This is a genomic window from Mycolicibacterium obuense (assembly GCF_055397605.1).
The window spans coordinates 566204-1020952 of sequence record NZ_AP043663.1 but is presented as its reverse complement, the minus strand read 5'-3'; the positions used below and the strand labels follow the sequence as shown (position 1 = coordinate 1020952).

The 454749-nt window shown below is 68.4% G+C and carries 443 protein-coding genes, 2 tRNA genes, 6 pseudogenes and 3 riboswitches (2 of these 454 only partly in view); of the genes and pseudogenes, 208 read left to right on the top strand and 243 right to left on the bottom strand.

The window, feature by feature from the left end:
• On the bottom strand, positions 1-653 hold the 5' portion of the coding sequence (locus ACZ50N_RS04890; RefSeq protein ID WP_464474802.1) for a GGDEF domain-containing protein. 277 nt of this gene lie to the left of the window's left edge; only the first 653 of its 930 coding nucleotides appear in the window; it begins with the start codon at positions 651-653; its stop codon lies beyond the left edge, outside the window.
• Positions 654-924: 271 nt separating this feature from the next.
• On the opposite strand from ACZ50N_RS04890, the gene ACZ50N_RS04885 reads away from it, so the two are divergent.
• From ACZ50N_RS04885 to ACZ50N_RS04870, 4 genes are all read left to right on the top strand, one after another.
• Positions 925-2229, top strand: coding sequence for a DEAD/DEAH box helicase (locus tag ACZ50N_RS04885; protein WP_111511017.1), 1305 nt, complete (start codon positions 925-927; stop codon positions 2227-2229).
• Between the two features lie 121 nt (positions 2230-2350).
• Positions 2351-4477 carry a CHAT domain-containing protein gene (locus ACZ50N_RS04880; protein WP_464474801.1) on the top strand — a complete coding sequence of 709 codons (2127 nt, stop codon included), beginning with the start codon at positions 2351-2353 and terminating at the stop codon, positions 4475-4477.
• A gap of 11 nt (positions 4478-4488) precedes the next feature.
• The gene (locus ACZ50N_RS04875) at positions 4489-5880 is read left to right on the top strand and encodes a hypothetical protein (protein WP_464474800.1); all 1392 of its coding nucleotides are present in this window, start codon (positions 4489-4491) and stop codon (positions 5878-5880) included.
• Between the two features lie 51 nt (positions 5881-5931).
• Positions 5932-7083: an NAD(P)/FAD-dependent oxidoreductase gene (locus ACZ50N_RS04870; protein WP_464474799.1), complete on the top strand. Its 1152-nt coding sequence runs from the start codon at positions 5932-5934 to the stop codon at positions 7081-7083.
• A 70-nt stretch (positions 7084-7153) separates the two neighbouring features.
• Here the strand turns inward: ACZ50N_RS04870 and ACZ50N_RS04865 are convergent, their stop codons facing one another.
• From ACZ50N_RS04865 to fdh, 6 genes are all read right to left on the bottom strand, one after another.
• Positions 7154-7540, bottom strand: a complete 387-nt coding sequence (locus ACZ50N_RS04865) for a MerR family transcriptional regulator (RefSeq protein WP_464474798.1) — start codon at positions 7538-7540, stop codon at positions 7154-7156.
• Complete coding sequence (locus tag ACZ50N_RS04860; RefSeq protein ID WP_464474797.1) at positions 7541-9046, bottom strand: SulP family inorganic anion transporter; 1506 nt, start codon at positions 9044-9046, stop codon at positions 7541-7543.
• Between the two features lie 159 nt (positions 9047-9205).
• On the bottom strand, positions 9206-9748 hold the full coding sequence (locus ACZ50N_RS04855; protein WP_277242370.1) for a YceI family protein: 543 nt from the start codon (positions 9746-9748) through the stop codon (positions 9206-9208).
• Between the two features lie 97 nt (positions 9749-9845).
• On the bottom strand, positions 9846-10850 hold the full coding sequence (nrfD, locus tag ACZ50N_RS04850; RefSeq protein WP_464474796.1) for an NrfD/PsrC family molybdoenzyme membrane anchor subunit: 1005 nt from the start codon (positions 10848-10850) through the stop codon (positions 9846-9848).
• Positions 10850-11752 carry a 4Fe-4S dicluster domain-containing protein gene (locus ACZ50N_RS04845; RefSeq protein WP_048424778.1) on the bottom strand — a complete coding sequence of 301 codons (903 nt, stop codon included), beginning with the start codon at positions 11750-11752 and terminating at the stop codon, positions 10850-10852. Before ACZ50N_RS04845 ends, nrfD begins: the two co-directional genes overlap by 1 nt.
• A complete protein-coding gene (gene fdh, locus ACZ50N_RS04840; protein WP_464474795.1) occupies positions 11749-15012 on the bottom strand; it encodes a formate dehydrogenase in 3264 nt (1087 codons plus the stop codon). The genes ACZ50N_RS04845 and fdh overlap by 4 nt, the downstream gene beginning before the upstream one ends.
• Positions 15013-15128: 116 nt before the next feature.
• On the opposite strand from fdh, the gene ACZ50N_RS04835 reads away from it, so the two are divergent.
• Positions 15129-16160 carry a TerC family protein gene (locus ACZ50N_RS04835; protein WP_464474794.1) on the top strand — a complete coding sequence of 344 codons (1032 nt, stop codon included), beginning with the start codon at positions 15129-15131 and terminating at the stop codon, positions 16158-16160.
• Here the strand turns inward: ACZ50N_RS04835 and selB are convergent.
• The 3 genes and pseudogenes from selB to ACZ50N_RS04820 form a co-directional block, all read right to left on the bottom strand.
• Positions 16117-17798, bottom strand: a pseudogene (gene selB, locus ACZ50N_RS04830) (selenocysteine-specific translation elongation factor). The gene ACZ50N_RS04835 and the pseudogene selB overlap by 44 nt on opposite strands.
• Positions 17786-19066, bottom strand: coding sequence for an L-seryl-tRNA(Sec) selenium transferase (gene selA, locus ACZ50N_RS04825; protein WP_464474793.1), 1281 nt, complete (start codon positions 19064-19066; stop codon positions 17786-17788). The pseudogene selB and the gene selA overlap by 13 nt, the downstream one beginning before the upstream one ends.
• A gap of 65 nt (positions 19067-19131) precedes the next feature.
• Positions 19132-19226, bottom strand: a tRNA-Sec gene (locus ACZ50N_RS04820).
• Positions 19227-19266: 40 nt separating this feature from the next.
• Between ACZ50N_RS04820 and selD the strand changes: the two genes are divergently transcribed.
• Entirely contained in the window at positions 19267-20256 is a 990-nt protein-coding gene (gene selD / locus ACZ50N_RS04815) for a selenide, water dikinase SelD (RefSeq protein WP_464474792.1), read from the top strand.
• Here selD and ACZ50N_RS04810 read toward each other — a convergent pair.
• Entirely contained in the window at positions 20243-20824 is a 582-nt protein-coding gene (locus ACZ50N_RS04810; RefSeq protein ID WP_464474791.1) for a TetR-like C-terminal domain-containing protein, read from the bottom strand. The two genes, selD and ACZ50N_RS04810, sit on opposite strands and share 14 nt — an antisense overlap.
• Before the next feature lie 54 nt (positions 20825-20878).
• Here ACZ50N_RS04810 and ACZ50N_RS04805 point away from each other — a divergent pair, with 54 nt between their 5' ends.
• Together ACZ50N_RS04805 and ACZ50N_RS04800 are read left to right on the top strand one after the other, a co-directional pair.
• The gene (locus ACZ50N_RS04805; RefSeq protein ID WP_464474790.1) at positions 20879-21331 is read left to right on the top strand and encodes a nuclear transport factor 2 family protein; all 453 of its coding nucleotides are present in this window, start codon (positions 20879-20881) and stop codon (positions 21329-21331) included.
• Positions 21324-22163, top strand: coding sequence for an SDR family oxidoreductase (locus tag ACZ50N_RS04800; protein WP_464474789.1), 840 nt, complete (start codon positions 21324-21326; stop codon positions 22161-22163). Before ACZ50N_RS04805 ends, ACZ50N_RS04800 begins: the two co-directional genes overlap by 8 nt.
• Here ACZ50N_RS04800 and ACZ50N_RS04795 read toward each other — a convergent pair.
• Positions 22137-22772 carry an NADPH-dependent F420 reductase gene (locus ACZ50N_RS04795; protein ID WP_464474788.1) on the bottom strand — a complete coding sequence of 212 codons (636 nt, stop codon included), beginning with the start codon at positions 22770-22772 and terminating at the stop codon, positions 22137-22139. The two genes, ACZ50N_RS04800 and ACZ50N_RS04795, sit on opposite strands and share 27 nt — an antisense overlap.
• An 81-nt stretch (positions 22773-22853) precedes the next feature.
• Between ACZ50N_RS04795 and ACZ50N_RS04790 the strand changes: the two genes are divergently transcribed.
• Positions 22854-23408, top strand: a complete 555-nt coding sequence (locus ACZ50N_RS04790; protein ID WP_464474787.1) for a TetR/AcrR family transcriptional regulator — start codon at positions 22854-22856, stop codon at positions 23406-23408.
• Here the strand turns inward: ACZ50N_RS04790 and ACZ50N_RS04785 are convergent.
• The gene (locus ACZ50N_RS04785) at positions 23374-23727 is read right to left on the bottom strand and encodes a nuclear transport factor 2 family protein (RefSeq protein WP_464474786.1); all 354 of its coding nucleotides are present in this window, start codon (positions 23725-23727) and stop codon (positions 23374-23376) included. The genes ACZ50N_RS04790 and ACZ50N_RS04785 overlap by 35 nt on opposite strands.
• Positions 23728-23805: 78 nt before the next feature.
• On the opposite strand from ACZ50N_RS04785, the gene ACZ50N_RS04780 reads away from it, so the two are divergent.
• Positions 23806-24696 (top strand): NAD(P)H-dependent flavin oxidoreductase, encoded by an 891-nt coding sequence (locus ACZ50N_RS04780; RefSeq protein ID WP_464474785.1) that lies wholly within the window; start codon positions 23806-23808, stop codon positions 24694-24696.
• On the opposite strand, the gene ACZ50N_RS04775 is transcribed toward ACZ50N_RS04780, so the two are convergent.
• Positions 24693-25439 (bottom strand): alpha/beta fold hydrolase, encoded by a 747-nt coding sequence (locus tag ACZ50N_RS04775; protein WP_464474784.1) that lies wholly within the window; start codon positions 25437-25439, stop codon positions 24693-24695. The two genes, ACZ50N_RS04780 and ACZ50N_RS04775, sit on opposite strands and share 4 nt — an antisense overlap.
• A 61-nt stretch (positions 25440-25500) precedes the next feature.
• Here ACZ50N_RS04775 and ACZ50N_RS04770 point away from each other — a divergent pair, with 61 nt between their 5' ends.
• Positions 25501-26244 carry an SDR family oxidoreductase gene (locus ACZ50N_RS04770; RefSeq protein ID WP_464474783.1) on the top strand — a complete coding sequence of 248 codons (744 nt, stop codon included), beginning with the start codon at positions 25501-25503 and terminating at the stop codon, positions 26242-26244.
• Positions 26241-27149, top strand: a complete 909-nt coding sequence (locus ACZ50N_RS04765; RefSeq protein ID WP_464474782.1) for an NAD-dependent epimerase/dehydratase family protein — start codon at positions 26241-26243, stop codon at positions 27147-27149. The genes ACZ50N_RS04770 and ACZ50N_RS04765 overlap by 4 nt, the downstream gene beginning before the upstream one ends.
• A gap of 1 nt (position 27150) precedes the next feature.
• On the opposite strand, the gene ACZ50N_RS04760 is transcribed toward ACZ50N_RS04765, so the two are convergent.
• Complete coding sequence (locus tag ACZ50N_RS04760) at positions 27151-27783, bottom strand: DUF1345 domain-containing protein (RefSeq protein WP_464474781.1); 633 nt, start codon at positions 27781-27783, stop codon at positions 27151-27153.
• Positions 27784-27981: 198 nt separating this feature from the next.
• Here ACZ50N_RS04760 and ACZ50N_RS04755 point away from each other — a divergent pair, with 198 nt between their 5' ends.
• The 7 genes from ACZ50N_RS04755 (at position 27982) to ACZ50N_RS04725 (ending at position 38453) form a co-directional block, all read left to right on the top strand.
• Positions 27982-29403: a DUF3375 domain-containing protein gene (locus tag ACZ50N_RS04755; RefSeq protein ID WP_133413674.1), complete on the top strand. Its 1422-nt coding sequence runs from the start codon at positions 27982-27984 to the stop codon at positions 29401-29403.
• Positions 29400-30080, top strand: coding sequence for a DUF4194 domain-containing protein (locus ACZ50N_RS04750; RefSeq protein ID WP_046362488.1), 681 nt, complete (start codon positions 29400-29402; stop codon positions 30078-30080). Before ACZ50N_RS04755 ends, ACZ50N_RS04750 begins: the two co-directional genes overlap by 4 nt.
• Entirely contained in the window at positions 30073-33432 is a 3360-nt protein-coding gene (locus ACZ50N_RS04745) for an ATP-binding protein (protein WP_048424802.1), read from the top strand. The genes ACZ50N_RS04750 and ACZ50N_RS04745 overlap by 8 nt, the downstream gene beginning before the upstream one ends.
• Before the next feature lie 125 nt (positions 33433-33557).
• Complete coding sequence (locus ACZ50N_RS04740) at positions 33558-34457, top strand: ABC transporter substrate-binding protein (protein WP_131722047.1); 900 nt, start codon at positions 33558-33560, stop codon at positions 34455-34457.
• Positions 34458-34469: 12 nt separating this feature from the next.
• Positions 34470-36089, top strand: coding sequence for an amino acid ABC transporter permease/ATP-binding protein (locus ACZ50N_RS04735; protein WP_464474780.1), 1620 nt, complete (start codon positions 34470-34472; stop codon positions 36087-36089).
• A 37-nt stretch (positions 36090-36126) separates the two neighbouring features.
• On the top strand, positions 36127-37581 hold the full coding sequence (locus ACZ50N_RS04730; RefSeq protein ID WP_464468975.1) for a flavin-containing monooxygenase: 1455 nt from the start codon (positions 36127-36129) through the stop codon (positions 37579-37581).
• Positions 37578-38453, top strand: coding sequence for an N-acyl homoserine lactonase family protein (locus tag ACZ50N_RS04725; RefSeq protein WP_464474779.1), 876 nt, complete (start codon positions 37578-37580; stop codon positions 38451-38453). Before ACZ50N_RS04730 ends, ACZ50N_RS04725 begins: the two co-directional genes overlap by 4 nt.
• A gap of 7 nt (positions 38454-38460) precedes the next feature.
• Here ACZ50N_RS04725 and ACZ50N_RS04720 read toward each other — a convergent pair whose 3' ends face one another.
• From ACZ50N_RS04720 to ACZ50N_RS04710, 3 genes are all read right to left on the bottom strand, one after another.
• Positions 38461-39114, bottom strand: a complete 654-nt coding sequence (locus ACZ50N_RS04720; protein WP_046362484.1) for a GntR family transcriptional regulator — start codon at positions 39112-39114, stop codon at positions 38461-38463.
• 87 nt (positions 39115-39201) lie between these two features.
• Entirely contained in the window at positions 39202-40419 is a 1218-nt protein-coding gene (locus ACZ50N_RS04715; RefSeq protein ID WP_464474778.1) for a M20 family metallopeptidase, read from the bottom strand.
• Positions 40416-41849: a gamma-glutamyltransferase gene (locus ACZ50N_RS04710; RefSeq protein ID WP_464474777.1), complete on the bottom strand. Its 1434-nt coding sequence runs from the start codon at positions 41847-41849 to the stop codon at positions 40416-40418. The genes ACZ50N_RS04715 and ACZ50N_RS04710 overlap by 4 nt, the downstream gene beginning before the upstream one ends.
• A gap of 116 nt (positions 41850-41965) precedes the next feature.
• Between ACZ50N_RS04710 and ACZ50N_RS04705 the strand changes: the two genes are divergently transcribed.
• The 8 genes from ACZ50N_RS04705 (at position 41966) to ACZ50N_RS04670 (ending at position 49691) form a co-directional block, all read left to right on the top strand.
• Complete coding sequence (locus tag ACZ50N_RS04705; protein WP_083614364.1) at positions 41966-42451, top strand: GlcG/HbpS family heme-binding protein; 486 nt, start codon at positions 41966-41968, stop codon at positions 42449-42451.
• Positions 42448-43194, top strand: a complete 747-nt coding sequence (locus ACZ50N_RS04700) for an SDR family NAD(P)-dependent oxidoreductase (RefSeq protein WP_048424807.1) — start codon at positions 42448-42450, stop codon at positions 43192-43194. The genes ACZ50N_RS04705 and ACZ50N_RS04700 overlap by 4 nt, the downstream gene beginning before the upstream one ends.
• A gap of 12 nt (positions 43195-43206) precedes the next feature.
• On the top strand, positions 43207-44394 hold the full coding sequence (locus tag ACZ50N_RS04695; protein ID WP_464474776.1) for a diaminopropionate ammonia-lyase: 1188 nt from the start codon (positions 43207-43209) through the stop codon (positions 44392-44394).
• 11 nt (positions 44395-44405) lie between these two features.
• Positions 44406-45857, top strand: coding sequence for a purine-cytosine permease family protein (locus ACZ50N_RS04690; RefSeq protein WP_053079460.1), 1452 nt, complete (start codon positions 44406-44408; stop codon positions 45855-45857).
• Positions 45854-46651 carry an SDR family NAD(P)-dependent oxidoreductase gene (locus ACZ50N_RS04685; RefSeq protein WP_464474775.1) on the top strand — a complete coding sequence of 266 codons (798 nt, stop codon included), beginning with the start codon at positions 45854-45856 and terminating at the stop codon, positions 46649-46651. Before ACZ50N_RS04690 ends, ACZ50N_RS04685 begins: the two co-directional genes overlap by 4 nt.
• 300 nt (positions 46652-46951) lie before the next feature.
• Complete coding sequence (locus tag ACZ50N_RS04680) at positions 46952-47545, top strand: TetR/AcrR family transcriptional regulator (RefSeq protein WP_464474774.1); 594 nt, start codon at positions 46952-46954, stop codon at positions 47543-47545.
• The gene (locus ACZ50N_RS04675; protein WP_110797918.1) at positions 47542-48117 is read left to right on the top strand and encodes a TetR/AcrR family transcriptional regulator; all 576 of its coding nucleotides are present in this window, start codon (positions 47542-47544) and stop codon (positions 48115-48117) included. Before ACZ50N_RS04680 ends, ACZ50N_RS04675 begins: the two co-directional genes overlap by 4 nt.
• On the top strand, positions 48105-49691 hold the full coding sequence (locus ACZ50N_RS04670) for an MFS transporter (protein WP_464475592.1): 1587 nt from the start codon (positions 48105-48107) through the stop codon (positions 49689-49691). The genes ACZ50N_RS04675 and ACZ50N_RS04670 overlap by 13 nt, the downstream gene beginning before the upstream one ends.
• Before the next feature lie 28 nt (positions 49692-49719).
• On the opposite strand, the gene ACZ50N_RS04665 is transcribed toward ACZ50N_RS04670, so the two are convergent.
• Positions 49720-50643: a mechanosensitive ion channel family protein gene (locus ACZ50N_RS04665; protein ID WP_133413688.1), complete on the bottom strand. Its 924-nt coding sequence runs from the start codon at positions 50641-50643 to the stop codon at positions 49720-49722.
• Between the two features lie 177 nt (positions 50644-50820).
• Between ACZ50N_RS04665 and ACZ50N_RS04660 the strand changes: the two genes are divergently transcribed.
• Positions 50821-51756 carry a hypothetical protein gene (locus ACZ50N_RS04660; protein ID WP_464474773.1) on the top strand — a complete coding sequence of 312 codons (936 nt, stop codon included), beginning with the start codon at positions 50821-50823 and terminating at the stop codon, positions 51754-51756.
• 193 nt (positions 51757-51949) lie between these two features.
• Positions 51950-53074 (top strand): PE-PPE domain-containing protein, encoded by a 1125-nt coding sequence (locus ACZ50N_RS04655; RefSeq protein WP_464474772.1) that lies wholly within the window; start codon positions 51950-51952, stop codon positions 53072-53074.
• Here the strand turns inward: ACZ50N_RS04655 and ACZ50N_RS04650 are convergent, their stop codons facing one another.
• On the bottom strand, positions 53075-54226 hold the full coding sequence (locus tag ACZ50N_RS04650) for a PE-PPE domain-containing protein (protein ID WP_464474771.1): 1152 nt from the start codon (positions 54224-54226) through the stop codon (positions 53075-53077).
• A 225-nt stretch (positions 54227-54451) separates the two neighbouring features.
• Between ACZ50N_RS04650 and ACZ50N_RS04645 the strand changes: the two genes are divergently transcribed.
• The 10 genes from ACZ50N_RS04645 (at position 54452) to ACZ50N_RS04600 (ending at position 61021) form a co-directional block, all read left to right on the top strand.
• Complete coding sequence (locus ACZ50N_RS04645; RefSeq protein ID WP_464474770.1) at positions 54452-54754, top strand: WXG100 family type VII secretion target; 303 nt, start codon at positions 54452-54454, stop codon at positions 54752-54754.
• A complete protein-coding gene (locus ACZ50N_RS04640) occupies positions 54754-55041 on the top strand; it encodes a WXG100 family type VII secretion target (protein WP_464474769.1) in 288 nt (95 codons plus the stop codon). Before ACZ50N_RS04645 ends, ACZ50N_RS04640 begins: the two co-directional genes overlap by 1 nt.
• A gap of 3 nt (positions 55042-55044) precedes the next feature.
• Positions 55045-57435, top strand: coding sequence for an ADP-ribosyltransferase (locus ACZ50N_RS04635; RefSeq protein WP_464474768.1), 2391 nt, complete (start codon positions 55045-55047; stop codon positions 57433-57435).
• Positions 57436-57794: 359 nt separating this feature from the next.
• Positions 57795-57995 carry a hypothetical protein gene (locus ACZ50N_RS04630; RefSeq protein ID WP_133413695.1) on the top strand — a complete coding sequence of 67 codons (201 nt, stop codon included), beginning with the start codon at positions 57795-57797 and terminating at the stop codon, positions 57993-57995.
• Between the two features lie 219 nt (positions 57996-58214).
• On the top strand, positions 58215-59111 hold the full coding sequence (locus ACZ50N_RS04625; RefSeq protein ID WP_464474767.1) for an Imm61 family immunity protein: 897 nt from the start codon (positions 58215-58217) through the stop codon (positions 59109-59111).
• Between the two features lie 10 nt (positions 59112-59121).
• Positions 59122-59628, top strand: a complete 507-nt coding sequence (locus ACZ50N_RS04620) for an Imm61 family immunity protein (protein ID WP_464474766.1) — start codon at positions 59122-59124, stop codon at positions 59626-59628.
• A 5-nt stretch (positions 59629-59633) separates the two neighbouring features.
• Entirely contained in the window at positions 59634-59897 is a 264-nt protein-coding gene (locus tag ACZ50N_RS04615) for a hypothetical protein (RefSeq protein WP_133413697.1), read from the top strand.
• A 95-nt stretch (positions 59898-59992) separates the two neighbouring features.
• Positions 59993-60253 carry a hypothetical protein gene (locus ACZ50N_RS04610; protein ID WP_464474765.1) on the top strand — a complete coding sequence of 87 codons (261 nt, stop codon included), beginning with the start codon at positions 59993-59995 and terminating at the stop codon, positions 60251-60253.
• Positions 60254-60289: 36 nt separating this feature from the next.
• On the top strand, positions 60290-60706 hold the full coding sequence (locus tag ACZ50N_RS04605; RefSeq protein WP_464474764.1) for a hypothetical protein: 417 nt from the start codon (positions 60290-60292) through the stop codon (positions 60704-60706).
• Between the two features lie 42 nt (positions 60707-60748).
• Complete coding sequence (locus ACZ50N_RS04600) at positions 60749-61021, top strand: hypothetical protein (protein ID WP_464474763.1); 273 nt, start codon at positions 60749-60751, stop codon at positions 61019-61021.
• Positions 61022-61143: 122 nt separating this feature from the next.
• On the opposite strand, the gene ACZ50N_RS04595 is transcribed toward ACZ50N_RS04600, so the two are convergent.
• On the bottom strand, positions 61144-61350 hold the full coding sequence (locus ACZ50N_RS04595; protein ID WP_464474762.1) for a hypothetical protein: 207 nt from the start codon (positions 61348-61350) through the stop codon (positions 61144-61146).
• A 113-nt stretch (positions 61351-61463) separates the two neighbouring features.
• Here ACZ50N_RS04595 and ACZ50N_RS04590 point away from each other — a divergent pair, with 113 nt between their 5' ends.
• The 5 genes from ACZ50N_RS04590 to ACZ50N_RS04570 are packed head-to-tail and all read left to right on the top strand — an operon-like array spanning position 61464 to position 63242.
• Positions 61464-61856, top strand: a complete 393-nt coding sequence (locus ACZ50N_RS04590) for a DUF6188 family protein (protein ID WP_464474761.1) — start codon at positions 61464-61466, stop codon at positions 61854-61856.
• Positions 61857-61881: 25 nt separating this feature from the next.
• Positions 61882-62139, top strand: a complete 258-nt coding sequence (locus ACZ50N_RS04585; protein WP_464474760.1) for a hypothetical protein — start codon at positions 61882-61884, stop codon at positions 62137-62139.
• A gap of 27 nt (positions 62140-62166) precedes the next feature.
• Positions 62167-62517 (top strand): hypothetical protein, encoded by a 351-nt coding sequence (locus ACZ50N_RS04580; RefSeq protein WP_464474759.1) that lies wholly within the window; start codon positions 62167-62169, stop codon positions 62515-62517.
• Positions 62518-62570: 53 nt separating this feature from the next.
• Positions 62571-62927 carry a hypothetical protein gene (locus ACZ50N_RS04575; RefSeq protein ID WP_464474758.1) on the top strand — a complete coding sequence of 119 codons (357 nt, stop codon included), beginning with the start codon at positions 62571-62573 and terminating at the stop codon, positions 62925-62927.
• Between the two features lie 18 nt (positions 62928-62945).
• Positions 62946-63242, top strand: a complete 297-nt coding sequence (locus ACZ50N_RS04570) for a colicin immunity domain-containing protein (protein ID WP_464475591.1) — start codon at positions 62946-62948, stop codon at positions 63240-63242.
• A 26-nt stretch (positions 63243-63268) separates the two neighbouring features.
• Here ACZ50N_RS04570 and ACZ50N_RS04565 read toward each other — a convergent pair whose 3' ends face one another.
• On the bottom strand, positions 63269-63541 hold the full coding sequence (locus ACZ50N_RS04565) for a hypothetical protein (protein WP_464474757.1): 273 nt from the start codon (positions 63539-63541) through the stop codon (positions 63269-63271).
• A 162-nt stretch (positions 63542-63703) separates the two neighbouring features.
• On the opposite strand from ACZ50N_RS04565, the gene ACZ50N_RS04560 reads away from it, so the two are divergent.
• On the top strand, positions 63704-64783 hold the full coding sequence (locus ACZ50N_RS04560; protein WP_464474756.1) for an HNH endonuclease: 1080 nt from the start codon (positions 63704-63706) through the stop codon (positions 64781-64783).
• Positions 64784-64941: 158 nt separating this feature from the next.
• On the opposite strand, the gene ACZ50N_RS04555 is transcribed toward ACZ50N_RS04560, so the two are convergent.
• A complete protein-coding gene (locus ACZ50N_RS04555; protein ID WP_464474755.1) occupies positions 64942-65526 on the bottom strand; it encodes an HNH endonuclease in 585 nt (194 codons plus the stop codon).
• Between the two features lie 474 nt (positions 65527-66000).
• Here ACZ50N_RS04555 and ACZ50N_RS04550 point away from each other — a divergent pair, with 474 nt between their 5' ends.
• Positions 66001-67518: an MFS transporter gene (locus ACZ50N_RS04550; RefSeq protein ID WP_464474754.1), complete on the top strand. Its 1518-nt coding sequence runs from the start codon at positions 66001-66003 to the stop codon at positions 67516-67518.
• A gap of 3 nt (positions 67519-67521) precedes the next feature.
• Here ACZ50N_RS04550 and ACZ50N_RS04545 read toward each other — a convergent pair whose 3' ends face one another.
• The 7 genes from ACZ50N_RS04545 to chvE form a co-directional block, all read right to left on the bottom strand.
• The gene (locus ACZ50N_RS04545) at positions 67522-67899 is read right to left on the bottom strand and encodes a hypothetical protein (protein WP_464474753.1); all 378 of its coding nucleotides are present in this window, start codon (positions 67897-67899) and stop codon (positions 67522-67524) included.
• 155 nt (positions 67900-68054) lie between these two features.
• Positions 68055-69113 carry a galactokinase gene (locus ACZ50N_RS04540; protein ID WP_464474752.1) on the bottom strand — a complete coding sequence of 353 codons (1059 nt, stop codon included), beginning with the start codon at positions 69111-69113 and terminating at the stop codon, positions 68055-68057.
• Positions 69110-70192, bottom strand: a complete 1083-nt coding sequence (gene galT / locus ACZ50N_RS04535) for a galactose-1-phosphate uridylyltransferase (RefSeq protein WP_464474751.1) — start codon at positions 70190-70192, stop codon at positions 69110-69112. Before galT ends, ACZ50N_RS04540 begins: the two co-directional genes overlap by 4 nt.
• Complete coding sequence (locus ACZ50N_RS04530) at positions 70159-70380, bottom strand: hypothetical protein (protein ID WP_046362468.1); 222 nt, start codon at positions 70378-70380, stop codon at positions 70159-70161. The genes galT and ACZ50N_RS04530 overlap by 34 nt, the downstream gene beginning before the upstream one ends.
• Position 70381: 1 nt before the next feature.
• Complete coding sequence (mmsB, locus tag ACZ50N_RS04525) at positions 70382-71614, bottom strand: multiple monosaccharide ABC transporter permease (protein WP_464474750.1); 1233 nt, start codon at positions 71612-71614, stop codon at positions 70382-70384.
• On the bottom strand, positions 71615-73156 hold the full coding sequence (gene mmsA, locus ACZ50N_RS04520) for a multiple monosaccharide ABC transporter ATP-binding protein (protein WP_464474749.1): 1542 nt from the start codon (positions 73154-73156) through the stop codon (positions 71615-71617).
• Positions 73153-74259, bottom strand: a complete 1107-nt coding sequence (gene chvE / locus ACZ50N_RS04515) for a multiple monosaccharide ABC transporter substrate-binding protein (protein WP_073682302.1) — start codon at positions 74257-74259, stop codon at positions 73153-73155. The genes mmsA and chvE overlap by 4 nt, the downstream gene beginning before the upstream one ends.
• Before the next feature lie 273 nt (positions 74260-74532).
• Between chvE and ACZ50N_RS04510 the strand changes: the two genes are divergently transcribed.
• Genes ACZ50N_RS04510 through ACZ50N_RS04470 form a run of 9 tightly spaced genes read left to right on the top strand, consistent with a single transcriptional unit; the run spans position 74533 to position 85027 of the window.
• Positions 74533-75522, top strand: coding sequence for an ABC transporter substrate-binding protein (locus tag ACZ50N_RS04510; RefSeq protein ID WP_464474748.1), 990 nt, complete (start codon positions 74533-74535; stop codon positions 75520-75522).
• A gap of 19 nt (positions 75523-75541) precedes the next feature.
• Positions 75542-77056: a sugar ABC transporter ATP-binding protein gene (locus tag ACZ50N_RS04505; protein WP_464474747.1), complete on the top strand. Its 1515-nt coding sequence runs from the start codon at positions 75542-75544 to the stop codon at positions 77054-77056.
• The gene (locus tag ACZ50N_RS04500) at positions 77053-78105 is read left to right on the top strand and encodes an ABC transporter permease (protein ID WP_464474746.1); all 1053 of its coding nucleotides are present in this window, start codon (positions 77053-77055) and stop codon (positions 78103-78105) included. The genes ACZ50N_RS04505 and ACZ50N_RS04500 overlap by 4 nt, the downstream gene beginning before the upstream one ends.
• Positions 78102-79097 carry an ABC transporter permease subunit gene (locus ACZ50N_RS04495; RefSeq protein ID WP_464474745.1) on the top strand — a complete coding sequence of 332 codons (996 nt, stop codon included), beginning with the start codon at positions 78102-78104 and terminating at the stop codon, positions 79095-79097. Before ACZ50N_RS04500 ends, ACZ50N_RS04495 begins: the two co-directional genes overlap by 4 nt.
• The gene (locus ACZ50N_RS04490; protein ID WP_464474744.1) at positions 79094-80122 is read left to right on the top strand and encodes a LacI family DNA-binding transcriptional regulator; all 1029 of its coding nucleotides are present in this window, start codon (positions 79094-79096) and stop codon (positions 80120-80122) included. Before ACZ50N_RS04495 ends, ACZ50N_RS04490 begins: the two co-directional genes overlap by 4 nt.
• Positions 80119-81786 (top strand): ribulokinase, encoded by a 1668-nt coding sequence (araB, locus tag ACZ50N_RS04485; RefSeq protein WP_464474743.1) that lies wholly within the window; start codon positions 80119-80121, stop codon positions 81784-81786. The genes ACZ50N_RS04490 and araB overlap by 4 nt, the downstream gene beginning before the upstream one ends.
• The gene (locus tag ACZ50N_RS04480; RefSeq protein WP_464474742.1) at positions 81783-82496 is read left to right on the top strand and encodes an L-ribulose-5-phosphate 4-epimerase; all 714 of its coding nucleotides are present in this window, start codon (positions 81783-81785) and stop codon (positions 82494-82496) included. The genes araB and ACZ50N_RS04480 overlap by 4 nt, the downstream gene beginning before the upstream one ends.
• On the top strand, positions 82493-84004 hold the full coding sequence (gene araA / locus ACZ50N_RS04475; RefSeq protein ID WP_464474741.1) for an L-arabinose isomerase: 1512 nt from the start codon (positions 82493-82495) through the stop codon (positions 84002-84004). Before ACZ50N_RS04480 ends, araA begins: the two co-directional genes overlap by 4 nt.
• Positions 84005-84019: 15 nt before the next feature.
• Complete coding sequence (locus ACZ50N_RS04470; RefSeq protein WP_464474740.1) at positions 84020-85027, top strand: zinc-dependent alcohol dehydrogenase; 1008 nt, start codon at positions 84020-84022, stop codon at positions 85025-85027.
• 1 nt (position 85028) lies between these two features.
• On the opposite strand, the gene ACZ50N_RS04465 is transcribed toward ACZ50N_RS04470, so the two are convergent.
• The 6 genes from ACZ50N_RS04465 to ACZ50N_RS04440 all read right to left on the bottom strand — a co-directional run bounded on the left by ACZ50N_RS04465 (position 85029) and on the right by ACZ50N_RS04440 (position 90840).
• Complete coding sequence (locus tag ACZ50N_RS04465) at positions 85029-85652, bottom strand: hypothetical protein (protein ID WP_464474739.1); 624 nt, start codon at positions 85650-85652, stop codon at positions 85029-85031.
• 134 nt (positions 85653-85786) lie between these two features.
• Positions 85787-86479: a helix-turn-helix domain-containing protein gene (locus tag ACZ50N_RS04460; protein ID WP_464474738.1), complete on the bottom strand. Its 693-nt coding sequence runs from the start codon at positions 86477-86479 to the stop codon at positions 85787-85789.
• Positions 86480-86554: 75 nt separating this feature from the next.
• Complete coding sequence (locus ACZ50N_RS04455; protein WP_464474737.1) at positions 86555-87415, bottom strand: oxygenase MpaB family protein; 861 nt, start codon at positions 87413-87415, stop codon at positions 86555-86557.
• Between the two features lie 8 nt (positions 87416-87423).
• Positions 87424-88578 carry a serine hydrolase domain-containing protein gene (locus tag ACZ50N_RS04450; RefSeq protein ID WP_464474736.1) on the bottom strand — a complete coding sequence of 385 codons (1155 nt, stop codon included), beginning with the start codon at positions 88576-88578 and terminating at the stop codon, positions 87424-87426.
• Positions 88579-88600: 22 nt separating this feature from the next.
• A complete protein-coding gene (locus tag ACZ50N_RS04445) occupies positions 88601-89935 on the bottom strand; it encodes an LLM class flavin-dependent oxidoreductase (protein WP_464474735.1) in 1335 nt (444 codons plus the stop codon).
• Positions 89932-90840 carry a MetQ/NlpA family ABC transporter substrate-binding protein gene (locus ACZ50N_RS04440; RefSeq protein ID WP_464474734.1) on the bottom strand — a complete coding sequence of 303 codons (909 nt, stop codon included), beginning with the start codon at positions 90838-90840 and terminating at the stop codon, positions 89932-89934. Before ACZ50N_RS04440 ends, ACZ50N_RS04445 begins: the two co-directional genes overlap by 4 nt.
• 116 nt (positions 90841-90956) lie before the next feature.
• Between ACZ50N_RS04440 and ACZ50N_RS04435 the strand changes: the two genes are divergently transcribed.
• The 4 genes from ACZ50N_RS04435 (at position 90957) to ACZ50N_RS04420 (ending at position 95038) form a co-directional block, all read left to right on the top strand.
• On the top strand, positions 90957-91952 hold the full coding sequence (locus ACZ50N_RS04435; protein WP_464474733.1) for a methionine ABC transporter ATP-binding protein: 996 nt from the start codon (positions 90957-90959) through the stop codon (positions 91950-91952).
• Positions 91949-92662, top strand: coding sequence for a methionine ABC transporter permease (locus tag ACZ50N_RS04430; protein ID WP_464474732.1), 714 nt, complete (start codon positions 91949-91951; stop codon positions 92660-92662). Before ACZ50N_RS04435 ends, ACZ50N_RS04430 begins: the two co-directional genes overlap by 4 nt.
• Positions 92659-93561: a MetQ/NlpA family ABC transporter substrate-binding protein gene (locus tag ACZ50N_RS04425; RefSeq protein WP_464474731.1), complete on the top strand. Its 903-nt coding sequence runs from the start codon at positions 92659-92661 to the stop codon at positions 93559-93561. The genes ACZ50N_RS04430 and ACZ50N_RS04425 overlap by 4 nt, the downstream gene beginning before the upstream one ends.
• A 307-nt stretch (positions 93562-93868) precedes the next feature.
• Positions 93869-95038, top strand: a complete 1170-nt coding sequence (locus ACZ50N_RS04420; protein WP_464474730.1) for a N(5)-(carboxyethyl)ornithine synthase — start codon at positions 93869-93871, stop codon at positions 95036-95038.
• Here ACZ50N_RS04420 and ACZ50N_RS04415 read toward each other — a convergent pair.
• Entirely contained in the window at positions 95035-96093 is a 1059-nt protein-coding gene (locus tag ACZ50N_RS04415; RefSeq protein WP_464475590.1) for a fatty acid desaturase family protein, read from the bottom strand. The two genes, ACZ50N_RS04420 and ACZ50N_RS04415, sit on opposite strands and share 4 nt — an antisense overlap.
• Before the next feature lie 66 nt (positions 96094-96159).
• On the bottom strand, positions 96160-96816 hold the full coding sequence (locus ACZ50N_RS04410; RefSeq protein WP_464474729.1) for a response regulator transcription factor: 657 nt from the start codon (positions 96814-96816) through the stop codon (positions 96160-96162).
• 100 nt (positions 96817-96916) lie between these two features.
• On the opposite strand from ACZ50N_RS04410, the gene ACZ50N_RS04405 reads away from it, so the two are divergent.
• The 4 genes from ACZ50N_RS04405 to ACZ50N_RS04390 all read left to right on the top strand — a co-directional run bounded on the left by ACZ50N_RS04405 (position 96917) and on the right by ACZ50N_RS04390 (position 98834).
• Positions 96917-97072, top strand: coding sequence for a DUF6131 family protein (locus ACZ50N_RS04405; RefSeq protein WP_164481790.1), 156 nt, complete (start codon positions 96917-96919; stop codon positions 97070-97072).
• A gap of 91 nt (positions 97073-97163) precedes the next feature.
• On the top strand, positions 97164-97748 hold the full coding sequence (locus ACZ50N_RS04400; protein WP_464474728.1) for a hypothetical protein: 585 nt from the start codon (positions 97164-97166) through the stop codon (positions 97746-97748).
• Positions 97745-98212 carry a hypothetical protein gene (locus ACZ50N_RS04395; protein ID WP_464474727.1) on the top strand — a complete coding sequence of 156 codons (468 nt, stop codon included), beginning with the start codon at positions 97745-97747 and terminating at the stop codon, positions 98210-98212. Before ACZ50N_RS04400 ends, ACZ50N_RS04395 begins: the two co-directional genes overlap by 4 nt.
• Positions 98213-98276: 64 nt before the next feature.
• Complete coding sequence (locus tag ACZ50N_RS04390; protein WP_464474726.1) at positions 98277-98834, top strand: TenA family protein; 558 nt, start codon at positions 98277-98279, stop codon at positions 98832-98834.
• Positions 98835-98836: 2 nt separating this feature from the next.
• On the opposite strand, the gene ACZ50N_RS04385 is transcribed toward ACZ50N_RS04390, so the two are convergent.
• The 4 genes from ACZ50N_RS04385 to ACZ50N_RS04370 all read right to left on the bottom strand — a co-directional run bounded on the left by ACZ50N_RS04385 (position 98837) and on the right by ACZ50N_RS04370 (position 102868).
• Positions 98837-100174 (bottom strand): MFS transporter, encoded by a 1338-nt coding sequence (locus ACZ50N_RS04385; RefSeq protein ID WP_046366192.1) that lies wholly within the window; start codon positions 100172-100174, stop codon positions 98837-98839.
• A 120-nt stretch (positions 100175-100294) separates the two neighbouring features.
• Positions 100295-101773, bottom strand: coding sequence for a serine/threonine-protein kinase (locus ACZ50N_RS04380; RefSeq protein ID WP_464474725.1), 1479 nt, complete (start codon positions 101771-101773; stop codon positions 100295-100297).
• A 77-nt stretch (positions 101774-101850) separates the two neighbouring features.
• Positions 101851-102261, bottom strand: a complete 411-nt coding sequence (locus tag ACZ50N_RS04375) for a cupin domain-containing protein (RefSeq protein ID WP_464474724.1) — start codon at positions 102259-102261, stop codon at positions 101851-101853.
• Positions 102262-102268: 7 nt separating this feature from the next.
• Complete coding sequence (locus tag ACZ50N_RS04370; RefSeq protein WP_464474723.1) at positions 102269-102868, bottom strand: sigma-70 family RNA polymerase sigma factor; 600 nt, start codon at positions 102866-102868, stop codon at positions 102269-102271.
• A gap of 201 nt (positions 102869-103069) precedes the next feature.
• Between ACZ50N_RS04370 and ACZ50N_RS04365 the strand changes: the two genes are divergently transcribed.
• Complete coding sequence (locus ACZ50N_RS04365; protein WP_464475589.1) at positions 103070-103777, top strand: SDR family NAD(P)-dependent oxidoreductase; 708 nt, start codon at positions 103070-103072, stop codon at positions 103775-103777.
• A gap of 33 nt (positions 103778-103810) precedes the next feature.
• On the opposite strand, the gene ACZ50N_RS04360 is transcribed toward ACZ50N_RS04365, so the two are convergent.
• From ACZ50N_RS04360 to ACZ50N_RS04345, 4 genes are all read right to left on the bottom strand, one after another.
• The gene (locus ACZ50N_RS04360; RefSeq protein WP_046366290.1) at positions 103811-105196 is read right to left on the bottom strand and encodes a WS/DGAT/MGAT family O-acyltransferase; all 1386 of its coding nucleotides are present in this window, start codon (positions 105194-105196) and stop codon (positions 103811-103813) included.
• Positions 105197-105232: 36 nt separating this feature from the next.
• Positions 105233-105922, bottom strand: a complete 690-nt coding sequence (locus ACZ50N_RS04355; protein WP_046366289.1) for a mycothiol-dependent nitroreductase Rv2466c family protein — start codon at positions 105920-105922, stop codon at positions 105233-105235.
• Positions 105919-106698: a maleylpyruvate isomerase family mycothiol-dependent enzyme gene (locus ACZ50N_RS04350; protein ID WP_464474722.1), complete on the bottom strand. Its 780-nt coding sequence runs from the start codon at positions 106696-106698 to the stop codon at positions 105919-105921. Before ACZ50N_RS04350 ends, ACZ50N_RS04355 begins: the two co-directional genes overlap by 4 nt.
• Positions 106699-106760: 62 nt before the next feature.
• Positions 106761-109097 (bottom strand): CocE/NonD family hydrolase, encoded by a 2337-nt coding sequence (locus ACZ50N_RS04345; RefSeq protein WP_464474721.1) that lies wholly within the window; start codon positions 109095-109097, stop codon positions 106761-106763.
• A gap of 308 nt (positions 109098-109405) precedes the next feature.
• On the opposite strand from ACZ50N_RS04345, the gene ACZ50N_RS04340 reads away from it, so the two are divergent.
• Positions 109406-111040, top strand: coding sequence for a fatty acyl-AMP ligase (locus ACZ50N_RS04340; RefSeq protein ID WP_464474720.1), 1635 nt, complete (start codon positions 109406-109408; stop codon positions 111038-111040).
• Here the strand turns inward: ACZ50N_RS04340 and ACZ50N_RS04335 are convergent.
• From ACZ50N_RS04335 to ACZ50N_RS04320, 4 genes are all read right to left on the bottom strand, one after another.
• Positions 111037-112695 carry a sensor domain-containing diguanylate cyclase gene (locus ACZ50N_RS04335; RefSeq protein WP_464474719.1) on the bottom strand — a complete coding sequence of 553 codons (1659 nt, stop codon included), beginning with the start codon at positions 112693-112695 and terminating at the stop codon, positions 111037-111039. The genes ACZ50N_RS04340 and ACZ50N_RS04335 overlap by 4 nt on opposite strands.
• A 124-nt stretch (positions 112696-112819) precedes the next feature.
• Complete coding sequence (locus ACZ50N_RS04330) at positions 112820-113890, bottom strand: glycosyltransferase (protein WP_464474718.1); 1071 nt, start codon at positions 113888-113890, stop codon at positions 112820-112822.
• Between the two features lie 205 nt (positions 113891-114095).
• Entirely contained in the window at positions 114096-114299 is a 204-nt protein-coding gene (locus tag ACZ50N_RS04325) for a cold-shock protein (protein ID WP_046366004.1), read from the bottom strand.
• An 82-nt stretch (positions 114300-114381) separates the two neighbouring features.
• Positions 114382-114867, bottom strand: coding sequence for a DUF5994 family protein (locus ACZ50N_RS04320; RefSeq protein ID WP_073682952.1), 486 nt, complete (start codon positions 114865-114867; stop codon positions 114382-114384).
• 346 nt (positions 114868-115213) lie between these two features.
• Between ACZ50N_RS04320 and ACZ50N_RS04315 the strand changes: the two genes are divergently transcribed.
• Entirely contained in the window at positions 115214-117406 is a 2193-nt protein-coding gene (locus tag ACZ50N_RS04315; protein ID WP_464474717.1) for an MMPL family transporter, read from the top strand.
• Between the two features lie 46 nt (positions 117407-117452).
• Here ACZ50N_RS04315 and ACZ50N_RS04310 read toward each other — a convergent pair whose 3' ends face one another.
• The 5 genes from ACZ50N_RS04310 to stpK7 all read right to left on the bottom strand — a co-directional run bounded on the left by ACZ50N_RS04310 (position 117453) and on the right by stpK7 (position 122127).
• Entirely contained in the window at positions 117453-118547 is a 1095-nt protein-coding gene (locus ACZ50N_RS04310) for a PE-PPE domain-containing protein (protein ID WP_464474716.1), read from the bottom strand.
• A 300-nt stretch (positions 118548-118847) separates the two neighbouring features.
• Positions 118848-119081 (bottom strand): DUF6480 family protein, encoded by a 234-nt coding sequence (locus tag ACZ50N_RS04305; RefSeq protein WP_048423305.1) that lies wholly within the window; start codon positions 119079-119081, stop codon positions 118848-118850.
• Positions 119078-119743 carry an ATP synthase subunit B family protein gene (locus ACZ50N_RS04300; RefSeq protein ID WP_464474715.1) on the bottom strand — a complete coding sequence of 222 codons (666 nt, stop codon included), beginning with the start codon at positions 119741-119743 and terminating at the stop codon, positions 119078-119080. Before ACZ50N_RS04300 ends, ACZ50N_RS04305 begins: the two co-directional genes overlap by 4 nt.
• A gap of 9 nt (positions 119744-119752) precedes the next feature.
• Positions 119753-120298 carry a CsbD family protein gene (locus tag ACZ50N_RS04295; protein ID WP_464474714.1) on the bottom strand — a complete coding sequence of 182 codons (546 nt, stop codon included), beginning with the start codon at positions 120296-120298 and terminating at the stop codon, positions 119753-119755.
• Between the two features lie 68 nt (positions 120299-120366).
• Positions 120367-122127 (bottom strand): serine/threonine protein kinase StpK7, encoded by a 1761-nt coding sequence (stpK7, locus tag ACZ50N_RS04290; protein ID WP_464474713.1) that lies wholly within the window; start codon positions 122125-122127, stop codon positions 120367-120369.
• Between the two features lie 286 nt (positions 122128-122413).
• Here stpK7 and ACZ50N_RS04285 point away from each other — a divergent pair, with 286 nt between their 5' ends.
• Genes ACZ50N_RS04285 through ACZ50N_RS04265 form a run of 5 tightly spaced genes read left to right on the top strand, consistent with a single transcriptional unit; the run spans position 122414 to position 127680 of the window.
• Positions 122414-124012, top strand: coding sequence for an aldehyde dehydrogenase (NADP(+)) (locus tag ACZ50N_RS04285; RefSeq protein ID WP_464474712.1), 1599 nt, complete (start codon positions 122414-122416; stop codon positions 124010-124012).
• Between the two features lie 34 nt (positions 124013-124046).
• Positions 124047-124988 (top strand): 5-dehydro-4-deoxyglucarate dehydratase, encoded by a 942-nt coding sequence (locus ACZ50N_RS04280; RefSeq protein WP_464474711.1) that lies wholly within the window; start codon positions 124047-124049, stop codon positions 124986-124988.
• Complete coding sequence (locus ACZ50N_RS04275; RefSeq protein ID WP_464474710.1) at positions 124988-126247, top strand: glucarate dehydratase family protein; 1260 nt, start codon at positions 124988-124990, stop codon at positions 126245-126247. Before ACZ50N_RS04280 ends, ACZ50N_RS04275 begins: the two co-directional genes overlap by 1 nt.
• Positions 126248-126286: 39 nt before the next feature.
• Positions 126287-126757 carry a hypothetical protein gene (locus ACZ50N_RS04270; RefSeq protein WP_464474709.1) on the top strand — a complete coding sequence of 157 codons (471 nt, stop codon included), beginning with the start codon at positions 126287-126289 and terminating at the stop codon, positions 126755-126757.
• Complete coding sequence (locus ACZ50N_RS04265) at positions 126757-127680, top strand: LysR family transcriptional regulator (protein ID WP_111511463.1); 924 nt, start codon at positions 126757-126759, stop codon at positions 127678-127680. The genes ACZ50N_RS04270 and ACZ50N_RS04265 overlap by 1 nt, the downstream gene beginning before the upstream one ends.
• 6 nt (positions 127681-127686) lie before the next feature.
• Here the strand turns inward: ACZ50N_RS04265 and ACZ50N_RS04260 are convergent, their stop codons facing one another.
• Positions 127687-128634, bottom strand: coding sequence for a 2-hydroxyacid dehydrogenase (locus tag ACZ50N_RS04260; protein WP_464469081.1), 948 nt, complete (start codon positions 128632-128634; stop codon positions 127687-127689).
• A 306-nt stretch (positions 128635-128940) separates the two neighbouring features.
• Between ACZ50N_RS04260 and ACZ50N_RS04255 the strand changes: the two genes are divergently transcribed.
• The 9 genes from ACZ50N_RS04255 to ACZ50N_RS04215 all read left to right on the top strand — a co-directional run bounded on the left by ACZ50N_RS04255 (position 128941) and on the right by ACZ50N_RS04215 (position 138349).
• Positions 128941-130488 carry an ABC transporter substrate-binding protein gene (locus ACZ50N_RS04255; protein WP_464474708.1) on the top strand — a complete coding sequence of 516 codons (1548 nt, stop codon included), beginning with the start codon at positions 128941-128943 and terminating at the stop codon, positions 130486-130488.
• Positions 130489-130508: 20 nt separating this feature from the next.
• Positions 130509-131438 carry an ABC transporter permease gene (locus ACZ50N_RS04250; protein ID WP_464469083.1) on the top strand — a complete coding sequence of 310 codons (930 nt, stop codon included), beginning with the start codon at positions 130509-130511 and terminating at the stop codon, positions 131436-131438.
• A gap of 31 nt (positions 131439-131469) precedes the next feature.
• The gene (locus ACZ50N_RS04245; protein WP_464474707.1) at positions 131470-132459 is read left to right on the top strand and encodes an ABC transporter permease; all 990 of its coding nucleotides are present in this window, start codon (positions 131470-131472) and stop codon (positions 132457-132459) included.
• Positions 132456-133475 carry an ABC transporter ATP-binding protein gene (locus ACZ50N_RS04240; RefSeq protein ID WP_464474706.1) on the top strand — a complete coding sequence of 340 codons (1020 nt, stop codon included), beginning with the start codon at positions 132456-132458 and terminating at the stop codon, positions 133473-133475. The genes ACZ50N_RS04245 and ACZ50N_RS04240 overlap by 4 nt, the downstream gene beginning before the upstream one ends.
• Entirely contained in the window at positions 133468-134481 is a 1014-nt protein-coding gene (locus ACZ50N_RS04235) for an ABC transporter ATP-binding protein (protein ID WP_464474705.1), read from the top strand. The genes ACZ50N_RS04240 and ACZ50N_RS04235 overlap by 8 nt, the downstream gene beginning before the upstream one ends.
• A complete protein-coding gene (locus tag ACZ50N_RS04230) occupies positions 134478-135200 on the top strand; it encodes a sulfite exporter TauE/SafE family protein (protein WP_464469087.1) in 723 nt (240 codons plus the stop codon). The genes ACZ50N_RS04235 and ACZ50N_RS04230 overlap by 4 nt, the downstream gene beginning before the upstream one ends.
• Before the next feature lie 10 nt (positions 135201-135210).
• Positions 135211-136008: an IclR family transcriptional regulator gene (locus ACZ50N_RS04225; RefSeq protein WP_464474704.1), complete on the top strand. Its 798-nt coding sequence runs from the start codon at positions 135211-135213 to the stop codon at positions 136006-136008.
• Positions 136009-136083: 75 nt separating this feature from the next.
• The gene (locus tag ACZ50N_RS04220) at positions 136084-137364 is read left to right on the top strand and encodes an enolase C-terminal domain-like protein (RefSeq protein WP_464475588.1); all 1281 of its coding nucleotides are present in this window, start codon (positions 136084-136086) and stop codon (positions 137362-137364) included.
• A gap of 1 nt (position 137365) precedes the next feature.
• Positions 137366-138349 (top strand): 2-hydroxyacid dehydrogenase, encoded by a 984-nt coding sequence (locus tag ACZ50N_RS04215; RefSeq protein WP_464474703.1) that lies wholly within the window; start codon positions 137366-137368, stop codon positions 138347-138349.
• Here ACZ50N_RS04215 and ACZ50N_RS04210 read toward each other — a convergent pair.
• The 4 genes from ACZ50N_RS04210 to usfY all read right to left on the bottom strand — a co-directional run bounded on the left by ACZ50N_RS04210 (position 138337) and on the right by usfY (position 141909).
• Positions 138337-139503 carry a DUF7159 family protein gene (locus tag ACZ50N_RS04210; protein WP_464474702.1) on the bottom strand — a complete coding sequence of 389 codons (1167 nt, stop codon included), beginning with the start codon at positions 139501-139503 and terminating at the stop codon, positions 138337-138339. The genes ACZ50N_RS04215 and ACZ50N_RS04210 overlap by 13 nt on opposite strands.
• Before the next feature lie 71 nt (positions 139504-139574).
• The gene (locus ACZ50N_RS04205) at positions 139575-139739 is read right to left on the bottom strand and encodes a hypothetical protein (RefSeq protein WP_157850936.1); all 165 of its coding nucleotides are present in this window, start codon (positions 139737-139739) and stop codon (positions 139575-139577) included.
• A gap of 401 nt (positions 139740-140140) precedes the next feature.
• Positions 140141-141442 (bottom strand): PE-PPE domain-containing protein, encoded by a 1302-nt coding sequence (locus ACZ50N_RS04200; protein WP_464474701.1) that lies wholly within the window; start codon positions 141440-141442, stop codon positions 140141-140143.
• Between the two features lie 158 nt (positions 141443-141600).
• Entirely contained in the window at positions 141601-141909 is a 309-nt protein-coding gene (gene usfY, locus ACZ50N_RS04195) for a protein UsfY (protein WP_046366771.1), read from the bottom strand.
• 436 nt (positions 141910-142345) lie between these two features.
• Between usfY and ACZ50N_RS04190 the strand changes: the two genes are divergently transcribed.
• Positions 142346-143851 carry a PQQ-dependent sugar dehydrogenase gene (locus tag ACZ50N_RS04190; RefSeq protein WP_464474700.1) on the top strand — a complete coding sequence of 502 codons (1506 nt, stop codon included), beginning with the start codon at positions 142346-142348 and terminating at the stop codon, positions 143849-143851.
• Between the two features lie 119 nt (positions 143852-143970).
• Positions 143971-145977, top strand: coding sequence for an MFS transporter (locus ACZ50N_RS04185; RefSeq protein WP_464474699.1), 2007 nt, complete (start codon positions 143971-143973; stop codon positions 145975-145977).
• Here the strand turns inward: ACZ50N_RS04185 and ACZ50N_RS04180 are convergent.
• Positions 145957-146949 carry a phospholipase D-like domain-containing protein gene (locus tag ACZ50N_RS04180; RefSeq protein ID WP_464474698.1) on the bottom strand — a complete coding sequence of 331 codons (993 nt, stop codon included), beginning with the start codon at positions 146947-146949 and terminating at the stop codon, positions 145957-145959. The genes ACZ50N_RS04185 and ACZ50N_RS04180 overlap by 21 nt on opposite strands.
• On the bottom strand, positions 146946-148721 hold the full coding sequence (locus ACZ50N_RS04175; RefSeq protein ID WP_464474697.1) for an ABC transporter ATP-binding protein: 1776 nt from the start codon (positions 148719-148721) through the stop codon (positions 146946-146948). The genes ACZ50N_RS04180 and ACZ50N_RS04175 overlap by 4 nt, the downstream gene beginning before the upstream one ends.
• A gap of 126 nt (positions 148722-148847) precedes the next feature.
• On the opposite strand from ACZ50N_RS04175, the gene ACZ50N_RS04170 reads away from it, so the two are divergent.
• Positions 148848-149681, top strand: coding sequence for a hypothetical protein (locus tag ACZ50N_RS04170; protein ID WP_464474696.1), 834 nt, complete (start codon positions 148848-148850; stop codon positions 149679-149681).
• Between the two features lie 9 nt (positions 149682-149690).
• Here ACZ50N_RS04170 and ACZ50N_RS04165 read toward each other — a convergent pair whose 3' ends face one another.
• The 9 genes from ACZ50N_RS04165 to ACZ50N_RS04125 all read right to left on the bottom strand — a co-directional run bounded on the left by ACZ50N_RS04165 (position 149691) and on the right by ACZ50N_RS04125 (position 156526).
• The gene (locus tag ACZ50N_RS04165; RefSeq protein ID WP_464474695.1) at positions 149691-150641 is read right to left on the bottom strand and encodes a tripartite tricarboxylate transporter substrate binding protein; all 951 of its coding nucleotides are present in this window, start codon (positions 150639-150641) and stop codon (positions 149691-149693) included.
• A gap of 63 nt (positions 150642-150704) precedes the next feature.
• Positions 150705-151463, bottom strand: coding sequence for an SDR family oxidoreductase (locus tag ACZ50N_RS04160; protein WP_464474694.1), 759 nt, complete (start codon positions 151461-151463; stop codon positions 150705-150707).
• Positions 151464-151493: 30 nt separating this feature from the next.
• Positions 151494-151892 carry a nuclear transport factor 2 family protein gene (locus tag ACZ50N_RS04155; protein WP_464474693.1) on the bottom strand — a complete coding sequence of 133 codons (399 nt, stop codon included), beginning with the start codon at positions 151890-151892 and terminating at the stop codon, positions 151494-151496.
• Positions 151892-152641, bottom strand: coding sequence for an SDR family NAD(P)-dependent oxidoreductase (locus tag ACZ50N_RS04150; RefSeq protein WP_464474692.1), 750 nt, complete (start codon positions 152639-152641; stop codon positions 151892-151894). The genes ACZ50N_RS04155 and ACZ50N_RS04150 overlap by 1 nt, the downstream gene beginning before the upstream one ends.
• Positions 152641-153555 (bottom strand): aldo/keto reductase, encoded by a 915-nt coding sequence (locus tag ACZ50N_RS04145; protein ID WP_464475587.1) that lies wholly within the window; start codon positions 153553-153555, stop codon positions 152641-152643. The genes ACZ50N_RS04150 and ACZ50N_RS04145 overlap by 1 nt, the downstream gene beginning before the upstream one ends.
• 142 nt (positions 153556-153697) lie before the next feature.
• A complete protein-coding gene (locus ACZ50N_RS04140) occupies positions 153698-153994 on the bottom strand; it encodes an EthD family reductase (protein ID WP_464474691.1) in 297 nt (98 codons plus the stop codon).
• 36 nt (positions 153995-154030) lie between these two features.
• Entirely contained in the window at positions 154031-154846 is an 816-nt protein-coding gene (locus ACZ50N_RS04135) for a helix-turn-helix transcriptional regulator (protein ID WP_464474690.1), read from the bottom strand.
• Positions 154847-154856: 10 nt separating this feature from the next.
• Positions 154857-155021, bottom strand: a complete 165-nt coding sequence (locus tag ACZ50N_RS04130; RefSeq protein ID WP_464474689.1) for a hypothetical protein — start codon at positions 155019-155021, stop codon at positions 154857-154859.
• A gap of 65 nt (positions 155022-155086) precedes the next feature.
• Positions 155087-156526 (bottom strand): hypothetical protein, encoded by a 1440-nt coding sequence (locus tag ACZ50N_RS04125; RefSeq protein ID WP_464474688.1) that lies wholly within the window; start codon positions 156524-156526, stop codon positions 155087-155089.
• Between the two features lie 455 nt (positions 156527-156981).
• Here ACZ50N_RS04125 and ACZ50N_RS04120 point away from each other — a divergent pair, with 455 nt between their 5' ends.
• The gene (locus tag ACZ50N_RS04120; RefSeq protein WP_464474687.1) at positions 156982-157275 is read left to right on the top strand and encodes a hypothetical protein; all 294 of its coding nucleotides are present in this window, start codon (positions 156982-156984) and stop codon (positions 157273-157275) included.
• A gap of 81 nt (positions 157276-157356) precedes the next feature.
• Here ACZ50N_RS04120 and ACZ50N_RS04115 read toward each other — a convergent pair.
• Positions 157357-157439 (bottom strand) — tRNA-Tyr (locus ACZ50N_RS04115).
• Positions 157440-157574: 135 nt separating this feature from the next.
• On the opposite strand from ACZ50N_RS04115, the gene ACZ50N_RS04110 reads away from it, so the two are divergent.
• A complete protein-coding gene (locus ACZ50N_RS04110) occupies positions 157575-158066 on the top strand; it encodes a YajQ family cyclic di-GMP-binding protein (RefSeq protein WP_046363000.1) in 492 nt (163 codons plus the stop codon).
• Positions 158067-158132: 66 nt separating this feature from the next.
• Here the strand turns inward: ACZ50N_RS04110 and ACZ50N_RS04105 are convergent, their stop codons facing one another.
• Positions 158133-158612, bottom strand: a complete 480-nt coding sequence (locus tag ACZ50N_RS04105; RefSeq protein ID WP_464474686.1) for a WXG100 family type VII secretion target — start codon at positions 158610-158612, stop codon at positions 158133-158135.
• Between the two features lie 82 nt (positions 158613-158694).
• Here ACZ50N_RS04105 and ACZ50N_RS04100 point away from each other — a divergent pair, with 82 nt between their 5' ends.
• Positions 158695-159720: an NAD(P)H-dependent glycerol-3-phosphate dehydrogenase gene (locus ACZ50N_RS04100; RefSeq protein ID WP_046363002.1), complete on the top strand. Its 1026-nt coding sequence runs from the start codon at positions 158695-158697 to the stop codon at positions 159718-159720.
• 16 nt (positions 159721-159736) lie between these two features.
• On the opposite strand, the gene ACZ50N_RS04095 is transcribed toward ACZ50N_RS04100, so the two are convergent.
• The 4 genes from ACZ50N_RS04095 to grcC1 all read right to left on the bottom strand — a co-directional run bounded on the left by ACZ50N_RS04095 (position 159737) and on the right by grcC1 (position 162798).
• Positions 159737-160273, bottom strand: a complete 537-nt coding sequence (locus ACZ50N_RS04095) for a hypothetical protein (protein WP_464474685.1) — start codon at positions 160271-160273, stop codon at positions 159737-159739.
• Positions 160274-160311: 38 nt separating this feature from the next.
• Positions 160312-160770: a hypothetical protein gene (locus ACZ50N_RS04090; protein WP_053079369.1), complete on the bottom strand. Its 459-nt coding sequence runs from the start codon at positions 160768-160770 to the stop codon at positions 160312-160314.
• Between the two features lie 64 nt (positions 160771-160834).
• On the bottom strand, positions 160835-161713 hold the full coding sequence (htpX, locus tag ACZ50N_RS04085) for a zinc metalloprotease HtpX (RefSeq protein WP_046363005.1): 879 nt from the start codon (positions 161711-161713) through the stop codon (positions 160835-160837).
• Positions 161714-161790: 77 nt separating this feature from the next.
• Positions 161791-162798, bottom strand: coding sequence for a nonaprenyl/(2E,6E)-farnesyl/geranylgeranyl diphosphat synthase (grcC1, locus tag ACZ50N_RS04080; RefSeq protein WP_464474684.1), 1008 nt, complete (start codon positions 162796-162798; stop codon positions 161791-161793).
• Between the two features lie 21 nt (positions 162799-162819).
• Here grcC1 and menJ point away from each other — a divergent pair, with 21 nt between their 5' ends.
• The 3 genes from menJ to ygiD are packed head-to-tail and all read left to right on the top strand — an operon-like array spanning position 162820 to position 165316.
• Entirely contained in the window at positions 162820-164040 is a 1221-nt protein-coding gene (gene menJ, locus ACZ50N_RS04075; RefSeq protein ID WP_046363007.1) for a menaquinone reductase MenJ, read from the top strand.
• Positions 164037-164450, top strand: coding sequence for a hypothetical protein (locus ACZ50N_RS04070; RefSeq protein WP_046363008.1), 414 nt, complete (start codon positions 164037-164039; stop codon positions 164448-164450). Before menJ ends, ACZ50N_RS04070 begins: the two co-directional genes overlap by 4 nt.
• A 17-nt stretch (positions 164451-164467) precedes the next feature.
• Positions 164468-165316, top strand: a complete 849-nt coding sequence (ygiD, locus tag ACZ50N_RS04065; RefSeq protein WP_133414979.1) for a 4,5-DOPA-extradiol-dioxygenase — start codon at positions 164468-164470, stop codon at positions 165314-165316.
• 4 nt (positions 165317-165320) lie between these two features.
• Here ygiD and ACZ50N_RS04060 read toward each other — a convergent pair whose 3' ends face one another.
• Together ACZ50N_RS04060 and ACZ50N_RS04055 are read right to left on the bottom strand one after the other, a co-directional pair.
• Positions 165321-166379 (bottom strand): alpha/beta hydrolase fold domain-containing protein, encoded by a 1059-nt coding sequence (locus ACZ50N_RS04060; protein WP_464474683.1) that lies wholly within the window; start codon positions 166377-166379, stop codon positions 165321-165323.
• A gap of 49 nt (positions 166380-166428) precedes the next feature.
• The gene (locus ACZ50N_RS04055; RefSeq protein ID WP_048423325.1) at positions 166429-167115 is read right to left on the bottom strand and encodes a demethylmenaquinone methyltransferase; all 687 of its coding nucleotides are present in this window, start codon (positions 167113-167115) and stop codon (positions 166429-166431) included.
• Between the two features lie 65 nt (positions 167116-167180).
• On the opposite strand from ACZ50N_RS04055, the gene ACZ50N_RS04050 reads away from it, so the two are divergent.
• A complete protein-coding gene (locus ACZ50N_RS04050; protein ID WP_046363044.1) occupies positions 167181-168005 on the top strand; it encodes an SDR family oxidoreductase in 825 nt (274 codons plus the stop codon).
• 8 nt (positions 168006-168013) lie between these two features.
• Here ACZ50N_RS04050 and ACZ50N_RS04045 read toward each other — a convergent pair whose 3' ends face one another.
• The 3 genes from ACZ50N_RS04045 to ACZ50N_RS04035 all read right to left on the bottom strand — a co-directional run bounded on the left by ACZ50N_RS04045 (position 168014) and on the right by ACZ50N_RS04035 (position 170366).
• Entirely contained in the window at positions 168014-168439 is a 426-nt protein-coding gene (locus ACZ50N_RS04045) for a hypothetical protein (RefSeq protein WP_046363012.1), read from the bottom strand.
• 103 nt (positions 168440-168542) lie between these two features.
• Positions 168543-169169: a class I SAM-dependent methyltransferase gene (locus ACZ50N_RS04040; RefSeq protein ID WP_046363013.1), complete on the bottom strand. Its 627-nt coding sequence runs from the start codon at positions 169167-169169 to the stop codon at positions 168543-168545.
• 69 nt (positions 169170-169238) lie between these two features.
• Entirely contained in the window at positions 169239-170366 is a 1128-nt protein-coding gene (locus ACZ50N_RS04035) for a glycosyltransferase family 4 protein (protein ID WP_046363014.1), read from the bottom strand.
• A 91-nt stretch (positions 170367-170457) separates the two neighbouring features.
• Here ACZ50N_RS04035 and ACZ50N_RS04030 point away from each other — a divergent pair, with 91 nt between their 5' ends.
• Positions 170458-171144 carry a DsbA family protein gene (locus ACZ50N_RS04030; protein WP_046363015.1) on the top strand — a complete coding sequence of 229 codons (687 nt, stop codon included), beginning with the start codon at positions 170458-170460 and terminating at the stop codon, positions 171142-171144.
• Here ACZ50N_RS04030 and ACZ50N_RS04025 read toward each other — a convergent pair.
• From ACZ50N_RS04025 to ACZ50N_RS04015, 3 genes are read right to left on the bottom strand one after another with little or no spacing between them, the layout of a single operon-like run.
• A complete protein-coding gene (locus ACZ50N_RS04025) occupies positions 171126-171653 on the bottom strand; it encodes a DUF3592 domain-containing protein (RefSeq protein ID WP_166429277.1) in 528 nt (175 codons plus the stop codon). The genes ACZ50N_RS04030 and ACZ50N_RS04025 overlap by 19 nt on opposite strands.
• Complete coding sequence (gene menD, locus ACZ50N_RS04020; RefSeq protein WP_464474682.1) at positions 171650-173290, bottom strand: 2-succinyl-5-enolpyruvyl-6-hydroxy-3-cyclohexene-1-carboxylic-acid synthase; 1641 nt, start codon at positions 173288-173290, stop codon at positions 171650-171652. The genes ACZ50N_RS04025 and menD overlap by 4 nt, the downstream gene beginning before the upstream one ends.
• 2 nt (positions 173291-173292) lie before the next feature.
• Entirely contained in the window at positions 173293-174075 is a 783-nt protein-coding gene (locus ACZ50N_RS04015) for an alpha/beta fold hydrolase (RefSeq protein ID WP_046363017.1), read from the bottom strand.
• A 115-nt stretch (positions 174076-174190) separates the two neighbouring features.
• On the opposite strand from ACZ50N_RS04015, the gene ACZ50N_RS04010 reads away from it, so the two are divergent.
• Positions 174191-175048 carry a type IV toxin-antitoxin system AbiEi family antitoxin domain-containing protein gene (locus ACZ50N_RS04010; protein WP_464475586.1) on the top strand — a complete coding sequence of 286 codons (858 nt, stop codon included), beginning with the start codon at positions 174191-174193 and terminating at the stop codon, positions 175046-175048.
• Here ACZ50N_RS04010 and ACZ50N_RS04005 read toward each other — a convergent pair.
• The 3 genes from ACZ50N_RS04005 to ACZ50N_RS03995 are packed head-to-tail and all read right to left on the bottom strand — an operon-like array spanning position 175023 to position 177769.
• Entirely contained in the window at positions 175023-175784 is a 762-nt protein-coding gene (locus ACZ50N_RS04005; RefSeq protein ID WP_464474681.1) for a DJ-1/PfpI family protein, read from the bottom strand. The two genes, ACZ50N_RS04010 and ACZ50N_RS04005, sit on opposite strands and share 26 nt — an antisense overlap.
• A gap of 14 nt (positions 175785-175798) precedes the next feature.
• Positions 175799-176761 carry a GlxA family transcriptional regulator gene (locus tag ACZ50N_RS04000; RefSeq protein ID WP_464474680.1) on the bottom strand — a complete coding sequence of 321 codons (963 nt, stop codon included), beginning with the start codon at positions 176759-176761 and terminating at the stop codon, positions 175799-175801.
• A gap of 54 nt (positions 176762-176815) precedes the next feature.
• Positions 176816-177769, bottom strand: a complete 954-nt coding sequence (locus ACZ50N_RS03995; RefSeq protein ID WP_464469746.1) for an o-succinylbenzoate synthase — start codon at positions 177767-177769, stop codon at positions 176816-176818.
• Between the two features lie 86 nt (positions 177770-177855).
• Here ACZ50N_RS03995 and ACZ50N_RS03990 point away from each other — a divergent pair, with 86 nt between their 5' ends.
• Positions 177856-178467: an SOUL family heme-binding protein gene (locus tag ACZ50N_RS03990; protein WP_046363022.1), complete on the top strand. Its 612-nt coding sequence runs from the start codon at positions 177856-177858 to the stop codon at positions 178465-178467.
• Positions 178468-178476: 9 nt separating this feature from the next.
• Here the strand turns inward: ACZ50N_RS03990 and ACZ50N_RS03985 are convergent, their stop codons facing one another.
• Positions 178477-180039 (bottom strand): long-chain-fatty-acid--CoA ligase, encoded by a 1563-nt coding sequence (locus tag ACZ50N_RS03985; RefSeq protein ID WP_046363023.1) that lies wholly within the window; start codon positions 180037-180039, stop codon positions 178477-178479.
• Positions 180040-180148: 109 nt separating this feature from the next.
• Positions 180149-180910, bottom strand: a complete 762-nt coding sequence (locus ACZ50N_RS03980) for a CAP domain-containing protein (protein ID WP_046363024.1) — start codon at positions 180908-180910, stop codon at positions 180149-180151.
• 183 nt (positions 180911-181093) lie between these two features.
• Here ACZ50N_RS03980 and fadD8 point away from each other — a divergent pair, with 183 nt between their 5' ends.
• A complete protein-coding gene (fadD8, locus tag ACZ50N_RS03975; RefSeq protein ID WP_046363025.1) occupies positions 181094-182692 on the top strand; it encodes a fatty-acid--CoA ligase FadD8 in 1599 nt (532 codons plus the stop codon).
• 122 nt (positions 182693-182814) lie between these two features.
• Here fadD8 and ACZ50N_RS03970 read toward each other — a convergent pair whose 3' ends face one another.
• From ACZ50N_RS03970 to ACZ50N_RS03955, 4 genes are read right to left on the bottom strand one after another with little or no spacing between them, the layout of a single operon-like run.
• Positions 182815-183438, bottom strand: coding sequence for an SAM-dependent methyltransferase (locus ACZ50N_RS03970; protein ID WP_464474679.1), 624 nt, complete (start codon positions 183436-183438; stop codon positions 182815-182817).
• Positions 183435-184202 carry a PIG-L deacetylase family protein gene (locus ACZ50N_RS03965; RefSeq protein WP_046363026.1) on the bottom strand — a complete coding sequence of 256 codons (768 nt, stop codon included), beginning with the start codon at positions 184200-184202 and terminating at the stop codon, positions 183435-183437. Before ACZ50N_RS03965 ends, ACZ50N_RS03970 begins: the two co-directional genes overlap by 4 nt.
• Complete coding sequence (locus ACZ50N_RS03960; protein ID WP_464474678.1) at positions 184199-185119, bottom strand: acyl-CoA dehydrogenase family protein; 921 nt, start codon at positions 185117-185119, stop codon at positions 184199-184201. Before ACZ50N_RS03960 ends, ACZ50N_RS03965 begins: the two co-directional genes overlap by 4 nt.
• Positions 185116-185817, bottom strand: coding sequence for a glycosyltransferase family 2 protein (locus tag ACZ50N_RS03955; protein WP_464474677.1), 702 nt, complete (start codon positions 185815-185817; stop codon positions 185116-185118). The genes ACZ50N_RS03960 and ACZ50N_RS03955 overlap by 4 nt, the downstream gene beginning before the upstream one ends.
• 63 nt (positions 185818-185880) lie before the next feature.
• Between ACZ50N_RS03955 and ACZ50N_RS03950 the strand changes: the two genes are divergently transcribed.
• From ACZ50N_RS03950 to ACZ50N_RS03925, 6 genes are all read left to right on the top strand, one after another.
• On the top strand, positions 185881-186570 hold the full coding sequence (locus tag ACZ50N_RS03950; RefSeq protein WP_073684767.1) for an HAD family hydrolase: 690 nt from the start codon (positions 185881-185883) through the stop codon (positions 186568-186570).
• 11 nt (positions 186571-186581) lie between these two features.
• Positions 186582-187022, top strand: a complete 441-nt coding sequence (locus ACZ50N_RS03945) for a nitroreductase family deazaflavin-dependent oxidoreductase (RefSeq protein ID WP_046363030.1) — start codon at positions 186582-186584, stop codon at positions 187020-187022.
• Positions 187023-187025: 3 nt separating this feature from the next.
• Complete coding sequence (locus ACZ50N_RS03940; RefSeq protein WP_048423336.1) at positions 187026-187925, top strand: 1,4-dihydroxy-2-naphthoyl-CoA synthase; 900 nt, start codon at positions 187026-187028, stop codon at positions 187923-187925.
• Between the two features lie 65 nt (positions 187926-187990).
• Positions 187991-188875, top strand: coding sequence for an SDR family oxidoreductase (locus tag ACZ50N_RS03935; protein WP_464474676.1), 885 nt, complete (start codon positions 187991-187993; stop codon positions 188873-188875).
• On the top strand, positions 188872-190410 hold the full coding sequence (locus ACZ50N_RS03930) for a long-chain-fatty-acid--CoA ligase (protein WP_464474675.1): 1539 nt from the start codon (positions 188872-188874) through the stop codon (positions 190408-190410). The genes ACZ50N_RS03935 and ACZ50N_RS03930 overlap by 4 nt, the downstream gene beginning before the upstream one ends.
• A 17-nt stretch (positions 190411-190427) precedes the next feature.
• Entirely contained in the window at positions 190428-190814 is a 387-nt protein-coding gene (locus ACZ50N_RS03925; RefSeq protein ID WP_464474674.1) for a VOC family protein, read from the top strand.
• On the opposite strand, the gene ACZ50N_RS03920 is transcribed toward ACZ50N_RS03925, so the two are convergent.
• Genes ACZ50N_RS03920 through ACZ50N_RS03910 form a run of 3 tightly spaced genes read right to left on the bottom strand, consistent with a single transcriptional unit; the run spans position 190811 to position 192693 of the window.
• Positions 190811-191110 (bottom strand): DUF3349 domain-containing protein, encoded by a 300-nt coding sequence (locus ACZ50N_RS03920; protein ID WP_048423340.1) that lies wholly within the window; start codon positions 191108-191110, stop codon positions 190811-190813. The two genes, ACZ50N_RS03925 and ACZ50N_RS03920, sit on opposite strands and share 4 nt — an antisense overlap.
• A gap of 10 nt (positions 191111-191120) precedes the next feature.
• Positions 191121-191405 carry a hypothetical protein gene (locus tag ACZ50N_RS03915; protein ID WP_046363036.1) on the bottom strand — a complete coding sequence of 95 codons (285 nt, stop codon included), beginning with the start codon at positions 191403-191405 and terminating at the stop codon, positions 191121-191123.
• Between the two features lie 28 nt (positions 191406-191433).
• Positions 191434-192693, bottom strand: coding sequence for an inorganic phosphate transporter (locus ACZ50N_RS03910; protein ID WP_464474673.1), 1260 nt, complete (start codon positions 192691-192693; stop codon positions 191434-191436).
• 228 nt (positions 192694-192921) lie between these two features.
• Here ACZ50N_RS03910 and ACZ50N_RS03905 point away from each other — a divergent pair, with 228 nt between their 5' ends.
• On the top strand, positions 192922-193266 hold the full coding sequence (locus ACZ50N_RS03905) for a DUF3349 domain-containing protein (RefSeq protein WP_046363038.1): 345 nt from the start codon (positions 192922-192924) through the stop codon (positions 193264-193266).
• 20 nt (positions 193267-193286) lie between these two features.
• The gene (gene menE / locus ACZ50N_RS03900) at positions 193287-194411 is read left to right on the top strand and encodes an o-succinylbenzoate--CoA ligase (RefSeq protein ID WP_464474672.1); all 1125 of its coding nucleotides are present in this window, start codon (positions 193287-193289) and stop codon (positions 194409-194411) included.
• Here menE and ACZ50N_RS03895 read toward each other — a convergent pair.
• The 7 genes from ACZ50N_RS03895 to ACZ50N_RS03865 are packed head-to-tail and all read right to left on the bottom strand — an operon-like array spanning position 194408 to position 198339.
• Positions 194408-194578 (bottom strand): CsbD family protein, encoded by a 171-nt coding sequence (locus ACZ50N_RS03895; protein ID WP_046363039.1) that lies wholly within the window; start codon positions 194576-194578, stop codon positions 194408-194410. The two genes, menE and ACZ50N_RS03895, sit on opposite strands and share 4 nt — an antisense overlap.
• Positions 194579-194583: 5 nt before the next feature.
• Positions 194584-196164 (bottom strand): phospholipase D-like domain-containing protein, encoded by a 1581-nt coding sequence (locus ACZ50N_RS03890; protein ID WP_464474671.1) that lies wholly within the window; start codon positions 196162-196164, stop codon positions 194584-194586.
• Positions 196161-196706 carry an alkaline shock response membrane anchor protein AmaP gene (locus tag ACZ50N_RS03885; protein ID WP_464474670.1) on the bottom strand — a complete coding sequence of 182 codons (546 nt, stop codon included), beginning with the start codon at positions 196704-196706 and terminating at the stop codon, positions 196161-196163. Before ACZ50N_RS03885 ends, ACZ50N_RS03890 begins: the two co-directional genes overlap by 4 nt.
• Positions 196706-197302, bottom strand: a complete 597-nt coding sequence (locus ACZ50N_RS03880; RefSeq protein ID WP_131722010.1) for a DUF6286 domain-containing protein — start codon at positions 197300-197302, stop codon at positions 196706-196708. The genes ACZ50N_RS03885 and ACZ50N_RS03880 overlap by 1 nt, the downstream gene beginning before the upstream one ends.
• Entirely contained in the window at positions 197299-197688 is a 390-nt protein-coding gene (locus tag ACZ50N_RS03875; RefSeq protein WP_046363189.1) for an Asp23/Gls24 family envelope stress response protein, read from the bottom strand. Before ACZ50N_RS03875 ends, ACZ50N_RS03880 begins: the two co-directional genes overlap by 4 nt.
• A complete protein-coding gene (locus ACZ50N_RS03870) occupies positions 197681-197860 on the bottom strand; it encodes a hypothetical protein (RefSeq protein ID WP_046363188.1) in 180 nt (59 codons plus the stop codon). The genes ACZ50N_RS03875 and ACZ50N_RS03870 overlap by 8 nt, the downstream gene beginning before the upstream one ends.
• Before the next feature lie 35 nt (positions 197861-197895).
• Complete coding sequence (locus ACZ50N_RS03865) at positions 197896-198339, bottom strand: Asp23/Gls24 family envelope stress response protein (protein WP_046363187.1); 444 nt, start codon at positions 198337-198339, stop codon at positions 197896-197898.
• Between the two features lie 224 nt (positions 198340-198563).
• On the opposite strand from ACZ50N_RS03865, the gene ACZ50N_RS03860 reads away from it, so the two are divergent.
• Positions 198564-199919: a hypothetical protein gene (locus ACZ50N_RS03860; RefSeq protein ID WP_464474669.1), complete on the top strand. Its 1356-nt coding sequence runs from the start codon at positions 198564-198566 to the stop codon at positions 199917-199919.
• Here the strand turns inward: ACZ50N_RS03860 and ACZ50N_RS03855 are convergent.
• The 5 genes from ACZ50N_RS03855 to ACZ50N_RS03835 are packed head-to-tail and all read right to left on the bottom strand — an operon-like array spanning position 199845 to position 203359.
• The gene (locus ACZ50N_RS03855; protein WP_133413076.1) at positions 199845-200312 is read right to left on the bottom strand and encodes a hypothetical protein; all 468 of its coding nucleotides are present in this window, start codon (positions 200310-200312) and stop codon (positions 199845-199847) included. The two genes, ACZ50N_RS03860 and ACZ50N_RS03855, sit on opposite strands and share 75 nt — an antisense overlap.
• Positions 200309-201415: a molybdopterin-dependent oxidoreductase gene (locus tag ACZ50N_RS03850; protein ID WP_464474668.1), complete on the bottom strand. Its 1107-nt coding sequence runs from the start codon at positions 201413-201415 to the stop codon at positions 200309-200311. Before ACZ50N_RS03850 ends, ACZ50N_RS03855 begins: the two co-directional genes overlap by 4 nt.
• Entirely contained in the window at positions 201412-202041 is a 630-nt protein-coding gene (locus ACZ50N_RS03845; RefSeq protein ID WP_046363183.1) for a methyltransferase domain-containing protein, read from the bottom strand. The genes ACZ50N_RS03850 and ACZ50N_RS03845 overlap by 4 nt, the downstream gene beginning before the upstream one ends.
• The gene (locus ACZ50N_RS03840) at positions 202041-202706 is read right to left on the bottom strand and encodes a TIGR04282 family arsenosugar biosynthesis glycosyltransferase (protein WP_464474667.1); all 666 of its coding nucleotides are present in this window, start codon (positions 202704-202706) and stop codon (positions 202041-202043) included. Before ACZ50N_RS03840 ends, ACZ50N_RS03845 begins: the two co-directional genes overlap by 1 nt.
• Complete coding sequence (locus ACZ50N_RS03835) at positions 202703-203359, bottom strand: glycosyltransferase family 2 protein (RefSeq protein WP_048423347.1); 657 nt, start codon at positions 203357-203359, stop codon at positions 202703-202705. Before ACZ50N_RS03835 ends, ACZ50N_RS03840 begins: the two co-directional genes overlap by 4 nt.
• A 102-nt stretch (positions 203360-203461) precedes the next feature.
• Between ACZ50N_RS03835 and ACZ50N_RS03830 the strand changes: the two genes are divergently transcribed.
• Together ACZ50N_RS03830 and ACZ50N_RS03825 are read left to right on the top strand one after the other, a co-directional pair.
• The gene (locus tag ACZ50N_RS03830; RefSeq protein ID WP_046363180.1) at positions 203462-204178 is read left to right on the top strand and encodes a response regulator transcription factor; all 717 of its coding nucleotides are present in this window, start codon (positions 203462-203464) and stop codon (positions 204176-204178) included.
• Positions 204165-205190 carry a sensor histidine kinase gene (locus ACZ50N_RS03825; RefSeq protein ID WP_048423348.1) on the top strand — a complete coding sequence of 342 codons (1026 nt, stop codon included), beginning with the start codon at positions 204165-204167 and terminating at the stop codon, positions 205188-205190. Before ACZ50N_RS03830 ends, ACZ50N_RS03825 begins: the two co-directional genes overlap by 14 nt.
• 74 nt (positions 205191-205264) lie before the next feature.
• On the opposite strand, the gene ACZ50N_RS03820 is transcribed toward ACZ50N_RS03825, so the two are convergent.
• Genes ACZ50N_RS03820 through ACZ50N_RS03810 form a run of 3 tightly spaced genes read right to left on the bottom strand, consistent with a single transcriptional unit; the run spans position 205265 to position 208222 of the window.
• Positions 205265-206383, bottom strand: a complete 1119-nt coding sequence (locus tag ACZ50N_RS03820) for an NAD(P)H-dependent flavin oxidoreductase (protein ID WP_464474666.1) — start codon at positions 206381-206383, stop codon at positions 205265-205267.
• Between the two features lie 25 nt (positions 206384-206408).
• Positions 206409-207449, bottom strand: a complete 1041-nt coding sequence (locus ACZ50N_RS03815; RefSeq protein ID WP_464474665.1) for an NAD-dependent epimerase/dehydratase family protein — start codon at positions 207447-207449, stop codon at positions 206409-206411.
• Positions 207446-208222, bottom strand: coding sequence for an S-methyl-5'-thioadenosine phosphorylase (locus tag ACZ50N_RS03810; protein ID WP_048423351.1), 777 nt, complete (start codon positions 208220-208222; stop codon positions 207446-207448). Before ACZ50N_RS03810 ends, ACZ50N_RS03815 begins: the two co-directional genes overlap by 4 nt.
• A gap of 139 nt (positions 208223-208361) precedes the next feature.
• Here ACZ50N_RS03810 and ACZ50N_RS03805 point away from each other — a divergent pair, with 139 nt between their 5' ends.
• A complete protein-coding gene (locus ACZ50N_RS03805) occupies positions 208362-211292 on the top strand; it encodes an arabinosyltransferase domain-containing protein (RefSeq protein WP_464474664.1) in 2931 nt (976 codons plus the stop codon).
• 3 nt (positions 211293-211295) lie between these two features.
• Here the strand turns inward: ACZ50N_RS03805 and ACZ50N_RS03800 are convergent, their stop codons facing one another.
• Positions 211296-211505 carry a hypothetical protein gene (locus tag ACZ50N_RS03800; RefSeq protein WP_046363174.1) on the bottom strand — a complete coding sequence of 70 codons (210 nt, stop codon included), beginning with the start codon at positions 211503-211505 and terminating at the stop codon, positions 211296-211298.
• Positions 211506-211546: 41 nt separating this feature from the next.
• Between ACZ50N_RS03800 and ACZ50N_RS03795 the strand changes: the two genes are divergently transcribed.
• The 7 genes from ACZ50N_RS03795 to ACZ50N_RS03765 are packed head-to-tail and all read left to right on the top strand — an operon-like array spanning position 211547 to position 217365.
• Entirely contained in the window at positions 211547-212419 is an 873-nt protein-coding gene (locus tag ACZ50N_RS03795; protein ID WP_046363173.1) for a 1,4-dihydroxy-2-naphthoate polyprenyltransferase, read from the top strand.
• Positions 212420-212465: 46 nt separating this feature from the next.
• Positions 212466-213458, top strand: coding sequence for an AAA family ATPase (locus ACZ50N_RS03790; protein ID WP_464474663.1), 993 nt, complete (start codon positions 212466-212468; stop codon positions 213456-213458).
• 12 nt (positions 213459-213470) lie between these two features.
• Positions 213471-214334, top strand: coding sequence for a DUF58 domain-containing protein (locus ACZ50N_RS03785; RefSeq protein WP_464474662.1), 864 nt, complete (start codon positions 213471-213473; stop codon positions 214332-214334).
• Positions 214324-214797: a hypothetical protein gene (locus ACZ50N_RS03780; protein ID WP_464474661.1), complete on the top strand. Its 474-nt coding sequence runs from the start codon at positions 214324-214326 to the stop codon at positions 214795-214797. Before ACZ50N_RS03785 ends, ACZ50N_RS03780 begins: the two co-directional genes overlap by 11 nt.
• A complete protein-coding gene (locus ACZ50N_RS03775; RefSeq protein ID WP_048423357.1) occupies positions 214788-215744 on the top strand; it encodes a hypothetical protein in 957 nt (318 codons plus the stop codon). Before ACZ50N_RS03780 ends, ACZ50N_RS03775 begins: the two co-directional genes overlap by 10 nt.
• Positions 215741-216652: a vWA domain-containing protein gene (locus tag ACZ50N_RS03770; RefSeq protein WP_464474660.1), complete on the top strand. Its 912-nt coding sequence runs from the start codon at positions 215741-215743 to the stop codon at positions 216650-216652. Before ACZ50N_RS03775 ends, ACZ50N_RS03770 begins: the two co-directional genes overlap by 4 nt.
• A complete protein-coding gene (locus ACZ50N_RS03765) occupies positions 216649-217365 on the top strand; it encodes a hypothetical protein (RefSeq protein ID WP_464474659.1) in 717 nt (238 codons plus the stop codon). The genes ACZ50N_RS03770 and ACZ50N_RS03765 overlap by 4 nt, the downstream gene beginning before the upstream one ends.
• Here ACZ50N_RS03765 and ACZ50N_RS03760 read toward each other — a convergent pair.
• Both ACZ50N_RS03760 and ACZ50N_RS03755 read right to left on the bottom strand, forming a co-directional pair.
• Positions 217362-217766 carry an ester cyclase gene (locus ACZ50N_RS03760; protein WP_046363166.1) on the bottom strand — a complete coding sequence of 135 codons (405 nt, stop codon included), beginning with the start codon at positions 217764-217766 and terminating at the stop codon, positions 217362-217364. The two genes, ACZ50N_RS03765 and ACZ50N_RS03760, sit on opposite strands and share 4 nt — an antisense overlap.
• A gap of 59 nt (positions 217767-217825) precedes the next feature.
• On the bottom strand, positions 217826-218143 hold the full coding sequence (locus ACZ50N_RS03755; protein WP_046363165.1) for a DUF4229 domain-containing protein: 318 nt from the start codon (positions 218141-218143) through the stop codon (positions 217826-217828).
• Positions 218144-218193: 50 nt separating this feature from the next.
• Here ACZ50N_RS03755 and ACZ50N_RS03750 point away from each other — a divergent pair, with 50 nt between their 5' ends.
• Positions 218194-218358 carry a hypothetical protein gene (locus ACZ50N_RS03750; RefSeq protein WP_162938604.1) on the top strand — a complete coding sequence of 55 codons (165 nt, stop codon included), beginning with the start codon at positions 218194-218196 and terminating at the stop codon, positions 218356-218358.
• A gap of 4 nt (positions 218359-218362) precedes the next feature.
• Here ACZ50N_RS03750 and ACZ50N_RS03745 read toward each other — a convergent pair whose 3' ends face one another.
• The 7 genes from ACZ50N_RS03745 to hemL all read right to left on the bottom strand — a co-directional run bounded on the left by ACZ50N_RS03745 (position 218363) and on the right by hemL (position 225363).
• Positions 218363-219415, bottom strand: coding sequence for a MinD/ParA family ATP-binding protein (locus ACZ50N_RS03745; RefSeq protein WP_464470669.1), 1053 nt, complete (start codon positions 219413-219415; stop codon positions 218363-218365).
• 64 nt (positions 219416-219479) lie between these two features.
• Positions 219480-220451 (bottom strand): c-type cytochrome biogenesis protein CcsB, encoded by a 972-nt coding sequence (gene ccsB / locus ACZ50N_RS03740; protein WP_046363164.1) that lies wholly within the window; start codon positions 220449-220451, stop codon positions 219480-219482.
• The gene (gene resB / locus ACZ50N_RS03735) at positions 220448-222103 is read right to left on the bottom strand and encodes a cytochrome c biogenesis protein ResB (RefSeq protein ID WP_464474658.1); all 1656 of its coding nucleotides are present in this window, start codon (positions 222101-222103) and stop codon (positions 220448-220450) included. The genes ccsB and resB overlap by 4 nt, the downstream gene beginning before the upstream one ends.
• Positions 222103-222882 (bottom strand): cytochrome c biogenesis CcdA family protein, encoded by a 780-nt coding sequence (locus tag ACZ50N_RS03730; protein WP_046363162.1) that lies wholly within the window; start codon positions 222880-222882, stop codon positions 222103-222105. The genes resB and ACZ50N_RS03730 overlap by 1 nt, the downstream gene beginning before the upstream one ends.
• Positions 222879-223460: a TlpA disulfide reductase family protein gene (locus tag ACZ50N_RS03725; protein ID WP_464474657.1), complete on the bottom strand. Its 582-nt coding sequence runs from the start codon at positions 223458-223460 to the stop codon at positions 222879-222881. Before ACZ50N_RS03725 ends, ACZ50N_RS03730 begins: the two co-directional genes overlap by 4 nt.
• Positions 223457-224062 carry a histidine phosphatase family protein gene (locus ACZ50N_RS03720; RefSeq protein ID WP_048423362.1) on the bottom strand — a complete coding sequence of 202 codons (606 nt, stop codon included), beginning with the start codon at positions 224060-224062 and terminating at the stop codon, positions 223457-223459. The genes ACZ50N_RS03725 and ACZ50N_RS03720 overlap by 4 nt, the downstream gene beginning before the upstream one ends.
• Positions 224059-225363 (bottom strand): glutamate-1-semialdehyde 2,1-aminomutase, encoded by a 1305-nt coding sequence (gene hemL, locus ACZ50N_RS03715; RefSeq protein ID WP_464474656.1) that lies wholly within the window; start codon positions 225361-225363, stop codon positions 224059-224061. Before hemL ends, ACZ50N_RS03720 begins: the two co-directional genes overlap by 4 nt.
• A 75-nt stretch (positions 225364-225438) precedes the next feature.
• Here hemL and ACZ50N_RS03710 point away from each other — a divergent pair, with 75 nt between their 5' ends.
• Positions 225439-225738 carry a PNPOx family protein gene (locus ACZ50N_RS03710; protein ID WP_046363158.1) on the top strand — a complete coding sequence of 100 codons (300 nt, stop codon included), beginning with the start codon at positions 225439-225441 and terminating at the stop codon, positions 225736-225738.
• Here the strand turns inward: ACZ50N_RS03710 and ACZ50N_RS03705 are convergent.
• The 14 genes from ACZ50N_RS03705 to ACZ50N_RS03640 all read right to left on the bottom strand — a co-directional run bounded on the left by ACZ50N_RS03705 (position 225710) and on the right by ACZ50N_RS03640 (position 236503).
• A complete protein-coding gene (locus tag ACZ50N_RS03705; protein ID WP_464475585.1) occupies positions 225710-227059 on the bottom strand; it encodes a cytochrome P450 in 1350 nt (449 codons plus the stop codon). The two genes, ACZ50N_RS03710 and ACZ50N_RS03705, sit on opposite strands and share 29 nt — an antisense overlap.
• A 17-nt stretch (positions 227060-227076) precedes the next feature.
• Entirely contained in the window at positions 227077-227523 is a 447-nt protein-coding gene (locus ACZ50N_RS03700; RefSeq protein ID WP_133413167.1) for a pyridoxamine 5'-phosphate oxidase family protein, read from the bottom strand.
• Positions 227524-227607: 84 nt separating this feature from the next.
• Positions 227608-227949 (bottom strand): hypothetical protein, encoded by a 342-nt coding sequence (locus tag ACZ50N_RS03695; RefSeq protein ID WP_046363191.1) that lies wholly within the window; start codon positions 227947-227949, stop codon positions 227608-227610.
• Positions 227950-227997: 48 nt separating this feature from the next.
• The gene (locus ACZ50N_RS03690; RefSeq protein WP_073685043.1) at positions 227998-228588 is read right to left on the bottom strand and encodes a TetR/AcrR family transcriptional regulator; all 591 of its coding nucleotides are present in this window, start codon (positions 228586-228588) and stop codon (positions 227998-228000) included.
• Positions 228575-229435, bottom strand: coding sequence for an oxygenase MpaB family protein (locus ACZ50N_RS03685; RefSeq protein WP_464474655.1), 861 nt, complete (start codon positions 229433-229435; stop codon positions 228575-228577). The genes ACZ50N_RS03690 and ACZ50N_RS03685 overlap by 14 nt, the downstream gene beginning before the upstream one ends.
• Positions 229436-229551: 116 nt before the next feature.
• Positions 229552-229836 carry a hypothetical protein gene (locus ACZ50N_RS03680; RefSeq protein ID WP_464469718.1) on the bottom strand — a complete coding sequence of 95 codons (285 nt, stop codon included), beginning with the start codon at positions 229834-229836 and terminating at the stop codon, positions 229552-229554.
• On the bottom strand, positions 229833-230330 hold the full coding sequence (locus ACZ50N_RS03675) for a transport-regulating membrane protein Mce1N (protein WP_046363154.1): 498 nt from the start codon (positions 230328-230330) through the stop codon (positions 229833-229835). Before ACZ50N_RS03675 ends, ACZ50N_RS03680 begins: the two co-directional genes overlap by 4 nt.
• Positions 230327-230779 (bottom strand): hypothetical protein, encoded by a 453-nt coding sequence (locus ACZ50N_RS03670; protein ID WP_053079360.1) that lies wholly within the window; start codon positions 230777-230779, stop codon positions 230327-230329. Before ACZ50N_RS03670 ends, ACZ50N_RS03675 begins: the two co-directional genes overlap by 4 nt.
• An 18-nt stretch (positions 230780-230797) precedes the next feature.
• The gene (locus ACZ50N_RS03665) at positions 230798-231205 is read right to left on the bottom strand and encodes a hypothetical protein (protein WP_048423365.1); all 408 of its coding nucleotides are present in this window, start codon (positions 231203-231205) and stop codon (positions 230798-230800) included.
• Positions 231202-232182: a porphobilinogen synthase gene (gene hemB / locus ACZ50N_RS03660; RefSeq protein WP_046363152.1), complete on the bottom strand. Its 981-nt coding sequence runs from the start codon at positions 232180-232182 to the stop codon at positions 231202-231204. The genes ACZ50N_RS03665 and hemB overlap by 4 nt, the downstream gene beginning before the upstream one ends.
• A 14-nt stretch (positions 232183-232196) precedes the next feature.
• The gene (locus ACZ50N_RS03655; protein WP_046363151.1) at positions 232197-233882 is read right to left on the bottom strand and encodes a bifunctional uroporphyrinogen-III C-methyltransferase/uroporphyrinogen-III synthase; all 1686 of its coding nucleotides are present in this window, start codon (positions 233880-233882) and stop codon (positions 232197-232199) included.
• On the bottom strand, positions 233879-234814 hold the full coding sequence (hemC, locus tag ACZ50N_RS03650; protein WP_048423366.1) for a hydroxymethylbilane synthase: 936 nt from the start codon (positions 234812-234814) through the stop codon (positions 233879-233881). The genes ACZ50N_RS03655 and hemC overlap by 4 nt, the downstream gene beginning before the upstream one ends.
• A 7-nt stretch (positions 234815-234821) precedes the next feature.
• Positions 234822-236192 carry a glutamyl-tRNA reductase gene (locus tag ACZ50N_RS03645; RefSeq protein ID WP_048423367.1) on the bottom strand — a complete coding sequence of 457 codons (1371 nt, stop codon included), beginning with the start codon at positions 236190-236192 and terminating at the stop codon, positions 234822-234824.
• 56 nt (positions 236193-236248) lie between these two features.
• On the bottom strand, positions 236249-236503 hold the full coding sequence (locus tag ACZ50N_RS03640; RefSeq protein WP_046363148.1) for a glutaredoxin family protein: 255 nt from the start codon (positions 236501-236503) through the stop codon (positions 236249-236251).
• Between the two features lie 39 nt (positions 236504-236542).
• Here ACZ50N_RS03640 and ACZ50N_RS03635 point away from each other — a divergent pair, with 39 nt between their 5' ends.
• Together ACZ50N_RS03635 and ACZ50N_RS03630 are read left to right on the top strand one after the other, a co-directional pair.
• Entirely contained in the window at positions 236543-237454 is a 912-nt protein-coding gene (locus tag ACZ50N_RS03635; RefSeq protein WP_073685039.1) for an HAD family hydrolase, read from the top strand.
• A gap of 35 nt (positions 237455-237489) precedes the next feature.
• Positions 237490-238023 carry an FAS1-like dehydratase domain-containing protein gene (locus ACZ50N_RS03630; protein WP_046363146.1) on the top strand — a complete coding sequence of 178 codons (534 nt, stop codon included), beginning with the start codon at positions 237490-237492 and terminating at the stop codon, positions 238021-238023.
• A gap of 12 nt (positions 238024-238035) precedes the next feature.
• On the opposite strand, the gene ACZ50N_RS03625 is transcribed toward ACZ50N_RS03630, so the two are convergent.
• The 9 genes from ACZ50N_RS03625 to ACZ50N_RS03585 all read right to left on the bottom strand — a co-directional run bounded on the left by ACZ50N_RS03625 (position 238036) and on the right by ACZ50N_RS03585 (position 245691).
• Positions 238036-239109 carry a lysophospholipid acyltransferase family protein gene (locus ACZ50N_RS03625; RefSeq protein ID WP_048423369.1) on the bottom strand — a complete coding sequence of 358 codons (1074 nt, stop codon included), beginning with the start codon at positions 239107-239109 and terminating at the stop codon, positions 238036-238038.
• Positions 239110-239162: 53 nt separating this feature from the next.
• A complete protein-coding gene (locus ACZ50N_RS03620) occupies positions 239163-240251 on the bottom strand; it encodes an SDR family oxidoreductase (RefSeq protein WP_464474654.1) in 1089 nt (362 codons plus the stop codon).
• Between the two features lie 30 nt (positions 240252-240281).
• A complete protein-coding gene (locus ACZ50N_RS03615; RefSeq protein ID WP_003402602.1) occupies positions 240282-240383 on the bottom strand; it encodes a 30S ribosomal protein bS22 in 102 nt (33 codons plus the stop codon).
• 92 nt (positions 240384-240475) lie between these two features.
• Positions 240476-240739: a helix-turn-helix domain-containing protein gene (locus ACZ50N_RS03610; RefSeq protein WP_046363143.1), complete on the bottom strand. Its 264-nt coding sequence runs from the start codon at positions 240737-240739 to the stop codon at positions 240476-240478.
• A gap of 139 nt (positions 240740-240878) precedes the next feature.
• Complete coding sequence (gene proC, locus ACZ50N_RS03605; RefSeq protein ID WP_110797872.1) at positions 240879-241769, bottom strand: pyrroline-5-carboxylate reductase; 891 nt, start codon at positions 241767-241769, stop codon at positions 240879-240881.
• A gap of 44 nt (positions 241770-241813) precedes the next feature.
• On the bottom strand, positions 241814-242632 hold the full coding sequence (locus tag ACZ50N_RS03600; RefSeq protein ID WP_048423370.1) for a thioesterase family protein: 819 nt from the start codon (positions 242630-242632) through the stop codon (positions 241814-241816).
• Between the two features lie 15 nt (positions 242633-242647).
• The gene (locus ACZ50N_RS03595; RefSeq protein ID WP_048423371.1) at positions 242648-243493 is read right to left on the bottom strand and encodes a sugar phosphate isomerase/epimerase family protein; all 846 of its coding nucleotides are present in this window, start codon (positions 243491-243493) and stop codon (positions 242648-242650) included.
• 5 nt (positions 243494-243498) lie between these two features.
• The gene (locus ACZ50N_RS03590; protein ID WP_464474653.1) at positions 243499-244671 is read right to left on the bottom strand and encodes an Rv0497 family membrane protein; all 1173 of its coding nucleotides are present in this window, start codon (positions 244669-244671) and stop codon (positions 243499-243501) included.
• Positions 244672-244698: 27 nt separating this feature from the next.
• Positions 244699-245691, bottom strand: coding sequence for a Ppx/GppA family phosphatase (locus ACZ50N_RS03585; RefSeq protein ID WP_046363138.1), 993 nt, complete (start codon positions 245689-245691; stop codon positions 244699-244701).
• Between the two features lie 12 nt (positions 245692-245703).
• Here ACZ50N_RS03585 and ACZ50N_RS03580 point away from each other — a divergent pair, with 12 nt between their 5' ends.
• Positions 245704-246501 (top strand): DUF3109 family protein, encoded by a 798-nt coding sequence (locus ACZ50N_RS03580; protein ID WP_046363137.1) that lies wholly within the window; start codon positions 245704-245706, stop codon positions 246499-246501.
• Here the strand turns inward: ACZ50N_RS03580 and ACZ50N_RS03575 are convergent.
• Both ACZ50N_RS03575 and ACZ50N_RS03570 read right to left on the bottom strand, forming a co-directional pair.
• Positions 246457-247875 carry a glutamate-1-semialdehyde 2,1-aminomutase gene (locus tag ACZ50N_RS03575; protein ID WP_464475584.1) on the bottom strand — a complete coding sequence of 473 codons (1419 nt, stop codon included), beginning with the start codon at positions 247873-247875 and terminating at the stop codon, positions 246457-246459. The genes ACZ50N_RS03580 and ACZ50N_RS03575 overlap by 45 nt on opposite strands.
• Positions 247876-247887: 12 nt before the next feature.
• Positions 247888-248931, bottom strand: a pseudogene (locus ACZ50N_RS03570) (class I SAM-dependent methyltransferase); the annotation flags it as partial.
• Between the two features lie 26 nt (positions 248932-248957).
• Here ACZ50N_RS03570 and ACZ50N_RS03565 point away from each other — a divergent pair.
• Complete coding sequence (locus ACZ50N_RS03565) at positions 248958-249512, top strand: dTDP-4-dehydrorhamnose 3,5-epimerase family protein (protein ID WP_464474652.1); 555 nt, start codon at positions 248958-248960, stop codon at positions 249510-249512.
• Here the strand turns inward: ACZ50N_RS03565 and ACZ50N_RS03560 are convergent.
• The 16 genes from ACZ50N_RS03560 to ACZ50N_RS03485 all read right to left on the bottom strand — a co-directional run bounded on the left by ACZ50N_RS03560 (position 249496) and on the right by ACZ50N_RS03485 (position 268029).
• A complete protein-coding gene (locus ACZ50N_RS03560) occupies positions 249496-250524 on the bottom strand; it encodes an NAD-dependent epimerase/dehydratase family protein (RefSeq protein WP_464474651.1) in 1029 nt (342 codons plus the stop codon). The genes ACZ50N_RS03565 and ACZ50N_RS03560 overlap by 17 nt on opposite strands.
• Positions 250521-251174, bottom strand: a complete 654-nt coding sequence (locus ACZ50N_RS03555) for a PIG-L deacetylase family protein (RefSeq protein WP_073685044.1) — start codon at positions 251172-251174, stop codon at positions 250521-250523. Before ACZ50N_RS03555 ends, ACZ50N_RS03560 begins: the two co-directional genes overlap by 4 nt.
• Complete coding sequence (locus tag ACZ50N_RS03550; RefSeq protein WP_464474650.1) at positions 251171-251971, bottom strand: glycosyltransferase family protein; 801 nt, start codon at positions 251969-251971, stop codon at positions 251171-251173. Before ACZ50N_RS03550 ends, ACZ50N_RS03555 begins: the two co-directional genes overlap by 4 nt.
• Positions 251968-253212 carry a class I SAM-dependent methyltransferase gene (locus tag ACZ50N_RS03545; protein ID WP_046364960.1) on the bottom strand — a complete coding sequence of 415 codons (1245 nt, stop codon included), beginning with the start codon at positions 253210-253212 and terminating at the stop codon, positions 251968-251970. The genes ACZ50N_RS03550 and ACZ50N_RS03545 overlap by 4 nt, the downstream gene beginning before the upstream one ends.
• Positions 253209-255311 carry a hypothetical protein gene (locus ACZ50N_RS03540; protein ID WP_464474649.1) on the bottom strand — a complete coding sequence of 701 codons (2103 nt, stop codon included), beginning with the start codon at positions 255309-255311 and terminating at the stop codon, positions 253209-253211. Before ACZ50N_RS03540 ends, ACZ50N_RS03545 begins: the two co-directional genes overlap by 4 nt.
• Complete coding sequence (locus tag ACZ50N_RS03535) at positions 255304-257433, bottom strand: family 16 glycosylhydrolase (RefSeq protein WP_464474648.1); 2130 nt, start codon at positions 257431-257433, stop codon at positions 255304-255306. Before ACZ50N_RS03535 ends, ACZ50N_RS03540 begins: the two co-directional genes overlap by 8 nt.
• On the bottom strand, positions 257430-258728 hold the full coding sequence (locus ACZ50N_RS03530) for a glycosyltransferase family 2 protein (RefSeq protein ID WP_464474647.1): 1299 nt from the start codon (positions 258726-258728) through the stop codon (positions 257430-257432). Before ACZ50N_RS03530 ends, ACZ50N_RS03535 begins: the two co-directional genes overlap by 4 nt.
• Complete coding sequence (locus tag ACZ50N_RS03525; protein ID WP_464474646.1) at positions 258725-259720, bottom strand: glycosyltransferase family 2 protein; 996 nt, start codon at positions 259718-259720, stop codon at positions 258725-258727. The genes ACZ50N_RS03530 and ACZ50N_RS03525 overlap by 4 nt, the downstream gene beginning before the upstream one ends.
• Positions 259677-260654, bottom strand: coding sequence for a glycosyltransferase family 2 protein (locus ACZ50N_RS03520; RefSeq protein WP_464474645.1), 978 nt, complete (start codon positions 260652-260654; stop codon positions 259677-259679). The genes ACZ50N_RS03525 and ACZ50N_RS03520 overlap by 44 nt, the downstream gene beginning before the upstream one ends.
• 24 nt (positions 260655-260678) lie before the next feature.
• Positions 260679-261416, bottom strand: coding sequence for a glycosyltransferase family 2 protein (locus tag ACZ50N_RS03515; RefSeq protein ID WP_082164171.1), 738 nt, complete (start codon positions 261414-261416; stop codon positions 260679-260681).
• Between the two features lie 651 nt (positions 261417-262067).
• Positions 262068-262754, bottom strand: a complete 687-nt coding sequence (gene regX, locus ACZ50N_RS03510; RefSeq protein WP_046364964.1) for a two-component sensory transduction protein RegX — start codon at positions 262752-262754, stop codon at positions 262068-262070.
• A gap of 26 nt (positions 262755-262780) precedes the next feature.
• Complete coding sequence (locus ACZ50N_RS03505; RefSeq protein ID WP_073683111.1) at positions 262781-263956, bottom strand: sensor histidine kinase; 1176 nt, start codon at positions 263954-263956, stop codon at positions 262781-262783.
• A 137-nt stretch (positions 263957-264093) separates the two neighbouring features.
• Positions 264094-264846 carry a phosphoglyceromutase gene (locus ACZ50N_RS03500; protein ID WP_046364966.1) on the bottom strand — a complete coding sequence of 251 codons (753 nt, stop codon included), beginning with the start codon at positions 264844-264846 and terminating at the stop codon, positions 264094-264096.
• Between the two features lie 19 nt (positions 264847-264865).
• The gene (locus tag ACZ50N_RS03495) at positions 264866-265381 is read right to left on the bottom strand and encodes a type III secretion system chaperone family protein (RefSeq protein WP_046364967.1); all 516 of its coding nucleotides are present in this window, start codon (positions 265379-265381) and stop codon (positions 264866-264868) included.
• Positions 265378-266688 carry a D-inositol-3-phosphate glycosyltransferase gene (gene mshA / locus ACZ50N_RS03490; protein ID WP_046364968.1) on the bottom strand — a complete coding sequence of 437 codons (1311 nt, stop codon included), beginning with the start codon at positions 266686-266688 and terminating at the stop codon, positions 265378-265380. Before mshA ends, ACZ50N_RS03495 begins: the two co-directional genes overlap by 4 nt.
• A gap of 36 nt (positions 266689-266724) precedes the next feature.
• Positions 266725-268029: an ROK family protein gene (locus ACZ50N_RS03485; RefSeq protein WP_464474644.1), complete on the bottom strand. Its 1305-nt coding sequence runs from the start codon at positions 268027-268029 to the stop codon at positions 266725-266727.
• Between the two features lie 190 nt (positions 268030-268219).
• On the opposite strand from ACZ50N_RS03485, the gene ACZ50N_RS03480 reads away from it, so the two are divergent.
• Positions 268220-268978: an SDR family oxidoreductase gene (locus ACZ50N_RS03480; RefSeq protein WP_048423381.1), complete on the top strand. Its 759-nt coding sequence runs from the start codon at positions 268220-268222 to the stop codon at positions 268976-268978.
• On the opposite strand, the gene ACZ50N_RS03475 is transcribed toward ACZ50N_RS03480, so the two are convergent.
• Positions 268979-270271, bottom strand: a complete 1293-nt coding sequence (locus ACZ50N_RS03475) for a L,D-transpeptidase (protein ID WP_048423382.1) — start codon at positions 270269-270271, stop codon at positions 268979-268981.
• A gap of 15 nt (positions 270272-270286) precedes the next feature.
• Positions 270287-271375: a UDP-N-acetylmuramate dehydrogenase gene (locus ACZ50N_RS03470; protein WP_464474643.1), complete on the bottom strand. Its 1089-nt coding sequence runs from the start codon at positions 271373-271375 to the stop codon at positions 270287-270289.
• Here ACZ50N_RS03470 and ACZ50N_RS03465 point away from each other — a divergent pair.
• From ACZ50N_RS03465 to ACZ50N_RS03450, 4 genes and pseudogenes are all read left to right on the top strand, one after another.
• Positions 271363-271869, top strand: a complete 507-nt coding sequence (locus tag ACZ50N_RS03465) for a DUF2505 domain-containing protein (protein WP_464474642.1) — start codon at positions 271363-271365, stop codon at positions 271867-271869. The genes ACZ50N_RS03470 and ACZ50N_RS03465 overlap by 13 nt on opposite strands.
• A 7-nt stretch (positions 271870-271876) precedes the next feature.
• Positions 271877-272662 (top strand): annotated as a pseudogene (locus ACZ50N_RS03460) (class I SAM-dependent methyltransferase); the annotation flags it as partial.
• 57 nt (positions 272663-272719) lie between these two features.
• A riboswitch (guanidine-III (ykkC-III) riboswitch) is annotated at positions 272720-272786 on the top strand.
• Between the two features lie 10 nt (positions 272787-272796).
• Positions 272797-273951: an agmatinase family protein gene (locus ACZ50N_RS03455; protein WP_046365119.1), complete on the top strand. Its 1155-nt coding sequence runs from the start codon at positions 272797-272799 to the stop codon at positions 273949-273951.
• 50 nt (positions 273952-274001) lie between these two features.
• Positions 274002-274823: an LmeA family phospholipid-binding protein gene (locus tag ACZ50N_RS03450; protein WP_464474641.1), complete on the top strand. Its 822-nt coding sequence runs from the start codon at positions 274002-274004 to the stop codon at positions 274821-274823.
• A 12-nt stretch (positions 274824-274835) separates the two neighbouring features.
• On the opposite strand, the gene deoC is transcribed toward ACZ50N_RS03450, so the two are convergent.
• The 6 genes from deoC to ACZ50N_RS03420 form a co-directional block, all read right to left on the bottom strand.
• The gene (gene deoC, locus ACZ50N_RS03445; protein WP_048423385.1) at positions 274836-275507 is read right to left on the bottom strand and encodes a deoxyribose-phosphate aldolase; all 672 of its coding nucleotides are present in this window, start codon (positions 275505-275507) and stop codon (positions 274836-274838) included.
• On the bottom strand, positions 275507-275884 hold the full coding sequence (locus tag ACZ50N_RS03440; RefSeq protein ID WP_110798012.1) for a DUF2599 domain-containing protein: 378 nt from the start codon (positions 275882-275884) through the stop codon (positions 275507-275509). The genes deoC and ACZ50N_RS03440 overlap by 1 nt, the downstream gene beginning before the upstream one ends.
• Positions 275885-275928: 44 nt before the next feature.
• Entirely contained in the window at positions 275929-276210 is a 282-nt protein-coding gene (locus ACZ50N_RS03435; protein WP_046365116.1) for a DUF2516 family protein, read from the bottom strand.
• Positions 276211-276279: 69 nt separating this feature from the next.
• The gene (locus tag ACZ50N_RS03430; RefSeq protein WP_046365115.1) at positions 276280-276912 is read right to left on the bottom strand and encodes a hypothetical protein; all 633 of its coding nucleotides are present in this window, start codon (positions 276910-276912) and stop codon (positions 276280-276282) included.
• Between the two features lie 11 nt (positions 276913-276923).
• Positions 276924-277403 (bottom strand): helix-turn-helix domain-containing protein, encoded by a 480-nt coding sequence (locus tag ACZ50N_RS03425; RefSeq protein ID WP_046365114.1) that lies wholly within the window; start codon positions 277401-277403, stop codon positions 276924-276926.
• 95 nt (positions 277404-277498) lie between these two features.
• Entirely contained in the window at positions 277499-278824 is a 1326-nt protein-coding gene (locus ACZ50N_RS03420) for a DUF445 domain-containing protein (protein WP_048423387.1), read from the bottom strand.
• Between the two features lie 83 nt (positions 278825-278907).
• Here ACZ50N_RS03420 and ACZ50N_RS03415 point away from each other — a divergent pair, with 83 nt between their 5' ends.
• Positions 278908-279612, top strand: a complete 705-nt coding sequence (locus ACZ50N_RS03415; protein ID WP_048423388.1) for a TetR/AcrR family transcriptional regulator — start codon at positions 278908-278910, stop codon at positions 279610-279612.
• Between the two features lie 61 nt (positions 279613-279673).
• Positions 279674-280483, top strand: a complete 810-nt coding sequence (locus ACZ50N_RS03410; protein WP_464475583.1) for a polyphosphate kinase 2 family protein — start codon at positions 279674-279676, stop codon at positions 280481-280483.
• A 70-nt stretch (positions 280484-280553) separates the two neighbouring features.
• Here ACZ50N_RS03410 and ACZ50N_RS03405 read toward each other — a convergent pair.
• The 4 genes and pseudogenes from ACZ50N_RS03405 to ACZ50N_RS03390 all read right to left on the bottom strand — a co-directional run bounded on the left by ACZ50N_RS03405 (position 280554) and on the right by ACZ50N_RS03390 (position 284626).
• Positions 280554-281340 (bottom strand): annotated as a pseudogene (locus ACZ50N_RS03405) (hypothetical protein).
• A 54-nt stretch (positions 281341-281394) separates the two neighbouring features.
• Complete coding sequence (locus ACZ50N_RS03400) at positions 281395-282285, bottom strand: 3-hydroxybutyryl-CoA dehydrogenase (RefSeq protein WP_464474640.1); 891 nt, start codon at positions 282283-282285, stop codon at positions 281395-281397.
• Positions 282286-282321: 36 nt separating this feature from the next.
• On the bottom strand, positions 282322-283614 hold the full coding sequence (aceA, locus tag ACZ50N_RS03395; RefSeq protein ID WP_046365109.1) for an isocitrate lyase: 1293 nt from the start codon (positions 283612-283614) through the stop codon (positions 282322-282324).
• A 238-nt stretch (positions 283615-283852) separates the two neighbouring features.
• Complete coding sequence (locus tag ACZ50N_RS03390) at positions 283853-284626, bottom strand: acyl-ACP thioesterase domain-containing protein (RefSeq protein ID WP_073685012.1); 774 nt, start codon at positions 284624-284626, stop codon at positions 283853-283855.
• A 99-nt stretch (positions 284627-284725) separates the two neighbouring features.
• Between ACZ50N_RS03390 and ramB the strand changes: the two genes are divergently transcribed.
• The 5 genes and pseudogenes from ramB (at position 284726) to ACZ50N_RS03365 (ending at position 290919) form a co-directional block, all read left to right on the top strand.
• The gene (ramB, locus tag ACZ50N_RS03385; protein ID WP_046365108.1) at positions 284726-286168 is read left to right on the top strand and encodes an acetate metabolism transcriptional regulator RamB; all 1443 of its coding nucleotides are present in this window, start codon (positions 284726-284728) and stop codon (positions 286166-286168) included.
• On the top strand, positions 286165-286707 hold the full coding sequence (locus tag ACZ50N_RS03380; RefSeq protein WP_111510005.1) for a carboxymuconolactone decarboxylase family protein: 543 nt from the start codon (positions 286165-286167) through the stop codon (positions 286705-286707). The genes ramB and ACZ50N_RS03380 overlap by 4 nt, the downstream gene beginning before the upstream one ends.
• A pseudogene (locus ACZ50N_RS03375) lies at positions 286704-287945 on the top strand (PEP/pyruvate-binding domain-containing protein); the annotation flags it as partial. The gene ACZ50N_RS03380 and the pseudogene ACZ50N_RS03375, both read left to right, overlap by 4 nt.
• A 75-nt stretch (positions 287946-288020) precedes the next feature.
• Positions 288021-288563, top strand: a complete 543-nt coding sequence (locus tag ACZ50N_RS03370) for a MarR family transcriptional regulator (RefSeq protein WP_464475582.1) — start codon at positions 288021-288023, stop codon at positions 288561-288563.
• A gap of 97 nt (positions 288564-288660) precedes the next feature.
• Complete coding sequence (locus ACZ50N_RS03365) at positions 288661-290919, top strand: MMPL family transporter (RefSeq protein ID WP_464475581.1); 2259 nt, start codon at positions 288661-288663, stop codon at positions 290917-290919.
• A 7-nt stretch (positions 290920-290926) separates the two neighbouring features.
• On the opposite strand, the gene ACZ50N_RS03360 is transcribed toward ACZ50N_RS03365, so the two are convergent.
• From ACZ50N_RS03360 to ACZ50N_RS03325, 8 genes are all read right to left on the bottom strand, one after another.
• Positions 290927-293299 (bottom strand): PEP-utilizing enzyme, encoded by a 2373-nt coding sequence (locus ACZ50N_RS03360; protein ID WP_464474639.1) that lies wholly within the window; start codon positions 293297-293299, stop codon positions 290927-290929.
• Positions 293300-293309: 10 nt separating this feature from the next.
• Positions 293310-305675, bottom strand: a complete 12366-nt coding sequence (locus ACZ50N_RS03355; RefSeq protein ID WP_464474638.1) for a type I polyketide synthase — start codon at positions 305673-305675, stop codon at positions 293310-293312.
• 193 nt (positions 305676-305868) lie between these two features.
• Positions 305869-306795, bottom strand: a complete 927-nt coding sequence (locus ACZ50N_RS03350) for a GGDEF domain-containing protein (protein ID WP_464474637.1) — start codon at positions 306793-306795, stop codon at positions 305869-305871.
• A gap of 182 nt (positions 306796-306977) precedes the next feature.
• Complete coding sequence (locus ACZ50N_RS03345; protein WP_464474636.1) at positions 306978-307256, bottom strand: hypothetical protein; 279 nt, start codon at positions 307254-307256, stop codon at positions 306978-306980.
• On the bottom strand, positions 307257-308651 hold the full coding sequence (lpdA, locus tag ACZ50N_RS03340) for a dihydrolipoyl dehydrogenase (RefSeq protein ID WP_464474635.1): 1395 nt from the start codon (positions 308649-308651) through the stop codon (positions 307257-307259).
• 11 nt (positions 308652-308662) lie between these two features.
• Entirely contained in the window at positions 308663-308956 is a 294-nt protein-coding gene (locus ACZ50N_RS03335; protein ID WP_464474634.1) for a hypothetical protein, read from the bottom strand.
• Entirely contained in the window at positions 308949-309227 is a 279-nt protein-coding gene (locus ACZ50N_RS03330) for a putative holin (protein ID WP_464474633.1), read from the bottom strand. Before ACZ50N_RS03330 ends, ACZ50N_RS03335 begins: the two co-directional genes overlap by 8 nt.
• 54 nt (positions 309228-309281) lie before the next feature.
• Positions 309282-310244, bottom strand: a complete 963-nt coding sequence (locus tag ACZ50N_RS03325) for a LysR family transcriptional regulator (protein WP_464474632.1) — start codon at positions 310242-310244, stop codon at positions 309282-309284.
• Between the two features lie 105 nt (positions 310245-310349).
• Between ACZ50N_RS03325 and ACZ50N_RS03320 the strand changes: the two genes are divergently transcribed.
• Genes ACZ50N_RS03320 through ACZ50N_RS03300 form a run of 5 tightly spaced genes read left to right on the top strand, consistent with a single transcriptional unit; the run spans position 310350 to position 316387 of the window.
• Entirely contained in the window at positions 310350-311840 is a 1491-nt protein-coding gene (locus ACZ50N_RS03320; RefSeq protein WP_464474631.1) for an APC family permease, read from the top strand.
• Positions 311837-312460 carry a cyclase family protein gene (locus ACZ50N_RS03315; protein WP_464474630.1) on the top strand — a complete coding sequence of 208 codons (624 nt, stop codon included), beginning with the start codon at positions 311837-311839 and terminating at the stop codon, positions 312458-312460. Before ACZ50N_RS03320 ends, ACZ50N_RS03315 begins: the two co-directional genes overlap by 4 nt.
• Positions 312457-313461, top strand: a complete 1005-nt coding sequence (locus tag ACZ50N_RS03310) for an aldo/keto reductase (protein WP_142240039.1) — start codon at positions 312457-312459, stop codon at positions 313459-313461. Before ACZ50N_RS03315 ends, ACZ50N_RS03310 begins: the two co-directional genes overlap by 4 nt.
• Positions 313458-315365 (top strand): aldehyde ferredoxin oxidoreductase C-terminal domain-containing protein, encoded by a 1908-nt coding sequence (locus ACZ50N_RS03305; RefSeq protein WP_464474629.1) that lies wholly within the window; start codon positions 313458-313460, stop codon positions 315363-315365. The genes ACZ50N_RS03310 and ACZ50N_RS03305 overlap by 4 nt, the downstream gene beginning before the upstream one ends.
• The gene (locus ACZ50N_RS03300; protein ID WP_048423400.1) at positions 315350-316387 is read left to right on the top strand and encodes a threonine aldolase family protein; all 1038 of its coding nucleotides are present in this window, start codon (positions 315350-315352) and stop codon (positions 316385-316387) included. Before ACZ50N_RS03305 ends, ACZ50N_RS03300 begins: the two co-directional genes overlap by 16 nt.
• Here ACZ50N_RS03300 and ACZ50N_RS03295 read toward each other — a convergent pair.
• Genes ACZ50N_RS03295 through ACZ50N_RS03280 form a run of 4 tightly spaced genes read right to left on the bottom strand, consistent with a single transcriptional unit; the run spans position 316384 to position 320014 of the window.
• Positions 316384-316860 carry a DUF779 domain-containing protein gene (locus ACZ50N_RS03295; protein ID WP_110798031.1) on the bottom strand — a complete coding sequence of 159 codons (477 nt, stop codon included), beginning with the start codon at positions 316858-316860 and terminating at the stop codon, positions 316384-316386. The two genes, ACZ50N_RS03300 and ACZ50N_RS03295, sit on opposite strands and share 4 nt — an antisense overlap.
• Position 316861: 1 nt before the next feature.
• The gene (locus ACZ50N_RS03290; protein WP_046364992.1) at positions 316862-318157 is read right to left on the bottom strand and encodes a helix-turn-helix domain-containing protein; all 1296 of its coding nucleotides are present in this window, start codon (positions 318155-318157) and stop codon (positions 316862-316864) included.
• A 23-nt stretch (positions 318158-318180) separates the two neighbouring features.
• A complete protein-coding gene (locus ACZ50N_RS03285; RefSeq protein WP_133413041.1) occupies positions 318181-318960 on the bottom strand; it encodes an acetoin reductase in 780 nt (259 codons plus the stop codon).
• Position 318961: 1 nt separating this feature from the next.
• Entirely contained in the window at positions 318962-320014 is a 1053-nt protein-coding gene (locus tag ACZ50N_RS03280) for a 2,3-butanediol dehydrogenase (protein ID WP_046364990.1), read from the bottom strand.
• 129 nt (positions 320015-320143) lie between these two features.
• Between ACZ50N_RS03280 and ACZ50N_RS03275 the strand changes: the two genes are divergently transcribed.
• On the top strand, positions 320144-321973 hold the full coding sequence (locus ACZ50N_RS03275) for an NAD(P)-binding domain-containing protein (protein ID WP_464474628.1): 1830 nt from the start codon (positions 320144-320146) through the stop codon (positions 321971-321973).
• A 1-nt stretch (position 321974) separates the two neighbouring features.
• Here the strand turns inward: ACZ50N_RS03275 and ACZ50N_RS03270 are convergent, their stop codons facing one another.
• Entirely contained in the window at positions 321975-323039 is a 1065-nt protein-coding gene (locus ACZ50N_RS03270) for a GGDEF domain-containing protein (RefSeq protein WP_464474627.1), read from the bottom strand.
• Positions 323040-323135: 96 nt separating this feature from the next.
• Here ACZ50N_RS03270 and ACZ50N_RS03265 point away from each other — a divergent pair, with 96 nt between their 5' ends.
• From ACZ50N_RS03265 to ACZ50N_RS03230, 8 genes and pseudogenes are all read left to right on the top strand, one after another.
• Positions 323136-325166 carry a prolyl oligopeptidase family serine peptidase gene (locus ACZ50N_RS03265; protein WP_464474626.1) on the top strand — a complete coding sequence of 677 codons (2031 nt, stop codon included), beginning with the start codon at positions 323136-323138 and terminating at the stop codon, positions 325164-325166.
• 1 nt (position 325167) lies between these two features.
• Positions 325168-325836 (top strand): LpqN/LpqT family lipoprotein, encoded by a 669-nt coding sequence (locus ACZ50N_RS03260; RefSeq protein ID WP_046364987.1) that lies wholly within the window; start codon positions 325168-325170, stop codon positions 325834-325836.
• Positions 325833-326138, top strand: coding sequence for a hypothetical protein (locus ACZ50N_RS03255; RefSeq protein ID WP_048423407.1), 306 nt, complete (start codon positions 325833-325835; stop codon positions 326136-326138). Before ACZ50N_RS03260 ends, ACZ50N_RS03255 begins: the two co-directional genes overlap by 4 nt.
• A gap of 110 nt (positions 326139-326248) precedes the next feature.
• Complete coding sequence (locus ACZ50N_RS03250; protein WP_052765297.1) at positions 326249-326884, top strand: RNA polymerase sigma factor; 636 nt, start codon at positions 326249-326251, stop codon at positions 326882-326884.
• Positions 326881-327123: an anti-sigma factor family protein gene (locus ACZ50N_RS03245; RefSeq protein ID WP_413783423.1), complete on the top strand. Its 243-nt coding sequence runs from the start codon at positions 326881-326883 to the stop codon at positions 327121-327123. Before ACZ50N_RS03250 ends, ACZ50N_RS03245 begins: the two co-directional genes overlap by 4 nt.
• Positions 327124-327132: 9 nt before the next feature.
• Positions 327133-327901: pseudogene (locus ACZ50N_RS03240) on the top strand (crotonase/enoyl-CoA hydratase family protein); the annotation flags it as partial.
• Positions 327902-328004: 103 nt separating this feature from the next.
• Positions 328005-328439, top strand: coding sequence for a hypothetical protein (locus ACZ50N_RS03235; protein ID WP_046364984.1), 435 nt, complete (start codon positions 328005-328007; stop codon positions 328437-328439).
• A 26-nt stretch (positions 328440-328465) separates the two neighbouring features.
• Positions 328466-329431 (top strand): MvdC/MvdD family ATP grasp protein, encoded by a 966-nt coding sequence (locus tag ACZ50N_RS03230; protein ID WP_464474625.1) that lies wholly within the window; start codon positions 328466-328468, stop codon positions 329429-329431.
• On the opposite strand, the gene ACZ50N_RS03225 is transcribed toward ACZ50N_RS03230, so the two are convergent.
• The 8 genes from ACZ50N_RS03225 to ACZ50N_RS03190 form a co-directional block, all read right to left on the bottom strand.
• On the bottom strand, positions 329428-331935 hold the full coding sequence (locus ACZ50N_RS03225; protein ID WP_464474624.1) for a DEAD/DEAH box helicase: 2508 nt from the start codon (positions 331933-331935) through the stop codon (positions 329428-329430). The two genes, ACZ50N_RS03230 and ACZ50N_RS03225, sit on opposite strands and share 4 nt — an antisense overlap.
• Positions 331932-332786, bottom strand: coding sequence for a hypothetical protein (locus ACZ50N_RS03220; RefSeq protein WP_073683571.1), 855 nt, complete (start codon positions 332784-332786; stop codon positions 331932-331934). Before ACZ50N_RS03220 ends, ACZ50N_RS03225 begins: the two co-directional genes overlap by 4 nt.
• Before the next feature lie 33 nt (positions 332787-332819).
• Complete coding sequence (ppk2, locus tag ACZ50N_RS03215; protein WP_046364980.1) at positions 332820-333674, bottom strand: polyphosphate kinase 2; 855 nt, start codon at positions 333672-333674, stop codon at positions 332820-332822.
• A 73-nt stretch (positions 333675-333747) separates the two neighbouring features.
• Entirely contained in the window at positions 333748-335268 is a 1521-nt protein-coding gene (locus tag ACZ50N_RS03210) for an aldehyde dehydrogenase family protein (RefSeq protein WP_464474623.1), read from the bottom strand.
• A 54-nt stretch (positions 335269-335322) separates the two neighbouring features.
• Positions 335323-335841 (bottom strand): mycothiol transferase, encoded by a 519-nt coding sequence (locus tag ACZ50N_RS03205; RefSeq protein WP_048423415.1) that lies wholly within the window; start codon positions 335839-335841, stop codon positions 335323-335325.
• 34 nt (positions 335842-335875) lie between these two features.
• Positions 335876-337210, bottom strand: coding sequence for a glycosyltransferase family 2 protein (locus ACZ50N_RS03200; RefSeq protein WP_464474622.1), 1335 nt, complete (start codon positions 337208-337210; stop codon positions 335876-335878).
• Entirely contained in the window at positions 337207-338193 is a 987-nt protein-coding gene (locus tag ACZ50N_RS03195; RefSeq protein WP_464474621.1) for a glycosyltransferase, read from the bottom strand. The genes ACZ50N_RS03200 and ACZ50N_RS03195 overlap by 4 nt, the downstream gene beginning before the upstream one ends.
• An 8-nt stretch (positions 338194-338201) precedes the next feature.
• Positions 338202-339125, bottom strand: a complete 924-nt coding sequence (locus ACZ50N_RS03190; RefSeq protein WP_464474620.1) for a WcbI family polysaccharide biosynthesis putative acetyltransferase — start codon at positions 339123-339125, stop codon at positions 338202-338204.
• A 93-nt stretch (positions 339126-339218) separates the two neighbouring features.
• Between ACZ50N_RS03190 and ACZ50N_RS03185 the strand changes: the two genes are divergently transcribed.
• Genes ACZ50N_RS03185 through ACZ50N_RS03165 form a run of 5 tightly spaced genes read left to right on the top strand, consistent with a single transcriptional unit; the run spans position 339219 to position 343819 of the window.
• On the top strand, positions 339219-340286 hold the full coding sequence (locus tag ACZ50N_RS03185; protein ID WP_464474619.1) for a glycosyltransferase: 1068 nt from the start codon (positions 339219-339221) through the stop codon (positions 340284-340286).
• Positions 340283-341392 carry a glycosyltransferase gene (locus ACZ50N_RS03180; RefSeq protein WP_464474618.1) on the top strand — a complete coding sequence of 370 codons (1110 nt, stop codon included), beginning with the start codon at positions 340283-340285 and terminating at the stop codon, positions 341390-341392. The genes ACZ50N_RS03185 and ACZ50N_RS03180 overlap by 4 nt, the downstream gene beginning before the upstream one ends.
• Positions 341389-342366, top strand: a complete 978-nt coding sequence (locus ACZ50N_RS03175; protein WP_464474617.1) for a glycosyltransferase — start codon at positions 341389-341391, stop codon at positions 342364-342366. Before ACZ50N_RS03180 ends, ACZ50N_RS03175 begins: the two co-directional genes overlap by 4 nt.
• Positions 342363-343199, top strand: coding sequence for a glycosyltransferase family 2 protein (locus ACZ50N_RS03170; protein WP_464474616.1), 837 nt, complete (start codon positions 342363-342365; stop codon positions 343197-343199). Before ACZ50N_RS03175 ends, ACZ50N_RS03170 begins: the two co-directional genes overlap by 4 nt.
• Positions 343199-343819, top strand: a complete 621-nt coding sequence (locus ACZ50N_RS03165; protein WP_464474615.1) for a class I SAM-dependent methyltransferase — start codon at positions 343199-343201, stop codon at positions 343817-343819. Before ACZ50N_RS03170 ends, ACZ50N_RS03165 begins: the two co-directional genes overlap by 1 nt.
• Here the strand turns inward: ACZ50N_RS03165 and ACZ50N_RS03160 are convergent.
• A complete protein-coding gene (locus ACZ50N_RS03160) occupies positions 343800-344204 on the bottom strand; it encodes a VOC family protein (RefSeq protein ID WP_046365568.1) in 405 nt (134 codons plus the stop codon). The two genes, ACZ50N_RS03165 and ACZ50N_RS03160, sit on opposite strands and share 20 nt — an antisense overlap.
• A 22-nt stretch (positions 344205-344226) precedes the next feature.
• Between ACZ50N_RS03160 and ACZ50N_RS03155 the strand changes: the two genes are divergently transcribed.
• Positions 344227-345966, top strand: coding sequence for an N-acyl-D-amino-acid deacylase family protein (locus ACZ50N_RS03155; protein ID WP_464474614.1), 1740 nt, complete (start codon positions 344227-344229; stop codon positions 345964-345966).
• A gap of 20 nt (positions 345967-345986) precedes the next feature.
• On the opposite strand, the gene ACZ50N_RS03150 is transcribed toward ACZ50N_RS03155, so the two are convergent.
• Positions 345987-347657, bottom strand: coding sequence for an amidohydrolase (locus ACZ50N_RS03150; RefSeq protein ID WP_464474613.1), 1671 nt, complete (start codon positions 347655-347657; stop codon positions 345987-345989).
• A 124-nt stretch (positions 347658-347781) separates the two neighbouring features.
• Here ACZ50N_RS03150 and ACZ50N_RS03145 point away from each other — a divergent pair, with 124 nt between their 5' ends.
• Positions 347782-349146: an APC family permease gene (locus ACZ50N_RS03145; RefSeq protein WP_464474612.1), complete on the top strand. Its 1365-nt coding sequence runs from the start codon at positions 347782-347784 to the stop codon at positions 349144-349146.
• A 21-nt stretch (positions 349147-349167) separates the two neighbouring features.
• The gene (locus ACZ50N_RS03140) at positions 349168-350415 is read left to right on the top strand and encodes an AraC family transcriptional regulator (RefSeq protein ID WP_464474611.1); all 1248 of its coding nucleotides are present in this window, start codon (positions 349168-349170) and stop codon (positions 350413-350415) included.
• A gap of 96 nt (positions 350416-350511) precedes the next feature.
• Here ACZ50N_RS03140 and ACZ50N_RS03135 read toward each other — a convergent pair whose 3' ends face one another.
• A complete protein-coding gene (locus ACZ50N_RS03135) occupies positions 350512-351501 on the bottom strand; it encodes a zinc-binding alcohol dehydrogenase family protein (RefSeq protein WP_464474610.1) in 990 nt (329 codons plus the stop codon).
• 89 nt (positions 351502-351590) lie between these two features.
• On the opposite strand from ACZ50N_RS03135, the gene ACZ50N_RS03130 reads away from it, so the two are divergent.
• Entirely contained in the window at positions 351591-352898 is a 1308-nt protein-coding gene (locus tag ACZ50N_RS03130) for an MFS transporter (RefSeq protein ID WP_464474609.1), read from the top strand.
• A gap of 13 nt (positions 352899-352911) precedes the next feature.
• Here the strand turns inward: ACZ50N_RS03130 and ACZ50N_RS03125 are convergent, their stop codons facing one another.
• Together ACZ50N_RS03125 and groL are read right to left on the bottom strand one after the other, a co-directional pair.
• On the bottom strand, positions 352912-353769 hold the full coding sequence (locus ACZ50N_RS03125) for an endonuclease domain-containing protein (protein WP_464474608.1): 858 nt from the start codon (positions 353767-353769) through the stop codon (positions 352912-352914).
• A 141-nt stretch (positions 353770-353910) separates the two neighbouring features.
• Complete coding sequence (groL, locus tag ACZ50N_RS03120; protein WP_046366849.1) at positions 353911-355536, bottom strand: chaperonin GroEL; 1626 nt, start codon at positions 355534-355536, stop codon at positions 353911-353913.
• A gap of 241 nt (positions 355537-355777) precedes the next feature.
• Between groL and ACZ50N_RS03115 the strand changes: the two genes are divergently transcribed.
• A complete protein-coding gene (locus tag ACZ50N_RS03115; RefSeq protein ID WP_464474607.1) occupies positions 355778-356785 on the top strand; it encodes a VWA domain-containing protein in 1008 nt (335 codons plus the stop codon).
• On the opposite strand, the gene ACZ50N_RS03110 is transcribed toward ACZ50N_RS03115, so the two are convergent.
• The 3 genes from ACZ50N_RS03110 to ACZ50N_RS03100 are packed head-to-tail and all read right to left on the bottom strand — an operon-like array spanning position 356786 to position 359256.
• Entirely contained in the window at positions 356786-357793 is a 1008-nt protein-coding gene (locus ACZ50N_RS03110; RefSeq protein ID WP_464474606.1) for a VWA domain-containing protein, read from the bottom strand.
• A complete protein-coding gene (locus tag ACZ50N_RS03105) occupies positions 357790-358659 on the bottom strand; it encodes a cytochrome c oxidase assembly protein (RefSeq protein WP_464474605.1) in 870 nt (289 codons plus the stop codon). The genes ACZ50N_RS03110 and ACZ50N_RS03105 overlap by 4 nt, the downstream gene beginning before the upstream one ends.
• A 42-nt stretch (positions 358660-358701) precedes the next feature.
• Positions 358702-359256, bottom strand: coding sequence for a TetR/AcrR family transcriptional regulator (locus ACZ50N_RS03100; protein ID WP_435404516.1), 555 nt, complete (start codon positions 359254-359256; stop codon positions 358702-358704).
• A 99-nt stretch (positions 359257-359355) separates the two neighbouring features.
• Here ACZ50N_RS03100 and ACZ50N_RS03095 point away from each other — a divergent pair, with 99 nt between their 5' ends.
• The 3 genes from ACZ50N_RS03095 (at position 359356) to ACZ50N_RS03085 (ending at position 362555) form a co-directional block, all read left to right on the top strand.
• A complete protein-coding gene (locus ACZ50N_RS03095; RefSeq protein ID WP_464474604.1) occupies positions 359356-360255 on the top strand; it encodes an SDR family NAD(P)-dependent oxidoreductase in 900 nt (299 codons plus the stop codon).
• 10 nt (positions 360256-360265) lie between these two features.
• Positions 360266-360763: a cupin domain-containing protein gene (locus ACZ50N_RS03090; RefSeq protein WP_464474603.1), complete on the top strand. Its 498-nt coding sequence runs from the start codon at positions 360266-360268 to the stop codon at positions 360761-360763.
• A 91-nt stretch (positions 360764-360854) separates the two neighbouring features.
• Positions 360855-362555 (top strand): DEAD/DEAH box helicase, encoded by a 1701-nt coding sequence (locus ACZ50N_RS03085; protein ID WP_464474602.1) that lies wholly within the window; start codon positions 360855-360857, stop codon positions 362553-362555.
• Here the strand turns inward: ACZ50N_RS03085 and ACZ50N_RS03080 are convergent.
• Together ACZ50N_RS03080 and ACZ50N_RS03075 are read right to left on the bottom strand one after the other, a co-directional pair.
• The gene (locus ACZ50N_RS03080) at positions 362544-363017 is read right to left on the bottom strand and encodes an SRPBCC family protein (protein WP_464474601.1); all 474 of its coding nucleotides are present in this window, start codon (positions 363015-363017) and stop codon (positions 362544-362546) included. The genes ACZ50N_RS03085 and ACZ50N_RS03080 overlap by 12 nt on opposite strands.
• Before the next feature lie 37 nt (positions 363018-363054).
• The gene (locus tag ACZ50N_RS03075) at positions 363055-363870 is read right to left on the bottom strand and encodes an HAD-IIA family hydrolase (protein WP_048423431.1); all 816 of its coding nucleotides are present in this window, start codon (positions 363868-363870) and stop codon (positions 363055-363057) included.
• Positions 363871-363946: 76 nt separating this feature from the next.
• On the opposite strand from ACZ50N_RS03075, the gene ACZ50N_RS03070 reads away from it, so the two are divergent.
• The 8 genes from ACZ50N_RS03070 to ACZ50N_RS03035 all read left to right on the top strand — a co-directional run bounded on the left by ACZ50N_RS03070 (position 363947) and on the right by ACZ50N_RS03035 (position 373994).
• Complete coding sequence (locus tag ACZ50N_RS03070) at positions 363947-365602, top strand: FAD-binding dehydrogenase (RefSeq protein ID WP_464474600.1); 1656 nt, start codon at positions 363947-363949, stop codon at positions 365600-365602.
• 20 nt (positions 365603-365622) lie between these two features.
• Complete coding sequence (locus ACZ50N_RS03065; protein ID WP_464474599.1) at positions 365623-367290, top strand: alpha-keto acid decarboxylase family protein; 1668 nt, start codon at positions 365623-365625, stop codon at positions 367288-367290.
• 4 nt (positions 367291-367294) lie between these two features.
• The gene (locus ACZ50N_RS03060) at positions 367295-368212 is read left to right on the top strand and encodes an SDR family NAD(P)-dependent oxidoreductase (RefSeq protein ID WP_046364802.1); all 918 of its coding nucleotides are present in this window, start codon (positions 367295-367297) and stop codon (positions 368210-368212) included.
• On the top strand, positions 368212-369414 hold the full coding sequence (gene moeA / locus ACZ50N_RS03055) for a molybdopterin molybdotransferase MoeA (protein WP_464474598.1): 1203 nt from the start codon (positions 368212-368214) through the stop codon (positions 369412-369414). Before ACZ50N_RS03060 ends, moeA begins: the two co-directional genes overlap by 1 nt.
• 28 nt (positions 369415-369442) lie before the next feature.
• Positions 369443-370141 (top strand): phosphatidylserine decarboxylase, encoded by a 699-nt coding sequence (locus ACZ50N_RS03050; protein WP_133413008.1) that lies wholly within the window; start codon positions 369443-369445, stop codon positions 370139-370141.
• Entirely contained in the window at positions 370138-370998 is an 861-nt protein-coding gene (gene pssA / locus ACZ50N_RS03045; protein WP_111512338.1) for a CDP-diacylglycerol--serine O-phosphatidyltransferase, read from the top strand. Before ACZ50N_RS03050 ends, pssA begins: the two co-directional genes overlap by 4 nt.
• A gap of 1 nt (position 370999) precedes the next feature.
• A complete protein-coding gene (locus tag ACZ50N_RS03040) occupies positions 371000-373183 on the top strand; it encodes an AAA family ATPase (RefSeq protein WP_464469663.1) in 2184 nt (727 codons plus the stop codon).
• An 88-nt stretch (positions 373184-373271) separates the two neighbouring features.
• A complete protein-coding gene (locus ACZ50N_RS03035; protein WP_131722012.1) occupies positions 373272-373994 on the top strand; it encodes a hypothetical protein in 723 nt (240 codons plus the stop codon).
• Position 373995: 1 nt separating this feature from the next.
• Here the strand turns inward: ACZ50N_RS03035 and ACZ50N_RS03030 are convergent, their stop codons facing one another.
• Positions 373996-375492 carry a potassium/proton antiporter gene (locus ACZ50N_RS03030; protein WP_464474597.1) on the bottom strand — a complete coding sequence of 499 codons (1497 nt, stop codon included), beginning with the start codon at positions 375490-375492 and terminating at the stop codon, positions 373996-373998.
• A gap of 56 nt (positions 375493-375548) precedes the next feature.
• On the opposite strand from ACZ50N_RS03030, the gene ACZ50N_RS03025 reads away from it, so the two are divergent.
• From ACZ50N_RS03025 to ACZ50N_RS02990, 8 genes are all read left to right on the top strand, one after another.
• On the top strand, positions 375549-376232 hold the full coding sequence (locus ACZ50N_RS03025; RefSeq protein ID WP_046364797.1) for a potassium channel family protein: 684 nt from the start codon (positions 375549-375551) through the stop codon (positions 376230-376232).
• 80 nt (positions 376233-376312) lie between these two features.
• Entirely contained in the window at positions 376313-379216 is a 2904-nt protein-coding gene (locus ACZ50N_RS03020) for a Na+/H+ antiporter subunit A (RefSeq protein ID WP_048423439.1), read from the top strand.
• Entirely contained in the window at positions 379213-379683 is a 471-nt protein-coding gene (locus ACZ50N_RS03015) for a Na(+)/H(+) antiporter subunit C (RefSeq protein WP_046364795.1), read from the top strand. The genes ACZ50N_RS03020 and ACZ50N_RS03015 overlap by 4 nt, the downstream gene beginning before the upstream one ends.
• Positions 379680-381296, top strand: a complete 1617-nt coding sequence (locus ACZ50N_RS03010; protein ID WP_048423440.1) for a Na+/H+ antiporter subunit D — start codon at positions 379680-379682, stop codon at positions 381294-381296. The genes ACZ50N_RS03015 and ACZ50N_RS03010 overlap by 4 nt, the downstream gene beginning before the upstream one ends.
• Positions 381293-381829: a Na+/H+ antiporter subunit E gene (locus ACZ50N_RS03005; protein ID WP_046364793.1), complete on the top strand. Its 537-nt coding sequence runs from the start codon at positions 381293-381295 to the stop codon at positions 381827-381829. Before ACZ50N_RS03010 ends, ACZ50N_RS03005 begins: the two co-directional genes overlap by 4 nt.
• Entirely contained in the window at positions 381826-382113 is a 288-nt protein-coding gene (locus tag ACZ50N_RS03000) for a monovalent cation/H+ antiporter complex subunit F (protein ID WP_046364792.1), read from the top strand. Before ACZ50N_RS03005 ends, ACZ50N_RS03000 begins: the two co-directional genes overlap by 4 nt.
• A complete protein-coding gene (mnhG, locus tag ACZ50N_RS02995) occupies positions 382110-382478 on the top strand; it encodes a monovalent cation/H(+) antiporter subunit G (RefSeq protein ID WP_046364791.1) in 369 nt (122 codons plus the stop codon). Before ACZ50N_RS03000 ends, mnhG begins: the two co-directional genes overlap by 4 nt.
• On the top strand, positions 382459-383175 hold the full coding sequence (locus ACZ50N_RS02990) for an SAM-dependent methyltransferase (RefSeq protein WP_464475580.1): 717 nt from the start codon (positions 382459-382461) through the stop codon (positions 383173-383175). The genes mnhG and ACZ50N_RS02990 overlap by 20 nt, the downstream gene beginning before the upstream one ends.
• A 134-nt stretch (positions 383176-383309) precedes the next feature.
• Here the strand turns inward: ACZ50N_RS02990 and ACZ50N_RS02985 are convergent, their stop codons facing one another.
• Positions 383310-384161, bottom strand: coding sequence for an ABC transporter permease (locus tag ACZ50N_RS02985; RefSeq protein WP_464474596.1), 852 nt, complete (start codon positions 384159-384161; stop codon positions 383310-383312).
• Between the two features lie 201 nt (positions 384162-384362).
• On the opposite strand from ACZ50N_RS02985, the gene ACZ50N_RS02980 reads away from it, so the two are divergent.
• Positions 384363-384614 (top strand): hypothetical protein, encoded by a 252-nt coding sequence (locus tag ACZ50N_RS02980; RefSeq protein ID WP_464474595.1) that lies wholly within the window; start codon positions 384363-384365, stop codon positions 384612-384614.
• Between the two features lie 103 nt (positions 384615-384717).
• Positions 384718-385407 carry a response regulator transcription factor gene (locus ACZ50N_RS02975; protein ID WP_048423443.1) on the top strand — a complete coding sequence of 230 codons (690 nt, stop codon included), beginning with the start codon at positions 384718-384720 and terminating at the stop codon, positions 385405-385407.
• On the opposite strand, the gene ACZ50N_RS02970 is transcribed toward ACZ50N_RS02975, so the two are convergent.
• Together ACZ50N_RS02970 and ACZ50N_RS02965 are read right to left on the bottom strand one after the other, a co-directional pair.
• The gene (locus ACZ50N_RS02970; RefSeq protein WP_464474594.1) at positions 385368-386678 is read right to left on the bottom strand and encodes a sensor histidine kinase; all 1311 of its coding nucleotides are present in this window, start codon (positions 386676-386678) and stop codon (positions 385368-385370) included. The two genes, ACZ50N_RS02975 and ACZ50N_RS02970, sit on opposite strands and share 40 nt — an antisense overlap.
• Positions 386679-386824: 146 nt before the next feature.
• Entirely contained in the window at positions 386825-387484 is a 660-nt protein-coding gene (locus ACZ50N_RS02965) for a phosphatase PAP2 family protein (RefSeq protein WP_464474593.1), read from the bottom strand.
• Positions 387485-387727: 243 nt separating this feature from the next.
• On the opposite strand from ACZ50N_RS02965, the gene ACZ50N_RS02960 reads away from it, so the two are divergent.
• From ACZ50N_RS02960 to ACZ50N_RS02950, 3 genes are all read left to right on the top strand, one after another.
• Positions 387728-388435 carry a DedA family protein gene (locus ACZ50N_RS02960; protein WP_464474592.1) on the top strand — a complete coding sequence of 236 codons (708 nt, stop codon included), beginning with the start codon at positions 387728-387730 and terminating at the stop codon, positions 388433-388435.
• A gap of 36 nt (positions 388436-388471) precedes the next feature.
• Positions 388472-389362: an iron uptake transporter permease EfeU gene (efeU, locus tag ACZ50N_RS02955; protein WP_464474591.1), complete on the top strand. Its 891-nt coding sequence runs from the start codon at positions 388472-388474 to the stop codon at positions 389360-389362.
• Positions 389363-389453: 91 nt separating this feature from the next.
• Positions 389454-390686 carry a COG4705 family protein gene (locus ACZ50N_RS02950; protein ID WP_464474590.1) on the top strand — a complete coding sequence of 411 codons (1233 nt, stop codon included), beginning with the start codon at positions 389454-389456 and terminating at the stop codon, positions 390684-390686.
• Between the two features lie 71 nt (positions 390687-390757).
• On the opposite strand, the gene ACZ50N_RS02945 is transcribed toward ACZ50N_RS02950, so the two are convergent.
• The 5 genes from ACZ50N_RS02945 to ACZ50N_RS02925 are packed head-to-tail and all read right to left on the bottom strand — an operon-like array spanning position 390758 to position 394040.
• The gene (locus ACZ50N_RS02945; RefSeq protein WP_464474589.1) at positions 390758-391390 is read right to left on the bottom strand and encodes an LON peptidase substrate-binding domain-containing protein; all 633 of its coding nucleotides are present in this window, start codon (positions 391388-391390) and stop codon (positions 390758-390760) included.
• A gap of 1 nt (position 391391) precedes the next feature.
• On the bottom strand, positions 391392-392558 hold the full coding sequence (locus ACZ50N_RS02940) for a glutamate--cysteine ligase (RefSeq protein WP_110814825.1): 1167 nt from the start codon (positions 392556-392558) through the stop codon (positions 391392-391394).
• Positions 392515-393222, bottom strand: coding sequence for a superoxide dismutase[Cu-Zn] (gene sodC, locus ACZ50N_RS02935; RefSeq protein WP_048423449.1), 708 nt, complete (start codon positions 393220-393222; stop codon positions 392515-392517). The genes ACZ50N_RS02940 and sodC overlap by 44 nt, the downstream gene beginning before the upstream one ends.
• Positions 393223-393232: 10 nt before the next feature.
• Positions 393233-393691 carry a LytR C-terminal domain-containing protein gene (locus ACZ50N_RS02930; protein ID WP_046364787.1) on the bottom strand — a complete coding sequence of 153 codons (459 nt, stop codon included), beginning with the start codon at positions 393689-393691 and terminating at the stop codon, positions 393233-393235.
• 31 nt (positions 393692-393722) lie between these two features.
• On the bottom strand, positions 393723-394040 hold the full coding sequence (locus tag ACZ50N_RS02925; RefSeq protein WP_046364786.1) for a nucleoid-associated protein NapA: 318 nt from the start codon (positions 394038-394040) through the stop codon (positions 393723-393725).
• 138 nt (positions 394041-394178) lie between these two features.
• On the opposite strand from ACZ50N_RS02925, the gene ACZ50N_RS02920 reads away from it, so the two are divergent.
• From ACZ50N_RS02920 to ACZ50N_RS02895, 6 genes are read left to right on the top strand one after another with little or no spacing between them, the layout of a single operon-like run.
• Positions 394179-394772 (top strand): peptide deformylase, encoded by a 594-nt coding sequence (locus tag ACZ50N_RS02920; protein WP_048423450.1) that lies wholly within the window; start codon positions 394179-394181, stop codon positions 394770-394772.
• Between the two features lie 3 nt (positions 394773-394775).
• The gene (locus tag ACZ50N_RS02915; RefSeq protein ID WP_464474588.1) at positions 394776-395669 is read left to right on the top strand and encodes an N-acetylglutamate synthase, CG3035 family; all 894 of its coding nucleotides are present in this window, start codon (positions 394776-394778) and stop codon (positions 395667-395669) included.
• A 5-nt stretch (positions 395670-395674) separates the two neighbouring features.
• The gene (locus ACZ50N_RS02910) at positions 395675-396487 is read left to right on the top strand and encodes an exodeoxyribonuclease III (RefSeq protein ID WP_464474587.1); all 813 of its coding nucleotides are present in this window, start codon (positions 395675-395677) and stop codon (positions 396485-396487) included.
• Positions 396484-397110: a hypothetical protein gene (locus tag ACZ50N_RS02905; protein WP_464474586.1), complete on the top strand. Its 627-nt coding sequence runs from the start codon at positions 396484-396486 to the stop codon at positions 397108-397110. Before ACZ50N_RS02910 ends, ACZ50N_RS02905 begins: the two co-directional genes overlap by 4 nt.
• Positions 397107-397670 (top strand): hypothetical protein, encoded by a 564-nt coding sequence (locus ACZ50N_RS02900; protein WP_048423453.1) that lies wholly within the window; start codon positions 397107-397109, stop codon positions 397668-397670. Before ACZ50N_RS02905 ends, ACZ50N_RS02900 begins: the two co-directional genes overlap by 4 nt.
• Positions 397667-398239: a hypothetical protein gene (locus tag ACZ50N_RS02895; RefSeq protein WP_464474585.1), complete on the top strand. Its 573-nt coding sequence runs from the start codon at positions 397667-397669 to the stop codon at positions 398237-398239. Before ACZ50N_RS02900 ends, ACZ50N_RS02895 begins: the two co-directional genes overlap by 4 nt.
• Here the strand turns inward: ACZ50N_RS02895 and ACZ50N_RS02890 are convergent.
• Positions 398210-399508: a hypothetical protein gene (locus ACZ50N_RS02890; RefSeq protein WP_048423455.1), complete on the bottom strand. Its 1299-nt coding sequence runs from the start codon at positions 399506-399508 to the stop codon at positions 398210-398212. The two genes, ACZ50N_RS02895 and ACZ50N_RS02890, sit on opposite strands and share 30 nt — an antisense overlap.
• A 55-nt stretch (positions 399509-399563) precedes the next feature.
• On the opposite strand from ACZ50N_RS02890, the gene ACZ50N_RS02885 reads away from it, so the two are divergent.
• Positions 399564-401120 carry an HNH endonuclease signature motif containing protein gene (locus ACZ50N_RS02885; RefSeq protein ID WP_464474584.1) on the top strand — a complete coding sequence of 519 codons (1557 nt, stop codon included), beginning with the start codon at positions 399564-399566 and terminating at the stop codon, positions 401118-401120.
• On the opposite strand, the gene ACZ50N_RS02880 is transcribed toward ACZ50N_RS02885, so the two are convergent.
• Complete coding sequence (locus ACZ50N_RS02880) at positions 401117-402856, bottom strand: MFS transporter (RefSeq protein WP_073683628.1); 1740 nt, start codon at positions 402854-402856, stop codon at positions 401117-401119. The genes ACZ50N_RS02885 and ACZ50N_RS02880 overlap by 4 nt on opposite strands.
• A 135-nt stretch (positions 402857-402991) precedes the next feature.
• Positions 402992-403103, top strand: a riboswitch (TPP riboswitch).
• Between ACZ50N_RS02880 and thiC the strand changes: the two genes are divergently transcribed.
• The 7 genes from thiC to ACZ50N_RS02845 all read left to right on the top strand — a co-directional run bounded on the left by thiC (position 403094) and on the right by ACZ50N_RS02845 (position 409746).
• Positions 403094-404647, top strand: a complete 1554-nt coding sequence (thiC, locus tag ACZ50N_RS02875) for a phosphomethylpyrimidine synthase ThiC (RefSeq protein ID WP_464474583.1) — start codon at positions 403094-403096, stop codon at positions 404645-404647. Its footprint overlaps the riboswitch before it by 10 nt.
• Positions 404644-405483 carry a bifunctional hydroxymethylpyrimidine kinase/phosphomethylpyrimidine kinase gene (gene thiD / locus ACZ50N_RS02870; protein WP_464474582.1) on the top strand — a complete coding sequence of 280 codons (840 nt, stop codon included), beginning with the start codon at positions 404644-404646 and terminating at the stop codon, positions 405481-405483. Before thiC ends, thiD begins: the two co-directional genes overlap by 4 nt.
• Entirely contained in the window at positions 405476-406093 is a 618-nt protein-coding gene (locus ACZ50N_RS02865; RefSeq protein ID WP_464474581.1) for an alpha/beta hydrolase family protein, read from the top strand. Before thiD ends, ACZ50N_RS02865 begins: the two co-directional genes overlap by 8 nt.
• Positions 406094-406108: 15 nt before the next feature.
• On the top strand, positions 406109-406720 hold the full coding sequence (locus ACZ50N_RS02860) for a septum formation family protein (RefSeq protein ID WP_464474580.1): 612 nt from the start codon (positions 406109-406111) through the stop codon (positions 406718-406720).
• A gap of 37 nt (positions 406721-406757) precedes the next feature.
• Complete coding sequence (locus ACZ50N_RS02855; protein ID WP_048423460.1) at positions 406758-408248, top strand: flavin-containing monooxygenase; 1491 nt, start codon at positions 406758-406760, stop codon at positions 408246-408248.
• A gap of 8 nt (positions 408249-408256) precedes the next feature.
• On the top strand, positions 408257-408523 hold the full coding sequence (locus ACZ50N_RS02850; RefSeq protein WP_046363652.1) for a DoxX-related protein: 267 nt from the start codon (positions 408257-408259) through the stop codon (positions 408521-408523).
• A gap of 65 nt (positions 408524-408588) precedes the next feature.
• Positions 408589-409746 carry an APC family permease gene (locus ACZ50N_RS02845; RefSeq protein WP_464475579.1) on the top strand — a complete coding sequence of 386 codons (1158 nt, stop codon included), beginning with the start codon at positions 408589-408591 and terminating at the stop codon, positions 409744-409746.
• A 138-nt stretch (positions 409747-409884) separates the two neighbouring features.
• On the opposite strand, the gene ACZ50N_RS02840 is transcribed toward ACZ50N_RS02845, so the two are convergent.
• The 10 genes from ACZ50N_RS02840 to ACZ50N_RS02795 all read right to left on the bottom strand — a co-directional run bounded on the left by ACZ50N_RS02840 (position 409885) and on the right by ACZ50N_RS02795 (position 421883).
• Positions 409885-410565 (bottom strand): response regulator, encoded by a 681-nt coding sequence (locus tag ACZ50N_RS02840; RefSeq protein ID WP_048423461.1) that lies wholly within the window; start codon positions 410563-410565, stop codon positions 409885-409887.
• Positions 410562-413105 carry a sensor histidine kinase gene (locus ACZ50N_RS02835; protein ID WP_272868619.1) on the bottom strand — a complete coding sequence of 848 codons (2544 nt, stop codon included), beginning with the start codon at positions 413103-413105 and terminating at the stop codon, positions 410562-410564. The genes ACZ50N_RS02840 and ACZ50N_RS02835 overlap by 4 nt, the downstream gene beginning before the upstream one ends.
• 4 nt (positions 413106-413109) lie before the next feature.
• Positions 413110-413913 carry a potassium-transporting ATPase subunit C gene (locus tag ACZ50N_RS02830; RefSeq protein WP_464474579.1) on the bottom strand — a complete coding sequence of 268 codons (804 nt, stop codon included), beginning with the start codon at positions 413911-413913 and terminating at the stop codon, positions 413110-413112.
• 1 nt (position 413914) lies between these two features.
• Complete coding sequence (gene kdpB / locus ACZ50N_RS02825; RefSeq protein ID WP_464474578.1) at positions 413915-416056, bottom strand: potassium-transporting ATPase subunit KdpB; 2142 nt, start codon at positions 416054-416056, stop codon at positions 413915-413917.
• The gene (kdpA, locus tag ACZ50N_RS02820; protein ID WP_048423465.1) at positions 416056-417726 is read right to left on the bottom strand and encodes a potassium-transporting ATPase subunit KdpA; all 1671 of its coding nucleotides are present in this window, start codon (positions 417724-417726) and stop codon (positions 416056-416058) included. The genes kdpB and kdpA overlap by 1 nt, the downstream gene beginning before the upstream one ends.
• Positions 417726-417815 carry a K(+)-transporting ATPase subunit F gene (kdpF, locus tag ACZ50N_RS02815; RefSeq protein ID WP_048423466.1) on the bottom strand — a complete coding sequence of 30 codons (90 nt, stop codon included), beginning with the start codon at positions 417813-417815 and terminating at the stop codon, positions 417726-417728. Before kdpF ends, kdpA begins: the two co-directional genes overlap by 1 nt.
• A 213-nt stretch (positions 417816-418028) precedes the next feature.
• The gene (locus ACZ50N_RS02810; protein ID WP_048423468.1) at positions 418029-418697 is read right to left on the bottom strand and encodes a GntR family transcriptional regulator; all 669 of its coding nucleotides are present in this window, start codon (positions 418695-418697) and stop codon (positions 418029-418031) included.
• Positions 418698-418741: 44 nt separating this feature from the next.
• On the bottom strand, positions 418742-419725 hold the full coding sequence (locus tag ACZ50N_RS02805; protein ID WP_046363663.1) for a transketolase family protein: 984 nt from the start codon (positions 419723-419725) through the stop codon (positions 418742-418744).
• Positions 419722-420549 (bottom strand): transketolase, encoded by an 828-nt coding sequence (locus ACZ50N_RS02800; RefSeq protein WP_048423469.1) that lies wholly within the window; start codon positions 420547-420549, stop codon positions 419722-419724. Before ACZ50N_RS02800 ends, ACZ50N_RS02805 begins: the two co-directional genes overlap by 4 nt.
• Positions 420549-421883 carry an MFS transporter gene (locus ACZ50N_RS02795; protein ID WP_046363675.1) on the bottom strand — a complete coding sequence of 445 codons (1335 nt, stop codon included), beginning with the start codon at positions 421881-421883 and terminating at the stop codon, positions 420549-420551. The genes ACZ50N_RS02800 and ACZ50N_RS02795 overlap by 1 nt, the downstream gene beginning before the upstream one ends.
• Before the next feature lie 169 nt (positions 421884-422052).
• Here ACZ50N_RS02795 and ACZ50N_RS02790 point away from each other — a divergent pair, with 169 nt between their 5' ends.
• Genes ACZ50N_RS02790 through ACZ50N_RS02780 form a run of 3 tightly spaced genes read left to right on the top strand, consistent with a single transcriptional unit; the run spans position 422053 to position 424950 of the window.
• Positions 422053-422880, top strand: a complete 828-nt coding sequence (locus tag ACZ50N_RS02790) for a sugar phosphate isomerase/epimerase family protein (RefSeq protein ID WP_464474577.1) — start codon at positions 422053-422055, stop codon at positions 422878-422880.
• An 8-nt stretch (positions 422881-422888) separates the two neighbouring features.
• A complete protein-coding gene (locus ACZ50N_RS02785; protein WP_464474576.1) occupies positions 422889-423650 on the top strand; it encodes an SDR family NAD(P)-dependent oxidoreductase in 762 nt (253 codons plus the stop codon).
• Positions 423651-423660: 10 nt separating this feature from the next.
• Positions 423661-424950: a uracil-xanthine permease family protein gene (locus ACZ50N_RS02780; RefSeq protein ID WP_048423471.1), complete on the top strand. Its 1290-nt coding sequence runs from the start codon at positions 423661-423663 to the stop codon at positions 424948-424950.
• On the opposite strand, the gene ACZ50N_RS02775 is transcribed toward ACZ50N_RS02780, so the two are convergent.
• Positions 424892-426067, bottom strand: a complete 1176-nt coding sequence (locus ACZ50N_RS02775) for an acyl-CoA dehydrogenase family protein (protein ID WP_048423561.1) — start codon at positions 426065-426067, stop codon at positions 424892-424894. The genes ACZ50N_RS02780 and ACZ50N_RS02775 overlap by 59 nt on opposite strands.
• Positions 426068-426103: 36 nt before the next feature.
• Here ACZ50N_RS02775 and ACZ50N_RS02770 point away from each other — a divergent pair, with 36 nt between their 5' ends.
• A complete protein-coding gene (locus tag ACZ50N_RS02770) occupies positions 426104-427333 on the top strand; it encodes an NAD(P)/FAD-dependent oxidoreductase (protein ID WP_464474575.1) in 1230 nt (409 codons plus the stop codon).
• Positions 427330-427677 carry a cupin domain-containing protein gene (locus ACZ50N_RS02765; RefSeq protein ID WP_133412981.1) on the top strand — a complete coding sequence of 116 codons (348 nt, stop codon included), beginning with the start codon at positions 427330-427332 and terminating at the stop codon, positions 427675-427677. The genes ACZ50N_RS02770 and ACZ50N_RS02765 overlap by 4 nt, the downstream gene beginning before the upstream one ends.
• Here ACZ50N_RS02765 and ACZ50N_RS02760 read toward each other — a convergent pair.
• Together ACZ50N_RS02760 and ACZ50N_RS02755 are read right to left on the bottom strand one after the other, a co-directional pair.
• Entirely contained in the window at positions 427662-429659 is a 1998-nt protein-coding gene (locus ACZ50N_RS02760) for an acetate--CoA ligase family protein (RefSeq protein WP_464474574.1), read from the bottom strand. The genes ACZ50N_RS02765 and ACZ50N_RS02760 overlap by 16 nt on opposite strands.
• Positions 429656-431284: a phytoene desaturase family protein gene (locus ACZ50N_RS02755; protein ID WP_464474573.1), complete on the bottom strand. Its 1629-nt coding sequence runs from the start codon at positions 431282-431284 to the stop codon at positions 429656-429658. Before ACZ50N_RS02755 ends, ACZ50N_RS02760 begins: the two co-directional genes overlap by 4 nt.
• Positions 431285-431385: 101 nt before the next feature.
• On the opposite strand from ACZ50N_RS02755, the gene ACZ50N_RS02750 reads away from it, so the two are divergent.
• On the top strand, positions 431386-432012 hold the full coding sequence (locus ACZ50N_RS02750) for a TetR/AcrR family transcriptional regulator (protein ID WP_464474572.1): 627 nt from the start codon (positions 431386-431388) through the stop codon (positions 432010-432012).
• On the opposite strand, the gene ACZ50N_RS02745 is transcribed toward ACZ50N_RS02750, so the two are convergent.
• Complete coding sequence (locus ACZ50N_RS02745; RefSeq protein WP_464474571.1) at positions 431999-433135, bottom strand: ABC transporter ATP-binding protein; 1137 nt, start codon at positions 433133-433135, stop codon at positions 431999-432001. The genes ACZ50N_RS02750 and ACZ50N_RS02745 overlap by 14 nt on opposite strands.
• Before the next feature lie 13 nt (positions 433136-433148).
• A complete protein-coding gene (locus ACZ50N_RS02740; RefSeq protein WP_464474570.1) occupies positions 433149-434522 on the bottom strand; it encodes an aspartate aminotransferase family protein in 1374 nt (457 codons plus the stop codon).
• 101 nt (positions 434523-434623) lie between these two features.
• On the opposite strand from ACZ50N_RS02740, the gene ACZ50N_RS02735 reads away from it, so the two are divergent.
• Genes ACZ50N_RS02735 through ACZ50N_RS02720 form a run of 4 tightly spaced genes read left to right on the top strand, consistent with a single transcriptional unit; the run spans position 434624 to position 438884 of the window.
• Positions 434624-435853, top strand: a complete 1230-nt coding sequence (locus tag ACZ50N_RS02735; protein ID WP_464474569.1) for a polyamine ABC transporter substrate-binding protein — start codon at positions 434624-434626, stop codon at positions 435851-435853.
• 10 nt (positions 435854-435863) lie between these two features.
• Complete coding sequence (locus ACZ50N_RS02730; RefSeq protein WP_133412975.1) at positions 435864-436769, top strand: ABC transporter permease; 906 nt, start codon at positions 435864-435866, stop codon at positions 436767-436769.
• The gene (locus ACZ50N_RS02725) at positions 436766-437659 is read left to right on the top strand and encodes an ABC transporter permease (RefSeq protein ID WP_464474568.1); all 894 of its coding nucleotides are present in this window, start codon (positions 436766-436768) and stop codon (positions 437657-437659) included. Before ACZ50N_RS02730 ends, ACZ50N_RS02725 begins: the two co-directional genes overlap by 4 nt.
• A 40-nt stretch (positions 437660-437699) precedes the next feature.
• Complete coding sequence (locus ACZ50N_RS02720; RefSeq protein WP_464474567.1) at positions 437700-438884, top strand: aromatic ring-hydroxylating oxygenase subunit alpha; 1185 nt, start codon at positions 437700-437702, stop codon at positions 438882-438884.
• Here ACZ50N_RS02720 and ACZ50N_RS02715 read toward each other — a convergent pair.
• The 8 genes from ACZ50N_RS02715 to thiO form a co-directional block, all read right to left on the bottom strand.
• A complete protein-coding gene (locus ACZ50N_RS02715) occupies positions 438838-440310 on the bottom strand; it encodes a M28 family peptidase (protein WP_464474566.1) in 1473 nt (490 codons plus the stop codon). The two genes, ACZ50N_RS02720 and ACZ50N_RS02715, sit on opposite strands and share 47 nt — an antisense overlap.
• A complete protein-coding gene (locus ACZ50N_RS02710) occupies positions 440307-441830 on the bottom strand; it encodes a M28 family metallopeptidase (RefSeq protein ID WP_464474565.1) in 1524 nt (507 codons plus the stop codon). The genes ACZ50N_RS02715 and ACZ50N_RS02710 overlap by 4 nt, the downstream gene beginning before the upstream one ends.
• 10 nt (positions 441831-441840) lie before the next feature.
• On the bottom strand, positions 441841-442740 hold the full coding sequence (locus tag ACZ50N_RS02705; RefSeq protein WP_464474564.1) for an alpha/beta fold hydrolase: 900 nt from the start codon (positions 442738-442740) through the stop codon (positions 441841-441843).
• A gap of 9 nt (positions 442741-442749) precedes the next feature.
• The gene (locus tag ACZ50N_RS02700) at positions 442750-444219 is read right to left on the bottom strand and encodes a flavin-containing monooxygenase (RefSeq protein ID WP_464474563.1); all 1470 of its coding nucleotides are present in this window, start codon (positions 444217-444219) and stop codon (positions 442750-442752) included.
• Positions 444220-444251: 32 nt separating this feature from the next.
• On the bottom strand, positions 444252-445031 hold the full coding sequence (locus ACZ50N_RS02695) for an SGNH/GDSL hydrolase family protein (RefSeq protein WP_048423484.1): 780 nt from the start codon (positions 445029-445031) through the stop codon (positions 444252-444254).
• Positions 445028-445789 (bottom strand): thiazole synthase, encoded by a 762-nt coding sequence (thiG, locus tag ACZ50N_RS02690; RefSeq protein WP_073682652.1) that lies wholly within the window; start codon positions 445787-445789, stop codon positions 445028-445030. Before thiG ends, ACZ50N_RS02695 begins: the two co-directional genes overlap by 4 nt.
• Positions 445782-445979 (bottom strand): sulfur carrier protein ThiS, encoded by a 198-nt coding sequence (gene thiS / locus ACZ50N_RS02685; protein ID WP_048423485.1) that lies wholly within the window; start codon positions 445977-445979, stop codon positions 445782-445784. Before thiS ends, thiG begins: the two co-directional genes overlap by 8 nt.
• On the bottom strand, positions 445976-446995 hold the full coding sequence (thiO, locus tag ACZ50N_RS02680) for a glycine oxidase ThiO (RefSeq protein ID WP_464474562.1): 1020 nt from the start codon (positions 446993-446995) through the stop codon (positions 445976-445978). The genes thiS and thiO overlap by 4 nt, the downstream gene beginning before the upstream one ends.
• Positions 446988-447097: riboswitch (TPP riboswitch) on the bottom strand. Its footprint overlaps the gene before it by 8 nt.
• A 45-nt stretch (positions 447098-447142) precedes the next feature.
• Between thiO and thiE the strand changes: the two genes are divergently transcribed.
• Complete coding sequence (gene thiE / locus ACZ50N_RS02675) at positions 447143-447802, top strand: thiamine phosphate synthase (RefSeq protein WP_048423487.1); 660 nt, start codon at positions 447143-447145, stop codon at positions 447800-447802.
• On the opposite strand, the gene ACZ50N_RS02670 is transcribed toward thiE, so the two are convergent.
• Positions 447792-448277, bottom strand: coding sequence for an NUDIX hydrolase (locus ACZ50N_RS02670; protein WP_046365325.1), 486 nt, complete (start codon positions 448275-448277; stop codon positions 447792-447794). The genes thiE and ACZ50N_RS02670 overlap by 11 nt on opposite strands.
• Before the next feature lie 158 nt (positions 448278-448435).
• Between ACZ50N_RS02670 and glnX the strand changes: the two genes are divergently transcribed.
• From glnX to ACZ50N_RS02650, 4 genes are all read left to right on the top strand, one after another.
• Entirely contained in the window at positions 448436-449755 is a 1320-nt protein-coding gene (gene glnX, locus ACZ50N_RS02665; RefSeq protein WP_046365324.1) for a protein kinase G-activating protein GlnX, read from the top strand.
• Positions 449756-449759: 4 nt separating this feature from the next.
• Positions 449760-450719 carry a glutamate ABC transporter substrate-binding protein gene (locus ACZ50N_RS02660; protein WP_073682650.1) on the top strand — a complete coding sequence of 320 codons (960 nt, stop codon included), beginning with the start codon at positions 449760-449762 and terminating at the stop codon, positions 450717-450719.
• Complete coding sequence (locus ACZ50N_RS02655; RefSeq protein ID WP_073682649.1) at positions 450719-453019, top strand: serine/threonine-protein kinase PknG; 2301 nt, start codon at positions 450719-450721, stop codon at positions 453017-453019. The genes ACZ50N_RS02660 and ACZ50N_RS02655 overlap by 1 nt, the downstream gene beginning before the upstream one ends.
• A gap of 203 nt (positions 453020-453222) precedes the next feature.
• The gene (locus ACZ50N_RS02650) at positions 453223-453654 is read left to right on the top strand and encodes an STAS domain-containing protein (protein ID WP_464474561.1); all 432 of its coding nucleotides are present in this window, start codon (positions 453223-453225) and stop codon (positions 453652-453654) included.
• On the opposite strand, the gene ACZ50N_RS02645 is transcribed toward ACZ50N_RS02650, so the two are convergent.
• Complete coding sequence (locus ACZ50N_RS02645) at positions 453574-454734, bottom strand: acetate kinase (RefSeq protein ID WP_048423489.1); 1161 nt, start codon at positions 454732-454734, stop codon at positions 453574-453576. The genes ACZ50N_RS02650 and ACZ50N_RS02645 overlap by 81 nt on opposite strands.
• On the bottom strand, positions 454734-454749 hold the 3' portion of the coding sequence (gene pta / locus ACZ50N_RS02640; RefSeq protein ID WP_464474560.1) for a phosphate acetyltransferase. 2066 nt of this gene lie beyond the right edge of the window; only the last 16 of its 2082 coding nucleotides appear in the window; the start codon falls outside the window, past its right edge; it ends in the stop codon at positions 454734-454736. The genes ACZ50N_RS02645 and pta overlap by 1 nt, the downstream gene beginning before the upstream one ends.

Here is a 454749-nt window from a genome sequence, read left to right as displayed (position 1 = left end):
CGATCCCCCGCGGCATGGCCCGCGCTGTCGTTGAGCACCTTGAAGTCGTCGATGTCGAGTGCGATGACCGCCAGCGACTCCGCACGACGCGCCGCCCGGGACATCAACTCCGACGCCCGCCGCTCCAGACCGGTGCGGTTCCACGCCCCGGTCAGCGGGTCGCGCAGCGCCGCGTCGTACAGCGCGGCGAGCAGCACCCCGACGATCTCGGCCCCGGCGAGGATGCACACCGCGAACATTCCGCACCACTGGACGGGGACGTCGGCGGGCGCCACCACCAGCGCCACACCTGCCGCGACGGCGATTGCCGTCGCCACCACTCGGGCTGTGGCAGGTCGATGCCACGCCCGGACAAAGATCGCGCTGAACATCAACGGAACCACCGCCCAGACCTGCGCCGCGTCCACGTCGTGGAAGAGCATGGCCGCCACGGGGACTGCACACAGGCACGTCACCGCCAGCCCGTAGCGAAGCCTGCCCAGCGGAGCCCGGGCCGCCAGTGCAAGCCCCACCACGCACAGGGCCACTGAAATGATCTCGCCGCGTACGGAACTCATGCCCCACGCGCTGGCGACGGAGCTCAGGTAGAGAACGAGGAGCACGCCGAGGTAGCCCAGCAGCATGCGGCGCTGCAGACCCGCGGCGAAGTCCATGACCGTCCCCTTTCTTCGTCCATCCTGTCCCATGCGGTAGGCTCGTGACACGTCGGCCGCGTCGTTTCGCAGCCGATGCGTCGTGAAACGCTCGTCATCGACAGTGGCGCCGGCACCGTTGCCAGGCCGCCCCGCCCGATGGCCCGTGGACCCACACAGCTCGTGTCACGGCGATCGATAGTGCCCACCGGCACTCTCGCCACCCTGTGTTGAGGACCGCGCCCCATACTGCGCCGGCTCGGCACACCAATGCCTGAAAGGCACTCGAAAGTTGAACAGCGACAAGACCTTCGCCGATCTCGGTGTGTCCCAACCCCTGATCGACGCGCTCTCCTCGCGCGGCATCTCCGCGCCGTTCCCCATCCAGCAGGAAACGCTGCCCGACACCTTGGCCGGCCGTGACGTGCTGGGCCGCGGCAAGACCGGCAGCGGCAAGACGCTCGCCTTCTCGCTGCCGCTGGTCAGCCGGCTGGCCGGCACCAAGCGTCGCCCGTCGCGTCCGTCGGGCCTGGTGCTTGCGCCGACGCGTGAATTGGCCACCCAGATCTCGGCGACACTCGCACCGTTGGCCGCTGTGCACGACCTCACAGTGACCACGATTTTCGGAGGTGTGTCACAGCACCGCCAGGTCGTGGCGCTCAAGGCCGGTGTCGACATCGTCGTGGCCTGCCCGGGCCGTCTCGAGGACCTGATGAAGCAGAAGCTGGTCAGCCTCGACAGCGTGGCCGTCACCGTCATCGACGAGGCCGACCACATGGCCGATCTGGGCTTCCTGCCCGGCGTCACCCGCATCCTCGCCGCCACCCCGGCCGACGGGCAGCGGCTGCTGTTCTCCGCCACGCTGGACAACGGCGTCGACAAACTGGTGAAGCGCTTCCTGCGCAACGAGGTACTGCATTCGGTCGACAGCCCGGAATCGCACGTGCCGGCGATGACGCACCACGTCTTCCACGTCGCTGGCCCGCAGGACAAGAAAGATCTGGTGCACCGGCTGGCCTCGGGCACCGGGCGTCGCATCCTGTTCATGCGGACCAAGCATCACGCCCGCAAGATGGCCAAGCAGCTCACCGAGGCGGGCATTCCGTCAGTTGATCTGCACGGCAACCTTTCTCAGCCGGCACGCGATCGCAACCTGGCCGCATTCAGTTCCGGTGAGGTCCGGGTGCTGGTGGCCACCGACATCGCCGCCCGCGGCGTGCACGTCGACGACATCGAACTCGTGGTGCACATCGATCCACCCGCCGAGCACAAGGCGTACCTGCACCGCTCCGGCCGCACCGCGCGCGCCGGCAGCGCCGGTGACGTGGTGACGGTGGTCCTGCCCGAACAGCGCAGGGAGACACAGGCTTTGCTGCGTCGTGCCGGCATCCAGGTGGCCCCCCAGCAGGTGACCGCCACGTCCGAAGCGGTGGAGAAGGTCGCCGGCGAAGTCGCGCCGTACCGGGCCCCGGTCGAGCGGGTGGTCGCGACGTCGCGTCCCGCAGCACCGGCCGGCGCACCGCGCCGCTCGCCCAGCTCGTCGCGTCGGCGCTCGCGCCGTCCCTCGGGTGCCGGGGGCCGCACGCACCAGCGCTGAGCCGCGTAGGCCGTATCCCTACGCACGCTCGGCGACGCAAACGTGGTGACACCCCTCTTGACGTGCACGTCAGCGGTCTGCACGATGACTCCTGCAGGCGCACCGTCAACAGGGGGGTCCGGTGGGCGCTCAGTCACCAGCAGCGGCAGCCGCACAGCGCATTCTCGCCGGCTGGCCAGAACACGTCCGCGCCGCCGACATCGACGCGCTGAGCGGTTTGTCCGCTGACGAGGCACGGCCACTCGTCGACCAGTTGTTCGCGCGGATGCCGTCCGGCCCGCTGGGCGCCACGGAGGCTGCCCGGCTCCGTGCGCTCATCGACGTCGTCACCGCGGTCGGTGTGGTGCCCACGGTCGACCAGGTTCGCGAGCTGACGGCGCGCTACCCGACCGGCGCAGGTGCGGAGTCGGTAGCGACGCAACTCCAGATCCTCGAACGGATGGCGCTGCAGCCCCTGCCGATGGACCTCACCGTGCTCGGGCGACAGATCGGCGTCCCGAATACCGTGGTATTCGAGAACCCCGCCTTCGACACGCCGCTCGGTGCCGACTTCCGGGACCTCATCAGCGAGGAGATCGACGCCCCGGAACCCCCGGAGCCCGTGGCGGCTGATCCGCCGCCGCCGGAATCGCCACCGCCCAGCGATCGCTTCGTCAACGCCGAGATCGAGGACCACGACCTGAGCCTCCCTCTCGATGTGGGCGCGTCGTATTCGGTGGCTTTCGACATCAGCAACGTGCAGCAGGTGCTGACCACCTCGAGTCCGCTGATCGTGGTGTTCGCTGACACCGACGAGCCGTTCCGTGAACTCACCGTTCAGGTCGCGTCGGACGATTTCGAGATCCTGGGGCAGGCCCAACGTCCGTTGCAACTGCCCAGGACAGGTCCGTCGCGCGGCAAGGCTCGCTTCGACGTGTCACCCCGTCGAGAGGGCGTCGCCACGCTCACCGCAACGGTGAGTTACGAAGGCAACTTCCTCACGCAGCTGCAATTGCACTGCCCCGTCGGGACTCCGGGCCAGTTCACGGCGACGACCGAAGGACGTCCTGCCGCGTCGGCGACGGTGCTCAAGTCGCGCGACGTCGGCCTGGTGATCCGCCCCGACGGCAACGGATACCTCTGCAGTGCCATGCGGCCGTTCACCTTCGATGCACCGATGCCGCTGACCGTCGACGCGCTCGCCGCGGCGGCCGGCGACGCCCGCGCCGAACTGGCGGCCGTCGTCAAGGACGTGTACGGCGGGAGCCAGATGTTCCTGGAGCACATCGACATTCCCGAGGATGTGGAACGACAGGCGTTGAAGCGGCTGGCTCGGGCGGGCCGGCTGCTCTACCGTCAACTGTTCCGGCCCGCCGGCGGCGGTGAGGACCTCCGGTCGATCGGTGACTGGTTGACCCGGCACGTCGCGGAACCGAATGTGATGCTCACGGTGCAGATCTCGGCGCGCCAGGTGCCCGTACCGTGGTCGATGCTCTACCTCGGGGACATCGACGACGACGGCGCGCTGAGTTGGGACAAGTTCCTGGGCATGCGACACATCGTGGAACTATTGCCTTTTCAGCGAATGCCCGCCGACGACGATCCGGAGATCGACAGCCTGCCTGATCTCACGCTGGGGCTCAACATCAATCCGGTCGTCAGCGACGCCGCGATCGATCAAGTGGCCGAGCATCAACGGCGATGCGCCGACCTCGCGGCGTCTCGGCAGAACGTCGCCGTCGTCACGCGCTCTGATCGCGCCGCGGTGGTCAGCGCTCTGGCCGCAGAGTCCACTCCCGACAAGGTGACGTACTTCTACTGCCACGCGAAGACGAACGACGCGGACCCCCAACAGTCGGCCATCATCATGGGCTCGCAGATCGACCGCTCGACCTTCGCCACGCTCGCGGACCTCACGAACGACGCACCCGACGACATCCCGCTCGCCGGTCGTCCCCTGATCGTGCTCAACGCCTGCGAATCCGCGGACCTCTCGCCCCGCTTCTACGACGGCTTCGTGCCGTACTTCCTGTCCAAGGGTGCGCGCGGAGTCATCGGCACCGAGTGCTCGACACCGGTGCTGTTCGCGATCCAGTGGGCGGAGAAGTTCCTCGAACGCCTCCTCGACGGGGCCCAGATCGGCCAGGCGCTGCGCGACGTGCGCCTGGAGTTCCTGCAGCACAACAACAATCCGCTCGGGCTGCTGTACTCCGCGCACTGTGATGTCACCACCCAGATCACCCCGCCGGTCGCTGTGGCCCAGAACTGACAGGACCGGTCATGCCTTTCATCGATTCCGTAGACCCTCAGTACTACCTGCTCGAGATCTGCGAAGACGGGGTGGAGAAGAAGGAGGATGGCACGCTCCTCAGCACTGCGATCGTCGAGGCGGCGGGTGCCGGCGTGACCGACATCTTCATCGCCAGCCACGGCTGGAAAGGGGACGTGCCAGCCGCTCTGGACCAATACGGTAGGTGGTTCCCGAAGGTGGCGCAGCAGGATGCCGACCGCGCTCTGGTGAACACGAAGGTGCCCGGGTTCACCCCGTTGATCGTCGGGGTGCACTGGCCCAGCCTGCCCTGGGGCAACGAGCGCGGCGGTCGGGGCACACTTGCGGCCGGGGACGACGAGCTGGCCGCAGAAGCCACGATGGGCCCCGCCGACCTCGTCGGCCGCTATACCGATCGCATCGCCAACTCCCCTGAAGCCGTTGCGGCGCTGGAGCGCATCGTCGCGGCCGCCGACGACGAGACCACCGCGCTGCAGATCCAGAGCGGCGAGATACCAGAGGAGCTCGAGAAGGCCTACCGGGACCTCTTCGCGGCGAGCGGACTCTCCGGCGACAGCGCGAGCGCTGCGCCGGGCTCCGATCTGCCCGCCTTCTCTCCGCAGTTGATCGCCGAGGGCTGGATCACCGAGTTGAGCGGCACCGACCCCGCCGCGGTCAACCCGGGCATCCTGGGCGACGGGCTGTTCGCCTCGGCCAGGGACATCATCTTGTCCCCGGTGCGTCAGCTGTCGTTCTGGACGATGAAGAAGCGGGCGCGTGTGGTCGGTGAGCGCGATGTCCACCGGGTCCTGCGCCAACTGCAGACCGCCGCCCCGTCGGCCCGGATTCATCTGATGGGGCACAGTTTCGGCTGCATCGTCATGACGGCCGCGCTGGCCGGCCCGGTGTCGGGTGGGGTGCCGACCGATCCGCTGCCCCGTCCTGTCGACACCCTGTTCCTGGTGCAGGGCGCGATGTCGCTGTGGTCTTTCGCCGACGAGATCCCCTACGCACCATTCGGGCCCGGCTTCTACCGTGCGCTCCGGGCGCAGCCGCCCGCGGTCCGAGGGGCGGTGGTGACCACGCGCTCGGAACACGACAAGGCGGTCGGCGTCTGGTACCCGCTCGGCGCCCGCCTCGGTGGCGATCCCACCCTGGGTGCCGAAGGCCCGCCGAAGTGGGGCGGCATCGGCAGCTACGGCATCCAGGGCACCGAGTCTTCGGAAGACCTGCCGATCGTCGACGATGTCCGGCACCAGTACGGCTTCGTCCGCGGCGGCATCTACAACACCGACGGCAATTCCGTCATCACGGGCGGCGACCGGCTCTCGGGCGCCCACAGCGAATTCGTGAACGACGCCGTGGCGCATCTGTTCTGGCAGGCCGTCCTGACGTCTTTGTGACCCGCCGACGTCACGGGGTGTAGGCGCACGCGCGGCGGGTATGCCGCCGCCATGTCCGATCATGGCTTACTCGTCATCGGCAGCGGCCCCGCGGGACTCAGCGCTGCCGAGGCCTACCGTTCCGAGCGGCCCGACGCCCCGGTGCGCATCGTCAGCGCCGACGTCAGCCACCCCTACGACCGACCTCCACTGAGCAAGGACTTCCTGCGCGGTGAGACCGAGGACGTCACCCTCCATCCCGCCGAGTGGTTCACCGAACGCAACATCGATCTCACCCTCGGTACCGCCGTCGAGAACATCGACACCGCTGCCCGGACGGTCACCGTCGACGGCACTTCGTACAGCTATGACGCCCTCGTGCTGGCAACCGGCGCCAGCCCGGTGCCGCTGTCGGTTCCCGGCGGCGAGCGCGTTCTGCAGTTGCGTTCTCTCGACGACGGCCGGCGGTTGCGGGATGCAGCGAGCTCGGCGCGTTCCGCCGTGGTGATCGGCGCGGGTTTCATCGGCTGTGAGGCGGCGGCATCGCTTGCCAGCCGCGGGCTTTCGGTGACGTTGGTGGCGCCCGATGAGGTCCCGCAGCAGAAGCGGCTCGGAGACGAGGCGGGCCGGCGGCTCACGGCGCTTGTCGAAGCGACAGGGGTCACGTATCTCGGTGGCGTCAAGGTGACCGCTGTCGACGACGGCGCCGTGCATCTGGACAACGGCACCACGCTCGATGCTGACCTGGTGCTGGCCGCCACCGGCGTGACGCCCAACAGCAGCCTCGCCGAGAGCCTCGGGATCTCCTTGGAGCAGTCGCGGGTCCCGGTCCAGGCGGACATGAGCACCAGCGTCAACGGCGTGTACGCCGCGGGTGACGTTGCGTTCGCCGTCAACACGGCCGCCGGCCGGGCACTGGCGGTCGAGCACTGGTTCGATGCCGAGTCGCAAGGCAAGATCGCCGGCACGTCGGCGGCGGGCAAGGACGCCAGTTGGTCTGACGTACCGGGCTTCTGGACGACCATCGGCGACGCCGACGTCAAGTACGCCGCGTGGGGCGACGGGTACGACGAGAGCACGTTCGTCGAGCACGAGGACGGCTTCACGGTCTGGTACACCTCCGACGGTGCGACCGTGGGTGTGCTCACCTACAACGCCGACGACGACTACGAAAGCGGTGAGAAGCTGATCACCGAGAGGAAGCCACCGCCCGCCGCGACGTAACCCCTTCGCGACTGGGCAAAGCCATCCGCGACACGCCGCTGAGGCCGTATCCCCCGCACACTCGCGCGACCTAGTGCGAGAAGTCGGCGAGCTGCTCGGTGAGCTCTTCGGCGTAGCTCAACTGCCGCGTCAGGTCGTCGCACGCCTTCACAGCGCGCGCATGGCAGGCGGCAAGGTAGGCCCTCGCTGTGCTCAACTCCACCGCGCTCGCGCCGTCAGAGGTGACGACGTCAAGCGCCTCGAGGAGTTGCCGCATCTCGTCGAGAGTGAAGCCCAGCGGCTTCATTCGCCGGATCGCGAGCAGACGGTCGACGTCGTCAATGGTGTAGAGCCGGAACCCGCCGGCAGAGCGGGCCGACGGAACCACCAGACCGACCTCGTCGTAATGCCGAATCGTCTTGATGGACAGCTCCGTTCGCGCTGCCACTTCTCCGATCTGCCACACCTCGCCGCTCATTCAGTGTGCTCCGGTCAGCTGCCCCGACAGCCGCGCATGACGCTCCGCACTGTTGTCGTTCATCCCGATGATGGAGACCGTCTTGCCCTTCGCAGCGTATTTCGTCGTGATGGCATCCAGCGTCGCGACGGTCGACGCATCCCAGATGTGCGCCTTGCTCATGTCGATGACGACGTTGTCCGGGTCACCGGCGTAGTCGAACTGGTACACCAGGTCGTTGCTGGACGCGAAGAACAGTTCCCCCGTCACGACGTAGACCTTGGTGTCGTCGGCGTCGGTCTCGACGGTGTCGACCTCGGTGAAGTGCGCCACCCGGCGCGCGAACAGCACCATGGCCGCCAGAGTGCCGACCGCCACCCCGTAGGCCAGGTTGTCGGTGGCGACGGTGACAGCGACGGTCGCGAGCATCACGAAGGTCTCGCTCTTGGGCATGCGGCGCAACGTCTTCGGGTGAATGCTGTGCCAGTCCAGCGTGGCGACGGACACCATGACCATGACGGCGACCAGAGCTGCCATCGGGATGCGCGCCACGACGTCGCCGAGACCGACCACCAACGCGAGCAGAAACGAACCGGCCAGGAACGTGGAGATGCGCGTGCGCGCACCGCTGACCTTGACGTTGATCATGGTCTGACCGATCATCGCGCAACCGCCCATGCCGCCGAAGAATCCGGTCACCACATTGGCCACGCCCTGCCCGACGGCTTCGCGGGACTTGTTCGAGTGTGTGTCGGTGATGTCGTCGACCAGCTTCGCGGTCATCAGCGATTCGAGCAGTCCCACCAGTGCCATGGTCAGGGCGTACGGCGCGATGATCCGCAGGGTGTCCACCGTGAGCGGAATGTCGGGCATCAGGAGGCTGGGCAGGCTCGACGGCAACTGCCCTTCGTCGCCGACCGTGGGAACGTGCCACCCGGTCGCGACGGCCGCCGCAGTCAGGGCGACGATCGCGACCAGCGGCGCGGGTATCGCGGTCGTCAGCTTCGGCAGCGCGACGATCACGGCGATGCCGACGGCCACCATCGGGTAGACGAGCCAGGGCACGCCCAGCAGGTGCGGCATCTGCGAGAGGAAGATCAAGATCGCCAACGCGTTGACGAAGCCGACCATCACGCTGCGCGGCACGAATCGCATCAGGCGAGCGACGCCCAACGCGCCGAACACCATCTGCAGCACGCCCGCCAGGATCACGGCGGCGATCAGATAGTCGAGCCCGTGGCTGCGCACCAGCGGTGCGACGACGAGTGCGACGGCACCGGTCGCGGCAGAAATCATCGCGGGTCGGCCGCCGACGATGGCAATGGTGACGGCCATGGTGAACGACGCGAACAGGCCGACTCGCGGGTCGACGCCGGCGATGATGGAGAACGAGATCGCCTCGGGGATCAACGCCAGCGCCACGACGAGACCAGCCAAGACCTCGGTGCGGAGACGACGCGGCGATCGCACCGCCACCAGAACAGACTGCTGTTGTTGGGGCGTCGACGTTTCCGGCGCAGCACTCATCGGCGGTCCTTTCGCGAAGCGGAAAGCTATGTCTGGAGCCGGCTTTCGAACCGCTCAGAAGGGCCCGCGAGCATGGAGCATGGAAACGGGCCTCGCTGAACTCTACCCCTGGGGGAGGGTTGGTCCGCAAATCACGTCGCGCAGATCACACTCGTCGCGTCAGCCCTTCGGATGCTCCGCCCGAAACGACACGACCACCTCGTCGGCCACCTTCACTGCGCCCATCATCAGCGAGTAGGGCTTGACGCCGAACTCGGCGTGGCTGACCGAGGCGTCGCACGTCATCCGCCACGCCGAGCCCAGATCCTTCACCCGAAGGTCGACCGACCTCGGCCGTGACGTGCCGTGGATGTCGAGGGTGCCGTTCAGCTGGTAGCCCCCGTCGATGGCCGTGACGATCTGGTCGGCCGAGAACCGGATCTGCGGAAATCGCTTCGCGTCCAACGTCTTCAGGGCATTGGAGCGGGCCAGCGACTTCTCCACACCTGACAGATCCTTGACTCCGCCGTCGCCGCGCACCACCTGCAACGAGTCGACCTCGACGGTCAGCTCCACCGCCGACGGCTGGTCACCCGACCAGGTGACCGTTGCCTGCCAGTCCGTCATCGCGATCGTCAGCCGGTGTCCCACCGCCGACGCCGGTCCGGTGACCCCGGTGGTCAGTAGCAGCTCGCCGTGGGAAGGATCCAATGTCCAGGTCATCGGTTCACGCTACGCCCCGCCGTGAGTGTGCCCCGACTGTGCGATGCCATCCGCGACACGCGGCGAAGGCCGTATCAGGACGCACATTCGCGACGCTCTACGCCTCTCGCTGCGCCAAGCGTTCCCGCTGCGGCACCACCACGTATTTGGGGTCCTGGGTCGACGCCACGCCGGCCTCGAACACCCCGAAGCGTTGCAGAGCGCTGCCCGCGAGAAGGGCGGCACCCGAGGCGGCGACGGCCCAGCGTCGCCGCCCGGAGACCACGGCACCGAGAGCGCCGCCGACGGTGAGGATTTCCGACGCCTGCCGCAAGCGATGCGGCCGGCCGGTGGTGTAGGCCTCCCCGACCAGCCCGAGCTTGCGCTCCATGGTGCGTGACGCGGCCACTTCCAAAGCCGCCCCGGCGACAGCCATCCGCCGCGCGGGCCCGCTCTGCGACACCGGCGCGGCCAGCATGCCCAAACCCGCTCCGCTGGCGGCCGCTGAGCCGGTGAACACGAACGGCAGGTACGGGTGCGCCTCATTCCAGGCCGGAACCGCTGTCTGCGACAACAGGACTGCCGTGTACGACGCCACCGCGGGGGCGACCGCGGCGGCTTCCAAGCCCGCCGGTCGCGCCGCCCACGTCAGCAGCCTGCCCAGCCGCGAGCGCCGCAACCGGGACGGCATCAGCTCGGCGGCGGCCGCGAGCCCCGCGCCCGGACCGTAGGCGCCGAGAATCCAGGTACCCATGCTCATCGGCGAACTCGGCTTGGCGACCCGCAGCATGTGATGGAACCGCTCAGGGCGGCCGAGATCCCCGATCAGGAAGTACATGCTCGCCAGCAGGCTCACCAGCGCCCCGAGGCGCGACACACGACGCAACTCGGTGCGGCCGGTCAGGTCGGCTCCGGCGCCCAGCATCGCCGAGCCTGCCGAGAGTCCGCCGCTGAACAGGTACGCCGCGATCATCCAGTTCCACACCGGCGTCTTGAGGATCTGCCTGCCGTAGTACGAGCGGAACTCCGCCGGCGGTACCGCCATGTCCTCGCGTCCACCCCGGCGGTGCCGCGTCTGTGCGTTGCGGTCCGACGCGTCTGTGTCGCTGAGCTTTTCGCGCATCAGGTCCGCTTCCCGACGAACGCCGACACCGCGATGCCGACGAGCGCGGAAGCGGCCATACCCGCGTAACGCCACATCGCCCCGGCGTCGCGCGTGGGCACCACCGGGTCGGGCGGCAGCCCGTACACCTCCGGTTCGTCGAGCAGCAGGAAGAACGCCCCGTCGCCACCCACGCCGTCGTCGGGTGATTCGCCGTAGAGCCGCGCATCGGTGACGCCGCGCTCGTGCAGCGCATCGAGGCGTTGCGCGGCACGCTCGCGGAGTTCGTCGAGCACACCGAACTGGATGGAGTCGGTCGGGCATGCCTTGGCGCAGGCCGGCTCGAGCCCGTCATGCAGGCGGTCGTAGCAGAGCGTGCACTTCCACGCTCTGCCGTCACCTTCCCGTCGCTCGATCACGCCATACGGGCAGCCGGAAACGCAGTAGCCGCAGCCATTGCAGATGTCCTGCTGCACAACGACGGTCGAGAACTCGGTGCGAAACAGCGCACCGGTCGGGCACACGTCCAGACAGCCGGCGTGCGTGCAGTGCTTGCAGACATCGGACGCCATCAGCCATCGGAAGTCGGGCAGCTCCCCCACCATCTCGACGGCCTTCTGCGTGACCTCGGGCATGCCCAGATCGACCGGCGGTTTGCCCGGTTGCTCGATGAACGCCACGTGCCGCCACGAGTTGGCACCCAGGTTTCCGGTGTTGTCGAACGACATGCCCAGCAGATTGAACCCGTCGCCTTCACCGGAGACGGGCACGTCGTTCCACTCCTTGCACGCCACCTCACAGGCCTTGCAGCCGATGCACACCGATGTGTCGGTGAAGAACCCGACCCGCGGCGGGTGTTCGTCGTCGTAGCCCGCATCACCCGCCGGATCGTGCAGCGGACCGTAGAAACTGTTGCCGCTCATGGTGTTTCCTCCGTGTGATCGGGAGAGATGTGCACCGTGTCCAGATCGGTGCCGGTGGCCTTGGTGATCCCTGCCCGTTCGCGATAGGCCGCGAGGTACTCCAGCAGCGCGGGGCCGCGTGGTCGTCGCCCCGGTTGGATGTCGCATGTGGCGACCTTGCTCTCCTGGATGAAGACGTTCGGATCAGCGACCACACCCAACAGGTCGTTGACCACGTCACCGTCGATCAGCCCGGAGCCGCCCCAGTGGTAGGGCATCCAGATCTGATGCACCACATGGTTGTCCACGCGCAGCGGTCGCATGCGTTCGGTGACGAACACCCGGGCGTCGACGGCCGCGCGGCTGGTCACCACGTGCGCCCAGTCCATGTGTCTCAGGCCACGTTCGGCCGCCAGCGCCGCCGAGACTTCGACGAACAGCGCGGGCTGTAGCTCTGCCAGATACGGCAGCTGCCGGCTCATGCCGCCCGCGGTGTGGTGTTCGGTCAGCCGCGCTGCGGTGAACACGAACGGGAACACCTCACCGTGCGCATCAGGCCACGACGGGTTCGACGGATTGTCTTCGCGCCCATACACTTTGCGCGCCGGATTGCCCTGCTGCGGGTACAGCGGATTGCGCACCGGCGATTCGTGCGGCTCGTAGTGGGTCGGCAGCGGGCCGTCCAGCACACCATTGGGCGCGAACAGCCAACCCTTGCCGTCGGCCTGCATGACGAACGGGTCGTCACCGCGCAGCGCCTCGACGCCGACCGCATCCGGAGACGGCCGGTAATCCGGCTGCTTGGTCTTCTCGAAATCCGGTACGTCGTAACCGGTCCACTCGCCGGCAGAGGCGTCCCACCAGACCAGCTTCTTGCGCTCGCTCCACGGCTTGCCGGCCGGGTCGGCCGACGCCCGGTTGTACAGCACCCGGCGGTTCGCAGGCCACGTCCAGCCCCACTCGTTGTCGTAGGGGCCCTGCTCGGTGTGCGGCTTGCGACGAGCGGCCTGGTTCACCTCGTCGGCATACACGCCGCTGTAGATCCAGCAGCCGCACATCGTCGACCCGTCGGCCTTCAGCTCGGTGTAGCCGCTGACGGCGCGGTCGGTGGCGAGGTCGACGCCGCTGATCCGACGCAGCACGTCCGCACCGGAGGGTTCGTCGCCCTCCATCTGGTAGTCCCACGACAGGTCGAGCAGCGGTCGATCGCGCTCATCGGTTGAGCTGGAGAGCTTTTCGCGCAGGATACGGCCGAGGTGGTAGAAGAACCACAGCTCTGAGCGGGCGTCGCCCGGCGGCTCGACCGCCTTCTCGCGCCACTGCAGCATGCGTTGGGTCTGGGTGAAGGTGCCGGCCTTCTCCACGTGCGAGGCGGCCGGGAACAGGAACACCTCGGTGCGGCACGTCTCGGGGCTGATCTCGCCGGTCTCGATCTCCGGCCCGTCTCTCCAGAACGTCGCACTCTCGATCTCGACGAGGTCGCGCACCACCAGCCAGTCGAGATTCGCCATGCCGAGGCGTTGCAGCTTGCCGTGCGCGGAGCCGACGGCGGGGTTCTGCCCGAGCAGGAAGTAGCCGAACACCTTGCCGTCCACCATGTCCATCACGGTGCGGTAGGTGCCGTGGTCGCCGTTGATGCGCGGCATGTAGTCGAAGCAGAAGTCGTTCTCCGGCGTGGCCGCGTCGCCCCAGTACTCCTTGAGCAGCGACACCATGTAGGCATCGGCGTTGTGCCAGAAGCCTTTCTGGTTGCGACTGGTGATGGCGTCCACGTAGTCGGCCAGGGTCTCCTGTCCGGCCCGCGGCATCGCGAGGTAGCCCGGAAGCAGGTTGAACAGCGTCGGCACATCGGTGGAGCCCTGGATGCTGGCGTGCCCGCGCAAGGCGAACACCCCTCCGCCCGGCCTGCCGATGTTGCCGAGCAGGAGCTGGATGATCGCTCCGGCGCGAATGTACTGCGCGCCCAACGTGTGTTGTGTCCAGCCCACGCTGTACACCAGTGCCGCGGTCTTTTCGCGACCCGACGCCGACGTCCACTGCCGCGCGACGTCGAGGAACTGCGCGGCCGGCACGCCGCACACCCGCTCGACCATCTCGGGGGTGTAGCGGGCGTAGTGCCGCTTGAGCACCTGGTACACACAGCGCGGGTCCTGCAGCGTGGGGTCGGACGGGATATCGGCGGCACCCTGTATCGGTGCGCCGCCGGAGCCCTGCTGATCCGGTGACGCGTGCTCCTTGGCCTCTGCACCGCCGCCTTCGGCGTCGGTGTTCTGGTACTGCCACGTCTCGGGGTCGTAGGACGCCGTCGCCTCGTCGTATCCGGAGAACAACCCGTCGAGATCCTCGGTGTCCTGGAAGCCCTCGTCAACGAGGAACGACGCGTTGGTGTATGCGGTGACGTACTCCCGGAAGTCGAGCTCGTTGGACAGGATGTAGTTGATCACCCCGCCGAGGAACGCGATGTCACTGCCCGCGCGCAGCGGCACGTGCCGGTCGGCCAGCGCGCTGGTGCGGGTGAACCGCGGGTCGATGTGGACGACCTGCGTGCCGCGCGACTTCGCCTCCATCACCCACTGGAAGCCGACGGGATGGGCCTCGGCCATGTTCGACCCCATGATGACGATGAAGTCGGAATTGGCGAGATCCTGCTGGTAGTCCGTCGCCCCGCCGCGACCGAAGGAGGCCCCCAGACCGGGAACCGTGGCGCTGTGTCAAATGCGCGCCTGGTTCTCGATCTGTAGGGCGCCGAGCGCGGTGAACAGCTTCTTGATCAGGTAGTTCTCTTCGTTGTCGAGCGTGGCGCCACCGAGGCTGGCCAGCCCCATCGTGCGGCGCAGCGTGTTGCGGTCGGAGTCGAACTGCTGCCAGCCCTTCTCCCGGGCATCGAGCACCCGGTCGGCGACCATGTCCATCGCGGTTTCGAGGTCGAGGTCCTGCCATTCGGTCGCGTACGGCGCGCGGTAGCGGATCTTGGTCAGTCGCTGCGGCCCGGTCACCAGCTGCTTGCTGGCCGAGCCCTTCGGGCACAGCCGGCCGCGCGAGATCGGGCTGTCGGGGTTGCCCTCGATCTGGACGACCTTCTCGTCCTTGACGTACACCTTCTGCGCGCAGCCGACGGCGCAGAACGGACACACCGAGTGCGCGACGTGGTCGGCTTCGGCGGTGCGCGGGGTCAGCGTCAGCGAGCGCCGCGACTGGGCGGCGTGGCCGCGGCCGAGCTTGTCGTCGCCGGTGAGTTGCCGGTACACAGGCCAGGATTCGAACAGCTTCTTGAAATCCACCCACCGCCTCCTTCGCCCGCGCCCCCACCGATCCAACCGCCGGTCGTGCCGGTTGGCAAGCGGGGACTACCCCGTGAACTGGAGGTTAACCTTGGAACCTCCTGTACAAAGGGTGCATGCTCGAGATCAGCCTTCTGACCTGGGGGGTGACGATCGGTCTGATCGTCACCCTGCTCGCCGTCGACTTGATCCTGGCCGCGGTTCGCCCCCACCGCGTCGGATTCAAAGAAGCCACCGCGTGGTCGGTGTTCTACATCGCCGTCGCCATCGCGTTCGGGGTGTGGTTCATGGCCACCTACGGGACCGACTTCGGCACGCAGTACTTCGCCGGCTACATCGTGGAGAAGAGCCTGTCGGTCGACAACCTCTTCGTGTTCGTGATCATCATGGCGACGTTCGCGGTGCCCGAGGAGCATCAGCACAAGGTGTTGACGTTCGGCATCATCCTGGCGTTGATCATGCGCGCGATATTCATCGCGGTCGGCGCGACGCTGCTGTCGCTGTTCTCGTTCATGTTCCTGATCTTCGGCATCCTGCTGATCTTCACGGCGGTGCAGCTGTTCCGGCACCGCGACGAGGACCCCGACGTCGAAAACAACATCATGATCAAGGCGACGCGGAAGTTCCTCCCGCTGAGCGACGACTACGACGGCGGGAAGCTGCTGACCCGCAGCCAGGGCCGCAAGATGGCCACCCCGCTGCTCGCGGTGCTGATCGCGATCGGCAGCGTGGATCTGCTGTTCGCGCTGGACTCGATCCCCGCGGTGTTCGGTGTCACGTCAGAGCCGTTCATCGTGTTCGCCGCGAACGCGTTCGCGCTGCTCGGTCTGCGCGCACTGTTCTTCCTGGTCAAGGGTCTGCTGGACCGCCTGGTGTACCTGTCGACGGGCCTGTCGATCATCCTGGCGTTCATCGGCGTGAAGCTGGTGCTGCACTGGGGCCACGTCGACATCAACCCGAACATCCCCGAGGTGAACACCTATCTGAGCCTGGTGGTGATCATCGCGATCCTGGCCATCACCACCATCGCGAGCCTGGCCAAGACCCGCAAGGATCCGAGCGCCAAGGCCCACCCCGGCTCTCTGCGGGCGACGCACAAAAACGTCAGCGAGTCAGAAGGCGCGTCCCGTCGGGACGGCGTCGGGTGACCCCGCGCGCGTCGAGCGCCTCGAGCAGGGGGACGGCGACGCGCCGGGTAGTGCCCAACGCACGTTTGGCGTCGGCGACGGTGAACGGCTGCGGCACACCGGCCAGGACCTCGGCCGCACGCTGATAGGCCTGCGGGCGGAGCACCACGCCGTCGGCGATCTTGACCAGCCGGCCTGCCCGCACCGCGGCCGCCAGCTCCTTGGCCCCAGGCGCAGTTCGGCGAGCTCGTCGGCGTCGGGCGCGCGGAACGGCTCGGCGGTCAGCCACTCCTCGAGCGTGCACACGGCTTTCTCCACGCGATCGGGCAGCGCGGCGCCGGGCGTGCGGATCCGCCCGTCGGCGACGGCGAGGCCGGTGCCCTCGGCCAGCGCGGTCACGAGCTCGATGGCGGGCAGCTCGAGGTCGCGCCGCAGTTCCTCGGTCGGCATGCCGGCGGCGATGTCATGCGTGGCTGACCAGCGCGCCACCGCGGTCACCAGCTGCTCACGCTGATCTGCCCACCATCTCCCGTCGACCACCCACTCCCCCACCCGCTCGCCTTCAGGCTCGAAACCCATGGCCCGCAGATCGTTTCCGCGTGCGCACACCGGCGGAGAGACCCGCCCAGTGGCGAGTTCGGCACCCCGGGCGCGGGCGTCGCCGCGGCGGCGCAACGCCGGTGGTGCGACGTCGAGCACCTCGACCCCGGCGGCGATGCGGTGTTCACCGGGGTCGCGCAGCAGCCCGATGTCGCCGATGCGCAGAGGCAGCGGACGCGGCAGTCGCAGCCGGGCCCCGTGGTCACCCAGCGGTCGCACGTGCACGGGCATCGAGGCGGAGCCGATGTGGAGCACCAACTGCTGCTGCAGTTTCCCGGCTGCACGCAGCGCGACGTCGATTTCGCGAGTGTCGCGCCAGGCGTCCGGAGTGCAGAGGGTGTCACCGCGCGTGACGCTGTGGTGGTCGACGCCGCGCAGGTTGACCGCCACGCGGGCCACCGCGGCGACCTCGGACCGGTCTCGGCCCAGGGACTGCACGCCGCGCACGGTGACGCGGCGGCCGTTGTGCACCAGGTCGTCCCCGACGCGGATTGTGCCCGCGGCCAACGTGCCCGTGACGACGGTGCCGGCCCCGCGCACCGTGAACGACCGGTCCACCCACAGCCGCACGTCGGCGTCGATATCCGGCGCCGGTAGCCGATCCGTCAGCGTCACGAGCTCTCTTCGCACCGAGTCGATCTCGGTGCCGAGCACGATCGTCGCGGCGGGAAGCTGCTGTCGCACTTGGTCGATGGCAGACGTGGGGTCGGCGAGGTCGGCCTTGCTGATCACGACCAGCAGGTGCTGCACGCCGAGGGCGCGCAGCGCGGCGGCATGCTCGTCGGACTGTGGCATCCAGCCCTCGGTGGCGGCGACGACGAACATGATGGCGGGGACGGGTCCGACGCCGGCGAGCATGTTCCCGACGAAGCGTTCGTGGCCGGGGACGTCGACGAAGGCGATCTCGCGGCCGTCGATGTCTGCCCACGCGAAACCAAGGTCGATGGTCAGGCCGCGGCGCTGTTCCTCGGCGAGCCGGTCGGGCCACATGCCCGTGAGGCGTTCCACCAGAGTCGATTTGCCGTGGTCGACGTGTCCCGCCGTTGCTACGACGAACATGACCGCACGGCCTCCAGAAGCGCCGCATCGTCCTCGGGCGCAACGGTCCGTAGGTCGAGCAGGCAGCGGCCGTCCTCGATACGTCCGACCACCGCACGCTCGCCGGTCCTCAAAGCCACCGCGTACTGCTCAGGGAGAGCGATTGCGACACTGGGTAATTCGACGTCCGGCGCGCCACCGCCGCCCACCGCGGACACGCAGTCGACGACCTCCGCGCCGGGCAGCTGAGCCGCCAACGAGGAAGCCCGGGCCCGTAACTCGGAAACGTCCGCGGTCAGCGCCTGCGTGACGGGCGGCGGCGGCCCGACGAGCGTGGCCTCCAGCGCGGCCAGCGTCAGCTTGTCCACGCGCAGCGCGCGGGCTGCGGGGTGGCGGCTCAGCCGCTCGATCAACTCGGAGCCACCGAACAGCAGCCCGGCCTGCGGACCACCGAGCAGCTTGTCCCCGCTCGCAGTCACCAGGTCGGCGCCGTGACGCAGCACGGTCGCGGCATCGGGTTCGTCGGGCAGCAGCGGATGCGGGCTCAGCAGACCCGAACCGATGTCGACCACCAGCGGAGAGTCGAGGGTGGCGAGCTCGCGCACCGAGACCGTCGAGGTGAAGCCGCTGACGTGGTAGTTCGACGGATGCACCTTGAGGATGAAGCCGGTGTCGGGGCCGATCGCGTCGGCGTAGTCGCGCAGGTGCGTGCGGTTGGTGGTGCCGACCTCGCGGATGCGGGCGCCGGTGGACGTCATGAGCTCGGGCAGCCGGAAGCCGTCGCCGATCTCGATCAGTTCTCCGCGGCTGACGATCATCTCCCTGCCGGGGGCGAGCGTCATCGCAGTCAGCAGCAGCGCGGCGGCGTTGTTGTTGACGACGTGCACGGCCTCGGCGGCGGGGACCGCGGCGGCCAATGCGGCCAGCGCGCCCCTGCCGCGGCGGGCCCGGCGGCCGGTCGCGAGGTCGAACTCGACGTCGGTGGCGCCGCTGGCGGTGGTCACGGCGTCGATCGCAGCCCGCGACAGCGGGGCGCGGCCCAGGTTGGTGTGCACGACCACGCCGGTCGCGTTGATGACGGGCCGCAACGTGGCCGCGCTCGACGGCAACGATGCGACGGCGTGGTCGGCGACCTGCTCGGGGTCGATCTCCCCGGCGCGGGCACGCTGCTGCGCCTCGTTGACCACGCTCTTGACCAGCACGCGACCCAGAGTCTGGGCCGCCGCGACGAGTCGCGGGTCGGCGAGCACGGCGTCGGTGCGCGGCACCCGCCGGCGCGGGTCACTCATGTCGGCGATTTCGGCGTGGTTGTCTGCGCTCAGCGACGACGAACACGCCGAAATCGCACGGGAAATGGCGGAGGCGGACGGGAATCGAACCCGCCAGCGACAGGAACTGCCGCTCAGCGATTTTGAAGATCGGGCCGGTCACCAGACCGGATACGCCTCCCTGAGCCACCTGTCCATCATGGCAGGGCAGCATGGACGCCATGACGCACCGGCTCACGCAGTACGCCCACGGCGGCGGATGTGCCTGCAAGATCCCCCCTGGTGAGCTGGAAGAGGTGGTCCGCGGACTCCAGCAACAGACGCCGGTGAATCCGCTCGGCGAGCTGCTCGTTGGCCTGGACGACGGTGACGACGCGGCCGCGGTGCGTATCGAGGGCGGCACCGCGCTGATCGCGACGACGGACTTCTTCACCCCCGTCGTCGACGACCCCTACGACTGGGGTCGGATCGCGGCGACGAACGCTCTGTCGGACGTGTACGCGATGGGCGGCCGGCCGGTGGTGGCGGTCAACCTGCTGGGCTGGCCGCGCGACGTGCTGCCGTTCCAGCTGGCCGCCGAGACGCTGCGCGGCGGCATGGACGTGTGCGTGCAGGCGGGTTGCCATCTGGCCGGCGGGCACAGCGTCGACGATCCCGAGCCGAAGTACGGTCTGGCGGTCACGGGTATCGCGGACCCGGACCGGTTGCTGCGCAACGACGCCGGGGTCGCCGGGGTTCCGCTGTCGTTGACGAAGCCGCTGGGCATCGGGGTGCTCAACAGCCGGCACAAGAACACCGGCGAGCGCTTCGAGCACGCGATCGAGACGATGACGACGCTGAACGCCGAGGCATCGCAGGCGGCCTTGGATGCCGGGGTGCGCTGCGCCACCGATGTGACGGGCTTCGGGTTGCTCGGGCACCTGCACAAGCTGGCGCGGGCCAGTGGGGTGACGGCGGTGCTCGACGCGGCGGCGGTGCCGTATCTCGATGGCGCGCGGGAAGCCTTGCGGGATGGGTATGTCAGCGGCGGCACGCGACGCAACCTGGACTGGGTTCGTCCGCACATCGAGCTCTCGGTCAGCGAGGACGAAGCGCTGCTGCTGGCCGATGCGCAGACCTCGGGCGGCCTCCTGATCGCCGGCGAGATCCCGGGTGCCCCGGTCATCGGAGAGCTGGTCCCCCGCACCGACCACACGATCATCGTGCGCTGACGCCCAGCGCGTGCAGCGCTGAGTCGACCACCCGGTCGACAAACGCGGGTCCCGTCTGCTCCCGGCGCCCGCAGATCCGCCAGAACACCGGCGCGGCAACCAGATCCAACACGTACTCGCTGTCGACATCCGGGGAGACCTCGCCGCGAGCAATTGCCGCGTCGATCACGGCCTGCCCGTAGCCTCGGCGGGCGGTTCCGACACGACGAGTCAGCGCGTCCGCCAGCTCAGGGTTACGCATCGCTTCGGCGAGCAGGTCGGGCAGGATGCGGGACATCCGGACCTCGCTCAGCCACGCATCGACACCGGCGACGAGCGCGGTGACGTCGGCGACCAGGTCATCCGATGGCACGGTCGCGGCCGCCGGAACGCTGAGCCCAGCCACGACGTCGAGCACCATCTCCTGCTTCGACGGCCACCGCCGGTACAGGGCGGCCTTGCCGGCTCGGGCTCGGCGGGCCACACCGTCCATCGAGAGCCGGCCGAAGCCCACGTCAGCGAGTTCGTCCAGGACTGCCTCGACGATCCCGTCTGTCACCTGAGCACGCAGGTTAGCTTTCGCCGTCACGATCGGAATACTATACGAGACGGAACCGTTCCGTTTCGTATGACAGGGAGCACCGTGACCGATGATGACCGCCGCTCGCACACCGACCGGGTGATCGACGACCTACTCGACAGCCTTCGCCGCAATGACATGCGCGCCTTCGCCGATCAGTGGGCGCCCGACGGTTCGATGGAGTTCCCCTTCGCCGCACCCGGCTATCCAGTGCTGCGCAGTCGTGCCGACGTGGCCGACTATCTGAGGGACTACAGCACCATGCTGCGCATCGACACCGTGACCGAGCGGCAGCGGCACCACACCCTCGACCCGGAGACGGCAGTTCTGGAGTTCTCGGCCGACGGCATTGTGCTGCAGTCGAACTCGACTTACCACATGGATTACGTCGCGGTGATCACCGTCGGCGTCGACGGCGTGCGGCACTACCGCGACTACTGGAACCCGGTGGCCGCGGCAGCCGCACTCGGAGACGCCGACGCCCTCGCGTCAGGCATGGGGCGTCGTGATGCCTGATCCGATTCTCGTCACCGGGGCGACCGGCAACACCGGGACCGCCGTCGTCGCCGGCCTGCGGTCCCGCGGCAGCCACGTCCGCCCCGCAAGCCGGCGGCCAGACCCGGCCGACCCGGACGCCCTTGTGTTCGACTGGGCCGACGCCACGACGTTCGCCGCGGCGCTCCGGGGCGCGACGGCGATCTATCTGGTCGCCCCGGCCGGTGACGCCGATCCGGTGTCGACGGTCGGCCCGTTCCTCGAGCTGGCCGCAGACCAGGGTGTGCGTCGGGTCGTGCTGTTGAGTTCGTCGGCGATCGAGCGGGGGGAGCCCGGGCTGGGCGAGATCCACGACGTCATCGCCGGCAAGTTTTCCGAGGCCACCGTTCTGCGGCCCTCGTGGTTCATGCAGAACTTCGTCGGCGACCACCCACTGGCCCACAGCATTCGGGAGTCGCGGGAGATCGTCACGGCGACCGGCGCAGGTCGTCTGGGTTTCATCGACGCCGACGACATCGCCGCGACCGCCGTCGAAGCTCTCCTCGCACCCGAGCCCGTCGGCGAGGAACTGCTGCTGACCGGCCCCGAATCACTGTCCTACGCCGACGCCGCGGCGATCCTGTCGGAAGTGCTCGGACACCACATCCGCCACGTCGACGTGTCGCCCGCCGAACGAGCCTCACAGTTCACCACGGCCGGACTCTCGGAGGAGTTCGCGGGCGTGCTCGCGGCACTCGATGAACGCATCAGCGCCGGCGAACAGGACTTCGTGACGACGACCGTGCGCGACGTCACCGGCCGCCCACCGACGTCGTTGCGCGACTTCCTACATCAAGTCCATCTCGGCCGGTGAAGCTCCGCCGATCGCCTGGGAGATGAAGCTGTGGGTGGTCAGCGGTCCGCCGAACTGCTGCAGCAGCCCGCCCGCATCGTTACGGCCCAGATCGATCGGCTCGAACCCGAACCGTTCGATCAGGGACGCGACCTCGGCATTGGCCGCGGAATCGTTGCCCGAGAGGAACAGCACCCGCCGTCCGCCGTGACCGTCCTCGGGCTCGTGGGCGAGCACTTTGGCCCAGGTGTGCCCGAAGGCTTTCACCACGCGGGCGCCGGTCGCCCACTCCTCCACCAGATCCGACGACGCCCGCCCACCGAGATCCGCCGGCGAAAAGTCGGTGTAGTCAATGGCATTCGTCGCGTCGACGATGATCCGACCGGACCAGTCCGGCACCTGAGCGACGAGTTCCTGCACCGCATCGAACGGCACGGCCAGCACCACCACGTCGGCGCCGAGCGCGTCGGAGATCTCGGACGGCGTGATGTGGGGTCCGAGGCGCTGCGCCAGCGGTGCGACGGTGTCCGGACCGCGGGAGGCGGCGACGGCGACGGCGATTCCGGTGCGGGCGAAGTGCCCGGCCACCGCGGAGCCGATGTTGCCCGAACCGACGATCGCGTAGCTCATGGCGCCCTCTCGAGAGTTTTGTAGCACTTGTTAAAGTAACGACGCTAGCAGAGTGTGCGACTGGGTGCATAGGATCGTCCGATGGGCCGGCCGCCGAAGTTCGATCGCGCAGACGCGCTGCAGGCAGCCATGCATCTGTTCTGGGACAGGGGCTTTGACCGCACCTCGATCAACGATCTGACGGCGGCAATGGGTATCAGCCCGCCCAGCCTGTATGCGACGTTCGGCGACAAGCAAGCGCTGTTCGACGCCGCGGTGGAGTTGTACGAACGCTCCGCGGTGGTGCCGCCCGCATTGGCGGAGCCCACCGCGCACGCGGTCTTCACGTCGATGCTCGACCGGGCGGTCGAGCTGTACACCCGGCCGGCTCACCCGCCGGGCTGCTTCGTCATCTCGGACCCCACACTGCGTGCCCGCCGCGATTCGGGACGCGATGAGATCGCGCGGCGGCTGCGCCGTGCGCAGCGGGCCGGCGACCTGCCCGCATCGGCCGACGTCGCCGCGCTGACCGACTACGTCGACCTGGTCCTGCGCGGGTTGTCAGCTCTCGCCCGCGACGGTGCGACCCGGCGGCAGCTGCGCGCGGCGGCGGACATCGCCCTCAGGGCGTGGCCGGTTCCTGCGTCACCACGGTGAACAGTTGCGCGATCACGCCGTCTTCGACAAGCGCGACGTCGAACCCGGCGATCAGCATATCGGTGGTGCTCGGCGCGTAGACCTCGAAGTTCAGGTAGCCCATGTTGGCCACCTGGTGCACCGGGCCTGCCTGAACGAAGTCGAGCCCGGCCAGCGGCCCGTCGAGGAGAGCCTGCGCCTTCTCGTGCAACCGATCGTGACCCACGACCGTCTCCTCGGCGTCCGACCATCGGACGTGCGGCGCGTAATTGCGCCGGATCACTGCGAGCCGGGCGTCTGCATCACGCTCGTTGAACACCGCGAGCAGATTTTCCTCCATGAGCCGGACGATGTCGTCATTTTGTAGCACCCATGCAAGTTACCACTAGGCGCGACGGGGTTGCCTAGGATCACCGGAATGCTCGATCTCGCCGTCCCGATCCTCAACGCCCCGATGGGCGGGGTGGCCGGTGGCGAGCTCGCCGCAGCCGTCACCCGCTCCGGCGGGCTCGGCATGATCGGGGTGGGAAGCAGCGCAACGGTTTCCACGCTCCACAAAGAACTGCCCCATGTTCGCGGCGTACGGTTCGGGATCGGCCTGATCGGCTGGCGGGTACGCGAGGACCCAGCCCTGCTCGACGCCGCCCTGGATGCGCGGCCCGCGCTGCTGTCGGTGAGCTTCGGAGACGACTACGCCTGGGTGGTGGCCGCCCACGATGCCGGCGTGCTGACGGCCACCCAAGTCGCCGACGTCGAACAAGCGATACAGGCAGCAGACGCCGGAGTCGACGTGCTGGTCGCCCGCGGAGCGGAGGGCGGCGGCCACGGCCGACCCCGCATGCCGCTGCACCCCCTGCTGGGCCAGATCATCGCCTACGTGGACAGACCGGTACTCGTCGCCGGCGGAATCGCCTCGGCTCACGCAGTGAACGACGTGCTCGCCGCGGGCGCCGCCGGAGCGTGGATCGGCACCGCGTTCGCGGTGTGCAGGGAGTCGCTCCTCGACGATGCGGCGCGCGCTCGGCTGATCACGGCCCAGGCCACCGACACGATCCTGACCCGCGCGTTCGACAGAGCCTTCGGTTACGCGTGGCCGACGGACACGCCAGAACGCGTGCTGCGCAACAGCTTCACCGACCGATACGACACCCGCGAGGACGAAATCGACGCTACGGCGCGAGACGAACTGCGCACGGCGACCGAAAGCGACGACTACCGCATCGCCCCCATCAACGCCGGCGAGGGCGTCGGCGACGTCACAGGTGTCGACGACGCAGAAGCCGTCATCAGAAGACTCATCACCACCTAATCCAGCGTCGCCCAGAACGAATTCAGTGCTTCGGCGCCGCGGTGCGGGTCCTGCACCATCCACCAGTGCCCCAGCCCCTCGAGCACAGCGATGCGTGCGCCCGCCCGCTCGGAGGCCCGGCGCCGGTTGTCGTGAGCGCCGATGAACGCGTCGTCGGTCGCCAGCAGCGACAGGCCCGGCCGCGCGGCGAGGCGCGGCAACTCCCGGCCCGCCTCCGCCATCGCGGGTTGCGCGGCAGACCGGTAGAGCGCAAGGATGGCCCGGCCCATGTCGGCGTTCTGGTACTCGGCGATCTGCGCGGCGATGTCGGCCGGAATGCCGAGCGACACCATCAGATCCGTGCGCGCGGTCAGGTCACCGCCGAGCATCGCGTCGAGCGACTCCTCGCCCGCTCCCGGTGTCTGCCACACCTGCGCCATGTCGTGCCACACGTACTCCGGGTCGAACAGCCCGACGACGTCGCTGACCCAGCTGCGGACGAGCTCGGGCCGGTGCATCACCGCGTTGATGACGTGCCCGCCGCCCCAGTCATGGCCCACGAGGTCGATCGGCCCCTCGATCGCCGACAGTTCGGCTTCCAACCAGTCCCGGTACTCCAGGAATGTCGCGCCGAACCCGTCGGGCAGCGGTGCTCCGAAGCCCGGGGGCGAGAGAAGTACCACGTCGTCGCGGCCGAGGACCGCGAGCAGCGGGCCCCAGATCGCCGTGGTCTCGGGATTGCCGTGTACGAAGACCGCCGTCATGGACGTCAGACTACGGACTTTCCGGGGGCCGTGGCCCGCCCTTTGGTGCCACAGTGGAGACATGTTGATCTCAGTCATAGGCGCATCGGGGATGATCGGGTCGCAGGTCGTGCAGATCCTGACCGCTGCCGGACACGACGTCGTCGGCGCATCACTGCGCACCGGGGCGAACGTGCTCACCGGCGAGGGGCTCGACGACGCGGTGCCCGGCGCCGCGGTGCTCGTGGACGTCACGAATTCGCCTCAGCTGGACGATGATACGGCGACCGACTTCTTCACCACGTCGTCCGCGAACCTCGTCAAGGCTGCGGCGAGTGCCGGCGTCGAACACTACGTCGCGCTGTCGATCGTCGGCGCCGACGGCATCACCGACAGCGGCTACATGCGGGCCAAGGTCATCCAGGAGCGCACGGTCGCCGAATCGGGGCTGCCGTACACGATCGTGCGCGCGACGCAGTTCCATGAGTTCGCCGAGGCCATCGTCGGGTCGCTGGCGGTCGGCGACGAGTTCCGCGCCCCTGTGGCCCGCATTCAGCCCATCGCATCCGCAGACGTGGCGGCGGCGGTCGCCGACGCGGCGCAGCGCGCGCCGGCCGGCGGCATCGTCGACGTGGGCGGTCCGGAGAAGATGACGTTCGCCGATCTGGCGCGCGCGGTGCTCGCCCATCAGGGCAAGGACAACGCCGTCGTCGACGACGCAGAAGCCACCTACTTCGGCGCACGTGTCGACCACGACACCCTGGTCACCGGCGACGGCGCCCGGCTGGGCACACAACGGTTCGCCGACTGGCTGGCCACTCAGTGAGCGACGTCCTGGTGACCGGCGCCGCCGGTTACGTGGGCAGTCACCTCGTCAATCAGCTTCTGGCGCAGGGCCACCGGGTCCGTGCGGCAGTCCGCACTCCGCAGCGTGCCGACGACGTTCGTCAGACCGCCACCGCGTCAGTCGAATTCGCCTATGCCGATCTGACGTCCGACGACGGCTGGGCGGACGCCGTCGCAGGAGTCGACGTCGTCATGCACGTCGCGTCGCCGTTCCCGGCGCAGAATCCCCGCACCGACGACGAGGTCATCGTGCCGGCGCGCGACGGCGCGCTGCGGGTGTTACGTCATGCGCGCGACGCGGGGTGCGCGCAGGTCGTGATGACGTCGTCGTTCGCCGCGGTCGGGTACTCCCCGAGCGCGGACCAACGCTGGACCGAGGAGGATTGGACGGACCCGGCCGACGAGAACACCGCGTACATCCGGTCGAAGGCGATCGCGGAGCGGGCCGCGTGGGACTTCGTGGATCGCGAGGGCGGGGAGCTCGAGTTGACGACGATCGTGCCGACCGGGATCTTCGGGCCGACGCTCGGTCCGCACCTGTCGACCTCGGTGCAGATCGTGCGCTCGATGCTCGCCGGTGATCCGCTGCCGGCAGGCCAGTACTTCGGCGTGGTGGATGTCCGTGATGTCGCCGACGCCCATGTGCGCGCGATGACCACGGAAGCTGCTGCGGGCGAACGCTTCCTGGTGGTCGCCGACGAGCCCGCGGTGACGTTCGGCGAACTGGCACGCATGGTCGGCGTCAGCACCGAAGACAACACCACGGGCACACGGCCGCAGATCGACAACGCCAAGGCGAAGGCGGTGCTCGGCTGGCGGCCACGCCCTCTCGACGAGACGATCCGCGACACCGTCACCTCGCTGCGCGACCTCGGGTTGGCCTGACCTACAGACCGCCGGCGATCAAGTTCACCACCGAGGCGACGATCACCGAGCCGAAAAGGTACGACAGCAGACCGTGTTTGAGCGCCGTGGCGCGCATCCGCGACGACGTCAGGTTGGTGTCCGAGATCGCGAAGCTCATGCCGACGGCGTAGGCGACGTATGCGAAATCGCTGTAGCGGGGCGGCTCAGGAGTGTTGAAATCGATTCCGCCGACCGGCTTTTCCCGGAAGTAGATCTTCGCGTAGGTCAGCGCGAACAGCGTGTGCACCGCGAACCACGAGACCACCACGCTGCCCACCGCCACGTACGGCGCCACCGCGCCGAGACGTTCGGGCCGTGCATTCGCCAGCAGCAGCCCGACGCCGACCAGGCTGGCGAGCGCGCCGACGAGGACCAACACGAACACGGTGCGGCGGCCCGGCTCCTCGATCTCGGCATGCGATGCGGTCTGCTCGGCATCGAACGGCCACAGCACCGACCATGTCCACACCAGGTAGGTCAGCGCGAGGACGTCCCAGCCGATCAGAATGGCGAACCGCCCGAACTCGACAGCCGCACCAAGGCCGGCCACCAGGCCCAGGATCGCCGCGCCCAGCAGCCGGATCGCGGGGGTGTGCCACCGCGCCGAGGTCATCTGACGCAGTCAACCAGGCCGGCCTGTCGGAGGCCTGGAAGACACCCCCACCTGACCCGACAATCTCGCTGGTCACACCCGTCACACGACGCGCCGGAAACCTCGCGACACTCCCCCGCGGACGGCGGCGGTGTCCGCGCCGTGGCCTATGTTGGGGCCTCCGGCCAGACACCGGAGCGAGACAGAGAGGGAGGGTGCGTGGACGACCAGCTGTCGGCGGCCGATCTGCTCGAGCGCAACCGCGAGCTGCAGGCATCCCCGACGGTACGGCTGCTGTCGGCCACCAACCTGAGCCTTTACGCGGCGCTGATGGACCGGCACCTGAGCGGCGGAGTGGTCGCCGAGACCGAGCTGGTGGTGCGCCTGGAGCGTGATCTGGCCGACCTGGGCGACGATCAGCCCGGCCTCGCGCTGGTCAAGTCGTGGGCCAGCCAGGGCTGGCTGCACCGCATCGTCGACGACCGTACCGATCAGAACGTCTGCTACCTGACCCAGGACGCGCGGCGTGCGCTGGACTTCTTGCGCGGGATGCGCCGCCAGGACACCATCGCCACCGGCGGGTCGATCACCGGTATCGCCGGCCGGCTCAAGCAGGTAGCGATCAAGGTGGGCAACGATCCCGCCCGGATCCGTAAGAGCATCGAAGCCGAGATCGACACGCTGCGTCGTGAGCTCGACGAACTCGAGGCCGGGGAACGACCCGAACCGGACGTCACCGACGCCTACGACGAGGCCCGCGCGATCGCGCTGCAGATGGAACGCCTGATCACCGACATCGGCCAGTACGGCACGATGATCGAGCAGGCCACCGCGGCGCTCGACGAACCGATCGACAGCAACCTCGCCTACCGGGATCGGCAGCGGCAGATGTACGCCGACTACCAGGCGGCCTGGGATTCGCAGGGCCGCGACAGCCACCGCGCCTTCCTGCGCATGATCAACGACCCCGACCAGCGCGCCGAGTTCGAGGCCGACGTCGCCGCGGTCGCCGGTGCTCTCCCGCATCTGGACCCGGCGCTGCGCCGGGTGATGGCCGGCTTCTTCGAACTGGTCGGACAGCAGATCGACGAGGTCGAACGCATCCAGCAGCGCTGCGCGCAGCGGGTCAAACGCTTCACCGCGTTCGGCACGCTCGAGCAGAGCCGCGGCATCGCCCGCCAGCTGAACGAGGCCATCGGCGCCGCGCGCACCCTGCTGAAGACCTCGCTCACCGATTCCCGGCTCGATCTCGAGCTACCACTGGCCAGGCATGCGATCAGCTCGGTCGGCGCGCTCAGCTTCAAGATCGGCGACCTGTCCAACCCGAAGCCGGCCAAACCGGCCGAGGGCGACGTCGACCTCGCCAGCTTCGCCGCGCTCACCACCCAGGTCGACGCCGCGGCGATGGCGGAGATGATCAACGACGCGCTGCCGATGTCGCTGCCGGACGCGGTCGCCAAACTCGATAACGCGTACCTCGGTCACGTCATCGTGCTGTGGTCGTGGGCGCTCAAGCAGCCGCAAGAGACGGCCGGTGAGTCCACGACGGTCCGCTTCCGTTCGCTGGACGGCCGCGATCGCGAGATCGCCGTTCCCAACGCGACTTTCACCGAACCGATCACCGTGGGAGTGGCCCCGTGAGCACCGACGCCGATATCGACTTCTCGTCCCTGCCGCAGGTCGACCAGACCGCGCGACCGCCACATCAGCGGCGGCCCCGGTTCGACGGCGACGTCTCCGAGCTGCCCGACCGCGCCTGCTGGGCGCTGCAGCATCTGCTGACTCGGCGCTACATCAGCGCCGAGTCCGACGCCGACATCTACGCGTGGGTGCTCGAATACCGCCATCAGCTGTCGGTCCGGCTGTCCGAGCTCGACCTGCTGCTGCGCATCGTCGACGGAACGGACGTGGCGTTCGTCGAGCAGGCCCGCTACGAATCCGCCAAGGGCATCAAGCTTCTCCGCCGGGAGCCGCTCGGCACCTACGACTCGATCCTGGCCCTGCACCTGGCGCAGATGATGCGCGCCGCGGGCGGGCAGAGCGTGCTGATCTCACGCGAGGAGATGCACGGGCTGTTCTCGGGTGTGCTGAACGACGTGGACCGAGACGCGGTCACGTTCACGGGCCGCATCGACGCGGCGATCGCCCGGCTGACGGGCCTGGAGATCCTGCGCCGCAGCCGCGACGACGAAGACAGCTACACGATCAGCCCGGTGATCACCGCGGTGATGACGGCCAGCGTGATCACCGAGCTGCAGCAGCAGTTCGAACTGCTGGCCACCGGCGGCACCCCCGACGTGGAGGTCACCCTTGACTGAGCAGTTCCACCTGTCCCGGCTGCAGGTCATCAACTGGGGCGTGTTCGACGGCTACCACTCGATCCCGTTCAGCGAGGGTGGTGCACTGATCGCCGGCGCCTCGGGCAGCGGCAAATCCTCACTGCTGGACGCTATCTCGCTGGGCTTTCTGCCGTTCAACCGACGCAACTTCAACGCCTCCGGTGACAACACCGCGGCCGGGTCGAGCGCGGGCCGCCGCACCGTGGACAAGTACGTGCGTGGTGCGTGGGGTCAGCGCAGCGACGGTGGCACCAGCCGGGTGATGTACCTGCGCGGTGACGGCACCGCGTGGTCGGCCGTCGCGGTGACCTATGCCAGCGACTCCGGGCGCACGGTGACGGGCCTGGTGCTCAAGTGGCTGACGGGCGAATCGCGCAACGACTCGTCGAGCCGGTTCGTGCTCGGCGACGGCGATCTCGGCATCGAGGACGTCTGCAATCGTTGGGCGGCAGGCCGTTTCGACACTGGCGTGTTCAAAGAGAACGGCTGGCGGTTCACCACCAAGGTCGAGTCGCAGTATCTGGCGCAGCTGTACGCGACGATCGGCATCCGCGCCTCCGATGCGGCCCAGCAGCTGCTCGGCAAGGCGAAGTCGCTCAAGAGCGTCGGCGGCCTGGAGCAGTTCGTCCGGGAGTTCATGCTCGACGAGCCGGATAGCCTGGCCCGTCTTCCCGAGGCGCTCAAGCAGATCGATCCCCTGGTGGAGGCCCGCGAACTGCTGGCCGTCGCGCAGCGCAAGCGCAAGATCCTGGGCGACATCGAGAAGATCCAGCAGCGGTACGCCTCGGAGTCCACCGATCTCGGCATCATCGATCTCGTCGACCTGCCGATGGTGCGCGCGTACACCGATCACGTCCGGCTGGCGCAGTGCCCGGCGCAGATCGCCCAACTCGACACCACGATCGACCAGCTCGAGAACGAGTACGAGGATGTCACGCGGTCGCTGAATCTGGCCAAGGCAGAAGCGGATTCGCTCAATGCACAGATCAGCGGTACCAGTGCGAACATCGGTCCGCTGCAAAGTCAGGTGACGGCCGCGGAGACCGAGGCCGAGCAGATCGAGCGCCGCCGCGCCGCCTACGAGGACATGCTCGCCGCACAGGATCTCGACGTTCCCGACACCGCTGACGAATTCTGGAATCTGCGCGAAGAACTGCTGCAGCAGGCCACCGAACTGCTCGCCAAGGTCGAACGCAACCGGGAGGCGTCCACCGACGCCGAGTACGCGCAGAAGGCCGCGCGCATGACGCGCGACGACGCCGCCAAGGAGCTCAAGCGCGTCGAGCACGTCGGCTCGGCGCTGCCCGAGTTCGCGTTGCTGATGCGCGATCAGATCTGCGCCGCGGTCGGTGTGGACGCCGCCGAGCTGCCGTATGTCGCCGAGCTGATGGACCTGCGCGCCGACCAGACCCGGTGGCGCACCGCGGTGGAGAAGGTGCTGCGCGGCGTCGGGCTGCGGCTGATGGTGCCCGACCAGCACTGGACGGCGGTGCTGCAGTTCGTCAACGAGACGAACATGCGGGGCCGGCTCGCGCTGCACCATGTGCGGGCGAAGATGCTCGGCGCGGATCCGGTGGAGCCGGAGTCCAACACGCTGGCAGGCAAGCTCTTTGCCGTCGACCCCGCGCATCCGTGCGCCGCCGAAGCCGTCGACATCGTCACCGCGGCGGGCGATCACGCCTGCGTCGACACCCCCGATGTCTTCGCCCGGTTCCGCCGCGCGGTCACCGACACCGGCCTTTACAAGGACTCCGACCGGCTCGCGATCAAGGACGACCGGCGCCCGCTCAAGCAGTCGGAGTACCTGTACCAGGGTGATGTGACGGCGAAGATCAACGCGCTCACCGTCGACCTGGCCGCCGCCGAAGACGCCTATCAGAAGGCACGCCGCACCGCCGACGACATCGCCGCCCAGCGCCAGCAATGGCGTGACCGCGCGGCGGCCTGCAAGGCGATCTGCGAGCAGTTCCCGCAGTGGAGCCAGATCGACACCGAGACCGCCGACGGGCACGCCGAGCGGTTGCGCGAACAGTACGAGTTGCTGCTGGCCGACAACCCCGACATCGAGGCGCTCAATGCGCGCGCCGACGAATGTTGGTCACAGATCCAGAAATTGATGACGCGCCGCGGCGCGATCCAGACCCGACGCGACGATCTGGACACTCGGCGCACCCGGCTCCTCGAATTGGAGGAGCGGCTGTCGCCGGCGTTCGTCAGCGAACCGCTGACCGAGCTGCTGACCCGCTACTCCGCGCAGCTGCCCGTCAGCCTCGAGCTGCTCGACCCGGAACCGTTCCGCGACGCGCTGTTCGGCGCGATCAAGAAGGAACGCGAGCAACTCCGCGAGAGCCGCAGACGGTCCTACGACGAGCTCGCCCGCATCCTGAACACGTTCGACACCGCGTTCCCCGACGCGATCCCGAACGACTCGGAGAATTTCGACGAGCGCGTGCACGACTATGTCGCGCTGTGCCGGCACATCGACGAGCGCGAGCTGCCCGAGGCCTACGAGCGGATGATGCGGTTGGTCACCGAGCAGGCACCGGACGCGATCCTGACGCTGCACCGCGTGGCCGAGCAGGAAGCACGCCGCATCGCCGAACAGATCGAACGGGTCAACACCGGCTTGGGCGCCGTCGAGTTCAACCGTGGCACCCGGCTGACGCTGCGTGCCACGCCGCGCAGCCTGACCGCGGTGTCGGAGCTGACCGAGATCGTGCGGGCCATCAGCCGGCGCATCGCCGAGGTGGGCCTGGGCGACAAGCAGGCGATCCTGGACCAGTACGCCGACATCCTGCGATTGCGCAATCGGCTGGCGTCGACGGCGCCGGAGGACAAGGCGTGGACGCGCGACGCGCTCGATGTGCGCAACCGGTTCACGTTCGACTGCGCGGAGTGGGACGTGGCCTCCGACGAGCTGATCCGCACGCACAGCAATGCCGGCGACAACTCGGGCGGTGAGCAGGAAAAGCTGATGGCGTTCTGCCTCGCCGGGGCGCTGAGCTTCAACCTCGCGAGCCCCGAAAGCCAGGACAACAAGCCGGTGTTCGCGCAGCTGATGCTCGACGAGGCGTTCTCGAAATCGGATCCGCAGTTCGCGCAGCAGGCGCTGCAGGCCTTCCGCAAGTTCGGTTTCCAGCTGGTGATCGTCGCGACGGTGCAGAACGCGACGACGATCCAGCCCTACATCGACAGCGTGGTGATGGTCAGCAAGACCGAAGCGACGGGTCGCAACGCGCGGCCGGTGGCCACGGTGGCGACGCGTTCGATCGCGGAGTTCACGGAGCTGCGTCACCAGATGAAGCAGAAGGTGCCGGCGCTGGCGCACTGAGCGCCCGGCTGCCGATTCAGATTTCACACCGGCGTAACGCCGATTCCTTGACCCGAACTATTTTATATTCTATACCTGAGCCAGTGCTGTTCACCGGTTATCCATCCGGACCAGAGGAGGCTCTCGTGCACGTTCCCAAGATGGTGGTCACGGCCATCGCCGCCACCGCACTCGCGATCGGGTTGAGCGCCTGCTCGGCGGAGGAATCCGCGAACAACGCCGCCACCAGCGATCTCGCCATCGACAAGTCGACGTGTGACACGCTCGCGGCCAAGTACCCCGGGCTCGCCGGCAAGACGCTGACGGTGGGCATCTCCCCGGCGCCGGCGAACTACTCGGCGTCTGACCCGAAGAACCCGTCGAACATCATCGGCATCGAACCGGATCTACTCAACGCCGCCGGGCAATGCCTGGGGTTCCGCACCACGTACTCCAAGTTGGACTTCGCCGGGCTGGTGCCTGCGCTGCAGTCCGGCCGGGTGGATCTGGTCGCGGCCGGGATGTACTCGTCGGAGGAGCGCGTCAAACAAGTCGACTTCGTCAACTACATGAAAGCCGGCGAGGCATCGATCGTCGCGGCCGGCAACCCCAAGAACATCAAGTCCCTAGCCGACATCTGCGGTGTCACGGCCGCGCTGGTGGTCGGCACCGTCGAGAACGCGATCTTCGACAAGCAGAACAAAGAGTGCGAGTCGACGGGCAAGCCTCCGCTGAAGACGCTGAACTTCCCGAGCATCGACCGGGCGCAGAGCGCTCTCGCGCAGGGTGAGGCAGACATCGTGCTCACCGATGCCGGTGTCGCTGCCTATCTGGCCGAGCGCAACCCGGACAAACTCGCCGTCGGTTTCCAATTGCCCACCGACTTCGACTTCGGATTCGGAGTCAACAAGAAGGCCACCGAGTTACGCGACGGCCTCAACGCTGCGCTCGGGCAGATGTACGCCGACGGCGGGCTGCAGAAGGCGATGAAGCGCTGGGGGTTCTCTTCTGATCAGGAGCTCCAACCCGCCGTCGTCACCAGCTGATCGGGAGTCGACATGACCGAATTCCTGCGTTACCTGGTCGACCCGTTCCTGTGGCGCGGTTTGGTGGTGGCCATCCAGATCACCGCCGTCTCCATGGCATTGGCTCTCGTTCTCGGCCTGCTGCTCGCCCTGATGCGGGAATCGCGCCATGCCGTGCTGCGGGTCCCTGCCGCGTTCTACACCTGGTTGATGCGGGGCACACCGCTGCTGCTGCAACTGGTGTTTCTCTACACCGCGCTGCCGAGCGCGGGTGTCTCTTTCGGCCCGGTGGTCACCGCGATGATCGGTTTCACGATGAACGAGGCGGCCTTCGCCGGCGAGATCATTCGCGGCGGCATCAAATCCGTGGGCAAAAGCCAAGTGGTGGCGGCGAATTCGCTCGGCATGGGGCCGGTGCTGACCCTGCGTCGCGTGATCATGCCCCAGGCGCTGCGGGCCATCGTGCCGGCACTCGGCAACGACGCCATCTCGATGCTCAAGTTCACCTCGCTGGCGTCGGTGATCGCCGTCAACGAACTCACGCTGCGGGCTCAGACGATCGTCGCCACGAACTTCGACTTCTTCCCGGTCTTCCTCGCCGCCGGTGCGATGTACCTCGCGGCGACCACCGTGATGGGCTTCGGCCAGTCGGCGCTCGAGCGCAAGTTCGCTCTCGACAGGCCCACCACCCCTCAGGCCGGGTTCATGGCGCGCGCGATCGGTCTCCCCCGCCGCCGCCCGAAGGCCGGTGCGGCTGCCCCGTCACCAGACGAAACTCCTCCTGTGGCACCAGTATCCGCGCCCTCCGCGGCGCCCGCGGGTGTCGCCGACCTCATCGCCCGGCAGTCGACGACGTCGTCGGACGATGAGAGCGATGGCACCGATTTCGTCTCGTGCCGCAACGTGCACAAGGCCTACGAAGGACGTCCGATCCTCACCGGGGTGGACCTCGACGTGAAGCAGGGCGAGGTCGTCGTGCTCATGGGTCCCAGCGGGTCCGGCAAGAGCACCCTGCTGCGTCTGGTCAACCACCTCGAGGACGTCGACGACGGAGAGGTGCTCGTCGACGGACGCCACGTCGGTTACGAGCTCAAGGACGGCACGCTGCGGTCGGTGTCGCGTCTCGCGCAAGCTCGCGCCGACGCACGAATCGGCATGGTGTTCCAGCACTTCAATCTCTTCGATCATCTGACGGTGCTCGACAACATCAGCATCGCCCCGCGGCGGGTCTACGGCCGCGATCAGGCGGAGACCACCGAACTCGCACTCGCTCTTCTGCGCGACGTCGGCCTCGAACAGCACGCCCACCACCTGCCGCACCGTCTGTCGGGCGGGCAGCAGCAGCGCGTGGCAATCGCGCGCGCTCTGGCCATCCAGCCCAAGCTGATGCTCTTCGACGAGCCGACGTCGGCACTGGATCCGGAGTTGGTCGGCGAGGTACTGCAGGTGATCCGCCGCCTGGCAGAGGCCGGTATGACGATGCTCGTCGTGACCCATGAGGTGCGCTTCGCCCGCGAGGTCGCCGACCGGGTGGTGTTCATGGACGGAGGCAAAGTCGTGGAGCAGGGCACTCCGGAAGAGGTGCTCGACCGCCCGACGCACCCCCGCACACGGAGGTTCTTGAACCTCGTCGCTCAGACCGAACGTGTCTGACACGACCGCCGTACAGTCAGATCGGAAAGGCGCCTTCATGTCGCGAGCAACCCCACCCCGTGTCGCGATCATCGGTGCCGGCTTCGCCGGCATCGTCGTCGCCATCAAACTGCAGCGGGTCGGTATCGACTACGTCATCTTCGAGCGGTCCGAAGGCGTCGGTGGCACCTGGTGGGACAACCGGTACCCGGGAGCGGAAACCGATGCCGCATCGCATCTCTACGCCTACTCGTTCGCCCCGTACGACTGGAGCCGGACGCATGTCCGTCGCGCCGAGATCCAGGAGTACCTCGAGCATGTCGCCGAGTCGTTCGGCGTGATGAGCTCCATCCGCTTCAAGGAGACGGTGGAATCGGTGACGTGGGACGACGCGTCGAGCGAGTACGTCGTGCGCACGGCTGCCGGGGAGAGCGAGCGCTTCGGGTTCGTGGTGTCGTGCGTCGGACTGTTCGCGGCGCCGCAATATCCGGTGTGGCCCGGACTCGAGGATTTCCGCGGCGAGGTCGTGCACACCGCGGAATGGGATGAGACGCTCGACATCTCGGGCAAGAGGGTCGCCGTGGTCGGGACAGGCTCCAGCGCCGCCCAGGTCGTGCCGACGGTGGCGCCGCACGCACACTCCGTCACGGTCTATCAGCGCCAGCCCGGCTGGGTGCTGCCCAAGGGGGATCGCGACTTCTCCGCGCGGGAACGGAGGGTGTTCTCCTGGCCGTTCATCCAACGGCTCAATCGGATTCGTCTCTACGTCCGTCAGGAGCGCCGGGAATGGCACGGCGCGGTGTTCCGTCCGGGCAGCAGGATGAATCGACGCTGGGAGGCCAAGGCCCGGCAGTACGTGGCGGAGGTGTTCGCGGACCGTCCCGACCTCGCCGAAGCACTGACCCCCGACTACGCGTTCGCCGGCAAGCGCACCGTCGTCTCGAGCGACTTCTATCCGGCGCTTCTACGCGACGATGTGCATCTGGTGCCGCGAGCGGTGGTCTCCTGCACGAGCAGCGGGATCATCGACAGCGAGGGCGTGGAGCGGGAGGCTGACGTGCTGGTTCTCGCGACCGGCTACGTTGCGACGAGATTCCTTGCCTCTCTTGCGGTGACCGGCCGCAACGGGACAGCGTTGAACACCGTGTGGGGTCCTGACCCGTTTGCGTTGGCGGGGATGATGGTCCCCGGTTTCCCGAACTTCTTCATCATGTACGGGCCGAACACCAACGGTGGCCTCACCGTCTCGAACTTCGAGCACGAGGCGGACTTCATCGTCCACCAGATACGGCGGGTCCTGACGAAGGGCAAGTCGACGGTGGATGCGCGCGAGCGCGTGTCGGCGGTGTACAACCGGTGGGTGCAGCATCGCATCAGCAGTACCGCCTGGGTCGACGGCAGCAATTACTTCGCGTCGTCGACGGGCCGCATCGTCACGCAGTGGCCCGAGGGGGCGGCCGTGTATGCGCTTGTGCTGTTAGCACTTCGGCGCCTGGGAACGCGCGTGTCGTGACGACGGACACGGGCGGTCAGGCGTCACGCATGTTCCTGCTGCAGTACGGAGCGGAGCGGGTGCCGCGGTCCCTGTCACTGCGCGGCGGGTCGTCCGACCTCGGGTGGGAGCCGCTGTACGGGGTTCTCGTCGACACCGCAGAGGGCTGGGTGTTGTTCGACACGGGAATGGGTCGCGAGGCCCTGGACGCCGATGTCACCCAGGACAGCTACCGGGCCGCCGCGCTCGACGCCGGCGCGGACCCGGACAGCGCCACCTGGTCGATGCACCCCGCCCCGCCGGACCCGACGCGCTGGAACTGGGGTCTCGAGGGCGATCCGCTGACCGCCGCCCTCGCGACGGTCGATGTGCGGATCGCCGACCTGCGCCTGGCCGTGATCAGCCACCTACACCTCGATCACTCCGGCGGTATCCCGCTGCTGGCGGAGGCCGGCGTTCCGGTCGCGATCCACCGGGCCGAGCTCGAGTTCGCACGCAGCGGAAAAGCATTGTTCGAGGAAGGTTTTCGCGCCGAGGACTGGTCGGACCCGCGGATCCGCTGGGAGGTACTCGATGGTGACACCGACATCGCTCCCGGGGTCAGGGTGCTGTGCACACCCGGCCACACGCCCGGGCATGTCTCGCTGCAGGTCACCCTTCCCGATACCGGCACATGGATCTTCGCCGCGGACGCCGCCGATCTCGGGCAGAACCTTCTCGACCGGGTACCGTGCGGCTACTGCGCCGGCGGCACGGCCGTCGATGAGGCGGCGGCCGCCACGTCGTTGAACCGGCTCCTCGCCGACGCCGCCGATCTCGACGCACGGCTCATTCCCGGCCACGATCAATTGGTGTTCAACGCAATCCGGCATCCGTCAGCCGGGCACCGCTAGCAGAACGTCAGCGATCGAACAGCAGGGCTGCGACGGCCTTGCCGGTGTCCTCGATGTGCTTGTGCGCCACACGATCCGCGGCATCGGCGTCCTGCGCGCGCACGTGATCGAGCACCGCTTCATGGACGTGCCGCCAGTCCTCGCCGAGCTGGTGCTCCACGGTCGAGAAGTAGAAGCGGGCGCGCTTCTCCAGCGCTGCCGATGTGGTGGCGAGCACCGAATTCTTGGCCGCGGCCCGCAGCGCGGCGTAGAAGCCGGCGCCGGTGGCGGGCTCGTCGCCGGCTTCCCGGTTCTCCTCGATCCGGGCAGCGAGCGCGTCGAGATCGGCGTCGGTGCGGCGTAGCGCGGCCCACCGGGCGACCATGCCCTCGACGACCGCCCGGAACTCGAAGAGCTCGTCGAGTTCCTCGGCGGTGCGTTCCCGGACATGGACGCCGTGGCGGGGCTTGATGTCGACCCAGCCGGCCTCGTGCAGGGATCGCAGGGCCTCGCGGACGGGGATGCGGCTCATCCCGAACTGGGCGGCCAGGACGTCGGCGTGAATCCTCTCGCCGGGCTTGAGCTCGCCGGTGATGATGGCGTTCTCGAGCGCGTCGTGCACGCGGGTGGTCAGCGTGGCGTTCGCTGGGAACGCGGGCACCAACGGCGAGGGGCTGCTCACGACCGTCCTGTTCTGTCGTCGTCGGTCGCCCGGCATGTGCCGAGCGACTGTTGATGAAGTATACGAATCGGCGAGGTTGTCACTTCGTCACGGCGCGCGGAGGTACTCCAGCGCGGTCATCGTGTACAGCGCGGCGCATCTCAACACCTCGTCTTCCTCGGCGTAGTCGTCGATGCCTGCGGACAGGGTCGGCTGCGGGCCGTAGCAGAGCGCCTGGACCCCCTCGCGGCGCCACCGACTGGCGTCGCTGGCAGGCAGCCTGATCGCGTACGTGGGCGGAGCGTCGATGACAGCCCGCGAGGCGACGTCCCACGCGCGGGTCAGCGGCGCCTCCGGCGCCGTCCAATTGGCGTCCCAGCCCTTCAGCTCCCGGATCCGCACCGACTCGATGCCCGCGACCGCCTCCTCGACCAACGCGAACGCGTCGCGAGTCGTGATGCCCGGCGGCAGGCGGAGATCGACTTCGGCCTTGGCGCGGGTGGCTATCTGCCCGACGAAGGTGCCGGCGGCAACGGTGCCGACGTTCGACGACAACACGAGCCCGGGATCCGGGTCCGCACTCGCCATCACGGCGAGCTCGACAGGCAGTGATCCCGTCATGCCGTTGAGCGCGTCGATCCGCGATACCGCCTCGGCGATCCGCGCCGAGGCCGAGCAACCCCGCTGCACCGCCGACGAATGGCCCGCCGGGCCTTCGGCGCTCACCTCGACCCAGAGCACGCCCTTCTCGCCGAGCGCCAGACGTCGGAAGCCGGGTCCCTCGCCGCAGATGAGCGCATCGCCGAGCAGATCCGGGTGCTCGCGCAGAAGATAGGCCGCGCCATTGTCACCGAATACGACCTCGTCGCTGACGGCGGTGAACGTGATTCGGCCGCACCACTTCTCGCGTTCGGCGGCGAGCAGCGCCGCGGCCGTCACCATCGCGGCGACCGCCCCCTTCATGTTGCCCATGCCGAGCCCGTACAGCCGGCCGTCGACGCGGGTCAGCTCCCACACCGGCTGGCTCCATGCGGACTCGTCGCCCGGCGGCATGGTGTCGAGGTGGACGTTGAGCACGAGGTGCGGACCCGGTCGGCCGGAGTCGATCTCGGCGAGGACCGACGGCATCGTCGGCACGCAGCGCTCCTGACGGGAGTGGATTCCGCGGTCGGCGAGGGCCCGCGACACCACGTCGGCCACTTCGCGTGTGTCGCCGTCGGGATTGACGCTGGGGGCGGCCACGAGCTGCGCGCACAGGTCGACGATCGCCTCGCGTTGTTCGGCGATGGTGCCCTGCAGGTGCGACGTCACCTCGGTCGGGATCATGCGGCTCCTCGGGTGTGGGTCTCTCGCCGCCAGTCGGCGACGGCGTAGGGGTGCGTGTCGGTACCGGCCGCGACGACGGCGCCGAAGACGTCGGCACCCGGAGTCCTCGTGACGATGTGGTGGCCCCGCTCGGCGAGCGCGTCCGCCCGGGGATGCCCCTCCTCGATCAGCAGATCGCCGTCCTGGCTGCGCCAGCGCAACGCCCCCATGGCGTCGGCGAGGGAGGTTCCGCTGAACTCGTGCGCCGAGAGAACCTGCAGCAGCGTCTGGATCTGGCCGTCGGCCCCCGGCGTCGCGATGCCGAGCACCCCGCGCTCCGAGGTGACCATCGCCGGCGCGAGCGTGTGCACCGGGCGCTTTCCCGGCGCCGCGATGTTGTCGCCGTTGGTGAACCCCGCGGCGCGATTGTTCAACACGATGCCCAGCTCGGGCACGAACACCCCGGAGCCGAAGTCGTCGAAGACGCTCACCAGCGAGGACACGACCTGGCCGTCGGCGTCGACGGTGGCGACTCCGGCGGTATGGAGATAGGCGCGGGGTCCTGCGCGACCCGACGCCCGCTCGAGGTCGACGTCGAGATCCAGCTCGAGCAGCGCAGCGCCTCTCCCGCACGACGATCGGTGCTCGAACGCCGCGCCGGTCACCTCCACGAGCAGGTGGTCGTCAACGGGGACGCCACGCGCTGCGAGCCGACGGACGCACTGCAACGCCATCGCGAGAAGGACGCCCTGCGACATCGGCGGCTGGACGTGGACCAGGCCGGAGCCCCACGGCACGGCCACCGGTGGCGGACACGGGGTGTCGTGTTCGGCGAGATCCTCCAGCTCGAGTGACCCACCGCAGCGGCGCACGGCGTCGACGACGGCGGCCGCCCCTGGTCCGGTGTAGAAGGCATCGCGTCCCGCGTCGCCGATGCGTCCCAGCAGGTCCGCCAACTCCGGCTGCGCCCAGGGCTGATCGGGCGCCGACACCAGCGACCAGTCCCCCGCACCTCCTCGTTCCAGCCGCGCGCGCTGCTGGTCGACGGCCGCGAGCACACTCGGCTCCGGGACGACGCCGCGGCCTGCGAGTTCGATGGCCGGCGCGAGCAGCTCGGCCAAGGGCAGCCGGCCCCATCGCGCGCTCAGCGTCACCCAGCCGTCGACGAGCCCCGGGACGGTCACCGACGAGCCGCCTGACGCGTCGGGGGGCGACGGCAGGGAGCGGGGGCTCCGTCCCGTGCCGTTCACCGCGGCGACGTGGCCTCGGTCGTGGACCAGCGCCAGCAGGTCACCGCCGAGCCCTGCCGCCTGCGGGAGCACCACACTGATCACCGCCTGGGCGGCGATCGCAGCGTCCGCTGCGGTACCGCCCTGCTCCAGAACGTGCACCGCGGCCTGCGTGGCCAGCGGATGCGCCGTCGACGCGGCGCCGCCTCGTCCTGACGACATTGTCGCGCGGTACTCGGAGGGAGCCAAGGTTCGTCTCCAGTTCTCTGCAGGGCTTGCGAAACGATGCGCTGAGATAGAATATAAAACATCTCAACGGCGATCGTGAAGGAGTCGACATGACTCAGACTGTGGCCGCGCAGACCGCGGCCGATGCCCCCGACCTGGTACGAGCGTCCGACATGTCTCTCGCAGTCGCCGAGCGGCTGCTGGCCGGGGTCAAAGCGCAGGCGTCGGCACGGGGTCTCCGGTTGGCCGCGGCGGTCGTCGATCGAGGGGGCAACGTCGTCGCGTCGATGCGGATGGACAATGCCCAGCTCGGGGCGAGCTCACTGGCCCACGACAAGGCCGTGACCGCGGTGTCCTTCGGCCGGCCGACCTCGGCCTGGACAGCCAGCAGCGCGCCCGGCGGCAGCGACTGGGGGCTGGCACACACCCTGGGCGGGCATGCCGTCGTCTTTCCCGGCGGCGTCCCGGTGTTCTTCGATACCGAGCTGGTCGGAGGGCTGGGTGTGAGCGGCGCGGCCTCCGAGGTCGACGCCGCCTGCGCGACGGGCGCCGTGCACGAACAGGGCCTCACCGTCGACACCGAGACCTCTTCGTGAGCGCGGTACTCGTCGCGGGTGGCGCCACCGGCATCGGCGCCGCAGCCGTGCGGGCGTTCCGCCACCGCGGTGACCGCGTGCTTCTCGCCGACCGCAACGACGAGGCCGGGCGGGCCCTGATCGAGGAGGACCTGCCGGGCGAGGGCATGTTTCTGCACTGCGACTTCTCCGACGGCGACGCCGCCGAGGCCGCGGTCGAGGCCGCCGTCGGTTTCGGCGTCGGCTCCCTCGACGTCGTGTTCTACAACGCTGCAGTACTCGAGGCGCACCCGCTCGGTGAGTGGACCGTCGACGACTGGGACCGCAGCATGGCCGTCAACCTTCGTGCCCCGTTCTTGATGTCGCAAGCGGCGGCGCCGCATCTGCGTAAGTCGGAGCAGGGCCGGATCATTCTCACGTCGTCGACGGGCGCGTTCCGCGGGCATGCAGGTATGCCGGCCTACCACGCCACAAAGGCGGGACTGCTCGGGATGGTGCGTGCGCTGGCCGACGAACTCGGACCGGACGGAGTGACAGTCAACGCGGTGTGCCCCGGATGGGTCGACACGGCCTTCAACGACTCCTTCTGGGCTCATCAACAGGACCCCGGCCGCGCACTGGGAGACCTCACCGAGAGCATCCCGCTGCGCAGGCAGGCCGCACCCGACGACATGACGGGTGTGCTGCTGTTCCTCGCTTCGCCGGCGTCGTCATACATCACCGGTCAGGCGCTGGTGATCGACGGCGGCTACACCTCCGTGTGAAAGGACGAGCTCATGACCGACGTCGAGATCTACCTCAACCCCGCCGCGAAGCCGCTCGTGCCGACGGCCGGGTTCGCCGCCGAGAGCCGCGTCCCCCAGGACACGCATCGCACCCTGCCCGGCTACCGACCGACCGCGGTGCACTCCTGTCCGGGTCTCGCTGACCGGCTCGGCGTGCGCGCCGTCCTGGTCAAGGACGAATCCGAGCGGCTCGGCCTGCCGTCCTTCAAGATCCTCGGCGCATCCTGGGCAGCGTTGACCACCGTGCAGGCGGCCTGGGGCGCCAACACGAACGGTCCGCTATCGGTCGAATCGGTGCGCAGCTCAATCGGTTCCACCGATGGTCGGGGTCTGGTCGCCGCCACGGACGGCAATCACGGTCGCGGGGTGGCCCGTGTCGCGGCGATGCTGGGCCTGGACTCGACGATCCTGGTTCCCGCCGGCACGGCGCAGGCGCGCATCGACGCGATCGCTTCCGAGGGCGCCTCGGTCGACGTCGTGGACGGCACGTACGACGACGCGATCGCCGCGTCCGCGCGCCTGGCCGACAACGATCACCTCGTGGTCTCTGACACGTCGTGGGAGGGATATTCGGCCACTCCGCGCGCGGTGGTCGAGGGCTACTCGACGCTCTTCTACGAGATCGACGACGTCATCGACGCGCACGGCCTCCCCCGGCCCGATGTCGTTGCGCTGCAAGCCGGAGTGGGCGCGTTCGCGGCCTCGGGCCTGCGTCACTACCGAGACGGGCGGCCGAACCCGCCCCGCACCGTCGTCGTCGAGCCGGCGAGCGCCAACTGCCTGATGGCCTCCGCCCGCGCCGGCGGACTGACGCTGGTGCCCGGTCCACACCCGTCGTCGATGGCGGGTCTGAACTGCGGTATGCCGTCGGAATTGGTGTGGCCCGTATTGGCTGCGGGCACAGACGTTTTCGTCGGCATCGCCGACACCTACGCCGAGGACGCGATGCGTGCACTCGCCGACGAAGGCATCGTGGCGGGTGAGTCGGGAGCAGCGGGCCTGGGCGGCCTCCTCGCGCTCGCGGAGCGAGGCACCCCCGAAGAGCGGGCGCACGCGGGACTCGATCCCGATGCCTGTGTGCTGCTGGTCAACACCGAAGGTGCCACCGATCCCGCCAATTACGAACGTGTCGTGGGCCGCCCGGCCACCGACGTCGCCACCGCTCTCGAACCGCACTGAGGAGCACGCGCATGTCTCACACCCCGGAGACGGTCGAATCCACCCGCCTCGAGTCCAGTCACATCGACGTCATCGATCCCGATCAGCGACACGGCAGAGCCCGCGACCTGTTCACGGTCTGGTTCTCCGGCAATCTCAGCATCGGCAACGCGATCTTCGGCGCGTTGGCGATCGTCGTCGGCAACAGCTTTTGGTGGTCCGTCGTCGCGGTGCTCGTCGGCAACATCGTGGGCGGGACGTTCATGGCGCTGCACTCGGTGCAGGGTGCGAGACTGGGCGTCCCCCAACTGATCCAGAGTCGGGGACAGTTCGGCTTCCTCGGCGCGCTGCTCCCCGTCGTCCTGGCGGCTCTCCTCTACTGCGGCTTTTTCGTCGTCACCGCAGTGCTGGGTGGGCAGGCTCTGTCGGCGGCCATGCCGAACACCGTCAGCGTCAACGGCGGTCTGGTGGCGCTCTCGCTCGTCAGCTTGGGCATCGCATTGCTCGGTTACCGCGCCATCCACGTCGCTGCGAAGTGGGCCATCTGGCCGCTCGCGGCCGCCGTCGTGGTGGTCACCATCGGGTCGATCTCCCACAGCGGCATCGAGCTCACCGCCGGCCCGTTCCAGCCCGGCCCGTTCTTCACCGCGGTCGGACTCATGGCGACGTTCCTGCTGACGTATGCGCCCTACGTCTCCGACTACTCGCGGTACCTGCCCGTAAACGTCTCCGCGAAATCCTGCTTCGGCTGGACGTTCAGCGGGGTGTTCGTATCGGCGACCTGGTGCAACCTGTTGGGCGTGGTGCTGGCGGCGCAGATCGGCGGCACCGACATGTTTCTCGCCACCCGCGAGGTGGTCGGCGTCGAATGGATCGCCGTGGCCACTCTGTTGGTCACCGCTCTCGCGATCGCGGGCAACAACGCGTTGAACCTCTACGGTGGAATGCTCAACCTCATCACCGCGATCTCGTCGTTCAAAGATGTCCGACCCTCGGTCCTGGTCCGCCTCGGTTTCCTGTTGCCGACCTTCGCGATCGGACTGTGGCTGGGACTCACCGTCACCGATGACTTCTCCACACAGCTCACCAACTTCTTGTCGTTCCTGACCCTCGGTTTCGTCCCGTGGGGTGCGATCAATCTGCTCGACTTCTACCTTGTGAGGCATGGAAGCTACGACGTGACAGCGTTTTTCACTCGTCGCGGCGGCGTCTACAACCATGATCCCGCCACGTGGACATACGGCGGGGTCAACTTTCAGGCGCTCGTCGCCTACGTGATCGGGGTGGCCGTCTCGTTACCCTTCGTCAACAACGGCTGGTACGCCGGCCCGATCGCGCAGCAGCTCGGAGGTGCGGACCTGTCCTGGGTGCCGGGCCTGCTCGTCACCGGCGCCGTGTACCTCGGCGTCACCACGATCGCCGGGGCGCGGCGTGCCTCGTCGCTCACCACGTTCACCGGCGCAGTTCCGGGAGGGGCACGATGACCCAAGCACTACTGCATGGCCGCACCGCGGTGGTCACCGGAGCGGCGCGCGGGATCGGCCTGAGCATTGCCAGTCGTCTTGCCGCTCACGGCGCTGCGGTGGCGCTGATCGATCTCGACGAGGAACAGACCCGCGCTGCTGCCCGCCAGGTCGAGGAATCGACGGGCGGTCGCACCATGGGCCTGGCCGCCGACGTGACCGACGCCGCGCATCTGCGCAGCGCGGCCGACGAGATCGAGGCGACTCTCGGTCCCGTCGACGTGGTGATCCCCAACGCCGGCATCCTCGTACTCAAGACCGCCCTGGAGATCGAGCCCGCGGAGTTCGACGCCGTCCTGCGCGTGAATCTCACCGGAGCCTTCCTCACCGCGGTCGAGTTCGCGCGCCGGATGCCCGAGCGCGGCGCCGACGGTCGGATCATCTTCACGTCGTCGCTGTTCGGACTCCGTGGCGGAGTGGGCAACTCCGCCTATGCCGCATCGAAATTCGGCATCATCGGGCTGGCGCAGAGCATGGCCGCCGAGCTCGCCCCGGCCGGAATCCGAGTCAACAGCGTGTGCCCCGGCCAGATCGAGTCGGCGATGATCCGGCAATTATTCTCCGACCGCGCCGCCGCCAACGGCACCGATCCCGAATCCGAGCGCGCGGCGTTCGCACGCCACATTCCCCTCGGCGGCTTGGGCGACCCCGACGACGTCGCGGACACGTACGTCTACCTCGCCTCGTCACTGAGCAGTTACGTCACCGGTCAGCACATCGTGGTCGACGGTGGCTGGAGCGTCGGTTCCGCCTGACATGACGACCGACGGATGTATCGGGCGAAAGCGACGCTGCCGGCCCCGATGGCCATTGCTCCCCCATCAACAGACATCAGGACCGGCGCGCCGCTGCAAAGGCTTCGCTCAACCCCTCACTGCGCGCGCCTCGACAGTCCCGACGAGAGAAACCATGAGCATCCTACATAAACAACGCCGTTTCTGAGAAACGTTAAGGATTTGCTCCGCCGTAGTTCCAGGTCAGGTCTGCCATACTGCGTAGGCCCTGCATCAGCTGGGCCCATACCGATGCTGCAACGTTCACAAGGAGTGCCCCCAGTGGCTGAGCGGCTCGTCGCCGGCCGTCACCACCTCAGCCGAGCAGAGGTGGCGGCCCATCAGAAGCAGCGCCTGTTCAAGGCGCTTGCGACGGTGATGGCTGCCAACGGCTACATCAACACCACCGTCGACGACGTGATCAAGGAAGCCAAGGTCTCCCGCGCCACGTTCTACGAGCACTTCGATTCCAAGCAGGACCTCTTCATGTCCGGCTACGGGCGTGCGCAGCGACTGATCATCGCCGCGATCCGCGAGGTCCCGGTCGCCGGCACTCCGATGGAACGCTTCGGTGTCATGCTGGACCGCTACCTGGGGTTCATCGCTCTGGATCCGATACGGGCGCGGCTCTACCTGCTCGAGGTCTACGCCGCAGGTCCGGAAGCGATGCGCCGTCGTGTCGAATTGCAGCAGGAGTTCGTCGCCGGGGTGGCGCAGATCTTCGACGCACGCGAGGACGCCGATCTGTTCTCGTGTCAGGCCCTGGTGGCCGCCGTCTCGACACTGGTGACCAATGCCCTCACCCGCGGCGATGATGTCACCGCACTACGCGGGCCGATCCTCGCCCACACCGCGCGCGTCATGGACCGCGGATGATGAGCGAACCACTCGGTCTGCGCGAGCGCAAGAAGACGCAGACCCGCCGCGCGATCCGGCGCGCGGCATTCGAGCTGTTCACCGTGCAGGGCTTCGCCGCCACCACGGTCGAGCAGATCGCCGAGGCCGCGCAGGTGTCGCCGCGGACCTTCTACCGCTACTTCAACGTCAAGGAAGCGGTGCTGATCTCACAAGATCACTCACCGCTGATCGTCGCGGCGTTTCGCGCCGCGCCGCGGCACCTGACCCCCATCGCCGCGTATGAGTACGCCGCAGCCCAGGTGTTCGGCGGATTGTCCGACGATGATCGGCACGACGACCTCGTCGGGCAGCGTCTGCTCTATCAGATCCCCGAGGCGCACGGGCTGATCTACGTCGAGTTCATCAAACTGATCGAGCTCATCACCGATGCTCTGCAGGACCGGTTCGACGAGCCGACCGACATTGCCGAACGACGGGTGCTGGCGGGCGCGATGGTCGGTGTGATCTTCGGAGCCGCGCACAACAACCCGCTGCCCGAGAAAGCCGTCCCGCAGGCGCTGGCGGTTCTCGACGCAAAATTGTCCCCGTGACGAGTTCGACCTGGGCGCCGCTGCGCTCACCGGTCTTCCGTGCGCTGTGGATCGCGCAGTTGGTGTCCAACCTCGGTACCTGGATGCAGACCGTCGGCGCCCAGTGGATGCTCGTCGGCGATCCGCGGGCCGACGTGCTCGTGCCGCTGGTGCAGACCGCGACGACGCTGCCGGTGATGCTGCTGGCGCTGCCGTCCGGTGTGCTGGCCGATCTGGTGGACCGGCGCCGGCTGCTGCTCGCGACGCAGGGCGCGATGGCTGCCGGGGTGGCGTTCCTGGCGGCGCTGACCGGGTTCGGGTTGACGACGCCCGCGGTGCTGCTGATCGTGCTGTTCGTGATCGGCTGCGGCCAGGCGCTCACCATGCCGGCCTGGCAGGCGATTCAGCCTGACCTGGTTCCACCGCAGCAGATTCCGGCCGCCGCGGCGCTGGGCAGCATGAGCATGAACGGCGCGCGGGCGATCGGGCCCGCGATCGCGGGCGCGCTGGTGTCGCTGGCCGGGCCGACGCTGGTGTTCGGGCTCAACGCGGTGTCGTTCATCGGGATCGTCGCGGTGCTGCTGTGGTGGCGCCGGCCCCCGGTGCAGCACGACTACCCGCCGGAGCGCGCGATGGCGGCGTTGAGCGCGGGCGGGCGTTTCATCCGCAGTTCGCCGATCGTGCGGCGCATCCTGCTGCGTACGGCGCTGTTCATCGCGCCGGCGAGCGCGCTGTGGGGACTGCTGCCCGTCATCGCGGCCGACCAGCTGAAGCTCTCCTCGGCGGGGTACGGACTGCTGCTCGGCGCCCTCGGCGTCGGGGCCCTGCTGGGCGCGCTGGTGCTCTCGCGGCTGCGGTCGCGGTTCGGCGCCAACATGCTGCTGACGGCCGGCGCGGTCGGTTTCGCCGCGGCGACGGCGGTGTTGGCGTTGGTGCCGATCTTCGGGGTCGTGATCGCGGCGCTGGTGGTGGGCGGCGCGTCGTGGCTGCTGTCGTTGTCGACGCTGAACGCGTCGATGCAGCTGAGCCTGCCGGCGTGGGTGCGGGCGCGTGGGCTGTCGGTGTACCAGCTGATCTTCATGGGCGGGCAGGCGCTGGGGTCGGTGGTGTGGGGCGTGCTGGCGGGTGCGACGACGAGCATCACGAGCCTGCTGGTCAGCGTCGGGTTGCTGCTGGCGTGCGGGTTGTCGTCGCTGTGGTGGCCGCTGCACGCGAAGACCGGGAACCTGGACCTCACGCCGTTGTCGCACTGGCCCGAGCCCGCGCTGGTGTTCGAGCCCGAACCGCTCGACGGGCCGGTGCTGGTGCTGACGTCCTACCGCGTGCTGCCGGAGAACGAGGAGCAGTTCATCTCGGCGATGACGGTGCTGGGCCGCTCACGGCAGCGCACGGGCGCCTCGCAGTGGCGGCTGTTCCGCAGCGTCGAAGAGGAGTCGACGTACGTCGAGACGTTCGTGGTGCGGTCGTGGGGCGAGCACATGCACCAGCACTACACCCGGCTCACCAACCAGGATCAGACGGTCGAAGTGCGGGTCGAGGGGTTGATCGAGGGCTCGGCGACGTCGCACCACTACCTGGCGGTCCGCTCACACTGAGCCGACCACCGGCCAGAACACCGCGACGCTATTCGCCGTTGACGGCCGCCGCGTACCGCGAGGGTGGGTACGGCAGTTCGATGCCGCTCTCGTCGTAGGCCCGCAGGATCTCGCGGCGCAGCCGGCGCTGGACCGACCACTGGACACCGGGGCGGGTCTTCAGTGTCATCCGCAGGGTGACCTGGTCGGGGCGCAGTTCCTGGACGCCGAGCATCTCGGGCTCGCCGAGCACCTTCGCCGCGATCTTCGGGTCCTCGAGGGCAGTGTGCGCGGCGTCGAGGGCCACCTGTTCAGCGCGTTCGACGTCGGCGCTGAGCGCGACCGGCACCTCGATGCGGGCGACGGCGTAGTCCTGGCTCATGTTGCCGACGCGGGCGATCTCGCCGTTGCGCACGTACCAGAGGGTGCCGTCGATGTCGCGGACGGTGGTGACGCGCAGCCCGACGCTTTCCACCTCGCCGACCGCGTCGCCGAGGTCGACGGTGTCGCCGACGCCGTACTGGTCTTCGAGCAGCATGAACACGCCGGTCACGAAGTCGCGTACCAGGTTCTGCGCGCCGAATCCGATGGCGAGGCCGACGACGCCGGCGGAGGCGATGAACGGGGCGATGTTCACGCCGAGAACGTTGAGGATGCCGAGTGCCACCCAGATCAGCAGCACGATCGACGTGGTGGATTTGAGCACCGAGGCGATGGTCTGCGCGCGCTGCGCACGGCGTGCTGCGGCGTGGGCATTCGAGGGAGCGCGGTCTCTCAGGCCACGCAGCAGCGGCGGCTTCTTGGTGTCGGTGTCCTTCGGAGATCTACCGGTGGCAGCACGGTCGATCATCCGGTGCAGCACGTAGCGCGCGATCAGGACGACCAGGATGTAGGCAACGATCCGGATGGGAACTTCGAGTAACCAGTGCCGGTTGGTCTCTGTCCATTCGAAGGCGAGGTTGTATACGTCCATCATCTCGACCGTACAGTTACCCACTCCGCCGAACGCAAATCACGCTGGGGCTGAATCACTTTGGCGCAGCCGGCCTGGTGTGCGGCGAATGCCCAGCGCTAGCGACAAAGTCGGCGGCAGGTGAGCCGCACTAACGAGTTCTGATGACGTGTCGGTGCTCACTCGTATCGTCTGCCCATGGCAGCGCGACGGGATTCGGGGGGCGGCGGTATCGCCGGCGTCTTCGGCGTGCTGGTGGTCGTCGGGTTCATCGCCAAGTACATCTGGTTCATCGTCGGCGCACTCGCGGTCGCGGCGGTGGTCACCGGGGTGTACTACGCGTCGCGCGTCGCCCTGCGGCGGGCCGACGAGCAACGTCGTCTCGCTGAACGCCGTGAGCAGGAGCTGTGGATGCGCGCCGAGCGGCAGCGCCGATGGACCATGCTCGACGACAGCCGGGCCATTTACGGCACCGACGGCGAGGGTCCGACGCGTGCGGTGCTGGAGTCACCACCCGAGAGCGGGCCGGTCGCGCGGCTGGCGCGCACCGCGGGTGAGCTCGCGACGCTGAAGAGGAAGAAGCCCCGCGCGTGGCAGTTCGCGGTGTTCGGGTCGGTGCTGCAGCAGCGCACCGCCGAACTGGCGCCGCGGCTGCGTGACAGTCGATCGGGCTTCACGACGGGTGACGGCATGCACGTCTCGTCGGGGCCTCCCCTTGCAAACGTGTTGCTCGGCTTGATCGACCAGATGCTGTCCACGTCGCGTCAGCTCGCCAGCTTCCTCGACACCTGTGTGGCGATCCCCGACGAAGACGATCCCGACGCGGTCGAGCACACGGCGCACCGCCTGATGGACTACCAGGTGCGCTTGCTCGAGTTGTCTGAACGCTGTCGCGCGCTGTCCGCACCATCGGCGCACACCGACGTGATCGGCTCGTGCACAAGGATTCTCGACACACCAATCCGCGGGTTCCAGGAGTTTGTGGACGAATACGTCGAGGTTGCCGACGCCCTGCCGCGTCTGCTCGAACACGTGACGGGCCGGCTCGAGGTACCGGCGATCGTGCTCAATCTCGCGATCGACGACACGTTGTTCGACGCGACGACCACACGTCTTCAGGCAATGCAGCGATGATTGCTCGACGGAGCGATAACTGACGCGGGCGTCGATCAAAGACCTATCTCTGCGGCCGAATTCGTGACGTTCGCGAGCGCGCCTCTTGTTTGCACGACGTTCGCTGGCTACTGTCACGGGTACTGAGAACCCGTTGCACGCAGCGCTCTCGGTTGGGTCGGGGATCCATGCCGTTGTCGAGAAGGATTTGCCCATGAGCGCTGCAGGCCGTCATCACCGTGTCCAGCCCCGTCGTCGTCGCAGCGGATCACTCGCGGGTCTCACCGTCGCCGCCGCTTTGCTGCCGGCCCTGGCCACACCGAGCGCTCACGCCGCGAGCCTACTGCCCGAGGGACCATCGACGGTACGGACGCTGAGCCCGCTGCCCTTCGGGTACATCAACACGACGCTCAACGGCGCGGTGTGTGCGGCGCCGAACACGTGCACGCCGATCCCCTACCTCACCTTCGTGACTCCCACCGGCACCGCGGCACTCGACACGGTGCTCAAGGACAACCCGGACGAGCCGGTCGTGATCTTCGCCTACAGCAACGGTGCGCAGGCCGCGGAGTACTGGATCGCAGAGCACGCCAACGACCCGGATGCGCCGCCGGCGGAGAACGTGACGTTCATCTTCATGGGCAACTCCATCCGCAAGTACGGCGGGGTGGACAAGGAATTCGGGATCTCGCAGCCCTCGCAGTACAAGGTGATCGACGTCGCCCGCGAATACGATCCGGTCGCCGACTTCCCGGACAATCCGGCCAACCTGCTGGCGCTGGCGAATGCGTTGGCCGGCGGGTTCTCGATGCACGATTATCGCGACGTCGACATCGACGATCCGAACAACATCGTGTGGACCGAGGGCAACACCACCTACGTGCTGGTGCCGACCGAGAAGTTGCCGCTGCTCGACCCGCTGCGCGTGGTGGGTCTGAACGCGCTCGCCGATCAGCTCAACGGTCCGCTCAAGGAGATCGTGGATCAGGGGTACGACCGCAGCTACATCCCGAAGGACGAGCCCGCGGTCACGAAGACGGCGGCGACCGTCCCGGTTGAGGAGGTCGAGCCGGCGCCCGCGAAGGTTGTGAGCGTCAAAGAGTCTGTTGCCGAATCGGATTCGGATGAGCCGGCCCCGAAGAAGTCTCGGACCACAAGGGCGACGCCGGTCGCGGACGAGGTCACCGACACCGTCAAGACGATCACGAAGACGGCGACGCGGGAGCTCAAGAAGCTGACCGAACCTCTGAAGGCGCTGCGCGAGACCACGAAACCCAAGGACGACTCCCCCACGAAGCGGGACACGCCGTCGTCGGGCGGCGGCGACAGCGCCGAGTAGCTACTCGTCGCCGCCGGCAGATGACGTCGACGCGGCCGCGGGCTCCGGCCTTTCGACACGTTTCTGCGTGGCGCGGTCGTCGTCCTTCGTCGAGTCCTTCTCGTCGGACTCGCGGGGCGCGGTGACGGTCTTGTCGTTGACCGAATCTTCCTGCGCAGCTTCTTTTTCCGCGCGTGCCTCGTCACGCAGACGCTTTCGCTCCTCGCGGCGCTCGGCGGCTGCGTCCTTCAACGACGTCGCGGCGCGCTTGGTGGTTGCGGCCGTGAGCTCGTTGTCGTCCTGCTCCTGGGCGACGGCGGCGTCCTGACGGGCGACCGTCGGCGTGGGCCCGGGAGGTCCGGTGAGGGTGTCCGGGATCCCGTACTCCATCTCCGGCCGGTTGTAGGCCTTCTCGATCTTCGGCCGCAGTTTGGCGTCCAACTTGGCGACGAAGTCGGGGTCGAATTTGAACGCGACCATCGGCTGCAGGATCGGGAGCACCTCGGTCGGGATGAGGATTGTGGTGGTCGTCCCGCCCGCTGAGTTCGTCTCGACGGTGTAGTAGGTGTCTTTGTTGCGGATGTCGAATTCGGACTGCTTCACGTGCAGGATCGCGGCGCCCATGATGGCGTTGGAGACGGCGAGCATGTTCCACGGGTTGTCCGGGAAGTCGGCGATGCCGTCGTACTGGGCGGTGACGATGATGATGTTGTACGGCGTGACGGGTGTCGGGAGGTTGCCCAGTTTGCCGGTCCAGTGCTTGCTAGGCGATCCGTAGATGGCCACGTTCAGTTCGGACGGTGGGGGCGGTTCCTTGCCATCGGTGGTGTTCGCGCGGTCGGCCTCGAGGCGGCGCAGGACCTCCATGACCGCGGGCGCGCCTTCGGAGACTCCACCGATGGTCTTCGGCCCGGCGTACTGCGGGTCATACACCGCGGCGTAAAGGTTGTCCGCGCCGACTTTGACCGAGGAGTAGAACTCCTTGCCGGGGAAGGGGACGTTGACGCGCCGGTCGTACTCGGCGAAGTAGCCGCCGAAGGCGTTGACCATCTGCTCTTCGCTCAGCTCGGCATAGATGCCCTTGCCGCCGAGGAGTAGGGCCGTCGACGCGTTCGCCACACCTGCGGACGGCGCAATGAGCAGAGCTCCGAGCAAAACGGCAAAGCGCTTCATAACCCACCCCGGTTTCTGCAGCGACGAGTCCTGATCTGACATTTTGACGGTACTGCCGTATTAGCGGGTGAGGAATCGGGGAATCCCCCCGTCTTGACAAGGGATGAGCCTGAAACTTTGCTGTGATTGCAGACCTGAGCAGCGCGAATTGGCGTTCAGACCCCCTTCGCGGAGATCGTAAGCTGGTCGACGGGATTCTGGTCGACCGCGAAGGAGTCGTGAATTTTGTCGCGCCTGCAGGTATCGACGTCGGAGTTGGTTGCCGTGTCGAGCGAGCTGGACACGCTGGCGCAGCAGCTGCGGTCCGGGCTCGGGACCCTCGACGCCGACATCTCCGATGTGTTGGGTGCGGGGTGGTCCGGGGACGCGGCGACGGCGTACGGGCAGGCGTGGCGGGACTGGCACGAGGGCGCGGCACAGGTGATCGAGGGGCTCACCCGGATGTCCGGCTTGTTACAGGACGCTGCCGAGCGGTACTCCGCGACTGACGTCTCGTCAGGCGAGGATATCTCCGGGGCTGGTCTGTGATGAGTGCGTTCAGCGTCGACCCCGCAGCACTGCTGGCCGCGGTGGATCGCATGTCGGCTTTCGACTCCGAGCTCGACAAGCATTTGGCGCACGTGGCGAGCAGCGTCGCGCGGCTTGGCACGTCGTGGCAGGGCGACGCCGGGGAGGCGGAGCGTGCTGCGCAGGCCCGCTGGGACGAAGGCGCACGCGAGATGCGCGAGGCGTTGGCGCGCCTGCGCGCGATCGCCGAGGGCGCGCACGAGAACTACTCCTCGGCGGCCCAGACGAATATGCGCATGTGGGAGTGATCGGTGACGGCTCCCATCACCGTCGACCCTGTCGCCCTCGCTGGTATCGGTTCAGCTGTCGCGACTGACGGCGTCACGGTCGCCGCCGCGGCGCACATGCTGTCGACGACGCTGTCGGGCGCGGGGGCCTTGTTCGGGCACGATGCCGCCGGCGCGCTCTTCGGGCAGAGCTACACACAGGCCGGAAAGTCCTTGCTCGATGCCGCGGCATCGGCCGTGAATGCCTGCCGCAAGGTCGGTTTCGGGGTGCAGATGTCGGCGTTCAACTACGGGCGCGCCAATGCCGCGTCCACGGTAGGCGGTGGGGAGACGCCAGTGCCTCAGCCGTCCGCGCCCGGCGCCTTCACCGCACCGTCGATGCCTCCGCCGATGGGAAGCGGTGTCGTGGCGCCGTTTCTATGGACGGTCGTCGAGTCGTTGGTTGGGGATGTGTGGCCAGACGGCAACCCCGAAGAGATGCGGGCAGCGGCGGCGGCGTGGCGGTCGTTCGGCGCCGCGGTCGGCGCCACCGCTGAACCCGTCACCGCGGTGAGCGCGGCGTTGGCCGGGCAGCAGATCCCCGAGGCCGGACACATGGGCGACGCGACGGGGCAGATCAGCAGCGGGCTAGCTGACATTGCAGCGCAGGCGCAGGAATTGGCGTCACACGTTGAAGCGTTCGCGACGAACGTCGAAGCGACGCAGAACGCGATTCGGGGGCTGCTCCACCAGCTGAGCATCAGCGGAGTGCTGGATGCTCTGGGCGATATCTTCAGCGGCGAGAATCCCTGGCAGAAGGTCCAAGAAGTCGCCGACGAGATCAGAACCGTGCTGGGCAACATGAAGCGGCAGGCCGATGCCTCTCGGACCTTGTTCAGCCAGAGCATGAATGCGCTCGATTCAGCGACGACGTCGCTACAGAGCTGGGCCACCAAGGAATTCGTGGAAGTCTTCGGTGAAGACGTGGGTACTGCTCTGTCGCAGGACTTCAAGGCATTGACCAGCCTGCCGGCGGGTGGACTGAAGTTTCTCGGGGTCACGGCTGAGGGACTCCAAGGGCTTGATCCGATGCGGTTCGCGTACGACCCGCAGGGTGCTGTGGACACGTGGAAGAGTCTGGCGGATTCGACTGCGATGCTGACGAATCCGGCGCTGTTAGCGGAAAAGGTGATCTCGGATCCGCAGGGCAGTCTTGATGCCGCGAAGGCGATGGTCGACTGGGAGGACGTCGAGAAGAGCGATCCATTCCGCGCGCTGGGGTACAACGCTGCGCAGGTGGGGACGATGTTTCTGCCCGGTGCCGGGGAGGCTGGGCCGGCCGCCAGCGCGGCCTCGGCGGAGGCGCGGGTCGCGGGAGCCGAGGCACGCGCCGCCGGCGCGGGCACACGCGACGCAGCTGCGGCCGCCGGTGGTCGCGCAGCGTCCGCGACCGAAGGAATCAGCACCAAAGCCAGTGAGGTCGGTTCGAAGCTCGACGGCATCAAAGTCTCTGAGGCGCAGCCTGGTTCGAGTGTGGGCGGGAAGGCGCCGGTGGAGGCGCCCCGCGCGGACGCGCCGATGCAGAACAGGGGTGCACCTGGTTCAGAACTTCCAACTGCGCATGACGCGCCTTCTGCGAGTGAACCCAACTCGCAAGCACCTCAGCAACATGAGCCGTTCGGCCCGCCGCATGGTCCCGATCATCCGAACAATCCGCCGCACACTGGCTTGTATGACCCCCCGCCGAATCACGGCGTCATTGGTGAGCAGCTTCCGGACTTGAGTGCGATCAACGCCGAGTACAGACTCCCTGAGGGCTTGATCGATCCCCGACGATTCGAAGAGTGGACGCACCGGGTGTCGGAGGCGTATCCACAGATCACTCCCGACGGTGTTGCCGCGATCTATCACTACTCCACCGAGAATTACGAGGCGATTAATCCCTACCTGCGAAATATGGAACCGTTGACTGACAACCAGGTAATGGTTTTGGATGCCAAATCCATAGCGGACATGACCGATGCACAGCGCGCAACGCTGGAGGCGCGAATCCTCCACATCGACGAGGGTCTGTCATCGCTACCCCCGTATCGCGCTGATCCCTCCGATGCCACGTCCACAACGTGGAGAGGACTGCACGCTCCCGATGACCTTCTCGCAAATATGCAGCCCGGTAGCATTTTTGGCGACCCTGGATTCCTGAGCACCTCACTCGATCCGCAGGTAGCCGAGCTCTTTGCCATGAGAGCCGGCGAAGGGACTACCCCCTCGGTCATCACTGTGCAAGGACACAACGGAGTAGATATAGCGCAACTCTCGCAGTACGTCGACGAATCTGAAATCCTCTTTCCGCGTTCGTCACAATTCGAAGTATTGTCTACCGAGATGGGCTCCGACGGGATACTGCGAATAACTCTAAGGCAGGTTGGACCATGACAGCTGCTGATGACCGAGCTTCCCTTGTGACGAGCCAGCTTCGCGCGCGAATGCGCGTTGGCCAGGGTCTGTCCAGACCATATGCGAGGAAATGGGATGTCGGGGGTTGCATTCCGCAACACTCGCTATGGCGGCACCGTGACGATCCCCTCACTAACCTCAGCAAGGGACTACTTGCATTCAAACAGCCTCTTGTGTGGGCAAACGATGCTGTCCAAATTGGTGACGGGCGAAACTCGTTGTGGATAGCGGTAAACAGAAGCTTGCCCGGAGACGGACCTCCTGATGCGTATCTGCTGGGCCAGTCCAGAGACGACACGGCCGTGTACACCGGGAACTCGCCAGAGGTCATACTCGAGATGATCAACGAGTGGGCAGAGCCGGTGCCTGATCTTGCGGCTCCACCCGAGCTGCAAATCGGCTTCCCCGCCATGGAGGATCGCTGGCCGAAATATGTCGGCAGCTGGCAATGGAACATCCATGGCGAGGTACGAAACGAGGACGTCCTACGGCGCGCCGCCGCCGGCACCGTCACCGTCATAAGGAAGGCATCGGCATGAGCGCCGATCTCGTTGAGCAAATCTCTCGCCTACCGGCACTCGCGGGAATCACATACCGTGGCATGGCCGGCATGCCACCGAGAAGTGCACTCACGGTTCCCGGGTTGCTGCCTACCTCAGTGAACCCGCGAGTGGCTACCGAAAACTTCACCGCCGAGCGAGTGGCTGCAATCGCCACCTCCAGCGGGCGATTCATAGGTCCGCTATCTCGCCATCCCGATGAGATGGAAACTGTTCTGCTGCCAGGGACACTGCTTCTGCCGGTTGGGTTCGTCCAAGTCGACGGACTCGAGGATCCGGTCATACTCCTGGAGGAGCCGGGCTCGGCGCCCGGCTTGCCAGCCAATAAGGCCGAACTCCAAGAATTGGTCAGGCGGCAGGTTGGGACCGCGCTCGCTTTGCCGCCGGTTCCCATCTATTCCCCGGGCCGCTTCACGACACCGCGCTCATGAGGGTCGATGCGGATCGACGAGTCTTGTGCTGCGAACGTCGAGGACCGTCACCGTCAGGGCACGAAGGCCGCCTGTTACGCCAGCCGGACGAGTGCAGGACGTTGACAATCAACGAACTCACCGAACTCGGCATCCTCGAATGACCGCGATGAACATATCGCGAGACCTCGTCACATGGGCCGCAGAATCCGGATTCGCTTGGAAACCAGAGGGATACGGAGAGACCATGCGATTCTCCAGCCTGGGCGGCGAGGAAAGATTCTATTTACGTGCCAGTGCCGATGAACCTGGTTGGATTGATATCACCAATGCGAGCCGTACCGGCGGCGAGCAGCAACTTTTCAGCGCGAGGAACTTGGATGTCGCCGAACGCTTCTTCTGGGGTTTGTTTGGCTCGGACAGACGAAGCCGAATGCATCTGCCACGTCTGAGAATTCCCATTCGCGCCGATCAGGTTGCCCGGGGCTTCTGCATCGAACTACTTGGGTCCGGCCAGTCACGGCTCGTGGACGCAGATGGAGAGAATGTCATGGCCGCCACCTCGGATATCTCCGACGTCGCCAATCTCGTACGAACCTCGCACTGGATGTCAGTGCCACTCAGAGAATTGAAAGAGAGTTTCTCCCATCCCGAAGGTCGCCCCGCGTTTCAGCTGTCGAAGTAGCGAGGTGGCTATGTACGACTTCTCGCGCTTGAGGTTTGATTGGCTCAAATGGACGGCTTGGGCGGGGATGTGGAATCCGTCGGTCATTATCGACAACGTTGAGGAAGACGCCGTCTTCGAGTCCGATGACCAGACGTATCGCCTGAGGTACGACGGTGGCTCGTGGGTGATCGACGTTACCAATGACCGGAGAAAGCTCTATCCCGCGGTTGCGCAGTTCTCGAACTTCGATCTGGCAGAAAAATACTTGATCTGGAGTTGGGCAACGCTCATACGCAGCAGTCTCGCGTCGGGACCGTTGGGAACCGATCTTTACAAGAAGGGCTATGCGCCGTCAGTCGAGGTTAGCGAGATACGGGAAGGGTTCGTCGAGATCCGTGGCAGCGCCGGAGCGGCGGCCCTATCAGCCCCAAGCGCGACGATCTTCAGCCATTTGATGACGACGCCGGTGGAGGAAATCGAGAGGCTGGTCAATATCGGCAAGCCGTCGACTGAGCCCAGAACGCAGGAGCGATAGTCCGGATGCGGTTTGAGAAAACCCATTTTTCGGACACCGGCCGCTATTGGCTGGGCCGCGAGACGACGACCCAGCGACACTTCCTCGGTATTCCCCTGTCGAACAGCAGGATCGACTACATCGAGTACTACTGGCTGACAGCGGATCAATACGAGAGATTCGCGATCGACAAAATGGCCGCCACCGAGTTTGCCGACTCCTGCCGTCGCCGAGAACACGACGACATCCTTGCTTTCCCACCAGGACCGGACCGTGGCAGCCCGCGTTGAGCCACCCGCGCGGTCCCCGAAATTGATGCAGGATCACTACCGCAGCGGATCGTAGGCTGGACTGACGCGGTCAGTCGGGCTGAGGGGAGCCGCCGGTGTACGTCGATTCGCACTTTTCACCGCACCATCAGTACTCCCTTGGCGTCGAGGTCGGCTCTGGGCGAAAGTATCTGTCAATTCCTGTGAGCAACGGAGTCTTTGACTACGAGGAGTACTACGAACTGGACGCCGACGAGTACAACGCTTTCGCATCGGATCAGATCGCAGCGTCAGAATTCGCACAATCGTGCCGAGAACGTGAGCGGGACGATCGGTTGATCGAACGGCCGGGGTGGAATCGTGGCACACCGGTCTGAGGCGAAATGTCGGAGATCAGAGGAAGGATCTCCCCGATGATGACAGCGTTCGCCGATGCAGTCGAGGCCATCCTCGGACCCGTCCTAGCGGTCAGCGGCTTCATTCTCGACCAGGTCGACGATGAGCCAGACAGCGGAGGCCGTAATCTCCACGTCGTCTACTATCGCTCCCCTGATTGCAAGATCCAGGTCTATCAGTCCTCGGGCGAGGGCGAAACCAACTCGATGATCGCGCCGAGCGACGCTCCGAATCAGCTCGGCTTGAACGCGCCCGGCTGGCAATTCCTGACCACGTTCACTGAACAGCCGGCTGGTCCCATCGCCGAAGTGATCGAGAAAGCTGGGCTCGAGTATCACGCCTATGGCGAGCCGCTCCTATGGGTCAGGGATCGCATCGTGAAGTATTTCCACGCCGCACACGTTGGAATCGCCGCAACGCCCGGCAAGGATTGACGCCGTGACCAGCGCCCGCGCATCCCGCCAGAGTTCGAGACCATGACGAAAGATCGCTTCTCGGAGACATCTTTCTCGATCGCCCATCGCTTCTCCTTCGGCAGCGATCTGCACACGGGTGAGTTCTATCTGGCGATACCTGTGAGCAATGGCGCCGTCGACTACAACGAGTACTACCGCGTCAGCGGCGAACTAGCGCGAAGCTTCGCGACCGACTCTGAGTCGACTATCGCCTTCGCTGAGGCCTGTCGCCGTCGCGAGCACGACGACCTCCTTCTCTACCAGCCCGATGGGCGAAGAGGGGCCCCGATATGACGAACCCGTATCAAAGTCTCTTGCTGCTAGGAACTTACGACTGGGTCGCGCTTGATCACGTCCACCGAGAAATAGCCCGTCACATGATTGGATCTCCGATATCGCAGATTCAACAAGCCGCACTAGAGTTTATCCGCGAGGTGGTTGAGCAGGGCTTGTTCGAGATTGGCGACGTCACCGCCGAGCGCGGGTTCGTCCGTTGGCTGGAACCCATCGATCAAGCGATCTCTCGGATCGAGCGCTTTTACATCGATGCGTTCGACGACACCGCCGTGTGGCCATGGTGCTGCTGGCTCAATATGACTCCATACGGTGAACAGATCGCGCATGAGCTATCGGACCCGCCGGGTCCACCGACGGGTGGCTAGCGACAAGGCATTATGGACGCACACACCGCGAAAGCCAATGCTAAACATCCGGTCCCGAAAGGTCAGCGGCCGTGATGGATCTAGGACTGAGCGGCAAGAAACTGCAATCTGTGCTTACCGAGAATTCTGTCGTTATGAAGTTCCAAGATGATCATTTCGCCCTGATGGCGTCGCCTCTCACGTTGAGTAGCGAAGACGAAACCTTCACCTTGACCCCGGACGAGGACCCGGCGGAGGCCTTCGCTCCAATCCGCCAGTTGCTGGGGTTGGACATCATTGAATCCATAGCCGACGATTCCGGCGCGCTCAGGATGGCTTTCGAAGACGGCAGCCTCATTCATGTACCGGCTGATGACCAGTGCGAGGCGTGGAACGTATCGGGCCCCCGCGGCGCGCTCGTCGTCTCGATGCCGGGCGGCGAGCTCGCGATCTGGAGCGCACACGCCAAATCGGATACCCCGGAATGAAATCGACGTGCGAAAGGTCGCTTCGGTGGATGTGAGCTTGAAGTTCCTCCACCATGACGAGAGGCGGATGCTTCATGACGTCGTGAGTCGTCGTGACCCAGCGCTATCCGAGAAACTCGCGGTCACCGACACGGTGTCGCGCAGCGACGCGGAGCTGATCGTGTCGATCCTGTGTGACGAGTTCATCGACAACCTCGATGACGAATGGGAACCGACGGCGTACGGCACAGCAATCAGCGATCTCTTGCAACGTGTCAATGCGGCGAGATTGGACGGGACGTGAGGCGATGTAGCGACCAATGCTGTGGCCATGACTGACCGAGCGCTGACAGACGATGAGCGTGCGCTGATCATCGCAATCATCAGCACGACAGGACATTACGAAGATGACGCACTACAGGCCGAGCTCGCACGGGCGCTGATCTCGCACACCAAGACATGGGTCTGTGACGTTCAGGTGCCGGACTCGACGCCGGTCTTCGATTGTCCCGACGGACCGTTCCCCGCCAGGGCGTTCGTGTCCAACGGCATCGACTTCCAGGGTGAGATCATCATCTGGGTCACCAGGGGCCACCTTGCCGGACTCGAGTACGCCTGGGTGACCGATCAGCCGCCCACCCGATGGCCACGACCCGACGAGCTGGAGGTGCATCCGGCATGATCGACTACGAGTAGTTTCCGGGTCTCGACGGGTTCTATCTCGAAGACAGTTTCGTGTTGGCGATCACCGAGACGCCGTCAACAATGATTTTCAGTCTCGACGCCGTCCTGACGCCTGAGCATCCCGCGTATCGACCGCCGCGACAAGGCGAGCATCACTGCTACCGATCCGCTGAGCTCCTCTTCATCGACTTATCGAAAACCGAATGGCTGCACCGGTCGCACAGGTTCTTTACCGACGCCGCGGGGGCCAAAGACCTCGGCAACATCGATGCAGTCGTAGCGGGCGCCGATTCCGTTCTTCTCGAGGGCGATTGGGGTCGTGTCCGAGTAAGGGGATCGCGGAGCAATGGCTATCCCCGACCCAGGATGAAACTGCAGTCAGATCATGATTCGACCGTCAGCGATTGAGCGAGAGGTGATTCGGTGATGCCGGACGATACGGGCCTACCCGAGATCAACTCCTATATCGGTCTCATCGACCGCTTCCTGCGTCGATCCGTCAGCGCGCCCGACTTCAGACTTACCTATCTACGAATGGTGAAGAACGAGCAGCGGATTCTCGGTGGACGTGTCTTCCCCGTACTTCAGGAACTGTTCGAGGACGCCGACCGCTATGTCGCTGAACCTCGACTGAGAACGGGACCGGAAGACCTTGACGACGAAGGGCTCATGTCATGCGCTGCCCGCGCGCGAGGGGCGTTGCGGGTCCTCGGCTACAACTGAGGTTGTCATGGGCTGCCTCGGTGCGCCTACGCCTCACCCAAACTCGGCCGGTAACCATCGGCCTCGGTCTCGGCAGCAAGCAACGCCGACAACTCGCCTTCCTGCTGAGAAACAAATACACCGATCACCTGGCGGCATACCTCCGGCACAGTGACGCCCTGCCTGTCAGCAATGCGTTTCAACCCGACCAGCATGGATGTCGTCACGTGGAACTGCACCGCGTACTGCCCACACGATCCGTCCTCGGGCGGCGGCCCCGGACCCACGACCACGGGCTCTTCGACGCCGAATGCGTCCACGTCAGCAGCCCGGACCCTTTGGACACCGCCACGACTACCGTCGTCGGCTGGTTCCCGAACTTCCTCGTGACTGAACAACCCCATGCCGACAACGCTAGACCTCCAGTGTCTCGATGCCTGAGTGGTGCACAGTGAAGGTCTGACGACGACGGGGGCTACGCGATGGACGATGCGGTGAGCGATCCGCTGGTGCTCGGGCAGCGAGTGGTCGCCATTCTCGAGACCGGCGCCCGTGACGCCACCTACAAACTGGCATTGCTGATGGCCCTGATCGAGCACTGCATCGAGAACCTCCCAGACCGACGCAATGACACGCTCCAGGTACCAATTGCCGACCTCGCGCACCGCGTCATCGATCTGTATTGGCGCCAGGTCCGCCCGTTCGAAGGGCAGGAACTCGTGCAGCGTCGGACGGGGAACAAAGCCCGCATCACCGATGCGACGAAACGCCTGCGCGCAGCTGCCGGGATCGGCAACTGCGGGCTCTCGCTCGAGGTGGCGATGATGCGCGTGCCCGATGCCTACGCGGACGCGATCGACACAGTGGTGATCGCGCTCGCCAAACAACCGCTGCCTCGACTGCAGAAGCTCCCGGGCGCCGCTGCAAGTGATCCGTTCCTGTACGACGACTCGTTTCTCGGCGAGAACGTCTCTCGCAAGATTCTGCGGGAGCACGACGACTCCATCGTTTTGAAGCCGGGCGTTGCCTCCGGGCTGGCTCGTCTTGCCGGACTTCTCAAACCGGCGCTGGAGATCATGTGGGTTGACGACGTTCGGCGCATGAATCGGTTTCTCGACGCTGAGATTCCCGACGTGGCCGGACATCTGTTCGGGCGCGACCGCCTGGCGTTGTCGGCAATCCGGGAGCCGTTCAAGGACGTCTTTGGACCGCACTGCTTTTACTGCAGCAGTCACCTGCCGACGAACAATCCGATCGACCATGTGCTGCCGTGGTCGCTTGTCGGGATCGACGGCTTGGCAAATCTGGTGCTCGCCTGTGCACAATGCAACTCTGACAAGAGCAGCGCGTTGCCGGCAGTGGCGATCGTCCGCCGGGTACTGCTCAGGGATCGAAAGACGCTCGAAGACATTGCTTCTGAGCTGCATTGGCCGACGCAGCACGACCGAACCATCGCCGCTGCGCGAGGAATCTACCGCGGACAACCAACGGGTGTTCCCACATGGGCGGGTTACAAGCAGACGGAACGCCTCGATATCGGCTTCTCACCGCAGTGGCCCTGACGAGTAGTCCGGCGCCGAACTAATCCGCTACATCAGCGTAGGCGCACTGGTGAGCCTGTCGGGTCCGCATGGGACAGGGACTGCGGCGCTATTGCCGTACCCCGATCGCGTGGTCGTCCCCTCGGTGGTGACGCACACAGAGTCGGCGTAGCAGTCTTTCATTGGATTTTGTCGTGCTTCGCAAGGTTATGGCGGGCACACATCAGTTGAATGTTGTCGGCCACGAGTGATGATCCGCCGCGCGAGTACGGGATGATGTGGTCGAAGTGAAGGTTATCGGTACTTCCGCAGTTGACACATCTGCCTTGGTCACGCTTCCACACGGTGAGCTTCACTTCCGTTGGGATAAGCCTGTTTTGCTCTAGGCGCGGCTCGCGCCAATCGACGTTTGGCGTGGCATCGGGGTCTACCTCGAGCCGGAACTTGAACACTAATCGCCCGTTTGACTCTTCTCGCCAGCCATCGACGAGCTTGAATATGCCGTTAAACGTCCAGATGCCGGTACGCATTTTTTCGTAAACCCGCACCCGTTCCGCCGGAATCCTCAGTGCCCGGTGTTGTGAGGCAGCTTCAAGGAACAGCCCGTTCTGTGTTAAAGAGCCCCCCGGTCCCCGCTCAGGCTGGTCCAAAGTCTTCGGGTCAGGCCCGCCCCTTGTCTGTGGGGTGTCGTGGCCCTCATAAATGAGGACGCGACCATCTTTTTCGATGCGGTCGTCATAGGGTGCGCCGGGCCGGCGGCTCATCAAGATTATTGTGGGCCGTCCGTTAGTACCGAAGTTCATGCCGCGCTGTAGGTTGGTACCTTCCTCGCGGCACATCTCCAGGTAAGAAATGACTTCACCTGGCACAATCACAGGCTGAATGTTAGGCGATGCGCCTCGGCGAGGTTGTAAACACGCGACGCCTGAAGCGCATCCGCGGACCCGACAACGGTCATAGGCCGACGATCCCGGGGAGGTCCAGGCCGCAGCCGCCCACGGAAATCCCACTTCCGCGTTGGCAGGGCATTATCGCGAGAAGCTTCGTCAGGGACGACCGTGCGCTTGGAATATGACTCCAACTCGTCATGAAATGGCCGTTTTGCATGCACTACAGTCCGCATCCCTTGCCTATCGCCGATTCAGCGCGCATCCCAGTTAAGGTCATTGGTTTTTGCGCGTCGCCGCCCGGGTCCTAATCTCCCTGCCTGGCTCACATCCGCGCCATACGATCACCCCGTGCAACCCGAAACAGCCACCGAGCAGCGCCACGTCTCCGGCATCGCCGCCGTGATGACCGTGCTCGCGATGGGCCTCGGCTACGCCGTCTCCATCGGCGACCCCACCACCCTGTCGGCCAACCTGCAGGTCGTCTCCGCCGGACTCGGCATCACCGGCAGCACCGCCACCTTCATCGCCAGCCTCGCCACCCTGACCATGGCCGCCGCGGTGCTCTCCGCCGGCGCGCTCGGCGACCTCTACGGCATGCGCCGCCTCTACATGGTCGGCCTCGCCGGCGCCGCCGCCTTCAGCCTGCTCGCCGCCGCCGCCCCCGTCGCCGCCGTCCTCATCATCGCCCGCGCCGGCGTCGGCATCTCCCTGGCCTTCCTCATCGGCCTCTCCCTCGCCCTCACCAACGCCGTCTTCTCCCCCGAACGCCGCGCCGCCGCCATCGCCGCCTACTTCGGCGTCGGCTACGCCGTCTCCACCCCCATGCCCGCGCTCGGCGGCACTCTCGCCCACGCCATCGGTTGGCGCGCAACATTTTTCCTCGTCCCGGTCATTGCCGCCGTCGGTCTGCTCATCACCTGGCGCTTCGTCCCCGAGACACTGCGCAGCAGCCGCCGCCTCGACATCCCCGGTATGGCGCTCTTCGCCGTCGCGCTACTCGCCTTCATCTACGGCATGTCCCGCATCGAGACCGGCATCGACGCCGTCGGTCTCACCTGCATCGCCGGCGGCCTGGCGGCCGGTGTCGCGTTCGTCGTCCGCGAGCGCAGCACCGACCATCCCGCCCTCGACATGCGCGTCTTCAGGTCCAGCCGCTTCAACGCCGCCGTTGCCGCCGGCGTCGTGTTCAACATCGTGCTCGGCGGCTCGATGATCCTGTTGGCCTTCTACCTCGTCACCATCCGCAAGGAATCCCACGAGCTATTCGGCTACCTGCTCATGCCCGCCACCGCCATGGCCGCGCTCGCCGCCCTCTCCGCCGGACCCGTCGCGAATAAGTTCGGCGCTCGCACGGTCATGGTCACCGGCCTCGTCCTCATGCTCGGCGGGCTGGTGGTGCTGCACAGCTACACCCTCGACACGACCCGCGTCACAGTGTTCGTCACCGCTGCGCTCATGGTCGTCGGCGGCGCGTTGGTCACCACCCCGCAGGCCATGATCATGATGAACAGCGCCCCAGCCGACCTCGGCGGCGCCGTCTCCGCCGTCAAGAGCGCGGTCAACGAAGGCGGATACTCCCTCGGCCCAGCACTATTCGCACTCGTTGGCATCAACCTGTTCCTCACCGACAGTGCCCACGACCTGACTAAAGACGGTGTCACACGGGCCGATACGCGCGAAGCGCTGATCACCTCCCACGGCGGCCACAGCGGCGCGACGCTGATCAACCCCGAGCAGGCCCGCCTGATCGTGGATCAGGCGCCCAACAACGCGATCGACGCCATCCACACCCTGAGCCTTATCATGGCCGCTGGGCCGATCATCGCGATCATCCTGGCGCTCTGGCTGATCAAGCCGAACCGCTGAGCGTCACTGCCGATCTTTTGGTATCGACGGGCACTCCTTGCGAAGCCCAGCGGCAGCGGCGGCTGCCGACATCGATCCGCTCCGGTATCGGACGTCCACTGATTCCCCTGCATCCGGGGACCGTTGCGCATCGGCAATTTGCCCGAGGGCGTCGGCCATGTCCTGCGCGTATGCGCGGATATCCGGAGACGCAATCTGGGAGGCCTTTTCCCGGATGTCACGAGCAGCGGCATCCTCGGACTCTGCGGCTTCTGTCGTGTTGTCGTCCGGCGCATCGACCATCGCGTTCAGTGAGGCGCTGAGCGACGTCCACGTCTCGAACACATCGGCGGCTAGCCGACAATCGCCGTCAGGCCGACTCTGCTGCCGGACGATCAGCACACAAGCGACGACGCCGAGAGCGACCAGAACGCAGACTACGAGCCACCGTCTGCGTGTAGTCATCGACGAGATCGCGCCATCAGTGCCACCTCCCCCGGAACGCCGCACGAGCAATCCTAAAGGCTTGTCGAGGCGGACCGGAGCGGCAAAACTGGTCAGGCGGGCCCCGCGCCCGCGACCGTCGGCTCGATCGTCGGCTCCGGGAACCCGGCCGAGCGCACCGCCTCCCGCACCGCGGCCGACACCGCATCCACCGAGCCCGACGGCGCCAGCGCGATCACACAGCCCCCGAAGCCGCCGCCCGTCATCCGCGCCCCCAGCGCGCCCGCGGACACCGCGGTCGAAGCGATCAGGTCGAGGTGCGGTGTGGTGATCTCGAAGTCGTCCCGCATCGACTGGTGCGACGCCGTGAACAACTCCCCGACCCGACCGAAGTCGTTCGCCGACAACGCCTCTACCGTGTCCAGCACTCGCTGATTCTCGGTGACGATGTGACGGGCCCGGCGTTGATCCTCGCCTGAGAGCCCAGAAACCGACGACGCCTCCCGCAGCGACGCCACGCCCAGCGCCGCCGCGGCCCGCTCACACGACGCCCGCCGCGCGGCGTACTCGCCACCCGCGTGCTCATGCCGTGCCTGCGAGTCGATCAACAGCAGCGTCACCCCGTGCGCATCGGGGTCGAACGGAACCGGAGTGACGGTCAGATCGCGGAAGTCGATCAGCTGGGCGCACCGCGGCTGCGCGTAGAGGATCGCCAACTGGTCCAACAATCCCGTTGGTGCACCGACATACTCGTTTTCCGCGCGCCGCGCGATCCGTGCCTGCTCGACACGATCGACCGCGATGTCGCCGAGGAGAGCGCCCAGGACGGCGCATTCCAGCGCCGCCGACGATGAGAGGCCCGAGCCGATCTGCACACCACCGCTGATCGACAACGTGCCACCCGGCACCGGATAGCCCGCCTCCCGCAGCGACCACACCACACCCGCCACGTACGCAGCCCACCCGGTCACGTCCCCGGGCGCCGTGTCGACGGCGACGCGCGCCGCAGACGGCTCCCGGTCCGTACGCACCACCAGCTCGCCGCTCTCGGCCGGCTCGAACTCCACCACCGTGCGGCTCGGCAGCGCGATCGGCAACGCGAAACCCGCGTTGTAGTCGGTGTGTTCGCCGATCAGGTTGATCCGGCCGGGCGCAGAGAAGCGAATGCTCACAGGCCGCGCAGCCTTTCGGCCAGCGCCTCGGGCACGACGTCGTTGATGAAAGCGTCCATGATCGATTCCGACGACGCCAGGTACTTGAGCTTGTCGGCGGTCCGGCGGGTCGAGATGATCTCGACGTGGAAGCAGCCCTCCCCCTCCGGATATTGGTGCAGCCCCGCCATGTACGGCAGCGGCGCGTCGTACATCCGGTCCAGCCGCCGCAGGATCTCCTGGTACATGGCGCTGAATGCGTCCAGCTCAACCCATGAAAGATCAAGCAGCGAATGCACGAACCGGTTCGGGTAGATGTGCACCTCCACCGGCGACCGCGCCGCGAACGGCACGAACGCTGTGAACGCCGAATCTCGCGCAACGATGCGACGTCCGTCCGTGACCTCACGGGCCACCAGATCGCCAAACAGGTTGCTGCCATGCCGTTCCCGATAGAGCGAGGCCCGCCGCAGCATCAGCTCCGTCCGCGGCGTCAGGAACGGATACCCGTAGATCTGCCCATGCGGATGGGTCAGCGTCACGCCGATCTCTTCGCCGCGGTTCTCGAAGCAGAACACCTGCGCGATCCCCGGGCGGCCAAGCAGGTCAAAGGTCCGGTGCCGCCATGCCTCCACCACAAGGCGGGCCTGCGCAGGAGAAAGAGAGGCGAACGAGCTGTCGTGGTCGCTGGAGAAGCAGATCACCTCGCAGCGGCCGCTGCCGGGCACCGCCACGAACTCCGAAGAAGCAAAAAGGTCGCCACCCGACCCGGAGAGAGAAGCGAACCGGTTCTCGAAGACCACGACGTCGTAGTCCGCCGCCGGGATCTCACTGGTGAGTCCCGACGGGCCCGGGCACAACGGGCATTGACCGCGCGGCGGGAGGTAGGTGCGGTCCTGGCGGGCGGGCGCGACGATTACCCACTGGCCGGTGGTCTGGTCGAATCGCAACTCCGACAGCGACTCTGACCGCAGAGCCAGCGGACGAAGGTCAGGAACCGGAGCTGGCTCGTGGCCGGGAAGGCTGAAGAACAGCAGATCGCGTCCGTCGGCGAGGGTCCATGCCGTCACTGCGTCCGTGCGCGACGGATTCTCAACCACGGTTGACGCAACTCCTCTGCCCGGCGCATAGCCTCAGCGTCCAGGATCTGATGGTAACGCGCGACGAGTTGCTCCCGGGTCAGCCCGAACTCCGGGAGCACCTCGTCGGCGGGCGGGCCGCCGTACGGAGCCCAGCTCCGCATGAACGTGACGATGTCGTGTTCGTAGCGATCCGCGACGCCGGGCATGTCAGGCCCCGCCCTTCTTTTTGTTGTAGATGTCGAAGCCGACCGCGGCCAGCAGCACCAGGCCCTTGATCACCTGCTGCACGTCGCTGCCAATCCCGATCAGCGACATGCCGTTGTTGAGGACGCCGAGCACGAAGCCGCCGATGATCGCGCCGAACACCGTGCCGACACCGCCGCTGGCCGATGCGCCGCCGATGAACGCCGCGGCGATCGCCTCCAGCTCCATGCCGATACCTGCCTGCGGCGTCGCCGAATTCAGGCGCGCGGCGAACAGCAGGCCGGCCAGCGCCGAGAGCAGACCCATGTTGACGAACACCAGGAACGTCACCCGCTTGGTCTTGACGCCCGAGAGCCGCGCCGCGGCCTCGTTACCGCCGACGGCGTAGACCTGCCGGCCGACGACCGTCCCCCGCATGATGAACGCGTAGACGACGAAGGCCAGGGCCAGGATGATGCCGACCACCGGGACACCGCGGTAGCTCGCCAGCAGCAGCGTGAACGCCGCCAGGGCCGCGACGATCGCCGCGCACTTCGCGACGAACCAGCCCAGCGGCAACACGCTGAACCCATACTGGCTCTGCGCACGTCGCTGCCGCAACTGCTGCCACACCGCGGCCAGCATCACGAACACACCGAGGATCACGGTGGGCCAGTGATAGACGGCGTTCGTGCCGAGCTCGGGCAGGAAGCCGCTGCTGACCTGACCGAAGGTGCGCGGGAACGGCGCGATCGACTGACCCTCAAGCAGATACTGTGTCGCGCCGCGGAACACGAGCATGCCGGCCAGCGTCACGATGAACGACGGGATGCCGACGTAAGCGATCCAGAAGCCCTGCCATGCCCCGATCAATGCGCCCAGCAGCAGACACAGCGCGACCGCGACGGGCCAGGGCATGTCATTGCGGATCATCAGCACCGCCGACATCGCCCCGATGAACCCGGCGATCGAGCCCACCGACAGATCGATGTGACCGGAGATGATCACGATCACCATCCCGATCGCGAGTATCAGGATGTAGCCGTTCTGCTGGACGATGTTCGTGACGTTCAGCGGCTTGAGCAGAATGCCACCCGTCCACACCTGGAACAGGATGACGATCAGCGCGAGCGCGACCACCATGCCGTACTGCCGGAAGTTGCCCTGCAGCAACGCCTTCACCCGGGACACCGCCGAGTCCGAGGGCGGTGGCGCCGGGGCGCTCGGTGGCGTCGACACCGTCGGGGTGGTGGTCATCTATCCTCGTCCCTTCATCATGTAGCGCATCAGCGTCTCCTGCGACGCGTCGGCCCTGGCCACCTCACCGGTGAGCCGGCCCTCGTTGAGTGTGTAGATGCGGTCGCACAGGCCGATCAGCTCCGGCAGCTCCGAGGAGATCACGATCACCGCTTTGCCCTGTGCGGCCAGCGAATTGATGATCGTGTAGATCTCGTACTTCGCGCCGACGTCGATGCCGCGGGTGGGTTCGTCGAGGATCAGCACGTCGGGGTCGGCGAACACCCACTTGCTCAGCACGACCTTCTGCTGATTGCCGCCCGACAGGTTGCCGGTGATCGCCTTGACCGACGGGGCCTTGATCCGCATGTCCTTGCGGAACCGCTCGGCGACCTTGGTCTCCTCGTGCTCGTTGATCACCGACTGCCGGCTGACTTTCGGCAGCGACGCCAGCGTGATGCTGCGGGCGATGTCGTCCATCAGGTTGAGTCCGAAGTGCTTGCGGTCCTCGGTGGCGTAGGCGATGCCGTGGCTGATCGCCTCGGGCACGGTCCGGGTGCGAATCTCCCTGCCGTCCTTGAACACCGCACCGCCGGCCTTCTTGCCGTAGCTGCGGCCGAACACGCTCATCGCCAACTCGGTGCGCCCGGCGCCCATCAGCCCGGCAAGGCCGACCACCTCGCCGCGGCGGACGTTCAGCGAGACGCCGTCGACGACCTTGCGCTGCTGATCGAGCGGGTGATAGACGGTCCAGTCCTCGATCGCGAACGTGACGTCACCGATCTCGTGCGCGGTGCGCTCGGGGAACCGGTCGACCAGCGGCCGGCCCACCATGCCGCGGATGATGTGCTCCTCGGTGAGATCGGGCCCGACGTCAAGGGTTTCGATCGTGCGGCCGTCACGCAGCACCGTGATGCGGTCCGCGACGCGCGTCACCTCGTTGAGCTTGTGCGAGATGATGATGCACGTCAGGCCCTGTCGGCGCAGCTCCAGGATGAGGTCGAGCAGGTTGCGGCTGTCCTCGTCGTTCAGCGCCGCGGTCGGCTCGTCGAGGATCAGCAGCTTCACCTTCTTCGACAGCGCCTTGGCGATCTCGACGAGCTGTTGCTTGCCCACCCCGATATCCGAGATCCGGGTGCCCGGGCTCTCCCGCAGCCCGACCCGGTCGAGCAGCTGCTGCGCGTGGGTGGTTGTCTCGTGCCAGCTGATCACCCCGGCCGACGCGTGCTCGTTGCCGAGGAAGATGTTCTCCGCGATCGAGAGCACCGGCACCAGCGCGAGCTCCTGGTGGATGATCCCGATGCCGCGACGCTCACTCGACCGGATATCCTTGAAATCGCCTGGCGCACCGTCGAAGACGATCTCCCCCTCGTAGCTGCCGTGCGGATAGATCCCGCTGAGCACCTTCATGAGCGTGGACTTGCCGGCCCCGTTCTCCCCGCAGATCGCGTGGATCTCACCCTGCCGGACCGTGAGGTTCACGTCGCTCAGCGCGGTCACGGCGCCGAAGCGCTTGGTGATCCCCCGCATCTCGAGCAGAGCGGCGCCGTCGCTCCCCATCACGCCAGCTGAGCGGAGGTGTAGTAGCCCGAATCCACCAGCACCTTCTGGTAGTTCGACTTGTCCACACTCACCGGCTGCAGCAGGTACGACGGCACCACCTTGACGCCATTGTCGTACGTCGTGGTGTCGTTGACCTCCGGCTTGCCGCCGGTCAGCAGTGAATCTGCCATCTGCACAGCTGCTTTCGCGAGCTCTCGGGTGTCCTTGAACACCGTCTGCGTCTGCTCGCCGGCGATGATCGACTTGACCGAGGCCAGCTCGGCGTCCTGACCGGTGACGATCGGCAGCGGGTTGGCCGGCGTGCCGTAGCCCGCGCTCTTGAGCGCCGAGATGATGCCGAGCGACATGCCGTCATACGGCGAGAGCACCGCGTCCACGCGACCGCTGGTGTACGAGCGGCTCAGCAGGTTGTCCATCCGGGACTGCGCCAGGCCGCCGTCCCAGCGCAGCGTGGCCACCTGGTCGAACGAGGTCTGCCCGCTCTTCACCACGAGCTTGCCGCTATCGAGGTAGGGCTGCAGCACGCTCATCGCGCCCTTGAAGAAGAACGTCGCGTTGTTGTCGTCGGGCGAACCGGCGAAGAGTTCAATGTTGAACGGGCCCTTCCCTTGCGCGACGCCCAGCTTGTCGACGATGTACTGTGCCTGCAGCACACCGACTTTGAAGTTGTCGAACGTCGCGTAGTAGTCGACGTTGGCCGAGCCGCGGATCAACCGGTCGTAGCTGACCACCGGGATCTTCGCGTCGGCGGCGCGCTGCAGGATGTCGGTCAGCGACGATCCGTCGATCGGCGCGATCACGAGAACCTTGACGCCCTTGGTGATCATGTTCTCGATCTGCGAGACCTGGTTCTGCACCACGTCGTCGCCATACTGCAGGTCGGTCTGGTACCCCAGCGCCTGAAACTGCTTGGCCATGTTGTCGCCGTCGGCGACCCACCGCTCCGAGGACTTCGTCGGCATCGCGATGCCGATCGTCCCGCTGCGGTCACCCCCGCCCCCGCCGCCGGTGGCTTCGGGTCCGGTCGAGCGGCCGCACGCAGCGGTCGCCAGCGAGGCCGTCAGCGCCAGCGCCGCCGCGACTCGCAGAAAGCTTTTTCGCATGGATTCCTCCGGTTGGTCCGGCGCTCGTCGCGGGTCCGGCACGCGGACCACCGTCACGATGTGAGCGCTAACATCGAGCATCTTGTGACGCCGGTCACGGCCCTGTCAAGGGTTCACACCGGAGAAATGTGAGCGCTAACAAAGCGTTGACAGCATTCGAATGTGAGCGTTAACATCGCCGCAGTGTAACGCCGGTCACATGCTCGCCGACGTCGCCGATCCCCGCCAATCACGGACGTGAACTGGTCCGATGGCATCCCGTAAGGAGTCCTCGTGAAGAAAATCCTCTCTGCGATGCTCGCCGTCGCAACAGCGGGCGTGCTGTCGGCCTGCGGCAGCGGACCGGCCCCCGGCAACGCCCCCGGCGGCGGTGGCGGCTCCGGCGGCCAGATCACGATGGGCTTCTCCCAGGTGGGCGCGGAGAGCGGTTGGCGCACCGCCAACACGACCTCGATCCAGGACGCCGCCAAGGCCGCCGACATCAACCTGAAGTTCTCCGACGCGGGCGGCAAGCAAGAGAACCAGATCTCGGCCATCCGGTCCTTCATCCAGCAGCGCGTCAACGTGATCGCCTTCAGCCCGGTGGTCCGCACCGGCTGGGACGCCGTGCTGCTCGAAGCCAAGAACGCCAACATCCCGGTGATCCTGACCGACCGCGCCGTCGACACCCAGGAGAAAGACGTCTACAAGACGTTCCTCGGCGCCGACTTCGTCCAGGAGGGTCAGTGGGCCGGCGACTGGGTGGTCAAGGAATTCGCCAACGCCACCGAGCCCGTGAACATCGTGCAGCTCGAAGGCACCACCGGATCGGACCCCGCGCTGGAGCGCAGCACCGGATTCTCCAAGGCCATCGCCGCCAACCCGAACCTCAAGGTGATCGCCTCGCAGTCCGGCGATTTCACCCGATCAGGCGGCAAGCAGGTCATGGAGGCCTTCCTCAAGGCCAACCCCAAGATCGATCTGGTGTTCGCGCAGAACGACGACATGGGACTCGGCGCGATCGAGGCCATCGAGGCCGCGGGCAAGAAGCCCGGCACCGACATCAAGATCGTGGCGATCGACGCCACGCACGACGGCATGCAGGCCCTGGCCGACGGCAAGATGAACTTCATCGTCGAGTGCAACCCGCTGCTCGGGCCGCAACTGATGGACCTGGCCAAGAAAGTGGTTGCAGGCGAACCGGTTCCGCCGCGTGTCGTGACCCCGGATCAGACGTTCGATCAGGCGCAGGCCAAAGCCATCCTGCCCGAGCGTAAGTACTGACCGACACGTGCACGCCGTCATGACAGCACCGACCGTCGACCCGGTCGTCCACATGCGGGACGTCACGATCGACTTCCCCGGGGTCAAGGCCCTCGACGGGGTGGAGTTCCGCCTGCTGCCCGGTGAGATCCACGCGCTGATGGGTGAGAACGGCGCCGGGAAGTCGACGCTGATCAAGGCCCTCACCGGGGTCTACGACATCGACGCGGGCTCCATCACCGTCGACGGCGTCGCACAGCGATTCACCAATCCTCGGCAAGCGCAGGACGCCGGCATCAGCACCGTGTACCAGGAGGTCAACCTCTGCCCCAATCTGACGGTGGCAGAGAACATCCTGCTGGGCCGCGAACCCCGGCGCTTCGGCCGCATCGACTCCCGGGCCATGAACCGCCGGGCCGCCGAGCTGCTCGCCGAGCTCGACCTGGCAATCGATCCGCGGTCCACACTGGGCGCGCACCCGATCGCGCTGCAACAACTGGTGGCCATCGCCCGCGCGATGGCGGTCTCGGCGCGCGTGCTGATCCTCGACGAACCGACCTCCAGTCTGGACGCCGACGAGGTGGCCGAACTGTTCCGGGTGATGCGGCGCCTGCGCGACGCGGGCACCGCGATCCTGTTCGTGTCGCACTTCCTCGACCAGGTGTATGCGATCTCCGATCGGATGACGGTGTTGCGCAACGGCCGCCTGGTCGGTGAGTACGAGACCGCGACGCTGGACCGGCTGGCGCTGATCTCGGCGATGCTCGGCCACGAGCTCGCCGTCCTCGACGAGATCGCCGACAACGCAGGCTCACCGGTCAGCGACGACGTCGTGCTCAGCGCCCAGGGACTCGGCCGGGAGCCGGCGCTGCACCCGATCGATCTCGACATCCACCGCGGCGAAGTCGTCGGGCTGGCCGGGCTGCTCGGTTCAGGCCGAACGGAACTGGCGCGCCTGATGTTCGGCGCCGACCGGGCGACCAGCGGCGACATCGCGATCGACGGCAGGCCTGCCGCCGTGCGCTCACCGCGCGCCGCGATCGCCCACCGGATCGCGTTCTCGTCCGAAGACCGCAAGGGCGAAGGCATCATCGGCGAACTCTCCATCCGCGACAACCTCGTCCTCGCCCTGCAGGCTCGGCGCGGATTCGCCCGCCCGCTCTCCCGTGCCGCCAAGGACGATCTCGTCGACCGCTACATGGAGGCGCTCGACATCCGCCCCCGCAACGCCTCACTGCCGGTGAAGAACCTCAGCGGCGGCAATCAGCAGAAGGTGCTGCTGGCGCGGTGGCTCATCACCGAACCACAGCTGTTCATCCTCGACGAACCCACCCGCGGCATCGACGTCGGCGCCAAGGCCCAGATCCAGAAGCTCATCGCCGACCTCGCCGCCGACGGCATGGGGGTGGTCTTCATCTCCGCCGAACTCGACGAGGTGGCCCGCATCAGTGACCGGATCGCGGTGCTGCGCGACGGCCGCTGCGTGGCACAGGTCGGAAACGACTGCAGCGTCAAGGAACTGACGTCACTCATCGCTGGGCACGGTGCGTCATGACCAAGAAGATCACCGCCTCTCCGCTGCTGTGGCCCGCGTTGGCGCTCGTCGCGCTGCTCGTCGTGAACGTGATCCTGACGCCCAGCTTCCTGAGCATCCGCGTGCAGGACGGCCACCTGTTCGGCAGCCTCATCGACATCCTGCGCAACGGCGCCCCCACCATGCTCGTCGCACTCGGCATGACGCTGGTGATCGCGTCGCGCGGCATCGACCTGTCCGTCGGCGCCGTCGTCGCGGTCAGCGGCGCACTGGCCTGTGCGCACATCGCCGCATCGGATCAGCCCGGCAGCACCGGCACCGTGCTGTCGGCGATGGGTATTGCCCTCGGAGTCGCCGTCGCGCTGGGACTGTGGAACGGCGCGCTGGTGTCGGTGTTCGGGGTGCAACCGATCATCGCCACGCTGGTGCTGATGACCGCCGGACGCGGCATCGCGCTGTTCATCACCGACGGCCAGATCGTGACCACCGAGAACGCACCGTTCAAGGTCCTCGGTGCCGGATTCGCGCTCGGACTGCCGGTCGCGATCCTGGTCAGCCTCGCGGTGTTCGCCCTCGTCGGGTTGCTGACCCGCCGCACTGCGCTCGGCATGCTGCTCGAGTCGGTTGGCATCAACCCGGAGGCGAGCAGGCTCGCCGGGGTGCGGCATCGCTCGATCGTGTTCGCGGTGTACGTGTTCAGCGCGCTCTGCGCCGGCATCGCGGGATTGATGATCGCCTCGAACATCTCGGCCGCCGACGCCAACAACGCCGGACTGTGGATCGAGATGGACGCGATCCTCGCCGTCGTCATCGGCGGCACGTCACTGCTGGGCGGCCGGTTCAGCCTCACCGGAACGATCCTGGGCGCGTTGATCATCCAGACGCTGACCACGACGGTCTACACCGCGGGCATCACGCCGGAGACCACGCTCGTGTTCAAGGCACTCGTGGTGATCGCGGTCTGCCTGCTGCAGGCCCCCAAGTTCCGCGCACTGATGCGACGCAAGCGCACGGTCCGGCCTGCGCCCGCGGCCCCTGTCAGCATCCCCGAGCCGGTGGTGACCCGATGACCGTGACCGTCACCCGGCCCCCCGCGCTCGCCGGGCTCGCCCGCTACGCCCGCGGCCGCTATCTGTCCCCGCTGGCCTCGCTCGCGCTGTTCGTCGTGATGTTCACCGCCGTGGTCACCCGCTTCGACTTCGCCAGCCCCACCCAGGTGTTCCTGAACCTGTTGGTGGACAACAGCTATCTGATCGTGCTCGCGGTCGGCATGACGTTCGTACTGCTGACCGGTGGCATCGACCTGAGCGTCGGGTCCGTGGTGGCGCTGTCGACGGTGATCGTCGCGACGACGCTGCGGGCGGGCTGGCCCACCCCTCTGGCGCTGGCCACCGTTCTGGTCGTGGGCCCGGCACTCGGGCTCGTCATGGGTCTGGTCATCGAGTTCTTCGACGTGCAGCCGTTCATCGTCACCCTCGCCGGGATGTTCCTGGCGCGCGGCCTCTGCTACGTCATCAGCGTCGACACGCTGCCCATCGACGACCCGGTGATGCGCGCCGTCGGGCTGAACTACGTCTACCTCTACGAGGACAAGTTCATCCGCTGGACGGTCGTCATCGCGCTCGTCGTCGTCGTGGTCGCCGCCTACACGCTGCACCAGACCCGCTTCGGCCGCACGGTGTACGCCGTCGGCGGCAACCGGCAGTCCGCCCAGCTGATGGGCTTAAGCGCCTCCCATGCCCGGGTCGGCGTCTACGCCATCAGCGGGTTCTGCGCAGCGCTCGCCGGACTGCTGCTCGCGATGCAGAAGCTCTCCGGCTACAGCCTCAACGGCATCGGACTCGAACTCGACGCGATCGCGGCCGCCGTGATCGGGGGCGTATTGCTCTCCGGCGGCGTCGGATTCGTGCTCGGCTCGCTGATCGGCGTGCTGGTGCTCGGCACCATCGGCACATTCGTGACCGCAGCGAATCTGGACTCCTACTGGACCCGCATCATGACCGGGGTGCTCCTGCTGATATTCGTCCTGGTTCAACGACTAGTGGTGAGGAAACCCGGATGAGCACCCAGCCCACTCCCCCGACGGCAGGCAAACCGGTGATGGCCGACGTGGCACGTCTGGCCGGCGTCAGCCACCAGACCGTGTCGCGGGTGATCAACGGCTCCTCGAGCATCCGGCCCGCCACCAAGGCCCGCGTCGAGCAGGCCATCGAGGAACTCGGCTACCGGCCCAACACCGCGGCCCGCGCGCTGGTGACCCGCCGGTCGGGCATCATCGGCATCGTCGGCACCAACAGCGCCCTCTACGGTCCGTCGAGCATCCAGCGTTCCGTGCAGGAAGCCGCCCGCACGGCCGGCTACTTCACCAGCCTCGTTCCGTTGGCCGAGGTCACCCGCGAAACGCTGCGTGACGCGCTCGACCATCTGACTAGGCAGTCCGTGGAGGCCGTCGTGATGATCGTCGCCCAGGAGGACGTCCTCGAGATCGTGCACTCCGCGCACGCCGACCTGCCCCTCGTCGTGGTCGAAGGTGACCTGTCCGGGCGGGGACTCAGCGTCGGCGTCGACCAGATGGACGGTGCCCGCCAGGCCACCTCGCACCTGATCGGACTGGGCCACACCGCGATCGAACACGTTGCGGGACCTTTGAATTTCACGGAAGCCAAAGGCCGGCAGACCGGCTACGAGCAGGCCATGCGGGATGCGGGACTGACTCCCCGCCGTGCCTGCGAAGGCGATTGGACCCCGCGCCGCGGGTACGAGATCGGCCGGGAACTCGCCCGCCGGGGCGACTTCACCGCGGTCTTCGTCGCCAACGACCAGATGGCGATCGGCGTCCTGCATGCCTTCGCCGAAGCCGGCCTGTCGGTGCCCGGCGACGTCAGTGTCGTCGGGTTCGACGACATCCCCGAAGCGGGCTTCCTGATTCCGGCGCTCACCACGATCCGGCAGGACTTTCACGAGATCGGCCGTCGCGCCATGGATCTGGTGATGGCGACTCTCGAAGGGGCGAGCACCAATGTCCCCCTCCTCCCCACCGAACTGATAATCCGCGCCAGCACGGCACCCCCGAAGGAGTCTTCGTGAGCAGTGAGAAGTACACGGTAGGGGTCGATTTCGGCACGCTGTCCGGCCGCGCCCTCGTCGTGCGGGTCAGCGACGGCCACGAGATGGCCAGCGCCGAACACGTCTACACCCACGCGGTGGTGACCGACACCCTGCCCGGCGGCACCGACCGGCTGCCCCCGCAGTGGGCACTGCAGGTGCCCAGCGACTACGTCGACGTGCTGCGCACCGCGGTGCCGGAGGCGGTGGCCGCCGCCGGTATCGACGCGGGCGACGTCATCGGCATCGGCACGGACTTCACCGCATGCACGATGGTGCCGGTTCGCGGCGACGGCACCCCGCTGTGCGAGATCGCCGACTTCGCCGACCGGCCGCACGCGTACGCCAAGCTGTGGCGCCACCACTCCCCCCAGCCGCAAGCCGACCGTATCAATGCCGTTGCCGCCCGACGTGGCGAGTCCTGGCTGCCGCGGTACGGCGGATTGATCTCCAGTGAGTGGGAGTTCGCCAAAGCGCTGGAGATCCTCGACGAGGACCCGCAGATCTACGCGGCGATGGACCACTTCGTCGAAGCCGCAGACTGGATCGTCTGGCAGCTCTGCGGCACCTACGTCCGCAACGCGTGCACCGCCGGCTACAAGGGCATCCGGCAGGACGGCCACTACCCGTCACGCGAGTTCCTCGCCGCGGTGCGCCCGCAGTTCGCCGACTTCGTCACCGACAAGCTCGACCATCGGATCGGCACGCTCGGAGACAGTGCCGGAGGGCTGACCGCGCAGGCCGCCGCGTGGACCGGCCTGCCGCAGGGCATCCCCGTCGCCGTCGGCAACGTCGACGCCCACGTCACCGTCGCCGCCGCCGATGCGCTCGACCCGGGATCACTGGTCGCGATCATGGGCACCTCGACCTGCCACGTGATGAACTCCGACGTGCTGCGCGAAGTCCCCGGCATGTGCGGGGTGGTGCTCGACGGGATCAGCTCCGGCAGTTGGGGATACGAAGCCGGACAGTCCGGCGTCGGCGACATCTTCGGCTGGTTCGTCGCCAACTGCGTGCCCGAGAGCTACCAGACCGAAGCCCGGCGCCGCGGCCTCTCGCTGCACGAGTACCTGTCCGAGCTGGCCGGCCGTCAGCGCGTCGGCGAGCACGGCCTGATCGCGCTGGACTGGCACAGCGGAAACCGGTCCGTACTCGTCGATCACGAGCTGTCGGGAGTGATGGTCGGGCAGACACTGGCGACCACATGCGTCGACATGTACCGGGCCCTGTTGGAGGCCACCGCGTTCGGCACCCGGATGATCGTCGAGACGTTCGTGCGCAGCGGCGTGCCGGTCAACGAGCTCGTCGTCGCCGGCGGCCTGCTGAAGAACAGCCTGCTGATGCAGATCTACGCCGACGCCGTCGGGCTGCCGCTGTCGGTGGTGCCGTCCCCGCAAGCCCCTGCGCTCGGCTCCGCCATCCACGCCGCCACCGCGGCCGGCGCGTTCCCCGACGTGCCGACCGCTGCCCGGCAGATGGGCCGCCGCATCCGCGACGCCTACACCCCGATCCCCGCCAATGTCGCTGCCTACGAACAGCTCTACCGCGAGTACGTCGCGGCCTACGAGTGGTTCGGCCGCGGCAACGGCATGATGCGGCGGCTGCGCCGCATCGGCACCCCCGAACCCGTAGGAGTTCTGTCGTGACCATCACCTCCGACATCGACGCCGCCATCGCCGATCTGCGCCGCCAGGTCTGCGATCTGCACCGCCACCTCACCCAGTACGAACTCGTCATCTGGACCGCGGGCAACGTCTCGGCCCGTGTCCCCGGCCGCGACCTGATGGTCATCAAACCCTCCGGCGCGGACTACGAGTCGATGACCCCGACGGACATGGTGGTCTGCGACCTGCACGGCACCCTCGTCGACGGGGAACTGTCCCCCTCGTCGGACACCGCCGCCCACGCCTACGTGTACCGGCACATGCCCCACGTCGGCGGCGTCGTGCACACCCACTCCACCTACGCCACCGCGTGGGCCGCCCGCGGCGAGCCGATCCCGTGCGTGCTGACGATGATCGCCGACGAGTTCGGGGGCGAGATCCCCGTCGGCCCGTTCGCGCTCATCGGTGACGACTCGATCGGCCGGGGCATCGTGGAAACGCTGCAGCACAGTCGCTCTCGCGCGGTGCTGATGCGCAACCACGGGCCGTTCACCATCGGACGCACCGCGCGCGACGCCGTCAAAGCCGCCGTCATGGTCGAGGACGTCGCCCGCACCGTGCACATCAGCCGACAGCTCGGCGTACCGCCGGAGATCGACGCCGACGACGTCACCGCGCTGTTCGAGCGCTACCAGAACGTGTACGGCCAGCCCGGCCGCACACAGGAGACCTCCGAGGAGACACTGCGATGATCGCGTCCCGACTCGTCACCAGCCAGGTGTGGCTGGTGACCGGCAGCCAGTCGATGTACGGGCAGGACATCCTCGACCAGGTCGCCGATCAGTCCCGTCAGATCGCCGACCAGCTCGACGCCGGCCCCGAGATCCCGGTCGAGGTGCGCTGGCTGCCCGTGGTCACCGACACCGAGCACATCGCCCGCGTCCTCGCCGAGGCCAATGCCTCACCGGACTGCATCGGGGTGATCGCATGGATGCACACGTTCTCGCCGGCCAAGATGTGGATCCGCGGACTCAAGACGCTGACCAAGCCACTGCTGCATCTGCACACCCAGTTCGGTGTCGAATTGCCCTGGGCGTCCATCGACATGGACTTCATGAACCTCAACCAGGCCGCGCACGGCGACCGCGAGTTCGGCTACATCCAGACCCGGATGTCACACCCCCGCAAGACCGTCGCCGGGCACGTCAGCGATCCGCGGACGCGCCGCCGCATCGGCAACTGGATGCGAGCCGCCCTCGGGCATGCCGAGCTGTCCACGCTGAAGGTCGCCCGGTTCGGGGACAACATGCGCGGAGTCGCCGTCACCGAGGGCGACAAGGTCGAAGCCGAAGCGCATTTCGGTGTCTCGGTGGACACCTACGGCGTCAACGACCTGGTGCGCGTCGTCGACGGCATCAGCGCCGCCGACGTCGACAAACTGGTCCGCGAGTACGCCCACACCTACCGCGTGTCCCCGGAGCTGCTGCCCGGTGGTGATCGGCACATGTCGCTGCGGGTCGGCGCGCAGATCGAGCTCGGCTTACGGAAGTTCCTGCAACAGGCCGACTTCCACGCCTTCACCACCAATTTCGAGGATCTCGGCGGGTTGCGGCAGCTGCCCGGGCTCGCGGTGCAGCGGCTGATGGCCGACGGCTACGGCTTCGGCGGTGAGGGCGACTGGAAGACCGCGACGATGCTGCGCACCGTCAAGGTGATGGCTGAGGGTCTGCCCGGCGGCACCTCGTTCATGGAGGACTACACCTACGACCTGACACCCGGCCGGGAGCGCATCCTCGGCGCGCACATGCTCGAGGTGTGCCCGAGCATCGCGGCCGACGTACCGACGCTGGAGGTGCATCCGCTGTCGATCGGGGATCGCGACGACCCGGTGCGGCTGCGCTTCACCGCCGCCCCGGCCGACGCCGTGATCCTCGGCATCTGCGACATGGGCGATCGTTTCCGCCTGGTGGCCAACGAGGTTCGCGTGGTCGAACCCACTGCCGAGTTGCCGAAGCTGCCCGTCGCGTGTGCGGTGTGGGAACCGCTGCCGAACTGGTCGACCTCCGCCGAGGCGTGGCTGATGGCCGGCGCCCCCCACCACACGGTGCTGACCACCGCGGTGGACACCGAGACCCTCGAGGACTTCGCGGAGATCACCGGCACCGAGCTGCTCGTCATCGACGCCGGTACCACCGTGCGGGACTTCCAGAACGCGCTCAAGTGGAACGGGGTGTATCACCATGTCGCCGGCGGACTCTGACGCGGCGGTGCAGTGATGCTCGCCGCGCGACTGCACGGCGTCGGTGATCTGCGCGTGTACCGCGAACTCGATCCCGACGAGCCTCCGCCGGGTTGGTCGCTGCTCGCCGTCACCTCGGTCGGCATCTGCGGCTCGGATCTGCACTGGTTCACCGACGGCGGTATCGGAGAGAACCGCATCGAGCGGCCCGTGGTCCCCGGTCACGAGTTCGCCGCGGTCGCGCTCACCGGCCCGCTGGCCGGGCGTCGGGTCGCCGTCGACCCCGCGATCCCGTGTCAGAACTGCGAGATGTGCCATGCCGGCTTCCACAACCTCTGTCCGACGGTCGAATTCGCGGGCCACGGCACGCTCGACGGGGCGCTGCGGGAACACCTGGTGTGGCCGGACCATCTGTTGCATCCTTTGCCCGACAATCTCAGCGACGACGCCGGTGCGCTGCTCGAGCCGCTCGGTGTCGCCGTCCACGCCGTCGGTGTCGGCCACGTCCGGGCCGGGATGGACGTCCTCGTCGTCGGCGGCGGGCCGATCGGCGTGCTCACCGCGCAGGTGGTGCGCCGCACCGGCGCCCGGCGGGTGTTCCTGGTCGAACCGCTCGCCCATCGGCGCGCCACCGCGCTGCGAGTCGGTGTCGACGCCGCGTTCGCACCCGACACTGCGGCCGAGGAGATCCTGGACGCGACCGAGGGCCGGGGTGTCGACACGGTGATCGAGATGGCCGGCACCGACGCCGCGATCGCCACCGCCGTGGCCGCGTCCCGGCCGGGGGCCCGGATCGCGCTCGGCGGCATTCCGTCGGAGGACTCATCGTCGTTCCCGGCAGCCGCCGCCCGGCGCAAAGGCCTGACGTTCGCGATGGTGCGACGGATGAACGACACCTACCCGCGGGCGATCGAACTGGCCACCAGCGGAATCGATCTCGATGCGATCGTCAGCCAGCGACGGCCGCTCGCCGAGGCGGCCGAAGCGTTCACCTCAGCGGCGCAACGGTGCGGGGACAAGGTCGTCATTACAGTATCGGGCTGACTCAGTCGCCGGCCAGCACCTGAAGCGCTGCGCGCCCACGACGGGCAGCAGTCCCGGTCGCGATCCACGAGCGGTGGTTTGCATCCTGTAGCTGGTTCCACAGCGCTTTGAGCCGCTTGCGGTCGCTGCCGATCCTGCGTTCCCGGTCGGCAACTGGGTCCGTCACAGCGCAGGCGAGCACGGCGGCATCGTCGAGATGGCGGACGCGGTCTCGTGAATCCGCCATGTAAGCCGCGCCTTTCAGCACAAGCGCACCAAGGACATCTGGGACGCTCAATGTCACCACGCCGTCGCCATCGTCCACTTCGCAGATCACAGCTTTCTTCAAGGCCGAGGTGCCGCCAGGGACTGCGAAGACATGTCGCCGCAGAGCTTTTGGCCGCTTTCCCTCCGGCAGGCGGTCGGGCACCATCACGTCGATTGTCTCTGTGCTGGTCCGTCTCCGAACGTATCGGTGGACCGGCCCGTCACCCATCGGTTCCAGCAGCGTGTACCCAAGCCCTTCCAGGTCATCTCGGACACTGCTGAAGGTGACCGCCCCTGTCTGGATATGCAAGATCATGTCGACGTCGACCGTTGGCCGGGTCAGCGCCAATCCAGCCCTCGCGGCATGGAGTTGCACCATCAGCCCTCCGACCAGCGTCCATTGGGTAGGCGGTATGGATCGGGCAATCTCGACGAGCTGTGGCCATGGTAGGGGCCAACCTCCCGGAGGGGCGTCAATCTTCCACACGGGACGCTCGCTGGCCCCAGCTTGGCTCACCGGACGTTTTCGACGGGGGTATTGCCGGCGCGGAATGCGTCGAGCAGTTCCTCGAGCACCCTTTCCCCCGCGGACGCTTCACGAGTGTCAAGAGACTCGGACAGATCCACGGCGATAGCTGCCATGAGCGGCCGATCGACGGCATATCCTGCGTCGTCTGGAACGACGCGCACGGTGATGTCACCTTCGAGATCCTCGACAAGACCGAGTTTGGTTACGGTGTCGGCGAAGTCGGCTGCCGCGACGTAGCCGTCGGCTCCCCGCTCGCTCGGCGACAAGCCGAATCGTGCGGCCACCTCCGGATTGCGCAGCGCACTTACTCCGGTGGGGACGAGACCATCGTCCCGACCCCAGCCCTGCATGTGGTGAACGCGGGCGCGTCCGCGAGCCAACCACGCCACCTCGGGTGCATGAGCGGCGCGCAGGCGGTGGCGTAAACGCGACAATGCGGCAGAATCCATCCACGGTGCGTTCAGGCCAGACAAAAGCGCGAGTGCGGCCCAGGCCGTCGCCGGGGTCCACGGTCGCCCATTGTGGCGGACGCGGCCGGCAAGGTGGTGCACCGACGCGGCATCGAGCAGCAGCGTGCGCCCGACCACGCGGGTGATGACCAGAACGCCATCGTTAGCCAGTCGTCGCACCTGCCGCTGGGACACCTGTAGGTGCTCAGCGGCATCGGCAGCCGTCATTTCAGGCATGCGTATATGGTCCGCTATCGGACGTATTGACGCAATAGCTGCAGATCAAATGGTCGCAGGAGCCGCTCACCCCGCGTTGGCGGACATCGCCCACCGGATGCCGCCGACGAGCACGTGCCCGGCTGAGCGGACGACGGTCGCCTCCGCGGGCGGGAAGTACGGCAGCCACAGCGGACCGCGCGCCCACTTCGGCAGCATCGACACGGCCGCCGCCGCGAGCGCGGCATACGGTGCGCGCGCCAGGATCGGCAGCGGCGGGGTCAGCAGCAGGAACCGCGCGGCATCCCGTGCGGCGGCCGTCCCGGCCATCTCCGGCCGGTAGTCCGACAACCTTTGCGCCAGTTCGGCTTCCGTGCGCGGCGGGTCGATGACACCCAGTTTGGCCGCCACCTGCGCGGTGTCGGCCACATACCCGTCGCGGCCCGCCTGATCCAACGGCGATGAGCCATACAGCTGATGCGCGCGCAGGAAGCTGTCGACCTCGGCGATGTGCACCCATTCCAGCAGGTGCGGGTCCCCCGCCTCGTAGGGCCGCCCGTCCGGTGCCACACCGCGTACCCGGCGGTGGATGCCGCGCACCTTGTCGACCGCGCGCTGCGCGTCGTCGGCCGGACCGAACGTCGTCACCGCCAGGAACGTGCTCGTCCGCGCCAGCCGGCCCCACGGGTCACCGCGGTAATCGGAGTGCTCGGCCACCCCGGCCATCGCCAGCGGGTGCAACGACTGCAGCAGCAGCGCCCGCAGCCCACCGACGAACATCGACGCATCCGCGTGCACCTGCCGGATCGGGCGGTCGTCGGCGAACCAGCGCGGACCGGGCGTCTCGTGGATGCGGGCGCGGTTCTCGGGCCCCTCCGGACCCGCCACCATCCCGAACAGCGCGCTACCCATCCGCGTGCGGACAGCCCCCAGGGCGTCTATGGCCATACCCCAGGCTACGGGTTGCTGGCCGTACCCAGTTCTGCGTAGACCGCGGCCTCGAACCCGAGGATCGTCTCGACCATCGCCTCGTCGAAGAACGGCAGCACCTGCGTTGCGATGACCGCGGCGACGCCGGCGGTGCGGTCGATCCAGTAGAAGCTGTTGAACAGGCCCGACCAGTCGGCCGACCCGGCGCTGCGCATGCCCGGCAGGTCGGTCAGGTACAGGTGGAATCCGAGGCCCCAGCCCTGCGGCACATCCAGCAGCGCGACGGTGTTGCTGAGCTCCGGCACCGTCGAGATCGACTCTTTGGGCAGCGGCGCCCCATCGAGGTGATCGCGCAACGCGAGCTCGACGGTTTCTTCGGCGAGGATGCGTGTGCCGTCGAGTTCGCCGCCGTTGAGCCAGGCCCGGACGAAGCGTCCGTAGTCGGCGATGGTCCCGTAGGACCCGTGCCCCGCGGCGTCCCACTCCGGGGCGGCCGGCAGATCGAGATCGGTCGTGACCAGGTTCCCGTCCGGCGCGCGGAAGCGGATCGGCAGCAGCCGCGCACGCTGCTCGTCGGTCGGGTCGAACGTCGTCTCCGTCATCCCGAGCGGGCCGTAGACGTGCTCGGCCAGGTAGGCGCTCAGCGACTGACCGCTGACGGCCTCGATGACCAGGCCCAGCCAGTCGGTGTTGACGCCGTACTCCCACACGGTGCCGGGGTCGTTGATCAGCGGAGCGCTGAGGCTGCGTTTGGCGCCCTCGAGCGGGTTGGGGAAGCCGTGCTCCGTGCAGAAGGTGAAGAGCTTCTCGTTGGTGAAGTGGTAGCCACAGCCGGCGGTGTGCGTCATCAACTGCCGAATGGTCGCCTGCGTCGCGGGTGCCCGCAGCACCGGCTCACCGCCGTCGAACCCGTCGAGCACCTGCAGTTCACCGAACTCGGGCAGGATCGATGCGACGGTCGCGTCCAAGGCCAGCCGACCCTGCTCGACGAGCTGAAGCGCGCCGGTGGTGGCGACGGCCTTGGTCATCGATGCGTTGCGGAACATGGTGTCGGGCTTCGCATCTCCGGCGGCGTGCGCGTAGAGCACACCGTCGCGACCCACCACCGTAGCAGCGACGCCGTGCAGTCTGCCGCTTCCCGTGACACCATCCAGAATCTCGTCGATCCGCTCGAATCCCATGGCCGCCATCATGGCACGGCCGCTACACCGCGCGGGCGAGGTTCCGATCCGGTATCCGCGCCAGACCGAGGTGACCCCGCAGCGTGGTCGAGGTGTACTCGCGCCGGAACAGGCCCCGATCCCGCAGGATCGGCACGACGTGATCGACGAACAACTCCAGGCCCGACGGGAACACGTCCGGCATCAGGTTGAAGCCGTCGACCGCGCCCGCGACGAACCACTCCTCGATCGCGTCCGCGATCTGTTCCGGCCCACCGACCACGAGACGGTGCCACGTGATCACCCGGTCCAGCAGCTCACGCACCGTCAGCGACTCGCGCCGCGCCAGGTTGACAACGATGTCTCGAGCGCCCTGCGATCCCGAATCGGTCACGGCACCATCGAGCAGCCACTGTGGCAGCGGCCGATCCCATTGCAGTTCGGCCGGATCCACCGACAGCTGTCCCGCCAGGTGCGCCAACCGCCGCTCACCCGCGAGCTCGTTGAGCTCGTCGTTGCGCCGCCGCGCCTCCGCCTCGGTGCTGCCCAGCACGAACGACAACCCCGGCATGATCCGCACCGCATCGCGCGGCCGACCGTATGCGGCTGTCCGCGAACGGATCTCACCGGCGTTACGCAGCGCGTCGGACAGCGACGCCTGCGCGGCGAACACCCCGTCGGCATAGCGGGCCGCGAGGTCGAGCCCGCCCGGTGAGCCGCCGGCCTGGAAGAGCACCGGATGTCCCTGCGGGGACCGCGGCAGAGTCAGCGGACCGTCGACGGAGAAGAACTCGCCGCGGTGGTCGATGGTGTGGATGGCACCGGGCCGGCTGAACGCGCCGGTCGCCTTGTCGGCGAGCACGGCGTCGTCGTCCCACGAATCCCACAGTGCACGAACCACATCGATGAACTCGGCGGCCTGGCGGTACCGCTGTGCTCGGTCCGGCTGGCCGCTCCCCCCGAAGTTGTTCCACGCGTACGGGTCGCTGCTGGTCACCACGTTCCACGCCACGCGCCCCCCGCTGAGGTGGTCAAGAGAGGCGAAGCGACGCGCGACGTTGAAGGGCTCCTCGAACGACGTCGACACCGTGCCGATCAGCCCGAGATGCGTCGTCGCCGACGCCAGCGCCGACAGCAGCACGATCGGGTCCAGCGCCAGCGGCGGTGCCACCAGTGGTTCGTCGGGCTTCTGGAACAGCGACGGGCTGTCGGCGAGGAACAGCGCGTCGAGCGTGCCGCGTTCGGCGATCCGGGCGACCTCGATCCAGTAGGACAGGTCGGTGAACCAGTGCGGATCCGCGCCGGGGAACTGCCACGCCGCCGGGTGCATGCCGTCGGAGAGGACGTTGACGCCCAGGTGCAGCTGGCGGCTGGTCACGCCGGATCACCGGGCAGCGCGAGCTTTTTCACCTCGGGATCGGTGGCGATGAACTGCTGCACCCGGGGATCCTTGAACGCCTTGATCAGGTTCTTCACGTTCTCGGTGTCGACGTAGTCGCTGCCCACCGTCAGCACCGAGGCGAACTCGTCGGGTGACTTCGGCGCGTAGATCAGCTTGTCCTCACTGACCCCCGCGGCCAGGAACGACTCCGCGTAGCCGACGATCGCATCCAGATCGGGCAGCGCCCGCGGTTGCGCCCCGAAGTCCAGCAGCGTGAACTTCAGGTTCTTCGGATTGGCCACGATGTCCTTGGTGGTCAGCGCGGTGATGTCGGCATCAGGACGCAACGTGACGAGCCCGGCCTGGGCCAGGTACCAGATGCCCTGGGCGTTGTTCGCCGGATCGGCCAGCAGCGACACCGTGGCGCCGTCCGGAAGGTCCTGCGGTGTGCGGTATTTGTCCGACCAGATGCCGAACACCCAGTGGAAGAACGGACCGGTCGCCGCCTGCTCCTTGAAGCTCGGGTTGGCGTCGAGCACCTGCTGCAGCCAGTGCCGGTGCTGGAAGATGGTGCCGGCGTACCGTCCGTCGCTGATGGCCTGGTTGATCTGGGTGCTGTCGCCGAGTCCGACCGCGCCGACCTTGACGTCGTAGTCGGGGGCGATGTTCGCGGCGATGTAGTCGATGATCGCCTTCTCCGCAGGGTTGGAGTCCAGATACACCACGTCGAGCGTCGCACCCGCCGTCTCGTTCGCCGACGTCGTACCGCTGTTGCGGTTGACCACGAAAAAGATTGCAGCGCCGACGATGACGACGACCGCCACCACCAGGTAGGGCCAACGGCGCCGCTTCTCGAGGGTGAAACCGTGTGGCTGCGCCGCAACCGACTCATCGATGCTCATGCGTCCAGTACTGTGCGGCATGATCGGCACCGTGCCCAGGGTTGCGATCACCGCGATCCACTCACCCTGAGCGCAAAGGTGTCCCACATCGTCGTGCTTTGACACAGTTCGCCCCCATGATCGAGTTGACCGAGCTGACCAAGGTCTACGGCAGTGGCGAACACCGAACCGTGGTGCTCGACCGCATCACGTTCCGCGTGGACGCCGGGGAGATCCTGGCGGTCGTCGGCCCCAGCGGCGCCGGCAAGAGCACGTTGGCCGAGTGCATCAATCTGCTCACCTTGCCGACGTCGGGCTCGGTCGTCGTCAACGGTGAAGACCTCACCACCCTGTCCGCCCAGAAGCTCCGCGTCGCACGGCGGCGCATCGGCACCGTGTTCCAGTCCGCGGGTCTGTTCGAACGGCGCACTGCCGCAGAGAATGTCGCCCTACCACTGGAATACCTCGGCGTCACCGCGGCCGAGTCCAAGAAGCGGGTGGCCGAACTCCTCGACCGGGTCGGGCTGTCCAACAGAGCCAATCACTACCCGTTCCAGCTCTCCGGCGGGCAGAAGCAGCGCGTCGGCATCGCCCGCGCACTGGCGTTACGACCCTCGGTGCTGCTCTCCGACGAGGCGACCGCAGGCCTGGATCCGACCACCACCGCGTCGGTCGTCGAGTTGCTCCGCGAACTGCGTGACGATCTGAACCTGTCGATCGTGTTCATCACCCACGAAATGGACACCGTGCTCAAGATCGCCGACTCGGCGGCCCGACTCGACCACGGCAGCATCGTCGAATCCGGAACTCTGGTGGACCTTCTCACCGATCCCGAGTCGACTTTGGGTGCCGCCCTGCGACCCCAGGGGGTGTCCAGCGACGCTGCCGTGGGTCAGCGGGTGCTGCAGGTGTTGTACGACTCGCCGAGCGTGCCCAGCGACTGGATCGCCCGCGCCAGCGCCGACCTCGGTGCGCCCATCGCGATCCTGGGCGCCTCGGTGCAGCAGGTCCACGGTGTCACCGTCGGCTCGGCCACCCTCGGCATTCCCGTCGAGCTGTTCAGCCGGGCCGCCGATGTGCTGGCCCGCTACGGACTGTCCACCGGTGACGCACCGCTGCGGGGCGCGGCGTGACGCAGACCCTGCTGGCCAATGCCAAAGTACCGGTCAACGAGCTGCCGGGCCTGCTGTTCCCCGCACTCATCGACACCCTGATCATGGTCGGCATCGTGATGACGATCGTCGTCCTCGTCGGGGTGCCGCTCGGGGCGCTGATCCACAACCTCGCGCCCGGCGGACTGTACGAAAACCCCACCCTGCACACGGTGTTGAGCTGGATCATCAGCACCGGCCGCTCGCTGCCCTTCCTGATCCTGACGGCCGCGATCATGCCGTTCACCAGGTTCATCACCGGCACCAACATCGGCATCGCGGCGGCCGTGGTGCCGATGTCCCTGGCCGGTATCGCGTTCTTCACCCGCATCGTCGAGAACTCGTTGCGATCGGTCCCGCCGTCGGTGGTCAGGGTCGCCCGGGCCTCGGGCGGCTCGCGGCTGCAGATCATCCGCTCCGCTCAACTGAACGAGGCGGTGCCCTCGATCCTCGGCGGACTGACCATCAACATCATCGCCATGATCGAATACTCCGCGATCGCCGGCACCATCGGAGCCGGCGGAATCGGTTACGTCGCAGTCACCTACGGCTATCAGCGCTTCGACCAGGGCGTCATGCTGGCCACCATCGTCATCCTCGTCGCGACCGTCGCCGCCGTCCAGCTGATCGGCGACGCCGCAGTGCGCTTCACCACCCCCCACGCTCGTGTGAAAGGAACCGTCACCGCATGACCACCACCGAGAGCCAGGTCGCCGGTCCCGACGACCACGGATTCGACCTCAAGAAACGTCCCCGCTGGATCTGGCTCGCCGTCGGGCTGGTCGTCGTGGTCGTCGCCGTGGTCGCGGGCCGATTCTTCTTCTTCGGAGACACGAAGTCCGCCAATGAGATTCCCGGCGCCACGCTCGTCGTAGCGACCAATGAGGGCAACGCCGCCGAGCAGTCGCTCATCGAATACATCAGCCGCGAGGTCGCACCCAAACACGGCATCACCGTGGCGTTCCGCGGCCTGGCCGACAGCAACACCATCAACCGCGCCGTCAGCGACGGTGAGGTGGCCGGCACCGTCTATCAGCACAAGTTGTGGCTGGGTCAGGTGCTCGAAGCCAACCCCGACTTCCAGGAGCAGGCGGCCACGCCGGTGTTCCGATGGGGATTCGGCATCTGGTCGGACAAGTACAGCGACGTCAGCCAGCTTCCCGACGGAGCCAACGTCTCGTTGTACTCCGATCCGGCCAACGAGGCACAAGGACTGTGGCTGCTCGAGCGCGCCGGTCTGATCACGCTGAACCCGGCCGTCGACAAGTGGACGGCGACGCAGAAGGACATCGTCGGCAATCCCAAGAACCTGAAGTTCACGTTGCTCGACTTTGCCGCGCAATCCCGCTCACTGCCCGACCTGGATGCCGCGGTGGGCTACACCGAGTACTACCTGGCTGCCAAGATCCCCCTGCAGCAACAGATCTTCGCCCCGCCGGCTCCCGACGAGTTCGCCGGACAGCTGACCATCGGCAGCCGCTGGGCCGACACCGACAACATCAAGAAACTGGTCGCGACGTTCAAAGACCCGGCCGTGCAGCAGTTCCTCGCCACCGATCCCAGCGTGAAGGGGATTCTGCTGCCGCTATAGGTTGACGGGCTCTCGGCCGCTGTTTGACAGCACCGGTGATTGCGGCGTGTACTGATCTCCCGTCGAGCAGATCTGAGATCGCCATGTTTTCCGTCGCCAAATCCCGACTGCTTGCTCTGTGTGAATCCGGCGCCAAGGCTTCCCGCCTGGTGATGACGGGCGTTCGCCCGTCCTCCAGCCGCTCAGCCGATACGCGCCGCGATGCCACACACCAGCGCGACCAGGACGCATTCGTCGAGCTCGGTCGGGACACCAAACTCGAACACCAAGTCCGCGCCGACGGCGCCCAGCCCCCGAAGGCAGCTGAGTGACAGCGCACAACGACGACCCCGCACTGTCGCTGGGAGTTCTCGCCACCTCCCGCAAACCGCACGAACGCCGGCTGCCCATCCACCCCGATCACTTCGCGCGCATCGACCCGTCGATCCGCGGCCGCATCTTCGTCGAACACGGCTATGGCGCCCACTTCGGCGCCACCGACGACGGCCTCGCCGGACTCGTCGGCGGCATCCGGACCCGCGAAGAACTCATCGCCGACTGCGATGTGATCCTGCTTCCCAAGGTCGAAGCGGAGGATGCGGCCGAGTTCCGCGAGGGGCAGATCGTCTGGGGGTGGCCGCACCTCGTCCAGAACCCCGACATCACGCAGGCAGCCATCGACCGGCGGCTGACGATGATCGCTTTCGAGTCGATGAACCACTGGAACGCCGACGGCAGCTTCGCCCTGCATGTGTTCCACAAGAACAACGAACTCGCCGGATACTGCTCGATCCTGCACGCCCTCTCCCTCATCGGTGTCACGGGGAGCTACGGCCGTCGGCTCACCGCCGCCGTGATCGGCTTCGGCGCGACCGCGCGCGGCGCCGTCACCGCGCTGAACGCGCACGGTGTCGACGAGGTCCGTGTACTCACCAATCGCGATGTCGCGGCCGTCGCCGCGCCGATCCCCTCCACCCAGATCATCCAGATGGGGCACGACGACGACGCCCCACCCGAGAAGACCTGGGTGGACACTCCCGACGACGGGGTCATACCCGTTGCCCGGCTACTGGCCGACCACGACATCGCCGTCAACTGCGTCCTCCAGAGTCCGTCGAACCCGTTGATCTTCGCCACCGACGACGACCTGGATGATTTCGCGTCCGGAAGCCTCATCGTCGACGTGTCCTGCGATGCCGGTATGGGTTTCAGCTGGGCGGAGCCCACGTCGTTCGCCGATCCGCTTCGGCTGTTACGCAACGGCATTCACTACTATGCGGTCGACCACAGCCCGTCCTACCTGTTCAACTCGGCAACGTGGGAGATCAGCGAGGCACTGCTCCCGCACCTGGAGACGGTCCTGGGCGGGCCTGCGGCATGGGAGGACAGCGCCACCGTGCAGCGTGCCGTGGAGATGCGCGACGGGATCGTGCTCAACGACGAGATCCTGTCGTTTCAGCACCGCAGCGACACTTACCCTCACACGCGGGAGAGTTAGGCCCCGTTCGGCAGTGCCAGCCGGTGGATGACTCGCAGTGTCGATGCGTACTGATGGGACAGTGAGCCCGTCAGGTAGGGCAGGTCGTACTTATCGCACAGCGGCTGCACCCTTCGGGCGATCTCGGCGAGGCGGTTGCTCGGAAGATCCGGGAACAGGTGGTGCTCGATCTGGTAGCAGAGGTTCCCGCTGGCGAAGCCGAGGAATCGGCCGGCCCTGAAGTTGGCGGTGGCGAGCATCTGCCGCAGATACCACTCCGCCCGTGTCTCGGAGTCGAGAACGTCAGCGGTGAACTTCTGCGTACCGTCCGGGAAATGCCCGCAGAAGATGACGACGTACGCCCAGAGGTTGCGCAGCAGGTTGGCGATCGCGTTCGCGCACAACGTCCTTCGCCAGCGTCGCACGCTCAGCGCCGGCCACAGCACATAGTCCTTGGCGCCCTGGCGGAGGATCTTGCGTACGACCTCCTTGCCCTGTGCGATCCAGTCGGCACGCGACCGCCGCTGATCGAGGCCGTGCAGAGCGACGCCCCACTCGAACGTCGCGGCGAGGAGGAGATTCTGCAGCGGCTGGAGTAGATGCTTTCTCTCCCAGGGCTGTTCCGGTGTCACCCGCATGGCACCGAAGCCCAGATCGTCGTCTTCGCCCAGCACGTTGCTGAACACGTGATGCCGGTAGTTGTGTGAGGATCTCCAGTGCGCGGAGACCGCCACCATGTCCCATTCCCATGTGCTGGAATGGATTTCGGGATCATTCATCCAATCCCATTGGCCGTGGGAGACGTTGTGGCCGATCTCCATGTTCTCGACGCTCTTGGCGAATCCGAGTGCCGCGGTTCCCGCAACCCAGCCGACCTTCGACGGTGACGCGACGATGAGAAGCCGCGCCGCGACGTCGAGGGCGCGCTGGAACATGATGGTGCGCCGGATGTAGGCAGCGTCGCGGGCGCCGAGCGACTCTTCGATGTCAGCCCGGATCGCGTCGAGTTCCTCGCCGAGACTGGAAATGTCCTGCGGCGAGAGGTGGGTGTACGCGGCGATGTCGGTGATGGCGATGGGGCGTCCTCGATTGTTCCGGGCCGTAGCACACCGGCATGTGCCCCCACCCTACCCGGGAATGCGCTACGGCCCGCCTCTCCAATGCTCGATGCGATGGTGATCGGGCAGGAACCCGTGTCGCGTCCCCCACAGCACCGCCTGGGTGCGGCTCTGCACGTCGAGCTTGCGGTACAACGAACGAATGTAGGACTTCACCGTGTTCGGACTCAGGTAGGTCAGACGTGCGACGTCGGCGTTGCTCTTGCCCTGCGTGATCAGGGCCAAGATCTCGGCCTCGCGATCACTGAGGCCCTCGCCGCGACCCGGCCAGTCGTTGCCCGGAGCGGGACGGCTGCGCGGGGGCGTCTCGCTGAACACCGTTTCTCCGCTGTGCACTGCCTCCAAGGCGGACACCAACTCGCGCGCCGGAAGCGTCTTCGACAGGTAGCCGTGCGCGCCGCGCTCGCGCGCGCTGGCGACCAGATCGGGGTGAAAGTTCCACGTGTACACCACAACTCGTCGAGCACGCGGGTTCGCGACCAACACCCCGATCTCCTCGTGATCGGATTCGGGCTGAGCGAAGCTGTCGTACAGCGCGATGTCGACGGTGTCTTTCAACGGTGTGCTGGCGTCGAGTTCGGCGACCACGATGCGATCGCGGTACGGCTCGAGCATGTTGGCCACACCTTGGACGACGACGTCGTAGTCGTCGATGAGCGCGACGGTGATCGGCTCGGCCACGGCGCCGACATTACCCCCTTAGGGGTGTACCGCCACACCCTTGAGGGTGGTCGACTGAACATGGTCTGAACGGCCGAAACTCCCTACGGAAGGTTCGATCATGATCATTCTCGGCATCATCGCCGTCATCGCAGGGCTCCTGCTGAAGATCTCGATTCTCACCACGATCGGGGTCGTCCTCCTCGTCGTCGGGGTCGTCCTCGCAGTCCTCGGCTCGGCCGGCCGCGCGGTCGGCGGCCGCCGGCACTACTTCTGACCGCTGACCTGGGCATCAGTGGCGTCGATCACAAACTGACGTTTGCGTAGACGACACCACGGATACCCGATGTGCACGAAAGGAGTTCGAAATGCCTACCTGGCAATGGATTTTGATCGCCGCAGCAATCATCGTGGTGATCGTGCTCGTGGTGCTGGCAGTGCGTTCCGGTGGCGGACGTAAACGCAGTGAAGAGCTCAAGCAACACTTCGGCCCGGAATACGACCGGACCGTCGAGCGCACCGGCGACGCCAAGGCGGCCGAGAAGGAACTGGCCGCCCGGGCCCGCAAGCGCGACAAGCTCGACATCGTCGCGCTCTCCCCTGTGGCCCGCAACGATTTCGAAGTGCGCTGGACACAGGTGCAAACCGATTTCGTCGACGATCCCGCTCGGGCCGTCGGCACCGCGGACGTGCTCGTCACCGAGGTGATGCGCCAACGCGGGTACCCCGTCGACGACTTCGAACGCCGCGCAGCGGACATCTCCGTCGACCATCCCCACATCGTCGAGAACTACCGCGCAGCACACAGCGTGCACACCGCGCAGCAGCGCGGCGAGGTCAACACCGAACGCCAGCGGGAGGCCTTCGTGCACTACCGCGCGCTGTTCGAACGACTTCTCGACACCACCGACAACGGACCCTCGAAAGACACCTCGAAGGAGGCACGCGCATGACCACCCATGACCAGCACACCGACGTCTATGACACGAACCCCGACCACATCCCGGCCGATCAGGTCGCCCCGATGCAGAACGACGTCAGCGCACCGCAGGCCGGTGGACCGCCGACCGCGCCGATGGACCCCCAGGTCGCCGGCGTCGAACAGCACCACGGGGAGCAGCGCCGGGACGCACACCAAACCGACCCGGAGGCAGGGCTTTTCGCGCATGACGAACTCGCCGGCCTGCGTGCGCGCTGGGACGCGGTGCAGGCCAGCTTCGTCGACGATCCCAAGGACTGCGTGCAGAAGGCCGACAGCCTGGTCTCCGATCTGGTCCACCAGCTGACCACCGGATTCGGTCAGGCGCGGTCGCGGCTCGAAGAGCAGTGGAGCCGCGGCGAGCAAGCGTCGACCGAGGACCTGCGGGTCGCACTGAAGCAGTACCGAAGCTTCTTCGAGAGGTTGCTCTCGGTCTGACGTGCGAGCACCGAGGGCGGCGGGACGTGTGCCCGCCGCCTTCGGCGTGACTAGTGTTGCCCGAATGCATGATTCGCTCTGGACCGCAGCCACCCAGCACCCGTTCCTCGACGCCGTTCGCGACGGCAACATCAGCGGCGACGCATTCGATCGGTGGCTGGTGCAGGACGTCCTGTTCGTCACCGACCTGCTGACCTGCCAGGCCCGGCTACTCGCGCGAGCGCCACGGCGGGCGCAGAACGTGCTCGCCGGTGGATGCGTGGCGCTGGTCGCCGAACTCGACTGGTTCGACGTCAAGGCCGCCGAGCGTGGACTCGACGTCGCCTCCGATGCGCTGCCGGCCACGCTGTCCTACCGTGAGCTGCTCAGCCGTGTGGACTCCGCGCCCGCGGACGCCGCGCTGACCGCGCTGTGGGTGATCGAAAAGGTGTATCTGCTCGCGTGGTCGCACGCGACGTCGGATGGCTCCCCGTTCGCGGAATTCGTCGAGCACTGGACGGTTCCCGAGTTCGCCGCCTACGTCGAGGGACTCGAGCAGCTCGCCAACCCAGGCAGCTACGCAGACCTGGTCCGGGAGGTCCTCGAGCACGAGATCGCGTTCTGGGACATGGCCCTGGACTGACGTCAGGCGCGGAACGCCGAGCCCCGCTCCCTGTCGAGGTAGGTCTCGGCCTTGTTGCGCAGGAAGAACACGTAGACGATCAGCGAGATCGCGATGCACACGGTGACGTAGCCGATGAACAGCGGCACCTGGTCGCGTTCCTTGAGCGCCTGGTAGATCAGCGGCGCCGTCCCACCGAACATCGAGTTGGCCAACGCATAGCCGACGCCCACGCCGAGCGCCCGGATATGCGCGGGGAACAGTTCGGACTTCACCAGGGCGTTGATCGAGGTGTATCCGGTCAAGATGATGTATCCCGCCGCCACCAGCGCGAAAGACGTCAGCGGAGAACGTGTCTCGGGCAGGAACGTGATCAGCACGTAGGTGTAGAACACGCCGCCGATGCCGAAGAACACGAGCATGGGCTTGCGCCCGATCCGATCGCTGATGATCCCGCCGATCGGTTGCAGCAGCATCAGAAACACCAGCCCAGCCAGATTGATCCACGTCGCTGTCATGCCCTCGCCCTTGTAGGCGGTCTTGACGATCGCGGGCGCGTTGACACTGTAGGTGTAGAACGCCACGGTGCCGCCGAGGGTGATCAGGAAGCACAGCAGCAGCGGCCGCCAGTACTGCGTGAACAGTGCGCGCATCGAGCCGGCACCGGGATCCTCACCGGCCTTGGCCGCCTCGATCACGTCCTCGGACAGCGACTCGTCCATCGTGCGCCGCAACCAGAACACCACGATCGCCGCCACCCCGCCGACGGCAAAGGCGATGCGCCAACCGAATTCGCGCAGCTGGTCGTCGTCGAGGACGGTCTGCAGGATGAGAAGGGTGAACTGCGCGAGCACATGGCCACCGACGAGCGTCACGTACTGGAACGACGAGAAGAAACCGCGCCGCTCCCGAGTCGCCGCCTCCGACATGTAGGTGGCCGAGGTGCCGTACTCGCCGCCCGTCGCAAATCCCTGCACCAGACGCGCGACGATGAGGACGATGGGCGCTGCCATCCCGATGACGGCCTGCGACGGCACCACCGCGATCACCAACGAGCACAGCGCCATCAGCGACACGCTGACCGTCAGCGCGGCCCGTCGTCCCCGCCGGTCGGCGAAGCGCCCGAAGAACCACGATCCCACCGGCCGCATGACGAACGTGATCGCGAAGATCGCGTACACGTAGACGGTCGAGTTCTTCTCGGACTCGTCGAAGAACTGGCCCTCGAAATAGGTTGCGAAGACGGTGTAGACGTAGACGTCGTACCACTCGACGAGGTTGCCCGACGACCCTCGGATGGTGTTCCAGATCGCCCGCCGGGTCTCGGCGGCGCTCGACCGCGGCACTGTCGTGGTGGTCATCGGCGACCCTCCCCTGTTCGCGTAGCCGTACTGTACGAGCGCGCGGCCGAGCGTGTGGCTTGTGTACGCAAATTCGGTCGATTGCGTGCAGAACCCCCACGTTCAATACAAGCCCCTGCGTCAGCCCGAACCGTACTCCACAGCGGGCTCCCGATCGACGCCGCGGCTACTGGACAGCGTCAACCCGTCCGGTTGCACGGCGTACTGGATACCGTCGGCGGGGTTGGTGACGGTGAAGCCGGCGCCGGAGCGCTGCGCGTTCTGCAGTTCGAGGTTGGCGCCGTCACGCAGCCGCTCGCCGCGGTAGTAGTAGCCATCGCCCGACGTGCAGATCACGGCCAGCGACTGAGCCGTGCGGATCGCGGCGGCCGCCGAGTCACCGCTGTCGCAGCGCGCCGAATGACCCACGAAGCCTTGAGAATCCGTACCCGACACCCCGCTGATCGGCCGGCTGCTCGACGTGGTCTCAGAAGACGTGGTCTCCGCTGACGTCGACTCCTCCGACGACGACGAGGACGGTGCCGAGAGGCGCGTCGTCGGCGCCGTCCCGGTCCCGCCGCCGCTGAACACCAACACCAGCGCCAGGACCACCGCGGCCGTCAGCAACACGACGGTCGTGACCATCAACGCGATCTGCGCCTGACTGAAGCGTCGCGCCGCGCGCTGCGGTGGCGGCGGCACCGGCGTGTACGGCGGCGGGGTCGGATAGGCCGCCGAGAACTGCCGCGTCGACGGAGGCGGCGCCACGGGTGCGACGGGTGCCGCACTCGGCGCGCGCTCGGCCGCCGCCCCGGCCGCCCGTGCGAGATCCCCGGCCGAGGTGAAGCGGTCCCCCGGCGCCTTCGCCATCCCGCGCGTCACCACGTCGTCGAACGCGCGGCTGATTCCCCGCCGCATGATGCTGGGCCGCGGCGGCGCCGTGAACATGTGCGCACTCATCACCTGCCGCACATCGGCCGCCTCGAACGGTGCGCCACCGGTCAACGTCTCATACAGCAGACACGCCAGCGAGTACACGTCCGAGGCCGGCCCGCCGCGCTCCCCGCTGAATCGCTCCGGCGCCATGTAGGCGCACGAGCCGACGACCAGACCCGTCGACGTGATGGTCGCCTCACCGCCGCCGTGGGCGATGCCGAAGTCCACCAGATAGGCGAAGTCGTCCGGTGTCAGGAGCACGTTCTCCGGTTTGATGTCGCGATGCACCAGCCCGTTGGCGTGTGCGGCGTCCAGGGCCGCGGCCACCTGGCGGATGATCGCCACAGCGCGCCGTGGTTGCAGAGGTCCGTGGGTGCGCAGCACCTCTTTGAGGCTCGCGCCCTCGACGAGGCGCATGTCGATGAACAGCACACCGTCGATCTCGCCGAAATCGTGCACGGGGATGACGTGCGGTTCCTGCAGCCGCGCCGCCACCCGGGACTCGCGGCGGAATCTTTCCTGAAAACTCGGGTCGGCGGCCATCTCGGGACGCAGCAGCTTGATCGCCACCATGCGCTCACGCGCCGTGTCATAGGCGCGGTACACCTCGCCCATGCCCCCGACGCCGATCACCGAGCGCAGCTCATAGGGTCCGAACCGCGTCCCCACGCGTGGGGTGCTCACTGTTGCTTCCTTTCCTCGCGGCTGTTCGTGTGACCCCTCCACCGAGAAGAAAACCTACCGGGTGAGCTCCGGGTCGGTCAGCGAGCGCCGACGCGCAGGTGCCTGCGCGCCCGCAATTCGTCCTCGTCGACCAGCACGAGCATCGGCGTGTCGGGGCTGCACAGCATCGTGACCAGGAAACGTAGCCGCGCGTCGCTGCGTTGGTTGGCGTCGCAATAGTGAATGACGTCACCCCCGGGTTCCCAGAACGCCTCGCCCGCACGCACCACGCGGGGCGCCTGACCCTCGAGCTCGAAGACCATCTCGCCCTCGAGCACGTAACCGAAGGCCGGACCGCCGGGGTGTCGATGCGGCGGGGCGCCGGCGCTGCCCGCCGGATAGTCGACGAGGACCGTCACCGCGTGCATGCCGTCCCGGATGAGCGGCGGCGTGACCTCCTGCAGCACCGTCAGCGCATCTTCCCAGCCGTCGTCGTACCGGTCGCTCATCGTCGGCCTACGCACTGATGCGCTCGGCGTCGACGGCGTCGCCCGCGGTCGGGCGGGACAGTGCGAGACGCAGGCGTCGACGGGCCCGATGGATGCGCGACATGACGGTGCCCAGCGGGATGTCGAGGATCTCAGCGGTCTCGGCGTAGGTGTAGCCCTCGATATCGGCGTAGTAGAGGACACGGCAGAAACCCTCGGGCAGCGTCGCGAGCGCCGCTCGCACCTCGGCCGCGGGAACCGTGTCGAGGTAGTCGGCTTCCGCCGAGCGGGCCTCGCGGGCCTGGACGTCGGCGGAGAGTTCGTGATCGGCTCCCGTACCGATCCACACCTCCTGCACCCGTGACTGCTTGGTGCGGTGGGTGGTGACCCACTGGTTGTACATGATGCGAAACAGCCAGGCCCGGAGATTCGTCCCGGGCTGGAACGTGTGGAAACCGATGAAGGCGCGCATGAGCGTGTCCTGCACCAGATCGTCGGCGTCGGCACGGCACAGCGTGCGACGGCGAGCGCCGCGCGCCAAGACCTCGAGGTGGGGCTCGACCTCCTGGGCGAACCGTGCGGCACGGGTATCGGGGGTCAGCGTCGGATCGGTCGCGGTGAAGGTCATGGCGTGCACTCCTCGGAGGTCCATCGCCCCTTGTCGGGGCCTGATCCCAGCCTCGTCGGCCGCCCCTCGTTCCGAGCCCCAGAGAACCCGTGGTCTGCGCCAGGAAGTGCGTGGTCGCACCCGGTCGGCGGCGCGGGATGAATCCGGCGACGCCGCCCGGTTCTGGGGTGTTGTCCCAGAGAAAGGGGAACGCTCGTGGAGATGTCGGGGAGAAAAGCTCTCGTCACAGGAGGCACCGCCGGGATCGGCTTGGCCTGCGCCCGGTTGTTGGCCGACGCCGGAGCGGAGGTCACGGTCACCGGCCGCGACGCCCACCGGGGTCAGTCCATCGCGGCGCACCGCAACATCCGTTTCGTCGCCGCCGACATGGCGGACCTCACCGCGGTGAGCGCACTGTCCGACGACGGCGACGTCGATGTGCTGGTCAACAACGCCGCGGCGTTTCCGGGGGCGCTGACGCTGGAGCAGGACGTCGCGTCGTTCGAGCGCACGCTCGACGCCAACGTCCGGGGTCTGTACTTCCTGACGGCCGGTGTGGCCGACGGCATGGTGCGGAGGGGACGCGGCAGCATCGTCAACATCTCGTCGATGGTCGCCACCAAAGGCGTGCCGGCCGCGTCGACCTACAGCGCGACCAAAGCCGCGGTCGAATCGCTCACCCGGACCTGGGCGGTCGAATTCGGCCGATTCGGTGTGCGCGTCAACGCCGTTGCCCCCGGCCCCACCCGCACCGAGGGGGTTGCCGCCGAGTGGGGTGAGGTCAACGAGGAACTGGGCCGGGCGCTGCCCCTGGGCCGCACCGGTCGTCCCGAGGAGATCGCCCAGGCCGTGCTCTTCCTCGCCTCCGACCGGGCCAGCTTCATCACCGGCGCCATCCTGCGCGTCGACGGCGGTGGATCGGCAGCATGAAAAGCGTTGCGGTACTGCGTGAGTCAGGCGGCGTCAGCAGCCCTGCAGCAGCTCTGCGAGTGCGACGTCGAAACGATCAGCCAGATCCCACAGGTCGTCGACCAGCTGCGGACACGAGATGATGCCCACGTTGAGCCTGTCGGCCACGGACATCACCGTGATGTTCAGCCCGACCGTGTGGAAGATGGGCCCGAGCGGATAGAGAGCCTTCACCTCGGCGCCGCAGCTGTAGAGCGTCGCAGGCGGACCTGCCACGTTGGAGATCACCACGTTGGCGGGGGCCGCCGCGGGGACGGGTGCCCGCGACATCACACCCAGGAGCACGTTGTACATGTTGCGCGAGATCATCTGCGCGAGGTCGACGAGGAGCGTGGGTCCCAGTGAACCGCTGTGCTCTTTGGCTCGCAGGGTCGACTCGGAGATGGCTTGCAACCGCTCGTGGGGGTCGGCGACATCGGTGTGCAGATTGCAGAACATCCCCGACAGCTGATTCCGGCCCGGCCGATTCGTCTGCCCGTGTACCGACGCAGGTACGAAGGCGATCATCGGTCTGGTCGGCATCTCGTCGCGGGCCGCGAGGAATTCGCGCATCGCCCCGCCGCACAGCGCCATCACGACGTCGTTGACTTTGACGCCGTAGTGGTTCTTGACCTTCTTCACGTCGTTGAGGTCGAGCTGCACCAGGGCGATGGACCGTTCCGACGTCACCTCCGCGTTGAACCGCGTCCTCGGTGCGACGAACGGTGCGGCCATCGCCGTACCCGATACTGCGCGGGTCACCGTCTTGCCCACCATCGCCGCCGTCACCGGAACCACTCGTGCGAGCTGCAGCGGCCTCGTCGCGAAGCGCACCAGCCCGTCGGCGGCGATCGCCCACGGCGTCGCGTCACCCGGTCCGTCCACGGGTGGCGGTGGCGGCGCATCCGGCTCCAGGTCGCACAGGGTCTCGAGCAGATTGGCGGCCGACACTCCATCGACGGCGGCGTGGTGGATCTTGATCATCAGTGCCAGCGGGCCGCCGGCGTCCAGCCGTGCCCCGTCAACGCCCTCGATGACCCACATCTCCCACAGCGGCTTGCTGCGATCCAGCGGCACCGACGCGATGTGTCCGCACACCGCGGCCAATTCCTCGCGTCCACCCGGCGACGGCAGCGCGATCCTGTTGAGGTGGCGGTCGAGATCGAAAGCCCTGTCCTGCACCCACACTGGGTGGTCCACGTTGAACTGACTGTCGCCGAGCTTGGACCTCAGTTCCGGTAGGGCACGGACCCGGTCGGCGATGTCGCCCCGAAACCGTTCATAGGAGAAGCCGCCGGGCACCGTCGATGTGTCGACCATGACGACCGAACAGACGTGCATCGGAATCGCGGCCGACTCGCTGTACAGAAGACCCGCATCAAGCCCACCCAGCCGTTCCACCGGGCAGACGTACCCGTTTCGAGGGCGCGGCCAAACTCAATCGAAGGTGACGACCTCGCCCCGGTTGATCGACACCCAGTCGCGGGCCTGCAGATACGGCCGGAACGTCTGCGTGATGGCCTCCTGATCGGCGGCCGTCTTGGGGCGCTGCAGTTCGTAGAGATGCGGGAACTCCGTCCACGCGGTGACCGCCTGCCAGAGCCGCAGCGCCGCCTCGCCCGTCGGGGGGTCGATGAGCACCGGACCGAACAGGCACTGCCCGTCGGCGAAGAACAGCGTCGGCACCCCGTAGCCGCCGGCGTCGACGACGCGGCGATGATCGGCCAGCACCTCGTCATCGGTGGTCGGATCGGCGATGGCGTCGTCCACCAATCCCGGGTCGAGGCCGAGTTCGGCGAGCAGGTGACGGGCGACGGCGGGATCGTGAGGCTTGTGCCCCTCGACGTGCAGGGCGCGCCCCGCTCGCTCGTACCAGGCGTCCACGGCGGCCATCGACTGCCGGCGCAGCAAGGCCCCGATCCGCATCATCGACCAGCCGTAGGACCACTCCCGCTCCCACGGGTGTTTCTTGCCTTCCTGGCGGTTGATCTCCTCGAGACTGAAGAAGCGCCAGTTGACGGTGATGCCGGTGCGGTCGCGGACCTCACGTATCCACCGCGACGTCTGATACGCGAAAGGGCACATCACGTCGAAGTGGAAGTCCACTGAGTCAACGGGATTCGTCACATCGTGAACCTCAGGTTGCGGGCGGCTCGGTCCCCGAGTTCGCCATCACCGGTCCAGCGGATGCGGCCGGCGTCGATCTGGGCCTGCGGTTCGATGCGGCCGGACGCCAGCTGAATGAACGTGGTGGAGTCGCTGGTGACGACGACATCGGGGGCGTCGAGGTGGTCGACGGCCTTGGCTTTGCCGTCTACGCGCACATGCAGTTTCCGCGTGACCGGGCCGGTGAGGTCGAACGTGATGCTCGTACCGTCGGGCAGGCCGACCTTCTTGCCGACGATGTAGCCGATGGAGTTGTCGACCTGATCCAGGGACAACTCGGCGGCGATACCGCCGTCATCCGTGGACCGGCCGAGTGCGGTGGTGATGTCGCGTTCGTGCACCCAGATGTCGAATACGCGGATCGCGAGGAACCGACCGAGCGTGCCGGGGCCGACGGGCATCCAGGACGGTCGGTCGTAGTCCTCGGGTGACAAGGACGCGAGGTCGCTGCGCCGTTGCTCGAAGACGGCGTGCATCTTGTCGGGATACGGCGCCGGGTCGGCGACGAACTCAGCGGCGCGCCCGAAGGGCGGAAGCTCCTCGACGCTCTCCGGCAGCCAGCCGGCCAATACGGCCTCTATCCCGACGACGTGGTCGAACACGCCGCGCACCGTCCAGTCCGGGCACAGCGACTGGGCCTGCCAGTCGGCGTCGCTCAGGTCGGCGGCGAGCTTCTCCATCGCGGTGTAACACTGCTCGAGCGCGGTGCGGATGTCGTCGGGAGTGCGTGAGGGCATCCCTCTTCTCTAGCCGTGCGGACGCTCGGAGGGAAGTCTTTTCGCCAAACCTGGTCGCCGGGTCAGGCCGAGATCGTCTCCGGCTGCGCATCGGTCGCCAGCGTCGGCAGCTCGATCGTCATACCCTCGACGGTGATCCGGCCCCACGAGTAGAAGTTCAGGAACTTGATGGTCGAGGTGACCAGCTGCACCGTCACCGATTCACCCGGCTGCAGCGTGTGGGCCACCTGCTCGAGGGAGAACGTGACCTCGTGCGTCGCGCCGTCCAGCGTCACCGGGATCGCCGTCGCCTGCGTGCCCAGGACGAGTCCGGTCTTGTCGTCGACGATCTGCGCGTAGACGTGCTTGGCGTTGCCCTTCCCGGAGTAGGTGAGCGTCAGTTCCGGCGCGCCGACGATGTGTGTGAGCTCCTGCGCCGGAGGAACTTTGAGGTTGACCGCGTTCAGCGCGGGGCCCGCCGAGGCGATGCCGAGCAGTGTCTGCAGCGGCCCGTGGAACAGGATGCGGGGGTCGGGTCCGGAACCACCGAGGAACGGGATAAACGGAATGGTCTTCGGCTTCGTCTCGGTCGCGATGATCGGGGTGCCGTTGTCGACGGGGTACTTCTCGGAGCTGTACCACTCACCGTTCTGGTCGGTCCACTCGAATTCCGGTCCGGTGGAGACGGTGTCATCGCCCATGACGTAGTGGTTCAGCCAGTCCATCGTCCTGTCCAGGATCACCTCGCCTCGCTTGGGCTGGCTCAGGCAGGCGCCATGACCGCCGCAGTACCAGATCACCTTCGTGGTGGTGCCCGCTGCGAGGAGATCCTTGGCGTTGGCATCGGCCTGGCTGAGCGGGAACAGCGTGTCCACGGTGCCCTGGATCAGCAGGGTCGGCGCCGTGATGTCCTTGATCTGGTCGGCGAAACCGAAGCTCTCGACGAGATCCAGGTCGGACTGTTTCACCTTGCCGAACAACACGCCCATGACGGCGACGGGCAGGATCCGCGGGTGTTCGCGGGCGAGCGTCAGCACCAGGACCGCAGGCAACAGGGTGCCCCAGGCGCTGTTGACCGCGCCGCGGGGGAAGAGGACGTCGACGAGGTCGTTCCACGCGATCGTGGGCACGATCGCGTCGATGCGGTGATCGATTGCGGCCGCTGACAATTGGATGCCGCCGCCGTAGGACGCGCCGACCATCCCGAGGCGGGGATCATTGGTCGTGTCCAGTTTCACGTACGGCAGCGTCGACAGGAAGCTGATGATGTGGGAGACGTCGCGGCCCTCGAGGTCCGGCGAATCCAGATGCATGATGCCGCCGGAGCGCCACTCGCCGCGCGGATCCCACGTCACCACGTTGTAGCCGGCTTCGCGCAACCGTCCGATGCCGATCACGTCGAACGGCAGCAGGCTGTCGTTCTGCAGAGCCAGCGACGTCGAGCCCGGCAGTCCGAGACCAGGGCCGTCGAGCACCGTGGGGGCTTGGCCGTACTCGTCGAACTTCAGCGACGGCATCACGTTGACGAAGATCCTGGTGCCGTCGAACGACGTGACCCAATAGCTCTTCGGTTGTGGTGTCCCGGGCGGGTCGAAACGATTGAGGGGAAATCCGATGATGGGCTGTAGCGCATCTCCGACGAGCGGAAGGGCATGCAGGGTGCGGACGATCGGCGTGAAGACGAACGTGCCGAGCACGGGGATGCGCTGCAGCCAGAACAGCGGTGGATGCACCTCCCTGACCGTCACGCCTTCCGGGATCGGGTAGGAGTCCGCGACCTGACTGGTCGTCAGCTCGCTGCCCACGGTCGCCGGCGCATCGGTGGTGGCCTCGCGCCCCGCGGCCACCACCGACATCACCAACGACGCCAGGGCCGGCAGCGCCGGATCGCCGCCCGCGTCCGCAGCGGCACGCTTGGCGGCGATGCGGTCGAGCAGCGGGGTCACCACGCGAGCAGGCTCCGGGTCCTGCTCGGTCACCTCGGAGTCCTCGTGCGCGAGCACCGGCGTCTTCACCCAGAAGGGTGTGCGCACCGTTGCGGGCACCTCGGCCGGGGCCGATTCGACGGCTGTGTCGGCCACCACCGCAGTGACCACCGTCTCGGCGGTGTCGTGCGCCTCGTCGGCCTTGGCGGCCTTGGCGGCCGGTTCAGCGCCGCGTGCGACCACCGAGAGTTTGTTCCGTGTGCGGACGGGCCTGGTGTCCGCATCCGGCTTCTCGCCGTCTGTGTTCTGTGCCGTTCCCTCCGCTGAGGGCTTGTTCCGCAGCGCCCGCCGTTCCTTGAGCGTCTTCCGCGGCGTCTCCGGGGTCTTCGCGGTCTGCGACGTCGGGGCACTGACCGTCGGCGACGAATCCGCCCCCTCGTCGGCCACTGCAACGCCGGCACCGGCGAGAACCGCCGCTCCGATACCGAGTGCCACTGCCAAACCGCCGACTCGACCCACGCATGATCCCGCACCCATGGGTGTCAGTCATACCGCCTGATTCGCGGGCTTCGCGGAGGTTTCGCCGCTTTCTTACCGATGAGTCAGATCGGCACGCTCTGGCGATGGAATCCATGGCGTTTCACGAAACGCGCGACGGATATCGCGCGCGTCCCCGATCACGGCACGGCTGTCCGTACAGTTGGCATGCACACACATCTGGGCATTGCCATGGGAGGTCAACTCCGCGCTAGTCGTATTCCAGCGGCTCATCCACCACACGGACCTAAGCCTGAGGGGCTGATTTGAGCCAATTCACGGAGACCATGTACGACAACGCCCGGCGCAGCGTGCGGGCATTCATCACCGGCGAACCCGACGCACCGCTGCGCCAGTCGTGGCTCGAGGTGCACGAACGGGCGGCCCGCATCGCGGGCGGGCTCGCCGCAGCAGGCGTCGGCCCCGGCGACGCCGTCGCCGTACTCGCCGGCGCACCCGTCGAAATCGCGCCGACCGCGCAGGGCATCTGGATGCGCGGAGCCAGCGCGACGATGGTGCACCAGCCGACGCCACGCACCGACCTCGCCCGCTGGGCAGACGAGACGACCGCGATCATCCGCATGCTGGCGGCCACAGCGGTCGTCGTCTCCGAACCGTTCCTGGCTGCGGCGCCCCTTCTGGCCACGCTCGGAGTGACGGTGTTGACCGTCGAGGAACTACTCGCCCACGACCCCGTGCGCCCGGTCGCCACCGACGACGACGCGATCGCTCTGCTGCAGCTGACATCCGGCTCGACCGGCTCACCCAAGGCGGTGCAGATCACGCACGCCAACATCGTGGCCAATGCCGAGGCGATGACCGCAGCGTGTGATTTCGACCTGGACACCGACGTCATCGTCAGCTGGCTACCGTGCTTTCACGACATGGGGATGACGGGATACCTGACGGTGCCGATGTACTTCGGGGCCGAACTGGTGAAGGTCACACCGATGGATTTCTTGCGCGACACCTTGCTGTGGCCCCGCCTGATCGACAAGTACCGCGGGACGATGACCGCTGCGCCGAACTTCGCCTACACGCTGTTGGCCAAACGTCTTCGCCGCCAGGCCACGCCCGGGCAGTTCGATCTCTCATCGCTGCGGTGGGCGTTGTCGGGCGCCGAACAGGTGGACCCCCTCGACATGGAAGACCTCTGCGCTGCCGGAGCGCCGTTCGGTCTGCGACCGGGGGCCATGATCCCGGCCTACGGCATGGCCGAGACCACGGTCGCGGTCTCCTTTTCCCCGTGCGGCGGCGGCATGGTCGTCGACCAGGTCGACGCCCATCTGCTGTCGGCGCTGCACCGCGCTGTTCCTGCCACCAAAGGTAATGTCCGACAACTGGTTTCACTCGGACGACCCTTGGATGGGATTGACATCCGCGTGGTCGACGAAGACGGCTCGGAGGTCGCCACCCGCGGAGTCGGCGTCATCGAAGTGCGCGGCGCCGCGGTCAGCGCCGGCTACACGACCGTCGCCGGGTTCCTCTCCGCCCAGGACGAACTCGGTTGGTATGACACCGGCGACCTCGGATACCTGACCGAGACAGGCGAGATCGTGGTGTGCGGGCGCCTCAAAGACGTGATCATCATGGCCGGACGCAACATCTACCCCACCGACATCGAGCGGGCCGCCAGTCGCGTCGGCGGAGTGCGTGCGGGATGCGCTGTCGCGGTACGACTCGATGCCGGGCTGTCGCGCGAGACGTTCGCAGTTGCCGTGGAGTCCACAGACTTCGGAGACGACGACCAGGTCCGTCGAGTGCAGCGCCAGGTTGCGCACGAGGTGTTCGCGGAGGTGGATGTGAGACCTCGCAACGTTGCGGTCCTCGCGCCAGGGACGATCCCCAAGACCGCGTCGGGCAAGCTGCGCCGCGCCCACGCCCTGGCGCTGGTCAGCTAGCGGCCCCGCACGCAATAGGCCGCCAGTACCTGGACCACAGGCGCGACGGCCACCAGGTCGTCGGGCCCGACGTTCGAGTAGAACTCGGCGAGGTAACGACCGTTCGGCCCATGCACCCCGACGATCAGGACCGCGCGATAGTTCAACGTGTCGAGCAGTGCCAGCTCGGACGGGTGGGTGCCCGGAATCTCATGGGCCGCAACGAAGGCCGACTCGTTCTCGATGGCGGCTGCCGAGGCGGGATAGTCCGCGAGGTCGCCACCATCGACGCCGAGATCGGTGAGGATCGCCAGCCCCGACCACTTGTCGACGACGATGTCCATCTTGCGCGGTGTCACGACCGCTCGGCCGTCCTCGGTGAGGATCGACAGTGCGTAGGCACACGTGTTCGCGGCCCACTGCAGTTGAACCGCAAGGACTTCGAGTGCCTCCATGGCCGGCAGACCGGGGTTGTCGGCAAGCACGTCGACGACTTCCTGGCACAGGTCCTCTGCGGCCGATCTGCGCGGGCCCCCGGAGGTGCGGCGTCGTGACACACCCGGGAGATCCTCGCTGCGCGCGACCGCGCTGTAGTGGGCGGAGCCGTGTCGCTTCGCCTCGATCAGCGCGGCGTCGGCGGCCTGCAACAGCGCGCTGCCGGTGCGCAAGTCGACGCCCGCCGCGGCGGCTCCCCACGACATCGTGACCCCGTGGGTCGCGACCTCGGCGAAGGCGCGGGTGGCGTGGTTGGCGAAGCGCTGCGCCTCGTCGAGGGTCGCATCGGCGAGCAGCACACAGAATTCGTCGCCACCGAGGCGAGCGGCGAGGGCATCGTCGAATGTGCTTGCCGTGTCGTTCAACACACGCGCCACGAGGCGCAGCAGGTCGTCTCCCGCCTGGTGGCCTCTGGTGTCGTTCACCTGTTTGAACCCGTCCAGATCGCACATCAGTGCCACCGGCGAGCACGAATCCCAGTCGAGTCGCTCGAAGCAGCGGTCGACCGCTCGCCGGTTGGCCATGCCGGTCAGGGGATCTTCGAACGCATACGACGACACCTTGTTCAGCATTTCCGACCGGCCGATGGCCACCGCGGTGTGTGCCGCGATCGCTTGCAGCAGTTGCGCATCGCCGTGGTCGAAACGCCGGCCGTCGGCTCCACTGGCCCAGATCTCGCCCCACATGGCGTCGCCGTACACGATCGGCACACCCAGTTCGCACTCCTTGCCGAGGGATTCGAGTAACCGGCGCGATTCCGGTGGGCAGGCGGGATCATCCACACAGTGCAGGTACGTGCGGCCACCGATGACGAGCTCGGCGACGGAGGGGTCCTGAGACGGCTTGTAGAACTCGTCGGTGGGCCAGCGCTCCTCGTGATCGGCCAACGCGCCCACGTTGATCAACGTCCGCAACTTACCGGTGTCGCCGTCCCATCGGCTGATCGCCAGCGAGGCCGCACCGACGGCGAGGAGCGCCTGTTCGGCGACGACCTCCAACACCTCGTCGAAGTAGTCCGACCGCAGGACGGCGTCGGAGATGCGCAGCAGCGTCACCAACACCGGAACGTCCGCGGCGTCACCGAGCAAGTCATGCAGAGCGGGGAGATGACCGCCCGTACTGGACAGGTGAACCCGCTCGTCCTTGGGTGCGCGAAACGCGTCGTTCAACCGTCGAGGCACATTCCCTCGCTTCCCCCGGGCGCCGATCCTCGATGATACGTCGAACTGCGGACCCACACCGTGCGCACGCGGTGATCATGGCTCTCGCTCAACAGATCTCCGTCGCGGCCATGTGCCGCTCTGATCAGCTGGCGAGGCGCTGCGCAAGCGCGCCGTACGCGCGAGCGACCGTCGACCACGCCATCTCGGGGGCCAATCGGCGTGCCTCGGCAGCCATCTCGCCGGCGAGCCGCGGCTGCGTCAAGACCCGGCGCAGCGCCGCCGCCATCGCATCCGGGTCGTCGTGGTCGACCACGATTCCCGCCCCGCTGGACAGCAACTCCACCGCGTGCGGAAACGCCGTGGCCACCACGGGCCGACCGTTGGCGATGGCCTCCGCCAGAATGGCCGAGTTGACGTGGTCGGTGGAGTCGTAGGGCAGCACGACCACCGCCGCGGACTGGATGAGTTCGGTGAGCATCGCCCGGCTGTAGGAACGAGCGTCGAAGCTGACCGAGTCGGCCACCCCGCACTGCCGAGCCTGCTCGACGCGGGCTTCGCGGTAGGCCTCTCCGTGGACGGACACCTCTGCGGGGTTGGTCTGACCGACGACGACGTACCGGGGGCGGCCTGGAACGTTCTTCAACGACTCCATTGCATCGATGACCCGCTCCACGCCCTTACCAGGTCCGAGTAAGCCCCACGTCAGGATGGTGGGCCGACTGGGTCGTTTCGGTCGGGGACCGCCCGACGGCGCTCCCCCATGCGGGATCGTCACCACCTTCGCGCGGTCCACCCCGTAGTCACGGCACAGGCGCTCGTGCGCGGCGCGCGACATCACGACGACCCGATCCGTCGACGCCACCAGCCGTTCCAAGACCCAGCGTTGGTGCGGATCGGGATTGTCGAGAACCTGATGTGCCACCGCGATCGTGGGCACCCGGACGGCAGCGATGATCGACAGCACATCGTCACCGTGAGTGCCTCCGTAGATGCCGTAGCCATGCTGGATGACGACGGCGTCGCAGCGATTCAGTTGCTCGGCGATCGACGCGACCGACTCGCCGATCGGCACCTGTCGGGCCGGACCAGATGCACAGAGCTCGTCGGTGAGCTCAACGGTGTCGACGCCGTAGCCGAGCGCGCGCAGACTCTCGGTCAGCGCGGCGCCGAACCGAACCACACCGGAGACGGCAGGCGCTGGTGGTCCGACCACGCCTATGCACATTGGGTAACCAAAAGCATTGTGGCCGTTCGGATTCAAGGCGCCGGCCATTGATCTGTGCGCAGACGATGCGCGAAGCTTGAATGTTGTCATGGGGTGATCCCGCCTGAGTCCACGGGGACCCCTTGTGTACCTGAAACGAAAAGTGGGCTGGTGAGTGTTGACTCACCAGCCCACGATCGAAAGCTCGTGCCGCTTAGACCGCCGTCACGTTGACGGCCTGCGGGCCCTTCTGTCCTTGCTCGACGTCGAACTCGACGCGCTGATTCTCTTCGAGCGAACGGTAGCCGCCGCCGGAGATCGCGGAGTAGTGGACGAAAACGTCCTCTGCGCCGCCGTCGGGGGCGATGAAGCCGAAGCCCTTATCGCCGTTGAACCACTTCACAGTTCCCTGTGCCATACTTTTTCAACTTCTCTCATGGGATGAAACGCCAGATTCGGCGTCCCGCCCTAACGGTAGCACGCGGTGGGCGACCGAATGGTCACGAACTGGCGGCCTCGCGCCAATTGACACTCTCGGTGCGCGCGAGACCGACGACGAGACAAGCTGTTTCGTAGATCCGATTGTTGGCCGCATCGATCCTGGGAGGTAATCCCGCCGCCGCCCGCATCACCATCGATCCGAGCGCCTGTGACGTCATGCTCGGGACGACAAGCAGTTTCACCGCTGCCTCTCGGCCCACGATCGACATCAGCCGCGGCCGGCGGTAATGACCACCGGGAAGCGCCTTGCGCGATCCGACGGCGATGGTCTCCAGATCCAGCTGGCCCTCCGTAGGGGACCAGTTGATCTGCATGGTCTCGACCTCGCCGAGCGCGGGGTGCAGCGCCCCGATCAGATCGGGGAGCTCGGCCGCGATCGCCGAGGAATGAGGCCACCACGCCCCGTCGATGACGCCGCTCCGATCAGTCGCGAGACTGACCCGGATCGGCCTCGACGCGCGGCGAGCACGCGGTATGCCGTTCACCGACCAGGCGAATCAGCAGAATGCCTCGGAGTCAGGTCGGAGAACACCGGAGCCTCGACCGGCTCGTCGGATGACGACGCCGGAGCATGTTCTTGCTTGGTCTGGCGATGGGAAAAAAGTTCAGACGATTCCATGAGCACGTCCTCGAATGTTGGGAGGGTTGTCGCCTCGGTGCGGAAGCTTTCGATCGCTTCGCCGGCTGAGTAACCCTGTATCCGACGATACACCCCGCGGGTCAGGGCGCTGCAGCGTCATCGACATCACACCCTCGTGGCGAATATCCGCCGACGGATCGGGCATCAGTGAACACATCGAATTTACTGTTCACTACCCGACGGAGAGATCGATGTCGCGCTACCTGTTCACCCTCGGTGGGCTCAGCTTCCGCCGCCGCTGGCTCGTGCTCGGCACGTGGCTCGCCGTCCTGATCGGTGTGGCCGTCGCCTTCGTCGGATTTCGGGGCGAGCCGTCGGACAACTTCACGATCCCGGGCACGGAATCACAGCGGGCCGTCGAGCAACTGCAGCAGCGACTGCCGGCGTTCGCCGGTGCCCAGACGCAGATCACGTTCGCCGCGCCGCCGGGACGGACCCTCACCGATCCGACGATCGCGCCCGCCATCGACCGGGCCGTGGCCTCCCTGGCCCGGGTTCCCGACATCGCGGCCGCCGCAGGTCCGACGCAGACCCGCCAGGTCGCTCCCGACGGCCAGGTGGGGTTGGGCACCGTCCAATGGCGAGCCCCCATCGGCGAGGTGACCGACGCGTCACTCCACCAGCTCGAAGCGGCGATGAAGCCGATCCAAGACGCGGGTGTCCGCGTCGAGTACGCCGGCAGCGTGTTCCCCGGATACAAGGTCGACGTCCCACACCTGCCCGAGATCATCGGAATCGCGGCGGCGTTCCTGATCCTGCTGGTGACCTTCGGCGCCATCGTCGCCGCGGGGCTACCCATCCTCACGGCGAGCATCGGCGTCGGCGTCGGCGCGCTGGGCATCTTCGTCGTCGCCGCATTCGTCGACATGCCCTCGGCATCGCTGTCGTTGGCCCTGATGCTGGGCCTGTCGTGCGGCATCGACTACGCGCTGTTCATCCTCAACCGCTACCGCAACAACCTGCTGCTTCTGATGCCGCGCCAGGAAGCGGCCGCCCTGGCCGTCGGGACAGCAGGCGGATCGGTGGTGTTCGCGGCCTTGACCGTCGTCATCGCACTCTGCGGCCTCGCCATCGTGGGCATCCCGTTCCTCACCTACATGGGCCTCGCGGCGGCGGTGTCCGTGCTGATCGCGATGCTCATCGCGCTGACCTTGCTGCCGGCCCTGTTCGGCTTCGCGGGCGGCAGAGTCTCGTCCTTCATCGAACCCCCGCTGCAGCCCGGCCGTCCCAAGCAGGTCGCGCAGGTGGCGGCTTACACCCCGCACCGCACCCTCGGCGCCGCGTGGGCCCGGTTCGTCGTGCGGTTCCGCGCGCCGCTGCTGGCGGGTGGGGCGGCAGCGCTCGTCGTGATCGGCCTCCCGGCGCTCGGCCTGCACCTCGGCCTGCCCAGCGGTGCGTCGCAGCCGGAGTCCAACACGTCCCGTCAGGCGTACGACCTGACGGCCGAACATCTGGGCCCCGGCTTCAACGGACCGCTTCTGGTGGTGGCGGATCTGACCCGGGCCACCGATCCACGCGCGGCGGCCACGCTGGCGGCCAACCTCAGCCGAGAGGACGGCGTCGCGGTCGCCGCGCCTGCCGGCGGCGACGACCGGACCGCAGTTATCCAGGTCATTCCGACCAGCGGCCCCAACGACACCGCGACCGCGGACCTGGTCACCACGATTCGCGCCGACCGCGACGAGATCGAAGGAAACACCGGGGCAACTTTCCTCGTCGGCGGAAACACCGCGTCCAACATCGACACCTCGGCCAAGCTCTCAGCTGCACTGCCCGTGTTCTTGCTCGTGGTCGTCGGGTTGGCCTTCGTCCTGCTGACCATCGCGTTCCGCGCGGCACTGGTCCCGCTGACCTCCATCGCCGGGTTCCTCCTCTCGGTGTTCGCGGCACTCGGCGTTCAGGTGGCAGTCTTCCAATGGGGTTGGGGTGCATCGCTTCTCGGCATCACCCCGGGAGAGACGATCAGTTTCCTGCCCATCATCGTGCTGGCGATCATCTTCGGCCTCTCCAGTGACTACGAGGTCTTCGTGGTGTCGCGGATCAGAGAGCAGCTCGGGCACGGTGACGACGCCACGACCGCGGTGCGGCACGGTGTGGGGTTGTCGGCGCGGGTGGTGACGGCCGCCGCGCTGATCATGTTCGGCGTGTTCATCGCGTTCGTGGCAGGCAGTGATCCGATCATCAAGTCGGTGGGCCTCACCCTGGCCGTCGGCGTGTTCCTCGACGCGTTCGTCGTCCGGCTCACCCTGATTCCTGCGGTGATGGCCATGCTGGGGGATCGAATGTGGAAGCACCCCGCGTGGTTCGACAGGTTGGTGCCGGACCTCGACATCGAGGGCACGGCGTTGGAGGCCAAGCACTCTCCGCCGGTCCCCGTGGCCTGACGCGACGAAGCCCCGACCTGTCGGGTCGGGGCTTCAGCCGGCTTCGTCACGCGTCGGCGCGCGCCGCCTTCCGTTCCTCACGCTGAGCTGCCCGGGCGGCCTTCGCCTGCGCACGGGCTTCCCGCTTGGCGGCCTTGACCTCCGCGCGGTGCGTTGCGCGCGCCTCACGTTGTGCGGCGGCATCTGCGCGGGGCGTGGGGTCCGCCTGTGGCTCCGGGGTGTCCACGACGGGCGGCGCCTCGACTGCCAACGATTTCACGGGCGAGGTGGTGACCTTGTCATTGCGGCTGTAGCCCGCGTCGATCTTCGCTTTGAGCGCGGCCTCCTGCGACTTCAGCTTCGGATTCAATTGCACCAGAGGCAAAGTGGCAGTGGGGACCAGGTAGTGGGTGGTGGTACCGCCCTGTGCGGTGGTCTCGACGGTGATGTTCTTCGCCGGAACCGACGCGAGGCTGCCGTACATCACCGGCACGTGAACGACGATCGCCCCGGCCATCGCGTTCGCCACCGCCAGCGCGTTCCACGGCCGATCGGGGAAGTCGGCGAAACCGTCGTATTCGCCGGTGATGACGACGACGTCATAGGGGGTGACCGGTGCGGGCTGGTAGGTGTAGTTGAGCTTGGAGCTGTACTTGGTGGAGTTCTTGATCAACTCCTGCCTGCTCGAGTCCTCGACCACGATGAACTCGATGTCGTCGGGGTTCGGCAGCTTGCCGCTGGCAACCATGTTCCGCATGACCTCGTTGACCACCAGCGAGCCCGCCGACAATCCGACGACGGTGACCTTCTCACCGTTGATGACGTTGCCGTTAGCATCCCGGGACAGCTGGGCGAGACCGGTGTTGATCGCGGCGGTGAGATTGGTGACGCCGATGTCGATGGAGTCACCGAGGTTCTTGTCCGTCTTGCCGGTGATCGGACCAGCCTGCGCGGGCCAGGTGACGTTCACCCGTTTCTCGTTCTTGAACTGACCGCCCAGCAGCGGCGCCATCACGTTGTCGCCCATGGTGCCGGCGCCGATTCCGCCGATGATCAGCGCTGAGCTACTGGCCCAGGATGCCGCGGCGCCGGAGAGGGCGAGGGATGCGGAGGCAAACGCGATGCCGCATGTGAGGGAGGCTTTGCGAAAGATGGTGCTCATGAGGTTCCCCGGATCTACGTGATAGGTGTCGAAACGCCATCTCATCGGCGTGACACGAGCGTAGAACCCAAATCCGACTTTCAATCAGCAAATCAGAAAGATTCCCATCATCGGTTATTCAGTTACTAACATTGTTCCAATTTTATCGCGTTGATCAGGGATTACTTTATTGCTGGACGTGCTGAGCAATTCCAAATGGTAGCTCTTCAAGATTTTCAGCATATTTTTGCTTTCGCAATGAGTGATCCGCAAGTTTCCGGTACGCGGCGTGCCATTTTCTCCGCCAGGCACCAGAGCCGCTCACAACTGGATGATCAGCACGATTGCCACGACCGCGAAAACGACGGCGAAGAGAGCAATCGCAGCAATGCCGATGGCCGCGCGCGGATTCACGTTCTTGCCCGCCGTCGGATCAGGGTTCTTGGTGGCCGACGTCTGGGCCGACTGCGGTGAGATCTCCCCCGGGGGGACACCCCCAGCGCGCTCCTCGCTGGGGGTGTCCATGGGGTCGGGATCAGGCGGCAACGCGGTCACGACGAGTTTCCTTGTCGCACTCGCTCACTGTCGCTGAGATCCTCCAACCTGTCTGCCCGGGCTCGGGCTCCCGTCGCAGCTCGGCGTTTGGCAGCCGCATCGTCGAGTTCCTGGTCAGCGACGTCGGTCACCGCCTTCTCGGCCTCCTTGCTCCGGTTCTGTGCGCTGCGCTTTGATTTCTCTGCTGCAGCGACGCCGTGGTCCGCCGACTCGGCGATCGACCGCTTGGCCTCCGCTGTCCTGTCGCCAGCGTCTCGGAGAGCCTGACGCTTCTCTTGCTCTGCGTCCTCACGAGCGGACGCGACGCGCTGCGCCGCGTCGTCACGTGCCTGTTGCGGTACTGTCGCGGCCTTTTCGCGTTTCCGGGCCAGCTCGTCCTGGGCATGCTCTTTCTTCTGCTCCGCCACCTCGTCGAGGCGCATCGCTTCGCCCAGCGCAGCAACGCGCTGAATCCGTGAGATCCCGTTCTCCTCGAGAGCGCGGTCCCTGAGCGCATTACCAGCGGCAGCATCGAGGGCTCCCACCGCACGTTCGTACATCAGCCGGCCCGGCGCCTCCCGGTCGACGAGGGGCAGGACTCGGTCCTCGACCATCTGTAACGGTGTTCGCGCAAGCCGGTATTGGAACCGCAGGATCGCGAAAGGCAGGTCGGAGAGTTTCATCAGGTCCTCCTAGGAATGGGGATCGGCGGACTCGGCGCGGCGGCGCAACCTGTCGGCCTCGGCTTCGGCGCGTGCCGCGTCGGTGACCTCGCCGCGGTACTCATCGAGCGCCGCATCGTATTCGGACTGCGCCTCCGCAACCTGTTGGCGTTCCTGGGCAGACGCGCGCAGCGCCGCACTCTGCACGTCGGCCTCGGCCTGGGTGTGCGCTCGGGCCGCGTCGCGGCGGCCCGCCTGCTCGGCAGCAGTCTGTTGGGCAGCTTCCTGGGCACGCACGGACGTCTTGTCCTCGGCCGCACGGACTTCCGCGACTCGACGCTCCTGCGCACCCTCGCGCTGGGCTTCTGCGGCCATGTCTCGCGCCTCGGCAGCTTCCGCATCTGCCTCGGCGTCGACGCGACTGGCCTCACGGCGTTCCTCGGCCTCGGTCTGCTCGAGTTGGCCCTGCGCGGTCAACGAGTCATTTCCCGTCACCGCCCCGGCTACTTCCTTGGCCTTGCCCTTCACGGAATGCACGAAGCTCTTCCGCGTCTGGGCGGCGTTGTCGTCGGTCATCTGGCCTCCTCGGGGAGGGGCTACCCGAGCTGACCCGATCTACACCGACGATTGCGCGGCGCGGAATTTCACTTCGTCGCGCCGTTGATGGCGGGGCGGTCGATCATGCCGCGCTCGACACCCCACATGTTCGCGATGGCCCGATACTCGCCGCTGTCCATCACGTGCTCGAGCGCCTGGCGCAGCGCCTCACTCAATGGGGAGTTCTTCTGCACCGGCCAGCCGTACGGGGCCGAGTCGAACACGTCTCCGGCAGGCACCAGGTCACCGCGGCTGAGCTTGATCGCGAACCCGGTGACCGGTGAGTCAGCCGACATCGCTTGCACCTCGCCCTTGAGCAGTGCCGTGGTGACCTCATCCTGACTGGTGAACACGACGATCTCCACCGGCGCCATTCCCGCCGCTGTGCACTCGTTGCTCTTCCTGGGTAGCTCGTCGGTCTCTTGCAGAGTCCCCTGCGCCACACCGATTTTCAGTCCGCAGGCCGATGCCGGACCCAGTGAGGTGCCCGGTCGGCGCGCCCACTGCGTACCGGCGCGCAAATACGTCACGAAGTCGACCAGTTCTTCGCGATCGGCCGTGTCGGTCACCGATGAGGAGCCGATGTCGAACGAGCCGTCGACCACTCCCGGCAGGATCGAATCGAACGGCGTATCACGGAAATCCGGCACCAAGCCCAGTACCCGGGTGACCGCCTTCGCCAGTTCCACGTCGAAACCCGTCAGCTGACCGTCGGTGTTCTTGAACTCCATCGGCGCATAGGGAACGTTGACGCCGATCACCAGCCGGCCCGTCTCACGGATGTCAGCCGGTACGGCGGCAGCGATAGACGCCACAGCGCCGTTGGGCAGATTCTTCGCAGTGTCCGAGGCGCCACGCCACGGCGCCCACGTCCAGAGTCCGGCCGCACCCGCCGCGAGAACGACCACCGCGGCCGCCGCCGAGAGCGCCTTGACCGGCATCCGGCGTCGGGGCCGAGCCGCGTGCCGAGAGCCACGGCCGCCACGGGGCACCGGCGCGGTCATGGCACGCCGCGCCGCGGCAGCCAGTTCGCCCGCACTCTGGTAACGCTTCTCCGGCTTCTTGGCCATGCCCTTCGCTATGACGTCGTCGAACGCGGCCAGCCGAGGATCCGTGGCCGACGGGCGCGGCAGCGGTGACACCATGTGGCCGGCGATCTGCTGTTCGAGGCTGTCGGCGGGATAGGGCCGCGAACCGGTCAGGCACTCGTAGAGCACGCAGGTCAGCGCATAGATGTCGGATCGCCGGTCGACTTCGCCGCCCTCGAATCGCTCCGGCGCCATGTAGGCCAAGGTGCCCAGGGTGCTGCCCGCGGTGGTCAACCCGTGCTCCCCCGCCGTGCGGGCCAACCCGAAGTCGATCAGGTACACGAAATCGCCGCTGGTGATGAGGATGTTGGACGGCTTGATGTCGCGGTGGATCAGACCTGTCGCGTGGGCGGCATCGAGAGCCTCGGCGACCTGTTCGACGATGCTGACCGCGAACTCCGCACCGAGCGGCTTGTCGGTCTCCTCCAGCATCGTGCCGAGGTTGCGACCCTCGATCAGCCGCATGTCGAGGTAGAGGCGGCCGTCGATCTCACCGTATCCGTGGATCGGGACGACATGCGGGTCGTTCAGCCCCGCGGCCGCCTGTGATTCCCGCCGGAAACGCTGCTGAAAGACGGTGTCGGCGGCCATGTGGTGGGGCAGGACCTTGAGGGCCACCACGCGATCGGTTCGCGTGTCGTAGGCCCGATAGACCTCACCCATGCCGCCCTGGCCGATGAGCTTCTCGAGTCGGTAGGGACCGAATGGTGTCGCATTCACCGGTGTTCTCCTCGGCTGCGGCCGAACGGTCCGTCGAAACGATCTACATCAGGTTTGCCGGGGCTGCCCCGGCGCATGTCACGAATGCACGACCGGTTGCCCACAGAGGACATCGCGGTCAAAACGTTGTACCACGGCACAGCGGCTGCTGCTTTTGTTGAGCGAAAAGCCGACGTCGGACTGCGCACTGCACTCTCGCTGCGACGATGTATTGATGCTCGTTGAGTATCAATCGAGTGGCAAAGAGTCTTGGACAGGCATCGACGCGCCTCCTACCGTTGACGTCATGACAGCGACGATGTCTTCCGCCACGGGTCTCACCGGCCAGATGATCATCGCCGGTACCCCTGTCCGCGGAACAGGAACCCAAGTGCGTGCCTACGACCCCGCCGCCGACCGAGCGCTCGAACCGCCCTACTTCCACGGCGATGCCGGTGATGTCGAGGCTGCCTGCACTGCCGCGGCCGAGGCGTTCGGAACCTACCGCTCCACGGCGTCCGAGGAACGGGCCCGGTTCCTCGAGGCCATCGCCACCAACATCGACGCCATCCGCGACACGCTGATCTCCCGCGCCGTCCTCGAATCCGGGCTGCCGCAGGCTCGCATCACAGGCGAGGTCGGCCGCACCACCGGCCAGCTGAGGCTCTTCGCCAGTGTCCTGCGGGAAGGCAGCTGGAACGGCGCGCGCATCGACCCCGCCCTTCCCGATCGAACTCCGGCTCCGCGCCCCGACCTGCGACAGCGGACCGTTCCGCTGGGCCCGGTGGCCGTCTTCAGCGCGTCGAATTTCCCATTGGCGTTCTCGGTGGCCGGCGGCGACACCGCATCCGCACTGGCCGCCGGCTGCCCCGTCGTCGTCAAAGGCCACGACGCACACCCCGGCACCTCCGAACTGGTCGGCCGGGCGATCTCCGATGCCGTGACCGCAGCAGGTCTGCCCGCAGGGACGTTCTCGCTGCTCTTCGGCTCAGGACCGGACCTCGGAATCGCACTCGTCACCGATCCACGCATCAAAGCGGTCGGGTTCACCGGCTCCCGTTCCGGCGGCACAGCACTCGTCGCGGCTGCCGCGGCGCGTCCCGAACCCATCCCGGTGTACGCCGAGATGAGCTCCATCAACCCCGTCTTCCTGCTCGACGGAGCGTTGGCCAGCCGCGGCGCGGATCTCGGCCGGGCATTCGTCGCCTCACTCACGATGGGCTCGGGACAGTTCTGCACGAACCCTGGCCTGGTCATCGGTGTCGACGGCCCGGGCCTGGACACTTTCGTCGACGCCGCCCGCGACGCGCTCGCCGGCGCCGCGGCGACACCGATGCTGACGCCCACCATCGCGCGCAGCTACGACTCGGGCGTCGAATCGCTTCGACAAGCCGCCGAGCTGGTGGCCCGCGGCGAACCGCAGAGCGGCCAAACATCCTGCCAAGCAGCGCTTTTCACCACGAACGCATCGACCTTCCTGGCCTCCGATACCCTGCAGGCCGAGGTCTTCGGGTCGTCGAGCGTGATCGTGCGCTGTGCCGATCTCGACGAGATGCACGCCGTGGCAGCCGGTATGGAAGGTCAACTGACCGCCACCGTGCACGCCGACGAGATCGATCACCCGGCGGCGGCCGACCTGCTTCCACTGCTCGAGCTCAAGGCGGGCCGGATTCTCTTCAACGGCTGGCCGACGGGAGTCGAGGTGTGCCACGCGATGGTCCACGGCGGCCCCTCACCCGCCACGTCGGACTCGCGCACCACGTCGGTCGGCTCTCGCGCCATCGAACGTTTCCTGCGGCCCGTCTGCTACCAGGACGTGCCCCCGTCTCTGCTACCTCCGGCGATCACCGACGGAAATCCAGAGCACCTGTGGCGGCGCATCGACGGCCGGCTCACGCAGGACTGACACCCCACCACTCACGAGCGAGGAGCCACAACCCATGCGTCCGATTTCGCGCCCCGACTTCCGCGGCGTCCTGTTCTTCCCGGTCACACCATTCGGCACGTCCGGAAGCGTCGACTTCGACGCGCTGGCCGCGCACATCGCGCGGGGCGTGGATGCGGGCGCCGGCGGCGTCTTCGTCGCCTGCGGCACCGGCGAGTTCCACGCCATGGACGATCGGGAGTTCGGCGACGTCGTCCGCACGGCCGTCGACGTGGTCGGCGGCCGGGTCCCGGTCTACGCCGGCGCCGGTGGCTCCGTGGCACAGGCCAAGCGCTTCGCGGTAGCAGCGGAGCACGCCGGGGCCGATGGGCTCCTGCTTCTACCGCCCTACCTGGTGGAGGTGCCGCAGGCTGGTCTCGTCGACTACACCCGGGCCGTCGCGGCGGCCGCACAGCTGCCCGTGATCGTCTACAACCGCAACAACGCACGATTCACCGAGGAATCCGCCGTAGCAGTCGCACGTATCCCGAACGTCGTCGGATTCAAGGACGGCACCGGCAATTTCGACCAGGTCGCTCGAATCGTGCAGGCCGTCACCACGACCGTCGATCCCGATTTCCTCTTCTTCAACGGTCTGCCCACCGCAGAGACGACACAGCTCGCGTTCCGGGCGATCGGCGTTCCGCTGTACTCGTCGGCCACGTTCGCCTTCGCACCCGATCTGGCCCTGGCCTTCTACAACGCGTTGGAATCCGGCAACCAGGGCCTGGTCAACGCCTTGCTCAACGCGTTCTTCATCCCCCTGGTACGGCTGCGCGACACCGTCCCGGGCTATGCGGTGTCGCTGGTCAAAGCCGGCGTCACGATGGCAGGCATCCCCGCCGGAACCGTGCGCCCGCCGCTGGTGATGCCGACACCGGACGACCTCGCCGAATTGGCTTCGATCGTCGAGGCCGGGCGATCCGTCGTCGCCGATGCGCTGGCCCAGGCACGCTGATGCCGGCCATCCGGATCACCGGAGCCCGGATCACGCCGGTGGCGTTCGCTGATCCGCCGCTGCTCAACACCGTGGGCGTGCACCAGCCGTATGCACTGCGGGCAATCATCCAGCTGGACACCGACGCAGGCTTGGTCGGCCTAGGCGAGACCTACGCCGACACCCGCCACCTCGGCCGGCTACATGCCGCCGCCGATGCAATCACCGGACTGGATATCTTCGCGCTCAACGCTATTCGCGCGGAGATCGCCGAACGGCTCAGAGGCGATACCGCCGCGGTCGGTACGGCGGGCATGATCACCACAGCCAGCGCAGTCGATCAGGTGTTGTCCCCGTTCGAGGTGGCATGCCTCGACGTCCAGGGCCAGGCACAGGGCCGCCCGGTCAGCGATCTACTCGGCGGCGCCGTCCGTGACGCCGTGCCGTTCAGCGCCTACCTGTTCTACAAGTGGGCAGCCCACCCCGGCGCCGAACCCGACCGGTTCGGAGAGGCACTCGATCCGGACGGCCTCGTCGCCCAAGCTCATCGCATCGTCGACGAATACGGCTTCACCGCAATCAAACTCAAGGGTGGCGTCTTCCCCCCCGACGAAGAGATGGCGGCCATCGAGGCCTTGTCCCGCGCATTCCCGGGTGTCCCGCTGCGGCTCGACCCCAACGCGGCGTGGACTCCGCAGACCGCGGTGAAGGTGGCCTCCGGATTGGCAGGGATCCTCGAATACCTCGAAGATCCCACACCGGGCCTCGACGGCATGGCGGAGGTGGCCGCGCAGGCGCCGATGCCCCTGGCCACCAACATGTGCGTGGTCGCGTTCGACCAGCTCGCTCCTGCCGTCGCGAAAAATTTTGTCCGCGTGGTCCTTTCCGATCACCACTACTGGGGTGGGCTGCAACGCTCGCGACTGCTCGCCGGAATCTGCGACACGTTCGGGCTCGGCCTGTCGATGCACTCGAACTCACATCTCGGCATCAGCCTGGCCGCGATGGTGCACCTCGCCGGGGCAACGCCGAACCTGACCTATGCCTGCGACACCCATTGGCCGTGGAAGACAGAAGACGTGGTGAAGCCCGGGGTACTCCGCTTCGTCGACGGTGCCGTCCCGATGCCCCGGGGTCCCGGCCTCGGCGTGGAGATCGACGACGAGGCGCTCGACACACTGCACCAGCAATACCTTCGCTGCGGAATCCGCGACCGGGACGACACCGGCTACATGCGCACTGTGAACCCGGGCTTCGAGCTTCGCAGCCCGCGTTGGTAGAGCCTTTCGCGGCACGACCCGGAGCTCTACGGTGTGAGGATGGCAGCGATCGAGGCCGTCCACCCACCGGATGCCGTACTCAAGACCATCAATCCGATCCTGCGGCGCGCACTTCCGACACCCCTCGGCAGGCTGATCGGCGACTTCATGTTGCTGCGCTTCACCGGTCGCAAGTCCGGTCGACGCTTCGCCATTCCCGTGAGTGCACATCATCTCGACGGCAACCTCTACGCGGTGATGGAGGCACAGTGGAAGTACAACTTCCGCGGCGGGGCCGATGTCGAGGTGTCCCATCTCGGGCGCACCTCGCCGATGCGCGGCGTCCTGCTGAGCGACTCTGCGCAGGTCGCCGACATCGTCGACCGGCTTGCGACCGCCTACGGCGCCAAGAAAGCGCAACGGATGATGGGCCTGAAGTTCGCCGCGGACCGGGTGCCCACCCGCGAGGAGTGGGATGAGGCGGTCGCACGCATCCACATCTCCGCGGTCTCCCTGACTCCCGGACGCTGATGTTCTCGTTGGCTCGATTGCAGTGCTTCGTCGCGGTCGCCGAAGAGCTGCATTTCGGCCGGGCGGCCGAACGCCTGCACATGACGCAACCGCCGCTGTCGCGCCAGGTTCAGCAGCTCGAGAGCGAGCTCGGCGTGCAGCTCATCGACCGCACCACCCGAACCGTCACGCTGACACCGGCCGGCGCCGCGTTCCTGCCCGACGCACGTCGCATTCTGCAGCTGGCCGAAGGGGCCGCGCAGACTGTGAAGCGGGTCCCCGCAGGCGATCTCGGTACGGTCGTGATCGGATTCACCGCGGCGTCGGCGCACGCGGTGCTGCCGCGACTGCTGGAGCGCGCGCGCGAAAGACTGCCCGATGTGACGCTCGATCTGCGCGAGATGGTGACCGCAGCCCAGATCGAAGGGCTGGCGACCGGCGAGCTCGACCTGGGCATGGCCCGTCCGCCGCTGAAGCGGCCAGGGCTGGTGTCGCGGCCGCTGCTGCACGAGCAACTGATCGCGGCCCTGCCCTCGGGTCACCCGCTCGCCGAGCTGCCCCGGCAGTTGACGCTCACCGACCTCGACGGGCAGGACGTCGTGATGTATTCGCCGGTGCAGGCACGGTATTTCAACGAACTGCTCATCTCGACCTTCACCATTGCCGGCGCCACGCCGCGGTATGTCCAGTACGTGACACAGGTGCACACGATGCTGGTGCTCGTACGCTCGGGCATCGGGATCGCGCTGGTACCGGCATCGGCGGCCACGCTGCACCCCGAGGGCGTCGTGTTCCGGACGATCGGGGCGTTTCGCGAACGGCCCGTCGAACTCGACGCCGTGTGGCGGGGCGACTCGACGAACCCCGCGCTGCTGCGAGTGCTGCGAGATGTGCTTCCCCCGCAGGAGTGGACGACCGACGACCTCGTCGAAACCGTCGACTGACGTCGATCAGACCGGCGTGACCAATTGCCCTGTCTCGAGGAAGCTCTCCAGGTTGCGCAGGGTCAGTGCCTCCATGGCCGCGCGCGTCTGCACCGTGCCGCTGGCCACATGCGGGAGCAACACCACCGTGTCCAGCCCGTAGAGCACCTCGGGCACCTTGGGCTCGTGGGCGAACACGTCGAGCCCGGCGCCCGCGAGCCGTCCTTGCACGAGTGCTGACACCAGGGCGTCCTCGTCGACGACGCTGCCGCGGGCGATGTTGATCAGATAGCCGTCGGCGCCGAGCGCGTCGATGACCTCACGACCGACCAAGCCGCGAGTGCCCTCACCACCGGCCGCGGCGATCACCAGAACGTCGACCTCACGCGCCAACTCCACGGGGGACGCCGCGTATGCATAGGGCGAATCGGTCACGCGATGGCGATTGTGATAGCTGATGGCGCAGCCGAAAGCGTTGAGCCGGTGGGCGATTGCCGAGCCGATGCGACCCAGACCGATGATGCCGACGCGGGTGTTGCTGACCTGGCGGGTGAGCGGATAGGAGCCTTCGACCGGCCACCGGCCGGCCCGTACATATCGGTCGGACGCCGAGAACTGCCGCAACGTGTCGATCAACAGACCCACGGCCGTGTCAGCCACACAATCGGTCAGCACATCGGGTGTGTTGCTGACCCCGATTCCCCGGGCTTCGGCCGCGTCCACGTCGGTGGTGTCGTAGCCGACGCCGAAGTTGACGATCGCGCCGAGGTGAGGCAGCGCAGCCATCAGCTCGGCATCCACGCCGGTGCGTCCGGACGTGACCACCGCGGTGACGTCCGCGCCGTGTTCGGCGAGAAATGCTGCTCGCTCGTCACCGGACTCCGGCAGCGTCTTCGCGAGGTACTCCTGGGCAAGCGTCTGCTCGAGCGACGGCTTGAGGGGACCGACCTGCAGAACCGCACCATTGATGCTCATAGCGCACCACGCTACGGCGACCTGCGAATACCCGTCTACGTCCGAATTGGCATGGACTTATAGCGAAACGGCATCGGCGGCTCTGCGCGCGTCCCATTCGGGTATCGGAAACCCGGTTCGCTGGGTGAACGTGCTCGTCAGAGGCATTTTCACGGCCCCACACCCCGGTTCGAGCTCGCAGAATAACTGCGTGAAGCGCATTTTGGGCAGGGTTGACGCTCCCGGAAACCCGCTCTTACGGTGTGGTTGTCATCACAGCGTGCATCTACATACGTGGACGTCACAGCCCCCAGCCCGGGAGGACCCATGAAAGCCGCAGCCCTTGCCGCACTCACCGTCGCGGCGGTCACCGTGAGCGGCTGCTCGGTCGCGAACTCCGGCGGCGGCGGATACGACCCGGGCACGCTGCGCATCGTTCTCCAGCAGGAGCCGCCCACGCTGGAACCGTGCGAGAGCTCGCTGACCTCGACCGGCATCGTGGTGCGTTCCAACATCACCGAGCCCCTGCTGGAGCGCGACGCCACCACCGGCGACCTGACTCCGCTGCTCGCCACGCGGTGGACGCAGACGAGCCCCACTCAGTGGACCTTCCAGCTGCGCGACGGTGTGACGTTCTCCGACGGGGCGCCCTTCACATCCGAGGACGCCGCCTTCTCGATCGACCGGGCCGTCAACTCGGATCTGCAATGCAACGTCGACGGGTACGTGTTCGGTGACGAGAAGCTCAGCCTGCAGACTCCGGACCCGACCACGGTCGTGGTCGGCACCACCGAACCGGATCCCATTCTGCCGCTGCGTGTCTCATTCATCGAGATGGTTCCGCGCACCACCAGCACTGCCGAGAAGGTGCGCGAACCGATCGGCACCGGGCCCTACGCCATCGCCGCATGGGACTACGGCCAGAAACTGACGCTGAAGCGCAACCCGACGTACTGGGGCGCGGCGCCGGCCTTCGCCACCGCCGAATACCGCTGGCGCAGTGAGGGAAGCGTGCGCGCGGCGATGATCATCAACGACGAGGCCGACATCGCCACGGGCCTCGGCCCCGAGGACGGCGCCGGCGACCTCGGAGTGCCGTTCCAGAACAACGAGACCACAGCCCTGCGCATGCAGGCCACCGAACCGCCGCTCAACGACATGCGGGTGCGCCAGGCCATCAACTACGCCGTCAACCGCACCGGTATCGTCAAAGCCCTCTTCCGCGGCCTCGGTCAGCCGGCGGCACAGCTGATCCCCTCCGGCGTAGTCGGTTACAACGACCAGCTCCAGCTCTGGCCGCACGACACCGAGAAGGCCAAGCAGCTGATCGCCGAGGCCAAGGCCGACGGCGTGCCTGTCGACACCCAGATCCGGCTGATCGGGCGCACCGCGCAATTCCCCAACATCAGCGAGACCATCGAAGTCCTGCAAGCCGAGTTCACCGAGATCGGGCTGAACGTGAAAATCGAGATGATGGACACGTCCAATCAGCTGGAGTACCAACTGCGCCCCTTTCCGGCGAACACCGGGCCCTACCTGCTGATGATCATGCACGGCAACCAAGCCGGTGATGCCGCGTTCACCATGGACCAGTACATGCTCTCCGACGGACCGCAAAGTGCCTATGGGACGACCGAATTCGACACCAAGATCCGGGCCGCCGAAGCACTGACCGGACAGGCCAGACAGGACGCATTCGCCGCACTGTTCGCCGAGGAACCCAAGGAGATCATGCAGATGGCCTACATCGCCCACATGAAAGGCATCCTCGGCAAGTCCCCCCGCGTCGACTACACCCCCGATCCCGCGACGGGCGACGAGATGCGGCTCGCCGCTATGACTCCTGCCGGTGACGACCGCACCGACCAGTCCTGAGAAACAGGAAGGCCAGCCCCATGTTCCCCTTCGTCCGGCGCCGGATGTACTCCAGCGCACTGCCGTTGATCATCGTGCTGCTCGGCGTGTTCCTCCTCGCCCGGCTCACCGGTGACCCCACCAACCTGTACCTGCCCGAGTCCGCGACCGCCGACCAGCGCGCCGAATTCGCCGCGGCAAACGGCTTCAACGATCCGCTGGTCACCCAGTTGATGGACTACTTCAAGGGTGTGTTGCACCTCGACTTCGGCACCTCGCTACGCACCGGCGAATCCGCGGCGGACATGGCTCTGCGGGCCTTCCCCGCCACACTGCAGCTGGCGATCACCACCATGCTCCTGGCCATCGTCGGAGCCGTCGTCATCGGCTGCTGGGCCGCATACCGCCCCAACTCGCTTGCCGATCGGTTCTCCAGCCTGCTCTCCATGACCGCCGCGTCGATCCCCGACTTCTGGTTCGCCATCACCGGCGTGTGGCTGTTCGCCGTGCTGCTCGGCTGGCTGCCCACCTCCGGGGTCGACGACGGCATGCTCAGCTGGATCCTGCCGATCGCGACGCTGATGATCCGACCGCTCGGCGTCCTCACCCAGGTGGTCCGTGGAGCCATGGTCTCGGCGCTGTCGGCACCGTACGTGCGGCTGGCTCGCAGCAAGGGCGCCAGCGACTTCCGCGTCGTCAGCCATCACGCCCTGCGCAACGCGGCCGCCCCTGCCCTCACGGTGGCCGGCGACCTCGCCGTCGGGCTCATCAACGGCGCGGTCGTGGTCGAGGCGATCTTCGGCTGGCCGGGCATCGGGAAATTGATGATCGACGCGATCCTGCAGCGCGACTTCGCGGTGCTGCAGGCCGCCGTGCTGCTCACCGCGGTCAGCATCTTCCTGCTCAACATCTTCATCGACGCCTGCTACGCGCTGCTCGACGCGCGGGTGCGGGAACCAGCTCGCGTCTAAGACGGCAACCCAGACCGCTAGGAGCACTCTCATGACTCAGATCGACCTGATCCCGGTCAAACCCACCACGGCGATCGTCGGCGAGGACGACACCGACACCGCACGGACGCGGGGCCGGTCACTGTGGTTCCGGCTGCTGATCAACGACCGCGTGGCGTTCGCCGCCGCATGCGTTCTCGGGCTCGTGTTCCTCACGGCGCTGCTCGGCCCCGTCCTGTTCGGCGACCTCGCCACGCGCATCGACCTGGACAACTCCAACCAGGCACCGTTCACCCTCAGCCACGGATGGGCGAACATCCTGGGCACCGATCCGCTGGGCCGCAGCATGCTCGCCCGGCTCGTCGTCGCCTGCCGCACCACACTGTCGGTTGCCGTGCCCGCGGTGGTGATCTCCGCGGTCGTCGGCTCGGCGATCGGAATGTGGGCGGGCTATCACCGCGGTTGGCGCGAAACGGTAGCGATGCGCATCGCCGACGTGATCATGAGCTTCCCGTCTCTGCTGCTGGCCGTCGTCGTGCTCTACGTCTTCTCCCCCAGCGCCGCCAACATCGTTGCAGTGCTCGCCATCACCCGTATCCCGGTGTACCTGCGCACCGCCCGCGCCGAGTCCGCCGAACTGCAGAGCCGTGTGTTCGTCGACGCGGCGCGCACTTTCGGCGCCAGCGCGAACTCGATCATCGGCCGGCACGTGCTGCCGATCGTGCTTCCCACGCTGCTCACCGTCGCGACGCTCGACTTCTGTTACGTCATGCTCGCCGAGAGCTCACTGAGCTTCCTGGGCATTGGCATCCAGCCGCCGGACGTCAGCTGGGGTCTGATGGTCTCCCAGGGCCGCACCTATCTGCACAGCGCGTGGTGGCTGTCGTTCTTCCCCGGCCTCGCGATCGTGATCACCACCGTCTCGGCGACGATCCTGGCCGCCTGGGCGCGCATCGCCACCGACCCCGGCCAGCGGTGGCGTCTCACCGTCCCGCAGAAGCGGCTGGCCGCCTTCACCAAGACCGGAAAGGCCCTGCGATGAGTGCACTCGCCGACCACGACATCCACGTCGACACGACACCCGTCCTCGAGGTCGACCGCCTGTCGGTCGATGTCCGCACGATCTCCGGGACGTTGCGGGCCGTCAACGAGGTGTCCTTCGGCGCGCGGCGCGGCGAAACCCTGGCTCTGCTCGGCGAATCCGGCTGCGGCAAGTCGATGACGGCGACGGCCCTTGTTGGGCTGCTCGAGCCGGTCGCCGACATCGTCGGTGGCAGCGCCCGGCTCGCGCATCAGGACGGGACCGTCGACCTGGTGACAGCCGACCGCAAGAAACGTCGCGCGATCGCGGGCACTGAACTCGCGATCGTCTTCCAGGATGCATTGACCGCACTGAACCCGCTCTACACGGTCGGAACCCAACTGGCCGAACCGTTTCGGATTCATCATGGACTCTCCGCGAAGGAGGCGAAGAGCAAAGCCGTCGAGTTGATGGCCCGGGTCGGAATTCCCCAGCCCGAAACCAGGATCAATTCGTATCCGCACCAGTTCTCCGGCGGGATGCGCCAACGGCTGCTCATCGCGATGGCCGTCGCGCTGAATCCGAGCGTGTTGATCGCCGACGAGCCCACCACGGCACTCGACGTCACCGTGCAGGCGCAGATCATGGCGCTGCTGCGGGACCTGCGCTCCGAATACAACATGGCCGTCGTGCTCATCACCCACGACCTCGCTCTGGTCGCGGAGGAGGCCGACCGCGTCGCTGTGATGTACGCGGGAAACATGGTCGAGACCGGCTCTGTCGACGAGGTTTTCGCCAACCCTCGGCACCCGTACACCAAGGGGTTGCTGAACTCGGTGCCGGTCAACGCCCGCCGCGGCGACAGCCTGAAGTCCATCGGCGGCTCACCACCTGACCTGCACGCCGTCCCCGCCGGATGCGTCTACCAGGCCCGCTGCCCGCTGGCCCGCGACATCTGCACGACGACACGACCGACCCTGTCGGGCACCGACCGCGCGACAGCCTGCCACTTCCCGGAAGAGGTCACCAATGTCTGATCACACGAGCCCGTTGCTCGAGGTTCGCGACATCCGCAAGTCCTTCCGGGTTCCGCACGCCGGCAAGAACGCCCTTCGCGCACTCGACGGCATCACGCTGGACCTCAAGCGCGGCGAAACACTCGGCCTCGTCGGTGAATCCGGCTGCGGCAAGTCCACGTTGGCGCGGACGTTGATGATGCTCGAGCGGCCCGACGAGGGCAGTGTGCGCTTCGACGGCGTCGACCCCTTCAGCCTCAAAGGAGCCGAACTCCTGGCGTTCCGCCGCCGAGTCCAGATGGTGTTCCAAGACCCCTACGCCTCACTGAACTCGCGCATGTCCGCTGCCGAGATCATCGCCGAACCATGGCGCAGCCACAAAGGAGTGGTGAAGAACCGGCAGGACCGCGACATGCGGGTCCGCGGGCTGCTCGACATGGTGGGTCTCGGTGCGAAGGCGGCCAACAAGTACCCGCAGGAGTTCTCCGGCGGGCAGCGTCAGCGCATCGGGATCGCGCGAGCGCTTGCGTTGGACCCCGACGTGATCATCTGCGACGAACCGGTGTCCGCTCTGGACCTCTCGGTGCAGGCGCAGGTACTGAACCTGCTCAACGACCTGCAGGACCAACTCGGCATCAGCTACATCTTCATCTCCCACGACCTGTCCGTGGTGCGGCACGTCGCCGATCGGGTGGCCGTGATGTACCTGGGCCGGATCATCGAAAACGGGCCCACCGAAGCGGTGTACGAGCGATCCAACCACCCCTACACCGCGGCGCTGATGTCGGCCGCACCCTCACTGGACAGCTCCCGCCGCGGTGCGCGCATCCTGCTCAAGGGTGAGGTCCCGTCACCGATCGATCCGCCGTCGGGATGCCGGTTCCGAACCCGGTGCTGGAAAGCGACCGACGTGTGTGCGAGCACCCCACCGCCCGTGGCCGCCGACCCGACCACACCTGACCATGCCGCCGAATGCCACCATCCGCTGCTCCTCGAAGGGAGTAGCCGTGAGACCGTGCCGGCATGAGCCCCGGCGGCTACTGCGTTCTCGCCGTGGCGATCTTCCTGGCGTCGGCGCTACAGGCGTCGATCGGCTTCGGCATGGGAATGTTCGCGGCACCGATCGTCGCGCTGGTCGAGCCGGCGCTGATTCCGGGCACACTGATCATGGTGGCGACGCTGGTGACGCTGATCGTCGTGATCCGCGAGCGGGAAGCGATCGATCTGTCCGGTACCGGCTGGGCGCTCGTCGGTCGGGTACCCGGCACCATCGCCGGCGCGCTACTTCTCGCGGCGCTGCCGCACCGCGCTCTGTCACTGATGCTGGCCGCCGTGGTTCTCGGCGGGGTGATCCTCACCAGCAGCGGGTGGATTCCGGCGCCGCGCCGACGCAATGTGGTGATCGCGGGAGCGACCTCCGGCCTGCTGGGAACAGCGACCTCAATCGGTGGTCCTCCGATGGCGTTGGTGTGGCAACGCAATTCCGGGCCCCGACTGCGCGGCACGATGGGCGGATTCTTTCTGGTGGGCTCAGTGATGTCGTTGATCGTTCTGTCTGTCACCGGCGCGGTGGACGAGCGCACCTGGTGGGGCTTCGCCGCGCTGGTGCCTGCGGCGGTGGCGGGCTATCTACTGTCCATGGTGGTGAACCGACACCTCAATCCGGCCCGGTTGCGTCGAGTGGCGATCGTCGTCTCTGCCATGGGCGCTGCGCTGCTGATCGGCCGCGAACTGTTGGCGATGTGAGGGAGTGGTTGTGACAGAGGATCTTCCGGTCCGCAAGGTCAAGTCCGCGGTCCGTACCGTCAAATTGCTGGAGTATCTCGCGGGCCGCCATGACGAGCCGGCCCGGTTGCGGGAGATCAGCGATGATCTCGACATGCCGCGAAGCAGCGCCCACGCCCTGCTGCGTACCCTCGTCGGTCAAGGCTGGGTTCGCTCGGACCCCAGCGGCACGCTCTACGGCATCGGCATCAGAGCTTTGCTGGTGGGTACGAGCTACCTCGACAGCGATCCGTATCTGCCCCTGATCATCCCCTTCCTCGACGACCTGCGCGCAACCCTCGACGAGACTTTCCACCTTGGCCGACTCGACGGCACCGACATCGTCTACCTGGCGACCCGCGAATCACAGCAATACGCGCGCACCGCCAATCGCGTGGGCAGACGCCTACCGGCCTACGCCACCTCGCTCGGAAAGGCTCTGCTGGCTGAACAATTCGGCGTCGAACGCGAGCGGCACATCCCGTCGGCCCTGACACCACTGACACCCCAGACGATCACCGAACGCGCCGTCCTCGACAACCAACTCGACGAGGTCCGCATCCGCGGTTATGCGAGAGACGACCAGGAAAACACCTCTGGAGTCAGGTGTTTCGCGGTACCGCTGCACTACTGCCGACCCGCGCAGGACGCGATCAGCGCGTCGATACCCGTCAGCCGGCTGAGTCCGCAGCGCGAGCGCGAGATCATCGACGCGTTGCAGAGCACCGGCGACAAGGTCTCCCGTGTCGTGCGCCCACTGGCCAACGGCGACAAATGGTTCGCATCATGACGCTCGAGAGGAACTGAAGTGAGAACACCCGTCGTCACCGACGTCACCGTCATCCCGATCGCGGGCCACGACAGCATGCTGCTCAATCTGTCCGGCGCGCACGGGCCCTACTTCACTCGCAATCTCGTGGTCATCTCGGACTCCGCAGGCAATACGGGCGTCGGCGAAGTACCCGGCGGGGAACCGATCCGCCGCACCCTCGACGACGCCCGGAACCTGATCGCCGGCCGCAGTATCGGCGACTATCACGCCGTACTCAACGACGTGCGCCAAGCATTCGGCGACCGCGACGCGGGGGGACGCGGCGCGCAGACGTTCGATCTGCGGGTGGCCGTGCACGCCGTCACCGCCGTAGAAGCGGCTCTTCTCGACCTGCTCGGTCAGCATCTCGACGCGCCCGTGGCGGCGTTGCTCGGAGACGGCCAACAGCGCGACCGCGTTCAGGCCCTCGGGTATCTCTTCTTCGTCGGTGATCGCTCGAGGACCGACCTCGCCTACCGGTCGGCTGCAGACGAAGCAGCGGATGCCGACGACTGGATGAGAGTGCGCCACGACGAGGCGCTCACCCCTGACGCCATCGTCGCGCTGGCCGAAGCAGCACGAGCCCGCTACGGATTCGCGGATTTCAAACTCAAAGGCGGCGTCCTGCCCGCGGCGGACGAGGCGAAAGCCGTCATCGCGTTGGCCGATCGCTTCCCTGACGCACGGATCACGCTGGATCCCAACGGGGGTTGGCTGCTCGACGACGCGATTCGCATCTGCCGGGAGCTGCGCGATGTGCTCGCCTATGCCGAAGATCCTGTCGGTTCAGAAGCAGGCTTCTCGGGACGCGAGGTGATGGCGGAGTTCAAGCGGGCCACCGGCCTGCCGACCGCGACGAACATGATCGCCACCGACTGGCGGGAGATGGGGCACGCGATTCGCTCCGGCGCGGTCGACATCCCGCTGGCCGATCCCCACTTCTGGACGATGGCAGGGTCGGTGCGCGTCGCGCAGTTGTGCGACACCTGGGGACTCACCTGGGGTTCGCACTCCAACAACCACTTCGACGTGTCGCTGGCAATGTTCACTCACGTCGCCGCCGCCGCACCTGGCGACATCACCGCGATCGACACGCACTGGATCTGGCAGGACGGGCAGGCCATCACCACGGCACCGTACGAGATCATCGACGGATATCTGACGGTGCCCGACGCGCCAGGCCTCGGCGTGACCCTCGACGAGGCCGCCGTCGCCGCCGCACACGAGGTGTACAACCGTGAGGGCCTCGGAAGCCGAGACGATGCGGCCGCGATGCAGTACTTGATGCCGGGCTGGACCTTCGACAGCAAACGACCTGCGCTGCAGAGGGATTGACGTGCAGATCGTCGTTTCCGACCAGAACCTGTTACCGCACCGCGAACGATTCGAGGCCATGGCGCCGGAGGGATCGGACATCCGCTGGCTGACCGACGGGGTTCCCGACGCCGAGCTGCGCACGGCCGAGGTGTACGTGGGTAGCCGGTTCACCGCCGAGATGGCGCGTACAGCGGACAAGCTGCGCCTGATCCACGTCGCCGGCGCCGGGACCGACAAGGTCGAGTTCGCAGCACTGTCACCAGAGGTATTGGTCGCCAACACCTTTCACCATGAGCGCTCGATCGCCGAGTACGTGGTGGGCGCGGCGGTGATGCTGCGACGTGGCTTCCTCGGCCAAGACCGCGCGCTGAGGGAGGGTGTCTGGTCGACGTCGGTCTACGACCGCGCAATCGGCCAGCCTCCCACCCTGGGCGAGGCCCGGATCGGCTTCGTCGGATTCGGTCACATTGGCCTGTGCAGCTGGAAACTGTTGCGGGCCTTCGGCTGCACTGCCGCCGCGGTCACCGGCTCGGGCAACGTCGGCACGGACGCGGGACTCGAGTGGGTGGGCAACACCGGCCAGCTCGACCGACTGATGGACGAGAGCGACGTCGTCGTGGTGTCGGCCCCGCTAAACTCCGCCACCGAGGGGATGATCGGCGCCCCGCAGCTGTCTGCGCTGGGCTCCGACGGGGTGCTCATCAACGTCGGCCGCGGGCCCCTGGTGCAGGAGCAGGCGCTCTACGATGCATTGGCGCGCGGCGTGATAGCCGCCGCCGCGGTCGACGTCTGGTATCGCTATCCGAGCGGTGAAACCTCCTGCGCACCCAGCGATCTGCCCTTCGGGGAGCTTCCCAACATCTTGATGACACCGCACTCGTCCGGTGTCACCTCGGATACCTTCTCGGGTCGCGTGGAGGACGTCACAGCCAACATCGTGCGGCTGCACAGGGGCGAACCGCTACGCAATGTGGTCGCCGGAACGGCACATCACGGTGTGTAGTCGTACTGCGGCTCGTGGAAACGGTTGATGATCGGGATGCGCTCGATGATGCGGTCCCGCAGCCGCGGCTGCGGATTGTCGACGACCACCGGCGGAGGCACGGCCGCCGGAAGCGGACCGCCGGGCGCGACCAGCACCGGTGCACCGGGTGCGGGTGCCAGATAGTCAGGCGGCGGGGCCGGGGCAACGTAGTCCGGCGCCGGCGGGGGCGCGGCGGCGGGCGGCTCGTCGATCACAGGCGCCGCCTCGGGCGGAGCCGGCAGCGGTGCTGCCTCGGGTGCGGGCGCCTCGTTGACGACGGGCGCCGCGGGCGCGGGCACCGGCGGCGGTGCGGCCGGCGCGGGAGGCGGGACGACTTCGCGCACAGGTGGGGCCGCCTCGGGAAGCTGGTTCTGGACGGACCGCGCCATCTGCGGGTCGGAGTCCGGCGTGAGGCTGAGACCGACCGCCGCTGACACCGACACCACGAGGGTCACGACGGCCGCGCCCAGCACCGATGTCAGAACGGCCGTGGTCGAGAGGCGCCGGCCCGCGGGGCGCTCGGCGACATCGAGCAGGGCGACCGCCGACGCCGACGCCGACGCTGCACCTCGAGCGAGTGCCAGCTCCGCCTGATCGGTGGTCACCACCGGGGCATCGGTGCGCTGTTGCAGCGCGGCCATCGCAGCCGCGACATCACCCGAGCCCAGCACGACCACCGCGTCGGCGGTCGGCACCTCGGCGGCAGCAAGCCCGGCGGTGTCCAGCCGGTCGGCCGTGATGCCGTCCGGTGTCACCGCGACCAGCACCGAACCGACGGGCTCGGCGACGCAGACGACCACGCGTTCGTGCCCGGCGACGTCGGCGATGCCGAGCGCGAGCGTCTCGGCCGCCTCGACGTCCGAGACCGCTATCACGTTCTCCACGCCGCGGTCGGTGAGCGCCTGCCACACCGCGCTCGCCGTGCTCTCCGCGGTGGAACACCAGTTCAGACCAACAGAGTGCACGCGGCGGGACGCGTCCTCGCCGATCAGCGAGCCCAGGAACGCGCCGGCGTCCAGGCCGGCACGGTCGACTGATCCTCGATCGATGGTCGCGCCGTCACCGGCGGTGCCGTCGACCAGCACCCAGCGCACCGATGACGACGTCATCGACAGGCCGAGTACAAGGTCCATGACGTCACGATCCGATCTCTTTGCGACTAACGGTCGACCCTACCGCCCTGGCCGGTGCCTGCAAATCCCGCTCATGGCGCACCGTCGAGCAGGTGCCGTCGCCACGCCATCGCGGCGCTCGCGCTCGTCTCGTGGAAGCTCAGCCAGGACAGGTCGGCGTTGCCGATGCAGCGATGCGGCGCCCCCAGCCACGACGGTCGCTCGGCGCCGCAGCGGGAACAGTGCGCGGACGTCATCGGTACAACATCGCACCCCCGTGGGCGCACCACCAGTCGACCGAGGTCCCCCGATCGGAGGACCTCGAGTTCGTCCTCGCGCTCCACCGCCCGGAGGACAGACGGCGCGAGGAACTCCCGGCATTCTTTTCTCATCGCCGGAACGACCGGCCGGAACATTCAAACAGCAACGAAGACAAAGGAAATGACCATGAACAGCATCGCTCGAATCGTCGCCGCGCCCCTGCTGGCCGCCGGCATCCTCGGTGGCGCACTCGGACTGGCCGGACACTGCAGCGGCGGCTCCGACCTCAACCGCCCCGTCGACCGCTCCGAACGTGCACACCACGAACACGTACACCCCCGAATCGGCGGCCTACCAGCACCACCACCGGCACGCCCACCGCGCGTCCTGACACAGGTCAGGCAGCCTCGCCGTTCGCGGCGGGGCTGCCGCCCTTGACATCGTCGGACCGTGACGGGGCCTGGACCTTCTTCGGGGCGTCCTGGTCTTTCGCATCGTCTTTCACCGCAGAGTCGTCACGCGCGTGACGAGCACTCTTCTTCTCGTCGCGGGCCGCCTTCGCATCCTCGAGCGCCTCGCGAAGATGCTTTCCGGGCGTCCAGGACGTGCGCGTGGCGCGCTGGTCCCGATCCTCGTCCTGCCCCTGCGGTTCGGGCGTCGAACGCTGCTGCTCCTCCTCGACCTGCGGCTGGTCGACGGAAGCGATCTCCGGCGCGGCGGCGCGCCGCGGGAAGAAGGTTGCGCGTGTCGGGGCGCCGTAATCACTTCTGTCGTAGGCAGTTTCGATGATCTTCCGGAGCGGCGCGTCGAGCGCGGCGATCACCGGGTCCGGTAGGAAGGGATCCAGCGGCATCAAGAGCGGGATCGGATAGGTGCGCACGACGTAGTAGGTGGTGTTGGTTTTGCCGTCCACCTGGTAGTAGTCGCTGTCGCCCGACTCCCTGGCCGCCTTCAGATCGTCTGCGGTCAGCACGAACTGTGTGTTGCCGTGCACGAGCGCCATCCCCGCCAATGCGTTGGCGATCGCCAACGGGTTCCACAGGTAGGTGGGAAAGTCGGCCCAGCCGTCGTACTGGCGGGCGACGTCGATGGTGGGGTCGACGGTTGCCGGCGTGGCGCCGTTGAAGGTGACGTCGAGGATCGGGATGTGCATTCCCGCGAAGCGCTCCAGGATGCCGCCGTTGGGCCGGTTCGGATTCGCGACCAGGATGTAGGTGTTGCCCTCGTGGGTGGCCTTGTACTGCGACGCCACAGCCGCCCCTTGAGAGAAGCCGAAGATCACGTCGCCCGGGGCCGGGTTCGCTTTGCCCAGGTTGGCCACACCCTGGGCGACCGAATCGTCGAACTTCAGGTCTTTGAAGTAGCCCGCCGAGATGGGCCAGAACCCGGCGTTGTAGTCGACCTTCTCGTAGGCACCGTCGGTTTTCGGGGAGTTCGTGCCGTCGATCACCGAGGTGATGAAGTCCTCGAACTCCTGTTGCGTGGCCTGATGACCGTTGGTGGTCCCACGCAGGTAGTGCAGGGTCGCGAGCAGCTGCGGGCTCGCTGACATCGTCGGAGCGGTCCCGAGGACCGCCGCGCCGGCGACGGCGACTCCCGCCATGCCGACCGCGGTCACCGCCGCCTTCGCCCGCCTTCCGACCGGTTGCGGCTTCTGCGCTCGATGCCTGCCGTGTGCGCGCGCCCGACGAATGCCCATGACTCCCCCTTGAGTGGTCAGCAGCAGTGTAGGGCGGGATATTTGCTGCCACACCCGGTTCGCGGGGATTGGTCAGAAGTTGATCGCGATATCCGCGTGAATCACGGGATACCCTGACGACAGGCGCCAGGCCCAGGGGTTGCTGACAGGTGCTGCAGCTAGCTCGCCCGGAGTTGGCTACGCTCGGGGTGCTCCTTCAGCCACTGCCTTTCGACCCGCTTGACGCGCTGATGTTCCAGCGTGATCAGCAGCGCACCGGCGGTGACCAGAGCGCCGGCGATCAGAGCCAGGATCAGCGACAGATCCCGGTTGCCGTATGCCGTCGCCGCCACGGTGCCCGCGATCAGCACCGTGCCGATCCCTATCAGCAGCAATCCGGGCAACCACAGCGTGTCGATGAAGGACTCGCCGCTGTGCGGCAAGGTCGTACGAACGTGATCCACCGGATCGCGATGAGCGCCTTTCATCGCAACTCCCTTCTTCGACGGGACACCTCGAGGATACGCCGCTGTGAGCCGGGTCACATCAATCCGTCATCATCGGGTCACACTTGCGGCGTCATGGCATCCGCCGTTTGCTGACACAGAGAGCCGGGCTCGTTGATCCACACGAACGACCGCCTGCGGATCGCGCGGCATTCGCTGTATCCGACCGCCGCCGCACAATTCGGCACGCGGTCCTCCTTTTGGCGAAAAACGTTGCTCGCCTTCGGATCACGCATTCAGCGACGTCACAGCTTTCGCGCCGAAAACGCGATATCGGCCTGGACCGCGACCTACAGTCGCCACATCGGGGTGTTGCCGGGTTACCGCCGACAGCGCGGTGCGGGGGCCCCGCTCGCAAGGAGGCGTCATGGGGGAATCGTCGTCGGCAGGGTCAGTGCGCTCACGAACGGAGAGCAGAGTGAGCACCGCCCTTCACATCGGACGCGTCGGCGGCCTCGCCGTGGCTTTCGGGATCGGCGCTGCCGTTCTGACCGGTCAAGCAGTCGCGGCTGCGGACAGCGACACTGCGTCGTCGACCAGCTCGAGCGTTAACAGCACTGCGAATCAAGGTGATTCGTCGGTGGCCGGTCCACGGGTGCGCGCCGCCGAGCGCGCTGAGGCGCGTGCGACGCGCCGGGCTGAAGTGAAGGCCGACCGGGCAGAGGCCCGCGCGGAGCGGGCAGCTGTCCGCGAGCAGCGCGCCGCCGATCGAGCCGACCGCGTCGCCGAGCGGCGAGCGCAGACCGTGACGATCGATGCTCCGGACCCGGCCGAACCGGTCGCCCCCCGACCCCGGCCATCGAGGTTGCTGGACCTCGTTGGCGCCGGGCTCACGGCGGCGGGTACGCGACAGCCCGTGCAGGCCGACAGGAACACTGCGGCAGCCGAGAACACAGTGGCTGCTGCGGTGGCACCCGAACGCACCGTCGTCGCCTCCGGGTTCACCCAGCCGACAGATTTTCAGTTCCTGCCCGACGGCCGAATCCTGGTCGCCGAGAAGAACGGACGGATCCGCCTCGTCGACGAGGACGGTGACGTCTCGCGCCGACCGCTCTACCGGGTGCCGACGCTCACGCAGGGCGAGCGCGGGCTCGGCGGCCTGGTCGTCGATCCCGACTTCGCCGACAACGGCTACATCTACGTGGCCTACACGACGATCTTCGCGCGCGACCGGTTGGCGCGACTGACCGTGCGCGGAGACCGCGTGGTGTTCGGCTCCCAGAAGGTGCTGCTGCAGTCGACGGACCGCTCAGCGTTCTTCCATCACGGCGGAGCACTCGGATTCGGACCGGACGGGATGCTCTACTGGGGCGTCGGCGACAACAAGAACTCCGACAACGCCCAAGACCTCGGCACCATCCACGGCAAGATCATCCGCATCAATCCCGACGGCACCATTCCGTCGGACAACCCGGACCTCGGCGACGGGGCGCTCCCCCAGATCTACGCATACGGCTTCCGCAACCCGTTCCGGCTGACGTTCACCCCGACCGGCGAACTGTTGGTCGCGGACGTGGGCGAGAACTCCTTCGAAGAAGTCGACAACGTGATCGCCGGCGGCAACTACGGCTGGCCGGGCTCGGAGGGTCCCTGCACCAGTGACTGTGCGGGCGTGCAGGATCCGATTTTCTACTACGGGCACGGTGACAGCGGCGCTGCCATCACCTCGGTGCTGTTCTACGACGGCGGCCAACTCGGCGACGAGTTCCAGAACACCCTGCTGGTCGCCGACCTGGTCAAGGGCTGGATCAAGGCGCTCGACTGCACCGCCGACTTCTCCTCGTGCGGAAACGCTCGGGACTTTGATGCGCAGGCCGGCGGGACCGTCGTGCTCGTACAGGGCCCCGATGATGCGCTCTATCAGTTGCGCTACGACACCGGACAGATCATCCGCATCGGTGCGCCGGTGTCGCCGGTGGTCTGACGGCCTTCCTGGGAGGTCCCTGGCAACACTGCCGATCGGGGAATGCCGGGCACCCACGGCCGGTTGCCGCCCAACGTGGCTGACTTCTCGCAACACGACCGTGTCATCGGGTGCTGCTGATGCGCCAAGGACCCCTCGCCGGGCGATATGCCGCGGTGGCCGCCATGGTCACCCTCGCGCTCATCCCCTACCTGGCGTTGTCGGCCGCCCTGGACCCGCTGGTGCCGATCATCAGCGAACAGCTGCACATGAGCGCCCAGACGATGGCGATCAGCTCGGGGTTGGGCAACGCCGCGTACGCCGTCGGCACGGTTCTGGCTGTGCAGTTCGCCCAGCACCTCCCGCAGCGCAGGATGCTGGTCGGCTACGCCGTGCTGCTGGTGCTCGGATCGGTGACCGTTGCCGCTGCACCGAATGCGCCGGCATTCGTGATCGGCCACGTGCTGCAGGGTCTGGCGACCAGCATGCTGTTGATCGCGGCTGCGCCCCCGCTGACCATCGGCTTCCCGCGCGACAAGCTGCGCAACACCGCGGTGATCATGAACATGTGCGTGTTCGGCGCTGTCGCGCTCGGCCCGTTCATCGGCGGTGTGCAAGCCGAAGCGCACGCCTGGCGGCCGCTGTTCTGGATCGTCGCCGCCGTTGCGCTGGCCGCTCTCGTCCTAGCGGTGCTGACCTTCGACGATGCTCCGCCCGCTGACCGTGACGCACCGCGGGATCTGCCCGCCATCGTGCTCGCGACCGTGGGGTGCACGGCGGCGTTCGTCGGAGCCGCGCAGTTGACCAGCCATGAGCTGTCCGATCTCGCGGTGACCGGACCGATGCTCGGCGGGTTGTTGCTGATCGTCGCGCTCATCGTCTACCAGTACCGCGCCGCCCGGCCGCTGTTGACCATCCGCACGATGCTCACCAGCGCGATCCCGGTCGCAGGGGTCGGCGTAGCACTCTTCGCCGCGGCCGCGTCGGTGGCGGCGACCGCGCTCACGGCCGCGGTGTTCCTGCAGTCGTTCAGCCCCGTCCAGGTGGGTCTGCTGTATCTGCCGGAACTGGGCGGCGCCATCGTGATGGCCGTGGTGTTCGGCTTCGTGATCTCTCGGCGCGCGATGCACTATCTGCCGCTCGTCGGCATGGCGCTGCTGGCCGCAGGCATCCTGGTGTTCCGGCTCTCACTGCCGGCGAATCACTCTCTGGCCCTGCTCGGTTCAGCGCTGACCGGTCTTGCCCTCGGCGCCACCGTCGCGCCGGCGCTGTTCGTCGCCGGGTTCTCGCTGCAGTCGAACAGCCTGCAGCGGGTGTTCGCGATCATCGAATTGCTGCGCGCCGTCGCGGCGTTCATGGTGGCGCCGATCTTCGCGCACCTGGCCACCCGTGTCTCGGATGATCTCGTCGCCGGAACCGGCGTCGCGCTGTGGGTCGGTTTCGGTCTCGCCGTGGGCGGCGCGGTGTTCGGGGTCGCGGTCTACGCCCTGAGCGGCGCCCGGCCGCAGACCCCGGATCTCGACGAGTTCCTCGACGGCGACTCCCCCGCCTGGTACTCGCCCCCGCTACTGGCTCGGTTGCGCGGTCTGCCGACGACACCGGGTCCTCGACCCGTCAGTTCCTCCGCCGCGGCGCCCGTCCTCACCGATGTCGGTGACCGCCCCATCCTGTTCGCCTACGACGGCACGGACTTGGCGGCCGCGGCGATCTCCCGGGCTGCCGAACACCTGCCACCGCACCGCAACGCCGTCGTGGTCTGCGTGTGGCAGCCGGTGGACGTCGGGTTCCGTCCGGTGGACGCGGACCGCGTCGATGCCGACCGGGCGGGCGACGTGCGGTCGGCCGCGGAACGGACTGCGGCACAAGGTGCTTCGCTGGCAGAGGCAGCCGGATGGCGCGCCTGCAGCGTGGCCGTCGAGGCGACACCGACCTGGAAGGGCATCGTCAGCGCCGCCGCTCACCACGGTGCCTCGTTGATCGTGCTGGGGCCCCATCGTCGCAGCGGCCTGGTAGGCCATCTGCAGGGCAGTGTCACCGCGGCCGTGATCGCCCATGCCGAGGTGCCGGTGCTGGTGGTTCCGGCGGGCGCCCGCGGTCACGAGCCCATGGCAGAACGCGCGGAACTGTCAGCCCTGGGGTCGGTGTAGTCCGAGTTGCTCCACTTGCCGCTTGTCGCTGTGGGCGAGATCGGCCAGCAGGGCCTCGTCACTGAGATCCAGTGGCGCGGAATGCTTCCAGTCGTGGTGGGCTACGTGGTTCAGCCTGGACATCAGGTGGTCGTCGTCGACTTCGATCGCGAGTTCGCGACGGTGGTCGAAACTGCCCGGTGACAGATTGATCGAGCCGACGATCGCCCGCTCGTGGTCGGCGACCATCATCTTCGCGTGCAGCTTGAGGTGCTTGAGCCGGTGGATCTTGATGCCGACGTCCTCGAGGATGCGCAATCCACTGACCCCCTCGAGCAGCTTGTCGGCCTTGAGATGGTGGGCGGCGCGCGCCATCACGTGCACCCTCACCCCTCGGCGTGCTGCGCGCACCAATCGCTCGATGATCACCGGGTCCTGGTAGCGCTCGTTCTGGACGAACAACGTCTTCTCGGCGCGATCGATGAAGTCGGCGATCCGGGCCCGCCCGTTGGTCGGGCACCAGATCAGTCCCGCATCATCGCCGGGGGTGAATTCCTCGCGCGCCCAATCGGCTTCGAAGCACTCGATGATTTCCAGCACCTCGTGCGAGCTCGGCGTGACCACCGCGTAGTCGCGGGTCTCGGTGAAGTTCTCGTCGGTCCAGTTCAACGACTCCACGAACGCGAACTCGTCGTCGATCACCATCGACTTCTCGTGGGTCAACCCGAACGACGGGTTGCTCTCCGTGACGTCGATACCGTAGTGCGTCAACAGGTCCCGAGCTCCGTCGTTGTCGGTTTCACCGTCCCGCCGCTCCGGATTCAGCATCACCTTCACGAGCACGCCACGCTGATGAGCCGCGACGATCGCGTCGAGCAGCGGTTGGTGACTGAAGGCGAACATCTTGACGCGCACGGATTTGCTCGCGGTGTGGATGGCGTCGAGAACGGGCTGCGACGAATCGTCGGGCAGGATGATCAGGGAGCGGGTCACGGTGTCTCGTCCTCGTACTGGATGCGGTGGAGCTCAGCGTATCTGCCGTTGCGGGCGAGCAGCTCACTGTGCGTGCCCTCTTCGACGACCCGGCCCTCCTCGAGCACGACGATCTTGTCCGCGTCGCGGATCGTCGAGAGCCGGTGGGCGATGGTCAGCACAGTGCGATCGCTCATCAGCCGTTGCAGCGCGCCCATCACCAGATGTTCGGACTCCGCGTCGAGCGCGGCGGTGGGCTCGTCGAGGATCAGGATCGGGCTGTCGCGGATGAGCGCCCGGGCGATGCCGATGCGCTGACGTTGCCCACCCGAGAGCGTCATACCGCGCTCACCGACCGCGCTGTCGTAGCCCTGCGGCATGTCGGAGATGAACTCGTGGGCGTTGGCCAGTTTCGCCGCCTCCACGATGTCGTCGTGGCTCGCATCGGGCCGGCCGAACGCGATGTTGTCGCGGATCGTGCCCCGGAACAGCACCGTGTCCTGAAGCACGTAGCCGATCTGCTGACGGATCTCGTGCAACTTGTAGTCACGCAGGTCCACGTCATCGATGTGCACCGACCCCATGCTGGGGTCGTAGAAGCGCGGAATCAGGCTCACCAGAGACGATTTGCCGCTTCCGGTGTGGCCGACGATGCCGACGAGCTGGCCGGGTGTCACGTCGAACGTCACGTCCCGCAGTACGGGCTTCTCGCCGTCGTAGCTGAAGGCGACGCGATCGAATCGGATGGCGCCCCTGATCCTGCCGGCCGCGACGGCGTCGGGCTTCTCCTCGATGCCGGTCTCCGCGTCGAGCAGTGCGGAGACACGCTCGACCCCGACCGCGGCCATCGCGATCGTGTTGGTCAGCTTCGCCAGGTCCTGCACCGGTTTGAAGAACGACGCCAGATAGCTGATGAACACCGTGAGCGTGCCCGCGGTCATCGCGCCCGCGAGGATCAGCGCCGAACCGCGCCACAGCACCAGCGCGGTACACGCTGCCACCACGACCGCGACGATCGGCGAGACGACCGACTTGACCCGGCGCGCGTTGAGCGCCGCGTCGACGGCCTCCTGACCGGCGAGCGCCAGCTGCTCTTCCTGGTGGGTCTCCCGGTCGAACGCCTTGACGACCCGGATCGACTGCAGACCCTCTTCGGCGACCGCGACGATGTCGGCCTCGCGTCTGCGGACCTCGTGCGTCGCCGCCTTGACCGCCTTGCGGATTCGGGAGACGAACAGCAGCAGCAGCGGCGCGACAGCGAGCGCGACCAGCGTGAAATCCCACTGCAGGTACAGCATCAGGCCGAGCATGCCCACGATGGTGAGAAGGTCGGTCGCGATACCCAGCGTCGAGGCGGACGCGAAATCCTGGATGGTGTCGACGTCGTCGGTCAGCGTGGACAGGATGGGTCCAACGCGGTGGGTGTCGAAGTAGCTCAGAGACAGCTGCTGCAGGTGATGGTAGGCGCGGGTGCGCAGGTCGTTGCCGACCCGTTGGCCGACCGTCTCGGTGAGGTAATTGGCCGCGTAGGTGGCGATTGCGGCGATCACCGCGATGACGATCACCATGATCGCGGCCAGACCGGCGACGTGCATCTTGCCCTCACCGCCGAGGATGGGCTGCAGCAGCCCATGCAGCCACGGCGGCAGCGGATGATCGCCGACCACGCTGTCGAGCACGACCTTCAGCGGCCACGGCGCGGCCAGGCCCATCGCGATCTGCACGCAGAGAACCGCGAAGATGCCGGCCACCGGCCACCGGTAGGGGCGAAGCAAGTCCAAGATCAATCTCACGGCACGCGCCTCGCTGTCGGAGTCGTCAATCGAGCGGACACACAGTACATCGCCGACGTTGCTCGGAGGTGACGAAACTTCAGGTGTCGACGGTAGGGTTCAGACACTTTGGCGAGGAAGGGGTCCATGAACTCGGTGGTCAGCCGGTGCACCCGGGGGATGGCGCGGGCCGGCGCAGCCCGCCCCTACAGCGCCCGACGCACTGCACGGGCGCTCGCCCTGCCGTTGCCGCGGGCTGTCGCCGCAGAGATCCGCTGGCTGTTCCACCCGCCGTATGCATGTCTGAGTGGCGTGGCGGTCAACGCCGTGCTGGCCGCACTGTGGCTGCTGGTGCAGCCCCTCGCGCGACACAACATGCACAACGATCTGATCGTCGTCGTCGACACCTATTTCGCGTCGTTCATCCTGGCCGACATCACGACCACCAACATGCTGGGCTCCGACCACTACCGCGTCCAGGCCGCGATGGCGGCCGGCACCCCCCTGTGGCGGATCCTTCTCGTCAAGAACCTCGCGCTGTTCGCGGTCGTCGGCCTGCCCACGCTGCTGGCCGCGGTGCTGTTCACGCTGTGGTTCGACACGCCGTCACGGCTCGTCCGGACAGTCCCCAACGTGCTCGTGCCGGTGATCTCCTGGCTCGGGATCGGCAACCTGGTGTCCGTGCTGCTGCCCGTGGCCGCCGCGCCGCTGATCCGGCGGTGGCGGCACCGCTCCGACACCCGCCGGGTCGCGTTCTGGGTGACCGCGCTGACCCTTCCGTACGCGCTGTACTACATCGCCGATCCGATCGGCGGCGTGGAACACAACGTGTTCTGGAACCGGGTGCCGGCAGCAATCGGCCCCATCCTCGGCCGCGACACCAAGAGCATCGTCCATCTGGGGATCGCGCTGGCGGTGTGGGGGTTGGCCACCGCAGCCGCGGTGCTGTGGGTGCGCCGCCGGGGGCTGAGGCTGCGTTAGGCGGTGTCGTCAGGCGACCCGGTACGCCGCCTCGGCGTCAGCCTGGGTGTCGGCGAGGAACGCCTGCAACTCGTCCCCGACCATGAACGTCGTGACGAATCCGCTGCGCTCGGCGATGCCCTTCCAGGTGGGGGTTTGCACCATGGTCGCGAGCGCCTGCCGCCAGTAGTCGACGGCGTACTGCGGCATCGCCGGCGGTCCATAGAGTCCACGCCAGTTGGCCAGCGTCACATCCAGACCCTGCTCGCGCGCCGTTGGCAGGTCGAGGCCGGGCAGCCGATCCTCCGACAACACCCCGAGTCCGCGGAGCTGCCCGCTGCGGATCTGGTCGACGAACTCGCTGACCCCGCCGATCGCCACCTCGACCTCACCGCCGAGCAGCGCCGCGGTCTGTTCGCCGCCGCCCTCGTGGGCGATGTAGCGGGTTGCCCGCGGATCGCCGCCGGCAGCGCTGACCAGCAGATCGAAGGGCGCCTCGTCGTCGGGCGCGGCGCCGACGGTGACTCGGGCCGGGTCGGCCTTGATCGCCGCCATCAGGTCGGTGAGGTTCCGATACGGGGAGGTTGGGGTGGTGACGACGACGAAGTACTCGGTCATCAACCGGGCGATCATCGTGACATCCCGGTAGCCGTACCGGGATACGCCCCGGATCTGGTTCATCATGGTCGCCAGCGAGGCAACCGACAGCTGATCGTCAGCACCCCGGTACTGCTCGACCATCGCGGCCAGGAAGTCCGATCCACTGTTGCCGGGCCGATTCTGCACCGGCAGAGGCACATTGACGATGCGCTCGGCTTGCAAGGCGTCGACCACGGAACGGATCGTCAGATCGAAACCGCTCCCGGGCCCCGCGCCGGCCGTCATCGTGACCGGCCCGGTGGGATACGGTGCGGCCGCGGCGGAGGGCGCAAGGGCGAACGCGAGCAGGAGCGCGAGCAGGGCGCGCATCAACGTCTTCACGGCAGGACACTAGAGGTTGCGGGGAGTTCGCGTGGCCGCTCGGCGAAATACCCCGTGCAGGACTCAGTTCGGGTCGGCCTCGTTGAGGGTGCGCACGACGTCGTCGTACTCGCCGCGCGCCTCGGAATAGCGAAGGAACTTGACCCGCTCCACCTGGATCTCCTTGCCGTCCGGGTCGGTTTCCAGGATCTGCATGACCTCGGCGGTGAAGTCCTCGAGCGGCATCGCGAACGAGCTCTCCCGTTGCCCGGGAAGCAGATCCGTGGCCACCGATGGTGGCACCAGCTCCTTCAGCGACACCGACGTGTCGGCGAGCTGTAGTCGCAGCGACTCGGTGAGCATGTGGATGGCCGCCTTCGACGCGTTGTAACTCGGCGTGATCTTCAGCGGCGTGAACGCCAGACCGGATGACACGGTGATGATCGTCGCCGACGGCTGCTTCTGCAGGTGGTCGATGAACGCCGCGATCAGACGGATCGGACCCAGCAGGTTCGTGGTGATGACCGCCTCGGCGGAGTCGAGGAAGCCGTCGGCCTGATGCCAGTCCTCCACCCGCATCACCCCGGCCATCGCGATGACGACGTTGAGGTCGGGATGTTTCTCGAGCACCGACGCAGCCGCCGCCGTGATGCTGTCGGCGTCGGTGGTGTCGATCTGCACGGTGTCGATACCTGGATGCTGGGCGGCGATCTCGTCGAGGAGCTCGGTGCGCCGGCCACCGACGATGACGGTGTTGCCCTTGTCGTGCAGGGCAAGCGCCAGCGCGAGACCGATGCCGCTCGTGGAACCGGGGATGAAGATGGCGTTGCCCGTGATGTTCACGATGATTCTCCCACTGTCAGTTGCCGGCACTCAGGGCTGAAAGGCATCCCACAGCCCGTAAGAGTCTTCGAGGAAGTTGTATGCGGCCAGCTTCCCGTCCCGGACGATGCAGATGGTCGCGAAGTCACTGCTGAATTCCTTACCGGTATCGAGGATGCGGTGGGTGAAGTGGCCGATGACCACCACCTGATCGTCGTTCTCGAACGTCCGCGTGATATCGAAGTCGAGCGGCTGGAAGTGCTTGGGAAACAGCGTAAGCCATTCACGGACTTCGTCTTTGCCGCGGCGAGTTCCGATCGTCGGCACGTCTGCGGCGCCCTGCACGCGCCACACCACATCGTCGGTGAGGCACTGCAGCGTCTTGTCGATGTCGTGGCTGAAGAAGGTCTCGAAATAGTTCTGGACGACCTGAGTCGAGGTGTCTGCCATCAGCGCTGCCCACCGGCCATCGTGATGTACTCACCCGTCATCCAGGCACTTTCGTCTGAGGCAAGGTAGACGGCTGCCGGTGCGACATCGGCAGAACGACCCAGGCGACCCAGCGGAGTCTCCTCGATCAGTGCATTGCCGAATTCACTCGTGAGGAATCCCCCCGCTTCCACACCTTCGGTGTCCACCACGCCTGGTTTGATGGCGTAGACGCGAATCCCGCGCGGCGCGAGCTCGTTCGACAGCGCGCGTGTCAGCCCGTCGATCGCGCCTTTGGTCGCGGTGTAGACCGACGCATCACTCGGGCCGAAGATCGTCACCGTGGAGCTCATGTTGAGGATGCTCGCCCCCGGTGACATGTACTCGGCAGCCTCTTTGATGGCGGTCAGATAGCCGTAGACGTTGAGCTCGAAATGGCGCCGGAACAGCTCGAGGCTGAGATTCTGCAGAGGCTGGAAGTCGTACACACCGGCGTTGTTCACCAGGATGTCGAGGCGGCCGAAAGCGCCGACGGTTTCGCCGAACAGCCGACGCACCTGCGCCTCATCACTCATGTCGGCCTGGATCGGCACTGCCTTGCCGCCGGCCTGCTCGATGTCGCGAACCACGGCGTCGGCGGCGTCCTTGCTGTGGGAGTAGTTCACGACCACCGACGCGCCTTCGGCGGCGAACCGCCGGGCGATCTCGGCGCCGAGGCCCTTCGATGCCCCGGTGACGACCGCCACCTTGCCGTCGAGTCTTCCGCTCATCAGCGCACACCGCGATCGGCGTAGCGGCCACCCTGCACCTTGTCGCTGAGCGGCTGGAGCTGCGCCAGTGCGTCATCGTCGAGAACGACATCCAGCGACGCGACGTTCTGGTCGAGGCGCTCGGCATGACGGGTCCCGGGTATCGGCACCACCGAGACACCGAGCCGATCGGCTTGGGCGTACACCCACGCCAAGGCGACCTGCGCGGGTAGGAGGCCGAGCCGGTCGGCGGCCGAGCGCACCGTGTCGGCGATGGCCTGATTCTGCTGACCGGCATCGCCGGTGAAGCGCGGGTTCTTGGCGCGGAAGTCGTTCGACGCCAGATTCTCGGTCTGCACGGAGCCGGTGAGAAAGCCGCGGCCCAGGGGGGCATAGGGCACGAGCCCGACGCCGAGCTCGGCCATCGCCGGCGTCACCTGCTCGACATCCCGTGTCCACAGCGAATATTCGCTCTGCACGGCGGCGATCGGATGCACGGCGTGGGCGCGGCGCAGCAGATCGGCGCTGACCTCGCTGAGGCCGAGATGACGGACCTTGCCCGCCTCCACCAGTTCGCCCATCGCACCGACGGTGTCCTCGATCTCGGCATTGTCCGGGGGCCGATGCAGGTAGTACAGGTCGATGTGGTCGACGCCGAGGCGCAGCAACGAGGCGTCACACGAGCGCTTCACGTAGGGCGGATCGCCGCGGTGCACCCGGTTCTCGTCACCGCTGCTGCGGTCGATCCCGAACTTCGTCGCGATCTGGACGTCGTCTCTGCGTCCGGCGATGCCGCGGCCGACCAGCACCTCGTTGTGGCCGGCGCCGTACTGGTCCGCGGTGTCGAGCAGGGTGACGCCGATGTCGATGGCGTGCCGGATCGTGGCGATGCTGGTGTCCCAGTCGGATTCACCGTAATACTCGCTCATGCCCATGCAGCCCAAGCCTTGGGCTGACACGTCCAGACCGCCGAGAGTCGTGCGCTTCACGATCGTCCTTTCGCCAGAGATGATCACTGCACCTTCGACGCTAGTCAGCGGCCGCCCCGACACAATGGGTGCAGTGCACCCAGGGACGTCACGTCGCCGGGGACACGACCGTGATGATCGGTACAACGTTCGTGAAGTTCGCGATGTCCTTGTCTATGGGCGCGGATTCGGGCGCACTGAGTGCACGATCCAGACCTGCGCGGTCGGCGAAGCGGCACAGCGCCACCGCCACGACGTGTTGGCCGTCCAGAGAATCCTCGGGATAGTACACGTCGGTTCGCTCCAGACCGAACGGCTCCCACGTCTTGGTCACGAACGGAATGTGTTTGCTCTCATAATAATTGCGGTCGAAGGAGCTGGTGCCGTCACCGACGTAGGTGACCATGAAGGTGGACATCGTTGATCCATTCGTTGTCATCGGTCAGCTGGTGACGGCCCAGGAGCACAGCACCGACAGCGCCTCCGCGCTCGGGGAACCGGGCTCGGCGTGGTAGACGACGAGTTCCTGGCCCGGGCTGGAGCGCACATCGAAGGTCTGCATCGTCAGCGTCATGACACCCACTATCGGATGTCGGAATGCCTTGTTCTGCAGCGATTTACGTCGAGCATCATGGCGTGTCCACATGTCGGTGAACTCGGGACTGGCTTCCAGGAGTTCGTCGCGCACTGTGCAGAGACGCACGTCGTTGGGTGCGATACCGAACCCGTGACGGAAACTGGCCACCGCGTCCTCGGCGACCACCGACCAGTTGCAGTAGAAGGTCTTCGCTTCGGGCTCGGTGAAGATGATGTGCATCAGGTTCGTCGAGTGCGTCCACTGCATGAACATCGCGTCGGCGATCGGATTGCTGGCCAGTACGTCGAACGCCCGGTTGTAGACGAACGCGGGATTGAACGGCCACATCTCCAGGAGTTCGAGCAGCGCCGGGTCGACGCGAGTGCTGACACTGCCGCGCTCCTGGGGGCTCAGCCCCGCCAGGCGGAACAGGTGCTCGCGGGCGTCGTCGGGGAGTTGCAGAACCGCCGACAGCGCATCGATCACCTGCGGTGAGGGACTACGTTCGCGGCCCTGCTCGAGGCGGGTGTAGTAGTCGACGCTCATGCCTGCCAGCAGTGCCACTTCCTCACGTCGCAGCCCGCTGACCCGGCGCAACCCGTCAGTGGGCAGCCCCACGTCCCCCGGCACGACCTGTCCGCGACGGGATCGCAGGTAGTGTCCGAGACCGTTGCTGGCCATGCCCCGCATTCTAGGAGGCCTCAGCGTCGCTTTCCTGGTTGTGGCGCACCCCCTCGGCCATCATCGAGGCGAACTGCTCGACATCCCCTGTCCACAAGGAGTATTGGCTGTACACGGCCGCGACCGGGTGCACCGCGTAAACGCGGCGGAACAGATCGGCACAGACCTCGATCAACCGACGAATGCACGCCGCGCCCCGGGCGCGATGGTCACGCCCGGGGCTTCGTGGGTGCGGCGTCCCTAGGAGTCGCTACTGGTTCCGCCAGAACCGTTGGCACCGGACTTCCCGCCGATACCAGCTCGCCCGCCCGCGCCGCCGGCGCCGGGGGTGTGGGTGTCGCCGCCGATGGTGCTTCCGCCGCGGCCGCCATCACCACCGGTCCCGGCCACGGTGCCGCCATTGCCGCCCATGCCGCCGTTACCGCCGTCGGCGGCGGGTCCGCCGTCGGTGTCGGCGTCGCCACCGGCGCCACCGACACCACCCCGTCCGCGGGTGTTCCCGCCGCCACCGCCGCTGCCGCCTGCCCCGCCGGTCGCGGTGCCGCCGTCGCCGTCAGGCCCGAACCGGTTACTCCCGGCCGAACTCGCGCTGCCGCCGGCACCGCCGGCGCCGCCCGCCGCAGACGCCGCGCCCTTACCGCCGCTGCCGCCCACGCCGCCGGTGGCATCACCCTCGTCGGTGGCCACGAAGCCGCCGCTGCCGCCGGCTCCGCCCGTTCCGCTCGTTGCCGCGCCACCGGAACCGCCATTGCCGCCCACGCCGTCGGCACCCTGGCCGAAGGCGTTGTTCACCGACCCGCCTGCACCACCGGCACCTCCGGGCGCGCCGGCGCCGCCGTTGCCGCCGTTACCGCCGGTCGCGACGTGCGTTCCGTCGGCATCAGTCGACGCCGATCCGCCGTCACCTCCATTGCCTCCGGTACCGGTGGTGGCTGCGCCGCCCGCGCCGCCTCGCCCTCCGCTCGCGTTGCCGTTGACCGAGTCGGCCAATCCTCCGCGGCCACCGTTGCCACCGTTGCCACTGATCCGGCCACCACGCCCGCCGGACCCGCCCGCAGCTCCCACAGCATCGTTGGCTCCTGCGACGGTGGAACTGGCTGCGTTGTAGTCGTTGCCGCCGTTACCGCCGTCGCCGGCGTCGCCGAACAGACCTGAGCTGCCGCCGTCACCGCCCGCGGTGGCCGCGACCCGGACACCTGCTGCGGTCGTGAAGGCATCGACCCCGTTGCCGCCGGCGCCGCCATTTCCGAAGAACAGACCGCCGTTGCCGCCAGCACCGCCGTAGGCACCGTCACCGCCGCTGCCACCCAACAGACCGCCGTTGCCGCCGCGACAGTTGGCGGTGCAGTCAGGGTTGATCGCCAGGGCATCGAGGCCGTCGCCGTAGAGCCAGCCTCCGGGCCCGACGACCGGCCGCATCGCAGCCGCGGGCGTGGCCGCCGCGACTGCCGCCGCGGACCGGTCGCCGCCCGAGTGACCCAGCCACCAGGGCAGAGTCGGTGAGTCTTCTGACAGCGGGCTATCGGTCGAGGCCAGCTGGACATCGGCTATGACCGTCGGCGTGGCATCCGACGGCCAGACCAAGAGGACGCCCGCTCCGACGAGCGCGGCCCCGGAGACTCCGACGGCGAGCTGCTGGCGGAGAGGCGTCCGCGGCGCACGGTTGCGGTGTTTGGACATGGGTGAACCCCCTGAGAAGTAGTGACAGTCAGCGCGATCCCTGGTGGATCAAGGAGGGCAGCGCCGACGCTACGCATTTGCTGGCTGCTTTTCCCTGCATCGCCGATATGATCTTGAAGCAAATGAATCCGTAATAAATTACGGCGACGGGACAGCCGTATGCGCGGTCACGCAGCAGGGTCGGTGACGCCACGGGCCGGCGAGGGTCGCACATAGTCATCTGCCGGGCCGAGCTCTAATTAGTAACGCGGACGGTAATTTTGCGTGGCCCTCCATTCCGAGGACTGGACCGCTCTCCTGGCAACGAGATCTCTGCATGAGGACAGCCGTCGTGCAGATCGTCATGGTCTGGTCATCAATAGCAAATTCGATCAAGGAAATTCACAGGCTGCTGTCAGATTTGCTTTTGCGACGCGAATTCCCATCCGCGGCGAGGCCGGCGCCGAATACGTCACATGGCGACGATGGCGAGAACGAACGCACCGTGCGTGACGGGCGAGATTCGGTTCCGCCGCGAGGGCGACGAGTTACATGTCGACCGTGCGACCCCGGTGATGTGGTTCGCCAGCCACGTGCTCGCGAATCTGGGCCGCAATCCTGAGATCGGACTGACATTCGATGGCCGCTTGGTGACCCTGCAAGCGCCCAACGGGCGATGGGTCTGGAGGCTGACCGGCCGCAGCGTCTGCGTCGACAATGCTGTCGAGGGCGAACAGTGGGAGATGCTCGAGGGCGTCTGGCCGGACTGAGCTCACCGATCTTTCGCCGGTTCACGATGCATCCAGATCCCCGAACACATCAGGCCCCCTCGAAAGGGGGCCTGATCAGTGTGGCAGGTACAGGATTCGAACCTGTGTAGGCGTTAGCCGACGGATTTACAGTCCGCTCCCATTGGCCGCTCGGGCAACCTGCCGGGTTCGCGTGTAGCGCGCACAGCAGGATACAACGACGGCATACCCCGACGACAAATCGCCAGGGTGGTGTGGCCGCGGCACAGGCCTGCGACCAAGATGGAGCCAAGCACCGATCACGAGGGAGGGACGGATCCATGGCGGATTCATCGTTCGACATCGTCAGCAAGGCCGACCGCCAAGAGGTCGACAACGCGCTCAACCAGGCTGCCAAGGAGTTGTCCACCCGTTTCGACTTCCGGGGCACCGACACCACGATCGAGTGGCAGGGCGAGGAGGGCATCATCCTCGTCTCCTCCACCGAGGAGCGCGTCAAGGCCGCCGTCGACGTCTTCAAGGAAAAGCTCATCCGACGCGACATCTCGATGAAGGCGTTCGAGGCAGGCGACCCGCAGCCCTCCGGCAAGACCTACAAGGTCATCGGCAGCATCAAGCAGGGCATCGACAGCGAGAACGCCAAGAAGATCACCAAGCTCATCCGCGACGAGGGCCCCAAGGGCGTCAAGGCCCAGATCCAGGGCGAGGAGATCCGCGTCAGCTCCAAGAAGCGTGACGACCTGCAGGCCGTCCAGGCCCTGCTGCGCGGCGCCGACCTCGAGGTCGCGCTGCAGTTCGTCAACTACCGCTGACCGCGAACGTGGGGGTTGTGCACGCAAAAGCGGCGAAGAGCGTGCACAAGGCCCACGCTCGGCGGGTTAGTAGTCGACGGCCGCGCTGACAGCCTGAGCAGTGCCGGCGTCGACCTGGTCGAACAACCCCACCAGCCGTTGGATCACCGCGGTGAAGACGGGCTCGAAGTGCTTGAGCACCGGCGGGAAGAAGGGTGCGACGGCGAACCCGTCATCGGTGACCGTCCACCCCATGGCCCGCAGCGCCGTCACCAGCTCCATCAGCCCGACCCGGATCGCGTCGAGGTGCGCCCCACCCGTCGTCAGCGCGGCTCGCACCGATTCCAGTCGAGTCCGCAGCTCCACCTGCCCCGCGATGTCGAGCTCGGCCGTCTCCGCAGCGGCCTCGCCCCCGGTCGCCTGCCAGGCCGCCTCTACGCGTGCCAGCACAGCCCGCTGCTCGGCGACGGCGGCCTCGAGTTCGGCGATGTGACCGCCGAGCTGACCCGCCGCCGCGGTCACGCTCTGCGGGTCGGAAGCTTCGATCGTCGACACCGTGACCGACACAGGACCCCCTCAGCAACGTCTCGATCATTATGCCCACCAAACCCGCCTCGCCGGTCAGTCACCGCCCCTAGGGTGAACTCCCATGGCACCTGCACAGCGCGATCCGAAAGTCGTCGTCCTCGGAGGCGGATCCTGGGGCACCACCGTGGCCTCGATCTGTGCGCGGCGCGGCCCGACGCTGCAGTGGGTGCGCTCGCAGGAGACGGCCGACGACATCAACAATCACCACCGCAACACCAAATACCTGGGCGACGAAGTCGAGCTGGCCCACGATCTGAAGGCGACCACCGACTTCGTCGAAGCCGCCGAGTGCGCCGACGTCATCGTCATGGGCGTGCCCTCGCACGGATTCCGCGGCGTCCTCACCGAATTGGCGGCGTCGCTGCGCCCGTGGGTGCCTGTCGTGTCACTGGTCAAAGGCCTCGAGCAGGGCACGAACTACCGGATGAGCCAGGTCGTCGACGAGGTGCTGCCGGGCCATCCGGCGGGAATCCTGGCCGGCCCCAACATCGCCCGCGAGGTCGCCGAGGGCTACGCCGCGGCCGCCGTGCTCGCCATGCCCGACCAGCACCTCGCTGCCCAACTCGCGAACCTGTTCCGCACCAAGCGATTCCGCACCTACACCACCGACGACGTGGTGGGCGTCGAGATGGCCGGGGCGCTCAAGAACGTCTATGCCATCGCGGTCGGTATGGGCTATTCGCTGGGCATCGGCGAGAACACCCGCGCGATGGTGATGGCGCGGGCGGTGCGCGAGATGTCGAAGATGGGTGAGGCGATCGGCGGGCACCGCGACACCTTCGCCGGGCTGGCGGGCATGGGCGATCTGATCGTGACGTGCACCAGCCAGCGCAGCCGCAACCGCCACGTCGGCGAGCAGCTGGGCGCCGGCAAGCCGATCGAAGAGATCATCGAGTCGATGAACCAGGTCGCCGAGGGGGTCAAGGCGTCCAGCGTGATCATGGAGTTCGCCGAGAAGCTCGACATCCCGATGCCGATCGCACGGGAGGTCGACGGCGTGGTCAACCACGGTGCGACCGTCGAGGACGCCTACCACGGGTTGATGCTGGAGAAGCCCGGCCATGAGGTGCACGGCTCAGGCTTCTAGTCGATGGCTCTGACCCCTAATTGAAGTAAGGGTTGGTGCCCTCGGGCCGGGCCAGCAGCGGATTGGTCTCGTTGACGACCCAGGAGGCCGTCGGGCTCACCACGAAGCCCGCCTGGTTGCGGCTGTCCACGCACGCCGTCAGCGTGCCGTCACCGCCGCAGCTGACATCGCCGAAGCTCAGCCGCGTATTGGGCGGCAACGCCTTGACGGGACCGCCGTAGATCGGGGCGGGCGCCGCCGAGAACCCGGGCACTCCGCCGGCGGCACCGCTGATCAGGTTGGCGCCCTCGGGTGCTCCCGGCAGGACGCCGTTGCAGCCGTAACCGCCCGACCGCTGCAGCATGCAGGTCAGACCGTTCGAGCTGAACGCGTACGCCGCACCGTCGAAGACGGCGTAGTTCTGCGGGTTCGCCGGGGCCCACGCGTTCACATTGGGGGCAGGCGGAGGCGGCGGCGGGGTGGGTGGCTCCGCGGCAGCCAGACCTGCCGCGTTCAAGACACCGGCCGCGGCCAGGCACGCCGCACCGACAAGAGCTCTGCTCGACACCGTCACAGCCTAGATGTCGCCGCAGCGTGCGGCAGTGTTAGCGCTCAGTACGAATAGGTGCCGGTCGGGCTGATGACGAAGCCCGACTGGTTGACGGTGTTCACGCACGAGGTGATGACGCCGTCGGTGCCGCAGCTGACCGTGCGGAAGCTCATCCGGGTGTTGGCCGGCAGCGGCAGCGGATCGGCCGTCGCGCCGTACATCGGGCCGGCCGCGTTCGCGAACCCTGGCGCGCCGCCCGCCCAGCCGCTCACGACGTTCGCGCCGCCGGGAGCGCCCGGCAGCACACCGTTGCAGCCGTAGTTGCCCGACTGCCGGTCCATCACGCACGTCACTCCCCCTGGCGCGGCGAACGAGTACCAGGCGCCATCCGGCGAGGCGAACGGCTGCGGGTTGACCGGCGGCAACGCGTTGACGTTCAGCGGGGACGGATCTGCCGAAGCGACAGCCGGCGCAGTGAGCGCGGCCGCGGCCGCGACACCGATCAGGATTCGGGTCAGCACGCCCGTCACCTTAAGCGGGCGGCCCCACGCTGCGCATCGCCAGACCCAAAGTCTGACGGGCCCGTCAGTACTGGCCCGGCCCGCGGCCCGCCATCGCCTCCAGCCGCGCGATCCGGTCGGCCATCGGCGGATGGGTCGCGAACAGCTTGCCGATCTTCTCGCCCGACCGGAACGGGTTGGCGATCATCAGGTGCGCCTGGTCGGCCAGCTGCGGCTCCGGCGGCAGCGGCGCCCGCTCCACCCCGGCGCTGATCTTGCGCAGTGCGCTCGCCAGAGCCAGCGGATCACCGGTCAGCTCCGCACCGGACTGATCGGCCTGGTACTCGCGCGAGCGCGACACCGCCAGCCGGATCACCGTCGCGGCGATCGGGCCGAGCAGCGAAACCAGAAGAATCGCAAACGGATTGGTGCCACCTTCACGGTTGCCGCCGAACATGCTCGCGAAGAACGCGAGGTTGGCCAGCGCGGTGATCACCGACGCCATCGCTCCGGCCACACAGCTGATCAGGATGTCGCGGTTGTAGACGTGAGACAGCTCGTGGCCGAGCACCGCCCGCAGTTCCCGCTCGTCGAGCATGCCGAGAATGCCCGTCGTGCAGCACACCGCGGCGTTACGCGGATTGCGGCCCGTCGCGAACGCGTTCGGGGCGGCGGTGTCGCTGATGTAGAGCCGCGGCATCGGCTGACGCGCCGTGGTCGCCAGCTCCCGCACGATCCGGTACATCGCCGGCGCCTGCATCTCGGTGACCGGCTGCGCGTGCATGGCTCGCAGTGCCAGCTTGTCGCTGTTGAAGTAGACGTAGGCGTTCATGCCGATCGCGAACAACACGGCGAGGAACATGATGTTGCGGCCGAACATCGCGCCCACGGCCACGATCAGTCCCGAGAACAGCACCAGCAACAGGAACGTCTTCGCCCTGTTGGCGTGCGGATGCCACGTCATCGACGACTCCTCCTATGACCTGAAGAACTCATATGTCCCTCCAACGCCCGGGCAGGCCGCACAGGTTCCGGGCGGGCTCAGCCGTGCCGGTGGATCGTGTAGTCGACCAGGGTGGCCAGCGCCTGACGGCCCGGGCCGTCGGGTAGAGCGGCCAGTTCGGCCTCGGCCTGGCGCGCGTACTCGGCCACGGTCTCCTTGGCCTTGACGATGCCCTGTGACGCCCGCAGCAGCCGCAGCGCCTCCGCCACGTCGGCGTCGTCCTCGAGGGGGCGGGCCAGCAGCTCGCGCAGTCGGTCCGCGTCGGGGCCCGTCTCGCGCAGCGCGTAGAGCACCGGCAGCGTGTGCACGCCTTCCCGCAGGTCGGTGCCGGGCACCTTGCCGGACTCGTCGGGATCACTGTCGATGTCGATGATGTCGTCGGAGATCTGGAACGCCGTGCCGACGATGCCGCCGAGCCGGGCCAGGCGCTCGATCTGCTCCTCGTCGGCGCCGGAGAACGTGGCCCCGAAGCGGCCCGAGGCGGCGATCAGGCAGGCCGTCTTCTCGTAGACCACCTTCAGGTAGTGCTCGACCTCGTCGACGTGCTCGGCCGCGCCCCTGGTCTCCCGCATCTGGCCCGTGACCAGCAGCGCGAAGGTGTCGGCGATGATGTGCACCGCCTCGGGCCCCAGGCGGCTGACCAGCCGCGACGCCGTCGCGAACAGGTAGTCCCCGGCCAGGATCGCGATGTTGTTGCTCCACCGGGCGTTGGCGCTGGCGGCACCGCGGCGCACCTGCGCCTCGTCCATCACGTCGTCGTGGTACAGCGTGGCCAGGTGGACCAGCTCGATGACGGCGCCTGCGACGGTGACCTGCCACGAGTCGGGGTCCGGCCCCAGGCGAGCGGACAGCACCGTGAACAGCGGGCGGAACCGCTTGCCGCCGGCCTGGAACAGGTGCGTCACCGCCTCGGCCATCAACTCGTCGGCGCGGCCGAGTTCCTCCGACATCAGCGCTTCGATCCGGGCCACTCCGTCACGGACGTCCTGGGCGAACTCGGCATCGCCGAAGTCCACTCCCGCCACCACGTTCGCCGGTGTCCTCACACAGCCAACATACTGGGAGCCATGCACACGAGCGCTGATGTGGTCGTCGTCGGAGCCGGTCCGGCCGGTTCGGCGGCGGCGGCGTGGGCCGCCCGCGCAGGCCACGAGGTGCTGGTGCTCGACGCCGCGACGTTCCCCCGCGACAAGGCGTGCGGTGACGGCCTGACCCCGCGCGCCATCGCCGAGATGCGGCGGCTGGGCCTCGACAGCTGGCTGTCCGGCCGGGTCACCCACCACGGATTGCGGATGTCGGGCTTCGGCGCCGACGTCGAAGTCCGCTGGCCGGGTCGATCGTTTCCGCCCATCAGCAGCGCGGTGCCGCGTCTCGAACTCGACGAGCGCATCCGGCTGGTGGCCGTCGACGACGGCGCCAAGATGAAGCTGGGCGTCAAAGCCGTTGACGTGCAGCGCGGTTCGGACGGGCGGGTGTCAGCGGTGGTGCTGGACAACGGCGAGGTGGTGGGGTGTCGCGACCTCATCGTCGCCGATGGGGTGCGCTCGGGTCTGGGCCGCGCCCTCGGACGGGAGTGGCACAGGGACACCGTCTACGGCACCGCGATCCGCGCCTACATCGCCACGCCGCGGCACGACGAGGAATGGATCACCTCACATCTGGAACTGCGATCCCCGACCGGCGAGGTGCTTCCCGGTTACGGCTGGATCTTCCCGCTGGGCACCGGCGAGGTGAACATCGGCGTCGGCGCGCTGGCGACGGCGAAGCGGCCGGCCGAGGCGGCACTGCGGCCATTACTGAATCATTACGTTGCGCTGCGGCGTGACGAATGGGGCTTCGAGTCCGAGGTGCGGGCGGCGCGCTCGGCGCTGTTGCCGATGGGTGGGGCGGTGTCCGGCGTGGCCGGCCCGAACTGGATGCTGATCGGCGACGCCGCGGCGTGTGTGAACCCACTCAACGGCGAGGGCATCGACTACGGCCTGGAGACCGGCCGGCTGGCCGCGTCGATGCTGGGCAGCGGCGACTATTCGCGCGCGTGGCCCGCTGTGCTCGACGGGCACTATGCCCGCGGGTTCTCGATCGCGCGCCGGTTGGCGCTGCTGCTGACGTTCCCACGGTTCCTACCCGCGACGGGCCCGTTGGCCATGCGGTCCTCCGCGCTGATGACGATCGCGGTGCGGGTGATGGGCAACTTCGTCACCGACGACGACGCGGACGCGGTCGCACGGCTCTGGCGGGGCGCGGGCAGGCTGTCGGAGCGGGTGGACGCACGCCGCCCGTTCACGTGACGCTCGTCTATCGGGCGCCGATGCGCTCGCGCGATGACGGCATCGATCCGCAGCTGGCGCGCGACCGGGCCTTCGCGAAAGGTCTGTGCGGTTTCGGCCGGATCGACGTGCCCCAGCGACGGGTGGAGCGCTTCGCCGCGGCGCCCGACGGGTCGTTCGTGTGGACCCGCGACGAGGACGGCCTGTTCCGGCTGGGTCGTTTGGACGGGCCGTACGCGTACGATGCCGACGGCGAGGACGTCGACCTGGTACACGTGCGGCCATGCCGGTGGCGGGATGCTCCCCTGGTCGAAAGCCGCTGCCCGGCAGCTGTTCTCGCGACCTATGCCCGCGGAGGGCGGAACTTCCAGCAGATCCACGACGCGCAGGTGGGCTCGGAGACTCTGCGCGTGTGGAATTCGACGTCTTGAGGGTGGAGGCTGGACGCATGGACGTGACGCCCGCGGCGTTCATCGGGCACGGCAGCCCGATGAACGCTCTCGAAGTCAATCGCTACACCGCGGCCTGGCGGGCTTTCGGCGAAGCCGTCCCGCGGCCGCGCGCGATCCTGGTCGTCAGCGCCCACTGGTACATCAACGCGACCGCGGTCACCGCGATGGCGCGTCCGCGGACGATCCACGACTTCTACGGCTTTCCGCAGGAATTGTTCGACGTGCAGTACCCGGCGCCCGGCCTCCCCGAATTGGCCGAGGAGGTCAGCGAGGTCGTGCACCCGACCTGGGTCGGTGCCGACGTCGACAGCTGGGGTATCGACCACGGCACGTGGTCGGTCCTCGTGCACGCCTTTCCCGACGCATCCATCCCCGTCGTCCAGCTGTCGATCAACGCCGACAAGTCGCTCGACTACCACCTCGAGCTGGGCGCGAAACTGGCTCCACTGCGGGAGCGCGGCGTGCTGATCTTGGCCAGCGGCAACGTCGTTCACAACCTGGGGGCGATGGACTGGAAGCTCGACACCGGCTTCGACTGGGCTCGCAGGTTCGACGATGCTGCCAGGGAGCTGATGCTGTCGTGTCCGTCGGACGCCGTGGCGTTGCACCAGCACGCCGACTACCGCACGGCGGTGCCGACACCCGACCATTTCATCCCGTCGCTCTACCTCGCCGGAATGGCCTCGGCGAGCGGTGACGAGGTGGACGTGCTCGTCGACGGCTACTCCTACGGCTCGCTGTCGATGACCGCGTACACGCTCGGCATCACCGGTGTGACTGGCAAGGAGATGAACTCGCCTGCCCAGCAGCCACCGTACGCTCCCGCCGACGCATCGAACATCTGACCGCTCAGGCCAGTGAGTGGGCGAATCCGCTGACGTCTCTGATGCTGGCCGCGAAGACGTCCGGCATCGCGTGCGCCAACAGCAGATCGCCGCCGTGGCAGGTACCCGCCACCACGCGACCCATCGCCGGCACCCCCGCCCGCACCAGTCTGCGGTAGTACTGCAATCCCTCGTCGCGTAGCGGATCGAGCTCGTTGACCGAGATGACATGCGGAGGCAGACCGGACAATTCGTCATCGGTGGCAACGTATGCCCAGCATGTCGCATCGTCGACGTAGCGCCCGTCGGGATCGTAGAGCGAACCGAGGATCGCCAATTGCTCACGGCTGACGAAGTATTCGTCGTTCTCCTCCAGCGACGGAAGATCGTCACAGGTTTCCTGCCACCTGTTGGAAATGAACGGGCACTGCGCGTAGAAGCCCGCGATCTCGCCGACCCATCCGTCGCGTTTCGCCTTGTGCGCCAACGTCAATGTCAAGTTTCCGCCGCCGGACTCACCGTTGACGACGATGTGGCTGACCCCGAGTTCGGCGCGACGCTCGTGGACCCAGCGGGCGGCCGTCGCACAGTCGTTCAGGCCGGCGGGAAACGGGTGCGGGCCGAGCGCGCCGCCGGAATTGCGGAACTCGACGCCGACGACCACCAGGCCGGTGGCGGCGAGCTGCTCGCGCAGCCGGACATAGGGCAAGTCGGCGGCGCTCGCGATCGCCATACCCCCACCGTGGAGGTGCAGGATCGCCGGGAGGGGACCGCTCGCCTCCGTGGGCCGGCTGATGAACAACATGATCTCGTTGCCGTCGACGCCGGTGATCGTCGTCGTGGAGGTGGTGACGCCCGCGGGTGGAGCGATGTCGGCTGCCAGTGCGGCGAAGAACGCACCGATGCCCTGCTCGCTCATCGTCGCGTAGGCGAGCCGATCTTCGAGTGGCGAGTCCGCGCTCAGGCCGGACGACGGCAGCCGGCCGTCGAGACCGAAGGCAGCGAATGCGGCGACCATGCGGGGGTCCGACCGCGGGTCGGTGGCCAGAGTGGCGTCGGGATCGGCGTGGCGTCCGTGTGGCATGAGTGTGACGCTAATTTCCGCGTGTGGTGAGCGTGCGCGGATTCCCGGATCAGGGCTTGGTGGCGGCGTGCAGCGCCACGATCCCGCCCGTCAGGTTGCGCCACGCCACGTCCTTCCAGCCGGCAGCCTGGATGCGGCGGGCCAGCTCGGCCTGATCGGGCCACGCCCGAATGGACTCGGCGAGATAGACGTACGCGTCGGGGTTCGACGACACCGCGCGAGCGATCCGCGGGAGCGCCTTCATCAGGTATTCCTTGTACGTCGTCGCGAACAGACCGTTCGTCGGCGTCGAGAACTCACAGACCACCAACCGGCCACCGGGACGCGTCACCCGCGCCATCTCGCGCAGCCCGGCGACGTGGTCGACCACATTGCGCAGCCCGAAGCTGATCGTCACCGCGTCGAAGACGCCGTCGGCGAACGGCAGCTTCGTGGCGTCCCCCGCGACCTTCGGCACCCGCCGGGCCGCCCCGGCGGCCAGCATGCCCACCGAGAAGTCCGCCGCCACACACCACGCGCCCGACGCGGCCAGCTCGACCGTCGACACCGCCGTCCCCGCGGCCAGATCCAACACCCGATCGCCTGGGCCGACCCCGAGCGTCTCGCGAGTGACCCGCCGCCAGAACCGATCCTGGCCGCCGGAGAGCACCGTGTTCGTCAGGTCGTAGCGCCGCGCCACGCCGTCGAACATCGACGCGACCTCATGGGGGTCCTTCTCCAACGACGCACGGTTCACAACCGCGAACGTATCACCGCCGCGATTCGGGAATGGATGCCAGCGGCGAGGGCATTGAACCGCTCATGAGTGAAAAAGTGTGGTTCATCACCGGTGCATCCCGCGGCTTCGGACGCGAATGGACGATCGCCGCCCTCGAGCGAGGCGACAAGGTCGCCGCGACCGTCCGTGACCTGGCCAGCCTCGAGGATCTCGCCGCCAAGCACGGCGACGCGCTGCTGCCGCTGCAACTCGATGTCACCGACCGGGAGGCCGACTTCGCGGCCGTCGCGCAGGCGCACGAGCACTTCGGCCGGCTCGACATCGTCGTCAACAACGCCGGCTACGGACAGTTCGGCTTCATCGAGGAACTCTCCGAGTCCGACGCCCGCGACCAGATCGAGACGAACGTGTTCGGCGCCCTGTGGATCACCCAGGCCGCGTTGCCGTATCTGCGGGCGCAGCGCAGCGGCCACATCATCCAGGTGTCGTCCATCGGTGGCATCACCGCCTTCCCGAACGTCGGGATCTATCACGCCTCCAAGTGGGCGCTCGAGGGCTTCAGCCAGGCGCTGGCCCAGGAGGTCGCCGACTTCGGCGTGCACGTCACGCTGATCGAGCCGGGCGGCTTCTCCACCGACTGGGCCGGCTCTTCGGCCCGGCACGCCGCCGAACTGCCCGACTACGCCGAGATCCACGCCAAGGCGGCCGAATCGCGGGCGTCGCGCAGCTCCAAGCCCGGCGATCCGCAAGCCTCGGCCCGCGCGATCCTGAAGGTCGTCGACGCGCCCGAGCCACCGCTGCGGGTGTTCTTCGGAGAGCTGCCGTTGCAGCTGGCGACAGCCGACTACGAGAAGCGTCTGGCGACGTGGAAGGAATGGCAGCCGGTCGCCATCGAGGCGCAGGGCTAGATCGCGGGTCAGTCCACCATGCGCGTGACGTCAGCCCACAGCTGGTCGCGCTCCGCTTCGGGCACCGTCGGGGCGAAATCGACCACCAGGCTCGCAATCTGGCGCAGACCCCGGTCCGCGGCGTACCTCTGCGCGACCCCGGTTCCCGGGAAGGACATGATCTCGAACCTGTCGGTGGTGACGGCTTGTGCGCAGCCTGCCGACGGACAGTCCGTGCCGGTGGTGTCCACCGGATTCAGCACCACGTGGTCCTCACTCTGCAGACGGTCGACCACCACTCGTGCCACCGACAGCGCGGCGGGCGGGGCGCTGTCGGTCACGGTCTCCGGTTCGGACGACGGCCGTCCGGAACAACCCGCACTGCACAGGGCGAGCACGAGCAGGAACCCGAGACCCGCCCGGTATGTCGCGTCGGAAGGCGACGCTGCTGCCATCGGGGGCTCCTTCACACGAACGGACTACGCCTGCACCCTCCGGCTTAGCGAAAACCTTGCCGGCGTGCAACAAGTGCGCCGCGGAACTGATAGGAAGATGGGATCAGATGGCGGCCAGTTCGGCGATGCCACGCTCGCCGAACACCTCGACGTCTTTGAGCCGCAACGAGACTCGCTGACCGAACTCCTCGAGCGCGTCGAGACCGACCGTCGCCCACGAGAACCACGGGCCGACCTGGGTCTCGGACTCCAGACGCTGCATCGTCGTCTCCGAACCGGTGGCGCCGGGGTCGAACTCGACGACGCAGTGGCCGCCGTCACGGAGCAGGGCCCGGCAGCGGTTGAGCAGTCGGAGCGGGTCCGCGCCCATGCCGATCGTGCCGTCGGCGAGCACCACCGTCTGCCACCAGCCTTCGCGCGGGAGCTCGTCGAAGACGTCGCCGCGCAGCGCCCGGGCACCGCGCCGCCCGGCCAGGTGGACAGCGACGGCCGACTGATCGATGCCCAATGCAGGGATGCCGCGGCGGGTCAGCCATGCGACAACGCGTCCGGGCCCGCAGCCCAGGTCGATGGTGGGTCCCTCACATCGCGCCACGAGGGCCGCGTCGCAGGGGTCCTCGTCGCATTCACCGAGCCAGCGCTCGACGGGCAGTTCTCGCGTCTGGTAGTCGGCGCCGCGGACCCAACAGCGTTGTCCGCCGAGAGCGGCCTCGTAGACCGTACCGATCATCGAAATCCCCGCTCTCCGCTGAGCCGCCCGCAGCCCGGCTCTGATACCCGGTGGGGATACGGGGCAAACTCAGGCGGCGCGAACGCCCCGGCGACCGGCCACGTCGTGGTAGTGCCCGAGGAGCTCGTCACAGATCACCGGCCAGGTGCGACCGAGCACACTGCGCCGCGCCGCGAGCGAATAGCGCCGCCGCTCGTCGATCAGGTGGTCGACCGACGCCGAGAGCCGCTCGGTGAACTCGGCCACCGGCAGCAACAACCCGGTGCGGTACGGGGCCACCAGATCGCGCGGGCCGCCCGCGTCGGGGGCGATCACCGGCACCCCGGAGGCCATCGCCTCCTGCACGGCCTGACAGAACGTCTCGTGTTCGCCGGGGTGGACGAAGACGTCCATGCTGGCGTAGGCCGTGGCGAGCTCGGCGCCGTACAGCGCGCCGGTGAACACCGCGCTCGGCAGCTGAGCCTCGAGCTTCGGCCGGTCCACGCCGTCCCCGACCACGACGACCTGCACATCGTCACGTTGCGCCAGGACCGCCAGCCGTTCCACGTGCTTCTCGGGCGCCAGCCGGCCGACGAAGCCGACGACGGGCTTCCCGTCGGGTGACCACGTTCGATGCAGCGCGTCGTCGCGTGCCGACGGGGCGAACCCGGTGACGTCCACGCCGCGCGCCCACCGCTGCACCCGCGGAATGCCGTGCGCCACAAGATCATCCATGGCCGCGGTGGACGGCGCGAGAGTGCGGTCGGCTTTGCTGTGCAGTCGGCGGGTCCACGCCCACGCCGCATGCGACATCATGCCGACGCCGTAACTCTGCGCGAAACCGGCCACATCGGTCTGGAACACCGCGACCGTGGGGACGCCCAGATACCGTGCCGCGTGCACACCGCCCCAGCCCAGCAGCGCCGGCGACGCCAGATGCACCACGTCGGGATCGAACCCGCGCAGCACACCCACCATCCGCGGCCGCGGCACACCCAGCGGCAGCGAGGTGACCTTGGGGAACATCATCGACGGCACTCGGTGAATGCGGGCGCCGTCGTGCACCCTGTCGGCGGCGGGCTCACCGCGAGGGGTGTCGGGGGCGATGACCAGCACCTCGTGGCCGGTGCGACGGAGATGCTCCATCACCCGAAGCACCGAGTTGGTGACGCCGTTGACATTCGGGAGGAACGACTCTGCGACGATTGCGACGCGCACGTCCCGACGGTGACAGCACGATCTGTCCCAGAGGTTGCGGGCAGGGATATGTCGCGCGAATTGCCCGTGGTGCGGCGTTATTCTTCCCGACATGCGGACAACGCGGGCGGTGCGTCTCCTGATCGTGATGGGGCTGCTGCTCGGCACTGTCTCCTGCGCGAACGAGGTCACCGGCACCGCGCGCCCCGATCCCGTCCGCGCTCCGTTGGCCCTCTCCGACGACGGTTTCGGCATCGTCGCCGGATTCGACGACGCACCCGCGCAGATCGAGATCTTCACCGAACCGCAGTGCACCCATTGCCACGATCTGCAACAGCAGTTCGGCGACCAGATCGCGTACTACCTGGCGGTGGGCGGGGTGCAGGTCACCTACCGCCCCCTCACGTTCCTCGACGAGGAGGGGCAGGGCTACTCGGCAGCGGTGGTCAACGCCATGTTCGCCGCCGCCGAACCCGCCGGTGACGCGACCACCTCAGCTGTCGATTTCCAGCACTTCGTCGAAGAGCTATGGGCACAACAGGATCCGGGTGGCCCCGCATTCAGTGGCGATGAACTACGCACCATCGCACGAACCGCGGGACTCCCAGAACCGGTGGCCGACAACGTCGCCCGCGCGCAGGAGGTGGTCGACATCGACGCCTTGGAGCAGAACAACTTCGAGCTGCTCTACAGCGCGGACTCGGCCAACGTCGGCACACCGACGGTGGTCGACCTGGACACCGGGGAGAAGGTCGACATCTCCGACGGCGACTGGCTCGATCAGCTCGTCGCGTCCTGAGGCACCGGGGGTGCATCGATACGCCGCTGCACCAGCGCGGTGACGCCCAGCGCAGCGCCCGCGACCAGCCATCCCACCACCGCGATGGAACCCGCCGGGATGATCGCCAGTGAGGCGTCACGATCCTGCACCCGGACGAGATCGGGGTTGTTGACGTCGTATTCGACGTAGATGCGCATCCCGTTCTCCAACTCCGACGGGTACAGCACACCCAGTTCGGGCCGGTAGGTCACCCGGTCGGGAGTGACGAACTCGATCGTCGAGCGCCGCGGACCGGCGTCGAGCACCGTGGCCTCGGCGACCCCCATGTGCCTCTCGATCTGACGGTCGTTGCGCCACGCGCCCACCATCAGCAGCACCGACTGCAGCGTCACCAGACACGCCAGCGCCACGATGCCGATCCGAATCCGGCGCAGCACCTGACCGCGACGCGTCTCCCCCGGCTCTCCGTACAAGTGCGGAATGATGAACTGCCACAGCGTCTTCAGACGCGCGAGCAGTGCCGTCACAGGGCGGCCTTGATCGACGCATGCAGCGCTCGCAGCGACGACCGGTCCGCCTTGACCTCCAGCACCCGCATCCCCTCGTGGGGTTCGTCGAGCGCCGCGGCGAGGTCGCCGGCCTCGATCTGCCGGTTCTCCACGTGATAGGCGCGACACAACGCGCCCACATCGACGTCGTGCGGGGTGCCGAAGATGCGCGAGGACACGTCGGCGAAGCGCGGATCGCCCTGCTCGAGCACCTCGAAGATGCCGCCGCCGTTGTCGTTGGACACCACGATGGTCAGCGCGGTCGGTATCGGCTCGGTCGGCCCCACGAGAAGGCCCGAGCTGTCGTGCACGAACGTGAGGTCGCCGATGAGCGCGATCGTGCGGCCGCCCGTGGCACGTTCATGGGCCAGGGCCGCCCCGATGGCCGTCAACACCGTGCCGTCGATCCCGGCGACACCCCGGTTGGAGCGGACCGTCACGTCGGGGGTGTTGAAGCCGACCAATGCGATGTCTCGGACCGGATTGCTCGCGCCGAGCACCAGTTGATCACCCGGCCGTACCGCATCGGCCACCGCTTCGGCGACATGCAGACCCGTGGTCAGCGGATGGGCCGCGAGCTGGCCGCGCACCGCCTCGCATGCCTGCCGATGCGCCTGGGCGCACCGATCGCGCCACTCTTGGCTCGGCACACCTGAGGTGACCGCGCGCGTACCCGTCGCCTGCGAGTTGCCCGAGACGTCCGGCCACCGCGGTCCGGTGGTCAACGCGTACACCGGGATCGACGGGTCGGCCAGCAGCGCCGATACCGGACGATGCAGGGTCGGGCGGCCGAGCATGATGACCTGCTGCGGCCGAATCAGGTTCAGCGCCAACGGATGCAGCGGATTGGCCGCATACGGCGCGGTCGGCTCGGCGACCGTCGGCAGGTGCGCGAGGTTGGGGTGCACACCGGCGCCGTGGCCGGCGATGACGACGGTGTCGGGGGTGATGTCGATGTCGAGCGGCTGGTCGAACGTCACCGGCGGGGTCAGCGTCCACGGCCGGCCGTCAGGGCGGCCCTCCGGAGCGTAGGGGGCTCCGGGTTCGTCGGGCGCCGGCACCAGCGGCTCACGCAGCGGGATGTCGAACTGCACCGGGCCGGCGTTGGCCGAGCGCGATCCCGTGGCGGCGACGAGCACGCGGCACGTCGCCGAGCGCCACTGGGCGTTCAGCGACGCCATCTTCTCCGGGACGTCTTCGGCGAGGCCGAGGCTGATGTTGGCCCGCATCTGGGTGCCGAAGTAGCCGAGCTGCTCGAAGGTCTGATTGGCGCCGGTGCCGAGCAGCTCATAGGGCCGGTTGGCGCTCAGCACGATCAGGGGCACGCGAGCGTAGTTGGCCTCCACGACGGCCGGGCCCAGGTTGGCCACCGCGGTGCCCGACGTCATCGCCACGCACACCGGCGCACCCTGCGCGACTGCGAGGCCGATGGCGAGGAAGCCTGCGGTGCGCTCGTCGATGCGGACGTGCAGCCGCAGGCGACCGGCGCGATCAGCGTCGTGCAGGGCGAACGCGAGTGGAGCATTGCGCGAGCCCGGGCACAACACGACGTCGCGGACGCCGCCGCGGACGAGCTCGTCGACGACCACCCGAGCCTGCGCGGTCGAGGGGTTCACCACTACAGGGTATCGGCGAAGAAATTGAGGATCGCGGTGTTGACCACCTGCGGCTTCTCGATGAAGCCGAGGTGGCCGGTGCCGGGGATCTCCAGGAACGTCGCGTTGGGCATCGCGTTGGCGACCTCGCGGCCGAGGTAGGCGGGCAGCACGACGTCGTCAGCGAAACCGATCACCAGCGCGGGCGTCTGCACGTTCTGGTAGGCGGCCAGCCGGCTGCTCTGCGGGGCGATCGACAGCTGCGTCCGCATGCCCGGGGTGGGCTTCTGCGGCCACATCGTGAACATGTCGATCCAATCCCGGATCGCATTGTCGTCGTTCAGCGTCTTGGGCGAAAAACTCTCCAGCAGGCGCACTTTCGCCTCGAACTCGACAGGGAGTTCGATCCCCGACTGGGCCAGCGCCTCTTCGCCACGCCAGAAGAAGTCCCGCGCGCGATCGTGGCGGCCGCGGGTGGCCATCAGCACCGCTGAGCGCACCAGATCGGGGCGGGCCACCATCAGCTCCTGGGCGATGTAGGAGCCCATCGACAACGCGACGATGCGCACCGGAGCCAGGCCCAGCTTCTCGATGATGTCGACGACATCGCCGACCATCGTCTCGGTGGTGAACCCGTCGGCGTTCTCCGTGGCACCCACGCCGCGGTTGTCGAACGTCACACAGCGATAGCCCGCGCGGGCGAACACCGGCACCTGATGGAGATGCCAGGTGCGACCAGCGCCCCCGCGGCCGGCGATGAAGAGCACCGGATCGCCGGTACCGCGATCGTCGTAGGCCAAATTCACCCCGACGACGCTACTGGACTGCGATTTCGGCGTGCTTATCGACGGTCAGCGACGACGAACACGCCGAAATCGCTGGGGACGGAACCGCGTGGGCGGCTGGTGCGTCCGTTCATGCATGGTCGATGACTATTTTCGACGTCACGATGGCGTCATCACGCTCGCTCAGGCCCAGGCTGCCGGCCTCAGCCACGCCGCTGTGCAGCGGCGAGTCACCTCCGGCCGTTGGGTGCGGCGCGCTCGCGGCGTGTACTCGGTGAACGACCAGCCATTCACCGATGCCGCCCGCATCCGCGCCGCGGTGTGGGGCTACGGTCCCGAGGCTGCCGGCAGCGGACTGACTGCCGCGTGGTGGCACGGCTTGACCAAGTTCGCCCCAGAAATGGTCGAGATCACCGTTCCGCGCAACAGCAATGGTCGACAGCACGCCGGCTGCGTGCCTCGACGCAGGGACCTTCCGTCCCGGGATGTATCCGAGGTCAAAGGCCTGCGCGTGACAAGCCTGGCGCTCACGGTGGTCGAGGCCGCAGCACGCAAGGGCGGGGGTCCAAGGCTCCTCGACACAGCCCTGCAGACGACGGTTGACCTGCCGCCGTTGTGGCAAGCGCACCTGCGCCACAAGGGCCGCTATGGTTCGCCACGCGCACGACGACTGCTACAGGCAGCTGACCACGGCGCCCGGTCAGCTGCAGAGCGGCTCCTCCTCAAACTTCTGCGGGCCGCAGGAATCACGGGGTGGCGGGCCAACTATCCGGTCGGCGGCTATCGCGTCGACGTGGCGTTTCCCTCGGCGAACGTCGCCATTGAGGTCGACGGGTTCGCATTCCACAGTGGCGCAGCGGAATTTCAGATCGACCGCACTCGCCAGAACGACATCGTGCTGCTCGATTGGCAGATACTCCGATTCACCTGGTTGGACCTGACGGAATACCCGGAGCGGGTGATCGCTGTCATCCGGTCGGCGATTTCGGCGTGATTGCCTTCGCTGAGCGACGACGAGCACGCCGAAATCGCACGGAGTGGAGGGCCGCGTCCCACATCAGGCCGCCGGCCGCCGCGAGCTGCGCGGGTTTGGCCAGGTCGCGGGTCATCAGCGCGGTGGCGGCGGCTTTGGTCGACGCGGACGCCTTCGACATGTGCCCGGAGTCGAACGGCGGCTGCGGGTCGTACTCCATCGACAGCTGGATGGCCCTGGCCTTGGCCTCACCACCGATGCGGCCGGTCAGCCACAGCCCGAGATCGATGCCTGCCGAGACCCCGGCACAGGTGACGATGCGCTCGTCGGCGGCCACGATCCGCTCGTCGCCGACCGGCGTCACGCCGAACGTCCGCAGCACCGGCAGCGCCGCCCAGTGCGACGTCGCCCGCTTTCCGGTCAGCAGGCCCGCGGCCGCCAGGATCACCGACCCCGAGCACACCGACGCCGCCCACGTCGACGTCTCATGTGCGCGGCGCACCCAGTCGAGCACCCTCTTGTCGCGTGCGTGCTCGAGCGTGGTCATGCCGCCGGGAATCAGCACGATGTCCGGCGACGGGGTCTCGGCGAAGGTGTGCGTGGCCCCGACGAGCAGCACCCCGGAATCCGCGGCGATCGGTCCGGTGTCGTGCCAGACGAAGCGGACCTCGGTGTCGGGCAGCCATCGCAGGCATTCGTAAGGTCCGATGAAGTCCAGCGCGGTGAAGCCGGGGTAAAGCACAATCGCGACCTGCATGGTCGAGACTCCTTTCAGGCGAACGTTTTTCGATAGCGGTCTGGGGACACACCGAGGCGGCGGACGAAGTTGCGGCGCAGTGTCTCGGCAGTCCCGAACCCACACCGCGCGGCGATCACGGCGACGGGGTCGTCGCTCTCCTCCAGCTGACGGCGGGCCGCCTCGACGCGGACCCGCTCCACGTAGGCGCCGGGCGCCTCACCGACCTCGTCGGTGAACACCCGGGTGAAGTGCCGCGGGCTCATCGCCGCGCGACGCGCCAGCTCGGCGATGCTGTGCGCGTCACCAGGTGCGGCCTCGATGGCTTCCTGCGCGTCGCGGATCGGGGTGCGGCGGGCGCGCGGCATCCACACCGGTGCCGCGAACTGCGTCTGACCACCCGGCCGCCGCAGATACATCACGAGGTGGCGGGCCACCGTCTGCGCTGCGTCGGTGCCGAGATCGTCCTCCACCAGCGCCAACGCGAGGTCGATGCCCGCGGTGACGCCCGCAGCCGTCCACACCCTCTCAGAGCTGCGGACGAAGATCGGGTCCGGGTCGACGGTGATGGCCGGGAACTCCGATGCCAGCTGCGGCGCGAACGCCCAGTGCGTGGTGGCCACGCACCCGTCCAGCAGGCCCGCCTGTGCGGCCAGCACCGCGCCGCTGCACACGCTGACGACGCGGCGGGCGTGCGGCGCGACAGCGACGATCCAGTCGACGAGGTCGGCATCTTTGCGGGCAGACTCTGTGCCGTGCCCGCCGGGCAGCACGACCGTGTCGACGGGCCCGTTGGGATCTGGGAGCGATTCGGCGACGAGCGTCAGGCCGGTCCCGGTGCTGACCGGTTCCCCGCGCACGGAGACGACGCGGACGTCGTACCCGTCGACACCGACGCTGCGGGCGTACAGCGAGGCTCCCGTGAACACGTCGAACGGGCCGATCATGTCGAGTGCCTGCACACCCTCGAAGCCGAGGATCAGGACCTGCCGCGCCATGATCCTCAGTCTCGGGGACGGGCATCATGGCGTCCAGGCCATGCATCCCACAGATCAGGACACGAGCGGCCAACACTCGCGGATGCGGTCGATCCACCACTGCCGGCGCTGGGCGTCCGCTGCCAACCCGCTCACCCGCGCCGGATCCGGGATCACCCCGGCTGCCGGCAGGAACCCGTCGACCGGCGGGCTGGGTTCGGCGACGTCCTCGACGAACAGGCTGCCGGTGCCCAGACCGCACGCGTGCTGCAGCTCGGGCAGGCACCCGGCGGCAACCAGGCCCGCGCCGATACCCACCGCCGAGTCCAGGGCGCTGGACACCACGATCGGGATGTCGATCTGGGCGGCGATCGCCAGCATGGCCCGCACCCCACCCAGCGGCGCCACCTTGAGCACCGCGACGTCGGCAGCCCCGGCGCGCACCACGTGCAGCGGATCCTCGGCCTTACGGATGCTCTCGTCGGCGGCCACCGGAACGTCGACGCGGCGGCGCACCTCGGCCAGTTCGGGGACCGTCGCGCACGGCTGCTCGAGATACTCCAGCGGCCCATCGGCCGTCAGTGCCGCCGCGGCGGCGACGGCATCGTCAACGCTCCAGCCGCCGTTCGCGTCGACCCGCACGGTGGGCACGAGGGCGCGCACCGCGTTCACGCGGGCGACGTCGTCGGCCAGCGACTGGCCGGGCTCAGCGACCTTCACCTTGGCGGTGCGGGCCCCCGGGAAGCGGGCCAGCACCTCGGGAACCTGCGCTGCGGGCACCGCAGGCACCGTCGCGTTGATCGGGATGCGGTCACGCTGCGTCGGCGGCAGCGGCTGATAGGCCGCCTCCAGGCCCGCGGCCAGCCAGTGCGCTGCCTCGGCGGGGCCGTATTCGACGAACGCGCCGAACTCGCCCCAGCCCTGCGGCCCCTCGATCAGCGCCACCTCCCGCGTCGTGATGCCACGGAACCGCACGCGCATCGGCAGGGCGACGACGTGGACGCGGTCGAGGAGGTCGGCGAGGTCCATCGCCCCGACCTTAGGAGACCTTCGGACCCATCTGCCCGCGGGGCGGTGGCGAATACTCGAGTGAGTTTCCTCCGAAGGAAGGTGCCGTGAATCCGATTCTGAAGTTCGCCAGCCAGCTCGGCGAGTCCGCGCTGTCCATCGTCGGCGTGCGGACCGTCGAGGAACCCCACTACATCAGGCGGCCGCTGACCGATCGGGTGGAGATCCGGCAGTACGGCTCGCGGATCGCCGCCGAGACGACAGTCACCGGTGAGAAGCAGAAGGCGCTCAACACCGGCTTCCGGCGGCTGGCCGGTTACATCTTCGGCGGCAACCATCGCGACACCGAGATCGCGATGACCGCACCGGTGAGCCAATCCAAAGAAGAGATCGCGATGACCGCGCCGGTCTCTCAGGCCGGGAACGCCGACGACGGGTGGACGGTCCGCTTCTTCATGCCGTCGAAGTGGTCGATGGAGACCCTGCCGCAGCCCGACGACGAGAGCGTCCGGCTCGTCACCGTGCCGCCGCAGACGGTCGCCGTGCTGTCGTTCACCGGCGACCGCAGCGCCGCCGCCGTCGCCGCCCGCAGCGAGGAGCTTCGAACAACGCTGCAGGACAACGGCATCGAGGCGAAAGGCGAAATCACCGCCTGGTTCTACGACCCCCCGTGGACGCTCCCGTTCCGGCGGCGCAACGAAGTCGTCGTCTCGATCTAGACCCGGGCTCTACACCGTCGCGCGGTCCCTGCCGTCCCAATGAGGTTTGCGCAGTTCCTTTTTCAGGACCTTGCCCGTGGGGTTGCGAGGTAGCTCATCGGTGATGTCGATGGTCTTGGGGCACTTGTATGCGGCGAGGCGCTCGCGGGCGAACGCGATCAGATCCTTCTCGGACACTTCCTGCTCGACCACGACGACGGCCTTGACGACCTCGCCCCATTTCTCGTCGGGCACGCCGATCACGGCGACCTCGATGACGGCTTCGTGCTCGGCGAGCACGCGTTCCACCTCGATCGAATAGATGTTCTCGCCACCGGAGATGATCATGTCCTTGAGGCGGTCCTCGACGAAGATGAAACCGCCGTCGTCGACGCGGCCGATGTCGCCGGTGCGGAACCAGCCGTCTTCGGTGATCGCCTCGGCGGTGGCCTCGGGCTTGTTGTGATAGCCCTTCATCAATTGCGGTGAGCGGAACCACAACTCGCCCTGCTCACCGGCGGGGACCTCGTCGAGCGTGTCGGGATCGACCACGCGCACCTCGGCGTTGGGCACCAGAGTGCCTGCGCTGGAGAGTCTTTCCTCCTTGCCGGGATCGCGGTGAGCCTCGGGCAGCAGGTGGCTGATCACCCCGCACAGTTCGGTGAGGCCGTATGCCTGGATGAAATCCGTTTCGGGCCAGGCTTCCAACGCCCGCCGCAGCAACGGCAGCGGCATCGGCGACGCGCCGTACCCGTAGGTCTTGAGCGAGGCGAAGAGCTTCACGGCATCCTCGCCGGAGTCGAGCACCTTGGCCAGCACCGCCGGGACCAGGAACGTGCGGTTGGCACCCTTGAAGATGGCGCCGGCCAGTGCCGCGCCGTCGACGTCACGGGTCATCACGCTCGGGAATCCATCGTGAATCGCGAACTGGGCGTAGGACGAGCCGCCGACGTGGAACAGCGGCATCGACACCATGTTCTTGTCGCCCTCGTCAAACTCGAATCCTTCGTGCGCGTTGACGGTGTGGGCGATGATGTTGGCCTGGGTGAGTTCGACGCCTTTCGGCCGGCCGGTGGTGCCGGAGGAATACATGATGATCGCGACGTCGTCGGGTTCGACATCGTCGGAGCGCTGCACCGGTGTCGACGCCTCGAGGACCTTCTCGTATTCGTCGTCCCCCTCAGGCGTCACCGCGATGACGTGCTCGACGTGGGTGAGCTTGTCGCGGATCTTGTCGATCGACTCCATGAATTCCTTGCCGGCGATGAGCACCTTGGCATCGGAGTCGTTGAGCACGTAGTCGAGTTCGTCGGCGGCCAGGCGGAAGTTGATGATCGCGGTGGCCGCCCCCTGGGACGCGGCAGCGATGGTCAGCTCGATACACGCGGGATGGTTCTTGTCGAGGAACGCGACGACGTCGCCGCGGGCCACGCCCCGCTCGGCGAGCGCGCCCGCGAGGCGGCGGATGCGGTCGTCCCACTGCGCCCAGGTCCAGTTCCGGTCGAGATAGTCCATCGCTTCGGCGTCGGGTTGCGTGGCAGCCCAGTGGGCGACACGTTCGTCGAGGAAGCGGGGTTCGGGCAGATCAGCCATGGCCAGAAGCGTGCCACGCCGGCCGGCGTCGGGGCCGTCGTTTGGGCGGATCCGGGGCCTGCCGGCGCCGAAGGCTGGTTCGCCTGCGGCGCCGGCGGGCCGGTCGACGCTAGACGTCCTGCTCGACGTGTCCGAATTCGACGGTTTTGCCGTTGAAGTCGCCCTTGCAGGACAGGACGACGTGGTAGGTGGACAGCGGCGGCGGCGCGAGCACCGAGAAGCTGGTGCTGCCGTTGGGACCGATCGAGAACGTCTTGTTGACCCCCGGCAGAACCGGATTGCTCGCGACGTAGGTGCAGGTGCCCGCAAGCGCCGACGAGTTGGTCACGTTGACCGTCCAGGTGATGCCGCGGTCGAACGAGAGCCGCACAGCATCGGTGGGTGCGACCGGTTCCGGCTTCGGCGGTTCAGGGACGACCACCGGCGCGGGCGCCTCCACCTTCGGAGGCGCCTCCGCGGGCTTGCTGGGCGCGCCCAGCACGATCGTCACCACGTCGACCTCCCGGTCTTCGTGACGGATGAAGCCCACGCCGAAGTCGGTGAAGTCACAGTTGGTGATCACCCCGCCGGCGCCGCGCGAGTACGCGCTCGTCGTCGCCGCCGCCTGCGGATCGCCGGAACCCAGGAATGCCAGCGTCCGCCCGTTGTAGCCGGCCGGCTGCCCGTCGACCGGGTTTTCCGAACGTGCGTAGGTCTGGGCCGCACCTTCCAGCAGGCCCCTGTCGTAGTTCAGCGCCGGGCAGCGCGCCGGACGATCCTTGTTGACAGTGTTGATGATCGCGTCCAGCGGGTCGGCATGAGCCGCCGGTGCCAACGCCAGCGACCCGAACGCGCTCGCCAGTGCCAGTGTTACTGCCATTCGTGTGGTCATCGAAGTGGTCCCCTCAGTGTGGGCCGACACGGTGCCGGCCTTCGCTTGAGGAGTGTTTCGTCGCGGCGTCGCACAATCGCGCGTAGTTCACTACGCGATCCTGCGGCGGCTACCTGCCGGCGGCGCGAGTACCGCAGTCACCGAGGCTTGGTTCGAACTGGAACACGTTCTAGTCTGTAGGTCATGACCGATCTGCTGCGCCATCCCCTGCACTCCGGCCACCTGACCGTCGGCGCCCTGAAACGGCACCGCGACCGGCCCGTGCTGTTCCTCGGGGACACCACTCTCACCGGCGGTGAGCTGGCCGATCGCATCAGCCAGTACATCCAGGCCTTCGAGGCGCTGGGCGCGGGGACGGGTGCCGCGGTCGGGCTGCTGTCCCTCAATCGCCCCGAGGTCCTGATGATCATCGGGGCCGGCCAAACCCAGGGCTACCGGCGCACAGCACTACACCCTCTGGGCTCACTCGACGATCACGCCTACGTACTGTCCGACGCCGAGGTGACGTCGCTGATCATCGACCCCAACCCGATGTTCGTCGAACGCGCACTCGGGCTGCTCGACAAAGTGCCCTCCCTCAAGCAGATCCTGACGATCGGCCCCGTGCCGTCGGAGCTGGCCGACGTCGCGGTCGACCTGAGCGCCGAGGCCGCGAAGTATCCGCCCGTGCCGCTGGTGGCCGCGGACCTGCCGCCCGACCACATCGGCGGGCTGACCTACACCGGCGGTACGACGGGCAAGCCCAAGGGCGTCATGGGCACGACGCAGTCGATCACCACGATGACGACCGTGCAGCTGGCCGAATGGGAATGGCCGGAGAACCCGCGCTTCCTGATGTGCACGCCGCTCTCCCACGCCGGCGCGGCGTTCTTCACCCCCGTCGTCGTCAAGGGCGGCGAGTTGATCGTGCTGACGAAGTTCGACCCGGCCGAGGTGCTGCGCGTCATCGAAGAGCAGAAGATCACCGCGACGATGCTGGTGCCGTCGATGATCTACGCGCTGATGGACCATCCGGACTCGCACACGCGGGACCTGTCGTCGCTGGAGACGGTGTATTACGGTGCGTCGGCGATGAACCCGGTGCGGCTGGCGGAGGCGATCCGCCGCTTCGGGCCGATCTTCGCGCAGTACTACGGCCAGTCCGAGGCACCGATGGTGATCACGTATCTGTCGAAGAAGGACCACGACGAGAAGCGGCTCACCTCGTGCGGGCGGCCCACGTTGTTCGCGCGGGTGGCCCTGCTCGGCGACGACGGGCAGCCGGTGCCCCAGGGTGACGTCGGCGAGATCTGCGTGTCCGGACCGCTGCTGTCGGGCGGTTACTGGAAGCTGCCGGACGCGACGGCCGATACGTTCCGCGACGGCTGGATGCACACCGGAGATCTCGCCCGCGAGGACGAGGACGGCTTCTACTACATCGTCGACCGCACGAAGGACATGATCGTCACCGGCGGTTTCAACGTGTTCCCACGTGAGGTGGAAGATGTTGTGGCAGAACATCCTTCGGTGGCGCAGGTGTGCGTGATCGGTACGCCCGACGAGAAGTGGGGTGAAGCGGTGACGGCCGTGGTGGTGCTGCGGCCCGACGCCGCGTCCGACGAGGACGCCGTGGCGACCATGATCGGCGAGATCCAGGCCGCGGTGAAGGACCGCAAGGGTTCGGTGCACACGCCCAAGCAGGTGGTGGTGGTCGACTCCGTGCCGGTGACGGCGCTGGGCAAGCCGGACAAGAAGGCGGTGCGGGCGCAGTTCTGGGAGGGCGCGGGGCGGGCCGTCGGCTGACGATGCGGCGAGGAACGAGCCGAGGAGGAAGCCGACAATCAGGCACCGTCGGGTAGGGCGAGCGCGCGCGAAATGCCAGACTTGCTCGGCGTGTTGCGTGCAGACACGCACGCTCGCCGAAGCTAGGTGCCCGGGATGTTGGTGCGGGTGGCGACCGAGTCCGGGCTGGCCGTGTCGAACACGTCGATGACGACATCGTCGTCGCGGTAGCCGCCGAGGCGGTGCAGACCGGAGGTCTGCGTGATGACGTCGTTGACCTCGTCGCCGGTCATCGGATAGTCGGCCACGGCGTGTCGCCAGTGTGCGGCGACGACCGTGGCGGGGCGTGGCAGCCGCGGTATCTCACGCTTCAGCACCGCCCGCAACGTCTGCGGCTGCAGGTAGTAGCACACCTCCGACAGCACCACGAGGTCGAAAGGTCCACTCGGCCAGGGTGAGTCGATCGATCCGCGCTGCAGAGCGACGCGGTCGGCCAGCCGTGCCGCGCCCAGACGCCGATGCGTGGCGTCCAACGCCTTGACGCTCACATCGATCGCGGTGACCCTGTCGCAGCGCTGCAGCAGCCGCTCGGTGAGCACGCCGACCGAGCAGCCCGGTTCGAAGGCGTGCCGGTAACGCCGGTACGGCAGCACCGCCATCGTGATCGCGTACTTGCGCTCTTCGTACCACCGCGTGGCCAGCGACCACGGATCCTCGGCCTCGGCGTACATGCGGTCGAAGAAGTCGTCGGGCAGCCGAGCGCTCAACAGAACGCCACTTCGCCGACCGTCAGCAGACGGTGCAGCACCTCCGGCGGCAGCACCGGCTCTCCGCCGAGAGTAGGGGCGGTGTACTGACTTTCGAAACAGCGAGCGGCTCGCCGCTTGGTCTCCAGCGCCGCCGCGGTCAGTCGCGTCATTCGCGCCCGCTGCCATGGCACCGCCTCGTCACCCGGAAAAGACCAGTGCCACATCCACACCGGATACTCCACGAGCACCGCACCGGTCTGCTCGGCCGCGGCGGCCGCGGCCCTGCCGACCGCCTCGTGATCCGGGTGGCCGTCCCCGCGCCACGGGGCGGCACACCATGTGCCCATCGGCTTCTCGTCGAGGATCTCGATCAGCAGATCGGTGAGCCGCTGCTCGTGCTCCGCCACCCGCCCGTCAGGCAGTCCGAGGCTCACCGGCGCATACATGCCCAGTACCTTTGCGGCCCTGCGCAGTTCGTCTTGGCGCGTCCGCTCGAGCTGATATCGCTGCAGGACCGACAGTTCTGGATAGGCCGCTCCGCCGTCGGTGGCCGAGACGATCTGCGTGCGCACGCCGGCCCCGGCCAACAACGTCGCCGTCGCGCCGAAGCCGAGAGTCTCGTCGTCGGGATGTGCCCCGATCACCACGAGTTCCGGACACCGGGCGAGGTCGAGTTCCGGCAGTTGCATGTTCGCGTCGACCCAGACGCGGGTGGGGGTGCCCCCGTCGGGAACTGGTCGGGCGGAGAACCTGGTTCCGTTTCCGACCTGAGCCGCGGTCATGCCGGGGCTCCGGCCAGTTGCCCCAACCGTTCCAGATCGCGTTCAGCGTGACTCTGGCGCACGTAGACGGTCAGATCGGCGACCCGTCGCGCATGCTCGACGTCCAGGCACAGCGGCGCGGGCCCGAGTGCCCGGGCGGTACGGCCGATGGCTTCCTCGACCGCGGTCTCGGCGACGGCTCGCGCGCGCCGGGCCCACAGCTCGGCCGGCGTCTCGGGATCGGCGTCGACGGCGTCGGCGGTGACATCCAACGTCGCCTCCGCAGCGGCCAGAGCGGCGTCGACCGCGCCCAGATGCGCCAGTGCGTGCGGGTCCGCCGCGCGGCGGTAGAGCGGTCGGGCCACAGCGCGCGCTCCGCCGAGCCAGCAGGCGGCCACCCCCGCGCCGCCCTGCCAGAAGCCCGGCCGGCTCAGGTACTCCCCCGGCCGACCGACAGCGACGGCGGGGACGTCGTCGAACCGCACTGAACGCGTGTCGGATTCGGCCATCCCTGCCGCCTGCCAGGTGCTCGCCAGCGGATGGACCCCGGGTGCGCTCAGGTCGACGGCGAACAGCCCCCGACCGCCGTCGGCCAATCGTGCGGTCACCAGCGCGTGCGAGCAGAGCCCCGCACCCGAACACCACGCCTTCACACCGTCGAGCCGGACCCGATCACCGTCAACGGTCGCCGACACCACGGCATCGGGCGGCTCGGCCGCCCACACTCCCCACCACTGCCCCGGCTCGGGGTGGGGCCCGCGGAGTTCGGTGAGGATCGCGATAGCGTCGACATGCGCCTCCGCCAGCCGCCCGGCGGTCACGTCCTCCTCGGCCATCGCGGCCAACCGGCGCCACCGCTGCCGGGTCTCGCCCCGACCGGGCAGCGGCAGATCGAGCTCACCCGCGGCCAACCAGCGCTTGACCAGGCCCACGCTCACGAGGCTTCTTTTTCGGACAGGCCCTTGAGATCGGCCGCGAAGCCGTCCGGGGCGCGGCCGTCGACGCGGTCCGACGTCGCCACCGACAGGTGTCGGTCGCGGTGGATGAGGAGCCGCGCCGACCGGAAGCGGTCCGTCAGATCGGCGTCCTCTGCCGTCGCGAGAGCCCGGAACCCGCCGACCTGCCAGTACGCGGATGCCCGAAACCCCATGTTGGCGCCGTGCACATGGGAATGCCCTGGCCCGTCGGCATCGTATTCCTGCTGGAAGCTGAGGGTGGCAGCATCGGAAAGGTTGCGCAGCAACGGAATTCGGACCACTCCGAGCACCATGTCGGCACCGGGGGCCGTCATCCGGACCAGCCAGTCCGGGCTGACCACGCTGTCGGCGTCCGTCGTCGCGTACCAGGTCGTCGGCCCGTCGTCGCACAGTGTCCGCGCGTACTCGAACCCGGCAGCGCGCGCAGCACCCACGTTCCCTGCATCGACCACCACCACGTGGACGTCGGAGCCGAACCTGCCCGCCACATGCTCGCTGCCGTCGTCGCAGGCATCGAGAACGACGACGATCCGCACCGGAACAGATACGCACAGCGCGGCGGTGGTCAGTGCCGTGAGGCACTCGGGCAGAGTTTCGGCTTCGTTGTGGGCGGGCACCACCACGACGATCTGTTCCCAGGACGTCTCCGTGGCACGCATACCGGATAGTTAGCCGCAAACTCCCCTTTTCACACCTGGCACGATGGTCGGGTGGCCGATTCCGTGACCGACGTGGACGCCGTGCTCTTCGACTTCTCGGGCACCCTGTTCCGTCTCGAGGAGGACGACAGCTGGTTCGAGGGCATGACCCTCGAAGACGACAAGGTCGTGGACGCGCATGTCCAGGCCGAACTGGTGCACCGGCTCACCGTGCCGACGGGGCAGACGGTGTCGATGACGCCCGAGGCGCTCCATGCATGGGTGAACCGTGACCTCGCCCCCCACCTGCATCGTGAGGCGTATCTGCATGTGCTCCGCGAATCGGGGCTGGCCCGCCACCACGCGGAAGCCCTGTACGCCAAAGTGATCGACCCGATCTGGTGGACGCCCTACCCGGACACCGCGACCGTGCTGGCCGGGCTGAAACAACGAGGCATCAAGACCGCGGTGGTGTCCAACATCGCCTTCGACATCCGGCCCGCTTTCGAGAGAACCGGAGTGGCCGACGACGTCGACGTCTTCGTCCTGTCGTTCGAAGTGGGTTCGACCAAACCGGATCCGGCGATCTTCACCGCGGCGTTGGAGCAGCTCGGGGTTCCCGCTGAGCGCGCCCTCATGGTCGGCGACAGCGACGAAGCCGACGGTGGCGCCCGCGCGCTGGGCTGCCGGTTCGCGCTCGTCGACCCGCTGCCCACCCGGGACCGGCGCGACGGGCTGGTCGCGGCCCTGTGGGCGCACGGCATCCCGCTGTAACCTCGGTTTTCATGGCGAATCCCCGGCCGCCGTGGTGGCTGAAGCCGATGAACAAGGTCCTGATGGCCGCGACGCGGATCGGCATCATCAAAGACGGGCCGATGGTGCTGACGGTGACAGGCCGTAAGTCCGGGCAGCCTCGGTCGACACCGATCACGCCGTTCGAGGTGGACGGCCGGCGCTACGTCGTCGGCGGATTCCCCGGCGCCGACTGGGTGCGCAACGCACAGGCCAACCCCGAGGCCGTGCTCTCACAGGGCAAGACCCGTGAACGCGTCCGGATGGTCGAGCTGTCCGCTGAGGAAGCGCGTCCGCTGCTGCGGCAGTTCCCGGTGCTCGTGCCCACCGGGGTGAGCTTCATGAAAAACGCCGGTCTGGTCACCGGACCCCACCCCGACGAGTTCGAGGCCTTGGCCGGGCGCTGCTCGGTGTTCCGGTTCGATACCGTCTGACGGGTGAGCAACCCGTTCGACGCCAGTCTGTGGCAGCCGGTCACCGGCTTCGAGGACCTGACCGACATCACCTACCACCGGCACGTCAGCCAGCCGACCGTCCGCGTCGCATTCGACCGGCCCGAGGTACGCAACGCTTTCCGGCCGCACACCGTCGACGAGCTGTACCGGGCGCTCGACCACGCCCGGATGAGCTCCGACGTCGGCGTGGTGCTGCTGACCGGAAACGGCCCGTCCCCCAAGGACGGCGGCTGGGCGTTCTGTTCGGGCGGTGACCAGCGCATCCGCGGCCGCTCCGGCTATCAGTACGCCGCAGGCGAGACCGCCGAGACCGTCGACCCGGCCCGCGCCGGCCGACTGCACATCCTCGAGGTGCAGCGCCTGATCCGATTCATGCCGAAGCCGGTGATCTGTCTGGTCAACGGCTGGGCCGCCGGTGGCGGGCATTCACTGCACGTGGTGTGCGACCTGACGCTGGCTTCCCGCGAGCACGCCCGGTTCAAGCAGACCGACGCCGACGTCGGCTCGTTCGACGGCGGGTACGGTTCGGCGTACCTGGCCAGCCAGGTCGGGCAGAAATTCGCCCGCGAGATCTTCTTCCTGGGACGGCCCTACAGCGCCGAGCAGATGCACGCGATGGGCGCAGTCAACGAGGTGGTGGACCATGCCGACCTGGAAACTGTTGCGCTGCAGTGGGCTTCGGAGATCAACGGGAAGTCGCCGCAGGCCATCCGGATGCTGAAGTACGCCTTCAATCTCCCCGAGGACGGCTTGGTGGGCCAGCAGCTCTTCGCCGGCGAGGCGACGCGGCTGGCGTACATGACCGACGAGGCCGTCGAGGGACGTGACGCGTTCCTGGAGAAGCGCGACCCCGACTGGACTGGTTTTCCCCGCTACTTCTAGAGCGATTTCGGCGTGTTTCTCGTCGCTGAGCGACGAAAAACACGCCGAAATCACGAGGAGATCTCATGAAACAGAATCCGCTGCGGCGGCTGGCCGAGCAGGTCGTCTTGACCAGCATGCGGCCCCCGCTGATCCCGACGCTGCTGCAGTATCGGCCCGACCGGGAGACCATCGACCTGGCCGGCAAACGGATCCTGCTGACCGGCGCCTCGTCGGGCATCGGGGAGGCCGCAGCCGAGAAGCTGGCGCGCTGCGGCGCCACCGTGATCGTGGTCGCCCGCCGACAGGAACTGCTCGACGCACTGGTCGAGCGCATCACCGAGGCAGGCGGAACGGCGCGGGCCCACGCCTGCGACCTGTCCGACCTCGACGCCATCGACGAGCTGGTCGACACCGTCACCGCTGAGTTCGGCGGCGTCGACATCCTGGTCAACAACGCCGGGCGCTCGATCCGCCGACCGCTGACCGAATCGCTGGACCGCTGGCACGACGTCGAACGGACGATGACGCTCAATTACTACGGTCCGCTGCGGCTGATCCGCGGGCTGGCGCCCGGCATGCTCGAGCGCGGCGACGGGCACATCATCAACGTCTCCACCTGGGGTGTGAAGACCGAATCGCCGCCGCTGTTCGGTGTGTACAACGCGTCCAAGGCCGCGCTGTCGTCGATCAGCAGAATCATCGAAACCGAGTGGGGCGACCGGGGCGTGCACTGCACCACGCTCTACTACCCGCTGGTCAAGACGCCGATGATCGCCCCGACGCGCGCCTACGACGGGCTGCCCGGGCTGTCGGCGAGCGAGGCCGCGGGCTGGATCATCACCGCCGCGCGGCACCGGCCGGTCAGCATCGCCCCACGCATCGCCGTCACCGCGCACGCGATCAACAGCATCGCCCCCGCCGCGGTCGACACGATCATGAAGCGTCAGCGCATGCAGCCACGGCAGTGACGTTCGAAGGGCTGGCCGACGTCGTCCGCGGGCACGGCCGGCAGCGCCCCGAGTCTCCCGCGTTGATCGTCGGCGACCGCACCGTCACCTACGGCGAACTCGACGCCCGCTCCAACAGCGTGGCCCAGGCCTTCGCCTCCGCCGGCGTGCGCACCGGCGATCGGGTGGCCTTCATCGACCGCAACGGCGCCGAGTTCTTCGAGGTGATGTTCGGGCTGGCCAAACTCGGGGCGGTGGGTGTGCCGCTCAACTGGCGGCTCGCACCCGCGGAGATGGCGCACATCCTGACCGACTGCGGCGCGACCGTCGTCGTGGTCGGCGCCGATTTCTTCGGCCACGTCGAGACCATCGAGACTCCCCTGAGCGCCCGCATCGTGGCGATCGGCACGCACCCGCGGTGGCCGGACTACGACGAGTGGGTACGACAGCACCCCGCCACCGATCCCGGCGTCGTCACCGGACCCGACGACCTGGTGATGCTGATGTACACCTCGGGAACGACGGGGCTGCCGAAGGGCGCGATGCTGTCCAACGCCAATTACGTGTGCAAGACCAGCGGCGTGGAAGGCCCGTGGCAGCTGGGCCCCGGCGCGGTCAGCATGGCCGTGATGCCGCTGTTCCACATGGCGGGCTCCGGGTGGGCGTTCGCCGGCCTGTGGCACGGCGCGCTCACCGTGGTGCTGCGCGACGTCGACCCGGTGGCGATTCTCGACGCGATCGACACCCATCGCGTCACCAACATGCTGGTGGTGCCGGCGGTGGTGCGGATGCTGCTCGACACCCCGCACCTCGCGACGGCCGACGTGTCGAGCCTGCGGATCGTCGTGTTCGGCGCGTCCCCGATCAGCGACGACGTGCTGCGGCGCGGCGTGGACCGCTTCGGTCCCGTTTTCGCCCAGGTGTACGGGATGACCGAGACCGCCGGGTCGATCACCCAGCTGGCGGCATCGGACCTGACCGCGGAGACGATGCGGTCCTGTGGCACGCCGTATCCGTGGGTGCAGTTGCGCATAGTGGATTCCGACGGGCTCGATGTGCCGCCCGGCAGCGTGGGCGAGGTGTGGACCTCCTCGGCGCAGAACATGCTGGGCTACTGGCAGAACCCGGCCGCCACCGCCGCGACGCTGACCGCGGACGGTTGGCTGCGCACCGGTGACGCCGGCTATCTCGACGATGCGGGTCGCCTGTATCTGCGCGACCGCATCAAGGACATGATCGTCACCGGCGGCGAGAACGTGTTCCCCGCCGAGGTGGAGAACGTGTTGATGACCCATCCCGACGTGGCCGACGTCGCCGTGATCGGGGTGCCCGACGAGCGCTGGGGCGAAGCGGTGAAAGCCGTCGTGGTGCCGACGGCGGGAACGCGGCCGACCGGGCAGGCGCTGATCGACTTCGCACGCGGACACCTCGGCGGTTTCAAGGTGCCCAAGAGCGTCGACTTCGTCGACGTGCTGCCGCGCAACCCGAGCGGAAAGATCCTGAAACGGGCTGTGCGCGAACCCTATTGGCAGGCCTTGGATCGTCCCGTCGGGTGACGTGATAGACACGGGCCATGGAGATCCTGGCCAGCCGGGTGCTGCTGCGGCCCGCGGACTACGACCGCTCGATGGCGTTCTACCGCGACGGCCTCGAGTTGGCGATCGCCCGCGAGTATTCCGGCGGCACGGTGTTCTACGCCGGCCAGTCGCTGATCGAGATCGCCGGCCACGGGGCATCCGCCGACGGGACGCCGCCGTTCCCCGGGGCACTGTGGCTGCAGGTGCGTGACCTCGCCGCGACCCAGGATGCGTTGCGCCAGAGGGGAATTACGATCGATCGGGAAGCGCGCCGCGAGCCGTGGGGGCTGCACGAGATGCATGTCAGCGACCCGGACGGCGTCACGTTGATCTTCGTCGAGGTCCCCGACGATCACCCGCTGCGTCGCGACACCCGCAGCTAGCGCGCCGGCGCCGCCAACGGCCAGCCGACCGACGCCAGACGCGAGGCGACCTGGTGCATCTCCTCCGGGTTGGGCTCCTTGTCGGTCACCACGTGGATGGCCGCACGGATCTCCTGCTCGGTGACCTCGTCGGAATCGGAGCCCTTGAGCACGGTCTGGGCCGCTCGCACGACCTCCTCCTCGGTCAGCGTGCGGGAGAGCAGCGCCAGCAGCGGGAAGTAGTCCTTCTGCGGCACACCTTGCGGGTATCCGTCGTGCAGCCAGGTCAGGATGCTGTTGAAGGTGTGCTCGGCCATCGCGATCAGCTCACTTTCCGGGAAGGAAGGGGACGGGGTTGAACCCGAAGTGGTGGTTGATGGTGCCCTTGGTGATGTAGAGGATGCCGATCACGATCACGACCGCGACGAACGCGAACAGCAGCACACCGACCGCCTTCAGCGCGGGATTGGGGGCGTCGACCGTGCCGTCGGCCTCCGCGCCACCGGCGCCACGGGAGTAGGCCACCAGCCCGACGGCGAACAGCGCGGGCAGGCCGGCGCCGAGGACGAGGCCCACGGCGAGCACCTTGAGGATTGCTTCCAGGTAGGACATGACTGTTCCTTAGCTCTCTGCGCGCCGGCTAGACCGAGGCCGCGGGCTTGTCTGTGGCCGTGTCGGGGGCGGTGAGGTCGCGCGCGTCGGCGGGGACCACCGAGTTGGTGGTCTCGTCCCAGTCGGCGTTGACGTTGTGGTGGTTGACCTTCTGCTGCTGGGCCCGCCAGTACATGTAGCCGGAGAGCGCCACCAGGATCACGAAGATCAGTCCGTCACCGGCCAGCGCGTTACCGGTGGTCTGCTCGACGATGTGCGAGAGCCAGAAGGACAGCGCACCGACGACGCCGGCGGCCGGCAGCGTGATCAGCCACGCGGTGGCCATCCGGCCGGCGACCGCCCAGCGCACCTGCGCGCCCGGCTTTCCGACACCGCTGCCCAGGATGGACCCAGTGGCGACGTGGGTGGTGGACAGCGCCATGCCCGCCGCGCTGGAGGACAGGATGATCGCGGCCGACGATGCCTCCGCGGCCAGGCCCTGCGGCGATTCGATCTCGACCAGACCCTTGCCGAGCGTCCGGATCACGCGCCAGCCACCGATGTAGGTGCCCAGCCCGATGGCCAGGGCGCAGGACGCGACGATCCAGAACGGCAGGCCGTCCTCTTTCACGTTCCCGGTGAGGTGGCCGGTGGTGATGAGCGCGAGCGCGATGACGCCCATCGTCTTCTGGGCGTCGTTGGTGCCGTGCGCGAGGGCCACGAGCGAGGCGGTCGCGATCTGGCCCCAGCGGAAGCCTTCTTCGCGGCGCTTCTTCACGACGTTGCGGGTGAGGCGGTAGACGATCCAGGTGCCGCAGGCGGCGACGAGGCCGGCGATGAAAGGGGCGGCGAGAGCGGGGATGACGACCTTGCTGATCACGCCGCTCCAGTTGACCCCGGAAGTGCCGAGCGCGGCGAGGCCGGCGCCGATGAGTCCGCCGAACAACGCGTGCGACGAGCTCGACGGGATGCCGAAGAGCCACGTGAGCAGGTTCCACAGGATGCCGCCGATGAGGCCGGCGAAGATGATCGTCAAGCCCGTGGAGGCGTCGATGCCCGACACCAATGATCCGGTCTTGCTGTCCTGGATCTTGAGCACGGACGTCGTGACCGTGATCGCCACCTCGACGGACAGGAACGCACCGACGAGGTTCAGCACCCCGGCCAGGATCACCGCCGTCTTGGGCTTGAGAGCACCGGTCGCGATGGACGTCGCCATCGCGTTCCCCGTGTCGTGAAACCCGTTCGTGAAGTCGAATGCCAGCGCCGTGGCAATCAACAGCACGAGGATGATCAGCTCTCCGCTCATGGTGATGATTCTGCTGGCCGACAACCGATTTTGACTAATCGACAGAGGCTCCGATCAGAGGGGCCACATGGCACTTTCTCCAAAGCCGGCCAGGTGTTCATCTGATGTTCACCTTCATGCCGGCATCCGTTGTGTCGCACCGCCGCCGGGCGACCTCCCGGACGGCCCGGGGCTACTATCGACCTGCCGAGGGCACCTCGCCCCGACGTCTGCACGGGAGATGAGACGTTGACCAAATTCCTGGCCAAGATCGCGGCGTGGATCGCGGCCGGATATCCCGAAGGGGTGCCCGGCGCCGATCGGGTTCCGCTGCTGGCGCTGTTGCGCCGCCGCCTGACCGACGACGAAGTCAAGGCCGTGGTGGCCACCCTGACCGCCGACACGGAGTTCGGTGCTCTTCCCCCCGGCCCGTCCGGCATCGACACCGTCGACATCGGGGTGCTGATCACCCAGATCACCGACGACCTGCCCTCACCCGACGACGTCGAACGGGTGCGCGAGAGGCTCGCCGCCAAAGGCTGGCCGCTCGATGATCCGCGTGACAGCGAGGACACCGGAGAGGACATGCCATAGCCACGCTGCGCCTCCTGCCCGTGTCATCCGGCGCGGCGGCGCTGGATGTCCTGCCCGATGTCGATGCCGCCCTGGAGGGTCGGGCCAGCCTGTTGCCCGTACCTGCCGACGATTCCGAGCAGTCCGTGGCGGTGGCCCGCGCGCTGCGCGCCGGAGACGAGATCGACGACGCGGTGGTCGCGGTGCTGTCGACATCAGGCACCACCGGTGTCCCGAAGGGGGCACTGCTGAGCGCGGCGGGTCTGCTGGCCAGCGCGCACGCCACCCACGAGCGCCTCGGCGGTCCTGGGCGCTGGCTACTGGCCCTGCCCGCGTACCACGTGGCCGGCTTCCAGGTGCTGGTCCGCAGCGCCGTCGCCGGCACGACACCGGTCGCGGTTCCCGCCGGTGCGCAGCCGCTCGACCTCGCGCGGGCGATCACGGCGATGGGCTCGGGGCGCCGCTACGCCTCACTCGTGGCAGCTCAGCTGACCAAGGCGCTCGATGATCCCGCTGCTGCCGATGCGTTGGCGTCGCTGGATGCGGTGCTCATCGGCGGTGGCCCGATGCCGGCCGCCGTCGCCGAAAAGGCCGCTGCGGCAGACGTTCCGGTGATCCGCACCTACGGGATGAGCGAGACCGCGGGCGGTTGCGTGTACGACGGCGTCCCGCTGAGCGGGGTTCAGGTGGCCCTCGACGAATCGGGCCGGATCTCCCTCGGCGGGCCGACGGTGGCGCTGGGCTACCGCAATCGGATCTTCCCCGATCCGTTCGCCGAACCGGGCTGGTTCCGTACCGATGACATTGGCGCACTGGATGATTCCGGGGTTCTGCGGGTGCTGGGCCGGGTCGACGACGCGATCAGCACCGGCGGTCTGACGGTGCTGCCGTCGCTCGTCGAGGCGGCGGTGGCGAGCCACCCCGCGGTGTCCGAATGCGCGGTGTTCGGGGTGCCCGACGAAAGACTTGGGCAGCGTGTCGTCGCCGCCGTCGTGATGACGGACGGGGCGACGATCACGCTGCCCGAGTTGCGTTCGCATGTCGCAGCGGATCTGCCGGCGACGGCGGCACCCCGCGAGGTGCATGTCGTCGCCGAGCTGCCGCGGCGCGGTATCGGCAAGATCGACAGACGCGAACTCATCCGTCGATTCACCGTCGGCGATTAGCTGAGCTTGTCCTTGATGTTCTCGCCGACCTTCTTGGCGCCCGAGACACCCTGGTCCTTCTTGCCTTCGGCCTTCAGGTCGTCGTTGCCGGTGACGTCGCCGACAACCTCCTTGGCCTTACCGACGGCGTCCTCGGCAGCGTTCTTGGCCTTGTCGATGAAACCCATGTCCCTCAACCTCTTTCATGTCGAGCGCCCCCGGTGGGCGCTTTCATGAGTTGGTCGTCTGCGATCTCGGATTCCGTACGCGCCCACGACGTGATGTAGGACACGATGCTCGGATAGGCACGCGCGATCGGCCACAGCACCAGACCGGTCATCAGGCTGGCGAAACCCTCGAGCAGAGAGGGCGGCACGTGATCGGGGTCCATCAGGTCGTTCTCGCCCAGCGGTCCGGCCTCTTGCGAAACCATGAACCGGGTGAACGAGCGCAGGGACCGTCCGGTGCCGCGCAACGCGTTGACCGTGGCGAGGAATGATCCGTGGCGCTGCAACGCCCGCCGGAACTCGGTGACCGAAACCCCCAGGTGCTCAGCCACGAGATCGTCACGAGCCAGCACGATCTCGTGCTCGATGTCCGAGCGGCCTCCCGCCTCGATCGCCACGTCACACTCGCTGTCGAAGCCCAGCGACCGGTTGTTCAGATTCGACGAACCGATTCTCAACAGCTGGTCGTCGATGACCATCACCTTCGAGTGCACGTAGACCGGCATACCACCTGTGGTGACAGGCCAGTACACGCCGAATCGATTGTGCTCGTCGGCTTTCCACAGCAAGCGCAGCAATCGTTCGCGGGCGCTGTCCATCGACTCCTGTTCGAGCCGACTCTCCGAACTGCGCGGCAGAACGATCACCACTTCGGGCCCGTCCGGTTCGCGCAGTCGGGCTGCGAGCGCGTCTGCCAGACGCCGCGAGGCCAGGTATTGGTTCTCCAGATAGATCACCGAGCGAGCGCTGGCGATCGCGGCGAGATTGAGGGCCTCGACCTCCCGGACCTCCGCCCGCCGCCCGAAGGACGGCAGCGTACGGGCGACGGCGACGTCGACATCGCGCACGTCAGGGTTGAGCCCTCGCGGCCACGCCGGTTCCGTCGGTGTCACGGGTTCGAGTTCGACGCCGGTCGCATCGCGCCAGCGCAGCCGCGCCTGGTCAGCCAGCACGCGCGCCGCGGCCTCGTCGACCACGGTCGCGACCTCGTGGCGGGGGCCGTAGGGCCGCCCAGCCGAGGACCGGCCGCGGTCGTGACGGGCGTGATCGCGGCGGTCCCAGCGGCCCAGGGTCAAGTCGATGCCACCGCAGAAAGCGACGGCGTCGTCGACGACGACGATCTTCTGATGGTGCACGGCGCCGGTGGGCCGGGCACCGTCCACCGCGAAATGCATGCGAGGCAACGTGAATCGGTTGACCAGCGAGACCGGCGTGAGCCCGAACCAGAACTGGTCGAGTGCAGGCAGCAGGTTCAGATTGGACTTGAGCAGGTAGACCTCCAGCTCGGGCCGGCGCCACACCAGCCAAGTGAGGAACAGCCCGAGGGTGTCAGGTCCGCTCAGTGTGGAACCGGTGGGCTCGAAAGCCGTGCGCGCGTCCAGATCCCAACCGATGATCATGATCCGCTTGCGCGCGCCGAGCATCGCCTCCTTGACGTAGTACAGGTAATCCGCACCGTCGATGAGCCGGGCGAAACGTCCGGCGCGTTCGTTGCGCCAGCACGTCACGCCCGGCTCGAGGACAGCCTTGCGATCGTCGTCCGTCATCGCACGACGGTTCCAGCCTTGGTGTCGACACGCAAAACGGTGCGGATGGCGACGCTGTCGCCGAGCATCGTGGCGGCGGTGCGGGCGGCGTCGTCGGCCGCGCCGATGGCTGCGGACAGCCCCGACCGGGCCGGCACCCGCGCAGTCAGCGTCACGGTGGGGCGTCCGCGATGCCGTGTGGCGCTACCGGACGCCTTGGTCACCGCGGGGTCCGCGGCGAGTACGTCGGCGGCCGCAGAAGCCACCGAGGTGGCATCCGCGGTGGCGGTGGCGTCACCGGTCAGATTCACGCGCGCGGCCTTGGGCGGCCAGCGGTGAGATGCCAGCCAGCGCAGCGCCAGCAGAATGGCCACGATCCCGGCCCCACCGAGCGCCCAGGGCCACCAGGACGCCGACGTCCAGCCGGCCAGCGGTGTCGTCAGGGCCCGGCCGGCGCCCACGTTCCCTCGTACCCAGGCGACGGCGGCCAAGCCGAGAGCCACCAGAGCGATCCCGGTCAGCAGAGTCACCACGCGGTCGAACGCGACAGCGGCGCGGGTCATCAGATCTCCTTCGTTCGGGTGCGGACGACGACGCGAGGCGGGCTCTGCAGCGCACTGAGGCTGCGTGTCACCGCATCGGTGATACCGGCGCGCAGCGCACCACTGTCATCGCCTGTGACACGGCAGCGTACGACGACGCGACGCCGAGACGACGTGGCTCGCGCGTCGACGACGCCGGCGACGTCGCGCGCCGCGGCGCCCGCGAGCGCGGCGATGCCGTCGACGGTCAGATACATCGGCGTCTGCGCGGTGACGGCCACCGCGGTTCGGCGGCGCGGCTTGAGAGCCAGCACCACCAGCAGCAGACCGATCAGCACCACGGCAACGCCCGCGACTGTCACCCAGTCAGCGGGCGCGAAGCCGTCGACGGCGTCGGCGGCGACGGGCAGCCATTGCGAACCCGAGGCCCAGCCCAATCCCACGACGGCGTCGCGGACCGCGACGACGCCCAGCGCGGCGAGCAGAATCGACAGCACGACCGCGACCTTGCTCGCTGCCGCCGCGGCGACCGGAACCGGCGCCGCACGTACCGGTACCTGTTGCGGCGCCGGGGTTTCCACGATCTCTTCTGTGTGTTCCTTCACTGCAGGAGTCATCGCACCTTCCTCTCGGCACTGGGCGGCACGATCGCCGCCACGTGCACCGTGACCCCGTCGACTGCCAACCCGGCGTGATCGCGCAACGCGGTCGTGATCCGTCCGCGCGCATCGGCCGACAGCGCAGCCAGCGGCCGGCCCCATTCCGCGGCGACCTGGACCGCTGTGCGGACGTGATCGCCGGCGACGACAGCGTCGACACGCGGCAGGTCATGGCCGACCAGGTTGCTCAACGCTCGCCCGTGGCGTCGCACCCCGGGGGTGGTCAGCACGGCAGCCTCCACGAGGTGTTCGATTGCGCGGTCGCGGACCTGGAGGCTGCCGCGGTCACCCGGATCGGTGACCGCGGCCGCCTCGTCGACGACGGCCGCACCTGTCTCAGCCACGACCCCGGCCCTGCAGCCAGGTCGTCACGTCGAACTCGCCGTCGCGCTGCCCGCCGATCACGTAGCCGATCGCCCCGAGCACCAGCGCGATGAGGAAGCCTGTGAAGCCACCGGCCGCAGCGGCCACCCCGAGAAGAATCCCGGCCAGCAGGCCGACTGTTGCTGTGGTCATCGTTTCTCTCCTCTGCCGTCTCTTTGGGTGATCCGTCACTCAACCCGGCCCGAGCGGTCCTCGGCGTCGTCTCCATCCTCGTCGGGGACGTGGATGTCGTGGACGGTGATGTTGACCTCGACGACCTCCAGGCCCGTCATGCGCTCCAGTGCGGCAATGACGTTACGGCGGATGCCCGTGGCGACGTCGGAAATCGAGACTCCGTACTCGGCGACGATGTCGAGATCGACCGCGGCCTGCTTCTCCCCCACCTCGACCGAGACGCCCTGGGAGTAGTTGGTGGATGCGCCCGGGATGCGGTCACGCAGGGCGCCGACGGCGCGGCTGGCGTTGCCGCCGAGGTCGTGCACGCCATGCACCTCACGCGCGGCCAGGCCGGCGATCTTGGACACCACGACGTCGGCGATGGTGGTGCTGCCCTGGGTGGTCACGAGCGAGCCGGTGCTTGCCTTGGCAACGGCGGGGGTCGAAGCGGTCATGATTGTCCTCCTACGGTCATGTGTCGGTGTTCGTACACGTCTTCGGTCGTGGCCCGGGGTCCGATCCGAATGCCGGATCGATGTAATCCCGGACACATGATCGTCGTGAGTCACCGGCGAGCAAACGCGCAGCACCTTCCTCTACCCCGTCGAACACCGGCACCAAACTGGCGTCACCGACACGTCAGACCACGGGCGGGGTTCCGGTCCCTAGGCTGTCGGGGATGTCTGTGTCCCGCAGAGAAGTAGTGGCCGTCAGCGTCGCCGTGGTCCTGACGGCGGCGGCCTTCGTCGTGCCACGGCTGCATCTACCCGTGGTGACCCCGCTGCTCAACGCGAGCCCGGACCGGTTCCGCGACTTCGCCGACACCGCGCCCATCTTCGGATGGTGGAACGCCCACGTGGGTCCCGGCACCGTCCCGGCGATCGCCATCGGCGTGGCCGCCGTGCTGTGGGGACCCGCCCTGGCGGCCCGGCTGCCGTGGCGCGCGGTGCCGTGGGCGGCGTGGGCGACATCGTGTGCGTGGGCATTCAGCCTGGCGATGGTCGACGGCTGGCAGCGCGGCTTCGCGGGACGGCTGACCGCCCGCCACGAATACCTGCGCCAGGTGCCGACGATCGACGACGTCGGCGAGGCGGTCCGCACCTTCGCCGGCAGAATCCTCGACTATCAGCCGGACTCCTGGATCACCCACGTCTCCGGACACCCGCCGGGTGCACTCCTGACCTTCGTGTGGCTGGACCGCATCGGGCTCGGCGGCGGGGCATGGGCCGGCATGCTGTGCCTGCTGGCGGGCTCGAGCGCGGCCGCCGCGATCGTCGTCGCGGTGCGCGCCCTGAGCGACGAGGACATGGCACGCCGGGCCGCGCCGTTCGTCGCGGTCGCGCCGACCGCCATCTGGATCGCCGTCTCGGCCGACGGCTACTTCACCGGGGTCGCGGCCTGGGGCATCGCCCTGCTGGCCCTCGCCGTGACCGGATCGGTCCGATGGCCCGTTCTGGCGGCCGTCGGGGCCGGCCTGCTACTGGGCTGGGGCATCTTCTGCAACTACGGCCTGGGGTTGATGGCGCTGCCGGCGGTCGCCGTGCTGATCAGCGCCCGCAGTCGGCGTTCACTGCTGACCGCGCTGGTGCCCGCGGTGCTGGCCGCCCTCGTGGTCGTCGCGATCTTCGCTCTCGCCGGATTCTGGTGGCTCGACGGCTATCACCTCGTGCAGGAACGCTATTGGCAGGGCATCGCCAACGACCGGCCGTTCGCCTACTGGGGCTGGGCCAATCTGGCGTCGGTGGTGTGCGCGATCGGCCTCGGCAGCGTGGCCGGCCTCAGCCGGGTGTTCGACCTCGCGGCCCTGCGCCGCCGCAGCGGATTGCACCTCGTGGTCCTGGGCGCACTGCTGTCCATCGTCGCGGCTGACCTGTCCCGGCTCAGCAAGGCCGAAACCGAGCGCATCTGGCTGCCGTTCATGGTGTGGCTGGTGGCTTCGGCCGCTCTGCTGCCGAAGAAGTCACACCGCTGGTGGTTGGCGCTCAACGTCGTCGGCGCGCTGGCCGTGAACCACCTGATCTTCACGAACTGGTAGGAACCGTTTGGCGAGAACGGCCAGCGGCACGCACGCCCAGATCACGGCGAGCGCGATCCAGAACCCGGCCACGTAGTTGCGGTCGAGCACCGTCATGTTGTCCGGCCGCATGCCCGGCTTGTCGTACACCGGCACCGCGACCAAGGCCAGCACCACGCTGCACAGAGCGGCGATCGCCGCCGGGGCGCGCCAGCCGACCGGCACCAGGCGCCGCCCCGCGAAGCCGAGCGCCGCGCACACCGGTGCGAACACGACATCGTGCAGCACCACTCCCGCTGCCGCCCACAGCACGATCCGCATCAGCACCGCCGGTGGATCGTCGACCAACAGCAGCGCGCCGTAGGCGGCGAGCGCGACGCCCGCGGCCACCAGCAGCGCCCGCACCGCCGTCACGGCACGACCTCGATCCGCGTGAGCCATTTCGTCTGCAACACACCGGGTCTGGTGGGGGCGATCAACCGGCACGGATAGCCGTGGTCGAGGTTCAGCGTCTCTCCGTTGAGCTGCAACGCGATCAGCGTCATGTCGTCGCTCGCATGCCGCGCCGGGAGTACGGTGCGGGAGTAGGGCCCCGGGCCCTCGAGGGAGATCATCCGGACGTCGGAGTCCGGGGACGCGCCGACCGCGGCGAGGAGCTGGGCGAGCACCACTCCGGTCCACTCGGCGTCCTTGCTCCAGCCCTCCACGCACGCGATCGGCAACCGGTGGGTGCTCTGCGGGAGGGCGGCGAGTTCGGCGACGCTGAACTCGCGGCTGCGAGTGCCGTTGACGACGGTCAGCCGATAGTCCGGCGCCTGCGCGGCGCGGACCACCCCGGCTGCTGTCGCCGAGCGGTTCACCGGAACACCCTGCGGCCCTTCGCCCGAACGCGGCGCGAGCACCGAGAGACGGCGCAGCAGCGGGACCGTCTGCCCCGCTGTGACCACGGTGGCCGCCGCGACCGCCAGCCATGTCCCGACCAGAACGGTCCGGCGTGTCGGGCCCTGGCCGCGACTGCCCGGGTCGTCGAGGGGCTCGCCGAGCGCGCGCCGGATCACCGGCAACTTCACCCCGATGTGCACCACGACCGCGCCGACCGCGACATAGGCGACCGCGTAATGCGCTGTGGTGAAGAAGAATCCGAACACATACCACTGCGCGGTGTTGAGCAGGCCCGTGCTCAACTGGAAGATCATCGACGCCACCAGCACGAGGATGGAGAGGCGCTCCAGAGCCCGCACCGGGCCACCGAGCAGTGGCCGTTCGAACAGCTTCGGCCACACCGACCACAGCTTGACCACGAGCAGCGGAATCGCGGCGATACCGCTGACGACATGCAGGCCCTGGGTGAGGCGGTACAGCCAGACCGGCCGGGTGGGCCACCAGAACCACGGTTGCGGATGCTGGATGAAATGACTGATCAGACCGGTGAGGAAGCAGATCGCCACGGCGACACCGAGAGCCAACCCCACCCGGGCGGTGATCGCGGTGCCGCGCAGCGTGAAGGCGCGGGTCACGCTGCGGCGAGGGTGGCGACCACCCTCGTGCCGATGTGACGGATGCCCGCAACCGCCAGACCCGCCTCCGCGGCCAGCGCAGGCATGCTGTCGATGCCCACCGACGCCCACTTGAACCACGGGCCGATCGTGCTCGCCGATTCGAGGCGCACCCAGCCGACGTCGATTCCGATTGCCGCGGAATCGAATTCGACCAGGCAGCGACCACCGCTGCGCAACAGCTCCGCCGCACGACCCAACACGCGGACCGGGTCTCCGCCGAGGCCGACGTTTCCGTCAGCCAGCAGCACGGTCTGCCAACGGCCGGTGCCGGGCAGCGGTTCGAACAGATCGCGATGCAACGCGGGTGCGCCGCTGCTGCGCGCCAGCCGAACCGCGGTGGCCGACAGATCGACCCCGAGGGCCGGCACCCCTCGCTGCACCAGATACGACACCAGACGCCCAGGGCCGCACCCCAAATCGAGCGTCGGCCCCTCACACATGTCGACGATCGTGGTGTCGAACCGGTCGTCGGCGTGCCTGCCGCCCAGCCAGTTGTGCACCGGCAGCCGGCTCACCCGGCCGTCGTCGCGGCGCACCCAACATCGCTCCCCGGTCAACGCACGGTCATAGAGTTGTCCGAACATCAGGCCTCCACCGTCGCAGTGATCCGGCTGAACCGCGAGCCCGCCGGGCAGGCGCTGCGCACCGTCTCGACGTCGTCGATTGTGTCGACGTCGGCGAGTTCGGTGACGAGCCCCACGGACAATCCGGTGTCCCGCAGCGCTGTCAGCGTTACGGCGCCGGTGTCGGGAGCCGACATCGGCACCTCCCGCAGACACTCGGCGGCAGCGGCAGCACGCACACCGAGCACCCACCAGCCACCGTCACGAGCCATCCCGAGCACCGCGTCGTGGGCCGCCAACCCGTCGACGCACTCGGTCAACAGATCAGGGCTCACCTGAGGGGTGTCCATCCCGATCTGCACCACCGCCGTGACTCCCGTCGCCGCGGCCGCATCGACATGGGCGTTGGCCAGCCGATCGGCGAAGTCCTCCCCGCGTTGGTCGACCACGACGAAATCCTCAAGCCGCGAACGGATCTCAGCAGACCGGGCGGCCGCGTCGAGATCGCCGGTCAGCGCGACCACCCGCGCGTCGGCCGGGGTCTGCGCCACCGCGTCGAGGGTGTCCAGCAGCGCCGAGGCCGCGATCTCGGCGGCTGTCACGTCACCGACGGTGGCCGCCAACCGCGTCTTCGCCAGGCCCGGCACCGGGGCCTTGGCGACCACGAGCAGACACGTGCCGGTCATCGGATCACCTTCATGAAGTCCAGCGCGGCGATCGCGCTACCGCGCACCGAACCGCTCACCTTCGAGGTGCCGCCGGTGCGCGGGCCATAGGCGACGTCATGTTCCACGACGGTCCACCCGGCCTGGGCGGCCCGCACCAACAACTCGAGCGGGTAGCCAGAGCGCCGGTCGGTGACACCGAGCCCCAGCACCGCGTCACGGCGCGCCACCCGCATCGGCGCGATGTCATGGACCGGCAGGCCGTAGCGGCTGCGCAGTCGCCAGCACACCGCCGCGGTGCCCAGGCGCGCGTGCCACGGCCAGGTCAGCCCCGGGGTCGCGCGGCGACGGCCGATCGCCATGTCGGCACCCCGCTCGACGTCGTCCACCAGAGCCGGCAGATCCTGCGGGTCCAGCGAACCGTCGCCGTCGAGCACCGCGACGATCGGTGTCTCGGCTGCCTCGACCCCGGCATGCACGGCAGCCCCGTATCCCGGCGTCGACTCGGCAACCACGGTGGCCCCACACCGGTCGGCAACCACGGCGGTGCCGTCAGTGCTGTTGTTGTCCACCACCACGACCCGGTACCCCTCCGGTACGGCCGCCAACACTCCCGGCAGCGACTCGGCCTCGTTGAGGCACGGCAACACCACCGTGACGGGACAGTCGGGCATAGCTCGCAACGCTAGGCGAGCCGGCGTGCGGACGCGACCCACAAGGCTGACGAATCCATGACATAGGTGCTGGTAGCGACGGTGTGCGGCTAACCTCGTGAGGTGACCCGTGTGCTGATCGCCGACGACGACGACGTCGTCCGCGATGTCGTGCGCCGCTACTTGGAGCGCGACGGACTCGACGTGTCCACCGCGCACGACGGCACAGAGGCGCTGCGCCTACTGGGTTCGCAGCGCATCGACGTGGCCGTACTCGACGTGATGATGCCCGGTCCGGATGGCTTGTCGCTGTGCCGCAACCTGCGTAAACGCGGTGGGTACGCGGTGCCGGTGATCCTGCTGACCGCCCTCGGCGAAGAGGACGACCGCATCGCCGGGCTCGAGGCGGGCGCCGACGACTACCTGACCAAACCTTTCAGCCCGCGCGAGCTCGCGCTGCGGGTGCGCTCGGTGCTGCGCCGCGCGCCGGCCGCCCCCGGCGTGCTGCCGATGGAGCTGCGCGCAGGAGATCTGACGGTGTCGACGGCCTCGCGGACCGTCAGCTCGGCCGGCAAACCCGTCAGCCTCACCAACCGGGAATTCGACCTGCTGCTGTTCTTCCTCACCCACACTGACACCGTCTTCACCCGCGAAGATCTGCTCAAGCAGGTCTGGCACTGGGACTTCGGCGACCTGTCGACGGTGACCGTGCACGTGAAGCGGCTGCGGTCCAAACTCGGCGACCGCCACCGGGTCCAGACAGTGTGGGGCCGCGGCTACATGTGGTCTTCTGGGGGTTCCGACGGAGCGAGCGCCGGACAGCCGGATGCCGACGACTGAGTTCTGGGAGATCGTCGGCTGGGCCCTGGCATGTTCGGTGCCGGTGGTCCTCGTCGGCGGCATGGCGATCCGGTTGGCGCGGACGTGGTCGCTGGCCGTCAGCATGGTCGTGCTCGCGCTGATCCCGCTGCTCGCGACGCTCGCCGGAGTGATCGGCGCCAGCGGGTTCATGATCACCGAGACGTTCGAGCGGACCGTCGTGGTGCTGGCGATCGTCTCGATCGTGACGATCCCTGCCGCGGTGATGCTGGGTCGCTACCAGGCCCGGCGGACGGTCTGGGAGGCCGAGATCCGCGACTCCGAGCGGTCCGCCGAGCAGTCCCGGCGCCGTCTCGTCGCGTTCGTCAGCCACGACCTGCGCACCCCGCTGGCCGGGATCCGCGCAGTGTCAGAAGCGATCGCCGACGGCGTGGTCCCCGAGGACGAGGTCCGGGTGCACGCCAAACACATCGAGCACGAGTCGGTGCGCCTGTCGGAGATGGTGGATGACCTGTTCGAGATGTCCAAGATCAACGCCGGGGCGCTGACGCCGTCGTTCGACAAGGTGGCCCTCGACGAGGTCGTCGACGACGTGCTGGCCGCGCACCGCATCGCGGCCGAACGCGCCGGGGTGCGGCTGGCGGCGAATCTTCCCGACGAGCCGGTGCGGGTGGTCGGCAGCGACCGGGCGCTCGTGCGGGTGCTGTCCAACCTGGTGGCCAACGCGATCGCGCACACGCCCGAGGGAGGCAGCGTCGAGCTGGCGCTGGGCGCCGACGAGAACAGCGCGTGGGCGCGCGTCGACGACACCGGTGTGGGTATCGACGAGGCCGACCTGCCGCGGGTCTTCGACGTCGCCTATCGCGGCTCGAACAGCCGGGTGCCGCGGGCCGACTCGTCACTGCCGAGCGGCTCCGGGCTGGGTTTGGCGATCGCGGCCGGGCTGGTGCAGGCGCACCGCGGCACGCTGTCGGCGCACAACCTGCCGACCGGCGCGCGCTTCGAAGTGCGCCTGCCGCTGGCCGTCGACTGACATTCGACCGCGGAATACTGTTCCGGGTTGTTCTTTTTGGTCTGCAACAGCCAGGAATGGTATTCCGCGGCAGGTCAGCCGGGCAGTGAGTTGCTCAGGCGGTCGGCGGCGGCCAGATAGTCCTCGATGAACTCGCGGACCACCTCGCGGGCCGGCTTCACCTTGTTCATCAGCCCGACGCCCTGCCCGACGAAGTAGGTGGCCAGCGCCTGGGCACCCTGATGGCCCTGCGCGGCGAGCACATCGACGCGGCGGATCACCGGCTCGCACAGCATCGACTGCAGCGGCAACGGCAGCGGCTGATGCCCCTCGGCGCTCGGCAGCCACGCATCGGTCCATTCCGACTTCAGCTGTCGCGAGGGCTTACCGGTGCGGCCCGCCGAGCGCACGGTGTCACGGGAGGACGCGGCCAGCATCTTGGCCACCGTGTGCGGTGCCGTCTCGGCCTCCTCGGTGGTCAGCCACACCGAACCGGTCCACGCCCCGGCCGCACCCATCGCGACCATGCCGGCCATCTGCCGACCGGTCACGATGCCGCCGGCCGCCAACACCGGGACCGCGCCGTCGATGGCCTCAAGAACCTCGGGCACCACGACCAGCGTGCTGACCTCACCGCAGTGGCCGCCGGCCTCGGTGCCCTGCGCGACGATCAGGTCCACCCCCGCGGCGACCTGCTTGACCGCGTGCTCCTTGGCGCCCACCAGCGCGGCGACCGGGATGCCGCGCTCCTTTCCTGCCTCGATCATGTAGTCCGGCGGCACGCCGAGCGCGTTGGCGATCAGCTTCACCGGATGCGTCAGCGCGACGTCGAGCAACTCCCGGCCAGTGTTGCCGGACAGAGACGCGCCGCCGATCCGGCGCTCGGGCTCCGGCTCGATGTCGTGGGCACGCAGCAGGTCGTCGACGAGATCGCGGTAGCTCTGCGGGATCCGCGCGGCCAGGTCAGAGCCCGAGAGTTTTTCCCCTTTGCCCTCGAACTTCGCCGGCACGATCAGGTCCACGCCGTAGGGCTTGCCGCCTACCACGTCGTCGATCCACGCCAGCTCGCGATCCAGCTGCGACGGGCTGTACGCCGTCGCGCCCAGCACACCGAAACCGCCGGCGTTGGTCACCGCGGCCACCACGTCTCGGCAGTGACTGAACGCGAAGAGGGGAAAGTCGATACCGAACTGGTCGCACAACGCTGAGCTCATGGGCCCAGTATGGCTTTGACAGGTGTCAAGAGGGAAGTCCCCGCAACGGCGCCGTCGCGAACTCCGCCAGCCCGTCAGCCGGATCGATCGCGGCGCGGAACCCGAGCACCCGCTCCGCCCTGGCCGGGTCCGCGACGATGTGCCGCACGTCGCCGCTGCGGTACTGCCCCGTCACGAGTGGGGCCACGTCACCGCGCGTCTCGCACAACGCCGTGGCCACGTCGAGGATCGAGATCGGGCGCCCCGAGCACACATTGAACGCAGCGAACCCGTCTGCCTCCGCCTGCACCGCCGCGACGTTGGCGGCCGCGACATCGTCGACGTGGACGAAGTCCCGCATCTGTCCACCGTCTTCGTAAACCCTTGGCACATCACCTGATTCGAGAGCGGATCGGAAGATCGCCGCGACACCGGAGTACGGGGTGTCGCGGGGCATACCGGGTCCGTAGACGTTGTGGTAGCGCAGCGCAACCACCGAACCGCCCGTCGACTCGCTCCACGCCAGCGCGTAGTGCTCCTGCGCCAGCTTGCTCGCCGCATACAGGCTGCGCGGGCGCAGCGCAGCGTCCTCGTCGACCAGCGCCCAGTCGACGCGCTCGCCACCGACGGGACAGAGGTGGTCGAACATCCCCGCGTCGAGATCTGCGCGCCGCCGCGGCTGCGGCTCGACATCGCCGTGCTCCGGGCAGACGAAGCGGCCCTGGCCGTAGACCACCATCGACGACGCCAGCACCAGGCGTTGACAGCCCGCCGCGAACATCTCCGCCAGCAGCTCCGCGGTACCCAGGTCGTTGTGCGATGCGTACGACGGTGCATCTGCGGCGTTCACCCCGGCACCGACCACCGCAGCCTGGTGGCAGACGACGTCGACCCCGGCCAGTACCCGCGCAACGGCTGCCGCGTCGCGGACGTCGACGTGCTCGACCCCCGCGGGCAATTCGGCACCCTCTCCGTGCGCGGCAGGCAGCATCGCGTCGACGGCGACGACGTCGTGTCCGGCGTCGGCGAGTCGAGACCGGATGCGCGTGCCGATGAAGCCGGCCGCACCGGTCAGCAGCACCCTCACGGCAGCTCGAACGGCAGCGTGACGCCCGCGTGCGGCAGGCAGTGTGTACAGGTGCGCTCCGAGTCGACGTTCGCGATCGCCTCATGCACGAGCTGTTTGAACGGCACCAGGTTGCGCTGGAATTCGGCGAACACGTCCACCGCCGTCACCCCCTTGCCCGTTTCGATCCCGGCGTCCAGATCCGTCACCAAAGCAATTGCGGCATAACACATCTCGAGTTCGCGAGCAAGAACGGACTCCGGATAGCCGGTCATGTTGACCAGCCGGAAGCCCTGCCCGGCGAACCACTGACTCTCGGCCCGGGTCGAGAAGCGCGGACCCTGGATCACCACCATCGCGCCGCCGTCGACGACGTCGGGCAGTGCCGTCACCGCCTCACGCAGAGTCGGGCAGTACGGGTCGGCGAAGCCGACGTGGATGCCCCCGGAATCGAAGTACGTGTCGGCCCGTCCCGAGGTGCGGTCGACCAGCTGATCGGGCACCACCATCGCGCCAGGGCCGAACGCGGGATCGAGACTCCCGACCGCGCACGGACCGAAGATCCGGCGTACACCGAGCGCGCGCAGCGCCCACATGTTGGCCCGGTAGGGGACGGTGTGCGGCGAGAACTCGTGGTCGACGCCGTGCCGGGGCAGGAAGGCGACCTCGTGCTCGCCGACCGTGCCGACGGTGATCGCCGCGCTCGGTGCGCCGTAGGGGGTGTCCAGGTTGACGGTTCGCGCGTCGGGACCGAAGAACGAGTAGAACCCGCTGCCACCGATGACACCCAGCACTCACTTGCTCCTCACGTCTTTGCCGATACTGGGGACCATTGTGGTGCATGCAGCGCCCGTCCCGACGGTGACGATGGCGTGACGTCCGATCCGACCACCTCCGAAAAGCGGCGACGGGTGGGCAGGCTGGCCGACAGCCATGCGATCCCACCAGCAGAGCCTTCGGACCTGGATTGCTGTCTTGATCGGCCTGACCGGTGTGGTGAGTGGGCTCCTGCTGCCGTTCGCGCCGGTGCTCACCGAGACGACGACGCTCACCTGGCCCACCCCCGGACAGCCGGCGGTGTCGAGCGCCGCGCTCGTCGTGCCGTACCGCCCGCACCAGCTGAGCGCGGCGCTGCCGTGTGCGACGCTGCGGACCGCCTCGGCGACGACGCTCACTGTGCTCGACACCGGGACCGGTGGTGTGTCGGTCACCGACGGCACCGACAGCGCGGTGCTACGGATCGGCGACGTCGAGGTCCGTGTGCCCCTGTCCGGCACGGTCGACTGCGCGGTCCGCATCGAGGCCGGCCCGTCGGGGGTGTCCGTCGTGCAGGCCGACCGCACGGTCGCATTCCTCGCAGGGCAGCCCGTCCCGCGCGTGTTCGGGATGCACACCGACCTCGATCCCGCGATGGCCCAGGGCCTCTCGGTGACCGCGGTAATCACGGGCCCGTTCGCGACGACGCCGACGACGATCAAGGTGGGGCTGGTCGTCGTGCAGGTACTCGCCGCTGCCACCGCGCTGGTCCTGTTGCGCTCCGGTCGACGCGTTCGGTGGCGACCCTCCGCCCGATGGTCCCGACTGTGGCTGGTCGACGCCGCGGTGATCGGCACCTTCTGCGGGTGGGCGGTGATCGGCCCGCTCGCCGTCGACGACGGCTGGGCGACGATGATCGCCCGCCACGCCGCGATGACCGGGAACCCCGGCAATTACTACCGGTGGTGGGACGCCGCCGAAGTGCCGTTCGCGTTCAGCCAGCAACTGCTGGCTCCGTTGACGCAGGTCAGCGTGGCCCCCCTGTGGCTGCGCCTGCCCAGCACCGTGCTCGCGGTGGCGACCTGGCTCGTACTCAGCCGAGGGGTACTGCCCGCCGCGCTGCCGGCCATCACCGCGACGGCCCGCGTTCGGATTCTCGCGGCGCTGACCCTGCTGTGCGCGTGGCTGCCGTTCAACCTCGGCACGCGTCCGGAGTCCTTCGTCGCCCTCGGATTCACCGCCGCGCTGGCGCTCGCCTGGCGCGCGCGCACGCCGGCCGCACTGGGCTGGCTGGCGCTCGTCTGCGCAGTGACCGTGCCGATCAGCCCGACCGGAGTGCTCGTCCTCGCGCCGGTCGTGGTGTTCGCCGGCCGGCTCCGCGCTGCGGCGCGGCGCGGGCCGCATTCGCGGCTGACCGTCGCCGCACTGGTGGGCGCTGTGGGCGCCGTCGCACTCACCGTGATCTTCGCCGACCAGACCTGGGACGCGCTAGTGACGGCCACCGACTGGCACACCTTCTTCGGACCGTCGCTCCCGTGGTACGAGGAGCCGACGCGCTACCGCTATCTCCTGCAGGCCGACCAGCAGGGCAGCATGGCCAAGCGGATGCCGATCCTGGTCAGCCTCGCGCTGCTGCCGCTGGCGACGCTGCTCGCCCTGCGACGCCGCGACCCCACGGCCGCGGCGACTCGGCGGCTTGCGGCCGTCCTGGTGCTGATGCTGGCGTTGTTCGCCGCGGTCCCGTCGAAGTGGTCCTACCATTTCGGCGCCGGGGCGGGCGTGTTCGCGGCGTTCGTGACGGTCGCGATCGTGGTGCTGGCGCGCCGATCGCGCGCTGCCGGCCGCCGCGAGATCGTCATCGGTGTCCTGGGATCGGTGCTGTTGGCCGCGACCGTCGCGCTGGCTTTCGCCGGACCGAATGCGTGGTGGTTACCGAACCTGTACGACCTGCCGTGGGCGTCGAGCCCGATCCGGCCCGGTGACGTGCCGCTCGACAGCGCCGCGCTGTGGATCGGGGTGCTCGCCGCGGGAACGCTGACGGTGGCAGCCGTCCGCCGGCGCGCCGCGAGGACGCTGCTGGCCTTCGGACCGGCCGTCCTCGCGCTGGTCGCATTCGGCACAGTGCTGGCCGTGCTCCTCGGATCGTTCGCCGCGGCGCCGATGCGACGTTCTGAAGGGGCTCTGGCGCTGGCGAATCTGCACCGCCTGGCATCCACCCGCGTGTGCGGCCTGGCCGACGACATCGAAGTCCTGCCCGACGGCGACGTGCTCACCGCGGCCGAACCGGACCTCCCAGCCGCGGGCTTCGCCACCGGCGCGGGCTTCTATCCCGGCGCTCCCCCGCCGGACTCCCCCGGCTCCGGTGCGTCGCGGTACCTCTGGGGCAGCTGGACGACAGGTCCGGACGCCACCGGCGACGTCACCACCCCCTGGTTCACGCTGCCGCCGCTGTCTCCGGACGCCGGTGTCGCACTCTCGATTTCAGGTCGAATGACCGACGGCAACGCACTGAGCCTGGAGTTCGGCGCCGCCGGCGACTCCGGCGTCACGCCGACCGGTGCACGCGTTCCGGTCGATCGGCCCGCAGCCGACGAGAGGCCCGACAAGCCGCTGTGGCGGTCCATCGGCATCGATGCCGCCGACGTGCCCGCCGGCTCGGACCGAGTCCGCATCCACGCCTCCGACGGCCGCACCGACGAACAGGGATGGCTGGCCTTCACCGGTCCGCGACTGCGCTCGACGGTTCCGCTGACCACCTTTCTCGCGGACAACGGCCCGGTGCTCCTGAGCTGGCCGCAAGCCTTCCTGTTCCCGTGCGTACACAACCTCGCCGTGGTCTCCGGCGGGGTGGCGCAGATGCCGCGCACGGTGATCGAGTCACCGCGGCCGTGGCTCACCGACGATCGCAACGCGGCGATCGGGGGTACCTTCGCCGGGATCGACGACATCGCGTCGCTCGGCGAGATCCCGAGCCGGGTCGTCGGGCACCCCGAGATCGACTGGGGCAGCGTGCGGGTGTCCTCGCCCGTGCAGGACCGCTACGCGCGTACCACCACCCGGTCGCCGCAGTGGGGTATCAGCAGTCGCGGCCCACGTCCGGAGAGGTGAGCGTCACTCCTCGTCGACGTGATGCTGCGCGGCGCGGCGCGCGCCGTCACGGATCTCGAAGACGTCCGTCGCGAAACCACCGATCGCGTTCGCCACATCGCGCACCGCGGTGGTGATGATCGAGGCGACGTCGCCGACTGCCGTGGCACCCGCACCGACGATCTCCTGCACCACGTCCTTGCGGATCTCGCCCTTGCTGAGTCGGTCGTCCATGCGCTCAGTCTGCCACGGTCGGCACCTGCAAGACTGAGCTCGTGGCGACATTCGGGCAGTGGGTGGAAGGGGCACGTCCGCGGACGCTGCCCAACGCCGTCGCACCCGTGATCGCCGGCACCGGGGCCGCCGCCTGGCTCGGCGCGGCGTCGTGGTGGAAAGCGTTGCTGGCGTTGCTCGTCGCGGTCGGGATGATCGTGGGGGTCAACTACGCCAACGACTACTCCGACGGCATCCGGGGCACCGACGACGTGCGGGCGGGGCCACTGCGGCTGGTCGGATCGAAGCTCGCGGCGCCGCGCGCGGTCCTGACGGCCGCGATGGTGAGCCTGGCCGTCGGCGCGGTCGCCGGGCTGGTGCTCGCGTGGTTCTCCGCGCCGTGGCTGATCGCCGTCGGCGCCGCGTGCATCGCGGGTGCGTGGCTCTACACCGGAGGCTCGAAGCCCTACGGCTACCTCGGTTTCGGCGAGATCGCGGTGTTCGTCTTCTTCGGCCTGGTCGCGGTACTGGGCACGCAGTTCACGCAGGCACTGCGCGTCGACTGGGTGGGCGCGGCGTGCGCCGTCGCGATGGGATGCCTGTCCTCGGCGGTGCTGGTGGCCAACAACCTGCGCGACATCCCGACCGACGCGCAGACGGGCAAGATCACCCTCGCGGTGCGCCTCGGCGATGCGCGGACCCGGGTGTTCTACCAAGCGCTGCTGATGGTGTGGGTGCTCCTCACGCTGGTGCTGTGCTTCATCGCGACGCCGGCGTGCGGGGCCGGGTTCCTCGCGACCCCGCTGGCCGTCCGCGCGACCCGACCGGTGCGCGCCGGGCTGGGCGGCCGCGATCTGATCCCCGTACTGCGCGACACCGGCCTGACGATGCTGGTGTGGTCCGTGCTGGTGGCCGCGGCGCTGACGCTCGGCTGACGCCAGGTCCGTTTGCCGGTCCGGTCGCGGTGGTACATGTGGCGGGATGACTGCTGCCCCCGTTCCGCACGACACCGCCGAGGCCCAGCGAGTCGTGGCCGCGCTGTCGGCGGCGTTCTCCGCGAAGGTGGTCGGCCAGGAACACCTGCGGGAATCGCTGCTCGTCGGCTTGCTGACCGGCGGCCACGTGCTGCTCGAAAGCGTCCCCGGGCTGGCCAAGACCACCGCAGCGCGCGTGATCGCCGAATCCATCGACGGCCGGTTCCGCCGCATCCAGTGCACGCCCGACCTGCTGCCCAGCGACATCATCGGCCTCCAGATCTACGACGCGTCAACGGCGTCGTTCGTCACCCAGCTCGGTCCCGTGCACGCCAATGTGGTGCTGCTCGACGAGATCAACCGGTCCAGCGCCAAGACCCAGAGCGCGATGCTGGAGGCGATGGAGGAACGGCAGACCACCATCGCCGGCACCGTGTATCCGATCGACGACCCATTCCTTGTCATCGCCACGCAGAACCCCGTCGACCAGGAAGGCACCTACGCGCTGTCGGAGGCCCAGACCGACAGGTTCCTGATCAAGGAGATCGTCAGGTACCCCTCGCCCGAAGAAGAGGTCGAGGTGCTCATCCGCCGCGACACCGGGCTCTACGACCGCGGACACCGGACCCGCCCCGTCGCCACGCTCGAGGACATCAGGCACGTCCAGCGCGTCGCGGCCGAGGTACACCTCAGCCGCGAGTTGATGCTCTACGCCAGCCGCCTGGTCGGCGTCACCCGTGACGCGGAGAAGTACCTCCCGTCGCACGTGGCCCGAGTCGTCGAGTACGGGGCGAGCCCACGCGCCACCATCGCGCTGTGCACCGCGGCGCGGGCGCTGGCGCTGCTGTCGGGCCGCACCCATGTCCTCCCCGGCGACATCGCCGACTTGGCGCACCGCGTCCTGCAGCACCGATTGATCCTCAGTTTCGAGGCGGCCAGCACCGGAGTCACGCCCGGCCGGGTCATCGACGCGGCGCTGGGCGCGGTGCGGGTGCCCTAGCGGGGCGCGGCGATGGGCAAGCACCTCACCAGGGTCCGGTCACTGTTCGGCGGTGACACCCGCGGCATGCTCGACGGCGGCCGGCACGCACTGCTGCACACCCGCACCCTCGAATTCGACGAGCTGCGGCCCTACGTTCCCGGTGACGATGTCCGGGACATCGACTGGAAGGCCTCGGCGCGCTCCGGTGACGTGCTGATCAAGCGCTTCGTCTCCGAGAAGCATCACAAGGTGTTGCTGGTGGCCGACACCGGCCGTGACATGACCGCTCTCACTCCGAGCGGAGAAGCCAAGTGCGATGTCGCCGGGCTCATCGCGGGCGCGATCGGACTGATCACCCTCGGCCGCTCGGACGAGATCGGGATGGTGTTCGGCGATTCCCGCGGCAGCGTCAACATCCGGCTGCGCCGCGGTGAAACGCACGTCGAGAGCATGCTGCACCGCTACCACGACGCGGGAAGTGAGCGCGCCGCCAGTGACATCACCTGCCAATTGCAGTATGTGGCAACACATTACCGCCATCCGCTGCTCATCGTCGTGGTCTCCGACGAACCCGACGTCGACGAGCGGCTCGCCGACGTGGTGAGCCGATTGTCCGGTCGCCACGATCTGCTGTGGGCCATGGTCGCCGACCGCGCGCCGACGGAGGTGGGTCGCCACGGCGGCTACGACGTCGGCACCGGCCGCCCGGTGCTCGCGACGGCCGCAGCCGATCCCCGCGTGATCGCCGCCTACGAGCGGGCCGAACATCGGCGCCGGCAGCGCCTTGCCGAGATGTTGACCGAGCACGCGATACCGCATGTGCGAGTGGCGAGCAGCGTCGAGTTGCGTTCGCGTGTCGGCGAATTGACGAGAGTGCGCTCCCGTGCCGGATGACCTGTTGCGCTTCGTCAGCGGTCCACCCGGTTTCTCACTGTGGTGGCTGTGGCTGGGGCTGGCCTTGATCCTGGCCGTATTCGGTTGGTACGCCGCCATCGTCGTGTCGACGCTCCCGTCCCGACAATTGCGCACCATGCCCGTGGTGCGTGACGCGCACGCCCGGCTGCTGCGACAGCGCTTCGCGCGCCGGGTCCACACCATCGTCCGGCAGCACCGCGTGGGTGAGCTCACCGACGTCGCCGCCAGTGCTGCACTGAGCCGGACGCTGCGGACGTTCCTGCACCAGGCCACCGGCCGCCGCGCCCAGTTCATGCAGCTGAAAGACATTGCCGCCAGTGATCTCGCTGCGGCCGCGCCCATCCTCGAAGCACTCGGCGACGCCCAGTTCAGTGCGGCGTCGACCGCTGACATCGACAGGCTCGGCGCCGACACCGAGGACGTGATCCGCTCATGGGTCTGACCTGGTGGGCCATCCCGGCCCTCGGCGCAGTCGTGGTGACACTCGTCGTCGCAGCTGCGCTGGTGATACCCACACCCCGCGCGGCGCAACGCCGAGAACCGCTGGCCCACACCGCCCGTCTCACTCGGCTGCCCGAGTACCGCGCGGTGGTGCGGCGACAGACCCGGGTGACGGCGATCGCGGTCGCGCTTCTGATCCTGCTGTTCGCGACGACGATCCTGGCGTCCGCCCGGCCGACCGCACCGGTCGACACCGGCAGCGGTCCTCGTGACGACATCATGCTCTGCGTCGGCCAACCTGTCACCGATCCGGCGACCGGGCGATTCCTCGGCTACTTCGCACGCCAGACACTGACCTTTGGCACCCAGCGCATCGGACTCACCTCCACCGACCGCCGGCTCGTGCCGCTCACCCGCGACTACCAGTTCGCCGCAGGTAGATTCGGTGAGTACGCCGACGCCAGTCGCGTACCGGACCCGCCGCGCCTCGAATCGTTCACCGGCGCAGTCGAATACGCCGACTACGCACCGACCGTCGCCGACGTTCTGTCGCTGTGCATGACGGGATTCCCCGATTTCCAGACGCCCGGCGACACCCGCCGCTCGGTGATCTATCTGGGGCCGGGATCGTTGCGGGCGCCCGGTGACGACAGGCCGTCGCTGTTCACCGACGAGCAGGCGATCGACATGGCCCGTCGCGGCGGCATCCAGGTCAACGCCGTCGCGACGGCCGGGCATCAGACCGACGCGCTGGCCGCCATCTCGCGAGCCAGCGGCGGCACCTTCGTCCGGTTCGACACCGCGGCCCTCGACGGTCAGCTCGACGCCATCCGCGCAGGCGCGCCCGGCGACGCCGACCAACGACGCGACTCGCCCACCGTCGTCCTCGTCGGCGGGCTCGCGCTCGCAGGGCTCCTCGCGGTCTCCCTGCTGGCGGTGCGGCGATGACCTTCGACCCGGTACTACCCCCGCTGGTGTTGGCCGCGGTCGCCGCGGTGCTGGCGATCCTGCGCGCGCTGTCGGCATGGCCCGCGATCAAAGCCGGCGGATGGGCGCCGCTGCGGTGGTTCTTGGTGACCGCGGCCATGGCACTCCTGCTGGTGGCCGCAGCGCGGCCGGCCGCGGGGCTGCGCTCAGAGGCGCGCCCTCCGTCGTCCACCCGTGGCGGCGAGAACATCTACCTCGTGGTCGACCGTTCCGCGGATTCGGCCATCCCGGACGTCGACGGTCGGCCCCGGATTGCGGGTATCCGCGACGACATCCAGGCCGTCATCGAGACAAACCCCGGCGCCCGGTTCGCGCTGATCTCGTTCGCCGACCGCCCTGCCGTCGACTGGCCGCTGTCGGCGGACACCTTCAGCCTGCGGCCCGTCGTCTCTGCGCTCGAGCCCGCGCCTGGCGACAACGCCGACCAGGTCAACGCTTCCGCCGCGGCGACAGTGCTTCGCTACCAGCTGATCTCAGCAGCCCAGCAGTATCCCGGCTCGGACAGCCTGGTGTATTACTTCGGCTCCGGGGCTCCGCAATCCACCGCCCCCCAGGGGCAGTTCGATGTCGGCCGGATCGACGGCGGTCAGGTGTTCGGGTATGGCTCGGACGTTCTCGGCGAACAGCGGTTGCGCGGTGTCGCCGACGATCTCGGCGTCGGCATGTCGACACGGACTCCCGGTCAGCCGCTCCCGACCACCGCCGGGCCGTCGGAGTCCCCACCCGCGGACGGCGTCGTCGGTGAGCGGCGCGACGAGTTCTACTGGCTTCTCTCTCTCGTCGCGTCGGGCCTGCTGCTCGTCGAGATCGGCTGGTCGGTCAGGGATGTGCGGCGTGCCCGGTCGACGGCTCGGGAGGTGCTGACATGACCGGCGGTCCACGGCCCGCACGGCTGCGGCAGCGACGGCGCCTCATGCTGCTGTCGGCCCTGCCGTCAGCGCTCGCGCTCGTCGTCGCAGGCGCGCTGATCTCCGTCGTCGTCGCCGGGCGCTCGGCGCAGGAGAACTACGCGTCCGGTGCCGTCGGAGCGCTTGCCGACGACGTCGCGGTGCTGCAGAGGTTCGGCGTGATCCAGCCGGCCACGACCCATTCCGCCGCGGGCGCGCTCGCGGTCCTGCAGGACCGGCTCGCCGACGCCGACGCCGAGTTCTCGGAGTCGCTGGGGCGCACCACCGGTGACCGGTCGTGCGCGGTGCGGGTGAACCTGGAACTCGTACGGGAACGACAGGGCGATGTCGCGGCGTGGGAAGCGCGGCTCGATGCCGCACGCGAGCGGTACGCCGGCGCACTGGCCGTCATCGACGGTGCACCGACGGGCTGCTTCGCGGGCAACGACGACCCCGACGCCGATCGCCGGGCGGTGCGGGAAGACGCCGCCGCGCGCATTGCCGCGAAGCTGCAGAATCTCGGTGCTGTGGCACCGCCGGCGCCCCCACCACCGCCACCCGCGTCGGCCGCTCCGGCACCCGTGACAGGTGCCGCACCGTCGCAGGAATCCCCGCAGACCCGTCGTCTCGACCCGGGTCAGGGTGACCCCCTCGACGCGCTGCAGCGACTCCTCACCGACGCGGCACCGCGTTAGGCAGCCGACGTCCCCGCCCAGTACTCGACGATCTTGCCGTCGGCCACCCGCAGGAGGTCGTTGCCGGTGAACCGCGCCGGACCCGACCGGGTGGCCCCGGTACTGATCCAGCGGGCCGCCACCATGTCCCCGTCGATCAGCGGTCCGACGTCGATGACGAACAGCAGTTCGCGCAACCGCTTGCGGGTGTCGTCGACGATCGCCTGGAGTTGCTCCGGCCCCTGCACGTCGTGGGTGGGCCAGTGGCCGACGAAATCCGCAGACACCAACTCGGCGGCAACGGTCCTGCCGGCCCACAATTCCTTGATCCAGCGCTGGTACAGCGCTGCCGCTTCCCCCGCGTCGCTACTTCCCACGGCACCCAGACCCGGGTGCCGGGGCATGAGATCGTGCTGGCTCATGTGACGTGGGTTACCCACGTCTCGCGGGGAGTATTCGCAAAGAGTTTGCTGCGGACCGGTCAGGCAGCCCCGGGCCCCGCCGTGTTGTCACCGCGCAGCCGAGCCTGCAGCTGGGCCCGCTCGGCTCGGCGACGCTCGTCGACGGCAGCGATGCTCTCGGTGGCCCGCCGACGCAGCGGGGCGAACAACCAGATGCCCAGCGGCAGGGCGATGACGATCGCGAACATCAATGCCACCACCACCGGGAAGTCACGCAGGCCGATCAGCGCTCCGATACCGAGGATCACCGCGGCGACCACGACGACGAGGACGAGACGGGCCGCGACGTACGCCGCGACGTCGAGCAGCAGGCGGGATCGGGGCCGTTCGTCAGTCACGGTCCGAGCCTACCGAGGGCGCGTATATTGGCACGAAGGAGGTTTTTTTCGTGGCCTATTTGCTCCTGATTCTCGTGCTGGCCGCTCTGGTCTACGTCGGCTGGCGGGTGGCCCGGATGTCTGCCCAGCGCCCGCGCACGCGGACCATCGGACCCGACGACGATCCCGATTTCCTGCGGCGCATCACCCCGCGCGACGACCGACCCCGGTCCTGACTCCTCAGCCGAGCGTCGGCTGGCGCACGCCCGGAAAGCCTTGTGCCACTGTCGCGGCCAATTCCAGAAGCGCTTCCGAGGTTGCCGGACGCAGCCGGGCGAGATCGACCTCGGCGCCCTCTTCGAGGTGAGGATCGAACGGCACCTGGCAGACCGCCCGGCAACGCCGCGTGAAATGGTCGACGACCTTGTCCAGATCGACTTTCCGATCGCTGCGCCGCGACCGTGGCCGCGCTCCGTTGATCACCGCGATCGAGGTGCGCACCAAGTCCTCTCGCCCGTGCGCGTCGAGCCAGTCCAGCGTCGCCGAGGCGCTGCGCGCCCCGTCCACCGAACCGGAACTGATCACCACCAACGCATCGGCCTTGTCGAGGACGGCTGACATCGCCGAATGCACCATGCCTGTCCCGCAGTCGGTGAGCACCACGCTGTAGAACCGCTCGAGCACGTCCAGCGTGCGCCCGTAGTCTTCGGCGCTGAACGCCACCGACACCGCCGGATCACTCTCGGACGCGAGCACTTCCAGTCGGCTGGCACCTTGCGAGGTGTACTGCCGCACATCGCTGTAGGAGTCGATGCCCTCGATGTCGCGCAACAGGTGCCGCACAGTGGCGGCCGTCTCCAACGGCACCTTCTGGCTCAAGGTGCCCCGATCCGGGTTCGCATCCACGGCGACGACGCGGTCGCCACGGGTGCTGGCGAACGTGGCGCCCAGCGTCGCGGTGATGGTCGTCTTGCCGACCCCGCCCTTCTGAGACAACATCGCGATCCGATAGCAGCTGCGCAGCGGCGTCTGCACCTGCGCCACCAATTGGTCGTGCCGCACAGCGCGGGGGCTCTCCCCCGCGTCGACCAGACCCCCCGAACTGCGGTACAGCCACTTGCGCCACCCCGTCGACGGACCCTTGCGCGCCTTGCCCAGCAGGGCCACGGTCGACAGGTCCAGATATGGCGGCGGGTCGGGGGTGTGAGAGCCGGCCTGCTCTGGTGCGGCGGTCACCGGCGGCAATCCCCGGGGTGGCGTCGGTGCCGTCCACTCCGCGGGCACCTCGGCCATCGGATCGGAGAACCGGTGCTGCGTGCGAAAGCTTCCTGGCGTATCGGTCACCACCCGATCGTTCCTACCCCACGCCGGCGTAGGAGTGCAGCCCGACCGTGACCAGGTTGATGAAGAACAGGTTGAACACCATCGCGACGAAGCCGACGACGTTGATGTAGGCGGCTTTGCGGTCGCGCCAGCCGGCCGTCGACCGGGCGTGCAGGTACGCCGCGTAGACGACCCACGCGATGAACGACACCGTCTCCTTGGGGTCCCAGCCCCAGTAGCGGCCCCACGCCTCCTCGGCCCAGATCGCGCCGAAGATCACGCCGAAGCCGAAGATCGGGAACGCGAAGATCGTGGTGCGATACGCGATGCGGTCGAGCGTCTGGGCGTCGGGCAGCCGCGCCACGATGCGGCCGATGGTGTCGGTGCGCCCGGCATCTCCCAGCGGGGACATCTTGAGCAGGAACAGGATGCTCGCCACACCGGCCACCAGGAACACCCCCGAGCCGATGCTCACGACCGACACGTGGATGGGCAGCCAGTAGGACTGCAGCGCCGGCATCACGGGCGCGGCGTGGGAGTACAGCCACTTGCCCGACACGGTCAGCAGGATCAGTACCGGTACCAGCACGAACACCCACAGCGACCGGTACTGAGGTTTGCGCAGGACCACCGCACCCGCGACCAGGCCGCAGAAGCTGGTCAGATTGATGAACTCGTACATGTTGCCCCACGGCACCCGTGCCGTGGACAACCCGCGCAGCACGATGCAGGCGAGCAGCAGTCCGATGCCGACGTAGACCAGGGCCAGGCCCGCCGACCCGATGCGCTCGTCGAACGGCCGCCGCGGCGCGTCGAACACCCGCCCGGGCCCGTCACCGGTCACCGACCCCGCGGCCACCAGATCACGATGCTCGACCTGGCGCCCGCGGCTGTAGGCCAGCTCGACTGCGAGCAGCAGCAGGGCCACCACGAGCACGACGATCGATGACGTGAACGCCCAATCGGAGTAGCGGGCCAGCCCGAGATCGATGTGGGTGGTGTTCATGCCCGATCCGTTTCCTTCTCTGTGGACGCTGTCGTGCCGTCGGCACTGCCCTGCGCAGCGGAGAGCAGCTTCGCCGTGAGGCGCTCGAACTCGTCGCCCCAGCCCGAGTTGTCGGTCCGCGCCAGCCCGCCGAGCTCGACGTTCACGGTACCCGCCGGCCCGCGCGTCAGACGCACCCAGACGCGGCGGCGACGGATGACCAGCGAGACGATCAGCCCGCCCATCATCGTCATCGCGAACACCAACACCCAGACCTGAGCGGGGTCGTGGGACACCTGCAGGTTGACGAACGGCACCGCGCCGTCGAAGCGCACGAGCGTGCCGTCGGGCAGCCGGGTGTCCTGGCCCGCGCTCAGGTTGACCCGCGCGACCTTGGTCAGCCGACCCTGGTCGATCATGCGCGGGTCCAGGGAGAACAGCGACTGCGGCCGGCCGGTGTCCAGACCGGTGTCGCCCTTGTAGATGTCGACGGCGACCGCGGGATCGTTGAGCGCGGGGTACTTCGACGACAGCAGCGTCCCGTCGAGCTGCTCGGTCGGGGCGAACAGACCCTGGATGGCGATCTGGTTCTTGCGCCGATCCCGCTCGTCGGAGTACGTCCCGCCCGGCGGGTCGAAGCGCATCGCGCCTGAGGAGAGGAAGGTGATCTGGTCTTCGGGCCGCCACTGCAGCGTCTGCGTGCGGGTCTGGCCGTCGGGGAACGTCACGCTGAATGTCGGCGCGTAACCATGGCCCTGCAGGTACACCCGGTCCCCGCCGACGCGAAGCGGCTCGTTGACCTTGAGCAGGTAGGGCCGCCACGTACCCGACGTCAGATCGTCGCCGGCCTGGTACTCGATGTCGGCCTGGAACGACGTGGCCTGTCCGTTGTCGAGATAGTTCGCCTGGAAGTCGTTGACCCGCACGCACATCGGATACAGCGAGGTGCCATCGACGGTGTTGCCCGCGCGGAAGGAGTCGAACGCTGCGGGCGACGCCGAGCAGAAGCCCGGGCCGCCGTCGGCGACGACGATGACGTTGCCCTCGTAGCTGAACAACTTGCCGGCCGCGACCGCGACGAGCAGGCCCAGCAGCGAGAAGTGGAAGACGATGTTGCCGAACTCGCGCAGGTAGCCCTTCTCGGCCGAGATCTCGGTACCAGCGCCTTCGCTGCGGGTGAACCGCCGCCACCCCGAGAGCTGCCGGTCCATGGCCTCGGCCACCGCGGTGACGTCGCCGTCGACCTGCGCGGTGTGGTGCTTGGGCAGCCGCCCCAGGTTGCGCGGGGCCGCCACCGGCTCGGCACGCAGACTGCGGACATGTTCGGCCAGCCGGGGCGTCAGACAGCCCACCAGCGACACGAACAGCAACACGTAGATCGAGGTGAACCAGAAGCTCGAGAACACGTCGAAGGCCTGCACGCGGTCGAGCCACGGCCCGATCGTCGGGTGCTCGGCCAGGTATTCGGCCACCTTGGTCTCGTTGAGGCTGCGCTGCGGCAGCAGCGCGCCCGGAATCGCGCCCAGCGCGAGCAGGAACAGCAGCACCAGCGCGGTGCCCATGGACGTCAGCGTCCGCCAGGTGTTCCGAATCAGGGCGAGCAGACGCGAACTGGACCTTTTGGGGCCCCGATCGCTCGAGGTCGCGTCTGCTCGCGCAGAGGAGGTGACCATCAGATCGGGAGCCTCACATCGCTGACGAACGCATCGCGCACCCAGGACACGAACTCGCCCCACAGGCCGGTGACCAACGCGGTGCCGACCAAGATCAGCAGCACGCCCCCGAAGATCTGAATGGCGCGGGTGTGCCGGCGCAGCCAGCCCAGCCCGGTGACCGCACGCGCGGACCCGAACGCCAACAGCACGAATGGAATACCCAGGCCCAGGCAGTAGGCGATGACCAACACCACACCGCGAGCGACATTGCTGCCCTCGGTCGCCGACGCCACCGCGATCACCCCGGTCAGCGTCGGCCCCAGGCACGGCGTCCACCCCAGCGCGAACACCGCGCCCAACAGCGGGGCGCCGCCGAGCGTGGAGATCTGGCGCGGGGTGAACCGGGTGTCACGTTGCAGCGCGGGCACCAGCCCGACGAACACGAGTCCCATCACGATCGTGACGACACCGCCGAGGCGTTGCAGCAGCACCTCGTTGGTGATCAACGTCGTCGTCATGCCCAGCACCGCGACGGTGCCGAGCAGGAACACCGCGGTGAAACCGGCCACGAACAACGCCGCGGCGCCGGCCACCCGCAGCCGCGCCCCGCGGACCTTGACCGCCGATCCTGATGCGGCCGGCGAGTCCTCCACACCGACGACCGCGGCCAGATATGACACGTATCCCGGGACCAGCGGCACCACACACGGCGAGGCGAACGACACCACACCCGCCAGCACGCTGACCGCGACGGCGATCAGAAGCGGCCCGCTGGAGGCGATCTCGGCGACGTTCACTTCTCGGCCGCCAACCGCTCGACGACCGGCTGCAGGTCGGTGGCCAGCAACTCCCGCAGGAACACCGCGGCGACCCGGTGCTGCCGGTCCAGCACCACCGTGGACGGGATCACCGTGGTCGGGTAGCGGCCGCCGAACGCGATCAGGGTGCGCATCGCCGGGTCGTAGATGGACGGGAACGTCACGCCGCGGTCGACGACGAAATCACGTGCCGCGTCGATGTTGTTGTCGCGCACGTCGATTCCGAGGAACGCGACGCCGCGGTCCTTGGTCGCCAGATACACCTTCTCGAGCTCGGTGATCTCCGTGCGACACGGCCCGCACCACTGGCCCCACACGTTGAGCACCACGACCTTGCCGTCGAAGTCGCTCAGCGACAACGTCTTACCGGTGTTCATCAGATCAGGGCCCGATACCGGACCGGGGGTGCCGCGCTCTGCCGGCGGATCGTAGACGATGTCGGTCTTGCCGCCGGGGGCGACGAACTCGAAGCTGCCCCCTTGCGCGACGGCGTCGCTGCCGGTCGAGCATCCCGTGAGCACGACCGCCGCCATCAGCAGGGCAACCAGCCGCTTCACTGCCCGGCCAGCTCCGCGTACCCCCAGCCCACGCAGGCGTCGTCGTGGAAGTAGAACGACGTGACCGATGCGAGGTTGCACATGCGCCGAGTCGGGAAGTGGTGCAGCGCTTTGTCGGTCATCGCCCGACGCAACGTCTCGACGGGCAGCTGGTGACTGACGCAGACCGCCTCGTGCCCGGCGGCTGCGTCTTTCGCGCGCCGCACCGCACGGATCATTCGCTCCGCGATCTCCGTGTACGGCTCCCCCCACGACGGGGTGCGTGGATTGCGCAGATGCCACCAGTTGCGGGGATCGCGCAGGGCCCCGTCACCGGGCGAGACCTTCTGTCCCTGGAACACGTTGGCCGATTCGATCAGTTCCGCATCGGTACCGACGGACAGGCCGTGATGGGCGGCAATGGGCGCTGCGGTCTCCTGCGCCCGCTCCAACGGTGAGGCCACCACATGGGTGATGTCGCGGCCGGCAAGCCACTCCGCCACCCGCCGCGCCTGCGCCTGGCCCCGCTCGGAGAGGTGGTAGTCGGGCAGCCGACCGTAGAGGATCTTCTCCGGGTTGTGCACCTCGCCGTGCCGCATCACATGCACGATCGTTTCGATCATGGGCGGGTCGCCTGCGCCGCGGCGCGAGCCGCACCGGGCAGCGCCGTCGCGATGCGGTCGAACGCCTCGTCGTCGAGAGCTGTTGATACGAACCAGCATTCGTAGGCGCTCGGTGGCGGGTAGACACCCGCGTCGAGCAGCGCGTGGAAGAACGCCGGGAAGCGCCACGTCTCGGTGGCCTTCGCCGAGGCGAAGTCGGTGACCGGCTCGGCATCGCCGAAGAACACGCTGAACATGTTGCCTGCGCGCGGAATCTGGTGCGCGACACCGGCGTCGGTCAACGCGCCGGCGATGAGACCGATCAGCCGGTCGGCGTTCGCGTCGAGAGTCGCATAGACGGCGTCGTCGGCGGCGCGCAGCGTGGCCAACCCCGCCGCCATCGCGACCGGATTCCCCGACAGCGTGCCCGCCTGATACACCGGGCCCAGCGGGGCGAGCCGGCCCATGACCTCGGCGCTGCCGCCGAACGCCGCCGCGGGCAGTCCGCCGCTCATGACCTTGCCGAAGGCGAACAGGTCGGCGTCGACCGGGTCGAGGCCGTACCAGCCCGATCGGCTGACCCGGAATCCCGTCATCACCTCGTCGCTGATCAGCAGCGCGCCGTGCGCGGAGGTGATGCGGCGCAGCGCGGCGTTGAAGCCGGGCAGCGGCGGGACGGTGCCCATGTTGCCGGGGCTCGCCTCGGTGATCACGCACGCGATCTCGTCGCCGAACCGGGCGAAGACGTCCTCGACCGCGGCGACGTTGTTGTACGGCAGCACCACGGTGTCCGCGGCGGCCGCGCCCGTCACCCCCGGTGAGGACGGCAGGCCCAGCGTCGCCACCCCCGAACCGGCGTCGGCGAGCAGTGCGTCGCTGTGGCCGTGATAGCAGCCGGAGAACTTGACGATCTTGGCGCGGCCGGTGAACCCGCGCGCCAACCGGATCGCGCTCATCGTCGCCTCGGTACCCGAGTTGACCAGCCGCAGCCGCTCCACCGGCGCGACGCGGTCGATGATCTCGCGGGCCAGTTCGGACTCCGACGGTGTCGGCGCCCCGAACGACAGCCCGTCGGCGGCGGCGCGCTGCACGGCCTCGACGACGGCGGGGTGGGCGTGGCCCAGGATCATCGGACCCCACGAACACACCAGGTCGGCGTAGCGGTTGCCGTCGGCATCGGTCAACCAGCAGCCCTGCGCGGAGGTGATGAACCGCGGGGTGCCGCCCACGGAGGCGAAGGCACGAACCGGCGAGTTCACGCCGCCGGGGATGACCGAGGCCGCATCGGCGAAGAGCTTCGCGGAGACGTCGGTACTGCTCATGGGTCCCAGTGTCCCAGCCGGGTCAAAACGGTCAACTACAGGGTGTAGTGGCCGGCCCGGGCGGATGATCGACGCATGCAGTTACCGCAGTGGCTCGCGCGGTTCAATCGCCACGTCACCAACCCGATCCAGCGGTTGTGGGCCGGGTGGGCGCCGACGATGGGCATCCTGCACCACGTCGGACGCCGGTCCGGGAAGTCCTACCGCACTGGCACCCTGCGTCGGCACGGCCGATCATTGCCGGTGACGAACCCCCGGGTGATGAGCAAGGCCGAGGCGGCGCCGCACGTGACGGGGTGGATGCGACCGCTGTTCACCCTGCTGCCGTTCGAGCAGGCGGTGCTGCTCACGTCCGGGGACGCAACCGGGCCCTGATCGGCCCCTTGGCCACCGTGGTGAACGGCACCTCGCACGCGAAGTCGTCGTCGAGTGACTCCACGGTCATCGCGCGGACCACCGTGGCCAGCGCCAACGTCGTCTCGAGCCGGGCGAAGTGCTCGCCGATGCAGGGCCGCGAGCCACCCAGGAACGGTAGGAACTGCCAACGGTCCCGGGTGGCGACGTTCTCCGGGCTGAACCGGTCCGGATCGAAGGCCATCGGATCGGGCCACAGGTCGGGATCGTGGTGCAGTGCGTACAGGCCGAGGGCCACCAGGCTGCCCGCCGGCACCCGGTATCCCGTCACCTCGATGTCGCGGGTGGCCACGCGCGCGACCCCGGCGGCCGGCGGACACAGCCGGACCGCCTCGTGCAGCACCTGCACGGTGTAGCCGAGCCGGGACACGTCGGCCGGGGTCAACTCGCCGTCCCCGATCGCGGCTGCCTCGGCGGCCACCCTGTCCTGGATCTCTGGGTGGTGCCCGAGAACCCAGAGCGCGTACGTCAGCGCCGTCGCGGTCGTGTCGTGACCTGCCAGCATGAAGATCAGCAGATCGTTGGCGATCTCGTCGTCGGTCAGCGGCCGTCCGGTCTGCGGATCGGTCGCTGCGAGCAGCGCCTGCACCAGCGGCGCATCACGGTCCGGATCGGCCCGGCACGCCTGCACCATCTCGTCGGTGATGCGCCTCATCGCGTCGACGGCGCGGCGCGCGCGCCGCCGGGCCAGCGTGGGTAGCCAGCGCGGCGCCCGCACCGGCCGCAACGCGCGGTCGGCCGTGTAGGACGACGCGACGTGCATGCACCGGGCGATCGTGTCGCCGCGTTCGTTCAGATCGACTCCGAGCACCGAGCGACCCAGTGACTGCATCGCGACGCGGCGGCACTCGATGTCCAGGTCCACCTCGCCGCCGGCCGGCCACCGATCCACGAAAGCCTGTGCCGCGCTGGACATGTGACCGCCGAATGTGCGGACGTTGAGCTTGGTGAACACCGGCTGCAGCGCACGTTTACGCGGCCGCCACTGCTGGTTGGGCAGCACGAACAAACTGTCCCCGGCCATCTGGCGCACCTCGTCGTGGATGATGCACCGATCCGTGGCAGCATCGTTGCGGCCCAGCACATCTCGCATCCCCTCCGGGGACATCACCGCGACGATCGCCGGGACCACGCCGCTGGGGCCCAGCTGGATACGGGTGACGGGACCACCCGCGTCGCGGATGACCTCCTGGCCCGTGTCGAGCCGCCGGACCAGCTTGACGAGTTCGCGCAGAGGAAGCGGATTACGCGGAACCGGGGGCAGCGCCCGTACGTCGACCATGCGGTCGTCTCGGACGGTCACGCCGACCGCCAGGTCAGCACCTCACCGGTGCCGGCGGTCATCGTCGTTCCCGGCATCACCCGCAGCCGGTAGGGCGCCAACCGCAGCACGGCGAACTGGTCGCTGCTCGGGCCGTCGGCCCAGAACGGGATGATCGCCGGGTCGTACCCCACCGGCTGCGGCGCCGTGGCGAACCGTTGCCACACGTCACGGCGCGTCTCGTCATCGGTGTACCACTCGACGAGGCACTCGGCGCTGCACGTGTCCTGCGTCGTGGTCCAGTAGCTGACCGACACCTCGGGATGGGCGGCCAGATGCGCCCGCTTGACGGGGCTTGGCACGGTCGCGATCCACCCGAACAGGTCAGTCCCGTCCCACTCCCAGATCGGATGCAGAATGCGGGTACGGGGTTTGCTGTCCGCGTCGACGGTGGCCACCGAGGCCCACACGATCGAGTGCGCCATGTCCACGAAGGCGGGGGCGATCTGTGCCAGAGGTGTCACGACAGTCCAGCCTAGGCAAGCGCGTCGCGCGTGGCGACGGAAGCGTCAGCCTTCGAGCTTCTTCTTGAACTCGTCGGTGTTGCGGTACTCGACGTTGCCGATGTCGGCGCTGGTCTCGATCTTGCCCTTGTCCTCGTCGTCCACCCAGTCGGTGACCGAGGTGCCCGACACCGTGCCGCTGCTCCCCGGCAGGGTGGTGGTCTGCAGGTTCTCTTCCTTGTAGGCCTCGGCCATCTCTTTGGCCTTCTCCCGATGCTCGTCGGTGACTTCCGGCTTCTCGGTGAGTTCCTGGTTGTCGGGGTCCGGCGTCTCGGTGACGTGCTCGAGTTCGACGTCCGGGGTGTCGTCGGGGGACCGCTGCTCGGTGCTGGTGTCTTCGGCGCTCATGGCCATGGGACTGCCCGAAAGTGTGAGCAACGAAACAGCGGGTGTCGCTCAGACGAGCGCACCACGTAGCGCGGCGGGCACGCTCGGCAGGAAGTGCCGGCGAGCGAACGCGCGGATGTCGTCCGGGGTCTGGAGCGGTTGCGCACTGGGCAGCAGCAGCACCATCTCGGCGTACCGCAGGATGCAGTCGGCGAAGTCCTCGACGGCCTCAGCTCCGATGCGCTCGGCGAAGCCGGGCGGAAAGATCTGCTGCAACGCGTCGATCATCCGCGCGATCGCAGCGCGGTGGTACCGGCCGGCCAGCTCGAGAGCCAACGCGGGATCGTCGAGGACCAGGCCGTGCAGCACCCGGTGATTGCGGAACTCCATGATCGACAGCGTGAACGCCTCGACATAGTAATTGTCCTGCGGCGCAATCTTTTTCAGCTCCGAAGCGATGTGGCCGAACAATCTGATGTTTTCCCGCTCGATCACCGCACCCACGAGCTCGTCCTTGTTGGCGAAGCGCCGGTAAATGGTGGTGCGGCTGACGCCGGCGCGGCGGGCGACGTCGTCGAGCGCGACACGACGGTAGCCATGCCGTTCGAACTCGACGAGGGCCGCGTCGAGGATCTGGGCCGTGGCGTCAGCCGCGGGCATAGCCCTTGAGCGCATATCCGGTGTAGCGCACTCGCATCGGCAGATGATCCCATGTCCACGTGACCGGGCGGGATCGCCAGAACGCCGCGAACCGCTGGTAGCGCCGTTCCTGACGGTCCGACCACGGCAGGTTGAGCAGCTCGCGGGCGCGCGGCGGGAGACCGCCGGTGGTCAGGAACGCGGCGAGGGGGTTGAAGATCGGCGCGACGAGCCGCCACACCACGGGGTGCACGGCCTTCGGTTTCGGAAACCCTTTGGTGACGTAGCCGACGCCGTACTTCGCCGACGGGTGCGCGACGACGACGCGCTCCACCATGGTGTCCCAGTAGCGTTCGAAGTCGGCGTAGGTGGCGGGCATCGGCCGGTCACTGACGCCGTAGCGGCGATACCAGGTCTTGGATTCCTGCCAGATCTGCTCGCGCTCGGCAGGGCTGAGGCGCTTCACGAAGGTGTCGGCGAAGTAATAGATCTGCTCGACGAATGTCGCGTGCGCCCAGAAGTAGGTGTCCGGATCGAGCGCGTGGTAGCGACGGTCGGTACCGGGAAGCTCGCCCTTGACGTGATGGTGGAAGTCCCGGACCTGGATGCCGGCGTTGTCGGTCTCTGAGCCGTAGACGGTGTTGAAGATCGGCGGGATGGTGCGCCGCAGCCGCTCGGCGGTGTCGGCGAAGAACGTCGAATGGTCGTATACGCCCTGACCGAGTTCGGCCAGCATGTTCTGCAGCACCGCTGGGCGCGGACCGATCAGGTACATCCGGTTGTCGCCGAAGTACTTCCACACCAGCGAGCCCGGGCCCAGGGGCAGCGCGTCGTCGAGGGGTTCGGTCTGGTGCGCCAACTCGGTCATGGGAACAGTGTTACAAATTCTGCACTTTGTACCAAGCGGGTGTGGTGAGGCGCACAGCGGTCAGCGCCGAGAGAGAAGCCAGGGCTGCGATCCGGGCCCGCCAGCAGCCGGGAACGCTAGTCCGCGGGGATTGGAGCGGCTGGGGCAGCGGGGGCGGGGGCTGGCGTGCGCTGGGCACGCCTCCACGCCACCGCGAACACAACCAGCACGCCGGCGACCGTCGCCAGCAGCAGCGACAGAGTCAGCAAGGGCGCGTAATAGACGACCGACGTGGTCGAGGGCTGCCCGTCGAGTACCGGCGCGACGACCACGGTCCGGCTGGCCGCGAGCCAGCTGACCACGCACCCGACCACGGCCAGCACCGCCAACGTCAGCGCGACGACGGTGCGACGGCCCGTCACGACGTCTTCTCCGGCGGGATGCGCTCCTCGATGAGGTTGGTCAGGGCCGCCCGCAGCTGCTTGTCCTTACGGGCCCATGCCTGCGCGGTGCGATCGCCTGCCAGCCGCAACCCGATCCCGGTGCGGCCCCGCGGCACACCCGTGAGCTCACCCAGCGCGCGGGCGTACTGCCACTTCGGCGCCTCGGCCCCCTCCGCCTCGGGATAGACCCGCACGATCTCCGCGGTCCGCGTGGTCTCCGTGCCCTGACGCAGCGTGTCCGCGGTGAGCTCGACCGAGGTGTGGATACGCGCCGCCTTGACCTGGATGCTGAGAAAGAACGTCACGAGCAGGAAGAAGACGATCGGGATCAGCCACTGGAAGTAGCCCGCCGACAGCTGGATCAGCGCCATGGCGACGCCGGCGCCCGGGCCGGCGAGCACCCACAGCCAGCTGGCGCCCTGCTCGTAGAACAGCACCTCGCTCGTCGGCGGCGATGCGGCGGATTCGGTCACGGCAGGTCCTTCCCCTCGGGCGCACGGTCGTACCAGGCGCGAGCCGAGGGTCGCGTCATCAATGCTGCGCCGACCAGCACGGGCAAAGCAGCGACCAGGATCAGCGGCTGCCCCACCCCGAGCCCCACGGCCAACAGCAGCACAACCGCCACCACCGCGAACGCCAGACCCAGCGTGGCCATCCGGAACCGGCTGTCGCCGCCGCGCGCCTTGCCTGCGAGGAAAGCCAGGGCTGCGGCGGCCACGACGGAGCCGACGCCGATCAGGCGGTACACCGTCAGGTAGTTGCGGACGCGCTCGTCACTCACGTCGGCGGGGATCGCCAGCCGGGCGGCGTCGAACGTCGCCGTCGCCGACATCAGCCCGCCGACGATCATGAGGACCGCGCCACCCATGAAGCACCAGAACGCGGCGTCGACGAGGCGGGGGCGGGAAGCGGGGGTCGGCATCGAGGTCAGGGTAGCCAATCACCGGGTGAAGAAGTCGTGGGCGTCCTTGCGGTGGAGCAGAAACACACCGCCGCACACGAGTACAGAGCCGACGATCACCACGGCCGCGTAGATCAGGGCCGCCACCTCGGGACGGTCGACGGTGAACAGCTCGCTGACCGAGAACACCACGGTGGCGATCGCCCCGCCGGTCAGGCAGGTGCGTGTCCACCGGTAGCCGTGGCGCAGCAGGACGAGGAACGTCGCCACCACCGACACCAGCACGGCGAGAAAGACGAGGGCGATCGCCAGCATGAGCCCACTCACCCGCTGTTCACCGGACACGAGGTCGACGACGAACCCAGCCGTCATCAGCGGCAGCGCCAGCACCCACAGCCAGAAGCCCGTGTCCACATCAGGCGGCCGGGTCGGGGTGGATTCCGTCATGACAGGCGGCGGGCCACGTCGGCGGCCCAGTACGTCAGCACGATGTCGGCGCCGGCCCGCACGATGCCGGTCAGCGACTCGAGCACGACCGTGTCCCGGTCGATCCAGCCGTTGTCGGCGGCCGCGCAGATCATCGAGTACTCCCCCGACACCTGGTATGCGGCAACGGGAACGGGTGAGCGGTCCGCAGCGGCCCGGACGATGTCGAGGTAGGACATGGCGGGTTTGACCATGATGATGTCGGCGCCCTCGTCGATGTCCAGGTCGACCTCGTGCAGCGCTTCGCGCGCGTTGCCCGGCTCCTGCTGGTAGGTCCGGCGATCACCCTGCAGGCTCGATGACACCGCGTCGCGGAAGGGGCCGTAGAACCCGGACGCGAATTTCGCCGCGTAGGCCAGGATCGCGGTGTCGAGGTGACCGGCAGCGTCGAGCCCCTCGCGGATGGCCGCCACCTGCCCGTCCATCATGCCGCTGGGCCCCACCATGTGCGCACCCGAATCGGCTTGCGCCACAGCCAATTCGACGTACCGCCGGTTGGTCGCGTCGTTGTCCACTCTGCCGCGGTCGTCGACGACGCCGCAGTGCCCGTGGTCGGTGAACTCGTCGAGGCAGGTGTCGGCCATCAACACCGTGGCGTCGCCGAGGTCGGCGGACAGATCGCGCAGCGCGACATTGAGGATGCCGTCGTGGTCGGTACCGGCCGAGCCGCGCGCGTCCTTGTCCTCATCGCGGGGCACGCCGAAGAGCATCAGCCCGCCGACACCGGCGTCGACGGCGTCAGCGGCCGCTCGGCGCAGCGAATCCCGGGTGTGCTGAACGACTCCGGGCATGGAAGCGATCGGCCGTGGTTCGTCGATGCCGTCGGCGACGAACATCGGCAACACGAGTTGGCGCGCCTGCAAAGACGTTTCGGACACCAGCCGGCGCAGCGCCGGCGTGGACCGTAGCCGCCGCGGACGATGACTCGGGTAGGGCATGACCGTCCTTGCGGTTAGCGGCGGCGACTCTTCTTCCGCGGCGGTGGCAGCGCGCCCTCGGCCCGCAACCGGGCGGCGTGCTCGGCCAGCGCCTCGACGAGCGGCCCGACCGCGGCCACCTCCGGCTGCACGTCCACGCGCAATCCGAATTCAGCTGCAGTCTCAGCAGTTTTCGGTCCGATGCACGCCACGATGGTGCGTGCGTGCGGCTTCCCGGCGATACCGACCAGGTTGCGCACCGTGGAGCTCGACGTGAAGCACACCGCGTCGAAGCCACCGGTCTTGATCATCTCGCGGGTGTGCGCCGGCGGCGGCGCGGCACGCACCGTCCGGTAGGCCGTGACGTCCTCGATCTCCCAGCCCCGTTCGCGCAGCCCCTCGGCCAGCGTCTCGGTGGCGATGTCCGCGCGCGGCAACAGCACGCGGTTCACCGGGTCGAAAATGTCGTCGTACGGCGGGAACTCGTCGAGCAGGCCCAGCGAGCTCTGCTCGCCGGTGGGCACCAGCTCGGGGTTGATCCCGAAAGCGCGGACCCGGTCGGCGGTGGCCTGGCCGACGCAGGCGATCTTCACGCCGGAGAACGCGCGAGCGTCCAGGCCGAACTCGTTGAACTTCTCCCACACCGCGCGCACCGCATTTGTGGAGGTGAACACGACCCACTGGAACCGACCGTCGACCAGACCCTTGACGGCCCTTTCCATCTGGGCCGGGCTGCGCGGCGGCTCGACCGCGATGGTCGGCACCTCGATCGGCAGCGCGCCGTGGCCGACGAGCCGATCGCTCATCTCGCCCGCCTGGTCCTTGGTGCGCGGCACCAGCACGGTCCAGCCGTACAGGGCGCGGCTCTCCCACCAGTTCAGCTTGGCGCGGTTGGCCACGGTCCGGCCGATCGTGACGACGAGCGTGCCGGTCAGCGGGCCGGACGGCTCCACGCCGGCAGGCTTGTCCAGCACGGCCTTGTCCAGGAGGCCGGCCAGCGTGGTCTCGACGGAGCGCTGCGCGCACGTGGTGCCGTTGGCGGTCACCACGGCGGGCGTGCCCTCGGCCAGACCGAATTCGATCAGTGTGCGCGCGGCCTCGGGCAGGTGCGACGCGGTCGCGTGCAGGATCAGCGGCCCGGGGGCGGCGGCGAGTGCGGCCCAATCCACCTGCGGATCGCGGACATCGGCGACGGTGTGCGACGAGCCCAGCGGCAGGCCCGCGTAGGTCGGCACGGCCGAGGTGTCCGGCAGCCCGGGAACGATCTCGAAGGTGAGCTGGGTGCGTGCCAGCGCGTTGACCTCGGTGATGACGGCGTCGATCGACAGCGGGTCGCCGGCGACCAGGCGGACGACGTCCACCCCGGTGCGTGCCTCGGTGGCCAGTGTCTTGGCGACCTCGGCCGGATCCCCGAGCGCTGGCCGGATGTCCGGGCCGCCGGGGATGGCGGGCTCGGCCGCCTCGGCGGGCGCATCCGGCGACGCGGGATCACGGGGCTCCGTCGTCTCGGCAGGCAGCGGTCCCGACGGCGGGGGCAGTTCGGAGCCGACCAACGCGAGCACCGCTTCGGGCACATCGGGGTCGACGAAGACCAGGGCCGCATTGGCCAGTACCGCGCGGGCGCGCGTCGTCAGCAGGCCCGGATCACCGGGCCCGGAGCCGACGAAGCTGATGCGGCCGGGCTTGCCCTTGCGTCCTCGCAAGGTCATCTGGCGAGTCATGTCCCTCTCCCGCGTTCGTCCAACAGGTCCCGCGCTCCCAGCTCGAACAGCTCCGCGGCCACCGAGAGCCCTAGCTCTCGTGCCCGCTCGGGTGTCCCGATACCGGACGCACGGATCACGTCGGATCCGTCCAGCGTCGCCACGCAGCCGCGCAACGACACCTCTTCGAAGACGCGACCGTCCTCATCGATCGACTCGACCACCTCGGCAATCGCGCCAACCGGTGCGGAGCACCCCGCCTCCAGTTCGGCGAGCAAGGTCCGCTCTGCGGTGACCGAGACCCGGGTGTCGGCATCGTCGAGCTCTGCCAACACCGAGACCAGGCCGGAATCACCGGCACGGCACTCGAGCGCCAATGCACCTTGAGCCGGCGCCGGCAACATCTGTACCGGCTCCAGCGTCTCGGTGACGGCATCGAGGCGACCGATGCGGGCCAATCCCGCCCGGGCCACGACGACGGCGTCGAGAACACCGCTGCTTACCCTGTTCAACCTGGTATCTAGGTTGCCTCGTAGGGGGCGGATTTCCAAACCGAGACCCAGTGCTCTAAGCTGCGCGGTCCGTCGCGGGGACGACGTCCCGATCACCGAGCCGGCCGGCAACTCGCCGAGCACCAGTCCGTCCCGCGCCACCAGCGCATCCCGGGCGTCCTCGCGCACCGGGATCGCGGCGATCACGAAGCGGGGGTCGGCTGCGGTCGGCAGATCCTTGTAGGAGTGCACCGCCATGTCGACCGTGTTGTCGGCAATCGCCTCACGCAGCGCGGCGGTGAACACGCCGACCCCGATCTCGGCGATGGGTGCGGAGGAACGATCTCCGTCCGTGGAGACGATCACCAACTCGGCGGCGTGCCCGCGGGCGATGAGGGCGTCGCGGACGGCACCTGCCTGAGTGGTGGCCAGCAGGCTGCCCCGCGTGCCGATACGGATCACTCTGCGATCACTCTGCGCTATCGAGATCGGTTGCGGGAACGATCAACTCGTCGACCGCGACGGTCCCGAGCTCACCGCCGGCGACGGCGTCCACAGCGTGCTGGTCGAGCTCGAACAGTTCGCGCAGCGCTTCGGCGTAGCTGTCCCCGCCGGGGGCTCCCGCCAACTGCTTGACGCGCACGGTGGGTGCGTGCAGGAGCTTGTCGACGACCCGGCGCACCGTCTTGGCAACCTCGTCACGGTGGGCCGAATCCAGCCCCGGCAACCGGTTGTCCAGCCGCAGCAGTTCCGCTTCGACGACGTCGGCGGCGCGCTGGCGCAACGCGGTGACGGTCGGGGTGACCTCGGCCATCCGCTGGCCGGTCAGGTACTCGGCGACCTCGGCGGCGACGATGGTGCGGGCCGCCTCGGCGTCGGAGGTCGCGGTGCGCGCGGTGGGCTCCCGCAGGATGCGCTCCATGTCGATGACGTCGACGCCGGGCAGTCCGGCGACCGCGGGGTCGATGTCGCGCGGCATGCCCAGATCGCACATCACCAGCTGCCTGGTGCCGCCCAGCCGCTGCGCCAGGCCGCGGTGGACGTCGGCCAGCGTGACGACCGGCCGGACCGCGCCGGTGCAGCTGACCACGACGTCGGCGTCGGTGAGAAGGGGCGGCAGGTGGTCGAACGGGAAGGCTTCGGCCGCCACACCGTGGCTGCGCACGTTCTCGGCGAGGTGCTTGGCGCGCGGGAGTGAGCGATTGACCACATGGACGCGCTCGATACCGGCGCGCATCAGCTGTTTGGCGGCCAGGGCGCCCATCGAGCCGGCGCCCACCACCACGGCGGAGCGCCCGGCGAGCGATCCGATGCGGGCTTCGGCCATGTCCAGCGCGACGGACACCACCGAGGCACCCGCCGAATCGATGCCGGTCTCGGAATGCACCCGCTTGCCCACCGACAGCGCGCGCTGGGACAGTTCGTGCAGCGTGCGGCCCACGGTGTGGTTCGCTTCGGCGGTGGCATAGGCCCGGCGCACCTGGCCGAGGACCTGCGCCTCACCGACCACGGCGGAGTCGAGACCGCTGGCGACCGAGAACAGATGCTCGACCGCGGCTTCGGCGTAGCGGACGTAGGCGTACCGCGTCAGATCCTGCAGCGACATCCCGGAGTGCTCGCTGAGCACCTGCCCGATCACGGAGAGTCCGCCGTGGAACGCCTCGACGACCGCGTACACCTCGACGCGGTTGCAGGTCGACAGCACCATGGCCTCGGTGACCAGCGAGGATTGCAGGATCTGCTCGATGATCTTGGCCTGATCGGCCTCGTCGGTACTGAGTTGCTCGAGTACCGACACGGGCGCACTCCGGTGCGAAACCCCGAAAAGCAGTACGCTCACGGCTTCCTCACCACCCCACCAAGGTAATCGCTGACCAGCTGGGCAGCCAAATTCCCTCAGCCGGCCAGATCTGCGCGCAGCCTGTCCTCGTCGAGCTCCCAGTAGCTGTGTTCGACGCCGTCGAGCAGCACGACGGGCAACCGGTCTCCGTATTCGGCGCGCAGGGCTTTGTCTCCGGCGGCGGCTGCGTCGTCGACGTCGGTCACACTCAGCCCGAACCCGAGCTCGTCGCGCAGCGCGGCCAGTCGGTCGGCCGCCTTCTGACACAGAGAGCAGCCCTGGCGGGTGAGCAGATGCACGGCACGATCCACCCCGCCAGTATCGCGGCCGGGTGACCTAATGTTGTAGCCGTGTCCGACGGTACTGAGATCGGCATCGAGTCCCGGGCGCAGCAGATCGCCGGGGAGAGCAGCGCCGAGGTTGCGGCCGAGGGTCTGATCGAACCCGGCAACGAGACCGGTGGCGAGCTGCCCGGCCCGCCCCCGCCGCCGCCGGATCTGACCGCGGCGGCGTTCTTCGACGTGGACAACACGCTGGTGCACGGTTCTTCTCTGGTGCACTTCGCGCGGGGGCTGGCGGCCCGCGAGTACTTCACCTACAAGGACCTGGCGCGTTTTGCGATGGCGCAGGCCAAGTTCCAGCTCACCGGCCGCGAGAACAGTGACGACGTGGCGGCGGGGCGGCGCAAGGCGCTGGCGTTCATCGAGGGCCGCTCGACCGCTGAGCTGGTGGCTCTGGGTGAAGAGATCTACGACGAGATCATCGCCGACAAGATCTGGCCGGGTACCCGGGCGCTGGCCCAGATGCACCTCGATGCCGGTCAACAGGTGTGGCTCGTCACCGCGACCCCGTACGAGCTGGCCGACACGATCGCCCGCAGGCTCGGGCTCACCGGTGCGCTGGGCACCGTCGCCGAGTCAATCGACGGCGTGTTCACCGGGCGCCTGGTCGGCGACATCCTGCACGGCACCGGCAAGGCGCATGCCGTGCGCTCGCTGGCCATCCGCGAGGGTCTGAACCTGCGCCGCTGCACCGCCTACTCCGACAGCTTCAACGACGTGCCGATGCTGTCGCTGGTCGGGACGGCTGTCGCGATCAATCCCGACGCCGACCTGCGCGACCTCGCCCGGGAGCGCGGCTGGGAGATCCGCGACTTCCGCACTGCCCGTAAGGCCGCCCGCATCGGGGTGCCGTCGGCACTGGCGCTGGGTGCGGTCGGCGGTGCGTTGGCCGCGGTGGTGTCCCGTCGCGACGCCAAGTAGGCTCGCACCGCCCGAACGACGAAAGCGGATCACGCATGGCCATCGCCGAGAACATCATCGGGACCCACTACCGGTACCCCGACTACTTCGAGGTCGACCGCGAGAAGATCCGGGAGTTCGCCCGCGCCGTCAAAGACGATCATCCCGCTCACTACAGCGAGGAAGCCGCCCAGGAGTGCGGCCACGACGCCCTGATCGCGTCACTGACCTTTCTCGCCGTCGCGGGTCGGCGGGTGCAGCTGGAGATCTTCAACCAGTTCGACGTCCCGATCAATATGGAACGGGTGCTGCACCGCGACCAGAAGATCACCTTCCACCGGCCGATCCTGGCCGGGGACAAGCTGTTCTTCGACTCCTACCTGGATGCGGTGACCGAGTCGCACGGCGCGGTGGTCACCGAGGTCCGCGGCGAGGTGACAGACGAGCGGGGCGAACCGGTCCTGACCAGCGTCGTCACGGTGATGGGTGAAGCGCAGTCGGACACCGAGGCCGACGAGATCAGCGACCGCATCGCCGCACGACGGGACGAAGCGCTGCGCGCGATGGTGGCGAAGCAGACCGCCCAGTAGGACCGCCCGAGATCACCCGAAGAACGTGTTCCTTCGGTTGGCCAGCAGCTGGTAGAGGGTCTGCTGGATGGTTTCGCGGACCTGGTCGGTGATCTCGAAGGTGATCATCGGATCGTCGGGGGCCGAATCGTCGTAGTCAGCGGTGTCGATGGGCTCGCCGAACTGGATATACCACTTCGACGGGAGAGGCACCACGCCAAGCGGGCCCGCCAGCGGGAACAGCGGAGTCACCGGGAAGTACGGCAGACCCAGCAGGCGGGCCAGCAGCTTCACGTCGGCGACCATCGGGTAGATCTCCTCGGACCCGACGATCGAGCACGGCACGATCGGCGCCTTCGTGCGCAGCGCCGCGGACACGAAACCGCCGCGGCCGAACCGCTGCAGCTTGTAGCGGTCCTTGAAGTGCTTACCCAGACCCTTGTACCCCTCGGGGAACACGGCGGTCAGCTCGCCGGCGGCCAGCAGTCGGTGGGCGTCGTCGGTGCACGCCATGGTGTGGCCGGCCTTGCGCGCGGCCTGGCCGACGAGCGGCATGTCGAACACCATGTCCGCCGCCAGCAGACGCAGATCGCGGTGCGCGGGATGGTTGTCGCGGACCGCCACCGACGTCATCAACCCGTCGAAGGGCAGGACGCCGGCGTGGTTGGCCACCACGAGGCCGGCGCCGGTCTCGGGCAGGTTCTCCACACCGCTGACCTCCACCCGGAACCACGAGTTGAACAGCACGCGCAGCACGGGCAGGAAGATCGCGTTGTTGAGATGGGGATCGAAGCCGAATTCGTCGACGGTGTAGTCCCCGACCATTCTCTTGCGGAGGAAGTCGGCCACCGCGGAGATCCGGTTGGCGAGTTCGCTGGGCTCGGCGTCGGGTCCCGCGCCGGAACCGAAACCGTCACCACGGTGGGCGTCGATGTCACGGACGACGGCGGACAATTCCTCGGCAGTGGCCCGGCCGTCGCCGTCGCCGTAGAGAGAGGGATGCCGTCGAGATCGGTCTCCCCGCTGGGCCGCCGCCCGGCGGGCCGCTGCACTCCGCCCCGAATTCGAGTGCAGGGGAATGACTTTCGCTTTCGACTCGCCCGCCACCGTCTCGCTTCTCACCTTCCGCAGTGTCCCCGCCCCCGCGCTGATCCCTGAGTCTAGCGTCCGAACCGCGCCGCCGCTGTCACAGCGCGGCGCTCCACAGCAGAAACCCAGTCGGGATCCACGATGGGTTTGAGACCCCGGCCGCGCACGTAGTCGTCGAAGGCCTCTGTCGTGGTCCACTTCGGGGTGTAGCCGAGTTCGGTGCGCATCCGGGTGGTGTCCATGACGCGCCCGTAGCTGAGGTAGTCCAGACGCTCCGGGTCGATCTCGGTGGTCCGGCCGGCCCGCCACAACGAGTCGACGGCCGACAGCGCGGCGCGCGGCATCGGGAGCGCGAGCCGCCCCGACCGACGGATCGCCTGGCTCATCATGATGACCCCGGACGCCCCGATGTTGAAGGTGCCCGCCTTGCCCGCGATCGTCGCACGCTCGAGCGCCCCCAGCGCATCCTGCTCGTGCAGCAGCTGCATGCGCGCGTCGTGACCGATGATGGTCGGCACCACCGGCCCGGCCAGGTATCGCGACAGCGCGGTGTCCATCGCGGGACCGATCATGTTGGCCAGCCGCAAGATGGTGACCGCGATGTCGGGACGGCGCCGGCCGAGACCGCGGGCGTAGCCCTCGATGTCGATGCTGTCGCGGGCGAACCCTTCCCGGGCCGGCCTGCGACGGCTGCTGCTCTCCGCGAACAGGACGGGATCGCGTGAACTCGACCCGTAGATCTCCGAGGTCGACTTCAGGATCACCCGGCGCACCGACGGCGCCTTCTGGCATGCCGCGAACAACTGGATGGCGCCCATCACGTTCAGCTCTTTGAGCGTGGCGCGACCGCCGGAGCGGGGTGCGTAGGACGCCGCGGCCGCATGCACCACGGTGTTGACGTCCCCGTTGCGAATCACCTTGGCGATGAACGGATTTCGGATGTCGGCCCGAACGAACTCGGCGCGGCCCATGCGACGCAGCAGGTCCTTGCTCGGCGCGACTGCGTCGACCGCGATGACATGGTTGATCAGCGGGTTCTGTGCCAGCCGGGCGGTCAGATAGCCGCCGAGGAACCGGCATGCGCCGGTGACCAGGACGACCTTGGGGTAGTTCAGACCGTCCCTGGCATCGGAGCCGCCCGAGTTACCCCCAGCATCCATCTCCGCAGCCTAGCGGCTGGCGCAGCCGGACTACTTGCCGAGTTTTCTGCGCTGGACCCGGGTGCGACGAAGCAGCTTGCGGTGCTTCTTCTTCGACATGCGCTTACGTCGCTTCTTGATGACAGAACCCATGAACTCCGCTACCTCGGTTTTTTCGACGATCTCGACCGGTCACCTTACCTGGCGACAGTCGCGGCTCCGAAATCCACCGTCCGCGGCCCGGATCATCCCGCGTCGAAGTAGGAGCTCTCCAGCATGTCGTGGACGGCCTTGGCGTGGACGCGGAACGACCGACCGACCCGCACCGCCGGCAGCTCACCGTTGTGCACCAGCCGGTACACGGTCATCTTGCTGACCCGCATCAGGCTGGCCACCTCAGCCACGGTGAGAAATTGAGCTCGAGGCGGTTGACCATCGGACTGGCCGGCGTCACGCGCCGACTTTCCGCTGGCTGAATCCCGCGCCGACGGCCCGTTCATAGACGTCATCGCAACCCAATCCATCAGGCGCGGGCAGTTCCAGCGGCTTCCCCACCGCTGGCACCGACCCACGCTTACCACTGGGAGAATAGCGTGGCGGGTGGGGTTACTGCGACGGGTGTGGGCTAATCAGTCAGAAATTCCTGAACTACTCAGGTGTAATTCCTAGCTGCTCAGAGCGGGTTTTCGCGGCCTCGACGGCGTTGGCGACGGCCGCGCGCAGACCTCCGCGTTCGAGTTCCCGCAGCCCAGCGGCGGTGGTGCCGCCGGGCGAGGTCACCATGGCGCGCAGCTGGGCAGCCGAGGTGTCGGTCGGCGACGCCATCGCTCCGGACGGGCCGGACGCGGCCTCACCGCCCGCGCCTTCAGCATCCAACCGCTCCAGCAGCATCGCCGCCGAGCCGGCCATCGTCTGCACCACCAGATCGGTGGCCACCGATCGGGTCAGCCCCGCATCCACCCCGGCATCCACGAGCGCCTCGACCATCAGGAAGAAATATGCGGGACCGGAGCCGGAGACAGCGGTGACGCTGTCGATCTGGCTCTCCGCCACCGTCAGCACCCCGCCGACGGCGTCGAACAGTGAGGACACCCCGCGGACGTGCTCGGCGGTGGCGAACCGTCCCGGCGCGACCGCACTGACCCCACCGCCGACGAGCATGGGCGCGTTCGGCATCACCCGCACGACGGGCGAACCGGCGGGCAGCTTGTTCTCGAAATAAGCCGCGCTGACGCCGGCCGCCACCGTCACGAAGATCTGCTCTGCGGCGTCACTTTCGGCGCGTGCGGCCGTATCGGCGATGTCACCGATCACGCTGCCGACGTCGGAGGGCTTGACCGCGACGATCACGTACGTCGCGGTGTCGACCGCCTCGGCCACCGACGCGATGCGCACGGAGTACTTCTCGGCCAGATACGTGGCGCGGTTCGGGCTCTTCTCGGCCACCACCAGGTCCTTGGTCTGGCGGCCGGCCCGCAGCAGTCCCGCCAGCAGTGCCTCTCCGATACTTCCGCCGCCGATGATCGCGATTCTGGCCATGCGGGACAGCATGACACGGCCGCACCGATCGGACCGAGAACGGCTCAGTCGGGAGCGGCGGGCACCAACGCCAGTTGCCGGGACTGCACGACGATGCGGCCCTCGCGGTCCACGACGATGTGGTCCTCGTCGAAGAATTCCTGACCGATCTGCGTCGTCGTGCACATCACCCTCAGCCACCCGTCGGCAGGCACGGCCCGCACGAAGGCCGTCAGCTGCACCGTAGGCGCCCAGCCGAACCTGTTGAGCCCCATCGTGACCGGAGCCGACACGTCACCGCACAGCAGCGCGAACAGCACGTCGGGGGCGGCGCCCTTCGGACGCACCCAGTACTCGATCATCGGTGGGCCGCCGTCGCCGCGCGGGGTGAACGACGTCAGCGAGGGACGGATGTCGCAGCCGTGCGCGAGGTGGACGACGTCGGCCATCGGGTGTCCGGGGCCGATCGGTTCCAGTCCGGGCGGCGGATCGGGGGTCATCAGCGGCAGCACGGGGTTGACCGACAACAGCGGCGGCACATGGTGTTCAGGGCGCCCCAGCGTGATCGCAGCCCGCAGCGCCGTCCGCGACCCCTGGTTGAGTTCGACATCGATCAGACTGATCCGCCGCCCACGCTTGCGCACCGTCGTCACGACCTGCATCGGCCCGGGGTCGGGCGCCCACAGGAAATTGCCCGACACCGCAATGGGTTCCACGCCGGGCTCACCCAGTTCGCTGCGCGCGGCGTTGGCGCACAGCGCGAGCATCGCGCCGCCGTGCACCTTGGGGCCGATGGTCCAGTGCTCGTTGAGCAGCCCGTGGTAGACACCGGCGCCGTCGGGAGTCAGTGCCATGGCATCGGTGAACGACGTGGAGAGAGTCATCGGGTCCTTGCTCGATCAGCGCAACAGGTGGGTGCGCGCGAATTGCAGCGACTCGGTCAGCAAGTCTTCGCGCTCGGCGACCGACCGCGCGGCCGAGGTGGTCACCTCGAGGATGACATGGCCGGCGAAGTCACTGGCGGCCAACGTCTCGCAGATCTCGACGGTCGGTTGCGTGCCGCGGCCGGGCACCAGATGCTCGTCGGTGGACGCGCCGCTGCCGTCACACAGATGCAGGTGCACCAACCCGTCCCCCATGCGCCGGGCCATGTCGACGGCGTCGGAGCCGGCCGTCGCAGTGTGCGAGAGGTCGAGTGTGTAGTGCGCGTGACCGCCGTCGAGCGGGTCGTAGGACGGCGCGAACGCCGAGATGCCCGGGCCGGGAGCGCCGCCGCGCTTGCGCATCCGTTCGATCGACGTCTGCCCCGCGCCGAAGAACCTGTCGGCACGGAACGGGAACATGTTCTCCACCGCGACCATGACGTCACTGCGGGCCTCGAGCTCGGCCACCTGGTCGGCGAACCCCTCGGCATACCGGCGCTGCCAGCGGAACGGCGGATGGACCACGACGGTCTGCGCGCCGAGCTGCTCGGCGGCACGCACGCTGCGGTCCAGCTTCGCGATCGGGTTCGCGCCCCAGACCCGCTGCGAGATCAGCAGGCAGGGCGCATGCACGGAGAGCACCGGCACGTCGTAGCGCCTCGACAGCTCCTCGACAGCATCGATGTCCTGGCTGACCGATTCCGCCCACACCATCAGCTCGACGCCGTCGTAGCCGAGTGAGGCGGCCATCTCGAAGGCGGCCTCGGTCTTCAGCGGATAGACAGAGGCCGTCGACAGTCCGACCTTGATGGCAGGGCGCACCCCGGTCAGCCCGATTGCAGCAACGCCAGCGGCCCGAGGGTGACCAACGCTCCGACCGCCACCGCGATCAGCGTGCTGCCGATGTCCTCGGTCTTGCGCACCACCCGCACGCCGACGACCAGGCCCAGGATCACCAACACCGACAGCACCAACGCGACGATGTTGTTCCACTTCCACAATTGGTCGAACGCGACGAACAGGCCTGCGCCGAACACGACCGCGACGACGCTCTGCCCCACCACCCACAGTCCGTGCACCACCGGTGACATCGGCCGCGGCTCGTCCTCGTCCTGGTCCTGGTCCTGGTCCTGGTCCCTGTCCTCCACCAGGTCCTCGGACGGCAGCCGAGCACCGCGGCGGGCCACATCGTCGGCGACGGTCTCCCCGCCGAACAGCGGGTCCTGCGTGGAGCGCAGATACGACGGCAGTTCGTCCTCGTCCGCAGAGTCCTCGCCGGTGTCGGCATCTTCGGTGTCGGCGACCGGGTCGTCCACGACGTCCTCGACGAGCTCATCGGCCTCGACGACCTCGGTGTCGCTCGCTGCGTCCTGGTCTTCGCTCTCCTCGGTCTGCGCGTCCTGGAGGTCGGCGGGGGCGTCGGCGTCGACCGGATCGGGGCTCATCAGCTCCGCGTCGACGGCCGGGGCGCTCTTGCGGCCGAACCGGCCGAACGGCGACCGCCGCGGCGGCGCGACGGCTTCGGGCTCGGGCTCGGGCTTCTCGACGACATCGTCGGCGGCCGTCTCGTCGACGTCGTCTTCCGCCTCGGTCTCGGGTTCGGCGGCCAGATCGGCCTCGTCGGTCTCGAGGTCGGTCTCGCCGACCTCGACGAGTTCGTCATCGGCTTCGGTCACCTCGGCCGCATCGGCCAGGTCGTCCGCCTCATCGACGTCATCGACGTCATCGACGACGTCGACCTCGTCAGCGACCTCGGTCTCGGTCTCGGCGGACTGCTCCGGCTCGGATACCGGTTCCGGCTCGGGTTCGGGGGCCGCGGGTTCGTCGGGGCGGACGATCGGGATCTCGCCGGTGAGCTCGGCGACGGTGACGGCGTCGGCGTTACCGCGGCGACGGCGACGGCGGCCACCGACCGGGGGTGCGCCGATCGTGCCGTTCTTGGCCAGCAGCTCGGCGACCGAGATCGGCCGGGTGTTGGTGTAGTCGTCTGGTCCAGTCATCGCCTGCTCGCCCTCGCGGTTGCCTGCTTACCGTCCAGCATTGCGCACCGACACCCGCCCGGAGGGCGAATGCCCGCCCACGAGCGCCGTACCGTCGGCTTCGCTGTCGAGTTTCCGCAGGATCAAGCCCTCCCGCAACGCCCACGGGCAAATGTCTACGCTTTCGATACCTAGCGCTTTCATGCTCGCCTCGGCCACCAGGGCGCCCGCCACGATCTGCGGGGCACGGTCGGCGCTCACTCCTTCCAGCTCGGCACGGTCGGACGCGGTCATCCTAGAGATGAACGATATGAGCTGACGAAGACCCGTGGCAGTCAGCGTGCGCTTGACCCGTGGACCCGCACCGGATGGCGCGGCACCGGTGAGCCGGGCCAGAGAACGGAACGTCTTGGAGGTGGCCACCGCCAGATCGGGGCTGCCGGCCTCGGCTATGGCGGTGCCGGCTTCGGAGAGCTCGTTGGCCAGCCAGTCCCGCAGCATCGCCACGCGCCGGCGGCCGGGCGGATCGTCGGGCAGCCATTCGCGGGTCAGCCGGCCCGCGCCCAGCGGCAGCGACATCGCCACGTCGGGTTCCTCGTCGACCCCGCTGGACAGCTCGAGCGAGCCGCCGCCGATGTCGATGTTGATGATGCGTCCGGCGCTCCAGCCGTACCAGCGCCGCACCGCCAGGAACGTCAGCCGCGACTCGTCGACGCCGCTGAGCACGCGCAGATCCACGCCGGTGTCGGATTTAACCCGCGACAGCACGTCTTCGGAGTTCTTCGCGTCGCGCACCGCCGACGTCGCGAATGCCATCAGCTCCGAACATCCCGAACTGGTGGCGATCTTGGCGAACTCGTCGATCGTGCCGATCAGTCTGTCGGCACCGCGGCGCGTCAGCTTTCCGGAGGTGTCGATGGCCTCGGCGAGCCGCAGTGAGGCCTTCGTCGAACTCATCGGCGTGGGGTGCCCACCGCGGCGCGCATCCACCACCAACAGGTGGACGGTATTGCTGCCCACATCGAGCACGCCTAATCGCACCCGTCCAACCTAATGGGTCTACCGTGGAAAACCGTGACTGGTCCGTATCCGGGTGAGGTGGAACTCGATTTCGCCCGTGAGTGGGTGGAGTTCTACGACCCCGAAAACCCCAAACATCTGATCGCCGCGGACATGACCTGGCTGCTGTCACGCTGGACGTGCGTCTTCGGCACACCGGCTTGTAAAGGCACCGTCGCGGATCGCCCCGACGACGGATGTTGTTCCCATGGCGCGTTTCTCTCCGACGACGACGACCGCGCCAAGCTCGACGATGCGGTGAAACTGCTCACCGACGAGGACTGGCAGTTCCGCGACAAGGGCCTCGGCAAGAAGGGCTACCTGGAGCTCGACGAATACGACGACGAGCCCACCTGGCGGACCCGAAAGTATAAGGGTGCGTGCATCTTTCTGAATCGTCCCGGGTGGCCGGGCGGTATCGGATGCTCGCTGCACACCAAGGCGTTGCAGCTGGGTGTCGAGCCGCTGACCCTCAAACCGGAGGTGTGCTGGCAGCTGCCGATCCGGCGCACCCAGGAATGGGTCACGCGACCCGACGGCTCGGAGATCCTGAAGTCGACGATCACCGAGTACGACCGTCGCGGGTGGGGCGAGGGCGGACTCGATCTGACGTGGTACTGCACCGGTGACCCCAACGCCCACGTCGGGGAGAAGCCGGTGTGGCAGTCCTACGCACCCGAGCTGACCGAGCTGCTCGGCGAGAAGGCCTACGCCGAGTTGGCGGCAGTATGCAAGCGACGCAGCGCTTTAGGGCTGGTCGCCGTGCACCCCGCCACGCGGGCCGCCGAGTGAGCCGGACGGGGTGGTGAGCCGACGCGGCGCGGCGGTGCTCCGCAGCGCCGGCGCCACCGGCCGGCCCTGCAGCAGGCCCGCCACATCGCCCGCCTCGATCGCGAAGCGGTAGACCGGCAGCGCGTCCCGGACGGCGGCGATCGTGTGGTCGATGGCCTCGTCGTCGTGCGCGGCCGACGTGACGAATGATTGTCCGAGTACCCCGCGGCGCAGCAGTTCCTGCATGAACAGCGTGCGATAGGCCTGCGAGGGCGCACCTTGGGCATCGCGGGTGACGAACACCAGACACGACGGTCGGCCGGTCACCGTGAGGTGGTCGGACAGCCCCGCCTCGGCGATCGCTGCGTTCGCTCCCTCTGCCAGGCGCCTGCCGGCCTGTTCCATGCGCGCCACCGGATCCTCGGTGCGGTAGGCCGCGACGACGGCACCGAACGCCGCCAGCGACGCCGTTTCGGGGCCGTGGGTGGTCGAGAGCAGGAACACCCGCTCGCCGTCGGTGCGCAGTCCCCCGCGTTCCATGAATTCGCGGCGGCCGGCCAGCGCCGACAGCGGAAAACCGTTGGCCATCGCCTTGCCCCAGCAGGACAGGTCGGGCGTCACCCCGTAGATCGACTGCGCGCCACCGGCTGCCCAGCGGAAGCCGGTGATCATCTCGTCGAACACCAGCAGTGTCCCGTGCCGGTCGCAGAGCTCACGCACGGTCTGCAGGTAGCCGGGTGCGGGTTCCGCGGTGGCGGTCGCGGCTTCCATCACCACGCAGGCGATGTCGTCACCTGAGAGCAGCGCGGTCAGCGCGTGGAGATCGTTGTAGGGGAAACGCTTCGTGGCGGCGGCGTGGTCGGCGGGGATGCCATCGGCCATCGGGGTGGTGCCGATGAACCAGTCGTCGGTGGAGAAGAACGGTTGCTCGCAGATCGCGACCGCGGTGCGACCGGTGACCGCGCGCGCCAGCCGGACCGCGGCGGTCGTCGCATCGGAACCGTTCTTGGCGAACTTGACCATGTCGGCTCCGGGCACCAGGGCCAGGAACTGCTCGGCGGCAACGACTTCGGCGGCGGTGGGCCTGCTGAAGTTTACCCCGCCGGCGATCGCGCGGGTGACGGCGTCGACGACGGGCGGGTACCCGTGCCCGAGTGTCACCGACCGCAGGCCCATGCCGTATTCCACGTAGTCGTTGCCGTCGACGTCCCATACACGACACCCCGCGCCGTGCGTCAGCACGGGCGGCATGGTCTCCGGGTACTGGTCGGCGCCACGCGCATAGGTGTGGGCCCCACCGGGGATCAGGTCGTGCAGTCTGTCCTGCAGCAGCCGAGATCGAGCGAAGGTCTTTGTCTCACCGGCGAAGTCGTCGACGACCCAGCGGCCCTTCAGTTCGGGCCACCGCTGCGACACCTCGTCCAGCAGGTCGGGGAGGGTGAGCAGCACCGTGTCGGGTCCGGCTGCGACGAGATCCTCCGGGGAGACGATCGGGATGTCGGTGCCGGGCATGCGGCGACCCTGCTTGGCGGTCGATGCGTCGGCGACCGCCGCGACCAGCGAGGCGTCGACACCGGCCCGGCAGAACAGCGCGACTGCCCGCGACGCGGCACCGTAGGCGTACACCCGCCGGCCGGCCCGGCGTTCGGTTTCCAGCCAGGACCGCAGCGCCACGGTCTGTGTGTCGGCGGCATCTTGCAGGGCCGCGACCGTCGCGGGATCGGACATCTCGGCCTCGCCGCGCAGCAACTCGGCGACCGCGGGACCGGGCTCGCCGCTGCCGTGCACGGCGGCCACCAAAACCGTGCCGCCGTAGAGGTCGAACGTCCACGCGTCGACAGCCCGCATTCCGGCGCGGGCGAGTTGCGCGACGACAGCCGGTGTCGAGTAGTACGCGAAATGGCCGTGGCGCAGCGCATTCCACTGACCCCCGCGGACGATGGCGGCCAGTGTGTGGAACTGCAGGAGCAGCACCCCGTCGGGCGCGGTGGTGGCGGCGCGGCGAGCGAACGCCGCCTCCTGGTCGGGGTCGTGCATGATCCCGAAGCAGTCGAGCACCAAGTCGGCGGGGCCTTCCGAGCCCTGGTAGCCGCGCTCGGTCAGCAGCGGCAGCCAGCTGCCACCGTGCGGGCTGCCGAACTCGCGGACCGTCCCGCCCGGCAGCCACCCGGCCGCTGCGACCCGGGAGATGGCATCGGCTGCTTGATCTTTCAGTGCCTGTGGTTCCACACCGCGCGGTTCGGCGGTCTCGGTGTCGTCGTCGGCGAGTTGCGCCAGGCCGCAGGCGTCGCAGACGACCATGGCCAGCGGGTGCACCGCCTCGTCGGCGGTCGGCGGCGTGTCTGCGGGCGGGAAGTGATCGGCCGCGGGCACCGCCCCGAGATCGAGCACCCGATGCAGTCGGGGGTGCCGACAGCTGCGGCACGTGCCGTCGATGTGGGCCCTGGTCATGTCACTGCTCATGTCACGATGTCCTCGTGCGAATCGAACCGAGCCGTCTCGACGGCGTCGTCACCTTCGTCCCGCAGCCGCACCCCGACGAGCGCGGGTGGTTCACCCGCACGTTCGACGCCGAGATCTTCGACCAGTGGCGCGGTGTCGCGGGAGCGGCGGCCGGTTTCCTCCAGGACTCCCAGTCCCGCTCGGCCCGAGGTGTCCTGCGCGGTATGCACGGACGCCGCGCGCCCGGGGAGGCCAAGTTGGTGCGGTGTGCCCGCGGCGCGGTGCACGACGTGCTCGTCGATGCCCGGCCGGAGTCGCCGACGTTCGGGCAGCACGAGGCGTTCCTGCTCGACGACAGCACGTTCCGGCACCTGTACGTGCCGCCGGGGATGCTGCACGGGTTCCAGGCGCTGACCGACTGGGCGGACGTGTGCTACCGGATCGACCGTGCCCACGATCCGGCCGACGACCTGGCCGTGTCGTGGCAGGACCCGACGCTGGCGATCGAGTGGCCGCTGCACCCGCCCATCGTGTCCGCACGGGACGCGTCGGCGGGCAGCTGGGCGGAGTTGCTCACACGAATTCGCTGACACGACGCATCGTCTCGTCGAGCTTCCCGGCACCCTGCAGGTGAGCGAGTCGGGCCAGCCGGGTGAAGGTGTGCGCGAAGTCGGCCGCGGTCAGGCCGTGCCGCGTGTACGCGTCGGCCAGTTCCACCGCACCGTCGGCCACCGACACGGCCGCCTCGAAACCGAGTTCGGCACGCGCACGGGCGAAGTCGACACGGTAGGAGCGCGGGTCGGCACCGGTTTCTCCGGTGATGTCGACGCGTGAACCCGGAACGGAGTCGGCGACGCGGCGGGCGATCTGCTCGACGGTGACGTTGTTGGCCTCACTGCCGATGTTGTAGGCCCGGCAGGACACCACGTCGGCGGGCGCGGTCAGGCAGAGCGCGAACGCCTCCGCGATGTCGCGGGCATGCACCAGCGGACGCCACGGCGTCCCGTCGGACAGCACGCGCACCACCCCGGTCAGCACCGCGGAGCCGACCAGGTTGTTGAGCACGATGTCGGCGCGCAGGCGCGGGGAGAATCCGAAGGCTGTCGCGTTGCGCAGGAAGACCGGGGTGAAATCCGAGTCGGCCAGTGCGGTCAGATCGTCTTCGACACGGACCTTGCTCACCGCGTACGGGGTCAGCGGACGCAGCGGCGCATCTTCGGCGACCAGACCGTCACCCGCGGCGCCGTACACCGAACACGTCGAGGCGTAGCAGAAGCGCTGCACCCCGGCCTCTTTCGCAAGCCTCGCCAGCCGCACCGAGGCGTGATGGTTGATGTCGTGGGTGATGTCGGGGGCGAGCGCTCCCAGCGGATCGTTCGACAGCGCGGCCAGGTGCACCACGGCGTCGATGCCACGCAACTGCTCGACGGTGACGTCGCGCAGGTCGCCTCCGCGCGCCGGCGGGTCCACCGGTTGCGGGCCCAGCACGCAGTCGGCGAAGTATCCGGTGTCGAGCCCGACGACGTCGTGGCCGGCCGCCCGCAGCACCGGCACCATCACCGTGCCCAGGTAACCCTGATGCCCCGTCACCAACACCTTCATGCTGTCTCCCCGAATCTCACGATCGTCTTCTCCATCAGAAACGCCTCGGCGTGCGTACTCCGGCATTGGATTCCGCGCAGGCGGGACAGGCCGAGGAACGCGTCCTCGTCGAACCAGTCGCGATCGGTCTGCGACGGATAGTGCTTGTGGAGCAGGCGGGCCTTCTCGAGCGCGATCTCCGTCGCAATCGGGTGGAACACACTGGGCGAGGGTGTATCCGACTCCCACTTGAGGATCTCGTATCCCAGGATCAGGTGGTCCCGGAACTCGGTCGGGGTCAATTCGGCGAGCAGACGATGATCCTGGTGGGCGTCGGCACGCTGGGTGCTGAACACGACGTCGGGTTCGCAGCTTCTGCGGAAGGTGCGCAACCCGTCCTTGACGTCGTTCCAGTGGGCGGGGGTGGCGCCGTCCGGGATTCCGAGCAGGGTCACCGTCACCTCGGCGTCCGGGCAGAACGCTGCCAGCGCACCCCGCTCCTCGGCCTCCCGCTCCGTGCCGGCGCCGCACAGCACCAGCGCGTGCACCCGGAGACCGGGATTGTCGCGGCTCAGCGTGAGAAGCGTTGCGCCCATGCCGATCGCGATGTCGTCACAGTGGGCACCGAGTACCGCGATCTCACGCAGCGCACCGGTCTGCAGCCCGATCACGATACCGCCTTCTCGTGCTCCCACATCGCCCACGGCCGTTCCCCGCTGCGGTAGGCAGCGTCGAGCTCGGCGCGTTCCTTGAACGTGTCTGCCGGCTTCCAGAAGCCGAGGTGTTTGTAGCCGTAGAGCTTTCCGCGGGTGGCCAGTCGGCCGCACACGTCCTCGACCAGATCGCAGTTCTCGGTGAGCATCTCGAGCACCGCTCCCGACAGCACGAAGTAGCCGCCGTTCTCCCAGATGGGCAGTCGGGAGACCGGCGTGATGCCGGTGACCGCGCCGGCGTGCGGGCCGGATTCGATGACATCGACGCAGTGGAACGACGACTGCGGCGGGACGATCAGCATCGACGCCGTGGCGCCGGACTCCTTGACCTCGTCGATGATGTCGTTCATCGGAGCGTCGGTGAGCACGTCGGCGTAGTTGGCCAGGAAGTACTCTTCGCCCTCGAGGTAGGGCCGAACCCGCCGAAGACGTTCTCCGATGGGCGATTCGGCGCCGGTGTCGACGAACGTGATGGTCCAGTCGCTGATGTCGGTCTGCAGCAATTCCACCTTGCCGCCGCGGATGACGAAATCGTTGGACACCGACTCCCGGTAGGACAGGAAGTAGTTCTTGATGTGCTCGGCACCGTAGCCCAGGCACAACACGAAATCGGTGTGGCCGAAGTGGGCGTAATACCGCATCACGTGCCAGATCAACGGCCGCGGGCCGATCATCTGCATCGGCTTGGGGATCTCGTCGTCGCTTCCGTTGCGCATCCGCATGCCGTAGCCACCGCAGAACAGGACGACCTTCATTGTTGTTTTCCTTCCGCCAGTTCGACGACGTGCAGGGTGGGCAGTGGGTACACCAGACGGGCCCCCCAGGACCCGGCGTAGCGCAGCTGTTCGGTGATCTCGCGCTCCAGGTTCCACGGCAGCACGACGATCACGTCGGGCTGATCCTTGGCCAAATGCGCCGGATCGTGGATCGGGATGCGGGTTCCGGGAGTGAAACGCCCGTGCTTGTACGGGTTCCGGTCCACGGTGTACTCGAGCAGGTCGGGGCGGATGCCGCAGTAGTTGAGCAGGGTGTTGCCCTTGCCGGGGGCGCCATAGCCCACCACCCGCTCGCCACGAGCGCGGCAGTCGAGCAGGTACCGGAGCAGTTCGTGCCGGATGGTCTCGGTGCGCGGGCGCAGCGTGAGATATCCACCGACGTCGTGCAGGCCGGCGCGGTCCTCCTCGGCCAGCGCGTCGGCCACGCGCGGCGACGGTAGGACCCCGAGTTCGCTCGGTCGGGCCCACAGCCGGATGGACCCGCCGTGCGTCGGCAGCATCTCGACGTCGACGAGCGACAGTCCCCCGGCCGCGAGCGCACGCATCGCCGACAGCACGGTGTAGTACTGGAAGTGCTCGTGGTAAATCGTGTCGAACTGGCCGAGCGCCACCAGGTTCAGCGCGTGATGCACCTCGATGCTGACCCAGCCGTCGTCGGCGACAAGAGTCCGCAGCGAGCGCGTGAATCCGTTCAGGTCGGGGATGTGGGCGTAGACGTTGTTGGCGACGACGAGATCGGCCGGCCCGTGCTCAGCACGGGTGTCAGCGGCCGTCTGCTCGTCGAGGAATGCCGAGACCGTGGGCACTCCACGCTGCCGCGCCGCGTCGCCCACGTTGATCGACGGTTCGATGCCCAGGCATCGGATGCCGGCGTCGACGACGTGGCTGAGCAGATACCCGTCGTTGCTGGCCACCTCGACGACGAACGAATCAGACTGCAGGCCGACCTTTTTCGCCGCATCGCCGACGAACCGGCGGGCGTGGTCCACCCAGCTGTCGGAATACGACGAGAAATAGGCGTACTCGGTGAACGTGTCCTCCGGTGTGATCAGCGCTGGGATCTGCAGCAGCAGGCAGTCCTGGCACAGCCGCAGATGCAGCGGGAACGTCGCCTCCGGCGCATCCAATTCGTCTGCGGTGAGGAACTTCTCGCACGGCGGCGTGGCGCCGAGGTCCAGCACGCTGTGCATCCTGGCCGAGCCGCACAGTCGGCACATCATTGCGAACATCCCTTCGCCTGGTAGCGGTACACGGTGGTGGTCTCGTCCTGCAGGCGCACGCACCACTGCGGACTGCCGGCGAACATCGCTTCGAACCGGCCGACGGCGTCAGCCGTGGCGTAGCCGAAGTACTCGAAGGCCGCCTTGGCGTCGTCGGTGAAGATGAAGTACGTCTCCCCCGGGCTCGCAGCGGCCTGTGCCGTCACGTCGTCGAACTGCCGGCCGTCCGGGAAACCGTCCAGGAATCCGGGCCACTTCTCGACGATCGGGGTGTCGAATGAATCGTTGCGCGCGGCGAAGTCGACCCAGCGGGCCGTCGCACGGGTGGGCATCCCCGCCGAATGCAGGCTCCACAGGGTTGCCGGCGCATGGGCGCCGTCGACGAGGTTGTTGAGCAGGGCCAACTCTGACGGCCGGGCCATGTTCAGGTACCAGTTGCCGTAGTAGCCCTGCAAACCCGCGGCGGCGATCAGCGCGAGCGCCACGGTCGCGAGGTAGTGCGTGACGGGTCGGGTGATGGCCGCCACGGCGAGCGGTGCGATCAGCACGGCCGCGCCCGGCACCGCATAGAGGTACACCCGGAAGATCGCCTCACCGCCGTAGCTGCTGAACATCAGCAGTACGAACGGGCTGAACGCCAGGATCACGGGCACCGCGACCGGACGCTTGTGCCGCCACCACACCACCGCGGCCACCACGGCCAGCAGCATGATGGTCGCCGACAGGCCCCGGCACACCAGCGACGTGGCCACCTTGGCCGCCGAGCCGGCGTACTCCGCGTTGCCCGAACCGTTGGCCAGCGGGTTGAGGCTCGACAGCCCGCCGTGTTCGAAGACGATGTAGCGTCGCGGATACAGGTAGCCGAAAAGCACTGCTGCGTAACCGATCAGGGACCACCGGGGGCGCAGGTGGCCGGTGACGGCGAACGCCACCAGCACCCCGAAGATCCAGTACGGCGTCAACTGGTGGGTGGGTACCAGGGCCACGAACAGCGCGAACGCCAGCCATCCCACGCGCCGGTCGATTCGTGATGCCAGCAGCGCGACGACGATGCCCAGGCCGAGTACGAAGCCGTACGCCTGGGGGGCGAAGTAGTCCTGGGCCACCCAGTTGGCCATCTCGGCGATCATCACCGCGACGAGCACCGCACGTCGGTCCAGGCCCAGCGTGGCGGCCAGCGACCCGACCACCACGGCCAACACGACGTGGATGGCCGGCGCGAACCAGTGCGCGACCGATGTCGGGTTCAGCGTGGTGACCTCGCTGAACCAGGCGAACGTGGTGAAGAAGGCCGGCCACTCGCGGTAGACGTCCACCCCCGTGGGCGGCAGGACCCGATGGGTCAGGAGGAAATCGACGATGCCGAGGTGCTTGTACGTCCACGCATACATCGGCAAGTCCGTGACCAGCGTGGCGGTCAGCCGCAGCACCATGATGGTGGCGGCGATCGCGGCGGCCGCGGTCAGCAGCGCGTCTCTGCGCAGCGCCACCACGAACGCCGCGACGAGCACGGCGGCCAGCACCACCAGCACCGGTCCGGTGCCGGTGGCCAGCAGGCCGAACGGGGACGGTTCGGCATCGGCCATGCCCGGGAGCGCTGCCGCCCACACGGACAGCACAGCGACGATGACGAGGTACGGCGCGCGCACCCGCCAGTTCTGCGGGTGCAGCGCGGCGGGCACGCGCAGCGGCGGGTGCGGACGGCGCAGCGCACACACGAGGGCGGAGGCGGCCACGACGGCGACCAGCGCGAGGAGCACGGGAACCGGCTGCCACCCCCGCAGCCACGTCACCGCCACGGTGGCGGCGGCGGCCGCGGCCATACCGGTCGTCGGGACGATCGCTGCGGCTGCCGCGACGGGCACTCGCAGCCACAGCACTGCCGCCATGCCCGGACCGGTGAGGACGAAGACGGTCAGCAGAACCGCCCGCACCGGGGCGCCGATGGGTGCCAGCGCGAGCAGACCTGCCGCGGCGGAGAGCAACGTCAGCCACTCTGGCCGCAACACGCCGATGCGACGCCGCGGCGGCGGCACGGCGCGATGCCGGCCACGCGCCTGAGGGCGCGACGGCGTGGGACGTTCGAGGAGGTCAGTCACTGGTCAGCCGCACCCAGTCGACCGTCATCGCAGCCGGAGACGGTGTGGAGGCGTCGGCGGGTCCGGGCCAGGACCCGCCCACGGCGACATTCAGCAAGAGGTAGAACGGCTTGTCGAAGACCCACTTCGCGTCGGGGGGCAGATCCGCCTCGCGGAACACCGCGGTGGTGCGGTCGTCGACACCCATCGTGATCACGCCGGGATCCCGCTGCACCCAGTAGGTGTGGAAGTCGTCGACGAAGGACGGCTGGATCGGATCGGTGCTCGCGAGCTTGTACTCCTTGCCGTCGGAGTCGGGGCCGATCGCCCCGTTGTGGATGAACTCGGCACCGGAGATGGTCTCGACGACGTCGAGTTCGCCGCTGCGGGGCCAGCCGACGTGGTCGACGTCGTCGCCGAGCAGCCAGAACGCCGGGTGCAGGCCCGCGCCTCGGGGCAGACGCAGCCGCGCTTCGGCGCGCCCGTGCACGAACGACAGCTTGCCCTGGGTGGTCAATCTGGCGGAGGTGAATCCGTCTCCGTCGCGGCGGGCGGTGATCACCAGGTGGCCGTCCCCGTCGAGGGCCGCGTTCTCCGGTGAGTCGGTGTAGGTCTGCGCTTCGCCGTTGCCCCAGCCGCCGCCGCCCAGGTCGTAGCCCCAGCGCGCCGGATCGGGCCGGCTGCCCGCCGGGCCGTTGAAGTCGTCGAACATCACCACGGCCGCCGACGCGGTGGGTCGGTCGATCGTGCCCAGCAGCGTGATCGGCACGATGGTGACCACGAGCAGCGTGCCGGCCCGCAGCCAGGCCCGCCCGTTGCGACCGCCGGGCCGGTCGTCTCCGTCATGGCCGTCGTCGGAGCCGGCGCGGCGCAGCCATGTGATGCACGGTCCGATCAGGATCACCGCGGCCAGGGTCTCGGCGGCGAGGTACGCCCAGCCGACACCGACGATGCCCATCGACCGGGTGGCGAACCACGAGCCGGCGATGATCACCACGGTCATCAACGCCTGCACGCTCAGATACAGCCCGAGCTTGCGGCGTACGCGGGAGAAGCCCTCGTAGATGGCGGCGACCCCGGACAGCGGCAGGAACGCTGCAGCCAGCCACAGCAGACCGTGCGCCTCGGCGCGGTACTCCGGTCCGGCGATGCTCAACATCAGCGGGCCGACCAGCACCAGGCCTGCCGATGCGGCGATCGCGACGGCGGCCAGCGTGCGCACCATCCGCCAGGACAGCGCGGAGATCTGCTCGGGGTGGGCCGCCACCTCGGCGACGTACGGGCTGACGACCAGGTGCAGCATCAGGTACAGCGCGCTGATCATCGCCCACGCGACGGCGAAGTAGGCGTTGGCGGCCTCTCCGACCTGGGTCACGACGATCAGCGGAACCACCAGCGGGCCGATCGACCACAGCGACGCGATGCCGAACGACGACCCGAAGTACGACCACATCTGTCGGCGCGGCGGCAGATCCGGTTCCCGATGCCACCGCGGCTGGGTGCGGCTGCGCCGATCCAGCACGACGTAGGTGCACAGCGCCGCCACACCTGCGGTCAGGGTCCAGCTCAGCACGATGGTCGCGGCGTGGTCCCAGATCGCCAGCGCAGCCACCGCGGCGAGCTTCGCGATCGCGTGGACGAGGTTCTTCACCGCGGCCCAGCGGGCCACACCGAGGCCGGCCGACGCCTTGTCGAGCAGGGCGAACATCGCGAGCACGAGCACCATCAGCGGGAAACCGACCATCGCCGAGGGAGTCTGGAAGAGGGGGTCGCGTGGGCCGAACGCCACCAGCGCGGCGCCGGTCAGCACACCCATCGCGGCGACGAGCACGAAGCCGCGCCGCAGCAGGCGCGGTGCGTTCCACCCGGCCACGGGCAGGAACCGCTCGTAGAGAACGTCGATACCCAGTGTGGACATCGTCGACAGCAACACCGCGGAGGTGATGAGGGCCGACGCCACACCGACCTGGTCGGGCGGGAACAGACGGGCGGCCACCGCCCAGAAGGCAAGGCCGAGAACGCCTGTCGACGCTGTCGACAGGATCAGCGCGACCGTGTTGAGCCGCAGGTTCTGCGCGGCGGTGGGGTCGGCTCCGGCATCGTCCGCATTGCCGCGTCGGAGCACTGAGTGTGCGGGACTCATCGGGGCACCGCCAATGGGGCCACCGACCGCCCTTCCCGGCGCGCGGCCCGGTAGGCGCGGAAGCCTGCCACCACCGATCGCCACGCCGGTGTGGTGAGCCCCTCGGGGAGCAGAGCGACGAGTTCGTCGGACGGCTTCGAGGTGGCCGCCGAATCCGCAAGGTAGGTCGCGAACTGGGGCGCCTTGCGCGCGGCGGTGGCGAAAGCCCGTGGGGCGATCGCGGGGTCCAGCGCGATCTTGGCGATCCAGGCGCCGAGACCGATTCCGTAGGTCCGGCTCTGCGCCGCCAGCCCCTCGCTGCTGGCGCGGTGTCGGTGCCACACGATCGACGCCGGGTCGTACACCAGCGTGCCGCCGGCGTGCAGCAGTCGGAAGAACATGTCGAGGTCTTCACCGCCGCCGGTGGGGGAACCGGCGCCCAGCGCCTCGTCGAATCCACCGACCCGCACCACAGCGGCGCGATCGACGGCGAAGTTCGCACCGGTGCCGTAGTGGCCGACGGCGAACGGGAACAGCGGGATGTCGAGCGGCGGTGCCGCCCACTCGAACACACGCGCGTACAGGCACGCCGACCACCCGACCCGGGCGTCGAAGTAGGCCTGCGCCGGGGTCCGGAGTTCCGCCGCGGGCACCAGACCGGAGACACACGACACGTTGTCACCGCGGGTGAACCCGCGCGCGACGGCGGTGAGCCAGTGCCGGTCGACGACCACGTCGTCGTCGGTGAACGCCACCACATCCCCCGCCGCCGCCAGCAGGCCGGTGTTGCGGGCCCGCGACAGGCCGGGACGCGGCTCGTCGATCACCCGCACCCGCGGATCGCCGAGCGCGGCGACGTAGCGGTGGGTGGCGTCGGTCGCAGCGGCGTTGTCCACCACGATGATCTCGACGTCGGGGTAATCCACCGCGCGGACCGAATCGAGCGCGGCCTGCAGCATCGACACCCGGTCGCGGGTGCAGATCACGACGGTGATGGCCGGGGCTGGGCTCGGCAGAGCCGGGGACGGCGCCGGTTGCGGCAGCGCGGCCGCTGCCGTGCGCAGTCGATCGGCGTCCACGGTTCCGTCAGTGACGTCGAGCGTGACGAACCCCAACGGACCGGCGTCGGCGCGCACCAGAAGGCGCGCCTGGCCGAACCCGTCGGCGTCCCGCAGTCGATACCGCGGTGCGGCGGTGTCGAGATCGAGTGTGTCGGTCCACACCTCGCCGATCCAGGTCGCACCGTCCCAGGTCGGACGTTCCGCGGCCGGAAACACCGGGGCGATGGTCGCCTCGGGCAGGGTCAGGTCACTCATGCCAATCCACCGCCCCGACGAGCCAGGGTGCCCCGCAGGTAACCGGCGGTGGTGACGGCGAGACCGGCGACGATCATGGCCGCACGCGCCCGACCGCCGGGCTGCCGCGACGCCACCTCGCGGACCACCGCGCGCGGCAGCACGCGGGTGGCGTAACTCTGTTCGCTGTCCAGCGATTTCGGCGCAGCGGCCAGTCGAGTCACCACAGCCTTGGACAGCCCCTCGTGATAGCAGCGGCGCAGGAAGTACCGAGGCGTGGCGCGATCGGCACTGACGTGGTGCGACACCGCTGCGGACGGGTCGAGCAGCACCCGCTGCTCGGGGCGCTGCGCGCGCAACCTCAGGAACAGTTCGGTCTCCTCACCGCCGACCGGCACCGATCCCACCCGGCCCACCTCGGAGCGGAAACCCCCGATGTCGGCGAAAACAGATCGCCGCAGACTCATGTTGCAGCCCAGCGGATTTCGCACCGCGGTCACGTGCTGCGGTTGCCCGACGTAGCTGCAGCCCACCACCCAGTCGAACTCCGCCGGCATCCATCGCGGCCTGCCGGACGGCCACACGGGCGCGGCGTACCCGCCGACACCTGCCACGCCGGAGTCGTCGTAGTGGGCGAGCAGTGCGGCGCTCCACCCCGGCTGGGCCGCCGCGTCATCGTCGAGGAACGCGATGATCTCGCCTCGGCTGGCCGCCACCCCGGTGTTGCGCGCATCGGAGAGTCCACGCTGTCCGGTGTTGCGGCACAGCACGATGCGCGGACCTGCGCCGAAGAGGTCGGCCGCCCGCTCGAAGAGCTCCTCGTTGTGGTCGATGACGACCACCAGCTCGGTGACGGTATCCCGTTCAGACAGAACGGAATCCACGGCTCGGCGCAGGTCGTCCCAGCGCGCCAGGGTGTATGCGCAGACGACGACCGACAGGCTCAGGGTCGGACGGCGCGCCTGCAGCTCATCGATGTTCTGCAACAGCATTGCCGTAGGGGCCCTTTCCACGTCGTCTGGTTCGTCTTTCGGCCGCGTCCTGGCGCCGATTGCGCAGGTTGCTCAGCGCGTACAAGCCGGTGCGCCGCAGCTGCATGTCGTAGGACCGCATCCGGCCGTACAGCACGTCACCGGTGGTGACAGGCCAGCGCGTGTCGGCGGCCAGGCCATCACTGAAACCCAGCTGCTGTCGCAGCTGCGAGCGTGCCGAGGTCATCGCCGTGGTGGAGCCGCTGGCGATCCGGAACGCCGCGAGCGTCTTGGGAATGCCGAAGAAGTCACCGCGGTCGAGTAGCCGGACCCAGAGGTCCAGCTCGCTCAGGAACGATGTGACATGCCGGAAGCCGCCGCAGCGGTCGAACTCCTCGCGCCGGAACATCGCCGCCACGGGTGGCCCGATGGGGTTGGTGCCGCTGCGCACGATCCGCCGCACCACGCGGCCGGCCGGCTGATGACCCACGATTCCCGGGAGTCCGCGGGCGGGGCGCATCATGTCGCCGAAGTCGTCGACGAAGTCCGTGCGCGCCGACACCAGCGCGACCGCCGGCATCGCGTCGAGGACCTCAGCCTGCAGGCGCAGGCAGTTCGGCGCGACGATGTCGTCGGCACACACCACCTTCACGTAACTCCCTCGGCTTTCCCGCACCGCGATGTTGAAGTTGTCCATCATCGAGACGGTGGCGTCGTTGCGCAGCACGCGAACTCGCGGATCGGCGATCCCGTCGAGGATCTCCGCGGTGTCGTCCGTGCTGTTGTTGTCGATGACCACGATCTCGAAGTCTTCGTAGTCCTGGCCCAACGCGCTCTCGAGCGTGGCCGTCAGATGGCGGCCGGCCTGGTAGGCGGGGATGCAGATCGACACCCGCGGACGCGGCGCGCGACTCTGCTTCTGGCGCATGGGCGCCGGCAGCGACGTAGGCGCACTCGTTGAGATGATCCCGGTCATGTCGTCTTCCCCCCCGGTCGACTACTACTTCTCGGCCGCCAGGGCCTGTACCACCCGGCCTGAGACGCCACGGTCGTGATCGCGTAAGACGGTGCGCAGCACCCGTATTCCGTCTCGGAAGGCCCGCAGGTTCGACGCACCGTGGCGGCGCGGCATCTCCATGCTCGGGACCTCGGTGACGCGCAGCCCAGCCTGCATGGCACGCACGGTCATCTCCGCCTCGATCTCGAAACCTGTTGCCTGCAAGGCCATCACGTCGAGGTAGCGCCGATGGAAGGCGCAGTAGCCGTAGCAGAGATCGGTCAGCTCGGCCTTGAATGCCGAATTGAACACCCGCAGCAGGAACTTGTTGCCCAGCCGGCGAAGCGGGGTGATGTCGGAGGAGCCTCCGCCCGCGATGAAGCGCGAGCCCTTGACGAAGTCATAGCCGCTGGACAGGAAGTGGAGGAAGTGCTTGATCTCCTGCGGCGCCATGCTGCCGTCCGCGTCGATCATCACGATCACGTCGCCGGTGGCTGCGCGGAAACCGGTCCGCAGAGCGTCGCCCTTGCCCGAACCTTCCTGGGTGACCACGCGAATGTCCGGCCGGCAGCTCTGCGCGATGATCACGGTGGCATCGGTCGAGTTGCCGTCCACCAGCACGATCTCGTCCACGTCGTCGGTGATCTGCTCGAGCACCCACGCGACGTTGCGCGCTTCGTTGCGGACCGGGATGACGAGGCTGACCGTCATCGTCGGTCGGCTCACGGGCCGCCGGCCCATGCCAGCTCCGGCGCTCAGGCCGGTGCTGTGGTTGGCACCCCGCAGGCTGGCCGTGCGCGGCGCAGTCGCGTCGTGTCCGTTCTGGGCTACCACTTCAGTCACCCTGACTCCCGTTCTGTTCGACCGTTCTGTACGACGTTGGCGACGCTCCCCGTGGTTACTCATCAGTCGCCCACGGCATCAAGAACTTGCGATCAGCGCAAACAAATACGCGTTCGCTGCGCTGCGATCGATCGGATCAGGAGACGTCCGAGTGGAACGCTAGCATCGGACACGTCAGACGTCTAGGCAAAGATTTTGACCTATCAGCTAACCGTTTTGGGGCTCATTTCCAGCGTTCAACTCGAACGGTCAACCATCCCTTTAAACTGCATAAACGTGGCCTGTGTTGCACCTTCGCGAATATTATACGCATTCCAGTCGGTCACAAACTCGTCACAGGTGTGCAGACTTAGCAAATCTCTGATCACCGCAGTCACCACCCCGCAGGTGACACACTTCACAGAAATGTGAATCGTAAAATTTGGCGCGCGGCGTCGCCTGTTAACGTCAAGCAAAATTTTTACATCGGTAACGTTCGGATCCGCAGCCCACGCGCGACTAAGCCTCCACCCGTAGTGGAGGCTCAGACGCAGATATTTCCCGCTCGGGTCAGCCCTCGAGCTTGTACCCGAGCCCGCGCACGGTGACCAGGTGCACCGGGTTGGCCGGATCGGCCTCGATCTTGCTGCGCAACCGCTTGACGTGGACATCGAGGGTCTTGGTGTCGCCGACGTAGTCGGCACCCCACACGCGGTCGATCAGCTGCCCACGGGTCAGCACGCGCCCGCTGTTGCGCATCAGGTACTCCAGCAGGTCGAACTCCTTGAGCGGAAGTGTGATCGCAGAGCCGTTGACACTGACCACGTGGCGCTCGACGTCCATCCGCACCGGACCCGCCTCCAGCACACCGTCATCGATGCCCGCATCGTCGGTGTCGGCGCCGCGGCGCAGCACCGCCCGGATGCGGGCGATCAGCTCCCGCGCCGAGTATGGCTTCGTCACATAGTCGTCGGCACCCAGTTCCAGACCCACGACCTTGTCGATCTCGCTGTCCCGAGCGGTCACCATGATCACCGGCACGCTCGACCGCGAGCGCAGCTGCTTGCACACGTCGGTGCCGCTCATCCCGGGCAGCATCAGGTCCAGCAGCACGATGTCGGCACCGGACCGCTCGAATTCGGCCAGCGCGGACGGCCCGTCGGCCACCACGGTGGCCTCGAAGCCCTCCTTACGCAGGAGGAAGGCCAGGGGATCAGCCAAGGACTCCTCGTCCTCCACGATCAGCACACTGGTCATCGCAGTCCTAGTCCTCTCGGTCGTCATCACTCATCGGGGTCTTCGGAATCGCCGTCGCGCAGATAGGCGGGAATCGACAGGGTGAACGTGGAGCCCGTCCCCGGCTGACTCCACAGCCGGATCGAGCCGTTGTGATTGGCGGCGACGTGTTTGACGATCGCCAGCCCGAGACCGGTACCCCCGGTGGCCCGGGAGCGCGCCTTGTCCACCCGGAAGAAGCGTTCGAACACGCGCTCCTGATCGGCGGGCGCGATGCCGATTCCGCGGTCGGTCACCGCGATCTCGATGAGGTCACCCCGCCGGCGGCGGCTGACGGACACCGAGGAGCCGTTGGGCGAGTAGGCGATCGCGTTCGAGACCAGGTTGGCGATCGCGGTCACCAGCAGCGTCTCGTCCCCGAGCACCTGAAAGCCGGTCGGCGCATCGGTCGTGATCGCGATGTCGGCGTTGTCGGCGGCGACCTTGTGCCGCGACAGCGCCTCGGCGACCACGGTGTCGACGTCGACAGCCTCCAGATCGGGCAGCCGCTCGCCGCCCTGCAGTCGCGAGAGCTCGATCAGCTCGCCGACCATGTTGGCCAGGCGGTGGGACTCGGTGACCATCTTCTCGGCGAAGTGCCGAACCGTCTCCGGATCATCGGACGAGGCGAGCACGGCCTCGGCCAACACGCCCATCGCCCCGACGGGCGTCTTGAGTTCGTGGCTGACGTTGGCCACGAAGTCCCGGCGGGTCGCTTCCATGCGCGCGTGCTCGGACTGATCGTCGACGTAGAGCACCGCGAACCGGCGGTCGTCCTCGGTCAGTAGCCGCACGTGCCCGCGGACCGAGAGCCCGGACCGTCCCGGCCGCTCCCGCTTGCGGGGCGACAGGTCGAACTCGATGTCCTCGCCGGTGGCCAGTGTCCGTTGAGCCGCCTGCCACGCTCTGTCATCGAGCAGTCGGTCGCGGACCACCCCGAGTTCGGTCGCGCGGTCGTTGGTGTACACCACGTCGCGGTAGGTGTCGACGACGACGATCCCGACCGGGGACTGGGCCACCGCGTGACGCAGCATCTGGGACACGGTGATGCCGGTCTGTTCGACCGCGCGGCGCTCACGCCGCTGGCGCAGACGCGGGGCCGCCGCCACGCCGATCACGACACCGATCGTCACGGCGAGCAGTGCCACGACCGCCGCAAGCAGCAGCGCCGAGGAGACACTCACGCGAAAATCGTACGCACTCGGTGAACGTCATCCCAGCAGCGTGCGGCCAAAACCGGACAAGTCACACACTTCCAGACCGATGTTCGGCCCGGCGCCCACCGCCGTTCACCTTCTGTTCGCCGGGCGCCGACGGCCGACTACTTGGCGCCCTGGGCCGCGACCGCCGCGGCGCCCGCAGCCGCAGCGTCGGGATCCAGGTAGGTGCCGCCTGCGACGGTCGGCTTCAGGTCGCCGTCCAGGTCGTAGCGCAGCGGGATACCGGTCGGGATGTTCAGTCCCACGACGTCGTCGTCGGACATCCCGTCGAGGTGCTTGACCAGCGCGCGCAACGAGTTGCCGTGCGCGGCGATCATGACGGTCTTACCGCTGCGAAGGTCGGGCACGATGACCTCGCTGAAGTACGGCACGAAGCGCTCGACCACGTCTTTGAGGCACTCGGTCAACGGCGCCCCGCCGGGCACATCGGCATAGCGGGGATCGGCGTCCTGGCTGTACGTGCTGCCCGGCTCGATCGGCGGCGGCGGGGTGTCGTAGCTGCGCCGCCACGCCATGAACTGCTCGTCGCCGTACTTCGCCTTGGTCTCGGCCTTGTCCAGTCCCTGCAGCGCGCCGTAGTGCCGCTCGTTGAGCCGCCAGTCCCGGTGCACCGGAATCCAGTGCCGGTCGGCCTTGTCCAGGGCGATGTTCGCCGTCGTGATCGCGCGGCGCAGCAGCGAGGTGTAGAGAACATCGGGCAGCCGGTCCTGCCCGGCGATCAGCTCACCCGCTCGGGCGGCCTCGGCGCGACCCTTGTCGGTCAGATCGACGTCGACCCACCCGGTGAACAGGTTCAGCGCATTCCATTCACTCTCGCCGTGGCGAACGAGGATCAGCGTCGCGGTATCTGCCATGCGCCGATCTTCTCACGGGTCAGTTCTTGTCGTGGTCCTCGATGAGATGCTCGAACGCCTTGAGATTCTTCAGCGATTCCCCACGCGAGCGCCGCCACTCCCACTCCTTCTGGATCGAGGTGCGGAAACCCAACTCCAGCAGCGTGTTGAAGTCGTTGTCGACGGCTTCGAGAACCTGACCCAGCACCCGGTCGATCTCCTCTGCGGTCACCGATGCGACGGATATCCGGCCGACGAGGTAAATGTCGCCGACGTTGTCGAGCGTGTAGGCGACGCCGTAGAGCCGGCGGTTGCGCTTGAGCAGGAACTTGTACACGCCCTCGAAGTTCTCGTCGGGCTTGCGGCAGACGAACGCCTCGACGCGGACCGAGTGTTCACCGACCGTGAGGATCGTGTTGGTGGTGAGTCGGCGCTCGCCCGGCAGCGCGACGACCAGCCCGGGCAGACCGCCTGCCGCGCCGTTGTGGACGGTGTAGGGCAGATCGTGTTCGGCGAGCGTGCGCTCGATGACGGCTTGCACGTCCTGTGTGGTCATGCCCGAACTCCCCTGCGCATCGAGAATCGGCGCCCGCCTCTGCGGGCCGCGACGGTCGGAAGGTGACGCCCTCGGTGCTCGTCGATCGCGCGTCCATAGCTGCCGAGCAGGCCGTCGACGGTGTGGCCCCAGGAGAAGCCGGCGGCGTGCTCGCCGGCGGCGCGGCTGAGCGTCGAGGCATCGGCGGCCAGCACGCGGGAGAGCGTGGCGGCCCAGTCGGCGGGATCGTGCCCCTCGACCAGCGCGCCGCTGACCCCGTCCCGCACCGCGACCGGGAGGCCGCCCACCGACGCGGCGACCACGGGTGTGCCGCATGCCTGCGCCTCCACGGCGACCAGACCGAAGGACTCCGAGTAGCTGGGCACGGCGACGACGTCGGCCGCGCGATAGACCGCGACCAGGCCGGCCTGTGATTGCGGCGGCAGGAACGTCACGCGCTCAGCGATACCCAGTTCGGCGGCCAGCCGAACCAGTCCGTCGGGCTGCGCGAGGCCGGATCCTGACGGTCCGCCTGCGATCACCACGTGCGCACCCGGCAGCAGTGCTGCCGCGCGCAGCAGCACGTCGGGTGCCTTCAACGGCTGGATGCGGCCGACGAATGCCACGATCGGCACTGCGGCCGGGAGGCCCAGCGCGGCCCGCGCGGCGGACGCGTCACCGGGGGTGAAGGTGGTCAGGTCGACACCCGGATACACCACGTCGATGTGATCGGGATCGGCGTGATGGAGCGAAACCAGTTGTGCTGCTTCGTGTTCGGTGTTGACGATGAGACGGTCGGCGGCGTCGACGACCTGCTGCTCACCGATCGCACGCAGGGGTGGTTCAGGGGTGTCCCCCTCGGCGAGCGCGGCGTTCTTGACTGCGGCCAACGTGTGCGCGGTGTGCACGAGGGGCACCGCCCACCTGTCGGCGGCCAACCAGCCGACCTGTCCGGAGAGCCAGTAGTGCGAGTGCACGATGTCGTAGTAGCCGGGCTCGTGCGTGGCCTCGGCACGCAGCACGCCTGCGGTGAACGCACACAGCTGCGTGGGCAGATCGTTCTTCTCCAGACCCTCGAACGGGCCGGCGGCCACGTTGCGGACCAGCACGCCCGGCGCCACCTTGACCACCGGCGCGTCTGTCGACGACGTCGCCCTGGTGAAGATCTCCACGTCGACACCGCGCTGCGCCATCTCGAGGGCGGTCCGCAGCACGTAGACGTTCATGCCGCCCGCGTCACCGGTACCGGGCTGCGCGAGCGGTGAGGTGTGCACGGACAACACCGCCACCCGGCGCGGCACGGGCAGGGGGTCGGTCGTCAGACGCACATGTCATGTCTACACCGCGGCGGGAAGACCGCTTGGTCAGGCACTCACCTCGGGGCGGCGGGCCTGGGCACGGCGCATGGCACCCACCGGGTCGGCGAATATGCCACCGAGGGAGACGATGCCGGCCCCCGCCTCCTGGACCCTGTTGCCGAAGGCCGTCATCCGAATGTCACGGTGGCCGAGCACGGAGCGCCTGGCGAAAGCGTCTTCGACGACATCCATCGCGTCGGCGTACTCGGTGAACGCCTGTCCCCCGACCACCAGGTCGTCGGGGTTGAGCATGTCGCGCAGCAGGGCCACCGCCTCGCCGAGGACGCGGGCGCGTTCGGTGACCAGCGCGACGGCCGCCTCGTCCCCCTGCCGAGCCGCGCGCAGCACGGCCGTCACCGTCGACCCAGGGCCGTCGGCAGGCACGATGCGCGCCTTCCGGGCCGCCACGAGGACGGCCTCGTCGCTGACCGTCGACTCCAATTCGCCACTGCCGCCGAGCAGTTCGGAGTGCGCGGGTAGCGCTGCGATCGTGCCGGGGCCGCTGGCCGGCGAATGCACCTGCCCGCCGATGACCAGCGCGTAGCCGACGGTCTCGCGGGCGTACACGTAGAGGCTGGTCGCGGCGCGGCCGGGCGCGCGGCGCTGCCCCAGCAGCAACTCGGCGCCGGCCATCGCATCGACGTGCGCGGCCAGCGACACCGGCAGGCCGAGCGCCTCGGCCAGCACCGGTCCGACCGGCGCATCCGACCAGCCCAGCCGCGGATGGTCGAGGTAGCCGGTGGTGCTGTCGACGACGCCACCGGCGGCGACGCCCACCCACAGCGGACGCCTGCGATGCCACCGGCTCAGGTAGCGCTGGGCGCTACCGGCAATCGCGGTGAGCGCCGCGGCCTGCGGCCCGCGGGGAGTCGGCGTTTCGACGACGTCGAGCGTGCGACCCAGCAGATCGGTCGCGACGATGCTGGTGGTGCGCGCACCGATGTGCACGCCGAGTGCCAGGAACGGTTCGTGGTTGACCTCGACAGGCACCCGGGGCCTGCCGATGGCGCCGGAGACAGCCAGGTCAGCGCGCTCGCGCAGCAGCCCCAACTCGAGCAGCGCGGTGACCTGCCGGTTGACGGTGGCGATCGAGAGATCGGTGACGCCTGCGATCGCGTCGCGGGCGATCGGTCCGCGGTGTCGCGCCGCGGCGAACACCAATGCGGCCGCCGCCTCGGGCACCCGCAGCGCCGGGGGCACGATCTGGTGCACCAGGGCCTGCGGGTAGCGGGCAGCGTCGCCGATCCGCGTGGGCCGCGTGCTCTTGGTGGCCTGAGTGCGGTGCGAGCGGGCGGGGATCGAGCTGGTCATGGAATCGTCTCCGGATCGGTCTGTCAGGGGGCCGGGGGCCACACCTGGCGACGCGATGGGACGGGAAAGTCCGGCTGCAGTCAGGCGCGGCGGGGTGCGCAACAACAACACGCACGCCGCGGGGCAGTCAGAACTGCCGGACTGGTACCGAACACCGGGTCAATGTAGCACGGGGCCTAGGGTTGGGATCATGACGACGCCATCAGATGCCCGACCGGTCGCCGTGGTCACCGGCGCGAGTGCGGGAATCGGGGAAGCAACCGCCAGAACCCTTGCCGCACAGGGCTTTCACGTGATCTGCGTGGCCCGTCGCGAAGCCCCGATCACGGCCCTGGCCGCCGAGCTGGACGGTACTGCGATTGTGGCCGACGTCACTGACCCCGAAGCGGTGGCGGCGATGGCGGGCCGGCTCGACCGGGTCGACGTGCTCGTCAACAACGCCGGCGGGGCACGCGGGCTCGAGTCGGTGGCCGAGGCCGACATCGAGCACTGGCGGTGGATGTGGGAGGCCAACGTGATGGGCACCCTGCACGTCACACGGGCGCTGCTGCCCAAGCTGATCGCCTCGGGCGACGGCCTGATCGTCACCGTCACCTCCATCGCCGCGGTCGAGATCTACGACAACGGCGCCGGCTACACCTCGGCCAAGCACGCCCAGGGCGTGCTGCACCGCACGCTGCGCAGTGAACTGCTCGGGCAGCCGGTGCGGCTGACCGAGGTCGCGCCGGGGATGGTGAAGACGGAGTTCTCGCTCAACCGCTTCGAGGGCGACGACGAGCGCGCCGCGAAGGTGTACCAGGGCGTCACACCGCTGGTGGCCGAGGACGTCGCCGAGGTCATCGGCTTCGTGGCCAGCCGCCCGTCGCACGTCGACCTGGATCTGATCGTGATGCGACCGCGGGACCAGGTCAGCGGCTCGGCCGGCTCTCGGTTCAACCGCCGGACATGACTAGCCGCCGGGGCGGCCGCTGACCGGCTGCGGCGCATCCGACGGCGTGGCCGGCGCGGTGCTCGGGATGCTGCCGGTCTTCTTCTCCTTGGACAGCGCCGACATCGACGTCCACTCGTCCCACGGCACCACCCAGTCCCAGATGTCGCCGTCGGCGTAGGACAGATCGATGCGGGTTCCCGTCACCTCGACCGGATCGCCGTAGAGCGCGGAGTTGAAGTACTCCTGCGAGTTCTCCAGGTTCAGGTTGATGCAGCCGTTGGTGACGTTGGTGTTGCCCTGCGCACCGATGCTGTTCGGGTTGCAGTGGATGAACTCGCCGTTGTTGGAGATGCGCACCGCGAAACGCTCGTGCACGTTGGCGTAGCCGGCGGCCGGGTTGGTCATGTAGAAGTCCTCGTACTTCTCGGTGACCACGTGAATGCCGCTGCGGGTGACGTTGCGGTCCAGATCGCCCTCGCCGTAGCTGCAGGGGAAGTCCATGATCACCGCGCCCGACTCGTCGAGCACCTGGATGCGGTGCGTGGACGCCTCGGCCTTGACCACCTGACGACGGCCGATCGTGAAGTCCAGCGTCGAATCGCTCGCGCCGTAGGCGTCCTGTCCGAACGGCACGCCGTAGAGCTTGGCGTCGACGTGCACGGCGGTGCCCGACGGGTAGTACTCCTTGGTCCGCCAGTGCATGCGGGAGCCGCCGACCTCGTCGGGCAGCCACGCCCAGCTGCCTTCGACCTCGGGCGTCGTGGTGACCTTGACGGCCTTCTCGACCGCGGCCCGGTCCTCGTCGGCGATGGCGGCGTCGAACTGCAGGATGATCGGCGCGGCCACCCCGACCGTCTGACCGTCGGAGAGCTGGAACTGGCCGTTGACCTGCGTGCTCGGGTTCACGGTGGTGAACGACGCCTTGACCGGGACCGATTTGCCGTCCTGCCCGACCACGGTGCCGGCCCAGCGGTACTCGACGCCGTAGCCCAGCGGTTCGGATGCGGTGAATTCGGTGCGGTCGCGATTGAGCGCGCCCGCGACGACCTTGCCGTCGGTGTTGGTGAGGCTGATCTTCTGGAACCAGCCGTTCTCGACCTTGGCCGCGACGCGCGCGGTGGGGGCGACGTCGTCGGCAGCGTTCTTGGGCTGGTAGCTCAGGACCGGCGCGGCGGGAGTGTCGTCGGCGGACTGCCCGGATGCGGCGGTACCGTTCTCGTTCCGGCAGGCAGCCAGAATGCCCGGCGCGGCGATGCCGACCGCCAAGGCGGCAATGGCTCGCCGCCTGTTGATCGGGTTGGCAGGGCTCACGTGTTGCCAGCGTACCTAGAGAACGCACCCGAGCAGAATCGGCTCGGGTGTGAGATCGATCCCGAACTTCGCTGCGACACCGTCGCGAATCGTCCTGGCCAGCGCGATCACATCGGCACTCGTGGCCGCGCCGCGGTTGGTGAGCGCCAGCGCGTGCTTGGTCGACAGCCGCGCCGGCGCGTCCGGCCCGGGATAGCCCTTGCTGAAGCCGGCCCGCTCGACGAGCCATCCCGCCGCCATCTTCACCCCGCCCGGGGCCGGGTAGCGGGGGACCTTTCCCCCCACCTCGTCGGCGATGCGCCGATACTGCTCCTCGGTGACGACGGGGTTGGTGAAGAACGAACCGACGCTCCAGGTGTCGTGGTCTCCCGCGTCGAGCACCATCCCTTTGCCGGCCCGCAGTCCGAGCACCGTCTCGCGCACCCGCTCCGGGTCGGCGCGCTCACCCGCCGCGACGCCCAGGGCCGTGGCCAGCTCGCCGTACCGCAGCGGCGCGCTGCGGCCTGCGGCGTCGAGCCGGAACTCCACCTCGAGCACCACCGCCACCGGCGCGCCCTTGAGAATGCTTGTGCGATAACCGAATCGGAGGTCGTCCGGCGACACCCAGCGGTCCTCGCCGGTCGCCCACTCCAGCAGGCGCACCCTGCTGATCGTGTCGGCGACCTCGGCGCCGTACGCGCCGACGTTCTGCACCGGCGTGGCACCCGTCGACCCCGGAATACCGGAGAGGCACTCCAACCCGCCCAACCCGTGGGCCAGCGAGGCCGCGACGACCTCGTCCCAGACGGCGCCCGCCTCGGCGCGCAGCAGCGGCCCGTCGACCGTGACGCCCCGCGTCGCGATGCGCACCACCGTCGGCGGGCGCAGGTCGTCGGCGAGCACCACGTTGGAACCGCCGCCCAGGATCAATGCCTCCGGCCCGACGGCGCGTAGCACCTCGACCAGCTCCTCGGTCGTGGCGCAGGTGATCAGGCGCGGCGCGACAGGCCCGACGCGCAGCGTGGTCAGCGGCGCCAGCGGCACATTCTCGGCGACCGCCACGCCCGCGATAGACGAAGTGACCACGGGCGGTAACGGTAGCGTGGTTTGCCATGCCGCGTTCATTCGACATGGCCGCCGAGTACGGGGGCACCGTCGAACAGGTGCACCGCGCATTCAGCGACGAGCAGTACTGGCTGGTGCGGCTCGATGGCTCCGGTGCCGACCACGCCACCCTCGACGAGATGACGGTCGGCGCCGACGGCGGACTGCGGATCAAGACCACGCAGACGCTGCGCGCGGACCGGCTCCCTGCCGTCGTCACGCAGTTCCACCGCGGTGACCTCAGTTTCGTCCGGGAAGAGCTCTGGGCTCCCGTCGTCGACGGCCACACCTCGGCCACGGTGACCGGGTCGATCCCCGGCGCGCCTGCCGGGTTGCGCGGGTCCGCGGCGCTGGCACCCGCCGGGCCCGGGTCACGGCTGGCGTTCACGGCGACCGTCGAGGTCCGGGTACCGCTACTGGGCGGCAAGATCGAGAACTTCATCGGCCACCAGCTGGTCGACCTGCTGATCGCCGAACAGCGGTTCACCACGGTGTGGATCGCCGAGAACAGCTGAGACGGCCGTGACCGGCTCCCGTCCACTCGGCGCGGTGACACGGGGTACGACAGGACACAACCGGTTGCGGCGCAGCGATCGGTGGCTCGTGCACTCGGCCCGGGTGCGCACCGCACTGCAGAGCGCCGCCGACCCGCTCGTCGTCGATCTGGGTTACGGCGCCCTGCCGGTGACCACCTTGGAGCTCGCGATGCGGCTGCGGCAGGTGCGCTCCGATGTGCGCGTGCTGGGCCTGGAGATCGACCCGCACCGGGTCGACGTGGCTCGGGCCGCGGCCGGACCAGGGGTCGACTTCGCACTCGGGGGCTTCGAACTGGCGGGGCACCGGCCGGTGCTCGTGCGCGCGTTCAACGTGTTGCGGCAGTATCCGCTCGACGCGGTCCCGGACGCGTGGGCGGCGATGCGGGACGGGTTGGCACCGGGCGGGCTGATCGTCGACGGCACCTGCGACGAACTGGGCCGCCGCTGCTGCTGGGTTCTGCTCGACGCACGCGCCGCGGTGAGCCTGACGCTGGCCTGCGACCCGTTCGCGATCGAGCGCCCCTCCGACCTGGCCGAGCGGCTGCCCAAAGTCCTGATCCACCACAACGTGCCCGGCCAGCCCATCCACGCGCTGCTCACCGCCGCCGACCGGGCCTGGGCCAGCAGCGCTGCCCACGGGGTCTTCGGGCCCAGGGTGCGGTGGCGAGCGATGATGGAAATGCTTGCCGCGCAGGGACTTCCGGTGACCACGCCGCGGCGGCCGCTGCGCGACGGGGTGCTGACGGTGCCGTGGTCGGCGGTTGCGCCCGTCAGAGAAAGTGCCCGTCTCCGGTGGACAGGTTCTCTCGCGCGTGCTGACAATGGCTCCCAGGAGTCGGTGACCCCGCTCCCCGGACGAGGTGCGTCGTACCCGGTCAGCGACAAGACGGCGCAGGAGGAGCACTCATGTCCGACATGCCCGCCCCCGATCCGAGTCTGCCCAACGCCGAAGGCGCCTGGGCACAGCAGGCCGAGGCCCGACTGGGTGACCGGCGGCTGCGCGAGGAGATCGACCGGGGACTCAGCTTCGGCCTGGAGGCCGCCCCGACGATCAACGACCGGAGCATCTCCACGTTCGTGCGCGGCGAGAAGCCACACTTCGCGGGCGAGCGCGGCACCTTCCTCAAGTGCCCGTTCATCGAAGACGTGAACGAGGTCGACGACGCCGAGGTCGCCATCTTCGGCGTCCCGCTCGACGCCGGCGCCACCTACCGCCCCGGCACCCGCTTCGGCCCGCAGGGCATCCGCCGCTCGACCAACCTGTTCGGCACCTACAACTACGAGACCGGCGTCGATCTGCGGGAACAGCTCAACATCGTCGACATCGGCGACGTCTTCACGATTCCGGGCAACCTGGAGAAGTCGTTCGACCAGATCAGCCAGGCGATGGCCCACGTCGCGAGCAAGGGCGTGATGCCGATCGTGCTCGGCGGCGACCACTCCATCGGCTTCCCGACCATCCGCGGTCTTGCGCCCTACATGGACGGCAACATCGGGATCATCCACTTCGACCGTCACGTCGACACCCAGGAGACCGACCTCGACGAGCGGATGCACACCACCCCGTGGTTCCACGCCACCAACATCAAGAACGCCCCCGCGACCAACCTGGTGCAGATCGGGATCGGCGGGTGGCAGAGCCCACGCGAGGGTGTGCAGGTGGGCCGTCAACGCAAGTCGACCGTGATGACCGTCGGCGACGTGGAGCGGGTGGGCATCGAGAAGATCGCGGAGATGGCGCTCGAGATCGCGTGGAAGGGCGCCAAAGCGGTCTACCTGTCGTTCGACATCGACGTGATCGACGCCGGTTTCGTGCCGGGGACCGGCTGGCCGGAGCCAGGCGGCCTGCTGCCCCGCGAGGCGCTCAACCTGGTCAAGATGATCTCCGAACCTGGCTTGGCGGGCATCGAGGTGGTCGAGTGCTCACCGCCGTATGACTGGGCCGAGCAGACCGCGCTGCTCAGCTCCCGCGTGATCCTGGACAGCCTGGCCGCCCAGATCAACTCCGGGAAACTCGGCAAGAAGGCCGCCAAGGCGAACCGCCCCGCCTGGGGGCCGTAGCCGCACGGCTGCTCAGGTTGTGCTCACGTCGGTAGGGCAGAATCTGCGGGATGACCGATCCCTGGGCCCGTCCGCAACCGCAGCCCGGCCCACCGTCGTCACCCCCGCAGAAAGGTTCGGCGTTGCCGGCGAAGCTCACGAAGTTCTTCAGCGATCCGCTGTCCATCGTCCTGACCGCGGTCATCGTCGTCGCGCTGGTGCTGGCCTGCCTGCTCGGCGGCGAGCTGTATGCGCGCAACCGTGCCGACACCGTGGTCGCCTCCACCGTGGAGTGCGTGGTGCAGGACAAGGCCACGGCGTCGTTCGGGGTCCTGCCGCCGTTTCTGATGCAGCACATGTCCGGGCACTACACGAACATCCACATCGAGACCGCGGGCAACCAGGTGCGCGATGCCAAGGGCATGAAGCTCAACCTCGACATCGATGACGTGCGCCTCCAGGACAGCGCGAACTCGAGCGGAACGATTGGCTCGCTGGTGGCCACCATCGACTGGTCGTCCGACGGCATCAAGCAGACGATCCAGGGCGCCATCCCGCTGATCGGCAGCTTCGTCTCCGGTGTGACCACCAACGCCGGCGAGGGCACGATCGAGCTCGAAGGCCCGCTGGGCAGCATCACCGCCAAGCCGCAGGTGGTCGACGGCAGCATCTCGCTGGCCGTGCAGAAGGTGACCGGGCTGGGCTTCACGTTGCCCCGCGAATCGGTGCAGCCGGCGCTCGACGCGTTCACCTCGACGCTGACCCAGAACTACCCGCTGAACATCAAGGCCGACTCGGTGTCGGTTACCGACAGCGGTGTGCAGAGCCGACTGTCGACGCAGAACGCGACGATGCCCAAGCAGACCGACGATCCCTGCTTCGGGAAGTTCTGAGCCGGGCCGTTCTCACCCCAGGCCGTCGAGAACCGCACGCGTCCCGGACAACCCGAGCCGCGTCGCACCGGCGTTCAGCATCGCCGCAGCATCGGTGGCCGACCGGATGCCGCCGCTCGCCTTGACGCCGAGCCGGCCACCGACGGCGGCGGCCATCACCTCGACGGCCCGCACGGAGGCGCCGCCCGAGGGGTGAAACCCGGTGGAGGTCTTGACGAAGTCGGCCCCGGCGTCCTCCGCCACCTGACACACATCGGTGAGCAGCGGCCACCCGCCGAACTCCACCAGCGCCGACGATTCGACGATCACCTTCAGCACCGCGCCCGGCGCCGCCTCCCGTACCGCGGCGATATCGGCCCGCACCACGTCGAGCTCGCCGCCGATCGCGGCGCCGACGTCGATCACCATGTCGATCTCGGCTGCGCCGCTCTCGACCGCGACCGCGGCCTCATGCGCCTTGATGACTGAAAGGTGTTTGCCTGACGGGAAACCCACCACCGCAGCCACCGCCTGACCGGCGGCCAGCGTGACCGCCGTCGGCACGAACGGCGGCGAGACGCACACCGCGTACACGCCGAGTTCGACGGCCTCGGCGAGCAGCGCGACGATGTCGGCTTCTGTCGCTTCGGGTTTGAGCAGCGTGTGGTCGACGACGGCCGCGACGTCAGCGCGCGTGTAGCCCATCAGAACGGTTCCTCGGTGCCGCCGGGATTACACCGGGCGGCGATCATCTCGTCCGGGCTGACCTCCGGTCGCCACGGCTCCAGATTCCAGCTCACCTTGCCGGGCTCGGCGATCTCGGCGAACCGCCAGTGGCAGATGAACTGCTCCTTCATTCCCGCGATCGCGGCGTCCGGCGACAGCGCGAGCACCTCATTCCATGCTTCGTCACCCTGCGCCGCGGTGCCGGGCCGGCCTGACGTGTCGCGTCCGGCCGGTGTCGGATACACCCGCAGGCTCGACAGGTCACCCCATTTGGCCCAGGTGACGTGGTCGACGTAAGGCGGCGGCTGCAGCACGGGCGCCGCTGAAGCATGCGGCGCACCTGGAGCGAATGCCAGGGCCGAGACGGCGAGGCAGCCCGCGGTCAGGACGACGCGTCGCACTAGCGCGACTTCCCTTGCACCTCGAGGATTTTGGGTCGGACGTCGACCAGATACACGCCGGCGGCGACAGCGGCGATCGCGACACCGGTGATGCCGAGTACCAGAGCGAGAAGACCGGCGACACCCAGGATCACGAGCCAGACCGGCTTGGTCAGCTTGTCGGCCGCCGGGTAGGCGTCGGTGCGCTGGATCGCCGCGTGGACGAACGCATAGGCCGTCGTCGCCAACACGGCGATCTGCAACGCGAAGAGGACGTAACCCACAAGGCCTTGGAGCTCCACGCTCGACAGCCTAGGCGGGTTACGTCCCCTTTTCGACTTCCCTGTCGGGAGTCGGGCGTACTTCTGGGCTTACTTCTGGGTGACCTTCTTGGCCGGAGCCTTCTTGGCCGGGGCCTTCTTGGCGGGAGCCTTGGCCGGGGCCTTCTTGGCCGTCGCCTTGGCCGGGGCCTTCTTCGCGGCTTCCTTCACCGGCTCGGCGGCCGATTCGGCGCGCTTGGGCAGCTCGACGCCGACCAGCTTGGCGGCACGCTCGCCGACCGCGCGGGTCTGCGTAGCGACGTTGCCCAGCGCTTCCTGGGTCAGCTCCACAGCCTGGTCGGTGTACTCCTCGACCCGGCTGGCGGCGCTCTCGAGGGCCGGCTGGCTGCGCAGGCGCTCCAGGGCGGCCTCGCCGCGCTCGATCAGCTTGTTGTAGGCGGACTGCGCGTTGTCGGCGTAGCTCTCGGCGAACTTGCGCAGTTCGTCGGAGTTCAGCTTCTCGCGGATGTCACCGAGCTGCGCCGGCAGGTCTTCCTGCAGCTTGGTGATGCGGGCACGGCTCTCTTCGACGCGGGTCTCGGCATCGGAGCGGGCGTCGCCGGCGCGCTCGCGCAGCGTCGCGACGATCTCGTTGACGCGCTCGAGCGCGAGGTCCGCAGCGCCGACCGCGGCGAGCAGCGGGGCCTTCAGGTCGTCGACGTCGAGCTGGTTCTTCTCAGCCATGATGGTTCCTTTCAGTGAGTGACAGAGGTCTGAGGTGATTCGTGAGGTGATTCAGTGATCTGCAGGCGGCTCTGCTCGTCTTCGGATGGGGCGTGCTCCGCCTGGGCGGCAGCCTCGAGCAGTGCCGCCTCGTTCTGCTGACAGAACGAGGTGTAGATGTCGAGCAGCACCTGCTTCTGCCGCTCGTTGATCGCCGTGTCGGTGATGATGGCGTCGCGCACCTGGTTCGTCTCACTGGGCTCGAGGATCCCGGCCCGGATGTAGAGCACCTCCGCCGACACCCTCAGCGCTTTGGCGATCTGGTTCAGAACGTCCGCCGAGGGTTTGCGCAATCCCCGCTCGATCTGGCTGAGGTAGGGATTGCTGACACCGGCCTTCTCGGCGAGCTGGCGCACCGAGACGTGCGCGGCCTCCCGCTGAGATCGGATGAAGCTGCCGATGTCCGAAGCGGCGTTGGTGACGACCGCGGCGAGGTTCTCGTCCTGTGCCATGGCTCGCCTCCTTCGCTGCCGTGGGTATCCGAAATGACCGACGATTCCACGGTACGACGGAGTGCTAACTTTTGCAAGCACTCAGTTAGCGCAGGTCAGAACAGTAGCTGCGCGATCGTGTAGATGACGAGGCCGGCCAGCGAGCCCACGACGGTGCCGTTGATCCGGATGAACTGCAGGTCACGACCGACGTGCAATTCGATGCGTCGGCTGGCCTCGTCGGCGTCCCAGCGCTCGATCGTGTCCGTGATGATCGTCGTGATCTCCGCCCCGTACTGGCTCACGAGGTGCTGGGCCCCGCGCACGATCCAGTTGTCGGCCTTCACCCGCAGGTCCGTGTTGTCCCGCAAGGACTCCCCGATCCGGACGACGGTGTCGGCGATGCGGGCACGCAGCGTCGAGGAGGGGTCTTCGACCGACTCCAGAATGATGCGCTTGGCCGTCGTCCAGGCGGTCTCGGCCGCCCGCGCCACCTCGTCACGGGCCATGATCTGCTCTTTGACGTTCTCGGCCTTCTGGATGGTCGCCTCGTCCTTCTGCAGGTCGTCGGCGAACTCGAACAGGAACTTCGTCGCCGACCTGCGCAGCTCGTGATCGGGGTTGCGGCGCACCTTGTCGGTGAAGTCCATCAGCTCGCGATGGATGCGGTCCCCGACCACGTGATCCACCCAGCGCGGCGACCACGTCGGCGAATCGCGTTCGATGACGCGCTCGATGACCTCGCCGGCCCCCAGCGACCACTGGAACGCCCGGTCGGCGAGCAGCTGCAGCAGCGCCTCCTGCCGTCCCTCCTCCAGCAGCGACGACAGCACCCGGCCGATCGGCGGCCCCCACTGCGGCTCGGCGATGCGCTTGACGATCATCCGGTCCAGCACCTGCTGCACATCCTCGTCGCGCAGCATCTCCACCAGCACCCGAAGCGCCGTCGACGCTTCGGCGGCGACCCGCTCGGCATTCACCGGCTCCGCCAGCCACTTGCCGGTCCGGCTGGCCACATCCGCGTCGCGCAGCTTGGTCTCGACATTCTCCGGGGACAGGAAGTTCTCTCGGACGAACGTCGACAGACCCTCGCCGAGCTGGTCTTTCTTGCGTTTGATGATCGCGGTGTGCGGAATCGGCAGGCCCAGCGGGTGCTTGAAGAGCGCCGTGACGGCGAACCAGTCGGCCAGCGCGCCGACCATGCCGGCCTCTGCGGCCGCCCGGACGTAGCCCACCCACGGCGCCGCACCGTGGGACTGCGCCCACGTGCACACCAGGAAGACCACTGAAGCGCCGATCAGGAAACTGAGGGCGACGGCTTTCATACGCCGCAGCGCGCGCCGCCGTTCTTCGTCCGCCGGCGAATCCACTCCGGCGAGTTTCTCGGCGAAGCTCGCACGGGGGCGCTGCCCGGCGTCGGGGACATTCACTCGATGAGCCACGCCTTCATCTTCCCTGCGCGGGCAACTGCGAACCGTCGACCACCGTATTATCGACGAGGACGAGGGAACGGATCACCGCGAACGTGGCACAACAACTCCCGCCGGCAGCGGCCAAGACCGATGGACGCAAACGGCGCTGGCATCGGCACAAGGTCGAGCGCCGCAACGAACTGGTCGACGGCACACTGGAGGCCATTCGCCGCCTCGGCAGCAACGTCAGCATGGACGAGATCGCCGCGGACATCGGGGTGTCCAAGACGGTGTTGTACCGCTACTTCGTCGACAAGAACGACCTGACCACCGCGGTGATGATGCGCTTCGCGCAGACCACACTGATCCCCAACATGGCCGCCGCGCTGTCCTCGAACCTGGACGGGTACGCCCTGACCCGCGAGGTCATCCGCGTCTATGTCGCAACCGTCGCGGCCGAGCCGGAGCCCTACCGCTTCGTCATGGCCAACAACTCGGCGAGCAAGAGCAAGGCCGTCGCGAACTCCGAGGCGATCATCGCCCGCATGCTCGCGGTGATGCTGCGCCGACGGATGGTGTCGGTCGGCATGGACACCGGCGGCGTCGAGCCGTGGGCGTATCACATCGTCGGCGGGGTGCAGCTGGCCACGCACTCCTGGATGTCGCATCCGCGGATGAGCGCCGACGAGCTGATCGACTACCTGACGATGCTGTCCTGGAGCGCGCTGTGCGGCATCGTCGAGGTCGGGGGGTCGTTGGAGAGATTCCGCTCTGACGATCATCCTTCCCCGGAACTACCGACCCGCCTGCTTGACTAGACCGGTGAGCGAGCCCCTGGATTTCCCGTCGCTGTGGTCGCACGAACCGCACTCCCTGCTGATGTTCGGACCCGGTGACCGGGTCGCCGACATCGACGCCAGCGCGACGCCCGGGTTCAGCGGCACCAAATCCGATGCGCCGACTCTGCAGGAAGAGCGCAACGTCCGGTTCGCCGAGCTGCAGGAGATGCTGTACGCCAACAGCCGCTCGGGTGACACCAGGTCGGTGCTGCTGGTGCTGCAGGGCATGGACACCGCAGGCAAGGGCGGGATCGTCAAACATGTTGTGGGCGGCTGCAATCCGCAAGGCGTGCAGTACCGCAGCTTCGGTAAGCCGACCGCCGAGGAGCTGTCGCACCACTACCTGTGGCGCATCCGCAACGCGCTGCCGACGGCCGGCCACATCGGCGTATTCGACCGCTCCCACTACGAGGACGTGCTGATCGTGCGGGTGCACAACCTGGTGCCGCCGGAGGTGTGGGAGCCCCGCTACGACGAGATCAACGCATTCGAGCGGGAACTCGTCGACAGCGGGACAGCCTTGGTGAAGGTCGCGATGTTCGTCTCGCTCACCGAGCAGAAGAAGCGGCTGGCCGAACGCCTGGAGCGGCCGGACAAATACTGGAAGTACAACCCCGCCGACATCGACGAGCGATTGAAGTGGCCGGCCTACGAGGAGGCCTACCAGGCGATGTTGGAGCGGACGTCGACCGACTACGCGCCCTGGCACGTGGTTCCGTGCAACAAGAAGTGGTACAGCCGGCTGGCGATCACCGAGTTGATGATCGAGGCGCTCAAGCGGCTGAACATGTCGTGGCCGCCGCCGGACTTCGATGTGGCGGCGGAGAAGAAGCGGCTGGCGAAGGCGTAGCTTCTGTGGGCCGAGTGCACGGTTTCTGATGGATTTTCGCCGAAATCCGTCATAGAGCGTGCGTTGGACGTCAGCGGCGAGGCCAACCTCGGCTACGCAGCGCCCGCTCGGCCCGGTGCCAGACGTCCTGAGGCGCGTGCCGCAGGTGCCGCGCGCTCACCCGGATGATGATCCAGCCCTGCTCCGCGAGGAAGTCGAGTCGGTAGATGTCTTCTGCGTGCGCCGCGGCATCCGTCCAGTGCTGCTGACCGTCGTACTCGACTCCTACCCGGCATGCCGGCCAGCCCATGTCGATTCGCCGCACCACGCAGCCGGACGCGGGTCTCCTGGGGTGATTCGGCGCCCCCGTCGACCAGTGTCATGACCTGCCGGAGGCGGCGAATCCCGCGCTCGCCGGGATGACGAGCAGCCAACTCGCTCACCTGTGACACGGGAGCGCGGGTCGCGTTCAGAAGTGCGTCGATGCGAATCACGGCCTCATCGCCGGGGATTCGACGACCGATGTCGGAGATCGTGCGCGCCACGGTCGTGCACTCGATGCTCTGCACCAGACAGACTTCGTCGTCGAGGAGGGTGTCACGGTGGATCGCGATGCCCGGTGGGCTTCCGCATCGCACGCGGGTGAGCTCGGCCGGGCCCTCCGCGGGTAGCCATCGCGAGCCGTGCATCGCGGCGGCTGACAATCCCGCCAGGGTGGCACGGCGCCCTGACCACAGCCACGCTCCATAGGCACGGTCGCGTGCCGTCAGTGCCAGACCGACAGGTGCGTAGACGTTGTGGTGCAGTTTGACGTACCGGCGCCGCAGATCCTGCCGCGTCACGCGGCCTGCGACGAGAGCTTCCGAGCCCACGATGATGTATGACGAAAAACGCAAAAGACTTCGTCATAAAGCGTGCACTCGGCGCCCAGGTCAGTAGGTGTAGAAGCCCTGGCCCGTCTTCTTGCCCAGCTGGCCCGCCTCCACCATCCGCTGCAGCAGCGGCGGCGGCGCGTAGTGGGCGTCCTTGTACTCGTCGTACATCGAGTCCGCGATCAGCTTCATCGTGTCGAGCCCGATCAGGTCCGAGAGCCGCAGCGGCCCCATCGGGTGTGAGAGCCCCGCGACGACCGCTGTGTCGATGTCCTCGACGCTGGCCACCCCGGCCTCGGCCATCCGGATCGCCGACAGTAGGTACGGCACCAGCAACGCGTTGACGATGAAGCCCGAGCGGTCGCCGCAGCGAACCACCTTCTTGCCCAGCGTCTCCCCCGCGAACTTCTCCACCCGCGCGATCGCCTCGTCGGAGGTCACCAGTGTGTTGATCACCTCCACCAGCGGCAGCACCGGCACCGGGTTGAAGAAGTGCAGCCCCAGCACGCGGCTCGGATTCTTGGTCGCCGCAGCGATTTTCATGATCGGGATGCTCGAGGTGTTCGACGCGAGGACGGCGTCGGGGTCGGTGACGATCTCGTCGAGCTGGGCGAAGACCTTGGCCTTGACGGCCTCGTTCTCGACGATCGCCTCGATCACCAGCTGGCGGTCGGCCAGGTCGGCGAGGTCGCTGGTGTAGACGAGCCGCGCCTGGGTGATCTCGAAGTCGTCGGCGGCCAGCTTGCCCTTGGCCTTGGCGCGTTCCAGCGACGCGGTGATGCGGGTGCGGCCCGCCTCGACGAGCTCCTGGCTGGGTTCATAGACGAGGACGTGGGCGCCGGCTTTCGCGCACACCTCGGCGATACCGCCGCCCATCTGTCCGGCGCCGACGACGCCGACTCGTTCGATGCTCACACGATCTCCTTCACAGCGATCAGGCCCCGGCCGCATGACACGGACGGGGCCTGACGCTATCAACAGTGACTCTTAGTGGAACTGGCCCTCTTCGGTCGAGCCCGCGAGCGCGGTCGTCGACGAGGTCGGGTCCACGGTGGTGGCGATCCGGTCGAAGTAGCCGGCGCCGACCTCGCGCTGGTGCTTGGTCGCGGTGTAGCCACGCTCTTCGGCGGCGAACTCGCGCTCCTGCAGCTCGACGTAGGCGCTCATCTGGTTGCGGGCGTAGCCGTAGGCCAGATCGAACATCGAGTAGTTGAGGGCGTGGAAGCCGGCGAGGGTGATGAACTGGAACTTGAAGCCCATCGCGCCCAGCTCGCGCTGGAACTTGGCGATCGTGTCGTCGTCGAGGTGCTGCTTCCAGTTGAACGACGGCGAGCAGTTGTAGGCCAGCATCTGGTCCGGGAACTCGCTCTTGACGCCCTCGGCGAACTTCTTGGCCAGCTCGAGGTCCGGGGTGCCGGTCTCCATCCAGATCAGATCGGAGTACGGCGCGTAGGCCTTGGCGCGGGCGATGCAGGGCTCGAGGCCGTTCTTGACCCGGTAGAAGCCCTCGGCGGTGCGGTCACCGGTGATGAACGGCTGATCGCGCTCGTCGACGTCGGAGGTGATCAGCGTGGCGGCCTCGGCATCGGTACGGGCGATGACGACGGTCGGCACGTCGGCGACGTCGGCCGCGAGGCGGGCCGAGGTCAGGGTGCGGATGTGCTGCTGGGTCGGGATCAGCACCTTGCCACCGAGGTGGCCGCACTTCTTCTCCGAGGCCAGCTGGTCCTCCCAGTGCGAGCCCGCCACACCGGCGGCGATCATCGCCTTCTGCAGCTCGTAGACGTTCAGCGCGCCACCGAAGCCGGCCTCACCGTCGGCGACGATCGGAGCCAGCCAGTTCTCGACCGAGGTGTCGCCCTCGACCTTGGCGATCTCGTCGGCGCGCAGCAGGGCGTTGTTGATGCGACGGATGACCTGCGGCACCGAGTTGGCCGGGTACAGGCTCTGGTCCGGGTAGGTGTGGCCGGAGAGGTTGGCGTCACCGGCGACCTGCCACCCCGACAGGTAGATGGCCTTGAGGCCGGCACGCACCTGCTGCACGGCCATGTTGCCGGTCAGCGCGCCCAGCGAGTTGACGAAGTCCATCTCGTGCAGCTGCTCCCACAGCACCTCGGCGCCGCGGCGGGCCAGCGTCGCCTCTTCGACGACGGTGCCCTGGAGGGCGACGACGTCCTTGGGGGTGTAGGTGCGGGTGATGCCCTTCCAGCGGGGGTTGTGGTCCCAGTCGTGCTGGATCTGTTCGGGGGACTTCGGCGTGCCCACGGTCGACTTGGTCATGAGAGGACCAGCTCCTTCAAACTGTTGTTAACGTTCCAGCGTCTTCACCGGACTGCTGAGACGAGGATGCATCACGGCATAACCGCAGGTCCACCCGTTTCGCTTGTAAACTTTCGCCAACGCGCCAGCCGAACTTGTGAAGATTGCGAAGACAGGACCCGGCTGAACCGGTTCAGAAGTTACCGGCCGGTAAACGATCGTCGCAGGTCAGTACGCCCGTACTGTTTGGTGGAGCGATTCAGAGCGGGAAGATCGCCGCGACCGCTTTGACCTCGTCGCCGACCGCATATGTGAGCGTTGTAACACTCCGGTCACTGAGCTCGGCGCCGAACTTCTCGGTCGATCCGGCGGGATGGGTGTGCTGCAGGATCTCCAGCTTGTCGCCGAGGGCGACCGGCAGGTCGTGCTCGATGGTCACCCGCAGAGGCACCCGCATCAGCTCGGGATGGGAGTTCAGGTAGTCCTCGACCACCGACCAGTACACCGAGTTGTTCATGTGATCGAAGATGTCGATGTCGCTGACCCGGACCGGGAAGTCGCGGATGCGCTCGGCGTCCTCACGGGACCCCGCGGTCAGATAGGCCTTCCACCGCAGCCGGCCCTCACTGGTGGTGCGGCGCAGACCCTCGATGAAGTCGTCGGCGATCCGCGCCGGCCCCTGGGTCTCCCGGTTGATGTTGATCCAGAACGCCTCGGATTCGACCAGCCCGCCCTTGCGCCCCTCGATGCGCACCCGCATCTCGCACCATCGGTTCGAGGTGCCCGAACACCAGCGCCGCAGCCGCAGGATGTCCTTGAACACGATCGGCTCGATCATGTCGATCATCGTGCGGCGCACGATCCACAGCGGGTGGGTGTCCTCGTAGCCCATCTCGCGCAGCTGATCGGTCCCGATGTCCTGGATGTGCCTCGTCGCCGCGTCGAACTTCAACCGGCCCTCACGATCGACGTCGGCCACCCGCAGCGGCCACTCGATGTCGAACACGTCCGGATGCCCGTCGGGCACGGGCATCAACGTCTTGGCCAAGCTCACGAAAGCTGATGATGCCACACAGGCTCAGCGTGCAAATTCTGCGAATATCGGCTTAGCAGGCGGCTACGCTGGTTCGACGTGGCCAAGACATACGTCGGAGCGCGGGTGCGGCAGCTCCGCAGCGAGCGCGGATTCAGTCAGGCAGCGCTGGCCCAGATGCTCGACATCTCCCCCAGCTACCTGAACCAGATCGAGCACGACGTTCGGCCGCTGACGGTCGCGGTGCTGCTGCGGATCACCGAGGTGTTCGGCGTCGACGCCACCTTCTTCGCCTCCCAGGACGACACCCGTCTGATCGCCGAGCTGCGTGAAGTCCTGATGGACCGCGACCTCGACGTCGACGTGGGCGCGTCCGAGGTCGCCGAGATGGTCGGCGCGCACCCCGAGCTCGCCCGCGCGATGGTGAACCTGCACCGCCGGTTCCAACTGACCACGACCCAGCTGGCCGCCGCCACCGAGGGACGATTCAACGTCGGCGGCGCCAACCCGGGCGCCAGCGGGACGGGGTCGATCTCCATGCCGCACGAAGAGGTGCGCGACTACTTCTATCAGCGGCAGAACTATCTCCACGAGCTCGACACCGCCGCCGAGGAGCTGACGGCCGGGATGCGGGTGCAGCGCGGTGAGCTGGCCGGCGACCTGTCCGACCGGCTGCGGTTCGTGCACGGCGTGCGCATCATCCGTCGCCAGGATCTCGGCGAGGGCGTACTGCACCGCTTCGATCCCGCGACCAAGACATTGGAGATCACCGCGCACCTGTCGGTGGGGCAGCGGGTGTTCCGGATGGCCGCCGAACTCGCCTACCTCGAGTACGGCGACCTGATCGACAAGCTGACCGACGACGGCCACTTCACCAGCGACGAATCCCGCGCACTGGCCCGACTCGGACTGGCCAACTACTTCGCTGCCGCGACGGTGCTCCCCTACGCGCAATTCCACGAGGTCGCCGAGAACTTCCGGTACGACATCGAGCGGCTCTCCGCCTACTACTCGACCAGCTACGAGACGATCTGCCATCGGCTCTCGACGCTGCAACGGCCGTCGATGCGCGGCGTCCCGTTCTCCTTCGTCCGCGTCGACCGCGCAGGCAACATGTCGAAACGCCAGTCCGCCACGGGTTTTCACTTCTCGTCCAGCGGTGGCACCTGCCCGCTGTGGAACGTCTACGAAACGTTCGCCTACCCCGGGAAGATCAGCGTGCAGATCGCCGAGATGCCCGACGGCCGGGCCTACATGTGGGTGGCGCGCACGGTGGAGCGCCGCGCCTCGCGCTATGGTCAGCCAGGTAAGACGTTCGCGATCGGCCTGGGCTGCGAACTACGGCACGCACACCGGCTGGTCTACTCGGAAGGCCTCGACCTCAGTGGTGACCCCAAGGTGTCCGCGACGCCCATCGGCGCGGGCTGCCGTGTCTGCGAACGGGACAACTGTCCGCAGCGAGCGTTCCCCGCTCTGGGCCGCGCGCTCGACATCGACGAACACCGCTCGACGGTGTCCCCCTATCTGGTGAGGCAGCAATGAGTGCTGGACACATCGCCCCCGGCGGCTTCAAAGAGCTCGGGCCGCTCAACTGGGTGATCGCCAAGGTGGGCGCCCGCGTCATCCGGGCGCCCCGGTTCACGCTGTTCAACGTGCTGGGGCAGCACCGCATCCTGTTCCTGTTGTGGCTGCCCTACAGCGCAGCCCTGCTCGGGGCGCTGAGCAAACTCCCGGGACGTGACGCGGAGCTGGTCATCCTGCGCGTCGGTCATCTCCGGGACTGCGAATACGAACTGCAGCAGCACCGCAGGCTGGCCCGTACCCGGGGGGTCGACCAGCAGACGCAGGCCAAGATCTTCGAGGGGCCGGACGCCGACGGGTTGACCGACCGTCAGCGCATCCTCATCACCGCCACCGACGAGTTCGTGATCACCCGCAGTGTCTCGCGGCAGACCTGGGCGCAGCTGGCGACGCATCTGACCAAACCCCAGCTGATCGAGTTCTGCATGCTCGCCGCGCAATACGACGGCTTGGCGGCGACGATCACGACGTTGCAGGTGCCGCTGGACTTTCCGAATTGACGGCTGATCCCGCGACGGTCGTCCTGCTCGACGGCCGGGCACAGCCACCCACCGAGCTCATCGGTGCGAAGGCGGCGTCGCTGGACACGATGCGCCGGCTCGGTCTGCCCGTCCCGCCGGCGTTCTGCGTGCCGGCACCCGTCTGCACGGCGCGCGGGCCGTTGGCCGACGCCGTCACTGCCGGATTGGCGTGGCTTCGGCAGCAGTCCGGACCGGTCAGGGTCAGCGTGCGCAGCAGTCCCACTGTGTCCATGCCCGGGATGCTCGACACGGTTCTCGACGTGGATCCCGAAGACGTCCTGCCTGCCGTGGAGGCGGTGCTCGGGTCATGGGACGCACCGCGCTCCGTCGCCTACCGTCGCCACCGACAGCTCGGCGACGCCGCGGCAACGGCGGTCATCGTGCAGGCGATGGTGTCGGGCCTGCGCGACGACGCGTCCGGCGCGGGTGTCGCGTTCAGCCGCAATCCACTCACCGGAGCCGACGAGCTGTTCGGGGAATGGCGTCGCGGAAGCCGAGGTGACGCGGTCGTGTCCGGCACCGCCGAGAGCGCCCCACTGCACGTGCTGGCCGGTGAGCTGCCGACCGTCCACTCCGCGCTGGCCGCGGCGGCACGGCGGCTGGAACACCACTACGCAGACATGCAGGACATAGAGTTCACGGTCGAGTCCGGGCAGCTGTGGTTGCTGCAGACGCGCACCGCGACCCGCTCCCCGCGCGCCGCGCTGCGCGTGGCGCTGTCGCTGCACGCGGCCGGTGTGCTCGACGAGACCGAGCTGCTGAACCGGGTCACGCCTGCCGACGTCAACGCGGTGCGGACAAGCGCCCGGCGACCGGTGGAACGTTCCGCACCACGCCTGGCCACCGGACTGCCCGCGGCGCCGGGGGTGGCCACCGGCCGGGCGGTCAGCGACCTCGACGACGCCGTCGACGCGGCCGACCGCGAACCCATCGTCCTGGTCCGCACCACGACCAGCCCAGCTGACATCGCCGGGATGCTGGCATGCTCCGCGGTGATCACCGAGGTCGGCGGTCCTGCCAGTCACGCCGCGGTGATCTGTCGTGACATCGGCCGGCCCGCTGTCGTCGGCTGCGGCCCCGGCACGGCCACGGCGCTCGAGGGCCTGCAGGTCACCGTGGACGGGTCTACCGGCGAGGTCTTCGCCGGCACGCTCGACGTCGAATCGTGGCTCGACGCCGACGTCGACGCCGACGTGCGGGCGTATCAGGACATCGCGGCCGGGGCGGATCGTCGCGCCGCCGGGGCCGGGCAGCTCCCGGACACCGAGCTGGAGACCCTGCAGCGCCTTCGGATGACCGGCGGCGTGGCGCGCGACGAGCTCGATCCGTCCCGTCATGATGCGCTGGCCGCGGCCGGACTGGTGTCGGGGACGACGACCGTCCGCCTGACTCCGCAGGGCCGTGCCCGGCTGGGGGACCTGCTCACCGCCGAGCGGGCCGGCGCCGACACTGCGGTGCTGGCCGACGTCTACCGCGGCTTCTGCGCCGTCAACGCCGACTTCAAGGCGGTCGTCACTGACTGGCAGCTGCGCGACGGGCGACCCAACGATCACACCGACACCGGGTACGACGCCGCAGCGATCGCCCGGCTCGATCGGATCCACGGCCGGGTCGTCCCGGTCGTCGACCGCGTGACGGCACAACTCCCCCGTCTAGCGTCCTATCGCGTCCAACTCGAGGACGCCCTGCGGCACATCCACGGCGGCGATCGGCAGTGGTTCACCCATCCGCTGATCGACTCCTATCACTCGGTGTGGTTCGCGCTGCACGAGGAGCTGCTCGTCGCAGCCGGCCTGACCCGCACCGACGAAGCACGCGCCGGGCGCGCTGACTGAGCAAGACGTGACACAGCCGACATATTCGCCGGTTCCGTGACGAAGGACATGATCAGCGCGCAGGCTTGATAGCGACCTCGACGCAAAGGACTGCCCTCTGCAACGCATTGCCCTGCTGGCCCTTGCGGCCCCGAAGCGGATCATCGCCGTCGCGGTCCTGGTCGTCTGCTGCGCCGCGGTGATCGGCCTACCTGTCTTCAAGTCGCTGTCGGCTGCGGGCTTCCGCGATCCGGCCGCACAGTCTTCGCGCGCGGCCGACCTGTTGTCGCAGGAATTCGGGCAGGGTGACCTGCAGCTCGTCCTCACCGTGCGCTCCGAGCAGGGTGCGAGCAGCGCGGACGCACGCCGGGTGGGCATGGAGATCGTCGACACGCTCGACGGTGCGGCCGACGTCGCGGCGGTGACATCGCCGTGGACCGCGCCGCCGCCGGCTGCCCGCGGGCTGATCAGCACCGATGGCAAGACCGGCCTCGTCGTGGCCGGCATCGACGGCGGAGGCACCGACGCCCAGCGGCGGGCAGACGAGCTCGCCCATGGTCTGGTCGGCACGCGGGAAGGGGTCACCGTGTCGGCCGGCGGGCCTGCGATGACGTACGTGCAGATCAACCACCAGTCCAAGCACGACCTGCTGCTGGTCGAGGGCATCGTCATACCGCTGAGCTTTCTGGTGCTGGTCTGGGTGTTCGGTGGTCTGCTCGCCGCGGCGGTGCCGCTGACGGTCGGGATCATGGCGATCGTCGGCTGCCTGGCGTTGCTGCGGGTGATCACCCTGGCGACCGAGGTGTCGACGTTCGCGCTGAATCTGACCGCGGCGATGGGGATGGCGCTGGCGATCGACTACACGCTGCTCATCGTCAGCCGCTACCGCGATGAACGGCGCGCCGGATCGGGTGTCGACGACGCGCTCGTCGTCACCATGGCGACCGCGGGTCGCACCGTGCTGTTCTCGGCCGTCACCGTCGGCTGTTCGATGCTGGCGCTCGCGCTGTTCCCCATGTACTTCCTGAGGTCGTTCGCCTATGCCGGCATCGGGGTGGTGACTCTCACCGCGCTGGCGGCGCTGCTCGTCACGCCGGCGGTGATCGTGCTGCTCGGCGACCGCATCGACGCGTTGGACATCCGGCGGGGAGCACGCCGAATCCTGCTGCGGCCGCCGCCGCAGCCCCAGCCCGTCGAGCGCAACTTCTGGTATCGCGCGGGGCGCTTCGGCACCCGCCGGGCCGTCCCGGTCGCGATCGCCGCGGTCACGCTGCTCTTGGTGCTCGGCGCGCCGTTCCTCAGCATCAAGTGGGGCTTCCCGGACGACCGCATCCTTCCCGAGACTGCCTCGGCCCGGCAGATCGGCGATCAGCTGCGCAACGATTTCGCCGAGGACACCACGCAAGCGGTCACCATCGTCGTGCCCGACACCGCGGCAGTGCCCCCCGCGGAGATGGCCCGCTACGCCGCCGAGCTGTCACGGGTGTTCCGGGTGACGTCGGTGTCCTCGCCGGTCGGCGCCTTCGCCCAGGGCTTGAACGTTCTCGGGCCGTCGGGACCGGCCGGGGTGGCCGGCGACCGCGCCTTCCTGACCGTCAACAGCTCTGCCCCGCTGTTCTCCGCGGACTCCGAGCTCCAGTTGGCGCAGCTGTCGGCGGTGGCGGGCCCGGGCGGCCGCGAGACTCTGTTGACCGGCACCGCGCAGGTCAACCACGACAACGCCGCGGCCATCATGTCGCGGCTGCCTCTGGTGCTGACGGTGATGGCCGCCATCACGTTCGTCCTGCTGTTCCTGCTCACCGGCAGCGTGGTGATCCCGATCAAAGCCCTTGTGCTGAACGCACTGTCACTGACAGCGACGTTCGGTGCTCTGGTCTGGATCTTCCAGGACGGCCACCTCGGCGCGCTGGGGACGACGTCGACGGGCACTCTGGTGGCCAATGTGCCCGTGCTGCTGTTCTGCATCGCGTTCGGTCTGTCGATGGACTACGAGGTGTTCCTGATCTCCCGCATCCGGGAGCAGCGGCTCGCCTATGCCACTGCGGGCAATGACGAAGCGGTGGCGCTGGGGTTGGCCAAGACCGGTCGCGTCGTGACCGCCGCCGCCCTCTTGATGTCCATTTCCTTTGCCGCACTGATCGCTTCGGACGTCTCGATCATGCGCATGTTCGGTCTCGGGCTGACGCTGGCGGTGGTCGTCGATGCCACGCTGGTGCGCATGCTGCTGCTGCCGGCGTTCATGCACATCCTCGGCGATGTGAACTGGTGGGCACCGCGGTGGATGGTGCGGCTGCACAGCCGCTTCGGTCTCAGCGAGACCAAGGTCGTCAAGACCGCAGGTCGACATCGGATGCCGGCCAACATGATCGGTCCCTAGCCGGTCGTCACGCGTCGAGAACGTAGATGGCGCCCGTGGCTCCGTCGACCTCGATGAGCGTGCCGGTGGACAGGCGGGTGGCGCCGCGCGCATCGACGACGCACGGGAAGCCGAACTCGCGAGCGACGACGGCGGCGTGCGACATCGGGCCGCCGAGCTCGGTCACCACGGCAGCGGCGTATCCGAACGCCGGGGTGTAGCCGACGTCGGTGACCTCGGCGACCAGCACCTCGCCGGGCTGCAGGTCGTCGATGGTGTCCGGGCGCACCACCCGTACCCGGCCCCGGACACGTCCACCACAGATCCCCAGACCCTGCAGTTCGGTCCCCGCTGCCAGTGACGCCGGCGCGGTCGGCTGGGCGTCCCACCGTCCGCTGAAGGCCGGCGGCGGCACGATCGCGGTGAGCCGGGCCTGCTCGGCCCGGCGCCGAGCCACGGACGTCGCGGCGTCGGGCAGGGGGGTGTCGAGCTCGTCGACCAGCAGGTAGAAGACGTCTTCGGGCTCTGCCAGCACTCCGGCGGCCGTCATGCGGCGGCCCTTCTCCCGTAGCAGTCGGCGTAGCAGCCAGATGGCACGCACCATCTTGTCCCGTCGATCTTCGCGGTCGCGTAATTGCCGCGCCGCCAGCGCGGCGACCGGGCGGACGTGCGGCGCCACCGCTGTGGGTTCCGGAGGAACGTCCTGCTCGGTGTCCAGCGTGCGGGTGACGATGCGCAGCAGAAGAGCGGGGTCGTCGGCATAGGTCGGTGAGCTCATCTCGACCTCTGCCGGACCGCGGTGGCCGATGCGGTGCAACTCGTCGGTGAGCGCACGGTGGAAAGCCGGTGCGCGACGCTCGATCTCAGCGAGGTCGAGGACAGGGCCGTGCAGCAGATCGGCCACCTCGGGGTCGCGCCGGGCGATCGCGGCGAGCCGGCGGATGGCGTCGACCGACCGGGCGCTGGCCACCTCAGGGCCGGCGGGCGGCGTGGTGTCGCGGCCGGTGAGCAACCGCAACAGCACACTGTAGGCCGAGCAGAGCATGATCGACGCCGACGCCAGCACCCAGCCGTACACCACGAGGTCTCGGCCGCGACGGATCAAATCGGACAGCTGCGGCTCTGTGACAACCAAAAGGTCTTGCTGTACTTCGGCTTCGAAGGCATCGACATCGGCGACGAAGTCACGGGTGTCCCGCACCGAGCCGGCAGAGAGCCCGACGAGGTTACCGCCGAACACCCCGACATTGCGCAGCTGGGCGAGCATCCCGGCACGACCGGCAGGGGGTGCTTCGGACCCGAAGATCGGCAACTGGTGCACGGTGCGGCCGAAGAACTGGCCGAGCACCAGCATCGGATCGGTGAACGGCACCGTCTGGGCCATGAAGTGTGCCGACGTGACCGCGGCGTACAGGCGGTGACCGAACACACCGACTGTGCGGGCGGCGATCTCGCGTTCCACCACACCGCCGGGGCGCAACTGCCGGGCGATGGTGACTCCCCCGGCGCGGGCGCCGAGCACCGTCACCGAGGCCGACGACGGGGTGAATGGACCCGGCAGGGCCTCGGACAGGTTGGTCGCGACGAACGCGGGAAAACGAGGGTCGATCGGGGTGTCGAATTCACCGTTGCCGCCCACAGGGCCGGTGAACACCGGCAGCACCCCGTCCGAGGCGGGGCAGTCGACGGCCGGAATGTCGGCCGTGCGCACCCGCGGCAACCGCCACGGCGCGTTCCAGACACGGCCTCCGATGGCGATGCGACCGCGCACGGCCAACGCGGTGTCGGCGAGGCATGCCGGCGCCGACCACGCGACCGGGCGCTGCGCGGCATCGAGCACCGGGCAGCCGAGAAACCACTGCGCGAGAGTGTCGCGGCGAGTGGTCCGGGTGGTCGAGCGGCCGAGCGCTTCGGCGATCTCGGCGGGTGTCACGGGATCAGGAGCGGCGAGTTCGATTGTCCCACTGATCTTTTCCGGGTCCACCACCGCCTCGACGAGAATGCGTAGCACGTCGTCGACGTGGACGACCGACTGCGGCGACCCACCGCCGGCAGGCAGCGCTCGCCGAGCCAACAGCAGGACGAGGCCGTCTCCGAGATCCCGTCCGAGCACCAGGCCCGACCGGCAGACCACCGCATCGGGAATCCGCGCGCGCAACAGCTCCTCGTCTCGGCGACGCCGGGGACCGCTGTAGGCGAACACGAAACGCCCGACACCGACAGCCGCGTCGACAGCCTGGGCGAGCGACGCGTCGTCCGGGCCGTCGAGCCCCGTGCAGTGCACCACGACGTCGGCGCCGCGCAGGTCGGCGTCACCGTCGACCTCATGGCCGGCGGTGCGCAGGCGGGCCGCGAGCAGCCGGCCCACCACCGTGTCCGATCCCGAGATGACGATCCTCATCCGTCGCGTTCTACTCGTCATCATCGTCGAATGCACTGAGCAGATCATCGAGATCCATGTCGGCGATGGCCTCTTCGCGCGTGGCACCCGTCGAGGAACCGTCTTCGTTCGCCATTCCCAGCAGCAGGTCCAGAAGGCCTGCCTGCCGTAGCCGTTTCACCGGGATCGACGCCACCGCCTCGCGGATCTCCTGGTCGTCGAGCTCGACGGCGGGAGCGGAATCCTCGACCTCCTCGACCAGTTGGCTGTGGAAGAAGCCGGCGATGGCGGCCGGGGTCGGATAGTCGAAGATCAGGGTCGGCGACAACGTCAGGCCCGTCGCGGCCTTCAGTCGGTTGCGCAGTTCCACCGCGGTCAGCGAATCGAACCCGTGGTCGTGGAACGCCAGGTCGGGCGCGATCGACTCCGGGGTCGGCAGGCCGAGCACGGTGGCCATGTGGGAGCGCACCAGATCCAACAGCACGCCCTGCTGCTCCTCGACGGGAAGGCCCGACAAGCGCTGCGCCAGAGCAGATCTGGACTGTGCAGCGGCGAGTGCATCCCCGACCTGACGGCGTGCCGGCCCCGCGATGAGCGTGGTGAACATCGGCGGCAGCGTGCCGGCGGCAGCCTTCGTGCGCAGTGCGGCGCGGTCGATGAGGGCCGGCACCAGATACGGTTCGTTCACCACCAGCGCGGTGTCGAGCAGTGCCAGGGCGTCGGCCACCGTCATCGCCAGGATGCCGTCGCGGCCCAGGCGTGCGATGTCGGCATTCTCGAGGTGGCCGGTCAAACCGCTGGTCTGATCCCACAGCCCCCAGCCCAGCGAGATCGCAGGCAGCCCCGAGGCGCGGCGGCGGGCAGCCAGCGCGTCGAGCGTGGCGTTGGCCGCCGAATAGTTGGCCTGGCCGGAGGCACCCACCAGACCCGCCATCGACGAGAACATCACGAACGCCGACAGGTCATATCCCTTGGTCAGCTCGTGCAGGTGCAGTGCCGCATCGGATTTCGCCCGCAGCACGGTGTCGATGCGCTCCGGAGTCAGGGATGTGACCACCGCATCGTCGAGCACCGCCGCGGTGTGGAAGACCGCGGACAGCGGCCTGCGGTGGTCGATGTCGGCCAGCACCTTCGCCAGGGCATCGCGGTCGGACACGTCCGCGGCCACCACCCGCACCCGCGCGCCTGCCGCTTCCAGGTCTGCCACCAGGTCGTCGGCACCGGGTGCGGCCACACCGCGGCGCGACACCAGCAGCAGGTCGCGCGCCCCGTGCCGATCGACGACGTGACGGGCCACCGCGGCCCCCGCCATGCCCGTGCCACCGGTGATCAGCACGGTGCCCGCCGCCCACGCGTCGGGCATCGCCATGACGACCTTGCCGATGTGGCGGGCCTGGCCCAGATAGCGCAGGGCCGCCGGAGCGCGGCGGATGTCGAAAGGTGTCACGGGCAGCGGGCTGCACACCCCCTCGTCGACGAGGACCTGCAGGCCGTCGAGGATGCGCTGCACGCCGGGCGCGCCCGCCTCGAAGAGGTCGAAGGCGCGGTAGGTCACTCCCGAATGGGCCGCAGCCACCGCATCGGCATCCCGGATGTCGGTCTTCCCCATCTCCAAGAACACCCCGCCACGCGGCAACAACCGCAACGACGCATCCACGAAATCCCCGGCCAACGAATCCAACACCACATCCACACCACGACCACCCGTGGCCGCCAAGAACCGCCCCTCGAACTCCAACGACCGCGAATCACCGATGTGATCATCATCGAAACCCAACGCCCGCAACGTCCCCCACTTCCCCCGAGACGCCGTCGCAAAAACCTCCAACCCCCAGTACCGCGCCAACTGCACCGCAGCCAACCCCACCCCACCGGTCGCGGCATGAATCAACACCGACTGACCCGGCCGCACCTGCGCCAACTCCCGCAACCCGAAGAACGCGGTCGCGAAACCCACCGGGAACCCGGCCGCCTGCGGGTAACCCCAGCCCTCCGGCATCGGGAGCAGCAACCGCGCATCGGTGACCGCAAGGGTCGCGGTGCCCTCGGGGAACAGGCCCATCACCCGGTCGCCGACGGCCACTGCTGTGACGCCAGTGCCGATCTCGGTGACGACGCCCGACGCCTCGATACCGATCGCACCGTCTCCCGGGTAGACCCCGAGCGTCATCATGACGTCGCGGAAGTTCGCCGCGATCGCCCGGACGGCCACGCGAACCTGGCCGGCCGGAAGGGGTTGCGCCGCGACAGATTCGAGCACCAGGTTTTCGAAGGTGCCGGCTTCTGAGACGCCCAGCCGCCACGGACCGTCGGTGGGCGGGGTCAGCACGGCGGCTCGCGTCGGCAGCACCCTGGCCCGATGCAGCACACCGCCGCGGAGCACCACCTGCGGTTCACCCGTGGCCACGATCGCTGCGGCATCGAGTGTTTCACCGTCACCGTCACTGTCACTGTCCACGAGCACGATGCGCCCCGGATGTTCGGTCTGTGCGGCGCGCACCAGACCCCACACCGCCGCGCCGGACAGGTCGGTGACGTTCTCCCCCGGCAGCGCGATCGCACCGCGGGTGTGCACCATCAGGACGGCCGTCGACGCGTCGGTCAATAAGCTCTTGAGACGCTCGAGCGCACGGTGGGTCGCGATCGGCGAGAACGCGAGATCTGTTGCCGTCGCTGTTGCGTCGTAGGGGATCACATCCGTTTCCGGCGCGGACTGTCCCGCGTCGGGCACGGGCGACCAGACGACCTCGAACAGCTCGGCGCCACGACTGCCGCCGACCGCGGCGGCCAATTGCTCGGCGGTGACGGGCCGCGCCACCATCGACTGCACCGACAGCACCGGCAGACCGAGGCCGTCCGCGAGGTCGATCGACACGGCGTTGGGGCCGCTCGGCGCGATCCGCACTCGCAGTGCGGAGGCACCCGAGGCGAACAGTCTCACCTTCTGCCAGGAGAAGGGCAGTGCCAGCTCGTCACGTTCGGCGGCCACCAACACCGCGTGCAGCGCACTGTCCAGCAGCACGGGGTGTACGCCGAACCCGTTGGCGGACAGATCGTTCGGCAGTGCGACCTCGGCGAAGATCTCCTCGCCCCGGCGCCACATCGCCCGCAGCCCGTGGAACGCCGGTCCGTACTGGTAGCCGCGCTCGGCGAGATCCGGATAGGTCTGCGCGACATCGACACTCGTGGCCGCCGGTGGCGGCCAGGCCGACAGCTCGACGGCCGGTTCGACGGTCGCCGAGCTCAGGATGCCCTCGGCATGCAGCATCCAATCGGCACCCTCGACGCCGTCATGGGAGTACAGCGACACCTCACGAACGCCGGCGGAGTCGCTGCCGACCACCACCCGCACCGCCGCTCCACCGGCCGGCAGCATCAACGGCGCGTGCAGCGTCAGCTCGTCGACGACGGTGCACCCCACCTCGTCGCCCGCGCGGATGGCGAGTTCGACGAAGCCGGCGCCGGGGAACAGCACCGTGCCCCCGACAGCGTGGTCGGCCAGCCACGGGTGGGTGGACACCGACAGCCGGCCGGTCAGCACCACGCCACCGCTGTCGGGGAGCTCGACCACTGCGCCCAGCAGTGCGTGGTCGGCTCGGGTCTGGCCCAGACCCACGGCGTCGGAGGCACTTCCGCTGCCGGACAGCCAGAAGCGGCGACGCTGGAACGCATACGTCGGCAGCTCGGCCAACTGTCCACCGTCGCAGACGGCACGCCAGTCGACGGCGGTACCGGAGACGAACACCTCGGCCAGTGCGTGCATCAGCGACCTCGCTTCGGCGCGGTCCTTGCGCATCACCGAGGCCGTGACGGGCTCGCTGTCGGCGAGGGTCGCGACGATCGACGCGGTGAGCCCGCTGGCAGGCCCCACCTCCAGGAAGCGGACGACCCCGGACTCGGCGAGGGAGCGCACGCTGTCGGCGAATCGGACGGGTTGGCGGACGTGCCGCAGCCAGTACGCGCTCGTGCCGAAGTCGTCCTCGGCCAGCGTTCCGGTGAGATTGGAAATGATGTCGATGTTCGGCGCCGACACTGGTATTCCCTGTGCGACAGTGGCGAATTCGGGCAACATCGGCTCCATCAGCGCCGAGTGGAAGGCATGCGAGACGGCCAGTCGGTGCACCCGCCTGCCATCGGCACGCAGGCGATCGGCCAGCGCAGTCACCGCATCCTCGGGCCCGGACAGCACCACCGAGTCCGGACCGTTCACCGCGGCGATGTCCACACCATCGGGCAGCACAGCTCCGATCTCAGCCTCGCTGCCGGCGACGGCGACCATCGCGCCGCCCGCGGGCAGCCGTTGCATGAGCCGTCCTCGGGCGACGACGAGGACCGCGGCGTTCTCCAGGGACAGCACGCCGGCGACGTGCGCCGCCGAGATCTCCCCGACCGAATGTCCCAGCACCGCATCGGGAGTCATGCCCCAGCTCTCCAGGAGCCGATACAGTGCGACCTCGACGGCGAAGAGCGCGGGTTGCGCATATTCGGTGCTGTGCAGCAGCTCGTCGTTGGTACCCCACATGACCTCACGCAGCGGCCGCAGCAGATGCCGATCGAGCTCCACGATCACGGCGTCCAGCGCCGCGGCGAACACCGGATGGGCCGCGTGCAGCTCGCGGCCCATGCCCAGTACCTGGGCACCTTGGCCCGGAAACACGAACGCCGTCTTGGCCCCTGGCCGGACCGAGCCGCATGTGTCCAGGTCGGAGAGGGCGCTGAGCAGCTCATCGCGGTCGGCGCCCACGACGACGGCACGCTGGCTGAACGCGGTGCGCCCGCCGAGGGTCCAGCCCACGTCGAGCGGATCGGCGTCGGGATGAGCGCGTAGGAAGTCGGCCAGCCGGGTGGCCTGACAGGTCAGTGCCTCAGGGGTTTTCGCGGAGAGCACCCAGGGCACGACAGGCGGCCGGGACGGCTCGGACTGGGTCGCGGCGGTTCGGGGTGCCGATTCGACGATGACGTGGGCGTTGGTGCCGCTGATACCGAACGACGACACCCCGGCGCGGCGAACGTGATCGGCGGGCCAGGGTCGCGGCTCGGTGAGGAGTGCGACCGCACCCGTCGACCAGTCGACGTGCGGGCTCGGAGCATCGACATGCAGCGTGGGCGGCATCGTCTCGTTCCGCATCGCCATGATCATCTTGATGACCCCGGCCACGCCGGCCGCGGCCTGCGTGTGGCCCATGTTCGACTTGATCGAGCCCAGCCAGACCGGCGAGTCGACAGGGCGGCCCTGCCCGTAGGTGGCCAGCACGGCCTGCGCCTCGATGGGATCGCCCAGCGTCGTGCCGGTGCCGTGGCCCTCGATGACGTCGACGTCCGCCGCTCCCAGGCCCGCGTTGGCGAGCGCGGCGCGCACCACGCGTTGCTGCGAGGGGCCGTTGGGTGCGGTCAGCCCGTTCGACGCACCGTCCTGATTGACCGCCGAACCGGCGACCACCGCGAGCACCGGATGTCCGAGGCGCTGCGCGTCCGAGAGCCGTTCGACGACGAGAACGCCACCGCCGTCGGCGAATCCGGTGCCGTCGGCTGCACCGGCGAAGGCTTTGCAGCGGCCGTCGGGCGACAGTCCGCGCTGCCTGCTGAACTCGACGAAGATGTCCGGCGTGGCGTTGATCGTGACGCCGCCGGCCAGCGCGAGATCGCACTCGCCGAGCCGGAGCGCCTGCACCGCCATGTGCAATGCGGTCAGCGACGACGAGCAGGCGGTGTCGACCGAGACGGCCGGACCCTCGAGGCCGAGCACGTAGGCGACACGTCCGGACGCGACGCTGGCTGCCTGGCCGGTCAGGCGGAAGCCCTCGGTGTCCGCAGCGGCCGCGCCGGCGACCACGCCGTACCCCTGGGCGATGATGCCGGTGAACACTCCGGTGGCGCTGCCGCGCAGAGCCGCCGGATCGAAGCCGCCGCGTTCCAGTGCCTCCCAGGACAATTCGAGGAACAGCCGCTGCTGCGGGTCCATTGCCAGCGCCTCGCTGGGCGAGACACCGAAAAAGCCGGCGTCGAAATCCGCTGCCTCAGCGAGGAAGCCACCCGTGCGCGAATACGTCTTGCCGGGTGCGTCGGGGTCCGCGTCGAACAGCTCGGCGATGTCCCACCCGCGGTCGGCGGGGAAGTCCGAGAGCACGTCGCGCCCGTCGGCGACCATCCGCCACAGGTCTTCCGGTGAGGCCACCCCGCCGGGGTAGCGGCAGGCCATTCCGACGACGGCGATGGGCTCGTCGATCACGGATCTCGCCGTGGGCGCCTCGACAGGTGCCGCCGGCGCGGCCCCGGCCAGCTCGGTCCGGATGTAGCCGGCCAGCGCGTCCGGGGTGGGGTAATCGAAGATGAGCGTGGGTGAGAGCGCCAATCCCGTTGCGGCCTTGAGGCGGTTGCGCAACTCGACGGCGGTCAGCGAGTCGAAGCCGTGCTCGGCGAAGGCCAGTGCGCCGTCGATCCTCTCCGGCTCGGTGGTGCCGAGCACCGTGGCCATGTGGCTGCGGAGCACGTCGAGCACCAGCGCCTGCTGCTCCGCCTCGGACTTGCCGGTCAGCCGCTTCGCCAGGGCCGACTGCGAGGTGGCCGCCGCGACCGAGTCGTCGACGCGGCGGCGGGAGCGGACGCTGGCCAGTTCGGCGAACATGGGCGGGAGCAGCCCCTGCGCGGACCGTGCCCGCAGCGCGGCGCGGTCCAGCCGCGCCGGGGCCAGAAGTGCCTCCTCGACGGTGAGCGCCGCGTCGAACAACGCCATCGCGTCCGCGGCGCTCAGGGCGAGCACGCCGTCGCGACCGAGCCGCTCCAGTGCGGCGGTCTCGAGGTGTCCGGTCATGTCGCTGGCCTGGTCCCAGAGCCCCCAGGCAAGGGAGATCGCCGGCAGGCCGGCGGCACGCCGATGCGCGGCCAGCCCGTCCAGGAACGTGTTGCCCGCTGCGTAGTTGCCCTGCCCGGGAGACCCCACCACCCCGGCCAGCGAGGAGAACAGCACGAAGGCAGCGACATCGGAGCCGAGCGTCAGCTCGTGCAGGTTCCATGCGGCGTCGACCTTGGCGCGCAGCACGGTGTCGACGCGCTCGGGGGTCAGGGAGCCGATCACCGCGTCGTCGAGGACGCCGCCGGCGTGGATCACCGCGGTCAGCGGTCCGTCGACACCCGCCAGCAGACCTGCGAGCTGCTCGCGGTCGGCAACGTCGGCGGCCACGACGCGCACACGTGCGCCCACCGCCTGCAGGTCTGCCACCAGCCCGTCGGCGCCCGGCGCCGCCGGGCCGCGCCGAGACACCAGCAGAAGATCGCGAACCCCGTGGTGGGCAACCACATGCCGTGCCACCGTCGCACCGGCCATACCGGTGCCGCCGGTGATCAGCACGGTGCCCGCCGTCCACGTGTCGGGCATCGTCATGACGACCTTGCCGATCTGGCGGGCCTGGCTGAGGTAGCGCAGGGCCGCCGGCGCCCGGCGGATGTCGAACGTGGTCACCGGAAGTGGTTGCAGCACACCGGCGTCGAACAGCGCGGAGAGCTCGACGAGGTATTCGGCCATGCGGGGGCGGCCGGGCTCGAAGAGGTCGAACGCGCGGTAGGTCACTCCCGGATGGGCCGCAGCCACCGCATCGGCATCCCGGATGTCGGTCTTCCCCATCTCCAAGAACACCCCGCCACGCGGCAACAACCGCAACGACGCATCCACGAAATCCCCGGCCAACGAATCCAACACCACATCCACACCACGACCACCCGTGGCCGCCAAGAACCGCCCCTCGAACTCCAACGACCGCGAATCACCGATGTGATCATCATCGAAACCCAACGCCCGCAACGTCTCCCACTTCCCCCGAGACGCCGTCGCAAAAACCTCCAACCCCCAGTACCGCGCCAACTGCACCGCGGCCAACCCCACCCCACCGGTCGCGGCATGAATCAACACCGACTGACCCGGCCGCACCTGCGCCAACTCCCGCAACCCATAGAACGCGGTGGTGAAGACGACCAGTACCGCCGCGCCCTGGGCGTCGGTCCAGCCCGCGGGCAGCGGCGCGACGAGCCTCTCGTCGGCGTGCACGAGGGTGCCGGTGCCGTCCGGGAAGAGTCCCATCACGCGGTCGCCGACGGCGAAGCGGGTGACGCCGGGGCCCACCTCGGTGACGACGCCGGCCGCTTCGCTGCCGAGCAGCGCGTCGTGGGTGAACATCCCGAGCGTGATCATGACATCGCGGAAGTTGGCGGCCACAGCGCGGACCTGTACGCGAATGTATCCAGGCGCCAGAGGTTCTCCCGCCAGCGGCACCGGCTCGAGACGCAGGTTGTCGAAGGTGCCCGCCTCCGCGATGCCCAACCGCCACGGACCGTCGGTGGGCGGGGTCAGCAGTCCGCGGTTCGCGGCGCTGGGAACCACCCGGGCCCGATGCAGCACGCCGCCGCGGAGCACGACCTGCGACTCGCCAAGGGCCAGCAGCGCCGCCGTGTCGATATCGTCGGTGTCGGTGTCCAGCAGGACGATCCGGCCGGGATTCTCTGTCTGCGCCGAGCGCACCAAACCCCAGGCAGCCGCCCCCGCCAGGTCCGTGACGTCCTCGCCCGGAAGGGGCACCGCGCCGCGGGTGACGACGATCAGCGGGCTCGGCGACGGGTCGGCCAGGTGCGACTGCAACCGGTCCAGCACGTTGTGCACCGTCGTATGCGCTTGCCCGATGGTGTCGGATACCGTTGCCGCAGAACGGATGTCGAGTATCTCAGCTGACCCGGCGGCCGCACCTGCCGGGGCCGTCACCGGCGCCCACTCCAGCGTGAACAGCTCGCCGCCGCTGTCGGCACCCCGAGCCGCCTGCAACTGCTCGGCGGTGACGGGGCGCACGCTCATCGACGCCACCGACAGCACTGGCAGACCCAGCGTGTCCGCCAGTTCGATCGACACCGCACGGGGGCCCGCCGGGGCGATCCGGACCCGGGCCGCCGAGGCTCCCGCGGCGTGCAGCGCGACACCGCGCCACGCGAACGGCAGTGCGAGGTCGCTGTCATCGGCGGCCGCGAGCAGGGCGTGGAGCGCGCTGTCGAGCAGCGCCGGATGCACACCGAAGTCGTCGGTCTTCAGCTCCTGGGGTGCAACGACTTCGGCGAACACCTCGTCACCGCGGCGCCAAACCGCCGTCAGACCCCGGAACGCCGGGCCGTACTCGAAGCCACGGGACGCCATGTCCTCGTAGGCTTCTGAGATCTCGATCGGGCGGGCCCCGGCGGGTGGCCACTGCGTCAGATCTGCCGAGGGCTCGACGGCCTGCGGGCTGAGCACACCGTCGGCGTGCAGGGTCCACACGGTGGCGTCGTCGGAGCAGGGCTTCGAGAAGACGGACACGGCGCGTCCCCCGCCCGCCGACGGTGCGCTGTCGACCACGACCTGCAGACGCACCGGGACGCCCGGGGTCAGCACCAGGGGTGCATGCAGAGCCAGTTCGTCGACCGTGGTGCAGTCGACGTGATCACCTGCGCGGACAGCCAATTCGACGAAACCTGTGCCCGGGAACAGCACGGTGCCGGCGACGGCGTGGTCGGCGAGCCAGGGCTGGTCGGACAGCGCGAGGCGGCCCGTCAGCACCACGCCGCCGGAGTCGGGCAGGTCCACGACGGCGCGCAGCAGCGCATGGCCGGTGTCGCCGAGCCCCAGCGCATCTGACGATGGGGCGCTCTCGTCGGTCAGCCAGAAGCGGCGCCGGTCGAAGGCGTAGGTCGGCAGGTCGACCAGCCGCCCCCCGGCACACATCGTCCGCCAGTCGACCGCCGCGCCGCAGACATAGGCGTAGGCGGCCGACGCCCGGAACCGGTCGATCCCGCCGTCGTCGCGGCCGAGGGACGGAATCACCGCCGGCACGGACGTGCTCGACGTGTCAGCGGCGGCGACCGTGCTCTCGACCGCTGCGATCAGGGCCGGATGCGGACTGGATTCGACGAAGAAGCGGTAGCCCGCGGCGTGCGCGCTGCGCACGGCCTGCTCGAACTCGACGGTCTGCCGGATGTTGCGGAACCAGTAGTCGGCGTCCAGAGATGTTGTGTCGAAGAGGCTTCCGGTGACGGTGGAGAAGAAGGCGGTACGGGTGCGTTGCGGCGCGATGTCGGCGAGTGCGTCGAGCAGTTCGGCGCGGATCACCTCCACCTGCGCCGAGTGCGAGGCGTAGTCGACGTCGATCCACCGGGTGCGCATACCCGTCGATTCGGCCTGCTGGACGAATTCGGACAGGGCGCCGCGATCACCTGAGATGACCACTGCGGCAGGACCGTTCACCACCGCAACACCGAGCTGATCACCGTAGGGCGCCAGCAACTCTCGCACGGTCTCGGCACTCGCGGCCACCGAGACCATGCCCGCAGGTCCGGTCAGTGCCACCAGCATCCGGCTGCGCAGCGCCACGATGCGGGCCGCGTCACGCAGGGGCAGCGCTCCGGCCACGTGCGCCGCGGCGATCTCACCCTGCGAGTGTCCGATCACGGCATCCGGATGGACACCCACCGAGCGCCACACCGCGGCCAGCGACACCATCACCGCGAACAGCACAGGCTGGACCACGTCCACCCGGTCGTATCCGGGGGCACCCGGGGCGCCGCGCAGGACGTCGGTGAGCGACCAGTCGACGAACTCCGACAGCGCGGCCTCGCACGCGGCGATCGACTCCGCGAAAACTGCTGAGGCGTCGAGCATTTCGGTTCCCATGCCGATCCACTGCGAACCCTGCCCCGGGAACACGAAGGCGGTCTTGCCCGCCGCGGCGAGCTCGCCGCGGACGGTCGCGGCGCCCTGCTCACCGGATGCCAACGCGACCAGTTCGGTGCGCAGGCTGTCGCGATCGGCACCGAGCGCCACGGCGCGATGAGCGAAGGTGGCGCGGCCGGCCAGCGTCCACGCGACGTCGACCGGATCGAGGTCGGGATGGCTTTCCAGGTGCGCCACCAGGCGAGCCGCCTGCGCCGACACCGTCGCGGCCGTGCGTCCGGACAGCACCCATGGGAGGGGAGCGGACGCAGGCGCGGGCGCCGCGGCACCCGCGGAAGACTCCGGTGCCTGCTCGATGATGACGTGCGAGTTGGTGCCACTGATGCCGAACGAGGACACCCCGGCGCGGCGGGGCCGCCCCATATCGGGCCACTGTTGGCTGTCGGTCAGGAGTGCGACCTCACCGGCCGTCCAGTCGACGTGCGGGCTGGGCGCGTCGACGTGCAGCGAGGCGGGCAGGACGCCGTGCCGCATCGCCATCACCATCTTGATGACGCCGGCCACGCCGGCGGCGGCCTGGGTGTGCCCCATGTTCGACTTGACCGACCCGAGCCACAGCGGCCTGCCGGGCTCGCGACCCTGGCCGTAGGTGGCCAGCAGCGCCTGCGCTTCGATCGGGTCTCCCAGCATGGTGCCGGTGCCGTGTCCCTCGACGGCGTCCACGTCGGCCGCTCCGACGCCCGCGTTGGCGAGCGCAGCCCGCACCACCCGCTGTTGGGACGGGCCGTTGGGCGCGGTCAAACCGTTGGACGCACCGTCCTGGTTGACGGCGATGCCTCGCACCACAGCGAGAACGGGATGCCCGAGCCGCTGGGCATCGGAGAGCCGTTCCAGCGTCAGCACGCCGCCTCCCTCGGCCCAGCCGACACCGTCGGCCGCACCCGCGTAGGGCTTGCACCGGCCGTCGGGCGCCAGGCCCCGGTGCCGGCTGAACTCGACGAAGATCGTCGGCGACGCGTTGACGGTGACCCCGCCCGCCAGCGCGAGGTCGCACTCGCCGGACCGCAAGGACTGGACCGCCATGTGCAGCGCCACCAGTGACGACGAGCAGGCGGTGTCGACGGAGACGGCAGGCCCCTCCAGCCCCAGCACGTAGGAGACGCGTCCCGAGGTGACGCTGGAGGTCATGCCGGTCAAGCGGTATCCCTCGATGCTGTCGGCGGCCATGCCGTAGCCCCCCGCGATGACCCCGGCGAACACACCGGTTGCGCTGCCCCGCAACGAGTTCGGATCCAGGCCGGCGTGTTCCAGCGCCTCCCAGGACAGCTCGAGCAGCATGCGCTGTTGCGGATCCATCGCGAGCGCCTCGCTGGGGGCGATGCCGAAGAACGCGGCGTCGAAGTCGGCCGCGCCGTCGACGAAGCCACCCGTGCGGGCGTACGCCTTGCCCGGCGCATCGGGGTCGGCGTCGTAGAGACCGGGCAGGTCCCAGCCGCGATCGGTCGGGAAGTCGGAGATGACGTCCCGCCCGTCGGCCACCATCGCCCACAGGTCATCCGGCGAATGGACGCCCCCGGGGTAGCGGCAGGACATGCCGACGATGGCGATGGGCTCCCCGGACCGCTGCATCAGCTCACGGTTCTTGGTCTTCAGCCGCTCGATCTGAAGCAGCGCTTTGCGCAGCGCTTCCGTGGCATGTTGGAGTTGATCGGCCATGGTGCGTGTCGCCTCACTGTCGGGGGTAGGGCGCTGCAGGAGTATGCATTCTGGATCCACCCGGGGTCAGCAACGCTGCGCCAGCCTCCCCGCGGGGCCATCGGCAGTGTTGCCACGAAGGTACTGCCTGCCTATCTGTTCTCGTGCAACGTACCGTCCGGCCGGTCGGCGCACGGCGACACACCGCACGCGTTCACAAGTCTGTGAGAACTCCCGCCGACGCGACCCGGTCACCGCCGCGGGCCTTCGCCTGGTACATCGCCGCGTCAGCGGCGGTGATCACGTCGTAGAGGTCGGTTCCCGACGGCGCCCGGGCCGCGACGCCGATGCTCGCCGTCACCGTGGGCTGCGCGGGCGCCGCCACGGCCGCGCGAACGCGCTCGGCCACTGCACTCGCCTGAGCCGCCGGTATCCGGTCCACCACGAGGAACTCCTCACCGCCCCACCGGACGACCACCGCGTCGCCGCGCACGCTCTCGCGGATCCTGCGGGCAGTGCGGATCAGCACCTCGTCCCCCACGGCGTGACCGAGCGTGTCGTTGACCGCCTTAAACCCGTCGACGTCGATCAGCAGTGCACACAGGTCCGCGGTGGCGGGCGCCCGCTCGTTCAGTCGCTTCATCGACACGGACAGTCCGCGCCGGTTCGTCAGCTCCGTCAGCGGATCGGTCAACGACTGCTTCGAGCTACCCTGCAGCAACCAGAAACCGAATTGCAGCGCAGGCAGGATGCACGCGGTCACGACCAGCGCGATGACGGCCCGCGACACCGCCACCTGCAGGCCGCCGACCGGCGTCGTCGCAGCCAGCCACACCGCGACCGCGCCGACGGCCAGCACACACCAGCCGATGTGCACCAGGTGCAGCCGCGGGCCGTGAAAGAACACCACGTAGGCGCCGGCGCACAGCAGCAGCGGCATCCCCGACACCGCCAGGTTCGGATCGCCGAACAGCAGCGTCGACAGCGTGATGAGGATGTCGACGTAGATCAGCAGCGCCGTCGACTCGCGCATGGTCGGCCAGGGTCGCAGCGCCCAGCGCGCCGCCCACATCAAGGAGCCGAACGACACCACCGCCCAACCCACGCGCACCAGCGCACTGTCGGCCATCGGCGGCGCCACGGCGTTGATCGCGCCGAGACTCCGAGCACCGCGCCGATGCCGGCGATCAGGTATCGCAGGATGGGCAGCAGGCCCCGGGTGCGCAGGAAATCGATGCGCCAGTCGTAGTCATCGCGCTGATGCCACCACTGGCGCAGCAAACCCCTGACGCCGCCATCCCCCACCGGCACATCATGGCACCGCTACAGGTACGTCACACCCAATACAGCCAGGGAGAACAGCACCGGAGACACCGGCAGCGCCCAGCAGAACACCGCCCACGCCTCGGCCTTCGGCGACTTCTTCTGCCACTGCCGCCACCCGAGGTAACCGGATGCGATCGCGCCGAGGAACGACACCGCCGCGACGACCAGCACCCAGGTCGGGACATCAGTCGAGCCGATGGCTGCAGAGATACCGGCCAGCCACAGCATGTGACCGATCACCAACCCGCCGATGCCGGCGACCCAGATCGCCCTCAATTAGAAGTTGATCATGTGGCCGACCAGTCCGTGGAAGCACTCTTGCAGCGCCTCGGACAGGGTCGGGTGGGTGTGGACGTTGCGGGCCAGCTCGTTGGCGGTCAGGTCCCACTTCTGCGCCAGGGTCAGCTCCGGCAGCAGTTCGGAGACGTCGGGACCGATCAGGTGGCCACCGAGCAGTTCGCCGTACTTCTTGTCGGCGATCAGCTTGACGAAGCCGGTGGGATCGGCCAGGCCGTGCGCCTTGCCGTTCGCGGTGAACGGGAACTTCGCCACGACGATGTCATGGCCCTCGTCCTTGGCCTGCTGCTCGGTCAGCCCGAAGCTGGCGACCTGCGGCTGACAGAACGTCGCGCGCGGCATCATCCGGTAGTCACCGAGGGCCAGTGTCTCTGCCCCGGCGATGGTCTCGGCGGCGACGACGCCCATCGCCTCGGCGACGTGGGCGAGCTGCAGCTTGCCGGTGACGTCGCCGATCGCGTAGATGTGCGGCTTGTTGGTGCGCATGTAGTCGTCGATGCCGATGCCGCCGCGGTCGGTCAGCTCGACGCCGGCCTTCTTCAGGTCGTATCCGTCGACGTTGGGGACGAAGCCGATGGCCTGCATGACCTTGTCGGTCTTGATCTCGTCCTCTTTGCCGTCCTTGCTGATCTTGACGGTCACCGACGAGCCGTCATCGGTGATCGACTCGACCTTGGTACCGGTGAGGATCTTGACGCCCAGCTTCTTGTACTGCTTCTCGATCTCCTTGGAGACCTCGGCGTCCTCGTTGGGCAGCGCGCGCGGCAGGAACTCGACGATCGTGACGTCGACGCCGTAGTTCTTCATCACGTACGCGAACTCCATGCCGATCGCGCCGGCGCCGGCGATGACGATCGAGCCGGGCAGTTCGCGCTCCATGATCTGCTCTTCGTAGGTGATGACGTTCGTGGAGAGCTTGGTGCCGGGCACCAGCTTGGTGTGCGCGCCGGTCGCGATGATCGCGTTGTCGAACGTGACCTTCTCGGTATCGCCCTCGTTCAGGTCGACGACGATCGTGTGGTCGTCGGTGAACTTGCCGTACCCGTGGATCTCGGTGATCTTGTTCTTCTTCATCAGGAAGTGCACACCGGCGACGCGGCCGTCGGCGACCTTACGGCTGCGGTCGAACGCGGCGCCGTAGTCGAAGCTGACGTCACCGCTGATACCGAACGTCTTGGCTTCCTTGGTGAACATGTGCGCCAGCTCGGCGTTGCGCAGCAGCGCCTTCGACGGGATGCACCCGACGTTCAGGCAGACGCCGCCCCAGTACTTGGGTTCGATGATGGCTGTGTTGAGTCCGAGCTGAGCAGCGCGGATAGCCGCGACGTACCCGCCGGGGCCGGCTCCGAGAACGACGACGTCATAGTGGGTCACGCCTTACCACCCTAGTGGCCGCGGAGCAGCGCAGCACCCATGGCCGCGGCCAACGGCGCTGACATGAACGCGATCGCCAGCGCGGTGACCGCCGGGCGGTCCTGCACCAACGCGGTCAGCAGGCTTCCGACGACGCTGGCGACCAGATAGACCAGTACCGCGAACACCGGGACGGCCTTGTCCGGGGCCTGCGCCCACCAGTGGTACAGGCCGGCACCGGCCGCGCCCGCGACGAGCCAGACGACGACCGTGACCATCGCGAACTTCCACCGGCTCAGGTGTTCGGCGACAAGCTGGTCAGACACCGGCGGCCACCTGCAGCGCGGTCAGCGCACCGAGGCAGCCGGGTCCGATGGCGACCACCAGCGCGCCGACTGCGGTGGTCCAGCGCCGGCCGGACAGCAGGATCACCAGGGTGCCGAGGACGCTGGGGATGCCGACCGCGAATGCGATCACGGCGGCGGGCTTCAGTGCGGTGGTGATCTCACCGGCGGCCAGCAGGGCGCCGGTCATCCCGAGGGTGACGCCGATGAGCATCACCCCGGCCAGCACCGACGCGCGGGGCAGCGGGATCACGCCTGAGACGGTAGCGCCGGCGGGTGGCGTCACGGGGCAGGCGCGCCCGGCCGATCAGGACGCGTCCTGCACCTTCGCCGCCGCATCGAACGATTCGCGGCCCGCGGCGGCGATCTCGGACAGCAGTGCATTGCCGAGCACAGTCCGGAACCCCGCCCGGGTCACGGTCAACACATCGCGGAACGGATAGGGCGTCGCCGCGTCGTTGTCGACCAGTGCCAGCCGGTGCCGGTTGTGCGGCGCGTTGACCACCGAGGCGGGCAGCATCCCGACCGCCAGGTCGCTGACGATCAGTTCCACGGCGGTGAGGTAGTCGCGGGTCACGTGGCTGACTCGGGGCGCGAACCCGACATCCGCCGCCCACCGGATGAGCTGCTGGCGGTCGACGTCACGCGGCGACCCCGCGACCCAGTCGGCATCGAGGCACTCCGTGAGAGCGCGCGGATGCGCGGCGGCGGTCACCGCCACCAGCGGTTCGCGGCCGACGAGCCGGGCATCGAGGTTGTCGCCCGAGGGCGGTTGCTCTTCGGCGAGATAGCGGTGAGCTATCAGGATGTCGAGCTCTCCGGTGTCGATCAGAGTCACCCCTTCGATCGGTTCGATCTCGACCGTGTCGACCCGAGCGGTGGGATCGGTCTCACGCAGGGAAGCCAACGCAGCGGGCAGCAGGAAGCTCAGTGCCGTGCCGTAGGCGCCGATCCGCAGGACGACGCCGTCGCCACGAGAGATACCCCGCGCGACATCACCGAATGTGGCTGCGGCCGAAAGCATGTCGTCGGCCGCGGCGGCCAGCGCGCGGCCGGCAGCCGTGAGCACGATGCGACTGCCGGGTTTGCGGGTGAACAGCAGCACGCCACCGAGCCGGTGTTCCAGCGTCGTGATGTGTTGCGACACGGCCGACGGCACGTAACCGAGTTCCTCGGCCGCCCGGGTGATCGAGCCCAGCCGCGCCACCTTGGCAAAGCTGACCAGCAGACGAGGATCGGAGAGTTCATGTTTGGTGAAGGATTGCTTCACAAATCATCATGCTAGTTGGTGAGCGCCCTCGCCGCCGGGTCCCTAACGTCTGTCGCAATCCAGCACCGGACGACCCGGCATCTGAACGAGGAAGGGCAGACCCCGATGAACACCGAACCGCGCACTGTTGAACAGGCCGACGACGTCGCGGCGGGCGGACTCCGGCGCAACTCCATGACGTGGGTCGGGGCGGCACTGCTCGGCGCGATCATCATGTCGCCCGCGAGCGGTCTCTACTTCAACTTCACGCCGACAGAAGCCACCGCCGGTAGCGTCGTCCCGCTGATCTTCCTCATCGCCATCGTCGTGACCCTGCCCACGGCGCTGTCCTACGCAGCCCTCTCGCGGTCGCTGCCCAGCGCCGGCAGCGCCTACACCTGGGTGCGCGAAGCCATGGGCCCGGGCGCCGGAGTCTTCGCGGGCTGGATCCTCAACGGTTTCTACCTGCTGGCCCAGATCGTGCTCCCCGGCATCGGCGCGCTGTTCTTCAACGACATCCTCAACCAGGTCGGCGTCCCCACGGGCTACCTCACCTGGGCCATCGGCGTCCTGCTGATGACGGTCGTGGTGGCCGCCATCAACTTCCGCGGCATCGACCTCAGCCTGAAAGGCACCGTCATCTTCATGGTGCTCGAGTCCGTCGTCGTCTTCGCGTTGATGCTCACCATCTTCATCGTCCAGTCCAGCAACGGCTCGTTCACCGTCGCCGACGTCGGCCAGACCTTCACCCCATCGGCCGCCCTCGGCGGCACGGCGTCGATCTTCGCGGCGCTGGTGTTCGGCATCCAGGCCAATGTGGGCTTCGACGCGGTCTCCACGCTCGCCGAGGAGACGCACACGCCGCGCAAGTACATCCCCATCGCCACCGTGGTCGCCGTGCTGGCCGTCGGGGCCTTCTGGGTGATCACCGCCATCGGCTTCGTCGCCGCCTTCCCCGTCGAGCAGGTCGCCGCGGTGGCCGCCGACGGTGGCACCCCGGTGTCGGCGATGGCGCACCAGTTCTGGGGTGGCGCAGGCCAATTGCTGATCTCGGTGATCGCTTTCACCTCGATCACCGCGATCTACCTCGCGCAGAACGTCGCGAGCAGCCGCGCGCTCTACGCCATGGGCCGCGCGGGTACCGCCCCGGCGTTCCTCGCCCGTCTCAAGGCGGGCGCCCGGGTGCCCGGCAACGCGATGACCCTCGGGCTCGTGGTGACGGTGCTTGTGACGCTGCTGCTGGGCGCCCTCCTGGGGACGGCGAGCCAGTACAACTGGTCGGCCACCATGTCCTCGTCGCTGGCGCTGCTGACCTATCTGGCGGTCAACATCGCGAACATCGTCTACCACGTCCGCAACCGCGCCACGAAGTTCCATGTCTTCATGCACGGCGTCGTGCCGGTCGTCGGCATCGCGGTGGTGTGCTTCGTGATCTATAAGTCGTATCTCGCATCACTGTGGAATGCGGGCTGGACGTTCGGCCGCAGTGTCCAGATCGCCGTCCTGATCTGGCTGCTGCTCGGCGTGTGCTGGGTGATGGTCGTACGTCGCACGCGGCCCGAGGTGATGCGCCCGGACGCCGACACGTTCATCGCTGGCGAGACCGCCGGCCGATGAGCCGCTACATCGATCTGAGCATGCCGATCTCCCCGGCGATGCCGACCAACGAGTCCGACCACTTCCCTCCGCGGATCACCCCGTACGCCGACATCGCCTCCCACGGCTGGGCCGGCAGCACGATCACGATCGACTCGCACTGCGGCACCCACGTCGACGCGCCGTCGCACTTCGTGGCCGGGGAGATCGGGGTCGACGAGATCCCGCTCGACGTCCTGGTGGGACCCGGGGAAAAGGTCGACGCGCACGGCCCGGTCGTCACCGCCGATCAGGTGGCCGACGCGCGCGCCGGCCGCGTCGTCGTCCACACCGGCTGCAGCGAGCACAGCGACCAGCCGTCCTACATCACCGACTACACCCACCTCGACGTCGAGGCCGCACATCTGTTGGTGCGCAACGGTGTTCGCCTGGTCGGCATCGACAGTCCCTCGGTCGACGCACCGGGTGTCGACGCCGTGCACCAGATCCTGCTGGGCCACGGCGTGATCATCGTCGAGAACCTCGCCAACACAGCCGCACTGCCCCAGGTGTTCGAGCTGATCGTGAGCCCGCTGCGCATCGTCGGGGGCGACGGAAGCCCGGCACGGGTGGTGGCCGTCTCGTCCGAGCCCACACCGTGAGAGCCACCGACACCGTCGCGATCCGCGAGGTCACCGTCACCCGCCTCGGACTCGGGACCGCTCCGCTCGGCGGCCTGTTCCGACCGGTCCGCGACGAGGACGCTGCCGCGACCGTCCGGGCGGCATGGGATCTCGGGCTGCGGCTGTTCGACACCGCCCCGCTGTACGGCTACGGCCGGGCGGAGCAGCGCCTCGGCGGCGGGCTGTGCACCCGGCCGCGGGCCGAGTTCGCCGTCGCGACCAAGGTCGGCCGGCTGCTGCGCGAACCAGCGCCGGGCACCGCGTGGGAGCTCGACACCACCCAGGAGCACGCGGGTCAACCGTTCTACAAAGACACCGGGCCCGCCGTGCCGGTCTTCGATTTCTCCTACGACGGTGCGCTGCGGTCCCTGGAGGAGAGCCTGACCCGGCTCGGCCTCGACCGCGTGGACATCGTGCACGTCCACGATCCCGAACGGCATGTGCGGCAGGCGGTCGACGGCGCATACCGGGCTCTGGTTCGGCTGCGCGACGAAGGGGTCATCGGAGCGGTCGGACTCGGAATCGATTACGCCGAACCGGCGGTCGAGATCTTGCGCGCCGTGGACCTCGACTGCGTCCTGATCGCGGGACGGTGGACATTGCTGGACCAGGCTGCGGGCCGGGAGCTGCTGCCGCTGGCCGCCGAACGCGGCGTCGCCGTGATCGCGGCGGGGGTCTACAACAGCGGCGTGCTCGCCAATCCCGGTGCTGTGACGGCCACCTACGACTACGTGCCCAGCCCGCACGACGTCGTCGTCCGGGCGAGCACGATCGCCGGGGTGTGCGCGCGCCACGGCGTCCCCCTGCGCGCCGCTGCCCTGCAGTTCCCGTTCCGCGACCCTGCGGTGGCCGCCGTGCTCACCGGCGCCCGCACCGCAGCGGAGATCAGTGAGAACGTCGGCCTGTTCGACACACCGGTGCCCGAGGAACTCTGGGCGGATCTGGCCGCAGAGTGCGGTATCGGGCTCGTCTCGCCGTGACCACGCTGCCCACCGGTCACTCCGGGCGCTTGCTCCATCTCGACCTCGGCGCGGGACGCAGCCACGTCGAGGAACCCACCGCGCAGGAGTGGCGGCGCTACCCCGGCGGCGGTCTGCTCGGCGTGCGTCGGCTGCTGACGGACACAGCCGCCGGCCTGGACCCCTTCGCGCCGGCGTCGGTGTTGATGCTGATGTCGGGCGTGGTCGCCGGTCACCGCGCCGTCGGGTTGCCCACGTTCACCGTGGTCGGCAAGTCACCGCTGACCGGCGGCGTCGGGGAGGCCCGCGGGCGGGGCCCGTTCGGTGCGGCGCTCAAGGCGTCGGGGTGCGACGGGGTGTTGGTGACCGGCCGAGCCGCCGCGCCGTGCTACGTGGTCATCGAGGGCGGAGCGCCGCGCCTCCAGGACGCCGCTGACCTCTGGGGCCTCGAGACTCATTGCGCCACTGACGTTCTCAAAGCACGTCACGGCGACGACGCGGCAGTCGCGGTCATCGGCCCCGCGGGCGAGAACCTGGTGCGGTACGCGGGAATCGTCACCGAGTTCACCCATGCAGCGGCGCGGATGGGGCTCGGCGCGGTGATGGGGGCGAAGAATCTCAAGGCCGTCGTCGTGGTCCCGGGCGCCATGCCCGCGGCACACGACGACGCGACGCTACAGCGCCTCACCGCGCACTACCGCGACCACATCGGCGCGAACCCGCTGACCGCGGCGCAAGCCTCGGCGACTGGCTTCGGCGGCTGGTTCCTCGACCCGGGTCTGACCGGCTACGCCGGCGTCGGGAACTTCCAGACCGCCGCCATGCCGTCGGTGCCGGCGGAGGCCGCTCAGCTGCTCGCCGACCGCCGACGAGACGGCTCCGGAGCGTGTCCGGGGTGTCCGAACGACTGCATCACGAGCTACGACAACGGGATCGACCCCCGCCTCGGCGGGCTCGACGAGGAGAACCTGGCGGCGTTCGTTCTCGGCTGCGGTGTCACCGACGTCGGCGACGCGCTCGATCTGGTCGCACGATGCCACGCCGTGGGCCTGGACCCCGTGTCGTTCGCCGCGGTGTGGGCGTACCTCACCGAGGTCGACCGCGCGGAGCGGCCGCCCGCAGCCATGATCGACGATGTCACCGCGCGTCACGGCGACGACTGGTTCCTGGGCGAAGGTGTGCGCCTCCTCGCCGAGGCGCGGGGCCGGCCCGAGCCGGCGATGCACGTCAAAGGAGTCGAGTTCTGCCGGTACGACCCGAGGACCTCGGCCGGTCAGGCGCTCGCCTATGCGGTGAGCCCGCTGGGGCCGCGCTACGAGATCGTCGAACACGACCTCGACTTCGACCCCGACGACGGTCCGGCGCACGGGCTGGCGCAGATGCGGACACTGGGCGTGGACGAGTGGGCCGACATGACGCACCTCGATGCGGCACGAGTGGCTCGCACGGCCGTGCTGCTGGATCTGTGGAGCGGTCTGGACGCGCTCGGGGTGTGCCTGTTCGCGGGGCCGCCGATGAGGCTGCTCACCCAGGCGCGGGTCGCCGAGATCGTTGCGGCGGTCACCGGGTGGCTGACCAGCGATCACGAGATCATGATGTGGGGCCGGCGCCGATGGAACCTGATGCGGCTCTACAACATTCGCGAAGGCATCGGAGCCGAGCAGGACTCGCTGCCCGAACGGTTCTTCGCCGAGCCCGTCGACAGTGGGCGGCACGCCGGTGCGGTTCTCGACCGTGACGCGTTCTCCGACGCGCTGGCGCAGTACTACGCGCTGGCCGGCTGGGATGCCGAGGGCGTCCCGACCTCGATCACCCTGGCCTCCCTGGGTCTGCAGTGGGCCGATCCCCGTCCAACCCGACCGAGAGTGAGTCCGACATCGCCTCCCCCGACGCCGTCCTCGGTGACGCCATGCGCTATCACCTAGCCTCCGACAACTGGGCGCCGGCGCTGCCGGCCGTGCTCGAGGCGGTGATGGCGGCCAACACCGGCGACGAGATGAGTTACGGCCGTGACCGATACACGTCACGGCTGCAGGACATCGTCCGCGATGAGTTCGGCGGTCGGGCCACCGCCTACCCGGTGTTCAACGGGACGGGCGCCAATGTGGTCGCACTGCAGGCGATGCAGCCGACCTGGGGTGGGGTGATCTGCGCGCACACGGCCCACATCAACACCGATGAGGGCGGGGCACCGGAGCGAGTGGCCGGCCTGAAGATGCTGCAGGCCAACAGTATCGACGGCAAGCTCACCGTCGATCACGTGACGGCGCTGGCGCACAACTTCGGGATCGTGCACCACGCGCAACCGTCAGTGGTGTCGTTGACGCAGAGTACCGAGCTGGGCACGCTGTACACCCCCGAGGAGATCGCGGCCGTCGCCGAGGTGGCGCACGGCTACAACATGGGTGTGCATCTCGACGGTGCGCGCCTGACCAATGCCGCGGCGGCGCTGAACCTGCCGCTGGGTGCGCTGGCGACCGATGTCGGTGTCGACGTGATCTCGTTGGGCGGCACCAAGAGCGGACTGATGTTCGGCGAACTCGTGGTGGTGCTCGAGCCCGATCGGGTGACGGGGATCGAGTACATCCGCAAGTACACGATGCAGCTGGCATCGAAGATGCGGTACATCTCGGCGCAGTTCATCGCGCTGTTGGAGGGTGAGCTGTGGCGTCACGGTGCGCGTCACGCGAACGAGCAGGCGACGCTGCTGCGTTCGCTGGTGGAGGACATCCCGGGCCTGACGATCACCCAGCCGACTCAGGCCAACGCTGTGTTCGCCATCCTGCCGCCCGGCGTCGAGGACGAGGTGCGGGCGATCGCCGACTTCCAGACCTGGAATCCCGCGACCCGCGAGGTGCGGTGGATGTGCTCGCATGAAACCACCGACGACGTGGTCTACGGCTTCGCGAAGGAGCTGCGCGAGATCGTGGCGTCCGCGTCCAGCTAGCGCTGCGGCACCGGGCACGCGTCGACGGCTTCGGCGACGACGTGCGTGCCGTTCACCGCGGGTCGTTCGCCGCGCTCGTAGGCCGCCCCGGTGATCACCGGCTCGTCGGCCAGCGTGCGGTTCTCGTCGTCGGTGAAGGCTCTGCCGCGGCTGAGGAACCGCTTGCCTTCGGGCGCTTCGAGGCTGAACCCGCCGCCGCGGCCGGGCACCACGTCGATCACCAGCTGGGTGTGTTTCCAGACGTCGAACTGCGGCCCCGAGATCCACACCGGGACCCCGTCGCCGACATCGAACACCGCGAGCAGCACATCGCGGTCGCCGACGACGAAGTCGCCGTCCGGGTAGCACATCGGCGACGACCCGTCGCAGCAGCCGCCGGACTGGTGGAACATCAGCGCGCCGTGGCGTTCCTGCAGGGTGCGCAGCAGATCGGCCGCGGCGGCGGTGATGAGGGCTCTGTTCGGTGCGGGCACGTCAACCATCCTGCCCCAGTCGCGCGGCCCGGATGGCCGGCGCGGTCGACGGCGGCAGCAGCGTGCGCCGATCCGTCGGGTAGCGGACCGTCAGCCCGACCGACGACGCGAAGCGGTACGGCTGGGCGGCGAGCAGTCCGGAGAACTGTTTGCGCAGCCGTGACATCTCGGCCCGCACGGTGACCACGCGGGTGCGGTCGCCATAGAGATCCTCGGCGAGTTCCGGCGCGGTGCGGCCCTGCGGGGAGCGCGCCAGCGCACAGAGGATCTCGGCGTGCCGCAGCGACAGGTCATGACACCAGCTGCCGAACTCCCCGACCAGCCGCAGCGCCGGCTTGTCGGCATCGGCGAAGTCGAGCGTCACCTGCGAGACCTGCGCGGTCGTCTCGTCGTCACCGTCGCCCCGGCCGGCCAGCCGCACCAGCCATCCGCCGGGTAGCGGCTCGACCGCGCACAGTCCCAACGTCGCAAACCACACCCGACCCGGCCCCATCTGGTCGGGCAGCAGGATGCGGTTGTGCAGCGGCATCGCGTCGACCGCAGCGACCCAGCCCTCGGTGTCGACGGCCAACGCCGGGGTACCCATGCGCGCCAGGATCGGCGCCGCCACGGTGCGCAGCCGGTTCAGAGTGCGGTCGTGCTCGGAGCGCAGGTGCGATTCGGCGAGCCGGGCGACGGCGTCGACGAGCGCGATCGTGGTCGGGTGCACGGTCGCTGCCGGTCCGGAGACGTCGACGACGCCGAGCACCTGGCCGGTCCGCGGGTCCCGGATCGGGGCACCGGCGCACGTCCACGCGTGATGGCTGCGCAGGAAGTGCTCGGCGGAGAACACCTGGACGGCGCGCTGCGCGGCGAGTGCGGTGCCGATCGCGTTGGTACCGACGGCGCCTTCACCCCAGTGCGCGCCCTCGACGAAGCCGAGCCTGTCGGCGTTGCTGAGCACCGACGGTGAGCCCGAGCGCCACAGCACCCGCCCGGTCGCGTCGGCGACGACGAGGATGTTCTCGCCGTCGGCGACCAGCGACTCGAGGCCGTGGGAGATTTCGTCGAGCACGTCCATCAGGCCAGACGCGCGGCGCAGCGACTCGAGCCCGCCGGTTTCGACCACCGGGGTGTCACTCGGTTCGACGCCACTGGCCAGCAGGCGCTGCCAGGAGTCGCCGATCACCTCCCGGGGACGGGCCGGTGCGCGATGCCCGGCCATGGTCGCGTCGTAGACAGCCGACATCAGCCGCGCATAGCTGCGCGGATCCTCCCCGACGGCGACGGCGGGTTCAGGCACGGACGACCCTGGCATCACCTGCGATTGTGCTCCCCATCTCAGCGGTAGACCAGGCCGCCGTCGATCAGCCCGGCCTGCCCGGTCATGTAATCGGCGTCGGGGCCGGCGAGGTAGGACACGAAACCGGCGACATCGTCGGGTGTCTCGGCGCGTCCGAGCGCGATGCCGCCGACGAACTTGTCGTAGGTCTCGCCCTCGGCGGCGCCGGTCAGCTCGGCGAAGCGCTTGTCGATCTCCACCCACATATCGGTGCCGACCACCCCGGGGCAGTACGCGTTGACGGTGATGCCGTCGGCGGCGTGCTCCTTGGCCGCAGCCTGGGTCAGCGCCCGGACCGCGAATTTGGTGGCGCTGTAGGGGCCGAGCATCGCGAAGCCGTCGTGGCCGGCGATCGACGAGGCATTAATGATCTTGCCTTTGGTGCCGGCTTTCTTGAACTGCGCTACCGCGGCTTGGATGCCCCACAGCACGCCGTCGACGTTGATGGCCCAGAGTTTCTTCAGCTCGTCGGGCGTGACGTCGACGAGCGGTCCGACCAGTGCGATGCCGGCGTTGTTGACCATGATGTCCAGGCCGCCGAGCGCGCTCGCGGTGTGGTCGACGGCCGCGAACACCTGGTCGCGATCGCTGACGTCGGCGACGAATGTGGTTGATTTCGAGCCGACTTCGGCGATCTCGTCGGCGACCGCGGAGATGCCGTCGGCCGTCACGTCGACCAGCGCCACATCGGCGCCGTCGCGCGCCAGCCGCAGTGCGATACCGCGCCCGATGCCCCGCCCGGCCCCGGTCACCAGGGCGACTTTTCCGTTGATTGCCATGTCAGTTCGCTCCGTTCGGATCCACGAGAACCTTCATCTTCGTGCCGGCGTGCAGTGCCTCGAATCCCTCGTCGACGACGTCGTCGAGCGGGATGCGGGTCACCCAACCGGTCGTGTCGTAGCGGCCGTCGGCCATCAGCGCGATCACCGCCTCGAAATCCGCACCGGTGTAGCAGAGCGAGCCCTGGATGCGAGATTCGTTCATCACCAGGTTCAGAAGTGGTGTCTCCAGCGGCTTTTCGTAGATCGCCACGCTGACCATCGGCCGGCGGGAGCCGACGCAGGCCAGTGCGGTACTGACCGCGGGTGCGACGCCGGCGGCGTCGAACACCGCGTCGGCGCCGGCACCGGAGGTGTGCTCGGCGATGAACGCGGGCACGTCGGTCGCGGTCGGATCGAGGGTCTGCGCACCGAGCGCCTCGATGGCCGCGCGCCGGGTGGGCGATGGCTCCACGACGAAGACATCCTCGAGTCCCTTGCCGCGCAACGCGAACCACAGCCCGATGCCGATCGGCCCGGCGCCGAACACCATCGCGGTGTTCCCCTGTGTGACGTCCCCGAGGGTGGCCGCGTGATAGGCCACCGACATGGGCTCGACGAGGGCGCCCAGTTCCAGCGAGACGTTGTCCGGCAGCCGGTGCAGCATCGATGTCGGCACCACGGTCGACTCGGCCATGCCGCCGTCGGACATCAGCCCGTGGAAGCCGATCTGCTGGCAGACGTTGTAGTTGCCGGCCCGACACGGTCCGCACTGGTCGCATTTGTAGATCGGCTCGACGGCGACGCGGTCACCCTCCGTCCACCCGGTCACGCCCTCGCCGACGGCGGTGATGGTGCCGGAGAACTCGTGGCCCATCGTCAACGGCAGCTCGGCGCCGGTCAGCGGGTGCGGCGAGGTCGGCACGAAGATCGGGCCCGCGTAGTACTCGTGCAGGTCGGTGCCGCAGATGCCGTTGAAGCCGACCTGCAGCTTGACGGTGCCGGGGCGGACCTCCGGTTCGGCGACGTCGTCGATCTCGAGTTTGTTCGGGCCGTAATAGACAGCTGCTCTCATATCGGCATGTCTATGTGACGGCGGCCACACGCCGAAAGAGTTGCAGGGGGTTGCAGGCCCTCGCTCGCGGGGGTTGCAACGCTTCGCAACTCTTGTCAGCCCTGCGCGCCGCGGTGTGGTCTGGCTCACATGACTTCCACTCTCGACCCCCGAACCACCACCCTGACCCCGCAGCAGCGCGTCGACGCCTGGCTGGCCGACTTCGAGGCGGCGCTGGCCGTCCGCGACATCGAGCGCGCCGCCGGCATGTTCGCCGTCGACGGTTTCTGGCGTGACCTGGTGTCCTTCACCTGGAACCTCAAGACGCTGGAGGGCCGCGACCAGATCATCGACATGCTGACCGCGCGCCTCGCCGAGACCGACCCGTCGGGTTTCAGCACGCGCGAGGAACCCACCCAGGACGGGGACGTCGTCTCGGCGTTCATCCAGTTCGAGACCGCCGCCGGCCGCGGCACCGGACACCTGCGGATCCGCGGCGAGGACGGCACCGATCGGGCCTGGACCATGCTGACCGCGCTGCAGGAACTCAAGGGCCACGAAGAGCGCAAGGGCGCGACGCGGGTGCTCGGCGCCGTGCACGGCGACGACCCGGACCCGCGCTCCTGGGCCGAGCGCAAGGCCGCCGAAGACGCCGAACTGGGGCGCAGCACCCAGCCGTACACGCTGATCATCGGCGGCGGTCAGGGCGGCATCGCGCTCGGCGCGCGGCTGCGCCAGCTCGGCGTGCCGGCCATCGTCGTCGACAAGCACGAGCGGCCCGGCGATCAGTGGCGCAAGCGGTACAAGTCGCTGTGCCTGCACGACCCGGTCTGGTACGACCACCTGCCCTACCTGCCGTTCCCGCAGAACTGGCCGGTGTTCGCCCCCAAGGACAAGATCGGCGACTGGCTGGAGTTCTACACCCGCGTGATGGAGGTGCCGTACTGGTCGAAGACGACGTGCCTGTCCGCCACCTTCGACGAGACCCAGGGCCGCTGGACAGTCGAGGTGGACCGCGACGGCGAACGCCTCACGCTGCAGCCGACCCAGCTGGTGCTCGCCACCGGCATGTCGGGCAAGCCGTATGTGCCCACGCTGCCCGGCCAGGATGTGTTCCGCGGCGACCAGCACCACTCGTCGCAGCATCCCGGCCCGGACGCCTACGCCGGCAAGAAAGCGGTCGTGATCGGCTCGAACAACTCCGCCCACGACATCTGCAAGGCGCTCTACGAGAACGCCGTCGACGTCACGATGGTGCAGCGGTCCTCCACCCACATCGTCAAGTCCGACACCCTGATGGACATCGGCCTGGGCGACCTGTACTCCGAGCGGGCGTTGGCCGCGGGGATGACGACCGAGAAGGCCGACCTGACGTTCGCCTCCCTGCCGTACCGGATCATGCACGAATTCCAGATCCCGCTGTACGACCAGATGCGGGAGCGCGACAAGGAGTTCTACGACCGGCTCGAGGCAGCCGGGTTCGAATTGGATTGGGGCGCGGACGGTTCCGGACTGTTCATGAAGTACCTGCGCCGCGGCTCGGGGTACTACATCGACGTGGGCGCCTGCGACATGGTCGCCGACGGGCGGATCAAGCTCGCCCACGGCCAGGTCGACCGTCTGACCGAGGACTCGGTGGTTCTCGCCGATGGAACCGAGCTGCCCGCCGACGTCGTGGTCTACGCGACCGGGTACGGCTCGATGAACGGCTGGGCCGCCGACCTGATCGGCCAGGACGTCGCCGACAAGGTCGGCAAGGTGTGGGGCCTGGGCAGCGACACCCCGAAGGATCCCGGGCCGTGGGAGGGCGAGCAGCGCAACATGTGGAAGCCCACGCAGCAGCCCAACCTGTGGTTCCACGGCGGCAACCTGCACCAGTCCCGGCACTACTCGCTGTATCTGGCGCTACAACTCAAGGCCCGGCACGAGGGCATGCCGACCCCGGTGTACGGCCTGCAGGAGGTGCACCACCTGAGCTGAGTCAGGCGGCGTCGGACTGCCGGATCTGATTGCCGCCGGCCCGTTTCGCTTCGTACATGGCCATGTCGGCGGCGGCGATGGCCCGGTCGATCAGCGTGCGGGTACCGGCGGCCAGATCCTGCACGGCGACACCGGCGACCCCCAGGCTCGCGGTGACGTGCCACGGGTTCGCGGCGATCGCCGCACACAGCCGCCGCGCCACCATCTCCATCTCCCGCGGCGGGCACGCCTGGGCGACCACGAACTCCTCGCCGCCCACCCGCGCCGAGATCATGCCTGAGCCACACGCGGCGCGCAGCCTGCCTGCCACGTCGACGAGGACTCGATCCCCGACCGCGTGGCCCAATGTGTCGTTGAGGCGCTTGAAACCGTCGAGGTCGATCATCACGACGCTGAAGCTTCCGGAACCTCGCTGGGCGGCCTCGGTGATCAGAGCGTGCGCCGATCGCCGGAACCCCCGCCGGTTGGTCAACCCGGTCAGCGGGTCGGTCGACACGGCGTCGTTCCACAGCAACCGCGTCAGGATGTGTCCGCCGAACGGCACCGTCAACAACCCTCCGATCGACATCAGCAGGGTGGCCACGCCCAGGGGCACGTCACCGTCCACCCCCATCCGCACCGCGCACGCGGCCGCGGTGCCGAGCGCGATGGTGACGGTGAGGACGAGCAGGCGCGGGCTGTGTGCTGACGCGACGTAGGCCGCCAGCCCGACGAAGGCCCAGCAGGTCAGCAGGCCGGCGTGGGGATCGGATTGGAGCACCGCGACGACGGCCAGAGCGGCACAGCCGCAGATCGAGAACACCACGGACTGTCGCCGGGTCGGCCACCGCCGCGCGTACGCCGCGGCGACGCCGACGAATCCTGCCGCGATCACCCACACCACGGGGCGGGCGCTGCCCTCGGGCCCCGCGGGACTCAAGGTCGTCAACGCCAGCGCTACGGCGAGCACCGCCATGATCGTGGCCATCACCGCCGAGGAGATGCGCAGCAGCCGGCGCTTCGCCAGATAGCGCGCCAGCCAGTCGTAGCGGTCCGGCTGTTGCCACCACCCTCGAATGTGGTTCACCGCGGCCCCCGATGCTCAGCTGGGGTGATCGTACCGACCACCCCCGTTCCCGCAGCCGATTCGAACACCGCGGGCACCGATGCGCAGAATGGGGGCGTGACGAACCCCCCGCAGGCGGACGATCCGTTCCTCTGGCTCGAGGACATCACCGGCGACGACGCGCTCGCCTGGGTGCGCGCGCACAACGATCCGACGATCGCCGAGCTCGGCGGCGAGCGCTTCGAGCAGATGCGCGCCGACGCTCTCGAGGTCCTCGACACCGACACCCGAATCCCCTATGTGCGCCGGCGCGGCGAGTTCCTCTACAACTTCTGGCGAGACGCGACGAATCCCAAGGGCCTGTGGCGGCGCACCACGCTCGAGAGCTACCGGACCGAGACGCCGGAGTGGGACGTCGTCGTCGACGTCGACGAGTTGGCGCGCACCGAAGGCGAGAACTGGGTGTGGGCCGGCTCCGATGTGATCGAGCCCGGCTACGGGCGCGCCCTGATCAGCCTCTCCCGCGGCGGGTCCGACGCCGCGGTGGTGCGGGAATTCGACATGACGACGCGCTCGTTCGTCGACGGCGGCTTCGAGCTGGCGGAGGCGAAGTCTCAGGTCACCTGGCTCGACGAGGACACCCTGCTCGTCGGCACCGATTTCGGGGAGGGATCGCTCACCGAGTCGGGATATCCGCGGGTGGTGAAGCGCTGGTCGCGCGGCACTCCCCTGGCGGAGGCGGAGACGATCTTCGAGGGCGACCCCGCCGACGTCCTCGTCGCGGCATCGGTGGACCGCACCCCGGGCTTCGAGCGCACGCTGATCAGCCGCGCGCTCGACTTCTTCAACGACGACGTCTACGAACTGCGCGGAACGGAGCTCGTCCGCATCGACGCACCGACCGACGCCGGCGTCTCGATTCACCGCAACTGGCTGCTGATCGAGTTACGCAGCGACTGGCACTACAGCTACGGGACGGGCACCCAGCACTACCCGGCCGGGGCGCTGTTGGCCGCCGATTACGACGAGTTCCTCTCCGGCAGTGCCGAACTGACTGCGGTGTTCACTCCGGACCGGCACACCAGCCTGCACCACTACGCCTGGACCCGCGATCGACTGGTGATCGTCACACTCGCCGACGTCGCCAGCCACGTCGAGGTGGTCACCCCCGGCTCATGGATCAGCGAACCGGTCGCGGGGCTGCCGGACAACACCACCGTGTCCCTGGTCGCGGTCGACCCGCTGGGTGACGAGATCTTCTGTGATTGTTCGGGTTTCGTCACACCGTCGCGGCTGCTACACGGGCCGGCGGGCGGCGCCCTCACCGAGATCAAGCGGGCACCGTCGTTCTTCGACGCGGCTGATCTCGAGGTTCAGCAGTACTTCGCGACGTCCGACGACGGTACTGCCGTCCCCTACTTCGTGGTGCGTCATCGGCACGTTCAGAGCGCCGGCCCGACACTGCTGGGCGGATACGGCGGGTTCGAGGTGGCACGCACCCCGTACTACGACGGCGTGCTCGGCAGGCTCTGGCTCTCCCGCGGTGGCACCTACGTGCTGGCCAACATTCGCGGCGGTGGCGAGTACGGGCCGACGTGGCACACCCAGGCGATGCGCGAGGGAAGACATCTGGTCGCCGAGGATTTCGCGGCCGTGGCAGCCGATCTCGTGTCCCGCGGCATCACCACGGTGGATCAGCTGGGCGCCCAGGGAGGCAGCAACGGCGGACTGCTGATGGGCATCATGCTGACGCAGTATCCGGAACTGTTCGGCGCACTCGTGTGCAGTGTGCCGCTGCTCGACATGAAACGCTTCCACCTGCTGCTGGCCGGCGCCTCCTGGGTGGCCGAGTACGGGAACCCGGACGATCCGGACGATTGGCAGTTCATCGCCAAATACTCTCCGTACCAGAACATCTCGGCCGAGCGCAGCTATCCGCCGGTGCTGATCACCACCTCGACACGCGACGACCGCGTGCATCCCGGTCACGCCAGGAAGATGACGGCAGCACTGGAGGAGGCCGGCCATCCGGTCCGGTACTACGAGAACATCGAGGGCGGTCACGCGGGTGCGTCGGACAATCCGCAGATCGCGTTCCGTGCCGCACTGGTCTACGAGTTCCTGTTGACGAACCTGAGAGGGAAGTGACGTGACGATCGCCCGATCGGCTGGTGCGGTGGTGCTGGCGGCCTTGGCAATCCCGGGGCTGCTCACCGGCTGCGGCCGGGAGATCAGCGGCACCGCGGTGACGGCCGCCGGACCCGCTCCCAGCGCCGGTGGCTCCGGCGGAGGTACCGCCGGTGACGATTCGCAGTGCGCCAGCGTGACCGCGCCGTTGGTCGACATCCCGCAGAAGAATCCCCGCGAGCCGCAGTTGCGCGTCCCGCAGCCGCCGGGCTGGGAGCGCAACACGATGATGGACAACCAGATCATCCGGTTCGCGATCGTCGCGCAGGATCTGATCGCCAACCAGTTCGCCCCCAACGCGGTGGTCACCCTCGAGTCCGTGCGCGGCAGCGCCGATCCCGACACCGTGTTCGAGCAGAACCGGTCCAACCTGACCTCGATGATGGGCGCCTTCGACCTGCAGACCGAGAGCAACACCACCTGCGGATTGCCCTCGGAGACAACGACATACACTGCGCCCGCGATGGGTCCGGCACCGGAGCGGCCCATCATCATGCACGCCGTGGTGGCACAGGGCCCGTCGGCCACCTACCTCGCGACGCTGACGGTGCAGACCACCGACCCGGCGAACCCGACCTACGTGCGCGATTCGAAGGAGATCGTGGACGGCTTCCAGTTGCTGCTGCCATGACGTTCTCGGAGATCCTGCTGATCGTCGGTGCGGCTCTGGTGCTGGCAGGAATCGCGGCGCCCGGCTGGGACACTGCGCGACTGGATCGGCGGGCGGTCAAACGCCGCATCTACTGGGCGGGCACCGGTGCGGGCATCGTCGTGCTGTTCCTCTCGGGCCTCCCCGACCTGCAGAGCGCGCTGGCCCTGGCCGCGGCCGCATCGGTGCTGACCCTGGGCTGGGCCTACTTCCGCACGCCGAACATCGTGATCGGCGGCCGGGTGCGGTCGGCCGATCCGACGCTGCGAGATCAGGGTCCGTGAACGTCCAGACGTAACGCCGGTGGCGTCGGCAGGCACTACCCGAAAGACGAGAGGAGCGGGTGTGCTTCGAGCCGCCGCGGTGTGACGTGCTGGGTTACGATCTCGCGGACATGACCGCCACTTCCGCGGACGAGGCCGCCATCGTCGCGGCGCTGCGGGCCCGCGACGAGGCCGCATTCGCCGCGCTGGTCGACAGGCACACCCCGGCGATGCTGCGGATCGCCCAGGGTTACGTGTCGTCCCGGGAGGTCGCCGAGGACGTCGTGCAGGAAGCTTGGATCGCGCTGCTCAAGGGCATCGACGGTTTCGAGGGCCGGTCCTCGCTGCGCACCTGGCTGTTCACCGTGCTGATCAACATCGCCAAGAAGCGCGGTATGCGGGATCGCCGCGAGTCCGATGCCCAGATCGCCGCCTACACCGGTGGCGCCGTACACCCGGCGCGGTTCCACGACGGCGACGAACGCTGGGCGGGTCATTGGCGAGACGGTGAAGAACCGGTGCCGTTCCCGGAGTCCCCCGAGGGTTCCGTGCTGAGTTCGGAGTTGCTGGACCTCACCCGGAAGGCGCTCGACACGCTGCCCGAACGCCAGCGCCTCGTCGTCACGCTGCGCGACGTGCTCGACGTCGACTCCGCCGAGGTGAGCCGGCTGCTCGGCATCACACTGGCCAATCAGCGCGTGCTGTTGCACCGCGGACGGACGGCGATCCGGCAGGTCCTCGAGGATTACGTGAGGGACGTGACGTGACCGAGCGCCGACCGATGGACTGCTACGAGCTCGTCGAATTGATCACCGCCTACTTCGACGGCGCGCTCGATGTGGTCACGCACCAGCGATTCGAACAGCACCTGATCGGCTGTGACGGCTGCATGACCTACCTGCAGCAGTTCCGCACCACGGTGCGCACCCTGAGCGCTCTCTGCGACGACGACGTGGCGCCGCAGCTGCGCGACCGGTTGCTGGACGCCTTCCGCGACTGGCGCTAGAAGTCAATCCGCCCCGATCGGCTCAACACGATCGTGCCCCCGATGCCCGACGAGATCGAGGCTGCGATCGGGCTCGCTGAACGCGACCCGGCGGTCAAGGTGATCGTGCTGCGCGGGGCTGGACGCGCGTTCTCGGGCGGATACGACTTCGGCGGGGGCTTCGAGCACTGGGACGAGGGTATGAACACCGACGGACGCTGGGACCCGGGCAAAGATTTCGCGATGGTGAGCGCACGCGAGACCGGCCCGAGTCGGCGGGGCCAGCGATTATGCGTTGTGTGCCGATCTGGTGATCGCCAGCGACGACGCGGTGATCGGAACGCCGTATGCGCGCATGTGGGGTGCCTACTTGACCGGCATGTGGCTGTACCGGCTGAGCCTTGCGAAGGTGAAGTGGCATTCGCTGACCGGTGAGCCGCTGACCGGAAAGGAAGCTGCTGCAGTCAAATTGATCAACGAGTCGGTGCCATTCGACCGGCTCGAGGCGCGGGTGGCCGAGATCGCAGCCAAGCTCGCGACGATCCCGCTGTCGCAACTGCAGGCGCAGAAGCTGATCGTCAACCAGGCGTACGAGAACATGGGGCTGGCGTCGACGCAGACCCTCGGCGGCATTCTCGACGGGCTGATGCGCAACACCCCCGACGCACTGGGCTTCGTCGACACCGCCGAGCGCGACGGTGTGCGTGCAGCCGTGGAGCAGCGTGACGGGCCGTGGGGTGACTGCAGCCAGGCACCCCCGGACCGCAGGCCGGATCCGAACCACGTCATCGAGCCCTGAAAAGTCAGGTAGTGCACTACGCGGGTGCACGTGCCGTCCGCAGTCGATTCTCGTGAGCGGGCCCGGCGCGACCGGGACGTTCACTCACACGAGGAGTACTGCCATGACGAACACACCGCTCAGAGGCCTGCTTGCCAGCGACGCCGACGGCGAGGTCCGGATCAACGTGCCCGGGGGTACCTGGGTGATCCAGCGGGCCGACATCGAGCGGCAATCGGACTGGGCCAACCCCACAGTGGCCGCGTCGGCGGCGGGGGATGCCGGCACACCCGTCGAGGTGGTCGTTCGCCCCGGTGCGTCGATCGGCTGGCTGCAGACCTTGACGATCGAGTCGCTCGTGCGGCCGATGACACTTCCGGACCGCTACCGCAACGTCGTCGGCTCCGAGGACCTCTCGCGCCAGAGCGAGGAGTGGGGCCGTACGCATGGCTTCGCGTTCGATCGGGTGGTGGTGGCAGAAGCCGGCCACACGTCCGTGAGCTGCTGGGACCACCCCAGCGGGTTCGGCACGGTCTGCCAGGGCGACGACTGCCAGTAGCGCCCACCACCGACGCCACCACGATCATGACCACACCGGTACTCATCATCGCCCACGAGATGGACCTTCACGCTGCCGCAGTGACCTCGCACCTACGTGCGCATTTCGGAGTTCGACCGCTTCGAATCGACATGGCCGAATTCCCCTCGACAACAGCCAGTTTCATGTCGACACGCAGCAGTCACGCACACGATTGGGGCGGGGTCGATCTGGATTCCGTGCGTGTCGTGTGGTGGCGTCGGCCGGCGCGCAGCGTCGTGGGACGAAGCATCGATCCGGATACCGACGCCTTCCGGCAGGCCGAATGCGATCACTTCGCCGAGGGGCTGCTCTGGTCGCTCGACGCGGTCTTCGTCAACGACGCCGGCGCTCAGCATCGCGCCGACCGCAAGCTGGTGCAACTCGCCGCAGCCCGGGGAGTCGGTCTCGCGGTGCCCGACACCGTCGTCACCAACGACGCGTCAGTAGCGGCAGACTTCCTCGCAGGACTGCCGGGCCGGGCGATCTACAAACGCACCGGAACCGGCGGAGCGTTCAGTGAGACCCGGTTGGTGACATCCGGTGACCTCATGCGCCTGCCGGCGATCGCCAGCTCTCCCACCACTTTCCAGGAATTCGTCGACGGCGCCTACGACCTTCGCATCGTGTGGATCGCCGGCGAGGCGTGGGCGGTGCGCATCGATTCCCAGAGCGGCGCCGGGTGGGTGGATTCGAGGATGGACAACTCGGTCGCGTTCACTCCCTACGACCTCGGCGACGACGTCGCGGAGGCGCTGCACCAGCTGATGGATTGCCTGGGGCTCGCGTTCGGCGTGATCGACCTGAGGGTGTCGGCCTCCGACGGACAGGTGTACTTCCTGGAGGTCAATCCACAGGGCCAGTTCGCCTACCTGGAGATCAAGACAGGCCTGCCCATTACCCGCAGTCTTGCGGGATTGCTGGCCGACCCGGCGCGCGCGAGGCGACGCGACACTGCCGCGCTGGTGGGCTAGTCCATCCGGCCGACGGTCACGACGCGCAGAACCGCCACGCCTTCCTCGTCGCTCATGCCGAGGTCGATCTCGGCGTCGATGCCCCAGTCGTGGTCGCCGGCGGGGTCGTCGAGAATCTGCCGCACCCGCCACACGTCGACGCCGCGCTCGATGATCAGCAACGCCGGTCCGCGGGCGTTCGGCCCGATCCCGACGTCGTCGTGCTCGGCGTAGTAGTCGTCGCCGGCGTCGCGCCAGCGGTGCGCCGGCCAGCCTGAGCCACTGTCCAGCGCGCCCAACTCATCCCAGCGTTCCCGGGCGAACAGCTCGACGCGGCGGAACAGCGCGTTGCGCACCATCGCGGTGAACGCCCGCTCGTTGCCCGTCACCGGGCGCGGCCGCACCGGCACCGACACCGGCGCGTCCAGCGGCTGGTCGGGGCTGGCGAGCTGCTCCCACTCGTCGAGCAGGCTGGAATCCACCTGCCGCACGAGCTCGGCGAGCCACTCGGTGATATCGGTCAGCTCGTCGGTGCGGGCCGTGGCGGGCACACCGGAGCGCAGCGCCTTGACGGCGTCGGAGAGGTAGCGCAGCACGGCGCCCTCCGACCGGGTCAACCCGTAGACGCTGACGTACTCCCGGAACGTGAACGCGCCCTCCCACATCTCGCGCACCACCGACTTCGGCGAGAGTGCTCCGTCGGCGGCCCACGGATTGGTCTGCAGGTAGATCTCGAACACCCCGCGCAGCAGGTCGTCGAGCGGTTTGGGGTAGGTGACGTCGTCGAGCAGTTCGATGCGTTCCTCGTACTCGATGCCTTCGGCCTTCATCGCCGCCACCGCCTCGCCCCTGGCCTTCTTCAGCTGTGCCGCCAGGATCTGTCGGGGGTCTTCCAACGTCGCCTCGATCACCGAAACCACATCGCGTGCATAGCTTTCCGCGGACGAATCGAGGACGTCGATGGCGGCCAGCGCGAACGTGGACAGCGGCTGGTTCAGTGCGAAGTCGCGGGGCAGGTCGACGGTCAGCCGGTAGCGGCGGCCGTCGGCCTCGGGCACCGGAAGTCGTTCGACCACCCCTGCCTGCAGTAGCGAGCGGGCGATGCCCACCGCCTCCCGGATCAGCCGGAGCTGCCGCTTGCGCGGCTCGTGATTGTCGGTGAGCAGCCGGCGCATCGCCTCGAACGGGTTGCCCGGGCGGTCGACGACGTCGAGGATCATCGCGGTGGACACCCGCATGTTGCTGGTCAGCGACTCGGGCGCAGCCTCGACCAGCCGGGTCATCGTCTTCTCGCTCCACGGCACCATGCCTTCGGGCACCTTGCGCCGCACCAACTTTCGTCGCTTCTTCGGGTCGTCGGCGACCTTGGCGAACTGCTTGAGGTTCTCCACTTCGTGGTCGGGCGCCTGCACCACCACGGTGCCCGCGGTGTCGTAACCGGCCCGGCCCGCACGCCCGGCGATCTGGTGGAACTCCCGCGCGGTGAGCAGCCGGGTGCGGGTGCCGTCGTACTTGGACAGCGCGGTGAACACCACGGTGCGGATCGGCACGTTGATGCCGACGCCCAGCGTGTCGGTGCCGCAGATGATCTTCAGCAGGCCGGCCTGGGCGAGCTGTTCGACCAGCCGCCGGTACTTGGGCAACATGCCCGCGTGGTGCACCCCGATACCGTGGCGCACCAGCCGCGACAGCGTCGAACCGAATGCGGTGGAGAAGCGGAATGCACCGAGATGCTCTGCTATGGCTGCCTTTTCGTCTTTGGTGCTGACGTTGACGCTCATCAGCGCCTGCGCCCGTTCCAGCGCCGACGCCTGGGTGAAGTGCACGATGTAGATCGGCGCCTGGCGGGTGTCGAGCAAGTCACCGACGGTCTCGTGTATCGGCGTCGTCGCGTACGAATAGAACAGGGGCACCGGGCGTTCGGCGTTGGCGACCAGAGCCGTCGGCCGGCCCGTGCGCCGGGTCAGATCTTCGCGCAGGAACGTGACGTCGCCCAGCGTCGCCGACATCAGGAGGAACTGTGCGGCAGGCAGTTCCAGCAGCGGCACCTGCCAGGCCCAGCCGCGGTCGGGGTCGCCGTAGAAGTGGAACTCGTCCATCACGACCACGCCGATGTCGGAGTCTGCGCCTTCGCGCAGCGCCGTGTTCGCCAACACCTCCGCCGTGCAGACGATGATCGGTGCCTGCGCGTTGACCGCCGCGTCACCGGTGAGCATGCCGACGTTCTCGGCCCCGAAGATCCCGCACAGCGCGAAGAACTTCTCGCTCACCAGCGCCTTGATCGGCGCGGTGTAATAGCTGCGCCGTCCGGCCGCCAGCGCGGCGAACTGCGCCCCGGTCGCGACGAGCGACTTGCCCGACCCGGTGGGGGTCGCCAGCACGACGTTGGCGCCGCTGACGAACTCGATCAGCGCCTCTTCCTGCGCGGGGTAGAGCGGGGTTCCGCTGTCCTGCGCCCACGCGGCGAAGGACGTGAACAGCTCGTCGGGGTCGGCGCCCGCGGCGGGGACCAGCGGCCCGCTCATCGAGTGTCGGGTCTGCGCAGCGCCGCACCCGCAGTCGCGCCCAGCACGCCGACCACGACGAGGCCGATACCGGTGACCAGCGTGATGTTGAGCCAGTGGTGCGCGCTGTTCTCGGCGGTGCGCACCATCACCTCGGCCACGGTGCGGATGTCTCCGGTGGTGCGGTCCACCGCCGCGTCGACGAAGCGCCGGCCCATTTCGATGCCCGCCCAGCCGGCGGCACCGACCAGCAGTGCCGACACCCCGAGCGCGCACAACGCACGGGCTTTCGACCGGGCAGCGGCCAGGGTGAGCAGTGCCAGCAGGCCGGTGAGGACCGCCGCTCCGATGCTTGCCCATGGGCCCCATGTGGCCAGCGGTCGCAGCTTGCCGGGGCGCAGATCGGGTGATTCGACGGTGATGGGCACGGTCAGCGTCGGCGGAACCGCGAGGTCGAGGTTGCCCAGTGTGGCGCGAAACGACGGGTCCGACAGCATCGGCGCGATGTCGATCAGCCACCGGTCGGTCGAGTTGCCCTCGGGCACCGCGCCGGTGAACATCCAGCGGTGCGCGATGCGGTTGGCCTGGGCGAACTGTCCGGGGAATCCGTCGTTGCGGGTGTAGGAATCGGCGACCGTGCGGACCAGCTGCGGGTTGAGCTGGTAGCCGTTCTCACCGCCGAGCGCGAGGAGCTGTGTCGTCAGCTCACCGGCCATCGCGTCCTGGAGCCGGGAATCACCGGCCGCGCGGGCGGCCAGCGCGGCGTACCCGTCCTCGTCGACGATGTCGCGCTGCGCCCACCCGGCAGGGACCGCGACCGCCAGCGCGAGCGTGGTCAGCAGCCACAGCATCAGCGTGGCGAGAAAACGCACTCCGGCGTCCTTCCTGTCGGGACGCCCGTTTGATCAGTCCAGCGCGCGTCCCACGATCAGCGGGTCGGGCCGGCCGACCACCTCGTGGTCCTTGTTGTCGTAGTCGAATTTACTCAGCACGTAGCGCATCGCGTTGATGCGGGCGCGCTTCTTGTCGTTGCTCTTGACCACCATCCACGGCGCGATCTCGGTGTCGGTCCAGGCGAACATGTCCTCTTTGGCCGCGGTGTAGTCGTCCCACTTGTCCAGCGAGGCCAGGTCCGTCGGCGAGAGCTTCCACTGCCGCACCGGATCGACCTGCCGGATCGTGAACCGGGTGCGCTGCTCGGACTGCGTCACCGAGAACCACAGCTTGGTCAGGCTGACACCGTCGTTGACCAGCATCTGCTCGAACAACGGAGCCTGCCGGATGAACTCGGCATGCTGCTTGGGTGAGCAGTAGCCCATGACGCGTTCGACGCCGGCGCGGTTGTACCAGGACCGGTCGAACAGCACGATCTCCCCGGCGGCGGGCAGGTGGGTGACGTAGCGCTGGAAGTACCACTGCGTCTGTTCCTTCTCGGTGGGCTTCTCCAGCGCGACCACGCGCGCGCCCCGCGGGTTGAGATGCTCCATGAAGCGCTTGATCGTGCCGCCCTTGCCTGCGGCGTCGCGACCCTCGAACACGATCACGTGCCGATGGCCGTGGGCCTGGCTCCACTTCTGCAACTTCAGCAGCTCGATCTGCAGCAGCCGCTTCTGCTCTTCGTACTCCGCGCGCGACATGCGGTCGTCGTACGGGTAGTTCTCCCGCCACGTGTCGACGGGTTCGCCGCTGGGTTGGAGAACCAGCACGGGATCGTCATCGTCGTCATCGATCACGTGGTAGCCAGAGCTGTCCAGAGTCACCGGGCGACGCTAACCAGCCCCGCCGTCGGGACGGTGACGGCGGGGTGAACGCCCGGTGGACTATTTGGCTGCCCTATTTCGCCATGCGCTTGGGCCGGATCAACGCCAGCTTGGTCATCATCGTGTTCATCCGCTTGAGCGCGCGCTGCGAGTTGTTGTAGTAGTTGCCGCCGGCGCCGACCGCGGTGCGCGGACTGACCACGGTCTCGATACGGCAGTACTTGCGCAGCCCCTCGGGTCCGCCGAAGCGGGCCCCGATGCCCGAGGTCTTCCAGCCGCCCATCGGCGCGGTGGTGCACATCAGGTTCGAGATCACGTCGTTGATGTTGACCCCGCCGCAATCCAGTTGCAGCGCAACCTCTTTGGCTCGCTCGACATCTCGGGAGAACACCGCCGCGGACAGGCCGTACGGGCTGTCGTTGGCCAACCGGACCGCCTCGGCCACCGAGGAGACCTTCATGATCGGCAGTGTCGGACCGAACGTCTCTTCGGTCATGGCCGCCATCGAGTGGTCGACGTCGACCAGCACGGTGGGCTCGTAGAAGCTTCCGGGACCGGGCCGGCGCGTGCCGCCGGTCAGTGCCCGCGCACCCTTGGCCAGCGCGTCGGCGACGTGACGTTCGGTGACCGCGACCTGGCTGTCGTCGATCATCGCGCCGAAGTGATGGCCGTCGCCGGCACCCATCTGCAGGTTCTTCACGTCGCGGACCACGGCGTCGACGAATTGGTCGTAGACCGGCTCGAGCACGTACACGCGCTCGACCGACACGCAGGTCTGCCCGGCGTTGAACATCGCACCCCACACCGCGGCGTGGGCGGCGAGCTCGACGTCGGCGTCCTCGAGAACGATCATCGGGTCCTTGCCGCCGAGCTCCAGGCTGACGGGGATCAGCCGGCGGGCGGCGCGCTCGGCCACCTTGGCGCCGGTGGCACTGGAGCCGGTGAACTGGACGTAGTCGGAATTGTCGATGACGGCCTCGGACACCTCACGGGCGCCCTGTGCCAGGGCCAGCACGTCAGGGGCGCCGGAGTCGAGCCAGCCGCGCAACAGCAGTTCCGCGGTCAGCGGAGTGCGCTCCGAGGGCTTGAGCAGCACGGCGCAGCCTGCGGCGAGCGCACCGATGGCGTCCATCAGCGCGTTGGCGACGGGGTAGTTCCACGGCGCGATGATGCCGACGACCGCGCGGGGCCGGTAGTGCACCTCGATCTTCTTGATCGACAGGAACGGCAAGGCCGCCGGGCGCGGGTCCGGCGCGAGAGCCTTCTCCATGGTGCGCGCGTAGTAGGACAGGATCATCAGGATCAGCGGCACCTCCTGCGCCGCGTCCGTCGCGGATTTGCCGGTCTCGGCGATCAGCAGCTCCTCGATCTCGGCGCGGTGGCGGCCCAGCCACACGCCGTAGCGGGCCAGCACCTTGGCCCGGCCGGCAGCGCCGCGGGCCTCCCACTCGCGCTGCGCCTCGCGCAGTGCGCCGGCGATGCGGGGTACGTCGGCTGCGTCGGTCCACCGCACCTGGCCAGCGAGAGCGCCGGTGGCGGGATTGGTGATCGTGCCGGTGCCGGTGAAGGGCGTGACGTCGGAAGTCGCAGTCATGACCCCCACTCTAACGAGCGGTGTGACGCACGTCGCACGCGGGGTTGACAGGTGTCAACTTTGCGGGACGATGCCCCGGATGTAGGCAGCCTGCCCGAGGTGCTGGGCGGCGTCGTCGATGATGCTGACCAGCCGTGCGCTCGCTGTCACCGGCGGCGTCCAGCGCTTGTCGATCACCCGGGCGAGGTCCTCGTCCGACACCGACGCGACGTAGGACAGGCTCTCGCGGTGCACGGCGTGGTAGTAGCCGGCGAGCAGATCCGACGAGGCACGCACCTTGGCCACATCCTCAGGAGTGTGCCCGTAGCCGTGGGCGTCGCGCGGCAGGTCGAGCGCGAACCGGTCCACCCAGCCTTCGCGGAACCACACCTGCTCGATGCCGGCGATGTCACACAGCTGGGCGTCCTGCATGCGGGCGCTGTGCCACAGCAGCCACGTGATCGTGTTGGCCTCCGGCGTCGGCCGGTAGTAGGCCACGTCGTCGGTGAGCCCGTCGGTCAGATCGTCGGCGTGCTCGATCAGACGGGTGAACGAATCACGCAGGAGCTCGCGGGCAGCGTCGATGTCGGCCATGTCGCCCAAGCTACGCCCGCCCTCGGACACGTGGTCACCACGACAGGTCGGGTTCGGCCTCGCTCTCGGTCATCCCGAACACCGCCCCCGAGAAGCGCTGCGTGGCACCGAACGTCATCGAGTGTTGCCACCGCGCCTGCCGATGCAGGGCCCACGAGGCGCGGCACACCACCTCGGCGGTGTGTCCGCTCAGTCGCACCTCGGCGACGTCGGGCTGCGCACAGGCGTGGACGAGGTCGGCGACGCCCCGTGCGGGCAGCACCGGCCGCCCCGTCACGGTGACCACGAACGGGGTCCGGCGCCGGATGTGGTGGGGCACCGGGCCGACGCGGATGCGGCCATCCTGCAGGTGCGCTCGGGCACACAGCGACTCCGCGCCCGCTCCGATGACCCAGACGCCCACGTCGTGCGCGAGGAAGCCGCTGACAGTCGAGACGAACGACCCCAAGTCATGCCCCTCGGCGTCGAGTTCGACTGTTACACGGGGGATGTCGTAGCGCAGGCCATGTGTGCGTGCTGCCGGATCGGTGATCAGCCGCGCCATCGCCAGAGCCTCCGCGTTCTTGACCGCCACCCGATCCCGCACGTCTCGACCCGCCCAGTCCGGGCCGTCGTGCCACGCCGTCGCCTCACGGGCGTGATGGAACACCGCACCGCAGACCGCCGCCCGGTGCGCGAACTCCCAGTCCTCGCCGCCGTACTGGTCGAACGACTCGTCGAAGCCCCCGCAGTAGTCGAACAGCTCTCGGCTGCAACACATCACGGAGCTGATCACATAGCGGTACGCGGTGTGGTCGGCGACCGCGAGATCGCCGGTGCGGGCATAGGCATCGGTGAGCCACTGCGGTTCGTCGAGCACTGTGGGGCGGCGCTCCCCCGCCCACCAACGCGCCACGTCGGCCGCCTGCCAGCCGGCGAGATCGGCGTGCCGGCGCCGCCCGACGACCAACGCATCGGGCAGCAGCGACGGCAGCCGTGAGATGTGCCGCAGATAGCCGGGTTCGGGCACCGTATCGGCGTCGAGGAAGCAGAGGATCTCGCCGGCGGTGGCGGCGGCACCGAGGTTGCGCGCCGCGGCCGCGCGGAACCCGCGGTCGGGCTGCCGCACCACGGTGCATCGCAGCGCCGATGACGAGATGTCGGGCGGTGTCGGCGAGCCGTCGTCGGCCACGGCGACGTCGATGAGGTGGGCTGGATAGTCCTGCAGCTCTAGCGCGGCGAGCAGCCGGTCGAGCTCCTCCTGCTGGTCGTAGAACGGCACGACGACGGCGACGGTCGCGTCCCGTCCGGGCGCACCGTTCAGCGCATCCCACCGGTTACCGGGTACGCAGAACCTCCCGTCGCCCAGGGGCAAGGCCGCCGGGATCATCGGTGCCACCTCTCGAAGAAGGCGTGGTAGGCGTTCGCGGTGTCGGTTGGCGTCGGCCGGGGCACCAATCCCTGTGCCAGCCAGGTGGATTGCGGGTCATGGAAGGCGCCGCGGATGGCCTGCGGCAGGTCCGGCGGCGAGTACAGCGTGAGCATGCCGGGATTGCGGCCGTCGACCTCGCGGCTGTATCGGTTCGCCACCACCAGCGGGCGGCGCCCTGCCGACAGCCACGAGCCGAGGGACCCGGACGCCGAGACGTGGGTGTGCGCGACGACCGGCACCGTGATCCGTTGCAGCACCTCGACCAGCGCCTGGTCGCTGACGTGGCCCGTCACGTGAAAGCGACGGCCTTGCGCGCCGGCGCGGGCCGTGAGGTCGTCCACCAGGGCGTCGTGCCCGGCTGAGGGTTCACCGACGGCGTGGATCTCGACATCGGGCGGCAGCGCCGCACTCGCCTCGATCACCTCCTCGTGCCCCTTGCCGGGGTAGAGGAAGCCGAACACACCGATGCTGGGCACCCCCGCGCGTCGGCAGCGAACGGGCGCGGGCGGCCCGATCGACAGCGGAATCACCGTCACGGTGGTCACGTCGACGCCTATGTCGCGCAACAGTTCTCGCTCGTGGTCGCTGCTCACCACCACGCCGGCCGACCGTGCGGCCACGTCGGCGTAGGCCGCCGCACGCTGGTCCGCGCTGCGCCCATCGGAGGCTTGGGGCAGGTCGTGCAGCGTGACCGTGACGCGGATTCGACTCGCGATGTCTGCGACAGCCCGGGCCGCAGCGCCGGGGCTGTCCCCGAAGAGCCGGTCGGTGAACTGCAGATGCACGCCACCCGCGCCGCCGGCGCTCGCCATCCCCGCGACGTCGGGCGACCAGGCGTGCTCGAGAGGCAGTTCGATCGCGTGCATCGCGTCGTGCAGCGCGAGGCCGAAGCGGACCACGCCGTGATGGCGTGGGCCCACGAGCGCCTGGGTCACCGTCACGGCCGCAGTCACCCCGATCTCGAGCTCGTCAGCAGCCCGAGAGAATCCATGACGTTTCCGTGACGCTGCACGGCCAGCTCGAGGAAGTCGCGATTGCTGTCGTACCACCGCAGCTGTGCGGTGTGGACATCGTCGGCGGCGATACGGGCGCCGTGCTGACACCAGTCAAGGCGCGGTGTCCCCGCCAGCCCCAGCGCGTCGAGTACCCGAGCCTCCAGCGGTGCGGTCACCGAGGACAGCAGGACGGTGTCGACGGAGCCGGCCGTCAGACCCGCCCCCAGGTGGTCGAGGATGCGCTGAGCCAGAGCGATCAACACCGGATTGCCGGGGTGGTTGATCGTGTGCGCCGCCTCCGTACCCAAGCCTGCCAACAGATCCGAGATGCCGACGTCGCAATCCCGGGCCTCGCGCATCGCCAGTTCGTCGCGACTGATGGCCGCCACCGTCCGGATCTGCTCGGCACCGACCTCGACATCCCACGGATCGTCCGGCGACCGGCCCGCGCGGGCCGCCGCGATGGTCCGCAGATCGTGATACGGCACAACGGGCGGAGTCAGCGACCGGTCCGCGGGCCTGCGCACGATGACCTGGAACGGATAGAGCCCGGCATACCGGATCACTGGCCAACGAACCACTCGCGCAGCCGAATTGAGTCGCTCCGCGAGCTGACGAGTACCCACCGGCAGATCCCGGTAGTCCTGCCGGATCGGCTGGCTCAGCAGCACCTGAGCCTGCCCGAGAAGCTCATCGAGCTGCGGTAGATCCTGTTGCGTCAGTTCGTGAACCGGCGGAATCCGCACCGTTCGATAGGGCCGCGCCGGTACACTGTCGAGCACTCGGCGCAGCGCTTCGGCTTGACAATTGCCGACCACCAACCACAGGGGCCGTTCGTCGTGCGCCGACGGCTCGTCGCGCGAGCTGAGGAAGTCCACTCCGCGAGGTTACGTGTCGTCCCCGCGTGGTATACCTGTCACAGCAATTCGTCGAGACAGCGGCGAGAAAATCCGCCCTGTCGAAGGGATTGTGTGAATTTGATTCGTGTTGCCTCCGTTCCGGCTGCACACCCGTACATCACCGCCACCGTGGACACCACGCTGCTGACGCTGCTGCCCGACCCGGTTCCGCCGGGTGCGAGCCAGCCCGCGCAGTGGTGGCCACCGCGCTGGCTCGATCCGCGCTACGTTCGTGCGCGAATCACCGAAATCGACGTGTTGCACGTGCATTTCGGCTTCGAGAGCATCGAGTACGACGATCTCGTCGCGGTCACCGACGTGCTCGCTGCGCACGGCGTGCCGCTCGTGGTCACCGTGCACGACCTGGCCAATCCGCACCTCGACGACCAGGCCGGCCACCTCGAGAAACTCGGGATGCTGGTGCACCGCGCACATGTCGTCGTCACCCTCACCGACGGTGCCGCGCGGCAGATCCGCGACCGATGGGGTGTCAGCGCGACGGTGTTGCCGCACCCCCATCTCCTACCGATCGACGAGGTCGGGCCACCCCGTACGCAGCGCACCCCGCCCGTCGTCGCCGTGCACGCGAAGTCCCTGCGAGCGAACATCGACCCGTGGCCGGTGATGGATGCTCTGGTTGCCAATCATCAACCGGGGCAGCATGTTTCGCTGCGCCTGGACCTCGACGACAACGCGCCGAGCTCTCCTCGCGCCGGCGCGCAGCTGCCCGGGCGGCTCGCCGCTTACCGGGATCGCGGTGTCGACGTCCGGATTCATCCGCCGTTCACCGACGACCAACTCGTCAGCTACCTCCACGACATCGACATCCTGGTGCTGCCGTACCGCTTCGGCACGCACTCCGGCTGGGTCGAGATATGCCACGACAGCGGGGTCGTCCCGATCGTCCCCGACTGTGGCCAGTTTCACCACCAACAGCCCTGTCACACCTTCGGATTCGGCGTCGGACGGTTCGACGAGGCCAGCCTGCTCGCGGCCGTCGACGGTGCCACACGGCAGATCGATGCGCGGCCCGACGACGATCTGGCCCGGCGGCGCGCACGTGCTCGGCAACGCGACCTGGTGCGGCGGGACACCACAGAGCTGTATCGGCGCCTCCGCGAGACCGCGAGAACCGCATGACCTCGCGCCCTCTACGCATCGCACTGCTCGGCCCGTCGCGCTACCCGGTACGGCAACCGTTCGCCGGCGGACTGGAAGCGTTCGTGTTCGAGCTCGCCCACGGCCTCACCGCCGCGGGTCACCTTGTGACCGTGTTCGCCGCGCCGGACTCCGACATGGGGTTGCCGTGGAACGTGGTGCCGCTGCGCACCCTGGACATGAGCGAGACCACCCGACGCTTGGATCCCACCACGCCCGAGTGGGTGGTGGCCGAGACCCATGCCTACCTGTCGGTGATGGTGAGCCTGGGCCGGGCCGAACTCGGCGCATTCGACGTGATCCACAACCACAGCCCGCACTACCTGCCGCTGGCCATGGCCCACACCGTGGACGCGCCGATGCTGACCACGCTGCACACCCCGCCGCTGAAGTGGCAGGAACAGGCGGTGGCCCTGCCCGGCGGGGTGGCCAGCCGCTTCGTCGCGGTCAGTGAATTCACTGCGCGACAGTGGAATCCGATCAGTGGCCCCATCCCGGTGATCCTCAACGGCGTGGACATCGCGCACCGGCCGATGGGACCCGGCGGCCGCTACGCCGTCTGGACGGGACGATTGGTGCCCGAGAAGGGCGTCACGTCGGCGATCACCGCCGCACGCGCCGCGGGTATCCCGCTGCGTCTCGCCGGACCGATCGGGGACCGGGCCTACTTCGAGGCGAAGGTGCGTCCCCTACTGGGCGACGGCGCCGTCTACGAGGGCCACCTGCATCGCGAGGACTTGAACACCCTGGTCGGCGGCGCCGCCGTGGCGTTGGTGACTCCGCACTGGGACGAGCCGTACGGCCGCGTCGTCGCCGAGGCGCTCGCCGCCGGTACCCCCGTCGCCGCGTTCGCGCGCGGCGGCATCCCCGAGATCCTCGACGCATCCTGCGGCCGGCTGGCCGCGCCCGGAGACATCGACGGGTTGAGCCTGGCCCTGGTCGAGGCGATGACGCTGCGCAGGACCGACGCCCGCGCCCGCGCCGAGCGCTGTTGCTCGCACGACGTGATGGTGTCGCAGTACCTCGATCAGTACCGGCAGCTGCTGTGTGCGCCGGACATGTCGGCGATCGAGGACGTCTCGGCGTGATCGGCTACTACGTGCACCACCACGGCCGCGGCCACGCGGCTCGGGCCCGGTCCATCTGCGCCCGCCTCGACGAGCCCGTCACGTTCTTCTCCTCGCTGCCCCGTCCTGCCCAGATGCGCGACCAGGACCGCTGGGTGCAGCTGCCCCTCGATGTTCCGCCCGACGGCGAGACACCCGTCGATCCGGACAGTCACGGCCGCTTACATTGGGCGCCAACACATGTCGAAGGACTCGCGCGGCGCTCCGCCGAGCTGCTACGGGTTGCCGCGGACGCCGGACTGCGCCGCTTGGTCGTCGACGTCTCGGTCGAGATCGCGATGCTCGGCCGGCTGGCGGGCCTGCCCATCACCGTGATGGCGATGCCCGGCGACCGCACCGATCCCGCACACCGGCTGGCCTACGACATCGCCGACCAGATCGTCGCGCCGTGGTCCGCCGACGTCTACCGGCCACCCTGGCTCGGGGAGCACGCAGACCGGACCCACTACGTCGGCTCCATCAGCCAGTTCGAACACCGCTCCCGCACCACACCGCAGGACGCCCAGCCGCTGGCCGTTCTGCTGGGCGGAGCCGGCGGCAACGACCTGCCCGTGGACGCCCTCGAACAGCTCCGCACCGCCCTTCCGCAGTACACGTGGATCGCGCTGGGCGCGTCAGGATGGGTCGACGATCCATGGCCGGTACTGCAGACCGCCGCCGTCGTGGTCACCCACGCCGGCCAGAACGCCGTCGCCGACGTCGCACTCACCGATGCCGCGGTGATCGTCATCCCCCAGCACCGCCCCTTCGCCGAACAGCACGCCACCGCGGCAGCCCTGGCTCACGCCGGCCTGACCGTGGAGGTCTCCGAGTGGCCCACCACGGACCGCTGGCCGGGTCTACTCACCGGGACGTTGGCGCTGGACCGATCGGAATGGTCAAGACTGCAGGTCCGCGGTGCTGCCGCCCGTGCCGCAGAGGTGATCGCCGCGTGACCCCGCGGACGGCGGTGATCACGGTCGTCCACGGTCGGCACGCACACTTCGAGACCCAGCAGGCGGGGCTCGCGCAGTGTCTGCCGGGCCCACACGACCGCATCGTGGTCGCGATGGCCGACCCGGTGATCGCGACGCTGGCCGGCCCGGACACCCACGTCGTCCCGTGCGCTGCCGACACCGCCGCCCTCCCCCTCGCCCACGCCCGCAATCTCGGCGCCCGAACAGCGCTCGACCGCGGCGCCGAGCTGCTGATCTTCCTCGACGTCGACTGCATCCCCGGCCGCGAGCTGATCGCCCGCTATGTCGCGGCGCACCGACGGACCGACCGGCCGGCACTGCTCTGCGGCCCCGTCACGTACCTGCCGCCGGCACGCGGCGGCTATCCCCTCGATCGCCTCGACCAGCTCACCGACCCCCACCCCGCCCGGCCGGCCCCGCCGCCGGGAGTCCTACAGCCCGAACCGAACCACGACCTGTTCTGGTCGCTGTCGTTCGCCTGCTCCGCGGACACGTGGGCTCGGCTCGGCGGATTCTGCGAGGACTACGTGGGCTACGGCGGCGAGGACACCGATGTCGGGGCGACCGCTGCGGCGCAACGCATTCCGATGATGTGGGTGGGCGGGGCGCACGCCTACCACCAGCACCACCAGGTCTCCGATCCGCCCGTCGAGCACGTGGCGGCGATCGTCGCGAATGCACGGGTCTTCCGGCGCCGCTGGGGTCGCTGGCCGATGACAGGCTGGCTGGACGCATTCGAACGCGACGGGTTGATCGTGCGCCGCGAGGACCAGATCGAGATGACCGAGAGGACGGTGGCTACACATGCCTGATGAACATGCCTGATCCGATGACCGGGTTCGACGAGCCGGTGCGGTCGTGGGAAGACATCCCTGGCTGGTTCCAGTGGCGCTCCGGGCAAGAGGAGGCCGTCGCACACTTCGGCGCCGGCGACCGCATCGTCGAGGTCGGCTGCTACCTGGGCCGCAGCATCTGCTCGCTCGCCGAACTCGCCCGTGATCGCGACCTGGTGATCGTCGGCGTCGACACCGCCCGCGGCAGCGGACCCGAAGGTCGCGGCGGAACCAACGCGCACGCCCCCGCGGTGAACCACGGCGGCGGCACCCTGGCCGGCCTGCTGCACCGCAACGTCATCGCCTGCGGCGCCGCCGACCAGGTGCAGCTCCTGATCAGCGATTCGATCGCCGCAGCCGGTCTGTTCGCCGACGAGTCACTGGCCTGGGTGCACCTCGACGCGCGGCACGACTACGAGAGCGTGTGCGCCGACATCACCGCGTGGCGGCCCAAAGTCCGCCCCGGCGGATGGCTCACGGGTGACGACTACGACGAGTGGCAGTGGCCCGGCGTGGTGCAGGCCGTCGCGGACACACTCGACGGCGCCGAGCCGTGGTCGAAGGGCCAATGGCGCTGGATCACACCGGCGGACCGCTGACGTCCGGACCGCCGCCGTGGAACACGGCCTCGACGTTGTTGCCCTCCGGGTCACGCACGAACGCCCCGTAGTAGTTGTCGTGGTACTCCGGCCACATCCGCGGCTCGTGCAGTGGCTCCGCGCCGAGAGCGAGCGCGGTCCGATAGAACGCCTGCACGGATTCGGCGTCCTTGGCGACGAACGCCAGATGCATCTCGCGGTTCGGGCCTGACACGTCGCCGACCGAGGCGTCACCGATCCAGAACGAGGGATGGCCGTCGGCGCCGTAACCGATCGCGGCCTCGAAGTCCATCTGCCGGGTGTAGCCCAGCACCCCGAGGACCTTGTCGTAGAACGACTTCGACTCTTCCCAATGCACGCAGTTGATTCCGAAGTGGTCGATCACGCCCTCACCGTACATTCGAGCTATGACATACGACCTGATCATTCGCGGCGGGACCGTGGTCGACGGGCTGGGCGGGGAACCCTTCGTCGCCGACGTGGCCGTCCGTGACGGCGTCATCACAGCGGTTGGACCCGACGTCGCGGGACCGGCCACCCGGGAGATCGACGCCACCGGGCTGCTCGTCACCCCCGGCTTCGTCGACCTGCACACCCACTACGACGGGCAGGCCATCTGGTCGGACCGACTGACACCGTCGTCGGCGCACGGCGTCACCACCGCCGTGATGGGCAACTGCGGTGTCGGCTTCGCGCCGTGCCGACCCGACGACCACGACGTCCTGGTCGACGTGATGGCCGGGGTCGAGGACATCCCGGGCGTGGTCATGGTCGACGGCTTGCCGTGGCACTGGGAGACGTTCCCCGAGTTCCTCGACGCCGTGGATGCGCGTCCCCGCGACATCGACGTCGCGGCGTTCCTGCCGCACTCGCCGCTGCGGGTCTACGTGATGGGCCGCCGAGGCGTCGATCGCGAACCCGCCACCGACGAGGACCTGGCGATGATGCGCAAGCTGGCCGCCGAGGCCGTGTCGGCCGGGGCGCTGGGGTTCGCGTCGTCGCGGCTGACGCTGCACAAGTCCGAGAGCGGTCAGCCCATTCCGAGCTATGACGCCGGATACGCCGAGATCGAGGCGATCGCGCGGGGCGTCGACGACGCCGGCGGCGGACTGATCCAGTTCGTGCCCGATCTGATGGCCGGCGACTACGAGCCGGCGCTGCGCACGGTCTTCGACGTGGCGGCCGACGTCGGGCTGCCCGTCACGTTCACCCTCGCCATCGGCAATGCCGGTGACCCGTTCTTCCTCGACGCGCTGCGCATGGTCGAGAAAGCGAACGAGAACGGCGAAGCTGGCGGTCCCCGAGTAACCGCCCAGATCTTCCCGCGCCCCATCGGGCTGGTGCTCGGCCTCGAGTTGTCGGGCAATCCGTTCGTGATGTACCCGTCCTATCGGGCGATCGCGGATCTGCCGCTGGCCGAGCGGGTCGCCGAGATGCGCACACCCGACGTGCGCGAACGCATCCTGAACGACCGCCCAGCCGCGGACGGGCATCCGCTGATGTTCGCCGCGCAAGCGTGGAACTACATGTTCCCCCTGGGCGATCCGCCGAATTACGAACCGGCACCATCAGATTCGATCGGCGCCCGGGCGCAGGCCCGCGGCGTCAGCCCAGCCGAAGAAGCGTACGACCGCCTGCTCGACGACAATGGCCACGCCATGCTGCTGGTGACCCTGGCCAACTTCCGCGACGGCTCGCTGGACACCGTGGCCGAGCTGATCCGCCGCGACGACGTCGTCCTCGGCCTCGGCGACGGCGGTGCCCACTACGGAATGATCTGCGACGCAAGCTTTCCCACCTACATGCTGACGCACTGGGTGCGGGATCGGCCGGCGGGCCGGCTCACCGTGGCCGAAGCCGTGCGGGAGCTCACCTCGGTGCCCGCGTCGGTGGCCGGCCTGGCCGATCGCGGTCGCATCGCCGCCGGCTACAAGGCCGACCTGAACGTGATCGACGCCGACGCGCTGCGACTGCACCGACCCGTCGTCGTCGCCGACCTGCCCGCCGGCGGACGCCGCCTCGACCAGAGCGCCGACGGCTACGTCGCCACCATCGTCTCCGGTCAGGTGATCGCCGAGAACGGTGCGCCCACCGACGCCCGGCCCGGCACGCTGATCAGAGGGCGGCGAGAGGCGCCGAGCGCCTGAGGAGAGCAGCGGCCGACCCGTCACAGGGCCCCGGCGACCACTCGGCCTTCGAACACCACCGCCTCGACCTTGATCTCGGCGAGTGAGTCGGCCGGCACCGCGAACAGATCCTGGTTCAACACAACCACATTCGCCACCTTGCCGACCTCGATCGACCCCATCCGGTCGGCCAGTCGCATCTGGGTGGCGCCGTTGATCGTGTACCCGCGCACCAACAGATCGCGCGGCAACGCGGCCTGCGCCGGAGGCCGGACGCTGCCCGGATACACCGAAGGATCCAGGGGATACTCCGGATCCACCCGGGTGGCCGCGACCTGCATCCCGAACAACGGGTTACCCCGGTGCAACTCGTAGCCGGTCACCACATCGCTGGACAGCGCGAGAACGGCACCGCAGTCGACGATCTCGGTGAAGCGGTACATGCGGTTCCAGCGTTCGTCGCCCAGATGTGTGCGGGCGCCCTCCCCGAAGTAACCGCCGGCCCAGTGAGCCGTCCAGTTGACGATGATGCCGAGCTCAGCCGGCCGGTGCATGTCGGCGGGATCGACGAGCTCACAGTGCGCCAGCGTCACCTGGGTGCGCCATTGTGATCCGAGCATCGCCCGGGCCGCCTCGACGGCGTCGCAGGCCACCCGGAAGGCACGGTCCCCCACCAGATGGATGTGCACGTCCACACCTCCTCGGTTGCAGTCGACGAAGCATGCGGTGAGTTCGTCGACCTCCATTCCGATATCGCCGTGCCGGGTGTCCGAAGCATGGCTACAGGTCGGGGCCAGCACCGCGCTGTTGCCGCTCTCGTTGGTGCCGTCCAGGAACAGTTTCAGCGCGTTGACGCTGATGTGCGGACCGGAGTAGCGCGCGTGGTACTCCTTCAGCCGGCGGATCACCTCGGGCAATTCGCTTCGTCGCCGAAAGCGCAGCGCCCCTTGGTAATAGACGTTCAGCTCGCCACGGCGGTCCAGCTCTGACACCGCCCGCAAGATCTCGTCGTCGTCGACCAGCGCTTCGAAGACCGCCGTCACCCCGTGTTCGGTCATGAACCGGAAGAATCGTCCGACCCGATCAGGGGTCAGCTCCTGCGGCGGCGTCCATCCGATCTTCTCGTAGACCTTGTCGATGAAGTGCAGATGCACGAGTTCCCGCAGGAGACCGGTCGGCTCGCCGTTCTCGTCTCGGACGAACATCTCCAACCCCGGTACCGGATCCGGAGTGTCCCGGGTGATTTCCATCAGTTCGAGCATCCTGGTGTTGACCCAGTGTTCGTGCTCGCTGAAGTCCTGGCACAGGCACGGCCGATCGGACACAGCGGTGTCCAGCAGTTCCTTGGTCGGGGCGCCCTCGCGGAAGGTTGCGCTGGGGTAGTACTCGAAGTAGAGGAAGGGCACCTCTTCGGGCGGGTGGGCTTGCGCGTACTCGCGGATGAAAGCCAGGATCTCGTCGACATCGGTGGTCCAGGGCAGCCGCACATGCCAGAAGCTCTGCGACACCATCGCCGGATGGGTGTGCGAGTCCACGAATCCTGGCACCACGCTGCGGCCGCCCAGGTCGTAGACGGGCAATGTGTCTGCGACAGAACAGGATGCAGCGGGACCGACATAGGTGATCACCTCATCGTCGATCACCACGGTATCGGCCGTCGACATGTGCGCATCGACGGTGTACACCCTGGCATTGGTCAGCACCATTCCCATGGCGCCAACCTATTCGGGAGCCGGACCCGTCCGACATGACGATCCTGCTCTCCCCACAGGACGATTCCGCTGAAAAGGCTCGCGTCACTGTCTCGCGCCCCCACTGGATCTCTACATTTGCCGCATGACAGACCTGAAGCGGGTGCTGACACTGCGCAACCTGGTGGTGTTCGGACTGGCCTACCTCGCTCCGACGGTGGTGTTCAACTACTACGGCGTGGTCACCACCCTGACCGGCGGCATGATGACGCTGGCCTACATCGCGACCACGGTGGTGATGTTCTTCACTGCCTATAGCTACGCGACGATGGTCAAGGCGTTCCCGGTCGCCGGGTCGGCGTACACCTACGTGCGCAGGGCCGTGCACCCCCACCTCGGGTTCCTCACCGGCTGGGTGATGCTGCTCGACTACATGCTGTTGCCGATGGTGTGCTACCTGCTGATCGGCATCTACATGAACGAGTTCGTCACCACCATCCCGGTCTGGGCGTGGGTGGTGATGGCCGCCGCCATCGGCGCCGTCACCAACATCGTCGGCGTCCGGCTGGCAGCCACCGTCAACACCGTCGTGGTCTGCGCCCAGATCCTCTTCGCTCTCGTGCTGGTTGTCCTCATCGCGGTGTTCGTACTGCGCGGCAACGGTTCCGCGACACTGTTCGACGCGCACGCGCTGTTCAACCCCGGCACCTTCAACGGACCCGACGTACTCTGGGCCGCGTCCATCCTGGCCGCGTCGTTTCTCGGCTTCGACGCGGTGTCGACGATGGCGGAGGAGACCGTGGAGCCGGCTCGCACGGTCCCGCGGGCCGTGTTGATCGTGCCCATCGCAGCGGGCATCGGCTTCTCGGTCATCTCGTACTTCTTGCAGATCGCGTGGCCGGATGCCGCCACCCAGCTCCAGGATCCCGACGCCGGCATCTTCGAGCTGCTCATCCGAGTGGGCGGCAACACGTTGTCGACGGCATTCCTGATCACAGACAACCTCGCGAGCATGGTCTGCGCCATCGCCGGCCTGGCCGCCGCGTCACGGATTCTGTACGGCATGGGCCGTGACGGCGTGCTGCCCCGACGATTCTTCGGATCCCTCAACCGGCGGTTCCAGACGCCGGTGAACAACATCCTGCTGATGACGGCGATCGCGTTGACCGCGGTCTTCTACGCCGACAACCTCATCGGCGCGGCCGCGCTGGTGGCCTTCGGCGCGCTCAGCGGCTTCATCCTGGTCAACTACGCCGTGATCAGTCACTTCGTGATCCGCGGTCGGCGTCGCACCGGCAGCGACCTCTTGCGCTACCTGGTGTTACCCGGCCTCGGGATGCTGGTGTGCGCGGTGCTGCTCTACAACGTCGACGTGCACGCCAAGGTCCTGGGCCTGATCTGGTTGGGGGCCGGGATCGTCTACCTCGGTGTGACCACCAGGGGATTCCGGCGCCCGCCCGCGGAGATCGACATGTCCGCCGACGACGACCGTCAGCCCGCGGTGAACTGAGCGCGGGACTACCGTGATGGGGTGCTCGACGTGCGCATCGACTTCGCCTCCGGCACCCGGGTCGACGTCGACGTCGCCGCGATCACCCGCACCAATCTGCACGCTCATCCGAACGCCCTGGAGATCGTCTACGTCCTACGCGGCACGCTGAAGACTCGCGTCAGCAGCGAAACGTTCGACCTCGACGCCGGTGACTACGCGGTGCTGAACCGGGCCGACCCGCACATATTGGAGGGCTCCGCCGACAACGTAACGGCGCTGGTGCACATCGATCTCGACGCGTGCCGCGAGATCGATCCCTTCGCCGGCGCCATGATGTTCGCGTGCGAATCCTTTGACCTGCCGCGCTACCGGCGACAGGAAGCACTGCTGCGCGGGATGCTGCTCGACATCGTCGACACCCGCGGTACGCCTGGCGCGGACGGCACGGCCACGGAGCTGATCCGGATGCTCTGCGGGAGCTATTCGCTGGCGGACTACTACCAGCGAGACCGGCCGCTGACCGCCGCCCAGCGCGAGCGCTTCCTGACCCTGATGGCCTACATCCACTCGCACGTCGACAGCCGCGAACTGCTCGACGACGTGGCCCGAGCGCATCACTACTCGAAGTCGTACGTCTCACACTTCTTGAAAGACACTGCCGCACTGAGCTTCACCAGCGCAGCGAACGCCACACGCGTCATGCACGCCGAAAGACTGCTGCTCACCACGGATGACTCGATGCGGGACATATCCGCGGGATGCGGATTCTCCGACGTCAAATACTTCACCCGCTGTTTCGTGGACTGGTTCGCACAGACACCGGCCGAGTACCGCACCGCGAATCGTGCTGCCGTGCAACGTGACAACGACATCGCACCGGTACCCGACGACGTGACTGCGGACCTGATCCGTCAGCACCGGCGCCGGGTGGCGTCTCCGAGCGATGCGCCGCGGCTCTCGATCACGCCGATCCTCCTCAAGAACGTCGGATCAGGGGCTGACCTGTTCGCGAAAGTGACCAGCTTTGAGCACACCCGCAGCGAGACGCCCGACGGACCGCCGGCCCGCCGCACCGAACGCCGGCCGCACCTGCTCCCCCTGCGGATCGGTCCCGCCGAACTCGACAACGGAGCGCTGCTCGGCAGCCTCGCGTCCTTCGCCGACGCCGGGGTCAGTCCGTGCCTCGTGGTCGAATACGCCGGACGGGAATCGACGGCCACGTTGGTCGATGCGCTGGCGCAGCAGTTACGGGACGTCGGCGCCGGAGCCCAGATCTGGCTGGTCTAACGGGGAGCGCACGCGCGGGCCGCAGTGGACGACCTCGTCACCGGGGTGTTCGCCCGCCACGGCGTGGACGTCCAGCCCGTGCTGATGGGGTGACTCTCACCGCACAAGCACGACCTTGCCCGTCATCCGGCCCGATTCGACGTCCCGGTGTGCCTCGGCCAGTCCGGCCGCCGAGAAGTCGGTGATGGTCTTGGTCACCGTGGTGCGCAGCGTGCCCTGATCGACGAGTTCGGCCGTGCGTGCCAGCAGCCGCTGCTGCTCGATCATGTCTGGCGTTTCGAACATGGCCCGGGTGAACATCAGCTCCCAGTGCCACGCAATGCTTTTCGCCTTCAGACCGGTGACATCGAGGCTCGGCGGATCGTCGATCGCGGTGATGTGGCCGAAGGGTTTGACGATCGCCTCGTAATCGTCGATGTTGCCGGCGGAATGCGGGGAGAACAGATAGTCGACGCCACCGGGCACGGCCGCCAGCGTCTCGTCCCGCAGCCGGTGGTGGTTCACGATCACGTCGGCGCCCATCCGTTGCGCCCAGGCCCGGGACTCGTCGCGGCTCGCGGTCGCGATCACCCGTACTCCCGTCAGCGCCTTGGCGAGCTGGATCATGATCGAGCCCACGCCGCCGGCGGCGCCGAGGACCAACAGATCGCCGGTCGAATCGGCGGTGAGGCCGAACCGGTCGAACAGCGACTCCCACGCGGTGATCGTCGTCAACGGCAACGCGGCCGCCTCGGCGAAGGACAGCGACGCCGGCTTGCGCGCGACGATGCGCTCGTCCACAGCCTGCAGCTCGGCGTTGCTGCCGGCACGGGTGATGTCCCCGGCGTACCAGACCTCGTCGCCCACCGACAGCGTCGTCACCTGCGAACCGACCGCCTCCACGACACCGGCGGCGTCGTACCCCAGGATCTTCGGCTCGTCCGAGGGCTCGAGAGCAGAGCGCTGTTTGACGTCGACCGGGTTGACCGACACCGCGTGCACCCGCACCAACACGTCGCGGGGCCGCACGCTCGGAACGGCCACCGTGATGTCACGCAGTCCGTCGGTGGAGGGGGCGAACGCGCCGACCGCCGTCATCGTGTCCATGCTGACAGTGAACCTCTCCCGCGCCGACTTTCATCCATGCCGATCACAACCGTTGTACCCGGCACGGCGACGTGCGCTGATGGATCCTCGTGACTGTCACCGCCTCACCCGACACCGATCACGTGACGCCCGCAGCACGCACAGCGCTGTGGGCGTCCCTGGTGGGCACGACGATCGAGTGGTACGACTTCTTCCTCTACGCCACGGCGGCCAGCCTCGTCTTCAACCGGGCGTTCTTCCCCGACCAGAGCACCTTCGTCGGGACGCTGCTGTCGTTCGCGACGTTCGCCGTCGGGTTCGTGGTCCGGCCCATCGGCGGGTTCGTGTTCGGGCACATCGGCGACCGCATCGGCCGCAAGAAGACGCTGGCGCTGACCATGCTGCTGATGGGCGGGGCGACCGCGCTGATGGGTGTGCTGCCGACGGCGGCGCAGATCGGCGTGTTGGCCCCGATCCTGCTGCTCCTGCTCCGCATCGTCCAGGGCTTCGCGCTCGGCGGTGAGTGGGCGGGCGCGGTGCTGCTCGCCGTCGAGCACGGCCCGGCGCGCAGGCGAGGGCTGTTCGGGAGCATCCCCCAGGTCGGCCTCGCGCTCGGACTCGCGCTGGGCACCGGCGTGTTCGCCCTGCTGCAGGTCGCACTGCCCGACGAGGCGTTCCTGGCCTACGGGTGGCGCATCGCGTTCCTGTTCAGCATCGTGCTGGTGATCTTCGGCGTCGCGGTGCGGCTCAAGGCCAGCGAGACGCCCGCGTTCGAGAAGGTGCGCGACAGCGACGAGCGTTCCGCAGTGCCGGTGCGCGAGGTGTTCCGGCCGCCGGTACTGCGCTCGACCGTGCTGGGCATGCTGTCGCGGTGGGGTGAGGGCGCGGCGTTCAACACCTGGGGTGTCTTCGCCATCGCCTACGCCACCGGCACGCTGAAGCTCGAGAAGGTGCCCGTGCTGATCGCCGTCACCGCTGCCGCCCTGCTGATGGCGGTGCTGCTGCCCGTCTCGGGTCGGCTGGCCGATCGCTACGGCCCGAAGCGGATCTACGCGATCGGCATCAGCGCCTACGGGCTCGCGGTGTTCCCTGTCTTCGCGCTGTTCGGCACCGGGGACATCGCGCTGTACGCGGTCGGGATGCTGATGGTGTTCGGCGTCGTGCACGCGCTGTTCTACGGTGCGCAGGGCTCGCTGTATGCGTCGCTGTTCCCGGCCCGTATCCGCTACACGGGGCTGTCGACGGTCTATCAACTCTCCGGCGTGTTCGCCTCGGGCCTGACCCCGCTGATCCTGACCGCTCTGATCGGAGCAACAGGCGGTTCGCCGTGGCTGGCGTGCGGCTACCTGGTCCTGACCGCGGTGATCAGCGTGGCCGCGACACTGGCGCTGCAGCCGACGCCGCTCCGGGAGCTGTAGCCGAGCGTGGGCCTTATGCACGGGATCCGCCGAGAAGCGGTGCACACGCCCCACGTTCGAGCAGCTTGGCGCGTACGCGTTCGACAATCACGTCGGGACGCCGCAGCATGTCACTGCTCACCCTGACGACCACCCATCCCGCCTCGTCCAACAGCGCCAACCGGTCGATGTCCCACGTGCGCTGTCGCCCATCACTCCAATGCTGGACACCGTCGTATTCGACCGCGACCTTCCACATCCGCCAGCCCATGTCCACACGGATACGCAGATCCTTGAACGCGATCTGCGTCTCCGGCCGCGGTAGACCGCCGCGCACCAGGATGAGCCGGACCCGGGTTTCCTGCGGCGACTCCGCGCCCCCGTCGACCAACTTCAGTAACCCGGGGATACGCCGAACACCGCGAACGCCGGAATGTGCCGCAGCGACGGCTGCGATCTCCGCCGCGGAGACCCGCGTTGCGTTCATCAGCGCATCGATGACGGGGATCGCCTCGTCAAGCGGGCGAGTCCGGCCGAGGTCGAACGCGGTGCGGGCCGGCGTCGTCGCATCGACGCCCGCGACCAGACACGTCTCCCCCGCCGCGAGTGCCCACGAATGCGCAAGCATGCCGGGCGCAGCGTGCCGGTCCGCGCGGACGATCTCCGCGGGCGCCTTCGGGTCGAGCCATTTGGTGCCGAAGACCGCGGCGGCCGAGGGTCCGGCGAGAACTGCGCCGGTGGCAAGCCAGGCGGCGTGCGCCTTGATGCGGGCCGTCAATTCGACGTCCTTCGCAAGGTAAACATCGCGAAACACCTGGCGGTGATGACGGGCCAGACCGCGACGGGTCAGGTGGCCGTCGCGGACCGCGACGCTGCCGATGAAAGGTCCCATACGGGCACCGTCGCGTCGACCTCCGACGAGAGTGGGCCTCCCGCACGCTTTTCGGGCCGAACCTGTGCATAGAGCCCACGTTGGGGACAAACAAGAAGGCCCGGCCCCGCGAACGGGACCGGGCCTCTTGAAAGCGACTTCTTAGAAGTCCATACCGCCCATGCCACCGGTCGGGTCGCCGGCAGGTGCGGCGGCCTTCTCCGGCTTGTCGGCGACGACGGCCTCGGTGGTGAGGAACAGCGCCGCGATCGAGGCTGCGTTCTGCAGCGCCGAGCGGGTGACCTTCACCGGGTCGGCAACGCCGGCCTTGAGCAGGTCCTCGTACTCACCGGTGGCGGCGTTGAGGCCGGTGCCGGCGGGCGAGTTGGTGACCTTCTCGGCGACGACGCCGGGCTCCAGACCACCGTTGAAGGCGATCTGCTTGAGCGGGGCCGACAGCGCGACGCGGACGATGTTCGCGCCGGTGGCCTCGTCACCGGTGAGCTTGAGCTCCTCCAGCGACGGAGCCGACTGCAGCAGGGCCACGCCGCCACCGGCGACGATGCCCTCTTCGACGGCAGCCTTGGCGTTGCGGACGGCGTCCTCGATGCGGTGCTTGCGCTCCTTGAGCTCCACCTCGGTGGCAGCTCCGGCCTTGATCACCGCAACACCGCCCGCCAGCTTGGCCAGGCGCTCCTGCAGCTTCTCGCGGTCGTAGTCGGAGTCGCTGTTCTCGATCTCGGCGCGGATCTGCGAGACGCGCCCGGCGATGGCGTCGGAGTCACCGGCGCCCTCGACGATGGTGGTCTCGTCCTTGGTCACGACGACCTTGCGCGCCTTGCCCAGCAGCGAGACGTCGGCGGTCTCGAGCGACAGGCCGACCTCTTCGCTGACGACCTGGCCACCGGTGAGGATCGCCATGTCCTGCAGCATCGCCTTGCGGCGGTCACCGAAGCCCGGGGCCTTGACGGCGACGGACTTGAAGGTGCCACGGATCTTGTTCACGACCAGGGTCGACAGGGCCTCGCCCTCGACGTCCTCGGCGATGATCAGCAGCGGCTTGCCCGACTGGATGACCTTCTCCAGCAGCGGCAGCAGGTCCTTGACGGTCGAGACCTTGGAGCTGACCAGCAGGATGTACGGGTCCTCGAGGACCGCTTCCTGACGCTCGGCGTCGGTCACGAAGTAGCCCGAGATGTAGCCCTTGTCGAAGCGCATGCCCTCGGTGAGCTCCAGCTGCAGGCCGAAGGTGTTGCTCTCCTCGACGGTGATGACACCCTCGTTGCCGACCTTGTCCATGGCCTCGGCGATGAGCTCGCCGATCTGGCTGTCACCGGCAGAGATCGCGGCGGTGGCAGCGATCTGCTCCTTGGTCTCGACCTCTTTGGCCGAGGCCAGCAGGGTCTCGGTGACCTTGGCGACGGCCTTCTCGATGCCGCGCTTCAGGCCGAGCGGGTTGGCGCCGGCGGCGACGTTGCGCAGGCCTTCGCGCACGAGCGCCTGGGCCAGCACGGTGGCGGTGGTGGTGCCGTCACCCGCGACGTCGTCGGTCTTCTTGGCGACTTCCTTGACCAGCTCTGCGCCGATCTTCTCGTAGGGGTCCTCCAGCTCGATCTCCTTGGCGATGGACACACCATCGTTGGTGATCGTGGGAGCGCCCCACTTCTTCTCCAGGACGACGTTACGGCCCTTGGGGCCCAGCGTCACCTTTACCGCGTCGGCGAGGGCGTTGAGGCCCCGCTCGAGGCCGCGACGGGCCTCTTCGTCATACGCAATTGTCTTGGCCATTGCGAAGTGTTTCCTCCGGGATTGGGGATGCACGTCTTGCTGGTCAGGCGCAGTGCCCGCGACGGACGGCTGGGGATGTGCTCGCGGAAATGCGGCCCCGGCCTCACTGTCCCGACCTAGCACTCGCCGGTCGCGAGTGCCAACTGCATTCTTAGCACTCGACCTGGGCGAGTGCAAGGCTCTCAGCGCGCAGCGAAATCGGCCACAGCTGGCTGCCAGCCGGGCGGTCCACCCTGGGCCGGTGACTGTCCCCGGCCTGGGTCCGCTGTCGCTGTCCGGCTTCGAGAGCCCGGGGTGGCTGATGCTGCTCGCCGCCCCGGCCGTTCTGCTGGTGGCCTATGTCGTCGCCGCGCACCGTCGGCGACGGCGGCTGGCCCGTTTCGCCCCGGCACCTTCGGCGTCGCTGCCGCCTCCGCGAGGGCCCCGGCTTCGCCACCTCCCGGCGGCGCTGCTGCTGCTGTCGCTGGTGCCGCTGACCCTCGCGGTCGCGCAGCCGAGCCAGGACATCCGGGTGTCGCGCAACCGCGCTGTCGTCATGCTCGTGATCGACGTGTCGCGGTCGATGGGCGCCACCGACGTCCCGCCGACGCGCCTGCAGGCCGCCGAACAGGCCGCCTCCGACTACGCGCGCCACGTGACGCCCGGGGTGAACCTCGGGCTCGTATCGTTCGCCGGTAGTGCCGAGGTCATCGTCGCACCCAACCCCGACCACGATCTGACCGTCGCCGCGCTGGGCAAGCTGCAGCTGGCTGACAGCACCGCGACCGGGCAGGCCATCTTCGCCGCCTTGCAGTCCATCCAGACCGTCAACGCCGTCCTCGGCGGCCCTCACGATCAGACCCCGCCCGCGCGCATCGTCGTGCTCTCCGACGGAGAGGAGAACCACCCCGACAAGCCAGACGCGCCGCAGGGCGCCTACACCGCGGCGCGGGCTGCCCGCGCGGCCGGCGTTCCCGTCACCACGATCGCGTTCGGCACGCCTCAGGGCCATGTGGCGATGGGCGACCAGTCGTTGCCCGTCCCCGTCGGCGACCAGATGATGAAGACCGTCGCCCAGCTCTCGGGCGGTCAGACATCGACAGCGGCGAGCGTCGACGACCTCGATCAGGCCTTCGACAAGGTCGATGACCAGCTCGGCTACCAGACCGAGCGCGGGCCCGCGAGCACAGGATGGCTGCGGTTGGGTGCGGTGCTGGCCTTCACGGGCGCGCTGCTCGCCTTGGTGATCGGTCGCCGGCTGCCGGTCTAGCTACCTGGGCAGCCGGCGGTCGACGACCACGGCAGCTCCCAGCGCCGCTACCAGGATCAGCACCGACAACCGCGCCCACGGCGCGCTCGCATCTGCGGGCACGGAGTCGTAGCCGATGATGCTCTGCAGCGTGTCGTAGACGTGGTTGAGCTGGTCCAGCGTGCTGGCGTGGAACGCCTCTCCGCCGGAGATCTCGCTGATCGTCTGCAGGGTGGAGTCGTCCACCGGCACCGGGACCTGCGTGTCACCCAGCGTGACGGTGCCATCGGGCGTGCCGAACGAGATCGTCGAGATCGCGACGTGCTGTTCCTTGGCTGCATGCGCCGCGGTGAACGCGCCGCGCGGCTGGTCGGGGTCGGCGGGCACCGTCTCCTTGCCGTCGGACTCCAGCACGATGCGGGCCGGCGGCGGGCCATCGCCGCCGCCGAGCACGTCGGCGGTCGCGGCGACCGCCTGCAGCGCGGTGAACAGCCCCTCCCCCGTCGCGGTGCGCTCGGCGACCTTCAGCGTGTCGATCGACGCCTTGACCGCCGCGTGGTCCGGCGTCGGCGCCATCAGCAACGTCGCCGAGCCGGCGAACTCGACGAGACCCAGGTTGATACCGGGGGTCAGTTCGTCGGCGAAGCGTTTTCCGGCCTCTTTGGCGGCGGCGAGACGGTTCGGTGCCACGTCGGTCGACGACATCGATTCCGACACGTCGATGACGAGCATGACCACGGCCCGGTTGCGAGGGACGCGGACGTTGTCGGTGGGGCCGGCCATCGCGGTGGTGAGCAGCGCCAGCGAGGCGAGCAGTAGCGCTGCGGGCACATGTCGCCATCGGCGCCGCCGCGGGACGCTGACCGCGGCGAGCAGGTCGAAGTTCGCGAAGCGCAACGCCCGCCGGCGCTTACGGCGCTGCGCGACGACGTACGCCGCCAGCAGCGCCAGTACGGCGGCCAGCACCAGGAAGAACCACGCGTGGGTGAAGCCGCGCAGTGAGAGCGTGCCGAGCAGCGGGATGGTCACGAGCGACCCATCCGAGAGCGCAACTGCGGGTCGTTCTCCCACCACAGCCCGGACACGGGTTCGGCCTCCAGTTCAGCATCGACGACCGTGGCGTGTCGCTTCTCGTCGGTGGCGAAGAACCTCATCAGCACCAGCACGAAGAACACGCCCAGCACATCCCCCACCAGCCACAGCACGCCGGCGCCGATCGACTGGTCGACGCGCATCGACGGACCCCAGTGCCGGCCCAGGCGGTGGTAGTAGTCGGCGGCGATCAGCGGTCCCAGCCACAGCACGAGGCCGAGCACGCCGTCGCCGAGGGACTCGACGATGCTGATGACCAGCGAGAGCAGCTGCGTGTAGCGCCGCGGCACCGGATCGGTCTGCAGCCGCGCATAGTAGTAGCCGAAGCCGACGACCAGCATCAGCGCGCCGGTCAGCTCCATCACCGCCGGGTAGTGCAGCGCGGCGCGGTACCACGGCGTCAGATAGAACAGCCACGGCAGCGCGAGCATCGCCACCGACGTCGTCGCCGGGTGCAGCAGCAGCCGCGCGGCGGGCCCCGAGGGGGACATCTGCAGCGCCGTGATCGGTCGACTCATCGCGACGAAGAACGGGATCACCATCAGCAGGAGCAGCACCTGCACTGCCCGCACCCAGAACAGCACGGGCCCGTAGACGCCGACCATGCTCATCGTCGCGACGACGAACAGTCCGACCGCGACGGCGCAGCACGCGGCGTTCGCCCGGGTGAGCCGGGCGCCGGCCCTCCGGTAGCACCGCGCGTATCCGACGCCTCCCGCCAGCGCGCATGCCACCGCTGTGCTGTTCCATTGCCAGCTGGACAGCGCCGTCGACCAGGTCAGTGGCACGGTCGCCGCACTCATAGTCGGCCACTATGCGCCGTCGACCTGTCGGCGACCTGTGGGTCAGCTGGCGCGTAGACCGTCCAGCACGACGTCGATGACCCTGGTCGCGGCTTGGCTGTTGTAGCCCTGCATCGCCTGGAGCCCGACCAGCAGTGCCTTGACCTCGGGCACGCCGATCTCGCCGCGCACCGTTCCCGCGTCCTGCCCGGCGCGCAGCAACTCTGCGAGCATCGCCAGGAACTCGTCCTCCACCTCGGGGACACCTGGTTCCACCGCGACACCGGCGCCGGCCAGCGCTTCGCTCATGCCCCGGTCGGTGGCCCCCCATTTCAGGACCAGGGTGCGCAGGAACGTGAACAGCGCGTCGCCGGGCGCACCGTCGTCGAGCAGTGCGCGACCCCAGGTGATGATGCCGCGGATGCGATCGTCGACGACGGCGCGGAACAGATCTTCCTTCGTCGGGAAGTGCCGATAGACCGTGCCTGCGCCGACGCCCGCCCGTCGGGCGATCTCGTCGATCGGCACGGCGAGCCCCTCCGCGGCGAAGGTCTCGTAGGCGACCTCGAGCACGCGCGCGCGGTTGCGCGCGGCGTCGGCGCGCAAGGGCCGTGTCATACGTCACCTCCCTGGTGCACTAAGCGGGGCGCACGTTCCGTATAGTGGTCATCAACCGGGGCGTTCGCCCCGTTTCCACCCATACTAGGAGCACCCGTCATGACCGCATGGAGCACCGCCGACATCCCCGACCAGTCCGGCCGCGTCGCCGTCATCACCGGCGCCAACACCGGCCTCGGGTTCGAGACCGCCAAGGCACTGGCGGACAAGGGCGCCACCGTCGTCATCGCAGTCCGCAACATCGACAAGGGCAAGCAGGCCGCCGCTCGCATCGGGGGGACCGTTGAGGTCCAGGAGCTGGACCTGACCTCGCTGGCGTCCATCCGCGACGCCGCCGATGCCCTCAAGAGGCGGTTCGACCGCATCGACCTGCTGATCAACAACGCAGGCGTGATGACGACGCCCAAGGGCACCACGAAGGACAATTTCGAGCTGCAGTTCGGCACCAACCACCTCGGGCACTTCGCGCTCACCGGGCTGCTGCTCCCCACCATCGTCGACGTGCCCGGCTCCCGGGTGGTCACGGTCAGCAGCAACGGCCACAAGATGGGCGGCGCGATCCACTGGGACGACCTGCAGTGGGAGCGCAGCTACAGCCGGATGGGCGCCTACACGCAGTCCAAGCTGGCCAACCTGATGTTCACCTACGAGCTGGAGCGCCGGCTGGCCCCGCGCGGCAAGACGATCGCCGTCGCGGCCCACCCCGGCACCGCCACCACCGAGCTGGCCCGCAGTCTGCCCCGTCCCATCGAACGGGCCTTCCTCGCCGCGGCCCCGGTGCTGTTCGCGCAGAAGCCCGACGGCGGTGCCCTGCCGTCGCTGCGGGCCGCCACCGACCCCGGCGTCCTCGGCGGTCAGTACTACGGGCCCGACGGCATCGGTCAGCAGCGCGGCAATCCCGTCGTCGTCGCCTCCAACGCGGTGTCCTACGACGTGGCCCAGCAGCAGCGGCTGTGGACGGTCTCCGAAGAACTCACCGGAGTCACCTTCCAGGTCTAGCGTGGCGCTCATGTCGCTGGTCGTGCCCCCGTATCCGCCACCCCGCTACACCGCCGACGAGCCCGAGGTCAGCGCGTGGCTCAAGCGGGGTGACGCGGCGCCGGACTACGACGCGTTCGGGCTGGTGCAGTACCACTACCTGGCCGGCCAGGGCGACACCGGCGGCGACTACGGCCTGTACCGGGTGCAGATCGCGCCGCGCGGCGGAGGTCCCGGCCCGCACTACCACCGCGGGATGAGCGAGGCGTTCTACATCCTGTCCGGCACCGTGTCGCTGTACAACGGCAGCGAGTGGACCGACGGCGGGGCGGGAGACTTCCTCTACGTCCCGCCGGGCGGCATCCACGGGTTCGGCAACCGGGCCGACGAACCCGCGACGATGCTGATGCTGTTCGCCCCCGGCGCGCCGCGGGAGCACTACTTCGAGGGGTTGGCCCAGCTCGGCGAGCTGACCGAGGACGAACGTCGCGTGTGGTTCGCCGAGAACGACAACCACTTCGTGGAGTAGGCCCCAGACACGCCGGGCCCTGACACGCCGTCTCGGATGCGATCGCGGAAGCGCTTGCCATAGACTGCGATTCGGTCGAAAGGAGTCGTGGGTGCGGGCTGATGCAGCGCCCAGCACCCCCACGCTTCGCGGTTGGCAGCGACGGGCGCTGGTCAAATACCTGTCTGCGCAGCCGCGCGATTTCCTCGCCGTCGCCACGCCCGGTTCCGGAAAGACGACGTTCGCGCTGCGCATCGTCGCCGAGCTGCTGGCCCAGCGCACCGTCGAGGCGGTCACGATCGTGGTGCCGACCGAGCACCTGAAGGTCCAGTGGGCCCAGGCCGCGGCCCGTCAGGGCATCGCGCTTGATCCGAAGTTCTCCAACTCCAACTCCCAGACGTCGTCGGAGTACCACGGTGTCGTCGTCACCTACGCCCAGGTGGCCAGCCACCCGTCGCGGCACCGGGTGCGCACCGAGAACCGCAAGACACTCGTCGTGTTCGACGAGATCCACCACGGCGGTGACGCCAAGAGCTGGGGCGACGCGATCCGGGAGGCCTTCGACGACGCCACCCGGCGCCTCTCGCTGACAGGGACGCCGTTCCGCAGCGACGACAGCGCGATCCCGTTCGTCACTTACGAGACCGGACCGGACGGTTTCCAGAGGTCAAAGGCCGACCACACCTACGGCTACTCCGACGCCCTCGCCGACGGCGTGGTGCGGCCGGTGATGTTCATGGCCTACTCCGGGGAGGCCCGGTGGCGCGACAGCGCCGGCGAGGAACACGCGGCCCGGCTCGGCGAGCCGTTGACCGCCGAGCAGACGGCGCGGGCGTGGAAGACCGCACTCAACCCGGCCGGTCAGTGGATGCCCGCGGTGATCGCTGCCGCCGACACCCGGCTGCGCGGCCTGCGCCAGCACGTGCCCGACGCCGGCGGCATGATCATCGCCTCCGACCAGACCGCCGCCCGTGCCTATGCCGATCTGCTGCTGACGATCACCGGCGAGGCACCCACCGTGGTGCTCTCCGACGACAAGGGCGCCTCGGATCGCATCTCCCAGTACTCCGCGGACACGTCGCGGTGGCTGGTGGCGGTGCGCATGGTGTCCGAGGGTGTCGACGTGCCGCGCCTGGCGGTCGGCGTGTACGCGACGAGCGCGTCGACGCCGCTGTTCTTCGCCCAGGCGATCGGGCGCTTCGTGCGGTCGCGCCGGCCCGGTGAGACGGCGAGCATCTTCTTACCGTCGGTGCCGAACCTGCTGATGCTCGCCAGTGAGATGGAAGCCCAGCGCAATCACGTGCTGGGCAAGCCGCACCGCGAGACCGAAGACGATCCGCTCGACGCCGAGCTGGCCGAGCAGAAGCGCGACGAGCCCGACGACGGCGAGGGCAAGATCGAATACCTCGGCGCCGACGCCGAATTGGACCAGGTGATCTTCGACGGTGCCTCGTTCGGGACCGCGACGCCTGCGGGCAGCGACGAGGAAGCCGACTACCTCGGCATCCCCGGGCTGCTCGATGCGAACTCGATGCGCGACCTGCTGCGTCGACGCCAGGACGAGCAGCTGCAGAAGCGCACCGAATCGGGTGCCGTGGTGCCGACGACGACGCACGGTCAGCTGCGCGAGTTGCGCCGCGAGCTCAACACGCTGGTCTCGCTGGCGCACCACCGAACCGGCCGGCCGCACGGCTGGATCCACAACGAGCTGCGGCGCCGCTGCGGGGGCCCGCCGGTCGCCGCGGCCACCCGGGATCAGCTGAAGGAGCGCATCGAGGCGATCCGCGTCCTGCAGCGGGAGTTAACGGCCTGAGGCCAGGGTCGACAGATTCTGCAGCGAGCCCTCCAGGTAGCTGGTCGGGAACGGCGGGAACGTGATGTGCTCGCGCAGCTGCGCCGGCACGCGCGACCAGTCGTAGGTCAGGCGCACCCGGGTCTGCCCGGGCCCGACCGGTTCGAGGTCGTAACGCCATGTCCACCCGCCGAATTCGAGCTCACCATCGGCGCCGGCTTGCCCGGGCTCCCAGGCGACCGTCCGGTCGGCTTCGAACGCGATGACCTTGTTGGCCATGTCGTAGTACCCGTCGGGATGGTTGTCGTGGTACATCCGGATCCGGAAGATCTGCCCCTTTCCGGTCACCGGACCGGGGTCCAGAGATTCGCGCAGCCAGCCGGTCCCGTCTATCGCGGGGTGGTTGGCGGGGTCGGCCAATACCGCGAACACCGCGGCGAGCTCAGCGTGGACGTCGATGGTGAGGATCAGTGTGTCGGTCATGAGGATGAGACCCCGCGACCGCGCGAAAGTCATCGCTTCAGAGATCGAGCAATGTCGGCAGGTCGGCCACCGAATCGATGACGTGGTTGGGCTGCATCGCGAATTCGTCTGCGGCCCAACGGTCCAACGTGTCCTGTCGGAACTTGCCGGTGCGCACCAGCACGCCCGTCATACCCACCACCTGCGCGGCGAGCACGTCGTTGTTGAGGTCGTCGCCGACCATGTACATCTCGTCGGGGTCGACGCCGAGCCGGCCCGCGGCGGACAGGAAGCCCTCGGGCGCCGGCTTGCCCACCGCGGTCGCTTTGCGCCCGGACGTCTCCTCCATGCCGATCAGGTACATGCCGGTGTCGACGCGCAACCCGTCGGTGGTGGTCCACGCGGTGCTGCGGTGCATCGCGACCACCGGCACGCCCTGGGCCATCCAGTCGTAGACCCACGACAGCGTCTCGTGCGTGTATTCGGGTCCCGCCCCACCGAGCAGCACCACGTCCGGCGCCTCCGGGGCCTGCGGGCCGGTGAAATCGGTCGAGTAGACGAGGTCGATGCCCGGCATGTCCTCACCGATCTGCCCGCTGTTGACCAGGAAGCAGCGCGCGTCGGGATAGCGGTCGCGGACGTAGTCAGCGGTCAGCGCCGCGGCCGTGATCACCTCGTCGGCGCGCACCGCCATGCCCGCGTCGGTCAGCAGCTCGGCGATCTGGGCCCGCGTCCGCGTGGTGGTGTTGGTCAGATACGCGCACGCCACCTGGTGCTCGTTGAGCGTGCGCAGCGTCTCGGCCGCACCGGGGATCGGTTGCCACGAGGTGACCAGCACGCCGTCGATGTCGAACAGCACTCCACCGATCGCCATGGTGCGACAGTAAACGGCCGCCGGATGTGCGCAACCCGTAGGCCCTGCGTGCCGGTTCACACTAGGGTTCGACGCAATGACAACCCAGTCGGCGGACGCGATCGTCATCGGTCACGGTCTGGCCGGGTTGGTGGCGGCGGCCGAGATCGCCGAGGCCGGGCGGTCGGTCATCCTGTGCGATCAACAGGGCCCGGCCGACGAGGGCGGTCAGGCCTTCTGGTCCTACGGCGGATTGTTCATGGTCGACACCCCTGAGCAGCGCCGCCTGGGCGTCAAGGACTCCCCCGATCTGGCGTTGCGCGACTGGTGGAGTTCGGCCGAGTTCACCGACGGTCCAGAAGACCTGTGGGCCCGCCGCTGGGCGGCCCGCTATGTCGAGTTCGCCGCCGGCGAGAAGCGCCGTTGGCTGCGCGGGCTCGGCTGGCGCGCCTATCCCCTGCCGGTGTGGCCGGAGCGCGGCGGGCACGGCGCGCTCGGCTCGGGCAACAGCGTGCCGCGGTTCCACATCACCTGGGGTACCGGGCCGGGGCTCGTCGAGATCTTCGCCGCCCGGGTGCGGTCGGCCGTCGCCGCCGGCCGCATTCGGCGGCTCCACCGGCATCGGGTCGAGGAGATCCTGCTCGACGGCGGCGCGGTGTCCGGGGTGCGGGGGACGCGCCTGGCCGCCTCGGCAGGCCCGCGCGGCGCCGCATCGACGCCAGATGCCGTCGGCGAGTTCGTCCTGCACGCGCCTGCGGTGCTCCTGGCCACCGGCGGTGTCGGCGGCAACCCGCACCGGGTCCGTGAATTGTTCACGCGCAGTTTCGGTTCCGAGCCGACGGACATGCTGTGCGGCAATCCCGCCTACGTCGACGGCCACATGCTCGACACCGCCCGGCGGGCGGGGGCGGCGGTCGCCAACGAGGACCGGTTGTGGTTCTACCCCGACGGGGTGCGCAACATCGACCCCGTCTGGGCCGATCACGGGATCCATGTCACCGCAGGCCCGTCCGCGCTGTGGCTCGACGGCGCAGGGGTGCGCTTCCCGCCGCCGCTGTACCCGAACTTCGACACCGTGGGCGCGGTCCGGCACGTCGTCGCCTCCGGATTCGGCCACTCATGGCTGATCATGAACAGCGAGATCTTCCGCAAGGAATTCGGGATGTCGGGTCAGGAACTCAACCCGGCAGTCACCGGCAGACACCCGTGGCTGGCCGCCAAAGGTACTGTGCGACCCTCCATCTCGCCTCTGTGGCAACGATTCCTCGACGAGGGCGAAGATTTCGTCACCGCGTCGTCGGTTGCCGAGCTGGTCGACGGGATGAACGCCGTGCCCGGCGTCGCACCGGTCGACCCGCAGGTTGTGGCCCGCGAGATCCGTGCCCGTGATGCGCAGGCGGTCAACGCCTACAGCAAGGACCCGCAGTTCGCGGCGATCCGCAACGCGCGCCGCTACCTGCCCGATCGGTTCCGCATCGCCGTGCCTTCACCCATCGACGATCCGCGGCACCGGCCGCTGATCGCGGTCCGGTTGCGCATCACCACACGCAAGACGCTGGGCGGCTTGCTCACCGATACCGATGCGCGCGTGCTGCGCGAGGACGGCACACCGATCGCCGGCCTGTTCGCCGCGGGTGAGGCCGCCGGGTTCGGCGGCGGAGGCGTGCACGGACAGCGTTCTCTGGAAGGCACTTTCGTCGGCGGCTGCCTGTTCACCGGGCGAGTTGCGGGCCGCACCATCGGCCGCGGGTAACAGAGGGGAACGGGGAAGTCATGAGCACACACCAACGGATCGGCGAGTTCCTGCTGCGCAGGCTGCGCGACATCGGCACTACGCACGTCTTCGGCGTGCCAGGGGACTACAACCTGTCGTTCCTCGAACAGATCGAAGCCGATCCCGACCTCTCCTGGGTCGGCACCTGCAACGAACTCAATGCCGCCTATGCCGCGGACGGGCATGCCCGCGGCGGCCGGCCCGGCGTTCTGCTCACCACCTACGGGGTCGGCTGCCTCAGCGCACTCAACGGCGTCGCGGGCGCCTACTGCGAGCACATTCCGCTGATCCACCTGTCGGGGTCCCCGCCGCTGCACGCCACCCGCGACGGTCTGCGGCTCCATCACAGCCTGCTCGACGGCGGATACCGCAACGTGCACCGGGCCTTCGCCGAATTCACCGCTTACACCGAGACCATCACACCGCACACCGCGGTCGAGGTCATCGACCATGCGCTGCTGACCGCGCTCCGCACCCGCCGGCCCGTGCGTCTCGAACTCCCGTCGGATCTCAGCCACGTCGAGATCACCGTTCCGACAACCTCTTTGGACCCGGAATCCCCGGATGGTTCGACGGCGTCCGATGAGGCGGCAGCCGTGCTGAGCGAGGCACTCGCCGAGGCGCGCACGCCACTGCTCGTGATCGACCTGCCCGCGGTCCGCCGGGGACTCATGCCCGCCATCGAGGCGTTCTGCGCCGCGCACGGCGTGCCGTACACCTGCACCGTCCCCGCGGCGCACACCGCCGACCCGGACGCTTCGCGGTACCTCGGGCTGCTGCCCGGCTCCGAGCGGGCGCAGCAGGCATTCCGCGACGCCGACCTGCTGATCAGCTGTGACCTGACCGAAACAGACGTCACCACAGCAGGTTTCACGCTGGACTACCGCAGTCGGCCGCACGTACGATTGAGCGCCGACGCCGTCGCGAGCGGCACGCAGGTGTTCTACGGCACCGACACGGCCGACGTCCTGGCGGCGGTGTCGGGCCGCACGCCGGCTCCCGCACCCCCCGCGCCGAACACCGCACCACCGGCCGCCCCGTCCCCCGACGAGTCCCTGACGCAACGCAGCTTCTTCGACGCGTTGGCTGGATTCCTCAGGCCCGACGACGTCCTGGTCGCCGAGACCGGCACCTCCGGTCAGAACACCTCCGGGCTGCGGCTGCCCCACGGGCTGCGATACGTGAACCAGACCAGCTGGGGGTCGATCGGCTACGCGCTACCCGCGCTGCTCGGGGCGGCACTGGCCGCTCCGCAGCGGCGGCACGTGCTGTGCGTCGGTGACGGCTCGTTCCAGGTGACCGCGCAGGAACTGTCGACGATCCTGCGCCTGGGCCTGACGCCGATCATCGTGCTGCTCGACAACGGCGGCTACACCATCGAGCGCGCGATCATGGGTGTCCGCAGTCCCTACAACGACGTCGCCGCATGGCGCTACACCGAACTGCCGCGGGCGTTCGGGGCCGACGAGGACACGGTGCTCCTGCGCTCCTGCCGGACCGGGGCCGAGCTGTCGGCCGCGTTCGACGCCGCCGCGGCCTCGCAGCGCTTCACGCTGATCCAGGTTCACCTCGACCCCTTGGACATGACCCCGGCGACGGCGGGGGTGGGCGAGATGACGCGGGTGTTCGACTACGGCGTGAGGGCACCAGCCAACCCCCTAGGGTGATGCCATGAGCGCGAAATGGACCGCATCCGACGTCCCCGACCAGTCCGGCCGCGTCGCCGTCGTCACCGGCGCGAACTCGGGCATCGGCTACGAAGCCGCCCTCGTCCTCGCCGGCCGCGGCGCCCGGGTGGTGCTCGCCGTGCGTGACCTGGCCAAAGGCAACCAGGCCGCCGACCGAATCCGCCAGGCGCACGCCGGTGCTCAGGTCGAGGTCCAGGAGCTGGATCTGACCTCACTGGCCAGCGTGCGCGCCGCCGCCGAGGCGCTGCGCACGGCCCACCCGACGATCGATCTGCTCCTCGACAACGCCGGGGTGATGTATCCGCCCAAGCAGGTCACCGCCGACGGCTTCGAGCTGCAGTTCGGCACCAACCACCTCGGGCACTTCGCGCTCACCGGGCTGCTGCTCGACCATCTGCTCTCCGTCGAGGGATCCCGGGTCGTGGTGGTCGCGAGCATCGCCCACAACATCCAGGCCGACATCCACTTCGACGATCTGCAGTGGGAGCACAGCTACAACCGGGTCGCGGCGTACGGCCAGTCCAAGCTCGCGAACCTGATGTTCACCTACGAGCTGCAGCGCCGGCTCGCCGCCGCCGGCGCGAAGACCATCGCCGTGGCCGCCCACCCGGGCATCTCGAACACCGAGCTGATGCGCCATGTCCCGGGCTCGGGCCTCCCCGGCTTCTCGGCGCTGGCTGGCCTGGTGACCAACAGCCCGGCCGTGGGTGCGCTGGCCACGCTGCGCGCGGCCACCGATCCACAGGTGCGCGGGGGCCAGTACTACGGGCCGTCCGGTTTCCGCGAGCTCGTCGGGCACCCGGTGCTCGTGCAGTCCACTCGCAAGTCACACGACGTCGCGATCCAGCAGCGGCTGTGGGCAGTGTCCGAGGAGCTCACAGGCGTGAGCTACCCGGTCTGATGCGCAGTGTCGATGAGCACCGCAGGCTGGTCGGATCGCTGATCACCGCGCGGCCGCCCAAGGCGTTGCCGCTGGCCGACGCGTTGGGCCTGGTGCTCGCCGAGGAGGTGGTGGCACCGCTGTCGCTGCCCGGCTTCGACAACTCGGCGATGGACGGATACGCGGTGCTGGCCGCCGACGTCGCGACAGCTTCGGACGCCACCCCGGTACGTCTGCCCGTCGCCGAGGACATTCCCGCCGGCCGCACGGACATCCCGACCCTGCAGCCCGGCACCGCGCACCGCATCATGACCGGTGCGCCGCTGCCCCACGGGGCGACCGCGGTGGTTCCCGTGGAGGCCACCGACGGCGCCACCGACACGGTGACCATCCGCGCCGCGGCCCGCGAGGCCCAGCACATCCGACGCGCGGGCGAGGACGTCACCGCCGGCGCCACGGTCCTGCAGGCCGGTCAGGTGCTGACGCCGGCCGCGCTCGGCCTGGCCGCAGCGCTCGGGCTGCAGACGTTGGTTGTCACGCCGCGCCAGCGGGTGCTGGTCGTCTCGACGGGCACCGAGCTGGTGGCGCCGGGCACCGAGCTGGCCCCGGGGCAGATCTACGAATCCAACGGCGTGATGCTGGCCGCCGCGGTCCGCGACGCCGGCGCCGACGTGGTCGCCTCCCCCACCACCGGTGACGACGTCGACGCCTTCCGGGCGACGCTGCGCGCCCACGCAGGTCAGGCGGACCTGATCCTGACCACAGGTGGCGTCAGCGCCGGCGCCTACGAGGTGGTCAAAGACGCTCTGAGCGGGCCGTCCGGCGGGGTCGAATTCGTCAAGGTCGCGATGCAGCCCGGGATGCCGCAGGGTGCCGGCGCGATCGACGGAACCCCTGCCGTCACGCTGCCGGGCAATCCGGTCAGCGCGCTGGTCTCGTTCGAGGTGTTCGTCCGGCCCGCGTTGCGAACCGCGATGGGGTTGTCGCAGCCGGAGCGGCCGCGGCGCACCGCGATGCTCACCGAAGACCTCACCTCCCCGCGCGGAAAGCGGCAGTTCCGGCGCGGAGTGCTGGACCCGGTGACCGACACGGTCACCAGCTACGGGCCGCCCGCGTCGCATCACCTGCGCTGGCTGGCCTCGGCGAACTGCCTGCTGGAGATCGACGAGGACACCTCCGAGGTGGCGTCGGGAAGTCGCGTGCAGGTGTGGGACCTGCGCTAGGGAGCGTCACCGTACTATTGGCCCCACGATGGCCAGACGCCCCGACCTCAAGACAGGCCCCGCGCGGCTGGCGGCGCTGATCCGCACGTCCGTTCCCCCGATGCATCCCGCAGGCCTGCCGTTCGTCGGCGCCAGCCTGGCCGTGGCATTGGTCGGACGCCGGAACCGCTTCGTCCGTCGCGCCGGACTGACCTCCGCCGCCGCCAACGCCGCCTTTTTCCGGCATCCGCCCCGCACCCCACCGACGCGCCCCGGCGTCGTCGTCGCCCCCGCCGACGGGCTGATTTGCCTGGTCGGCGAGGAGGTTCCGCCGAGCGAACTCGGGCTGCCCGCAGAGCCGTTGCCGCGGATCAGCATCTTCCTGTCGCTGCTGGACGCCCACGTACAGCGCGCGCCCGTCGGCGGCGAGGTGGTGACCGTGCTGCATCGCCCCGGCCTGTTCGTCTCGGCGGAACTGGAAGCCGCCAGCGCGGACAACGAGCGCAACAGCGTGGTGATCCGCACCCCGGAGGGGCAGCAGGTGATCGCCGTGCAGATCGCCGGTCTGCTGGCCCGCCGCATCGTCTGCAACGTCTCCCCAGGTGAACACATCGGCATCGGCGACACCTACGGCCTGATCCGGTACGGCTCGCGGCTGGACACCTACCTGCCCGCCGGGTCCCGGGTGCTGGTTTCGGTGGGCCAGCGCACCCTGGCCGGCGAAACCGTGCTGGCCGAACTGCCGTGAAGCCACGCAAGCCGCGGCTGAAAGCGCCGGTGGTCAGCGCCAAGATCCTGCCCAGCGCGATGACGGTCGCCGCGATCTGCCTGGGCCTGAGTGCGGTGAAGTTCGCGCTCGACGATCGGCCCACCGAGGCGATGGCGTTCCTGGCCATCGCCGCGATCCTGGACGCCCTCGACGGACGCACCGCGCGAGCCCTGAACGCCACGTCGCGGATGGGCGAGGAGATCGACTCCCTGGCCGACGCGGTGAATTTCGGTGTGGCACCTGCCTTCATCGTCTACGGCACGCTGTTGTCGCATTCGCGGGTGGGCTGGATCGTGGTGCTGCTGTACGCGGTGTGCATCGTGCTGCGGTTGGCCCGGTTCAACGCGATGCTGGACCTCGACCAGCCGGACTACGAGAAGAAGTTCTTCGTCGGCATGCCCGCCCCGGCCGGCGCGATCGTCGCGATTGCGCCGCTGGCAGCGAAGATGCAGTTCGGCGACGGGTGGTGGACATCCGAACCGGCAGTGGTGATCTGGATGATCGTGGTGTCGCTGCTGGTGGTCAGCACGCTGCCGATGCGCAAGATCCACACGTTCTCCGTACCCCCGAACGCGGTCGCACCGCTGCTGGCACTCCTCGCCATCGGAGTCGCCGCGTCGATCCTGTACGGCTACGTCGTGATTCTGCTGATCGTCATCGGCTACCTCTTGCACATCCCGTTCGCGATGCGGACCCGGCGCTTCTTGGCCGCTCACCCTGAGGTGTGGGACGACAAGCCGCGGCAGCAGCGGGCCGCGCGGCGGGCGATCCGGCGGGCGCAGCCGCACCGTCGCTCGATGATGCGGCTGGGCCTGCGCCGACCACCCCGGAGCTGACATGGCCCAGCTGACGCTGACCGCGCGGTTGAACACCTCGGCGCTGGACTCTCGCCGCGGCGTGGTCCGGCTGCATCCGGAAGCGATTGCCGCGCTGGGCATTCGTGAGTGGGATGCGGTGTCGTTGACGGGATCGCGCACCACCGCCGCGGTGGTCGGCACCGCGCCCGACGGCGTCCCTGCCGGCACCGCGCTCCTCGACGACGTCACGCTGAGCAATGCCGGACTGCGGGAGGACACCCCGGTGCTCGTCGCGGCCGCCACCGTGTACGGGGCCCGGTCGGTGACGCTGACCGGGTCCAACCTGGCGAGCCGCTCGATCACCCCGGCCACGCTGCGACAGGCGCTGCTGGGCAAGGTGATGACGGTCGGCGACACCGTGTCGCTGCTGCCGCGCGACCTGGGACCGGGCACCTCGACCTCGGCGGCGACGGCTGCGTTGGCGGCGTCCGTCGGCATCGTGTGGACCTCGGAGTTGTTGACTGTCACCGAGGTCGATCCCGCGGGACCGGTGAGCGTGCAACCGAATTCGCTGGTCTGCTGGGGCTCCCCCAGCGGCACCACGCAGAACGGGTCGGTGCCCACGCCGGCGACGGAGACGCGGTCGGTGTCGGCCGCGCCCACCTCGAGTATCGATGACCTCAAGGGCGCCCACACGCAGGCCGGTCGGCTGGCCGAATGGCTCAAGCTAGCCCTGGATCAGCCCGAGTTACTGCACACCCTCGGCGCCACCGCGAATCTCGGTGTTCTCGTCTCCGGGCCCGCCGGCGTCGGCAAGGCCCGGTTGGTCAGGACGGTGTGCAGCGGCCGGCGCCTGATCGAACTCGACGGACCCGAGGTGGGCTCACTGCGTGCCGAGGATCGGCTGACCACCGTCGCCTCGGCAGTCCGCTCGGTGCGCGACGGCGGCGGCGTACTCCTCATCACCGATGTCGACACATTGCTGCCCGTTCCGCCGGAGCCGGTGGCGACCCTCATCCTCGCCGAATTGCGTTCGGCAGTGGCCACTTCCGGCGTGGCGTTCATCGCGACGTCCGGGGCGCCCGACGCCGTCGATCCACGGCTGCGCGCCCCTGACCTGTGTGACCGCGAGCTGGGCTTGAGCCTGCCCGACGCGGGCGTGCGCGAACAGTTGCTCGAGGTCCTGCTGCGCGACGTCCCGGCAACCGACCTCGATCTGAAGGAGATCGCCGAGCGCACACCGGGTTTCGTGGTCGCCGATCTGGCTGCGCTGGTGCGCGAGGCTGCGTTGCGCGCGGCGGCGCGGGCCAGTGACAGCGATGCCTCACCCGAGTTGCGGCAGGAGGATCTCGTCGGGGCGCTGGGCGTCATCCGACCACTGTCCCGGTCAGCCGCCGAGGAGATCTCGGTCGGCTCGGTCACGCTCGACGACGTCGGCGACATGGTGGCCACCAAGCAGGCGCTCACCGAAGCGGTGCTGTGGCCGCTGCAGCATCCCGACACGTTCGCCCGGCTCGGGGTCGAGCCGCCGCGCGGCGTGCTGCTGTACGGGCCGCCCGGCTGCGGCAAGACGTATGTGGTTCGCGCGCTGGCGAGTTCGGGACGGCTGAGTGTGCACGCGGTCAAAGGCGCTGAGTTGATGGACAAGTGGGTCGGCTCCTCGGAGAAAGCGGTCCGCGAATTGTTCCGCCGGGCACGGGATTCCGCGCCATCGCTGGTGTTCCTCGACGAGATCGACGCGATGGCGCCGCGGCGCGGGCAGAGCTTCGACTCCGGGGTGACCGATCGCGTGGTGGCCGCGCTGCTCACCGAGCTGGACGGGATCGAGCCGCTGCGCGACGTCGTGGTGCTGGGTGCGACGAACCGACCGGATCTGATCGACCCGGCGCTGCTGCGGCCCGGCAGGTTGGAGAAGCTGGTGTTCGTCGAGCCGCCCGACGCGGAGGCGCGGGCGCAGATTCTTCGCACGGCGGGCAAGTCGGTGCCGCTGGCCACAGACGGTGCGGACGCGGTCGACCTCGATGCGCTCGCCGCCGAGCTCGACGGGTACAGCGCGGCGGACTGTGTGGCGCTGCTGCGCGAGGCGGCGCTCACCGCGATGCGCCGGTCCATCGACGCCGCGGACGTGACCGCTGCCGACGTGGCTGCGGCCCGCGAGGCGGTGCGACCGTCGCTGGACGCGGCGCAGGTGGCGTCGCTGCGGGCCTTCGCAGACGCACGCTGAACTGGGTCGATAACTCCCTCTTGCCTTTGCCATGCCAGAGGCTTACCGTTTTCTGTGAGGCAGCTCACAGGACGAGGGGGGTCCCATCATGAGTGTTGTTCAGAGAATGAGCCTGGTGTCGGCGGCCGCGGTGGTGGGAGCCACCGTACTGGTAGCGCCGGCAGCGCCGGTCGAACGAGCCGTACCGGTGCGTTCGGCTCCCGCCGTCCAGCTGGCCGCCGTCACCGACCAGATCGACGACGCCTTCATCGATCTCACCGTCTTGATCCGCCGCGGCGCGACACCCGTCCTGAACAGCCTCGGCTACCTCGGCAAACAGCTCTACATCGGCCTGAACCTGATCGAAAGTGTTTCTGCCAGTGCGGTGTTCAACGGGACCGATGTGTTGCGAGGCGAGGGACTGCTCCGCAACGTCGGCGACTTCGCCTTCGACGTCGCCCTGTCTGGTTTGTTCGTCGTCATCGATGAGCTCTCGCTGAGCGGAAACACCGAGGCGATTGCGATCGATCGCCCGCCCCTGGACAGACCAGCCCGCTGGGAAGACGCCGATTCACCCCGGAAGGGCTTCCCGCTGACGGTGCCGGACCGCGACCCGCCCGAAGTGACCAGCGCCGACGACGACACAACGGTGCCGAACCGCGACTCCGTCGCCACACAGTGGCAGGCGAAGAAGGCTGAGCGCGCCGAGAAGAGGGCTGACATGCGCGCCGAAAACGCCGAGAAGCGCGAGCAACGCCGGGAGGCCCGCGAGGCACGCAAGGCGGAGAGGACCGAGAGAGCCGCAACGGCGAGCAGCACCGACAGCGAGTGATCTACCCCGGCTCGCCGTACTCGTCGAACCAGTACGCCAGCTTCCCGCGACGGCTGACCGCACGCAGTCGCCGCTCCGCCTCGTCCCGCGTCGCCGTCGTCGTCACGATCATCACCTCGTCGCCGATCTGCAGCCGGGTGAGCGGTTCCGGCACGAACGCGCGGCCGCCGCGGATGATCAACGTGATCACGCTCGGATCAGGCAGCCGCAACTCGAGAACCGTGACGTTGTGCAACCGCGATCCCGGCGCGACCGTCATCGTCATCAGCTCGGCGCCCAGCACGTCCAGCGGTGCGGCGTCGACCTGGATCTCGCGGGTGGTGTCGCGCGGAATCAGGTCGAGCCACTCGGCGACCCGCCGCAGGCTCGGCCCCTGCACCAGGGTGAACACCACGACGAGGATGAACACGATGTTGAGCAGCCGTCCGCTGTCGGGCACCCCCGCCACGATCGGATACGTCGCGAGCACGATGGGCACGGCACCGCGCAGCCCGGCGTAGGACAGGAACGCCTGCTCGCGCCAGGCCACCCGGAAACCGATCAGCGACACGATGACCGACACCGGGCGGGCCAGCACCAGAAGCACCAGGCCGATCACGATCGCGGGCACCAGCTCGTCGAGCAACTCGGCGGGCGAGACCAGCAGACCGAGGATCACGAACAGCCCGATCTGCGCCAGCCAGCCCGACCCCTCGGCGAAGGAGCGGGTGGCCGAGCGGTGTGGCAGACCGGAATTGGCGAGCACCACGCTGGCGAGATAGGCGGCCAGGAACCCGCTCGCGTGCGCCGAGCCGGCGGCCGCGAACGCCAACATGCCCAGCCCGAACGTCGCCAACGGGTAGAGACCGGCCGCGGGCAGTGCGGTGCGGCGCAACGCCATCGCGCCGAAGAACCCGCACCCGAGCCCGATCGCGGCGCCGATCCCCAGTTCGTAGATCAGGGTTCCGGCCACGGTGACGGGCTCGAGCACCAGCGGGGTGACGCTGAACAGCAGCACCAGGATCACCGCGGGCGCGTCGTTGAATCCGGACTCGGCTTCCAGCAGGCCGCCGAGACGGCGCGGCAGCGGGACGACCCGCAGCACCGAGAACACCGCCGCGGCGTCGGTGCTCGACACGATCGCCCCGAGCAGCAGCGCCAGCTGCCAGGACATGCCGAGCAGGAGATGCGCCGCCAGGGCGGTGATCAGCGTGCTGACCAGAACGCCGACCGTCGCGAGCACGCTGGCGGGCGCCAGCACCTTGCGGATGTCGGCGAATCGCGTGGTCAGACCGCCCTCGACGAGGATCACGCCCAGCGCCGCGGTGCCCAGATCCTGGGCCAGCTGAGCGTTGTCGAAGGCCAGACCGAGGCCGTCCTCGCCGACCAGCACGCCGACGCCGAGGAACAGCAGCAGGCTCGGTAAGCCGGCTCCGGTGGCCAGTCTGGTGGCGGCGATGCTCGCCAGCAGCACCAGGCCCCCGATGAACAGCGCCACGTACAGCTCGTGCAGTGTCACTGTTTCCTCGCTGCAGGCACTTGTGTCGCAGTCAGTAAATCAGCACAGTCGTGTCCATGCGGATCGCGATCGCCGGGGCGGGTGCAGTGGGCCGCTCGGTGGCCCAGGAACTGGTCGACTACGGCCACAAGGTGTTGCTCATCGAAAAGGAGTTCCACCGGTACGAACCGGCCACGGTGCCGGGTGCGGAGTGGTTCCTGGCCGACGCGTGCGAGGTGTCCTCCCTCGAGGAGGCCGAGATGCACATCTGCGATGTCGCGATCGCCGCGACCGGCGACGACAAGGCGAACCTCGCGATGGCCCTGCTCGCGAAGAGCGAATTCGGCATTCCGCGCGTGGTGGCCCGCATCAACGACGCCCGCAACGAGTGGTTGTTCACCGACGGGTGGGGCATCGACGTGGCGGTGTCGACGCCGGTGGCGATGGTCGCGGCCGTCGAGGGCGCGATCGACGTCGGCCACATCGTGCGGTTGATGGCGCTGGGCCGCGGTCCCCGGGAACTGCGGGGGGAGGGCAGCGCGAACGTCGCGTCGTTCACGCTGCCGGCGGGCAGCCCGCTGGTCGGGCGGCGGGTCGGCGATCTGGCGATGCCGCGGGACAGTGCTCTGGTGACGGTGCTGCGGGGGAACCGGCTGATCGTTCCGGAGGCCGCGGACGTGTTGCGCGACGGCGACGAGATCCTGTTCGTGTGCGGGCCGGACGGCGAGGATCGCATCGAGGTGATGGTCACCGGACGCTGAGCGGGCCGCAGAGCGCCGACACGAGCGCGTGACGTGCGCCCCGTAGACTGGGGCCCCGCCGATCACGACGAAACGGAGCCATGCTCGCCATCCTCACTGCGCACGCAGTGGCCACCCTGTTGGCGCCCGTTCTCGTCCACCGTTTCGGTCGTCGCGCGTTCTATCCGCTCGCGCTGGTCCCGCTCGGCTCTCTGGTCTGGGTCGCCGGACATTGGCCGGGCCGCGGCCCGGCGCAGGGGCTGACTGTCTCGTGGGTGCCCGGCCTGTCGATGGACATCACGCTGCGCTTCGACGCGCTCGCCGCGATCATGAGCGTGCTCGTGCTGGGCATCGGTGCGCTGGTGCTGTTCTACTGCGCCGACTACTTCCACCACCACGACGGGCACACCGAGAAGCGGCTGCCGAGCTTCGCCGCGGAGCTGGTCGCGTTCTCCGGCGCCATGTTCGGCCTGGTGACCAGCGACAACATGTTGGTCCTCTACGTGTTCTGGGAGACGACGACCGTCTTGTCGTTCCTGCTGGTCGGCCACTACGCCGAGCGCGCCATGAGTCGCCGCGCGGCCACGCAGGCGCTGTTGGTGACGACGTTCGGCGGGCTGGCGATGCTGGTCGGGATCGTCATCCTGGGCAACCGCGCCGGCACGTTCCTGCTCTCCGAACTGGTCGCGAATCCGCCCACCGGGGTGGCCGCGTCGGTGGCGATCGTGGCAGTCCTCATCGGCGCCCTGTCGAAGTCGGCGATCGTGCCGCTGCACTTCTGGCTGCCCGGCGCGATGGCGGCACCGACCCCGGTCAGCGCGTATCTGCACGCCGCCGCGATGGTCAAGGCCGGCGTCTACCTGATCGCACGGCTGACGCCGGGGTTCTCCGACTCCCCCGAGTGGCGTCCGACGGTGGTAGGGCTGGGCCTGCTGACCATGCTGCTGGCCGGCTGGCGAGCGCTGCGCGAGTACGACCTGAAATTGATTCTGGCGTTCGGCACGGTCAGCCAGCTGGGCTTCATCACGTTGATGGTCGGCGCCGGCGGCAGCGAGATGATGCTCGCCGGGCTGGCGATGCTGTGTGCGCATGCGCTGTTCAAGGCGACGCTGTTCATGGTCGTCGGGATCATCGACCACGCCACCGGCACCCGCGACATCCGCAGGCTCGCGTGGCTCGGCGACCGCAGTAAACCGCTGCTCGTCATCGGGTGCGCCGCGGCGGCCAGCATGGCGGCGCTGCCGCCGTTCCTCGGATTCGTCGCCAAGGAGGCCGACTTCGAGACCGTGCTGCACAGCCCGACGCTGGGTGCTGCCGCGCCGTTCGTGCTGGCCGGGATCGTGTGCGGTTCGGTGCTGACGACCGCCTACAGCCTGCGTTTCGTGTTCGGCGCGTTCGGGCGCAAGGGTCTGCCGCAGCCGAGTACACGGGTGAAGGAGATGCACCGCCCGGAAACGCCGTTCCTGCTCCCGCCGGCGATCCTGGCGACGGCCGGGCTGGCGTTCGGCGTGTGGCCGACCGGGCTCGACCACGTGCTCAGCGATTACGCCGACCAGGTGCCCGACCCCGCCGGCTACGAGGCCGACTACCACCTGGCCCTGTGGCACGGGGTGAACCTTCCGCTGCTGCTGTCGGTGTTGGTGCTCGTGACCGGTACCGCGATGTACGCGGGCCGCAGCCGGATGCGGCGCGCCCGGCTCGGTTTCCTGCCGCTGGCCAACGCCGATCGCATCTACGACGCGGTGCTGCGCGGCGCGGACGTGATGTCGGTGCGGTTGACCGCGGTCACCCAGCGCGGCTCCATCCCCGCTACGCAGTCGGTCATTCTGACCACCCTGGTGCTCCTCCCGTTGGCGGTGCTGGCGCTCGGCGCCCGGGATCGTCCCGACTTCGAGCTGTGGGAATCGGCGCCGCAGGCCATCGTCGGTCTGGTGATGCTGGCGGCCGCATTCGCCGCGTGCGTGATGCGCAACAGGTTGGCCGCCGTCCTGCTGGTCGGGGTGACCGGCTACGGCTGCGGTGTCATCTTCGCGTTCCACGGCGCCCCGGATCTGGCGCTGACGCAGTTTCTGGTGGAGACGCTGACGCTGGTGGTGTTCGTGCTCGTGCTGCGCGTGCTGCCCGCCGAGACCGGCGGCGCGGACATCCGCCGCTTCCGTGTTCCCCGGGCCGCATTGGCCGTCGCAGTCGGTGCGACGGTGACCGTGCTGGCCGCGTTCGCGATGGCGGCCCGATCGGGTCGACCGATCGCCGAACTGCTGCCCGACGCGGCGTATCTGCGCGGCCACGGCGCGAACACCGTCAACGTGCTGCTCGTCGACATCCGCGCCTGGGACACCCTCGGGGAGATCTCGGTGCTGCTGGTGGCGGCCACCGGGGTGGCGTCGATGGTCTTCCGTAACCGTCGCTTCGGGGCGGCCCCGCGGGTGGCCGACGCCGGGCAGCCCGACATCGGCAGGCTCGCGGTGTATTCGCACAACAGCCCGGCCGCGGGCGAGGTGACGTGGCTGCGGGGCAGCGAGCTGCGCGATCCGCGTAACCGTTCACTGGTCCTGGAGGTCGCGACGCGGCTGATCTTCCCGGTGATGATGGTGCTGTCGGCGTACTTCTTCTTCGCGGGCCACAACACGCCGGGCGGCGGGTTCGCGGGCGGTCTGATGGCCGGGCTCGCGCTGGTGCTGCGGTATCTGGCCGGCGGCCGCTACGAACTCGGTGAGGCGCTGCCGCTGGACGCCGGCAAGATCTTGGGCGCAGGTCTGGCGCTGTCGGCGGGCACCGCCGCCGCGTCGCTGCTCCTGGGGGCGCCGGTGTTGTCGTCGGCGCTCATCCAGGTCGACGTCCCGGTGCTGGGCACGGTCAAGTTCGTCACCGCTCTGTTCTTCGACATGGGGGTGTACCTGATCGTGGTCGGCCTGGTGCTCGACGTTCTGCGCAGCCTGGGCGCGCAGATCGACGACGAGATCGGCGAGATGGCCCGACGTACGGACAGGGCGAGGCAGTCATGACGACATACGTGATCTCGCTGGTGATGATCGGTGGCCTGACCACCGCCGGGGTGTACCTGCTGCTGGAACGGCATCTGACCCGGATGCTGCTGGGGCTGCTGCTGATCGGTAATGCGATCAACCTGCTGCTGCTGTCGGTGGGCGGCTCCGCGGGCAATCCGCCGGTCCGTGGCCGCACCAGCGGAGACAACACCACGACCGCTGATCCGCTGGCGCAGGGCCTGATCCTGACCGCGATCGTGATCACGATGGGCGTGGCGGCGTTCGTGCTGGCGCTGACCTACCGCTCCTACCGGTTGAACACGCGCGAAGAGGTCAGCAACGACCCCGAGGACATTCGCGTGTCGCAGCAGTCCGGCACGGAGGTGGGCGAGGAGCTCGAGGGCCGGCTGGAACCCGACCGCACCCGCGACACCGATCTGCCCGACGAACTCGATGCGATACCCGGTTACGAGGGGTCCCGATGATCGGAGCTCATCTCGCCGCGGTCTTCACCCCGCTGCCCGTGTTGATCCCGATGCTGGCCGCCGCCGTCACGCTGCTCGCGGGCCGCAAGCCTCGGCTGCAACGCATCATCGCGGTGATCGCGCTCAGTGCCGTGCTCGTCGTGTCGGCGGTGCTGGTGTACCTCGCCGACCGCGACGGCACGATCGCGCTGCAGGTCGGCGGATGGGGGCCCACCGAGCCGGGGATGGGACCGCTGGGCATCACACTCGTCGTCGACCGGCTCTCCGCGCTGATGCTCGTCGTCTCGTCGATCGTGCTGCTCGCCGTCGTGTTCTACGCGATCGGGCAGGGCGTGCGCGACGGCGACGGCCGCCAGCCGGTGTCGATCTTCCTGCCCACGTATCTGGTGCTGTCAGCGGGCGTGTTCATGGCGTTCCTGGCCGGCGACTTGTTCAACCTGTTCGTCGGATTCGAGGTTCTGCTGAATGCGAGCTTCGTGCTGTTGACCATCGGCGCGAGCCGCGAGCGCGTGCGCGCGGGCATCTCCTACGTGATGGTGTCGATGGTGTCGTCGCTGGTGTTCCTGTTCGGCATCGCGCTGGTGTACGCGACCACGGGCACGTTGAACATGGCGGAGCTGTCGGTGCGGCTCGACGGGGTCTCCGAGGGCACGCGCACCGCACTGTTCGCGGTACTGCTCGTCGCGTTCGGCATCAAGGCCGCGGTGTTCCCGCTGTCGACGTGGCTGCCCGACTCCTACCCCACCGCGCCCGCTCCCGTCACCGCCGTCTTCGCCGGCCTGCTGACCAAAGTCGGTGTGTACGCCATCATCCGGGCGCATTCGCTGCTCTTCCCCGGCGGCTCCCTGGACAACGTCCTGCTGGTCGCCGGCCTGGCCACGATGCTGATGGGCATCCTCGGCGCGATCGCGCAGAGCGACATCAAGCGTCTGCTGTCCTTCACGCTCGTCAGCCACATCGGCTACATGGTGTTCGGTATCGCGCTGTCCAACCAGCTCGGGATGTCAGGCGCGATCTACTACGTCGCCCACCACATCCTGGTGCAGACCACGCTGTTCCTGGTCGTCGGTCTGATCGAACGTCAGGCAGGCGCCTCGACACTGGAACGCCTCGGCGGGCTGGCCGCGGCGAGCCCGGTGCTGGCGTTCGTGTTCGTCGTACCGGCCCTCAATCTCGGTGGCATCCCGCCCTTCTCGGGGTTCATCGGCAAGGTGGCGCTGCTGGAGGCGGGCTCGGAGTCGGGCTCGGTCTTGGCGTGGATGCTGGTGGCGGGCAGCGTGATCACCAGCCTGCTCACCCTCTACGTCATCGCCCGGGTGTGGACCAAGGCGTTCTGGCGGTCCCGCAAGGACGCCCCGGAGGGCCATCTGTCCGGTGGTGCGCCGACGGCCCTGCTGGACAGCCCCGAGGATGCCGACATCGAGTTCGTCGACCGTGACGACGTCGGCAAGATGCCGATCGGCATGCTGATACCCACGGGTGCGCTGATCGCGGTCGGGTTGGCCCTGACCGTCGCCGCCGGACCGATCTTCGCCTACAGCGAGCGGGCAGCCGCCGAGGTGCTGGACCGCGGGCAGTACATCAGCGCGGTGCTAGGGGGTGCGACTCGATGAGGACGATCGCGCTGCGCGTCTGGATGGTGTGCTGGCTGATCCTGGTGTGGGTTCTGCTGTGGGGCACGGTGTCTGCGGCCAACATCCTGTCCGGCCTGCTGGTCGCGCTGGTGATCACGCTGCTGCTGCCGTTGCCGCCGGTGCCCGTGGAGGGCCGGCTGCACCCGATCCCGCTGGTGCGTCTGGTCTTCACGATCATCTTCCGACTGCTGAGTTCTTCCGTGCAGGTGGCGGCTTTGGCGCTCAAACCCGGACCGCCGCCGCTGACCGCGGTGCTACGAGCGCACCTCGCGCTGAAGTCGGATCTCGTTCTGGTGCTGGCGGTCAACATCATCAACCTGACGCCGGGGACCATCGTGCTCGAGATCGATCAGCCGCGCCGGATGATCTACGTGCACGTGCTCGACGTCGGCAATGAGCGCACGGTGCAACGCTTCTACAAGCAGGTGGACAGTCTGCAGAAGCTCTTGGTCGCCTCCTTCGAACGAGAGTCGGACTGGCGACCCGTGGCAGAGAAGGAGGCCGCGTCATGACCGTCGTCTGGATCGCCGCGGGAGCCATGCTGTCGGCGGCCGCGCTGGCGACGATGCTCCGCATGCTGATGGGCCCGACCACGCTGGACCGGTTGGTGGCGCTGGACACCCTGGTGGCGGTCGCGATGTGTGCGATCGGCACGTGGGCGGCGTTCAGTCTGGACACCACGGTCACCTACAGCCTGACCGCGCTGGCGCTCATCACGTTCGTCGGCTCCGTCAGCGTCGCCCGGTTCCGCGTGCCCGACGTCGCCGACCCGGCGGAGAAGGGGCCGGCCCGGTGAACGGATTCGACATCGCCGCCGCCGTACTGATTCTCAGCGGATCGGCGCTCGCGCTGACGGCGGCGATCGGTGTGGTCCGCTTCCCCGACACGCTGTCCCGGATGCATGCGGCCACCAAGCCTCAGGTGCTGGGGCTGCTGTTGGTGCTGCTGGGCGCGGCGCTGCGGCTGCGCGGTCATGTCGACGTCGGCATGCTCATCCTGACCGGGTTGTTCACCGCGATCACCGCCCCGGTGATCGCCAACAGAGTGGGCCAACTCGCCTACCGGGAGCAGAACATCCGCGACGATCTGATGACCACCGACGAGATGCATGAATTCGCCGACGATCGGGAACCCGGCGACCATGATGCGCCCCAGCGGTGACCTGCAGGGTCGCACGGCTCTGAGTGTCGCCGCGGTCCGCGCCGCGGAAACCGAGGCGGACCACCCGTTGTTCTCCGATCCGTATGCGCATCTGCTGCTGGCCGGCGCCGGGCAGGTCGACCTGCCTACGGCGGGGCCGGGCTACTCGGCGGCGCGCACCAAGTGGTTCGATGACTACGTCCTGGCTGCCGGTGCCGCGGGCATTTCGCAGGTGGTGGTGCTCGGCGCCGGTCTGGACACCCGGGCGTGGCGCCTGCCGTGGCTCAGCGACGCCGTGGTCTTCGATGTCGACGAGTCGACGGTGTTGGCGCACAAGACCAAGACCATGGACGCCTCCGATGCGCAGCTGGGCGCCAAGTACGTGCCGGTGCCTGCCGCGGTGACCGATGACTGGCCGAAAGCGTTGCGGGAGGCTGGTTTCGACCACAATGAGCCGACGGCCTGGGTGGTGGAGAGTCTGCTTCCAGACTTGGACGATGACACCCGGGACACGCTGTTGGAGCGGATCACGCTCTACAGTGCGAGGGGCAGCCGGATCGCGGTCGAGGCAACAGCGGAACCGGATGTGGCTCGGTGGTTGTGTTGCCAGCATTGGGACGCATCGTCGTCCGATGCCCGCGACGTGATGCACCGCTATCACCGCGACGCCGAGGCACCGGCGCCGCCCTACGTGTTCGTCTGCGGGACCCTGCTCTAGGGATGCCAGCAGCTGCGGTCAAGGGTGCCTGCACCGGTGGGCACTGGATGTGCCGACGTGGCAAGAGGATGGCGGCGGTGACATCTGTTCACTTGGCCGAACGACCTCACGGGCGGTCATAGGAAAGTGGGCCCCTATAACGTCGAAGGCCGTGACTGAAACGTCGATCGTCGACCGAGACGTTGACGGAGCACCCCTTGGGCACCGTTGCGACCGCGGGCTGGGGTAGGGGGCTGCGCCGGTTCCGGTCGGGTGATCACTCCGTGGGCGATGAGTTCACCCACCACTGCCACCCCGCACACCTGTGCCAGCAGCAGCGCGATCAGGACGAGGACTTGTACTGCGCCGGCCTGAGTGGCTGATCCCGTCGCTAGGAGGACGCCGACGAACGCGCCGGGCAGAGTGACCAATCCGGCGGTGCGGGCCTGGTCGAGGTTTGGGAGCAGCGCATCCGAGAGGGGCCGCTGGATGACCAACATCCTCGAAAAGCGTTCCGGGAGGCCGAGGCTGAGGGCGGCTTCCACCTCTCCGTGGCGTTCCCCCAAGGTGTCGAGTGCCCGCCGAGCGGCAACCGCGGACGCGGTCATGGTGCCGCCCAACACGATGCCGAACACCGGGACCACGGCAACACCGGTGAGTGGTACGACGCCGGTGAGCAGAAGCAGCGGAATGACGGCAATCATTCCGACAGCGAGCGCAGCCGCCAGCCACCACGCTCCATGCTGGGCCTGACTGCGACGTGCGGCGGTGAACGAGGCGACCGCGAACATCACTGCGAGAACCAGGGCCGACGACCACAACTGCCGTAAGGCAATCGCCAGGACAGTTGCCACGGCAGCCAGTTGGGCGGCGGCCCGTATCGCCGCGGTGGGCGCCGCCCAGGGTGATCCCTGCAGGACCATGCGGTTCACCACGGCAGCCAGCACCGCCATCAGCACACAGACGACGACCAGGGTGGGAGTCAGGAGGGGTTCGGCGGTGCTCACCCAGTCAAGTGTGCATCCCGACGACGACGATGCCGGTGTCGGACTCTGCGCTGATCACTGACTCCTGCATCGTGTCTGCCGCGTGCTCCGACCGGTTCTCCGCGGGCCGAATGACCTCAGCGTCCTCACAGCGGGCCGTTGCGAATGTGGTGTCAACGGCGTCGCAACCTCTCGCGACGTCGGCGAAAGGAGATGAAATACATGGTGAAGCGTCACGTGATCGCTGCGGGTATCGCGGCTGCGGCCCTGCTTGTGGGAGGTTCGGGGGTCGCAACTGCGGCCACCATCAACGGTCCCCTCCCGCAGGCTCCGACGACGAGCAACGGCCCCGACGTGCCGGGTCAGCCTGATCTACCGGAAGCCGGTGACACCCCGGATGTGCCGGATCAGCCCGACCTGCCCGAGCCGGGCGACACACCCGATCCGACTTTTTCGGTGCAGCCGACCCCATAGGTTCACCGGCCACCAGCGGGCGGCGGTCGGCGCGTCCTTCCCCGGGATTCGCGGACCGCCGCCCTCTGGCACACCCTGGCCGACGAGTGGAGGATGACCAATCGTGAAGGTCTTGATCGTCGAGGACGAACCGCGGTTCGCGGCCACTCTCACCATGGGTCTGCGCGCAGAGGGTTTCGTTGTGGTGCACGCCGACAACGGCGTCGACGGCCTGTGGCAAGCAACGGAACACGCGTTCGACGTCATCGTCCTGGACATCATGCTTCCCGGCCTCAACGGCTATGAGGTGCTGCGCACGTTACGCGCCCGCGAAGTGTGGACACCGATGTTGATGCTGACTGCCAAGGACGGCGACTACGACCAGACCGACGCCTTCGATTTGGGCGCTGACGACTATTTGTCGAAACCCGTCGCGTTCATTGTGCTGCTGGCACGGCTGCGGGCGCTGCTCCGGCGCGGCGCACCTCAGCGACCGACGGTGCTGACTGCAGGCACACTCAGCCTGGATCCTGCGCGGCGGGTCGTGCAGCGCGACTCGACGCCGATCGAGCTGACGCCGCGCGAGTACGGCGTCCTCGAGTATCTGATGCGTCACAAGGACACTGTCGTCACCAAGAACGACATGCTGCAACATGTCTGGGACGCGCATTACGCTGGACCCGACAACGTGGTCGAGGTGTACGTCGGCTATGTGCGCCGCAAGATCGACACTCCGTTCGGCACCAACACTATTCAGACCATCCGCGGTGCGGGCTACCGGCTGGATTCCGGCGAGTTCATCAGCGGCAGCTGAACCGTCACGAGTGCACCGCCGGCGACGCGGTCACCTATGGTCACGGTACCGCCGTGCGCAGCAACGACTTCCGACACGATCGCCAGGCCAAGACCCGTGCCGCCGGAGCTGCGGGACCGATCGGAGTCCAGTCGCACGAACCTGTCGAACACTCTTGCGCGGTCGGCCTCGGGTATTCCAGGGCCGTCGTCGGCGACGGTAACGACGGCGTGGTGCTCGGCAGGGTGGACCCGCAGCTCGATCGTCGACGAGGCGTGTCGGGACGCGTTCTCCAACAGGTTGCGCAGCACGCGCGACAGCCCGCCGGGATCGCCGACAAGGCGGGTGGGAGTTAGTTCCGCGTCGACGGTCAGGGTCGTCTCCCGAAGCAGCCGAACCACTTCCAGCGACGCAAGGTCGTCGAGGTCGACGTCTCTGCGTCGCAGGGTGAGTCCGCGCTCGTCGGCACGGGCCAGCAGCAGCAGGTCCTCGACGAGGGACTGCATCCGCTGCGCCTCGGGTCGCAGGGTGCCGCTCGCGAGGTCGGCATCGAGGAACTCCGGGTGCGCCGCGGCGACGTCGAGCGCCGAGAGCATGGCCTGCACCGGGCTGCGGAGTTCGTGGGACGCGTCCCCGACGAACCGCCGCTGAGCGTCATGGCCCGCTTCGATACGGGCCAACATCTCGTTCATGGTGAGGGCGAGTGCGGAGATCTCGTCGTAGGTGCTGGGGACGGGCACCCGTTCGGTGAGGTCTGAGGTGCTGATGTCGGCCACCCGGGCGCGGATGGCGTCGACGGATCGCAGCGATCGGGCCACCAGCAGGTAGCTGACCGCGGCGGCCGCCACGGTCACGATCGGCGCGGCGCCTGCCAGCAGGATCATGACGGTCTTGACCGTCGACTCGACAGCTTCGCTGCCCGCGCCGACGAGGATCGTGTACGGGCCGTCGACGCCGTTCACGGTCTGGCCGCTGATCCGCATGTCCCCGTCCGGCGAGGCGTTGTCGGGTAGCCCGATCCGCATGGCGGGGCCGACCGATGCCGGGGCAATCAGTGCATCCGCCGGCGCCGACGCCGACCGTTTGACGACTGTTCCCGCCGCGTCGATCACTTGAACTGCGACGATGCGTTGGTCGGTCGCGGTGAGCACGCTGTCCAGGTCACGCGCAGCGTCGAATTGCAACGCCGCCACGATGTCTCGTACACGGGCGGCTGCCGCGTCGTCGACGCCGGCCAAGAGCGAGCGGTACAGGATGAGCGCCAAACCCAAGCCGGCGATGACGAATGCCACCAGCACGACCGCCGCAGAGGCAAACGCCGACCGGGCTGAAATGCCCCAGTGCCGTGGCCGCAACCATGTGCCGGGCTGTCTCAATCGGGGCAAGGGTGCTCCCCCAGCATGGTCGACGGTCTTCCATCGCGGCGCGACTGACCGGATCATGCCACCCGAGTCGCCTCCCCAAGCGGCGACTCGGCGCGATGCCCGCCGGGGCGCGAACTCGATCCCGCGACCGTCCCGAGTGTCGCCGATCCAAGGGTGACGGCGGCACTTCCGAGCACCAGCCCGCCAGAGATGTCGGTGAGCCAGTGCACTCCGAGATAGAGCCGGGTCAGCGCAACCGCCGCAGTGACAGTCACCACGGCCCACGCCAGCACCGATCGCACCGCTGGCCTCCGGTGCCGCCCGACAATGACGGCAATCATCCCCAGCAGCGTCAACGTGCCCGTGACGTGCCCGGACGGGAACGCGGGGTCCACCTCGAGGATGAGTTGCACTGCGTGCGCGGGCCGACGGGCGCCGACCACGGTCTTCGTCAACGTGCTGATGCCTGCGGCACCGGCCAGCGTGGCCACGACGACCAGGCCGGGAACCGCGGAGTGCAGCCGCCACCACAGAAGTGCCGCGCACAGAACTGCCAGCGTCCCCATCACCACCGGGCTTCCGACGTTTGTGATTGCGACGGCAACAGTCGTCAGCCAACTGTGCCGATGATCGACCATCCAGGCGAGCACAGCATGGTCGACGACCGTGCCGTGCACGGCGTTGTGCGCCATCACGGCGAGCAATATGTACGCCAACGATGCGAGAGCGAGCATCGCGCATATGCCTCCGAACCCACCCCGCCGTGTCACTCCCGGCTCCTGTTGCCGTGGAGCAGAAGTCGCGGATGCAGGGCTGCATGTTTCGCCCGACCAACTTTTGGAGAGGGTGCGGGCCGTCCCGCGCTGGCGCACGTTCATGGAGACAGCGTCGACCCAGCTCGCTGAGACCACGCTGAGGATGGCTGCGCTCGACGTCTCTCAGCGTGGCCTCAGCAGCGGTGCTCAAAGGTGAGGGTCATGCAACATCTCGTCGTCACCTACGGCGTCATCGCGATCTTCCTGCTTATGGCTGCGGAATCCGCCTGCGTCCCGGTGCCGTCGGAGGTGACGATGCTGCTTGGCGGCGCCCTTGCCGCGGGTGCGGTCAGCGGGCCGCATCCCCATCTGGCCACCGTGATCGCGGCCGGAACGCTCGGCAACGTGACGGGAAGCTACCTGGCGTGGCTGGTCGGCCGCTACGGTGGCCGACCAGCTCTCCGCCGCTGGGGTCGCTACATTCTGTTGCGTCCCTCCGAGATTGATCGAGCACAGGACTGGTTCGTCCGCCGAGGATCGTCATCGGTCTTCTGGGCACGGTTGCTGCCAGGCATCCGCACCTTCATCTCGCTACCTGCAGGCATTGCGGGTATGGCGCCGCTGCGGTTCGGCCTCTACACCGTCGCGGGCTGCCTGCCGTGGACGGCGGCATTGACCGTTGCTGGATATGCCCTTGGCACCAACTGGCGGTCAGCCGAGCAAGCGATGCGAGGCCCCAGCTACGCGATCGTGGCTGCGGCAGCGCTGGCGATCGCGGTCGGTTCGATTGTCGTTGTCCGGCGCCGCCGCCACTCCGAGGCAGCGCAGCGCTGGGTTCATCTCACTGACCCTGCTCACGCTTCTCAGCGAGCTCTCAGCGAAGCGCACCTACGGTCTGCCCGGCAGTCGACCAAGGAACGCCAAACCTAATGGCGCCAGGTCCCGACGAAAGGTGCAGGCGAGCGGATGGATCTTGCAGACGGCGGAAGCGGTGCACCCTCGATAACGGTACAGCTGGTGGGCAGTGGATTGATCGGCGTCCGCGAGGGTCTCGAAATTGGGATCGTGGTCATGATCTTGGTGGCGTTTCTCGTCAAGTCCGAACGCCGGGAATCGCTCAAATGGGTTGCGGTAGGCGTGTTGGCCGCCGTCGCCATGGTCGCCGCCATCTTCCTGGGCATCCACTACGGCACATCGACGCTGTCCGGGCTGGCCGCTGAACTGATTGCCGGAGTCGCATCTCTCGTCGCCGCCGGGATCGTGACATGGATGGTGCTCTGGATGCGCACCGCTGCACGCAGCATCTCCGGAGAACTGCGCGCCGACATGACGCGGGCGCTGTCCGTGGGGCCTGTCGCGGTCACCGTGCTGGCATTCCTGGCCGTGGGTCGGGAGGGAGTCGAGACCGCATTGTTGATGGTCGGGTATGCGGAGAACGCAGCCGGTAGCTCGTGGCCGCTGGTCGGTTTGCTTTTCGGCATCGTGGTTGCCACCATCCTCACCATCTCGATGTACTTCGGATCGTTGCGCGTCAACTTCGCGACGTTTTTCACATGTACCGGCGCGCTGCTTGTGGTCGTCGCCGCGGGCATCCTCGCCTACGGTGTCCGAGCGCTCCAGACGGTCGGTTGGCTTCCTGGGCTGTCGCATACCGCCTTCGACGTCTCCGCCCACTTCGCACTGTCGAGTTGGTACGGCGCCGTCCTGCAAGGGATCTTCAACTTCCGACCCGATCCGACCGTCCTGCAGGCCACGACGTGGGTGCTCTACGTCATCGTCGTTCTGACCCTGTTCCTTCGCCCGCAACGGACCCCCATTGCATCGCAAACGACCTCTAGACAACTCGCCGAGGGCTGAGCCCCCGCAAAGTAGACGAACGCAAAGACGCGCCACTCACCGGTTCAACTCTCAGCGGGCCCTCAGCGAGACGTCCGTAGGTTCCGGCCCCATGAACGAGACGACGAACGTGGCGCCGACCAAGGCCCATCGCACGATGCTGAGCAAGGTCCCCGAGATCACCGTGTGGTTCTGGGTCATCAAGATCTTGTGCACCACTGTCGGCGAGAGCTTCGCCGACTGGATCAACATGACACTCGGCGTCGGGCTGGTCCCCACCGCCGCGATCTTCACCGTCGTCCTGGCTGCCGTGCTGATATGGCAGCTCTCGCTGGACCGCTACAAGCCATTCGTCTACTGGTTGACGGTGGTGGTGCTCAGTGTGACCGGCACCCTCTACACCGACATCCTCACCGATCAGTTCGGCGTTCCCCTGGCCGCCAGCAGTGCCGTCTTCGCACTCATCCTGGCCGTGGTCTTCGGCGTTTGGTTCGCCAAGGAGAAGACACTGTCGATTCACAGCATCACCACGCTGCCGCGCGAATTGTTCTACTGGCTGGCCATTCTGGTCACGTTCGCCCTCGGCACCGCGGTCGGAGATTGGACCCTGGACATCACCGGATGGGGCCCCGGCATCGCTGTGTTGCTACCCGCCGGCCTGATCCTCCTGATCGTCGCGGGGTGGAAGCTCGGTGCCAACGCGGTGCTCTCGTTCTGGCTCGCCTACATTCTGACGCGCCCACTAGGCGCCAACATGGGCGACTGGCTGGGCTTCCCGAGAAGTCAGCAGGGTCTCGGCCTCGGCGTTGCCATCACCAGCGTCATCTTCCTCACCGCCATCCTGGCCACGGTCGTGTATCTCATTGTCACCAAGGCCGACGTAATAGAACCCGATACGCCCCGCGCCGCCAAACCTCGTCGGGAGAGGATGATGCTCGGCTACTTCGCCGCCGTCGCCGCCGCCACGATCGGACTACTCCTATGGGCCAACGCCCAGCCGCACGGGGCACCTCCCGGAACCGAGGGGCCCGCCACGATCACCGCCATTGCACCCGGCCAAGCTGTCGCGAAATTCCCGGCGGCCGACGTCGCACAGTTCCGCGCTCTCACCCAGGACATGCTGAACAGGGTCAATGCTGGCGACCAGGCTGGCGCCACCGCCAGTGCGAAGAAGCTTGAAAGCGCATGGGACGATGGACAACCCAAGCTGCAGGCGATGGACGCCGCGACCTGGACAGCCATCGACGGCCGAATCGACGCCGTACTCACGTCCATCAGGGACGCCAAACCAGACCCCGCCACCGAGACGCAGGCGCTCAATGAGCTTCGGACGGCGCTCGAATGACGGACCGCGACGAACTCACCGACGGCCGGGCACTGCAGCGCCTCAGGAGTCACGACTTCGACCCCGAGTGATCACTCCGAGAGCTGGAACTCCACCATCGCGGTGACGGTCTCGACCGCTTCGGAGAGCGCCACCAAACGGTCAGCGACAGTCGGAGCGGCCAGGATCGAATACCGGTCGGCCTGCCCCATCGGCAGCCGAGCGGTCAGCGCGTACAACCACAGTGCGGCGTCGCCGGAGTCGTCGGCACCGAGCACGATGTCGCGTGCGTTGACCTCGGCGCCGCGCGCCTGCGCGATCCGCTCGAACAGCGCGACCATCCGGTCCTCGATATCCCGGATCGCGTCCGCGGTCACCGGCGCCCCCGGCTCGTCGGGCCACAATTCCATCACCGCCCGGGGATACGGTGCGTCGGGCAGCCATTCGACGACGCGGAACCGTTCTCGCATCGCGCATTTCATCACGTACTGACCGGCACCGAGGTCCTGGTGCTCGGTGATGTGCGCGACGGTGCCGACGTCGCTGCGGCTGTCGCCGCCACCGACCTCCCGCCCGGCGGCGATCAGCACCACGCCGAACGCGGGGTCCTGCGCGGCCAGGCACGCCTGCACCAGCGCCGAGTATCGCGGCTCGAAGATCTTCAGCGGCAACGTCTCTCCGGGCAGCATGGCCACCTCGAGAGGAAACATCGGAATCGTCGGCACGTCAGATCACCAACTCGGCGATCAACCCGTCGACGACGGCGCGCAGGTCGCCGTCGGCCTCCTCGGCGATCCGCCGCTGGCGTTGGTAGGACGCGCCGTCGCGGTAGATGTCGGCGACGGAGGCGAGTTCGTCGACGCAGCCGAGGGATCGGGCCACGGGCGTCAGCCGCTCGAGCTGCTCGTCGAGATCCTCGGTGACCAACCGCTCGTTGCTGTCGGCATCGAGGATGATGATGGCGTCCAGCCCGTAGCGCGCCGCACGCCACTTGTTCTCCTGCACGTGCCACGGCGGCATCACCGGCAGGGTCTCCCCCGCGTCGAGGCGGCGGTCGAGATCGACGATGAGACAGTGCGTGAGCGCGACCAGCGCCGAGAGCTCCTTGAGGTTGGACACCCCGTCGAAGATGCGCACCTCCACGGTTCCGAGATGCGGGGAAGGCCTGATGTCCCAACGGATCTCGTTCATGTGGTCGATGATGCCGGTCTTCTTCTGGTCGGCGACGAATCCTTCGAACTCGCGCCACTCCTGGAAGTGGAACGGCAGACCCGCGGTCGGCAGCTGCTGGAACATCATCGCGCGGTTGCTGGCATACCCGGTGTCCTCACCGTCCCAGAACGGTGACGACGCCGACAACGCGAGCAGGTGCGGGTAGTAGTCGAGCAGTGAGGTGATGATCGGCATCACCTTGTGGGCCGAGGAGATCCCGACGTGCACGTGCACGCCCCAGATCAGCATCTGCCGTCCCCACCACTGGGTGCGTTTGATCAGCTCGGCGTAGCGGCGTCCGTCGGTCAGCTGCTGCGCCGACCATTTCGCGAATGGGTGGGTGCCCGCGCAGAACAGCTCCATGCCGCGGGCGCGCACGATGTCGCGCACGGGTCGCAGCGTGGCGCGCAGGTCGTCGATCGCCTCGGGAACGGTGTCACAGATGCCTGTGACGACCTCGATGGTGTTGCGCAGCAATTCCTTGTGCACATGCGGGTTCTCGCCGACTTCGGCGATCACCGAGGCGGCTTCGTTGCTCAGGTCGCGCGTCTGAGCGTCGACGAGCGCGAACTCCCACTCGACACCGAGGGTGGGCCGGGCGGACCCGGCGAAATCGATGCGGCTATCGGGCCGTCGATCAGCCCCGAGTGATGACACCGCACGCCACCCGAGCTCCGGCATCGCCGGTCGCCAGGGTGGTCTGGTCCGGCGGCGGTGCGCCGTTGACCTGGCTGTAGCGCTCCGGCGGGATGTTGGCGAAGTTGTCGGCCTTCTCGTGGATGATGATCGAGGTGCCGGCGCCGTCGAGCAGCTGATCGGCGGTGAAGGCGTCGGTGGTGGTGATCAGCTTGGCCGAGCCGTCTTCACGCACCTGCAGCGAGGCGAGGTCGCCGCTGGCGGGATGCCCGCTGTGGCCCGGTACCTGGAGGTGTCCGCCCGCGGAGTTGAAGTTCGCGGGGGCCCCACCGGTCGGCGCGACCGAGTTCGCCTCGCACTTGCCCACCGAATGGATGTGCAGGCCGTGGAAGCCGGGCGTGAGCTGGCTGGTCGCCGAGGTCTGCACGGTGACGGTGGCGTATCCGCCGGAGAACGCGATGTCGGCGGTGGCGACCGTGGTGCCGTCGGCGGTCTTGAGGTCGGCCTTCAGGGTCTCCCCGCCGGCGGCCTGGGCCTGCCCCTCGCCAGAGCCGCCCTCACCGGCGGACGACGACGGTGACGGCGAACCGGTCCAGACGGGGGGTGTGGTGCCCGGCGCATCGGTGGGCACGTCGCCCGGAGGCGAACAGGCGGCCAACGCGAGTGCGGGCGCTGCGAACAAGGTGGCGGCGGCGACGGTCCTGCGCATGTGCAAGAGCCTAGCCGGTGACCGCGACGATCACGCCTGGTGGCTGCTCTGTCAGCTCCGGCAACCGCGGCGCCACCGGCGCTTCGAGCAATCGGCCGACCTCTTCGGCGGCCTGCTGCTCACCGGCGGCGTCGCTGAAGAACACTGTGGTGACCGTCGTGTCGGGCAGGGTCAGGTTGCCCGTCTCCGTCACGTTCCAGCCGGCCTCGCGCAGCCGATCGGCGGTGCCCTGCGCCGCCCCTTCGGTGTTGGAGATGTTGAAGACCCGCACGTCGGCCTTCGCCGGCGGCGCAGTGGTCGACGGCGTGGTGGGTGTGCTCGTGATCGACGTCGCGATCGAGTCGCTACCGGAGTCGTCGTCGCTGCCGCCCATCGACTGGAAGGCCACGAGCAGGAACACCACGCCGAGGAACAGCAGGACCATCACCATGGCCCGCAGGGGCAGTCCTGAGGATTCTCGCTGGTTCATCGGCGCCTACTGTATCGGCTCGCCGACGGCCTCAGGTCACGTCGAAGCCGAGGCGCCGCGCCGCGCGCGCCTTCTGCCGGCTCGCCCGCAGCCTGCGCAGTCGCTTGACCAGCATCGGATCGGCCGCCAACGCTTCCGGCCGGTCCACCAGCGCGTTGAGCACCTGGTAGTAGCGGGTCGCCGACATCGAGAAGAGCTCCTTGATGGCGTCTTCCTTGGATCCGGCGTACTTCCACCACTGGCGCTCGAACGCCAGGATGTCGTGTTCTCGACGGGTCAGACCGTCGGCGGGTTCAGCGCCGTCTGCGGAGTCCCCTGACTTGTCAGTCCGCACGATCGCGCCGTCCATATCGCCTCTTGGACCCTTCCAACGGTCGAAATGACATCAGTGTGGTTTGCAGGACGTATTCAATCACGGCTCGGTCACGGACATCGTCACCAATGACCGCGAGTCGGGGCCCGCGCGCGCCACCTTAAGCTTTCGGGCATGGCTGTCCGACCGATCTGCATTGTGGGGGACCCGGTTCTCCACACCGCCACCGAGCCGATCCCCGTCGGTGACGACGGGTCTCTGCCCGCCGATCTCGCCGATCTCATCACCGATCTCTACGACACCATGGACGCCGCCAACGGAGTCGGCTTGGCCGCCAACCAGATCGGCGTGGCCAAGCGGGTGTTCGTCTACGACTGCGCCGACGCGCGCGGTAAGACGGTGCGGCGGCGCGGCGTCGTCGTCAACCCGGTGCTGGAGACTTCCGAGGTCCCCGAGACGATGCCCGACCCCGAGGACGACGACGAGGGCTGCCTGTCGGTGCCCGGCGAGTCCTTCCCGACCGGCCGTGCGTCCTGGGCGCGGGTGACGGGTCTGGACGCCGACGGCACGCCGATCACGCTGGAGGGCGAGGACTTGTTCGCCCGCATGTTGCAGCACGAGACCGGGCACCTGGACGGCTTCCTGTATCTCGACCGTCTCGTGGGCCGCAATGCCCGCAGCGCGAAGCGGGCGGTGAAGTCGCATGGCTGGGGCGTGCCCGGTTTGACCTGGTTGCCCGGCGAGGACCCCGATCCGTTCGGTCACTGAGCCGTGCCGCAGCTGCCGCCGCTCGGCGCCCGGGTCAGCCTGCGCTATCGGCTCCCGGCGGATGAGGCGCGACCGTTCACCGATGTGATCGGTCACGTCGAGCAGGTCGAGCCGGCGGTGTCCGTCCGCACCCGCCACGGCGAGGTCGTCACGATCCCCGGCGATGACGTGGTCGCGTTCCGGGTGGTCCCGGAGCAGCCGGTACGCGTGGGTGCGATCCGCAACCTCGAACACGCGGCCGCGCTGGCCTGGCCCGGCACCGAGCAGCAGTGGCTGGACGGCTGGTTCCTGCGTTTCGGTGGGGGCGCCACCCGGCGCGCCAATTCCGCTGTGCCGCTGCACTTCACCTCGCATGCCGAGATCGTCGAGATGGCCGGCCACTACGCCGCCCGTGGACTTCCCGCCGTGATATCGGCACCCGATCGGCTGTTCCGCATCCCCGACGGGGTGCCCACCGACGCCGAGAACCTGGTCATGACGGCGGAGGTCGAACCGGGCACGGCCGGCGAGGTCACGGTGTCCGCAGTTCCCGACGAGCGTTGGCTCACGCTCTACGAGCGCGACGTCCCGCCGCCCGTGCTGACCGCGGTGGTGGACGGCGAGGTCGGATTCGGCGCGCTGGCGGACGCGGCCGTGGGCCGCGTCGCGATCACCGAGGCGCCGGACGGCACCCGCTGGGCCGGCGTGTCCGCGGTGCACGTCGTCGAATCGGCCCGCCGCCAGGGTCTGGCCCGTCGGTTGTGTACGGGACTGCTCGGGTGGGCCGGCGAGCGCGGCGCGACGCGGGCCTATGTGCAGGTGGTCAGCGACAACGAGGGCGCACGCCGCCTGTACGAGCAGATGGGCTTCACCCTTCACCATCGTTCCCGCTATGTACGCGCCGAGGACTTACTGTGAACGGTATGCGGTTGGCGACGTGGAACGTCAATTCGATTCGCGCGCGGGTCGATCGGGTCACCGACTGGCTCGAACGTGCCGATGTCGACGTGCTCGCGATGCAGGAGACGAAGTGCTCCGACGAGCAGTTCCCGACGATGCCGTTCGCGGCGCTCGGGTACGAGGTGGTGCACTGCGGGTTCAGTCAGTGGAACGGGGTGGCCATCGCCTCGCAAGTCGGCATCGACGACGTCGCGGTGGGCTTCGACGGTCAGCCGACGTGGGGTGACGGGCCGGCCGCGGCCGCCGAAGCGCGTGCGCTCGGTGCGACGTGCGGCGGGGTGCGGGTCTGGAGCCTCTACGTCCCCAACGGCCGCGTGGTCGACGACCCGCACTACCACTACAAGCTGGAATGGCTTGCTGCACTTCGCCGTTCCGCGTCGTCCTGGCTGGCCGACGACCCATCGGCACAGATCGCCCTGGTCGGCGATTGGAACATCGCACCCACCGACGACGACGTGTGGAGTGTCGAGGCCTATGTGGGCAGCACCCATGTCACCGAACCGGAACGGGCCGCGTTCGACGCCGTCGTCTCGGCCGGATACTCCGACGTGGTGCGGCCGTTCACACCAGGACCGGACGTCTTCACCTACTGGGACTACACGCAGCTGCGTTTCCCCAAGAACCGCGGCATGCGCATCGATTTCATCCTCGGCTCACCGGCGCTGGCCACTCGCGTCGAGCATGCCGAGATCGCGCGCGACGAACGCAAGACCGGCAAGGATCGCGTCGGATCGCCCAGTGATCACGCCCCGGTCGTGGTGACGTTGGCGTCATGACGCCCACCGAGTCGCCCTGGCGCCGAATGTCATTGGGCCGGCTCAAATGGGTGGCTGCACTGATCGTGATCGGCGCGACGGCGGCCTTCGGCGGTCTGGCCACCGCCGACCGGGTGACGCCCCTGACGCTGGGGCAGGCCTACGACGACGGCCCCCTCCGGATCACCGTGCGGGCGGCGGCCCTTCCTGACAGGGTCGACGGATTGCGCGCCCTCACCGAGCAGTGCCGCTTCCTCACCGTCGACGCGACAGTCGAGAGCGTTGCGGATCGGTCTGTCTCCCTGCCGAACTCGTCACCCGTCATCGGCACCGACGCGGACTGCGCTGGGCCACGTCCGTCGGCGATCACCGGCGTCATCGGCATCATCGGCATCCCGGCCTATTTCAAGACGGCCGTGCGGCTGCGCGACGGGCAGCCGATGCCGACGGTGGAACCCGGGTTCACCACCGACTACCGCTTCGTCTGGGCGGTGCCCGCCGCCGAGCTGGCCGCTGCGCCGAAGATCAACATCCGCCTGCCGAAGATGTCGACCTTCATCTCGACGTTCCGGATCGCCGAGGACTTCGGCGGGAACGCCTCGGAGTACGGCGATCTCGCCCTGACCCCGCAGGTGTACCGGTGACCCGCCGGCTCCTACCCGTGGCGCGGGTGTTGGCCGCGGCGGCGATGTTGGCGGCAGCCACCTGGCTGTGGCTGCAGCTGCCCACCAAGATGCAGTCCTGGGCGCCGATCGAGGTCACCGGCGCGGTCGGCGAGCATGTCGAAGGCCGCAATCTGGCTGTGACGGTGCACGACGTGCAGCTGGCACGGGTGGTGACCTTCACCAACGACGGTGTGCCGGTGCGTATGTCGACCGACGGCGCGTGGCTCGTGGTCGCCTTGAGTTACGAACCGCTGCTCTCGGCGGAATCGCCGGTGTTCGAGCTGACCGCGGACGGGCGGCGGTTCACGTCGCCGTTGAGCGGGTTCGCGCGCAACGCGCCGCCGGGGCTGACGCAGCGCAACGTCGTCGCGTTCGAGGTGCCCGCGGTGCCGACCTCGGCGGAGTTGCTGGTGTACAACAAGACCGCCGACCGGTACGGGAATCCGATGCCCGCGCCGCTGGATTCGGCGATCGCGGTGCCGCTGCAGGTGCCCGGTGAGGCGCTGCCACAGCTGGACCTCGACAAGGCGGCGCCATGAGGCGCTGGCTGCGGTCGAACTGGTGGGCGTTCATCGTGATCGCGGTGCTGGTGGCGGCGATCGGCGGCACCGTGACGTACAGGCAGTGGGCGCGTCAGCTCGGATACACCCGACCGGTGCAGACAGTGGCGGCCGGGCAGTGGGCCGATGTGTTCGGGCTGCGGTGGCGGCTGACGCCGGTGCAGCTCCCCTCCCCCGGTGAGCCACCGGCCGGCGGCCGCCTCGCGAGCTATGTCCTCGATCGCGAACGTGACGGTCGGCCGGCGGGATTGCCCGACGGGTTCCAGTTCTGCACGGCGTCGATGGTCGAGGGGTCGCGGCGCTGGACGACGACGGCGACCGACATGTCGGTGTTCCGGTTCGCCTACCAGCAGCACTACACGACGGTCTGCAGTCAGGACGGCCCGCTGCTGGTGGCCATGTACGTGCCCGACGGCGTCGCGATCGGCGCGGTGGAGGTGCTGCTGCAGCCGGGCGAGAGGCCGGCGCCGCGGACAGACGACGAGGCGAACGCGCCTGTGTTCACCAGTTACGACGAGTCACCGCTGGTGGTCAGGTTCCAGACCTGACGCGGCCTGCTGGGCGCGGACCTGGTCGACGCAGAACCAGTACGTCGCGGCCACCAGGCAGATGCGGATCGGGTCGATGACGGCGTCGATGACCAGCCGGATCGTGTCGTCGAAGGCCTGCCACCACGCCCACTCGTGCGGGCCGAGCGCGACCGCGACGGCGCGGAAGAGGTAGCCGTCGGTGACCGTCGGATCGAAGTAGGCGTTGCCCGGGGCGAGCACGACCAGTCCCGTGTAGACCAGCACGAAGAACGCGATGGGCAGCGCTCCGCCATGCAGGATCAATCGGCCGGCGTCGACGATCGGGCCGAACATGCCGAGCTGGCCGCGCAGGAATTCGACCACCCGCTCCTGCACCGTCGCGGGCACCCGCTGCCAGCGCGGCCGCAGGGTCTTTCGGCCGCGATCGATCGCGCGGGCCGCGGCGACGTCGCCGCGGTGGCCGAGAAAGGCCCGCCGGCCGCCCTGCCAGGTCGGTGTCAGCGGGGTGCCGTAGACCGCGGCGGCGATGGCCAGCCAGGCCAGCGAGAGCGCGACGACCTGGGTCAGCGGCCCCAGCGCGGCGGTCACGGACTCGTAGAACCGGCCGAGCGCGCCCAGGTGTGACAGCATCTCTTCACGAATCCCGCTGTACCACACGATGATTCGTCGCTGTGCGATCCAGTCGGCGGTACCGAACAGCGCCGCGAACGAGGCCTGGATGGTCAAGAACAACCACAGCACCTGGAAGTAGACGGCGAGCAGCATCATCGCCGAGGGCAGCCGGTCGCGGAAGCGGGTGATGAGCTGGCGCAACAGGAAGGCGATGACGATCACGGTGATCAGCGGCGCGCCGGCAGTGTGGTTGACCACTGCCGCCACGCGGTCCTGCGTGCCCTCGTAGACGGTCGTGATGTTGACGGTCGTGAAGTAGACGTAGAAGTCCGCGACCACCAGCTTCCATAGTGTGTAGATGACGAGGAAGGGCAGGACGGCGGTCAGCGTCAAGTCGATGACGCCCCGCTGCGCCGCTGTTCCGCTGCTCTCGAGGTACTGGAGAGCGACCGTCTCGGACCGGATGACCAGGAACATCCCCAGGTAGGTCAGCAATCGCACGATCGGGACGACGGCCATGATGAGCGAGCCCCACAGCTCGCCGTGGTCGATGCCGACGGAGATCGCGAACTGCAGCACCCAGTACCGGACGAACCAGCCGGCGACGTACAGGGCCGCGAGCCGGGGCCACGTTCGCCACCACAACCCGGCAGTCCGCCGCGCGATGGTGAGCATGGGCGCACTCTAATCGGCGCGCGCCGTGTCGGTGCGGACACTTATAATCGAACACGTGTTCGATACGTGGTCTGATGGTGATCTGGTCGCCGCGGTCGATGATGCGCATCGGCAGGAGTCGATGCTGATGGCGCGCAAGCTGGCCGCGATCGCCGAGCTGCTGGGCCGCCGGACCGAGCAGGAGCTGGCCGTCGAGCAGGACGCGGCGGCGGTGATGAGCGGGTTCAACCGCACCGCCGCCGAGGTGTCAGCGGCACTGAACATGACCGCCGCGGGAGCGCGGGTGCTGGTCGGGCATGCCGAGACCCTGGCCGTGCGGCTGCCGGCGGTCGCTGCCGCGCTGGCCGCCGGGCACATCGACTGGCGTGCCACGGAGCTGATCTGCGCCCGCACCGAGCTGGTCACCGACGCCGTCATCGCCGAGGTGGACGCCGCCCTGGCCGAGCAGATCGGCAGCTGGCGGTGCTGGTCGCGCGAGAAACTCATCACCACGATCGACGCCGTGGTCACCTCGATGGACGCCGAGGCCGCCAAGGCACGCCGCGCCGCGGCCTACGACCAGCGCCGCGTCGATGTGCGGCCCGATCTCGACGGGATGGCGCGCGTGCGGGCGAACCTGTCGCGCGCCGACGGTGCGGTGGTCGATCGGCGGCTGGCCGCGATGGCCGCCTCGGTGTGCCCGAACGATCCGCGCACGCTGATGCAGCGCCGCGCCGATGCGTTGACCGCCCTCGGGCACGGCTGCCTCGAGTTGGCCTGCGCCTGCGGCACTCCGGACTGCCCGGTCCGCGATCGGGCGCCCGCTCCCGTCGTGCCGGTCGTGGTGAACATCGTCGCGACTGCCGACACCGTCACCGGGCGCAGTGATCAACCGGGCTACCTCGCCGGGCACGGGGTGATCGACGCCGAACTGGTGCGCGAGCTCGCCCGCGAGGCGACCCGCCACCTTGTCGGGCTACCGCATGTCAGCCTCGAGCAGGCGCACCGCTACCGGCCCAGCGCGGCGTTGGCCCGCTACATCCGCACCCGCGATCTGACGTGCCGATTCCCAGGCTGCACCGTTCCCGCCGCGCGTTGCGACATCGACCACACCGAGCCCTTCGACCACGCCGACCCCGCCTCCGGCGGACTGACCGTAGCCGAGAACCTGGGCTGCTACTGCAGAGAACACCACCGCCGCAAAACCTTCGACGAAGGCTGGCGCGATCGGCAACTGGCCGACGGCACCATCGTCTGGACCTCCCCGGCCGGCCACACCTACACCACCACACCGGGCGGGGCCGCGTTGTTCCCCGACCTCACCGGCCGTCACCGCACACCCGACACGGAGAAAGTCGGGACGCGGCGGGATCAGATGTGCACCACCCGCCACGCCAACACCGCCACCCGGCATCGCAACCGCGCGGCACGCGAGGAGGTCCGGGTTCGGTGCTGGCGCAATCAGTTCCGTCGCTTCCGCGAGTTCTTTCACGGCGAATCGACCGCCACGAAGCCCAGCACCAGCCCGTTCGCCCGCTTCGTCAACCACCCCATCGAACCCGAAGAACTAGAACCGAACTGGCAACCACCACCGCTCGCCCGCAGCGACCCCGACGAGCCGCCGCCGTACTAGGTGCGGTCCTCGGCGTAGCGACCGGGGTTGAACATCGACGCGACGGCGCCGATCAGCATCATCGCCGCTGCGGCGAGGAACACCACCGTCAGCCCGGAGTGGAAGGGCTCGGTGATGAGCTCGGGGAAGAATGTCTTGCCGGTCAGCACGTCGGCATTCACGCCGGGCTGCTGCAACGCGTGCGACGGCTCCAAGAGCTCGGCGATCGGGTTGTAACCGAGGAAGGCGGCGAACAGGCTGCCCACCGGTGGCAGGTTGGCCACGTCGTGAGCCACCGAGGCGGACACTCCCTGGGCCTGGAGGCCGCTGCTGAGCGCCGACGGCAGCGTGTTGGCCAACCCGACGATCATCAGCGAGAAGAACACGCCGATCGACAGCGAGGAGCCGGCGTTGAAGAACGTCGCGCGCACACCGGACGCGGCGCCGCGCTCGGCCGAGGGCACGCTCGACATGATCGCCGCGGTGTTCGGCGCGGTGAAGATGCCGCCACCCAGACCGTTGAGGAACACCAGCACCGCGAACACCCAGTAGTCGAAGTTGACCGGGATCATCACCATCGCCACGAACGTGACCGCCATCAGCAGCATGCCGCCGACGGTGAACGGCCGCGCGCCGAACCGGTCGGACAGCGAACCCGCAAGAGGACCCGCAACCAGGAACCCGACCGTCATCGGCAGCATGTAGATGCCCGCCCACAAGGGCGTGGATTCGAAGCTGTAGCCGTGCAACGGAAGCCAGATGCCCTGCAACCAGATGATGAGCATGAACTGCAGCCCGCCTCGGCCGACCGACGACATCAACCCGGCGAGGTTGCCCATGCCGAACGACGCCGAGCGGAACAACCGGATGTTGACCATCGGCTGCTTGACCCGCAGCTCCACGATGCAGAACACGACCAGCAGCGCGAGCCCGAACCCGATGGCGCCGAGCACCGCGGGGTTGGTCCAGCCGGTCGTCGAATTCCCGTAGGGCTGGATGCCGTAGGTGATGCCGATCAGCAGCACGGTCAGGCCGATGCCGAACGTCAACGTGCCGGCCCAGTCGAGCTTGCCCGGGCTGCGGACGCCCAGCTCCTTGAGTGAACGCACGCTCCAGATGGTGCCGAGAATGCCGATGGGTACTCCGACCCAGAAGATCGCCTTCCAGTGCCATTCGGACAGGAAGCCACCGATCAGCAGGCCGAGGAACGAGCCGGCGACGGCGGCCACCATGTTCACGCCGAGCGCCATACCGCGCTGGTTGGCGGGGAACGCATCGGTCAGGATGGCCGACGACGACGACATCAGCATCGCGCCGCCGACACCCTGCACCACGCGCCACGCGATGAGCCACACCGCTCCACCGCCGAGCTGGAACGGGTCGAACGACAGCGCGATGGCCGCGACGGTGAACACCGCGAAACCCATGTTGTAGATCCGCACCCGACCGAACATGTCGCCGAGCCGGCCGAACGGCACCACCAGCACGGCGGTGACCACGAGGTAGCCCATCAGCATCCACAGCAGGTAGCTGACGTTGCCGGCAGAGAGCGGGTTCAGCCCGATGCCGCGAAAGATCGCGGGCAGGGAGATCAGCACGATCGAGGCGTTGATGGTCGCCAGCAGGACGCCCAATGTGGTGTTGGACAGCACGATCCACTTGTAGAAGGGGTGCTCGTGATCCATCCGAGTGCGCCGGATCGTGGTCTCGCTCATGCCACTGGTCGCGCTCGTACCGGTCGTCTCAGTCGTCGCCATGGTTGCCGTCTTCTCGCTGTCACGTTTCGTATCGGGAGCCGGCGCAGCACCGCACCGGAAAACACATATGTTAGCTATATAAATCATCGGGGCCAAACCGTATTCCCCGGGCCGGCCCGCTTCGACTATGTTGGGAGCCGTCCCCACGGGAGCACGCACCGAGCGCGCTGAGAGGACGGGTAGGCCCGTCGACCGTACGAACCTGACCGGGTAATGCCGGCGTAGGGAGAAGCGAAGATGGCTTATTTGTCGACCCCCGACCACCTGACCGTCACCACCGGACCGATCACCGGCAGCAGCAAGGTCTACCTCCCGCAGGACAGTGGGGCGAGGGTGCCGATGCGCCGCGTGCACCTGAGCACCGGCGACCATCTCGACCTCTACGACACCTCCGGGCCCTACACCGACAGCGCCGCCGTCATCGACCTCGAGGCCGGGTTGCCGGCCCGGGCCGGCGTCGTCGCCGATCGCGGCACACAGTTGCAGCGCGCCCGCGCCGGGGAGATCACCGCGGAGATGACGTTCGTCGCCGCGCGCGAGGGTGTCGATCCCGAACTGGTCCGCGACGAGGTGGCCCGAGGCCGCGCCGTCATCCCCGCCAATCACCGCCACCCCGAGGCCGAGCCCATGATCATCGGCAAGGCATTCGCGGTGAAAGTCAATGCGAACATCGGCAATTCGGCCGTCACCTCGTCCATCGCCGAGGAGGTGGACAAGATGGTGTGGGCCACCCGCTGGGGCGCCGACACGATCATGGACCTGTCGACCGGCCGCGACATCCACACCACCCGCGAGTGGATTCTGCGCAACTCTCCGGTGCCCGTCGGAACCGTGCCTATCTACCAGGCGCTCGAGAAGGTCGACGGTGATCCGGCGCGGCTGACGTGGGAGCGCTTCCGCGACACCGTGATCGAACAGTGCGAGCAGGGCGTCGACTACATGACGGTGCACGCGGGCGTGTTGGCACGCCACATCCCGTTGACCGTCGACCGCGTCACCGGGATCGTGTCGCGGGGCGGCTCCATCATGGCGGCCTGGTGCCTGGCCCATCAGCGAGAGTCGTTCCTGTACACCAACTTCGACGAGCTGTGCGAGATCCTGGCCCGCTACGACGTGACGTTCTCCCTGGGCGACGGGCTTCGGCCGGGGTCGATCGCCGACGCCAACGACGCCGCCCAGTTCGCCGAACTGCACACCCTCGGCGAACTCACCCAGGTGGCCCGCAGGCACGGCGTGCAGGTGATGATCGAAGGCCCGGGTCACGTCCCGTTGCACAAGATCGTCGAGAACGTGCGCCTCGAAGAGGATGTGTGCGACGAGGCGCCGTTCTACACGCTGGGCCCACTGACCACCGACATCGCGCCCGCCTACGACCACATCACCTCCGCCATCGGCGCCGCGCTGATCGCCCAGGCGGGCACCGCGATGCTCTGCTACGTGACACCCAAGGAGCACCTCGGATTGCCGAATCGCCACGACGTCAAGCAGGGCGTGATCGCGTACAAGATCGCCGCCCACGCGGCAGACCTGGCCAAGGGCCACCCCCGCGCTCAGCAGCGTGACGACGCGCTGTCGGCCGCGCGCTTCGAGTTCCGGTGGGAGGACCAGTTCAACCTGTCGCTCGATCCGGACACCGCGCGGGAGTATCACGACGAGACCCTGCCCGCGACGCTGGCGAAGACGGCACACTTCTGTTCCATGTGCGGTCCGAAGTTCTGCTCGATGCGCATCAGCCACGACGTGCGAGAGGCCTACCGCGACGCGATCCACCTGCCGGTCGTGACGAGGTGAACGTCCTGCCGCTGACGCCGCCGGGGCAGACCCCGCTGCGCGTGCTGACGATCGCCGGTTCCGACTCCGGCGGCGGCGCCGGCATCCAGGCCGACATGCGCACATTGGCGCTGCTCGGAATGCACAGCCTGGTCGCGATGACGGCGGTGACGATCCAGAACTCGGTCGGTGTGCAGGGGTTCCACGAGATACCGCTCGACATCATCGCCGGGCAGATCGACGCGGTCGTCACCGACATCGGCGTCCAGGCCGCCAAGACCGGCATGCTCGCGTCCGCCGAGATCATCGACACCGTCGCCGACACCTGGGAGCGGCTCGGGCTGACCGGCACGGTGCCCCTCGTCGTCGATCCGGTCTGCGCGTCGATGCACGGCGACCCGCTGCTGCACCCCAGTGCGCTGGGATCGCTGAAGGAGCGGCTGTTCCCGCTGGCCACGCTCGTGACGCCCAACCTCGACGAGGTCCGGCTGATCACCGGCATCGACGTCGTCGATCCCGACAGCCAGCGGGACGCGGCCCGGGCGCTGCATGCACTCGGTCCGCAGTGGGCGCTGGTCAAGGGCGGCCACCTGCGCGCGTCGTCACACAGCCCGGACCTGCTCTTCGACGGCACCGACTTCCACGAGTTCGACTCGACCCGCATCGACACCCCGCACGACCACGGCGCCGGTGACACCCTGGCCGCGGCGACGGCCGCCGCGCTCGCGCACGGCTATCCGATGCCGGAGGCGGTGGCGTTCGCCAAGGGCTGGATCACCGAGTGCCTGCGCGCCGCCTATCCGCTCGGCCACGGCCACGGTCCGGTCTCGCCGCTGTTCCGGTTGACCGATGGATGAGATCGACGCGATAGCCGGCGTCGTGCACCGGCCCTCGGGCACGCCCGTCGGCGCCGTCGCCCTCACCCACGGCGCGGGCGGCAACCGCGATTCCCCGATGCTCGTCGCCGTCTGCGAGGAGTGGGCCCGGCGCGGCTGGCTCGCCGTCCGCTACAACCTGCCCTACCGGCGCCGCCGCCCGAAAGGCCCACCGTCGGGGGCCGCCGCCGACCTCGCCGGCATCGTGGAGGCCGTGGCCGCGGTGCGCACGCTCGCCGACGGCCCGATGCTCGCCGGCGGCCATTCCTACGGCGGCCGGCTCACCTCGATGGCCGTCGCCGATCACGGGGTGCTGCTGGACGCGCTGACGCTGTTCTCCTATCCGCTGCACCCGCCGGGCAAGCCGGAGAAGGCCCGCACCGAGCACCTGCCCCGCATCACCGTGCCGACCGTGTTCACCCACGGCACCGCCGATCCGTTCGGCACGCTCGACGAGCTGCGACCGGCGGCCGCGCTGATCGCCGCCCCGACAGCGATCGTCGAGGTCACCGGCGCCCGCCACGACCTGAAGTCGAAGACCCTGGACGTGCCGGTTCTCGCAGTTGAAGCAGCGCTCGAACTTCTCGGCTGAGCTATCGTCAGCACGGTGAGCACTCCGCCCGGGCCGCCACCGCCGCCGCCACCTCCGCCGCCCTACGGACCGCCGCCGCAGGGCCCGGGTGGATACCAGCAGTACCCCCAGCACCCCCACTATCCGCCGCCCCCACCCATGCCCTACCAGGGCTATCCCGGCCAGTACCCGCCGCCGCAGAAGAAGAGCCGCGCCAAGTGGTGGCTGCTCGGTGGGCTCGCCGCCGTTCTGCTGCTGGTGATCGCCGTCGGCGCGATCGTGTGGAGTGTGGCCAATTCCGGCAACGTCACCGCGACCGACGTGAAGGTCGGGGACTGTCTGTCCGAGATCCCCACCGGCGACACGGTGATGCGGGTCAAGACCATCGGCTGCGAGCAGGCCCACGCCGGCGAGGTGTTCGCGGTGCTGAACATGCCCGACGGGGACTTCCCCGGGCAGCCCGCCGTCGAGGCCTACAGCCAGAAGTGCGCACCTGCGCTGGCCGGCTACTCCCCGTCCTCGCTCACCGACGACACGGTGCAGCTCTACGTGCTGTATCCGACCGCCGAGACGTGGTCCAGCGGCGACCGCGCGGTGACCTGCGTCGCGACGCTCAACCCGCCGCGCGCGGGTTCCATCAAGGGCTGATCCGGCGGTTGCCGGGACCTCTAGTACCGTTTAGCGCATGACTTCGGTGCAGTACGACGCGGTCATCGTAGGGGCCGGATTCGCCGGAATCGGGGCCGCCATCCAGCTCAAGCGGATGGGCTACGAGAACTTCGTGATCCTCGACCGGGAAGACGACCTGGGTGGTACCTGGTACGTCAACCACTACCCCGGGCTGGCGGTCGACGTGCCGACCACCACCTACTCCTACTTCTTCGAGCCCAACCCGAACTGGTCGCGGCTGTTCTCCACCGGGTCGGAGATCAAGCAGTACGCCGACGACGTCGCCGACAAGTACGACGTGCGACGCCACATGCGGTTCAACGTGGTCGTCTCGGGAGCCCGCTGGGACGACGAGGCCGCGTGCTGGCAGGTGAGCTTGGCCGACGGCGAGACGCTGTCGGCGCGCTACCTGCTCACCGCCACGGGCTTCCTGTCCCAACCGCGGCTGCCCGAGATCGCCGGGATCGAGACGTTCGAGGGTCGGGTGCTGCACACCACCGACTGGGACGATTCGTTCGATCCGGCGGGCCGGCGGATCGCCGTCATCGGAACCGGCGCGACGGCGGTGCAGCTGATCCCCGAGCTGGCCAAGACCGCGGCCGATCTGACCGTGTACCAGCGCACCCCGATCTGGGTCGCCCCCAAGCTCGACTTCCGCATCTCCGAGCGCACCAAGCGGGTGTTCCGGCGAATCCCGTTGGCGCAGCGCATCGTCCGGGCGATCACCGACACCATCTACGAGATGATGATCAACGTCGGCGTGGTGCACTACCGGGTCCCGCTGAACCGCAGGCTCAACATCTCCGCGATGGACCTGTGCAAGATCAACCAGTTCATCCAGGTCCGGGACAAGGAGCTGCGGCGCCGGCTCACCCCCGACTACGACATCGGCTGCAAGCGTCCGACCTTCTCCAACAGCTACTTCCGGACCTTCACGAAGCCGCACGTACACCTGCAGAGCGACGGCATCGACCACGTCACCGCGGACGGGATCGTCAACGCCGACGGCACCGAGACCGTCATCGACACGCTGGTGCTGGCCACCGGGTTCGACCTGTGGGAGGCGAACTTCCCGGCCATCGAGGTGATCGGCCGCGACGGCCGCAACCTCGGAAAGTGGTGGCGGGAGAACCGCTTCCAGGCATACCAGGGTGTGTCGATGCCCTACTTCCCGAACTACCTGTCGCTGGCGAGCCCGTATGCCTTCCTCGGGTTGAACTTCTTCAACACGATGGAATACCAGATGCGGCTGATGGATCGGTTGTTCGGTGAGCTCAAGCGCCGGGGGGCCACGACGTTCGAGGTCACCGAGGCGGCCAACGCCGAGTACCTGGACCGGATGACGGAGCTGCTCGGCGATTCACTCTGGAAGCTGGGCAACTGCGTGAGCTCGCGCTCCTACTACTTCAATCCGCACGGCGAACCGAGCCTGCTGCGGCCGATGTCGACGAGTACCGCGATCCGGGAAGCGTCGGAATTTCCGTTGAGCGACTACCAGATCAGTTAGGACACCACGTGCCGGAACAGAACTCCCCCGCCGCCAAGACCGCCGGCCTGGCGCTGGCCGCCACCGGTCTGTCGCACTTCGTCGCGCCGCAGATCTACGAGGGCATGACGAAGGCCGCGTTCCCGGAGAACACCCGGACCCACGTGTACGTCGACGGCGGCATCGAGACCGCGCTCGGGCTCGGCCTCGCTGCGGCCAAGACACGCAAGCTCGCGATCGTCGGGGTGCTGGCTTACCTGCTGTACCTCGGCGGGAATGTCATCCGCCAGAAGTAACCGTGCCTGACGCGCTGGCGCGCCGGCTCGGCACGGTCGACACGGTCGTGCTCGGGTTGGGCGCCATGATCGGCGCGGGCATCTTCGTCGCGCTGGCACCCGCCGCGGCCGTCGCCGGCACCGGGCTGCTGATCGGGTTGGCGATCGCCGCGGTCGTCGCCTGCTGCAACGCCCTGTCCTCGGCGTGGTTGGCCGCGCGCTACCCGCAGTCCGGCGGCACCTACGTCTATGGCCGGGAACGCCTGGGCGCATTCTGGGGTCACACCGCCGGGTGGAGTTTCGTGGTCGGCAAGACGGCGTCGTGCGCGGCGATGGCGCTGACGGTCGGGCACTACGCCTGGCCCGCGCACGCCACCGCGGTCGCGGTGGCCGCGGTGGTGGCGCTGACCGCGATCGGCTATGCGGGGGTAAAGAAGTCGGCGCTGCTGACCCGCATCATCGTGGCCATCGTGCTCGCGGTGCTGACATTCGTCGTGGTGCTGATCGTCGGTGCCGGCGAGCCGCAGGCCGCCCGCCTGGTCGGTGATGATCCGTCGCCCTACGGCGTCCTGCAGGCGGCCGGACTGCTGTTCTTCGCGTTCGCGGGCTACGCTCGGATCGCGACGCTGGGCGAGGAGGTTCGCGACCCCGCCCGCACCATCCCGCGGGCGGTGATGATCGCCCTCGGCATCACGCTGGTGGTCTACACGGTGGTGGCCGTTGCGGTGCTCGCCGAACTGGGCAGCACGCGGCTGGCCGCCGCCGATGCGCCACTGTCCGAGGCGATCCGGGCCGCGGGGTTCGGTGCCCTGGTGCCGATCGTCAGCGCCGGCGCGGCGATCGGCGCGCTGGGCGCGCTGCTGGCCCTGATGCTCGGGGTGTCCCGCACGACGTTGGCGATGGCTCGCGACCACCACCTCCCGCACGTGCTCGTCGCCGTGCACCCGCGCCACGGCACCCCGCACCGCGCGGAGCTGGCGGTGGGCGTCGTGGTCGCGATCGTCACCGCACTGGTCGACGTCCGCGGCGCGATCGGCTTCTCGAGCTTCGGGGTGCTGTTGTACTACGCGATCGCGAACGCATCGGCGTTCACGCTGGGCCGCCGCCTGGTGCCGGTGACCGGGCTGATCGGTTGTCTCACTCTGGCTTTCACTCTGCCGCTGAGCTCGGTGATCGCCGGGGCCGCGGTGGTGGCGGTTGGGATGGCAACCTATGGCGTGCAGGCCCGTCAGGAATCGGGCTGACGCCGTAGAGATCCCGTCAAGACGCTGGCCTCACCCGGCTAGGGGGCGGAACAGTGGAACGCATGACCGATATGGTTGCGCTGCTGGTGATCCTGGCTCCCCCGGCCGTCGTGCTGCTCACGTGCCGGCGCCTGAATCTCAGGGCCGGAACCGGTGCCCCATCCCGGCCTCGGTGACCAGGTGCACCGGGTGCGCCGGGTCGTCCTCGAGCTTGCGGCGCAACTGCGCCAGGTACACCCGTAGGTAGTGCGACGACTTCGCATACGTCGGGCCCCACACCTCGGTCAGGAGCTGCTCGCGCGTCACGAGCTTGCCGCTGTTGCGCACCAGCAGTTCCAGGATTCCCCACTCCGTCGGCGTCAAGTGCACCTCCGCACCGTGGCGGGTGACGATCTTGTTCGTGAGATCGACTGTGAACGAGGATGTTTCGACGATCGGATCGCTGCCACTGCCGGTCGCCGAGGAGCGGCGGACCGCAGCGCGCAGCCGCGCGAGGAACTCGTCCATACCGAACGGTTTGGTGACGTAGTCGTCGGCCCCGGCGTCGAGCGCAGCCACCTTGTCCGACGAATCGGTGCGCGCCGAGAGCACGATGACCGGGGCGGAGAGCCAGCCACGCAGGCCACCCAGCACGTCGATGCCGCTCATGTCCGGCAGCCCGAGATCGAGCACGATCACCTCCGGCCGGAAGTCCGCGGCCACGCGCAGCGCCTCCTTGCCGGTCGCGGCGGTGCGGACGTCGTAGTCACGCACCGACAGGTTGATCCGCAGCGCGCGCAGGATCTGGGGTTCGTCGTCGACGACGAGGACGCGGGTCACTGGGCGGCCTCCGTCACTGTGGACGTCACGGCCGGCAGGTCGATCTCGACGGTCAGGCCGCCGCCCGGGGTGTCGCCGACAGAGATCGTGCCGCCCATCGCCTCGACGAACCCGCGGGCCACCGACAGTCCCAGCCCGACGCCGATGCTGTTGTCCTGATCCCCGAGGCGCTGGAACGCGTCGAAGATCTGTTCCTCCGCACCGCGGGCGATCCCCGGCCCGGCGTCGGCGACCGCGATCAGCACCCTGTTCCCCACCCGCCCGGCCGACACGCGCACCGGCCCGTCGGGGGCGTACCGCAGCGCGTTGTCGATCAGATTGGCCAACACCCGTTCCAGCAGACCAGCGTCGGCCATCACCACCTCGTCACCGACCTCGACCTTGACCCGCTCCAATTCCGCACGGCCGTGGCCGGTGGTGCCGCGGCTGATGCCCAACAGCGCACGTTGCACCGTCTCCTCCAGGTAGACATGATCCCGTTCCGGGCTGACCACCCCGGCGGCCAGGCGCGAGCTGTCCAGCAGATTGCCCACCAGAGCGGTCAGCTGATCGGTGGACTCCTCGACGGTGGCGAGCAGTTCGGCGGTGTCCTCGGGGGAGAACGCGACATCGGTGCTGCGCAGACTCGACACGGCGGCTTTCGCGGCCGCCAGCGGGGTGCGCAGATCGTGGCTGACCGCCGAGAGCAGCGACCGGCGCAGGTTGTCGGCCTGTGCGAGCGCCTCGGCTTGGCCGGCCTCGGCGGCCAACTCGCGCTGCCGGACCAGACCGGCAGCCTGGGTGGCGACCGCGGTCAACACTCGCCGGTCGCGGGCGGGCAGCTTCCGGCCGGCGAGCAGCAACCAGAACTCGTCGTCGCCGACCTCGACCGCGGTGTCGGCGCTGTCCACGTCGGCGCACGGATCGGTGCCGACGCAGCCGACGATCTCGTCTCCTGCTCCGGTGCGGCGCAGCAGGCTCACGGTTCGCTGGGCGTAGGTCTCGCGGACCTTCTCCAGCAGCGTGTTCAGGTCGGCACCGCGCAGCACCGAACCGGCGAACAACGCGAGCAGTTCGGCCTCCTGGGAGGCCCGGCGAGCTTCCCGGGTGCGGTTGACCGAGCGGTCCACCAGCACCGCGACGGCGACCGCCACCAGCAGCAGCACCACCACCGTGACCGCGCTGTCGGGTTCGGCGATCGTGAACGTGTACCGCGGTGTGACCAGGAAGTAGTTCAGCAGCAGGCCGGACAGCAGCGCCGACAGCGCCGCGGGGGCGACACCGCCGAGCAGGGCCACCACGACCACGCCGACGAAGAACAGGGCGCTCTCGCCGGCGACGTCGAGCACCGAGTCGAGCAGGCCCACCACCAGACCGCAGATCACCCACGGCACCGCGATCGCGGCGAGCCAGGACGTGACCCGGCGGTTGCGCGGCACCAACGCGGACCAGCGGAACCCCCGCGCGGACTCGGGATGGGTGACCATGTGCACATCGATCGCGGCCGAGTGCTGGACGACCGTCGCACCGATTCCCTCGTCGAACAGCCGCGCCCACCGCGACCGCCGCGAGGTCCCGAGGACCAACTGCGTGGCGTTCATCTCGCGCGCGAAATCCAGGAGCGCGGCGGGCACGTCATCACCGACCACGGTGTGCAGCGTCGCGCCGAGGCTGGCCACCAGTTCGCGCACCTTCCCCATGTGCGACGCCGAGACCCCGGACAGGCCATCGCCCCGCACGACGTGCACCACCATCAGCTCCGCGCTGGACTTCGACGCGATCCGGGATGCTCTGCGCACCAACGTTTCCGATTCCGATCCGCCGGTCACCGCGACCACGACGCGTTCGCGCGCCTCCCACGTCGCGGTGATGGCGTTCTCTTCGCGGTACTTGGCCAGCGCGGCGTCGACCTGATCGGCGAGCCACAGCAGCGCCAGCTCGCGCAGTGCCGTCAGGTTGCCGCGGCGGAAGTAGTTGGACAGGGCGGCGTCGATGCGTTCCGGGGCGTAGACGTTGCCGTGGGACAGCCTGCGGCGCAACGCTTCCGGCGTGATGTCGACGAGCTCGATCTGGTCGGCGGCGCGGACCACCTCGTCGGGCACCTTCTCCTGCTGCTCGATTCCGGTGATCTGGGTGACGACGTCGTTGAGGCTCTCCAGATGCTGCACGTTGACGGTGCTGACCACGGTGATGCCCGCGGCGAGCAGCTCCTCGACGTCCTGCCAGCGTTTGGTGTTCGTGCTGCCGGGCGTGTTGGTGTGGGCCAACTCGTCGACGAGGACGACCTGGGGCTTGCGCGCCAGGATCGCCGGCACGTCGAGCTCGGGGAATCGGCTGCCGCGGTAGGAGATGTACCGCGGCGGGACGACCTCGATGCCCTCGAGCAGTTCGGCGGTCTTCTTGCGGCCGTGTGTCTCGACCACCCCGGCCACCAGGTCGGTGCCGCGCTCGAGGCGTCGGTGCGCCTCCCCCAGCATCGCGAACGTCTTGCCGACGCCGGGGGCTGCGCCCAGGTAGATGCGCAGCTCTCCGCGTCTGGGTTCAGGGCTGCTCGGCGACACGGCTCTATTGTCGCTCGGGGTAGCGCTGATCGAGAGCGAGATTCACCTCCAGCACGTTCACCCGCGGTTCGCCGAGGAATCCCAGCGTGCGGCCGCTGGTGTGGTCGTCGACCAGGGCCTGCACGGCGGCAGGCGACACCCCGCGGGCCCGGGCGACCCTGGCGACCTGCAGGTCGGCATAGGCGGGCGAGATGTCGGGGTCGAGGCCGCTGCCGCTGGCGGTCACCGCGTCGGCGGGAACCGCGGGATCCGCTGGCGATGCGCCGCGCACCGGCACGAGCCGGCCGCTGCTGTAGTCCTCACCCGGTGTGGCGCACTCGACGCGCATTCCGGCGTACGTACTGACGAATGGGGCGGCCACCTGGTCGCACGGTTCGTTGACGCTGACCACGCGCGACGCCGAGACCGACAGCACCGCGCCGACCCCGCCGCCGGTGCAATACGGCCGCAACCCGTCGACGCCCTCGCGCTCGCCGACCGCCTTGCTCCGCGAACACACCAGCGTCAGCAGGCTCGGCTTGTCCGGGGTGTCCACGATGCTCTCCGGCCCGAGGTTGCTCGCGCCGGTCGCCATCGGGTCGTAACCATCACCCGCGTTCGACGGCCGGCTCTGGAAGTACTGCGGCAGCGCGCTCCCGTTGGCGTCGGTGAACGACTGCCCGATCAGGGAGCCGTGGTCCCGGTCCAGCCCGGGCAGCTGGGCCACCAGCCAGATCCCCACCGGGTAGGCGATGCCGAGGATCACGGTGAGCACCAGCAGCGCGCGCAGCGCGGCCCAGTGCTGACGAAAGACGTTGGACGTCAACATGTCACATTCCTGGGAAGAGTTGGACGAGCAGATCGATGACTTTGATGCCGATGAACGGCGCGATGATGCCGCCGAGTCCGTAGACGGACAGGTTGCGGCTCAACAGCTTCGACGCACTGCCCGGCGTGTACCGGACACCGCGCAGCGCCAACGGGATGAGCGCGACAATCACCAGGGCGTTGAAGATCACCGCCGACAGGATCGCCGACTGCGGGCTGTGCAACCGCATCACGTTGAGCAGGTCAAGGCCGGGGAACAGCCCGACGAACAGCGCGGGGATGATCGCGAAGTACTTGGCGATGTCGTTGGCGATCGAGAACGTGGTCAGTGCCCCCCGGGTGATCAGCAGCTGTTTGCCGATCTCGACGATCTCGATCAGCTTGGTCGGGTCGGAGTCCAGATCGACCATGTTGCCGGCCTCTTTGGCCGCCGACGTGCCGCTGTTCATGGCCACGCCGACGTCGGCCTGGGCCAGCGCGGGTGCGTCGTTGGTGCCGTCACCGGTCATCGCGACGAGCTTTCCACCGGCCTGCTCGGCCTTGATCAGCGCCATCTTGTCTTCGGGGGTGGCCTCGGCGAGGAAGTCGTCCACGCCGGCCTCGTCGGCGATCGCCTTGGCGGTCAACGGATTGTCACCGGTGATCATCACGGTGCGGATGCCCATGCGGCGCATCTGGTCGAAGCGTTCCCGCATGCCCTCCTTGACGACGTCGGTGAGCCCGATGACACCGAGCAGCCGCGCCGTGCCGTCGCGCACCTCGCCGACAGCGAGCGGGGTACCGCCTGCCGCGGAGATCCCGTCGACGGCCTCGCCGAGCTGCTGCGGCACGTCACCACCCTGGGCGCGCACCCATTCGGCGACGGTGCTGGCCGCGCCCTTACGCAGCTGATGACCGGGCAGGTCCACGCCCGACATCCGGGTGGTGGCCGAGAACTCCACCCAGTGCGCACCGTCGAGCTCGCCGGGCGTACGTGCCCGAAGGCCGTACTGCTGCTTGGCGAACACGACGATGGACCGGCCTTCGGGGGTCTCGTCGGCCAGGCTGGACAGCTGCGCCGCGTCGGCGAACTGGTCCTCGGTCACGCCCGTCAACGGCACGAAGCTCGACGCCTGCCGGTTGCCGAGCGTGATCGTGCCGGTCTTGTCCAGCAACAGGGTGTTCACGTCCCCGGCCGCCTCGACAGCGCGTCCCGACATCGCCAGCACGTTGCGCTGCACGAGGCGGTCCATGCCGGCGATGCCGATGGCTGAGAGCAGTGCGCCGATGGTCGTCGGGATCAGGCAGACCAGAAGTGACACCATGACGATGCCCGTAACGCCGTTTCCGTTCAGCGCCAGGCTGTCCGGCACGCCGGGGTTGTTGGCCTTGGCGTAGATCGCCAGTGGCTGCAGGGTAGCGACGGCGAAGACGAAGATGATCGTCAGCGACGACAGCAGGATGTTCAGCGCGATCTCGTTGGGCGTCTTCTGCCGGTTGGCGCCCTCGACCAGGGAGATCATCCGGTCGATGAAGCTCTCCCCCGGCTTCTGCGTGATGCGCACGACGATGCGGTCCGAGAGCACGGTGGTGCCGCCGGTGACGGAACAGCGATCGCCGCCCGATTCGCGGATCACCGGCGCCGATTCGCCGGTGATGGCGGATTCGTCGACCGAGGCGATCCCTTCGACGACGTCGCCGTCACCCGGAATCACCTGTCCCGCTTCGACGACGACGATGTCGCCCTGTGCCAGCAGCGGTGCCGCGACCTCTTCCTCGGTCCCGTGCCCACCGGGCTGCCAGCCGACCAGCCGGCGTGCCATCGTCGAGGTCTTTGTCTTGCGCAAGGATTCGGCCTGCGCCTTGCCGCGCCCCTCCGCGACCGCCTCGGCGAGGTTGGCGAACACGACGGTGAGCCAGAGCCAGACCACGATCAACCAGCCGAACCAGGAGGGGTCGACGATGGCCAGGACCGTGCTCCACACGGCGCCGATCTCGACGATCAGCATCACCGGATTACGCCACAGCGTGCGGGGATTCAACTTGCGCAGCGCGTCAGGCAGTGACTTCGCGAGCATCGCGGGATCGAGCAGACCACCACCGATCTTCCTGCCGCGGGCGGGGTTCGCCCCGGCCTCGGGTTCGGTGTCCAGGGTCAGTGACATCAGTGCAGTCCTTCAGCGAGAGGTCCCAGCGCGAGCATGGGCAGGAAGGTCAGGGCGACGAGGATGAGCGTCACCCCGGCCACCATGCCGACGAACTGCGGCCGGTGAGTGGGGAGCGTGCCGATCGACTCCGGCGTCTTACCCTGGCGGGCAAGGGAACCGGCGAGGGCGAGCGCGACGATGATCGGGAGGAACCGGCCGAACACCATCGCCAGGCCGAGTGCGGTGTTGTACCACTCGGTGTTGACGCTGATACCGGCGAATGCGGAGCCGTTGTTGTTGCCCGCGGAGGTGAATGCGTACAGCACCTCCGAGAGGCCATGCGGCCCGGAGTTCAACATGCCGGCCCGTTGCCCGGGCATCGCCATCGCGACCGCGGTGCCGGTCAGCACGATCAGCGGTGTGACGAGGAAATACGTTGCGGCCAGCTTGATCTCGCGGGGAGTGATCTTCTTGCCGAGATACTCCGGCGTGCGTCCGACCATCAGTCCGGCGATGAACACGGTGATGATCGCGAGGATCAACATGCCGTAGAGACCGGATCCGACACCGCCGGGGGCGACCTCACCCAGCTGCATGTTGAACATCGTCATCAGCCCGCCCAGGCTGGTGTACGAGTCGTGGAAGGAGTTGACCGCGCCGGTCGAGGTCAACGTCGTCGACGCTGCGAACACCGCGGAATCGGCGACGCCGAAACGCTGTTCGACACCTTCCATCGCCGCGCCGACCGCGGTCGGCACGGTGCCGTGGGCCTGCACCTGGAACAGCATCGTCAGGCTCACGCTGAGCGTGGCGATCACGCCCATCACCGCGACGATCGCGTAGCCCTGCTTGCGGCTCTCGACCATGCGGCCGAACGTGCGCGGCAACGAGAACGCGATGACGAGCAGCAGGAAGATCTCGATCCAGTTCGTCCAGGCGGTCGGATTCTCGAACGGGTGCGCGGAGTTGGCGTTGTAGAAGCCGCCGCCGTTGGTGCCGAGTTCCTTGATGGCCTCCTGGCTGGCGACGGGCCCGCCCGGAATGGTCTGCCGCGCACCGGCGACCGTGTCGATCACCTGGCTGTGCAGCGCGAAGTTCTGGATCACCCCGCCGGCGATGAGCACGATCGCACCGACCACTGCGATGGGCAGCAGGATGCGCAGAGTGCCGCGCACCAGGTCGACCCAGAAATTGCCGAGCTCGCCGGTGTTGCGTCGGGCGAGCCCGCGCACGAACGCCATGGCCACGGCCATGCCCACGGCGGCCGAGACGAAGTTCTGCACCGCGAGGCCGGCCATCTGCACCAGGTGGCCCTGGGTGGACTCACCCGAATAGGCCTGCCAGTTGGTGTTGGTCACGAAGCTGATCGCGGTGTTCCACGCCAGCGCCGGGGTCATCTCGGTCGCCGGGTCGGTGAGGTGCAGAGGCAACCTGCCCTGCACCAGTTGCAGCGCGAACAGGAACAGCACGCTGACCGCCGAGAAGGCGAGCACACTGCGCGCGTAGGCGCCCCACGTCTGCTCGGCCTCGGGATCGGCGCCGATCAGCCGGTAGATCGCGCGTTCGCCGCGCAGGTGCTTCTCCGAGGCGTACACCCGGTACATGTAGTCGCCGAGCGGCACGTGCACTGCAGCCAGAGCGACGACCAGCGAGGCGAAGAACAGGATTCCCGCAGTGGTCGAGTTCACTAGAACCTCTCCGGGAACAGGAGGGCGGCGAACAGGAAGACGGCGATGAGGACGGCCAGCACGAGGCCGATGATGTTGTCGTAGCTCATAGCCGCTCGACCAGCCTCTGCACGATGCCGAGCAGGGCGAAGATCGCCACTGTCAGCACAGTGAAGACGACGACGGACATGGGTTGCTCCCACAGGTATGCGGGCCTGCGGATCTCGCAGGCCTCACACAGCTTCTGCCCGGCGTAGGCCCCCCGCCAGTGTCTTTACGGTCTTTTGACGCTCCCGAGCGGAACCTTTACGGCGTCGCCGCGGTCAGCCCTGCGAACCCACCAACGTCGCCGCCGCACCGGCCATGTGCTCGCGCACGGTGGCCGCGGCAGCCTCGGCGTCGCCGGCCTCGATGGCGTCGACGATCGCCAGGTGGCGGTGGACGTCCATGTTCTTCAGCGCTCGGTCGACCCCGGCGAACATGATCGACATTCGAATGCTGCCCTCCAACGACGACCAGGAGTGCACCAGCGTCTCGTTTCCGGAGAGCTGACACATGGTGCGGTGGAAGCGTAGGTCGGCTTCGATGCGGTCCTCGAGGTTGGATGCCGACCACCGGTCCATGTCGTCGACTGCCGTACGCAGGGCCGCGCCGGCGTCGGCGCGGTCCTCCCGACCGGCCAGCAGCGTGGCCGCCAGCGACTCCAGGGCGGCGCGGACCGCGAAGATGTCGGCGATCTCCTTGGCGTCGAGGTGGCGCACCGACAACCGGCCGCGAGCACCCGCCGAGATGAGCCCCTCCTGCTGGAGCTGGCGCATCGCCTCCCGCAGCGTGCCACGGCTGATCTGCAAAGCCTCGGACAGCTCGGTCTCCACCAGGTGGGTGCCCGGCGTGAGCTGCCCCGTGGTGATGGCGCGCCGCAGCGCGGTGAGCGCCTGCTGCCGCAGGGAGGTCTTCTCCAACCGCAGCAGCGACGTGGCGTCGACCGACATGACGGACTCCCTGATTGTCAACATTTGGCTGTCGACATCGAATCCTACAGTCGCTCGAGGACCGTGGCGACGATCCGCGCGGTCGACAGGCCGTAGCGCTCGTGCAGCGTGGGCAGCGCCCCGGCGGCAAGGAACTCATCGGGCAACCCGATCGGCGTGATGCGGGCGCCGAGCCCTCGGCGCGCCGCGACGGCTGCGACGGTCTCGAAGAGACCACCGACGACCGTGTGATTCTCACACGTCAGCACCAAGCGATCTGAATCAATCTGTGCAGCAACGGTATCTGCGTCGAAGGGCTTGATGGTCGGGGTGTGCACCACGGCGACGTCCACCTTGTGCTTCGCCAGCTCGTCGGCCGCCTGCAACGCCCGCATGGTCATCAAGCCGGACGAGATCAGCACGACGTCGGCGCCGTCGCGCAGCACTTTCGCCTTCCCCAACTCGAAGCGGTAGTCGTACTCGTCGAGCACGGTGGGCACGTTTCCCCGAAGGAGCCTCAGATACGTCGGTCCGTGGTGCTCCGCGAGCTGTGGGACCGCCTGGGCGATGTCTACCGAGTCGCACGGGTCGACGATGGTCAGGTTCGGCATGCCGCGGAAGATCGCAATGTCTTCGGTGGCCTGATGCGACGGGCCGTAACCCGTTGTCAGACCGGGCAATCCGCCGACGACGTTGACGTTCAGGTTCGGCTCGGCGATGTCGAGGCAGATGAAGTCGTAGGCGCGCCGTGCAGCGAACACCGCATAGGTCGAGGCGAACGGCACCAGACCGGTCTCGGCCATGCCTGCGGCAGCGCCGAACAGCAGCTGTTCGGCCATGCCCATCTGGAAGAATCGCTCAGGGAATGCCTGGGCGAAGATGTGCATATCGGTGTACTTGCCCAGGTCCGCTGTCAGCCCGACGATCCGATCGTCGCGCTGGGCGGCCTCGACCAGGGCGTGTCCGAACGGCGCCGGCGTGGTCTTCTGTCCCGGGTCGGCGAACGACGCGATCATCGCCGAGGTCTTGAGCTTGGTCGCAGAGGTCATGCCGGCACTCCTCGGTAGCCTTCGGTCAGTTGGTCACGGCAGATCTGCCACTCGTCAGCGTCGATGCGCATGAAATGCGCCTTCTCCCGCTGTTCCAGCATCGGCACCCCTCGGCCGATCCTGGTGTCGCACAGGATGACCGACGGCCGGTCGACATCGACGTGATCGAACGCGTCCAGCAGCGCGTCGACGTCGTTGCCGTCGACCCGCTGCACGTGCCAGCCGCAGGCCGCCCACTTGTCGACGACGGGTTCGGTGCGCAACACCCCGACGGTGGGGCCATCGGCCTGCAGCGCGTTGATGTCCACCATCGCGATCAGATTTCCCAGCCCGTGGTGCGAGGCGCCCATTGCGGCCTCCCAGGTGGAACCCTCGTCGAGCTCACCGTCGGACAGGAAGTTGATCACCCGAGCCGCCGACCCCTGCAGGCGCAGTCCCAGTGCCATCCCCACCGCCACGGTGAGCCCGTGGCCCAGCGATCCACCAGAGATCTCCATTCCCGGTGTGTAGCTGGCCATTCCGGACATCGGTAACCGGGAGTCGTCGGACCCGTAGCTGTCGAGTTCGTCGACAGCGACGATGCCGGCCTCGGCGAGCGCGGCGTAGAGGCCGATCGCGTAGTGACCGGTCGAGAGCAGGAACCTGTCCCGGCCCGCCCAGTGCGGGTCCTCGGCGCGGTAGGTGAGCTGGTCGGCGTAGACGGCGGCGAACATGTCGGCGGCCCCGAGGGCCTGACCGACGTAGCCCTGCCCCTGCGCTTCGCCCATGTCGAGGACGTGGTGACGCATCCGGTAGGCAGCGTCACGCACCCGTTGCGCGCGCATCAGCGAGCCAACGCATGGGTCTGGCTGGCGGCGACGTCGGCGGCCTTGCGCTCGGCCGGACCCCACGTCTCGCGGGTGACCAGCGCGGCGAAGAGACCGATCGCGGCGTAGCCGGAGAACAGCAGCGCGGGCCCGATCCAGCCGAAGCCCTCGTAGAGCAGCGTGGTGATGAAGGGGGTGAACCCGGAGACCATCGCCGAGATCTGGTAGGCCAGCGAGGCACCTGATGCGCGCGTGTTCGCGGTGAACAGCTCGGGGAACCACGCGCCCTGGGCGCCGGCCAGGGCGTTCTGGCACACGCCGTAGGCGATGACGAACGTCGCGACGATCAGCACCATCAACCCGGTGTTGACGAGGAGGAACATTCCGACGCCGAACGGGATGCCGAGCGCGCACACAGCGAGGTAGACCGGCCGCCTGCCGACTTTGTCGGTCAGCCGCGCCCACGCCATCGTGGCGAAGATGCCGAGGAAGGAGGCGATGCACAGCGCGACGAGAGTCTCGGTCTTGGTGGCCAGCTGGGCGCTCTTGAGGTAGCTGATCATGTACGTGATCGACACGGCGTAGCCGGCGGTCTCGGCAATGCGAAGACCGATGCCGCGCAGGATGTTTCGCCAGTCGCGCTTGACCACCTCGACGATCGGCGCCTTGACGATGTCGCCGTTGTCCTTGACGTTCTCGAACACCGGGGATTCCGGCACTTTGGCGCGGATGATGAGACCGACGATGACCAGCACGATGCTGGCCAGGAACGGCACCCGCCAGGCCCAGTCGCCGCCGAGGTGGACGCTGACCAGGAACACGAGGTTGGCCAGGAGGAGCCCGACCGGGAAGCCGGCCTGCACGATGCCGGTGTAGCGGCCCTTCTGCTTCCACGGTGCGTGCTCGTAGCTCATCAGGATGGCGCCACCCCATTCGGCGCCGAAGGCCAGGCCCTGGATGATCCGGACGGTCACGAGCAGGATCGGGGCAGCCACGCCGGCCATGGCGTAGGTGGGCAGCAGGCCGATCGCGAAGGTGGCCAGGCCCATGACGATCAGCGAGGCGACCAGCACCGGCTTGCGGCCGACCTTGTCGCCGAGGTGGCCGCCGATGATGCCGCCCAGCGGCCGCGCCGCGAAGCCGACGCCGAGCGTGGCAAATGCGGCCAGCGTGCCGGCGACGGGGCTGGAGTTCGGGAAGAACGCGGTGCCGAAGTACAGCGCCGCGGCGGTGCCGAAGCCGATGAAGTCGTACGTCTCGATGACGGCTCCGACCCCGGAACCGATCGCGACCCGTTTGGCGTCCTTGGTGCCGTGTACCGGACCCCGCATCGTCAGAGCGTCATCGCTCATGATGGCCATCCTTTCAAAGATCCGCGTCACTGTCGACGGTCAACAGTGCGCTGCGTCACTCAGTGTGAGCCCGCGCACATTCAATGTCAACAGTCGACATGCATTCTCCGTCGTCAGTTGACTGTCAACAATAAAATCATCTACTGTGGCCGTGATCACAGGAGGTGACATGACCGCAATCCATTCCCGGCTCGGCTGTTCGACGATCAGCTTTCGGCACCAGCCGCTCGACGAGGCCCTTGCCACGATCTGCGAACTGGGCTTTTCCGAGATCGATCTCGGTGCCCTCCCCGGCGTCTGCGACCACGTGCCCTACGTCCTCGACGAGATCGCCGTGCACCAGGTGGCGGCGACGGTCGCTGCCTCGGGCCTGCGCGTCCGCTCGATCAACGGCGATATCGGCGACCTGAACGCGGCGCTGTCCCCTGACGACGCAGCCGCGCGACGCCGACACCTGGACATGCTCGTCGCGCTCGCCGCCGAGACCGGAGCACGCGCGCTCGTGCTGCCGTGCGGGGCCCTCTCCCACGACCCCCTCGTATCCCTCGATGACGACCTCGACCGGGTTGCCGACGAACTCGTCGCCGCCGCACATGTGGCCGCCGCCTCCCGGGTGGAGCTCTGGACCGAGTCGCTGCACTTTCATCGACTGTGCTGCGACATCGACCGCGCCGCGGCACTGACCAGCCGCTTCGGCGCCGAAGTGGGCATCGTCATGGACTTCAGCCATGTCGTGGCCTCCGGTGGTGACCCACGCGACTTCGTCGCCCGCTTCGGCCCGCGCATCGCGCACGTCCACATCCGCGACGCCGTGCCCGGCAACATCAATCTTTCGGTCGGCAACGGCGCCGTCGACTTCGCCGGCGGCCTCAAGGCCCTGGCCGACGCCGGCTATCACGGCCATTTCTCGCTGGAACTGGAAACCCGCGACATCACCAACGACGACCGACCCGCGGCGACGACCGCCGCCGCGCGCCTGATTTCCGAACTCATCTAGGAGCCCCCATGAAAACCGCAGTGATCACCGGCGCCACCTCCGAGCGGGGCATCGGCATGACCGTCGCCCAGCGCTACGCCCGCGAGGGGTGGGCCGTCGTCGTCCTCGACCTCGACGGCGAGAAGTCGGCGAAGGTGGCCGCCGACATCGGTAACCAGTACGCGGTGCCCGCCTTCGGCTGCGCCGTCGACGTCACCTCCGAGGAATCGGTGGATGCCGCCCAGCGGGCCATCGCCGCGGAGGTCGCGTCGGGCAATCTCCCTCCGGTCGGCGCACTGGCCAACATCGCCGGCATCACCTCGCCCGTCCCGTTCCTCGAGACCACCCTCGAGCTGTGGAACACGGTGATGGCCGTCAACGCGACCGGCACCTATCTCGTGACCAAGGCGTTCCTCCCCGGCATGATCGAGCAGGGCTGGGGCCGCATCGTCAACATGTCCTCGGTATCCGCCCAGCGCGGCGGCGGTGTGTTCGGCAAGGTGCCCTACTCGTCGGCCAAGGCCGCGATCCTCGGCTTCACCAAAGCCCTTGCCCGGGAGATCGCCGCGACCGGTGTCACCGTCAACGCGGTCACCCCCGGCGCCGTCGACACCAACATCCGAGTCGGCTCGACCGACGAGCAGGAGGCCAAACTGGCCGCCGACATTCCCGTCGGGCGCACCGCCACCACCGAGGAGATCGCCGCGGTGATCACGTTCCTGTCCGGCGAGGATGCGAGCTACCTCACCGGCACCACCGTTGACATCAACGGAGGCAGCCACATTCATTAGAGTCTCGGGAATGCCGGTCGCCTGGAAGCGTGTCGATTCGAAAGCCGACCCGACGTTCGTCGTCGCGCCCGACGAGCGGCTGAGCTGGCCCCGCACGATCGGTCTTGGCGCACAGCACGTCGTCGCGATGTTCGGCGCGACGTTCCTGGTGCCGGTGCTGACCGGTTTCCCGCCGGCCACCACGCTGCTGTTCTCCGGTGTCGGCACGGTGCTGTTCCTGCTGATCACCGGCAATCGGTTGCCCAGCTATCTGGGATCGAGCTTCTCGGTGATCGCGCCCATCACCGCGGCGGTGGCCTCCGACGGCGCGGGCGGCGCGCTGGGCGGCATCATCGCCGTCGGCGTGCTGCTGATGATCGTCGGCGCCGTCGTGCACGTCGCGGGCACCCGCTGGATCGACCTGACGCTGCCTCCCGTGGTCACGGGCGCGATCGTCGCACTGATCGGGCTGAACCTGGCGCCGGTGGCCAAGTCGAACTTCGAGAAGGGCCCCGTCCTGGGGATCGTCACGCTGGTCCTGTTGGTCGCGGTGCTCGCGTTCTTCCGCGGCATGATCGGCCGGCTCGCGATCTTCCTCGCGGTCGCAGCGGGATACGTGCTCGCGCTGATCCTCGGGCAGATCGACACCTCGGGCATCGCGGCGGCGCCCTGGATCGGGCTGCCGCAGTTCCAGACTCCGACGTTCTCGCTGTCGGTGCTGCCGCTGTTCCTCCCGGCGGTGGTCGCGCTTATCGCCGAGAACATCGGCCACGTCAAGTCCGTGGGACAGATGACGCAACGCGACATGGACCCGCTGATGGGCCGGGCGCTGGCCGCCGACGGGGTCGCCACGACGCTCGCCGGTTTCGGCGGCGGGTCGGCGACCACGACCTACGCGGAGAACATCGGCGTGATGGCCGCGACCCGGGTCTACTCGACCGCGCCGTACTGGATCGCCGCGGGCGTGGCGATCCTGCTCTCGTTGTGTCCCAAGGTCGGAGCGGCGATCTCGGCGGTCCCCGCCGGGGTGCTCGGCGGTGCGACCGTGGTGCTCTACGGCCTGGTCGGCATTCTCGGCGTGCGGATCTGGCTGACCAATCACGTGGACTTCTCGCTACCGGTCAACCAGATGACCGCGGCCATCCCGCTGATCATCGGCATCGCCGACTTCACCTGGACCCTGGGCGATCTGCAGTTCACCGGGATCGCTCTGGGGTCGATCGCCGCGCTGATCGTCTACCACGGCATGCGGTTGCTCGGCCTCAGGTCGGATCGAGCAGCGCGGCCGGACCACGATTCATCAGCTGACGCGCCACGATGATGCGCTGAATCTCGCTGGCGCCCTCCCATATTCGCTCGACCCGCAGCTCACGGAACAACCGCTCGGCGACGTTCTCCCGCATGTATCCGCGCCCACCGAAGATCTGCACCGCCCGGTCGGCGGCCCGGCCCGCCATCTCCGAGCAGTACAGCTTGGTCATCGACGCCTGCCCGTGCAGTGTCTTGCGGTCGTGACCGGAGTCGATCGCACGGGCCACTTCGTAGAGCATCGTGCGGGCGGCGAACAACTCGGTGGCGCTGTCGGCCAACATGCCGGCAACCAGCTGGTGCTCACCGAGCGGCCGGCCCGCGACCATCCGCTCGCGGGCGAACGCGCTGACCTCGTCGAGTAGGCGCTGCGCCGCACCCACGCATCGTGCGGCCACCATCATCCGTTCGAATCGGAACCAGTCCTGGGTGAACGTCATCGGCCCGCCCTCGACGCCCACGAGATTGTCCACCGGCACCCGCACGTCGCGGAAGGCGACGATCGGGTGTTCGTCCGCGATGTTGTGCGAATACTTCGGTGAGCGAACGACTTCCATCCCCGGCCAGGGCACGTCGACGACCAGCAGCACATGGTCTCCGGCATGTGGCCCGTCGGACAGCACCGCCTCGACGAAGACGTAGTCGGCGAGGTTGTACGAGGTGACGTGCCACTTGATCCCGTCGATGACGTACTCGTCGCCGTCGCGGCGCGCCGTGGTCTGCAGCGCCGAGGTGTCCGACCCCGCGAACTCCTCGGTGATCGCGTACGCCTCGTGCATCTCCCCGCGCACCGTCGGCAGCAGCCAGCGCTGCAACTGGTGATCGGTCGCCACCTCCGGCCACCACTGCGGCGGGGTCGCCATCACCCAGCCCAGGCCGTTGGTCACCCGGCCGCACTGCTCCTGGACCAGGATCTGCTGCAGGGCAGTACACCCTCCGCCCCCGAGCGCGGTGGGCATGTTGGTCGCGTAGAGGCCCTCGGCGAGGGCGCGGGCGCGGTGCTCGGCGGTGACCTCCTTGGGCAGCACACCTCCGGCCAGCTCGGCCTCCACCTCAAGGGGCATCAGGGATTCCACGAACTCGCGGGCGGTGTCGCGGATGCGCAGATCCTCGTCGGTCAACCCGTACATCCGGTCCACCTCTCCTCTTGACTGAGCGTTCAGTCTATGTCAGCGTTCCTGGGTATGACCAGCATCCGCAGCGCCGATGTCGTGGTAGTGGGCGGCGGTACCGTCGGGGCATGGACGGCGGTGCTGCTCGCCGAGAATCGCAGCGCCGACGTGGTGTTGGTGGAGTCGCGGACACTGGGTGACGGCGCGAGCAGTCGCGCGGCCGGAATGGTGCGCGCCCAAGGCGGCACCGAGACCGCCATCCGTCTGGGGCTGCACAGCCAGCAGTTCTACGTCGAGAGCGGGGATCGTTTCCCACTGGACTGCGGGTTCGTGCGGCAGGGCTACCTGATGCCGTGTTTCAGCGACGCCGACGTCGCGGCCGCGCACGACCGGATCGCGCTGCAACGCTCCCTCGGACTCGAGGTCCAGTGGCTCTCCAGCGACGACATCGACTCCCGCAGAACGGGTCTCGCACCGGGAGTGACCAGGGGCGCGTCGTACGCTCCGGGGGACGGCTACATCGACGCGCCGCGCAACGTGCTCGCGTACACGGCCGCGCTGGCGACAGCCGGTGTCGACGTCCGAGAGCGCTGCGCGTTCACCGGTTTGCGAACCTCCGGCGGCCGGGTCGTCGGAGTGGACACCTCGGACGGTCCGATCGATGCCGAGCGGGTGGTGTTGACCGGTGGCCCCCAACTGGCCGAGGTCGGCGCCAGGGCCGGAGGCCGGATTCCTGCGGGCGGGACGCGACACCAGGTGGTGGTCACCGAGCCGCTGCGCGAACTCGACGTCACCGAGCTGCCGATGGTGTTCGATGTCACCTCCGGCATCTACTGGCGGCCCGGCGAGGCCGGCGGCCTGCTGTGGGGAATGAGCAATCCCGACGAAGCACCAGGTGAGGCAATCGATTTCGACAATGCGTACTACCACACCGCGCTCGCACGCATCGAGACGCTGCTGCCAGCGGTGGTCGGGCTCGGCCTGCGACGCACCTGGGCCGCGACGATCGACTACACCCCCGATCACCTGCCGATCCTCGGGCCGCTGCTCACCGACGAGGGGCCGGTGGAGGGAACGGTCGTCGCCAGTGCCGCAGGCCACGGCATGATGTGGGGCCCCGCCGTCGCCCAGGTCGCCGCCGACCTCGTCAGATCCGGGCATTGCGACTGGCTGGACCTGACCGACCTCGGGCTCGATCGCTTCGACGCCGAGGGCCGCAGTCGTGTTGCACCCGAACCGATCTCACTCCCCTTCCCGGAAACCACGGAGGCACTGACCCGATGACGAACGCCATTCTCACCGCACTACTGCCCGGAGCCGATACCGCCGATCTCGAGGACTGGGGTCCGCTGGACGAGGCTACCGACGGCCCCATGGCGGTGCACGGCGTCGAAGTATGGGCCGACGGCGACCGGTCCGCAGGCATCTGGCAGTGCAGCCCGGGCCCCTCGTTCTGGCGTCAGGACGAGAACGAGATGATCTACGTGCTGTCGGGCCGGATGACCGTGACGCCGGAGGGCGGCGAGCCCGTCGACCTCGGGGCCGGGGATATCGCCGTGTTCCCGGTCGGCTGGACCGGGACGTGGGTCATCCACGAGACCCTCCGCAAGGTCTACGTGCTTTTCTGAACGGTGAGTACGTCCACCGCGACTGCGCCGGCCGGTGACACGATCACCGGGTTCGCCTCCACCGCGTCGTAGCGATCCGCGAGATCGACCGCCATCTGCCCGACGGCCACGATCACATCGACCAGGGACTCCACATCGACTGCAGGCCCGCCCCGCCACCCGTCGAACAGCGGCCGAATGCGCAATGTAGCCAACATGTCTCGGGCCCGGTCGCGGGTCAGCGGCGGGCAGGCGATCGCCCTGTCCGCGAGCAGCTCGATCAACATCCCGCCCGCGGCGACCACGACCAGCGGGCCGAAGGCCGCATCGCACACATATCCCACCGACACTTCGACGCCCGGTGATGCCATCGCCGAGACGGTCACCACCGGCCCCAACTGCGCCACGTCGCGGTAGGCCTGACGCAGCTCGTCCTCGTCGCCGATACCGAGCCGCACGCCGCCCACATCGCTCTTGTGTTCCGCCGCAGTCGTTTTCAGTGCCACCGGGTAGCCGACCTGCGCGGCCGCGGCGCACACGGCATTCAGGTCCGCAGCGGTGCGGGTCGGCACCACCGGGATGCCGTAGTGGGCCAGGAGGTCGAATCCCGTCGCCGTCGTCGGACCCGGCCCGACGGTCAGACTTGTCTCGACGGGCGCGGGCCAGGTCGCCAGGTGTCCCATCGCCGCCAGACCGCTGCGCACACCCTCCAGGACCGCGACGCCGTGATCGCGCAACCGTTGCGCCGTCGGCCGGTCGATCGCCGAGGGCACCGAGGTGAGGACGGCCAGCGGCGCGTCGGTCTGCTTCGCCACGTCGACGACGGCGTCGGCGTAGGCGGTGTCTCCGTCGAATTCCGTGACGAGATCAACTGCCAGAGCCGTCACGCAGACCGTCGGGTCGTCGGCCATTGCGTGCAGGCAGGCGCCGAACAGATTGCGGGTGTCCGCCCCCGTCCCCCACACGTCGAGCGGGTTCGTCGGATGCAGCCCGTCGTCGAGCACGTCGGCGACCGCGGCCACGGTGGCCGGAGTCAGCGCTGCGAAGTCCACTCCGAGCTCGTGGGCGATATCGACGGTGAGCGCACGCTCCGCGCCCGAATCGTGCACGGTCGCCACGGCGCTCCCCCGCCCACGCCGACCGGTCGCGAACAACTCGATGGTGTCGACGAACTCGGCCATGTCGGTCACGTGGACGGCGCCCGTCGCGGTACAGAACGCGCGCCAGGCATCGCTACCGCCGGCCAGTGCGCCGGAGTGGGCAGCGACCATCGCGCGGCCTCGCGGCGAGCCGCCGATCGCCAACACGATCACGGGTATGCCGGCATCGGCCGCACGCACCAGCGCCGCGCGCAATCGCGGCACCGCGCGGGGCGTCTCCATCAGCAGCGCGATCACCCGGGTGCCGTCATCGGAGAGCGCATGGTCGAGGTAATCGGCGGTGTCGGTGACCAGTTCCTGCCCCGACGACACCGCGAGCCGAAACCCGAAGCCGCGGTTGGCCCGCAGGAGCGTCGAGAACGCCGATCCCGAATGCGTGACGAGGCTGATGGGGCCGGCCGGCAGCGGGTCGGGCTCCAGATAACCCAGTGCCCGAACCCCCGCGGCGACGTTGACGAAGCCCATACATCCCGCGCCGCACACTGCCATTCCTGCCGACGCGGCCACCGCGCGCACGTCGTCGCGGAGGCCATGAGCGGCGCCGAACAGGACGGCCGACCGCGCGCCCGCGGCAGCGGCAGCGCGCAATTGATCCAGCAGCGCGGCGTCGGGCACCCCCAGCAGTGCGAGGTCGACGGGCTCGTCGAGATCTGCCAGGGACGGGGCACAGATGCGATCACCGATCCGGTCGTAGCGCGGATTGACCAGGTGCACTCGAGCGCTGCCCCGCACCGCCTCGATCACCATCCGGGCGCCGAAGCTGTCGGGACGCGGGCTCGCCCCGACGACCGCGATGGACCGCGCCCCCAGCATCGTGGCGACCGCGGCAGCCCGCGCGCTCATCGCGTACGCCGCAAACGCTTCTTCTTCTTCTGATCTGCCAGCGCCGCCCGCGCCGCCTGCCATCCGGGTATCCCGCAGACTCCGCCGCCCGCGTGGGTTCCGGAGCTGCCGTTGTACAGCCCGGCGATCGGCGTTCGGTAGTCGGCGTATCCGGGTGCAGGCCGCATGTGGAACAGCTGCTCGAGCGAGAGCTCGCCGTGGAAGATGTTCCCGCCGAGCAGACCGTACTCCTGCTCCATCTCATGAGGTCCGACGATGTCGCGGTGCAGGATCGAGGCTTTGAAGCCGGGCGCGACCTGGTCGTACAGGTCGATCAACCGGTCGGCGTAGGCATCGAGTTCCTCGGTGTGCGGGGCATCCGCCCACGCCGCCGGGACCCACTGCGTGAACAGCGACATGACGTGTGTGCCATCGGGATTGAGGGTGGTGTCCAACGTCGTCGGGATCACCCCGTCGCTGAACGGCATCAGCGCCGGCCGACCTGCGCGGGCGTCCTGGAACGCCGCCTCGATGTACTCCATCGTCGGGGCCATCTCCACCGAACCGGTGTGATGCTCGGCAAGACCACTGCTCGGGTCGGCCGTGAAGTTCGGCAGCTCGCCCAGCGCGAGATTGATCTTCACCACGCCGCTGCGCGTCTTGAACCGCTCGATGTCGGTGACGAAGTCCTCCGGCAGCTCGGTGCGCGGAACATGCTCGAGGAAAGCGGTTTTCGGATGCAACGTGGTGACCACCAGCGGTGCGGTGATCTCCTCGCCGGTGTCGAGGACTGCACCGCGCACCTCGCCGCCGCGAACGAGTAGCCGAGCCACCCGGGCGTGGGTCCGGATCTCGGCGCCGAAGCTGCGCGCCGACTTCGCAATCGCCTCGGACACGCCGCCCATACCGCCCTCGGGGTATCCCCAGCTGCCGAGCTGGCCGTCGCCCACGTCACCGATCGAATGGTGGGCCATCACGTAGGCGGTGCCGGGTTCGTAGGGTCCCGCCCACGTCCCGATCACGCCGTTGACGGCGAGTGCTCCCTTGATCTGCGGGGATTCGAACCAGTCGTCGAGCAGGTCGGCGATGCTCATGGTCAGCAGCCGGGTGACGTCAGCGGTGGTGCGTACCGAGATTCCGCGCTGACTCCACGCCAGCTTCGCGAGCTCCAGCAGGTCTGCGGGCCGGTGCGACCCGATGGTCGGTGGCACCTGCAGGAGCAGAGGCCCCATCACGTCGGCGACACCCTCGAGCCAGGCATTCCATTTCGGCCAGGTCTGCGCGTCCTTCTTCGACCATTTCGCCAGCTGCTCGTAGGTGCGTGCCGGGTCGTCCTCGTAGATCGTCAGCGATCCGCCTTCGGGGAATGCCTGGTAGTAGGGGCCCATCGGGTGCACCTTGTAGCCGTGCCGCTCCAGGTCCAGCTCCCGCACGATCGTCGGGGGCATCAGGCTCACCACGTAGGACAGCCGGGTCACCCGCAGATGCGGGGCGTCCTCCCAGGGCGCTTCCGTCGTGGCCGCACCGCCGAGTGATCCGCGCGATTCGAGGACCAGGGTGCGAGCGCCCGACCGCGCGAGGTAGGCGGCCGACACCAGGCCGTTGTGACCGCCGCCGATCACCAGAGCGTCATAGTTGTTGGACATCGAAGGCCTCTCCCAAGGGGTCCTGACTGACTGTTCAATCTAACGAAGTGTTAGGCTTCGGACAAGGGGCAACGCGGCCCCACGATGGGAGGAGCGCCACCATGGCTGAACCCGCCCCGGCGACCGAGCAGAACGAGGGCCGCCGGATCGAAATGCTGCGCGCCGCAGCGGAGCTCATCTGCGAGCGCGGTTTCGGCGACACCAGGATCGCCGACGTGGCCAAGCGTGCCGGGGTCAGCTCGGCTCTGGTGATCTACTACTTCGGCACTCGGGATCGATTGCTCGTCGATGCGCTGCGCCACTCCGAGGAGTCCTTCTACGAGGCGGCCGAGAAGATGCTCGCCGAGGTGCCGTCACTGCAGGAGCGGCTGTCTCTGCTGATCCGGTGGACCTGCATCCCCCGGGGTGACGACGAAATCCCCGGGGCGTGGGGGTTGTGGTTCGACCTGTGGGCGCAAGCGTTCCGACACAACGAGATCAAGGCGGGACGGGTCGAACTGGACGCCCGCTGGCGCGCGATGATCGTCGACGCCGTCCGTTCGGGAGCCGATCAGGCCAACGTCGACCCGCGGATGTTCGCCCTCGAGTTCGCGGCCCTCCTCGACGGGCTGTCCATCCAAGTGGCGCTGGAGGATCCGGAGGTCGACTCCGACGTGGCCTACGACATCGCGATGCGCTTCGCCGAGCGCGAGCTCAACCTGCCCGCCTCGGCCGCTAAGCGGAACTGAGTGCGGTCACCGGATCGGTGACGAGCGCCGCGGTGCTGCGCTGGAGTACTCGAACCGCGTCAGGAGTGCACAGGCACACGACCTGCGCGCCGGGGTGATGGGTCACCGAGGTCGGGCCTGATCTGTTGGGTACCTCGACGACGAGATCTTTCGCTGCACCGACGTCCACATGCACGTGGGTGCAGTTGCCCAGGTACACGACGTGGGTGACGGTCCCGGAGATGCGGTTCATCCCGCTTTCGACTGCACTTCCACTGTCCTGCAGCGTGATCCGTTCCGGTCGGATCACGATCGCGGCCGCTCCCGGCTCGGGCGTGCCGTTGACCTCGGCCGTCATCTGCGTTCCGAGCGCGCGACAGGTGACCGACGCACCCACCACGTCGACCACCTCCGCGTCGAAGATGTTGGCGGCGCCGAGGAAGCCCGCGACGAACGTCGTTGCCGGCGACGAGTAGATCTCCTGGGGCTCGCCGACCTGTTCGATCCTGCCTTCAGCCAGCACCGCGATCTGATCGCTCATGGTGAGCGCTTCCTCCTGATCGTGGGTGACGTAGACGAAGGTGATGCCGATCTCGCGCTGCAGAGCGCGCAGCTCGAGCTGTAACTGCTTGCGCAGCTTGGCATCCAGCGCGCCGAGCGGCTCGTCCAAGAGAAGGACCCGCGGTCGCAGCACCAGAGCACGCGCCAGCGCGATCCGCTGCTGCTGCCCGCCGGAGAGTTGAGCGGGCTTGCGCCGGGCGTAGGAGGTCATCTGCACCAGCTCCAACGCGTCACCGACGCGTTGGCGCGTCTCCTCCCGGGAGACCTTCTGGTACTTCAATCCGAAGGCGACGTTGTCCCATACGGACATGAACGGGAACAACGCGTAGGTCTGGAACACGGTGTTGACCGGACGGCGGTGCGGTGGATCTGCCGCGACGTCGCGTCCGTCGAGTTCGATGCGTCCCGAGTCCGGTCGTTCGAACCCTGCGATCATGCGCAGCGTCGTCGTCTTCCCACACCCCGACGGCCCCAGCAGCGAGAAGAACTGCCCGGCAGGGATATCGAGGTCGATGCCGTTGACGGCCGGCATCCCGGCGAACGACTTGACCAGCGCCTCGAGCCGGATCGCGCCGCCGGCCATCAGACCGACACCGTCAGCGTGATCCCGCGACCGCGGTCGCGAACGCCGAGAAGTTGCGGGCGAACCTGTCGACATCGTCGTGCGTGTGCTGAACCGACAACAGCCATTGCTCCACCTTCCCCCATGGTGGGAGGAACACGCCACCGTTGTGCTGCATGAGCCAGTGCAGGTGGCCCAGTCTGGCGTCGATCTCGAGGAAGTCGCGGAACTCCCGGACCGGCTCGCCGCGGAACGTCACGCACCCCTTGGCGCCGACCGACACGACGTGCCAATCGAATCCCTGGTCGGCGATGACCTCCTCGAGTGCGGTGCGCAATCGCGCCGACAGGGAGTCCAGGTGACGGTAACTGGCCGTGGTGAGCACGTCGGACAGCGTCGCCCGGGTGGCGGCCATCGCCAGCGGATTGCCGTTGAACGTGCCCACCTGCTCGTAGCGGCCGTCCGCGATCGCCGACATCACCGCCTCGGTACCGCCGATCGCGGCGACGGCGATGCCGCCACCGAGCGCCTTGGCCAGGCAGACGAGGTCCGGTGTGACACCGCTGCGCGCGGTGATTCCACCCGGCCCCGTGGTGAATCCGGTCTTCACCTCGTCGTAGATGAGCAGCGCGCCCTCGTCGTGTATCAGCTGCCGCACCGCGGCGAGGTAACCGTCGTCGGGCGGGATGATCCCGGCGTTCATCATCACCGGTTCGACGATCATCGCGGCGACCCGGCCGGGATGGGCGGTGAGCGCCCGCGAGACTGCCTCGACGTCGTTGAACGGCACGACGACGACGAGATCGCGGATGGCGCGGGGAATGCCGGTGTTACCGGGCACCGGGGTGGGTGTCTCCCGCGGTCCGATCTCGTCGGCCTCGGGCAGCACCGACACCTGCACCGAGTCGTGGTGGCCGTGATAGCAGCCCTCGACTTTGATGATCAGGTCGCGTCCGGTCACCGAGCGAGCGAGGTGCACCGCGTCCATCGTGGCCTCGGTGCCGGAGTTGGCGTAGCGCCACAGCGGCAACCCGAAGCGGCGGGCCAGCTCGGCGGCGATCCAGATCGCGTCCTCGGTCGGCTGGGCGAAGTGGGTGCCACGGCGCACCCGATCGCCGACCGCGGCCACGATGGCCGGGTGCGCGTGCCCGGCGATGGCGGCGCCGTAACCACCATGCATGTCCACGTATTCGTTGCCGTCGACGTCGTAGACCTTGGACCCGAACCCGTGGCTCATCCACACCGCCTGCGGCTCTGCGATCTGCCAGTTCGAGGTCGCACCACCGGCCAGGTGCGCTGCGGCGATGTCGATGAGTTCGGCGCTGCGCGGCTGCCGCCGCAGGAAGATCTGCTCCTGCTCGGCGATCAGGGAGTCGAGGGCACCGACGGGATGGGGACGAGACGTCACCGTTGCAGCCACCGCGAACCTCCGGTCTATCGGTTGACTGAGCATTCAGTCTATGCGAGAGTCCTAGCAGCGACAAGGCGCAGAATCAATCGGGAGGCGCGATGCCAGAGCCCACCACCCGGCGTCAATTCCTGACGCGCGCAGCGCTTCTCGCCGCAGGCGCCCCTGCACTCGGCGCCGTCCTGGCCGCATGCGGCGGGGGGTCCGACAACCAGGGCGCCACCCCCACGCTCAAACTCGCGTCACCCGCCAACCCGGTCACCTGGGACATCCCCGCCGACAACACCCCCATCGCCGACGGCTTGGCCCCCGAGAAGGGCACGCTCAAGCTCTACACCTACGCCGATTACGTGAGCCCGGACGCGGTCAAGTCGTTCGAGCAGAAATACGGCGTGACAGTGGAGATCTCGACGTTCAACGACGGCGGCGAGGCGCTGACCAAGCTCCGCAGCGGCGTGGACTTCGACATCTACAACGCGAACTACACCGAGATCAGCAGGCTGGTCAACGGCGGGCTGCTACGGCCGCTGAACCACTCCTACATCCCGAACATCACCAATGTCTGGCCGAGCTTCACCAATCCCTGGTACGACCAGCAGTGGCGCTACAGCGTGCCCTACACGATCTACACCACCGGCATCGGCTGGCGTACCGATCAGGTGCCTACGGACATCGGCGCGCTCGGCAACCCCTACGACGCCTTCTGGAACCCGACCTTCAAGGGCAAGACCGCCGTGCTGGACGACTGGCACACGACCATGGCAATGGTGCTGTTGCGCAACGGGATCACTGATGTCAACACGTCCTCGCAAAGTGACCTGAAGATGGTCGGCGATCAACTCGGCCAACTCGTGTCGGCCACCTCACCGAAGGTCACGATCACCGCATACAACGATCTGCCCGCCGGCCAACTGGGTCTGGCCCAGATGTGGTCCGGTGACATCATCAACGCGCAGTCCTATCTGCCCGAGGGCACCGGACCCGAGATATTGCGCTACTGGTTTCCCACTGACGGCAAGGGCATGGTCGACAACGACATGCTCGTCACCCTCAAGGGCGGCAAGAACCCGGTACTGGCACACCTGTTCCTCGACCACATGCTCGATCCGGCGGTGGCGATGCAGAACTTCCAGGCCATCGGCTATCAACCGCCGCAGAACTCGATCAAACCCGACGCGCTGGTGGCCGACGGTTTCATCCCGCCGAACCTCTCGACGGCGATCGTCAAGCCGGAGTGGTTCGACGCCGGCTACCGCATCCTCGAGCTCGATCCGGCCAACGACGCCGCCTGGCAGAACATCTGGCGCACCTTCAAAGCCGGCGGGTCGTAGGCTCATCCGCATGTCAAGCAGGCCGAAGGGGGCCCGCGGGATCTGGCCTGTACTGGCCGCCCCCGGGGTGATCTGGCTGGTGCTGTTCTTCGTCGCGCCGATGTACGTGGTGCTGTGCATCGTCTTCGGTCGGCTCGATCCCATCTTCCGGACAGCAGTGCCCATCTGGAACCCGGTGCAGTGGGATCCGACGCAGTTCACCTACGTGTTGTCCCACATCGTCGGCGCCGACGGGGTTTTCGGACCGGCCCTGATGCGGACCGCGCTGTACGTGCTCACCGCCAGTGCGTTGTGTCTGCTCATCGCGTTTCCGGTCGCCTACTATGTGGCGCGACTGTCCGGCAGGCGCAAAGGACTGCTGCTCACCCTCTTGATCGCACCGTTCTGGATCAGCTACATGATGCGAATGTTCGCCTGGGTGAACCTGTTACAGGACGACGGACTGGTGAACCGGATCCTCGGGCTCGGCGGCGTGTTCCACCCCGGCATCGACTGGCTCACCGGCCAGCCCGCAGTCGTGGTCCTCGGCCTGGTGTACGGCTATGTGCCGTACATGATCCTGCCCCTCTACGCGGGGTTGGACCGGCTACCCCAACCCGTGCTCGAGGCGTCACGCGATCTCGGCGCTGATCGAGTGTCGTCGTTCTGGCGGGTGACGCTGCCGCTGAGCCGGCCGACCATCGTGGCCGCGATTCTCCTGACATGCCTGCCGATGCTGGGCGACTACTTCACCAGCGACATGCTCTCGGCCTCTCCGAAAACGGCGATGGTCGGCAACCTGATCAACGACAGCGTGCTGACTCCGGGCCAGACCGGGCAGGCCGGCGCGTTCGTGCTGTTGGTGTTCCTCGTCGCACTGATCCCGATGCTGTACTACATCCGCGTCACCGGCCGGCGAGACGAGGTGGCGTCGTGAGCATCCCGCGCAAGTCTCCGGTCACCTGGTGGCACGATCCGTGGCGGCCACCTCGGATTCTGATCGCGGTCACGATCGGCTACCTGCTGTGGTCGCTGCTTCCGGTTCTCGTCGCGGCGCTGTTCTCGTTCAACGCCGGGCGATCCCGCACGGTGTGGCAGGGCTTTTCGTTCCGTTGGTACTGGGGTGATCAGACGCTCTCGGTCTGGCACGACGCCACGTTGCACAACGCGCTGCTGCAGACGCTGAAGCTCGGTCTGCTCACCACGCTGATCACGGTGCCCCTCGGGGTGCTGTTCGCCCTGGGGATCGACCGGTGGCGGGGCCGCCTTCCTGCGGGCGCGAATTTCCTGATGTTGCTGGCCTTCGTGCTGCCCGAGGTCCTGCTGGCGGTGTCGCTGCTGTTCGTCATCACCACCGTCGCCCTGCCGATCGGACTCGGCACCGCAGCCCAGGTGATCGGTCTGGTGACGTTCCAGATCTCCTATCCCGCAGTCCTGGTGCGGGCCCGCCTCGCGACGATCGGACCGCAGTACGAGGAGGCGGCCATGGATCTGGGCGCCTCCCCCCTGGGCGCCCTGCGGCGCGTGGTCATGCCGATGCTGATGCCGGCGATCTTCGCCAGCACCGTGCTCGTGTTCGCCGACGTCATCGACGATTTCGTGATGGTCCGCTACCTGTCGGGGGGCGCCTCCTCCGAACCGGTGTCGGTGAAGATCTACAACACCGCGCGCGGCGCGCCCACACCTGCTCTGAACGCTCTGGCGACCCTGCTGCTGTTCACCGCGCTCGCGGCGGTCACCATCGGCTATCTGGTGTTCCGCCGGATGACGCGCAACGACGGCACGACCGCCGATCGGGGTATCGGCGCCTTCGCCGGCGAGCTCTGACGGTCTGGACCTGCCCGGGAAGCCGCACTAGACTGACTGTATGTTCAAACAGCTCGATCCGGCACCCGTTCCCGCCGACGGAGTGGCCGCCGCGCTCGCGCCCTTCGGTCAGTCCCGGATGCTGCCGCGCGAGGCCTACGTCGATCCCGCAGTGTTCGATTGGGAACAGCGACAGGTCTTCTCGGGCTGGACGTGTGTCGGGCGCGCCGACGACCTCGCGACCGTCGGAGCGCAGAAAGCGCTCGGCAGCGGCGCCGCCGGGATGTTGCTCGTGCGTGGGGAGGATGGCGCGATCCGCGCATTCGCCAACACGTGTCGGCACCGCGGCCACGAACTGCTGCCCTGCGGCGCACCCGAGTCAGCGGCCAGAAAGGCGCGCAGCATTGTCTGCCCGTACCACGCCTGGTCCTATCGATTGGACGGAAGTCTGCGCAACGCACCGGGTTTCACTGACGCCGACCGGTTCGACGCGAACGAGTTCGGGCTGATCGAGCTGCGCCTGGTGGACTGGCACGGGTGGCTGTTCGTCGACCGCAGCGGAACCGACGGCGACTTCGCCGAGCATGTCGCCGGATGGGAAGAGGTCATCGCCCCTTACCGTCCCGAAGACCTCACCGTCGTGGCGCGACACTCCTACGAGCTGGCGACCAACTGGAAGGTCATCGCGGAGAATTACCAAGAGTGCTACCACTGCCAGAGCATTCACCCCGAGTTGTCCCGGATCAGCCCGCCCACCAGTGGCGAGAACCTGGACCACGACGGCGCGTGGATGGGTGGCTGGATGTCGATCGTCGACGGCGCAGAGACGATGTCGCTCGACGGTAAGAGCGGCGGGGTGCGCATCGCGGGGCTGTCGGAGCACGAGCAGCGCACCGTCATGTACGTGGTCGCCTACCCCAACCTCCTGATCAGCCTGCATCCCGACTACGTGATGACCCACCTGATGACTCCGCTGGCCGCCGATCGGACCCACGTGGAGTGCACCTGGGCATTCCCGAAAGAGGTTGCCGCTGAGCCCGGGTTCGACCCGTCGTATGCGGTCGACTTCTGGGACCTGACGAATCGGCAGGACTGGGCGGCCTGCGAATCGGTGCAGCGCGGATTGAGTTCACCGCACGCGCGGCCCGGTCCGCTCGCCCCCGACGAGGACGGGGTGTATCAGTTCGTCACGCGGGTGGCTAGGGCGTACGCCGATTCCGCTGATCCCGCGCCGGGACCCCGTTAGCGCCTCCGTCGCTGTCGATCGACTGGGCGTAGCTGCCCACGGCATCCGCGGCCGTTGACGCCATGATTCCCAGCGCTTTTCGGTCCACGTTGTCGATGGTGTCGCCGCGCCGGTGGTAGTTGGCATCGAACGCGGCACCCGCACGCCCACCCCAGATGCGAGCCTGGACATCCGATTTGAGTTGTGATGTCCCGGTGGTCAGCCCGCCGACCGGCACCCCGGCGGCGACGAAGGAGGCGTAATCGGTACCGCGGGTAAGCGGCATGTCGGCCGGCCGCACGCCGTGTTCGTACAGTCGCGCGGCCAGCGTCCGCTCGATACCTGCCGACCCCTCCGGTAGTGGACGGACGGTCGCCGAGGTCTGTGCAGACTGGTCACCGTCGAGGGTGAAGTAACCCGCGTTCGGCGACCCGATCACGTCGAGATCCAGGTAGAGCGCGATGTCGTCGAGCTCATCGGGGTTCAGCGCGCGCAGATAGGCCGCCGAGCCGTCGGCAGACGTCTCGCCCCCACCCCAGAACGCGAACCGAACGACGTTGTGGGCAGCGGGTTTCGGCCCGAGTTGCAGCGCGGTCTCCAGGACCGCCGCGACGCCCGAACCGTTGTCGTCGATCCCGGGCCCGTCCCCCGTGCTGTCGAGGTGCGCACCCACGATCACGACGTTGTGCGAGTCGCCGGAGGAAGTCTGGGCGATCACACTGCGTGACGTCGTCATCACGGGTTTGTTGTCCAGCACCAGCGTGACGGGGTCGTCGGTGCGCCGCAGTGCCGCATCCGTGGCCGGATCGATGATGCCGACGGGAATCGTCATGGCTTGGTAGTAGCCGGGGGTGAACAGGCCGGCGGGCGCCGCGACCGGCCGGGTCGGCGTGGATTGGCTGACGACGAGGACGCCGACCGCACCGGCCGCCTTGGCCGCGTCGTGTTTCGCCACGACCGAGCATCCGCTGTCGTCGACCACTGCGAGGGCGCCCTTGATGCGCACCCCGGTGTAGTCGGCGGCCGCACACCCGGCGGCTGCGCGGGGCCGCAGCGTGAGCGCTTTCACCCCGCCCGGCGCCGTGGTGAGTAGAAGCGACGCCTGGTCGACACGGAAGACACGCCGACCGACCGTCAGCGCCGGCTTCCCTCCGCCGGAGCCCGAGAGCCGCTGGAACTCCGGAGTCTGGACGTCGAAGCCCTTGTCGCGCAGCGCCTTCGCGACATAGTCGACACTCACCTGATAGCCCGGTGTGCCGTCGGCGCGCGTGCCGTCATGCGTGTCGGCGATCTTCTGCAGCTCGACGAGGTGGTTGTACACCCCGTCGACGGTCACCCGGTCGGCCAGATCGCCGCCCAGATCTGCCCGCGGCGCGGCGGTCTGCGACGAGCACGCCGTCAGAATCAGGGCGAACACCAGCACGGCCGCCCGGGGCCAGCTCCTCATGACTCGCGCAGGATGTGGCGGGTCCGGTCGTCGCGCACCGGAATCCCGTTGCGGCCGCGCTGATCCTGCGCGTAGAGACCGACGGCGTAGCCGACGCCGCTACCGTTGATGCCCATCGCGGTGCGGTCGATGCGATCGAGGGTGTCGGTCGCCTTGTGATAGTTCGGGTCGAACGGTTGATCGGCCTGGCCACCCCACAGCTTGGCCTGCTCGGCGGTCATCTTCTCCTCGGCGCCGGAGAACAATCCGCCCGAGGGCACGCCGGTGCGGGTGAACGCGTCGTAGTCGGAGCGGCCGTCGAAACCGGTGTCCTCGGCCTGTTTTCCGGCGCTGGCCAGGTAGCCGACGAGCGCGCGCTCGATCCCGGCCGAACCTTCGGGCACCCGCGGGACGGCCCCATTGCCGACACCGGTGGACTGATCTCCGTCGTAGGTGAAGTACCCCGGGTTGGGCGAGCCGAGCATGTCGAAGTTGAGGTAGAGCGCGATGTCGGTGAGCTGGTCGGAGTTCAACGAGTTGACATAGTTGAAAGACCCGAGCAGCCCGAGTTCCTCACCACCCCAGAACGCGAACCGCACCGCGTTGGCGACCTGAGGTGAACTGCCCAGCTGCAGAGCCGTTTCCAGGACAGCCGCGGTACCCGAACCGTTGTCGTTGATCCCCGGCCCGTCCGGGACGCTGTCCAGGTGGGCCCCGACCATCACCACGTCCTGGGTGGAGCCCGTCTTGGTCTGTGCGATCACGTTCCGGGTCTTCTCCGTCCGCACCCCTGCGTTCATCCTGATGGTGGCCGGGTCACCGGCTGCCTCGCGCAAGCGCGGACCCTCGGCCTTGGCGACGCTGATGACCGGGATCTTGACGTCGGTGCTCTCGCCGAGGGTTCCGCCGGTGACCTCGCCGTCGTCGTTGTTGACCACGATCAACGCGACCGCGCCACGGGCTGCTGCGGCGGTCTGCTTCTCCCCGAACGGGCACGAGCCCCGGTCGACCACCACGACGGCACCCTGCGTCGGCAGTCCGTCGTAATCCTGTGCCGTGCAGCCCGGACTGTCCTCGACGCGGGCCGCGACGATCGGACCGGACACTCCCGCGCCGGGTGCGCCTGCGGTGTACTCGAGGGGCCGCGCGGTGATCTCACCGCCGGCGACCGTGAGCTTCGGCGCATCGGCGAACGGCAGCCGGACCTCGAACTCCGGGGTGTCGACGTCGAACCCCTTGTCGCGCAGCGCCTTTGCCACGTAGTCCACGCTGGCGGCGTAACCTGCGGTGCCCAGCGCGCGATTCCCGCCGTTGGCGTTGGCGATGTCCTGCAGCGCCTGCATGTGCGCCATCGTCGCGTCGACGGTGACCTTTCGGGCCAGCGAGTCGGCGAACTGCCCGGCCGCCCCGGCGTCGACCGAGGGCGAGGCGGACCTGGACGAGGACTCAGCGGGATCAGGTCGGCTGTCGCGGCTGCATCCGCCGCCGACCAGCAGTGCGACGGCGAGCAGGATCGCCAGCCGCAGTCGGGTGTGGGTCACCCGCACCACGTTAGCGCGCGCTCAGATGCGCCAGTACCGCGTCGGCGGCCAGCTGCGGCTCCTCGATCTGGAGGAAGTGGCCCGCCGACGGCAGCGTGACGACGGTGCTCCCGGTGGGCAGCACGTCGCGGATGGCTTCGGCATAGTCGACCAGCATCGCGCCGTCCTGCACGCCCTGCAGGTGCAGGATCGGCACGCGTGGCAGATCGAAGCGGTACCGGTGCAGATCGGCGTAGCGCGCCGGCGGTGTGCCCGGCCGGACCAGTGCGCGGTAGTACCCCAGCGCCGCGCGACGGTGCACCGCGCTGGGGAGCGCGGCCAGCGCGGCGTCGAGCTCGGCGCCGGTGTCGAAACCGGCGGGCCCCCAGTCGCGCCAGAGCCGGCGGATCACGCGCGGCAGAAGGCGTTCAGGCATGCCGGGCAGCTGGAAGAACAGGATGTACCAGCTGTTGCGCAGCTGGCGCGGCAGTTGCCGGAGCTGCCGGGCGGCATCACCGCGGGCCCGGTTGACCGCGCCGATCGGGGCGACCGCCATCGTGACGTGCGCGGCGAACGGCGACTCGGGGTGCGCGGCGAACGCGGCCGCGGTGAACGCTCCCCAGTCGTGACCGATGACCACGGCGTCGGTGGGCGCCCCGAGCGCGCCGTGCACCGCCAGTGCGTCGGCCATCAGCGCCCCGATGTGATAGTCCCCGTCGGGGGCCGGCCCGGTCGGCGCGTAGCCGCGCGAGAACGGCGCGACCACCCGCATGCCGCGCTCGGCGAGCAGGCGCGCGAACTTCTGCCAGCCCCAGGCACTGTCAGGGAAACCGTGCAGACACAGAACCAGCCGACCGTCGGCGGGACCCCACGCCAGCGCGCTGACCTTCAGGTGGTCGAGTTCGAAGGTCAGGCGCTGCGCGTCGGTCACGCCAGGAATCTACGCGCTGGCCAGAGCCCGCTGCTTGCTGAACTCCAGCGTGCCGTCGTCGATCTTGCCGTTGCGGATGACGCGCAGATCCACGAGGTAGTTCTGCTTGAGCCGCCACGGCGCCTTCGATCCCGACTTCGGCAGCCGGTCCAGCGCACGCTTGATGTAGCCCGAGGACAGGTCCACGAACGGCAGTTGCTCGACATCGGGGGCCGGATCGCGCGGCACCACGGTGTCGTAGCCGTTGCTGTTCATGTGCTGCAGCAGCCGGCTGACGTACTCCGAGGTCAGATCTGCTTTGAGCGTCCACGACGCGTTGGTGTAGCCGAAAGTGAACGCCACGTTCGGCAGACCCGAGAGCATCAGCCCCTTGTAGGCGACCGACTTCGACAGGTCCTGCGGCTCTCCGTTGCGCAGCACCTGCGCACCGCCGAAGAACTGCACGTTCAATCCCGTTGCGGTGACGATGATGTCGGCCTTGACTTCCTGGCCGGACTTCAGCGCGATGCCGTCGGCGGTGAAGTGGTCGATCACGTCGGTGACGACGTCGGCCTTGCCCTTGCGGATCGTCTTGAACAGATCGCCGTTGGGGGCCAGGCACACGCGCTGATCCCACGGCTTGTAGTCGGGGGCGAAGTGCCGGTCGTAGTCGAAGCCCTGGGGCAGCCGGTGTTCGGCCATGGTGCGCAACGCTTTCCGGAACACGTTGGGCAGTGTGCGGGCGAGCTGGTACTGCGCGGTGGCCTGCAGGATCGCCTTCCAGCGCACCGCGGTGTAGGCCGCCTTCTCCGGCAGCATCTTGTAAGCACGGGCCGCGAACGGGTCTTTGTCGGGCAGCGAGCCGATGTAGGTGGGAGTGCGTTGCAGCATCGTCACGTGGCCTGCGCCGCTGTCGACGAGAGCGGGGATCAGCGTGATCGCGGTGGCCCCGCTGCCGATCACGACGATGTTCTTGCCCTGGTAGTCCAGGTCTTCCGGCCAGTGCTGGGGGTGCACGATCGTGCCGGTGAAGTCCTCGGCGCCGCGGAACTCGGGCGAGAAGCCCTTGTCGTAGTTGTAGTAGCCGCTGCAGGCCCACAGGAATCCGGTGTGCAGTTCGATCGTCTCGCCGTCGCGCTCGATGGTCAACTCCCACCGGCTGTGCTCATCGGACCAATTGGCCGCGGTGACGCGCTGGCCGTAGCGGATGTGCTCGGCGATGCCGTTCTCGGTGGCAGCCTCGTTGAGGTAGTTCCAGATCGACGGGCCGTCGGCGATCATCTGGTCGGTGGCCCACGGCTTGAAGTGGAAGCCGAGGGTGTACATGTCGGAGTCCGACCGGATTCCCGGGTACTTGAACAGGTCCCAGGTCCCGCCGAGCTGCTCACGCCGCTCGAGGATCACGTAGCTCTTACCGGGGCAGTTCTGCTGGAGGTGCCAGGCGGCGCTGATGCCGGAGATCCCGGCTCCGACGATGACGACGTCGACAAATTCAGTCATTGTGTAAAGCTATCAACATCGTGTCGACGTGGTCAACAGTGTGTTGAGAAATTCGACAACTCGTCGAGCACCAGGTCGGCCACCGCACGCATTCCCGCTGCGTTCGGGTGTAGCGGCGCCGGTCGTCGCGGCACCGGCCAGCCGAACCGGGTGGTCCACGGATCGGACGACCACGCATGGTGCTCGCGGCTGGCGGCCCCCGCCCGAACCACTCCGCAGCCGGTCGTCGCGGCCGCCTCGGCAGTCAACCGCTCTAACTCACCGGCGACGTGGCGGCCCAGCGACACGTCCCGATCGCTCAGCGGCCGGGCGGCTACGCCGGCGGGCGGCAACAACGTCAGGTAGTCGACGAACAGCACGGTCGCCCTCGGCGAGCGCTGTCGGACCGTCCGGCCCACCTCGACCAGCGCGGCGCCGACCGCGTCGAGCGCGAGGTACCGCTCGGCCGGGTTCAGCAGCCCACGCAGTCGACCGCCCAGCAGCGGGATCGCGCGGGCCGCCCGCGGCAGCCCCGCGGCGAACAGCAGCGGCACGTATCCCACGTCGTTGCCGCCGATGGTGATCGTGACCACTGCTTCTGATCCGTCGAGCGCGTCGATCTGTGGCGGCGCACCCCGCTGCGAGTCGGTCAGGATGTGCGCGGTCGTGGCCCCCGAATAGGTGACGTCGACGAGGTCGTACCCCCGCGCGGTGGCGACCAGGTGCGCGTAGTTGCGCGCGGAGCGGCCGGCTGCGCGGGGCGAGTCCGATACCCGCGGCGCGATGCCGGGCCCGGCCGCCATCGACGAGCCGAGCGCCACATACCGGGTCACAGCGAGGGGCTCGAGGCCTGCGCCCAGAACCGCTTCGGGATGCGGCCCGCGCGCCGCGCCGAGTAGCCGGCCTGCACCGCCGCCGACATCGCCGAGGCCATCATGGCCGGATCCGCGGCCCGGGTCACCGCCGTCGCCAACAGCACGGCGTCGCAACCCAATTCCATGGCCAGCGTCGCGTCGCTGGCAGTCCCGATGCCCGCGTCGAGGATCACCGGCACCGACGCGCGATCGACGATCATCTCGATGTGGTGCGGATTGGCGATCCCCAACCCGGTGCCGATCGGCGACCCCAGCGGCATCACCGCGGCGCAGCCGGTGTCCTCCAGCCGGCGCGCCAGCACCGGATCGTCGTTGGTGTACGGCAGCACCACGAAGCCGTCGTCGACCAATTGCTCTGCGGCCCTCACCAATTCGATCGCGTCGGGCAGCAGGGTCCGCTCGTCGGCGATCACCTCGAGCTTGACCCAGTTGGTCTGCAGCGCCTCCCTGGCCAGCTGCGCGGTCATCACCGCCTCGGCGGCTCCGCGGCAGCCCGCGGTGTTCGGCAGCGGCGTGATGCCCAGCCGGGTCAGCAGGTCGAGCACCCCGGTGCCGCCGTCGGCGTCCACCCGGCGCATCGCCACGGTGGTCAGCTCGGTGCCCGAGGCCACCAGCGCCTCCTCGAGCACCGCGAGATTGGCCGCCCCGCCGGTGCCGAGGATCAGCCGCGAGCCGAACTCGCGGCCCGCAATGCTCAGTTTTCCGGTGTCAACCACCCTGCACCGCCGTCACCACGTCGATCTTCGCTCCTTCGGTCAGTTCGATGTCCCACTGCGACCGGGGGATCACGGCCCAGTCCACGGCCACCGCAATGCCCTTCTCCGGGTAGCCCAACCGGTCCAGCAGCGCCGCGACGGTGACCTGACCGTCGACCTCCACGGCTTTGTCGTTGACCGTCAGCTTCACGTCGTGACTCCTTCCCGCACCCGCAGTTCGGCGGCGATCGTGTCGGCGGTCCACGGCGCGAGCAGGAATCCCGACCGACCGTGGCCCGCGGCCACCAGGGTCCGGTCGTCGAGCCTGCCGACGATCGGCACGTTGTCCTCGGTCATCGGCCGCAGGCCCGCCGCGCACTCGGCCAGCTCGTACTCGCCGAGCGCCGGCATCACCTCGCACGCATCGTCGAGCAGTTCCCGCACGCCGGCCACCGAGGGTGCGGTGTCACGTCCGTGCTCGTACTGGGTCGCGCCGACCACGACGCCGTCGGCACGCGGCACCAGGTACACCTGCCGGCCGTGCACGCGGGCCCGCACCACCCGCTTCGGGATCGGCAGGCAGCCGCGCCGCCAGCGCAGCCGCAGCACCTCGCCCTTCACCGGCCGGATCGGCAGGCCCGGCCACAGCGTGGGCGCGTCGATGCCGTTGGCGATCACGACCGCATCCGCGTCGCTCACCTCGTCCAGCGCGGTGACGGGCCCGGCCCACTCGACACCCAGCCGTTCGCAGTGGAGGGCCAGCCCGTCGACCACGGCCCTGTTGTCGACGGCGAGCTCGGTCTCGGCCACGAATCCGTGCCGAATCGTCTGCGCCAGAAGGGGTTCGATGTCGCGGGCCGCGGTGGTCGCAGTGACGGGGTGACCCTGGGCGGACAGCCAGTCCCCGACCGTCCTGAGATCGGCGGCGTCACCGCGGTCCACCGCGACGACGAGGGACTCCCGGGAGGTGACGACCTCGGGCGGCAGACCGTCGAGGAAGCCGTCGTGCCAGAGCGCGAGCGAGGCCAGGCCGATCTGCAGCAGTCGTTCCTCGCCGGGCCACCCCTCGCTGTGCGGGGCGAGCATGCCGCCGGCCACCCAGGAGGCGCCGGGGGTGCCGGTCCGATGCACCCGCACGCGCCAGCCGTCCTGGGCGGCGCGACGGGCGACGGCGAGGCCAACGACGCCGCCGCCGATGACGGCGAGTCGGTTCGGGTGCGGGTTCACAGCTGCTACTCCCTTCGCCGGCATGACCCGGATCAGGTGCGACGGTCAGAGCCGGCGGGCTCACTCTCAGTCCCCGTACCCGGGACTCCCGTGTGGACGGTCTTGTCGCCGTCCAGCCTACGTCGCGAGGACGCTACGGTTCGCAGTGTGCGTGACGCCTCGGTTTCTGATTCCACGCTGTACCTGTGCACCGACGCCCGCCGGGAGCGCGGCGATCTGGCGGAGTTCGCCGACGCCGCACTGGCCGGCGGTGTCGACATCATCCAGCTGCGCGACAAGGGGTCGCCGGGTGAACGGCAGTTCGGCCCCCTGGAGGCGCGCGACGAACTGGCGGCGCTGGAAGTGCTCGCCGACGCCGCCCGCCGCCACGACCGCCTGATCGCGGTCAACGACCGTGCCGACGTCGCGTTCGCAGCGCATGCCGACGTGCTGCACCTCGGTCAGGACGACCTGCCGCTACCGGTGGCCCGGCAGATCTTCTCGGGCACCGTCGGGCGCTCCACCCACGACCTCGATCAGGTGCATGCGGCGATCGCCGAGCCCGTCGACTACTTCTGCGTGGGCCCGTGCTGGCCGACGCCGACCAAGCCCGGCCGGTCCGCGCCCGGGCTCGACCTCGTCCGCGCCACCGCAGCCCTGCATCCCACCAAGCCGTGGTTCGCGATCGGTGGCATAGACGCCGCCCGGCTGCCCGAGGTACTCGAGGCCGGAGCTCGTCGCATCGTCGTCGTGCGCGCCATCACCGGCGCCGATGATCCGCGGGCGGCGGCCGCACAGTTGAAGGCGGCGCTGCGCGCTACGGGTTAGCGAGCGGTGGGATGCCCGCGGCGACTTCCCGCAGGCGGCTCCAGCTGGCGGCGAAGCCCGGGTGCAGCGGCAGGTCCGCGACGTCGTCCTCGGCCACCCAGCGCAGCTCGGCGCTCTCCCGGTTCGGCACCGTCTCGAGCACTGCCTCGGCGTCGGCGATCACGGTCGTGTAGGTCCAGCCGGACACCTCGGCGGTGACGACCGTCGTCCGGACCACGACCTGCTCGGCCGGCAGACCGGCTTCCTCGTGGGCTTCGCGGATCGCTGCCTGCTCGGCCGTCTCGTGGCTGTCGCGGGCGCCTCCCGGCAGTCCCCACGTGCCGCCCTGGTGACTCCACGGCGCCCGGTGCTGCAGCAGCACCGCCAGCGATCCGTCCGACAGCGGCGCCCGCAGCAGCAGACCGGCGGCCCCGTGCCTGCCCCAGTAGGCCGTCCCGCCGGCTGATACCACCCACCCGTCACCGTCACCACGCACCCGTCCAGCTTAGGGAACGAGAACGAGTCGAGCGCGAGTCGCGACCGCGAATCCGCACGCGCCGGACCCGAATCTCTTAGAATTCCCTCAGATATTTCGCACCGTTAGAGTTGCATGACCGCCGTTGAGATCGAGACCGGGATGAGGTCCGCGCACACGTGACAGTCGAGTTGGCGCACCCGTCGACCGAGCCTCTTGCGTCACGGTCGCCGACGGTCACCGCCCATCCGCGGTGGTGGTTCCTGTGGACGACGCCGGGCCGCATCCTGACGATCGGGTTGATCCTGGCCGCGCTCGTCATCGCCAGCGCCTTCGCGACCTCGACCACGATCAACAACCGTCAGCAGGCGCTGACCACCGTGCTGAACCGGACCGAGCCGCTGGCGTTCGCCGCCGGCCAGCTCTACACCACGCTGTCGGTCGCCGACGCCGCCGCGGCGACCGCGTTCATCGCCGGAGCCGAGCCGCGGGCCGTGCGTCAGCGCTACGAGCAGGCCATCACCGACGCCTCGGTCGCCGTCGCGCGGGCATCGAGCGGGCTCACCGACGAACCGCTGGTCCAGCTCCTGGGCCGCATCAACGCCCGGCTGGCCGTCTACACCGGACTCGTCGAGACCGCGCGCACCAACAACCGGGCGGGCAACCCGGTCGGCTCGTCGTATCTGTCCGAGGCGTCGTCGCTGATGCAGCAGCAGATCCTGCCCGACGCCCAACGGCTCTACGAGCAGACCTCCGCCCGGGTCGACGCCGAGACCACCGCATCCACCCGCATCCCCGGCCCCGTCATCCTGATCGTCGTCGGCACGCTCCTGTTCGGCGCATTCGCCAACCGGTGGCTGGCCAAGCGGACGCGGCGCCGGGTCAACATCGGCTTCGTCGCCGGCGGCCTGGCAGTTCTGATCATGCTGATCTGGGTGGGGACGGCGTTGATCATCTCGACGTCGGACAGCCGCAGCGCCAAGGAGACGGCGGCCGAATCCCTCAAGACGGTCACCACGCTCGCGATCACCGCACAGCAGGCCCGCGCCGACGAGACGCTGTCGCTGATCCGGCGCGGCGACGAGAACGTCCGCAAGCAGTCCTACTACCAGCGCATCGACCAGATGCAGGAGCAGCTGGCCCGCTACCTGGGCACCGACAACTCCATCGACAAGACCAACCTGGCCGATGCCGACGCGCTGCTCAACCGGTGGCGCGCCGCCGACGACCGGATCACCGCCTACATCGCCGTCGGCAACTACCAGGCCGCAACGCAGGTCGCCCTCGGCGTCGGCGAAGACGATGCGACGCCGGCGTTCGACAAACTCGACGAGGCCCTGACCAACGGCATCGAGCAGAGCCGCGCCCAGCTGCGCAACGAGATCGTCAACGCGCGTCGGGTGCTGTCCGGGGCGACGGTCGGCGCCGCGGTGCTGTCGATCATGGCGGCGATCGCGGTGGCGCTGGGGATCTGGCCGCGATTGAGCGAGTACAGGTGATCGCGTGAAGAAGCTGGCGGCGATCGCGGTGGCTGCGCTGCTCCTGGCCGGGTGCGGGCAGAGCGCGCCGGTGGTGCCGACGCCGACGGTCACGCTGGCGCCGCCGTCCCCGTCGGGCATGGCCGAGCTGCCGCCCGGTCCGGCGCAGCCGCCGTCGCTGCCCGATGACCAGTGCGACCGCACGGCGAGCCTGCGGCCCTTCGACACCGAGGCCGAGGCGGACGACGCCGTGGCCAACATCAAAGCCCGCGGCCGGCTGATCGTCGGCCTGGACATCGGCAGCAATCTGTTCAGCTTCCGCGACCCGATCACCGGCGAGATCACCGGATTCGACGTCGACATCGCCGGGGAGATCGCCCGAGACATCTTCGGCACGCCCTCGCAGGTGGAGTACCGCATCCTGTCGTCGGCCGACCGGATCGCCGCGCTGCGTAACAACGAGGTCGATGTGGTGGTCAAGACCATGACGATCACGTGCGAGCGCAAGAAGCTGGTCAACTTCTCCACGGCGTACCTGACCGCCGATCAGCGCATCCTGGCCCCGAGGGACTCGACGATCCGCCGCGCCCAGGATCTGTCCGGCAAGCGGGTGTGCGTGGCCAAGGGCACGACGTCGCTGCAGCGCATCCAGGAGATCGCGCCGCCACCGATCATCGTCGGGGTGGTGACGTGGGCGGACTGCCTCGTGGCACTGCAGCAGCGCCAGGTCGACGCGGTCAGCACCGACAACTCGATCCTGGCCGGGCTGGTGTCCCAGGACCCGTACCTGCACATCGTCGGACCCTCGATGAACCAGGAGCCCTACGGGATCGGAGTGAACCTCGACAACCCCGGCCTGGTGCGGTTCGTCAACGGGACGTTGGAGCGCATCCGCCGCGACGGCACGTGGAACACGTTGTACCGCAAGTGGTTGACGGTACTGGGGCCCGCCCCCTCTCCGCCGGTGGCGAGGTATTCGGACTGATGACCGAGCAGCACAGCGACGACACCGCCGAGGATCCCGGCACCCAGCCCGCCTCGTTCGCCGATCTGGCCGAGCTGAACGAGGACTCGATCTCGACGATGCGGCCGATGGCCACCCAGGCGGTGTTCCGGCCCAACTTCGACGACGACGACGATGACGACACGTTCCATTCCGGCTTCCACACCGGGGACACCGAACCGCAGGATCAGGCGACGACGCTGACGCGCACGCTGTCCCCCACCCGTCGCCTCGGCGGCGGCCTGGTCGAGATCCCACGAGTGCCGGCGCGAGATCCGTTGACCGCGTTGATGACCGACCCGGTGGTCGCCGAGTCGAAACGGTTCTGCTGGAACTGCGGCCGGCCGGTGGGCCGATCGTCGAAGGACGGCAAGGCGCTGTCGGAGGGCTGGTGCCCGCACTGCGGCAGCGCGTATTCGTTCCTGCCGCAGTTGGCGGCCGGCGACATCGTCGCCGACCAGTACGAGATCAAGGGCTGCATCGCGCACGGCGGCCTGGGCTGGGTGTACCTGGCGTTCGACAAGAACGTCAACGACCGCCCGGTCGTGCTCAAGGGTCTGGTGCATTCCGGGGACGCCGAGGCCCAGGCCATCGCGATGGCCGAGCGTCAATTCCTGGCCCAGGTCACCCATCCCGGCATCGTGAAGATCTACAACTTCGTCGAGCACGAGGACAAGCACGGCAATCCGGTCGGCTACATCGTGATGGAGTACGTCGGCGGCACCTCGCTCAAGCAGGCCACCCACCTCAAATCCAGTGAGCGGACCCGGCTGCCGGTGGCCGAGGCGATCGGCTTCATGCTCGAGATCCTGCCCGCGCTGGGCTACCTGCACTCCATCGGCCTGGTCTACAACGACCTCAAGCCCGAGAACATCATGGTCACCGAGGATCAGCTCAAGTTGATCGACCTCGGCGCGGTGTCACGCATCAATTCGTTCGGATACCTGTACGGCACACCGGGTTACCAGGCTCCCGAGATCGTGCGAACCGGGCCGACGGTGGCCACCGACATCTACACGGTGGGTCGCACGCTGGCCGCGCTGACGCTGCGGATGCGTACCCGCAAGGGCCGCTACGCCGACGGCCTGCCCGAGGACGATCCGGTGCTCGCCGAGTACGACTCGTTCGGCCGCCTGCTGCGCCGCGCCATCGATCCCGACCCCCGGCGGCGGTTCGCCAGCGCCGAGGAGATGTCCAGCCAGCTGATGGGCGTGCTGCGTGAGGTGGTGGCCCAGGACACCGGGCTGCCGCGGCCGGGGTTGTCCACCACGTTCAGCCGGTCGCGATCGACGTTCGGGGTGGATCTGCTGGTCGCCCACACCGACGTGTATCTCGACGGCCAGGTCCATTCGGAGAAGCTGACGGCGCAGGAGATCGTGCGCGCGCTGCAGGTGCCGCTGGTCGACCCGACCGACGTCGGCGCGACGATCCTGAGTGCGACGGTGCTCAGTCAGCCTGTGCAGACGCTGGATTCGCTGCGGGCTGCGCGGCACGGCGCGCTGGACTCGGAGGGGATCGACCTGTCGCAGTCGATCGAGCTACCGCTGATGGAGGTCCGCGCGCTGCTCGACCTCGGCGATGTCGCCAAGGCGACCCGCAAGCTCGACGAGCTGGCCGAGCGGGTCGGCTGGCGGTGGCGGCTGGTCTGGTTCCGTGCCGTCGCCGCCCTGCTGACCGCCGACTATGATTCCGCGACAAAGTATTTCACGGACGTGCTGGACACCCTGCCCGGTGAGCTCGCCCCGAAGCTGGCGCTGGCCGCGACCGCGGAGCTGGCGCGTAACGCCGACGAGCAGAAGTTCTACAAGACCGTGTGGGGCACGGACAACGGCGTGATCTCCGCCGGGTTCGGGCTCGCGAGAGCCCAGTCCGCGGCGGGCGAACGCGACGCCGCGGTGCGCACGCTCGACGAAGTACCCGCCACCTCACGACATTTCACGACTGCCCGCTTGACGAGCGCGGTGACGTTGCTGTCCGGCCGGTCCAGCGGGGAGATCACCGAACAACACATCCGCGACGCGGCCCGCCGCGTCGAGGCACTGCCGGACACCGAACCGCGAGTGCTGCAGATCCGCGCGCTGGTGCTGGGCACCGCGATGGACTGGCTCGCCGACCACACCGCGAGCACCAACCACATCCTCGGTTTCCCGTTCACCGAACACGGGCTGCAACTGGGCGTGGAGGCATCGCTGCGGAGCCTCGCGCGGGTGGCGCCGACGCAGGCACACCGCTACGCGCTGATCGACCTCGCGAACAGTGTGCGGCCCATGTCCACCTTTTGACGCTGACGACGAAATCCGTTGCGATAGCGTCTATACCTTTACTGACAGATGGCAGGCGGTCGCCGTCACCTCGGCCAATCGAGCGAAGATTATGGTCAACCTACGAAATCCGTAGTATCGTCATCGCCACGCTTTCAGACCGCAGGGCTGCTATCCCCCACTCCGGCATCTCGCCCCGGGAGGCCTCTCATGAACAGACGGCGATGAGCACTCAGCGCGTGTTCCGCCCAGATCCGACGTCGTTCGATCTGCGCGAGGAAGAACACCGTGCGACCTTCTCGGCCTGCGAGCTGCCGCCGCACACCGTGCTCGTCACCATCCACGGGGAGATCGACGCCGCCAACGCCACTGCGCTGGCCCACTACATCGAGAAGCGGCTCGGCCACTCCCGCAGGCTGATCCTCGACCTGCAGACCGTGGAGTTCTTCGGCGCCGCCGGGTTCGCCGCGCTCACCCACGTCGACGTGCTGTGCAGCCGGGCGGGTGTGCGCTGGTCGCTGCTGGCGGGCTCGCACGTGCTGCGGCTTTTGCGCATCTGCGATCCGCACCGCGAGCTACCCGTCGCCGCCGACTCCGCCAAGTACGTCCGCACACGCCCGAGCAATCGCAAGCTCCTCGTCGGTCGGGACCACTAGCACCGTCGTCGCCGCACCCGCCGCCGAAATCCGTCGCGCAGCGCGGGACGGGCTCTCGTTCAGATGCTCGTCGATCTCGATCCCGAACGCGGTGAGCCCCGACAGTGCATCGCGGCGCACCAGCGCGTCGTTCTCCCCCACCCCGGCGGTGAACGTGATGACGTCAGCCCCGCCGAGCACGGCGAGGTAGGCGCCGATGTACTTGCGCAGCCGATGGATGTACACGTCATAGGCGAGCCGGGCGTCGGCGTCGCCGGCGTCGATGCGCCGGTGCAACTCCCGGAAGTCGATCTCCCCGCCGAGGCCGCGCACGCCGGAGCGGCGATTCAACATGGTCTCGATGTCTTCGACCGACATTCCCGCTTCGCGCCACAGGTACATCACGATGCCCGCGTCGATGTCACCCGAGCGGGTGCCCATCACCAGCCCCTCCATCGGGGTCAGGCCCATGGATGTCTCGACAGGCCGGCCACCGACGATGGCCGACGCCGACGCGCCGTTGCCCAGGTGCAGCACGATCTGGCGCAGCGAGGCCAGCGGGACGTCGAGGTAGGCGGCGGCCTGCTCGCTGACGTACTGGTGTGACGTGCCGTGGAAGCCGTAGCGCCGGATGTGCCATTCCTCGGCCACCTCGTTGTCGATCGCGTAGGTAGCCGCCTCGGGTGGCAGGTCGTGGAAGAACGCGGTGTCGAACACCGCGACGTGCGGCAGGTCGGGCAGCGCCGCGCGGGCGACCTCGATGCCGAGCAGCGCGGGCGGGTTGTGCAGGGGGGCGAGCGGGGACAGACGTTTCAGGCGTTCGATCGTGTCGTCGTCGATGACGGTGGGCCGGTACAGATCGGGGCCGCCGTGCACGACGCGGTGTCCCACCCCCACCAGGCCGAGCTCGTCGAGGCGGTGGCCGTCGCCGGCGAGCGCCTCGTGAACCACGTCGAGCGCGGCGCGGTGGTCGGGCACCTTCGGATCGTCGCCGATGCGCTCGACGATCCCGTCGGCCACGGTGGCCCCGGAATCCAGTTGAACGACAGAGTATTTCAGTGACGACGAGCCCGAGTTGAGGACCAGGACGGTATCCGGCATCAGCTGCGCCCCTGG

What these genes read in the sequence shown, in the direction of transcription:
- ACZ50N_RS04875 (WP_464474800.1), top strand. Translation starts at nt 4,489, where the DNA reads ATGCCTTTCATCGATTCCGTAGACCCTCAGTACTACCTGCTCGAGATC.
- ACZ50N_RS04870 (WP_464474799.1), top strand. Translation starts at nt 5,932, where the DNA reads ATGTCCGATCATGGCTTACTCGTCATCGGCAGCGGCCCCGCGGGACTC.
- ACZ50N_RS04865 (WP_464474798.1), bottom strand. Translation starts at nt 7,540, where the DNA reads ATGAGCGGCGAGGTGTGGCAGATCGGAGAAGTGGCAGCGCGAACGGAG.
- ACZ50N_RS04860 (WP_464474797.1), bottom strand. Translation starts at nt 9,046, where the DNA reads ATGAGTGCTGCGCCGGAAACGTCGACGCCCCAACAACAGCAGTCTGTT.
- ACZ50N_RS04855 (WP_277242370.1), bottom strand. Translation starts at nt 9,748, where the DNA reads ATGACCTGGACATTGGATCCTTCCCACGGCGAGCTGCTACTGACCACC.
- nrfD (WP_464474796.1), bottom strand. Translation starts at nt 10,850, where the DNA reads ATGCGCGAAAAGCTCAGCGACACAGACGCGTCGGACCGCAACGCACAG.
- ACZ50N_RS04845 (WP_048424778.1), bottom strand. Translation starts at nt 11,752, where the DNA reads ATGAGCGGCAACAGTTTCTACGGTCCGCTGCACGATCCGGCGGGTGAT.
- ACZ50N_RS04835 (WP_464474794.1), top strand. Translation starts at nt 15,129, where the DNA reads ATGCTCGAGATCAGCCTTCTGACCTGGGGGGTGACGATCGGTCTGATC.
- selA (WP_464474793.1), bottom strand. Translation starts at nt 19,066, where the DNA reads ATGAGTGACCCGCGCCGGCGGGTGCCGCGCACCGACGCCGTGCTCGCC.
- selD (WP_464474792.1), top strand. Translation starts at nt 19,267, where the DNA reads ATGACGCACCGGCTCACGCAGTACGCCCACGGCGGCGGATGTGCCTGC.
- ACZ50N_RS04800 (WP_464474789.1), top strand. Translation starts at nt 21,324, where the DNA reads ATGCCTGATCCGATTCTCGTCACCGGGGCGACCGGCAACACCGGGACC.
- ACZ50N_RS04795 (WP_464474788.1), bottom strand. Translation starts at nt 22,772, where the DNA reads ATGAGCTACGCGATCGTCGGTTCGGGCAACATCGGCTCCGCGGTGGCC.
- ACZ50N_RS04790 (WP_464474787.1), top strand. Translation starts at nt 22,854, where the DNA reads ATGGGCCGGCCGCCGAAGTTCGATCGCGCAGACGCGCTGCAGGCAGCC.
- ACZ50N_RS04785 (WP_464474786.1), bottom strand. Translation starts at nt 23,727, where the DNA reads ATGGAGGAAAATCTGCTCGCGGTGTTCAACGAGCGTGATGCAGACGCC.
- ACZ50N_RS04780 (WP_464474785.1), top strand. Translation starts at nt 23,806, where the DNA reads ATGCTCGATCTCGCCGTCCCGATCCTCAACGCCCCGATGGGCGGGGTG.
- ACZ50N_RS04775 (WP_464474784.1), bottom strand. Translation starts at nt 25,439, where the DNA reads ATGACGGCGGTCTTCGTACACGGCAATCCCGAGACCACGGCGATCTGG.
- ACZ50N_RS04770 (WP_464474783.1), top strand. Translation starts at nt 25,501, where the DNA reads ATGTTGATCTCAGTCATAGGCGCATCGGGGATGATCGGGTCGCAGGTC.
- ACZ50N_RS04760 (WP_464474781.1), bottom strand. Translation starts at nt 27,783, where the DNA reads ATGACCTCGGCGCGGTGGCACACCCCCGCGATCCGGCTGCTGGGCGCG.
- ACZ50N_RS04735 (WP_464474780.1), top strand. Translation starts at nt 34,470, where the DNA reads ATGACCGAATTCCTGCGTTACCTGGTCGACCCGTTCCTGTGGCGCGGT.
- ACZ50N_RS04730 (WP_464468975.1), top strand. Translation starts at nt 36,127, where the DNA reads ATGTCGCGAGCAACCCCACCCCGTGTCGCGATCATCGGTGCCGGCTTC.
- ACZ50N_RS04715 (WP_464474778.1), bottom strand. Translation starts at nt 40,419, where the DNA reads ATGATCCCGACCGAGGTGACGTCGCACCTGCAGGGCACCATCGCCGAA.
- ACZ50N_RS04710 (WP_464474777.1), bottom strand. Translation starts at nt 41,849, where the DNA reads ATGTCGTCAGGACGAGGCGGCGCCGCGTCGACGGCGCATCCGCTGGCC.
- ACZ50N_RS04705 (WP_083614364.1), top strand. Translation starts at nt 41,966, where the DNA reads ATGACTCAGACTGTGGCCGCGCAGACCGCGGCCGATGCCCCCGACCTG.
- ACZ50N_RS04695 (WP_464474776.1), top strand. Translation starts at nt 43,207, where the DNA reads ATGACCGACGTCGAGATCTACCTCAACCCCGCCGCGAAGCCGCTCGTG.
- ACZ50N_RS04690 (WP_053079460.1), top strand. Translation starts at nt 44,406, where the DNA reads ATGTCTCACACCCCGGAGACGGTCGAATCCACCCGCCTCGAGTCCAGT.
- ACZ50N_RS04685 (WP_464474775.1), top strand. Translation starts at nt 45,854, where the DNA reads ATGACCCAAGCACTACTGCATGGCCGCACCGCGGTGGTCACCGGAGCG.
- ACZ50N_RS04675 (WP_110797918.1), top strand. Translation starts at nt 47,542, where the DNA reads ATGATGAGCGAACCACTCGGTCTGCGCGAGCGCAAGAAGACGCAGACC.
- ACZ50N_RS04665 (WP_133413688.1), bottom strand. Translation starts at nt 50,643, where the DNA reads ATGGACGTATACAACCTCGCCTTCGAATGGACAGAGACCAACCGGCAC.
- ACZ50N_RS04660 (WP_464474773.1), top strand. Translation starts at nt 50,821, where the DNA reads ATGGCAGCGCGACGGGATTCGGGGGGCGGCGGTATCGCCGGCGTCTTC.
- ACZ50N_RS04655 (WP_464474772.1), top strand. Translation starts at nt 51,950, where the DNA reads ATGAGCGCTGCAGGCCGTCATCACCGTGTCCAGCCCCGTCGTCGTCGC.
- ACZ50N_RS04650 (WP_464474771.1), bottom strand. Translation starts at nt 54,226, where the DNA reads ATGAAGCGCTTTGCCGTTTTGCTCGGAGCTCTGCTCATTGCGCCGTCC.
- ACZ50N_RS04640 (WP_464474769.1), top strand. Translation starts at nt 54,754, where the DNA reads ATGAGTGCGTTCAGCGTCGACCCCGCAGCACTGCTGGCCGCGGTGGAT.
- ACZ50N_RS04630 (WP_133413695.1), top strand. Translation starts at nt 57,795, where the DNA reads ATGATCAACGAGTGGGCAGAGCCGGTGCCTGATCTTGCGGCTCCACCC.
- ACZ50N_RS04625 (WP_464474767.1), top strand. Translation starts at nt 58,215, where the DNA reads ATGAGATGGAAACTGTTCTGCTGCCAGGGACACTGCTTCTGCCGGTTG.
- ACZ50N_RS04620 (WP_464474766.1), top strand. Translation starts at nt 59,122, where the DNA reads ATGTACGACTTCTCGCGCTTGAGGTTTGATTGGCTCAAATGGACGGCT.
- ACZ50N_RS04615 (WP_133413697.1), top strand. Translation starts at nt 59,634, where the DNA reads ATGCGGTTTGAGAAAACCCATTTTTCGGACACCGGCCGCTATTGGCTG.
- ACZ50N_RS04605 (WP_464474764.1), top strand. Translation starts at nt 60,290, where the DNA reads ATGATGACAGCGTTCGCCGATGCAGTCGAGGCCATCCTCGGACCCGTC.
- ACZ50N_RS04600 (WP_464474763.1), top strand. Translation starts at nt 60,749, where the DNA reads ATGACGAAAGATCGCTTCTCGGAGACATCTTTCTCGATCGCCCATCGC.
- ACZ50N_RS04595 (WP_464474762.1), bottom strand. Translation starts at nt 61,350, where the DNA reads ATGCGCGATCTGTTCACCGTATGGAGTCATATTGAGCCAGCAGCACCA.
- ACZ50N_RS04590 (WP_464474761.1), top strand. Translation starts at nt 61,464, where the DNA reads ATGGATCTAGGACTGAGCGGCAAGAAACTGCAATCTGTGCTTACCGAG.
- ACZ50N_RS04580 (WP_464474759.1), top strand. Translation starts at nt 62,167, where the DNA reads ATGACTGACCGAGCGCTGACAGACGATGAGCGTGCGCTGATCATCGCA.
- ACZ50N_RS04570 (WP_464475591.1), top strand. Translation starts at nt 62,946, where the DNA reads ATGCCGGACGATACGGGCCTACCCGAGATCAACTCCTATATCGGTCTC.
- ACZ50N_RS04560 (WP_464474756.1), top strand. Translation starts at nt 63,704, where the DNA reads ATGGACGATGCGGTGAGCGATCCGCTGGTGCTCGGGCAGCGAGTGGTC.
- ACZ50N_RS04555 (WP_464474755.1), bottom strand. Translation starts at nt 65,526, where the DNA reads ATGAGCCGCCGGCCCGGCGCACCCTATGACGACCGCATCGAAAAAGAT.
- ACZ50N_RS04530 (WP_046362468.1), bottom strand. Translation starts at nt 70,380, where the DNA reads ATGCCCGGCGTCGCGGATCGCTACGAACACGACATCGTCACGTTCATG.
- mmsB (WP_464474750.1), bottom strand. Translation starts at nt 71,614, where the DNA reads ATGACCACCACCCCGACGGTGTCGACGCCACCGAGCGCCCCGGCGCCA.
- chvE (WP_073682302.1), bottom strand. Translation starts at nt 74,259, where the DNA reads ATGCGAAAAAGCTTTCTGCGAGTCGCGGCGGCGCTGGCGCTGACGGCC.
- ACZ50N_RS04505 (WP_464474747.1), top strand. Translation starts at nt 75,542, where the DNA reads ATGACAGCACCGACCGTCGACCCGGTCGTCCACATGCGGGACGTCACG.
- ACZ50N_RS04500 (WP_464474746.1), top strand. Translation starts at nt 77,053, where the DNA reads ATGACCAAGAAGATCACCGCCTCTCCGCTGCTGTGGCCCGCGTTGGCG.
- ACZ50N_RS04495 (WP_464474745.1), top strand. Translation starts at nt 78,102, where the DNA reads ATGACCGTGACCGTCACCCGGCCCCCCGCGCTCGCCGGGCTCGCCCGC.
- ACZ50N_RS04490 (WP_464474744.1), top strand. Translation starts at nt 79,094, where the DNA reads ATGAGCACCCAGCCCACTCCCCCGACGGCAGGCAAACCGGTGATGGCC.
- araA (WP_464474741.1), top strand. Translation starts at nt 82,493, where the DNA reads ATGATCGCGTCCCGACTCGTCACCAGCCAGGTGTGGCTGGTGACCGGC.
- ACZ50N_RS04470 (WP_464474740.1), top strand. Translation starts at nt 84,020, where the DNA reads ATGCTCGCCGCGCGACTGCACGGCGTCGGTGATCTGCGCGTGTACCGC.
- ACZ50N_RS04465 (WP_464474739.1), bottom strand. Translation starts at nt 85,652, where the DNA reads ATGGTGCAACTCCATGCCGCGAGGGCTGGATTGGCGCTGACCCGGCCA.
- ACZ50N_RS04460 (WP_464474738.1), bottom strand. Translation starts at nt 86,479, where the DNA reads ATGACGGCTGCCGATGCCGCTGAGCACCTACAGGTGTCCCAGCGGCAG.
- ACZ50N_RS04455 (WP_464474737.1), bottom strand. Translation starts at nt 87,415, where the DNA reads ATGGCCATAGACGCCCTGGGGGCTGTCCGCACGCGGATGGGTAGCGCG.
- ACZ50N_RS04450 (WP_464474736.1), bottom strand. Translation starts at nt 88,578, where the DNA reads ATGGGATTCGAGCGGATCGACGAGATTCTGGATGGTGTCACGGGAAGC.
- ACZ50N_RS04440 (WP_464474734.1), bottom strand. Translation starts at nt 90,840, where the DNA reads ATGAGCATCGATGAGTCGGTTGCGGCGCAGCCACACGGTTTCACCCTC.
- ACZ50N_RS04435 (WP_464474733.1), top strand. Translation starts at nt 90,957, where the DNA reads ATGATCGAGTTGACCGAGCTGACCAAGGTCTACGGCAGTGGCGAACAC.
- ACZ50N_RS04425 (WP_464474731.1), top strand. Translation starts at nt 92,659, where the DNA reads ATGACCACCACCGAGAGCCAGGTCGCCGGTCCCGACGACCACGGATTC.
- ACZ50N_RS04405 (WP_164481790.1), top strand. Translation starts at nt 96,917, where the DNA reads ATGATCATTCTCGGCATCATCGCCGTCATCGCAGGGCTCCTGCTGAAG.
- ACZ50N_RS04400 (WP_464474728.1), top strand. Translation starts at nt 97,164, where the DNA reads ATGCCTACCTGGCAATGGATTTTGATCGCCGCAGCAATCATCGTGGTG.
- ACZ50N_RS04395 (WP_464474727.1), top strand. Translation starts at nt 97,745, where the DNA reads ATGACCACCCATGACCAGCACACCGACGTCTATGACACGAACCCCGAC.
- ACZ50N_RS04390 (WP_464474726.1), top strand. Translation starts at nt 98,277, where the DNA reads ATGCATGATTCGCTCTGGACCGCAGCCACCCAGCACCCGTTCCTCGAC.
- ACZ50N_RS04385 (WP_046366192.1), bottom strand. Translation starts at nt 100,174, where the DNA reads ATGACCACCACGACAGTGCCGCGGTCGAGCGCCGCCGAGACCCGGCGG.
- ACZ50N_RS04375 (WP_464474724.1), bottom strand. Translation starts at nt 102,261, where the DNA reads ATGAGCGACCGGTACGACGACGGCTGGGAAGATGCGCTGACGGTGCTG.
- ACZ50N_RS04370 (WP_464474723.1), bottom strand. Translation starts at nt 102,868, where the DNA reads ATGACCTTCACCGCGACCGATCCGACGCTGACCCCCGATACCCGTGCC.
- ACZ50N_RS04365 (WP_464475589.1), top strand. Translation starts at nt 103,070, where the DNA reads ATGTCGGGGAGAAAAGCTCTCGTCACAGGAGGCACCGCCGGGATCGGC.
- ACZ50N_RS04350 (WP_464474722.1), bottom strand. Translation starts at nt 106,698, where the DNA reads ATGCCCTCACGCACTCCCGACGACATCCGCACCGCGCTCGAGCAGTGT.
- ACZ50N_RS04325 (WP_046366004.1), bottom strand. Translation starts at nt 114,299, where the DNA reads ATGGCACAGGGAACTGTGAAGTGGTTCAACGGCGATAAGGGCTTCGGC.
- ACZ50N_RS04315 (WP_464474717.1), top strand. Translation starts at nt 115,214, where the DNA reads ATGTCGCGCTACCTGTTCACCCTCGGTGGGCTCAGCTTCCGCCGCCGC.
- ACZ50N_RS04310 (WP_464474716.1), bottom strand. Translation starts at nt 118,547, where the DNA reads ATGAGCACCATCTTTCGCAAAGCCTCCCTCACATGCGGCATCGCGTTT.
- ACZ50N_RS04300 (WP_464474715.1), bottom strand. Translation starts at nt 119,743, where the DNA reads ATGAAACTCTCCGACCTGCCTTTCGCGATCCTGCGGTTCCAATACCGG.
- ACZ50N_RS04295 (WP_464474714.1), bottom strand. Translation starts at nt 120,298, where the DNA reads ATGACCGACGACAACGCCGCCCAGACGCGGAAGAGCTTCGTGCATTCC.
- ACZ50N_RS04285 (WP_464474712.1), top strand. Translation starts at nt 122,414, where the DNA reads ATGACAGCGACGATGTCTTCCGCCACGGGTCTCACCGGCCAGATGATC.
- ACZ50N_RS04280 (WP_464474711.1), top strand. Translation starts at nt 124,047, where the DNA reads ATGCGTCCGATTTCGCGCCCCGACTTCCGCGGCGTCCTGTTCTTCCCG.
- ACZ50N_RS04275 (WP_464474710.1), top strand. Translation starts at nt 124,988, where the DNA reads ATGCCGGCCATCCGGATCACCGGAGCCCGGATCACGCCGGTGGCGTTC.
- ACZ50N_RS04270 (WP_464474709.1), top strand. Translation starts at nt 126,287, where the DNA reads ATGGCAGCGATCGAGGCCGTCCACCCACCGGATGCCGTACTCAAGACC.
- ACZ50N_RS04265 (WP_111511463.1), top strand. Translation starts at nt 126,757, where the DNA reads ATGTTCTCGTTGGCTCGATTGCAGTGCTTCGTCGCGGTCGCCGAAGAG.
- ACZ50N_RS04260 (WP_464469081.1), bottom strand. Translation starts at nt 128,634, where the DNA reads ATGAGCATCAATGGTGCGGTTCTGCAGGTCGGTCCCCTCAAGCCGTCG.
- ACZ50N_RS04255 (WP_464474708.1), top strand. Translation starts at nt 128,941, where the DNA reads ATGAAAGCCGCAGCCCTTGCCGCACTCACCGTCGCGGCGGTCACCGTG.
- ACZ50N_RS04250 (WP_464469083.1), top strand. Translation starts at nt 130,509, where the DNA reads ATGTTCCCCTTCGTCCGGCGCCGGATGTACTCCAGCGCACTGCCGTTG.
- ACZ50N_RS04245 (WP_464474707.1), top strand. Translation starts at nt 131,470, where the DNA reads ATGACTCAGATCGACCTGATCCCGGTCAAACCCACCACGGCGATCGTC.
- ACZ50N_RS04240 (WP_464474706.1), top strand. Translation starts at nt 132,456, where the DNA reads ATGAGTGCACTCGCCGACCACGACATCCACGTCGACACGACACCCGTC.
- ACZ50N_RS04235 (WP_464474705.1), top strand. Translation starts at nt 133,468, where the DNA reads ATGTCTGATCACACGAGCCCGTTGCTCGAGGTTCGCGACATCCGCAAG.
- ACZ50N_RS04230 (WP_464469087.1), top strand. Translation starts at nt 134,478, where the DNA reads ATGAGCCCCGGCGGCTACTGCGTTCTCGCCGTGGCGATCTTCCTGGCG.
- ACZ50N_RS04220 (WP_464475588.1), top strand. Translation starts at nt 136,084, where the DNA reads ATGCTGCTCAATCTGTCCGGCGCGCACGGGCCCTACTTCACTCGCAAT.
- ACZ50N_RS04210 (WP_464474702.1), bottom strand. Translation starts at nt 139,503, where the DNA reads ATGGACCTTGTACTCGGCCTGTCGATGACGTCGTCATCGGTGCGCTGG.
- ACZ50N_RS04205 (WP_157850936.1), bottom strand. Translation starts at nt 139,739, where the DNA reads ATGACGTCCGCGCACTGTTCCCGCTGCGGCGCCGAGCGACCGTCGTGG.
- ACZ50N_RS04200 (WP_464474701.1), bottom strand. Translation starts at nt 141,442, where the DNA reads ATGGGCATTCGTCGGGCGCGCGCACACGGCAGGCATCGAGCGCAGAAG.
- usfY (WP_046366771.1), bottom strand. Translation starts at nt 141,909, where the DNA reads ATGAAAGGCGCTCATCGCGATCCGGTGGATCACGTTCGTACGACCTTG.
- ACZ50N_RS04185 (WP_464474699.1), top strand. Translation starts at nt 143,971, where the DNA reads ATGCGCCAAGGACCCCTCGCCGGGCGATATGCCGCGGTGGCCGCCATG.
- ACZ50N_RS04170 (WP_464474696.1), top strand. Translation starts at nt 148,848, where the DNA reads ATGAACTCGGTGGTCAGCCGGTGCACCCGGGGGATGGCGCGGGCCGGC.
- ACZ50N_RS04155 (WP_464474693.1), bottom strand. Translation starts at nt 151,892, where the DNA reads ATGGCAGACACCTCGACTCAGGTCGTCCAGAACTATTTCGAGACCTTC.
- ACZ50N_RS04150 (WP_464474692.1), bottom strand. Translation starts at nt 152,641, where the DNA reads ATGAGCGGAAGACTCGACGGCAAGGTGGCGGTCGTCACCGGGGCATCG.
- ACZ50N_RS04145 (WP_464475587.1), bottom strand. Translation starts at nt 153,555, where the DNA reads ATGGGCATGAGCGAGTATTACGGTGAATCCGACTGGGACACCAGCATC.
- ACZ50N_RS04140 (WP_464474691.1), bottom strand. Translation starts at nt 153,994, where the DNA reads ATGGTCACCTACGTCGGTGACGGCACCAGCTCCTTCGACCGCAATTAT.
- ACZ50N_RS04135 (WP_464474690.1), bottom strand. Translation starts at nt 154,846, where the DNA reads ATGGCCAGCAACGGTCTCGGACACTACCTGCGATCCCGTCGCGGACAG.
- ACZ50N_RS04125 (WP_464474688.1), bottom strand. Translation starts at nt 156,526, where the DNA reads ATGTCCAAACACCGCAACCGTGCGCCGCGGACGCCTCTCCGCCAGCAG.
- ACZ50N_RS04120 (WP_464474687.1), top strand. Translation starts at nt 156,982, where the DNA reads ATGGCGACGATGGCGAGAACGAACGCACCGTGCGTGACGGGCGAGATT.
- ACZ50N_RS04110 (WP_046363000.1), top strand. Translation starts at nt 157,575, where the DNA reads ATGGCGGATTCATCGTTCGACATCGTCAGCAAGGCCGACCGCCAAGAG.
- ACZ50N_RS04100 (WP_046363002.1), top strand. Translation starts at nt 158,695, where the DNA reads ATGGCACCTGCACAGCGCGATCCGAAAGTCGTCGTCCTCGGAGGCGGA.
- htpX (WP_046363005.1), bottom strand. Translation starts at nt 161,713, where the DNA reads ATGACGTGGCATCCGCACGCCAACAGGGCGAAGACGTTCCTGTTGCTG.
- menJ (WP_046363007.1), top strand. Translation starts at nt 162,820, where the DNA reads ATGCACACGAGCGCTGATGTGGTCGTCGTCGGAGCCGGTCCGGCCGGT.
- ygiD (WP_133414979.1), top strand. Translation starts at nt 164,468, where the DNA reads ATGGACGTGACGCCCGCGGCGTTCATCGGGCACGGCAGCCCGATGAAC.
- ACZ50N_RS04060 (WP_464474683.1), bottom strand. Translation starts at nt 166,379, where the DNA reads ATGCCACACGGACGCCACGCCGATCCCGACGCCACTCTGGCCACCGAC.
- ACZ50N_RS04050 (WP_046363044.1), top strand. Translation starts at nt 167,181, where the DNA reads ATGAGTGAAAAAGTGTGGTTCATCACCGGTGCATCCCGCGGCTTCGGA.
- ACZ50N_RS04045 (WP_046363012.1), bottom strand. Translation starts at nt 168,439, where the DNA reads ATGGCAGCAGCGTCGCCTTCCGACGCGACATACCGGGCGGGTCTCGGG.
- ACZ50N_RS04040 (WP_046363013.1), bottom strand. Translation starts at nt 169,169, where the DNA reads ATGATCGGTACGGTCTACGAGGCCGCTCTCGGCGGACAACGCTGTTGG.
- ACZ50N_RS04030 (WP_046363015.1), top strand. Translation starts at nt 170,458, where the DNA reads ATGCGGACAACGCGGGCGGTGCGTCTCCTGATCGTGATGGGGCTGCTG.
- ACZ50N_RS04010 (WP_464475586.1), top strand. Translation starts at nt 174,191, where the DNA reads ATGGTCGATGACTATTTTCGACGTCACGATGGCGTCATCACGCTCGCT.
- ACZ50N_RS04005 (WP_464474681.1), bottom strand. Translation starts at nt 175,784, where the DNA reads ATGCAGGTCGCGATTGTGCTTTACCCCGGCTTCACCGCGCTGGACTTC.
- ACZ50N_RS04000 (WP_464474680.1), bottom strand. Translation starts at nt 176,761, where the DNA reads ATGGCGCGGCAGGTCCTGATCCTCGGCTTCGAGGGTGTGCAGGCACTC.
- ACZ50N_RS03995 (WP_464469746.1), bottom strand. Translation starts at nt 177,769, where the DNA reads ATGGACCTCGCCGACCTCCTCGACCGCGTCCACGTCGTCGCCCTGCCG.
- ACZ50N_RS03985 (WP_046363023.1), bottom strand. Translation starts at nt 180,039, where the DNA reads ATGGCTGATCTGCCCGAACCCCGCTTCCTCGACGAACGTGTCGCCCAC.
- ACZ50N_RS03980 (WP_046363024.1), bottom strand. Translation starts at nt 180,910, where the DNA reads ATGACCACACGAATGGCAGTAACACTGGCACTGGCGAGCGCGTTCGGG.
- fadD8 (WP_046363025.1), top strand. Translation starts at nt 181,094, where the DNA reads ATGACCGATCTGCTGCGCCATCCCCTGCACTCCGGCCACCTGACCGTC.
- ACZ50N_RS03965 (WP_046363026.1), bottom strand. Translation starts at nt 184,202, where the DNA reads ATGACCGCGGCTCAGGTCGGAAACGGAACCAGGTTCTCCGCCCGACCA.
- ACZ50N_RS03955 (WP_464474677.1), bottom strand. Translation starts at nt 185,817, where the DNA reads ATGCGTGCCACGGAGACGTCCTGGGAACAGATCGTCGTGGTGGTGCCC.
- ACZ50N_RS03945 (WP_046363030.1), top strand. Translation starts at nt 186,582, where the DNA reads ATGGCGAATCCCCGGCCGCCGTGGTGGCTGAAGCCGATGAACAAGGTC.
- ACZ50N_RS03935 (WP_464474676.1), top strand. Translation starts at nt 187,991, where the DNA reads ATGAAACAGAATCCGCTGCGGCGGCTGGCCGAGCAGGTCGTCTTGACC.
- ACZ50N_RS03925 (WP_464474674.1), top strand. Translation starts at nt 190,428, where the DNA reads ATGGAGATCCTGGCCAGCCGGGTGCTGCTGCGGCCCGCGGACTACGAC.
- ACZ50N_RS03920 (WP_048423340.1), bottom strand. Translation starts at nt 191,110, where the DNA reads ATGGCCGAGCACACCTTCAACAGCATCCTGACCTGGCTGCACGACGGA.
- ACZ50N_RS03915 (WP_046363036.1), bottom strand. Translation starts at nt 191,405, where the DNA reads ATGTCCTACCTGGAAGCAATCCTCAAGGTGCTCGCCGTGGGCCTCGTC.
- ACZ50N_RS03910 (WP_464474673.1), bottom strand. Translation starts at nt 192,693, where the DNA reads ATGAGCGGAGAGCTGATCATCCTCGTGCTGTTGATTGCCACGGCGCTG.
- ACZ50N_RS03895 (WP_046363039.1), bottom strand. Translation starts at nt 194,578, where the DNA reads ATGGGTTTCATCGACAAGGCCAAGAACGCTGCCGAGGACGCCGTCGGT.
- ACZ50N_RS03890 (WP_464474671.1), bottom strand. Translation starts at nt 196,164, where the DNA reads ATGACGGACGACGATCGCAAGGCTGTCCTCGAGCCGGGCGTGACGTGC.
- ACZ50N_RS03885 (WP_464474670.1), bottom strand. Translation starts at nt 196,706, where the DNA reads ATGACCCGCGCCGCTGTCGCGTTCGACCGCGTGGTGACTCTGCTGACC.
- ACZ50N_RS03880 (WP_131722010.1), bottom strand. Translation starts at nt 197,302, where the DNA reads ATGACTCCTGCAGTGAAGGAACACACAGAAGAGATCGTGGAAACCCCG.
- ACZ50N_RS03870 (WP_046363188.1), bottom strand. Translation starts at nt 197,860, where the DNA reads ATGACCACAGCAACAGTCGGCCTGCTGGCCGGGATTCTTCTCGGGGTG.
- ACZ50N_RS03865 (WP_046363187.1), bottom strand. Translation starts at nt 198,339, where the DNA reads ATGACCGCTTCGACCCCCGCCGTTGCCAAGGCAAGCACCGGCTCGCTC.
- ACZ50N_RS03860 (WP_464474669.1), top strand. Translation starts at nt 198,564, where the DNA reads ATGTCTGTGTCCCGCAGAGAAGTAGTGGCCGTCAGCGTCGCCGTGGTC.
- ACZ50N_RS03845 (WP_046363183.1), bottom strand. Translation starts at nt 202,041, where the DNA reads ATGTTCGGACAACTCTATGACCGTGCGTTGACCGGGGAGCGATGTTGG.
- ACZ50N_RS03840 (WP_464474667.1), bottom strand. Translation starts at nt 202,706, where the DNA reads ATGACCGGCACGTGTCTGCTCGTGGTCGCCAAGGCCCCGGTGCCGGGC.
- ACZ50N_RS03835 (WP_048423347.1), bottom strand. Translation starts at nt 203,359, where the DNA reads ATGCCCGACTGTCCCGTCACGGTGGTGTTGCCGTGCCTCAACGAGGCC.
- ACZ50N_RS03825 (WP_048423348.1), top strand. Translation starts at nt 204,165, where the DNA reads ATGCCGACGACTGAGTTCTGGGAGATCGTCGGCTGGGCCCTGGCATGT.
- ACZ50N_RS03820 (WP_464474666.1), bottom strand. Translation starts at nt 206,383, where the DNA reads ATGAGCTCAGCGTTGTGCGACCAGTTCGGTATCGACTTTCCCCTCTTC.
- ACZ50N_RS03805 (WP_464474664.1), top strand. Translation starts at nt 208,362, where the DNA reads ATGCGATCCCACCAGCAGAGCCTTCGGACCTGGATTGCTGTCTTGATC.
- ACZ50N_RS03800 (WP_046363174.1), bottom strand. Translation starts at nt 211,505, where the DNA reads ATGGACGACCGACTCAGCAAGGGCGAGATCCGCAAGGACGTGGTGCAG.
- ACZ50N_RS03790 (WP_464474663.1), top strand. Translation starts at nt 212,466, where the DNA reads ATGACTGCTGCCCCCGTTCCGCACGACACCGCCGAGGCCCAGCGAGTC.
- ACZ50N_RS03785 (WP_464474662.1), top strand. Translation starts at nt 213,471, where the DNA reads ATGGGCAAGCACCTCACCAGGGTCCGGTCACTGTTCGGCGGTGACACC.
- ACZ50N_RS03775 (WP_048423357.1), top strand. Translation starts at nt 214,788, where the DNA reads ATGGGTCTGACCTGGTGGGCCATCCCGGCCCTCGGCGCAGTCGTGGTG.
- ACZ50N_RS03770 (WP_464474660.1), top strand. Translation starts at nt 215,741, where the DNA reads ATGACCTTCGACCCGGTACTACCCCCGCTGGTGTTGGCCGCGGTCGCC.
- ACZ50N_RS03765 (WP_464474659.1), top strand. Translation starts at nt 216,649, where the DNA reads ATGACCGGCGGTCCACGGCCCGCACGGCTGCGGCAGCGACGGCGCCTC.
- ACZ50N_RS03760 (WP_046363166.1), bottom strand. Translation starts at nt 217,766, where the DNA reads ATGAGCCAGCACGATCTCATGCCCCGGCACCCGGGTCTGGGTGCCGTG.
- ACZ50N_RS03745 (WP_464470669.1), bottom strand. Translation starts at nt 219,415, where the DNA reads ATGGCCGAGGTGCCCGCGGAGTGGACGGCACCGACGCCACCCCGGGGA.
- ccsB (WP_046363164.1), bottom strand. Translation starts at nt 220,451, where the DNA reads ATGAACACCACCCACATCGATCTCGGGCTGGCCCGCTACTCCGATTGG.
- resB (WP_464474658.1), bottom strand. Translation starts at nt 222,103, where the DNA reads ATGGTCACCTCCTCTGCGCGAGCAGACGCGACCTCGAGCGATCGGGGC.
- ACZ50N_RS03720 (WP_048423362.1), bottom strand. Translation starts at nt 224,062, where the DNA reads ATGATCGAAACGATCGTGCATGTGATGCGGCACGGCGAGGTGCACAAC.
- hemL (WP_464474656.1), bottom strand. Translation starts at nt 225,363, where the DNA reads ATGAGCAGTACCGACGTCTCCGCGAAGCTCTTCGCCGATGCGGCCTCG.
- ACZ50N_RS03710 (WP_046363158.1), top strand. Translation starts at nt 225,439, where the DNA reads ATGCAGTTACCGCAGTGGCTCGCGCGGTTCAATCGCCACGTCACCAAC.
- ACZ50N_RS03705 (WP_464475585.1), bottom strand. Translation starts at nt 227,059, where the DNA reads ATGGTCGACGTACGGGCGCTGCCCCCGGTTCCGCGTAATCCGCTTCCT.
- ACZ50N_RS03700 (WP_133413167.1), bottom strand. Translation starts at nt 227,523, where the DNA reads ATGGCGCACTCGATCGTGTGGGCCTCGGTGGCCACCGTCGACGCGGAC.
- ACZ50N_RS03695 (WP_046363191.1), bottom strand. Translation starts at nt 227,949, where the DNA reads ATGAGCGCCGAAGACACCAGCACCGAGCAGCGGTCCCCCGACGACACC.
- ACZ50N_RS03690 (WP_073685043.1), bottom strand. Translation starts at nt 228,588, where the DNA reads ATGCCCGCGGCTGACGCCACGGCCCAGATCCTCGACGCGGCCCTCGTC.
- ACZ50N_RS03685 (WP_464474655.1), bottom strand. Translation starts at nt 229,435, where the DNA reads ATGACCGAGTTGGCGCACCAGACCGAACCCCTCGACGACGCGCTGCCC.
- ACZ50N_RS03670 (WP_053079360.1), bottom strand. Translation starts at nt 230,779, where the DNA reads ATGCCGACCCCCGCTTCCCGCCCCCGCCTCGTCGACGCCGCGTTCTGG.
- ACZ50N_RS03665 (WP_048423365.1), bottom strand. Translation starts at nt 231,205, where the DNA reads ATGACGGAATCCACCCCGACCCGGCCGCCTGATGTGGACACGGGCTTC.
- hemB (WP_046363152.1), bottom strand. Translation starts at nt 232,182, where the DNA reads ATGCCCTACCCGAGTCATCGTCCGCGGCGGCTACGGTCCACGCCGGCG.
- ACZ50N_RS03655 (WP_046363151.1), bottom strand. Translation starts at nt 233,882, where the DNA reads ATGACTCGCCAGATGACCTTGCGAGGACGCAAGGGCAAGCCCGGCCGC.
- ACZ50N_RS03630 (WP_046363146.1), top strand. Translation starts at nt 237,490, where the DNA reads ATGGCCATCGCCGAGAACATCATCGGGACCCACTACCGGTACCCCGAC.
- ACZ50N_RS03620 (WP_464474654.1), bottom strand. Translation starts at nt 240,251, where the DNA reads ATGGATGCTGGGGGTAACTCGGGCGGCTCCGATGCCAGGGACGGTCTG.
- ACZ50N_RS03615 (WP_003402602.1), bottom strand. Translation starts at nt 240,383, where the DNA reads ATGGGTTCTGTCATCAAGAAGCGACGTAAGCGCATGTCGAAGAAGAAG.
- ACZ50N_RS03610 (WP_046363143.1), bottom strand. Translation starts at nt 240,739, where the DNA reads ATGACGTCTATGAACGGGCCGTCGGCGCGGGATTCAGCCAGCGGAAAG.
- proC (WP_110797872.1), bottom strand. Translation starts at nt 241,769, where the DNA reads ATGGCCAGAATCGCGATCATCGGCGGCGGAAGTATCGGAGAGGCACTG.
- ACZ50N_RS03600 (WP_048423370.1), bottom strand. Translation starts at nt 242,632, where the DNA reads ATGACTCTCTCCACGTCGTTCACCGATGCCATGGCACTGACTCCCGAC.
- ACZ50N_RS03590 (WP_464474653.1), bottom strand. Translation starts at nt 244,671, where the DNA reads ATGACTGGACCAGACGACTACACCAACACCCGGCCGATCTCGGTCGCC.
- ACZ50N_RS03580 (WP_046363137.1), top strand. Translation starts at nt 245,704, where the DNA reads ATGGGTCTACCGTGGAAAACCGTGACTGGTCCGTATCCGGGTGAGGTG.
- ACZ50N_RS03560 (WP_464474651.1), bottom strand. Translation starts at nt 250,524, where the DNA reads ATGAAGGTGTTGGTGACGGGGCATCAGGGTTACCTGGGCACGGTGATG.
- ACZ50N_RS03550 (WP_464474650.1), bottom strand. Translation starts at nt 251,971, where the DNA reads ATGAAGGTCGTCCTGTTCTGCGGTGGCTACGGCATGCGGATGCGCAAC.
- ACZ50N_RS03545 (WP_046364960.1), bottom strand. Translation starts at nt 253,212, where the DNA reads ATGATGTGCCGACTGTGCGGCTCGGCCAGGATGCACAGCGTGCTGGAC.
- ACZ50N_RS03535 (WP_464474648.1), bottom strand. Translation starts at nt 257,433, where the DNA reads ATGAGTCCCGCACACTCAGTGCTCCGACGCGGCAATGCGGACGATGCC.
- ACZ50N_RS03530 (WP_464474647.1), bottom strand. Translation starts at nt 258,728, where the DNA reads ATGAGTGACCTGACCCTGCCCGAGGCGACCATCGCCCCGGTGTTTCCG.
- ACZ50N_RS03520 (WP_464474645.1), bottom strand. Translation starts at nt 260,654, where the DNA reads ATGACCGGGATCATCTCAACGAGTGCGCCTACGTCGCTGCCGGCGCCC.
- ACZ50N_RS03515 (WP_082164171.1), bottom strand. Translation starts at nt 261,416, where the DNA reads ATGGGCCGGCGGCCCGTGAGCCGACCGACGATGACGGTCAGCCTCGTC.
- regX (WP_046364964.1), bottom strand. Translation starts at nt 262,754, where the DNA reads ATGACCAGTGTGCTGATCGTGGAGGACGAGGAGTCCTTGGCTGATCCC.
- ACZ50N_RS03500 (WP_046364966.1), bottom strand. Translation starts at nt 264,846, where the DNA reads ATGGCAGATACCGCGACGCTGATCCTCGTTCGCCACGGCGAGAGTGAA.
- ACZ50N_RS03495 (WP_046364967.1), bottom strand. Translation starts at nt 265,381, where the DNA reads ATGACCACACAGGACGTGCAAGCCGTCATCGAGCGCACGCTCGCCGAA.
- ACZ50N_RS03485 (WP_464474644.1), bottom strand. Translation starts at nt 268,029, where the DNA reads ATGACCAGCTCGATCCCCGCCCGCTCGCACCGCACTCAGGCCACCAAG.
- ACZ50N_RS03480 (WP_048423381.1), top strand. Translation starts at nt 268,220, where the DNA reads ATGACGACGCCATCAGATGCCCGACCGGTCGCCGTGGTCACCGGCGCG.
- ACZ50N_RS03465 (WP_464474642.1), top strand. Translation starts at nt 271,363, where the DNA reads ATGCCGCGTTCATTCGACATGGCCGCCGAGTACGGGGGCACCGTCGAA.
- ACZ50N_RS03470 (WP_464474643.1), bottom strand. Translation starts at nt 271,375, where the DNA reads ATGAACGCGGCATGGCAAACCACGCTACCGTTACCGCCCGTGGTCACT.
- ACZ50N_RS03455 (WP_046365119.1), top strand. Translation starts at nt 272,797, where the DNA reads ATGTCCGACATGCCCGCCCCCGATCCGAGTCTGCCCAACGCCGAAGGC.
- ACZ50N_RS03450 (WP_464474641.1), top strand. Translation starts at nt 274,002, where the DNA reads ATGACCGATCCCTGGGCCCGTCCGCAACCGCAGCCCGGCCCACCGTCG.
- deoC (WP_048423385.1), bottom strand. Translation starts at nt 275,507, where the DNA reads ATGGGCTACACGCGCGCTGACGTCGCGGCCGTCGTCGACCACACGCTG.
- ACZ50N_RS03430 (WP_046365115.1), bottom strand. Translation starts at nt 276,912, where the DNA reads ATGGCTGAGAAGAACCAGCTCGACGTCGACGACCTGAAGGCCCCGCTG.
- ACZ50N_RS03425 (WP_046365114.1), bottom strand. Translation starts at nt 277,403, where the DNA reads ATGGCACAGGACGAGAACCTCGCCGCGGTCGTCACCAACGCCGCTTCG.
- ACZ50N_RS03410 (WP_464475583.1), top strand. Translation starts at nt 279,674, where the DNA reads ATGTTCGGACCCGGTGACCGGGTCGCCGACATCGACGCCAGCGCGACG.
- ACZ50N_RS03400 (WP_464474640.1), bottom strand. Translation starts at nt 282,285, where the DNA reads ATGCGGCCGGGGCCTGATCGCTGTGAAGGAGATCGTGTGAGCATCGAA.
- aceA (WP_046365109.1), bottom strand. Translation starts at nt 283,614, where the DNA reads ATGACCAAGTCGACCGTGGGCACGCCGAAGTCCCCCGAACAGATCCAG.
- ACZ50N_RS03390 (WP_073685012.1), bottom strand. Translation starts at nt 284,626, where the DNA reads ATGCCCGTGCCCGACGGGCATCCGGACGTGTTCGACATCGAGTGGCCG.
- ACZ50N_RS03380 (WP_111510005.1), top strand. Translation starts at nt 286,165, where the DNA reads ATGAGTGCTGGACACATCGCCCCCGGCGGCTTCAAAGAGCTCGGGCCG.
- ACZ50N_RS03370 (WP_464475582.1), top strand. Translation starts at nt 288,021, where the DNA reads ATGACCGGCGGCGTGGCGCGCGACGAGCTCGATCCGTCCCGTCATGAT.
- ACZ50N_RS03360 (WP_464474639.1), bottom strand. Translation starts at nt 293,299, where the DNA reads ATGAGGATCGTCATCTCGGGATCGGACACGGTGGTGGGCCGGCTGCTC.
- ACZ50N_RS03355 (WP_464474638.1), bottom strand. Translation starts at nt 305,675, where the DNA reads ATGGCCGATCAACTCCAACATGCCACGGAAGCGCTGCGCAAAGCGCTG.
- ACZ50N_RS03320 (WP_464474631.1), top strand. Translation starts at nt 310,350, where the DNA reads ATGAACACCGAACCGCGCACTGTTGAACAGGCCGACGACGTCGCGGCG.
- ACZ50N_RS03315 (WP_464474630.1), top strand. Translation starts at nt 311,837, where the DNA reads ATGAGCCGCTACATCGATCTGAGCATGCCGATCTCCCCGGCGATGCCG.
- ACZ50N_RS03300 (WP_048423400.1), top strand. Translation starts at nt 315,350, where the DNA reads ATGCGCTATCACCTAGCCTCCGACAACTGGGCGCCGGCGCTGCCGGCC.
- ACZ50N_RS03290 (WP_046364992.1), bottom strand. Translation starts at nt 318,157, where the DNA reads ATGCCAGGGTCGTCCGTGCCTGAACCCGCCGTCGCCGTCGGGGAGGAT.
- ACZ50N_RS03285 (WP_133413041.1), bottom strand. Translation starts at nt 318,960, where the DNA reads ATGGCAATCAACGGAAAAGTCGCCCTGGTGACCGGGGCCGGGCGGGGC.
- ACZ50N_RS03280 (WP_046364990.1), bottom strand. Translation starts at nt 320,014, where the DNA reads ATGAGAGCAGCTGTCTATTACGGCCCGAACAAACTCGAGATCGACGAC.
- ACZ50N_RS03275 (WP_464474628.1), top strand. Translation starts at nt 320,144, where the DNA reads ATGACTTCCACTCTCGACCCCCGAACCACCACCCTGACCCCGCAGCAG.
- ACZ50N_RS03255 (WP_048423407.1), top strand. Translation starts at nt 325,833, where the DNA reads ATGACGTTCTCGGAGATCCTGCTGATCGTCGGTGCGGCTCTGGTGCTG.
- ACZ50N_RS03250 (WP_052765297.1), top strand. Translation starts at nt 326,249, where the DNA reads ATGACCGCCACTTCCGCGGACGAGGCCGCCATCGTCGCGGCGCTGCGG.
- ACZ50N_RS03235 (WP_046364984.1), top strand. Translation starts at nt 328,005, where the DNA reads ATGACGAACACACCGCTCAGAGGCCTGCTTGCCAGCGACGCCGACGGC.
- ACZ50N_RS03230 (WP_464474625.1), top strand. Translation starts at nt 328,466, where the DNA reads ATGACCACACCGGTACTCATCATCGCCCACGAGATGGACCTTCACGCT.
- ACZ50N_RS03225 (WP_464474624.1), bottom strand. Translation starts at nt 331,935, where the DNA reads ATGAGCGGGCCGCTGGTCCCCGCCGCGGGCGCCGACCCCGACGAGCTG.
- ACZ50N_RS03210 (WP_464474623.1), bottom strand. Translation starts at nt 335,268, where the DNA reads ATGACTGCGACTTCCGACGTCACGCCCTTCACCGGCACCGGCACGATC.
- ACZ50N_RS03205 (WP_048423415.1), bottom strand. Translation starts at nt 335,841, where the DNA reads ATGGCCGACATCGACGCTGCCCGCGAGCTCCTGCGTGATTCGTTCACC.
- ACZ50N_RS03200 (WP_464474622.1), bottom strand. Translation starts at nt 337,210, where the DNA reads ATGATCCCGGCGGCCTTGCCCCTGGGCGACGGGAGGTTCTGCGTACCC.
- ACZ50N_RS03180 (WP_464474618.1), top strand. Translation starts at nt 340,283, where the DNA reads ATGACCTCGCGCCCTCTACGCATCGCACTGCTCGGCCCGTCGCGCTAC.
- ACZ50N_RS03165 (WP_464474615.1), top strand. Translation starts at nt 343,199, where the DNA reads ATGAACATGCCTGATCCGATGACCGGGTTCGACGAGCCGGTGCGGTCG.
- ACZ50N_RS03155 (WP_464474614.1), top strand. Translation starts at nt 344,227, where the DNA reads ATGACATACGACCTGATCATTCGCGGCGGGACCGTGGTCGACGGGCTG.
- ACZ50N_RS03150 (WP_464474613.1), bottom strand. Translation starts at nt 347,657, where the DNA reads ATGGGAATGGTGCTGACCAATGCCAGGGTGTACACCGTCGATGCGCAC.
- ACZ50N_RS03145 (WP_464474612.1), top strand. Translation starts at nt 347,782, where the DNA reads ATGACAGACCTGAAGCGGGTGCTGACACTGCGCAACCTGGTGGTGTTC.
- ACZ50N_RS03135 (WP_464474610.1), bottom strand. Translation starts at nt 351,501, where the DNA reads ATGGACACGATGACGGCGGTCGGCGCGTTCGCCCCCTCCACCGACGGA.
- ACZ50N_RS03125 (WP_464474608.1), bottom strand. Translation starts at nt 353,769, where the DNA reads ATGGGACCTTTCATCGGCAGCGTCGCGGTCCGCGACGGCCACCTGACC.
- groL (WP_046366849.1), bottom strand. Translation starts at nt 355,536, where the DNA reads ATGGCCAAGACAATTGCGTATGACGAAGAGGCCCGTCGCGGCCTCGAG.
- ACZ50N_RS03105 (WP_464474605.1), bottom strand. Translation starts at nt 358,659, where the DNA reads ATGAGTGCGGCGACCGTGCCACTGACCTGGTCGACGGCGCTGTCCAGC.
- ACZ50N_RS03100 (WP_435404516.1), bottom strand. Translation starts at nt 359,256, where the DNA reads ATGACACGGCCCTTGCGCGCCGACGCCGCGCGCAACCGCGCGCGCGTG.
- ACZ50N_RS03095 (WP_464474604.1), top strand. Translation starts at nt 359,356, where the DNA reads ATGACCGCATGGAGCACCGCCGACATCCCCGACCAGTCCGGCCGCGTC.
- ACZ50N_RS03090 (WP_464474603.1), top strand. Translation starts at nt 360,266, where the DNA reads ATGTCGCTGGTCGTGCCCCCGTATCCGCCACCCCGCTACACCGCCGAC.
- ACZ50N_RS03080 (WP_464474601.1), bottom strand. Translation starts at nt 363,017, where the DNA reads ATGACCGACACACTGATCCTCACCATCGACGTCCACGCTGAGCTCGCC.
- ACZ50N_RS03075 (WP_048423431.1), bottom strand. Translation starts at nt 363,870, where the DNA reads ATGGCGATCGGTGGAGTGCTGTTCGACATCGACGGCGTGCTGGTCACC.
- ACZ50N_RS03070 (WP_464474600.1), top strand. Translation starts at nt 363,947, where the DNA reads ATGACAACCCAGTCGGCGGACGCGATCGTCATCGGTCACGGTCTGGCC.
- ACZ50N_RS03065 (WP_464474599.1), top strand. Translation starts at nt 365,623, where the DNA reads ATGAGCACACACCAACGGATCGGCGAGTTCCTGCTGCGCAGGCTGCGC.
- ACZ50N_RS03060 (WP_046364802.1), top strand. Translation starts at nt 367,295, where the DNA reads ATGAGCGCGAAATGGACCGCATCCGACGTCCCCGACCAGTCCGGCCGC.
- moeA (WP_464474598.1), top strand. Translation starts at nt 368,212, where the DNA reads ATGCGCAGTGTCGATGAGCACCGCAGGCTGGTCGGATCGCTGATCACC.
- ACZ50N_RS03050 (WP_133413008.1), top strand. Translation starts at nt 369,443, where the DNA reads ATGGCCAGACGCCCCGACCTCAAGACAGGCCCCGCGCGGCTGGCGGCG.
- ACZ50N_RS03040 (WP_464469663.1), top strand. Translation starts at nt 371,000, where the DNA reads ATGGCCCAGCTGACGCTGACCGCGCGGTTGAACACCTCGGCGCTGGAC.
- ACZ50N_RS03035 (WP_131722012.1), top strand. Translation starts at nt 373,272, where the DNA reads ATGAGTGTTGTTCAGAGAATGAGCCTGGTGTCGGCGGCCGCGGTGGTG.
- ACZ50N_RS03025 (WP_046364797.1), top strand. Translation starts at nt 375,549, where the DNA reads ATGCGGATCGCGATCGCCGGGGCGGGTGCAGTGGGCCGCTCGGTGGCC.
- ACZ50N_RS03020 (WP_048423439.1), top strand. Translation starts at nt 376,313, where the DNA reads ATGCTCGCCATCCTCACTGCGCACGCAGTGGCCACCCTGTTGGCGCCC.
- ACZ50N_RS03015 (WP_046364795.1), top strand. Translation starts at nt 379,213, where the DNA reads ATGACGACATACGTGATCTCGCTGGTGATGATCGGTGGCCTGACCACC.
- ACZ50N_RS03010 (WP_048423440.1), top strand. Translation starts at nt 379,680, where the DNA reads ATGATCGGAGCTCATCTCGCCGCGGTCTTCACCCCGCTGCCCGTGTTG.
- ACZ50N_RS03005 (WP_046364793.1), top strand. Translation starts at nt 381,293, where the DNA reads ATGAGGACGATCGCGCTGCGCGTCTGGATGGTGTGCTGGCTGATCCTG.
- ACZ50N_RS03000 (WP_046364792.1), top strand. Translation starts at nt 381,826, where the DNA reads ATGACCGTCGTCTGGATCGCCGCGGGAGCCATGCTGTCGGCGGCCGCG.
- ACZ50N_RS02990 (WP_464475580.1), top strand. Translation starts at nt 382,459, where the DNA reads ATGATGCGCCCCAGCGGTGACCTGCAGGGTCGCACGGCTCTGAGTGTC.
- ACZ50N_RS02980 (WP_464474595.1), top strand. Translation starts at nt 384,363, where the DNA reads ATGGTGAAGCGTCACGTGATCGCTGCGGGTATCGCGGCTGCGGCCCTG.
- ACZ50N_RS02965 (WP_464474593.1), bottom strand. Translation starts at nt 387,484, where the DNA reads ATGCTCGCTCTCGCATCGTTGGCGTACATATTGCTCGCCGTGATGGCG.
- ACZ50N_RS02960 (WP_464474592.1), top strand. Translation starts at nt 387,728, where the DNA reads ATGCAACATCTCGTCGTCACCTACGGCGTCATCGCGATCTTCCTGCTT.
- efeU (WP_464474591.1), top strand. Translation starts at nt 388,472, where the DNA reads ATGGATCTTGCAGACGGCGGAAGCGGTGCACCCTCGATAACGGTACAG.
- ACZ50N_RS02950 (WP_464474590.1), top strand. Translation starts at nt 389,454, where the DNA reads ATGAACGAGACGACGAACGTGGCGCCGACCAAGGCCCATCGCACGATG.
- ACZ50N_RS02940 (WP_110814825.1), bottom strand. Translation starts at nt 392,558, where the DNA reads ATGCCGGAGCTCGGGTGGCGTGCGGTGTCATCACTCGGGGCTGATCGA.
- sodC (WP_048423449.1), bottom strand. Translation starts at nt 393,222, where the DNA reads ATGCGCAGGACCGTCGCCGCCGCCACCTTGTTCGCAGCGCCCGCACTC.
- ACZ50N_RS02930 (WP_046364787.1), bottom strand. Translation starts at nt 393,691, where the DNA reads ATGAACCAGCGAGAATCCTCAGGACTGCCCCTGCGGGCCATGGTGATG.
- ACZ50N_RS02925 (WP_046364786.1), bottom strand. Translation starts at nt 394,040, where the DNA reads ATGGACGGCGCGATCGTGCGGACTGACAAGTCAGGGGACTCCGCAGAC.
- ACZ50N_RS02920 (WP_048423450.1), top strand. Translation starts at nt 394,179, where the DNA reads ATGGCTGTCCGACCGATCTGCATTGTGGGGGACCCGGTTCTCCACACC.
- ACZ50N_RS02910 (WP_464474587.1), top strand. Translation starts at nt 395,675, where the DNA reads ATGCGGTTGGCGACGTGGAACGTCAATTCGATTCGCGCGCGGGTCGAT.
- ACZ50N_RS02905 (WP_464474586.1), top strand. Translation starts at nt 396,484, where the DNA reads ATGACGCCCACCGAGTCGCCCTGGCGCCGAATGTCATTGGGCCGGCTC.
- ACZ50N_RS02895 (WP_464474585.1), top strand. Translation starts at nt 397,667, where the DNA reads ATGAGGCGCTGGCTGCGGTCGAACTGGTGGGCGTTCATCGTGATCGCG.
- ACZ50N_RS02890 (WP_048423455.1), bottom strand. Translation starts at nt 399,508, where the DNA reads ATGCTCACCATCGCGCGGCGGACTGCCGGGTTGTGGTGGCGAACGTGG.
- ACZ50N_RS02880 (WP_073683628.1), bottom strand. Translation starts at nt 402,856, where the DNA reads ATGGCGACGACTGAGACGACCGGTACGAGCGCGACCAGTGGCATGAGC.
- thiC (WP_464474583.1), top strand. Translation starts at nt 403,094, where the DNA reads ATGGCTTATTTGTCGACCCCCGACCACCTGACCGTCACCACCGGACCG.
- ACZ50N_RS02865 (WP_464474581.1), top strand. Translation starts at nt 405,476, where the DNA reads ATGGATGAGATCGACGCGATAGCCGGCGTCGTGCACCGGCCCTCGGGC.
- ACZ50N_RS02855 (WP_048423460.1), top strand. Translation starts at nt 406,758, where the DNA reads ATGACTTCGGTGCAGTACGACGCGGTCATCGTAGGGGCCGGATTCGCC.
- ACZ50N_RS02845 (WP_464475579.1), top strand. Translation starts at nt 408,589, where the DNA reads ATGATCGGCGCGGGCATCTTCGTCGCGCTGGCACCCGCCGCGGCCGTC.
- ACZ50N_RS02830 (WP_464474579.1), bottom strand. Translation starts at nt 413,913, where the DNA reads ATGTTGACGTCCAACGTCTTTCGTCAGCACTGGGCCGCGCTGCGCGCG.
- kdpB (WP_464474578.1), bottom strand. Translation starts at nt 416,056, where the DNA reads ATGTCACTGACCCTGGACACCGAACCCGAGGCCGGGGCGAACCCCGCC.
- kdpF (WP_048423466.1), bottom strand. Translation starts at nt 417,815, where the DNA reads ATGAGCTACGACAACATCATCGGCCTCGTGCTGGCCGTCCTCATCGCC.
- ACZ50N_RS02810 (WP_048423468.1), bottom strand. Translation starts at nt 418,697, where the DNA reads ATGTCGGTCGACGCCACGTCGCTGCTGCGGTTGGAGAAGACCTCCCTG.
- ACZ50N_RS02805 (WP_046363663.1), bottom strand. Translation starts at nt 419,725, where the DNA reads ATGACCTCTGCGACCAAGCTCAAGACCTCGGCGATGATCGCGTCGTTC.
- ACZ50N_RS02800 (WP_048423469.1), bottom strand. Translation starts at nt 420,549, where the DNA reads ATGCGCGCGCAACGGGTGCGTGACGCTGCCTACCGGATGCGTCACCAC.
- ACZ50N_RS02795 (WP_046363675.1), bottom strand. Translation starts at nt 421,883, where the DNA reads ATGAGCGATGACGCTCTGACGATGCGGGGTCCGGTACACGGCACCAAG.
- ACZ50N_RS02790 (WP_464474577.1), top strand. Translation starts at nt 422,053, where the DNA reads ATGACCGCAATCCATTCCCGGCTCGGCTGTTCGACGATCAGCTTTCGG.
- ACZ50N_RS02785 (WP_464474576.1), top strand. Translation starts at nt 422,889, where the DNA reads ATGAAAACCGCAGTGATCACCGGCGCCACCTCCGAGCGGGGCATCGGC.
- ACZ50N_RS02780 (WP_048423471.1), top strand. Translation starts at nt 423,661, where the DNA reads ATGCCGGTCGCCTGGAAGCGTGTCGATTCGAAAGCCGACCCGACGTTC.
- ACZ50N_RS02775 (WP_048423561.1), bottom strand. Translation starts at nt 426,067, where the DNA reads ATGTACGGGTTGACCGACGAGGATCTGCGCATCCGCGACACCGCCCGC.
- ACZ50N_RS02770 (WP_464474575.1), top strand. Translation starts at nt 426,104, where the DNA reads ATGTCAGCGTTCCTGGGTATGACCAGCATCCGCAGCGCCGATGTCGTG.
- ACZ50N_RS02765 (WP_133412981.1), top strand. Translation starts at nt 427,330, where the DNA reads ATGACGAACGCCATTCTCACCGCACTACTGCCCGGAGCCGATACCGCC.
- ACZ50N_RS02760 (WP_464474574.1), bottom strand. Translation starts at nt 429,659, where the DNA reads ATGAGCGCGCGGGCTGCCGCGGTCGCCACGATGCTGGGGGCGCGGTCC.
- ACZ50N_RS02755 (WP_464474573.1), bottom strand. Translation starts at nt 431,284, where the DNA reads ATGTCCAACAACTATGACGCTCTGGTGATCGGCGGCGGTCACAACGGC.
- ACZ50N_RS02750 (WP_464474572.1), top strand. Translation starts at nt 431,386, where the DNA reads ATGGCTGAACCCGCCCCGGCGACCGAGCAGAACGAGGGCCGCCGGATC.
- ACZ50N_RS02745 (WP_464474571.1), bottom strand. Translation starts at nt 433,135, where the DNA reads ATGGCCGGCGGCGCGATCCGGCTCGAGGCGCTGGTCAAGTCGTTCGCC.
- ACZ50N_RS02735 (WP_464474569.1), top strand. Translation starts at nt 434,624, where the DNA reads ATGCCAGAGCCCACCACCCGGCGTCAATTCCTGACGCGCGCAGCGCTT.
- ACZ50N_RS02730 (WP_133412975.1), top strand. Translation starts at nt 435,864, where the DNA reads ATGTCAAGCAGGCCGAAGGGGGCCCGCGGGATCTGGCCTGTACTGGCC.
- ACZ50N_RS02720 (WP_464474567.1), top strand. Translation starts at nt 437,700, where the DNA reads ATGTTCAAACAGCTCGATCCGGCACCCGTTCCCGCCGACGGAGTGGCC.
- ACZ50N_RS02715 (WP_464474566.1), bottom strand. Translation starts at nt 440,310, where the DNA reads ATGAGGAGCTGGCCCCGGGCGGCCGTGCTGGTGTTCGCCCTGATTCTG.
- ACZ50N_RS02700 (WP_464474563.1), bottom strand. Translation starts at nt 444,219, where the DNA reads ATGACTGAATTTGTCGACGTCGTCATCGTCGGAGCCGGGATCTCCGGC.
- ACZ50N_RS02655 (WP_073682649.1), top strand. Translation starts at nt 450,719, where the DNA reads ATGACCGAGCAGCACAGCGACGACACCGCCGAGGATCCCGGCACCCAG.
- ACZ50N_RS02650 (WP_464474561.1), top strand. Translation starts at nt 453,223, where the DNA reads ATGAGCACTCAGCGCGTGTTCCGCCCAGATCCGACGTCGTTCGATCTG.
- ACZ50N_RS02645 (WP_048423489.1), bottom strand. Translation starts at nt 454,734, where the DNA reads ATGCCGGATACCGTCCTGGTCCTCAACTCGGGCTCGTCGTCACTGAAA.